The sequence below is a fragment of the Sphingomonas aerolata genome, from assembly GCF_023935825.1.
Classification (GTDB): domain Bacteria; phylum Pseudomonadota; class Alphaproteobacteria; order Sphingomonadales; family Sphingomonadaceae; genus Sphingomonas; species Sphingomonas aerolata.
On record NZ_CP098762.1, the window covers coordinates 2,411,223 to 2,772,500 of the forward strand.

The window sequence follows — 361,278 nt, forward strand, 5'->3', positions numbered from 1 at the left end:
CAGCTGTTCATCAGTCCGATGGGCGAGCCGTTCCGCTCGACGCAGAAGGCCGGCGCGGCGCAGGCATTATGGTTCCAGGGTGCCGACCGCGACGGCGATGGCCGGATCACGCGCGCCGAGTTTCAGGCGGATGCGACCCGGGTCTTCGCGCATCTCGACCGCGGCCGCGATGGCGAGATCGATCCTGAGGACATCGCCTGGTACGAAAACATCCTCGTCCCCGAAATCCGCGTCCGCGGTGGAGGACGCGGCGGATCGGCGGGACGTCCCGACACCGGATCCGGCAAGCGTGGCAACGCCGCCAGCCGCCGCACCAGCACCGCCGACGCGACCTTGCGGATCGGCGCGGGTCGCTTCGGCCTGTTCGACCTGCCCGAGCCGGTCACGTCGGCGGATCTGGATTTCAACCGCGGCGTCGACCGGGCAGAGTTCACCAAGGCCGCCGCCGACCGGTTCGCCGCGCTCGACCGCAATGGCGACGGCGCGATCCGCCGTCACGAAGTGCCGCGCGCAGGCGGCGACACCTGGCGCAACGGCGACGACCAACTCGGGACTCCAACGCTGACGCCCGCGCGCTGACAGGCCGCATCAGCCGGGTGGCGGCCCGGCCCCCAACGGACCGCCCGGCCCACCCGGACCGGGGGGCGCATGGCGAAGCCGCATCAGCGCCTCGAACCCCGCGCGCTGGGGCGTGTCGAGACTGTCGTAGAAGCTGCGTGCTGCGATCAAGCGCGACCGGTCATGCGCCGCGCGCGCGGTCGCCTGCGCTTCGAACCGTTCGAGATGGCGGGCGAAATCCTCGCCACCCGGCATCGACGGGCCCGGGCGCATGTTCGGCCCCTCCCCGCCATCGCGCGGCGGCGGAGGCGGCCCCCAGGCGGACAGGAACGCCACGAGTGCGCCACGCTGATCGGGCCGCAGATGCAGCAGCAGCGCGATATCGTCGGCCTCCCGGGTTCGCATCGCATCGACATTTGCGGGCCCGCGCTCCGGCCCACGCGGGCGCTCGGCACTGGCAGTGCAAGTCGCGCCGAGCAGCAGCATCGCGGCCAGCCAGCCTGCCGAACGCGGTTTCGTCATAATCATCGTCATCGTACTTTCCCCGTTCCGGCGCCGGTATCAGCCGAGCATCCCGGATATGATCCAGCGCCGGCTCAGCGCGGATTTGGTGATCGTCGCCCCGCATCCACGGCAGGCGGCGCGCTGGATCGACGCGCCGGCGACATCGCGGTGCCGCGACCGGGGCAAATGACGCCCGACGCTGCAATCGGTGGTGCGCGGTGATGGCATCGACATGGCTGGCTCCCCGGTTCGTTCCGTCGGACCGGATATCGCAGCACCGCTTGTCCCGAATATTTCCGCGACCGGCGCGCTTCGAAGTCCAGGCACGAAAAAGCCCCGCCATCACGATCGATGGCGGGGCGTTTCGCAGTCCTACCGGTCGTCTCCCCTAGAACTTCAGGTTCGTGCTGACGAAGAAGGCGCGACCATAGGGGTCGTAGGTCGACGGATAGGTGTTCGCCTGTTGCTGGTTGTCGCCCAGGATCGGCGGCTGCTTGTCAAACAGGTTGTTCACCCCGACCGACCAGGTGAAGCCGTCCTTGATCCTGAACGCCGCGGTCAGGTCGAAATAGTCATAGGCCTTGATCCGCTCGACCGCATAGGTCGTCGCGCTGTCGTCGTCCTTCACCGCCGACAGATGGCGATACAGCACCGATACCGTCATCGGCCCGGTCGAATAGGTCGCGCGCGTCGACAGCCGCCATTTCGCATAGGGGTTGCCGCAGGTCTGGCCGAACTTGCCTGCACAGTCGATCGTCAGGTCGGGGATCGCCGCCAGCGGATTATAGTCGAACGCGATCAGCCGCGTACCGCTGAAGCGCAGGTCGAGCCGGCTGGTGTCGCTGCCGAACGCCCCGAAGCCGAGCGGCAGGCCGTAACGCGCCTCGAAATCGACCCCGCGCGTCGTCACGCCCCCCGTATTTGCCAGCGTGTTGGCCGCATCGGTGATCGCAAAGCTGTTCGCATCGCGCGGCAACGACCCGCAATAGCTCGCGTCATAGGGCGTGTAGCCATTGTCCGCGTCGCCGTAACAGGCGCGGATCAGGTTGGTGGTGCCGACCGTCGAGATATAGTTCGCGATCTTGATCTTGTAGTAATCCGCGGTGAACGAGAAGCCGGGCAGGAAGCGCGGCTGGAGCACGATGCCCGCGGTATAGGTGTCGGACGTCTCCTCGCGCAGCGCGGGGTTGCCGCCGTTCACCGTCTGGATCTGCGTGCTGCCGCCGTCATAGGCGGTGCCGATTATTGACGCCGCGACGCCGTTCGACAGGCAGCTCGCATTCAGATTGGTGTTCGTCAGCGCCACCGCGGTCGTGCACGGATCGGTCGCGGCGGGAAAGTCCTGCGACGCGCCGCTGAACAGGTCCGATACGGTCGGCGCGCGCACTACCCTCGAATATTGGCCGCGCAGTGCGATGTCGTCGATCAGCGACCAGACCGCGCCACCCGAATAGGTGTTCACCGATTTCGCCGCGGTCGAATAATAGGAATAGCGATAGGCGCCGTTGACCTCGAGCTTCTTCACGAAGGGCAGATCCGCGAGCAGCGGCACCGCGACCTCGGTATAGACTTCCTTGACGTTATACCCGCCGCCCAGGCCTTCGCCCGCGTTGAAGCCGACCACGTCGCCCGACGACAGCGAGAAATCGGGATTGTAGCTGCCCTGTTCGCGGCGATATTCGGTCCCGAACACGATCCCCACCGGGCCCGCACCCAGATCAAACAGCTCGCGGTTCGAGATCGACGCGCTGGCGACCTGCTCGCTGATCGTGCTCGAATTCTGCACCGGAATGGTGATGAACGCGGCGGCCGCGTCGCTGATGTTGCCCGCCCCGAAGATGTTCAGCGGGACGCAGCCATTGCTCGTATCCGAACACACCAGATTGCCGCCGGTGTCATAGGTCGTCCGCAGTGCCTGGAGCACGCGGCTGCGTGAGACGTTCCCGGTCTGGCTCTCGATCGATTTGGTCCGCGAATAGCTGTAATAGGCGTCGTAGTTCCAGCCGCCGCCGACGTCTCCCTTCGCGCCCAGCACCGTGCGATAGGCGGTGTTGTCGAGGCTCGACACGCGATTGCCGACCTCGCTCAGCCGCCGGTAGATGGTCGAGGTGACAAAGCCGTCGCCATCCGTATCGAGCCCCTGGAGCAGCGCGCGCGAGCCTGCGGAGAGGAACGAGGAATCGGCGTCGAGCGACACCGACCCGGTGAACGGCGTCGGCGCGAGCTGGTTCTTCACGCGGTTGTTGATGAACTGGCCCTCGGCATAGACGGTCAGCGCATCGCTGACGTCGTAATGCGTCTGCGCGCTCATCAGGAACCGCTCCTGCGGGACCTGCAGATAGTTGGACGGCGCATAATTATAGGCGTCGGTCGCAGCGCTATAGGCGGAAAAGCTCCCATCGGGTTCGAACTTGCGGTTCACCCCGCCGATTGCGAACCGCGTGCCCTCGATCGAGCCCGAACCGCCTGCGATCAGGCCACCCTCGCCATCATCGACCTGCGCCTGTCGCGAATAGTCGCGCGCCGACTGGAGGATGCCGTTGCGCTTGGTATAATCGAAATAGACCGTCGCATTGCCGCGCCCGTCCTCGAAATTGCCCCCGAGCAGCAGGTTGCCGTTGAACGTGCCGCCATCGCCCGCTTCGTTGATGCGGTAGTTCGCGTTCACCTCCGCGCCGCTGAAATCCTTCTTCATGACGAAGTTGATCACGCCCGAGATCGCGTCGGAGCCATAGACCGCGGACCGGCCACCGCTGACGATGTCGACGCGTTCGATCAGCCCGGCGGGGATAGTGTTCAGATCGACGACCTGGTTCGAGTCATAGGCGACGTAGCGACGGTTATCGACGAGTACGAGCGTTCGCGTCGAACCCAGCCCGCGCAGATCCGCGGTCGCCACCCCGCCCCCGGGATTGTTCGACGCACCCGTCGTGCTCGGCACCAGCTGCGGCAGGTCCTTCAGGACATTCTCGACATTGGGCTGGCCCGACAGTGCGAAGTCCTGTGCGCTGACCACTGCGATCGGTGACGCCTGCTGCAACTGGAGCCCGCCCAGCCGCGATCCGGTGACGACGATCGTCTCGCCATCGGCCGGCGCGGCGTCGTCCGGCACCGCCTGCGTTGCCGGGTCGACGGTCTGCGCGACGGCCGGTGCGCTCAAGCCAAGCAGAAGCGTGGACGCCAGAAGGCGTTTGCGAAAGTCCAGACGCATGGTGATACTCCCTGAGCCGCAACACTTTGGGTTGCGCGGCATTTTTTGCGATGACGGATATGGTCCGTCCGGCAAAGCTGCAGGGATTTGACGGGGTCGACAACGGCTAAGTCGTCATCGAACCGTCATGCGTTCCACCTGTTGTTACGCAGCCACGGTTTGTGACAAACCGTGTCGCAAGCAAGACTGTATCGTGTCTTTGGTCGCAGCGCGGACATCAGCCACGCATCATGCCGCCGGTTGGCGGAACACGACGGTCACGCTTCGCACGGGCTGATCCACAGCTCGGCTCTGTACTCGAACGCCAAACCGCAGCGCTTCGATCGCCACGGTAAAGCCGGTGGCCGACGACCCGCGGATACCGGCTGGGGGCGGCACGGTCGCGCGGCTCATTGGAACGTCGACCCGGCGGCCATCGCCTTGCTCGGGCTCAGCCCCTGCTGCTCGAGGAACTGGTTCAGCGCCGCGACCAGATCCTGCGCGGCGCCGCTGGTCAGCGCGACCCGCCCGACGACGACCCGCTCGACCGATGGCGCGTCGCGCGTGTGATCGCACCGCGCGCTCTCCAGCGTCAGCACGATCACGCCCGACAGATTGGCGAGCCCGGCGAGCCCCGTGGCGAAGACTTCGGGCGCAAACGGATTGTCGACGAGCGGCGGCAGCGTCGGCGCGCTGATCGGCGCGGATGACGGGACGGATTTGATGGCGACACGCATGGCGATGGTCCTCGCAGGATGAACGGGCGAGCCGATTGGCCCGCACGGCGCTCTAGCCAGCGACCATGTCCCGAACATTTCCCGCCACTTGCTCCATGTGTCAGCCGAGCCCGGCGACCGCGCGGTCGCGCTCGTTGGTGACCCAGTGTTGCAGTCCGGCCGGCGCGCGCCATCCGCCGGAAACATCGCCCGCCCAGGCGCCCGGTCTCACCCGGAGACCTCCACATGATGTTCGAATTTGGCGCCAGTACGATGGCCCTGGCCTTGGCCGGCACGATCGGCGGCACGGCGGTCGCAGCGCCCGTCCAGCATGCGAAGCCCCCCGCCCCGACGCCACCAGCCGATCCCGCCGTCCGGACGATCCGAACCTTGCGCGTCGAAGGCGCGCAGCGGATCGAGCCCGAGACCGTGCTGAGCTATACCAAATTGCGCGCCGGCATTCCCTATACGGCGGAGACGCTCGATCAGGCGCTCAAGGACCTCCAGGCCAGCGACCTGTTCGCCGATTATTCGATTGCCGGGGTCGAGGACGGCAATATCGTGGTCCGCATCCGCGAAAACCCGATCATCAACCGCATCGTCGTCGAGGGCAACAAGGCGCTCAAGAGCGACAAGATCACCAAGGAGATCAGGCTCGCACCGCGGCAGATCTTCACGCGCAGCGCGGTGCGGCAGGATGTCGCGCGGATCGTCGAGCTTTATCGCCGGCAGGGCCGCTTCGCCGCGATGGTCGATCCCAAGATGGTCAGCCTCGACCAGAACCGCGTCGACATCGTCTTCGAGGTCAGCGAGGGCCCGAAATCGAAGGTCCGCCAGATCAACATCCTCGGCAACAGTGTGTTTTCGGACGCGCAGCTGCGCGGGCAGATGGCGACCAAACAGGCACGGCTCAGCCGCATGCTGTCGTCCGCAACCAGCTACGACCAGGATCGCCTGAGCTACGACCAGCAGAAGCTGCGGCAATTCTACCTGACGCAGGGCTATGCCGATTTCCGCGTCACGTCCGCGGTCGCCGAACTCACCCCCGACAAGAAGGACTTCATCATCACCTATGTGGTGGAGGAGGGCAAACGTTACACATTCGGTAACGTCACCGTCGACAGCCAGATCCGCGACTTCGACAGCAGCAAGCTCGCCGCGACGCTGCCGCTCAAGAAAGGCGCCTGGTACAACGCCAAGCAGGTGGAGGACGCGGTCGACAGCCTAAGCCAGACCGCAGGCCTGTTCGGCTACGCCTTCACCGAGGTCAATCCGGAGTTCCAGAAGGACGCCGACACGCTGACGATGGGGATCAACCTCAACATCGCCGAAGCCAAGCGAACCTATGTCGAACGCGTCGAGATCAACGGCAACACACAAACCAAGGACAAGGTCGTGCGGCGCGAGATCCGCCTGGCGGAGGGCGACGCGTTCAACAGCTTCCAGGTCAAACGCTCGGAGGACCGGATCAATTCGCTCGGCTATTTTCAGGACAAGACGGAGATCAAGCAGAAGCCCGGCTCCGCGCCCGATCGCGTCATCCTCGAGACCAACCTCGAGGAGAAATCGAGCGGCGAGCTTCAGCTCTCGGCCGGCTATTCCAGTCTGGAGAATTTCATCGCGTCCGCCACGATCACCCAGCGCAACTTCCGCGGCATGGGACAGGAGCTACGGGCCGGGGTCAGCTATTCGAGCTATTCGAAATCGGTCAATCTCGGCTTCACCGAACCCTATCTGTTCGACACCAACATCGCGCTGGGCGGCGACATATTCCGGCGGGATTACAGCTCTTACAGCACCACCGGCGACACCGACAGCACGACCTATGAACAGATCTCGACCGGGTTCCAGATCCGCGCGGCGGTGCCGCTGACCGAATATTGGTCGGCCACCGCACGCTACGGCCTGTCCTATGATCAGGTCACGCTCGACGCGGACACCTATTACACCAACGGCGTGTGCGATCCCGCGGTCGCCGGCCAGTATCTGTGCGACGCGGTCGGCAATCGCTGGACCTCGTCGATCGGCTATTCGCTGGTGTTCGACAGCACGAACAGCCGCACCCGCCCGTCCAAGGGCAGCAAATTCAGCGTCAGCCAGGATTTCGCCGGCCTCGGCGGCGACACGCGGTATCTCCGCAGCACCGCCAACTATTCGAAATATGTCGATCTCGGCTCGCGCTTCATCCTCACCGCGCATGCCGAGGGCGGCTATATCAGGGGGCTCGGGCAGCAGGTGCGACTGACCGACCGCTTCTATCTGGGCGACCCGCAGATGCGCGGCTTCGATATCCGCGGCGTTGGGCCGCGCGTGACGCGGACCTATTACGACACCAGCACGATCCCCGCGACGATCTCGACCGACAGCAGTTCGAATACGCAGACCGCGCTGGGCGGCACCGCCTATTACCAGGCCCGCCTCGAGGTCGAGCTCCCGCTGGGCTCGGGCGCGCGCGAACTCGGCCTGCGCCCCTCCATCTACATGGACGTCGGCGCGGTGTTCGGCGGCAGGACGCCGGCGCTGACCGACAGTTGCGCCGCCGCGAACGCGACCTCGATCGCGTGCGTCGCCGCGACGCGTCAATACACCGACAGCGCCGGCAACCTGCTCTACCTCGATTCCGCCGGTGCAAGCACCACGACCAACACCGGCACGCCCTACAGCTATTCGCTCGGCGCCTATCGCGAGACCTATACGGGCAATAGCGCCAGCCCGCGGCTGTCGATCGGCATCGGCGTCAACTGGGCCTCGCCATTCGGCCCGCTGCGGATCGATCTCGCCAAGGCGCTGCTCAAGGCGGATGGCGACGACAGCAAGCTGATCACCTTTAATATCGGCGGCCAGTTCTAGTGTGCACGGCCTCGCGCTGCGAAACGCCCTGCGCGCGGGGAAACCGCCCGGTTGAGCTTGCCGCGGGGCTGCCCTAGACCCGTCACGCCACCGGTTCGCGTCCGCACGTCGCGGCGACGATCCGGGGCGTAATGGAGAGCGTCGCGCATGTATCCTGACCCCGTCCCAAGTGGCTCGGCCGCGCAGTCCCCGACGGCGGTGACACGATGATCCTGCTGCTGCTGGCCGCGCAGGCCGCGACGCTCGGTGCGACCAATTACGGGCTCGACGCACCGATGCCGACACCCAAGACGACGCCCGCCTTTGCCGACGAATTCAACGGGCGAACAATCGATCGCCGCAAATGGCGGTTCGACACCTCGCGCAATGCCGAGGGCTGGGCCAATCACGAGCGTCAATATTATGCCAAGGACCGGCCCCGGAATGCACGGATCGAAAAGGGCTCGCTGATCATCGAGGCGCGTCGCGAGACGGTGTCCAAGGCACGCTTCGCCGACTGGGGCGGCCAGAGCTACAGCTCGGCGAAGCTCGTCTCGCGGGTGCCACGCGGCTATGGCTTCTACGAAGTCCGCGCGATGCTGCCCTGCGGTCGCGGCAGCTGGCCCGCGGTCTGGCTGCTGCCAAGCGGCGGACGCTGGCCCGACGAGGGCGAGATCGACATCGTCGAGCTGGTCGGATGGGACCCGAACGTCGTCCATGCGACGGTACACAGCGGCGCGTTCAACCACACCAAGGGCACGCAGCGCGGCGCGCAGAAGCGCGTGCCGACTGCCTGCACCCGCTATCATCGCTATCAGCTCGACTGGCGCGCCGATGTCATCACGATCGGCGTCGACGGCCGCGCGGTCATGCGCGTCGCCAATGACCAGCCCGGCGGCAAGGCGGCCTGGCCGTTCACCCGGCCCTACGACCTGATCCTCAACCTTGCGGTCGGCGGCGACTGGGGCGGGCAGAAGGGGATCGACGACACCGCCTTCCCGCAGCGCATGGCGGTCGACTATGTCCGCTACTGGCGCCCTGCCCCGAACCGGTCGCGCCGCTGATCGCCATCAGCCTCAGCGCCGCCCCCGCGCGGCGAGCAGGATCATCCCCCCGCCCAACGTCAGCACCGCGAGCACGATCAACACCGCATCGAAATCGCGCGGCGTCGCCAGCGCCCAGGTGATCACCGGCCCGAGCAGCCCGGGCAGGGTGTTGGCGAGGTTGAGCAGCCCGAGGTCCCGTCCCCGGTGCCGCGCGCTCGGCAACAGCTGCATCGCAAAGCCCGCGTGCAGCGCCAGGAAGACGGACGTTCCACCGGTATAGACGCAGAACGCCGCCGCACCGCTGGTGAAGTCGCGCGCCGCCATCATCGCGATCAGCCCCGCCGCCGCGACCAGCGCCGCCGCGAACAGGAACGGCTTGGTCCGCCCGGTCCGGTCGGCAAGCCGGCCGACGAGCACCGCGATCGGCAGCGGCACGCTATAGGCGACGATCATCACCGTCCCCATCCTTGCGGCGAGCACCGACTCCGGTACCGACGGCGCGACGGTTTCGAAATAATAGAGAAGATAGACGAACAGCGCGCTGCCCGCGATCTGCACGAGCAGCCGCGCGGTCCAGGCGAGCAGCAGATCGCGCCGCAGCATCGACCGCAACACCGGCGGCGGCGCCCCCCCCTGCCGCGTCCCGCGCACGATAACGAGCGGGAGTGTGCACGCAGCGACGGTGACCGCGATCACCGCGAACCGCGCCGGCTCGCAGAACCGGCTCGCCCCGACCAGCGCGGCGGACAGCGTCGCCGCGACCGGATTGGCCATCGCCAGCAGGCCGCCCGCGACCCCCTTGCGGCCATCGGGCACCTCTTCGGCGATGATCGCCATCAGCGGCGCGATCACCGCGTTCAGCGCGACCTGGAACAGGATGATCCCCGCGACCAGCAACGCAGGGGTGGTCGCGGCGGCGAGCCCCGCATAGGACGCCATCGTCGCGACGACGCCCCCCGCCATGATCCCGCGGCGGCCTGCGCCCCGGCTCACCAACCGGTCGCCCAGCCAGCCAAAGCCGATATTCGCCACGCTCGCCGCGATCGCTCCCGCGATCACCGTCACCGTCAGCAGATCGAGCCGACCGTCGCCCGCCACCTGATCGACCTTGATCGGCAGCAGCAGCGTCAGCAGCGGCAGATAGCCGACGACCGCCCCCGCATAGGCAAGTGCGCAGACAAGGAGGAAAGCTGCCGGTCGCGGCGTGGGCGACGGTAACCGACTATGCGGGGGAGAGAAAACGGAACGCGGCACGATGGCGCCCTTGTGACCCGCTCGCCGCCGTCGGGCAACTCCCGAACCACCCCGCCGCCGCCGCCGCCCCCTCCGCCGCCGCCGCCGCCGCCGCCGCCGCGGCTGGTCTACGCCCCGGTCAGGGTTTCATCGTCATCGGCTCGAGCGTCGTCGTCAGCAGCTGCGACCGATCTGCGGCATCATGCGCCAGCGCGACGCGGTAGCGGCCCCCGGCAATCCGCCACCCCGGCAGCGCGGTGTCGTACTGCGCGACGACCCGCGGCTCCGCGGTCAGCGTCACACGCCGCGACTCGCCCGGTTTGAGCGTCAGCCGCGTGAACCCCGCAAGCCGCATCGGCGTCGCCGTCCCCGCCCCGGCCGTCCCCGCCCCGTCCGCCGCCGCCTGCGCAACATAGATCTGCGGGACGTCAGCACCCGCACGGCGCCCGGTATTGACGACGTCGAACGTCACGCTGAGCCGCCGGCCGCCGGTCACCACCGGGTTGCGATAGGCGAAGCTGGTGAAGCTCAGCCCGTGACCGAAGGCGAACAGCGGCCGTTGGCGCTGCTTCTCGTACCAGCGATAGCCGACGTCCGCGCCCTCGACATAGTCGACCGGAAAGCTTTCGAGCTGGATCGCGGCGGCGTTCGCCGGATTGGCGGCCGCCTGCGCCTCGACCGACGTCAGCCGGTCGAGGCCGACCGGTGCCGGGCGTGGCGCCTGGGTCGCGGCGGCGGGGAAGGTGATCGGCAGCCGGCCCGACGGCGACACCCGGCCGGTCAGGATGTTCGCGATCGCCTCGCCGCCACGCTGTCCCGGATACCAGGCCTGCAGCACCGCCGGCACCGCATCGATCCAGGGCATCAGCACCGGTCCGCCGGTTTCGAGCACCGCCACCGTCCGCGGCTGCGCCTTCGCCACCGCCGCGATCAGCGCGTCCTGATTGTCGGGCAGCGACAGCGTCGGCACGTCCTGCGCCTCGGTCGTCCACTGCGTCGCAAAGACGATCGCCATGTCCGCGTCACGGGCGGCGCGCGCCGCCGCATCTGTGTCCTTGCCGTCGACAAAGGTCACCACCGCACCCGGCAACGCCGCGGTGATCGCCCTGAGCGGCGACGAGGCATGATAGGTATAGCGCGCGAACGACATCGCCGCGCCCGATGTCAGCGGGATCTCGATCGGCGCGCCACCGACCGAGCGGACCTGGCTCGATCCCCCGCCCGACAGCACGCCGACGTCCGCTCGCCCGCCGATCAGCACGATGCGTTTGGGGGTACGCGCGATCGGCAGCATGTCGCGGTCGTTCTTGAGCAGCACGATCCCCGATTCCGCCGCCTCCTGCGCCACGGTGGCATGGCGGGCATAGGGGATCGGCGCCTCTGCGGCGGGCATCGGCGTGTCATAGGCGCCGGTTTCGATCAGGCCGGTCAGATAGCGGACGATCATGTCGTCGAGCCTTGCCTGCGATACGCTGCCGTCGGCCACCGCGGCCTTGAGCGGCGCGCCGAAGTAGATCGCCTTGTCGAGCTCCTGTCCCGACTGCTGGTCGAGCCCCGCATTGGCCGCCTTCGCGGTCGAATGCACCGCCCCCCAGTCGCTCATCACCCAGCCGCGATAGCCCCAGTCGCGCTTGAGCACGTCGGTCATCAGATGCTTGTTCTCGCACGCCCAGTCGCCATTGACCTTGTTGTACGCGCACATGACCGAGCCCGGCTTCCCGCGCTCGATCGCGATCTGGAACGCGAGCAGGTCGCTCATCCGCAGATCGGCCTCGCCGATCCGCGCGTCGACAACCATGCGACCGGTCTCCTGCGCATTAAGCGCGAGGTGCTTGACCGTCGAGACGATATGGTTCGACTGGACCCCGGCAATATGCGCGCCCGCCATCGAGCCCGCCAGCAGCGGATCCTCGCCGAGATATTCGAAGTTGCGGCCGTTCCAGGGATCGCGCGTCAGGTTGACGCCCCCCGCCAGCAGCACGTTGAACCGCTTCGCCCGCGCCTCCGCACCGATCATCGCGCCGCCCGCGCGCGCGATTTCGGGGTCGAAGCTCGCCGCGGTGGCAAGCCCTGACGGCAGCGCGGTCGCCACGTCACCCTTGCGCTGTTCGACCTGGTTGGCGACGCCGAGCGACGCGTCGCTCTCGCGGACCAGCGGCACGCCCAGCCGCGCGATGCCGTCGATATGACCCGCCGACGGGATCAGCGTGTCCGTCGTCTTGCCTGCCGCCATCGGCGGGAACAGGCCGTGTGCCAGCTTGATCTTCTCGTCGATCGTCATCCCCGCGACGATCGCCTCGGCCCGCCGTCGCGCATCGGGTCCGGCGTCCTGCGCCGCCGTCGCTGGCGCCTTGGGCGGAGCGACCTTCGCAGGCGTCTCGCGCGCCTCGACCATGGCGGCGATCCCCATCAGCGACACGCCCAGCATCAGCGCCCGATACCCCGTCGACATCCTCATTCCCTTCCGGTTTTCCGCCTCCCCCTGCGGACTGCGACACGCGTCCGGCCGGGCTGTGGCACCATTGTCACTGTTCACAGCATATTTAGTGAACGTTCACAACCAGCAGCCCAAATCCTTGACACGAATCGCGAAAAGGGAAAGTGAACGTTCACACGGAAGGCGCACTCATAGCGTCGGCTACAGGGAGGATTACCATGCGTGGCTTCACGGCTCGCTCGCTTTCGCGTCTTGTCATCGGCACATCGGCACTGGCGCTCGCCGCCATCCCCGGCGTCGCTCTGGCGCAGGATGCCGCAGCCACGGTCGGCAATCCCGGCCCGTCCGACATCGATCCGCAGGCCGCACCAGCCACGCCCGCCGATCCGAACGCGGTCACCGACGACATCGTCGTGACCGGCATCCGCGCGTCGCTGCGCGAGGCGATCGACATCAAGCGCAACGGCCAGGGCGTGGTCGACGCAATCTCGTCCGAGGATATCGGCAAGTTCCCCGATACCAACCTCGCGGAATCGCTCCAGCGCATCACCGGCGTCTCGATCGACCGCTCGAACGGCGAAGGCTCGACCGTCACGGTCCGCGGCTTTGGTCCTGAGTACAACCTCGTCACGCTCAACGGGCGCCAGATGCCGACCTCGACGCTCGGCGACGGGGCCAGCGCGCCCGCCTCGCGCTCGTTCGACTTCGCCAACCTCGCCTCCGAAGGCGTCGCCGCGGTCGAGGTCTACAAGACCGGTCGCGCCGCGGTCCCCTCTGGCGGGATCGGCTCGTCGATCAACATCCGCACCCCGCGTCCGATCGACAAGCCCGGCACGCGCGGCAGCGTCGCGGTCAAGGGCGTGCTCGACAGCTCGCGCAACGGCAAGGATCCGATCACCCCCGAAGTGTCGGGCATCCTGTCCACCACCTTTGCCGACGACCGGATCGGCGTCCTGCTCAGCGGCGCCTATCAGCGGCGCAAGGCGAGTAACAATTCGGCGGGCGTCGGCTTCCGCGACGGCTTTCTCGGCGCGGAGAACAACTGGGGCACGCTCGCCCAGCCCGGCACGCCGGGCGGTGCTAACATCACCAACCGTCCCGGCCCGACCGACGTCTATGAAATCCCGCAAAGCGCCAATTACGATGTCGTCGACATCGATCGCGAGCGCATCAACGGCCAGCTCGTGCTGCAGGCCAAGCCGACCGACACGCTGACCGCCACGCTCGACTTCACCTATTCGAGCAACAAGGTCGAAGTCCGCAACAGCAGCGTCGGCATCTGGTTCAACTTCGGCGACACGCGCAGCGCCTGGACCGATGGTCCCGCGGCTGGCCCCGTCTTCTATTCGGAGAATTTCGCGCCCGGCAAGGATCTGTCGTACAGCAGCTCGCTGACCGCGAACAAGTCCGAGAACAAGTCGCTCGGCGGCAACCTGACCTGGGAAGCGCCCGGCAACGTCACGATGTCGCTCGATGCGCATCATTCGACCGCGGTGTCGAAGCCGACCAACGATTACGGCAGCAGCACGTCGATTGGTGGCGCGATCTTCGGCGTCCAGTCGCAGACGATCAATTTCGAGAAGGACCTGCCGGTCATCTCGTACCAGATGTATCCCGGGATCGACCCGCTGAACGCGTCGCTGATCACGCCCACCGGCAACGCGTTCCGCAACGCCTATTTCAAGAACGAGATCAACCAGCTCCAGCTGAAGGGTCATTACGACCATGACGGCGATTTCCTGAGCAGCATCGACTGGGGCTTTTCCTATGTCGATAACAAGGTGCGCTCGGCTTACGGCTTCATCCAGAACGAAACCTGGGGCGGTGTCGACCCGCGCGGTGCGTCGTTCGGCGCGGCCGCCGTGCCCGACGATTTCTTCAACCTCACCAGCCTGCCCGACAAGTTCAAGGGTGTCGCCGGATCGAACGATCCCGCGCTGCCGCCGTCGATCTACACGTTCAATTTCGAGCAGATGGCCGAACTGCTGCGCTCGCAATATGCGATCTGCAGCGCACCGCAGACGGGCGTCGCGGCGGAAGGCACCTGCCTTGCCAATTACACCAACGATCGCCGCATCCGCGAACGCACGATCTCGCCCTATATTCAGTTCAACGGCAAGTTCGACATGTTCTCGATGCCGGCGCACCTCATCGGCGGCGTCCGCTATGACGAGACGCAGGTGAACTCGTCGGCGCTGGTGCCGATCCCGAACGGTACGCGCTGGACGGGCGCGAACGAATTCGCGCTCACCTACGGCGCCAATTCGTTCACCTCGCTGAAGGGCCGCTATCACAACTGGTTGCCCGCGGTCGATTTCGACATCGAACCCCTCCGCAACGTCAAGCTGCGCGCGTCCTACAGCCACACCATCACGCGCGCCGATTACGGCAGCCTGCAAGGTGGCCTGAACATCGATTCGAACCCGCGCATCGGTGGCGGCACGGGCAGCCAGGGCAATCCGAACCTCGTTCCCTTCAAGTCGAAGAACATCGATCTGTCGGCGGAATGGTATTACGGTGCCGAAAGCTACATCTCGGTCGGCTATTTCAACAAGGACGTGAAGAACTTCATCGGCACGACGCAGGTCAACACGTCCGCGTTCAACCTGCGCAACCCGGGCTCGGGCCCCCGCTATCGTCAGGCGGTCGCAGCACTTGGAACGACGGACAACCTCCAGGTTCGCGACTACATCCTGCGCAACTTCCCCGCCTCGTCGCAGGTCACGGGCACCAGCGATTCCGGTCTGCTGAACGGCAACATCTTCGGCCTGCCCGAGGACGATCTGTTCAACTTCCAGCTGAGCCAGCCGTTCAACAGCGACCAGACCGCCAATATCGACGGGTGGGAATTCGCGCTGCAGCACAGGCTCTGGAACACCGGGCTCGGCGTCATCCTGAACTACACGATCGTCAATGGCGACGCGAAATATGACAACACGCTCGATCCGAACATCGGCCAGTTCGCGCTGACCGGGCTCAGCGACAGCGCCAACGCGGTCGCCTATTATGACAAGAACGGCATCCAGGCGCGTGTGGCCTATAACTGGCGCGGCGAATTCTATGCCGGCGGCGCCTTTGATCCGCTCTATGTCGAGTCCTATGGGCAGGTCGACGCCAGCGCGAGCTATCAGGTCACCACGGGGCTGGCCGTGTTCGGCGAGGTCATCAATCTCACTGGCCAGGGCCGTCGCGGTCACCGTCGCTCGGACAATTTCGCTACCTTCGCGCAGCCGGGCTATGCCCGCTACGCAGCCGGCCTGCGGTTCAACTTCTGACCCGCGGCGCCGCCGACCTACGGAACGACCACTTCCCCACGGGGGGTGGTCTTTTCGGCGCCGGGGCGGCACACAATGACAGTGTCGGACATGCAAACTGACGGGCTGGACATGGATCGCGCGATCACCTCGATCGTGATCGTCGGCGGTGGCACCGCCGGATGGCTCGCCGCGTGCCTCATCGCCGCCCGTGCGGACCGCGATGCGGAGCATCCGCTTCAGGTTACCCTGATCGAATCGCCCGACGTCGCGACGATCGGCGTGGGCGAAGGCACATGGCCGACGATGCGCCGCACGCTCGAACGGATCGGGATCTCGGAAACCGAATTCCTCCTCGCCTGCGATGCCGCGTTCAAACAGGGATCGCGCTTCGACGGCTGGCGCACCGGCGCGCCCGACGACCGCTATCTCCACCCCTTCACGACCCCCGCCGAGGCAGCCCCGCGCGATCTCGCCTCGGCCTGGTCCGACAGCGGTCTGGCCTTTGCCGAAGCGCTCTGCACGCAACATGCCGTCTGCAGCCAGGACCTTGCCCCACGCCAGCGCGCAATGCCCGATTATGCGGGCACGCTGAACTATGCCTATCATCTCGATGCCGGCAAGTTCGCCGCCCTGCTCGCCCGCCACGCGACCGAACGGCTCGGGGTGCGCCACCTGCGTGACCATGTCGTCGGCGTCGATGGCGCGGCCGATCGCGACATCACCGCGGTCCGCACGCGCGCATCGGGCCGGATCGAGGGCGACCTGTTCCTCGACTGCACGGGTCACGCCGCATTGCTGATCGGCGAGCATTACGGCGTCGGCACAATCGACCGCGGACGCGAACTCTTCAATGACCGCGCGCTCGCGGTTCAGCTGCCGGTCGCCGCCGACAGCGTGATCGCGTCGCAGACCAATGCCACCGCGCACGCCGCGGGCTGGATCTGGGATATCGGCCTGCCCGCGCGACGCGGCATCGGCTGCGTCTATTCGTCCGCGCATCTCGACGACGACGCGGCGGCCGACACGCTGACCCGCTATCTGCGCGCGACCGCCCCCGACGCACCGCTGCCCGACTTTCGCCCGCTGCGGTTCCAGTCGCGCCACCGCGACCGTTTCTGGCATCGCAACTGCCTCGCCATCGGTCTGTCCGCGGGGTTCCTCGAACCGCTCGAGGCATCCGCAATCGTGCTCGTCGAGCTGTCGGTCGACGCGCTGCTCGACAATTTCCCGGCCACCCGCCGCACGATGGATCTCCACGCCGCGCGCTTCAACACGCTGTTCCGCTATCGCTGGGACCGGATCGTCGAGTTCCTCAAGCTGCATTATGTCCTCAGCCAGCGCGACGAGCCCTATTGGCGCCACCACCGCGATCCCGGCTCGATCCCGCCGCGTCTCGCCGACCTGCTCCAGCTATGGGCGGACCAGCCCCCGTCGCACGCCGATTTCCCGATGGTCGACGAGATCTTTCCCGCGGCGAGCTATCAATACGTGCTCTACGGCATGGGCTTTTCCGCGCCGCGCCGCACGCCAGTCCGGACGGGCGCGCGCGGGGCCGCCGACATGCTGGTGCAGCAGGTCGACCGGCACGGTCGCATGCTCGCCGCCGCCCTGCCGACCAATCGCGCCTATCTCGATGCCCTGCGGCATGCGATGACAAGCGCTACCATGGAAACGAGAGCCTGATGCCCGACCACGCGATCCTGACGCCCGAAGAGCACCGCGACCTGCGGATCCGCACCGACCGGTCGGATGCGCTGGGCGACGCCGTGATGGCGTGCATCACCGTCCCCAGCGAATTCCGTCGCGTCCAGACCCATTATCCGATCCTCTTCCAGCGCAACCAGACCCGCGACGGCTTCACCGCGCTGGCGATGTTCGGCTTCGAGGCGGGCGAGAATCTGTTTCTCGAGGACGGGCGCTGGGATGCCCGCTATCGCCCGCTCGCGATCGACAGCCAGCCCTTCCTCGTCGGTCGTGGGCCGGAGGGCTCGTCGCTGCGCCAGGTGCATATCGACATGGCGAGCCCGCGGATCGGTGCCGGCGAAGGCATGCGCGTGTTCGACGATACCGGTCGCCCGACGCCGTTTCTCGAACGCATCGCCGATCAATTGCGCGCGCTTGACGAGGATTATGTCGCCGCGACCGCGTTCTTCGCCGCGCTCCAGCGTCACGACCTGCTCGAACCGCTGACGCTCGACGTCACGCTCGAGGATGGCTCGAAGAACCGCCTGGTCGGCTATCACGTCATCGACGAGGATCGCCTGGAAGCGCTCGACCCCGCATCCGTCGCCGAGCTCCACGCCGAAGGCCATTTGCTGCCGATCTTCATGGCGCTCGCCTCGCTCGGCCAGATCGGGGATCTCGTCGCGCGCAAGAACCGACGGCTCGCGCATGGCTGACGCCGGCACCGCGGGGATCTTCGCCGCCCTGCCGCGGATCCGCGAAGTCGACATCAGCGGGCCGGCGGCGCTCGACACGCTGCTGCGCGAAGCGACGACGCCGTTCATCGTCCGCGGCCTCGTCGCCGACTGGCCGATGGTCGAGGCCGGTCGCCAGTCGGGACGTGCGGCGCGCGACTATATCGAACGCCATGCCCGGCCCACGCCCTTTGCCGTCTCGGTCGGCGCGTCGCAGAGCGGTGGCCGGCTGTTCTACGGCGACATGCAGGGCATGAACTTCCAGATGATGCGCGCGCCGCTGCCCGAGATCTTCGCGCGGATGACCGAGAATGAGGGGGTCGACGGCGCACCGTCCATCTATCTCGCCTCGATCGATATGCAGAATTTCTTCACCGGACTGCACGAAGCCAATCACGTCGATCTCGGCGACCGCACGCCGCTCGCGAGCATCTGGATGGGGACGCCGACCCGGATCGCTGCGCATAACGACGCGCCCGACAATCTTGCCTGCGTCGCGGTCGGTCGTCGCCGCTTCACGCTGTTTCCGCGCGACCAGTTCCGCAATCTCTATCTCGGGCCGGTCGACAATACCCCCGCGGGCCGCGCGGTAAGCATGGTCGACTTCCACGACCCCGACTTCGCCGCCTATCCCGGCTTTCGCGATGCCTTGGCGCAGGCGCAGGTCGCCGAGCTCGATGCCGGCGACGCGCTCTACATTCCGGCGCTGTGGTGGCACCATGTCGAGGGGCTTTCGGACTTCAACGTGCTCGTCAATTACTGGTGGCGCGACACGCCGCGCTGGCTCGGCCAGCCGCAGGATGCGCTCAACCACGCATTGCTCGCGATCCGCGACCTGCCCGAGGACGAGAAACGGCACTGGCGCGCCATGTTCGATCATTATGTCTTCTCGGACGACCCCGCGGTCGCGGCGCATATCCCCGAGCCCGAACGCGGCGTCCTCGCCCCGCTCACCCCCGACAGCGCAGGCAAACTGCGCGCCTTCCTCCTGCGAGCACTCAGCCGATGACCACGCCCCCGATCCACCGCGTCGTCATCGCCGGCGGCGGGACCGCCGGCTGGATGGCCGCCGCCGCGATCGCGCGGACGATGGGCCGCACGGTCGCGGTGACGCTGGTCGAATCCGAGGCGATCGGCACCGTCGGGGTCGGGGAATCGACGATCCCGCCGATCGTGACGTTCAACCGCCTGCTCGGGATCAACGAAGCCGAGTTCATGCGAGAGACGCAGGCGACGTTCAAGCTCGGCATCCTGTTCGACAACTGGAAGGATCGCGGCGACACCTATTTCCATTCGTTCGGCACGACCGGCAAGGATCACTGGTCCGCGGGCTTCCAGCATTTCTGGCTGCACGGGCTGACCCGCGGCCATCATCAGCCGTTCGACGATTACTGCCTCGAACTGCGCGCCGCACTCCAGGGCAAGTTCGCGCATCTCCCCGATGGCCGGATGAACTATGCCTATCAGCTCGACTCCGGTCTCTACGCCCGGTTCCTGCGCAAGATGGCGGAGGCCGACGGCACGACCCGGGTCGAAGGCCGGATCGCGCATGTCGAGCTGAACGGCGAAAGCGGCGACATCGCCGCGCTGACGCTCGACTCCGGCGCTCGGATCGAGGGCGACCTGTTCCTCGACTGCACCGGCTTTCGCGCACTGCTGATCGAACAGGCGCTGCATGCCGGGTTTGACGACTGGACGCATTTCCTGCCGTGCGATTCCGCGATCGCGGTCCAGACCGAAAGCGTCCGGCCCGCCCTGCCCTATACCCGCGCGATCGCACACGATGCCGGATGGCAGTGGCGCATCCCGCTCCAGCACCGCACCGGCAACGGCATCGTCTATTGCAGCCGCTATCTCGATCACGACGCCGCACTCGAGCGCCTGCTCGGCACCGTCGAGGGGCCGACATTGACCGAGCCGAACAAGATCCGCTTCGTCACCGGCGCGCGACGCCAGCAATGGCATCGCAACTGTGTCGCGATCGGCCTGTCCGGTGGGTTCATGGAGCCACTCGAATCGACGAGCATCCATCTGATCCAGCGCGCCATCCTCCGTCTGCTGCGGATGTTTCCGTCGGCCGGAATCAGCCCTCGCGACGTCGCCGAATTCAACGAGCAGCAGCATACCGACATGCTGCAGATCCGCGATTTCCTGATCCTCCACTACAAGGCGACCGACCGCCGCGACAGCGCCTTCTGGCGGCAATGCGCGTCGATGCCGGTGCCCGACTCGCTCGCGCACAAGATCGCGCTGTTTCGCGAAACCGGCCGCGTCTTCCGCAAGAATGACGAGCTGTTCGCCGAAAACAGCTGGGTCCAGGTGATGCTCGGCCAGGGCATCGTGCCGGAGAGCTATCACCCGATCGCGACCAAGATGCGCGACGACGAACTCGTCCGGCTGCTCGGCGGACTGCGCGACACGACCAACGCGACCGTCGACGCGCTGCCCGACCATGCCGCCTATGTCGCGCATTATTGCAGCACAGCGCCGTCTGCCTCGGCGGGATCCCCGCATCTTGGCTAGGCGCCGTCAGGCCGTGACGATCAAGCATGTTGCAGCGGACGCCGGCGTCTCGCTGCAGACGGTCAGTCGCGTCGTCAACAAGGAGACCGGCGTCCGCCCGCAAATGGCCGAGCGCGTGCAGGCGTCGATCGACCGGCTCGGCTATGTTCCCTCGATCGCCGCGCAGCGGATGGGCGGTTCGCGCTCCTATCTGATCCTCGCGCTCAACGACCGCGAACGCACGATCGCCGACTGGCGCGCGCGGCAGGGGACCGACTGGGTCGACCAGATGCTGCTCGGCGGGATGCTCACCTGCGCCGAACATGGCTATCGCCTGATCGTCGAGCTGGTCGATACGCATAGCGACCATATCGAACGTGAGCTGCTGGGCGCGATCGCCGCGCTGCAGCCCGACGGGGTGATCCTCACCCCGCCGCATTCGGGCAATCCGCTGATCATCGACCTGCTCGAGGCGCAAGACATCCGGTTCGTGCGGATCGGCTCGATCAGCGAAGGGCCCGGCGTGCGCCTTATGATGGACGATGCGCGCGCGGCGCGGATCGCGACCGAGCATCTCGTCGCGCTCGGCCACCGGCGGATCGGCTTCATCGCCGGGCCTGCCGAGTATGAACTCAGCGGCTGGCGCGTCGATGGCTGGCGCGCGGCGATGGCGGATGCGGGGCTGGCCTGTACCGACCTGCTCGCATCGGGGGATTTCAGCCATGCTTCGGGCCGGGCCGCCGCCCGTACGTTGTTCGCGCTGCCCGAGCCGCCGACCGCGATCATCGGCAGCAATGACCAGATGACGCTCGCGACGCTCGAACTCGCGCGCGAAACCGGGCGGCGCGTGCCCGAGGATCTGTCGCTGATCAGCTTCGACGACACGCCGATCATCCGCCTCGCCCATCCGCCGTTGACCGCGATCGTCCAGCCGATCGCCGAGGCGTCGGCGCGCGCGGTCAGCCTCATCATCGCAGGTCTGGCGGGCGATCCTCCGCCGGACGCACCGATCACCGTCGCGGCGGAACTGACGGTGCGCCGTTCGACCGCGCGCCCACCCGCGAGCGGCTGACCGGTCTGCCCGCGCCAACGGGTCCGGCGGGCCTTGCGACGCACGGCCAACTCCCCCACAGGCGGCGCGGGGACGAACGGAGACCGTCATTTTCAATCTCATTTTCGCGACGCCCTGCCTGGTCGTCCTTGCCCGCTGGCTCTGGCCGCTGTCGATGTCGCTCTGGCTCAAGGCCGGCGTGGCGCTGCTCCTGCTGGTCGCCTCGCAGTTCCATTTCTGGAACCGGCTGTCCTCGGGATCGGTCTTCGCACCCGAATTTCCGCGCAGCGTCGTCATCCTGTTCAACTGGGCGTTCGCGGCGATCGTGCTGCTCGCGATGCTCCAGCTGCTGCTCGACATCGGCACGCTCGCGACCGCGATCCTGCGTCGCAGCACCACCGCCGCGCCCGACGGGCTGCGTTATGCGATCGCGGGGCTCGCGGCGCTGATCTCCGCGATCGGCGTCTCGAACGCGCTGCGCGTGCCGCCGGTCAAGGACGTCGCGGTCACGATCACCGGACTCCCGCCGCGGTTCGAGGGGTATCGCATCCTCCAGCTCACCGATCTGCACATCAGCCGGCTGTTCCCCGCGCGCTGGGCCGAGGCAGTGGTCACCCGCGCCAATGCGGCGGGCACGGACCTGATCGTCGTCACCGGCGACTTCATCGACGGATCGGTTGCGATGCGCCGCGCCGACGTCGCCCCGCTGCGCGCGCTCCGCGCGCCCGACGGCGTCTATGCGATCCCGGGCAATCACGAATATTTCTTCGATTACGCCGCCTGGATGCGGCATCTCGACGGGCTCGGCTTCCGGATGCTCCCCAACAGCCATGCCGTGCTGTCCCGCGGCGACGCGCAGCTGGTGCTCGCAGGGCTCACCGATCTCTCCGCCCCCTCGGTCGGCCAGCCCGGTCCCGATCTCGACGGCGCGTTGCGCGGCGCGCCCGCGGGTGCGCCGGTAGTGCTGCTCGATCACCAGCCGCGCAATGCGCGCAACGCCGCAGCGCACGGCGTCGCGCTCCAGCTGTCCGGGCATACGCATGGCGGCGTCGCGCCCGGCTTCGACCGTCTGTTCGCGCGCGCCAATGGCGGGTTCGTGTCCGGCCGCTACGACGTCGCTGGGATGACGCTCTATGTCGGCAACGGCACCGGGCTGTGGCCGGGCTTCGCGGTCCGGCTCGGCCGCCCGTCCGAAATGACGCGCTTCACGCTGCACGCCGCCGGGCCGGACCTCAATCCACGGGCACCAGCGTCTTCAGATCGACCGTAATGTCGGCCAGCAGCGCCGGCTCGACCCGCGCCGACGCGACGACCAGCGCGCGCCCCTGCACATAATCCCGCGTCTTGTTGACGCAGTCGAGCGCGACCACGCGGCCCGCCTTCAGATACACCACCGAGAAGCTGCGCGTCGCCGGGTCGCCGCGCAGCAGCGCGAGATCATGCCCCGTCGACAGCCCGACGCTCTGCAGCTTCAGGTCATACTGGTTCGACCAGAACCACGGCACCGCGCTATAAGCCTCCTCGACACCGGTAAGCGCCTTGGCGACGATCGCCGCCTGGTCGTTCGCATTCTGCACCGACTCCACACGGATCACGTCCCCGCCGGCAAAGCGACTGGCGTGCGCCGCGCAATCCCCGACCGCAAAGACATCGGCCAGGTTCGTGCGACAATGCGCGTCGACCATCACCCCGTTACCGCCCGCCGAACCGGCGCCTGCGGCGATAAGCGGCGCGACCGCGGGCACGATGCCGATCCCGACGATGACCATCTCGCACGGCAGCACCGTATCGTCGGCGAGCCGCACGCCCGACGCGGCCCCGTCGACGCCCTCGATTGCCGCCACCGTCACACCGGTCCGCAGATCGACGCCGTGCGCGCGGTGTTCGGCCTCGTAGAATCGCGACAGCGCCGCCCCCGCCACCCGCGCGAGCACCCGGTCCTGCGCCTCGAGCACCGTCACCTGCTTGCCGAGCCTGGTCAGCACCGCCGCCGCCTCCAGCCCGATATAGCCGCCGCCGACGACCACGACCCGCGTGACGCCCGGCAGTTCGGCGATCATCCGGTCGACGTCGTCGCGGGTGCGCACCGCGTGGACCCCAGCAAGATCATGCCCGTCGCACCCCAGCCGCCGCGGCGATCCCCCCGCGGCCCAGACCAACGTGCCATAGTGCAGGCTCGTCTTGTCGGCGCTCTCGGTCGCCTGCGCGTCGACATGGCTGACGCAGTGCGCGGCCGCGTCGACCCGGGTCACGCGACGGCCGGGGATCAGCGTGATTCCGCGCTCCCCCCAGAAGCTGGCCGGGCGCAACAGGATGCGATCGAACGCCTTTTCGCCGGCCAGATAGTCCTTCGACAGTGGCGGCCGCTCATAGGGGGGCGACGTCTCGTCACCGATCAGCCCGATCGTCCCCGCATAGCCGCGTTGCCGCAGCGCGATCGCGACCTGCGCACCGGCATGGCCGGCCCCGACGATCAGGACGTCATGATGATTGCGAGCGGACATGCATCGACCTCTGTGATTGGCCGGTCTCGATGCCCGTCCCGACGCCGGTCGACAAGGGCGCGACGATGGTCGTAATGGCCAATTGTCGCGATCGACCGGATAGAGGCCTGGAACCAGGCGCCGCCGGACGCGCTCAAACCGCGAGTCAGGAACTGTGCAAACCACCCCCTTCCCCCAGGCCCGCTCCGGCGACGGCATGCCCCACGCGGTCCCGCGCGGTTGCGCGATCATCGTCATGGGCGTCAGCGGCAGCGGCAAGTCGACGCTCGGCCAGCGTCTCGCCGATCAGACCGGCCACCGCTTCCTCGAGGGCGATGGCTTCCACAGCGCGGAGGCGGTCGCCAAGATGCGCGCCGGCCATCCGCTCGACGACGCCGACCGATGGCCCTGGCTCGATCGCGTCGGTCACGCGATCGGCGATGCGGTCGCGGCGGACGGCTTTGCGGTCGCCGCCTGCTCCGCGCTGAAGCGGGTCTATCGCGAGCGGCTCGGCGCTGCGGCGGGCGTCCCGCTTCTGTTCGTGCTGCTCGACACGGATCCGGCGGAACTCGCACGACGGCTCGGCGCGCGCGCGGGGCATTACATGCCGGCCAGCCTGCTCGACAGCCAGCGCGCGACGCTCGAGCGCCCCGGGCCCGACGAAGCCGCGATCACGCTCGATGCGCAGGCCACGCCCGACACACTGATCCGCGACGTGTGGGCCTGGATCGATGACCGCGCCAGCGCGGATGGCGCTAACGGCACGGATCGGCGATAAGATCGACCAAGGTCGTAATGGCCACGCGACAACTGGTAGCCGAACAGGGTGGCCGACAGCGCTTGCAGCATGGGGGATCTGATCGTGACGATAGGACGACGCGAATTTGTCATCGGCGCAACCGCGCTGGCCGCGGTGCCCGCGATCACGCAGGCGGCTGACCCGACGCGCAAGCTCGGCTATGCGATCGTCGGGCTGGGCTATTATGGCCTCGACGTCATCATCCCCGAATTCGCCAAATGCGCGCACAGCCGGCTCGCCGCGGTGGTCAGCGGCGATCCTGCCAAGGCGCGGCGCGTCGCCGCGGCACATGGCCTGCCCGACCGGTCGGTCTACAGCTATGCGACCTTCGACCGGATCCGCGACAATCCCGATATCGATATCGTCTATATCTGCCTGCCCAACGCGATGCATGCCGAATACACGATCCGGGCCGCCCGCGCCGGCAAGCATGTGCTGTGCGAAAAGCCGATGGCGGTCTCGGTCGCCGAATGCGAGGCGATGATCGCGGCCTGCAAGGCGGCGGATCGCAAGCTGATGATCGGCTATCGCTGCCATTTCGAGCCCTGCAATGTCGAGGCGATGCGGCTCGCGCGCGCGGGGACGATGGGCAGGACGCGTTACGTCCGGTCCGAGCACGGCTTCGTCCAGCGCGATCCGTCGAAGTGGCGGCTGAACAAGGCGCTGGCGGGCGGCGGCTCGCTGATGGACATGGGCATCTACAGCCTCCAGGCGGCGCGCTACATGACCGGCGAGGAGCCCGTCGCGGTGACCGCGCGCGAGTCCACCGATCGCACCGATCCGCGGTTTCGCGAGGTCGAGGACATGATCGACTGGACGCTCGAATTCCCGTCCGGCGCGATCGCCAGCTGCCAGTCGATGTACAGCGCGAACCAGAACCACATCCTTTTTATGGGCGAACGCGGGCGGATCGAGCTTGAACCCGCGACCCGCTATGCCGACAACCGGATGTGGACGGGTGCGGACGGGCGCGAGCGCGATGTCACGCCAGCAGCATCCGGCCGAGCCCAGTTCGCCGGCCAGCTCGATCATCTCGTCACCTGCATCCGCACCGGCCGCGAACCGATCGTCTCGGGCGCGGAGGGCCTGCGCGACCTGCGTATCGTCGAGGCGATCTATCGCTCGGCGCGCGAAGGGCGGACGATCCGGCTGGCATCGGGCACCAAGGCGTGATGCGCGTGCTGCTCGCGCTGGCGACGGTCGCGGTCGCCACGGTCGCGCCGGCGCAGGAAGCGGCGCGCGATTTCGCCGCAGCGACCGATATCCCCCGCGCGGTCGCGGCGCTCGAAGCGACGATGAAACCGGGTCAGGGCTTTGCGATGCAGACGCTCGTCAGCGGCGGCGGCAGCGTCGTCGCGCTCGAATATTGGAAAGCCGAAGGCCGTCCTGCGGTGCATCCCGACGAGAATGAATATGCGACCGTCGTCGCGGGATCGGGGACGTTGCTTTCGGGTGGACGCTTGGTCGATCCGCATGTCGTCAATCCCGGCCTCACCGACGGTGCGCGGATCGAGGGCGGCACGACCCGCGCGCTCCGCCCCGGCGACGTCCTGCTCATCCCCGCCGGCGTTCCGCACGGCTTCGGTGTCGGCGCGAACGGGCTGGTCCTGCTCGGTACCAAGATCACGCCGCGCCGACCGGCTGCCCCTGCGCGATAAGATGCGTCTGCCAATCGCGACGTCCCAATCGGGCGTCTCGATCCGCACCCTGATCTGCCGGATCTGTTGACCGCGCCGGATGTCGGACCCGCTGCGAGCGCACGCATGCTACAACCGCGAATGCGCGTATTTGTGAGGATCTATAGGGTTGGTCTGGCGCGCGTATAAACTCAGCAAATCGCAAGATCAGCGCCCGGATTCGACGTCGCGAACAGAATTCCCGGTCAATTGAGCGCTTTAATAATATTTGCGGGTGTCATTTTCTGCCAATAGCGCGTAGTCGCGCGAATGGAGGGGGAAAATTTTTCAACAATCAAGGATCCCGTGTGACCGAAACCATCAATACCGTCGAACTGGCGGCAGAACTGACGGCAGCCTGGCTGGCGAACCCCAACACCCGCACCGCTGCCGAAGACGTTCCTGCGTTTCTCCTGTCGATGCACACCGCCGTGACCAAGCTCACGACCGGCGCAGAGATGACGGGCGATACCGCCGAGGCGACGACCTATGAGCCCGCCGTGACGGCGCGCAAGTCGCTTGCATCGCCTGACCATATCGTCTCGATGATCGACGGCAAGAAGTACAAGACGCTGCGTCGCCACCTGACGACGCATGGCATGACGCCGGAGCAGTATCGCGAACGTTTCAACCTGAAGGCCGACTATCCGATGGTCGCTGCGACCTATTCGGAAGCACGCCGTGCGATGGCGAAGTCGATCGGCCTCGGCCGCAAGGCTGGCTCGAAGGTCGAAGCCGCTGCGGAAGACGCCGGCAAGACTTCGCGCAAGACCGGCAAGGCCGCGCTCGATGCCGCCAAGCGTACGCTCGGCAGCGACGATTGATGCGCCACGGGGAGGGCTTGTTGCCCTCCCCGACCGTTAAAGGCATTCTGAGCGCTCTGCCGGTCGCGCTCTGAATCACGCTATAATGCCGTCTGGCCCGATCCGGGTTTCGCGCGTTACACAGACCGATGACCGAGCCGATCTCCCCCGCCATTCCGGCCGCCACGTTGGTGATCTTTCGCGATCGCCCGTCGCTCGCCCCCGAACTGCTGATGGTCGAGCGCGCGGGATCGATGGCGTTTGCCGGCGGTGCACTCGTTTTCCCCGGTGGCCGCGTCGACCCCTCCGACCGCATGCTAGCAGAGCAACTCACCCGGCAGCCCGCTGATCCGGTCACGATCGAAGAGGTCGCCGCCCGCATCGCCGCAATCCGCGAGACGATCGAGGAGGTGGGGCTCGCCATCGGTCTTTATCCCGCACCGTCCGCCGATACGCTCGCGACACTTCGTGCGGCGCTGCATGTCGGACGGGAACTGGGGCCGATGCTCGACGCGCTGGGGCTCCGCTGTGATCCGCACATGCTCACCTATTTCGCGCGGTGGCGGCCGGCGCATCATCTGACCCGCATCTTCGACACCCGCTTTTATCTCGCGCGCCTGCCCGCCGACGCCGCCCCCGCCCGCGTCGACGAGACGGAGAATGTCCGCCTGCTCTGGGCGACCGCTGCCGAGATCCTCGCGCATGCCGATGCCGGCCGCGCACAGGTGATCTTCCCCACCCGCCGTAACCTCGAGCGCCTCGCGCTGTTCGCGGGCTTCGACGACGCGGTCGACGACGCGCGGCGCAGACCGGTCCGCACCGTGACGCCGTGGATCGAGCCGCGCGACGGGATCGACCATTTCTGCATCCCCGACGATCTCGGCTATCCAGTGACCAGCGAGCCCGTCACGCGTGTGGCGCACGGCTGATGCGCACGGTGCGACGGACACTGGGCTGGATCGTCGCGCTGGCGGTGATCGCGGGTCTCGGGCTGATACTCTGGTCGACGCTGCGCGGTCGGCCGCAGGATCTGCCCTGGACCCCGCTCGACCTCGGCCAGCCGATCGGGCTGATGACCGGGCGCAAGCTCACTGCGCTGACTCAGTCCTATCCCGCCTGTCGCGCCGCGCTCGAGCGTGCTGGTGTCCGCTACACCGCGCTGCCGCCTCGCAGCGGTGAAGGCCAATGCGGCTATAGCGACGGCGTCCGGTTCACATCCGGTGGCGCACGGCGGATCGACTTCGCGCCCGCGGGTCTGGGCGTCGCCTGTCCGGTCGCCGCGGCGCTCGCGATATGGGAATGGAATGTCGTCCAACCCGCGGCCGAACGGCATTTCGGCACCAAGGTCACGAGCATCGACCATTTCGGCAGCTATAGCTGTCGCCGCATTTACGGCCGCGACGCCGGCACGTGGAGCGAGCATTCGACCGCCGACGCGGTCGACATTGCCGGCTTTCGGCTGGGCAATGGCACCCGGATCACCGTGGCCCGCGACTGGCGCGGCGATAACGAAAAGGCGGCCTTCCTCCGCGAGGTCCGCGACGGCGCCTGCCAATTGTTCGCAACGACGCTCTCGCCCGATTACAACGCCGCGCATGCCGATCACTTCCATCTCGATCAGGCGGATCGCGGCGCGATGGGCTGGCGCGCCTGCCGCTGAGCCGTCAGGTCGCGAGCGACGTCCCGCTGTCGACCTTCTCCACCCAATAGGGGAAGAAGACCGGCTCCCGGCTCGACCAGCCCGACGCGGTCGCCGCGGCTTCGCTGATCGACTGGAGCAGCTTGCGGCGGAGTTCGGGATGGAGATGCGGCAACGCCGCCGCCGCGCAGAAGGCGGACGGCAGCCAGGGTCGGACATCCGCGCCGGCGAGCCGCTCGTACAGGAACCGGAAGGCGGAAAAGCTCGTCAGCCGCCCCTGCCCCAGATCGAACGCGGCCAGCGTGACCAGTTTTCCAAGAAACCGGTCCGCCCCGCCAAGTCCCGCATCCTCGGGCAGAAGCTCGCGAACATCGTCGAGACCACGATAGAGCCGCGCCTGTGCGCGAATGCTGGCTTCCTCGACCACGTCGCGCGACCAGCGCGTCATCGCATCCTCCCGGTCGAGGCCGACATCGAGCGAACGCCGGATATAACGCTGCGTCGCGCTGGAAAAGCCTGCGAATTCCTTCATCTCGGCGAGCGTCGTGATGCCCTTTGCCGGTTTCATCCGTGAAGCCATATCGTCACCCCGCCTTGCTGCAAGTAACAGGCGTTCCCATGCATTTGGGGCAGAGGAGGGTCCCTAACGCATCGTCACGTCACGGTTATAAGCGACCATGAAATCTGTTGCGCTGCAACACGCAATGCGACCAGTCGAGGCCAGGCATCAAACTTTTCGCCAAGGGCGGTATTTACGCAACATTAGAACTTGGGATGTCGGAGCGCCGCCCGCGCCCGGCATCGGCCGGGCGCGAGCAGACTCCCCGATAGATCAGCTGTTCTTTTCGGCCAGCTTGCGTTCTGCTTCGGCATCATAGCCCGACGACGGCGCCGGCCCCTGATTGTGCACCGGCTGAGTCGAGGCGGGCGGATCGCTCGCATCCATCGACTCGTCGAGCGCATTGTCGAGACGCGCATCGTTGCTCGACGGGTTCTTCTGCAGCCGCTTGCCGATCGACTTGTCCTGACCGGCCTCCTGGCGCGGGTCGCGGCCGTCGGTCCGGCCGTTGGCAGCATCGCCATCCTGCCCATCCGGTGCCACCGACAGGCTGTCGAGCGCGCGTTTGTCGATATCGGTCATGTCGAGACTCCTGTGAAAATCGTTACGGACGCAAACGGTTCAACGCGCCCGGTGTTCCTGCCTCTGCGACGAGCGACTCGCGCCGCGGACCGGTCACGCCGTTTCGTCGTCGAGCGCGCGGACCCGGACGGTCTGTGTCCAGAGCGTCGCTTGCCCGAACACCGTCATGAACGCGATGTCGGTGGCGTCGCGCCCGATGCAGACACGCGCGATATCGCCGCACGATGCCATCCCCGTCGGATCGACCAGCCGCCACGCGCCGTCGAGCCAGAGCTCGGCGACCGCGTGGAAATCGGGCGGATCGACGCCCGGCGCATAGGCCGAGACGCAGCGCGCCGGAATTCCCCCCGCGCGGGCGAGCGCGACCAGCAGATGCGCATAGTCGCGGCACACGCCCGACCGCGACGCGAAGGTGTCGAGCGCGGTCGTCTCGCCCGAACTCGATCCCATCCGGTAATCGAGCGCGTTGCCGACCCACGCACTCAGCGCGGCCGCCAGCGCGCCACCGGCGAGCCCGGGAAACTCGCGCGCGACGAACCCCTCGAACCGGTCCGACTGGCAATAGCGGCTCGGCATCAGATAGGCGGTGACGTCGCCGGGCAGCAGCCGGGGCGGCGTTGTGCCATAGGCCCCGAGCGCGACGACCGGGCGCTCGACCTTCACCACCGCGCGGTACGCCGCGGTCAGCCGGCCATGTCCCCGCGCCCAGCAGCGCTGGCCGATGCCGTCCTCGCCCGGGACCGCGCGGATCGGGCTGTCCGACCAGATCGTCAGCGATTGTTCCTCGATCCGCTGGTCGGGCATCGCTGCCGCCTCGATCTGCAGCAACACGTCGGCGTCGCCGGCAATTCCATAATCCAGATGAACGTCGATCGAGAGACGCATTGTGGTCTTAAATCCTGGCCAGGATGCAAAAACGGCCCGGCAGTTTCCCGCCGGACCGTTACTGAGAGAAGGTGCAAAGCGCTTAGTTGCGGCTGCTGCCGAACAGGCGAAGCACGAACATGAACATATTGATGAAGTCGAGATACAGGCTCAGTGCCGACATGATCACGACCTTGCCGACCATGTCCGTACCCGCGACCTGCATGTACAGGCTCTTGGTACGCTGCGTGTCATAGGCCGTCAGACCTGCGAACAGCAGTACGCCGACGCCGCTGATGACCAGCTGCATGACACCCGACTGGAGGAAGATGTTGATGATGCTCGCCACCAGCAGACCGACCACGCCGATGATCAGGAACGTCCCGAACGCCGACAGATCGCGCTTCGTGGTGTAACCGTACAGGCTCAGACCGGCGAAGCCGGCAGCCGTCGCGAAGAACGCGCTGGCGATCGACGTGCCGCTATAGACCAGGAAGATCGTCGACAGCGACAGACCCATTAGGATCGCAAAGCCCCAGAACAGCATCTGCAGCGTCGCGGTGCTCATCCGGTTCTGGCCGAAGCTCATGCCGAACACGATCGCGAGCGGCGCGAACATGATGACGTATTTCAGCGGACCGCCGCCCATGAACACCTGTGCGGCAGGCGACGATGCACCGCCCCAGGCGAACAGCAGCGCGACGATGCCGGTCAGCAGCACGCCCGAGCCCATATAGTTATACACCGACAGCATGTACGAACGGAGACCCGCGTCATACGCTGCCGAACCGGTGGTGGTGGCCGTCGCTCCGAACGGCGCGGCACGAGGCCGGGGATCAGACCAATTAGCCATTGAAATTACAACTCCTCTATCCGGCCACATGCCGGTTGCGTGCAACATCGGTGCTGGGAGGACGATTTTCAAGCGGAGACGTTCCCAATTCGGGGTGATCGGCGCTATGATTCCTGCCGATGTTACGCCTGTTTCTCGCGCTCCGCCCGCCCCTCCCCATCCGCGAGATGCTGTTCGACCTGATGGACGGGATCGGCGGTGCGCGCTGGCAGGATGACGAGCAGCTCCACGTCACGATCCGCTTCCTTGGCGAGGTCGATCCGCGTCTGGCCGACGACATCGTGACCGAGATCGACCGGCTCCGCCTGTCGCTGACGCCGGCGGCGCCAACGGTGGCGTTGCACGCGGTCGGTCAGTTCGAAAGCCGCGGGCGTACCGACACGCTCTGGGCGGGCGTCACCCCGCACGCCGCGCTCACCGCATTGCACCGCAAGGTCGACCAGGCGGTGGTCCGCGCCGGGCTTCCCCCCGACCGCCGCGCCTATCTGCCGCACGTCACGCTCGCGCGGCTGCCGCGGTCGCTCGGCACGTCGCCGGAGATCGACGGCTGGATCGCCCGCCATGCCGGGCTCGCCAGCGCGCCGTTTGCGATGACCCATCTGACGCTGTACCAGAGCCACCTCGGCCGCGACGGTGCCTGGTACGAACCGCTGCTGCGCTGGCCGCTCGAACCCGACGCCGGAACCGCCGGCGACTTTGGCGGGTTCGCGTCGGATCAATAGGGAGAGACGGACATGCGGATTGCAACATTTGCGCTGGTCGGTGCAGCGGCGCTAGGGCTGGCGGCCTGCGATCAGAAGGGGCTCGAGACCGGCACGCCGGTCGCAGGGGGGCAGAGCGCGCGCGCGATGCTGATGAACGCCGCCGGGGTCGATGTCGGCCGCGCGACCGCGACCGACGTCGCCGGCGGACTGCGCTTCACCGTCGATGTCAAGGCGCTGCCGCCGGGCACGCACGGCGTCCACATCCACACGACCGGCCGCTGCGACGCGCCCGACTTCACGACCGCGGGCGGCCACTGGAACCCGACGTCGATGAAGCACGGGTCGATGAACCCGCAGGGGCCGCATGAGGGCGATCTGCCCAACCTGATCACCGGCACCGACGGCCGCGGCACGGTCGGCGTCACGATCCCGGGCGCGACGATGGCCGGGCTGCTCGATGCCGATGGTTCGGCCTTCGTGGTCCATGCCGGTCCCGACGATCTGATGACCGACCCCGCCGGCAACAGCGGCGGCCGCATCGCCTGCGGCGTGTTCCAGCCGAACTGAACCACTTAGCCTAGCCATGACATCCTCAACGAGGGGCCATGGCTAGGCGACCTCCCCCGCCGCCCGGGCCCGCGCCTCGCGCGACGCCTCGGCGGCCGGGACCAGCCGGTACGCCGCCGCCGCCGTGGCCAGCGTGATCGGCACGCTGACCAGCAGCGACAGCATCCCGACCGACAGGCTCCCGCTCAGCGTCGACATGCGACCCGCCAGATACGGGCCTAGCGCTAGCCCGATCAGCGTCGTGCCGATGAAGAAGGTCGCGGTCGCCGTTCCCCGCATCCGCGGCAGCACCAGATCCTGCGTCGTCGCCGCCGCGGCACCGAGCGCACAGCTCGCGGTAATCTGCGCGAGAAAGATCCCGGCATAGAAGGGCAGCGGCGCCGATGCGGTGAAGGCGAGGCACAAAAACGGCACCGGCACCACCGCGCCGAAGATCACGACCAAGAGCCGCCCCGCCGGGTTGGTCCGCCGCAACCGGTCGGAGACGACCCCACCCATCGTCAGCCCGAGAAACCCCGCAAGCGCGCCCAGCCCGCCGAGCAGGAACCCCGCGCTCGACGGCGTCGCGCCGAGCACGCGCAGCGCATAGGGTGCCGCCCAGAAGCTCGCCGCATAGCTCAGGAACGCGTTCAGGCCATAGGCGACGACCGTGCACAGGAACGCCGGCGTACCGATGATCAGCGCGAAGGTCGGCGGATCGCGACGGCGCAGCGCACAGGCCCAGGAGAATACGGCATAGACGCCGGTCCCGATCGCCACCCATTGCGGCCAGGGCTCGCCCGCTGCCACCAGCCCGACCACCGCCAGCGTGACGATCACCAGCCCGGCGAGGTTGACGACGAACGCCCCGACCCCGCCCATCGCCGCACCGATCAGCGTCAGCGGCGGCACGATCGTCAGCAGTTCGCCGGCAAAGGCCCGAAACGGTGCGGGGTGCGGCGCCGGTTCGGGAAGCCCCTCGACATGCCCGCGGATCGGTTCCCTCAGCGTCGCGATCCAGATCGCGAGCAGCAGACCCGGCACACCGACCGCCATGAACGCTGCCTGCCACCCGACGAGGCCGAACGGCCCGCCCCCCGGATAGGCCCGGTTCCAGCCCTGTACGATCGCCCCGCCGATGAACAGCGAGCAGCCGCCACCAACGTACAGCCCAGCCGAATAGATCGACAGCGCGGTCGCGCGCAGCCTTTTGGGGAAATAATCGGATATCAGCGAATAGGCCGACGGGCTGGCGGTCGCCTCGCCGATACCGACGCCGATCCGCGCCGCCGCGAGATGCCCACCGGTCCGCGACAGGCCGGACACCGCCGTCATCACCGACCAGAGCGTCAGGCCGATCGTCATCAGCCGGACGCGGTGCCAATTGTCCGCAAGCCGCCCGAGCGGAATCCCGAACAGCGCATAGAAGACCCCGAACGCGGTCCCGTAGAGAAACCCGAGATCCTGGTCCTTCAGCCCCAGATCGCGCTTTATGTCCTCGGCTAGGATCGAGATGATCTGCCGGTCGACGAAGTTGAGCACATAGACCAGGAACAGGATCGACAGCACATACCAGCCATAGCGGTTCGCCCCCGCCTGCCCGTCCGGCCCCGCCGGCGCCGCCACATCTTCGAACTTCGATTGATCCGCGACCTGCGCCATGACCCCTCCGACCGTCGTTTTCGAGCAATCGGTATCAGAGGTTTCTTCGTATCGACAGCGGTTTCACGCGGTCGCGGTATGTCAGCCCGATGTCGCCTGACGCCGCCGGGTCGCGCCCTGCTCCAGCCGCCGCAACAGCGACTCGATCGAAGGCGGTGACGGCGATGCAGCCGGCGCCGGCGTATCGACGAGACGCGGCTCATGGCGCGCCGCGCCGTTGACGGCGCCGGCTGACGGTGGCGCCGATGATGGCGCCGACCAAGCCACCGAAACCCGCGGCGCGACCGGCTCGCTGACCATGATCGGGACCGTCGCGGCCTCCACCGGCTCGTCGATCGCGACGGATGCGTCGGCTAATGCTTCGACCCGCTCCTCGTCTTCTACCGGAGTGGCTGGCGCGACCGGCGCCGCCTCGGCCTGCACCAGCGGCGTGACCGGCCGGATCGGCGCCATCGGCACCGGCAGGATCGCATGCGGGTCGAACGCCGCGAGCGGCTGGTCGAGGTCCGCCGGGATCGACCGCTCGAGCGTGACCGGGTTCGCCGCGGTCACCTCCATCATCGGCGTGCCGAGATCGGCGGCAGTCATCGGCCGGCGTGGCGGCGCGTCGGGATGCGCATCGGCCCGGCGGACGACCGGCACCCCGTCGTCGCGGCGACGCGGCGGACGGACCAGCAAGCCCCCCGGCCCCACCAGCAAGAACAGCGCCGACCAGGTCACCGCCGCGCCGATGACCGCGGTGGCGAGCGCGAGGACGACGCGCGCGGTCATCCCCAGCGGCGGCTGTGCGGCGGGGATCAGCGCGGCGACGCCGGTCCGCCAGACCAGCTCCTCGAGCATCGTCCCCGGCATCGCGACGAAGCCAATGATCGCGGCGACCGCGACGAGCAGTGCTGCGGCAACGGGAAGGTGGCGGATCGGGGACTGTCGATGGAATTCGGTCATGCCATGGTCCGTCATTCGGCCTGTATCAGCCGATGGTAAAGCGGTTCGTAACGCAAAATGTTTGACGACCAGTTACGGTCGCGCTCGACGAACGCCCGCGCGCGCTGACGGCGCGACGGCCAGTCCGCGCGATCGTCGAACATCCCCGCCAGTGCCGCCGCGATCGCTGGCGGATCGTCGGGTGGGAACAGCGTGCCCGTATCCCCGTCGCGAATCAACTCGCGGTGTCCGCCCACGTCCGACGCGGCCACCATCCGCCCCTGCGCCATCGCCTCGAGCGGCTTGAGCGGCGTCACCAGATCGGTCAGCCGCATCCGCTTGCGCGGATAGGCGAGGATGTCGATCAGCCCGTAATAGCGCTCGACCTCCGCATGCGGCACCCGGCCGACGAAATGGATCGCCCCCGCGACCGGCGAGGCCGCGGCCTGCGCCGCCAGCGCATCCGCCATCGGCCCGCCCCCGACCAGCAACAGCCGCGCGTCCGGCCGTGCGGCGACCAGCGCGGGCATCGCCGCGATCAGGTCGTCCAGCCCCTCATAATCATAGAAGCTGCCGATGAAGCCGACCACGTCCCTGCCGTCGAGCCCCAGCGTCGCCGCCAGCGCGTCATCGCGCGGCGGCACCGCCCCGAACAGCGTCAGATCGACGCCGTTGGGCGACACCATGATCTTGCCCCCGTCGACCCCCCGCGCGATCAGGTCGTCGCGCAGCCCTTCGCAGATCACCGCGACGCCGTCCGCACGGCCGACCGCCCAGGTCTCGAGCGCGCGCGTCGTCCGATAGGCGAGCGATCCCTCGGTCCCGGTGCCGTTGCCGACCGCGGCATCCTCCCAGAACGCCCGGATCTCGTAGACCAGCGGCAGTTTGCGCCGCCGCGCGACGATCAGCCCCGCCAACGCATCGAGCACCGGCGAATGCGCGTGCAGGATATCGGGGCGAAAGGCATCGACCGCCGCCTCGATCCGCCGGGCAAAGGCGCGGATCCCGGCAATTTCGCCCAGCGGCCCCGACCGGCGCGTCGCCGGCGTCCGGTGGAAGGTCAGCCCGTCGACCGACTCCACCGCGGCGGCGGCCGGACCATGACGCTGCCCAGTTACCGCCGCGACCGTCCAGCCGCGCGCCTCCTGCGCCTTGAGGATCGCCCGCGTGCGAAAGGTATAGCCGCTCTGCAGGGGCAGGCCGTGGTCGAGGATATGAAGAATGCGCATCGTGAGTAGCGTGTTGCCATGACAGCGCTTAACGGCGCGTCAACCGCCATGGCCTATGCCGCGGCGACGGACACAGGCGGCAACGGGACCGCGCAGACACGGAAAGGCCGGCCGATGATCGACAATTTCGCGCTGGGCCTGACGCACGGCCTTATGATGATCGCTGCGATCCTGCTGCTCCGCCGCCCCGATCTCGATTCCGAGCCGGAAGCCGGCAACGATCGCGAGGGTGGCGGCCCGCCCGCCGGTGACCGCCCGGCGGCACGCGGTACCGGACGCCGCCCGCGTGCGTGATCTCGCCTTCATCGCCTTTCTGGCTGCGATCTTCGCGCTCGGGTTCCGGCGTCCGTTCCTGCTCGTCCTCGCCTATGTCTATATCGACATCGTCTCGCCGCAGCGGCTGACCTATCTGCTGCTCAACACCGTCCCCATCTCGCTGATCGCGGTCGCGCTGGCGGTCGGCGGCTGGCTGATCGCGGACGACAAGCGCGACACGCGGGTCGCGCCGCGCCAGCTGCTGATCGTCGTGCTGCTGCTCTATTGCTGGGCGACCACGCTCGCCGCCGACTTCCCGATCGAGGCGAAGGACAAATGGGACTGGGTCTGGAAGGCGCTCGCCTTCGCCGCCTTCCTGCCACTGACGCTGCGCACCCGGCTCCGGATCGAGGCGCTGCTGCTGTTCATGATCCTTTCCGCCGCCTCGATCATCATCGTCGGCGGTATCAAGACGATCGCCAGCGGCGGCGGCGGTTACGGCCAGCTGAACCTGATGGTCGACAATAATTCGGGGCTTTATGAAGGCAGCACGATCAGCGCGGTCGCAGTCGCGATCATCCCGATCATTATCTGGTTCATGCGCTACGGGACGATCTTCAAACCCGACTGGCGCGTCCGCGGCTTCTGCGTCGCGCTCGTCTTCGCCTGCCTGCTGATCCCGGTTGGCACCTCGACGCGCACCGGCCTGCTCTGCATCGCGCTGCTCGCGGTCCTGTCGCTCCGCGTCGTCAAGCGCAAGGCGCTGTATCTGGCGGGGCTGGCCGCGCTCGGGCTGATCGCCATCCCCTTCCTGCCCTCGACCTTCACCGACCGCATGAACACGATCAAGACCTACCAGGCCGACGAATCCGCCTCGACCCGGATCGCAGTGTGGCAGTGGACGATCGACTATGCCAAATCGCACCCGTTCGGCGGCGGGTTCGAGGCGTATCGCGGCAACCGCATCCGCTACGACCTTGCCGGGACCGGTGCTGCGACGCCGGGCCGTGTCGAGGAAGACAAGGCGCGCGCCTATCACAGCGCCTATTTCGAGATGCTCGGCGAACAGGGCTATTTCGGTCTCGCGCTATGGCTGGTCCTCAACCTCGGCGGCCTCGTCCGGATGGAGATATTGCGCCGCCGCTACCGCGATCCGGAAGGGCAGTTCGCCTGGGCCGGCCCGCTCGCCGCCGCATTGCAGACCGGCCATCTCGTCTATCTGCTCGGCGCGGCGTTCATCGCCATCGCGTTCCAGCCGTTCATCTACATGCTGATCGGCGCGCAGATCGGGCTCGACACCTATCTCGGGCGCAAGCGCCGTGACGCGAGCTTCCGCCCGATGCGACGCCCCGCCCCCGGCCCCCTGCCCGCATGAGCGAACTGAGGGCGCTGACCGGCGCGCGCGGCGTCGCCGCCTGGTTCGTCGTGCTGTTCCATCTCCGCGCCGCGCTCGGCGTGTCCGACGGCGTGCAGCGCGTTCTCGCCAAGGGCTATCTCGCGGTCGACTTCTTCTTCCTGCTCTCAGGCTTCGTGATCTGGCTGAGCTATGCCGACCGGATCGCCGTGCAGCGCTGGCGCGCCATCCCCGGCTTCCTGCGCCGCCGGGTCGCGCGGATCTGGCCGCTCCACCTCGTCATGCTCGGTTTCGCGCTGCTCATCGTCGCCGCGCTCGCGCTGACCGGACGCCCCCCCGACCCGCGCTTCCCGCTCGACCGCTTGCCGGTGCATATCCTCCTGCTCCAGAACTGGCCGATGACGCGCGACTGGTTCGGCATCACTGCGCTCGACTGGAACGATCCCGCCTGGTCGATCTCGAGCGAGATGTTTGCCTATCTCGCCTTCCCGCTGCTCCCGCTCGTCATCGACTGGCGCCGCGTTCCGACACCCGGCCTGATCGCGGCGATCGCCGTCGCGCTGGGCCTGCTCGCCTACGTGATGCGATCGAACGGCATGGCGACGCTCGGTCAGGCGATCCCCTGGTTCGGCATCCTGCGCTGCGTCAGCGAATTCGGCGCAGGCACAGCAGTCGCGGCTTTGTGGCTACGCCACCGCGACCAGCCCCGGCGCGCACTCGTCGCAGCCTTGTGCGTCGGCGGCCTGGGCTTTGCGAGCTTCGCAACCGGCCTCGTCAACGAGATCGTCGCGATACCCGCCGCACTCGCGGCACTGCTGCTCGCCATCGCACTGACCTCAAACCGCCCCGGCAACCCGCTCGCCTCCTGGCCACTCCACCAGCTCGGCGAAATCAGCTTTTCGACCTATCTCAGCCATTCATTGCTCTGGACCGCGTTCAAGATGGCGTTCGTCGCCAGCGCGGTCGCGGTCCCGCCGCTCCTGATCGGCGCGCTTCTCATCGCGATCCTGCTAGCCTCCCTCGTCCTGTACCACGGCGTCGAGCGGCCCGCGCAGGCCTGGATCAACCGCTTGGACAAACACCAAAAAGGGGCCAGCAAACACGCTGACCCCCGGGTATCTCGTCGCCTCTGACCGCCGGCCGTCAGTCGACCGGCTCGTCCGCCAGTTCTTCCTCGAGCGCGGCGATGATCGCCTTGTTGAACGCGGGGATGTCGTCAGGCTTGCGGCTGGTGATCAGATTGTCGTCGACCACGACCTCCTCGTCGACCACGTCCGCACCGGCATTCTCCAGATCGGTGCGGATCGACGGAAAGCTCGTCAGCCGACGCCCGTCGATCACATCCGCCTCGGCGAGCAGCCAGGGCGCATGGCAGATCGCGGCGACGATCTTGCCGTCCTCCATGAACTCGGTGATGATCTCGATCGCGCGCTCCTGGACGCGCATTGCGTCCGGGTTGGCGACGCCGCCGGGCAGCACCAGCGCGTCGTAATCGTCGGTATCGACCTCGTCGAGCGTCAGCTCGGGGGTAATCGTCTCAGCCTTGTTGATGTCGCCCTTCATGCCCTGGATCGGGTCGGTCTTGATCGACGCGAGCGTCACCTTCGCGCCCACCGCCTCGAGCGCCTTCTTGGGTTCGAACAGCTCGACGGTCTCGAAACCGTCGGTGGCGAGGATCAGAATGCGTGCCTGGGAAAGATCGGCCATGTCATGTCTCCAGTGAAATCCCGTGCCCCCTCAACCCCGCGCCGCGCGGGTCGTTCCGGAACGATGCGCCCGCCCGAACATTTCGAATGGCGACCGGAAGGAACGACGCGTTGCCCAGCAGACTCGTATATTCAGATGACAGCAAACCCGGCATTTCCCGCCGCAAGATGCGCGCCGGCTGGGGCTATTGGGACGCATCGGGCACCCGCATCACCGACCGCGACGAGATCGACCGGCTGAACGCGGTCGGCCTGCCCCCCGCCTACAGCAACGCCTGGTTCTGCCCCAAGCCCAATGGTCATATCCAGGCGGTCGGCTGGGACGAGAAGGGTCGCAAGCAATATCGCTATCACGCCGGCTTCCGCGAGGCGCAGGATGCCGCGAAATACGAACGCTGCGCCAATTTCGGTCTCGCCCTCCCGAAGCTGCGCAAGGCGGTCGAGGCCGATCTGCGCAAACGCTCGCTCAGCCGCGACCGCGCCGTCGCCGCGGTTCTCCGCCTGCTCGACGGCGGGCATATCCGTATCGGGAACGAGGCCTATGCCGCCGCGAACGAGAGTTTCGGCGCGACCACGCTCCGCAAGCGCCACGGCGCGGTGAAGGGCGCCACGCTCCGGCTCGAATATAAGGGCAAGTCGGGCAAGATGCGCACGCTCAGGATCACCGATCGCTCGCTCAGCAGCTTCGTGAAGAAATGCCAGGACCTCGACGAACAGCATCTCTTCGCCTGGCTCGACGATGACGGCGTCGCGCATCCCGTCACGTCGAGCGACGTCAACGCCTATATCCAGGCGGTCACCGGCACCGATTTCACCGCCAAGCACTTCCGCACCTGGGCAGCCAGCGTCGCCGCGTTCGAGGCGCTTGCCTCGGCCGAGCGCGATCTCAGCCTGAAGGCGATGCTCGAGCCGGTCGTCGCGCGGCTCGGCAACACCCATGCCATCGCGCGGAAAAGCTATGTCCACCCCGCCCTGATCGACCTCGTCAAACAGGGCCAGTCGACCTTCCGCAAGGCGCTCCGCCTCCCGCGCGCCAAGCGCTATCTCAGCCGGGAGGAATGCGGCCTAATCGCCTTCCTCGAAGCCGGCACGCCCGCGACCATCGCCGTCGCGGCCTGACGAGTATCCAGATGTCCAATACCAACAGCGTCGCCAAAGCCCCCATCTTCAACGCGAGCGATGTCGGCAGCCAGGCACAGGGCTTCGTCACCGCCAGCCTCGCCTGGGTCCAGGCCTATTGGCTGCAGATCCTGATCGCGTTCGGCGCCGGCGCGCTGATCGTCCTCGCGCTCCACACCGCACGCCGCTTCGGCAGCCGGCTGTGCGAACGCCCGCGCGCGCTCAACGGCTGGGGGATCGTCGTCGGCAAGGCGGTCTCGCGGACCAGCAACTTCTTCATCGTCATGCTCGCTGCCAAGCTCGTCGACGGTTATTCCGCCGCACCGGGCGAGGTCGCGACCACGGTCAACTTCCTCTTCACCGTCGCCGCGGTGTTCCAGGTCGCGGTCTGGGTGCGCGAGATCATCCTCGGCGCGATCGAGCACCGCACCCAGTCCGAACATTATTCGGGTGAGGCGCTGCTGTCGGCGATGGGGCTGATCCGCCTGCTCGTCACCTTCGTCGTGTTCGCGGTTGCGATGGTCGTCGTGCTCGACAATCTCGGCGTCAACGTGACCGGGCTCGTCGCGGGCCTCGGCGTCGGCGGCATCGCGATCGGTCTGGCCGCGCAGGGCATCTTCGCCGACCTGTTCGCCGCGCTCGCGATCATCTTCGACCGCCCGTTCCGCCGCGGCGACTCGATCAGCTACGACACCGCCTCGGGCAGCGTCGAGGCGATCGGCCTGAAATCGACGCGCATCCGCGGTATCGACGGCGAGGAGCGCGTGATCTCGAACAAGAACCTCCTCAACAAGGAGATCCTCAACAACACGCAGCGCAACCATCGCCGTGCGAAGTTCATCATCGGCGTTACCTATTTCACCCCCGCCGAAATCTGCGCGCGCATCCCCGACATGCTGAAGGACGTGGTCGAGGCGCAGGGCAAGATCTTCGTGCGTGCAGGCTTCACCGGCTTCGGCGCATCGAGCCTCGATTTCGAGGTCCAGTTCGACAGCGACGGCCCCGACTATGCCAGCTTCTACAACGGCCGCACCGCCGTCGGCATCGCCATCCTCCAGCGGTTCAACGACGAGAAGATCGAGATCGCCTTCCCCACCCAGGTCAACCTCACCGCCGCCCCGGACGGGTCGATGGTGATGCCATTCCCGGAGGTGCAACAGTTGCGCGCGAATACACCATCCACCTGACGCCGCCCCGGAAGTGACGGAACTCGCCACACCAACCCATTACACCTCCCCGGCGAAGGCCGGGGCCCAGTTGGTGAGGCCGCAGTAACGGAACGCACCCGTCGTCAATAACGTCCTCCAACTGGGCCCCGGCCTCCGCCGGGGAGGATTCAGGAAGCGCGGCAGGTCTCATACAAGATAAAGCCCACCCCCCTCCGTCATCCCCGCGAAGGCGGGGATCCATATCCTCAACGGACCACGATACCCCCCACCGCCAGCCACTATGGATCCCCGCCTACGCGGGGATGACGAGGCGAAGGAAAATAGGCGAAAAACCCCCCTCAGATCCCACCCTCATCCAGCGACAGCAACGTCGCATTCCCGCCCGCCGACGTCGTATCCACCGACACCGCGCGCTCCGCACAGAAGCGGTAGAGATAGCGCGGCCCGCCTGCCTTCGGCCCCGTCCCCGACAGCCCCTCGCCGCCGAACGGCTGTGACCCGACCACCGCACCGATCATCGACCGGTTGATGTACAGGTTCCCGACCGCCGCCTCTGCCTCGATCACCTCGGCCGCGCGCGCGATCCGGCTGTGCAGCCCCATCGTCAGGCCGTACCCCTTGGCGTTGACCCGCGCGATCGTCTCGCTCAGCTTGCCCGCCTCCCAAGTCGCGACATGGAGGATCGGCCCGAACCACTCCTCGTTCAGATCCTCGATCGCGCCGATCCGCACCAAAGTCGGCGGCACGAACAGGCCGTCGGCGGGCACGTCGAGCGTCTTGACGGTCTTCGAGACCACCCGCGCGCGATACGCCATCAGCCGGTCATAGGCGGCCTGGTCGATCACCGGACCGACATCGGTCGCCGGATCGCCCGCACGGCCGATCCTCAGCGTGTCCATCGCCCCCGACAGCATCTCGATCACGCCGTCGGCGATATCCTCCTGCACCAGCAACAGCCGCAGCGCCGAGCAACGCTGCCCCGCCGAACGGAAGGACGAAGCGATCACGTCCGCCACGACCTGTTCGGGCAGCGCGGTCGAGTCGACGATCATCGCGTTGATCCCGCCGGTCTCCGCGATCAGCGGCACGATCGGCCGGCTGTCGTCCTCGAGCAGCGCGCGGGCGATCTTGCGCGCGGTCGCGGTCGAGCCGGTGAACGCGACGCCCTGAATGCGGGCGTCCGCGGTCAGCGCCGCGCCGACCTCGGGCCCACCCGTGACCAGGACCAGCACGTCGGCCGGCACGCCGGCTTCGTGCGCAAGCTCGACTGCCCGCGCGGCGATCCGCGGCGTCTGCGGCGCGGGCTTGGCCACCACCGCATTGCCTGTGACGAGCGCCGCCACCGTCTGCCCCAGGAAGATCGCCAGCGGGAAGTTCCACGGCGCGATCGTCGCCCAGACCCCGCGCCCCTCGATATGCAGCATGTTGCGCTCGCCCGTCGGCCCCGGCAGCTCGATCGGCTGCAGCTTGGCGCGCGCCTGCTGCGCATAATAGCGGCAGAAATCGACCGCCTCGCGGACCTCGCCGATCGCGTCGGGGATCGTCTTGAACGCCTCCTGCACACAGATCGCCATCAGCTCGTCGCGATGCTTTTCGAGCAGGTCGGCCAGCCGATCGAGACACGCCGCGCGCTCTTCGACCGGCGACCGCGACCAGCCCGGGAACGCCGCATGCGCGCGGGTGATGGCGGCCGTAACCTGATCCCCACCCAACCCTTCTGCTCCCCCCCGGCGAAGGCCGGGGTCCAGTTGGGAAAGCTGCCGTGACGACGCGCCGTCCTCCGTCACACCACCGCCCCCAACTGGGCCCCGGCCTTCGCCGGGGTGGTGCCCTGACGAAGCGATCGGCGCATTCACCACCTTCACGGTCGCCGCCAGCGTATCCACGTCACTCAGGTCGAGCCCCGCCGAATTCCGGTGCCCGCCCGCCCCGAACAGGTCGACCGGCAACGGAATGCTCGGATGCCGCTTGCCCCCGACCGCCGCGATCTTCGCCACCGGATCCGCGAGGATCTCCCCCTCGGTCAGTCGCTCGTCCGCCAGCTGATGCACGAAGCTCGAATTCGCCCCATTCTCCAACAGACGCCGGACGAGATACGCCAGCAGGTCGCGGTGCCCGCCGACCGGCGCATAGACGCGGCAGTGATAGCCATTCTCCTGCACCAGCCGCTCGTACAGCCCGTCGCCCATGCCGTGCAGCCGCTGGAACTCGAAATCGCGGCTGTTGCCCGCCCATTCCATGATCGTCGCGACCGTCAGCGCATTGTGGCTCGCAAAGGCCGGCCGGATATTCTCCGCCGCCAGCATGTCCTTGGCGACCGCCAGATACGAGACGTCGGTCGCCGCCTTGCGCGTGAACAGCGGATAGTCCGCCAGCCCCTCGACCTGCGTCCGCTTGATCTCGCTGTCCCAATAGGCGCCCTTGACCAGCCGCACGTTCATCACCCGGTCGAGCCCGTTCGCCCATGCGATCACCGGCCGCGCGCGCTTACCATACGCCTGCACCGCCATGCCGAACCCGTCCCAGCCCTTCAGCGACGGCAGCCCGGCGACCGTGCCGATGATGTCGAGACTCATCTCGAGCCGCTCGGATTCCTCCGCATCGACGGTCAGCGCGATGCCCTTCGACGCCGCCTGCACCGCCAGCGCCTCGAGCATCTCGGTCAGCGCGGGCACGCACTCGCTCCACCGCGCAACCTCGTAGCGCGGGTGGAGCGCCGACAGCTTGACCGAGATCGAATGCCCCGCCGCCGGATCGCGCCCGACCGCATCGACCGCACCGACATAGGCCTGGAAATAGCGCTGCGCATCGGCATGCGTCCGCGCCGCTTCGCCCAGCATGTCGAAGCTCGCGGTGAAGCCCTTGTTCTCGGGCCGCCGCATCCGCTTCATCGCCTCGTCGATGGTCCGGCCCATCACGAAGATCTCGCCCATCATCTTCATCGCGGCACCGACCGCCTGGCGCACGAACGGCTCGCCCGCCCGGCTGATCAGCCGGCGCAGCGGCCCGGTCGCGCCCTCGCCGACCAGCACGCGGCCGACCACCAGCCCCCAGGTCGCCGAATTGACGAGCTTCGAATTCGACTTGCCCGCATGCGCACGCCAGTCGGCATCGCCCAGCTTGTCCGCGATCAGCAGGTCTGCGGTCTCGGGATCGGGCACGCGCAAAAACGCCTCAGCCAGCGAGAGCAACGCGATCCCTTCCGACGAATTCAGCCGATATTCCTGGAGGAACTGGTTCACCCAGCCCTTGCTCTGCGCCGCGCGCAGATCGGCGAGCAGGCCGAGCGCATGCCCCATCACCCGCTCGCGCGAATCCGAATCGAGCGCGGCACGCTCCAGCAACGGTTTTAGAACATCGGGTTCGCTTGCGCGGTACAGCTTTGCCATGGTGTTACGGGCATTGGACGTTACGGCAGTCGACATTTTCCAGCTTCCGGTTGGGTGAGGCTTGCGGTCGGCCAGCCTGTACGCCTAGAGACGTCGCTGCGCTTAGCGCCAAACAGGCTAGGAGGGGAATGCCGTGGCGACGATCACCACTGCCGAGATGCAGAACCGCGTCGGCACCGAGACGCTGTCCGACTGGGTCGAGGTCACGCAAGGCATGATCGACAAGTTCGCCGACGCCACCGGCGACCATCAGTTCATCCATGTCGATCCCGCCCGCGCGGCGCAGACCCCGTTCGGCGGGACGATCGCGCACGGCTTCCTCACGCTCTCGCTGATGCCGCTCCTGTCGTCAAAGATCCCCGACGCGCCGACCATCGAGGGCGCGAAGATGGGCGTCAATTACGGCGGCAATTCGGTCCGCTTCCTCACGCCCGTCCGGTCGGGATCGAAGCTCCGCGGCCGCTTCAAGCTGCTGTCGTTCGACGAGAAGCGCCCCGGCCAGTGGCAGCAGACCAACAGCTTCGCGGTCGAGATCGAGGGCCAGGACAAGCCCGCCCTGATCGCCGAATGGATCAGCCAGGTTTTCGTTTGATACCGCTCCCCTCGCGCTTGCGGGAGGGGACTTCAGAAAAAAGGATAGCATCATGCGTTCAGCCGTCATCGTCTCCACCGCCCGCACCCCGATCGGCCGCGCCTATCGCGGTGCGTTCAACAACACCCCCGCGCCGACGCTCGCCTCGCATTCGATCAAGGCCGCGGTCGAACGCGCCGGGATCGACGGGGGCGAAGTCGACGACGTCGTCTTCGGCTGCGCGCTGCAGCAGGGGCATCAGGCGGGCAACATCGCGCGCACCTCGCTGCTCCGCGCCGGGCTGCCGACGACGGTCAGCGGCATGTCGCTCGACCGTCAGTGCGCCAGCGGGCTGATGGCGATCGCCACCGCCGCCAAGCAGATCATCACCGACCAGATGGACATCACCATCGGTGGCGGGGTCGAGAGCATCAGTCTCGTCCAGACGCCGCAGATGCGCGTCGCACCCGATCCCGAACTGCTCGCGATGCACCGCGACGTCTATATGCCGATGCTCCAGACCGCCGAGGTCGTCGCCAAGCGCTACGGCATCACGCGCGACGCGATGGACGCCTATGCACTCCAGTCGCAGCAGCGCACCGCCGCCGCGCAGGCCGCGGGCTATTACGACGCCGAGATCGTCCCCGTCACCGCGAACATGGCGATCGTCAACAAGGAGACCAAGGACGTCACCTACAAGGAGGTGACGATCGCCCGCGACGAGGGCAACCGCGCCGACACGACGCTCGAGGGTCTCCAGTCGTTGAAACCCGTGATGGGCCCCGACATGACGATCACCGCGGGCAACGCCAGCCAGCTGTCCGACGGGTCGTCCGCCTCGGTCCTGATGGAGGAAAAGATCGCGTCGCAGCGCGGGCTCCAGCCGCTCGGCCGCTATATCGGCATGGCGGTCGGCGGCACCGAACCCGACGAGATGGGGATCGGCCCGGTCGTCGCGATTCCCAAGCTGCTCAAGCGCTTCGGTCTCAAGATGGACGATATCGGCCTGTGGGAGCTGAACGAGGCGTTCGCGGTCCAGGTCCTCTATTGCCGCGACACGCTCGGCATTCCCGACGAGCTGCTCAACGTCAGCGGCGGCGCGATCTCGATCGGCCATCCCTACGGCATGACCGGCGCGCGCGCGACCGGCCATGCGCTGATCGAGGGCAAGCGTCGCGGCGCAAAGCATGTCGTCGTGACGATGTGCGTCGGCGGCGGCATGGGCGCGGCGGGCCTGTTCGAAGTCCTGTGATGCTCGCGGGGCGGCGGTGGCAACCATCCTCCGCCCCGCCCGTTCTCTGTGGCAATCCAAGCCAATAGGAGAACGACGATGGCCGACAAGGATACCCCGCAGGAAGTCGCGAACACCTTCCTCGACAAGTTGAAGTCCAGCCCGTTCGTGATGATCGGCCTCGACGATGGCCAGCATTCCGAGCCGATGACCGCGCAGCTTGATGACGATCAGCCCAACGTGCTGTTCTTCTTCGCTGGTCGCGACAACCGCATCGCCAAGGGCGGCGCGGCGATGGGGCAGTTCGTCGGCAAGGGGCATGATTTCTTCGCATGCATGGCCGGCACGGTCTCGCAGATGAACGATCGTACGCAGATCGACAAGCTGTGGAACAACCAGGTCGAGGCCTGGTTTCCGGGCGGCAAGGAAGACCCCAACCTCACGCTGCTGCGCTTCGACATCAACAGCGCGGAGCTCTGGGAAACCGACATCTCGCTGACCGGACGCGTCAAGATGCTGTTCGGCGGCACGATCACGTCGAGCGAGTCGAGCAGCCACGCAGTCGTCGACTCGGTCGGCTGACCCAGATACCGATCGTGACCGCCGGTTTCAGGACCGGCGGTCGCGATTGACCTTGTTAGTACCGGATTCTTATCCGTTCGCGGTGATGAACTCCTCGACCACCGGCGCGATCGTGTTGCGCCAGCGCGATCCGTTGAAGATCCCGTAATGGCCGGCCCCCTCGGCGATCAGATAGCGCTTCTTTTCCTCGGGCAGAGCGGTCGCCAGCGACAGCGCCGCCTTGGTCTGCCCCAGCCCCGAAATATCGTCGCGCTCGCCCTCGATCGCCAACAGGCCGATATCGGTGATAGCCGCCGGATCAACCGGCCTTCCGCGGTGCGTCAGCAGGCCGCGAGGCAGCGCGTGGGTCTGGAACACCACGTCGATCGTCTGCAGATAGAATTCGGCGGTCATGTCGCAGACCGAGCGATATTCCTCGTAGAATCCCTTGCTCGCCATCGCGCTCTCGCCGTCGCCCTGGACGAGATGCTTATACATCTCCCAATGCGAGACCATGTGGTTGCCGAGGTTCATCGACATGAAGCCGGCAAGCTGCAGGAAGCCCGGATAGACCTTGCGCCCCGCGCCCGGATAATTCGCCGGCACCGTCGCGATGACATTCTGTTCGAACCACGTATGCGGACGCTCGGTCGCCAGCGTGTTGACCGCGGTCGGCGCCTCGCGCGTGTCGACCGGCCCGCCCATCAGCGTCAGCGTCTTCGGCCGGCACGGGTTGCCGTCCGCGCTCATCAGCGCCGCCGCGGCATAGCAGGGCACCGAAGGCTGGCAGACTGCCAGCATATGCGTGCCGCCCTGCCCCTCGTTCGCACCGATCGCCTCGAGGAACGCGATCACGTAATCGATATAATCGTCGAGATCGAACCGCCCGGCGGACAGCGGCACGCTGCGCGCGTCGCGCCAGTCGGTGATGTACACATCGGCGAACGGCAGCATCCGCTCGACCGTGCCGCGCAGCAGAGTCGCATAATGCCCCGACATGGGCGCGACGATCAGCAGCTTGGGTCCGCCCTCGACGCCCTCCCGCACGAACCGCTTGAGCTGGCCGAAATCCTTGCGCAGCACGATCTCCTCGCGGACCGCGAATTCACGTCCGTCGATGATCGTGTGGTCGAGGCCGAACGCCGGCTTTCCGCGAGTCGCATTGACGTGCGCGAACACCTCCAGCGCCGATCCGACGACCGCGCCGCCGCCCAAATAGGCGAATGGGTTTGCTGGATTGTTCAGCATTCCCGCCCCGAAACTGGCCATTCTGCTGGCGCCTGCCATCATCGACCGCTGAAATTCATAGGCATCGTAGAGCATTCGGTATCCTCTACCCCAAAAGGGGTTAACATTTCCGTAATGCAATTATGCTGCCGCGCAACAGAGCATTGCCGGGACACGGGCGCGCGCGTGTCCCAATCCCGTGCGCGTCCTGCTCGTCCAACGTCCCGGCCGGCATGCGGTTGCCGTTGAGCGTGACCCCCGCCGCTGCTAGGCGATCCGCCATGGCCAAGCCGATACTCGACGAAAAGACGCCCCGCCGGATCGGCGACCTTGCAATGGTGTGGCGACATGCCGCGAACTACCCGCGCCAGATCACCTTTGCGGGACTCGCGCTGGTAACCACCTCGGCCGCGACGATCGGCATACCCTATGGCTTCAAGCGCGTGATCGACCGCGGCTTCGGCCCGGGCGCGAGCGGATCGGTCGGGACCTCGTTCCATTACCTGCTCATGATCGTCGTCGTGCTCGCGGTCGCGACCGCGGTGCGCTTCTATTATGTGTCGTGGCTCGGCGAACGGGTCGTCGCGGACATCCGCACCACGGTCCAGCGTCACCTGCTCACCTTGACGCCGCGATTCTTCGAGGAGAATCGCCCGTCGGAGATCGCCTCGCGGCTGACCTCGGACACTGCGCTGATCGACCAGGTCGTCGGCAGCACCGTCTCGATCGCGCTGCGCAACACCTTCACCGGGGTCGGCGGGCTGATCTACCTGTTCGCGATCTCGCCCAAGCTCGCCGGGCTGCTGATGATCGGCATCCCCCTGATCGTCCTGCCGATCGCGCTGCTCGGCAAGCGCGTCCGCAATTACTCGCGCACTTCGCAGGACCGCGTCGCCGATGTCGGGTCGATCGCCACCGAGACGCTCGGCGCGATGAAGGTCGTGCAGGCGTTCGGGCAGGAAGACCGCGAGGCGACCCGCTTTGGTGACGCGGTGCGCGCGACCTTCGCCGCGGCGCGTGCGCGAATCCTGTTGCGCGCGATCATGACCGCGATCGTCATCGGCCTGCTGTTCGGCTCGATCACGCTGGTGCTGTGGGAAGGCGCGGTCGATGTCGCCGCCGGACGGATCAGCGGCGGCGCGATCGCCGCCTTCGTCCTCACCGGCGGGATCGTCGCGGGCGCGTTCGGGGCGCTGACCGAGGTCTATGGCGATCTGCTGCGCGGCGCGGGTGCTGCCGGACGGCTCTCCGAACTGCTCCGCGAACGCCCCGAGATCGCGCCGCCCGCCACGCCCGTCGCGCTGCCGCAGCCGTCGCGTGGTGCGCTCGCCTTCGAGGGCGTCCAATTCCATTACCCCACCCGCCGCGACGTCGCCGCGCTCAACGGCTTCTCGCTCGACATCAGGCCGGGCGAGACGGTCGCGGTCGTCGGTCCCTCGGGCGCGGGCAAGACCACCTTGTTCCAGCTCGTCCAGCGCTTCTACGATCCCGATGCGGGCCGCGTGACGCTCGACGGCGTCGACCTGCGCGACGCCGATCCCGCCGCGGTCCGCGCGCGGATCGCGATGGTGCCGCAGGAAACGGTGATTTTCGGCGCCTCGGCGCGCGACAATCTCCGCTATGGCGACTGGACCGCGAGCGACGACCAGCTCTGGGCCGCCGCGGAGGCCGCCAACGCCGCCGAATTCCTCCGCAAGCTCCCCGAAGGACTCGACACCTTCCTCGGCGAAGGCGGCGCGCGACTGTCGGGCGGCCAGCGCCAGCGCGTGACGATCGCGCGCGCGCTGCTTCGCGATGCCCCGATCCTGCTGCTCGACGAGGCGACCAGTGCGCTCGACGCGGAGAGCGAACGGCTCGTCCAGGAGGCGCTCGAACGGCTCATGGCGAACCGCACCACGCTCGTCATCGCGCACCGCCTCGCGACGGTCCGCGCCGCCGAACGGATCATCGTGATGAACGACGGTCAGATCGTCGAGGAAGGCTCGCACGGGGCGCTGATGACCAACAGCGGCCTCTATGCGCGACTGGCCAGCCTGCAGTTCAACGACGCGGCCTAGCCCTTCGGCGGTTTCGCCCGCCTGGGCTTGGGCAACGGCAGCTCCGCGGCCGAGATCCGCACGATCTCGGCCATCCAGTCGGCATCGTCCCAGCGGTCCGCGTCGATCACCAGACAGGGTTTCGCCCCCCGATAGGGCGATGCTTCCTCGATCGTCGCCCCGTCGCTGCCCGCGAACGCGCGCCCGCCGGGGGTCGGCTTTAGGAACAGCAGGTCGTCGCAGATCAGCGCGACCATCCGCCCGTCGCAATAGACGCCATATTCGCCGAACATCGGCCGCGCGGCGACCTCGCCCGCCGCGGCGATCTGCTCGACGATGAACGCGACGATGCTCGGATCGGAGGCCATTGCGCGATCCTGACAGATCCGTCCCGCCTTGACGAGACGCGGCGTTTCGCTTGCGGGGCGGCGCCGGTCGGGGCAGACTTGCGGCAAAACGGGAGATGGATATGCGCGACTTCGACATCGTCATCTATGGCGCGACCGGCTTCACCGGCCGGCTGGTCGCCGAATATCTGGTCCAGGCCTATCCGACCGGCCTGACCTGGGCGATGGCCGGGCGGTCGCGCGCCAAGCTGGAGGAAGTTCGTGACCTGATCGGCGCGCCAGCCGACACGCCCCTCATCACCGCCGACTCGGCCGATCCGACAAGCCTGCGCGCGATGGTCGAGCGTGCCACCGTCGTGATCTCGACCGTCGGGCCCTACCAGCTCTACGGCTCCGATCTCGTCGCTGCCTGCGCCGCAACGGGCACCGCCTATGTCGACCTGTGCGGCGAGCCCGCCTGGATGCGGCACATGATCGACGCGCACGAGGGGGAGGCCACGCGCACCGGCGCCCGGATCGTCTTCTCCTGCGGCTTCGACAGCATCCCGTTCGATCTCGGCGTCCTCACGCTCCAGGAGGCGGCCAAGGCACGCTACGGCAGTCCTGCGCCGCGCGTGAAGGGCCGCGTCCGGACGATGAAGGGCACCTTCTCCGGCGGCACGGCGGCCAGCCTCAAGGCGACGCTCGCCGCCGCCGCGCGCGATCCCGGCCTCGTCAAGCTGCTGACCAGCCCGTTCGCACTCACCCCCGGCTTCACCGGGCCGCATCAGCCGACCGGGCTGCTCCCCGAATATGACTCGACGCTCCAGACCTGGGTCGCACCGTTCGTGATGGCGCCGATCAACACCAAGAACGTCCACCGCACGAATTTCCTGCTCGGCGAGGCCTATGGCGCGGACTTCGTCTATGACGAGATGATGGTCGCGGGGCTCGGCGACATGGGCAAGGCCGCGGCCGAGGCGATCGCGAAGTTCAATCCCTTCGCGGGCGACAAGGGCCCGAAGCCCGGCGAAGGCCCCTCCAAGGCCGAACGCGATGAAGGCCATTACGACCTGCTGTTCGCAGGGATCATGCCCGATGGCAGCCGCATCGACACGGTCGTGACGGGCGACCGCGACCCGGGCTATGGATCGACCAGCAAGATGATCGCGGAATCGGCGATCTGCCTCGTCCGGGATGTCGCGGGCGATGGCGGCATCTGGACACCGGGCGCGCTGATGGGCGCCAAACTGCGCGACCGGCTGATCGCGCATGCCGGGCTGACCTTCGTCACCAGCTGAGCGATCGCGGCGTAAACATTTGATATAAGGGTGATCGCGCCCTATCTGAACGGGGGATTACAAAGGACTCCCGCCTCGATGCTCGTCGGCCATTCCCTGTCGGACCCGAACGGTCTGCTACTGACGATGGACCAGACCGTCGAGGACCTGCTGCAACGGCCGCTTAGCGAACTCGTCGGGCGGTCCTATGCCGACGTCACCCACCCGGACGACCGCGAACGCAACATCGATCGGGTCACCATGCTCGCCCCCGGCGCGGGTCCGGTCTGCATCCGCAAGCGCTATCTCCAGCCCGGCGGTGCCGCGGTGTGGGTCGACGTCCATGTCTCGCGGCTCGACCGCGGGCTCGAGGCCGGCCGGCTCGTCGGCACGCTCTACCTTCCGCAAGCCAAGGCGCTCACCGCGGTGCCCGACGTCGTCATGCCCGAACGGCTCTGGCAGGTCGCGCTGAAGGTCGACCGGAGCCTGCACCGACGACGCGAGCAACTCGGCGACGACCTGTTCGGCGACCATGCCTGGCTCGTGCTGGTGCAGATCTATCTCGCCGAGGCCGAGGGTCGGGTGATCGATGCGGCGACGCTCGGCGCGCTGTCGCTGCTCGATCTGCCGCGCACGCACCGCTGGATCGGCGCGCTCGCCGAAAAGGGCCTGGTCGAACGCCCCGACTGCAGCGCGGGCGTGATCCAGCTCACCGCCACGGGCCTCGCCAGGACCGAAACCCTGCTCGCCACCTACTCCGACTTGGCGTAACAGCGGCGGCGCCATCTTCGATCCGGACCGTCCTGCCCATGCCTGCCGACCCCTCACCCGCCGCCGAGCCTATGGCGAGCCATCCCGAGTCTCTGGGACCGGTCCGCGTCGCCGCGCTCTATCGCTTCACGCCCTTTGCCGACATCGCCGCGATCAAGCCGCCGCTCGCCGCACTGTGCTGTGCGCAAGGCGTGAAGGGCACGCTGCTGCTCGCAGCCGAGGGGATCAACGGCACGATCGCGGGGAGCGACGCGGCGATCGACACCGTCCTCGCACATATCCGCGCACTGCCCGGCTGTACCGCGCTCGACGTCAAGGATTCGCGCGCCGAAACGATGCCCTTCCACCGCATGAAGGTCCGGCTGAAGCGCGAGATCGTGACGATGGGCGAACCCGATATCGACCCGCTCGGCGATGTCGGCCGCTATGTCGAGCCCGGCGACTGGAACGCGCTGATCGCCGATCCGGACACGATCGTGATCGACACGCGCAACGATTATGAGGTCGCGGTCGGCAGCTTTGCAGGCGCGATCGACCCGAAGACGCGCAGCTTCCGCGACTTCCCCGCCTGGTTCCGCGAGCACCGCGACCAACTCGTCGGCGACGGCCCGCCGGCGAAGATCGCGATGTTCTGCACCGGCGGGATCCGCTGCGAGAAGTCGACCGCGTTCCTGAAAGCGGAAGGGTTGGACGAGGTCTATCACTTGAAGGGCGGCATCCTCAAATATCTCGAAACCGTGCCCGAGGCGGAGAGCCTGTGGGAAGGCGAATGCTTCGTCTTCGATCAGCGCGTCGCAGTTGGTCACGGCCTCGCGCCCGGCACGCACGGTCTCTGCCACGCCTGCCGCATGCCCGTCAGCCCCGCCGACCGCGCCTCGCCGCTTTATGTCGAGGGGATCAGCTGCCCCGCCTGCCACGACGCCCGCGACGCGACCCAGCGCGCCGGCTATGCCGAACGCGAACGCCAGATGCGCCTCGCCGAAGCCCGCGGCCAGACGCATGTCGGCGCGGTCCTCCCGCAGACGCACGCGGATGACGACGGCCACACCCACCCGTCACCCTAAGGAAAGTCCGGACCAACCCCCTTCCCGTCATCCTGACGAAAGTCAGGATCCAGAGTAACGGGCGGCACCTTCATGACTCTGGATCCTGACTTTCGTCAGGATGACGAGGTTTAGGCCGCGGATCCCAACCCGTGCGAACCCTCAGCAAACCGCGCCGCCAGCGCCGCATTCCCCTGCGACATCGCCAGCGACGCCACGCTGTTCCCCGCCGCATCGACAACCGCCGGATCTGCGCCCTGCTCGATCAGCAGGTCGATGATCGCCCCCTGATTGAACAACGCCGCCATCATCAGCGCGGTCTGCCCGACACCGTTGCGCCGGTTCACGTCCGCCCCCGCCGCGATCAGCATCCGCGCGATCGGCGTATAGCCCTTGAAGCACACCCCCATCAGCGCGGTATTGGCGGTGCTCGCCGGATCGCCATCGACCCGCGCCCCCGCGTCGAGCAGCAGCCGCGTCGTCGATTCCTGCGCATTGTAGCTCGCCAGCACGAGCGGGGTGTACCCCCGCGCATCGGTCACCTCGATATCGACCCCCGCCTGCAGCAGCGCCGGGATCATCTCATCCCGCCCCATCCGCGCGGCATCGAACATCAGCTCGACCAGCCGCTCGATCGGCGGCAACGGGGGCAGCTCGCGTAGGTCAGTCATCATTCGCCTCGATGATATGCGGGACGAAGCGCGCCATGTTGCGCGTCACCACCGTCTCATCCTCCCGAACGCCGATCCCCGCGGCTTCGTTGCCGACGATCCACGCCCCGATCACCGGATGCCGCCCGTCGAACACCGGCGGCGGCGCATAGGCCTGGAGAATCGCCCCTTCGGCACCATAGCCCTGGTCGAGAATGGCGGGCGTGCCGCCCTCCTCCCCGCCGACGATCTCGACATTGGCGCCCTCGCGCGAGAATAATGGCTTGCGGACATGGCGCGGCCCCAGGATCTTCGCCGCCGGATCGCCGTCGAAGAACGCCGGCAACAGGTTCGGATGCCCGGGATGCCGCTCCCACAGCAGCGGCAGGATGCCCTTGTTCGACAGGACCGATTTCCACGCCGGCTCGATCCAGCGCACGTCCGCGCGTGACAGGTTCGGCGCATAGGGTTCGCGCAGCATGAACTCCCACGGATAGAGCTTAAACGCCGCCTGCACTTCGAAGCCCTCGGGGTCGACGAACCGGCCATCGGCGGCGAGCCCGATATCCTTCATCTCGACGAATTTGGGCTCGATCCCGACCTGACTCGCCAGATCCTCGAAGAACCGCACCGTCTGGCGGTCCTCGATCGCGGTCGCGTCCGCTGCGAAATGGACGAAACCCCCACTCGGGAACAGCGCGCGGAACCGTTCGCGCAGCTTGTCGAACAGGCTGTTGAACTGGTCGGTCCCCGCCGGCATCGCCCCGCTCGCGAGCAGGTCCTCCAGCCACATCCACTGGAACGTCGCGCATTCGAACACCGAGGTCGGCGTGTCGGCATTATATTCGTAGAGCTTGGCCGGCCCCGTCCCGTCATAGTTGAAGTCGAACCGGCCATAGAGCGACGGCTGGCGCGTCCGCCACGTCTCCGCGACGTAATTCCACTGCTCGCGCGGGATGGCGAGCCGCTCCATCAGCTGCTGGTCGCGCACCACCTCGTCGACCAGGTCGAGGCACATCGCGTGCATCTGTTCGGCGGCGGGTTCGAGATCCTCCTCGATCTCCGCCAGCGTGAAGGCATAGGCGGCACTCTCGTCCCAATAGGGCTCGATCGCGTCGCCCACCGCCGTGCCGTGATAGACGAACCCGATCGCGTCGGCCCGTTCGCGCCAGTCGCCGCGCGGGTCGACCGCGATCCGGCGCATCAGTTGTCCTGCGTCTTGCTGTCGTCGCGCTGCTCGATCCGCAGCGTCTGCCCGAGCTGGTCGGTCTTGGGCGCGGTCAGCCGGGCGAGCACGTCGTCCGCGGACGACTGACCCGGCAGGATCCCCGCCTGGCGCAGCTTCTCGTCGAGATCCGCACCGGTGCGCCGGTCCTCGAGCTCGCCGGCCGCCTTGATCCGCTCGCCGCGGATCGCCTGCCGCTCGCGGATCCGCGCAAGGCTGTCCGCCGCGGAGCCCAGCTTGTTGCCCGCGCCGATGCTGCCCGATGCGACCGTCGCCTGCGCCTTCTGCACCGACTCGTTGACCTTGACGACCTCGACCTCGCGGCGGAGCTGTTCGATCTTGCGGTCGGTCTGCGCGACCGCGGTGTGGATCTGCTCCTCGGCGGCGCGCATGTCCTCGACCTGCGGGCTCTTCAGCGCGATGTCCTGTTCGAGATCGGCGATCCGCTGCGCGACCTGCCGTGCAAGGTCCATATTGCCCTTCTCGACCGCGATCCGCGCCGAGGCCTCGTATTTCGCGGCCTGCGCGCGGAAGCTCTCGACCTCGGTTTCGAGGATGCGACGGCGGGCGACCAGCCCGGCCAGGTCGTCGCGCGCTTTCCCTTGCGCCTTGTCCGCGTCGCGGATCTCCTGGTCGAGGATTCGCAGGGCGTTCGCGTCGACGACCGCCGCGCCGGCTTCATGCGCGCTCGCCCGGCCGAGGGTGAAAATCTTGCTCCAGATGGCCATGCCAGTCTCTCCGTATGATGCTTTGGGTCAGGCGGCGGGGATCTGCGCGTTGCGCAGGTCGGTGGCCGCATCGATCGCGTTCTCGGCCAGCGTGCGCAGCTCGATCACTATCGTGTCGAGCCGGCTCGACGTCGCGAGTTCGCCGAACAGTTCATAATAATCGCGCCCTTCGACGCTGCCGATCCCGAAGTTCGACAGTGGCACCAGCTTCTGCGTCTTCAGCAGGAACGCGTTGAACGCCGCCTGGTCCTCCTGCTCGTCGCACGGCCAGAGCAGGGTCGAGGCCGAGATCTGCGCCTCGCTCACATTGACGAACAGTTCGAGGTCGCCATGCTCGTGCATCGTGACGAGCAGGATCGGATCCGCCCCCTCGACGATACGGACTCTCAACTCCCCCGTTTTCGCAGGCTCGGACGTATCGAGCGCGGCCTTCAGGCTGCGGACGGTCCAGATGTCGGTCAATGCAAGAACTCCCGTGCTTGTCGCGTGCCCGCACACATAGGCGTCGGCGAAGGGCGCGCCAATGGCGCTTTGCGAGCATCGCCGCTTTCGCCTATGCACAGGCCGAACCATAACGTGAGGATTGCATGTTCGATCGCCTGTTCGGCCGCAAGCAACCGCTTGAAGGCACCGGACTTCCCGTCATCCGCAACGTCACGCTCGGCCGCACGGTGACCGTCGACCCGCTCGCCTGGCGCCGGTTCGGATCGGAGCTGCTGTTCCCGTTCGACCGCGACACGCTGGTGATCGTCGCGCAGGGTCTGGTCGACCTCAACGAGGGCGGGTTCGTCCACCGTTTCTACACCGATGACGACATCATGTTCCAGGCGGTCTCGAACGACCGCGCGGGGCAGGACGTGACCGACGTCACGATCTTCGCACCCTGGGACAGCGCCTACCCCTCCTCCGCCGCCGAGCGCCCCGCCTGGAAGTCCCGGCTCAAGGCGCGCAGCTTCACCGCGGAGGGCCTCCCCGATTATAACCGCGTCTGGTTCGGTCCCGAGGCGAGCGAACAGGAACCGGTGACCTTCTGGGAGGACCTCCACGACGACCGCGACGGCATCGTCGACCGCCGCATCTTCCAGACCTGCATGCTGTTCGGCCGCGACCTGCCGGGCGACGACGGCCGCGAACTGCTGCTCGCGATCGACCAGGAGAATGAGGCGGGCGAGGTCTCGTTCGAGATCATGCTCGGCGTCGCACTGGAACTCGGCGAGTTCCGCGCCTAGCATCGTCGCATCAGCGTTCCGGGGGATTCAGATGATCGACTATTACAGCTTCGGCGCCAGCGCGGCGGCCTTCCTGATCGCGTTCGTTGCGGCCGGGCTTTTCACCATCGCGTTCAAGATCATCTTCCAGGTGACCACGCCCTATAACGAGAAGGCGTTGATCCGCGACGGCAATACCGCCGCGGCGATCACGCTGGGCGCGGCCTTGCTCGGCTATGTCCTCCCGCTCGCCTCCGCGCTGACGCACACCGTCACGCTGGTCGAGTTCGCGGTGTGGGCGGTGCTCGCGGGCGTGATCCAGATCGTCGCCGCACTCGTCGTCCGCCGCCTCGTGATGCGCGACATTCACGACCGGATCGTGCGGGGCGACATCGCCGCCGCCACCTATATGGGCAGCATCTCGCTCTGCGTCGGCATCCTCAATGCCGCCTGCATGACGAACTGAGAGGCAAAGACATGAAGCGTTCCAGCTCGATCGTCCTCACCGGCCTGATCGCGGGCTCGGGCATCTCGCTGACCGCCTGCGACGGCGATGTCGGCGGCAAGCCCGTCGACGCGCAGAGCTATGCCTCGGTCGCCGAATGCCGCTCGGCGGGGGCGATCCCCGCCGCGCAGTGCGACACCGCCTATGAACAGGCCAAGACCGACGCCGCCAAGACCGCACCACGGTTCGAGGACAAGCAGACCTGCGAGGAGCAGTTCGGCGCCGCGCAGTGCGAACCGCGCAACAATGGCAGCGGCGGCAGCTTCTTCACGCCGTTGCTGACCGGGTTCATCATCGGCCAGGCGCTCAACGGCGGCTATGGCTATCGTGGCGCGCCGATGTACCGCGACCGTCAGGGCAATTATTATGGCGGCGCCGGCGGCCGCATCAGCCGCGACTACGTCACCGGCCGCACCCGCGTCGGCTCGGACGCCTTCACCCCCACCACGGCGCGCGCGCCCGCGCGGGTCCAGACCCGCAGCTCGGTGATCTCGCGCGGCGGGTTCGGCGGCGGCTTTGGCGGCCGCGGCGGTTTCGGCGGCTGACCCCTGATCCTCCCCCGCCAGGGGGAGGACAGGATCTCAGGCGTCCCGCGGCACGCGCAGCATCGCCAGCGCCGCGACGCCCATCACCCCCGCCGCGATCAGCATCGCCCAGACCGGGTCGCCCGGAAACACCGTCCGCATCACCTGCCCCATCACCGACGACACGATCAGCTGCGGCAGCACGATGAAGATGTTGAACAGCCCCATGTACACGCCCAGCTTGGCCTGCGGCAGCGCGTTGGACAGCATCGCATAGGGCATCGTCAGGATCGACGACCAGGCGATCCCGATCAGCACCATCGACCCGATCAGCGCATGGGGATCGCGCAGCACCAGGAACGATCCGAACCCCGCCGCGCCGCTCAGCAGCCCCAGGATATGCGCATTACGCCGCCCGATCCGGCCCGCGAGCCACGGCATCACGAATGCCCACACCGTCGCCACGCCGTTATACACCGCGAACAGCACCCCGACCCAGTTCGCGCCGTCATTATACGCCGCGCTCGCCGTGTCGGTCGTCCCGAACGCGCGCTGCGTGACGATCGGCGTGGTGTAGATCCACATGATGAACAGCGCCGACCAGGTGAAGAACTGGACGAGCGCAAGCCGCTTCATCGTCTGCGGCATGGTCGCAAGATCGCCGACGATGTGGCTGAGAACATTGGACTCGCGACCCGACCGGACCAGCGCGGCGCTGACCAGCAGCGCGACACCGAACGCGATCAGCCCGCCACCCAGCAGATAGACCGGCTTGTCCAGCCCGAACCGCGCCACCGCCGCGATCACGATCGCCCCCAGCGCGATCCACACCGGCGCCAGCCGCGCGCCCGATCCGACCGGTGCCGCTATCGCCGGCCCCGCCTCGACCACGCCGCCGTCCTGCTCGAACGCCGCCATCTCGTCGGGCGAATATTCCTTCGTCGTCAGCACCGTCCACAGCACCGCGCAGAACAACGCCGCCGCACCCAGATAGAACCCATAACGCACCGATGGCGGGATCCCGCCGCCCGCCGCGGTATTGGCGACGTGGAAGACGTCGGTCAGGATCAGCGGCGCCAGGCTGCCGATCACCGCACCCGCGCCGATGAAGCCGGTCTGGAACGCATAGCCCGCGGTCCGCTGCCGGCTGCCCAGCATGTCGCCGACGAACGCACGGAACGGCTCCATCGCGACGTTGAGCGATCCGTCGAGCATCCACAGCAACGCCGCCGCGACCCACAGCACAGGCGCGTTCGGCATCCCCAGCAACGCGATCGTCGCCAGCACCGCACCGCCCAGGAAATAGGGTCGCCGGCGCCCGAGCCGCCCCCAGGTCCGGTCGCTGTAATGCCCGATCACCGGCTGGACGAGCAGCCCGGTCAGCGGCGCGGCGATCCACAGAAAGGCGAGGTCGTCGACACTGGTGCCGAGCGACTGGAAGATCCGGCTGACATTCGCGTTCTGGAGGGCGAAACCGATCTGGATCCCGAAGAACCCGAACGAGATGTTCCACAGACCCCAGAAACCCTGACGCGGCTTCTCGCGCGTCACGCGGCGGCCTCGCCCGACGAACGCCGTACGACCAGTTGAGTCGGCAGCACGATGCTCGTCACCGGGCGGTCGTCGATCCGCGCGAGCAGCATCTCGACCAGCCGCCGGCCGCCGAGCACCGTATCCTGCGCCACCGTCGTCAGCGGCGGGTTGGCGAGGCTGGCGGCGGGGATGTCATCGAAGCCGACGATCGCGACGTCGTCGGGCACGATCCGCCCCGCCCCCGCCAGCACCCGCATCGCCGACAGCGCGATCAGATCGCTCGCCGCGACGATCGCATCGAACGCGACCCCGCGCGCGAGCAACGCCTGAGCGGCGCGCGTGCCGTCCTCCTCGGTCGTGATCGCATCGACCTGCAAGTGCGGATCGGCATGCAGGCCATGTTCCTCGAGCGCCGCGAGATAGCCGCGGTGCCGGTCGTAAAACTCCGGATAATGGTCGGTCGCATCCCCCAGGAACGCAATCCGCCTCCGCCCCTGCGCGATCAGGTGCCGCGTCGCCTCCGCACCGCCCGCGACATTGTCGCAGCCTACGGTGAGCCCGGGCTGGTCGTGCCGCACCGATCCCCAGCGGATGAAGTGCGTCCCCTGCGCCACGAGGTGATCGAGCCGCGCTCGATAATCCGCATAATCGCCATAGCCGAGCAGGATCAGCCCGTCGGCACGGTGGCTGTCCTCGTAATCGGTATGCCAGTCGGACGAGAAATTCTGGAACGAAACGAGCAGGTCATAGCCGTGATCGGCACACGCCCCCATCATCGCGCCCAGCATGCCCAGGAAGAACGGATTGACCTCGGTCTCGTCGGGCGTCGGATCGCGGAACAGCAGCAGCGCGATCGTGCGCGTCTTGCCGCTGCGCAGGTTCGAGGCACTGCGGTCGACTGTGTAGTTGAGCTGCTTGGCGATCGCCTCGATCCGCTGCCGCGTCGCCGGGCTGACCGTCGGGCTGCCGCGCAACGCGCGCGACACGGTCGGCTGCGATACGCCCGCGGCCTGCGCGATGTCGAACGACGTGGATTTGCGCTGGGCACTCAAGACAGGGATCCTCTCGGGGGCGCTCGGACGGCGTCGCCGTCGCAATCATCACTCCAGTTTGCCCGCAAGGTCAACGCATTGGCCCCGGCGATCCGTGGCAAATCGGCAACACGGCCGGAACGGCCGCACTGAATACGTATGTCGATTGATTGGCTTTCGTGAGGCGGAATTCCATTGGAACGCCACACACGGCCCACGGCGCGAAAGATGCAGCGGGGCTTTCAGGGGAGTTGAACATGACGACGTCCAAGCGTTTCCCGGCATCCGCCGCGCATCACCTTTTCACCCTATCGGCCAGCAGTACCGCGCTCGCCGTGGCGCTCTTCGCCGCGTCGGTCGCCGACGCGCAGGTCGCGACCGATCCAGCCCCGGCCTCCGCCGACAACACGGTGTCGAGCGCACCCTCGACGCCCGCCCCGACCGTCGCGACGCAGGACGCCACCGCGCCGAGCAGCGGCCCCGCCGCCGAGTCGAGCGACGACATCGTCGTCACCGGTTTCCGCGCCAGCCTGCGCTCGTCGATCGCGGTCAAGCGCAACCTCGACGTCGTCGCCGAGATCGTCTCGGCCGAGGATATCGGCCGCTTGCCCGACGTCTCGATCGCCGAGTCGCTCGCCCGCCTGCCCGGCGTCACCTCGCAGCGTACCGGCGGCCAGGCGTCGGCGATCAACATCCGCGGCCTCAGCCAGGATCTCGTCTCCGCCACGCTCAACGGCCGCGAACAGGTCGCGACCTCGGGCAACCGCGTCATCGAATTCGACCAGTATCCGTCCGAACTCATCAACCAGGCCGCGGTCTACAAAAGCCCCAAGGCCTCGCAGATCGAGGGCGGCGTCGCCGGCAAGGTCGAGCTCAGCACCGCGCGCCCGCTCAGCATCCCCGGCAAAACGCTCGTCAGCGTCAACGTCCGCGGCGTCTATAACGACCGCGCCGGCCAGAACCCCGACGCCAGCGAATTCGGCTATCGCGGCAGCGCCTCGATCCAGACCAAGCTGCTCGACGACACGCTCGGCCTCGCGGTCGGCTATGCGCGTCTGAAGCAGGCGAACGTCGCGACGCGCTTCGTCGGCTATGATTACACCGCGACCGGCCAGAACGGCAGCCCGGCGATCCGCGACCTTGACGGCAACGGCCGCGCCGACGCGATCGGCTATGGCTTCGAGGCGGTCCAGTCGGGCGGCAACGAGACCCGCGACGGCGTGCTCGGCAGCGTCCAGTATGAGCCGACCGACACGTTCCGCGTCCTGCTCGACGGCTATTATTCGCGCTTCAAGTCGGACGTGTTCCGCCGCGGCATCCGTGTCGAGAACCTGCAGCAGACCAGCAGCAACCTCACCGATCCGACCGTCATCGGCAACACGATCGTCGGCGGCAACGCCTCGGGCATCCGCACCCGCACGATCCAGCAGAACGAGAACCGCCTCGACAAGCTCTACACCTTCGGCGGCAACGTCCAGAAGGATATCGGCCAGCTCACGCTGACCGCCGACGGCTCCTATTCGCGCGCGTCGAGCTTCTTCAACAATTCGGGTCTCGACGACAACGGCAACACGACCGCCACGCCGACGACGCTCAGCTACAAGCTCGATGGTCTGAACGTCGGCTCGTTCTCGACCAACGCCAACTACACCGATCCCGCCGCGAACGCGTTCGAGGGCTTCTACATCGTCCCGCAGAAGGACACCGACCGCCTCTATGCGTTCGCGGGCAGCGCGCTGCTCAAGATCGACGGTCCGTTCCTCAAGTCGTTCGAGGTCGGCGGCCGCTATGGCAACCGCAAGGCAGAGCGGACGATCACCAGCTTCAACGCGTTCAGCTTCGCTGCACCCGTCACGCTGACCGGCTCGAATTCGACGACCGCGGGCTTCAAGGGCAAGTTCTCGTCCTTTCCCGACTTCATCGTCGCCGACATCGGCAGCATCTTCGACTCGCAGCTCGGGCCCGACCGCGTCGTCGACCAGACCCAGGCGTTCACGCAGGACCAGAGCTTCACGATCGACGAGAAGACCTATGCCGGCTACGGCCAGCTCAACTTCGACACGATCGCCGGTTCACTGCCGTTCAAGGGCAATATCGGCCTGCGCGTCGTCCATACCGACCAGAGCTCGTCCTCGACCATCTCGGACGGCGGCACCGGTCGCTACCTCAACACCCGCGGCCGCAAGTTCACTGACTGGCTGCCCCAGGCGAACTTCATCCTCGGCCTGACCGAGAACGACCAGGCCCGCCTGTCGCTCTCGCGCCAGATCTCGCGCCCGCGCTTCTTCGACTTCCGCAACTCGATCAGCACCAACCTGGTCAGCATCGGCGGCACCGCGGCGCGGCTCGACGGGTCGGGCGGCAACCCCGCGCTCCAGCCGTTCCGCGCCAACCAGTTCGACGCAACCTATGAGCATTATTTCGGCAACAGCGGCTCGCTCGTGCTCGGCGCCTTCTACAAGGACGTCCGCAGCTTCGTGATCGGCGGCGTCATCCCGAACTACGACTTCGCCGCCAACGGCATCAGCACCCCGCCGCTTGCCGGGACCGGCTTCACCAGCGTCGTCACGACCGGCAACCTGTTCGCACCGATCAACGGCAATGGCGGCTATGTCTATGGTTTCGAAGGCGCCATCACCAAGACGTTCGACTTCCTCCCGGCGCCGTTCGACGGCCTCGGCGCGGTGCTCAACATCTCGTACAACCAGTCCGACGTCAGCATCACCAACGCGATCAGCGGCAACACGCTCTCGCTGTCGCTGCCCGGCCTGTCGAAGATCGTCTCCAACCCCACGCTCTTCTACGAGAAGAACGGCTTCCAGACGCGCGTCTCGATGCGCTACCGCTCGAAGTTCGTCGCGCCGCAGTTCGGCCTCAGCGAGCAGATCGTGACCAATGCCGCCGAGACCGTGTTCGACGCGCAGATGAGCTATGAATTCCCGCAGGGCAGCCCGCTCGCCGGGATGACGCTGCTCGCGCAGGCGAACAACCTGACCGACCAGCCGACCCGCTCCTATTTCGGCCAGACCGCACAGACGGGCACGCTGCAATATTTCGGGCGCCAGTTCTATCTGGGTGCGAGCTTCCGCTTCTAACGACCTGCAATACCGCCGTCCGCCCGGGGTCCTCCCGGCGGACGGCGACCCGGCGCCGGTGGCGCCGTCACCGAGTTCCGGTGCGAAAAGGACATCCGATGATCAAGAGCGTCGCCACCATCCTGGCAGGGTTGCTCGCGCTCTCGCCCGCCATCGCAGACCCGGGCCCGGCACCGAAGGCCGCACCGGCGACCGACTACCGCGCGCGGCTGCCGCAGGACGAGGTCATCTATTTCGTCCTCCCCGACCGGTTCGAGAATGCCGATCCCGCCAACGACCGCGGCGGCCTCACCGGCGATCGCCGCGTCACCGGCTTCGATCCGACCGCCAAGGGCTTCTACCATGGCGGCGACCTCAAGGGCCTGACCAACCGCCTCGGCTATCTCCAGTCGCTCGGCGCGACCGCGATCTGGCTCGGCCCGATCTTCAAGAACAAGCCCGTCCAGGGCGCGCCCGGCCGGGAGTCCGCGGGCTATCACGGCTACTGGATCACCGACTTCACGCAGGTCGATCCGCATCTCGGCACCAATGCCGACATGACCGCGCTCGTCACCGCGGCGCATGCGCGCGGGATGAAGGTCTATATGGACATCATCATCAACCACACCGCCGACGTGATCCACTACCGCGAATGCACCGAGGGCACCCCCTGCGCCTATCGCGACCGCGCCAATTATCCCTATCAGCGCAAGCTCGGCCTGCGCGGCAAGCCGATCAACCCCGGCTTCGCGGGCGACGCCGTCCGCACGCCTGAAAACTTCGCGCGGCTGACCGACCCTGGCTTCGCCTACACGCCCTATGTCCCTGCGAAGGAACGGACCGTGAAGGTCCCCGCCTGGCTCAACGACCCGATCTACTACCACAACCGCGGCGACTCGACCTTCACCGACGAGAGCTCGACGATGGGCGACTTTTCCGGCCTCGACGATCTCGCGACCGAGAATCCGCGCGTCGTATCGGGCATGATCGACATCTTCGGCGGCTGGATCGACCGGTTCAAGGTCGACGGCTTCCGCATCGACACCGCGCGCCACGTGAACCCCGAATTCTGGCAGGCCTTCACGCCGGCGATGCTCGACCGCGCCAAAGCGAACGGCATCCCCAATTTCCACATCTTCGGCGAGGTCGCCTATGGGACGATGGATCCGGGCTATCTCGCGCGCTTCACCCGCGTCGACAAGCTGCCCGCGGTGCTCGACTTCGGCTTCCGCTGGGGCGTGACCGACGTCGTCGCGGGCAACAAGGGCACCAACGAACTCGCCGCCTTGTTCGACGGCGATGCGCTCTACGAACACGGCGCGGACACCGCGATGATCCTGCCGACCTTCCTCGGCAATCACGACCAGGGCCGCTTCGCGCGCGACGTCCGCCGCCTCAACCCGAATGCGAGCGAGGCCGAGGTGCTCGCACGCGTCAAGCTCGGCCATGCGATGCTGCTGACGATGCGCGGCGTGCCGACCATCTATTCGGGCGACGAGCAGGGCTTTGCCGGCGACGGCGACGACCAGGACGCACGCGAGGACATGTTCGCCTCGAAGGTCGCGGTCTATAACGACAACCGCCTCGTCGGCACCGACGCCACCACCGCGACCGCCAGTTTCGGTACGACCCACCCGCTGTTCCGCCAGATCGCCCAGCTCGCGCGCCTCCGCGTCGCGCACCCGGCGCTGACCCGCGGCCGCACGCTCGTCCGCGCACGCGGCGATAAGCCCGGCCTGTTCGCGGTTTCGCGTTTCGATCCCGTGACCGGCGCCGAGATGCTCCTTGCGTACAACACCAGCGCCAAGCCGCTGACCAGCGCGATCCAGGTCGAGACTCGCTCGACCCGCTTCGATACGCTCGCCGGCGCTTGCGCCGCGCGCGCGACCGCCCCCGGCAGCGTCACGCTGACCATCCCCGCCTTTGGCTATGCGGTCTGCGCCGCGGAGACCCGCTGATGCCCGACGATACGAGCCTGCCCGTGCACCGACCCTGGTGGAAGGGCGCGGTCATCTACCAGATCTATCCGCGCAGCTTTGCGGATTCGAACGGCGACGGCATCGGCGACCTGCCCGGCATCACCCGCCATCTCGACTATGTCGCGAGCCTGGGCGTCGATGCGGTCTGGCTCTCGCCCTTCTTCACGTCGCCGATGAAGGACTTCGGCTATGACGTTGCAAACTACCGCGATGTCGACCCGATCTTCGGCACGCTCGCCGATTTCGACACGCTGATCGCGCGCGCCCACGCGCTCGGCCTGAAGATCATCATCGACCAGGTCTACAGCCACACCTCGGACGAGCATCCCTGGTTCGTCGAGAGCCGTTCGTCGCGCACCAACGCCAAGGCGAACTGGTATGTCTGGGCCGACGCCAAGCCCGACGGCAGCCCGCCGTCCAACTGGCAGTCGGTCTTTGGCGGCCCCGCCTGGACCTGGGACGCGCGCCGTCGCCAATATTATCTGCACAATTTCCTGAAAGAGCAGCCCCAGCTCCACCTCCACGACGCGGACGTGCAGGACGAGATCGTCGACACCGCCAAATTCTGGCTCGACCGCGGCGTCGACGGCTTCCGGCTCGACGCGATCAACTTCGCGATGCACGACCCCGCGCTGACCGACAATCCGCCGGTCACCGACAACAGCCTGAAGACGCGCCCCTTCGACTTTCAGGCGCATGTCCACAACCAGAGCCATCCCGACATCCCCGCCTTTCTCGAACGACTGCGGCGGCTGATCGACGGCTATGGCGACCGCTTCACCGTGGCCGAGGTCGGCGGCGCCGACAGCGACCGCGAGATGAAGCTGTTCACCCGCGGCCAGACCAGGCTCAACAGCGCCTATGGCTTCGACTTCCTCTACGCGTCGGACCTCCGCCCCAGCACCGTCGCCGACGCGATCACGCTCTGGCCGTCGGACGCGGAGATGGGCTGGCCGAGCTGGGCGTTCGAGAATCACGACGCTCCGCGCGCCGTCTCGCGCTGGATCGGCCCCGATGACCGCGACGCCTTCGCGCGGATGAAGATCGCGCTGCTCGTCTGCCTGCGCGGCAATATCTTCCTCTATTATGGCGAGGAACTGGGGCTCACCCAGGTCGAGGTGCCGTTCGACCAGCTCCAGGATCCCGAGGCGATCGCCAACTGGCCGCTGACGCTGTCGCGCGACGGCGCCCGCACGCCGATGCCGTGGCGGGCCGATGCGCCGCATGCGGGCTTCACCGATGCGTCGCCGTGGCTCCCGGTCGGCAACGACCATCCCGAGCTCGCGGTCGACCGGCAGGAGGGCGATCCCGACTCGCTGCTCGCGCTCACCCGCCGCCTGCTCGCGCTGCGCCGCGAAATCCCCGCGCTCGCGATCGGCGATCTGGTCCTGACCGAGGTCACCGACACGCTGCTCGCATTCGAACGCCGTGACGGCGACCAGATCCTGCTCTGCGTCTTCAACATGGCCGCGACACCCGTCGCGTGGAGCCCCGCTACCCCCGAACACTGGCGCGTCCGCGACAGCATCAACGACGCAACGATAGGACGACTGGGCGGCTATGCCGCGCTGATCGTCGAAAGGACCGGATCATGAAGACCCTCTCGCTCACGCTGGCGACCCTGCTCGCGACGACCGCACCCGTAATGGCGCAGGATCAGGCCGCCCCCGCCGCCACCACCCCGGCCGTCACCACGAACGAGACGATCAAGCCGCAGCCCGTCCCGACGATCCCCTCGGCGATCGCGACCTCGCCCGACGGCAGCATCGCGGTCACCGTCGCGACCGACGGCGAAGGCCATGCGACCTACAGCGTCACGCGCAAGGGCACGCTGATCGTCAAGCCGTCGCGGCTCGGCTTCCTCTTCACCGACGCGCCCAAGTTCGACCGGCATCTGAAGATCGAGACCGTCACCCGCGACAAGGCGGATTCGACCTGGACCCAGCCCTGGGGCGAGTGGAAGACGATCCGCGACAACCACACCGAGATGCGCGTCCGCCTGCGCGAGACCGACCGGTTGCAGCGCGCGATCGACGTCGTCTTCCGGCTTCAGGACGACGGCATCGGCTTCCGCTACGTCTTCCCCGACCAGCCCAATTTCAAGACGGTCAACATCGCCGAGGAGCTGACGCAGTTCGCCTTTGCCGAGGACGCGACCGCCTGGTGGAAGCCCGGCTTCGAATGGAACCGCGAGGAATATCTCTACAACCGCACGGCGCTCGCCGATGTCGGCACCGCCGCGACGCCGATCACGCTTAAGCTCGCGGGCGGCACGCATGTCGCGCTGCACGAGGCCGCGCTCATCGACTATGCCGGCATGAACGTCGCCAAGGTCGAGGGCAACACGCTGAAGGCGGTGCTGACCCCCGGCGCCGGCGCCCCCAAGGTCACGCGGACCGGCCCGTTCGCGACGCCGTGGCGCACGCTGATCCTCTCGGACGACGCGCCCGGCCTCTACATGAGCCATATCGAGCTCAATCTGAACGAGCCGAACAAGCTGGGCGACGTCAGCTGGGTCAAGCCCGGCAAGTTCGTCGGCGTCTGGTGGAACATGATCACCGGCAAGTGGAGCTGGGCGACCGGCCCCAATCACGGCGCCACCACCGCGCATGTGAAGACCTATATCGACTTCGCGAGCGCCAACAAAATCCCCGGCGTCCTCGTCGAGGGCTGGAATGTCGGCTGGGACGGCGACTGGTTCGGCGACGGCACCGCGATGCAGTTCGACACGCCGACCCCCGATTTCGACGCCGGCTATCTCGCGAAATACGCCAAGTCGAAGGGCGTCTACCTGATCGGCCACAACGAGACCGGCGGTTCGGCCAGCCATTATGACGGCCAGCTCGACCGCGCCTTCGCCTTTGCGCGCGATCACGGCATCCCCGCGATCAAGACCGGCTATGTCACCGACGCGGGCCAGATCGAGCGCGTCGATCCCGACGGGTCGCAGCACCGCGAATGGCATGAGGGCCAGTGGATGGTGAACCACTATACCCGCGTCGTCACCACCGCCGCCAAGTACAAGGTGTCGATCGACAGCCACGAGCCCGTCAAGGATACCGGCCTGCGCCGCACCTATCCCAACTGGATCGCGCGTGAGGGCTCACGCGGGATGGAATATAACAGCTGGGCCGGCAAGAACCCGCCCGAGCACGAGGCGAACCTCGCCTTCACGCGCATGCTCGAGGGGCCGATGGACTTCACCCCCGGCGTGCTTAGCCTCAAGGGCACCGACGACAGCGATCTCCTGTCGACCATCGCCAAGCAGCTCGCGCTCTACGTCGTGCTCTATTCGCCCGTCGTGATGGCCGCGGACACGCCCGAGAATTACGCGAAATACCCCGCCGCGTTCCAGTTCATCAAGGACGTGCCGACCGACTGGTCCGACACCCGCGTGCTCAACGGCGAGGTCGGCGACTTCGTCACCTTCGCGCGCAAGGACCGCAAGTCGAACGACTGGTATGTCGGCAGCGTCACCGACGAGAATGCCCGGACGCTCACCGTCGCGCTCGATTTCCTCGACGCTGGCCGGACCTACACCGCGCAGATCTATCGCGACGGCCCCGGCGCGGACTACAAGACGACCGCACGCCACGCGATCACGATCGAGACCAAGCGCGTCCGCAAGGGCGACACGCTGACGCTCGCGCTCGCGCCCGGCGGCGGTCAGGCGATCCGCTTCAAGGCGCGCTGATCCGGCGGGACCGGCGCTGCCGTATCGCAGCGCCGGTCCCGTCCCCCGTCAGCGCCGCGGTGGCGACAGCGGCCCGCCGATCTCGATCGCCTTCTGATAGCCCGGCACCGCCTTCAGCCGCTCGAAGTACGCGCTCACCTCCGGCTGATCTTTCAGCAGCCCGGCGCTCTCCGCGGTCGCGAGCAGGTACGACATCTGGATATCCGCCAGCGTCAGCTTGGCCCCCATCAGATACGGCCCCTCGCCGACCCCCTCGGCGATATAGGCGAAGGTCTTGGCGACCTCGGGCTCGGAGAATTTGCCGAGCCCCTCGGGCAGCCCGCCCATCATCTTGCCGATCACCGTCATCATGATCGGGAACGCCGCCGAACTCTCGACATAATGCAGCCATTCGTCGTGGATCGCCGCCTCGGGCGTGCCCTCGGGCGGGCTCAGCCGCGCGCCGCCATATTTGCGATCGAGATAGGACAGGATCGACGCGCTCTCGGCGAGCGTCAGCTCGTCGTCCTGCACGATCGGCGCCTTGCCCAGCGGATGCACCGCCTTCAGCGACGCGGGCGCACGAAAGCTCGCGTCCCGCTCGTACCGGACCAGCTCATAGGGCAGCTGCAATTCCTCCAGCAGCCACAAGATGCGGAAAGACCGGGAGAAATTCAGGTGATGGACGGTCAGCATGGCGGGTCCTCGGATCGTGGTGATTATCGGATCGGCATGCGGAACGGGTCAGGCGGTTGGAAGGTTTCGCTGCCATGACCGGAATGCTCCGGAGACGGAGTCGATCATGCCGAACACCAGCCCCGATTTAACCTGTGACGTCGCGATCATCGGCGCGGGCACCGCGGGGCTCGCCGCCGAACGCAACGCGCGACGCAACGGCGCGCGCACGCTGCTGATCGACGAGACCTTTTCGGGCACCACCTGCGCCAGCGTCGGCTGCATGCCCTCCAAGCTGCTGATCGCCGCCGCCCATGCCGCGCACGCGGTCCGCCAGGCATCGGTCTTCGGCATCGCCGCCGAGCCGAAGATCGACGGGGACGCGGTGATGGCGCGCGTCCAGCGCGAGCGCGACGCGTTCGTCGCGGGCGTCTGCGACTCGCTCGACAAGCTGCCCGACGGCGTGAAAATCGAGGCCCGCGCGCGCTTCGTCGACGCGACCACGCTCCGGCTCGACGACGGCCGCACCGTCACGGCGAAGGCCGTCGTGATCGCGACCGGCTCCTACCCGAACATCCCCGACAGTTTCGACGCGGTCCGCGACCGCGTGCTGACCAACGAGACGATCTTCGAACTGCCGACACTGCCCGGCTCGGTCGGCGTCATCGGCGCCGGGCCGATCGGCCTCGAACTCGCCCAGGCGCTCGTCCGGCTCGGCGTCGAGACGGCGGTGTTCGACCAGTCCCCCGGCCTCGCCGCGCTGAAGGACCAGAAGGTCTCGGCGGTGCTGCACGGTATCCTCGACAAGGAACTGCCGATCCATCTCGAAATGGAACTGAAGGCCGAACCCGACAGCGGCGGCGTCCGGCTGTCCTGGTCGGGCGAGCAATCGGGATCCCGCCGCTTCGACTATCTGCTCGTCGCGACCGGCCGCCCGCCGCGGCTCAAGGGCCTCGGGCTAGAGACCACCGGGATCACGCTCGACGATCACGGCACGCCGGTCTTCGACAGGACGACGATGCAGTGCGGCGACGCGCCGGTCTTCATCGCCGGCGACGCGGATCACGACCGCACCGTGCTCGGCGAAGCGTCTGCCGAGGGGATGATCGCCGGCCGCAACGCCGCGCAGTTCCCCGACGTCACCCCCGGCCCGCGGATGGTCCCGCTCGCGATCATGTTCACCGACCCGACCGTCGCGGTGATCGGCGACATCACCCCCGACGACCAGGACGGCATCGTCATCGGCGAAGCCTCCTACGAGGATCAGGGTCGCGCCAAGGTCATGGCGCGCAACGCCGGGCTGATCCGCTTCTATGCGGAGGCGGGCACCGGCCGGCTCACCGGCGCGACGATGGCCGCCCCCGGGGTCGAGCACAGCGCGCACCTGATCGCCTGGGCGATCCAGCAGGGCCGCACCGCAACCGACCTTCTGGACATGCCCTTCTATCACCCGACGCTCGAGGAGGGGCTGAAGCCTGCACTCCGCGCGATCTGCAAGGCGGTCAGCGCGCCCGTCCCCGCCGACCGCGACGACGGCTTCACCGCCGGCGCCTGACCCTCACTCGTCGAGGTCGAGATAGGCGACGACGTCGTTCTCGGTCGCGATGTACAGCCCCGCCTGAACCTCCTCGGACTGCTGCGCGGCGATCGCCAGCGCCTCGCCGAGCGGGCCGTAGAACAAGGTCGTCGCCGCGCCGCCCTCGAGCGCATCGTCGAGATGATAGAGACGAACGCCGACGGCGGAGGAGATGGTACGCATCACCCATCCCTGCCGCGCCGCGCGAGCCGGCGCAACCGCGCGCGTTACAGACCGGTCAGGACGCGATCCGCTCGAGCGCCTGCGCCTCGATCTTCTCCAGCTCCTCCAGCGTCTGCGCGATCGCCGCCTGCTGCTGCTGGAGGTCGTCGATCCGCTGGCGACAGCGTTCGGCCAGCGCGCGCATCTGTTCGACATGCTGCGGATCCGCATCATACAGGACGAGAAACTCCTCGATGTCGCGCAACGAGAATCCCAGCCGCTTGCCGCGCAGGATCAGCTGCATCCGCGCGACGTCACGCCGCGTATAGACGCGCGTCGTGCCGATCCGGCACGGCTCGATCAGCCCCTTGTCCTCATAGAAGCGCAGCGTCCGCGCGCTGACCCCCAGCGCCTGCGACACGTCCTGAATCCCGGTAAGATCGTCCTGCCGCTCGTTCACGGTGTCGCTCCCCTCTCCCCCGACGCCGCCCCGGCCGGCATCGCGCGTGCCAGCCTGGCCTCTTCCTCCGCGACAAGTTCCTTTTTGGATAGCTTGCCGATCAACGTCTTGGGCAGAGTGTCGCGGATTTCGACCTCGCGGGGAAGCTCGATCTTGCTGATCTTGTCGCGGAGAAAATCACGCAATTCCACAGGGGTTGCGACCGCACCTTCGACCAGCGTGACGAACGCCTTGGGCGCCTGTCCGCGATAGGCGTCGGCGACCCCGATCACCACCACCTCGGCGACCGCGGGGTGCTCGTACAGCGCCTCCTCGATCACCCGCGGATAGACATTGTAGCCGCCGCACAGGATCAGGTCCTTGATCCGGTCGACGATGAACAGATAGCCGTCCGCGTCGAGATGCCCGACATCCCCGGTGCGCAGCGCCCCGTCCGCGAACAGCGCCGCGCTCGCTTCCGGCTTGTGCCAATACCCTTGCGTAACCTGCGGGCCACGCGCGCAAATCTCGCCATTCTCACCGACGGGCAGCAGCCGGGTCGGGTCCTCGCGGTCGCGGATCTCGATGATCGTGCCGGGAAAGGGCAGCCCCGCCGATCCCGGCTTGTTCAGCCCCTCGATCGGATTGCAGGTGATGATCGGCGAGGCCTCCGACAGGCCATAGCCCTCGACCAGTTTCGACCCCGTCGCCGCCTCGAACGCGGTACGCACCTCGGCGGGCAGCGGCGCACCGCCCGAAATGCACGCATGGATCGACGACAGGTCGATCGGCTGCGTTTCCGCCGCCTTGGTGATCGCCGCATAGATGGTCGGCACCGCGGGGAAATAAGTCGGCTTGGTCCGCACGATCGTCTTGAGCAGCTGCTGCAGTTCGAACCGCGGCAACAGGATCATCTGCGCACCCGCGCGGATCGAATAGGTCAGCACCGTCGTCAGCGCGAAGACATGGAACAGCGGCAGCGCCCCCATCACCCGGTCCTGCTCGGGCGTCTCGCCGCCGACGAACGTCATCATCGCGTCCGCGTTCGACACCAGATTGGCGTGGCTCAGCATCGCCGCCTTGGGCTCGCCGGTCGTCCCCCCGGTATATTGCAGCACCGCGACCTCGTCCGGCGTCACCGCGACCGGCGCGGGCGCGCCCTTCGCACGCACCAGCGAGTCGAAGCTGCGATGCCGCGCGTCGTTCGGCGCGTGGGCGATCTCGGCGCGCTTGAAGATGCGGTAGGCGATCGACTTCAGCGTCGGCAGCGCACCCGCGATCGGGCAGGTGATGACATGCCGCAGTCCCGTCTCGCCCGCGACCTTCAGCACGCGCGCATGGATCTCGATGATGTCGCAGGTCGCGATGATCTCCGCGCCGGAATCCTTCAGCAGGTGGCACAGCTCGCGTTCGACATAGAGCGGGTTGACGTTGACGACGATCCCGCCCGCCTTCAGCACCGCGAAGAACAGCACCGGATAATAGGGCGTGTTCGGCAGGCACAGCGCGACGCGCGTCCCCTTCACCACGCCCAGATCCTGCAGCCCCCGCGCCGCATGCGTGACCGCGTCGCCAAGCTCGGCATAGGTCATCGTCGACCCGAGGAAATCCAGCACCGTCCGCGACCCGAATCGGCGGACCGCCGTGTCGAGCATGTCGCCCAGCAAACGCGCTTCGCCTTCTAGCGGTACGCCGATCGCACGGCCGTCGGTGTCCAGCATCTCTCTCTCCTTTTCGGCGTGCGCTCTCGACTGATATTGTAGGCCGCATCACCTTGACGTATAGGAGAGTTATCGCACCTTAAGGGTAGCCCGCAAGTCTTAAGCGGACCGATTGCAATTGGAGAGGATCATCGTGACCAACGTCGTCATCGCCGGGTACGCCCGCTCGCCGTTCCACCTTGCCGGCAAGGGCGACCTCGCCCGCGTCCGCCCCGACGATCTCGCCGCGCAGACGATCCGCGGCCTGCTCGACAAGACCGGCGTCGATCCCGCCGCGATCGAGGACATCATCCTCGGCTGCGCCTTCCCCGAGGGCGAGCAGGGCCTGAATGTCGCGCGGATGATCGGCCTGCTCGCCGACCTGCCGCTGTCGGTCGGCGGCATGACGGTCAACCGCTTCTGCGGCTCGTCGATGAGCGCGATCCACATCGCGGTCGGCCAGATCAACATCGGCGCTGGCGACGCGTTCATCTGCGCCGGGCTCGAATCGATGAGCCGCGTGCCGATGGGCGGCTACAACCCGCTCCCCAACCCCGATCTCTTCAAGAAGAACGCCGGCGCATATATGGGCATGGGTGAGACCGCCGAGAACGTCGCGCGCGATTACCAGATCACCCGCGCCGAGCAGGATGCGTTCGCGGTGAAGAGCCAGGACAAGGCCGCCGCCGCGCGCGCCGATGGCCGCCTCTCCGACGAGATCGTGACGATCCAGACCAAGGCGGGCCCGGTCAGCCAGGACGGCACGATCCGCGCCGGCACGACGACCGAAGCGCTCGCCGGCCTCAAGCCTGCGTTCAGCGCGGACGGCTCGGTCACCGCCGGCACCTCCTCGCCGCTGACCGACGGCGCCTCCGCCGTCCTCGTCACCTCGGAAGAGTTCGCGACGAAGCACGGCCTGACCATCCTCGCGCGCATCAAGTCGGTCGCGGTCTCGGGCAACGAGCCGTCGACGATGGGCCTCGGCCCGATCTACGCCTCGCAAAAGGCGATGGAGCGCGCCGGCATCACCGTCGCCGACCTCGACGTGGTCGAAATCAACGAGGCGTTCGCCAGCCAGGCGATCGCCTGCATCCGCGACCTCGGGCTCAAGGACGAGACGATCAACCTCGATGGCGGCGCGATCGCGATCGGCCATCCGCTCGGCGCCACCGGCGCGCGGATCGTCGGCAAGGCCGCAGCCTTGCTCGCCCGCGAAGGCGGCCGCTACGCGCTCGCCACCCAGTGCATCGGCGGCGGTCAGGGCATCGCAACGGTGCTGGAGCGCGCATGATGGTCGATCAGGTGAAAAAGGTCTGCGTCATCGGCGCGGGAGTCATGGGCGCAGGGATTGCCGCGCAAGTCGCGAACGCCGGCATCCCGGTGCTGCTGCTCGATATCGTCCCCCGCGAGGGTGACGATCGCGATGCGGTCGCCAAGGGCGCAGTCGCGAAGATGCTCAAGACCGACCCCGCCCCCTTCATGTCGAAGCGCGCGGCCAAGCTGGTCGAGACGGGCAATATCGACGACCATCTCGACCGCGTCGCCGAGTGCGACTGGATCGTCGAGGCGATCGTCGAACGGCTCGACATAAAGCAGGCGCTCTATGCCAAGCTCGAGGCGCTGAAGCGTCCCGGCACCGCGGTCTCGTCGAACACCTCGACGATCCCGCTCGGCCACCTCGTCGACGGCCGCTCGGACCAGTTCAAGGCCGACTTCCTCATCACCCACTTCTTCAACCCGCCGCGCTACATGCGACTGGTCGAGATCGTTCGCGGTGAGCATACCGACGTCGCGGTCGCCGAGAAGGTCGAGGATTTCGTCGATCGTTTCATGGGCAAGCGCATCGTCCGCGCGAAGGACACGCCGGGCTTCATCGCCAACCGCATCGGCACCTACTGGCTGGCGATCGCGATCAACGCGGCGATGGACCAGGGGCTGACCGTCGAGGAGGCCGACCAGATCGGCGGCCGGCCGATGGGCGTGCCCAAGACCGGGATCTTCGGGCTCGTCGACCTCGTCGGCGTCGACCTGATGCCGCTGCTGTCGAAGAGCCTCTCGTCGACGCTCCCCGCGGGCGATCCCTATTTCGACACCGTCCGCGACATGCCGCTCGTCGACAAGATGATCGCGGAAGGGTTCACCGGCCGCAAGGGCAAGGGCGGCTTCTACCGCTTCGACAAGGCGACGCGCACCAAGCTCTCGCTCGACCTCGCGACCGGCGACTATCGCCCCGAGGCCAAGCCCGCCGAGCTGCCCGGCAAGACCGGCAAGGATCTCGCCGCGCTGATCGCCGAGCCCGGCAAGATCGGCACCTATGCCTGGACGATCCTCGGCAACACGCTGTCCTACGCGGCGATGCTCGTCGGCGAGGCGGCGGACGATATCGTCGCGATCGATGACGCGATGAAGCTCGGGTACAACTGGAAATACGGGCCGTTCGAGCTGATCGACCGGATGGGGCCGGGCCTGCTCGCCCAGCGTCTCGCCGCCGAGGGCCGCGACGTGCCTGCGATCCTGACGACTGCGGGCGACCGTTCCTTCTACCGCGTCGAGAACGGCAACCGCCAGTATCTGACCACCGGCGGTGACTATGTCGACGTGCCACGCGCCGACGGCGTCGAACTGCTCGAGGACATCAAGCTGCGGTCGCAGCCCGTCCTGACCAACGCCTCGGCGTCGCTCTGGGACGTCGGCGACGGTGTCGCCGCGCTCGAATTCCACACCAAGATGAACGCGCTCGACGATCAGGTCATCGCACTCATCGAGGAAGCGGTTCCGGTCGTGCGCGAGCGCTTCAAGGCGCTGGTCGTCTATAACGAGGGCAGCAACTTCTCGGCCGGCGCCAATCTCGGCGCGGCGATGTTCGCGGTCGGTGCGGGCCTCTGGGACATGGTCGAGGCCAGCGTTTCGCGCGGCCAGCAGGCGTACAAGGCGCTCAAATACGCGCCCTTCCCCGTCGTCAGCGCGCCCGCCGGGCTCGCGCTCGGTGGCGGCTGCGAGATGCTGCTCCACTCGGACGCGGTCCAGGCGCATGCCGAGACCTATGCCGGCCTCGTCGAATGCGGCGTCGGTCTCGTCCCCGGCTGGGGCGGCAATGGCGAGATGCTCGATCGCTGGACGAAGTCGCGCACGCTCCCCAACGGCCCGATGCCCGCGCTGACCAAGGTGTTCCAGGCGGTCTCCACCGCGCAGGTCGCCAAGTCGGCGGCGGAGGCGAAGGAGATGATGATCCTGCGCAAGGACGACGGCATCACGATGAACCGCGATCGCCTGCTCGCCGACGCCAAGGCAAAGGCGATCGCGCTGGTCGAGGGCTATGTCGCCCCCGAGCCACCGACCTTCCGTCTGGCGGGCGCGAGCGGTCGTACCGGTCTGTCGATGGCGGTGTCGGACTTCCACAAGAAGGGCATGGCGACCGACTATGACGTGGTGGTCGCCGACCGTCTCGCCGAGGTGCTGACCGGCGGCGAGGCCGACCTCGTCGACACCGTCACCGAGGCGCAGCTCCTCGACCTCGAACGCGCCGCCTTCATGGCGAGCGTCAAGGACCAGCGCACCCAGGCGCGCGTCGTCCACATGCTCCAGACGGGTAAGCCACTGCGCAACTGAGACAGTTCCCCCGCGCGAGCGGGGGAACACCCGCGCATGACCAATTTTTCACCTGCCCGGATCAGTAAGAACACTTGACTATTGTTTGTACAAATCTAGGCGGGTCGACGACATGCCGTATACGGCAGCGGACTCGCGAATAGGTCGCGGGGCTCGCAAATACACTGGGTGACCGTACAGATGCGGCGCCCCGACACTAGGAGAGGATAGACGATGTCCCTGATGATGATCGCCGCGCTGCTTGCCGGCGCGCCCGCGACCGCCGACACCGTGGTCGGCCGCTGGCGGACCGAGACGCACAACGCCATCGTCGAGATCGCGCGCTGCGGCCCCTCGATCTGCGGCAAGATCCTGACCTCCGACGCGCTGCGCGCCAACCCGTCGATGAAGGACGCCAACAACAGCAACACCGCGCTGCGCAGCCGTCCGATCCAGGGCATGCAGATGCTCAGCGGCTTCAAGTCCGACAAGGACGGCGTCTGGAGCAGCGGCCAGGTCTACAATGCCGAGGACGGCAAGACCTATAGCGGCAAGATCACCCCGGTCGGCGCGAACCAGTTGAAGCTGCGCGGCTGCGTCTTCTTCCCGCTCTGCAAGACCCAGACCTGGACGCGCGTCCGCTGATCCCAGGTCCCTTTCATCTCCCCAAAAGTTAGCGTTCAGGAATTTTGTAAATGTCGTTTCGTACCAAGGCCCCGTTGCTGGCCGTGACCGCGCTCGTCTCCGCTTTCGGATGCGCCAGCACCGCCTATGCCGACGCCTTCTATCTCCAGGCGCAGTCGGCGCGCGGCGCGGGCCGGGCGTTTTCGGGTGAGGCCGCCGATACCGGCGCCGCGTCGCTCTGGTGGAACCCCGCCGCGATCGCCGGCATCCGCGACGGCAGCGCGACGCTCAGCGCCAGCGCGATCATCCCGCGCGGCGACGTGATCGACACCGGTTCGCAGATCTGCCGTCCGGGCGGCCAGCCCTGCGCCGCGATCAGCGGCCAGTCGAACTCGAGCGACCCGGTCAACAAGGGCGTCGTCCCCTCGGGTGCGGTCGCCTATCCGCTGACCGATCGGATCGCGGTCGGCCTCGTCGTCACCTCGCCGTTCAGCTTCACGACCAACTATGACGCCGACAGCTGGGCCCGCTACAGCGCGGACAAGACCCGCCTGCGCACGATCGACATCCAGCCCTCGATCGGCGTCGAGCTGACCGACTGGCTCCGTGTCGGCGGTGCGCTCAACGTCGAATATACCGACGCGATCCTCAGCAACGCGCTCCCCAACGTCTCCGCGGCACAGCCCGACGGCCGCCAGGAACTCAGCGGCGACGGCTGGGATCTCGGCTGGACCGCGGGCGTCCAGCTCCACAACGATTTCGCCACCGTCGGCGTCACCTACAAATCGAGCATCCGCCACAAGCTGAAGGGCGACCTCGTCGTCACCGGCCTGCTCGGCCCGCTCGCCGGCGGCAACACCGAGGTCTCGGGCGCGACCGCCGAGTTCAACACCCCCGGTCAGGTCATCGTCGCGGGCCGCGTCCGCGCCACCGACCAGCTGACGCTCAACGCCCAGGTCATCGCGTTCAACTGGAGCAAGTTCGATACGATCGATCTCGGCGCACCGCTCAACACGTCGATCCCGGAGAACTACCGCGACAGCTGGAGCCTCGCGGGCGGTCTCGACTATGACGTCACGCCCAAGCTGACCGTTCGCGGCGGTGTCCAGCGCACCAAGACGCCGACCCAGGACGGCCAGCGCGACGCGCGCGTCCCCGACGCCGATCGCTGGACCTATGCCGCCGGCGCCTCCTACCAGGTGACGCCGCGCATCGCGGTCGACGCCGCCGCGCAATATGTCGACTTCGAGAACACGACGATCGACCGCGCCACGCTCGTCGCGGGCAGCATCATCCGCACCAACGGCGCGCTCCGCGACGCCAGCGCGATCGTCACCTCGCTCGGCGCCCGCGTCTCGTTCTGACGCTAACCGCCCCTCCCCATCTCGGGGAGGGGCACCCTATCCCTTCATCCGGATCGTCAGCCCCGACACCGCGAGATCCACCGTCTCGACCGCAGCCGCGACCCGCTGGTTCAGCATCCCGGCCAGATCGCGGAACCGCCGCGCCATCGCATTGTCGGGCACGATCCCCATCCCGACCTCGTTGGTGACCAGCACCAGCCGCCCCTCGACGCGACCGATCGCATCCAGCAGCGCGGCGATCGCCGTCTCCGCATCGGCCTCCGCCAGCATCAGGTTCGACGCCCACAAGGTCAGGCAGTCGACCAGTATCACCCCGTCCGGCGCATCCGCCTCGACGATCGCCTCTGCCAGCGCGAGCGGCGCCTCGACCGTCCGCCACCGTTCGTCCCGCTCGGCGCGATGCCGCGCGATCCGTTCGGTCATCTCCCCGTCGAAAGCCTGCGCGGTCGCGATATAGACCAGCGCGTGGCCACCTGCCGCCTCTCCCCCCGCCTCTGCTAAAGCCTGCGCATGGCGGCTCTTGCCGGAGCGCGCACCGCCGGTCACCAGCACCGTCTTTCCAAACCCCTGCACGACCGTCTCCTCCATCGCCTCTTGCGCTATCCCCGGCGAATGGCGAAGGCCAGCAGCAACGCCGCGGCATCGCCGGCGCAGGGGACGCATGTGCACGCGCTGATGGAACATGGCGGCCGGATCGACAGCGCGCAGGCGCTGTACCCGCACGCGCCGCGTCCCTGGCTCGACCTGTCGACCGGGATCAACCCCTGCGCGTGGGAGCCGCCCGTCGATCTCGCGGTCGACCTGCGCAACCTCCCCTCGCCCGCCGCGCTCGCCATGCTCGAAGCCGTCGCCGCGCGCCATTTCGGCGCCGACCCCGCGCGCGTCGTCGCGCTGCCCGGCACCGAGATCGGCCTCCGCCTGCTCGGCGCGCTCGGCCTGCCCGCCCCCGCCCGCCATGTCGGCCCCAGCTACGCGACGCACGAAGCGGTCTTCCCCGCGCGTATCTCGATCGACAGCCTCGCCGACGAAGCGGCCAGCGGCGGCACCATCCTGCTCGCCAACCCGAACAACCCCGACGGCCGTCTGGTCAGTCCGGACGCGCTTCGGCCAGTAATCGACCGGCTCCGCGAGCATGCAGGCTGGCTGGTCGTCGACGAGGCCTTCGCCGACACGCTCCCCGACGCCGGCCTGGCCTCGCATCTGTCCGCAGAAGATCCAGTCATCCTGTTCCGATCATTCGGGAAGTTCTTCGGACTCGCCGGCGTGAGGCTCGGCTTCATGATCGCACCGCCCGGCATCGTCGCGCGGGTCCGCGACCGTCTGGGCAGCTGGCCGATCTCCGCCACCGCGCTCGCGATCGGCACAGCCGCCTATGCCGACCGAGCCTGGATCGAGACCACCCGCGCACAGCTCGTCACCCGTGCGGCCGCGCTCGACGCGATGCTCCTCCGCCACGGACTCACCGCGACGGGCGCCTGCCCGCTCTTCCGCCTCATCGCAACAGACGACGCCAAGCCCCTGTTCGAGCGCCTGAATATGGCGGGCATCCTGACCCGACCCTTCACCTATGACCCCCGCTGGCTGCGTCTCGGCGTCCCCGCCGACGCGGCCGCACTGGCGCGTCTCGACACGGCGCTCGCGCATGGCTGACCCCGTCGCGCTCATCGCCCTCGCACTCGACGCCGCGTTCGGCTGGCCGGAACGGCTTTACCGTCGGATCGGTCATCCCGTCGGTGGGATCGCCGCGATCATCGGCGGCCTCGAAAAGGCGCTCAACCGTCCGTCATGGCCAGACGCGACACGCCGCATCGCCGGAATCGCGACGCTCGCGATCACGCTCGCGGTGACGGGCGGGATCACCTGGGGCGCGACCTGGCTGATGACGACCTATCTCGGCGGCTATGCCTGGATCGGCATCGGCCTTCTCGCCGCCCCCGGTCTCGCCCAGCGCAGCCTCAACGATCACGTCGCCCCGATCGCCGCCGCACTCCGCACGGGTGACGTTCAGGGCGCGCGGATCGCGGTCGGCAAGATCGTCGGTCGCGACACCGACCGGCTCGACGCCGCCGGCATCGCCCGCGCCGGAATCGAAAGCCTTGCCGAAAGCTTCTGCGACGGCATCGTCGCGCCGCTGTTCTGGCTGCTGATCGGCGGGCTCCCCGGGCTGTGGATCTACAAGGCGATCAACACCGCCGACAGCCTGATCGGTCACCGCGAGCCACGCTGGCGCACGTTCGGCTGGGCCTCGGCACGGATCGACGACCTCGCCAACTGGATCCCCGCGCGGATCAGCGGCGCCTTGCTGTGCCTCGCCGGTCCCGGCGGCTGGTGCGTGATGCGGCGCGACGCACGCAAGCACGCCTCGCCCAATGCCGGCTGGCCCGAGGCAGCGATGGCGGGCGTGCTCGACCTCCGCCTCGCCGGCCCGGTCAGCTATGACGGCGTCACCCAGCTGAAGCCCTGGATCGGCAGCGGCCGCCCCGCCGCCACCGCCGCCGACATCGCCCGCGCGCTTCAGGTCTATCGCCGCGCCTGCCTGCTGCTCTGGATCGTCACGGGGGCGCTGCTATGGGTGCGGTGATGCTCCAGGGCACCGGCTCGGACGTCGGCAAGTCCGTGCTCGTCGCCGGCCTCTGTCGCGCGCTCGCCAATCGCGGGCTCTCCGTCCGGCCCTTCAAGCCGCAGAACATGTCGAACAACGCCGCCGTCACCGCCGATGGCGGCGAGATCGGCCGCGCCCAGGCGACCCAGGCGATCGCCGCGCGCACCACGCCGACCACCGACATGAACCCCGTCCTGCTCAAACCGCAGGGCGACCGCAGTTCGCAGCTCGTCGTCCACGGCAAGGTCCGCGGCATCCTGCGCGCGAGCCGCTGGCGCGAGGGACGCGAGGGGCTGATGGACGACGTGCTCGCCAGCTATCACCGGCTCCGGGCGCAGGCGGACATCGTCGTCGTCGAGGGCGCGGGCAGCCCCGCCGAGATCAACCTGCGCGCCGCCGACATCGCAAACATGGGCTTCGCGCGCGCCGCCGGCGTCCCCGTCATCCTGATCGGCGATATCGACCGGGGCGGCGTCATCGCCTCGCTCGTCGGCACGCGTGCGGTGATCGATCCCGCCGACGCCGCGATGATCCACGGCTTCCTCGTCAACAAGTTTCGCGGCGACCCCGCGCTGTTCGACGACGGCTATCGCGCGATCGAGGCGCGGTCGGGCTGGCGCGGCTATGGCGTCATCCCCTGGCTTCCCGAGGCCGCCCGCCTGCCGAGCGAGGATGCGGTCATACTCGAACGCCGCCCCGGTCACGACCGGCAGGACGGCCAGGTCGTCATCGCCTGTCCGATCACCCCGCGCATCGCCAATTTTGACGATCTCGATCCGCTGCGGCTCGACCCCGGCGTCACGTTGGTCATGGTCCCGCCCGGCGAACCGATCCCCGACGCCGACATGATCATCCTCGCGGGCTCCAAGGCGACGATCCCCGACCTCGCCTTTCTCCGCGCGCAGGGCTGGGACATCGACATCCACGCGCATCGCCGTCGCGGCCGCCCGGTGCTCGGGCTTTGCGGCGGCTATCAGATGCTCGGTCGCAGCATCGCCGATCCGGACGGGCTGGAGGGGCCCGCCGGTATCGCCCCCGGGCTCGGCCTGCTCGACGTCGCGACGATCCTGTCCCCCGCCAAGACGCTCGAGCGCGTCGCCGGCACCGCGATCGGCGCACGGTTCGACGGCTATGAGATCCATATCGGCGAAACCACCGGCCCCGACACCGCGCGCGCGCTCACGACCCGCGACGATGGCCGCCGCGACGGCGCGGTCAGCCCCGACGGGCTCGTCTCCGGCAGCTATGTCCACGGCCTGCTCGGCCTCGCGGATCAGCGCCGCGCGTGGCTCAGCCGGCTCGGGGTCGGTGCGGTAGGGCCCGACCATGCGGCGTCGATCGACGCCGCGCTCGATGCGATTGCCGAAACGCTCGAACGCCATCTCGATATCGATGCGCTGATCGCGCTGTCGAAGCTCGCGGGCTCAGACGCGGCCGGCAATGGCGAGCGCGACTAGCATCCCGGTCTCGACGAATTCGATCCCCGCACCGTGGCAATCGCCTGAAACGCCGCCGACCCGCCGGATCAGCCACCAGCCGAATACCGCGATCAGTGCAGGGGCCCCTGCAACGGCATGCACAGGCACCCCTAAACACCCTGTTACGCACCCCCAAAAGACCAGATCGTGCACCCTGATCTTCCCTGCCACCATCCCTCCCAGCCCGCCCTCCCGGAGCAGCGGCACCCACCGCGCCCAGCATAACGGCCCGATCCGCGCGAGCATCGGGACGAGAATCACGACCGCCCATCCCTGACTCGAAACGGCATGCAATAAGACAAGTTTTGCAAGGAGTTGCAGCGCGATCATCACAACACCGAAGCTGCCGATATGCGGATCCGCCATCACCGCGATCAGCCGGTCGCGGTCGCCATGCGCGGCACCCAGCCCGTCCGCCAGATCCGCCAGCCCATCCAAGTGCAAAGCCCCTGTAATCGCTACCCAAATAGTCAGCGCGGCGAGCGCACCGGTCCACGGATCGACCTGCGCGCCGACCCACCCCGCCGCCGCGACGACCACCCCGATGCACGCCCCGACGACCGGGTACCACCGGATCGCGGCGGCAAAATCCTCAGCGTTCGCAGCGACTTGCGGCATCGGCACGCGCGTCAAAAAGCCGAAGGCGACGACCAGCCGCTTCACGAAACCGGATCAGTCTGCAGCGCCACGATCTGCGCCGTCCGGTCCGGCCAGATCCGCAAACTAATCAGCGCCGCATAAGGCAAATCGAATGCCCAGAGCTCGCGCTGGCCGAACTCGCACAGCGTTTTCAGCGCCGCACGGATCGCCCCGCCATGTGTCACGATCAATGAGGTTTCGGGTGTAAGATCTTCTATCGCATCGGTAACTCTTGCGACCAGATTGCTCCACCGTTCCCCACCCGGCGGCGGTGCACCATCCGGATCGTCCCAGAACCGCTGCAACGCCGCAGCGTCGATCTCCGCCGCAGCCAGCCCGTCCCAATCCCCGAAATCCAGCTCCCGCCACCGCGCATCGGTCGTTGGAGCCAGCCCCCGCTCCCGCCCGATCGCATCCGCAACAGCCTGCGTTCGCATGAGATCAGAACAGACGATCTTCTTGAAATTCAGCGGTTTTACCCGAGCCATACAGGCCGCCATTCCCTCCGCCGTGACCGGACTATCGGTCCGCCCCAGCATCCGCCCGGTTAGTTCAGGCGCGCCATGCCGCAGCAGGTGGAGCAGGAACGGCGCACTCACGCCACCGACACCCCCGCCTCGGCAAACGTCGCCATCCCGTCATGCGCCGCCAACGCCGACCGGATCACTCCCACCGCAACCGCCGCCCCGCTTCCCTCCCCCAACCGCATCCCAAGTCTCAGTAAAGGCTCGAGTTTCAGCGCGGCGAGCAACCGCTCATGCCCTGGTTCGGCCGAACAATGCCCCGCAATGCAGTGCTCTGTGATGCCAGGATACGCCGCCGCAATCGGTGCGATCGCCGCCGACGAAATGAATCCGTCGAGCACCACCGGCACCCCCGCCAGCCGCGCCGCCACCACCGCGCCGGCGATCGCGACGATTTCACGCCCCCCCACCCGCCGCAACGTCTCGAACGGCGTACGCGGGAAATCATCATGCCGCCCAATCCCCGCCTCGACCACCGCGATTTTCCGCGCGATTCCCGCCACATCAACCCCCGTCCCCGGGCCAACCCAGTCCGCGGCGGTTCCGCCGTAACTGCGCAGACACAGTGCTGCGGCCGACGTGGAATTCCCGATCCCCATCTCACCCACGACAAGCATGTCGAGCCCCGGCACGACGACGTCGGCACCGATGTTGAGTGCGGCGAGACACGCGGCTTCGTCCATCGCCGGTGCCGTCGTGAAATCCGCCGTGGGGGTTTCCAGATCGATGTCGGCGATGATCAGCTCGAGCCCGACGGCATCCGCCAGCGCATTGATCGCCGCGCCCCCACGACGGAAATTCTCGACCATCTGTGCGGTCACGGAGACCGGGAAAGCGCTCACCCCGTGCACCGCAACGCCGTGATTTCCGGCGAAAATCGCCGCCCGCGCACGCTCGAACCGCGGCCGCTCGCGCCCCTGCCAGCCCGCCATGAAGACCGCGAGGTCTTCAAGTCGGCCAAGCGATCCCGGTGGCTTGGTCAACTGTGTTTGCCGCAGCGATGCGGCCCCTCGCGCGGCTTCGTCTGCCGCAGGAAGAGCCCCCAGCGCCGCGTCGAACGCCGCGACCGTCGGGAACTGCCTCACTGCGCGACATAGCCGGCGGGGGGCGTCCGGGTGATGAAATGCCCCTTGATCCCGGCGGGCCACTGCCGAAACGGCACCTGCCCCTCCGCACTCTCCGCATGCAGCACGGCATAATCGAGGATCGCTCGCGCAGCCTCCTCATCCGGCGTGAAGCGCCCCAGCACATAGCCGATCTTCGCGGGCCCACGAACATGGATGGTGCAGAAGTCCTGGCAGGCGAACAGGCACGGCATCGCCTGCACCGCAATCCCGGCATAGCGCGGATCACTCGCCTGGACCGCCTGCAATGCTGCGACGAGTCTTGCACCGCCCCGCATGCCCTCGGCATCGTCCTTCGCATCGGTGGAAGCGCGGCAGGTGCTGCAGGCGACGACGGCCGCCCCGTCTTCGGCGGGAACCAGTAGATTTGGCATTGAAACCCCATGACATACGCGCCCGCGGCACAAGCCGCAGGCTGGTTATGTCGTCGCGCGGGTTTACCCCCGTCCGCTCGGCGCACCCTGGCCGGACGAAAGACGACCGCGACGGGCAGGTCTCCTGGCTCACGGGTCACAGCCCTTCGCGCCGCCTTCTCGGGACCGGGATCCCAATGGCATGATGGCACGATGGCTCGCCGCTTACAGTTGCAGGGGCAGCCGGGGTTCTCCCGTTCCCTTTTCATCCCCGTCGCCGGGGAACCTGTCGCGGTCAGAGGAATAGGCCGGGCAAGCGGCCCGGGTCAATCGCCCTGCGCGTTGTCACGCGTCAGCGCTACCACGACCGGTACGCCCTCGATCGATCCGAACCACGCCCGAACACCATAGGTCTCACGCAGCCGCGCCGGCGTCAGCACTGCCGAAGGCGCGCCGTCGGCGACGAGCCGGCCCGCGTCGAGCACGAGGATACGATCGCAATAGCGTGCGGCGAGCCCCAGATCGTGCAGTACCGCAATTACCAGGACGCCCCGCGCGGCCTCCGCCCGCAGGATCTCCATGACTGCGATCTGATGCGCGGGATCGAGCGACGCGAGCGGCTCGTCGACGATCAGCGCCGGCGCCTCCACCGCGAGCGCCCTTGCCAGCAGGACGCGGGCCCGCTCACCCCCCGAAATCTCGGTCGCGACACGCGCGGCAAGCGAGGTCACGTCCGCCGCCGCCATCGCACGGGCAATCGCGGCATGGTCGTCCCGTGAGATGCGGGACAGCGGTGCGAGATGGGGCAATCGGCCCAGCGCGACGAGACGTTCGACGCTCAGCGGCCAATGAAGATTTTGACCCTGCGGCAGATACGCGACAGTCTGCGCAATCGCGCGTCGCGAGCGCTCCGGCAGCGGAACGCCGTCGAGCAGGATCGCCCCCGTAGCGGAAACCAGCCCGAGCAGCGCCTGGACCAGCGTCGATTTGCCCGCCCCATTGGGGCCGACGATCCCGATGAGCGCGCCGCCCTCTGCCGCGAAGTTGACATCGTCGACCACGACCCGCCCGGCACGGCGGACGCTGAGGCGGTCCGCGGAGAGGGCTACCACAGCCGCCGCTCGCGGATGAGGTGGACGAGGAACACCGGCACACCGAGAAACGCGGTGACGACCCCGAGCTTGAGTTCGTTCGACGTCGGGATCACCCGGACCAGTACGTCGGCGAAAGTGAGCAACGCGGCCCCGCCCAGTGCGGAGGGGAGCAGGATCGCCGATGGCGAACGATCGGTCATCGGCCGGACGAGATGCGGGACGATCAGGCCGATGAACCCGATCGCGCCCGATACCGCAACCGCCCCGCCGACCCCGATCGCCACCCCGACCAGCATCCGCATGCGCGTCCGACGCAGATCGACGCCTAGCGCGCGTGCGCCATCCTCGCCGAGCGTCAGCGCGTCGAGCGCATGGCCGTCCCAGGCGACCAGCACCATGCCGAGCGCGATACAGGGCAGCGCCAGCGCGACATGGCTGAACGACCGGTCTTCGAGCGACCCGAGCAACCAGGTCATGATCTCCATCGCTGCAAATGGGTTGGGGGACAGGTTCAGCGCCAGACTGACCCCCGCGACGGCCAGCGTTCCAACCGCAATCCCCGCGAGGATCAGTGACAAGGCGCTTTGCGACCCGGCCGCCAGCACGAACAGCAACCCCAGCGCCGCGAACGCCCCGGCGATCGCCACGATCGGCAGCATCGCCGGATGAAGCTCCGCCAGCCCGAAATACAGCGCGATCACCGCGCCCAGCGATGCGCCGTTCGACGCGCCCAGCACCGATGGCTCGGCCAGCGGATTGCGCAGGAATCCCTGCAGCGCAGCACCCGACAGCCCCAGCATCGCGCCGACCGCGAGCCCTAGGATCGCGCGCGGCAGCCGAAGTTCGAACAGGATCGCGCGTTCGATCGGATCGCCCTGCCCGCTGAGCGCCCGCACGACATGCGCCAGCGGGATCGCCGCGCTACCCACCGCGACCGACGCGGCGCCGGCCAGCAGCGCAAGCAGCGCGAGGCCACCGACCAATCGCGCACGCGTCACGCGTTCCATAGTGCCAGATCCCACCGCATCGATTTCCGCCTAGCGCATAAGCGCCCGCTGCGGCAGGGCTTTGCGTATGCGCCGCCGCCGTCTCCTGACCATCCTGATCATCGCTGCCGCTGGCGCATCTGCTGCGGCGGCAGCGCCTCGACCGCCGGCGCGTATCGTTTCGCTCAACCTGTGCGCTGACCAGTATCTTCTGGCGCTGGCCGACCCCGCGCAGATCGTCGCACTGACCCGGTTCGCGCGTGATCCGAACATGTCCGCGGCCGCCAACGCCGCGCGTACCATCCCAGTCAGCCGTGGCAGCGCCGAAGACGTCCTGATGCTCCGCCCCGATCTCGTGATCTCCTCGCCGTTCCGACGCCAGACGGTCGCCGCAGTTCTCGCCGGCCGGAACGTCGCGACGCTCGATCTGCCCCCCGCTGACAGCTATACCGCGATCGTGACGCAAGTCCGGCAGGTCGCCGCAGCCATCGGGCACCCCGATCGCGGCGAAACGCTGATCCGCCGGATGGACACCGCGCTCGCACGATTGCCGCGCGCCCCGGGAGGTGGTCGTACGGCGGCCTATTATCAGCGTCGGGGTTTCCTGACCGGTACCGGCACGCTCGTCGACGAACTGATGCAGCGTCTCGGGCTGGCCAATCTCGCGACCCGGCTCGGCAAGCCGGCACTTTCGCAACTGTCGCTCGAACAAATGGCGCTGGCACGCCCGGACTATCTCGTCGTTGAGAGCGCCACCGACCGCGTGACCGATCAGGGCACCGAAATGCTGCATCATCCGATTCTCGACGGGATTCCCCGTCTGCGCATCCCCGAGGCGTGGACCGTCTGCGGAGGTCCCGCCTATGTGCTCGCCGCGCAAAGCCTCGCGGCGCAGTTGCGCACGCAGCGTCCAGCTAGTCCTCGCCGCGACCGTTAGAACTCAACGCCGGCCTGGGCCTTGACCCCGCCCCGGAACGGATGCTTGACCTGCCCCATCTCGGTGACGAGATCCGCCGCGGCAATCAACGCCTCGGGCGCGTTGCGTCCCGTCGCCACGACATGCGTCATCGCCGGTCGCGCCGCGAACCCCGCAAGCACCTCGTCGAGTGGCAGATAGTCATAGCGCAGGACGATGTTGATCTCGTCGGCGATGACCATCGCATAGCTCGGGTCGAGGATCATTCGGCGGACCTCGTCCCACCCTTCGCGCGCCACCGCGATATCGCGGGCCCGATCCTGCGTATCCCAGGTAAAGCCCTCGCCCATCGGCTTGAATTCGACCAGATCGGGAAAGGCGTCAAAGATGACCTTCTCGCCGGTCGTCATCGCACCCTTGACGAACTGTACGATCCCGACCTTTCGCCCATGCCCCATCATCCGCACCGCCATGCCAAGCGCCGCGGTGGTCTTGCCCTTGCCCGGTCCGGTGTGGACCATCAGCAGGCCCTTCTCGATCGTCTTGGCCGCGACGATCTTGTCCTGGACGACCTTCTTCTTGGCCATCCGCGCCGTGTGCTCCGCCTCGCTCCGCATCAGAATGCTGCCTTCACGCCGACATAGGCGCCGCGCCCCTGGCCAACATAGCTGAACACCTCCTCGTACCGCTCGTCGAACAGGTTTTCGACCCGACCGAAAACCGACAGCCCGGGCGTCAACTTGTACGCCGCGTTCAGGTTGACGAGGACATATTCCTGGAGCGAGACGCGGACCGGGACATAGCTCGGATCGGTATAGGCGTCGTCCTGCTGCCGGCCATTATACCGAACGGTGAGCGTTGCCGAGGCGCGCTGGTCGCGGCTGAACGCAGTCATGTTGACGCTGCCGATATGGTTGGGTCGCCGGATCTCCACGCCCCCGTCCTCGCGCGCCTTCAGATAGGTATAGGCGAGGTCGAAGCGCAGCTGCGGAATTGGCTGGGCTGTAGCAAACACCTCGACGCCATGCTGCGTCGATCGCGTATTGCGGTTGCCGGGCGTCGCGACGAAGTCGGGGGCAGGATAGGTGGTAAAGATCTCGTTCGTCAGCCGACTGTCGAAATAGGTCGCGCCGATCGTCGCACGATCCCCCCCGAAAGCCTGTTCGACCCCGGCTTCCCACCCCTTTGACTTTTCGGGCTTGAGGTTCGGATTGCCGATATAACGACCGTCGGAATAGCCGAAGAGATCGAAGTAGCCGGGGTTCTTCACGCTGGTACCGTAGGCACCGCGCACCCGCGTTCCGGTCGCAAAACGATAGCTCGCCTGCGCGCGGTAGGTGGTGGTGTCGTCGAACCGGTTATTCTCGTCGCGCCGCACCGATCCGCCGATCGCTAGCGCGTCGTCGATCACGACGTCATACTGTCCGACGATCCCGACATTGTCGGTGTGCCGCCGCCCTGTGAAGACGAACTCCGAAGAGACCGGACTAAGTGTCTGAAATTCCTCACGCTCGACATCGACTGCGGCGGTCAGCCGATGCCGGATGCGATCAGTGCCGAACCGGAAGGTGCTTTCGAACGATCCCTTGTACCGCCGTCCCTTGTTGCCGAAGCTCAAGGCATCGTCGACCAGCGCCCGGCGTGTCGTATCGGCAAACTGGCCGCTGAGCGCATTCGTCCAGCGGCCATCCGCCAGCGCGAGTTCGGCGCGAACCAGCCCGTAATATGCCTCGACCGTGCTGCGCGCGCCGGGCGTATCGACGATCGTGCCGAACTGCGGGCCGCTCAATGCCGTGTCGTTGCTGTCGGCATCGGTATAGCTATAGCGCCCGACGCCCGTGACCTTCAGCGTGTCGGTCGGCGACCAGCTCAGCTTGCCCGTCGCGCCGACGCTCTTCGCGCCGATGTCGCGCGATCCGCCCCGTGCGGTCGGCGTGCCGTCGGTGAGGTAGGTCGAGCTCGACAGCGCGTAATCGAGATTGCCCGCTACGCCCGCGACCCGGGCGCCTCCCGAAAACGTGCCGAACGATCCCCCTTCGGCCCGCAGTGATACGCCCGGGGCCTCCGCGCCGCTCAGCGTGAGATACTGGATGACGCCGCCGATCGCGTCGGACCCGTACAGCGCCGATTGCTGGCCGCGTAGCACCTCGACCCGGGCCGCCTCGTCGGCAATCAGCGTGCCGAAATCATATTCGCCCTGATAGGGATCGGACACTTCGATCCCGTCGATCAGCACCAGCACATGATTGCCCTCCGATCCGCGGATCCGGACCTGCGTCGTCCCCCCGACCGCGCCGGTCCGGCTAACCGCCAACCCTGGGACGTCGCGCAGCACGTCGGACACGATCCGGGTCTGCCGCTGGTCGAGCGTCGCTGCGTCGAGCACCGTCACCGACGCACCGATCTGATCGGCCGGAACCGCGTCGCCCGATCTCGATGCGGTAACCACCAGCTCAGCGCCGCCCGCTGCCGCCTCGCCCGTCGCCGCAGTAACCGGATCAGGCTCGGCCGCGGCCGGCGATGCAAAGGCCGTGGCGGTGGCGAGCGCCACAAGCGAAACGAAAATTCTGGTCATGAAACGATACCCCCGGCGTCACCAGCGACCGGCCGGGGCCTGCCGTCCGATGCTACGGACAGCCGGCGCAACGCTTGGGGTGTACGCCGAACCGCACCCGCCACGCGCACCGATGCGGCCCCCGCCGCATGGTTCGTCGCTCAGACGGAGTACCGTGCCGCGGTCATCCCCTGGACCATGGCAAGAGCGACCGAGCGCCGGCAGGTCTCCTGGCTCACGGGTCGACGCCCGGTACGCGACCTTCCCGGGCCCTGCGCTTGCGCTCAGGCCTAGTGGTCGTCCCCCCGTGATGAAGGGACATGCGCACCGCACTCACCGCTTACAGTTGCAGGGACAGCCGCGGCATGAGGAGGACCGTCTCCCGCACCGCATTCCCTTTGAAGCCCCGAGGGGCACCGACGCGATCTGCGACCCCGGCCTTCACCGGTTTCGCAGGGCGACGGTAGCGCAGAAATTTCCTGCCGCCAATGGGCCTAAAGTCGCGCGAGGATCGCCCGCGCCTGACGTAAGTGCGGCGCATCGATCATCCGCCCATCAAGCTGCAGCGCGCCCGCCTCGGGAGCCGCCGCAAACGCAGCGACGACGGCGTGCGCATGTGCAACGGTCGCCGCATCCGGCGTGAACGCGGCGTTGATCGTGGCGACCTGCGACGGATGAATCGCCATCATGCCGGTAAAGCCGTCCCGGCTGCCGCGCGCGGCATAGGCTGCCAGCCCGTCAATGTCCGCGATTGCGGGATAGACCGTCTCGATCGCCGCGACGTCCGCCGCATGTGCGCCGAACAGCAGCAGCGATCGTACGAGCTTATAGGGTTCGGTATAGGATCCGTCGTCCTCCCGACTGGTCGCCGCGCCGATCGCCGCGGGCAGGTCTTCGGCGCCCCAGGTCAGGCCGCATAACCGGTCGTTGACTCGCGCATATTCGCCCAGTGTGAAGATCGCGGCAGGCACTTCGGTAGCGATCGGCAGGATCGGCGGACAGTCATCGCCATAAGCCTCGACCAACGCGAGGACGGTCGCGGGTCCGGTCGCCTTGGGCAGCATGATTGCATCGGCCCCCCTCGCGGCAGCGAGATCGTCGTCCAGCCACCCCGAGTCGAGGGGATTGATCCGCACCATCCGGACGACGTCGGTATGGTCCTGCAACGCGGCCCGGACCGCCTCGCGGGCAACGGCCTTGCGGGAGAGTGCGACCGAGTCCTCCAGATCGAGGATGATGGCATCCACCCCGCTCGCTGCGGCCTTCGCAAAACGCTCGGGCCGGTCTGCGGGCACGAACAGCAGCGAGCGCAACCTCATGCCGACGTCCGCAGCAGCAGCGCCGAGCGGAGGCACTGACAGACGATCTCGTCACGCTGGTTGATCAGCTGGTGCATGAATGTGACGATCCCGGCGTTCGGGCGTGACCGGCTGGGCTTAAGCTCGGCGACCTCGGTCTCGGCGCGCATCGTATCGCCGATGAAGACGGGTTTCGGATGCACGAGCTTGTCGTAACCGAGATTGGCGACGAGCGTCCCGAGCGTCGTGTCGCCAACCGACAGGCCGACCATCAGCGCGAAGGTGAAGGTGCCGTTGACGAGGATCTGGCCGAATTCGCTCGCCTTCGCCGCTTCGGCATCGAGGTGCAGCGGCTGCGGGTTGTGCGTCATCGTCGAAAACAGGAGGTTGTCGGTCTCCGTGACGGTGCGGCGGATTTCATGGACGATCCGGTCGCCGACTGCCCATTGGTCGAAATAGCGGCCGGCCATCAGTCATCCTTCTCGATACGCGCGAGCACCATGCCATCGCTCACCTGCCCGCCTTCGATGGCGGTCAGTTCGGCAACCGTCCCGTCGAACGGCGCGACGAGCGAATGCTCCATCTTCATCGCCTCAAGTGTCACGAGCTTCTGCCCCTTTGCGACACGGTCCCCGACAGCCACGTCGACCGCGATGATCCGTCCCGGCATTGGTGACAAGATCGCGCCATCCGCTGCCGCCCCCATCGCCGCGCCAGACGCACGCCAGGGCCGCAACTGCCAGGTCTGCCCGGCATCGGAAACGAGGGCGGCATCGACTGGTTCATGGACGCCGCGACCGTCGAGATCGATCGTCACGATGTCGTCATCGAGCAGGAACCGCGCCGTCTTCAAAGGTCCCGCGTTGAGGCGAAAGCCCGCCATCGGTTCGATGCGTACGAGCGCGCGCGCGGCCGCGATCAGCGCTTCCTCGCTGGGCTGCGCCGGGGGCATCAGCGCCGCACCTTCGCGGGCGATCAGCCCGGTATCGAGCGTTCCCGCGACAAATTCCGGATGGTCGAGCGCCTGGACGAGAAAGCCCGCATTCGACCGGACCGGCCAGACGACCGCCTTGTCCAGCGCCTCCGCCAACGTCTCGCGCGCGGCTTCACGTGTGTCGCCCCAGGCAATCACCTTGGCGATCATCGGGTCATAATAGGGCGAAATGTCCGCCCCCTGTTCGACACCCGTATCGACCCGCGTCGCATCGCCCAGATCGAACGCCTCGAGCCGCCCGATCGACGGCAGGAAACCCTTGGCGGGATCCTCCGCATAGAGCCGCGCCTCGATCGCCCATCCGCGGATCGCAAGATCATGCTGCTGCAGCGGCAACGCCTCGCCGCTGGCAATCCGCAGCTGCCACTCGACAAGGTCCTGTCCGGTGATTTCCTCGGTGACGGGATGCTCGACCTGCAACCGGGTGTTCATTTCCATGAACCAGATCCGATCGGCGCGCAGGCCTTCGCTCGCATCGGCGATGAACTCGATCGTACCCGCGCCGACATAGTTCACGGCCTGTGCCGCGCGCACCGCCGCCGCGCAGATCGCCGCGCGCGTCGTATCATCCATGCCGGGCGCCGGGGCCTCCTCGATCACCTTCTGATGCCGGCGCTGCAACGAACAGTCACGTTCGAACAGATGGACGACGTTGCCTTGCCGATCGCCGAACACCTGCACCTCGATATGCCGCGGTGACAGGATATATTTCTCGATCAGCACGTCGGTATTGCCGAACGAAGCGGAGGCTTCGCGCTGGCACGACGCGAGCGCGTCGGCAAAGTCGGCGGACGCATCGACGCGGCGCATACCCTTGCCGCCGCCGCCCGCAACGGCCTTGATCAGGACGGGGTAGCCGATGGCATCCGCCTCGCGCTGGAGCCGATCGGGCGACTGGTCTTCCCCCAGATAGCCCGGTGTCACCGGGACGCCGGCCGCCATCATCCGCTGCTTCGCAGCATCCTTCAGCCCCATCGCTCGGATGCTGTCGGGATCGGGGCCAACCCACAGGATCCCTGCGTCGAGCACGGCCTGCGCGAATTCCGCATTCTCGGACAGGAACCCGTACCCCGGATGAATTGCCTCGGCGCCGGTGGCGAGCGCGGCGGCGATGATCCGTTCTCCGACCAGATAGCTCTCGCGCGCCGGGTTCGCACCGATATGCACCGCCTCGTCAGCGTGCCGGACATGCAGCGCGCCCGCATCGGCATCGGAATAGACCGCGATCGTGCGAATTCCCAACGCCCGAGCCGTGCGAATGATGCGGCAGGCGATCTCGCCGCGGTTGGCGATAAGCAGTGATTCGATCATTGCGCGGGGCATCCAGTGGTCCGCTTGGACCAGGTGATGTTGAGGATCTTCCACCGGCCCGCTTCCCGCACCATGTCGAAATGGTCGGTCCCGCAATGCGCGACCCGGCCGTCGATGGTGAAGACATAGGGCGACCATACCATCGCGATATCGCCATCGATATCCACCGCGGGATCCGTCAGGCGTTCCGCATATCGCTCCGGTCCGGGCTTCAGACCGGCGGCGAACTCGGACCAGCCGGTCCGGCGGACGATGCGCGTGCCGTCGGCCTTTTCTTCCACGGCCGTAGCGCCCCCCTCGGGGCGCGCTTGTGCGAGCAGTGCCTGGCCATCGCGGGCGGCCAACGCGGCGAACATCGCGTCGATCGGCACCATGACGCCGGCCTCCTCGGTCACCACGGCTGGCGGCAAGCCGGTCCCTTTGACGATCGGCTGGACCGGTGTGATTTGACCCGCGGCCAGCAGAAACGATAGCAGGATCATCGGCTTACATCCTGAATACACCGAACGCGGGGCGTTCGGCGATGGGAGCGTTGAGCGTCGCGGCGAGCGCGAGGCCGAGCACGTCGCGGGTCTGCGCGGGATCGATGATCCCGTCGTCCCACAGCCGCGCGGTCGCGTACCAGGGATTCCCCTCGTCCTCATATTTCTGACGAACCGGCGCCTTGAACGCTTCGGCCTCCTCCGCCGTCCAGTCGTCCGCGTCGCGGTGAACGGTGGCGAGGACCGAGGCCGCCTGTTCGCCGCCCATCACGCTGATCCGGCTGTTCGGCCAGCTGAACAGGAAGCGCGGCGAATAGGCGCGTCCGCACATGCCGTAATTGCCGGCGCCGAAACTGCCGCCGATCAGCACCGTGATCTTCGGCACGGTCGCGGTCGCGACTGCCGTCACGAGCTTTGCACCATGTTTGGCAATGCCTTCCGCCTCATACTTCCCGCCGACCATGAAGCCCGAGATGTTCTGGAGGAACAGCAGCGGTACCTTGCGCTGGCAGGCGAGCTCGATGAAATGCGCGCCCTTCTGTGCGCTTTCGCTGAACAGGACGCCATTGTTGGCGAGGATCGCGACGGGGAGTCCGTGGATATGCGCGAACCCGCACACCAGCGAGGTACCATAGAGCGCCTTGAACGCATGGAATTCGCTGCCATCGACGAGCCGTGCGATCACTTCGTGCACGTCATAGGGTGCGCGGACGTCGGACGGCACGACACCATAAAGCCCCTCGGCGTCGTATTTCGGGGCGCGCGTCGGTTGCCGGTTCACCGTGACAGGGACCTGTGGCGGCAAGGTCGAGACGATGTCGCGAACGATCGTCAGCGCGTGGTCGTCCGATTCCGCAACATGATCTACCACCCCCGACCGTCGCCCGTGCGTGTCCGCACCACCGAGGTCCTCCGCAGAAATCACCTCGCCCGTCGCCGCCTTGACTAGCGGCGGCCCAGCAAGAAAGATCGTGCCCTGCCCGCGGACGATGATCGTCTCGTCGGACATGGCCGGGACGTAGGCGCCGCCCGCAGTGCAGCTCCCCATCACACAGGCAATCTGCGGAATCCCCAGCGCCGACATCTGCGCCTGGTTGTAGAAGATCCGACCGAAATGCTCGCGATCGGGGAACACCTCCGCCTGATGGGGCAGGTTCGCTCCGCCACTATCGACGAGATAGATGCACGGCAGACGATTTTCCTGTGCGATTTCCTGCGCTCGCAGATGTTTCTTGACAGTCAGCGGGAAATAGGTCCCTCCCTTCACCGTCGCATCATTGCACAAAATCATGCACTGCCGCCCGGCCACGCGGCCGATCCCCGCAATCACTCCCGCGCCGGGGACCGCGTCGTCATACAGGCCATTGGCAACAAGTTGGCCGATCTCGAGAAACGGCGAACCCGGATCGAGCAAGCGCTCGACCCGGTCGCGCGGCAGCAGCTTGCCACGCGCAACGTGCCGGTCGCGCGACCGGACGTCCCCGCCGAGCGCGACGCGCGCAACGTCGTCGCGCAGGCGCTGGGCGAGTGCGCGGTTGTGCGCCGCATTCGCCTGGAACGTCTCGGCGTCGACCGAAAGCTTCGTATCGAGGACGGGACCGCTCACCGTTCACCCCGCCGCGACCTGATCCGCACGCTCATTGCATCACCTTGGGCGCGGCACCGATAAGTTCGCGTCCGATCAGCATCCGGCGGATCTCGTTTGTTCCCGCGCCGATGTCGAGCAGCTTGGCGTCGCGCATGAAACGCTCGACCGGCCAGTCCTTGGTATAGCCCGCGCCACCCAGAGCCTGGATCGATTCCAGCGAGACCTTCACCGCGCTCTCGCTCGCCAGCAGGATCGCGCCCGCTGCGTCGAACCGCGTCGTCTTGCCCGCATCGCAGGACCGCGCGACGGCATAGACATAGGCACGTGCGGAACTCAGCGCGACATACATGTCGGCGACCTTCGCCTGGATCAGCTGGAACTGGCCGATCGCGGTCCCGAACTGCCTGCGTTCGCGGACATAGGGGATGACCACGTCGAGACAGGCCTGCATGATGCCGAGCTGAATGCCCGCGAGCACCGCGCGCTCATAGTCGAGGCCCGACATCAGCACGCCGACGCCGCCATTCTCCGGTCCCATCACCGCGTCGAACGGCACGTGGCAATCGGTGAAGACGAGCTCGGCAGTCGGGGAGCCCCGCATGCCCATCTTGTCGATCTTCTGCCCGATCGCGAAACCCGGCATGTCCTTCTCGATCAGGAAGGCGGTGATCCCCTTCGATCCCTCGCCCGTCTTCGCATAGACGACGAGCGTATCCGCATAGGCCGCGTTGGTGATCCAGAACTTGGTGCCGTTCAGGACATAGCCGCTCTCGGTCCTCACCGCCTTCAGCTTCATCGACACGACGTCGGATCCCGCCCCGGCCTCGGACATTGCCAAGCTTCCGACATGCTCGCCCGACACCAGCTTTGGCAGATATTTCGCCTTTTGCTCGGCATTGCCCCAGCGACGGATCTGATTGACGCACAGATTGGAATGCGCGCCATAGCTCAAGCCGATCGACGCCGATGCGCGCGACACTTCTTCGACCGCGACAACATGCTCGAGATAGCCGAGCCCGAGCCCGCCATACTCTTCCTCGACGGTGATGCCGTGAAGCCCCAACTCGCCCATTGCCGGCCAGAGCTCGCGGGGAAACCAGTCGTCCGCATCGATCTTCGCAGCCAGCGGAGCGATCTTCTCCTTCGCAAAACGCTGCGTCGTGTCGCGGATCATGTCCGCGGCTTCGCCCAGCGCGAAGTCGAAATCTGGCGTCACGAAACTCTCCTTACCGTATTAATCCCGTGGCTTGCCGGGCTGTTCTCTTTACCGTTCTCGCCCGATGCTCAGCGAGGGTCAGGGACCGCAGCCGTCGCGCCGAGCGTCGTGATCACGCCGTCTACGACCGTGATCGGCCAGACCGCAAGCGCTTGACCCACGCAGGGGCCGCCGACGCAGCGGCCATCGTCGATTCTGAACAGTGCGGAATGCCATCCACAGACGATCAGGTCGCCATTCGGGCTCAGATAGTTGTCGAGGGCGCGCGCCAGTGGCAGTCCGGCGTGCGGGCAGCGATCGACATAGCCGACGACGCCGTCACCGCGCCGGACCGCAAAGCCGTGGAACCGCCCCGCGCGCATCTGCACGACATAGCCTCTCGACTGGCCGGGTGCGATCGCCTCGATCGACCCGAGCGCGATCCCGGCCGGCGTGGCGAACAGCCGCACCGACGACGGCGCATCGCTCACGGCACTGTCGTCGCCCGGCTGGCCCTGCATGTCCGTCATGACGTCGTCACGCGTCGACCGTGATCACCCCACGCCGGATCTGGTCGAGTTCAATCGACTCGTACAGCGCCTGGAAGTTGCCGTTGCCGAACCCCTCATTGCCCTTGCGCTGGATGACCTCGAAAAAGATCGGCCCGAACAGCGGTTCGGTGAAGATCTGGAGCAGCAGCCCCTCCTCACCGACATTGCCGTCGAGCAGGATCCGGTTGCGCCGCAGCCGCTGGAGATCCTCGCCATGGTTCGGCACGCGCTTGTCGACCAGTTCGTAATAGGTCTCGATCGTGTCCTGCAGCCGGACGCCGCGAGCCCGCAGTTTCTCGACGGTCGTGTAGATATCGTCGGTGGTCAGCGCGAGATGCTGGATGCCTTCGCCATTATAGTCGCGGATGAACTCCTCGATCTGGCTGTGGTCGTCCTGGCTCTCGTTCAGCGGGATCCGGATCGCGCGATCGGGCGCGATCATCGCCTGGCTGAACAGGCCCGTCGCCTTGCCCTTGATGTCGAAATATTTCTGCTCTTCGAACCCGAAAATCTGACCGTAAAAGGTCGACCAGGTCCGCATCTGCCCGCGCTTTACGTTATGGGTAAGATGGTCGAGCAGATCGAGACCGACCGAATTCTCGGCCTCGGCCTCTGCCGCGCCCGGGATCTGATCCCACGCATCGTACAAGCTGCCCGCGCCGCCATGACGGTCGACGAGATAGAGCAACGATCCGCCGATCCCCTCCAGCGCGTAGCTCTCGTCGCCCAGCGCGCCGCGCGACGCATCGGCCGCCTTCGCGCCGCGTGCCAGCGCAGCGTCGAAGGCCGCCTTGGCGTCCGCAACACGGAACGCCATGCCGTTCGCCGAAGGACCATGGTCGGCGCGGAACGTCGCGGCCTGCCCCGTCGGCTCGGCGTTTAGCAAGAGGTTGATGCGACCCTGTTTGTACCGGGTCACTGCCTTGGTCGGATGCCGGGACGCGGGCACGAAACCCAATTGCTCGAACTGTTTGCCCATCGCCGCCGGATCGGGCGATGTGAACTCGCAGAACTCGAAACCATCCAACCCCATCGGGTTGACGTCCATATGCTCCATGATGCGACAGCCTCTCACAGCTTTATAGTATCGTTGGATACCAACTGCGCGTTTGCGCAGATCGTGTCAACTGATACTATCCCGTGCCATGACCGCTTCATCCGACCGCCCACTGCTGCTCGACGACTTCATCCCATTCCGGCTGTCGTTCACGTCGAACCTCGTCAGCGACACGATCGCGCGCAGCTATGAATCGCTGTTCGGTCTCTCGATCCCCGAATGGCGGCTGGTCGCCGTCATCGCCGAAACCGGCGGCATCACCCAGGCGGAAATCGGTCATCGTACGCGCATGGATAAGGTTACGGTAAGCCGCGCGGCCATCGCGCTGGTCGAGCGCGGCCTTCTCGAACGGCGCGCCAATGCCAGCGACCGTCGCTCGCACCTGTTGATGCTCAGCGATGCCGGGCGCACGCTTTACGCTGCGGTCGCACCCAAGGCACGCGATCTGGAGGCGCGGATCTTTGCACAGTTCGACCCGGCCGAAGTCGCCGCGTTCACGGCGATGCTCCGTCGGATCGACGCGGTGACCAGCGCGCTCGATCAGCCGGCCCAGGGCGGTGACGGTGTCCACAACGTCCGCAAATAGTCGAGCAGCGCGACAACCGACGACGGCACTGCACCGCGCGGGTGCAGCGCGAAGATCCCCACATCCGCGCTCCCCTCGATCGCCGGCAGGACGCGAACGAGCCGCCCCGCCGCCAGATCACTGCTGACGTCCCACAGCGACCGCAGCGCGATCCCCACGCCCGACAGCGCGAGTTCTCTCACGACCTCGCTCGAATTCGTGCGCACGTGGCTCGCGGCATCGATCGTGAAATCGCCGTCAGACCCCGTCAGCCGCCACGGCATCTGCCCGCGCGCCGCGAGCAGCCGATGGTCACCCAGCGCCGCCGCGCTGCCGGGAATTCCCGCCATTTCGAGATAGGCGGGTGCGGCGCACAGGACCCGGCGGCTGTCGCCCAGCCGGTGCGCGTCAAAACCCGGCTCGACCGTCGGCGCGATCCGGATCGCGAGGTCGATACCCTCGCCGAGCAGGTCCGAAAAGCCGTCGGACAGGTTCAGTTCCAGCGCGATGTCGGGATGCGCATCGAGAAAAGGCTTGAGCCTAGGTGCGATATGCAAGCGCCCGAAAGACGTCGGCGCGCTGACGCGGAGCGGACCGCTCGGCCCGGCGGCCCGGTCGCCGACCCGCCCCTCGGCCTCCCGAATCGCGGTAAGGATTGCGACCATGTCCGCGTGATACCGCTCCCCTCGCGCCGTCGGCTCGAGCCGCCGCGTCGTACGATTGAGCAGCCGCACTCCGAGCCGCGTCTCGAGCCGGACGATCCGTTTCGATACCATCGCCGGGGAGATGCCGCGCAAGCGGGCAGCTCCGCTCAGGCTTCCTGTCGCGACGACGTCGACGAACAAGGCGGCATCCGGATCCATTCATTCCCCCAGTGATCGACAGCTTCAACACTTGATCGTCTACCGAACAGCCTGGCGGTCGTATAGGATGGTCGTCAGATAGGGAGAGAGCGATGACCGCGACGTCAGACGACATGATCGACAAGGCGGGGCTGCGTGTCGCCGCACCGCTGGCACGGTTCCTCGAAGACCAGGCGCTGCCCGGCACGGGAGTCGACCCGTCCGCCTTCTGGTCCGGAATGGCCGACATCTACGCCCGCTTCGGACCCGAAAATCGCGCGCTGCTTGCCCGCCGCGATGCGCTGCAAGCGAAGATCGACGCCTGGTACAGCGCGCTTGGCGGCCGCCCCGTCGATCCGGATGCCCAGGCGCGCTTCCTCCGTGAGATCGGTTATCTCGTTGAGGAGCCTGCGCCGTTCGTGGCGACCTCGACCCGCGTCGATGACGAGGTGGCACGGCTGGCAGGCCCGCAGCTGGTCGTGCCGGTCCTCAACGCCCGGTTCGTCCTCAACGCCGCAAACGCGCGCTGGGGCAGCCTGTACGACGCACTCTACGGCACCGACGTGATCCCCGGAACGCCGTCCGGTCGGGGCTATGATCCGGACCGCGGTGCACAGGTGATCGCCTGGGCCAAGGCGTTCCTCGATTCCAGCGTGCCGCTTGCGACGGGTTCGTGGACCGACTGGGACGGCAGCCCGCCCGTGCTGGCACAACCGGATCAGCTCCGCGGCCATGCCGGCAGCACGATCCTCTTGCGCCACAATGGCCTGCACATCGAGCTTGTCATCGATCGCGACCATCCGATCGGCGCGTCCGACCCCGCCGGACTCGCCGATGTCCGGCTCGAATCCGCGCTCACGACGATCGTCGACCTCGAGGATTCGGTTGCCGCGGTCGACGCCGACGACAAGGTCGCGGCCTATGCCAATTGGCTGGGCCTGATGAAGGGTGATCTGGAGGCGCAGTTCGACAAGGGAGGCCGGACGCTGACCCGGTCCTTGGAGGACGACCGGCGCTACATCGCGCAGGACGGGTCCGAAATCATCCTGCCGGGACGCAGCCTGTTGTTCGTCCGCAATGTCGGCCATCTGATGACCACGCCCGCAATCCGTCTGCCCGATGGGACGGAGGCGCCCGAGGGCATTCTCGACGGGATCGTGACCGCGCTGATCGCGCTGCACGATCTGAACGGCACCGGCCGCTTCCGGAACAGCCGCCAGGGTTCGATCTACATCGTCAAGCCGAAGATGCACGGCCCCGACGAAGCGGGCTTCACCAATCGGCTGTTCGACGCGATCGAGGATCTGCTCGGCCTCGACCGCCACACGATCAAGGTCGGCGTAATGGACGAGGAACGCCGCACTTCGGCCAATCTGGCCGCCTGCATCGCCGCGGTGAAGGACCGCATCGTGTTCATCAACACGGGCTTCCTCGACCGCACGGGCGACGAGATGCACACCGCGATGCGCGCCGGACCGATGATCCGCAAGAGCGAGATGAAGGCCAGCGCCTGGATCGCCGCCTATGAGGATCGCAATGTCCAGATCGGCCTCGCCTGCGGCCTCAGCGGTCGCGCGCAGATCGGCAAAGGCATGTGGGCCGCGCCCGATCGCATGGCGGACATGCTCGACCAGAAGATCGCGCACCCGATGACCGGCGCCAACACCGCCTGGGTCCCCTCGCCCACCGCGGCGACGCTTCACGCGACACATTACCACCGCGTTGACGTCTTCGCGCGACAGGCGGCACGACAGAGCGAGCCCGTCACACCGCTCGACACGCTTCTGACGATCCCGCTCGCACACGGCCATAACTGGTCCCCCGACGAGATCCGCGACGAACTCGAGAACAATGCGCAGGGCATTCTCGGCTATGTCGTGCGCTGGATCGACCAGGGCGTCGGCTGCTCGAAGGTGCCTGACATTCATGACATCGGCCTGATGGAAGATCGCGCGACCCTGCGGATCAGCTCGCAACATATGGCGAACTGGATGCTCCACGGCATCGCGACGCCCGCCGAGGTCGATGCCGCCTTTGTGAAGATGGCGGCCAAGGTCGATGCACAGAATGCTTCCGATCAGCACTATCGGCCGATGGCAGGGCACGAAGCAACCAGCCTTGCCTATCGCGCCGCGCGCGCGCTCGTCTTCGAAGGGCTTGATCAGCCGAACGGCTATACAGAACCCCTGCTCCACCGCTTCCGGCAGGAAGCAAAAGCAGCGCAAACTGGTAACAGTTGACACCATATTGGCCGGGGGCCATCGTCCTTGGCGAAACCCCCGGCCCCCGCGGCACGTCGAACAGGGGTGTGCGAGGAGAGTGTTACGATGGCCAATGACCCGGCCGCCACCGGCTATATTTCGGGTTTCGGCAACCATGTCGCGACCGAGGCCGTCGCGGGCGCGCTGCCCGTCGGGCGCAATGCGCCACAGCGACCGCCTTTCGGGCTGTACACCGAGCAGCTGTCGGGCACGGCCTTCACCGCACCGCGTCACGAGAACCGGCGGAGCTGGCTGTACCGCATGCGCCCCACCGCCGAACATCCGCCCTATGTCCGATATGACGGCGCCGCCCGCTTTGCCGCGGGCGCGCATGACGGTCCACTGGCGCCCAACCGGTTGCGTTGGGATCCGAGCGCACCACCCTCCCCGGGCACCGACCTAATCGACGGCATGACGACGATGCTTTCTACCCGCGATCCTGCGGATCTGGAGGGCGTCGCGGTCCACCTCTATGCCGCCAACCGCGACATGACCGCGCGGGTCTTTGTCGATGCCGATGGCGAACTGCTCTTCATCCCCCAGGCGGGGCGGCTCGAACTCCTGACCGAGCTCGGGCGGATCATGGTCGCGCCCGGCCAGATCGCGCTCATCCCGCGCGGTGTTCGTTTCCGGGCTTTGCTACCCGATGGGCAAGCAACGGGCTATGTCGCGGAAAACCACGGCGCGCTGTTCCGCCTGCCCGATCTAGGTCCAATCGGCGCGAACGGGCTGGCCAATCCGCGCGATTTCGAAACGCCGGTCGCCTGGTTCGAGGATCGCGACACGCGGTTCGAGGTAATCCAGAAATTCATGGGATCGCTGTGGTGCACGACGCTCGAGCACAGTCCGCTCGACGTCGTGGCGTGGCACGGCAATCTGGCGCCGTGGCGCTATGATCTCGCGCGGTTCAATACGATCAACACGGTGAGCTTCGACCATCCCGATCCGTCGATCTTCACCGTCCTGACCTCGCCCTCCGACGTACCCGGCCGCGCCAATGCCGATTTCGTCGTCTTCCCGCCGCGCTGGATGGTTGCCGAGGACACGTTCCGCCCGCCCTGGTTCCACCGAAACGTCATGTCCGAGGCAATGGGTCTGATCCACGGCGCCTATGACGCCAAGGCGGCCGGCTTCACGCCCGGCGGTCTGAGCCTGCACAATCTGATGGCAGGCCACGGTCCCGATCTCGATAGCTGGACCGCCGCTACGAACGCCGATCTCAAGCCGCACAAGATCGACGGGACCATGGCCTTCATGGTGGAGAGTTGCTGGCCCTACCGACCGACGCCGCATGCGCTGGAACATGCCCAGCTCGATTATGACGCTGTCTGGGCCGATTTCCCCAAGGCGGTGCTGCCGGCATGATCCTGCACGGCTATTGGCGGTCGACAACCTCCTACCGCGTGCGGATCGCGCTGAACCTGAAGCAGTGCTCCTATGAGCAGCGCACGCACGATCTCAGGACCGGCGCGCAGCGTGACGCGCGCTATCTCGCGCTTAACCCGCAAGGGCTGGTGCCCGCGCTCGACATTGGCGACGGCACGATCCTGACGCAGTCGCCTGCCATCCTCGAATGGCTCGACGCGACCTATCCGGCGGCGCCGCTATTGCCCGCCGATCCGATCGAGGCCGCGATCGTGCGCGGCATTGCGGCGACGATCGGGTGCGACATTCATCCGGTCAACAATCTGCGGATCCTTGATGCACTCAGGACAGATTTCGCCGCGACGCCCGATCAGGTATCAGCCTGGATCGCGCGGTGGATGACCGCGGGATTCGATGCGATCGAGCCACAGATCGCTCGCCACGGCGACCGCTATGCCTTTGGCGCCACGCCGACGCTGGCCGACTGCTATCTCGTGCCGCAGGTCTATGCGGCCGAACGCTTCGCCGTCGATCTCTCACGCTACCCCTGTCTGGCCACCGCCGCCGCGAACGCCGCGACCCTGCCGGCCTTCGCCGCTGCACATCCCGACATGCAGTCTGACCGTGACCCGCTATAGTATTGATATAGATTAGCACAAACGCGGTGCGAGTAGCGGACATAAAAGCCGAATTGATGCGTTTCTCACCGAATCGACGCGACCTAGATCGTGATCGCTGGTGAAGGGGTCGGAATGCGAATCGCGATTATTGCGCATCTCAAATATGCCATCCGCGAGCCTTTTGCCGGTGGCCTCGAAATGCATACGCACCTGTTGGCTACCGCGTTACGCCGACGTGGACATGCGGTCACAGTATTCGCATCGATGAAATCCGATCCGGCAATGGGGCTCGAGGCGATCTGCGACGAAACCTCGCTTCTCGAAACCGGCACCGCCGAAGCGCAGGACGTGACGTTCTTCCGCGAACACCATGCCTATCTGCGGCTGATGAGCATGCTAAGAAATCGACGGTTCGACGTCATCCACAACAACTCGCTCCACTATCTTCCCGTCTCGATGGCGGAAACGCTCGATACGCCGATGGTCACGACGCTGCACACACCCCCGTTCTGCTGGCTGGAAAGCGGCATCCGCCTCTGCAAGTCACCATCGATCCGCTTCGTTGCCGTATCTGATACGATCCGTAGTCTGTGGAGCCACGTGACGCCGATCGACCGGACGATCCCGAACGGCATCGACCTTGCGAGCTTCCCCTTCCAACCTGCCGCAAGTCCCGACCGCTATCTCGTCTGGTATGGGCGGATCGTCGCCGAAAAGGGCCTTCATCTGGCGATCGACGCGGCGAGGGTGGCAGGCTATCCGCTCCGCATCGCCGGACCGATCTCCGATCCGGATTACTATGCAGCCGAGATCCTGCCGCGGCTCGGCGCCGACGTCACGCATGTCGGGCATCTCGAGCATGCGGCACTCGGCGCGCTCGTCGGCGGCGCGAGTGCGTTCCTCTGCACGCCTCGCTGGGAAGAACCGTTCGGGCTGGTGGTCGCCGAAGCCCTCGCGTCCGGGACGCCCGTCGCCGCCTTTGCGCGCGGCGCGATTCCGGCGCTCCTCGACGAGTCCTGTGGCACGCTCGCACGCGCGGACGATGTCGCATCGCTCGCGGATGCCGCGCGGCGGGCGGTGCTGCTCGACCGCCGCGCCTGCCGCCTGCGCGCGGAGGCGATCTGCGACGCCGACGTCATGATCGACCGCTATGAGGATTTATACGAAGAGATGATCCAGCCGACACGCCACGCCGCACGGGGCCGCGCGTCTGACTATCCGATCACGTTGACGGGGGCGGCATGACGGACGCCCGCTTTTGCGTGTGCGTGCCCGCGCGTGACGAGGCAGACCGCCTGCCAATTCTGCTCGACGCCCTTGCGCGGCAGGACTTCGATGGACCGATCCGCGTCTCGATCTTGATCAATAACACCGTCGATGACAGCGTCGCCGCGGTGGCCCGGGCACAGGCCGCCTGGGGCGAGCGACTGCATCTCGCCGTAGCGTGCCACGATCTTCCGCCCGAGCGTGCGCACGCCGGCACCGCACGACGCCTGGCGATGGAGGCTGGCTTGGCACGCATCGATCCGGATCGCGGCGTTCTCATCTCCACCGATGCCGATACCCGGCCGCCGTCAGACTGGATCTCGGCGATGCTTCGCGCGATCGACGCGGGGCTTGATATCGTCGGCGGCCGGATCGTCGTCGACGATGCCGAACCGCTCGCCGCGGACATGGATGCGATGCAGGTCAAGCTCGACCGCTACTGGGCCTGTGTTCGCGCGATCGAGGACGACATCGATCCGTGCCGCTGGGATCCGGCGCCCCGTCACGGCGACCATACCGGCGCAAGCCTGGCGATTCTTGCCCCGCTCTACCGTGCGGCGGGCGGTGTCCCCGCTATCCCCGCCGGGGAAGACCGCGCACTGGTCGAGGCGGCGGTCGCGGCAGGCGGTCGGCTCGGTCATCCGATGAGTGTGTGGACCCGTGTGTCAGCGCGCACCATCGGTCGCGCGACCGGGGGCATGGCGGACCATATGCAGGCGCTGTCCGTCCGCGTGGCGCGCGGCGAGCCCACTTTTCTGCCGTCGTTCGATCAGTGGCGCGCACGCGCGGCGTGGCGACGGATGCGACGCGACCAGCCGGGCGGTGAGGCCGGGGTCGCGCGCGATGAACCCCTGCTCCCGCCAATGCGCTGCGACATGCCGCTGGGGCTCGACCGATGAGTGGCCCGACTGCACGGCCGGCCCCCGCTACGCCGTCCCTCGACCTCGTCGAGACGCTCGCGTCCTGCGGCGAGCGTTATGATGCCGCCCCGATGTTTCCCGCGGACAGCATGGCAGCTCTGGTCCGCCACGGCCTGCACCGGCGGTTCGCCCCGCGGGAGCTTGGTGGGCAAGCCAATGGTGCACCGGATGAGCTGTTCGATGCGCTGCGGACGGTCGGACGCGGTGACCTTAGCGTCGGGCGGCTGTTCGAGGGCCATGTCAACGCGCTCGCGCTGTTCGACTGGTATGCATCGGCGGATCAGCTCGCTTGGCTCGATACCGAACTCGACCGCGGCGCCTGGTTCGGCGTCTGGGCGACCGAGCCTCCGCCCGGCGTCGCGGTAACCGACGGTCCTGACGGCCCTGTGCTCGATGGGGCCAAGCACTTCGCAAGCGGCGCCGGCGGTATCGATTACGCGATCGTCACCGCGCGTCCGGCGGCGGGCCAGCGTCCGATCGTCGTCATCCCGGCCGATGATCCCGTGCGTACCGACGCGTCCCGCTGGCGCGTGCGCGGCATGCGCGCGAGCATGAGTGGTCGCTACGAATGTTCGGGCTATCCCGCCGGCGTCATGCAGACGCTAGGCGCACCGGGCGACTATGACCGCGAACCCCGGTTCACCGCGGGCGCATGGCGGTTCCTGGCGGTTCAGCTTGGCGGCATGGAGGGGCTGCTGACCGAGACCCGGCGCGCCTTGTCCGACACTGCACGCGGCGATCCCGTCCAGCGTGCGCGCTTCGCCGAGGCGGTCGTTGCCGCGCGCACCGCCTATCTGTGGATCCGCGAGGCTGCGGGACGTGCCGCGCGTGAGGAGGCCGACGCCACCATCTTCGTCCAGATGACGCGCGGGGTCGTCGAACGTGCCGCGCTCGACGTCATGGAAGCCACCGCGCGTCTTCTCGGTACGCGCAGCGCGTTTGATGGTGAGCGTGCGGACAAGATCAGCCGCGACCTCAGCCTCTATCTGCGTCAGGCAGGCCCCGATTATGCGCGCGATCAGGCGGCGCTTGCCTGGCTCGACCGCGACGTCTGGGGCGCCGGCGACCGCTTGTGGTGACCCCCGCGACTGCACTGAGCCGAAGTCCTTGGCGCAGCGCGCGGTGGCTGGTGCTCGCGCCGCACGCCGATGATGAAACGCTCGGCACGGGGGCATTGATCGCCGATACGGCAGCGCGCAATCGCCTTGCCGGGGTGATGATCCTGACCGACGGATCGGGTTCGCATCCCTGCCCGACGCCGGCGGATCGTAGCGCGCTTATCCGGCGACGGCGCAGTGAGGCACGACATGCCGTCGCGCTGTTGACCGGCGAATGGCGGATCGTCCCGCGGTTTCTCGACTGGCACGATGCAAACCCGCACCGCCCCGAAAGCGCCGCGTTCCGTCGGTCCGTGCGGCAACTCGCGGCCCTGTTGCGCCGGCACGCGGTCGACGCGATCGCGACAACCGCGGCAGGCGAGCCGCATTGTGACCATGCCGCGTGCTTCACGCTTGCGGTGCATGCCGCGCGCGCGGCGCGCAGGCCGGTCGCGATTTTCGAATATGCCGTCTGGGGCGAACGCCCCGAAGGGAAGCGCGTCGTCCGCACCGCGGCGATGCCGACCGCCCGGCGCAGCGCCGCGCTCCGCGCGCACCGCAGCCAGTTGACTGGATTGATGGGCGACGGCTTTCGCCTGCCCCGCGCGCAGCAGCGCATGCCGGGCACCGATCTCCTCTATCTGGCGAACCGACATGCGACCCGACCATAGCCTCGACGCGCGCTATTTCGACGACGTCTTCACCGGCGACGATGATCCCTGGTCGCTCGCCTCGAGCCCGTATGAAGCCGCAAAGTTCGATGCGACGATCGCCGCGATCGACGATCGACGCTATCGTTCCGCCCTTGAGATCGGCTGCGCCCACGGCGTGCTGACCGCGCGGCTTGCGCCTTTGTGCGATACCCTGACCTCGATCGACATCAGCCTGCGCGCCGTCGAGCTTGCCCGGTCGCGCTGCGCCGCACTGCCCAATGTCACGATCGCCCGCTGTGGCTTCCCGGCCGAGACGCCGGACGACGCGTTCGATCTCGTCGTGCTGTCGGAGGTCGTCTATTATTGGGACGACGCTGACATCGAGCGCGCAGCCGCGGCGATCCGCGCCAGCGCCACGCCCGATTGCCGCATCATGCTCGTACACTGGACGGGCGATACCGACTATCCACAGACCGGCGACGCAGCCGTCACCAAGCTGCGCGACCGGCTCGGCGATTTTGCGGTCGAGCGTGCGGAACGGACCGCCGCGTACCGCCTCGACCTGTGGTCCCTGCGATGACGCCGCTCTCCGTCCTGACCCTCGTCAAGGACCGCGAACCCCATCTGATCCAGCTGGTCGAGGGCTTGAAACGGAGCGCTGTCGCCCCCGCCGAACTGATCGTCGTCGACATGAGCAGCGACCCGGTCGCGCAGCCGGAGGCGCCCTTCCCCGTCCACGTCCATCGGCTCCAGACCGGCACTCTCGCGCTTGCCGCCGCGCGCAACCTTGCAGCACGGCACGCGACGTCTGCACATCTGCTGTTCCTCGACGTAGACTGTATCCCGATGGCGCAGTGCCTTGGCAGGATGGGTGCGGTACTCGATGCGGACGATGCGTTGCTCTGCGCGGATATCCGCTATCTCGGACCCGACGACGCGCGTTGGACATGGAACGAAGAGGTCCTGCTGGCAACCGGGCGGCCACATCCGGTGCGCAGCTTTCCCGCAACGGGCACGCGGCGCGAAACCAATCCCGGCCTGTTCTGGTCGCTGGCGTTCGCGATCCGCCGATCACGGTTCGACATGCTGGGTGGCTTTGACGAGGCGTTCGTCGGCTATGGCGCGGAGGACACCGACTTCGGCTTTCGCGCCGAGCATGCACAAACCCCGCTGATCTTCGTCGGTGGGGCGATCGCCTGTCATCAGTATCACGACAGCTATGATCCGCCCGTCCAGCATCTCGACGACATCGTCCGCAACGCAACGGTATTCCATGCGCGCTGGGGCTGGTGGCCGATGCAGGGCTGGCTCGACGCCTTTGTCGCGATGGGGCTGATCGACTATCGCGATGACGGCATCTGCATCCTGCGCCGTCCAAACGCCGCGGACCTGATCGCCGCGCATTCCGGCCAGTCCTAGACCGCGGTACCGATCGGCAATGTGACCGAAGCCGAGAGCCCACCGCCTGGGGCATCGTCGAGGACCAGCACGCCGCCATACAGCGCCGCGAGCTCGCGCGCGATCGCCAGTCCGAACCCATGGCCGTCCTCACGTTCGTCGAGCCGCACGCCAGCATCGGTCGCCCGCTGACGGTCCGCCAGCGCGATGCCCGGGCCATCGTCGACGACGCTGAGCCGGATCATGCCCTGATCGAACATCGCGGCGACACGCACCGTCGTTCGCGCATGCCGCGCGGCATTGTCGATCAGATTTCCCGCCAGCTCGTCAAAATCCGCAGCATCGACCGCAACGCGCAGCGCCGGGTCGATCGCCGCATCGATCACGATGCTGCGCTCCATCCTCAGCCGCCGAATGGTCGATACCAGATCGGCGATCGCGGGAGCGAGTGCGGTGCGGCTCGCATGACCGCCGGCGATGTTGCGTGCCCGAGCAAGATGATGCCGGATCGTTGCGTCGATCCGGGCAAGCTGCGCCGCCTGGGCGGGATCGTCACGCACCGTCAGTGCAAGCGTCGCGACCGGGGTTTTCAGCGCATGCGCCAGATTGGCCGCCGACGCGCGCGCGGTTGCGAGCGCCGCCGCGTTGTCCCGCGCCAGTGCGTTAAGTTCGATCGCGAGCGGACGAAGCTCGTCAGGCTGCGTTTCGGACACACCGGCGGCCCCCCTGCGCATCGCAGCAACGCCGTCGCGCAACGCGCGCAGCGGTCGCAACCCGATCCGCACCTGCACCAGCGTCGCAACGCCCAGCAGGATGCCAAGGATGCCGAGCGTCGCAAGCAACGGCACCACCGCCGCCCGGATCGGTCGGGCGACGACATCGCGCGGTGCCGCCGCGGTCAGCACCACCGGCCCCGCGTCCGTCGCGATCGAAATCCGTCGAGCATGGATCCCGTCCCGCCCTTCCAGTGGTTGCGGACGCGCCTCCCCTTCCCCGCGCAGCGCGTCTCGCGGTGCCGGGCCGGGCGTCCGCAGCGCCGGAAGCTCGGCGGAACTCACCGTCTGTGCCGGACCGCTGATCTGCCATTGCCAGCCGGGGCCGGCATCGAGCAGGCCACGAAGCCGTGTCAGTCGCACCCGGTCGATCCGCCCATCGCCATCGACCGCACCGGCAAGCAGCGACAATTCGGCATCGAGCCGCTGGTCGAGCCCCTGGGTGACGAACCGCTGCAGCACGCCGGCGATCGCCGCACCCGCGACCAAAAGTGCAACGAGGGTGGCGAGCAGTGAAAGGCCAAGCATCCGCCCATGGATCGACCGCGGGATCAGCGTCATCGGGGTGCCGGCGTCGCGAGCCGGTAACCCCGGCCGCGGACGGTATCGATCAGCGATGCGCCGATCTTCTTGCGCAGCCGACCCACGATCACCTCGAGGCTGTTCGAATCGACGTCCGCATCGCCCTCATAGACACGCTCCATCAACGCCAGGCGCTCGATCACCGCGTCCTTCGACAGCATCAGCGCCGACAGCACCCGCCATTCGAGCGCAGTCAGTTTGACCGGCAAACCGTCGAGCTCGAACTGGCCGGTCTGCGTCTCGAATGCGAGCGGACCGCATTCGAGCCGTGTGGCGCCGTGCCCCGCCGCCCGGCGCACCAGCGCACGCAGCCGCATGACGAGTTCCTCGACGCGGAACGGCTTGGTCATGAAGTCGTCGGCCCCCGCCTTGAACCCCGCCACCTTGTCCGACCATCCGTCGCGCGCGGTGAGGATCAGCACAGGAAGGTCGCGCCCCGCCGCCCGCCAGTCCCGCAGGATCGTGACGCCGTCTCGGCCCGGCAGGCCAAGATCCAGCACGGCGGCGTCATAGGCCTCGGTGTCGCCCAGATGCCCCGCATCGACGCCGTTTGCGGCAAGATCGACCGCGCAATTCTCGCCTCGCAAGGCCTTGGCCAGCGCGGGGCCGAGATCGGGATCGTCCTCGACGAGCAATATACGCATGACGACCTCGCTAGCTGTGCACGCTAAACCCAAACTGAACGGGGAAGTTCAGCGGGGCGTGGGGATGCGGCGCCTAGACGCCGGTCATCGACACGAAGAGGAGACGATGAATGCCCCGTTTGATGGACACACTGAACCGCGGAACGCGGATGAAGCTCGCCGCTGCCGCCCTGCTCGGCGTCGGCGTGGCAGGCGGCGCCGGCGCCGTATCGCTGACGCGGCCCGGCATCGAGATGGCACCCACCACGCCGACCGCGATCGCCCGACTGTCGGGCGCGAGCGGCGTGGTGACGGTAAAGGGCCGTGTGGTCGAGATCTTCGGTGACCGCTTCGTCCTTCAGGACGCAACCGGGCGGACGATGATCGATGCCGGTCGCAACGGCGATGGCGTCACTGCCGGTGCGACGATGACGGTACAGGGTCGCTACGACAATGGGCAGCTGCGCGCGTCCTATCTGGTCGATCCGAATGGGCGGATCATCGCCGCCGGCCCCGCGGGCGGGCCGCCGCCGCATGGCTCCGGTGGTCCTCGCGGCCCCGGTGGTCCCGGCCACGATGGTCCGCCGCCCCCGCCACCGGGCGGCGCGAACTTGGCCCCTCCCGGGGCAATGGCGCCGTCCACCGTCCCAGGCTGTGCCCCATCCGTAACCGGTGTCACGCCGCCACCGGCACCCGTCGGCACACCCGTCGCGCAAACGCTACCCCGCGCACCGGCTGCCGCGGTAAATCGCTAGGATGGTTGCGATCCGCCACAACTGTGGCGGATCGAGTCCTCAGGCCAATCGCGAATGACCGGCACCCTCCGTACCGCTTCCGCCGTCAGGCCGAAGCGGTACGGTGTTCGTCTTTCGAAGGTCGTAGGGCACGCGCCATGCCGAGGATCAGGACGACGGGCCGCAAAATGAGCATCGGCGCGACCGACAGCGTGCCGACCATGATGACCGCCGCGATCGAGCCGCCACCCAGAAACCGCACGACGCGTTCGCCGCTGACCGGCGCCCCGCACCGCAGGAACGCCAGCGTCAGCGCGGCGGCGGCGGCGATCCGCAACAGCCGGATCGTCCCGGGTGCGGTGATCCCGAGATCCCGGCGATAGCGAAACGCGGAGGCCGCGAGCAGCATCCAGCCCGCCAGTGTGACGATGATCGTTTCAAGCATGAACCACTCCACGGGCAGGACGTCGTACCGGGGGGGCCGGACGAAGATGCGCGACACGCCATGCTGCCATCCCCAGCACGGTGGCGATCGCGAGCATGGTCAGGTCGAACCCGGCAAATACCGGGTCGTCGCCACGCAATGAGGCCGGCAGACCGCGCGGGGTCGTGACGGCATTGATGACCGGAATTGCGGCAAAGGCGATGGCACCGATCCCGAACCCTTCGATCCAGGCGCGCCGCGGCGATCGGGCCAGCTGCGCGACTGCGACCGCGCCCCAGACCCAGAACATCGCGGCGACTTCGCCATCCGCACGCCCGGCCGCATCGACAGGAATCAATCGGTTCGCCAGGAGATACGCCGCCATCCCGACCGGCAGCCCGGCAATCACCGCTATGTTCAACCGCTCGACGAGCGCCAGCCCCGGAAACGGCGCCGCGCCCGGCCGCCGCCGCTTGGTCGTCCAGAGCAACAGGCCCGTACCGACCATCGCGGCGCCGGTCAGGCCGAGCAGGCAATAGGCCCAGCGCAGCCCGGTACCCGCATAGCTCGCGACGTGCAGACCGAGCATCACCCCCGCGGTCATCAGCGCGGGGCCGGTGCCGCCCGATCGCTCGAGCATTTGCCCAGTGCTTCCCGAATAGGTCACCGATGGCAGCCGCGCATTGATCGACACGCCGGCATGACGATAGACGGTCACCGTTGCCGCACGATCATTAGGATGGCGCACCACGACCCGGGTCGCAGGTGCGCCGAGAAGCGCTTCGGCCTTCTCGATCATCGGCCCGATCGGCAGCAGCGGCGCGGCAATCCCGGTCGCCGCGCGCTCGGTCGGAATGCCGAATGCGACCGCCCCGTAATCGAGCGGCGTCTTGTAGTTCACCATCGCCGGCCACGGCATGTACATCGCCACGAGCGTGATCAGCCCGGTATAGGTGATCATCGCGTGATAGGGCAGCGCGAGCACGGCCGAGACGTTATGCGCATCGAGCCAGCTCCGCTGTCCCTTGTTCCAGCGCAGCGTGAAGAAATCGGCAAAGATCCGCTTGTGCGTGATCACCCCCGACACGATCGCCGCCAGCATCACCATCGCACACAGTCCGGCCAGCCAGCGCCCCCAGGGATAGGGCAGCTGAAGCTGGAAGTGGAACCGATAGAAATGCTCGCCGCCGCGCGTTTCGCGCGCACGGACCGGCTCCCCGCTGCGAGGATCGAGCGTGAGTTCGGCGGGACGTGGCGGTGCCGTCGACGTCGGGCTCCGCTGCTCGAACACGCGCGTCACCGCCGAGCGGGCATCGGGAAGATAGAGGAACCACTGGACGTCGTCCCCCGCGCCGATCCGCTGCAGATAGGTCATCGCGCCTTGCGCCGCCTGCGCAGGCGACACCGTGCTCGCGCGGATTTCGGGTTGCATCCACTGAGTGATTTCGGGCCGGAAATAGCTTGCCGTCCCCGTCAGGAACATCGCGAACAGCAGCCATCCCGCGAGCAGTCCCAGCCACCCATGGATCCACGCCATGCTCTGCCGCAGCGGCAAGGCAGCCGTCATGGGCGGACCCCGAGCAAGGCCAGTGCCAGGCCGATCGCCGCGCTGCCGCCCCAGATGCCGAGCATGACGCGCATCACGCGTGGCCCGTGAAAGCTCCAAAGCGCGGCGATTGCGTAGACCAGGAACGAGAGGATCATTCCCCAGCTGGTCGCCTCGGCACGGTCCACTGGCAGCAGCCGCGCGATCAGCGTGGCGACCGCCGAGGCAAGAACATAGCCACCGACCAGCGCGGTCCCGATCCGGGCAATCATCGGCACGACCGCAGGACGCAAGCGACGCCGCGGCGACGTTGCCGTCCGCCTTAGATCCGGCGTGCGCTGCGGGGTGGCCTGCATGGTCATGCCCTACAGAAGTTTGCGAGTGGTTATCAATAGCAAAGTTGTTGCACGATATCCGGTAAGGTCCGAGAGCAGCAGGTTACGGGGAAATCCGCCGCGGCGATGCGATCCGTGGATATAAATGCGCGGTCTATCGCTGAACGGGGCAAGGGTGTGCGCATGCAGGACGCCGCCCGATGAAAGGTCCGCGCATGGAAGCTGCCAACGTCTTCAAGAAGCTTGAGATCGAACTCAAGCCCGATCCTTCGCGAACGGTGATCCGCCCGTTCAGCTTCAGCTACCCCGAGGCATTTGCGGCCGATCGTCCATCGCGCGCGCAAAAGGTGGCGCAGCGGGTGATGGCACTCGACCCCGCGCTGCGCAAACGCATGGTCGAACTGCTCGCAAAACCGATGGAGGAGCGGCATCGCAATGCCGATGACGTCTTCCGCCGCCGCTTTGCCGAGGTTCAAGACGAGCTTGATATCGGCGACATCGACGCCGACGAGGCCCTGCTGCTGGGCGCCTATTTCAGTCAGGAATATGCGTTCGAGTCGGCGGCCCTTTTCAATCCGAGCATCGCGCGGATCGACGACGAACCCGGATCGGCTACGGGCGGCGTCAAGTTCGTGCTGTCGTTGCGCGGCATCGGCGAAGGACATATCTCCTCGGTCACGTTCCGCACCGGCGAATGGGGACCCGACGATCGCCTCGTGATCGATCCGGCAAGCCCGCATGGTGTGCCGCCACGAATCGACCGCAACCAGGATGGCTGGGTCCGGCTCTTATGCGACGACAGCCAGGACGCGTCGGAAACGGTCATCTTTCCCGTGCTGCCCAGCCAGCGCCAGGGGGTCGAGGATCTGCGCCTCGTCAATTTTACCGATCACGACGGCGTTCGCAGCATCATCGGGACCTATACCGCGTTCGACGGACGCAAGGTTCAGCAGGAAATGCTCCGCGGCGTCGACATGCGGACCTTCGAGATGCGCCCCCTCGCCGGCGCCATGACCGGCTACAAGGGCATGGCGCTGTTCCCGCGCCGGATCGATGGCCAGTTCGTGATGCTCGGACGGCAGGACAGCGAGACGATCTGGCTGCTCCGCTCGGACGATCTTTACACTTGGGACCGCGGGACGCCGATCATGGCACCGAAATATCCGTGGGAATTCGTGCAGCTTGGCAATTGCGGATCCCCGATCGAGATCGACGAGGGCTGGCTGGTCTTCACCCACGGCGTCGGCATGGTCCGCGGCTATTGCATCGGCGCGTGCCTGCTCGACAAGGCGGACCCCAGCCGTGTGCTGGCGCGCACGCCTTCCCCGCTCCTGTTCCCGAGCGCGGAGCAGCGTGGCGGCTATGTGCCGAACGTCACCTATAGCTGTGGCGGGCTGTTGCAGGGGCGCCGCATCCTGCTGCCCTATGCGATCGGCGACGAATATACCGCGTTCGCCACCGCGCAGGTCGATGATATCCTGTCGGTCATGGCACCCGCCTGACCCACAGGCAGGTTCGGGCGCGGCCGCCGAGCGCCGCGCCCGATCTCGTCAGAAGGTAATATTGAAGCGCGCGTAATAATAGCCGCCGTTGATGCCGTAGGGACTGAACGTCAGCGGCCCGTCGAGAACATTGGCGTCGTTGACCAGCGAGTTGGTCGACCCCGGCACCAGCCCGACGGTCGGCGGCCGCTTGTTGAACAGGTTGTTGGCGCCGACCGACAGCTTGAGTGCGGCGGTCAGGTCATAGTTGAGTTCGACGTCGCCGATGAACGCCGACCCGACCGTCTGCTTGTAATATTCGCCGCCATCCGGGGTCAGATACGCCGTCGTCTTGCCGTAGACGGTCCCGCGCAGCGTCGCGCCGAACTTGTCGACCGCATAGACGATCGAACCGATCACCTTGGTCTTGGGCGACGCCGTCTCGAGATAGCTGATCGCCTCATCGTCGAAGAGCGGGATGCCGCCGAGCATCGCAGGCGCCGCATTCAGCCTGAGCGCCTTGGTCTCGTTATAATTGCCCGACAGCATCCAGTTCACTTTGCCATAGTCGGCAAGATCGGTGACGTAGCTCACCACCAGATCGATGCCGCGCGTCCGCGTGTCCGCGCCATTGGTGAAGATGTTGATCCCGGTCTGATTGACGGTCGGGTCGAGGATGTTGCCGTTCGCCCGAATGGCCGCGGTCACGATCGGGAAGTTCGTCGCACCACCGCTGCCGTACAGAGAGCCGGTCCCGAGGATGCGGTCGCGGATTTTGACCTGATAGGCGTCGAGCGTGATCGTCAGGCGTGGCGCCGGGCGCAGTACGGTCCCCAGGCTGAAATTGGTCGATTTCTCCGGCTTGAGATTGGCAAACCCTAGGAGCTTGGCCGCGGCGGAATTGGCCGGCAGCTGCACGAACGCGGACGTCGGCGAGACATTGGTCGCTGAATAATAGGATTCTGCGAGCGTCGGCGCCCGGAACCCGGTCGAGACCGTGCCGCGAAGTGCGAACGCGTCCGAAAAGTCGTAGCGGCTCGTCCCCTTGTAGATGAACTTGCTGCCGAAATCGGAATAATGTTCATAGCGTCCGGCAACATCGACCTTCAGCCCGTCGATCGGCATCATCGCGACATCGACATAGGCCGCCTGGCTGTTGCGGCCGTTCACGCCCGCATCGGATGGCCGGAACCCGGGATAGGATTGCCCGCCCTCCTTATAGATCGATGCGGCATCGCCCGAGCCGATCTCGTACACGTTCTTCCGGTACTCCGCGCCGAATGCGAGGTTTAGCGGGGCCGCCATGCCCACCGCGATCTCGCGGGTGACATCGGCGTTCGCGGTGAACTCGGTCGCCTTGAAGAAGCCGTTATAGAAGCTCGTCGGCGTAAATCCGGTATCCGCGTAGAGCGAGGCGTTGGCGGAATCGACGGTATAGATGAGGTTCTTGTCCTGCCCGAAACTGGTCGACACGTCGTAATTGAAGCCGCTCAGCAGCCCGCGAACCCCGCCGGTAAACGCCATGTCGTCCTCGCGGATCTTCTCGCGCGGCGAAAAGCCGTTGACCGGGCTGTCGCCGTCAGGATCGAAATAGGTCGTGACCCCGCCGACCGTCCGCGAGACCCGCGTCGGGACACGCAGATTTTCGTACGCGCTGGCGATCCGCTTCGAATAGGTGCCGAAACTATACACCTCCGCCGCGCCGAAGTCGTAGGCGCTGTTAAATTGCAGGTTGGTGAGGCGGGATTGCGCATCACCGTTGATCCGATTGACGTACGGGAAGCCCGAAATATTCGGGTAGAGCTGCTGTTGCAGGGGACTGAGCGCCGGCGACGTTGTGCCGGTCAGCAACTTGCCATCACCGTCCGTCACCCGCCGGTCGAGCCCACCGACCTGCGTGAAGTCGTGATAGCGGTGGAATGCGGTCACGTTGAGGAAGCCGTCCTCGCCGATCTTCGTCGCGAGATGTAGCGTCCCGGCATAGGTCCGTCCGCCCGTCTGGTAATTCTCGCCCGCGGTCGCATAGCCATCGCCGCCCGTATCGCCGTCCTTGAGGATGATGTTGATCACCCCGGCGATCGCATCCGAGCCATATTGGGCCGCCGCGCCGTCTTCCAGAACCTCGATCCGCTTGATCGACGAGGGGGAGATCAGGTCCAGATCCGCGGTCGCCGCACCCTGATAGGGCCCGCCGAGCACTGCGAGGTTGGCGGTCCCATGCCGGCGCTTGCCGTTGACGAGCACCAGTGTGTGGTTGGGGCTCAGCCCGCGCAGCCGGGCGGACAGCGTCAGGTTCGCGGTGTCGCCGCCAAATGCCTGCGCGGTGAAGGACGGGACCAACTGCGTCAGGATCTGGTTCAGATTGGGCTGGCCGACATGGCTCATCATGTCGGCATCAAGCACCTTGATCGGCGCCGCGCTTTCGGCAGCAGTAATGCCGGTCGCACGCGTCCCCGTCACGATGATGTCGTCGGGCGTATCACTTGTCGGCGCGCTGGCCGATCCTACCGTGGCGGGGTTTGTCGTCTGGGCAAGCTCTTGGGCACTGGCCGAAACATGCCCCCCAGCAGCAAGGGCAACGATCAAGGCGTGACGCGAGATATGATGAGCAATCTTCATTAGGCTACCCCCGAATGGTGAGCGCCTTTTCGGATCCTTCCCTCAAGTCCATCGACGATTTACGTCGTTTGCTCACGCAATACTGGCCGTGCCGAAATCAATCCTTTGTCATGGGCCCGGGATGTTGCCGGGATCCGTTGCGCATGCTCGGGTCTCCAAATTTTGAATGCAACCGATTCAGGGTAACGAGATCGTATCCGCACGCGTTTTCGGACCGAAAATTCGGACTTGTTACATTTCTGCAACGATCCGGTCATACCGCTCCTAGGGTCAATTCCGCGATTCCGCCGCGTCACTTGCCGCCGGGACGCGTTGAGGCCTCGACCTTCACCATTTTTCGAGACCCGGAGACGCCCGATGCCCAAGACCCTGATCGCCGACCTGTTCGTCGAGACGCTCGAACTTGCCGGCGTCGAGCGCATCTATGGCGTGGTCGGCGACAGCCTGAACGGTCTCACCGAAGCGCTCAGGCGGCGCGGAACGATCGAATGGGTGCACGTCCGCAACGAGGAAGCGGCGGCCTTCGCGGCCGGCGCCGAAGCGCAACTCACCGGCAAGCTCGCGGTCTGCGCTGGCTCCTGCGGGCCGGGCAACCTGCATCTGATCAACGGGCTGTACGACTGCAACCGGACCCGCGTGCCCGTGCTGGCGATTGCCGCGCAGATACCGAGCGCGGAAATCGGCTCCAATTATTTCCAGGAAACCCGTCCCGAGGCGCTGTTCCGCGAATGCAGCGTCTATTGCGAGACGATCTCCGATGCCGATCAGATGCCGCGCACGCTCGACACAGCGATCCGTGCCGCGGTCGGCCATCGTGGCGTCGCAGTCGTCGCGATGCCGGGTGATGTCGCATTGCGCACGACCACGGGCCTTATCGCCCGATCCCGCACCGCGTTGCTGCCCGAAGCGGCCACGATCATCCCCGATCAGGACGCGCTCGCCCGCCTTGCCGCGCTGCTGAACGACGCCGGCAAGGTGACGATCCTCGCGGGTCGCGGCTGTCGGGGGGCGCATGCGCAACTCGTCGCGCTTGCCGGCGTGCTCCAGGCACCGGTTGTCCATGCACTCGGCGGCAAGGAATTCGTCGAATATGACAATCCTTACGATGTCGGCATGACCGGGCTGATCGGTTTCTCGTCCGGCTATGATGCGATGATGGCGTGCGACACGCTGCTGATGCTCGGGACCGACTTCCCCTATCGCCAATTCTATCCGGAAAAGGCGAAGGTGGCGCAGATCGACCTGCGGCCCGAAAATCTCGGGCGCCGCACCGCGATCGATCTCGGACTGGTCGGCGACGTCGGCGCGACGATCGACCATCTGCTGCCGCTGCTGACACGCGAGCGCGACGGCGCCTTCCTGCGCGACGCACGCGAGGATTACGCCAAGTCGCGCAAAGGCCTGGACGAGCTCGCGACCGGCACCCCGGGCAGCGGCGTGATCCACCCGCAGCATGTCGCGCGCGGCGTCAGCTACCTGGCAAGCGACGACGCCGTCTTTGCATGTGATGTCGGCACCCCGACCGTCTGGGCAGCGCGCTACCTCGAGATGAACGGCCGCCGCCGACTGATCGGGTCGTTCAACCATGGCTCGATGGCAAACGCCCTGCCCCAGGCGATCGGCGCGCAGGCCGCCTATCCCGGCCGTCAGATCGTCAGCCTGTCGGGCGACGGTGGCCTCGCGATGCTGATGGGTGAATTGCTGACCGTTCGGCAGCTCGGCCTGCCCGTGAAGATCATCGTCTTCAACAACGGCACGCTCGGCTTTGTCGAAATGGAGATGAAGGCGGCGGGGATGATCGAGACCGGCGTCGCGCTCGATAATCCCGATTTCGCCGCGATGGCGCGCGCGATCGGTCTGCACGGCGTTCGCGTCACCGACCCTGGCGAGGTCAAGGCCGGCGTACGCGAGGTGCTCGCGCATCCGGGGCCCGCGCTGCTCGATGCCGTCACGGCGCGCACCGAACTGTCGATGCCGCCCAAGATCACGCTCGAACAGATGAAGGGCTTCACGCTCTATATGGCGAAAGCGGTGATGAGTGGTCGGGGGGATTCGATCGTCGAACTCGGCAAGACCAATGCCGGATTGTTCAAGACGCTGTTCTGAAACAGATCCGGGGTGCGGCGGCTGCCGCACCCCGGGACTGCTCGATACTTGCGTTCAGCCGTGCAACGAGCGGCGGAACGTCTCGGGCAGGAAGACCAGACCGACCAATGCGGTAACCGCACAGGCCAGGATCGGGTACCAGAGCCCGTAATAGATGTCCCCGGTCGCCGCGACCATCGCAAAGGCCGCAGTCGGCAGGAAGCCGCCGAACCAGCCATTGCCGATATGATAGGGCAGCGACATCGACGTGTAGCGGATCCGCGTCGGGAACAGTTCGACCAGCAGCGCGGCGATCGGGCCATAGACCATCGTCACGTACAGCACGAGCAGGACGAGGATCGCGACGACCATCGGCTTGTTGATCTGCGCCGGGTCCGCCTTTTCGGGATAGCCGACCGCGGTCAGTGCGGTCTTCACCTCGGCGCCGAACGCCTTGATCGCTGCAGTACGATCGGCCCCTGTCACGATCGCCGGATTGACGACCGGAATGGTCGCGCCGCCGATATGGATTTGTGCGACCGTGCCCGCCGGTGCGACGACGTTGGTGTAGGAAATGCCGGCCTTGGCCAAATACGACTTGGCGATGTCGCACGAGCTGCTGTCGAACTTGTTCTTGCCGACCGGATCGAACTGCACCGAGCATTCATCGGGGTTGGCGACGACGCTGACCGGCGACGACAGCTGCGCGGCATAGAGCGCCGGGTTGGCTGCCTTCGACAGCGCGTGGAACAGCGGCATATAGGTCAGTGCGGCGAGGGCACAGCCGGTCAGGATGATCCATTTCCTCCCGACCTTGTCCGAAAGCCAGCCGAAGAAGATGAACGCGGGTGTCGCGATCAGCAGCGCGATTGCGATCAGGATGTTCGTCGTCGGCCCGTCGACACGGAGATTCTTTTCGAGGAAGAACAGCGCGTAGAACTGGCTGGTGTAGAAAACGACGCCCTGCCCCACGACCGCACCGAACAGCGCGATCAGCACGATCTTGAGGTTGCCCCATTTGGCGAACGCCTCGGTCAGCGGTGCCTTGGAGGTCTTGCCCTCCTCCTTCATCTTCTGGAACACGGGGCTCTCTTCGAGCTGCATCCGGATCCAGAGCGACACCGCGAGCAGCGCGATCGAGACGATGAACGGGATACGCCAGCCCCAGGCCGCGAACGCCTCCTCGCCGACGAGCGTGCGCACACCGATGACGATCAGCAGGGCGGCGAACAGACCGAGCGACGCCGTGGTCTGGATGAAGCTGGTGAACAGCCCGCGCTTCTTGTCGGGCGCATGCTCGGCGACATAGGTCGCAGCACCGCCATATTCGCCGCCGAGCGCGAGGCCCTGCAGCAGCCGCAGCACGACCAGCGCGATCGGCGCGGCGACGCCGACCGAGGCATAGCTCGGAAGCAGACCAACGAGGAACGTCGACAATCCCATGATCGCCATCGTGACGAGGAAGGTGTTCTTGCGCCCGACGACATCGCCGATCCGCCCGAACACCAGCGCACCGAACGGCCGCACCGCGAACCCGGCCGCGAACGCCGCGAGCGCGAAGATAAAACCGGTCGTCTCGTTGACGCCCGAGAAGAACTGCGCAGTGATGATCGTCGCGAGCAGCCCGTACAGATAAAAGTCATACCATTCGAACACCGCGCCGAGCGACGACGCGATGATGATCAGTGGCTGGCTCTGCTTCACGTGACCAAGGGGCGATGCGTCCCCTGTTGTCGTTGCCATGGCGGTATCCTCTCAAGTGGAGCGGTGGTGATTTTGGAACGTCGGGCGATCAGAACCCGTATTTGATGGCGAATTCCATGCGGTCGAGCGCACCGGTGTCACCCGAGACCAGTTCGCGGACGGCGTGGCGATATTCGACGCCGATGTCGAAGCCCTTGCCGGGCGACCAGAACAGGTTGGCAGCACCGCCATAGGACTTGGCATTGGCCAGCCCCGTGACGATCACGCCGGCCGGATAATCGGCCGATTGGTAGCTGCCCATCAGCGTCGAGTGGATCGCATCGGTCCAGCCGATACGCAGTGCCGCGAAGCCCGCGAAATTGTCGATCCGCTCGAGCTGCGTCGCGGTGCCGCCGTAGATCGCATCGGGGACATATCCCAATCCCAGATACCGGCCGATGCCCTGGCCGTAGGTCGCCATGAAGCGCAGGTCGTGACGCTTGCCGATCGGGATCTTGCCGGACCCGGAAACACCCCAGCCAAAGGCGGTATCGCCGCGGCCCAGCGTATCGGTGCGCAATTCGCGCGCGATGCCGGCCAGTGCGAAATCGCCCAGTGTCGACTTCCAGTTCAGCCGTGCCACCACGTCAGGCAGGCGGTCGTCATCCGTGTCGACCAGCGCCGCATTGGCGGGCAGCGCCGTTTCCGTTTCGGGATTCTCGACCGCGACCTGCAACGTCAGCCCGGTTCGCAAGGGGATGGAGTAGCGGATCAGCGCCTGACGGTTGAACACCGTGCCGTCCAGCGGGCCGACGAAATCGGTCGTTTCGGGCAGCACCGCGATGTTCTGGAAGGTGGACCATTCCTGCCCGACCAGCAGATTGCCATATTCGATGAAGCCACGGCGGAAAGTGGGCGTGTAGGGGTTGGTCGCGCGCTGGGCACCGACCGGCGCCGTCGCGAGCGCGAAATCGAACTCCACCAGCGTCTTTATGTCGGTACCGTTCATCGGAGTTGCCGTGCTGAACTGCAGGCGGGTCTGGCGCGCCGAGAGCAACAGGTCCTGGCTGGAGAACCCGCCGCCGACCGGGATCTGCTGCGGCAGGAAGAACTCCTTGCCCAGCCCCCCGACCGCGACCTCGCCACCGCTGTAGCGGCTGGCGATGGCGTTGAGGCGAACGAAACCGCCCAGCTTGACCGTCGTGTTCCCCATGCGAAAACCGTCGGTCGGTGCCGAATTTGTCGCGACAGGCTTGGCCTGGGCCACATTGGTCGCGCCGGGCGATCCGCCGGGCGACGCGGCCGGCGCCGTCACCTGCGACGCAGCGACGGCGGTCTGTGGGGACAGCGTCGGGGCCGCGGCGGCGGTTGCACGCGCTGCGGTCAACTCACCGCGAAGGTCCTGGACCGCGGCTTCGAGCGCCTTGAGCCGTGCTTCGAGTTCCGCCTCTCGCGCGGTCTGGCCAAAGGCGGCGCCTGGAGTCAACCCGACAAGGGCGGTGCCAAGCAGCAACGTCGTGAATACCGATCGTTTCATCCCAACCTCCTGGTTGCTCCACTGGTCTGACGCGTAGATGCAAGCAGCGGGACGATGGCGGATCGCCCGGGCGGGATCATCCCTGACTTTGGTTGGGGGTGCCGCGTGCCGCGCGACCGTCTAGAACGGCGGCAAAAGGAGAGTGTGATGACCGAGGCCAGCTATCCCGTTCCCGCAGCATGGGCCAAGGACGCACGGATCGATGCCGCCGCCTATGACCGGATGTATGCCGAGGCCGCGACTGATCCCGATGCCTTCTGGGCGAAAGAGGCGCAGCGGCTCGACTGGATCATTTCCCCGACCAAGATCAAGGACACGTCGTTCGACGAGGCCGATTTCCGCATCCGCTGGTTCGAGGACGGCCAGCTCAACGTCGCCACCAATTGCGTCGATCGCCACGCCGATGCACGCCCCGATGCGACCGCGATCCTGTGGGAAGGCGACGACCCCGCCGACTCGCGCACGATCAGCTACGCCGAGCTGCGCGACGAAGTGTCCCGGCTCGCCAATGCGATGAAGGCACGCGGCGTCGCGAAGGGGGACCGCGTCACGATCTATCTGCCGATGATCCCCGAAGCCGCGTTCGCGATGCTCGCCTGTGCGCGGATCGGCGCGATCCATTCGGTTGTGTTCGGCGGCTTCTCCCCCGACAGCCTGTGCAACCGGATCCACGATTGCGACAGCCGCGTCGTCATCACCGCGGACGAAGGGCTGCGCGGCGGCAAGACGATTCCGCTGAAGGCCAATGTCGATGCCGCGCTCGATCAGGGCGATCTCGGCGTCGAGACCGTCATCGTCGTCCGCCGCACCGGCGGCGACATCGCGATGACAGAGGGTCGCGATTGCTGGTATCACGAGTGCGTTGCGAACCAGTCGACCGACTACGCGCCCGAGCCAATGAACGCCGAGGATCCGCTGTTCATCCTCTACACCAGCGGATCGACCGGCCAGCCCAAGGGCGTGCTCCACACCACCGGCGGCTATCTCGTCTGGGCGTCGATGACGCATGAATATGTGTTCGATTACCGCGCGGGCGACGTGTTCTGGTGCGCGGCCGATGTCGGCTGGGTCACGGGGCACACCTATTCGCTGTACGGCGCGCTCGCCAACGGCGCGACGACGGTGATGTTCGAGGGCGTTCCCAATTACCCCGACCACAGCCGCTTCTGGCAAATCGTCGACAAATATCAGGTCAGCACGCTCTACACCGCACCGACCGCGCTGCGCGCGCTGATGCGCGAGGGCGACGACTGGGTCACGCGGACCAGCCGCAAGTCGCTTCGGCTGCTCGGGTCGGTCGGCGAGCCGATCAACCCGGAGGCCTGGAACTGGTATCACAATGTCGTCGGTGAAGGCCGCTGCCCGATCGTCGACACCTGGTGGCAGACCGAGACCGGCGGACACATGATCAGCCCGCTCCCCGGTGCGACCGCGCTCAAGCCCGGCAGCGCGACCAAGCCATTGTTCGGCGTGGTGCCCGAACTGGTCGATGCCGACGGCAAGGTGCTGGACGGCGCGGTCGAGGGCAATCTCGTGATCGCCGACAGCTGGCCAGGGCAGATGCGGACCGTGTGGAACGATCATGCGCGCTTCTTCCAGACCTATTTCTCGACCTATCCGGGCAAGTATTTCACCGGTGACGGCTGCCGCCGCGACGCGGATGGCTATTACTGGATCACCGGCCGCGTCGACGACGTGATCAACGTCAGCGGCCACCGCATGGGCACCGCCGAAGTCGAGAGCGCGCTGGTCGCACATTCGAAGGTTGCCGAAGCCGCGGTCGTCGGCATGCCGCACGACGTGAAGGGCCAGGGCATCTATGCCTATGTCATGCTCAACGCGAATGCCGAACCCAGCGAAGAGTTGCGCAAGGAACTCGTCCAATGGGTCCGCCGCGAGATCGGCCCGATCGCGACGCCCGATGTCCTCCAGTTCGCCCGCGGCCTGCCGAAAACGCGCTCGGGCAAGATCATGCGCCGGATCCTGCGCAAGATCGCCGAGAACCAGCTCGACGGTCTGGGCGATACCTCGACGCTCGCCGATCCGACGGTCGTCGACGCGCTGATCACGGGTCGCGAAAAGGCCACCGCCGCCTTCGCATGACCGCGCGCACGATCCTGATCGCCGACGACCACCCGCTGTTTCGCCAGGCGTTGAAGCTGGCGGTCGGTCGCGCGGCCCCCGATGCGGTGATCCTCGAGGCGGGGCAGCTCGGCGAGGCGATCGAGGCGGCGCGCGGCGCCGCCCGCCTCGATCTCATCCTGCTCGACCTGCGGATGCCGGGGTCGGAGGGCTTTGCGGGTGTCGCGCTGCTGCATGCCGAGCGTCCCGACACGCCGATCGTCGTCATCTCGTCCGCCGACGAGGCGGAGGCCGCGCCGCGCGCGCGCGCCTATGGCGCGGTCGGCTTCGTGTCGAAGACCGCCGATCTCGCCACGCTCGAAAATGCGGTCGCGCGCGCGCTGGCGGGCGACCGCGATGCCCCCGTCGCCGCCCTGCCGGCCGATGACATCTCCAATCGCGTCGCCAGCCTGACCCCGACCGAATTGAAAGTATTGCTCGGCGTTCTCGCGGGGCGACTCAACAAGCAGATCGCGTTCGACCTCGGCGTTTCGGAGGCGACCGTAAAGGGCCACATGACCGCGATCCTGCGCAAGCTCGGCGTCCAGAACCGCACCCAGGCGGTGCTTGCCGCGCGCGCGCTCGACATTCGCTTCGCCGACTAGCCGACCGCCTCCCACTTGCGAGACGAGCCGCACGGCAATCGACGTCTTGCGACACCACCTTGCGCGGTCTAGGCGACCATCAATGGCTTCGACGTCCTACCTGTCCGCGTCGAACCGATCGCGCCAGCCGCTCTGGCGGCGCGCGCGTTCATTCCTGCTGGCGATCGCCGCGCATGTCGTCGTCATTCTCCTGCTGCTGCGGCTCGCGCCAACGCCGACCAAGCCCGAGCCGACGCCACCGCCCAGCAGCTTCCGCCTGTTACCCGACCGCGAGACGAAACCCGAGACCCCGCAACGCCCGGTGATCGAAAAGGCGAAGAAGGTCGCCGGCGGCGCCTCGCCCAGATCGCCCCGCCCGCCATCGACCGCGCCGGCGTCGGACCCGCGCCCCGTCACCCCTGCCCCGGCCTTCCCCAAGATGCTGGCGGGCGGCATGGAGTTGTTCGATTCGGCGGACATATCCAAGATCCCGTCGCACCCGGGCGATCGCCAGGCGGGCGGCTCCGACACCGATGGCGCGGGCGCTGGCAAGGACAGCGGCTCTGCCTACGGCCCGGGCGAAGGTCCAAGTGGCGAGCGGCTCTACAATGCCGAATGGTATACCGAACCGAGCCATGCCGAACTTGCGGGCTATGTTCCCAATGGCGCACCCCCGGGCAGCTGGGCACTGATCGCCTGCCGGACCGCGGAGAATTACAGGGTCGAGAATTGCCGGTCGCTCGGCGAATCCCCGGTCGGCTCGGGGCTGGCCCGCGCAATGCGGCAGGCCGCATGGCAGTTCCGCGTGCTGCCGCCCCGGGTCGGCGGCAAGAAGATGATCGGCGCCTGGGTCCGCATCAAGATCGACTTCACCAGCGCACCGAACAAATAGGCGCGCTGGTCAGCACCTCAAACCGCAGCCGCGGCCGCCGATGCCTGTTCGAGGAATGCCCATAGCTCGCCTGGCACCACCGGCTTGGTCAGGACGGTGATCCCGGCACAGCGCGGATCGTCCGCCGCGCTGCGGTCCGCGGTCACCAGCGCGATCGCGGGCGCCGGCGCCATCGCCGACAATCGTTCGGCAACGTCCAGTCCGTCCTGCGCCACCTCGAGATGGAAATCGATCAGTGCGACGTCGGGCTCCTCGTCCGCCGCCAGCGTCATCGCCTCCTCGATCGTCGCCGCCAGCAGCGGGACGCAGCGCCGCGACCGGAGCGCGGCGTCGAGCGCCGCGAGAATGGCGGCATCATTGTCGAGGCACAGGACGCGCAGCCCCGGCGGCAGGTCGCGCAGGACCGGGGCCGTCCTGGCACGATCGGGCAGCGTCGCATGCGCCGCCAGCGGAACGCGAACGGCGAAGGTCGACCCCGCACCCGGCTGCGACCGCAATTCGATCCGCAGGTCGAGCAGTTGCGCGATCCGCTGGACGATCGCCAGCCCCAGCCCGACACCGCCGCCCGCGCTGCCCTTGCTCTCCACCCGCTCGAACTCGGCAAAGATCCGTTCACGGTCACCCGCCGCAATTCCCGGCCCGCTGTCCCGCACCTCGACCAGGACGTCACCGCCGCGCCGCCGCGCGCCGATCCAGATCCGCCCCGACGGGGTATAACGCACCGCATTCGACAGGAAGTTCTGCAGGATCGAGCGCAGCAGCGACCGGTCGGTGGCGACGATGTGCGTCCCCGGGTGCGAGGCGAGGATCAACGCGCGTTCGCCGGCAAGCGGCCGGAACTCGGCAGCCAGTTCCTCGATCAGGTCCCCGAGCACGAACTGCTCGATCTTCGGCACGACCCCGCCCGCGTCAAGCCGCGACACGTCGAGCAAGGCCCGCAGCAGCGTATCCGCCGACCCGATCGCGCCATCGATCGCGCGGACCAGGTCGGCCTGGTGCGGCGCCTTGCCCTCGTCGAGCGCCGCGCAGAACAACCGGGCGGCATGAAGCGGCTGGAGCAGGTCATGGCTTGCCGCGGCAAGGAACCGGGTCTTGTCGCGCGTCGCGGTCTCGGCATGCCGCCGCGCCTCGTCGAGCATCGTGTTCGTTTGGGCCAGATCATGCGTCCGCGCCTCGACCCGGGCCTCCAATTCCGCCTGCGCGGTCTTCTCCGCGGTGATGTCGGTGAAGCTCTGGACATAGCCGCCGCCCGGCATGGCCTGACCCACTGTCTTGATCCACCGCCCCGACGGTCGAAGCCGCTCGAAACTGTGCGGAAGGCCGCGTTCGAGATGTGCGAGCCTGCGCGACACATGCGCTTCGACGCCGCCCGGGCCGCATTCGCCGCGCTCGGCATTGTAGCGGATCAGATCGGCGATCGGCCGTCCGGCGATCACATAGTCTTCGGGATAGTCGAACATCTCGACATAGCGCGGATTCCACGCAACGAGCCGCAGGTTGGCGTCGATCACGCTGACGCCCGGGTCGATCGTCTCGAGCGTTGCCGACAGCAGCGACCGTGAGAAGCGCAGGCTGCGCCCCCGCTGGTCGAGCAGCCGGACGACGTCGCCGACCTCCATCGCCGATCCCGCCAGGCTCGACGTCACGATCAGCCGCGCCGAGGGTGCGCCGATCACCCCCGCGATCAGCCTTTCCGCCTGACGGGCGGCGCGTCCGTCGATCGGCGCGCCCGCATCGCGTGACAGCGGGTCCAGCCCCTCTGCGGCTTCGGCATCGCCGACGAATCGCGCGACCAGGATCTTCAGCTCGCCAAAGGTCGTGACGTGATCCAGCACGCTGTGCCGCCCCCCGAAGACCCGCCGCCGCGCCGCGTACAGGTGCAGCACCGCCATCAGCGCGATATTCACGCCCAGGCTCCAGACCGTGCCGTTGACCAGCGGCGATCCGAGCGCGACCCGCATCAGCGCATCGGGGTCGAGCAGTCCGCCGCTCGCTTTCGCAAGACTGGCGCCGAAGCCACCCAATACCGAGGGCATCAACAGGCAATAGGCCCAGACGACGACGCCGCCGATCAAGCCGCCGCGCGCCGCCCGGGTATCGGCAAAGCCCCAGCCGACGGTGGCGATCAGCGCGGGCGCGAACTGCGCGACGCCGGCGAACGCGATCAGCCCGATCGATGCGAGCGACAGCTCGTCGCCGATACTCGTGCCGTACCACAAAGCCGCGGCGACGATCGCGGCGATGATCACGCGCCGGACACGCAGCAGCCGCCTCCCCAGATCGCCCTCCCCGCCATCGGTCTGCCGCCGCAGCAGCAATGGGGCCAGCAGGTCGTTGGTCGCCATCGTCGACAGCGCGATCGTCTCGGCGACGACCATCGCGGTCGCGGCGGAAAACCCGCCGATGAACGCGAGCAGCGCCATCGGATCATTGTCGCGCGCCAGCGGGACCGCCAGCACATAGAGGTCGGGTCGCGTATCGGCTGGCAGCACCGCCAGCCCCGCGAGCACGAGCGGCAGGACCATCACCGAGATCACCGCGAGATAGGCGATGAACGGCCAGCGCGCGCGCCGCACCGCCGCCGGGCCGCTCGCTTCGAGGATCCCGACATAGAATTGACGCGGCAGGCACAGGATCGCGCAGGCGGATAATAGCGTACGGACGAAGAAATCGGGGGTCAGTGCGCCGGGCGCGAAACCCTCGACGAAGCCGGTCAGCGGCGGCGCGATCCGCGCGGCCGGCATCGTCGCAAGCAGCGTCAGCGCGAATCCGCCAAGCGCCACGAAGCAGAGCAGCTTGATCAGCGATTCCGCCGCGATCGCCGCGACCACGCCGGTATTGCCCCCCGCCACTTCATAGCGTCGCGCGCCGAAGCTGATCGCGAACGTCGCCAGCAGCAGCGCGACGAGCGGCCCGACCAGCACCGATCCACCGATCCCGACCAGCGCGCCGAAGCTGAGCGTCACCGAGCGCAGCTGCAGCGCGATATAGGGGATCGACGCGACCAGCGCGGTCCCCGCGACGATCGCCGCGGTACTCCGGCTGCGACCATAACGCGCCGAGATGAAGTCGGCGATCGAGCTCGACCCTTCATCGCGCGCCAGCCGGACGAGCTTGGTCAGGAATCCCGGCGCGAGCAGGAACACCAGCGCCGGGCCGAGGTAGATCGACAGATAATCCCAGCCGCGCGTCGCCGCGGTGCCGACGCCGCCGAAGAACGTCCAGCTGCTGCAATAGACGGCCAGCGACAAGGGATAGGCGATCCGCGCCATGCGCGGCGAAAGCCCGCGCCGATCGACGACCCAGGCGATCCCGAACAACGCGGTGCCATAGGCAAGCATCGCGGCGATGACGACGGCGCTGTTGATCGGCTAGCTCCCTAGTTGCCGGATGCCGATATCGTGCAGTCCGGGCCGTCCCAGGGCAAGGCCCGCCCGGTCTGCGCTTCGGTACTACAGCTCATGGCGAAACCCCGCGGCCCGCGTTACAGGGCCCCATGCTCCGCATCACCGAACTCAAGCTTCCGCTCAACCATGCCGACGAAGCGATCCCAGCCGCGGTCTGCAAGCGGCTGCGCATCACCCCCCGCGAATTGATCCGCTACACCGTCGCGCGGCGCGCGCATGACGCGCGCGACAAGATGGACATCCAGCTCGTCTATTCGATCGACGTCACCGCGAAGAACGAGGCGACGATCCTCGCGCGGTTCCGCAAGGACCGCCACGTCAACACGACCCCCGATACCGGCTACCGCCACGTCGCCAAGGCACCCGAGACGCCGGGCGCGCGTCGCCCGGTCGTCGTGGGAACAGGGCCGTGCGGCCTGTTCGCCGGCCTCATCCTCGCACAGATGGGGTTCCGCCCGATCATCCTCGACCGCGGCAAGCTGGTCCGCGAACGCACCAAGGACACCTGGGGCCTGTGGCGCCGCAGCGTCCTCAACCCAGAATCCAACGTCCAGTTCGGTGAGGGGGGCGCGGGCACCTTCTCCGACGGCAAGCTGTGGAGCCAGATCAAGGATCCGCGCCATCTCGGCCGCAAGGTCATCACCGAGTTCGTCAAGGCCGGCGCTCCCCCCGAGATCCTGACCGAGGCGCATCCGCATATCGGCACGTTCCGGCTGGTGACGATGGTCGAGGCGATGCGCGCGACGATCGAGTCGCTCGGCGGCGAATATCGCTTCGAACACCGCGTCGACGATCTCGACATCGCGGTCGATGCGGACGGCACACGGCGCATCCGCGGGCTGCACCTGCATACCGGCGACTATCTCGAGGCGGATCATGTCGTGCTCGCGGTGGGGCACAGCGCGCGCGACACCTTCCACATGCTGCACGATCGCGGCGTATTCCTGGAGGCGAAGCCCTTCTCGATCGGCGTGCGCATCGAACATCCGCAATCCTGGATCGACGAGGCGCGGTTCGGCCCCTGTGCCGGCCACCCCGATCTCGGCGCCGCCGCGTACAGCCTGTCGCATCACTGCACGAACGGGCGCACCGTCTACAGCTTCTGCATGTGCCCGGGCGGTACCGTCGTCGCGGCGACGTCCGAGGAAGGCCGCGTCGCCACCAACGGGATGAGCCAATATTCGCGCAACGAGCGCAACGCCAATTCGGGACTCGTCGTCGGCATTGATCCTGCGCGTGACTATCCCGGCAATCCACTGGCGGGCATCGAATTGCAGCGCCACTGGGAATCGCGCGCCTATGTCGCCGGCGGATCCGATTATAAGGCCCCCGCGCAGCGCCTCGGCGATTTCCTCGCCGGCCGCCCGTCGAGCGCGCTCGGCACGGTCATCCCGTCCTACCGCCCCGGCGTCCACCTCACCGACCTCGCCGAATGCCTTCCCGAGTTCGCGGTCACCGCGATGCGCGAGGCGCTGCCGGTATTTGGTCGCGACATTCCCGGCTATGACCACCCCGATGCGGTCCTCACCGGGGTCGAGACGCGTACCTCGTCCCCCGTCCGGATCACGCGCGGCGACGATTTTCAGAGCCTGAACACGATCGGCCTGTTCCCCGCCGGGGAGGGCGCGGGCTATGCCGGCGGCATCCTCTCTGCGGGCGTCGACGGCATCAAGGTCGCCGAGGCGGTCGGGCTGAGCCTCGTCGGCGCCACGCCGGGGGCTTAACCACTATCTAACATCCGGGTGGTACGCGCAGGCTTCCTGTCACGACGCGCGATCTACCCCATGCTCAAGAGAACAGTGCTCGGTTTCGCCGCGATCGCCGCCAGTACCTCGTGCGTTCCCCCGTCGACGCGCGTGGCTGCACCGACGGCCGGCGTCCCGGTCCGCGACGCAGCAGAAGCGCGCAGCCTGCTCGCCGGGCTCGCGCTCGAGGCGCCCGCCGAACCACTCGACCGCGCCTTTGCCGGCTCTGCCGCCTCCACCGACGACCCCCCGCGCACCCTCGCCGCCGCGCCCGCTTTTCCCGGCGCCGCGCAAAGTGACGACGACCGCCAGCGCGCAATCGCCTGCCTGACCGCCGCGGTCTATTACGAGGCACGCTCCGAACCGACCGATGGCCAGCGCGCCGTCGCACAGGTCGTGCTCAACCGCGTGCGCGATCGCGCCTTTCCGCACAGCGTCTGCGGCGTCGTCTATCAGGGGTCGACCCGGCGCACCGGCTGCCAGTTCAGCTTCACCTGCGACGGCTCGATGAACCACCCCCGCGACGGTGCCGCCTGGGCAAGGGCCGCATCGGTCGCGCGCGCCGCGTTCGACGGCAGCGTCTTCGCGCCGGTCGGCGCCTCGACCTCCTACCACGCCGCTTCGATCCTGCCCTGGTGGGCGCCAAGCCTCAGCCGGGTCGGCGCAGTCGGTGCGCATATCTTCTATCGCTGGCGCGGCGCGATGGAGCGCGCGCTGAGCTTCCGCCAGACCTATGCGGGCGTCGAACCGACCCGCGTTGCGGCGCCCGATACGATCCTCGCCGCGTCCCCGTCCACCTCTACCGAACCCGGTACGGCGGGATCCGGCGTCACCGTCCATCGCGGCCGGACCATGCCGGGGGTGGAGACTGCGATGTCGGCACCATCTGAGTCCTCCGCCGCAACACCACGCGTGCATCTGGCGTCGGGTGTCCGCATTCATATCGGTTCGGCACATGCCGGCCCGGTCCTTGGCGGGGGCGCCCCGCTGCCGGTCGTTTCGATTTCCGAGGAAAGCGATCCGACCTGATCGCCCTTTGGGGGGTGCCACATCGCGACGGGCGCGGTATCGCCGGCCCCATGCTGCTCCACCTGCCCTGCCCAATGACCCGTTTCGGACCCCGATGCTGACCGCCAGCGAATTGCGCGATCGGCTCGTGACCGTGCTGACCCGCGACCATCTCGGCGACCGGCGTCGCTGGCGCATGGCGGTCGGCGAGGTCCGGGTCTATTCGACCGACACGCACGCGCATTGCAACTGGTCGGTCACGCCCTCGGGCAGCGCTGAGGACATCGACCGGATCGAGACGCTCGTCGACCGGTTTCGCGAGGAATTCCCGATCATCCGCTGATTGGCGCGCCGCGCGACCGACAAGCTCGGCTATCCCGGCAAGGACAGCGTCTTCGTTGCACCGCACCATGCAGAAGCTGTATTTCGTTCGGTTCATACGGGACAGCGGCCATGCAGACATTACGGCGATCGTTCGGATTACAGGTTCTGATCGGGATGATCGCCGGGCTCGCGCTCGGCTTCGTCGCGCGCGGGACCGGCGCGGGATCTGGCCTCGCGGAAACGCTGCGCATCGTCGGCGAGATCTTCGTTCAGTTGCTGAAAACTCTTGTCGTCCCGCTCGTCTTCACCGCGATCATCGCGTCGATCGCCGCGCTGCGCGATCTCGACAATGCGCGGCGGCTGGTCATCAGCACGCTCGCCTGGTTCGCAATCACCGCGCTGATCGCGGTGTCGATCGGCATCGTCCTTGCGCTGGTGATCCAGCCCGGCGTGACCGCGGGGGTCAGTGCCGCCAGCGCGGTCGCGCCGACGACCGCCGGGTCGTGGCTCGACTTCCTGCGCGGGCTCGTCCCTGCCAATATTCTCGGGCTCGAGGCGTCGACCAAGCTGACCGACGAGACTGCGCGGACCGCGCTGTCGTTTAACGTCCTGCAAATCATCGTCATCGCGATCACGATCGGAATCGCCGCGGTCCGGATCGGTGATGCGGGCGCGCCGTTCCTCGCCTTCAACGCATCGGCGCTCGCGCTTTTCCGCCGCATCCTGCGCTGGGTGATACGGTTGACGCCGATCGGTACGGGCGCGCTGCTCGGCAACGCGATCGTGCGCTATGGCTGGCAGTCGCTCTCGGCGCTCGGCGCGTTCAGCATCGCGGTCTATGCCGGACTCGCGATTGTCCTTTTCGTGGTCTATCCATTGCTCCTGCTTGCCAACGGGCTCAGCCCGCGGCGGTTCTTCGCCGCTGCCTGGCCCGCAATCCAGCTCGGCTTCGTGTCGCGCTCGTCGATCGCCGCGCTGCCGGTGACCGAGGATGTCGTCGAACGCGGCCTCGGCGTCCCCCGCACCTATGCAGCCTTCGCCGTACCGCTCGCCGCCACGACCAAGATGGACGGGTGCGCCGCGATCTACCCCGCGGTCTCGGCGATCTTCGTCGCGCAATATTACGGTATCCCGCTGCATGCCGCCGACTATGTGCTGATCGTGCTCGTGTCCGTGCTCGGGTCGTCCGCCACCGCAGGGCTAACTGGCGCGGTCGTCATGCTGACGCTCACGCTGTCGACGCTCGGCCTCCCGCTCGAGGGCGCAGGCCTGCTGCTCGCGATTGACCCGATCCTCGACATGGGCCGCACCGCGGTCAACGTTGCCGGGCAGGCGCTTGTCCCGACGATCGTCGCCAAGCGGCAGGGTCTGCTCGATCCGGCACTACACGACGCCGGCACCGCGCAGGCCGCCACGGCATAACAGCGCGCTGTCACAAACGTGACAACGAGACTCAGCCGGACGCAGGAGTTTGACAGCGCGACGCTGTAGCCATCGGTTCGACCCGGGCGATTCGTTGTCATGTTGTGTACCGATCCGTCATCAAATGCGGAACGAGGATGCAGCATGACCTTCCAGACCGACCTTACCCAGATCGACCAGCTGATCGCCGCGCGGAACGGCACCTGGGACGGAATTTCCGCCGAATCGGTCGCCCGGATGCGCGCACAGAACCGCTTCCGCTCGGGTCTCGATATCGCCCGCTACACCGCGGGGATCATGCGTCGCGACATGGCCGCCTATGACGCCGACCCGGCGAACTACACCCAGTCGCTCGGCTGCTGGCACGGATTCATCGCGCAGCAGAAGATGATCAGCATCAAGAAGCATTTCGGCACCACCGACCGCCGTTACCTCTATCTCTCAGGCTGGATGGTTGCCGCGCTCCGGAGCGAATTCGGGCCCCTTCCCGACCAGTCGATGCACGAGAAGACGAGCGTCCCCGCGCTGATCGAAGAGCTCTACACCTTCCTGCGTCAGGCCGATGCGCGCGAGCTCGGCATGCTGTTCCGCGACGTCGATACTGCGCGCGAAGCGGGCAACGCGATCGAGGAAAAGCGCCTGCTCAACGCGATCGAGAACCACCAGACTCACGTCGTCCCCGTCATCGCCGATATCGACGCAGGCTTCGGCAATGCCGAGGCGACATACCTGCTCGCGCGCAAGATGATCGAGGCGGGGGCCTGCGCACTCCAGATCGAGAACCAGGTCAGCGACGAGAAGCAGTGCGGCCATCAGGACGGCAAGGTCACCGTCCCGCACGAGGACTTTCTCGCCAAGGTCCGTGCCTGCCGTTACGCCTTCCTCGAGCTCGGCGTTGAGGACGGCATCATCGTCACGCGCACCGACTCGCTCGGCGCTGGCCTCACCAAGCAGATCGCGGTCAGCAAGACGCCCGGCGATCTCGGTGACCAGTACAACTCGTATCTGGATTGCGAGGAGATCGACCCCGCGACCGCGCAGAATGGCGACGTCATCCTCAACCGCGACGGCAAGCTGCTCCGCCCGAAGCGCCTGCCCTCGAACCTGTTCCAGTTCCGCGCCGGCAGCGGCGAGGATCGCTGTGTGATGGACTGCATTGCGAGCCTGCAGAAGGGCGCCGACCTGCTCTGGATCGAGACCGAGAAGCCGCACATCGAACAGATTGCCGGCATGGTCGACCGCATCCGCAAGGTCGTGCCCAATGCAAAGCTCGTCTACAACAACTCGCCCAGCTTCAACTGGACGCTGAACTTCCGCCAGCAGGTGTTTGATGCGTGGAGCGAAGCCGGCCGCGACGTGTCGGCCTATGACCGGACGCGCCTGATGAGTGTCGAGTATGACGGCACGCCGCTCGGCGACGAGGCTGACGAACGCATCCGCACCTTCCAGGCGGATTCGGCAAAGCGCGCCGGCATCTTCCATCACCTGATCACGCTGCCGACCTATCACACCGCGGCGCTCTCAACCGACAATCTCGCCAAGGAGTATTTCGGCGATGCAGGGATGCTCGGCTATGTAAAGGGCGTCCAGCGCAAGGAAATCCGCGAGGGCATCGCCTGCGTGAAGCACCAGAACATGTCGGGCTCGGACCTGGGCGACGACCACAAGGAGTATTTCGCGGGTGAGGCGGCGCTGAAGGCCGGCGGCGTCCACAACACGATGAACCAGTTCGCGGCCTGACGCCCAAGCCGGAGCGCAAGCTCCGGCGCGGACCAGCGTCAGGCCCGGCCGGCGGGGCCAAAAGCCCCGTCCGACGCCGCGGCTTCGCCGCGGCGCTGGTCTGTTCCAACGCCCAGTAAAGACGCGCATGCCTACCCAAAGACACCTCCCCGGCGAAGGCCGGGGCCCAGTTGGGGGACGGTTATGGCAGGCGTCGCCTTTCGTTACTCCCACCTCTCCAACTGGACCCCGGCCTCCGCCGGGGAGGCGCTATTAAGGGCGCCGCGGGAGCACGCGGCATCGGCCAACCCAAAGCTCACCCCTTCGCAGCCACACCCCCACAAAAACCAGCCCCCAAGACAACCCATAGCAACACCGCCACGCTGTCCCCCGGCCCCGCGCCGTGGCATGAGCCGCCCATGCAAGACCGCGCCCTGCTCCGCGTCACCGCGCTCGAAAAGTCGGTCCCCGGCGGCCGCCAGCTCTTCCGCGGGCTCGACCTCACCGCGCGCGCCGGCCAGCTGATCGCGATCGTCGGCGAAAGTGGCGTCGGCAAATCGACGCTGCTCAACATCCTCGCCGGGCTCGATGCGCCCGATGCAGGGCATGTCGCGATCGAGGACACGATCCTCGACACGCTCGACGAGGCCGCGCTGACGCGGTTGCGCGCGACGCGGATCGGGTTCGTGTTCCAGGCCTTTCACGTCCTGCCCTATCTGACCCTTCGCCAGAACGTCGCGCTTCCGCTCGCGCTCGTGTCGACCGACCGTCGCGTGATCGCCGACCAGGCGCAGGCGATGCTCGCCCGGGTCGGGCTCGGCACCCGCGGCGACGGCTATGCGCGCGACCTGTCGGGCGGCGAGCTGCAGCGCGTCGCGATCGCGCGCGCGCTCATCCATCGTCCCGCGCTGATCCTCGCCGACGAGCCGACGGGCAATCTCGACCCCGACACCGCTGCGAAGATCCTGACGCTGTTTTCCGACGCGGTTCGCGAACAGGGCGTCGCCGCGATCATCGTCACCCATTCGGCGGCGGCCGCCGCGATCGCCGACGATGTTCTGACGCTGACCGCAAACGGGCTGGAACGCGCGCGATGAGCATCCTGTCGGCGCGGCTCGCGCTGGGCTGGATGATCGGTGGCGAGTGGCGCGCGCATCCCGCGCGGCTCGCCCTCACCGCGATCGCGATCGCCATCGGTGTCGCACTCGGCTTCGCGGTCCACCTCGTCAACGGATCGGCGCTGTCGTCGTTCGAAGGCGCATTGCGCACCGTCAAGGGCAGCGCGGATCTTCAGGTCAACGCGACCAGCCCGCTCGGCTTCGACGAGGCGCTCTATCCCAGAGTCGCGACCGCGGCCGGAGTCGCGGACGCGAGCCCGGTCGTTATCCTGCGCGCGACGATCGGGAAACGGCCCGTCACCCTGCTCGGCCTCGACGTGATCCGCGCGGCACAGGTCACGCCGTCACTTGTGGGCGTCGCCCCCGCCGGCATCGACCGCCGTGGCGACGCGGCGTTCGACGACGCCGCGCTCTATCTGTCCGCCGCGGCGATGCGCACCGTGAATGCCCGTCCCGGCGCGATGCTCGTCGTCACCGCGAACGGGCGCACCGCGACGATGCGCGTCGCAGGCCGGTTGCCGGGAGTAGCCGAGGGCGAGGCGATCGGCGTGATCGACATCGCCGCGGCGCAGTGGCGCTTCGACCGGCTCGGCCGCCTCGACCGGATCGACGTGAAACAGCGGGACGGCGCCGCCCCTCCACGCCTCGCCACCATCCTCCCGCGCGATGCGACGATCGGCAGCGACGAGAGTGATGCGACCCGCAGCGACGCCCTGTCACGCGCGTACCGCGTCAATCTCGACATGCTCGCGCTGGTCGCATTGCTGACCGGCGGGTTCCTCGTCTTTTCCGCGCAGTCCCTGTCAGTGGCCCGCCGGTTGCGGGCCTTTGCACTCGTCCGCACGCTCGGCCTGCCGCGCAACGGGATCGTCGCGACCGTCGCGCTGGAGGGGCTGGCGATCGGCGTGATCGGCGCCGCGCTCGGGCTGCTGCTCGGCTATGCGCTGGCCTATGCCGCGCTCGCCCGGTTCGGCGCGGACCTCGGCGCAGGCTATTTCGCCGATGGCCGCGTCCGGCTGGCCTTCGCGCCCGCCGCCGCGGTCGGCTTCTTCGCGCTCGGCCTGCTGGCAGCGGTCGCGGGCAGCGTCCTGCCGGCGCGGATCGCGGCGCGTGCCGCCCCCGCCGCGGCGCTGCGCAACGCCGGCGACGTCATCGACCCCCGGACCCCCATGCCCGTCCGCCCCGCCGCCATCCTGATGCTGCTCGGCGGTGGCGCGGCGCTGCTCCCGGCGATCGGCGGCCTGCCGCTGTTCGGGTTTGCGAGCATGGCGCTGATCCTGGCAGGCGGCATCGCCGGCATGCCCTGGCTCGCGCGCACGCTGCTCGCACCGATCAGCCGCGGTGCCGGGCGGTCCGTCCCCGTCGACCTCGCGATCCGCCACCTCCACGGTGCCCCCGCCCAGGCCGCCACCGCGCTGTGCGGAATCGTCGCGAGCACCGCGCTGATGATCGCGATGGCGGTGATGGTCACCAGCTTTCGCGGCGCGGTCGACGAATGGCTGGGTCAGGTCCTCTCGGACGATCTCTATCTTCGGGTCGAGGGTGGCACCGGGCTCGATCCCGCGGCGCAGGCTCGGTTGCGCACAGTGCCCGGCATCACAGCGATCGCGTATAGCCGGCAGATCCCGCTGACGCTCGCGCCGGACCGGCCGCCCGTCTCGTTGATCGCGCGCCCGGTTGTGACCGATGGCCCCGACCCCAGCCTCGTGCTGCTCGAAAGCGGACGCGCCCGCCCCGCCGGCACCGCGCCGATGTGGATCTCGGAGCCCGCCGCGCGGCTCTACGGCTGGTCGGTCGGCGACAGCGTCACGCTGCCGATCGCCGGCCGGTACGTCGTCGCGGGGATCTGGCGCGACTATGCCCGCCAGCAAGGCGCGATCATCGTCCGCGACACCGACTATACGCGCGCCACCGGCGACCGCACGCGGGCCGAGGCGGCGATCACGCTCGCCCGCGGCGCGGATCCCCGCACCGTCGAGCGCGCGCTGACCGCGGCGGCGCCCCCGGCGCTCGCCGGCCTCGTCTCGATCGCGCGCCCGGCCACCCTGCGCCGCTATGCCCTCGAACTCTTCGATCGCAGTTTCGCCGTCACCTATCTGCTCGAGGGGGTCGCGATCCTCGTCGGGCTGGCGGGCGTCGCCGCGACCATGTCCGCGCAGACGATCGCCCGCACGCGCGAATTCGGGATGCTCCGGCATATCGGCGTCGCAAAGCGGCAGATCGTCGCGATGCTGGCGACCGAGGGGGCGTTGCTCGGTCTCGTCGGTGGCATCGCCGGGATCACGCTCGGCGGGGTGATGGCACAGGTGCTCGTCCATGTGATCAATCCGCAGTCGTTCAACTGGACGATGGCGACGCGCATCCCCTGGGGTAGCGTCGGCGGAGTAGCACTTGCGCTGATCGTTGCGGCGGCGGGTACCGCGGTGCTTGCCGGCCGGCGCGCGATCGCCGCCGATGCGGTCCGCATGGTCAGGGAGGACTGGTGATGCGCCCCGTGTTTACGTTTGCAGCGCTGGCGCTGACCGCCGCGACGCCGGCCGCGACCGGCTATCCCGTCGTCCGTCCCGGCGCCTCCTTCACCTTCCCGCGCGAACACGGCGCGCATCCGGCCTTCCGCACCGAATGGTGGTATGTCACCGGTCTGCTGAAGACGCAGGAGGGTCGCAACCTCGGCTTCCAGATCACCTTCTTCCGGACCACCCCGGGCACCGACGCGGCGAACCCCAGCCGCTTTGCCCCCAAGCAGATCCTGTTCGCGCATGCGGCCATCTCCGACCCCAAACTCGGCCATCTGCTGCACGGGGAGCGCGCGGCACGGACGGGGTTCGGCCTGGCCCAGGCACGCATCGGCGATACCGACGTCACACTCAAGGACTGGCATATCCGCAGGCGACCCGACGGCCGGTTCACGACCACCGTTACCACCGGCGATTTCGCGCTGACGTTGACGCTGACACCGCGCCAGCCGCCCCTGCTGCAGGGCAAGGCCGGTTACAGCCAGAAGGGCCCGAAGCCCGAACAGGCGAGCTATTATTACTCGATCCCGCACCTCGCGGTGGCGGGGCTGCTGGTGCGGCACGGCACACCGCAACGCGTCACCGGACAGGCATGGCTCGACCGGGAATGGTCCTCGGACTATTTGGGCGGCGGCGCGGTAGGCTGGGACTGGACCGGGCTCAATCTCGACGACGGGGGAGCGCTGATGGCGTTCCGCATACGTGGCCGCGACGGCAAGCCGCTCTGGGCGGGCGGATCGCTGCGCCGCGCGGATGGGCGCGTCGTCCGGTTCGCGCCCGCCGACGTCCGGTTCGATCCGCTCCGCCAGTGGCGTTCGCCGCGCACCGGGGCGCTCTACCCCGTGACGCAACGCCTCACCGTCCGCCTTCCCGAAGGGGTCCGCCGCTTCCGCCTCGATCCGCTGTTCGCCGATCAGGAGCTCGACGCGCGGCGCAGCGGCATGCCCGTCTATTGGGAAGGTGCGGTCCGCACGGCGGGCGGCAGCGGCTATCTCGAGCTCACCGGCTATGCCGATCCGCTGCAGATGTGACACCTGCCGGATACCCAGGCTTTGGCATGGCCAAGCTTTGCGGCTATTCCCCACCACTACCGACGCGATAGGGATTACGCGAACCGGAGGGACTGGATGAGACTGAACCGCACGCATATCGGCCTGGCGCTTGCTGCGATCGTCGCGGGCTGCTCGTCGCCCTCGAGCACGGGCAAGGACGGATCGGTCGAGTTGCTCAACGTCAGCTACGATCCGACCCGCGAACTCTACAAGGCGGTGAACACCGCGTTCGCCGCCAAGTGGAAGCAGGACACCGGCCAGACGGTGCGGTTCAACATGAGCCATGGCGGATCGGGCAAGCAGTCGCGCGCGGTGATCGACGGCCTGGGCGCCGACGTCGTCACGCTGGCGCTCGCCTATGACGTCGATGCGATTGCCGAGCGTGCGAAGCTGCTGCCGGCCAATTGGGAAACGCGGCTGCCCGACAACAGCGCGCCCTATACGTCGACGATCGTGTTCCTGGTCCGCAAGGGCAATCCCAAGCAGATTCGCGACTGGAGCGATCTGATCAAACCCGGCGTCCAGGTGATCACGCCCAACCCCAAGACCAGCGGCGGCGCACGCTGGAACTTCCTCGCGGCCTGGGCCTATGGGAAGAAGGCTGGAGGCGGATCCGACGCCGCCGCGCAGGCCTATGTCTCGCAGCTCTACGGCCATGTCCCGGTCCTCGATTCGGGCGCACGCGGCGCCACCACCACCTTCGTCGAGCGCGGGCTCGGCGACGTGCTGATCGCCTGGGAGAACGAGGCGTTCCTGTCCGAAAAGGAACTCGGCAGCGGCAAGTTCGACATCGTCGTGCCGTCGATCTCGGTGCTCGCCGAGCCATCGGTCGCGGTCGTCGACGCCAATGCCAAGGCGCACGGTACCGAGAAGGTCGCTGAGGCCTATCTCCGGTTCCTCTACACGCCCGAGGGCCAGGACATCGTCGCCAAGAACTATTATCGCCCCCGCGATCCTGCGGTGCTGGCGCGCTATGCGACGTTGTTCCCGAAGATCGAGATGCGCACCATTCGCGATTTCGGTGGATGGAAGGTTGCGCAGGCCCGCTTCTTTGCAGACGGCGGCGTGTTCGACCGGATCTATTCGGGTCCGAAGCGCTGATCGGGAATGCGATCGTTCGGATCCTCGTCGGTGGCTGACGTCGCGCGCCTCGGCGCCAGGCCCGGCCGCGCTCGCCGCGCGCGACGGTCGGTCATTCCCGGGTTCGGGCTGACGATGGGGCTGACGATCGTCTGGCTATGCCTGATCGTGCTCATCCCGCTGTCGACGATCTTCCTGCGCGCGGCGGGGCTTGGCTGGGACGGGTTCGTCGCGGTCGGGCTCTCGGCGCGCGCGCTGTCCGCCTACAAGCTCAGCTTCGGTACCGCGCTGCTGGCCGCGTCGGTCAACGCGGTGTTCGGCCTGCTGATCGCCTGGATCCTCGCGCGCTATGAGTTTCCGGGCAAGAAGTTCGTCGACGCCGCAGTCGACCTGCCCTTTGCGTTGCCGACCGCGGTCGCGGGCATCGCGCTGGTGTCGCTCTATGCCGAAAACGGCTGGATCGGGTCGCTGCTGGCACCGCTCGGCATCCGCGTCGCCTACACCCCGCTCGGCGTCGTCGTCGCGCTCATCTTCATCGGCCTGCCGTTCATCGTGCGCTCGGTCCAGCCCGTCCTCGCCGATCTCGGCGCCGATGTCGAGGAAGCCGCAGCGACGCTCGGGGCAACCCGGTGGCAGACGTTCAGCCGGGTGATCCTGCCCGCCATCGCACCCGCGCTCCTGACCGGCTTCGCGCTCGCCTTTGCGCGCGGCGTCGGGGAATATGGCTCGGTCATCTTCATCGCGGGCAACATGCCGTACAAGTCGGAGATCGCCCCGTTGCTGATCGTCACCCAGCTCGAGCAGTTCGACTATCCCGGCGCGACCGCGATCGCGTGCGTCATGCTGGTCGCCTCCTTCTCGATGCTGCTGCTGGTCAATCTGCTCCAGGCGTGGCGTGCGAAGCGGAGCGCGAAATGACCCGCGCCGCCTCAAGCGAAAGCCCCGTCGCCCGGCGGATCCTGATCGGCGTCGGTCTCCTCTTCCTCGCGCTCTTCCTCGCACTGCCGCTCGTCGTCGTGTTCGTTCAGGCCTTTGCCAAGGGCTGGCCGATGTTCGTCGACGCGATCGGCCAGCCCGATGCGCGTGCGGCGATCCGGCTCACCCTGCTGGTCGCGGCGATTTCGGTGCCGCTCAACTGCGTGTTCGGCGTTGTCGCGTCCTGGGCAATCACCAAGTTCGACTTCCGCGGCAAGAGCCTGCTCATCTCGCTCATCGACCTGCCCTTCTCGGTGTCGCCCGTCGTCGCCGGCCTCATCTTCGTGCTGATGTTCGGCGCACAGGGCTGGTTCGGGCCGTGGCTGATCGCGCACAACTGGAAGGTCATCTTCGCGGTGCCCGGCATCGTCCTCGCCACCGTGTTCGTCACCTTCCCGTTCGTCGCGCGCGAGATCATCCCGCTGATGGCCGAGCAGGGCCGCGACGACGAGGAAGCCGCGGTGTCGCTCGGTGCGTCGGGGTGGCAGACCTTTTGGCACGTCACCCTGCCCAATATCCGCTGGGGCCTGCTCTACGGCGTGCTGCTCTGCAACGCACGCGCGATGGGGGAGTTCGGCGCGGTGTCGGTGGTGTCGGGCCATATCCGCGGCCTGACCAACACCATGCCGCTCCACGTCGAGATCCTGTACAACGAATATGACTTCGTCGGCGCGTTTGCGGTGGCATCGCTGCTCGCGTCGCTCGCGCTCGTCACGCTCGTGTTGAAGAGCCTGCTCGAATGGCGGTTCGGCTATCATCAGGCAAGGAGTGCGCATTGAGTATCGTCATCGACGCCGTATCCAAACGGTTCGGCCAGTTCGCCGCGCTGAACGACGTCAGCCTCGAAGCGCGTCCCGGCGAGTTCCTCGCGCTGCTGGGGCCCTCCGGCTCGGGCAAGACGACGCTGCTCCGCATGATCGCAGGGCTCGACTTCCCCGATAGCGGCCATGTCCTGTTCGACGGTGCCGACATGACGGGGACGCCTGCGGCCGAACGCCAGATCGGCTTCGTGTTCCAGAACTACGCGCTGTTCCGTCACATGACGGTCGCCGACAACATCGCGTTCGGCCTGACCGTGCGTGCACGCCGCGATCGTCCGGCCAAGGCAGACATCCGCGCGCGTGTCGCCGAGCTGCTCGACCTGATCCAGCTGCCCGATCTGGGCCATCGCTATCCAGCACAACTCTCGGGCGGTCAGCGCCAGCGTGTCGCACTGGCGCGGGCGCTCGCGGTCGAGCCCCGCCTGCTGCTGCTCGACGAACCCTTTGGCGCGCTCGATGCCAAGGTCCGCAAGGACCTGCGCCGCTGGCTGCGCGAGCTCCACGACCGGCTTGGCCTGACCTCGGTGTTCGTCACGCATGATCAGGAGGAGGCGCTCGAGCTTGCCGACCGCGTCGTCATCATGAACCGCGGTGTCATCGAACAGATCGGGACCCCGCGCGAAGTCTATGACATGCCCGCCACGCCGTTCGTCTCCGAATTCGTCGGCGAGACCAACCGCATCCCGGTGACGGTCGCCGATGGCCGCGTCCTGCATCACGGACAGGCGCTCGACGTTTCTCCGAAGGCGCTCGCCAACGGACCGGCCGAACTGCATTTCCGCCCGCACGAGGCGCTATTGGGGGATGACGCTCCCGGTGCGCTCCCGATCGTCGTCGGCGCCGTGCACAAGCGGGGTGGTACGTGGCGCGTCGAGGCGCGTGTCGACGACATTGCGGTCGAGATCGACACGAGCGGTCCCTTGCCTGAGCGTGGCGCTCGTGCGGGGCTTCGCTTCGACGATGTTCAGATTTTTCCGGCTTCGTAGCCGTAGAGCCGGGCCGACTGGTTTCGGTCGCCCGGGCTCTTAAACAGTAAAGGTGGTGCGGGTGGCCGGGGTCGAACCGGCACTCCTTTCGGAACAGGATTTTGAGTCCAGCGCGTCTACCAATTCCACCACACCCGCACGACCGCCCTGCAGGCTTCAAGCCCCGGGCAGCGGCGGTTTCGCTAGACCATGCGATCCACGCCCGCAAGCACGAACCCGCCTCTCCATCCCCGAACGCGCGCATAAAAAAAGGCCCGCCGTTTCCGGCGGGCCTTGAGGTGGGGGTACGGGATCAGAACCTGACGGTAGCACCAACCGCCAGATTGCGACCAAGCGAGTCGTAGCGCTGCGGGATCGTGTTGGTCCGTGCCAGCGCGACATTGTAGGAATCGGGCACGATCGGCGCGCTCTTGTCGAGCAGGTTGTTCGCGATCAGGCGCAGCGAGAACGCCTTGTCGATCGCAAAGTTGAGCGCGAGATCGAAATAGCTCTTCGGCGAGACGCGGAAATAGCTGGTCCGCTCGCGCTCGGGCGTGCCGCCGATCGCCGGATCACCCGAATTGTCCGCATTCGTCAGCGAACCGACATAGCGCCAGTTGAACGACGCACTGAACCCCTTGTCGACCGTCGTATAGGTCGCGCGCAGGCCGTGCGACCATTTCGGGATCAGCTGACCGCAGCCATTGCCGTAATAGCCTGCGCAGTTGCGGGTCGGCTGGACCGGCGAGTCCTGACCACCAGCAAAAGTCGTCAGCGAGCCGTTGAAGTTCCAGTCGATCTTGCCGACGCTGGCGAGATCGAGCGTGTACTGCGCCTGGAAGTCATAGCCGCGGGCGATCGACTTGTAGAAGTTGGTCGTACCCTGGCGGATGAAGCCGGTCGTTGGGTTGCTCGCCGCGTCCGAGTAGAGCGTGCCAGTGCCGGGATTGCGGACAATGCCCTGACAGAAGAACGCGTCGCCGTTCGAACGCTGACAGCCATCGGTGTAATAGCTGAAGTCGTTATAGCCGAGCGAGTCGTCGATCTTGATCTTGTAGCGATCGACCGAGAAGACCAGTCCGGGAACGAAGCGCGGCTTCACGATCAGGCCATAGGTCTGGGTATAGGCCGTTTCGGGATCGGCTTCGAAACCGCCCGAGCGAACCGTACACCCGGTCGCCCCCGTCGATGCATCCCCCGGACAGATCAGCGTCGGGCTGCCGTACAGGGCGTCGGACAGGCCGGTCGCGCGGCAGACCTCACGCGAGGCGACGGGCGTGCCATAGGTCACGCCGCCAGCGGCGTTGGTCGTCACGGTCGGTGCGCAGAAATCGTTGAACGTGCCCGATCCGCCACGGGCGAAATCGACATTGGTCGCTTGCCGGATCTCGGTCACGGTCGGCGCGCGCTGTGCCTTGTTGAACGAGGCACGGAACGTCAGGTCGCTGACCGGGGCGTAGATGCCCTCGATCTTCCACGTGTTGAAGCTGCTCGAATTGCTGCTGTACTTCGAAACGCGATAGCCACCATTGGCCTGCAGCAGTTCCGCGAACGGCTTGTGCTCGATCAGCGGCGCCTGGACCTCGATATTGGCCTCCCAGACGTCCTGCTTGAGATAGGTGTCATTGCCACCAAGCCCGGCGCGGTAGACGCTGTCGGCGGTCGATTTCAGCGTATCCTTGCGATATTCCGTGCCGAGCGCGATTGCGACGCCCTGCTCGGCGAACGGCGAGGTGACGCCGTACTTGCCGAGATCGCCGGTGATGTTCGCCTGCACGTCATACAGCGTACCGATCGTGGTCGACGTGCCGCGGTCGTAGAGATAGTCGATCAGCGCCGGATTGGTGTTGCCCGCGCTGAACGCGTCGAACGGCACGCAGGCGGCGTCGGTGGTCCCTGCGCAGGTCGGTGCCGCGAGCGTCCCGCCGACGTTCAGCGAATTCCGCAGATTGGCCGCGTTGACGAAGCTCGGCGTGTAGTCCTGCTTGTTGCGCGCATAGACGCCGCCGATGTCATAGGTCCATGCATCGCCAGCCTTGCCGCGCAGGCCGCCGGTCAGGCGCAGACCGGTGTTCAGATAGCTGTCCGGCTGGTCATTGCCCTCGCCGAGGCGATAGCGGATGTCGATCGGCGCAAACGCCGCGGTACCCGCTGCCGCACCGCAAATCGTGCTGGCCTGCGAAGCCGACAGGAACGGATTGTTGCAGTTCACCTGGACGTTGCCGCCCGCGATCGCCGGGTAGTTGTTGTACGACTTGTCGCGGAACCAGATGCCCGATGCATAGACTTCGGCGTCCGGCGCGACGTCGAGGCTGACGAAGCCACCCGCATTCACGCGCTCGGACGGGCGCTGATAGGCATAGTTGCTGAAATAGTTCGACGCATTGCCCGCGCCGGTGCCGAACGGCACGAAGGTGCGCGTGCCATTGGGGTTGTTGACATACTGCCCCGTCGCGACGCCCTTGCTGTCGAGCGGCGAAATCAGGCCGCTCGTCGAGCTGCTCGGCGTCAGGCCGCACGAGATCGGCGCGTTGAGGCTCGTCTGCGTGAGGTAGCAGCCGGAGTTCGACCGCTCGGACAGCAGGACCTCGTCGGTATGCTTGTAGTTGACGAAGCCGTTGATCCGCAGCGCACCGTCGAAGAACTTCTTGCCCGCGGTCAGCGTGACGTCGGCACGGCCGCCATCGTTGGTCAGGCCGCGCGGGCTGTTGAAGCCGGCTGCGCGTGCCAGCGACGAGACGACCGTGTCCTTGTTGTTGTGGTTGTAGAAATTATAGTTGCCGTCGAGCTGGATGCCTTCGAAATCCTTTTTCAGGACGAAGTTGACGACGCCGGCCACCGCATCGGACCCGTAGACCGACGACGCACCACCGGTCAGGACGTCGACGCGCTCGAGCAACGACGGCGGGATGATGCCCACGTCCTGCCCGTTCTGCGTGCCGAGGCGCTTGCCGTCGATCAGCACAAGCGTCCGCTCGAACCCGAGGCTGCGCAGCTTGATCCGCTGCCGGCCGTCCGAATCATTATAGGTCTGCTGGCTGTCGGGCGCGACCTGCGGGAGGCGGTTGAGCACGTCCTCGACATTGACCGCAGCCTGGGCGCGGATGTCCTGCGACGTGACCGAGGTGATCGGTGCGGCGGAGGTCATGTTCGGACGCTGGATGCGCGATCCGGTCACGACGATGTCGCCTCCGCCAGCGCGGTCTTCGGCGGGCGGCGCGTCGACGGCGCTGGTCGCGGTCGCCGCATCCGCCTCGACCTTGGCCTCCGCGGGCGTGGTAGCCTCGGCCTGTGCCGGCGTGACCTGTCCAATCGCCGGGGTCGCGGACACCATCAGTGCCCCCGCAAGCGCCACATAAGACGCCGAATTACGCACGTTCATACTAAAAACCCTTGTTTGGGCCAGCGTTGTCGCCTGCCCCCGTCTCCTTCGTAAGGTTTTGGTCATAATCGGGTCTCAGTCAATACCTTAGTAAGACCACTGTGTAACGTTTCGGACCGGATGTTGTAAAATGGCCATACGACTGGTCGACTGCCGTGACTTGCGATACGACTGGGCGCCAGGGTGACAACAGGGGGCTGCTGATGAAGACGAGACGATCGTTGCTGACCGCGTTTGGTGGTATTGGAGCGGCCCTGCCCTTTGTTGCGCCGATCGCCCGCGCGCGCGCCGCAACCGGCGCCCCTGCGCCTGCGCTGATCGTGTCGACCTGGGATTTCGGTGCTGCAGCCAATGCCGCAGCCTTTGCCCGCAGGAGCGCCGGCGGATCGCTGATCGATTCGGTCGAGGCCGGCGCGATGGTCCCCGAAGCCGATCCGGACAATCACAGCGTCGGCTATTCGGGCTATCCCGACCGCGACGGCCATGTCACGCTCGATGCGGTCATCATGGATGATGCGGGCGGCGTCGGCGCAGTCGCAGCGCTCGAGAACACGATGCACGCGATCTCCGTCGCGCGGCGGGTGATGGAGCGGACACCGCACACCATGCTCGTCGGCGAAGGCGCGACGCGGTTCGCGCGTGACCAGGGCTTTAAGCAACAGTCGTTGCTGACGCCCGAGGCGGAAAAGGCGTGGCGCGACTGGCTGAAGACCGCGGATTATCGCCCCGAAGCCAATAGCGAGAACCGCATCACACGGACGCCCGGTGGCGCGCTCGACCATGACACGATCGGCCTGCTGATGCGCGACCCGACGGGGCGGATGGCCGGCGCCTGCACCACATCGGGCATGGCGTTCAAGATGCGCGGCCGGGTCGGCGATTCGCCGCAGGTCGGATCGGGACTCTATGTCGAGGCAGGCGTCGGCGGCGCGACCTCGACCGGGCTGGGCGAGGAGGTCACGCGTGTCGCAGGGTCGGCGCGCGTCGTCGCATCGATGCGCGCGGGCGCGTCACCGCAACAAGCCTGCGAAGAGGTGGTCCGCCATATCGCGCGGCTGCGCGGCGACGCGATACGCGGCGTGCAGGTCGGCTTCCTCGCGCTCGATACGAAGGGCGCGGTCGGAGCCTTCTGCCTGCTGCCGGGCTTTACCTACGCCGTCACCGACGCGCGCGGCAGCACCACGGTGCTGAAGGCGCGCAGCTTGTTCGCGAGCTGACCGCATGATGCGCGACGCCATGACGCTCGAAGTCTGTGTCGAGGATCTCGACGGCATCGATGCCGCGGTGGAGGGCGGCGCCGACCGGATCGAGCTGTGCGCCGCGCTCGCGGTCGGTGGCTTGACGCCGCCTGCGTCGCTGATCCGCGCGGCGGCGCAGGCGCCCCTCCCCGCGCACCTGCTCGTACGCCCGCGTGAGGGCGGCTTCGCCTACACCCCGCGTGAGATCGCGTTGATCGCCGACGATATCGTCACCGCTGCGCACGCCGGTCTCGCGGGCATCGTGATCGGCGCAACCCTGGCCGACCACCGGCTCGATGCGACAACCTTGGCCATGCTGATCGCGCACGCACGGACGCTCGGCAGCGAACGCGGCAGACCGCTGTCGCTGACGCTGCACCGCGCCTTCGACGTGTGTTCCGATCTTGGCACCGCCCTCGACACCGCGATCGAACTCGGCTTCGACCGGGTCCTCACTTCGGGTGGGACGCCCAGGGCAATCGACGGGGTCGAGGCAGTGGCCGACCTGCATCGCCAAGCCGCCGGACGCATCATCATCCTCGCGGGCAGCGGCGTGTCCCCGCAATCACTGCCTGCACTGCTGCGCACCGGCATCACCGAAGTCCACGCGTCGTGCCGTCAGCCGATCGCCGGCGGTGCCGACCCGGTGGACGTGCGATTCGGTTTCGCCGCGCCGAACCGCACCGCGACCAGTACGGACCGCATCCGCCAGCTGTCGCATATGCTTACGCAGAAACACACGCTTGAATAAGACCAATCTATAACTTACGCTTGGCATAATCCAACGACGAAGGCCGCCATACGGTCACCGTGCAAGATCCTGAGAGCGAGCTGTCATGACCAACGCCCCCCCCGCCCCCTTGGCGGCACGCGACCCGGAAGCCACGCTGATGTTCAGCGAAGCGGCGGAATCGGGTGCCGCGGTTGCCCGGCTGCTCGCGGCCAATGCCGAAGCCTTTGCGACGCTCGGCGCGAAGGTGCGGGCCGCACCGCCCGCGGTGGTCGTGACCTGCGCCCGCGGATCGTCCGATCACGCTGCGGTTTACGGCAAATACCTGATCTGGACGAAGACCGGCATCCCGGTCGCGGCCGCCGCCCCCTCGGTCGTGTCGTTGTACGACGCAGAGCTTTCCGCGCAGACGACGCTTTGCATCGCCATCTCGCAAAGCGGCCGCAGCCCCGATCTGCTCGCAACCGTCGCTTCGATGAAAGCGGGCGGCGCGCATGTCGTCGCGCTGGTCAATGACGAGACGTCGCCGCTCGCCGCTGCCGCCGACACGCTGATCGCGCTCAAGGCCGGTCCCGAGCGCTCGGTCGCTGCGACCAAATCCTATATCTGCGCGCTCGCGGCACTGGCGGCACTCACCGCGGAATGGGCCGACGACGATGCGTTGCGCGGCGCGGTGGCGGCACTTCCCGCCGATCTGGAGCGCGCCTGGGCGCTCGACTGGTCTAGCGCGATCGAGCCGTTGCGCACTGCTACCAACCTCTTCGTCATCGCGCGCGGCCCGGGCTTCGGCATCGCCAATGAGGCGGCGCTGAAGATGAAGGAAACCTGCGCGCTTCACGCCGAAAGCTTCAGCTCGGCCGAGGTGCGCCACGGCCCGATGCAGCTCGTCGAGGACGGTTTTCCCCTGCTCGCGCTCGCGACCTCCGACGCGGCCGGCGACGGCGTGCGCGACGCCGCGGCCGAGTTTGCGGGGCGCGGCGCCTGCGTCCTGCTGGCCGATGCCGCACGCGACGCGCAGGCCGGCGACGCGACGCTGCCCGCGCTCACCGCGCATCCGGCGATTGAGCCGGTCCTGATGGTCCAGAGCTTCTACAAGCTCGTCAACGCCCTTTCCGTGGCGCGCGGGTTCGATCCCGACGCGCCCTCGCATCTTGCCAAGGTCACGCGCACGCTATGACGACTTTCCGGTTTTCCAACGGCCATATCGTCACGCCGGCCGCTGTCCTCACCGACGCGACGCTGGTCGTCGAAGACGGCCGGATCGTCAGCCTCGACGCAGCGCCCGCTACGGGCACGGCCGTGGAGACGATCGACCTCGACGGGGGCTGGATCATGCCCGGCTTCGTCGACACGCAGGTCAATGGCGGCGGCGGCGTGCTGTTCAACGATGCCACCACGGTCGAGGGGATCGCCGCCATCGGTGCGGCGCATGCCCGCTACGGCACGACTGCCTTCATGGTCACGCTGATCAGCGACACACCCGACGTGATCGCGCGCGCGCTCGATGCGGTTGACGCCGCGATCGACGCCGGCGTGCCGGGCGTGGTCGGCATTCATGTCGAGGGTCCGGTCATCAGTGCGGTCCGCAAGGGCATTCATGATGCGTCGCGCTTCCAGGATCTCGACGACGATCTGATGGAATTGATGACGCGTCCCCGTCGCGGCCGAGTCATGCTGACGCTCGCGCCCGAACGCGTCACCGCCGATCAGGTCGCCGCGCTCACCGCCGCCGGAGTGCTGGTCAGCATCGGTCACAGCGATGCGAGCTATGCAACCGCCGCCGCGGGCATCGCTGCGGGCATCACCGGCGTCACCCATCTGTTCAACGCGATGTCGCCGCTGATCCACCGCGCGCCCGGCGTGGTCGGCGCAGCGCTCGACGACCAGTCGGTCTATTGCGGGATCATCGTCGACGGCTTTCACGTCGATGACGCCGCGTTGCGGATCGCATTGCGCAGCCGCCCGCATGACCGGTTCATGCTCGTCTCGGACGCGATGCCCTGTGTCGGCGCGGCGGACAAGTCCTTCACGATCCAGGGGCGGCCGATCCATGTCGAAGATGGCCGCTGCGTCGGCGCGGACGGCACGCTGGCGGGGTCGGACCTCGACATGACCGGTGCAGTCCGCAATGCGGTCGCACGGCTCGACCTCGCGCCCGAAGTCGCCGCCGCGATGGCATCGACCTATCCGGCTGCGTTTCTAGGCCTGTCGGACACGCGCGGGGCGCTTGCCCCCGGGCAGCGCGCCGACTGGGTGCGGCTGACGCACGATCTCCACCCCCTGGGCACCTGGTTCGGCGGCGTTCCGTCCGCCTGACCGCGCCCCGCTTTACCCCCCTTACGGCACCAAGGACGATCCCATGGCTCCCATCCTCCTGAGCGCGCCGATGCAGGGTTGGGCGCTGCCCATCGACCAGGTCCCCGACGCGGTCTTCGCCGACCGCATGCTGGGGGACGGCGTCGCGATCGATCCGACCGGCGACGGGCTCTACGCGCCCTGTGACGCGACCGTGCTGACGCTGCTCGACAGCGGCCATGCGATCACGTTGCGCACCGCGGAAGGCGCGGAGATCCTGATCCATATCGGGCTCGATACCGTCGCGCTCGGTGGTCGGGGCTTCTCGCCCTGCGTCGCGGTCGGCGACAGGGTGGTCATGGGTGCGCCGCTGATCCGCTTCGATCTCGACCTGCTCGTCCGCGAGGCACGTGCCGTCGTCACGCCGATCATCGTCGTCAATCCCGACCGGTTCGCCATCACGCAGTGCACGACCGACCGGCAGGTCGCGCTCGGCGACCCGCTGATGACGATCGAACCGATTGCCGACATCCGGCCCGACGCCGCCGCAGGAGGCGCGGACGCGGGCGACATCCTGACGCGGACGATCACCGTGCCGCTCGCACACGGGATCCACGCGCGCCCCGCCGCGCGGCTCGGGGCGCTCGCGAAACGCTATACCGCGGACGTCACGGTCACGCGCGATGCGAACACGTCCAGCATCCTCAGCCCGATCGGGCTGCTCGCGCTCGGGGTGCGGTACAACGACCCGATCACGCTGGGTGCGAGGGGCCCCGACGCCGCCGACGCGCTCGACGCGATTGCCGCGCTGATCCTCAGCGGCATGGACGAGGCCGCTCCGGCACCCGCCCCGGCCCCGGCAGCAGCCAGCCCGGTGCGTGCGGCGATCGACGGCGCACTGCTCGGCGTGACCGCTGCACCGGGCCTCGCGGTCGGCAAGGCGCGCTGGTTCCGTCATGCCGAGATCGCGGTTCCCGAACAGGGCCAGGGCATCGCCGTCGAGAATGAGCGGTTCGCGAGCGCGATCACGACGCTCGCCGCGCGGTTTGCCGAGCAGACCCGCCACAGCGCGGGCGCGCAGAAGGCGATCGTCGAGGCGCATGCGGCGATGCTCGACGATCCCGTGCTCCGCGACGGGACGCAGTCGCAGATCGCCGCGGGCAGGAGCGCGGGCCACGCCTGGCGCGCCACGATCCGTCCGCTTGCCGACGCGATGCGTGCCGGCTCCGATGCACGGCTCGCCGAGCGCGCGGACGACATGCTCGACCTCGAACGCCAGCTGTTGGCGGTCCTCGAAGGCGTTGAGACGACCGTCCCGGTCTTTCCGCCTGAGACGATCCTGCTCGCCGACGACCTGCTGCCATCGGACATTCTCGCGCTCGACCGCGCGACGGTGATCGGCCTGTGCGTCGCGCGCGGTGGGCCGACGTCGCATGTCGCCATCCTCGCCGCGACGATCGGCCTGCCCGCTCTGGTCGCGATCGGCCCCGCGCTTGCCCCGCTGGCGGACGGCACGCCCGTCATCCTCGAGGCGAGCGAAGGGCTCATGCGCGTCGATCCCGATGGGGACACGCTTGTTGCCGCGCAGGTCCGGCTCGCCCAAGCCGAGATGCGCCGCGCCGACATGCTCGCGCGCGCCGGCGAACTCTGCCGCATGGCCGACGGGACGCGGATCGAGGCGTTCGCCAATCTCGGATCGATCGGCGATGCCCGTCTCGCGCGCGACAACGGTGCGGAGGGCTCCGGCCTTCTCCGCACCGAATTCCTGTTCCTCGAACGCGAGTCCGCGCCGAGCGTCGCTGAACAGACCGCCGACTATCAGGCGATCGCCGACGCGCTCGACGGTCGGCCGTTGATCGTCCGGCTGCTCGATATCGGCGGCGACAAGCCCGCGCCCTATCTGCCGATGGATGCCGAGGAAAATCCAGCGCTGGGCCTGCGCGGCATCCGCGTCGGGCTCGCCTATCCGCAGATGCTCGAGGATCAGGTCCGCGCGATCCTGTCAGTCCGTCCCACGGGTCAGTGCCGGATCATGGTGCCGATGATCGCCAGCCTCGACGAGCTGCGCGCAGTCCGTGCCGCGGTCGACCGGATTGCCGCCGAGCTCGATCTGCCAGATCGCGTCCCGGTCGGCGTCATGATCGAGACCCCCGCCGCGGCGGTGACCGCGGACCTGATCGCCAGCGAGGCGGACTTCCTGTCGGTCGGCACCAATGATCTGACCCAATATACGCTGGCGATGGACCGCGGCAATCCGGCGGTCGCGCCGGGTATCGACGGGCTCCACCCCGCCGTCCTCCGCCTCATCGCGCAGACCTGCAAGGGTGGCGCGGTCCATGGGCGCTGGACCGGCGTCTGCGGGGGGCTGGCCTCCGAACCGCTTGCCGTGCCGATCCTGATCGGCCTCGGCGTCACCGAACTCTCCTGCGCGCCAGCGATCATTCCGGAGATCAAGGCGCTGGTCGCCACGCTCGGCATGGAGGCCTGCCGCGCGCACGCGACCGCGTGCCTCGCCTGCACCTCCGCCGCCCAAGTTCGAACGCTTGCCCGGGAGTTTGCCGCATGAAGTCGATACTCGAAGCCCTGCAGCCGCTCGGCCGTGCGCTCATGCTGCCGATCGCGGTGCTGCCGATCGCCGGCCTGTTGCTGCGGCTCGGCCAGCCCGACCTGCTCGACATCGCGTTCCTGAGCGCGGCCGGGGACGCGATCTTCTCGCATCTCGGGCTGTTGTTCGCGATCGGCGTCGCGACCGGCTTCGCACGCGACGGCAATGGGGCGGCCTGTCTCGCGGGTGTCGTGTGCTTCCTCGTCGCGACCGAAGCGGGCAAGGTGTTCCTCGCCGTCCCCGCCGACGTCGTCGCGGGGATAGCGACTCCGACGCTTGAGATTGTCGCCGCAGCCTGGAAGGCCAAGGCGATCGCGCGGCTCGACGTGCCGATCGGGATCCTGTCCGGGCTCGCCGGCGGGCTGCTCTACAACCGGTACTCGGCAATCAAATTGCCGGAATATCTCGCCTTTTTCGGCGGGCGTCGGTTCGTTCCGATCGTCAGCGGCGTTGCCGGGCTGGTTTTCGCGGTCATCTTCGGCGCGGGCTTCGGTATCCTGAACGCGGGCGTCGATCAGCTCAGCCTAGCGGTCAGCGGCAGCGGTGCGATCGGCCTGTTCCTGTTCGGCCTGTTCAACCGGCTGTTGCTCGTCACCGGGCTGCATCATCTGGTCAACAACATCGTCTGGTTCGTCGCAGGCGATTATCACGGCACGACCGGCGATCTGCGGCGCTTCTTCGCGGGCGATCCGAATGCCGGCGCGTTCATGGCGGGGTTCTTCCCGGTCATGATGTTCGGTCTCCCCGCCGCCTGTCTCGCCATGTACCACGCCGCGCTTCCTGAGCGCCGCAAGGCGGTCGGCGGCATGTTGTTCAGCCTCGCGCTGACCTCCGCACTGACCGGCGTGACCGAGCCGATCGAGTTCAGCTTCATGTTCCTCGCACCGCTGCTCTATGCGGTCCATGCGGTGCTGACCGGGCTGTCGATGGCGTTGATGAACGCGCTGGGCGTGAAGCTCGGCTTCGGCTTCTCGGCGGGGCTGCTCGATTATGTCCTCAACTATGGCAAGGCGACGCGGCCGTTGCTGCTGCTCCCCGTCGGTGCGGTCTATTTCGCGCTCTATTACGGGCTGTTCCGCTTCTTCATCCGCAAGTTCGACCTCGCCACCCCGGGCCGGGAAGCGGAGGCGAGCGTTGTCGCCGCGGCGCCCGTCGCAGGTGGCCGTGGTGCGGCATTCGCGCAGGCGCTCGGCGGCGGTGCGAACCTGACCACGGTCAGCGCCTGCACCACGCGGCTGCGTCTCATCGTCGTCGATCAGTCCGCGGTCGACGACGCGGCTCTCAAGGCGCTCGGCGCGCGAGGAATCCTGCGCCCATCGAACGCCGCGCTGCAGGTCGTGCTCGGCCCGATTGCAGATGTGGTCGCGGTCGAGATCCGCGATGCGCTCGCCCTGGGCGGTCCTGCAGTTGTCGCCCGCGCTGCGCCCGTCGCGACCGTCGCAGTAGTGCACGACACCACCGCGTTGCGGCTTTCGGACGCGGCCGTTGCCGCACTCGGAGGCAAGGACAATATCGTCACCGCGAGCCGCCACCCCGGTCGGGTGCGGATCGAACTGGCCGACGCTGCGGCGATCGACGAACCGCGGCTCGCTCGGCTCGGGCTCCGCGCCACCGCACGCCCCGCTGCCGGTCAGTTGCACCTGCTCGGGACCGACGCGACGCTCGCGACGCTGATCCACACCGCCGCCTGATGCCCATTCCGCCCGTCCCTTCGGCATCGGCCGGGGGACGGGCGGTACGGCTCAGCCCTTGTTATCGTGCGCGCGGTTCCAGCGTCACGCCGCCGACGAGCCCGGACGCGACGCCCGGCGCCGCCTCGACCAGCACCGCGATCTTCCGCACGCCGCCGCCCGGCGGCACCGCCGCCTCGAACGGTCCGACCGATGCGGCGTCCTTGACCGCGACCCGCGTGCCGTCGACCCAGAGCTCCGCACGCCCGGCGATCGCTGCAAAGCGGATCACGCCCCCCTCCTGCGCAACCCGCCGCCACGGCGTGACCGTTGTGCGATAGATGCGCCAGCGGCCCGCGCGATCCGGATCGACCGGGGTCCCGCTGCGCACGAACGCCCAGCTGTTATTGTCGCCATCGACCGGCGCCAACGCAGGATCGGGCCGCGTCGCCATCGCCTGCGAACGCCGCCACTCGCGGATCGCCATCGCAGCTAGCGTCACGGCGACCTGCGCAGGCGGCGCGAGACCCGCGCGATCGATCGTCAGCCGTGCCGGCTTGAGGCCCGGCGCGGTTGCGGTCATCACGATCCGCCCCCGCCCCTCGCCCGCCTGGACGATGACCTGCGCGAGGCCGTTGAACAGCGACCGGGCATTGCCCTTCTCGCTCTCATGGCTGTTCGGATCGCCATTCCCGATCCCGATGATAGCCGCCCCCTCGACCGCGAACCGCGTCGGCAGGTTGGCGGTCGGCACGTGGCGTCCCGCCGCATCGACCGCGTCGATCGTCACCGGCTGCGCATCCTCGCCATCACCCGCCATCACCGTCCGCGCCGGCGTCAGCCGCAGCGCGACCGGCGGACCGGCGGTCTCATGCGCCGCGCGCGCCACCGGCGAACCACCGCGCCGCGCGATCACCTCGATCCGCCCGGGGGCATAGGGCACGACGAATTCATTCCCCATGATCCGGTCGACCGCCGCCTCGCCGACGACCCGGCCGTTCAGCCGGACCTCGACGCGCTCGGCATTGCTCATCACCAGCAGCGTGACCGGCTGGCCTTCCCGCCCCGGCCAAGTCCAGTGCGGGGCGATGCTCACCACCGGCGCGGTATCGACCCAGTGCGCGCGGTGGATGTCGAACGCGGTCTTGGGAAAACCGCACAGGTCGAGGATGCCGAAGAAGCTCGAGATCGTCGGCCATTCATGCGGGGTCGGCTCGCCGTGATAATCGAACCCCGTCCACACGAAGCCACCCGCGACGAACGGCCGCTCGGCGATCTTCTTCCAGGTGCCGCGATGCGTATCCCCCCAGCTCGCCGCCTCGACGTCATAGGACGACTGGACATGCCGCGCCGGATCGCTGGCAAAGGCCCCACGCGTCTCATAGGCGCTCGTATCCTCCGAGCTCGTGATCGGCTTGGTCGGGTTGAGCTGGTGAAAGCGATCATAATCGCCCTGATAATAGTTGAACCCCGTCACATCGATTTCGCTCGAGACGTTGACGGGATCGAAAAAGGCGCCGTTCATCGCCGCGGTCACCGGCCGGCTGTCGTCGAGCGCGTGCGTCGCATGGACCATCCGCCGGAGCATCTCGACGCCGGCCTCCGTCCCCTGCATCGGCTCCTCGTTGAACAACGACCACAGGATCACGCTCGGATGGTTGCGATCGCGCCGTACCATCCATTCGAGCTGTGCCATATAGTCGGGCGCCGGGTTGAACTGGCGGTTCTCATCCATCACGACGAACCCCATCTCGTCGCACAAGTCGAGCAGTTCGGCCGCCGAGGCATTGTGCGAACAGCGGATCGCGTTGCAGCCCATCGCCTTCAGCCGTTCAAGCCGCCAGCGGACCATCGCGTCGGGGATCGCGGTGCCGACGCCCGCATGGTCCTGATGCAGGCACACGCCTTTCAGCTTCACGGGCTGCGCGTTCAGGAAGAAGCCCCGGTCCGCATCGAAGCGGATCGTCCGGAACCCCACGCGTGTCCGCCGCTCGTCGATGACGCTGCCGTCGCGCATCACACGCGTGAGAACGGTGTAAAGCGTCGGGGTCTCGATCGACCACAAGCGGGGCGCCGTCACCGGCATCATCAGCGTCGTCACCACCGGATCGAGCGGCGCGACGGTCGCCGCCGCGCGCGCCGTCGCGACCGGTTTGCCGTCCGGGCCGAGCAGGATCGTCTCGATCGTCACGCCGACCGCAGCCCGCGCGATGCTGCCGATCGTCACCGCGACCGGCACGTGCCAGCCCCCCGCCGGGTCGCGGCGCGGATCGCAGTGCACGCCGTCGGTGACGATCGCGACCGGCGCGCGCCGGATCAGCCATACATGCCGGTACAGGCCGGCGCCTTCATACCACCAGCCTTCCATCGCGGTGGCGTCGACGCGCACGACGATCATGTTCAGATCGTCGCCGAACCGCGCAAACGGGGTCAGGTCGATCTCGACGCTGTTATAGGCGGACCAGTTGTGCGCGACGACGCTGCCATTGACCCAGATCGTCGCGTTGCTCGCGATCCCGTCGAACCGCAGCGCGATCGTCTTGCCGCGATCGTCCGCCTCCAGCCGCAGCGTCCGCCGGTACCAGCCGATCCCGCGCCGGCGATAGCCCTGCGAGATATTCGCGTCGCGCTCGAACGGCTGCGCGGACGCCCAGTCGTGCGGCAACCGGACCGGCGTCCAGTCCGAATCGTCGAACGCCATCGCCGCGGCGCCGAGCGCGTTGCCCGCCTTCACGCTCAGATAGGTCGCATTATGCCCCTCGGGCGCGGGCGTCGCGACATCGCCTTCATGAAACACCCAGCCGCGTTCGATCCGGGTGCAGGACGGATCCTGAACATGCATCGCGGGCGGCAGTATCCGCGACGGCGCGGGCATCGGCAACGCGCCGGCCTCGCCTGCCCGCCGACCCGGGCCAGCCCCGGCAGCGGCAGCGGCAAAGGCGTCGGTCGGGCGGACGACGACGCCGACACCGGCGCCCGCCGTGCCGATAAGGAGCTGGCGTCGGTTCATGGCAGTCTTTCGGTGTAACGGATCAGATGTCGGCCAGTTCGGCGACGAAGTCATAGGCGTCGCCGCGGTAATAGGAGCGCGTGAATTCGGCCGCGCGTCCGTCGCGCAGGAAGCCGCGGCGTTCGATCAGCAGCCCGGCATGACCGGCATCGACCCCCAGCATTCGAGCATGCTCGCCCCCGAACGGCACCGCCCGCAGCCGCTGCAGCGCGCGCACCGGTCGGCTCCCCGCCGCTTCGAGCGCGGCATAGAGCGAGTCCGTCACGCCATCGACCGAGGTCAGGCAATAGCCCGCGATGGTCGAGAATTCGAGCGCCATCGCCTCCTCGTCGGCATAGCGGATGCGGTTGAAGCGGAACACCGGCGCGCCCGGCGACAGGCCGAGCGCCATCGCCTCTTCGGGGTTCACCTGGCCGGCCGATCGCGAGATCCAGGTGCTGCTCGATGTCCGGCCGCGCGCCGCCATGTCCTCGCTGAACGACGACAGTTTCGAGAAGCTCTTTTCGACGCGGCCGGCGACGAACGTGCCCGCACCCCGGCGCCGGGTCAGCAGCCCTTCCTCGACGAGCCCGCCGATCGCCTTGCGCACGGTGATGCGCGAGACGTCATATTCGATCGCCAGATCGCGTTCGGCGGGGATCGCATTGCCCTGGACGAGCAGCTTCTCGCCGATCGCGTTGCGGATCAGATCCTGCAACTGAAGATAGAGCGGCGACGGATTGCCCTTGCGAAAGCGTCCGATATCATCGGAAAACGCCATGTACCCCCCTTTGACTGGCAGCCCGAAGCGCGCCACACCCTGTCCTGGCGCGGGAGGATAGCCAAAGCACAGCCGCGCGGCAACCAGACCGACGCCAAGGATTATATTGGTATTTCCGTTCAAAACGGGTCGCTGCTACCAGATCTGTCGGAAAGACGGGCAAACATCATCGCGGCTCGGCGGAAGGTTTCGGGACATCGGCCAATCAACGGCTTGTGTCTGGACCTATATTGGTTACATTCCCCGACTAGCGGCCGTGAGGAGCCGGTTACCGGGAGCAGAAATCATGCGGTCAAACGCACCCCCCCGTTTCGGATGCGCGCTTATCGCGACCGGCATGATGCTCGGCACCACCGGCGTGGCCGATGCGCAGGACCGCCTGCCGCTCGTCCCGCAACCCGCAGCGATGACGCGCGGAACCGGCGCCGTGACGATCGCGACGGGCAGCACGGTGTCCGCCAATCCCGGCGATGCCGGCACCACCGCCGCCGCCCGTCTGCTCCTCGCCCATGTGAAGGTCGAACGCGGCCTGACGCTGGCAACCGGCGCGCGCGGCGTGATCCGCATCGATCGCGACGCGGCGATCAAGGGCGCGGAAGCCTATCGTCTGACGGTCGATGCGTCCGGCGTGCGGATCGCGGCGTCGGGCGATGCCGGGCTCGTCTATGGCGCGATGACGCTGGCGCAGCTGATCAGCCCCGATCGCGCCTTCGGCCAGCCCGTCCGGATCCCAGCGGTCACGATCGACGATGCCCCCCGCTTCGGTTGGCGCGGGCTGATGATCGACACCGCACGGCATTTCCAGTCGCTGCCCTCGCTCTATGCGATCGTCGACCAGATGGCGTCGGTGAAGCTCAACACGCTCCATCTCCACCTCACCGACGATCAAGGCTGGCGGTTCGAGGTCAAGGCCTATCCCCGGCTGACCGCGATCGGCAGCGTCCGGACGTCCCCCTCGACCGGCGAGGCGCCTGGCACGCAGGTCGGCGGCTTCTACACGCAGGACGAGCTGCGCAAGCTCGTCGCCTATGCAACCGAGCGCGGCATCGTCATCGTCCCCGAGATCGACCTGCCCGGCCACGCCCAGGCGCTCGTCGCCGCGTATCCCGACCTCGGCGTCCTTGGCGACACGCCGAAGGTCAGCAGCGACTGGGGCGTGAACCCCTATCTCTTCAATCCCGGCCCCAAGGGCATCGCCTTCGTCAAGACGGTGCTCGACGAGATCATGGCGGTCTTCCCCGGCACCTATGTCCATCTCGGCGGCGACGAGGCGGTCAAGGATCAGTGGGAACGCAGCCCCGAAGTCCAGGCGCAGATGGTAAAGCTCGGGATCAAGGACGAGAACGGGCTGCAGAGCTGGATGATCGACCAGTTCGGCGAATATCTTGCCAGCAAGGGCCGCCGCCTGATCGGCTGGGACGAAATCCTCGAAGGCGGCCTCCCCGCCTCCGCGTCGGTGATGTCGTGGCGTGGCGAAAAGGGCGCGGTCGAGGCCGCGAACCAGAACCACGACGTCGTCCTCTCGCCTGCACCGACGCTCTACCTCAACAGCCTGCAAAGCGATCGCAGCGACGAACCGCCGGGCCGAATCGACATCCAGTCGCTCGAGACCGTGTACAAATACGAGCCGATGCCCGCGGGGATCCCCGCCGACAAGGCGCATCACGTGCTCGGTGCACAGGGCAATCTGTGGAGTGAGTACATCGTCACGCCCTATCAGATGCAGCATCTGATCTTCCCACGCGCCGCCGCGCTCGCCGAGATCACCTGGTCGGGCAAGGACAAGCGCGACTTCGGCAGTTTCCTTGAGCGGGTCCAGCCGCAGATCGGCCGCTGGCGCACCTCCGGCATGCAGGTCGCGGACAGCGCGTTCGCAGTCGGCTATACGCTCGCCGGCACACGCGGCGATGCGTTGCGCACCAAAAACGCCAAGGTCTGGCTGGCGACGCAGGCGCCCTATGGCACGATCCGCTACACACTCGACGGCAAGGCCCCCGGCCCGCGGTCGCCCGCCTATACGGCGCCGCTGTCGATCAAAGCCGGGGTCAAAATCCGCGCCGCCGCGTTTGATGCCGCCGGCCAGCAGATCGCCGAGCCACGCCTGTTCGATACCGGCCGTCAGGCACTGCTGACGCGCACTGCCTCCGACATGGTCGCCTGTCCCAAGGGATCGCTCGCGCTACGCGTGCCGCTGACGCCCGAGGCGCAGGCAAATGCACCGGTCTACAATATCGACCTGTTCGACCTGTGCACCGCCTATCCCGCCGCGCCGATGGATATCGCCAAGGGCTTCACGATCGATATCGCACGACTGCCGCGTCATTATGCGCTCGCGCATGAAGATACCAAGCTGCGCCGGCACTATAACGTCACCCCGCACGGCGAGTTGATCGTGCTCGTCGGCTGCACAGTGGCGGGTGCCAAGCCCGTCGTCGCCGGCACCTTCCCGCTCCCCGATCCGGCAACTGCCGCCACCCGGTTCAGCGTCAAGGGCCGCCTGCCCGCGCTGACCGGCGACCGCGACATTTGCCTGCAATTCACCTCCCCAACGTCCGATCCCTATTATGCGGTCGAGCGGATGCAACTCACGGAGACACGCTGATGCGTCGCTGGTTCCTACTCCCTCTCCTCGCACTCGCCTCGCCCGCGATCTCGGCCCCGAAGACGGTGGTCACGCTCGACCGCGACTGGCAGGTCCGGATCGATCCGACCGACACGAGCGCGGTCGCCGCGCACAAGCGCGAGGCGAAATGGCTCGCGGCCACGGTGCCGGGATCGGTCCAGCAGGACCTGATCTCCGCGCGCCGCGTCCCCGATCCCTACAAGGGCATGAACGAGGCGGCGATCCAGTGGGCCGGGCTGACCCGGTGGCAGTTCCGCCGCGTGCTCGACGTCACGCCGGCGATGCTCGCGCGCGACCATCTCGATCTCGTATTCGACGGTCTCGACACCTTTGCGACCGTCACCGTCAACGGCACGCCGCTGCTGAAGACCGACAACGCGCACCGTCGCTGGCGCGTGGACGCGAAATCGGCGTTGAAGGCTGGCCGCAACGAGGTGCTGGTGACGATCGCTTCGCCGATCCGCACACTGCAGCCGATGGTGCTCGCCGAAAAGCATCCGCTTCCCGGTGAATATGACAGCGCGTTCGGCGACGAGCCCAAGGGCAAGCAGACCTCGCCTTATATTCGCAAACCCAAATATCATTACAGCTGGGACTGGGGTCCCCGGATCGTCAATATCGGCATCTGGCGCCCGGTCCGTCTCGAAATTTGGGACGAGGCGCGGATCGAGACGTTCCGGGTCGAGCAGGAGGATCTGAGCGACGCCGAGGCGCGGATCGCGGCGAAGCTCGACATCGTCGCCGACACGCCCGGTCGCACCACCGTGCACGCGGTGGTCACGGGCCCCGACGGCAAGGCCGTCACGGTCGACCGTAGCGTCACGCTCGCCGCCGGCAGCAACAGCGTCTCGCTACCGCTGACGATCGCCGCGCCGCAGCGTTGGCAGCCGATCGGCTATGGCGCGCAACCGCTCTATACCGTCACCGCCTCGCTCGCCGGCGCGGACGCGACCGCAGAGGACAGTGTCACGCGGCGGATCGGCCTGCGCACGGTCGAACTGATCCGCAAGGACGGCAGCTTCGGCTTCAAGGTCAACGGCACGCCGATCTTCGCCAAGGGCGCGAACCTGATCCCGTTCGACATGTTCCCGTCACGCGTCACCCCCGCCTATATGCAGACGATCCTGAAGGGCGCAGCGGACGCCAACATGAACATGATCCGCGTTTGGGGCGGCGGCTATTATCTCGACGACGCGTTCTACGACTTGGCCGACCGCATGGGGCTGATGGTGTGGCAGGACTTCATGTTCGGCGGCAGCGTCACGCCGCCCGATGCCGCGTTCCGCGAGAATGTCCGGATCGAGGCCGAGCAGCAGGTCGCGCGGATCGGCTCGCATCCCTCGGTCGTGATCTGGGCCGGCGGCAACGAAGTGCTGTCGGGCTGGGAGAACTGGTCCGATCGCAAGGCGTTCAAGAAGGCGGTCGGCGCGGATGAGCAGGAGCGGATCGGCGCGGGCATGGCGGTGCTGTTCGACCGCGTGCTGCGCCAGGCGGTGACGAAATATTCGCCCGGCACGCCCTATTGGCCGGGCTCCCCCTCGACCGATTATGAGGGCCCGACCGACACCGACACGAACGGCGATCGCCATTTCTGGGATGTCTGGTCCGGATCGAAACCGGTCGAACGCTATCTCGACAGCTGCCCGCGCTTCATGTCGGAATATGGGTTCCAGGCGATGCCGGACCTCGCGACGATCCGCGCCTTCGCGGGCAAGGGCCCGCTTGCCGCAGACAGCCCGGTGATGAAGGCGCATCAGAAGTTCCTCGCCGGCGAGGGCAATGAGCGGCTGCTGATGTATCTACGCGATCGCCTGCGCCCGGCGAAGGATTTCGCCGATCTCGTCTATCTGACGCAGGTCAACCAGGCCGAGGCGATCCGCATTGCCGCCCTCCATCACCGTGCGTGCCGCCCGGTGACGATGGGGTCGCTCTACTGGCAGCTGAACGACGTCTGGCCCTCGATCAGCTGGGCGAGCATCGATCATGACGGCCAGTGGAAGCTGCTGAACTATGCCGCGCGGCGCTTCTTCGCACCCCAAGCAATCGCCGCGGAGCACAAGGATGGCGCGACGCGGATCTCGCTGATCTCCGACGCGACCACGCCGATCGCCGCGCGCTGGCGGGTGCGCGCGATGGACATGGCGGGCGCCGTGCTGAACGACACCACCACGCCCGCGACGCTGCCGCCGCTCTCGTCGACGCTCGCCGCGACGCTCCCCGACGCGACGCTTTTCGGCAGTGCCGCGCCGGGGACCAGCTATGCGGTCGCCGAGCTGATCGTCGGCGACACGGTCGCCAGCCGTGCGATCATCGAACGCGCGTTGCCCAAGGACATGGCCTATCCCGATCCGGGCCTGAGCGTCACCTGGTCGGGCTCGACCGCAACGATCACCGCCAGCCGCTTCGCCCGCGCGGTCATGCTCGATTTCGGCGACGTGGCGGCGCAGCCCGCCGACGACGGGTTCGACCTTCTGCCGGGCGAGACGCGGACCGTCGCCGTTGCGTCGGACGCGTCGCCTGCCACACTGCGCAAAGCGCTCACCTTGAGGACCCTTGCCCGATGATCTGGCTCCTGCTCGCCTCCGCCGATCCCGTCGCCACCGCGGTCGCCACCATGTCGATGGAAGAGAAGGCCGCGCAGCTGCAGAGCACCGCGCCCGCCGATCCGAAGCTCGGCCTGCCCGCCTATGACTGGTGGAACGAGGGACTGCACGGTCTCGCGCGCAATGGTCATGCAACCGTGTTCCCGCAGGCGGTCGGCATGGCCGCGACCTGGGATCCGGTGCTCGTCCGCAAGATCGGCGACGTCGTCGCGACCGAGGCACGCGCGCGCTTCAACGCGAAGCCCGCCAATGCCGATCGCCGCATCTATGAAGGGCTGACGATCTGGTCGCCCAACATCAACATCTTCCGGGATCCCCGCTGGGGGCGCGGGCAGGAAACCTATGGCGAGGACCCGTATCTGACCGGGCGGCTCGGCGTCGCCTTCATCGGCGGCCTCCAGGGCCCCGACCCGCTCCACCCCAAGGTCGTCGCCACGCCGAAGCATTTCGCGGTGCACAGCGGCCCCGAGGCCGGGCGCGACAGCTTCGACGTCGACCCCAGCCCGCAGGATCTGGAAGCAACCTACCTGCCCGCCTTCCGTCAGGCGGTGACCGAGGGCAAGGCGCTCTCGCTGATGTGCGCGTACAACTCGATCCACGGGGTGCCCGCCTGCGCGTCGTCGCCGCTGATGGTCGACCGGCTGCGGCGCGACTGGGGCTTTACCGGCTTCACCGTCTCGGATTGCGACGCGGTCGGTAATATCAGCACCTATCACCACTACCGGCTCGACACGCCCGGCGCAGCGGCGGCGGCGATCAGGGGCGGCACCGACCTCAATTGCGGCACCGCCTATGCCGGGCTCCCCGCCGCGGTCCGCCAGGGCCTGGTGAGCGAGGCCGAGGTCGACACCGCGCTAACGCGGGCCTTCCGCGCCCGCCGCGCGCTGGGCATCGCGTTCGGCGGCGACAGCCCGTGGAGCAAGATCGGCACCGATCAGGTCGACACCCCCGCGCACCGTGCGCTCGCACTCGAAGCGGCGCGCAAATCGATCGTGCTGCTCAAGAACGACGCCAGCCGCCTGCCGCTCAAATCGGGCAGCCGGATCGCGGTGATCGGCACCAATGCCGACGATATCGGCGTGCTCCAGGGCAATTACCACGGCACCGCCGTCGCCCCGGTCACCCCGCTCGACGGTATCCGCAAGCAGTTCGGCGCCGCCAATGTCCGCTATGCCCAGGGCTCGGTGCTCGCCGACGGCGCGCCGGTGGTGGTGCCCGAAACCGTCTTCCCACAGGGTCTGAAGGCGGAGTATTTCGCAGGTACCGGGACGACCGGCGGCACGCCGGTGCTGACGCGGACCGAACGCCGCATCGATGCGGACCTCAACCGCGTCAGTCCGGCGCCCGGGCTTGGCCGCAGCTTTGGCGTCCGCTGGTCGGGTGTCTTCACCCCGCCCGCCGCGGGTGACTATACGCTGGTGATCGACGTCCCGGCGTGCTGGAAGGACTGTTCGGTCCATGACGTCGCACGCCTCTGGATCGGCGGCCGCCAGCTCACCGCCGGCGAGATCAAGAAGGGCCGCGTCGAGATCCCGGTCTCCAGCGACGGCAAACCCGCCGTCTTCCGCCTCGAACTCGATCACCGCAGCGACGACGAGGGTATCCGCCTGCTCTGGACGCCGCCCGCCGCGCCGATGCTCGCCGCCGCCGTCGCGGCTGCAAACGCGTCGGACGTCGTCGTCGCGGTGATGGGCCTGTCGCCCGATCTCGAGGGCGAAGCGCTGTCGGTCAGTGTCCCCGGCTTCGTCGGCGGCGACCGCACCGACATCGGGCTTCCGCTCGCGCAACAGGCGCTGCTGAGAGCACTGCGCGCGACCGGCAAACCCGTCATCCTCGTCCTGACCAGCGGCAGCGCGGTGGCGGTCGATCCGTCGCTCGCCGACGCGATCCTGACCGCCTGGTATCCGGGCCAGGCCGGCGGCACCGCGATCGCCGAGACGCTGGCGGGGCTCAACAACCCCTCGGGTCGCCTCCCCGTCACCGTCTACAAGTCTGCCAGCGACCTGCCCGCCTTCATCGACTATACGATGAAAGAGCGCACCTATCGCTATTTTACAGGCAAGCCGCTCTGGGGCTTCGGCCACGGGCTGAGCTATACCAGCTTCGGCTATGCCGCGGCAAAACCCAGCCTCACCGTCGCCGCCGGCCAGCCGCTCACGCTCGCGGCGAAGGTCTCCAACACCGGCGCGCGCGCGGGCGAAGAGGTGGTTCAGGCCTATCTCGTCCCGACCGCGACTACCGGCGGCGGAGCGACCACCGCGGTGCTCCAGCGCCAGCTCGTCGGCTTCGACCGCGTCGCGCTCAAGCCCGGCCAGTCGCGCACCGTCTCGTTCGCGCTCGATCCCCGCTCGATGAGCAGCGTCGCGCGTGACGGCACGCGCACGATCCAGCCCGGCGCCTATCGCCTCTATGTCGGCGGCGGCCAGCCCGGCGACGGAGAGGGACAATGGACCGACCTGACGATCACCGGCGCAGCGGTTGGGCTGCCCAAATGATCGATCGCCGTTCGTTGATCGCCGGCGGGCTCGCGCTCGTCGGCACCCCTGCTTTTGCCGCCCGCCCGAACCTGCCCTCCAAGCGCCCCGCCGTCGCCGACCGTCTGTTCAAGAGCCGGGCGGTGGAACGCGAGATCGCCCGCGTCTCGGCCCGGATCGCCGATCCGAAGCTGCGCTGGATGTTCGGCAACTGCTATCCCAACACGCTCGACACGACCGTGCGGATGTCGACCATCGGCGGTGCCCCCGACGCGTTCGTCATCACCGGCGACATTCCCTGCCTGTGGCTGCGCGACAGCTCGGCGCAGCTCCGCCCCTATCTCCACCTCGTCCGCAACGATCCCGCACTGCGCACCGTGTTCCGCGGGCTGATCGCCCGCCAGTCGCGGTCGATCCTGCTCGATCCCTATGCCAACGCATTTCTCGAAGATCTCGCTGGCAAGACCGAGCTGAGCTGGGCGCTGCACGACCAGACCGATATGAAACCGGGTGTTGCCGAGCGCAAATGGGAGATCGACTCACTCTGTTACCCGATGCGTCTCGCTTATGGCTATTGGCAGGCGACACGCGACGCCACCCCGTTCGACGCGACCTGGGCGGAGGCAGCACGCGCCAGCCTGCGCACCTATCGCGAGCAGCAGCGCAAGGACGGTCGCGGACCCTATAGCTTCCTGCGCGCCTCGAACCGCAATACCGAGACGATGGCGCTCGAGGGCTGGGGCAATCCCGCCAAGCCGAACGGCCTGATCCAGTGCGGTTTTCGTCCGTCCGACGATGCCTGCCTTTATCCCTATCTGATCCCGGCCAATCACTTCGCGGTGACGACGCTGCGCGAACTGGCCGTCGTCGCGAAGGAAGCGCGCAACGATACCGCGCTCGCCGCCGATGCCACCGCGCTCGCGGCGGAGGTCGAGACCGCGCTCAACGCGCATGGCAAGATGCGGCTGCGCGACGGCCGCGAGGTCTGGGCCTATGAGGTCGACGGGTTCGGCAACGCGGTTTTCATGGACGACGCCAACGTGCCGTCGCTGTCCGCGCTCGCCTATATGGGCTGCGTTCCTGCCACCGACCCGCTCTGGCGCCGCACCGCCGACGCGGCATGGAGCGACGCCAATCCCTATTTCTTCAAGGGCACCAAGGCGGAGGGGATCGGCGGCCCGCATGTCGGGCTCGACCAGATCTGGCCAATGTCTCTGATCATCCGCGCGCTTGCCGGCGCCGACGACGCGACCGTCCGCAGCTGCCTCAGAATGCTGCGCGATACGGATGCCGACACCGGCTTCATGCACGAAGCGTTCGACAAGGACGATCCCACCAAGTTCACGCGCAGCTGGTTCGCCTGGACAAACGGACTGTTCGGGGAACTGCTCGTCCATCTTGCCGATACCCGCCCTGCGCTGCTGGCGGCGCCGTTATGAGGCTCACGCGACGTGCGTTGCTCGGCTCGACCGGTGCGCTGGCGCTGAGCGGCGCGATGCCGGCCTTTGCCGGCCGGTCGCGCGCGGTGCCCGATCTGTGGATCGGGACCGGCGGTGACGGCCATACCTATCCCGGCGCGACCGTGCCGTTCGGCATGGTCCAGGTCAGCCCCGACACGGATACGGAGAACTGGGCGAACTGCTCGGGCTATCATCGCGGTGACCCGTCGATCATGGGCTTTTCGCATACGCATCTGTCGGGCACCGGCATCGCCGACATGATGGACGTGCTCGTCGTCCCTGCGCGCGGCCCGGTCAAGCTGCGCCCCGGCGCACCCGACAAGCCCGGCGAAGGCTATCGCCAGACCTATGCGCAGGAAAGTGCCGAGCCCGGCTATTATGCCTGCACGCTAGGCAACGGCGTCCGCTCCGAACTCACCGCCGAAGCGCGCGTCGGCTGGCAGCGGCACCGCTTTCCCGCCGGCCCCGGGCATCTCCTGATCGACCTCGGCAATTACCGCGACAGCCGCCCGGGCGAAGGCCCGCTGATCGACGACAGCCGGATCGAACTCGAATCCGACGGCATCCTGATCGGCAGCCGCCGCACCTTCCGCTGGGCCAAGGGGCGCCGCATCCACTTCGCGATGCAGGTCTCGCGCAAGCCCGACCGGATCACGCTCCATGCGGGCGACCAGGTCGTCAACGGCGCGATCGCGACCGCCGACCGCGTGCGCGCGGTATTGCATTACGACGATGCGGGCTCCGCCCCGATCGTCGTGCGCACTGCGGTCTCCGCGGTCGACATGGCGGGCGCACGGACCAACCTCGCCGCCTCGGCCTCGCGCGACTTCGATGCCGCGCGGCGCCAGGCGATCGGCGACTGGGCCGATGCGCTCAAGACCGTTAAGATCGACGGTGGCAGCGACGACCAACGCGTCGTCATGGCCACCGCGCTCTATCATGCGATGCTCGCGCCGACGCTGTTTTCGGATGTCGACGACCGCTATGTCGGGCTCGACCGGCTGGTCCACAGCGTCCCCAAGGGCGAACAGGCCTACAGCACCTATTCGACCTGGGACACCTACCGCACGCTCCACCCGCTGCTGACGCTGGTCGCGCCCGATCGCGCGCGGTCGCTCGTCCGCGACCTGGTCCGCCAGACGCAGCAAAGCGCCTATGGCCCGCCCTGCTGGCCGCTCCAGGGGGTCGAGACCGGCACGATGATCGGCTGGCATTCGGTCGCGATCATGGCGGAGGCCGCGGCCAAGGGCATCGACGCGGACTATGCCGCCGCCTGGCCTGCGATCCGCACGCGCGCGTTCGACGCCAAGGCCCCCGACCTCGTCAACAGCCGCGCGCGCGGCACCTATATCGCGCGGGGCTATCTGCCTGCCGATCAGGTCGACGAGTCGGTCAGCCGGACCCAGGAATATGCCTATGACGACTGGGCGATGGCCGCCCTCGCGGCCAGGGCCGGGGCGACCGACGACGCGGCCCGCCTGCGTGAGCGCAGCCGGAACTATCGCAACGTGCTCGACCCGACGATCGGCCTGGCGCGGCCCAAGCTTGCCGATGGCAGCTGGCTGACGCCCTATGACCCGATCCAGCTCGGCCATATCAAGCGCTACCACGACTTCACCGAAGCCAATGGCTGGCAGACGACCTTCCTCAACCAGCATGACCTATACGGCCAGATCGCGCATTTCGGTGGCGATGCGAAGTTCGCCGCACGCCTCGACGCGCTGTTCGCTGCGCCCTCGACGCTGCCCAGGGACGCGCCGCCCGACATTTCGGGGCTGATCGGCCAATATGCGCACGGCAACGAACCCGATCAGCACGTGCCCTATCTCTACGCCTATGTCGGCCAGCCCTGGAAGACGCAGGCGCTGGTCCGCAAGATCCTGACGACGATGTACAAGCGCGCGCCCGACGGGATCATCGGCAACGATGATTGCGGGCAGATGAGCGCCTGGTTCGTGATGTCAGCGCTCGGCCTCTACCCGGTCGATCCAGTCGCGGCGGTCTATGTGTTCGGCTCGCCGCTCTTTACACGCGCCGAACTCAAGGTCGGGGGCAAGCGCAAGGTCGTGATCGAGGCGCCGGGCAACCGCATCGATACGCCCTATGTCACCGCGGTCACCTGGAACGGCAAGCCCTGGACGAAAAGCTGGATCGCGCATGCCGACCTCGTCGCCGGCGGTACGCTGCGCTTCACCATGTCCGCCACCCCCGATCCGGCGTTCGGCGCGAAGCTCGCTGACCGCCCCCCCTCGTTCGGGCGCCCCGCCGCCTGAATTCCCATGGAGACGATGATGACCGAAGTTTCCCGCCGCCTCCTGCTCGCCTCGGGCCTGGCCGCAACCGCGACACCCGCGCTCGCCGCGAGCCGCACGCCCGCACCCCGCCCCTGGGGCGCGACGCCGTCGAAGCGCCAGCTCGCCTGGCATGCGCGCGAGCAATATGCCTTTGTCCATTTCTCGATCAACACGTTCACCGATCGCGAATGGGGCTATGGCGACGAGGATCCCAAGCTCTTTAACCCGACCGATTTCGACCCCGACCAGATCGTCGCGGCGGCCAAGGCAGGCGGCATGCGCGGCATCATCCTGACCGCCAAGCATCATGACGGCTTCTGCCTGTGGCCGACGATGCTGACCGAGCATTGCATCCGCAACAGCCCGTACAAGAACGGCACGGGCGATGTCGTCGGCGAGATGGAGCGCGCGACCAGGCGGGCCGGGCTCGATTTCGGGCTGTACCTCTCGCCCTGGGATCGCAATCACGCGGAATATGGCCGCCCGGCCTATGTCGACTATTTCCGCAAGCAGGTGGTTGAGCTCTGTACGCGCTATGGAACGCTGTTCGAATTCTGGTTCGACGGCGCCAATGGCGGCGACGGCTATTATGGCGGTGCGCGCGACACGCGGAAGATCGATGCGCCGAAATACTACAACTGGCCGTCGATCGTCGCGCTGGTCCATCAACATCAGCCGATGGCCTGCACCTTCGATCCGCTCGGCGCCGACGTGCGCTGGGTCGGCAATGAGGACGGGGTCGCGGGTGATCCCTGCTGGCCGACCATGCCGAACCATCCCTATGTCCAGAGCGAGGGCAATTCGGGCGTGCGGGGTGCGCCGCTCTGGTGGCCGGCCGAGACCGACGTCTCGATCCGCCCGGGCTGGTTCTATCACGCCGACGAGGATGCGAAGGTCAAGACGCCCGCGCGGCTGGTAAAGCTGTACGACGAGTCGGTCGGTCGCGGCACCAACCTCAACCTCAACCTGCCACCCGACCGGCGCGGCCGCCTCGCCGATATCGACGTCGCCGTGCTGAAGTCGTTCGGCACCGCGCAGGCCGCCACCTTCGCGCGCGACCTCGCTCAGGGTGCGGTCGCGACCGCCAGCCAGAGCCGCGGCCCCGGCTTCACGCCGGCAAACGTTCTCGACGGTCGCGCCGACAGCTATTGGTCGACCGCCGACGGGATCACGACTCCCAGTCTCGTGCTCGACCTTCCCCCCGGCCGAACTTTCGACCTTATCCGCCTGCGCGAATATCTCCCGCTCGGACTGCGCGTGACGCGGTTTGCGGTCGATGCCGAAGTGGACGGCCGGTGGCGTGAACTGGCGCAGCACGCCTGCATCGGCGCGCAGCGGATCATCCGCCTGCCCGCACCGGTCACGGCCCGCCGCCTGCGTCTGCGAATCCTCGAGGCCCCCGCCTGTCCCGCGATCCGCGAGATCGCGCTCTTCCGCCAGGTCGCGCCCGCCGCGGTCGCCACCGTCGTCGCATCCGACCCTAGCATCGTCGCCACGACGCGCTGGTCGATCGCCGCCGCCTCCGCCCCCGGCGCACAGGCACTGCTCGACAACGATACCGCGACGAGCTGGGCGCTGCCCGCCCCCAAACCCGGCGCCCCCGCCTCGGTGACGATCAACCTCGGCGCGACCGAGACGCTTGCCGGGTTCAGCCTGACGCCGTCGCGCGCGGTGATGGCAGACACCGCACCGCCAAAGGGCTACCGGATCGAGACGAGCACCGACGGCGCCAACTGGCAAGAGGCCGGCAAGGGCGAACTGCCCAACATCGCCTATGCGCTCGCGACTCAGCGCATTGCCTTTGCGAGCCCGGTCACCGCCCGTCTGCTCCGCCTCAGCTTTGCCGAGACCGCGGTTCCTGCCCGTCGCCTCGCAATTGCCGGGATCGGCGCGTTCCGGCCGCGCAGCGGGTGACGCAATGATACGGTCTGTCCCACGCGTGCAATAAATCGCGCGCATACCCCAGGTCGGATGCGGTGCCGCCACGGCGCCGGTTCGGCCGGGGACACGCCATGACAGCGATCGAAACCAGTACAGTGCCGATGACCACAATCGCAGGGGCCGCCATGGACGGTGCCGAGGTCGCGCCGGTGATACGATCGGCCTGGCTCGCACCAGGTTTCTACCTCGCATTCCTGTTCGGTGCGCTGTTCCTGTTCGCGATCGGCCTGCTTCTGCTCTGGCGGTCGGCGAAAAAACTCCGGCGATTCCGGGCACCTGCTGGAAACGGACTCGGTTCGGCGTGGTCCGGGCAACATCCGTCGCCCACGACCTGATCCCCTAACATGAAGCAGGCCGATTCCTTGCCGCCTGCATGGACCCGGTCTGGTGGATCGCACGTTGAGCCCCCGAACTTCGTCCTCGACAGCAAGGATCCGCAATGAGCGACATCGAACAGCGCAACCCCGGCAACGGTGGTGAGACGCATCAGCAGGCAGGCGGCGACGTCCCCGTCCTGACCACCAATCACGGCGTGCCCGTGTCCGACAACCAGAACAGCCTGAAATCCGGCGCGCGTGGTCCCACGCTGCTCGAGGATTTCGTGCTGCGCGAGAAGATCTTCCACTTCGATCACGAGCGTATCCCCGAGCGGATCGTCCACGCGCGCGGAACGGGTGCGCACGGCTATTTCGAAGCGACCGACGATATCTCCGATCTGACCAAGGCGGCGGTGTTCAAGAAGGGTACGAAGACCGAACTCTTCACGCGCTTCTCGACGGTCGCCGGCGGCGCCGGCTCGGTCGACACCCCGCGCGACGTGCGCGGCTTCGCGGTCAAGTTCTACACAACCGAGGGCAATTGGGATCTCGTTGGCAACAACATCCCGGTGTTCTTCATCCAGGACGCGATCAAGTTCCCCGACCTGATCCATTCGGTGAAGATGGAGGCCGATCGTGCCTATCCGCAGGCGGGTTCGGCGCACGACACCTTCTGGGACTGGGCGTCGCTGACCCCGGAATCGACGCACATGCAGATGTGGGCGATGTCTGACCGCACCCTGCCGCGTTCGCTGCGGATGATGGAAGGCTTCGGCGTCCACACGTTCCAGCTCGTGAACGAGGAAGGCAAGTCGAGCTTCGTCAAGTTCCACTGGAAGCCCAAGCTCGGTCTCCAGTCGACGATCTGGGACGAGACGCTCAAGCTCCAGGCCGCGGACAACGACTATCATCGTCGCGACCTGTGGGAAGCGATCGACACCGGCGACTTCCCCGAATGGGAGCTCGGCATCCAGGTGTTCGACAAAGCGTTCGCCGAGGCGCAGCCTTATGACGTGCTCGATTCGACCAAGCTGATCCCCGAGGAGGACGTTCCCGTCCGGATCATCGGCCGGATGGTGCTGGACCGCAATGTCGACAACTTCTTCGCAGAGACCGAGCAGGTCGCGTTCCTGCCGACCAACATCGTCCCCGGTATCGATTTCTCGAACGATCCGCTGCTTCAGGGCCGTTTGTTCAGCTATCTCGACACGCAGAAGTCGCGTCTCGGCACGACCAACTTCCATCAGATCCCGGTCAACGCACCGCGCAGCCCCGCTGGCAATTTCCAGCGTGACGGCATGATGCAGACCAGGGTGCCCAAGGGTCGTGCCAATTACGAGCCGAACAGCCTGTCGGTTGTCGGCGAAGACGGCGGCCCGCGCGAATCGCCGAACGGCTTCGTGACAACCACCAACCCGACCGGTGCGGACGAGCAGGGCGAGAAGCTGCGGATGCGCGCCGAACTGTTCGGTGACCATTACAGCCAGGCGCGGCTGTTCTGGGTGTCGGCGACCGACAATGAGAAGGCGCATATCGCGTCGGCGTTCACCTTCGAGCTGTCGAAGGTTGGTCTCGCGCATGTTCAGGAGCGCACCGTCGCCAATCTGCGCAACGTGAACGAGGAACTGGCGACGCGCGTTGCCGATGGTCTCGGCATCCCCCTTCCGGCGGCCAATCCGGCGTTCCGTGCGCCGGTCGACATGCCACCGAGCCCGGCACTGTCGATCCAGAAGAACATGAAGGAGACGCTCGAGGGCCGTCAGGTCGGGATCCTGATCGCCGACGGGTCGGATGGCGCGGAGATCGACGCGGTCGTCGCGGCGGTCGAGGGTGCAGGCGGCAAGCCAGTTCTGGTCGCGCCCAAGGTCGGTGGCGCGAAGCTCGCCGATGGCAGCATGAAGAAGGCACAGGGCCAGCTTGCGGGCAGCCCGTCGCAGATCTTCGACGCGGTGGCGGTCGTCCTGTCGGCCGACGGGTGCAAGATGCTCCTGAAGGAAGGCGCGGCGGTCCAGTGGGTCATGGATGCGTTCGGTCATCTGAAGGCGATCGGCGCCAGCGATGCGGCCAAGCCGCTTCTCGACAAGGCCGGCGTAGAGCCCGATGCGGGTGTGGTGGCGCTGGCCGACATCGCGACCGCGGGTGCGAAGCGCTATTGGGATCGTGAACCCGGCGTCCGCACGCTCGCCTGATCGGTGGTAGAATGAGACCACGCCGTTCGCGCGTGGTTTCATTCGTCCAACAGAAGAACGGCCGCCCCGCACATCTTGTGCGGGGCGGCCGTTTCGCGTCTGGCCCAGCTGTACGCGTGGACGGTCTAGGAGCGAACGAGTTCGGCGATCTCGAACGCGTGCGATCGCCAACCGCGCTGGATCGACGCCTCCTCGGCCGCGACGCGCTTCTTTTTCGCCTCAGCCAATGACTTGCTGTGCCCCCAGAACACTTCGGTCTTGCCGTTGGCGAGCACCGCGACGATCCTCCAGTAATGCGTGAACGCCGTCGCCGTGGGCCCGATCGTCTTCACATAGCCATCGGGCAGCGTCGCGGTGAGATAATGCTTCCGGGCCAAGTGCGCGTCAGTCCGCCGCTGGCGCGGTTGCGGCGTCCGTCCGGGCCGCGAGCATGTACCCGAAGACGACGAAGACCAGCCCGCCGACGGTGTTTCCCGCAGTCACAACGACGAGATTATGCACCGTGCCCGCCAGATCGATAACCGGATGCGGAGCCATAAGGCCGAGCGTGAGTGCGGTCATGTTGGCGACCGAATGTTCGAAACCGGCGGCGACGAACGCCAGCAGGATCCAGGCCATCGCAATGCACTTGGCCGCATCGCCCTTCATCCGCGCCGCCGTCCAGATCGCGAGACAGACGAGCCAGTTGCACAGGATCGCCCGCGCGAACAACGCGATCCCGTCCGCCTCGACCTTGTGCTGGACATAGGCGTTGAACATCGTGTCGGCATTGGCGAACACGGCCCCGCCCCCGCCGATCGCGAAGATCACCGATAACAGGACGCCACCGACCAGGTTGCCGAGCCAGACAACGGCCGCCAGCGTGATCGCCTCACCATAGCCGATGGTCCGCTTCGCCAGGCCGAAGCCGAGATACATGACATAGCCGGTGAACAGCTCGGCGCCGGCGAATACCGTCAGGATCAGGCCGATGCCGAACGTCGCGCCCATCACCAGCGGCCGGACGCCGGCAGGAAGCCCCGCCGCCGCGCTGATCGCCAGGATCATCGCGATTCCGATATAGGTTCCCGCCAGGATCGCGCCCGCAAAGAAGCCCACCGGTGAGCGACGCCACGCCGCGGCCTTGGCCGCCGCGAGCGTCGCATAGGTGTCGATCGTCGGCGCGTATCCCGCGCTCATGCCATCGCGGCCTGGCTCTGACCGACGACCCCCGCGCGCGCCACGCCGCGCTCCGCACCGACGTCCCCGCCGGCCCGCCGCACCGTGACCGGCACCGACTTGTAGGACGGCGTGAAGCTCTGCGGATCATGATCCTCGAGCGCGATCAGCGGCTGCGTCTCGGGATAATAGGACGCGATGCACCCGTCCGGCAGCGCATAGCGGACCAGGGTCAGCTTCTGCACGACGCGGTCGGGATGCGCATATTGCAACGCGGTGGCGACATCGACGACATCGCCCTCCGCATAGCCAAGCCGCGCCATGTCCCGCTCGTTCATGAACAGGATGTCGCGACGACCAAAGACACCGCGATACCGGTCGTCGAGGCTGTAGACAGTCGTGTTATACTGATCATGCGCCCGCAATGTCGTCAGACGAAGCACGTCTGGCGCGTTTGCGGTTTCGTCTTCCTCGATCCCCTCGGCGACGATAAAGTTCGCCTTGCCGCTGCTCGTCTTCCAGATCCGCATCGCGGCGGAATTGGGCAGATGGAACCCGCCGGGCTTGCGGATGCGCGCGTTGTAATCGGCGAAATCGGGAAACACCGCCTCGATCTTGTCGCGGATCAGGTCGTAATTGCCGACAAAGGCATCCCAGTCGATATCGCCCTTGCCCTTGAGCGTCGCCTTGGCGATCTCGCCGACGATCCAGATCTCCGACTTCACATTCTCGCCCGGCGGCATCAGGAAGCCGCGCGAGGCGTGGACCATCGACATCGAATCCTCAACCGTGACCGACTGCGGGCCACCGGCCTGCGTGTCGAGCTCGGTCCGCCCCAGGCATGGCAGGATATAGGTGTCCTTCGCCATCAACAGCATCGTGCGGTTGAGCTTGGTGGTGATGTGCACCGCCAGATCGAGATTGCGGAACCCTTCGGCGCACGCCTGCGGATCGGACGACGCGATGGCGAGGTTGCCGCCCAGGCAGACGATCGCCTTGGCCTTGCCGTCGCGCATCGCCGCGATGCTCTCGACGACCGAATGACCATGCTCGCGCGGCGGCTCGAAGTTGAAGACCTTCTTCATCTGATCGAGCAACAGCGGCATCGGGCGTTCGGTGATGCCGACCGTCCGGTCGCCCTGCACGTTGCTATGCCCGCGCAGAGGACAGATCCCGGCGCCGGGGCGGCCCATATTGCCGCGCAGCAGCAACAGGTTCGCAAGCTGCTGGACGTTGCTGGTACCCGTGCGGTGCTGGGTGATCCCCATGCCGTAACAGGCGATCGTTGCCTTGGACGACGCATAGATCCGCGCAACGTCCTCGAGATCCGCCCGGCGCAGGCCGCTGGCCTGTTCGATGTCGGCCCAGTCGGTCCGCGCGAGATCGGCGATATAGGGATCGAGCCCGTCGGTATGTTCGGCGATGAACGCATGGTCGAGCGCGGGTTCGCCGCCGCTCGCGCGCGCCGCCCCGTCGAGCGCGACGAGTGCCTTGGCGATACCCTTCAACGCTGCGGCGTCACCGCCGACCTTCACCTGCAGATAGGAGCTGGCGATCTGGGTCGCCGACATCGTCGCCATCTCGACCACCGACTGCGGCGATTCGAAGCGTTCGAGCGAGCGTTCCTTCAGCGGATTGAACACGATGATCTTGCCACCGCGGCGCGACACCTCGCGCAGCGTCGCCATCATCCGCGGGTGGTTGGTCCCCGGATTATGGCCGATCGACAGGATCAGGTCGGCATGATCGAAATCCTCGAGACTGACCGTACCCTTGCCGATCCCGATCGACTTGGGGAGGCCGACCGACGTCGCCTCGTGGCACATGTTCGAACAGTCGGGGAAGTTGTTGGTCCCGTACAGCCGCACGAATAGCTGATAGAGGAACGCCGCCTCGTTCGAGCAGCGGCCCGAGGTATAGAATTCGGCCTGGTTCGGATCCGGCACCGCGGCAAGACCCGCACCGATCGCCGACATCGCCTCCGCCCAGGTCACGACCTCATAATGGTCGGTCGCGGCGTTGTAGCGCAGCGGTTCGGTGACTCGACCCTGATCCTCGATCCAGTGATCGCTCTGCTTCCAGATCTCGGCGACACTGTGCTTGGCGAAGAAGTCGGCGCCGATCAGCTTCGCCGTGGATTCCCATGCCACCGCCTTGGCGCCATTTTCGCAGAATTCGAACGACGAGGTATGCTTGGGGTCGGGCCAGGCGCAGCTCGGACAGTCGAACCCGTCGGGCTGGTTGGACTTCAGCAGCGTCTGCCCGCCCCGCACGACGATCTGCTGGGCCTTCAGCGACGTGGCAACCGCCTTGAGCGCACCCCAGCCACCGGCCGGGCCCGTATAGTCGACGATCCCGTCGGGACGCTTGTTACGCATACTCAAATCTCCAAATCGGGCGTGTCACCGCGGAAAAGGCCCGGGTCCATGCAGCCTTAACGTTTGGAGTCGCGATACCGCGCCGCAGCATAAGCGGCAAAACAGGAAAATCGCAGCCAGTGATCGCCTTTATAGGTCAGTACGGCTTTCATTCGACGGACAATAAGGTTCGACCATCGCCCGCACGTCCACGCGCGCCTTCAGCCGTGCGGCGAGCAGCGCGGTACCGCTGATCTTGCGTTGCACGAATAGCATGTCGGCCGACGGGATATGCCAGGTCGACCGGTCGCGGGCGATCGCCGCGCCCTCGTCCCGCAGCACAGAGACGAAGCTGCGATCGCCGAAGTCGAACGGCCCCGTCCGGTTCATCTCCGCCAGGATCACGTCGATTATGCGGTCGATCTGCGGCCGATGCCCCACGACCGCGGCCTCGCCCAGAAAGCCCGCCTGAACGGCGGCTTCGCGGACCGCGTCGCGCTGTCCGGCGAGCCCCGCGGCCAGCAGCCGGCGATACCCGTCCGCTACGTCCTGCGGCACCGCGCGCGCGGCCCCGAAGTCGAGCAGGACGATCCGCCCCGTCTCGGCCTGCCAGCGATAATTCGCGAAATTGGGATCGGTCTGCATCAGCCGCCAGTCGAGCAGTTCGTGCAGCGTGAGCCTTATCAACCGCTCCATGGCCGTATCGCGTACGTCCTGGGGTGCGGTCTCGAGACTCTCGATCGGCGTACAGTCGATATACTCCATCGCCAGCACGCGCGGCGTCGACAATGTCGGCTCGAGTTGCGGGACGACCAGCCCCGCATCATCGCCCACCAGCGCGCGATAGCGTTCCAGCATCTCGCCCTCGCGGACATAATCTGCCTCGTCGTGCAATTGCTGTTTCGCATCACCGAGCAGCCGTGTGATGTCGAGTTCCTTGGGCAGCAGCCCCGACACGCGCAGCAGCGTCGCGACATTGTCGACATCCGCGTCGATGCTGTCCTTCACGCCCGGATATTGCACCTTGATCGCCAGCACGCGTCCGTCGGGGAGCCGTGCCCGGTGCACCTGACCGATCGATGCGGCCGCGACCGGATGCGCCTGGAAATGCGCGAAGCGGCGGCGCCAGTCCTTCCCCCATTCGGCCGTGAGCACCCGGTCGAGCTGCGCGGGCGGCATGTGATACGCATCGTTGCGCAGCCTGGCGAGGATCGTCGCCAATTCGGGCGGCAGCATGTCGCCCGCGTCCATCGACACCATCTGGCCGAGCTTCATCGCCGCACCGCGCAGATGCGAAAGCTGGTCCGCGACGCGCACCGCGTTGGCGGGGGTCAGCAGCAGGTCCGACATGCGCGGACGCTCGCCGCTCGCGAGCCGCCGGGCCCCCTCGGCGACGACCCCGCCCGCGACGCCGCCGGCCAGCCGCCCGAACACGCCGAGCCGCGACAGCCGGCCCCGCGGGATCGACCGCCCGCCACGCGATTGCGATCCCGCGTCCGAGACAGCCTCGTTATCAGCGTGTGGATTTCGTTCAGCGCCCAGCTCCGTACCGGGCATGACAGGATCTTCGCTCGTTGGTCTATCCTCGGTCTGGAGAGCCCCTTGCACGAGACCGCTGCTTAGATGGTAAGCTGGGGTGGAGGATCAACCATCGGACCGCCATCCATGACGCCACCTGTTTTCAATACCATCACCCGCCGATCATTGCTCTGCGGCATGGCGACCGCGACGCTCGCCACCGGTCTGCGCGCCGCGCCGCCATCGCCGCGCGACGCCCGCGTGCTGGTCGGCACCTATGCGCGCGAGGGCGGCAAGGGCCTGTACACGCTGTCGCATGACCGCGCGCGCAATCGCTGGCAGGTCGAGCCGCCGGTCGCCGGGATCGACGACGCGTCGTTCGCGGTGCGGGCACCCCGCAGCGGGCTATGGTACGTGCTGCGCGAGCAGGCGAAAGGGTCGGTCACCGGCTTTGCGCCCGGCTGGAAAGCCCGCGGCACGATGCCGTCGGGTGGTGCCGATCCCTGCCATGCCGCGTTCGACGACGCGTCCGGCTGCCTCGCCATCGCCAATTATTCGAGCGGCAGCGTCGGCTTCTACCGCATCGATCCCGCGACCGGTGCGCCGGGCGAACCGACGATCTTCCGCCATGAGGGGACCGGTCCAGACAAGAGCCGTCAGGAGGGGCCGCATGCGCACTGGGTCGGGTTCAGCCCCGATCGGCACTGGCTGCATTCGGTCGACCTCGGCGCCGACACGATCTTCGCCTATCGGTTCGATCCGGGAGCGCGCAGCCTTTCCGCGCCGGTCCCGGCCTGGCGCGCGCCGCCGGGAACGGGACCGCGCCACCTCGTCTGGCATCCGCGCCTGCCACGCGCCTATGTCGTCGCCGAGCTCGCCAACACCGTGACCATGCTCGATGCACAGCCGGACGGGCGTTTCACCACCCGCACGCAGGTATCCACCCTGCCCGATGGCCATGTCGGGTCGTCCCAGGCCGCGCACATCGCGATCGATCGCGCCGGCCGGCACCTCTACGTCTCGAACCGCGGCGCTGACAGTATCGCGGTGTTCGCACTCGATCGCGACGGAGTGCCGACCCTCGTCCAGCATATCGCCGCCGGCGGACACTGGCCACGCATCTTCCTCCTGCTCGAGGATCAGCGGCAGATGCTTGTCGCGAACGAGCGGTCGGGCACGATCGCGGTCATGGCGCTCGGCAAGGACGGCCGTCTCGCGCCGACCGATCAGACCCTGCGCGTCCCCGGGGCGGTGTTCCTCGCGCCGACCGGCTGACGATCACCCGACCGGCAACGCCCCCGCCCCTGTCCTTGCACGGGCCGGAGGATCGGGCATGATCGCACCTCGATCATCGTCAAAGGAGCCGTTCTTGCGCCTCACCCTCGTCCTCGCCCTGTTGTCGGCCGCCCCCGCCGTCGCGCAGCAGCAGCCGATCGCCGCGCCCGCCGACGCACCGACGCGAAGCTTCACGGGCGTTGACCTGTTCGGCCTGTCGATCGCGGCCGATCCGCAGATCAGCCCGGACGGGCGGACGATCGTCTATGTTCGCCGCACCGCCGACGTCATGACCGACCGCGTCCAGTCGTCGCTGTGGCTGATCGACGTCGCGACCGGTCGCCAGTCGCCGTTCGCTGCGCAAGGGTCCGACCCGCGCTGGTCCCCCGACGGCACGCGTGTCGCCTATGCCGCGCGCGACGGCGAGCAGTCGCAACTGTTCGTCCGCTGGATCGCGACCGGCACGAGCGCGCGGGTGACGGGCTTTCCCGGCGAGCCGCAGGCGCTCGCCTGGTCGCCCGACGGCACCCGGCTCGCCTATGTCGCGACCGTCGCGGGCGAAGCGACGACGCTCGGCAAGCCACCGCCCAAACCCGAGGGCGCAAAATGGGCCGAGCCGCTGGCGGTGATCGACCGCGTCAATTATCGCAACGACGGCCCCGGCTATGTAAAGCCCGGCCGCGATCATCTGTTCGTCGTCGCGGCCGACGGCGGCGCGCCGCAACAGCTGACTTTCGGCGCGTTCGATGACGGCGGCCCCCTGTCATGGACGCCCGACGGCCGCGGGATCGTGTTCGCCGCGATCCGTGGGCCCGATGCCGAGCGGCAGGTGATGAATTCAGACCTCATCGCGGTCGACACGACGAGCGGCGCGATGCGGACGCTGACGACCCGCGACGGCCCCGATGCGCAACCGAGGATTTCCCCCGACGGCACGCGGATCGCGTGGCTCGGCTTCGACGACAAGCGGCGCAGCTACGAAAATACCCAACTCTACCTCGGCGACCGCAACGCCGGCAGCCCGCGCTCGCTGACGGCCGCGCTCGATCGCGGGATCGAGGATGCGGTGTGGGCCGCCGACGGGCGCAGCCTTTACGCAAGCTATGACGATCACGGGCAGCGCCAAATCGCGCGCATCGGCCTCGACGGCAGGACGACGCCGCTGGTCGACAACGTCACGGGTGGCGGGCTCGACCGGCCTTATACCGGGGGCGAGTTCTCCGTCGCGAGAGGCGGGACGATCGCCTATACCGGCGGCGACGGCAGCGCTCCCGCCGATGTCTGGGTGTCGAGCGGCGGCAAGTCCCGGCGGCTGACGCAGCTCAACGCGGTGATGACCGGCGCAAAGACGCTCGCGCCGATCCGCAAGATCGCGGTGACCGCGCCCGATGGCCGCGCGATCGACGCCTGGCTCGCAACGCCCGCCAATCGCACGCCCGGCCAGCGCGTGCCGCTGATCCTGGAAATCCATGGTGGGCCGAACAGCGCCTATGGCCCGGGGTTCGCCACCGACATGCAGCTCTATGCCGCGGCAGGCTATGCGGTGCTGTGGACCAATCCGCGCGGCTCGACCTCCTACGGCGAGGAGTTCGCCAACCTGATCGACAAGAAATACCCGTCCGACGATTATGGCGACCTGATCGCCGCGGTCGACGCGGCGATCGCGGATGGGACCGCGGATCCCGACAATCTGTTCGTCACCGGCGGATCGGGCGGCGGCGTGTTGACCGCCTGGATCGTCGGCAAGACCGACCGGTTCAAGGCCGCGGCGACGCAGAAGCCGGTGATCAACTGGGCGAGCGAGGCGCTGACGATGGACAATACGCTGTTCACGTCGCGCTACTGGTTCAGCAAGCTGCCATGGGAGGATCCGATGAGCTACTGGAACCGCTCGCCGCTCAGTCTCGTCGGCAACGTCAAGACGCCGACCCTGGTCGTGGTGGGCAGCGACGATTACCGCACGCCGGTTTCGGAATCCGAGCAATATTACGCCGCGTTGCAGATTCGCGGCGTACCGACCGCGCTCGTCAAGGTGCCGGGTGCGAGCCATGGCGGCTTCACCGCACGGCCGTCGCAATCCGCGGCAAAGGCCTCGGCGATCATCGCCTGGTTCGATCGCTATCGCGCCAAGCCGAGCGGATCACGCACCGACTGACCGTCCGTTCGTCACCGCCGGGGCGATGCCCATGGTGCCGTCTCGTTACTGCCGCACGGATCATGCCGGTCCGTGCGGCAGTGCTGGTTACGCCAATCGGCGTAGGCGGCTCATCGTTCGCCCTCGCCACCCTCGTTTTCGCCACCCTCGCCGCGCTCGTTCTCACCACCCTCATATTCGCCTTCGCCGCGCTGGCCACGCTGCTGCTGCACCGCGCGCGCGCGCCGCGGCGATGTCACCGCATGCCGAGCCTTGCCCGACCGAACGACCCGCCGTCCTTCACCTTCACCCTCGCCTTCACCGACCTGCTGAGCCGGCTGCGGCATTGGCTTGGCGGCCGCGTCGCCGATGACGGCTTGGCCCGATTGCGCGATCACAAAGGCGCCGACGCCCATCCACAATTTCGTACGCATACTATCTCCTTGGTTCCGACGCATTGGCCGGGAAGGCACTGAACTGTTAGGGGCACGTCACCCGGCTCCATGCCGGATATGCGAGATTTCCCATGATGATCATGATTGCCAACGTCTTGGATGCCGACAATCTCCAGTGGCTGCGAGATAATATGCGCAAGACCCGCTACGTCGACGGCCGACGGACCGCGGGGCGCGAGGCGCGCCCGGTCAAACGCAACGAACAGGTCGACCGCAGCGACCCGTTGCTCGCCGAGATGCAGGACCTCGTCGTCGACCGGTTGCTCGACAATGCCCTGTTCCGCATGGCGACGCGGCCGCATGTCGTCCGCCCGCCGCTCTTCAGCCGCTATGATGCGGGCATGGCCTATGGCAGCCATGTCGACGATGCGATCATGGGCGGGATGCGGACCGATGTGTCGGTGACGGTCTTCCTCAGCGAGCCTGAGGATTATGACGGCGGCGAACTGGTGATCGAGTCCGCCGCCGGCGAACAGGACGTCAAGCTGCCCGCGGGCTCGGCGGTCTGCTATCCGACGACCTCGCTGCACCGCGTGGCGCCGGTGGTGTCGGGCGAGCGGCTTGCCGCGGTGACCTGGGTCCGGAGCCTTGTTCGGGACGCGGATGCGCGGGAACTGCTGTTCGATCTTGAAACCGCCCGCCACGCGCTGTTCGAGCGGCTGGGCAAGACGACCGAACTGGACCTGCTCGCCAAGACGCAATCCAACCTCCTCCGGCGCTGGGCCGAGGACTGATCGACACGACGCGGATCGTCGTCAGCTCAATCTGTCGATGAGGCCGAGCGTGGCCGCGTCACTCGTCCCGGCAAACCAGCGATCGAGCGCGGCACCGAACAGCGGATCGGCCCCCGCCTCGCGAAACAGAGTCAGCGACGATCGCAGCTTCATCGCATCGACCTCACCGAAAACGGCCCGGGCGGTCGTCCCCGTCAGCCCGTCGAGCGCTTCCACGCATTGCCGCAGACGCGCCCCGAGCACCGGATGCGCGAGATAGGCCCGCGCTTCCTCGAGTGACACGATCGCATAATGCTGCGCCATCGGGCTTCGTCCGAGCCCGGCAATCTGCGGGAAGATGAACCACATCCAGTGACCACGCTTGGCGCCGCCGCGTATCTCGGCAAGCGCGGACTCGTAGACTGCCGCCTGCGCAGTGACGAACCGTTCAAGATCATAAGGATGGGTCATCACCGCCTGCTTTCACTCAATCCTCGGCTCCCCATATATGGCAGAACCGATAGACGCAGGAAGGATTGGCTGGGGCGGCAGGGTTCGAACCTGCGCATGGCGGCATCAAAAGCCGCTGCCTTACCACTTGGCGACGCCCCAGCAGAGGCGGCCTTATAGCGGCGCGCCCCGACGAGAAAAGCCCTATCGCGTCTTAATCGAGTCGATGGACCCACCCATTGGCATCCGGCGCCAGACCGCGCTGGATCGCGACGAGCGAATCGCGGATCCGCAGCGTCATCGCGCCCGGCTCGCCGCCGCCGATCGTGAAGCGGCCCTCGGGCGACGCGACGGTCCCGATCGGGGTCACGACCGCAGCGGTGCCGCAGGCGAACGCCTCGACAAGCTTGCCGCTCGCCGCGTCGGCGCGCCACTGATCGATCGCATAGGGCTCCTCGCGCACGGTGATCCCCTGCGCCCGCGCGAGCGTCAGGATCGAATCGCGGGTGATGCCGGGTAGGATCGTGCCCGTGAGCGCGGGAGTCGACAGGCTGCCGTCCGCAAACACGAAGAAGACGTTCATGCCGCCGAGTTCCTCGACCCAGCGGCGCTCGACCGCATCGAGGAAGACGACCTGGTCACATCCCTGGCTGATCGCTTCCTTCTGCGCGAGCAGGCTGGCGGCATAATTGCCGCCGCACTTCGCCGCGCCCGTGCCGCCCTGTGCCGCTCGCGTATAATGCTGGCTGACCCAGATCGAGACCGCGGAGGCACCGCCCTTGAAATAGGCACCGACCGACGAGGCGAGCACCATGTAGAGATATTCGGCGCTCGGCTTGACCCCCAAGAACACCTCGCTCGCGAACATGAACGGCCGCAGATACAGCGCGCCGCCGTCGCTGTCGGGAATCCAGTCCTGATCCGTCCGGACCAGCCGCTCGACCGATTCGAGGAACAGCGATTCGGGAAGCTCGGGCATCGCCATCCGGCGTGCCGAATCCTGGAAACGCCGCGCATTGGCTTCGGGCCGGAAGAGCGCGGTGCCGCCATCGGCGAGTCGATAGGCCTTCATCCCCTCGAAGATTTCCTGCGCATAGTGCAGAACCGAGGACGCGGGATCCATCATGATCGGCGCGCGCGTCGTGATCCTGGCATCATGCCAGCCCTTCGCGTCACTGAAGCGGATCATCGCCATATGGTCGGTGAAGACCCGGCCGAAGCCGGGATCGATCAGGCGCTGCGCACGCTCGTTCGCAGCGACCGGATCGCCACACGGTTCGAACGAAAATGTCATGCTCGCGTCTGGGGACGATGAGGCCTGCGACAACGGAGGATGCATTGAATTTTTCTCTCTTTCCACGGCTTGCCGTCGACTAGGACCGAAGACTAAACCGGTCAACATGGCTGCCTCAGCATCACCCGCTTCACCCCTGTTTCTTCGCGAACCCGAACTGCGTCGCGGCATGGAACTCCTGTACTTCGGTCAGAGCCATCTGGTCCGGTCGATCGATGCGGGGCTCGCGGAGCAGGGGCTGGGGCGCGCGCACCACCGCGCCCTGTATTTCATCGCCCGCAAACCGGACATGACGGTCAGCGAGCTGCTGTCGCTGCTGGCGATCACCAAGCAGTCGCTCGGCCGCGTGCTGAACGAACTCAGCGATCGCGGCTTTATCGAGGTTCGTCCCGGCGATCGTGACCGGCGTCAGCGGCTGCTGCGCTTGACGCCGGTCGGCAGCAAGATGGAGAGCGACCTGTTCGAAGCCGCGCGACAGAAGATGTCCGCAGCCTATAATCACGCCGGCCACGGCGCGGTTGCGGGCTATTGGGCGGTGCTCGAAGGCCTGATTCCGGAAGAGGAACGCGAGCAGGTGATAAAGCTGCGCGGCTGACTAAAGCGGCGCGAGGTCGCCGCGGGCGTTTGCCGCCATCTCCGCATTCCGCCGTGCCGAGGCCGCCAGCGTGCGGGACATCAGGGAGACCAGTGCATCGCCGTCGTCGAGCACGTTCAGCCCTTCCCGCGTCGACCCACCAGGGCTCGCGACCCGGTCCGCCAGCACCGCCGGCGAAACGTCCGCAGCACCGGCCATCCGCGCAGATCCGTCGAGCGTCGCGATCGCGAGCCGAGCCGCCTGATCCGCCGGCAGGCCGAGCGCCTGCCCCGCCTTGGTAAGCGCGTCGGCAAAGCGGAACACGAAACCCGGCCCGCATCCCGCCAACGCGGTGACCGCATCGAACTGCGCCTCTGCGGCGATCCACTCGACCAGACCGAGCGGGGTCATCAACGCCTCTGCGGTCGCACGCGCCGCGCCGTCATCCGTCGCGCCGTGCAGCGCAACCACGCCGCGGCCTATCGCAACCGGCAGGTTGGGCATCGCTCGAACCACCGCCTGCGCCTGGGACAGACGGTCGAGTGCGGCGATCTCGACCCCTGCAAGGATCGAAATCAGCAGTTTTGGCGCATAGCGCGCGAACACGGGCGTCTTCAGCGCGCCAAGCTGCTGCGGCTTCAGCGCGAGCATGACGGTTTCAGCGGAAAAGTCGTCGGGGTCGGGCACCGCGGCGACGACGTGCACACCGGGTGGCATCACGCGCATACTGGGGCTGACGACGGTCACGCTGTCGGGTGAAAGGCCGTCGGCAAGCCAGCGGGCCAGCATCGCCCCGCCCATATTGCCACAGCCGATCATCAGGATCCGCCCGGTCATCGGCACGCCGCGCCCAAGAAAACGGGCGCGATCACGCCTCGCCCTGGGTTTCGATCAACGCCGAGGCAAGCGCATCCGCCGGCGTCTTCCCGCCCCACAGGACGAACTGGAACACCGGATAAAAGCGCTCGCACTCCTCGATCGCCGATTCGACGAGCAGTTCGGCGGCCGACAGCGACATCGTGCCATCCTCGCCGCCATCGACCATCGCCGCGTGGCGGAACAGCAGGATTCCGCTCGTCGACCAGAGTTCGAAATGGCCGATCCAGAGCTGCTCGTTGGCGAGCCCGATCGTCTCGTAGACCGCCTGACGCCGTTCGTCGGGCACCTTGATGTCCGGAAACGCCAGGAACTGCAGCACACTGTCGTCCTCGCGCCACAAGGCGCGCAGCTCGTAGGTCGTCCAGCTGCCCTTTACGGTCGCGACGATCTCGTCATCGTGACGTTCATGTTCCCATCCATGCGCAGCATAATAGGCTTCGAGCATGTCGATGGGAGCAGCGTCGTCTTGGTCATGGTCGGCGTGGTCGAGCATCATTACGTCCTGGCACTCCCTGTCACGCGACAAAGGGTGCCGGGGCAAAAATGCTCCGACAACCCCGTTCGATCCGAATGCCCAGAAATCTGTGGAAAAGTCAGACGCCGACCTGCATTTTTGCTTCGAGAGCGTCGAGCCGGGCCTTCAGCGCGTCATTTTCGTCGCGCGCCGCAGCCGCCATCGACTTGACCGCATCGAACTCCTCACGGCTCACGAAATCGAGGCCGCCGAGCCATTCACGGGCACGCTCGCGAACCCCAGACTGCGCTTCGCGACCGACACCGGCGAAGGTTCCAGCGGCGCCGTTGAGGACCTTCACGAAATCGTCGAACATCCGGTTTTCGGACTGCATTGTCATCATCCTGCTAGTAACTTGCGCCACGCGCCCCGTCACAACATCTGGGAGGTACGCGTCGTCGGCACAAGGGTTTCGGCATCGGGGTTGAGCCGGCCTATACCGTATGTGAGCATTCCCGCAAAGCTGATCCACACCATATAGGGCACCATCAGCCACGCCGCCCCGCGCCGGATGCGCGCGAACAGGAATGTCGCCGCGATCGAGAGCAGCAGCATCGCGACGATGACAAGCACCGACGCACCGATTCGGTGCGCGCCGAAGAACAGCGGGGTCCAGGCAAGATTCAACACGAACTGCGCGGCAAACAAGGCGATCGCCCGCCCCCGCCCCCGCGCGCCGCGCGCATTGAGGATCATTGCGAGAGCCAGGCCGAGCAGCACGTAGAGCGTCGACCAGGCGACCGGAAACACCCAGCCTGGCGGAGTGAGCGCGGGCTTCACCAGGGCGGTGTACCAGGCACTTTCGCTCCCCACCGGGACCGCGCGCCCGGCCAGAAAGCCCAGCAGGACGATCAACGGAACGGTCACGATCGCCCAGCGCAGGAACGACATCCTCAGCTGGCCCTTCGAAGCGATGCCTCCCACATACGTCCTTTCAAGACTGATCGGCTTAGTCCTGCCGCGGGAACGCCCTGCCGTAAACCGCAACATGCATGGACCGATCGGGAAGTGTGTCATTCTGCGATGGCCGATCCGGGGCCAGCGCGGGTAGCATCCGGGTCCTCAGCCGCGTGGCGCGGCGACCGCATGCGCGGCGATCAGGAACTCGATATTGCCCTCGGGACCGGTGATCGGGCTCTCGACGACGCCCTCGACCTGCCAGCCCTGTGCCTCGAACCAGGCCGCGACCTCGCCGCAGACGCGCGCATGGACGGCCGGATCGCGGATCACGCCGCCCTTTCCGACCTCTTCGCGGCCTGCCTCGAACTGCGGCTTGACGAGCGCGAGCAGCCGCGCTCCGGGACGTGCGAACCCGATTGGGCGCTCGAGCACCTTGGCCAGCCCGATAAAGCTCGCATCGCAGACGATCAGGTCGACCGGCTCGGGGATATGCGCGTCGGTCAGGATGCGCGCGCTGGTCTGTTCGTGGACGATCACGCGCGGGTCCTGGCGGAGTTTCCACGCAAGCTGGTTGGTCCCGCTGTCGACGGCATAGACGCGGGCGACCCCGTTGCTGAGCAGCACGTCGGTAAACCCGCCGGTCGACGAGCCGACGTCGATCGCCACCGCATCCGTGACCGTCCAGCCGAAATGTGCGAGCCCGTGCGCGAGCTTGATCCCGCCGCGCGACACCCAGGGGTGATCGCGGCCGCGCACGTCGAGGACGACGTCTTCTGCGAGCGTCTGCCCCGGTTTGTCGACCTTGCGCGTGCCGGCAAAGACCAGCCCCGCCATGATCAGCGCCTGCGCGCGCGTCCGCGACTCGACCAGTCCCCTGTCGACCAGCATCTGGTCCGCGCGTTGCTTTGCCATACGCCCAGCCTATCGCCCCGGCGTCCGATCATCGCAAGCTGCCTTCCTTTTGCCGCAATGTCTATTGCCCACTGAACTGGTAGGATTATCTTGTGGACAGGGATCGTGATCGGTCGACGTCCCCTAGAGCGTTGATCGATCACGATCCCACCCCCGGGCTCCGGGGGTCTGGAGAAGGAGAGGCGTCGTGGGTTCTTTTGCACCATATGATAGCGTTCAACCGACCATCCTGACGGTCCCCGGGCTCGGCGGATCCGGCCCATCACACTGGCAGACCCTGTGGGAAGATGCCCGGCCGGACACCGTCCGTGTCGAACTGGGGATGTGGAACACGCCGCATCGCAACGCCTGGGTCACGCGGCTCGACGAGGCGATCCGGCGCGCGCAGGCGCCCGTCATCCTTGCCGCCCACAGCCTGGGGTGCCTTGCTGTCGCGTGGTGGGCCGAACTCAGTCCGCAACCCTATGGATGGCCCGTCGCGGGGGCATTGCTCGTCGCGCCCGCCGATGTCGACCGCGGCGGCGCCCAGGCCGAGCTCAAGGGCTTTTCACCGACCCCGCGCGGCGCCCTGCCCTTCCCCTCGATCGTCGTCGCGAGCAGCGACGATCCCTGGGTCACGCCCGACCGCGCGCACAGCATGGCCGCCGACTGGGGCAGTCATTTTGTCGATGCCGGCCCGCGAGGGCATCTCAACGCGGCGAGCGGTATCGGCTGGTGGCGCGAAGGACAGGATCTGCTCGAGCGGGTGATCGTCGCGAGTGGCGACGGTCACGGCCAAACTCTGCCGGCCAGCCAGGCGCGATCGATCCTCGCCGTCAGCGCAACAGACGCGGCCCACTCCCACTATCTGGGCAGATAGGCAGGGCGCGCGTCCGGCAGTCGTTCCGGATCAGCCGCGCATTGTGTCGTCTGCCGGCACCTGCGACTGCTGATCCTGCTGGTCGGCGGCGCGTGCCGCGGCCAGACCGGCGCGCATCCGCCGCCACATGGCGATGTTCAGCGACACCATCACGATCACCGCGAGCGCGATGATCACGATGGCCTTGGTCGGCCCGGTCATGCGCGCGCTTCGGCAACCCCGCCCGAATTATGGCGCAGCGCCTTAAGCACGGTTTCCACCAGCGCCGCCGCATCGAGCCCGGCCTCGGCATATTGCGCGTCGGGCTTGTCCTGATCCTGGAAAAGATCCGGCAGGCGCAGCGTGCGCAGCTTCAGCCCGCCATCGATCAGCCCCTCGTCGCTGGCCAGCGTCAGCACATGCGCCCCGAAACCGCCGACCGCGCCCTCCTCGATCGTGACCGCAACCTCGTGCGTGGTCAGCAGCTTGCGGATCATCTCGACGTCGAGCGGCTTGGCGAATCGCAGATCGGCGACGGTGGTCGACAGCCCCTTGGCTTCGAGCACATCGGCGGCCTTCAACGCTTCCTCGAGCCGCGTGCCGAGCGACAGGATCGCCACGGCCTTGCCCTCGCGAACGATCCGGCCCTTGCCGATCTCGAGCAGTTCGGGCGTGGCAGGCAAGGCGACGCCCGTGCCGTTGCCGCGCGGATAGCGCACGGCGATCGGGCCGGTGTCATACTGCGCCGCGGTGTGCGTCATATGGACCAGCTCTGCTTCGTCCGCCGCCGCCATCACGACGAAATTCGGCAGCGTCGCGAGATAGGTCACGTCGAACGATCCGGCGTGCGTCGCGCCATCCGCTCCGACCAGCCCGGCGCGGTCGATCGCAAAGCGCACCGGCAGGTTCTGGATCGCGACGTCGTGGACGACCTGGTCATAGGCGCGCTGCAGGAACGTCGAATAGATCGCGCAGAACGGCCGCATCCCCTGCGCGGCAAGCCCCGCTGCGAAGGTCACGCCGTGCTGTTCGGCGATGCCGACATCGAAGAAGCGATCGGGATAGGCCTTGGCGAAGGCATCGAGGCCGGTGCCCGACGGCATCGCCGCGGTGATCGCACAGATCCGGTCGTCCTTGGCGGCCTCGGCGACGAGCTGCGCACCAAACACGTTCTGATATTGCGGCGGTCCCGGCGGCGCCTTGGTCTGCACGCCCGAGATCACGTCGAACTTCTGCACGCCGTGATATTTGTCGGCCGCGGCCTCGGCGGGCGCATAGCCCTTGCCCTTCTTGGTCACGACATGAACGAGGATCGGGCCCTCCTCCGCGTCGCGCACATTCTCGAGCACGGGAATCAGATGCTCGAGATTATGCCCATCGATCGGCCCGACATAATAAAAGCCGAGTTCCTCGAACAGCGTACCGCCCATCGTCATGCCGCGGGCGAACTCGTCGGTCTTCCGCGCGGCGTTGTGGAACGGCCGCGGCAGGCGGCGCGCGAGCTTCTTGGCGAGCTCGCGAATGCCCAGGAACTCGCGGCTCGACACGATCCGGCTGAGATAGGCCGACAGACCGCCGACCGGCGGCGCGATCGACATGTCATTGTCGTTCAGGATCACGACGAGGCGGTTGCCCGCCTGCTCGGCATTGTTCATCGCCTCATAGGCCATGCCCGCCGACATCGCGCCGTCGCCGATCACGGCAATGCCCTTGCCCGGCGTGCCCGCGATCTTGTTGGCGACCGCGAAGCCGAGCGCGGCCGAGATCGACGTCGAGGAATGTGCAGCGCCGAACGGGTCGTATTCGCTCTCGCTCCGCTTGGTGAAGCCGCTGAGGCCGCCACCTTGCCGCAGCGTCCGAATCCGGTCGCGGCGGCCCGTCAGGATTTTGTGCGGATAGCATTGATGCCCGACGTCCCAGACCAGACGATCGCGCGGCGTATCGAACACATAATGAATCGCGGTCGTCAGTTCGACCACGCCGAGCCCCGATCCGAGGTGGCCTCCGGTCGTGCCGACGGCCGAAATCGTCTCGGTCCGCAGTTCATCGGCAAGCTGGCGAAGCTGGTCGGGTTTCAGCTTGCGCAGGTCATCGGGGGTCGAAACCGTGTCGAGCAACGGGGTTACAGGAGTATCTGCCATCCCACCGGCTTATCGCAGCACAGGTTTGGTGTCGATTGTTACCGAACGAAACCCCGCCATCCGCGGATATTTCTACGCAGCGACGGCAGATTGGTCACCCCGTCATGGCGCTGGCAGCCGTCCTCGATCAGCGCTGCGCCTCGCATGCGGCACACCGGCCGCGGACTTCGATGACGGGGCGGACAGGGACGAAACCGGCCGAAACCGCCGCATTGCGGACGCCGCGGGTGATCACGTCATTGTCGATATGCGTCGTCTGCCCGCACGAATCACACACCAGGAAGATGCAGTCGTGAAGGCAATCGGGATGAGCATTGGCAACATACGCATTAGCGCTCTCGACCCGTCGCGCGAGATTGGCGCCCACGAACAGGTCGAGAATCCGGTAGACGCTGTTGGCAGCGACGCGCCGCCCCTCCGCCTTCGACACGGCTTCTGCGATGTCATAGGCCGAGGCCGGCTTGTCAAAGCCAGCCAGCGCGGAAAACACGCTGGCGCGCATCGTCGTCCACTGCTCGCCCGATTTTTCCAGCGTCGCCTGGGCGGCAACGTTGAGGTCGGCGCCTTGCGGCTCATGATGCGAATGCGATGCCATTATCCCGTGAATTTAGGGTGCCGGAGGAGCCGCGACAAGCAGCGACCGCGCCGGGGCAATCCTGCGGCCCTCCTCAGCTGTCGGCGCGGCGGTTCAGATCGTGCCCGAACGCGAGCAACGCGACGCCGATGATCGTCCAGAGCGTCTCACCGCTTCCCGAATCATGCGGGAGGGTCATTGCCCCCGCCATGATCCCGAGCCCGAACGCACCCATCGCGGCCGGCATCGCATAGCCATGATGAAGTATCCCCCGCCCCAGCGCGACCGCACCGAACAGGATCGCGATCGTCAGTCCGACTTCGTGGAAGATGGGATCAAGCAGCACCCCGCCCGCAGTCGACATCAGCGCAACCAGCACCGACGTTGCCAGACAGTGCACCATGCACAGACCCGACAGCCCGATCGCATAGCGATCCAGGCCTGCGATCCAGGACGGATGCGCATGGGTATGGTGGTGGGCGGTCGTCGACATCGTTCCGAGCAGATAGTCCATCAGAGGAAAGGATACAACATCACATTCGGCCGAACGGCGGTAGTCTGCTCGCTTTTTTTTCCAGGAAAGGACGCTCCATCGATGTCGTGATCAATCCTCCGCGTGCGCTCGTTCTTAACGCACCGCGCGCGGCTCCCGGCCCGGCAGAAACCCGGCGGCCGATAACCCCTGATACTCGACGCCCCAGTCAGACAGGCGTAGAGCCGTGCTATGCTCCAGCCCAGTGCCGCCTTCCTGTCCACCGCGCGCCCGCGAGCGGTCGCGACTTGGCTTCTTATCGTCGCGGCGATGATCGTCGGTATCGTCGTCGTGGGCGGGATAACGCGGCTCACCAATTCGGGGCTCTCGATCACCGAATGGAAGCCGATCACCGGCATCATCCCGCCACTGACGCTTGCGCAGTGGCAGGCGGAATTCGCGAATTACAAACAGATCCCTGAATATAGCCAGCTCAACAGCGGCATGACGCTCGACGGGTTCAAGGCGATCTTCTTCTGGGAATATCTCCACCGCGCGCTGGCACGGACGATCGGCGCGGCGTTCGCGATCCCGCTCCTGTGGTTCGCGCTTCGCCGGGCGATCCCGGTCGGCTATGGCTGGCGACTCGGCGCGCTGTTGGCGCTCGGTGCGCTTCAGGGCGCTGTCGGCTGGTGGATGGTGAAGTCCGGGCTGTCCGTTCGCACCGACGTCAGCCACATTCGTCTGGCGGTCCATCTGATGACCGCGCTCGTCACGCTCGCCGGCATCGTCTGGACGGCGCTGGACCTGATCGCACTCCACCGCTCGAAGCTTGCGGCGCCAGCCCGCCTCGTGCCGATCGCGGTCACCGCGTTCGCGCTGCTGTTCGTTCAATTGGTCTATGGCGCGTTCACCGCAGGGCTCGACGCTGGCTATGCCTTTGCGAGCTGGCCGCTGATGGGCGACAGCCTGTTTCCGGCCGGCGTCCCGATGCTGTCACCCGGCTGGATCAACGCGGTCGACAACCCGATCGTCGTGCAGTTCATTCACCGGTGGCTCGCCTTCGCAACCGCTGCCGGGCTCGTCTGGCTCGCGGTCCGCGCGACGCAGCACGGTTCGCGCGCCGGCTTCTGGGTGGTCGGGCTCGTCACGCTGCAGGTCTTCCTCGGGATCGCGACGCTCATGACCGGCGTCGCCATCCATGTCGCCGTCGCACACCAAGCCAATGCGGCGCTGTTGCTGATCGCCACGGTATTTGCCGCGCATCGCCTCGGCAATACGCCCAAGGTATCATAATACCCGCCATCAAACCGGCGGAAAGCTTGACTTAAACACCCCTTTTCGCCATTGCCGCCTCGTTAGCGCCGTCCGTCGTGGCGGCGCATATCGTTTCAGCAAAGGTCTCAGCCCCATGAAGGCGCTCATGAAGACCACCAAGTCGGCCAAGCCGCACGAGGTGGAGAAGAAATGGCATATCGTCGATGCCGAGGATCTGGTGGTCGGTCGCGCAGCGTCGATCATCGCCAACGTCCTGCGCGGCAAGCACAAGACGTCGTTCACCCCGCATGTCGATTGCGGTGACAACGTCGTCGTGATCAACGCCGACAAGATCCGCTTCACCGGCAACAAGGCCGCGAAGAAGGTCTATTACAAGCACACCGGTTACGCCGGCGGCATCAAGGGCATCACTGCCGCCAAGGTTCTCGACGGCCGCTTCCCGGAGCGCGTTCTCGAAAAGGCCGTTGAGCGCATGATCCCGCGCGGCCCGCTCGGACGTGAACAGATGCGCAACCTGCGTATCTTCAAGGGTACCGAGCATCCGCATGAGGCGCAGAACCCCGAGGTTCTCGACATCGCCAGCATGAATCGCAAGAACAAGGTGGGTGCGTAAATGACCGACAACCGCCAGTCGCTCGCCGATCTCGCGAGCCTGACCAACCAGCCCGCACCGGCTGCTCCGGCCGCACAGTCGCTGCCGACCAGCGAAGGCGACATCGCAGCACCCGTCTCGAACGAGCCGGTCCGCGAGCCGATGCCGCTCCGCGAGCAGATCCTCGATAAGCAGGGTCGCGCCTATGCGACCGGCCGTCGCAAGGACGCCGTTGCCCGCGTCTGGGTCAAGCCCGGCACCGGCAAGATCACGATCAACGGTCGTGACCAGGAAGTGTATTTCGCACGTCCGACGCTGCGTCTCGTCATCAACCAGGTGTTCGGCATCACCGAGCGCGAAGGTCAGTATGACGTCGTCTGCACCGTCAAGGGTGGTGGCCTTTCGGGTCAGGCCGGCGCGGTCAAGCATGGCATCAGCCAGGCGCTGACCCGCTTCGAGCCGGTGCTGCGTGCATCGGTCAAGGCAGCAGGCTTCCTGACGCGCGACAGCCGCGTCGTCGAGCGCAAGAAGTACGGCAAGGCGAAGGCCCGTCGTAGCTTCCAGTTCTCGAAGCGCTAAACGCTTTACCAAGCTACGAGAAAGGGCGGTCCGGGTTTTCCCGGGCCGCCTTTTTTCATGCCTGCGCTACATCCGTACGACGCGGGTGCCGATCCGTGCGGCCTCGTCGGGGTCGTGGGTCACCATCAGGATCGGCAGGCGCATCGCGTCGCGCAGATGCTCGATCGCACGGACGATCTCCTCGCGACGCGGTCGGTCGAGCGACGCCAGCGGCTCGTCGAGCAGCAGGAAGCGCGGGTTGCTGAGCAATGCACGGCCGATCGCCACGCGCTGCGCTTCGCCTCCCGAGAGCGACCGCGGCCAGCGGTCGAGCAGATGCCCGATCCCCAGGAAGCCGATCCGCTCCTCGAACCCCGACGCGTCAGGGCCGGCGCCGTACAGCAGGTTAGCGCGCACCTTCAGATGCGGGAAAAGCCGCGCCTCCTGAAATACATAGCCCGCACGGCGGTGTTCCGGTGGCAGGTTGACACCCTCCCCGAACAGCGTGACGCCATCGACGACGATGCGGCCTTGGTCGGGCGTGAGCAGCCCGGCGACCATCTTCAGGATGCTGGTCTTGCCGACGCCGGACGGTCCGAACAGCACGGTCGCGCCGTCGCCCGCCGCCAGCGTCAGCGCGACCTCGGCATCGCCCAAACGCTTGCGGACGTCGATCTCAAAGGACATGCAGCCCCCTGCCCGCGCGCCGCGTCAGAAGCTCGGACGCGACCAGTGCGATCAGCGACAGCGCGACGGAAATCGCCGAGAGCCGCCACACCAGCATCTCCGCGCCCGGTTGCTGGAGCGCCGAATAGATCGCCAAGGGCAGCGTCTGCGTCTCGCCGGGCACGTTGGAGACGAAGGTGATCGTCGCTCCGAACTCGCCGATCGATCGCGCAAAGCCCAGCACCGCGCCCGCGAGCACGCCCGGTACGCTCAGCGGCAGCGTGACCGTCCAGAACACCCGCCAAGGCCCCGCGCCCAGCGTCCGCGCCGCACTTTCGAGCCGTGCATCGACCGCCTCGATCGACAGCCGCATCGCGCGCACCATCAGCGGCAGTGCCATGACCCCCGCCGCGATCGCCGCCCCGGTCCAGCGAAACAGCACACTGACCCCGAACCACGACTGCAGCCACGCCCCAACCGGCCCGTTCGGCGCAAAGGCGAGCAGCAGCAGCCACCCCGTCACGACCGGCGGCACGACAAGCGGCAGATGGATCACCGCATCGACGAGGATCCGCCCGGGAAACCGCACGCGCGCCAGCAGCCAGGCGAAGCCGAACGCGATCGGCAATGTGATCAGCATGGCGACGGCGCCGACCTTCAGCGACAGACCGACGATCCCCCATTCCGCCGGTGTCAGGACGAACCCATCCGTCACTCAGCGCGCCGAAAAGCCGTAACGCACGAAGATCGCCTTGCCCTGACGCGACGTCAGGAACCGGCGGAACGCCTCGGCCTCCGGATTGCGCGACGTCGTCAATCGGGCGATCGGATAGGTGATGGCGGGATGCGTCGATGCAGGAAACACGCCCGCGATCCTGACACGCGTCGATGCCTTGGCGTCGGTCGCATAGACGATCCCCAGGGGGGCCGCGCCGCGCTCGACGAGCGCCAGCGTCGCGCGGACGTTTTCGGCCCTCACGACGCGCGGCGCGACCTGTTTCCATACGCCGAGCGCCTCAAGTGCCTGCTGCCCGTATCGCCCCGCAGGGACGGGCGTATCCGCCATCGCGATTGGCCCCGCTGTCAGGACCCGCGCCAGCGCGGCGGGCGGGCGTGACGGGATCCGCACCGTCGTCCCCGCCGCCGCCGCGACGACCAGCCGGTTACCCAGGAACGTCACGCGCGACGCAGGGACGATCAGGCGGCGCTTCGCCAGCTCATTCATCCAGTCCTCGTCCGCGGACACGAACAGGTCCGCGGTCGCGCCGGCCTCGACCTGCCGTGCCAGCGCCGACGAGGCCGCAAACGAGATCGTCGGGCGCACATGCCCCTTCGCCGCCCACGCATCGGCGGCCGCGGTCATCGATTCCTGCAGGCTCGCCGCCGCCAGCACCAGCGGTGCCGCGCGCTGCGCAGCGTCGGCGCCTGTCGCCACGCCGCCGACGGCCAGCATGGCGAGCAATACCGGATACTTCATCATGTCCCCTCAGGCCCGCCAATGATCACGGCGCTATAATATGCCGCCCGCTGAACGCCACAACGGACATGGGGTTCATTCCGCCCCGGAGGGCGCCGTCACGCGCCCCGTCCGGGCCAGCTTGCCCCAGCCGACCATCGGTCCGCGCAGGGCTTGGGCGAGCGCCTTGAGCACGACATAGTACATCACCTGCCGATAACCGATCCGCTGTGGGATCAGCAGCCAGAGCAGCCTCCACCGCTCGCGTCGCTCGAGTGCGAACGCGATCGTCGCCGCGAGCAGATCGATCGCGGTGAAGACCAGCCAATAGGTCAGCATGGTCTGCAGGTCATGGCTGCTCTGTGCCCAGCCATGCGCCGACACCGCGACATAGGTCGTTGCGACACTGACGAGCAGCGCGAGGTCGATGATCGGCGAGATCGCTGCCAGCAGGATCTGGAACACGATCGCCTGGGGCAGCCCGACCCAGCCAAGCCCGCGCGGCTGGCTGCGGCCGATCGCCGAGCGGTGCTTCCACAGGCACTGGAGCGTCCCGAACGCCCAGCGGAACCGCTGCTTGGCGAGCGCGCGCAGCGTCTCGGGCGCTTCGGTCCAGGCGATCGCGAACTGGTCATACTGGACCGTCCAGCCCGCGCGCTGGATCGCGATCGTCAGATCCTGATCCTCGGCCAGCGTATCGTCGGGATAGCCGCCGACCGCGCGGATTGCCGCCAGTCGCCACGCGCCGACCGCGCCCGGCACCACCGTCATCGCGTTCAGCCGCGCAAGCGCCCGGCGCTCGAGATTCTGCGCCGTGATATATTCGAGCGCCTGCCAGCGCGTGATCAGATTGACCCGGTTGCCGACCTTCGCATTGCCCGCGACCGCCCCCAGCGCCGGGTCGTCGAACCACCGCGCCAGCCGTGCGATCGTCAGCGGCTCGAACTGCGTATCGGCGTCGAGTGCGATCACGATGTCACCGCGCGCCGCGGCCAGCCCGCGGTTCAGCGCCCGCGCCTTGCCGCCGTTCGCCAGAGTCATGAGCCGTACCCGCGCGTCGCCGGCAAAGGCGGTGGCGACGGCCTGGCTCGTGCCATCGCTCGACCCGTCGTCGATCACGATCACCTCGACCACGACGTCGGTCGAGGCCAGCACGCCCTGGACCGCGCGGACGATCACGCGTTCCTCGTTGAACGCCGGGATCATGACTGTGACGAATCGGGCTGGATCGATCGCGGGGAACACCGTCCGCAATTCGCGGCGTGCCTGGATCAGCGCCAGCGCCGACAGCGCGAGCGCACGAAGAATACCGATCGTGATCGCGATCCCGAAGATCCAGCGCAGTCCGATTACCAGTCCACCCAGCGTGCTGAACAGCGCAAGATCCGCGACCGCCGCGACCCGGTCGCTCGACGATATCACCGGCATCGCCGCATCGCGCGTCAGCCCGGCCAGCGCCGAGACGGGCACGAAGTGATAGCCCATCGCCTGCAATCGATCGATGATCACCGGCAGCGCCGCGACGGTCTGCGCACGGTTGCCACCCGCATCGTGCAGCAGGATGATGTTGGCGCTGCGTTCGGGCGATCCTTCCACGACCTGTGCGATCGTGCGGTCGATGATCGCCGCGGTGCCCGGACGCTTCCAGTCGTCGGGATCGACGTGCAGGCCGACCGATACATAGCCGCGCTGCTGCGCTTCTAGTGCGGGCTTGATCTCGTCCGCGGTACTCGGCTCGGCATCGCCGAAATAGGGTGCGCGGAACAGGCGGAGCGATCGCCCGGTGAACGCCTGGAACAGCCGCTGCGTCGTGTTGAGCTCGAACCCGACCTGCCGCCCCGATACGGTAGCCAGATTGGGATGTGTATAGGTGTGGCTGCCCACCTCATGCCCTTCGGCCACCATGCGTTCGAGCAGGCTCCGCTGCGTCAGCGCATTCTCGCCCACCACGAAGAACGTCGCCGGCACGTGCTTGCGCTTGACGATGTCGAGGATCTGCGGCGTCCATTCGGCGTCGGGCCCATCGTCGAAAGTGAGCGCAAGCGCCCGCGGGCTGTAGCCCGTACGCTGGACGACGTAGGGCGAGGGCATGCGCGTGAAGCGGACGTCCGCGATCGTCCCATCGGCTGCCGCGACCGTATCACGCAGCCCGGAAACCGGCGTCGACCCGATCTTCAGGATCTCGCCATTGCCCTCGATATCGACATTCGTCCCGGCCGGTGTCGTGTTGATCGCACGCGGATCGGGCAATCGGCGGTGGTCGCGTCCAAAGATCGACCAGAGCGCCGGATCCTCCGACCCAAGCCGCCACAGCGCGAAACTTTGCACCCCCGCCTTTTGAAGAAAGGCCAGGTCGTTATACGCGCTCGCCGCATCGAGCAGCCATACCAGATGCCGGGTCCCGCCATCGGCATAGGCGAAGCTGCTGGTGCCGCTGCCCTTGTCGAACGTCGGGACGGTGCCTGAATCGGATGCGGCCTGCCATGCCTCCTCGACGCCGAGCGCATCGCCGCCACGGTCATGCCAGTCATAGGCATAGGAGCCGAACGCAACGACCAGCTTGGAAGGGGCGACACCGCGCGCGGCATTCGCGACCGACCGTGCGAACCAGCGCTGCGATGCGATCGGCCCGGCGGGGCCGCTCGTCTCATGCTCGTCATAGGCCATCAGGAAGATCTTGTCGGTCACGCGCGCATAGGCACGCATGTTCCAGTCGGCGTTCCCGACCGGCGCGGCGATCGCGACGACCCAGCCGCGCGGCGCGAACCGCGCCTTCGCCTCGGCAAGGAACAGGCGGTAGTTCGCCTGCGCCCCCGCCGGCAGGCTCTCGAAATCGAAGAAGGCGCCGCCTGCATGGTTCGCCGCGAGGAACGGGACCAGCCGATCGAGAAAGGCGCGCCGGGCGGTCGCATCCGCAAACAGCGCGGCGCTGCCCGCGCCGTCCCAGTCGCCGTCCTTGGCGTTCTGAACCATGGGCAAGATCACCGGGCGGTGGATCGCGCGATTGAGCACCGCGCGGCCCGCGACATCGCGGAACACGGTGATCCGGTGGTCGGCCCCGGTCACCGATACCCAGCCGGGAATGACCCAGTCGAGTTGTTCGACATGCCGGGCAAGGCTCGCCACGCTCGATTCGTCCCAGGGCACGTGGAAGGCGATGGCCAGCCGCGGGTTGGTCGCGCGCGGCGCCTGTCCGACGCCCCCCTTCGCACCCGCCTTGCCGGCGCCCGCGGTGGGTCCGCCGAACAGTGCCTTGCCGTAATAATCGATGCTGCGCTGCGCCCGCCCGATCACGCCGCTATGCGGTGCCGGAAGACGGTGAAGCCCGGGATGCTCGGGCTCGAACGGCAGTAACGGTGCCGCCGGGACCGCGCCGATCGACACGGCGAACACCGCCACCGACAATAAGACGAGCGCGACGAAGGCGATGACACCCAATGCGAAACGACGACGACGCCGACCGCTAGCGTCGTAGAAAACAGGATGCAGTGCCATGACCAACGCTATCCGACCCCAGGATCGCGCGCCATGCACCACCATTCATGCCCGTGACCAATCGGGACGATGACAAATCCGTCACGTCACCTCGTGGCGCGGGGCCTGATATTGCGGTCCGGCCGAGCCGTAGAGCTCAGGAGTCGTCGCCCATCCGCAGCGCGGCGATGAATGCCTCCTGCGGGATGCTGACCGACCCATATTCGCGCATCTTCAGCTTGCCCTTCTTCTGCTTTTCCAGAAGCTTCTTCTTGCGGCTCGCATCGCCGCCATAGCATTTGGCGGTCACGTCCTTGCGCATCGCGCTGATCGTCTCGCGTGCGATCACCTTGCCGCCGATCGCTGCCTGGATCGGGATCTTGAACAGGTGACGCGGGATCAGGTCCTTCAGCCGCTCGACCATGCCGCGACCCCGTACCTCGGCGGTGCCGCGGTGGACGATCATGCTCAGAGCGTCGACCGGCTCCTCGTTGACCAGGATGCCCATCTTGACGAGGTCGCCCTCGCGATAGCCGATCTGGTGATAGTCGAAGCTCGCATAGCCCTTCGACATCGACTTCAGCCGGTCGTAGAAATCGAACACGACCTCGTTGAGCGGCAGCTCGTAGGTCGCCTGCGCGCGGCCGCCGACATAGGTCAGGTTCTTCTGGATCCCGCGGCGGTCCTGGCAGAGCTTGAGGACGCTGCCGAGATATTCGTCGGGGACGTAGATCGTCGCCTCGATCCACGGCTCGCTGATCGTCGCGATCTTGTTCGGCTCGGGCATGTCGGCGGGGTTGTGCAACTCGATATGCGTCGTGCCCGCGGGATCGGGGTGGGTCAGCTCGATCTCGTACACCACCGACGGCGCGGTGGTGATGAGGTCGAGGTCATACTCACGCGTCAGGCGCTCCTGGATGATCTCCAGATGGAGCAGCCCCAAGAACCCGCACCGGAAGCCGAAGCCCAGCGCCGCGGACGTCTCCATCTCGAACGAGAAGCTCGCGTCGTTGAGGCGCAGCTTGGAGATCGACTCGCGCAGCTTCTCGAACTCGGCCGCATCGACCGGGAACATGCCGCAGAACACGACCGGCTGGACTTCCTTGAAGCCCGCCAGCGCTTCCAGCGCCGGCCGCTTCGCATCGGTGATCGTGTCGCCGACGCGGGTCTGCGCGACCTCTTTGATCTGCGCGGTGATGAAGCCCATCTCGCCCGTGCCCAGCTCGGTCAGCTGCTCGATCTTGGGGCGGAAACACCCGACCCGGTCGACCAGGTGCATCGTGCCGGTCTGCATGAACTTGATCTGCTGGCCCTTCTTCAGGACGCCGTCGATCACGCGGACGAGGATGACGACGCCGAGATACGGATCGTACCAGCTGTCGACCAGCATGGCCTTCAGCGGTGCCTCCGGATCGCCCTTGGGCGGCGGGATCTTGGTGACGATCGCCTCGAGGATGTCCTCGATGCCGATGCCCGACTTCGCCGACGCCAGCACCGCGCCGGACGCGTCGATGCCGATCACGTCCTCAATTTCCTTGCGGACCTTCTCGGGCTCGGCGGCGGGCAGGTCGATCTTGTTGATGACCGGCACGATCTCGTGATCATGTTCGATCGACTGATAGACGTTGGCGAGCGTCTGCGCCTCGACGCCCTGCGCCGCGTCGACCACGAGCAGCGCGCCCTCGCATGCGGCGAGGCTGCGGCTCACCTCATAGGCAAAGTCGACATGTCCCGGCGTGTCCATCAGGTTGAGGACGTAATCCTCGCCGTCCTTCGCGCGGTAGGCCAGGCGCACGGTTTGCGCCTTGATCGTGATCCCGCGTTCCTTCTCGATGTCCATGTTGTCGAGCACCTGCTCGGACATTTCGCGCGCGGTCAGACCGCCGGTTTGCTGGATCAGTCGATCGGCGAGCGTCGACTTGCCATGGTCGATATGCGCGATGATGGAGAAGTTGCGGATGCGGGACAATTCGGTCGTCATGCGCGCGCCGTTAGCACCTCGCCGGGCTTATGCCAAAGCTTCCGCATCATCTGTGGCAACGGGGATCACAATCAGCGTCGCTTTCCCTGGTGCCGGATGTTCGCCGGACGCCCGCGCCGCTTGATCTCGCGGCCCGGCTTGCGCGCGCGTGCTGGTCCCGCGGCCCCTTTCCCCTCGGGCATTTCGAAGCGCAGCGCGCCCGATACCGGGTTCGCCTCGGCGAGCTTGAGGTCGAGCATCTGCCCCTGCGCATAGACGTCGCCGCTATCCTCGCCGACCAGCGTCCGCGCCGCCTCGTCGAAACGGAAATACTCGCCGCCAAGGTCGCGCACCGGCATCAGTCCGTCGCCGCCGATTCCCTCGACCGTCGCGAAGAATCCGAAATTGGTGACGCCGGTAATCCGCACTTCCATGATCTGGCCGACGCGTTCGGACAGGAAGGACGCGACATAGCGGTCGATCGTGTCGCGCTCCGCCTCCATCGCGCGGCGTTCGAGCCGGCTGATCGTCTCGCCGATCGCCTCCATCCCGGCTGCATCCTCGGCAGGCAGACCGCCTGCCCCCAGGCCATAGGCCGCGACCAGCGATCGATGCACGATCAGATCGGCATAACGGCGGATCGGCGAGGTGAAATGCGCATAGCTGCCGAGCCCCAGCCCGAAATGCCCGTGATTGGCGGGGCTGTAATAGGCCTGGGTCTGCGTGCGCAGCACCTGCTCCATCACCTGCGGCCGGAAGTCGGCATCGCCGATCCGCTCGAGCACATGGTTGAACGTCGCTGGCCGGATGACCTGCCCCAGCGCGAACGGCACCCCGAACGTCTCGAGATAATCCTTCAGCGCCATCAGCTTCTCGCGGCTCGGCGGCTCGTGGTCGCGGTACATGACCGGCGCCTTCTTGCCCTCGAGCGCCTTGGCCGCAGCAACGTTCGCCGCGATCATGTAATCCTCGATCAGCCGGTGCGCATCGAGCCGCTCGCGTGGCGCAACCGACATGATCCGCCCCTTCTCGTCGAGCACCACCCGCCGCTCGGGCAGGTCGAGGTCGAGCGGCGCTCGTGCATCGCGGGCCTTCGCCAGCGACGCCCAGCATCCCCAGAGGGGCTTCAGCACCGTCTCGGTCATGTCGAGCGCCAGCGTGCCGTCGATCGCCGCCTGCGCCTCCTCATAAGCGAGGTTCGCCGCGATCCGCACCACTGCCCGGGTGAAACGCCACGACTTGAGCGACCCGTCCTTGCCGATCACCAAATGACAGGCGAGCGCGGCACGATCCTCGCCCTCCTTCAGCGAACAGACGTCCGCCGACAGGATCTCGGGCAGCATCGGCACGACGCGGTCGGGGAAATAGACCGAATTGCCACGACGTCGCGCCTCGCGGTCGATTTCCGACTTCGGCCGCACGTAGAAGCTGACATCGGCGATCGCGACAATCGCCTTCCAGCCGCCCGCATTGGCCGGATCCTCGTCCGCCTGCGCCCAGACCGCGTCGTCGTGATCGCGCGCATCTTCCGGGTCGATCGCGACGATCGGCAGGTGGCGTAGATCCTCACGGTCGTCGCCGAGCGGGAGCTGCGCGACGCGCTTGGCCTCGTCGATCGCCTCGACCGCGAACACGTCGGGGATGCCGTGCTTGTGGATCGCGATAAGCGAGAAACTGCGCGCGGCGAACGGGTCGCCCAGCTTGTTGACGACCCGCGCGGCGATCCGCGGTGGCTTGCCCGCCAGTTCGGCCAGCACCAGATCGCCCGGCGCGGCGCCGCCGGCATCGGCGACCGCGAACTCACGCCGCTCGCGCTTGTCGACTCCGGTCAGCCACAACCGCCCCGCCTCCTCGCGCAGCACGCCCAGCACCTGTTCGGACGCGGGCGCGAGCACCTTCATCGGATGCGCGGTCCAGCCATTGCCGGCCTCCTCGGTCCGCGCGAGGATCCGCTCGCCGACCCCCAGCGCACCGCGCTTGCGTTCGCGCACGCGCAGCCGCGGCGGTGGCACGCCCTCGGCCTCCCAGCGCTCGGGGACCGCCCAGACATTGCCCGCATCGTCAACATCGGCGATCCGCAGCACAGTGACCTTGGGCACGCCGCCCATCTTGTGAAACGCGCGGCCGGGAGCGCTGTCGATCAGCCCCTCGTCCGCCATGTCCTTCAGCAACGCCTTCAGTCCGATCTTGTCCTGCGCACTCAGGCCGAAGCCCTTGGCGATTTCGCGTTTACCCGCGGGGACGTCCGACGACGCGATGAAGTCCAGGATCTGCTGGCGGGTCGGAAGACCGGCTTTCGGTTTGTACATCCCCACCAGATAGGGTGCGTTGGGCGATGCGTCACCCGTTACCGGCAAGCCTTTGCAACACAGCGAAAATCAATCCTTGCGCCTGAACCTCATGAGCATATCATCACCGGATAAACATAAGGAGAGAGACAGTGACGACGCCGCTACGGCTCGAAGCCGATCCCGAGGACAAGAACCTCGTCATCCTGCAAAGCCTGATCTGCCTGTTGCGCGAGAAGAACATCCTGTCGCGCGCCGACATCGAGGAGCTTTGCGCCACGGTCCAGCGCCGCGCCGCCGAACCGGCCAGCGACCCGATGCCTTGCCAGAACGGCGCAGTGCGCGAAGCGGCGATAGAGGTCGCGCATATCGGCGACTATATCGGCCGTCGCTATGGCGGAAAGCACCGTCGCGCGTTCTGACCGCGCCGACCTGTCGCGTCCTAGCCGCCGAGCTCCGCGCGTCGGAAGCACTTGGTTTCGTGATCATTGACGATCCCGACCGCCTGCATCCAGGCATAGACGATCGTCGGACCGACGAACTTGAACCCGCGACTCTTGAGATCGGCCGCGATTTGGGCCGATAGCGGCGATTGCGTCACCAGCTTGGCACCGTCGCCGATCAGCACCTTGCCATCGGTAAACGACCAGCAATAGGTCGCGAAATCCAGCCCCGCATCGCGCATCGTGAGGACCGCGAGCGCGCCGCCGATCGTCGACACGATCTTGGCCCGCGACCGGATGATGCCGGCGTTCCCCATCAGCCGGGCGATGTCCGCCTCGTCGAAGCGCGCGACCTGTTCCGGGTCGAACCCGGCAAAGGCGGCGCGAAACGCCTCGCGCTTGCGCAACACGGTGATCCAGGCAAGCCCCGCCTGGAAACCGTCGAGCATGAGCTTTTCCCATAGCGCGCGTCCGTCGCGTTCAGGAACGCCCCAGTCGGTGTCGTGATAGGCGCACATCAGCGGATCGTGCCCCGCCCAGCCACAGCGCGAAGCGGACGTCGTCACAGGGCATTCTCCAGGATTTCGTCGAGCGACGCATTGCGCACGCCCAGCCGGTCGAGCCGGGTCAGCATCGCCGACCACCAGTCATGGAACGTGCGCAGATCGGCGGTGTCGCGGACATAGGGCGTGTTGCCGGGGACGAGCGACGGCGAATGGAACGCGAAGTTGAGCAATTCGACCCCCTCGCCCACCGCGATCGTCACCGCCTCCAGCGCGGCGCCGATCGGCATATCCTCCGGCGTCAACGCGACCCGCGACAACAGCCCCAGTCGCGACGCGACACCGCGCGCATAGGGCACTCGCCCCAGCGCGCGGTACAGTCCCGCACCGTGACCACGCAGCGCGCCGACATACAACGTCGACAACGGCACGCTGAGGAGCGCGCCCCGGCGGCAGGGACGCGGATCACTCAATGAAAAGTCGGGCCCGCCCTCGGCTGAATAGTCATAGCCGGGCCGGACCGAGCTATCGACGCGGTAGCCGAGCGCCGTGAGTGCCGCGACCGTGTCCGGGCCAACCCCGTAGCGACCGGCGCGATAAGCACGCGGGCGTCGACCGAACGCCGTGGCAATCGCGTCGGTGAGCAAGCGGAGCTTCGCGGCTTCGAGGCCTTCGGGAAGATTGCCCGCAAAGCTCATCGCCGGGGTCAGCGGCTCTCCAAAGGGCGGGTTGACCCAGGGGTGCAACTGCGCGCCGATCTCAGACCGGCCATCGGCAACGACGGTGCGGAGGATTTCAACGGCGGCGGGGTCATCGACGATCGGATAGTCGACCAGACAGGTCAGCGCTACGCCCTGCTCACGGAAACGTGCATGCGCCTCGGGGAATGCCGCCATCGCACTCGTCGAATGTCGCGTACGCTCGAATGGCGCGTTCCAGTCGAACTGCTCCTCGACATCGACGAACAGCGTGTAGCGCGGGCCAAAACCCGGCCGCCAGACGATGGGCTCCGGCGGTGAAGCCAGCCTGTACCGCGCGCCGTTCACCGAAACCGGTCGAGAACGCGCTCCATCCGTTCGGCCGCGACGGCAGGTAGCGTGAGGATGATGTGTTCGGACTCGAACGCCATGTGCCCACCCAGTTCGACCGCAAAATTCTGCGCCAGCCGCAGCGCAAATCCGGTACCCAGCAACGGGGCGCCATCGCGCTCGTGACCGCGGTCGTTGTCGATGCTCAGCAGGATGTTCGTGTCGTGCACCGCCATCGCGCGAGGCCGATCGAAGCGCAGCGCCACCGTATCGCCGCAGCACAGGACCGCGACCATCAGCATCTCGTCCGCGCTGCAGGCCGATACGAGGGTCGCCAGCAGGCGCCCCACCAGCCGTTCGACCGCAAGGTCGTCACCGGCGATGTCGCAATGGGCCGCTGACGGATCGATGACGACCTGGGCACCGCGCAACGCTGCCAGCGGTGCGAGGTCACGCACCACGCCGTCGAGCAACGGCAGGACGGGCACGATCGTCGGGCGCAGCTCGAGCGCGTCGCCTTCAATCCGTGCCGCGGTATCCAGATCCTCGATCGCGGCCAGCAGTTCGGACGCCTGGCTCCGGATCATCGCCGCACGTTCGCGATAGGTTGCAGGGACCGGGCCGAGCAATTCGGTCTCGATCAGTTCGGCGAAGCCCGCAATCGCATTGGTCGGCGTGCGCAACTCGTGCACCAGTTGCCGCAACGAATCGGAAACCGGCGACTTGGGCGCGGCCAACGGCTCCCCGAGCGACGCGACCTCGTCGCGGCGCGGCCGGCGCGCGGTGCCGCGAAACCCGGTAAACCGCCCCGATGCGGGATCGAAGGCCGGGACACCCGAAATACGCCATGCACCGGCAGCGCTCGACAAACCGCCAATCTGGAGCCGCGCCGCGTCGAAGGCGGAGCGCCGCCGGTAGGCGCCTGCCGCGACTCCGTCGATCTGAACCTCACCCTGAACGGCGGCATAGGCCAGCGAGGCGCCAACCAGCGCCGTGCGCGACACGCCGTCGACCCAGCGGATCACGCCCGTCGGATCGGTTTCGTAGCGGAAGCTGTCGGCAACCTCCGCGGCAAAGTCCGTCGCGTCAGGCACGATCCGATCGCGATTGAACGCGTCGATGCGTTTGACGAGGTCGGAAATTTCGAACCGCTCGGGCTTCGCGACGGGCTCGGGCGCGGCGTCGGTCGCCGGTACCGCCGCGTGACGCAGCGCTTCGGCCACGACCGGCAGACCGCGCGTAATTGCGCCGAGCGTGACAAAGGGCGACGCGGTGCGCGGCATGGTCGGACACGACGGTGATTCCGCTGGAGCCTCGACGGCAGGTGCGGGCACCACGTCATCGACAGAAAGCTGCACCTCTGCACCGGGGTTGATCGCGGGAGCAACGTCGGATGGGGCCGGATGATGCGCGAGGACGAAATCGGTCGACCCGAAACTCTCAAGACCGCGACAGACGGGGTCGGGCAGATCTCGCCGATGCCGCAGGACGGATCGGCCCGCCGGGGTCAGCTGAGGCAGCAGAGCAAGCCAGTCATCCGCCGGCAGCATCGCGGTCCGCAACACGGGGGCGGCGATCGCCAAGGTGTCTTCGGCAAAAAACCCTACCAGTGCGACATCGGGCTTCGCGAACGCCAGCGCGCGCGCGCTTGCCGCGCGAACCGTGTCGGGGACCAGCTTGCGCAGCGCCTGCAACCGGGCCAGCGACTCAGCATCGGCCGGGCTACGCCCGCGGCCGATCAGGTCGACCATCTGACGCCACGCCGATTGAGCACCGAAATCCGTGGCCATGTCGGCAGATAGCACGGTCTTCAGGCTGTCGTCGAAGCGCACGGAGTTCCCCGAATGGACGCTGCACCGCCTGCGTCATCAAGGTGTCATACCCCGACGCGGCCTTGGAAGGAACAACAGAATTGGCGTGCATGGTTATGCCGTGGCGATGTGGGACAATTGCGTTTCGCCGCAACAATCTTATCGCTATGGAGGGTCGATCGCCGTGTTTGACGCGTTTCATGGGAGTTACACGTAATGAGTTTTGACCGGATCGATCGTCAGATCCTGTCGCTTCTGCAGGCCGACGGTCGGATGACCAATGTCGACCTAGCAGACCAGGTCGGGCTGACCGCGCCGCCATGCCTGCGCCGCGTCCGAGCGCTGGAAGAAGCGGGCGCGATCCGCGGCTATCATGCCGACCTCGACGCCGGCCGCCTTGGCTTCCCGATCACCGTCTTCGCGATGGTCAGCTTGCGCAGCCAGGCCGAGCACGACCTGGCCGCGTTCGAAACGCACATCGCCGACATCCCCGAGATCCGGGAATGCCACATGCTCAACGGCGAGATCGACTTCATCCTGAAGATCGTCGCCGCCGACCTGAAGAGCTTCCAGGAAATCCTGACCACGCACCTGACCCCTGCCCCCAATGTCGCCAGCGTGAAGACCTCGCTGACGATCCGCACTGCCAAGGCGCTGTCGGGCATTCCCGTCACGCTCGACTAGACTCAAGCTCAACGCCGCATCCGCGGCGACCCCTCCGACGCGGGGCACAAAAAAAGGGGACGGCATCGCTGCCGCCCCCTTTTCCATTCCTGCCACTCCCTCAGGCGGCGGGGGCGTTCATCCAGGCCGACCAGAGCTGCGCCGTCTCCAGACGCGGCGTGGTCTTCACCGCTGCGAACGAGGTCGCGGCACCAGCCTTGTCGCCCGACTTCGCCTGCGCGATGCCGAGATGCAGGTTGACGTCATCGGCATTCACGCCGCCCTTGCTGAGCGCAAGGCGATAGAGTTCGATCGCCTTGGCGTAGTTATCCTGACCGAGATAGGCATCAGCGGTGCCGGCAGCCAGCTTGCCATCGGCGTTGCTCGCGGCCTTCTTCTCGAGCCCGGACAAGGGGCCGTCGTTGCGGATCGCCGTGCCGGTATCCGCCAGCAGGGTCTTCGCCATGGTGTTGGTCGCAGGGATCTTGCCCGCAGCCATGCCTTCCTTGAGCACGGCCTGCGCCTCGCTCGGCAGACCGCGACGGTTCACGCTGTCCGCATATTCAAGATAATCGTTCTGATCGGCCAGCGACTTGGTCTGGCGCATCAGCCGGAACAGGTCGATCTTCTGCGTCTCGTCGAGCGTGACGACGCCGTTCTGCTGAAGGCCGAACGTCACGATCACGTCGCGCCACGTCTTGGGCGACGGATAGGCGACCGCGTATTTCTGCAACCAAGCAAAGGTCTCGGGCTTCAGCTTGGCGGCATTGGCCTTGCTGATCGCATAACGATAGAAATCCTCAGGTGCCTTCTGGCCCGCCGCAGTCGATGCCGTCACCGAGGCGTCGAGATCGGCGAGGCCGCTCTTCACGTCGCCGCTTTCCATCTTCGCCTTGACGATCTGGAGGTCGAGGTTGGGATCGGTGAAGCCGAGCGCCTTGGCCTTCTGGAAATACTGGATCGCGACCGGATACTGCTTGCCGTTGAACGCGAGCGCGCCGCGACGATAGGTGTAGCGCCCGCGCATGTCGGCAGGCGTGCTGGGATTGGCGATCAGCACGTCGAGCGGCCCGGCCAAGACCGTCTCGTTGATCGGAGCATTGGGGTTGGCGGCCTGTGCGGCGGCCAGCTTCTGCTGTTCCAGATCATAGCGCAGCGCGGCGCCGATATATTTGTCGTCGTCGGTCTTCGCGGCTGCGTCGATCTGCGCGAGCGCGGGCTCTGCGGTGGCGAAATCCTTCGCGGCGATCGCGGGCTGTGCGACCTGCGCGGCCTTCAGGACCTCGGGGCTCAGCTTGAGACCGCCCTTGGCCTCTTCCTTCTTGTCCTTGGCCATGGCCGGAACGCTAAGTGCCATGCCGCTCACCCCGGTGGCGAGCACCGCGGCCAGTGCGAGTTTCGAAATGGTCTTCATGCGGGAACTCTCCTCGTGCGTATCTGCGACTTGGCGCGACGCTATATGGGTGTGGCCGATTGCGTTCAAGCAAGCAGCGGGAATCAGGGTGAAGACACGCCTTATGTGTCTCGCGCACTGAACGCCGATTGAACGCGCCGGGTTGCACGGCTAGGTGACCCGCATGATCGCCGTCCTCTCGCCCGCCAAGACGCTCGACTATGAGACGGCCCTGCCCCCCGTCACCCCCACCCAGCCGCGGTTCGCCGACGAGGCGACGACGCTGGCGCATGCGGCGGCGCATCTGACGCAGAAGCGGCTGAGCGAGCTGATGCACATCTCGCCGGCGCTCGCGAAGCTCAATGCCGACCGGTTCGGCGATTTCGACACGCTGCCCGAACGCCCCGCGCTGTTCGCGTTCGCGGGTGACGTCTATACCGGGCTCGATGCAAAGACGCTCGACGAGGCGGCGGTGGACTATGCTCAGGATCATCTGCGCATGCTGTCGGGTCTTTACGGCCTGCTCCGTCCGCTCGACGCGATGCGCCCCTATCGGCTCGAAATGGGGACGCGCTGGGCGCCCCGTCAGAAGAAGCTGACCGACTGGTGGCGCGATCGGATCGCAAAGCTTCTTGCCGAAGACGTCGAGGCTGAAGGCTCCGGGACGATCCTCAATCTCGCCAGCCAGGAATATTGGGCGGCGGCGGACGGCAAGCTGCCAGCCGGGATCCGCGTCGTCGCGTTCGATTTCCGCGAGGGGGAGGCCCAGAAATTTGTCAGCTTCCACGCCAAGAAGGCGCGCGGGATGGCGGCGCGCTGGATGCTTGAGCACCGCATCGACGATATCGAGGGGATGAAGGGCTTCGACACCGACGGCTATGCCTATGACGCGGCGGGCAGCACCGACGCGCAGTGGCGGTTCGTGCGCCGATGAGCAGCGCGGTCGTCATCGGCGCCTCGGGCGGGATCGGCAAGGCGCTGGAAGAGGCGCTGCGCGACGAGGGCACGTTCGATGCCGTCCACGGCTTCTCGCGATCGGCCGATGGCGATCGCCATCTGGACCTGGAGGATGAAGCGAGCATCGCTGCTGCGGCGACGAAGGTCGGGTCGCCGACGCTCGTGATCGTCGCGACGGGCCTGCTCCATGCGGGCGACAAGGGGCCGGAAAAGGCGATGCGTGATCTCGATCCGGTGTGGATGGCGCGCAACTTCGCGATCAATGCGATCGGTCCCGCTTTGGTCGCCAAGCATTTCCTGCCGACGATGCCCAAGGCGGGGCGGATCGTGTTCGCGGTCCTCTCGGCGCGGGTCGGCAGCATCGGCGACAACAAGCTCGGCGGCTGGTACGGTTATCGCGCGTCGAAGGCGGCGCTCAACCAGCTCGTCCGGACGATCGCGATCGAGGACAAGCGGCGCAATTCGAGCGGCATCGTCGTCGGGCTGCATCCGGGTACGGTCGACACCGGTCTGTCGCAGCCGTTCCAGGGCAATGTGACGCCCGGCACGCTGTTCAAGCCTGACCGGGCGGCGGTCCAGCTGCTCGACGTGATCGACGGCCTCCGCGCGCCCGACAGCGGGAAGCTGTTCGCCTGGGACGGGGTCGAGATTACCCCCTGACCCGGGCCTTCGCCCGCCCTGAAGTCCGTCACCCCGGCGAACGCTGGTAAAACGCATCGTGCCGACAACCCGCAATCACCCGCAGATACCGATGAAACCTCTCCTCTCCCCGCGCGTACGCGTGCGCGGGGGTAGTAAGGTGGTCCCCCCTCGGCTAAGGTGTGTCATCGTACCGAAACAAGCCGAAAGCCCTCAGATTTGACCGACGAGACCATGCTCGCCGAACCCACCGGCGGCGAGCCAGCCGGCATTGCCACCATCTCGATCGTCGACGAGATGAAGTCGAGCTATCTCGACTATGCGATGAGCGTAATCGTCGCGCGCGCGCTCCCCGACGTCCGCGACGGCTTGAAGCCCGTCCATCGCCGCATCCTCTACGGCGCGCACGAAAGCGGCTTCGTCGCGGGCAAGCCGTATCGCAAGTCGGCGCGTATCGTCGGTGACGTGATGGGTAAATATCACCCGCACGGCGACAGCTCGATCTACGACGCCTTGGCCCGCATGACGCAGGACTGGTCGATGCGCGTGCCGCTGATCGACGGTCAGGGCAACTTCGGCTCGATGGATCCCGATCCACCCGCGGCGATGCGCTACACCGAGGCCCGCCTTGGCAAGGTCGCCAACGCGCTGCTCGGCGACCTCGACAAGGACACGGTCGACTTCACGCCCAATTATGACGGGTCGGAGCGCGAGCCGTCGGTGCTGCCGGCGCGCTTCCCCAACCTGCTCGTCAACGGCGCGGGCGGCATCGCGGTCGGCATGGCGACCAACATCCCGCCGCATAACCTCGGCGAAGTGATCGCCGCGTGCCTTGCCTATATGGACAATGGCGCGATCACGACCGAGGAACTGTTCGAGATCGTCCCCGGGCCCGACTTCCCGACCGGCGCGATCATTCTCGGCCGTGCGGGTGCGAAGTCCGCCTACGAGACCGGCCGCGGCTCGATCATCGTCCGCTCGCGCCACGTCGTCGAGGAGGGCAAGGGCGACCGTCGCTCGATCGTCCTCACCGAAATCCCGTTTCAGACCGGCAAGAACGGCCTGGTCGAGAAGATTGCCGAAGCCGCCAAGGACAAGCGTATCGAGGGCGTCAGCGACATTCGCGACGAGTCGAGCCGCATGGGCGTGCGCATCGTCATCGACCTGAAGCGCGATGCGACCCCTGACGTGGTGCTCAACCAGCTCTGGCGGCACACCCCCGCGCAGTCGAGCTTCCCCGCCAACATGCTCGCTATTCGCGGCGGCCGTCCCGAGCTTCTCAACCTGCGCGACATCATCGGCGCGTTCATCACCTTCCGCGAACAGGTCATCACGCGCCGCTCGAAGTTCGAGCTCGCCAAGGCTCGCGAGCGCGCGCATCTGTTGCTCGGCCTCGTCATTGCCGTCACCAACCTCGACGAAGTCGTCCGCATCATCCGCGGATCGTCGAGCCCCGCCGAAGCCCGCGGCAAGCTGCTCGCGCGCGAATGGCCGGTCGCTGAAATCGCGCCGTACATCGCGCTGGTCGAGGCGGTCGAGGACAAGCAGCAGGAGGGCATCTACAAGCTGTCCGAGCCGCAGGTCCGCGCGATCCTCGATCTGCGTCTCCACCGCCTCACCGCGCTCGGCCGCGACGAGATCGGCGACGAACTGAAGACGCTCGCGGCATCGATCGCCGAACTGCTCCACATCCTCGCCGACCGCGCCAAGCTGTACGAGGTGATGCGCGGAGAGCTGATCGCGATCCGTGACGAATTCGCGACCCCGCGCCGGTCCGAGATCGCCGCGGCCGCCAACGGCATCGATGACGAGGATCTGATCGAGCGCGAGGACATGGTCGTCACCGTGACCATGCAGGGCTATATCAAGCGCACCAGCCTCGACACGTTCCGTGCGCAGGCACGCGGCGGCAAGGGCCGCGCGGGCATGTCGACCAAGGACGAGGATGTCGTCACCGAGCTGTTCGTCACCTCGACGCACACGCCGGTGCTGTTCTTCTCGAACCTCGGCAAGGTCTATCGCTACAAGGTCTGGCGCCTGCCCGAGGGTGGCCCTGCCACGCGTGGCCGGCCGATGATCAACCTGTTGCCGCTGGCGCCGGGCGAGACGATCTCGACCGTGCTTCCGCTGCCGGAGGATCTGAGCGAGTGGAGCCGCCTCCACGTGATGTTCGCGACGCAGCGCGGGCTCGTCCGCCGCAACGCGATGGATGCGTTCACCAACGTGCCGTCGAACGGCAAGATCGCGATGCGCTTCGAAGAGGGTTCGGAGGACAAGCTGATCGGCGTCGCGCTGCTCACCGAGCATGACGACGTGCTGCTCGCGACGCGGCTCGGCAAGGCGATCCGCTTTGCCGGCGACGATGTCCGCGAGTTCCAGAGCCGCACATCGACGGGCGTGCGCGGCGTGACGCTGAAGGGCGACGACGAGGTCATCTCGCTGTCAGTCCTCCACCGTGTCGGCGCGACGCCCGAAGAGCGCGAGACGTACCTCAAATTCGCCCCCTGGAAGGGCGAGCGCGAGGGTGATCACGGGATGGGCGACGAGCGCTACAATGATCTCAAGGATCGCGAGCAGTTCATCCTGACGGTCTGCGAGAACGGCTATGGCAAGCTGTCGAGCGCGTACGACTATCGTCGCACGGGGCGTGGTGGTCAGGGTATCACCAACATCGACAACATCGCGCGCAACGGTCAGGTCGTGGCGAGCTTCGCCGCGGCCAAGGGCCATCAGCTGATGCTGGTGACCAACCAGGCCAAGCTGATCCGCACGACGCTTGCATCGCTGCGCGTTATCAGCCGTAATTCGGCCGGCGTGAAGCTGTTCGACGTGGCGAAGGGCGAGCATGTGGTCTCGGCCGCACGGATCGAGGAGACCGAGGAAGACGCCGAAGTGAACCTGGCCGACGCAACGCCAGAGCTGGCGCCCGACACCGGCGCGACGATCGGCGAGGACACGGCAGCGGGCGATCCGACCGAAGGCCAGGGGGACGGCGAATGAGCCGCGATCCTATCGCCTACAAGGTGCTGACGGGCGAGCAGCTGGCGTCGTTGGAAAGCGGCAGCTTCGCCGGCGCGCCGGTCGATCTGGCCGATGGGTATATTCACCTGTCGACCGCGGCGCAGCTGACCGAGACGGTCGACAAGCATTTCACCGGCCAGTCCGACCTGTACGTCGCCGCAGTCGATCTCGAAGCGATCGGCGACGACGTGACATGGGAAGAGTCGCGCGGCGGCCAGCTCTTCCCGCACATCTATAACGGCCCGCTCCTGCTCGAGACGGTGCTGTCCTACGGCCCGCTCGAACGCGACGATGCCGGCCAGGTGAAGCTTCCCGTAGCCGGCTGAAGCCCTGACCATCCTCCCCCGCCAGGGGGAGGTGGCAGGCAAAGTGTGACGGAGGGGCGACAACGACGACCGTCGTTTATCCGCCCCCCGCTACCCGATCACGCCGCCAGATCGCGCATCAACGGTGCATGCCGGTCGACCAGCACCGCACTCGCCTGGTTCAGCCCGACGACCTCGACCACCGCACCATGCCGCCGCAGCTTGGCGACCACATCGTCGAGCACGCCGACGGCGGTGACGTCCCAGAGATGCGCGCCCGTCAGGTCGATCCGCACATGCTTGGCCTCCTCGCGCAGGTCGAACCGGTCTGCGAAGATATCGGCGCTGGCGAAGAACACCTGCCCCGTCACGCTGTAGATGCGCGTATCGCTCGTCGCGTCGTACTCGACCGCCACGTCCATCATCCGCGTGACCTTCCACGCGAAGAATACGCCGCTCAGCAGCACGCCCACCCCGACGCCGAGCGACAGGTCGTGGGTCGCGACGGTGACAACGACCGTCGCCAGCATCACCACGCTCGACACCTTGGGATGCCGCACCAGATCGCGCAACGACCCCCAGGAGAAGGTGCTGATCGACACCATGATCATGATCGCGACCAGCGCCGCGACCGGCACCTGGGCGACCCAGGGACGCAACGGCACCATCACGACGAGCAGGAACACGCCGGCGACCATCGTCGAGAGCCGTCCGGTGCCGCCATAGCGGACATTGCCGACCGTCTGGCCGATCATCCCGCACCCGGCAATCCCGCCGAACGCGCCCGCAGCGATGTTGGCGAGCCCAAGCCCGGTGCATTCGCGCGCCTTGGAGCTGCGCGTCTCGGTCATCTCGTCGACGACATTGGCGGTCATCATCGATTCGAGCAGCCCAACCGCCGCCATCGCAAACGCATAGGGGGCGACGATGCGCAGCGTATCCCAGCTGAACGGCACATCGGGCAAGCCGAACGATGGCAGCGAATCGGGCAGCCGCCCGAGATCGCCGACCGTCTTCAGCGGCATCGGAAACCACATCGCGATTGCGGTCAGCACGACGATGCAGATCAGCGGCGACGGAATCGCACTTGAGATCCGCGGCACGAGGTAGATGATCGCAAGCCCGCCCGCGATCATCGCATAGGCCTGCCAGCTGACCCCCACCATCTGCGGCACCTGCGCCGAGAAGATCAGGATCGCGAGCGCGTTGACGAAGCCCGCATGGACCGAGCGCGAGACGAACCGCATCAGCACATCGAGCTTGGCGAGCCCGAACGCGATCTGGAGCATGCCCGCGAGGATCGTCGCGACGAGGAGATATTGCAGCCCGTGCGCATGAACGAGCGCGGCAGCGACCAGCGCGACGGAGCCCGCCGCGCCGGAGATCATCGCGGGGCGCCCGCCCGCAAAGGCGATGACGATGCCGATCACGAACGAGGCGAACAGGCCGACTTCGGGATCGATGCCGGCGACGAAGGAAAAGGCGATGACCTCGGGGATCAGCGCGAAGGTGCCGACCATGCCGGCGAGAATGTCACGCCGCGCGGCCGTCGGGCCGCTATACCACTCGGCGCGGTAACGAGAAAAAGCAGAAATTGTCATGGATGTGTCCGCATAGGACGCACGAACCGCGGCGACGCTTTCGGTCGCGGGTGTTCACAATGGCGTCGTTGCGTTGTCCGGCGGATCGGCGGCCGGAATAGCCACCCGGAATTGCACCGGGTCCAAGCGAATGCGGGCCTGCTAGCGGATACGGTGCTGCATTGCAACGCGGTCTGCCACTCTTACTCCACAACCCCGTCATCCTGACGAAAGTCAGGATGACGGGGTTGCTGAAGTTCACCGTTCGTGGCTCTGGATCCTGACTTTCGTCAGGATGACGGAGGGTCAAGCCCGTCGAAAATCACGTAAACAGGTCGACCACCTCGGCCCCCTCGCCCACCGCCTGCAACAGCAGGGTCCGGTGGCAATGGCAGGGGTCGCGCTCGTAACACAGCAGCGCGCTTGGCTTCTCCGCCGCGAGCGCGAGCATGATCGCCGCCTGTGCCTGCGCCTCGGGCAGTTCGAGCTGTTCGTCATACACCGCGGTCAGCGTCGCGACGTCACCCTTCTTCGCTGCATCGCGCCCGCGCTTCGGCGTCCCGAGCGCCTTCAGATGCGTGTAATCGATCTCCGCCTCGCGTAACGACGCCGCAAGCGACGTCTTCGAGAATCCCGGCCTACGCGACAGCGGCAGCGCGCGGACGTCGATCACCCGCTCGACCCCGGCCTGCCTCAGCGCCGCGAGAAAGTCCGTCATCGTGGTGGCTTCATAGCCGATCGTGAAGATCTTCATGAGAGCGAAGTGGGATTGGACCGCTGACACGGCAAGCGTCCGGCGCTATCTGGCGGGAATGACCCACGACATCCATGTTATCGGCGGCGGCCTCGCCGGATCCGAAGCCGCCTGGCAGCTCGCCGAAGCCGGCCTCAAGGTCCGCCTCTCCGAAATGCGCGGCAGCGGCGAAGCCACGCCCGCGCACCAGACCGACGGCCTCGCCGAACTCGTCTGCTCGAACAGTTTTAGATCCGACGATGCGGAGAGCAATGCGGTCGGCCTGCTCCATCAGGAACTCCGCACGCTCGGCTCGCTGATCATGCGTCAGGCGGATATCCACCGCGTCCCCGCCGGCTCCGCGCTCGCGGTCGACCGCGACAATTTCTCGAACAGCGTGACGGAGGCGATCGACCAGCATCCGAACATTACGCTCGTCCGCGAACGCATCGACGCGCTGCCCGACGGCCCGACGATCGTCGCGACCGGCCCGCTCACCGCCGCCTCGCTCGCCGCAGGGATTGGCGCCGAGACCGGCCGCGAGGCACTCGCCTTTTTCGACGCGCTCGCGCCGATCGTCCACCGCGACTCGATCGACATGGAGACGGCGTGGTTCGCCTCGCGCTGGGACAAGGGCGAGGGCAAGGACTACATCAACTGCCCGATGGACAAGGACCAGTATCTCGCCTTCCATCAGGGCCTGGTCGATGGCGAGAAGACGCCGTTCAAAGACTGGGAGAAGGACACGCCCTATTTCGACGGCTGCATGCCGATCGAGGTGATGGCGGAGCGCGGCGTCGACACGCTGCGCTACGGGCCGATGAAGCCCGTCGGGCTCGACAATCCCAAGACCGGGCGCTGGCCGCACGCGGTCGTCCAGCTCCGCCAGGACAATGCTCAGGGGACGCTCTGGAACATCGTCGGCTTCCAGACCAAGCTGAAGCACGCCGATCAGGTCCGGCTGTTCCGCACGATTCCGGGCCTGGAGAATGCCGAGTTCGCCCGGCTGGGTGGCCTGCACCGCAACACCTTCATCCGCTCGCCCGAACTGCTCGATGCGACGCTGCGGCTGAAATCGCGGCCGAACATCCGCTTCGCCGGGCAGATCACGGGGTGCGAGGGCTATATCGAAAGCTGCGGCATCGGCCTGCTCGCGGGCCGGTTCGCCGCCGCCGAACTGACCGGCCAGACGCTGACGCCGCCACCCTTTGCGACCGCACTCGGCGCGTTGCTCGGCCACATCACCGGTGGCGCAGAGGCGGAGACCTATCAGCCGATGAACGTCAATTTCGGGCTGTTCCCGCCGATCCCCGGCCGCACCAAGAAGACCGATCGCAAGCGGATGTATACCGATCGCGGCCGCGCGGCGCTGGCGGCGTGGCTCAACTCTCCTCAGACGACGGCGGAACCGGCGGACAGGCAGCCCGAGACGACGGCTTCCGCCTGACCGCGGTGGTGGCAAATTCGGGCGCGGTCATCGCGCCCGATTTGTCCGCATCCGCACCGGCGAACTTGGTCGTCGCCTTGACCGCCCATTCGTCGAACGACAGCCGCCCGTCGCCATCGACGTCGAGCTTCGTATAGGCCTTGCGCCGCGCGACCAGATATTCGTCGCGCGTCACGGCGCCGTCGCGATCCTTGTCGTACCGCTGAAATCGGCGCTGTTCGCGCGTTGCATCGGTCGCGCGCGGCGCCGTGGGCGGCAAGGGGTCGGTCCCGCCGTCCGCCTGTGCCTGGGTCTGCGCCTGCGCGGTCGGTTGTGGCGCCAGCACTGGCCCGGATCGCACCTTGCCGCCAAAGCCCAGTATTGCCGCACCGATCAGCGCGATCAGCGCCGCGCCGCCCGTCAGGTATCGCCACATCCCCGGTCTCCCCCACCCCCGGACGTCCCCGTCCAGGCGCAAGGCTAGTCCTGCAGCGCGCCGATCTCAAACGAACCGGTCAGTATCCGACCAGTCTGTGCAGCAGCAGACGGCCGACCCGCTTCGGGCTGCCGGCCGGTCGCTCCGGCGCCGCAAGATCGACCCGCGCCAGCAGTGCGAGTGCGCCGAGCGATCGTGCGCGTCGTGGCCAGCGGCCGTGGAGCGCCGTATCGAGCCGCCCGCGCGCCATCGCGGCCACGCCTGCCGCGCGTTGCGGATCCGACAGCCGCAGCGACAGATCTGCCAGCGCCCATCCCTCACCCGCCGCCGCGATGCGATCGTCTGACGCCGCCAGCAAAGATGCCGCCGCCGCGAACAGCTGTCCGCCGCGCAGGCGGGCAAAGCGTTCGACCGCTGCATCGTCGAGCGGCGTTTCAAGCAGTGCCTCCCACCCCTCGGCGATCGTCGCGATCGTCGCGCCGCCGACCTGCGGCACGACATGGCGTGCGAGCGCCTGCAACACGGGCTCGGCCGGCGGCGGCGCGGTGTCGAGCCGGCCGAGCGCCTCATACCACCAGGTCAGCCGCATCTGCCCGACGATCGGCTCGCGCGTCGTTTTGAGGATCGTGCCGAGCGCCGTATCGAGCGCGAACAGCGCCTCGAGCCCGGGCCGGGTCGAGGCCGGGGCGTAGCTCAGGGCAAGCGCGCGCTCGGGATTGACGGCCGGCACTGGAGGTGCCGTCTGCGCCGAGGCAGTCTCGTTAACCATATTGCTTGTGCTCCGCTTATCGACTTCCGGTGCAAGACCTGCACTTCCAATTTCGTTCGATGGCGCACAATGCGATTCTGTAGGAATAAGGCATCTTCGCCGGCCCGTGGCTTTCTAGGCAGGCTAGCTCGCGACACCAAGGGCAATGTCCTGGCAATCGTCGCGGCGGCGATCCTGCCAATGACTGCCTTTATCGGTGCCGGTCTCGATCTCAGCCGCGCCTATCTCGTGCGCACGCGACTTCAGCAGGCCTGTGACGCCGGCGTACTCGCCGGGCGGCGGGCGATGGGCGCCGGAGGGTCGCTATCCACCAGCGTTTCCGGGCAGATCGCAAGCTTCGTCAACTTCAACTTCCCGCAGACGTCATACGATACCGCGCCGTTCACGATCGTCCCCACGCTCACCAGCGCGACGGATACGATCAACCTGACGCTGTCGACGACGATGAACACCGCGATCATGCGGCTGTTCGGGACAAGCACCGTCGCGGTGACGGTCAATTGCAGTGCCCGTGACGACTATGCGAACATCGACATCGTTCTGGTGCTCGACACCACCGGGTCGATGGCGTGCGCGCCGGCACGCACGGCATCGAGTTGCAGTACCTATGCCAACGCACAGTTGGGCAACATCCTCCGGGTCGCCGGAAGGGACGTGACTTATGTCGCGGAAGAAGGTGCGATCGGAACGGGCAACATCTCGCGCATGCAGGGGCTGCGCAATGCGCTGAAGTCGCTTCAGGCGCAGATGGCAATCATCGAATCGCAATTTTCCGCTGCGTCCTCCAGCTCCCGCAAGCGGATTCGTTGGGCAATCGTGCCGTTCTCACAGATGACGAACCCTGGGTTCAGCACCGGTGCGACGGGAGCGACGCTCTATGCCCGCAATCCCGGCTGGTTCAATGCCAGCGGTTCCTACCGTTATTCCTGGTGCGGCGCAGCGTCCACGTCCTGTGCCTACGCGCCTGCAACGACATCTCACGACGCGGATTGGATCGCCAAGAAGTGGGACGGGTGCGTCGAGGAACGCGGCACGAGCAACCTGATCACGGCCAACTCAGGCTATCAGATCCCCGGCAACCTTCCGGCGAACGCGCAGGACCTGAAATTCGACGTCGTCCCGAACAGCACGGACACACGCTGGACGATGGCCGACACGGAGGCGACTGGAGTCGCGCAATATGCCTGCCCCAAGGCAATGCGCGAGCTCGCGCCGATGACGGCAAACGCGTTCAATGACTATTTCGCGTTCAACACCGGCTTTGTCGCGAACGGCGGCACCTATCTTGATATCGGCATGTTGTGGGCGGCACGGCTGTTGTCGCGAAACGGATTATGGGGAAGTGACAATCCGGCAATCTACAATGGCTTCCCGGTCAAACGCTATGTCATCCTGATGACTGACGGCGAGATGGACACCGGCAATGTCGGCTATGGAGCTTATGCGCAGGAGCTGTTCTGGAGGCGCATTACGAACAACGGCAACCGCGACACGTCGGATGAAAACCACGAAAAGCGTCTGCTGATGACCTGCGACGCGATCAAGAATATGGAAGCGGAAATCTACGCGATCTCCTTCGGCAACGGATCGACCCTGTCTGCTGCCCTTCAGGCCTGTTCGTCGGGCGCCGGCTACGGCTATCGCGCCGCAGACAGCGATGCGCTCAACAAGGCGTTCCAGGACATCGGCGAGAATATCGGGTCGCTGAGGCTCTCGCGGTGACATACCGCCTCCTCCCCGCAATCACCCAGGACCGGCGCGGTGCGACGGTAACCGAGTTCGCACTGATCCTTGCCCCGCTCTGCGTGATGATCATGGGAACGATGGAGGTCGGCTATCAGGCCTATGTCCGGTCCGTCACGCTTGGCGCAGTCGAGACGCTGACCCGTGCGGTTACGCTGCAGAATGCCGATGCGAGCGTCGGGGAAACCGAACTGCGCGCGCAGATCCGACGCGTCGCGCCTTCCGCCACGGTGGACATCGTGCGCGGTAGCGTGAACCGGTATAACAGCTTCGGCACGCTCGAGCGCCTGACGCAGGATCTCAACAACAACGGCATTCTTGACGGTCCTGTCGATACCGATGGTAATGGCGTGAAGGACAAGTCGGACTGCTGGGAAGACGTCGACAATAACGGTGTCCGCAACATCGTGACCACGGGCGCAAATTCGATCGGCGGGGCCGACGACATTGTAAAATACACCGTGACCGTGACATATGACCGGTTGCTGCCGATCAACCGCTTCATTGGCGGATCGTCGCGCACCGGCACACAGGCCAGCACGGTGGTGCGTCGCCAGCCGTTCGAAGCGCAGACCGCCCCAACCATCCGGTGCAAATCGTGATTACCTCCCCCAAACTACGCCCGACGCGACAGCGCGTCATAGCAATTCGCGGCGATTGCTCCGGCATCGCGCTGTTGGAATTCGCGTTGGCATTGCCAATCTTCGTCGGCCTGACGATGGTCGGGATGGAGACCGTCAATCTCGCTTATGCATCGCAGAAAGTCGGTGACGTCGCGACACTCACGACGGACCAGATCGCACGCATTCGGATCGGCATTAGCGAGGGCGACATCACCGAGTCACTGAACGGGATCAAGGACATCGGATCGACGATGGGCTTTGCCGCGAACGGCCGCATCATTGTTTCGAGCGTGCAGCCGATCCTGGACTCAGCCGGCACAGTAACCAATCAGAGGATCCGGTGGCAACGCTGTTCCGGCGCTCTGGCTGTAACGTCGTCCTATGGCGCTGCCGGCGCGTCGTTGGGTGTTGCGGGAATCGGACCATCTGGGCGCAAGATCGCCGCGGGTCCCAACGACGAAGTCATCTTCGTTGAGGTCGTCTATGCCTATCAGCCGCTCATCTCGAACAGTTTTCTCGGTGCGCGCACATTGCGATCGATCACCGGGATGACGGTACGCGAGCGTAAGGTCAACGACGTGCAATCGACAGGCACCGCCTCGCCTTGCACTCAGTTCAGCGCCTGACGGCGTCGGATCGCGAAAACTCGACGAAACGGGCTTGGGGCTGGGCGGCAGACACCGCACGCAGCCCCTCGCTCGAACGGCAAGCCGTTACCGGTACGTCACCTTCTTCGCCGCATCGACGACCTTTGCGACATCGACCAGCATCAGCTTTTCGAGGTTCGCCGCATAGGGCATCGGCACGTCTTCGTTGGTCACGCGCAGCACTGGCGCGTCGAGGTCGTCGAAGCCGTGCTCCATCACCACCGACACGATCTCGGACGCGATCGAGCAGGTTGCCCAGTTTTCCTCAACGATGATCATGCGGTTGGTCTTGGCGAGGCTTTTCAGCACCGTGTCGGTGTCGAGCGGGCGCAGCGTGCGCAGGTCGATGACCTCCGCGTCGATCCCCTCCTCGGCGAGCTTCTCGGCTGCCTCGAGGCTGATGCCCACACCGATCGAGTAGCTGACGATCGTCACGTCCTTGCCCTCGCGGACGATGCGCGCCTTGCCGATCGGCAGGACATGGTCGTCGAGCTTGGGGACGTCGAAGCTGCGGCCGTACATCAGCTCGTTCTCGAGGAACACGACCGGATCGTCGGTGCGGATCGCCGCCTTCAGCAGGCCCTTGGCATCCGCCGCGTCATAGGGCGCGATCACGATCAGGCCGGGGACGCTCGCATACCAGGCCGCGAAGTTGTGCGAATGCTGCGCACCCACGCGCGACGCGGCGCCGTTGGGACCACGGAACACGATCGGGCAGCGCATCTGGCCACCCGACATGTAGTTGGTCTTGGCGGCCGAGTTGATGATGTGATCGATCGCCTGCAACGCGAAGTTGAAGGTCATGAACTCGACGATCGGGCGGAGGCCACCCATCGCCGCGCCTGCACCGATGCCGGCAAAGCCGTATTCGGTGATCGGCGTGTCGATCACCCGACGCTCGCCGAACTCGTCGAGCAGCCCCTGCGTGACCTTGTACGCGCCCTGATACTGCGCGACTTCCTCGCCCATCACGAAGACGCGGTCGTCCTCGCGCATTTCCTCGGCCATCGCATCGCGTAGCGCCTCGCGGACGGTTGTCTTGACCATCTCGGTACCCTCCGGGATCGCCGGATCGGTCTTGCCGACCTTCTCCGCCGACGCGACGAGCTGCTGCGTCCCGCTCTCGGCCTTGGCAGGCGACGCGCCCTCGGGCACCGGCGGCGCCTTGTCGTCCGACGGAGTCTCCTTGGGCGCGGCGTTGGCGGCTTCGCCCGCGCGCGCCTCGGTCGGCGCGCTGTCGGCGCTTTCGCCCTCTTCGAGCAGCGTCGCGATGACGGTGCCGACCTTCACATTGTCGGTACCCTCGGCGACCATGATCTTGCCGATCGTGCCCTCGTCGACAGCCTCGAACTCCATCGTCGCCTTGTCGGTCTCGATCTCGGCCATGATGTCGCCGGACTTGACGCTATCGCCTTCCTTGACGAGCCATTTGGCGAGCGTACCCTCTTCCATCGTCGGGGAGAGCGCGGGCATCTTGATCTCGATCGCCATCAGTACGACTCCACCAGAACGTCGGTGTAGAGCTCGGCGACATCCGGCTCGGGGGTCTGTTCGGCGAAATCGGCGGCTTCGTTCACAGTCTTCCTGATCTCTTGTTCGATGGACTTCAGGTCCGCCTCGGTCACGCCCTGCTCGTCGAGCAGCTTCTTGATGTGATCGATCGGGTCGGACTTGTCGCGGACCGCCTGGACCTCGTCACGCGTACGGTATTTCGCCGGATCGGACATCGAGTGGCCACGATAGCGATAGGTCTTCATCTCGAGGATGACCGGGCCCTTGCCCGCGCGGACCCAGGCGATCGCCTCTTCGGCGGCCCCGCGGCACGCCAGCACGTCCATGCCGTCGACCTGGATGCCGGGAATGCGGAACGATTCGCCGCGGCGATAGAGCTGGTCCTCGGCCGAGGCGCGATTGACGCTCGTACCCATGGCGTACTGGTTGTTCTCGATCACGAAGATGATCGGGAGCTTCCACAGCTCGGCCATGTTGAAGCTCTCATACACCTGGCCCTGGTTCGCGGCGCCGTCGCCGAAATAGGCCATGCAGATGCCGCCGTCGTTCGAATATTTATGCTTGAACGCGAGGCCGGTGCCCAGCGACACCTGAGCACCGACGATGCCGTGCCCGCCGTAGAATTTATGCTCGGTCGAGAACATGTGCATCGACCCGCCCTTGCCCTTCGAGATGCCCGAGCCGCGCCCGGTCAGCTCGGCCATGATAACCTTCGGGTCGATCCCGTAGGCGAGCATGTGGCCGTGGTCGCGATAGCCGGTGATGACCGAATCGGTCTCGCCGTCGAGCGCGGACTGCAGGCCGACTGCGACGGCTTCCTGGCCGATGTACAGATGGCAGAAGCCGCCGATCAGGCCGAGACCGTAAAGCTGGCCCGCCTTTTCCTCGAAACGCCGGATCAGCAGCATTTGCTTGTAGAAGGCGAGCAGCTCGTCCTTGCTGGCCTCATAGGGCTTGGGTTCGGCTGGCCGTTCACGGTTGGTGATCGGGGGCTCGGCGATTGCACGTGCTGGGGGGGCTTTGGCCACGATGTGGGAAACCTCGTTTTCCGTAGGGGAGTTGCCGCAGCCTATAGGCGCGGACGGGGCCGAACATCAATTCCCGTCTGGGGTATGCGATTTTGCGACTGTCCCGCGAGCCTCGATCCGTCGCGCCCAACTCGCGGGTCGTCGCCCCCGCCCCTATCCCCGCCCCAAGCAAAGCTCCGGTTGCCCTTTCCGCGCCCGACCTCCTAAAGCCCAGGACAATGAACCCGACGATCGACCCGCATCAGCATCCCTTTTGGATCGCCAATTTTCGCGCCTATTGGCTGTCGCGGTTCGCCGGCACGATCGCGGTCAGCGCGATGTCGATCGTCATCGGCTGGCAGGTCTACAACCTCGCGCGCGAAACGATGGACATCCGCCAGGCGGCGTTCATGCTCGGGATGATCGGCTTTGCGCAGTTCGTGCCGCTGTTCCTGCTGACCCCGATCACCGGGCTCGTCGCGGACAGCTTCGACCGGCGCTGGATCGTCCGCGGCACGACCACGCTTCTGGTCCTCACCGCCGCGACGCTCTGGCTGCTGACATGGTCCGGCCATCTCACGCTGGGCGCACTGTTCGCCGCCGCGGTCGCCTTCGGCGTCGCGCGCGCCTTTTCCGGGCCGGCTTATTCGGCACTGGCGCCCAATCTCGTGCCCCGGGCGGTGCTCCCCACCGCGATCGCGATCAGTTCGATCGCGTGGCAGGTCGGAACGATCGCAGGCCCCAGCGTCGGCGGGCTGCTCTACGCGATCCATCCCGAGGTCGCGTACGGCGTGGCGACGCTGCTCTTCCTCGTGGCGCTCGTGTTCATGTTCCTGATCGGCCCGGTGGCACAGCCCGCCGCGCAGACCGACCATCGCCCCCTCGCGCGGATCATCGAGGGCTTCACCTATGTCCGCCGCAACCGGCTGGTGCTCGCGACGATCACGCTCGACCTGTTCGCGGTTTTGCTGGCGGGAGCCACGTCGCTGCTGCCGGTCTATGCCCGCGATATCCTGCATGTCGGGTCGCAGGGGCTCGGCGTGCTCGCCGCGGGCATGGGGATCGGCGCCGCGGTCACCGCGATCTGGTTTTCGATTCGGCCGATGTCCCGCAATGTCGGGGTCAAGATGCTGGTCGCGGTGATCGTGTTCGGCATCGCGATCCTCACCTTCGGGGTCGCGACGCCGATCGTCGAGCTAATCGGGCTCACCCCCGGCACGGTTGCGGGGTTCCCCATTCATCCCGCGTTCGTCCTCAGCCTCGTCGCGCTGATCGTCGCGGGCGGTGCGGACATGATCTCGGTCTATGTCCGCCAGTCGCTCATCCAGCTTCACACGCCCGACGTGATGCGCGGCCGGGTCAGCGCGGTATCGCAGCTGACGATCTCGGCCTCGAACGAGCTCGGCGAATTCGAAAGCGGGGTGATGGCATCGCTGCTCGGCCCGGTCGGCGCAGTGGTGTTCGGCGGGGTTGGTGCTATTGCCGTCACGATCGGCTGGGCGCGCCTGTTCCCGGAACTCGGGGCAGCGAAGACCTTTGATCCCCCCGAGATCCTAGAGACCGAACCACAGCACGGAGAAGCCAAGCCATGAAAGCCTCCTCGATCCTGGACACGATCGGCAACACGCCGCACGTCCGCCTGTCGAAGCTCTTCCCCGATTCCGAAGTCTGGGTGAAATCCGAACGGTCCAACCCGGGCGGTTCGATCAAGGACCGTATCGCGCTGGCGATGGTCGAGGCCGCGGAAAAGGCCGGTGACTTGAAGCCCGGCGGCACGATCATCGAACCGACCAGCGGCAACACCGGCGTCGGCCTGGCGATGGTCGCAGCGGTCAAGGGCTACAAGCTGATCCTCGTGATGCCCGAAAGCATGAGCGTCGAACGTCGGCGTCTGATGCTCGCTTATGGTGCGACTTTCGACCTGACCCCGCGCGAGAAGGGCATGAAGGGCGCGATCGAACGCGCGCGCGAGCGCGTTGCCGAGACGCCCGGCGCCTGGATGCCGCAGCAGTTTGAAAATCCTGCGAACATCGACGTGCATGTCCGCACGACAGCACAGGAAATCCTCGAAGATTTCCGGGATACGCCGATCGACGTGATCATCACGGGCGTCGGCACCGGCGGCCACATCACGGGCGTCGCCGAGGCGCTGAAGGCGCACTGGCCCGAGTTGAAGGTCTATGCGGTCGAGCCCGCCGCCTCGCCGGTGATCGCCGGTGGCCAGCCGGGCCCGCATCCGATCCAGGGCATCGGCGCAGGCTTCATCCCCGCCAATCTCCACACCCAGGCGATCGACGGCGTGATCGAGGTCGATGCCGCGGTCGCCAAGGACATGGCACGCCGATCGGCGGCCGAAGAGGGCATGCTGGTCGGGATCAGCTCGGGCGCGACGCTGGCCGCGATCCTGCAGAAGCTGCCCGATCTTCCCGACGACGTCCGCGTTCTCGGCTTCAACTATGATACCGGCGAGCGCTATCTGTCCGTGCCGGACTTCCTTCCGGAGCAGTGACGACGATGACCGATGCGCGTGGCGCCGTTTATCTGCGCGTGTCGGTACTCGCGATCGCGGCTGCGGCGATCGTCGGACCGACGCTCGTCGTGACCAATCCTCCGGCGCTGCCGCACCCGGCGCGCGCCGCGATGCCGAAACAGCGCGTCGTGCCCCAGGCCGAGCTGCCCCCCGTCGAGCCGGTCCGGTTCGTCGACCTAGCGCCTGAGGATGCGCGGGCGTTCAACGCCACGGTGCCGTTCTCGACTGATCCGAACCCCGCTGCACGGCCGTTCCGCTTCGCTGGCACCGCAGACGACCTTGCACGCGCGACCGACTGCCTCGCGGCCGGCACGCTGTACGAGGCGGGGGACGACACGGTCGGCGAACGCGCCGTCGCGCAGGTCGTACTGAACCGCCTACGTCATCCCGCCTTTCCGAAGACCGTCTGCGGGGTCGTGTTCGAGGGCGAGACGCGCGCGACGGGATGCCAGTTCAGCTTCAGCTGCGACGGCGCGCTGCTTCGATGGAAGCCCTCCGAGGACGCTTGGCGCCGGGCGCGCAGCGTCGCGACCGCCGCATTGTCGGGCAATGTCTATCGACCGGTCGGCTATGCCACGCATTACCACACCGACTGGGTCGTCCCCTATTGGCAGTCGAGCCTCGACAAGATCGTCGCGGTCGGCTCGCACCTGTTCTTCCGCTGGTCGGGCTGGTGGGGCACGCCCCCAGCCTTCCGGCGCGCGCCCGAGCAGGGCGAACCGGTCATCGCGCAGCTCGCGCCTATTTCGGATGCGCACCGCACCGCCGCCGCGCTGTCAGAAGCCGATGCCGCGATTGCCGAGGCATCCGCCGCGCTCGGCTTTGTTTTGGGCGATGACGCGGTCGCCGGTGACCTCGCGAACGCCGCCTCGACGCCTTTCGCGACTGCCGAAGGCGATACGGTGCTGATGACCTTCTCGCCGGGCGTGCTCCCCAACGCCTACCCGACGCTCGCGACGATCGCCTGCGGCGACCGTGCCTTTTGTCGGTTCATGGCATGGGCCGACAAAACCAAGGCCGCAACGTCCACGCCGCTGACGCCGGTGCAGAGCGCGGCAATCACGTTCAGCTATCTGCGCGATCGCTCGGCCGATTACGAAAAGGCGTTGTGGAACTGCCAGCAGGTCCGCCGGCCCGATCCCTCGCAGTGCATGCGCGCGCGACAGACGCTGCGCGCGGCCCCCGCGGCGGTGGACAAGGCTGCACCCCCGGCGGATGCGCCACAGGAGCTCGACGGTGTGCGGCGCAAGACGCCCGCCACGCCAGCGGCAGCCGCAGCCGCAGCCCCGGTGTTGAAGCCGGACGTCAGGAAAGCACCACAAGTGACCGAGATGTGACGCAAAGACCGGCATACCAGTCGACACGCAACATTCAGATCCAAAAGAAAAGGCCGCGTCCACCCTTCGGTAGACGCGGCCTTTTCCGCTTCAGATCGCGTGTGCGATCAGTAGCGATAGTGATCCGGCTTGAACGGGCCTTCGACGGGCACGCCGATGTAACCGGCCTGCTTCGGGGTCAGCTGCGACAGCTTCACGCCCAGCTTCTCGAGGTGCAGCGCTGCGACCTTCTCGTCGAGATGCTTCGGCAGGACATAGACTTCGTTCTTGTAGTTCTCACCCTTCGTCCAGAGCTCGATCTGCGCGAGCGTCTGGTTGGTGAACGAGGCCGACATCACGAACGACGGGTGGCCGGTGGCGCAACCCAGGTTCACGAGGCGCCCCTTCGCCAGGATGATGATCTGCTTGCCGTCCGGGAACTTCACCAGGTCGGTGCCGGGCTTCACTTCGGTCCAGTCATAGTTCGACAACGCGGCGATCTGGATCTCCGAGTCGAAGTGACCGATGTTGCAGACGATCGACATCGGCTTCATCGCCTTCATGTGATCGGCGGTGATGACGTCGGCGTTGCCGGTCGCGGTGCAGAAGATGTCCGCACGCTTCACGGCGTCTTCCATCGTCACGACCTCGAAGCCCTCCATCGCCGCCTGCAGTGCGCAGATCGGATCGACTTCGGTGACCATCACGCGTGCGCCGCCGTTGCGGAGCGACTGGGCCGAACCCTTGCCGACGTCACCGAAACCGGCGACGCAGGCGACCTTGCCCGCGAGCATGACGTCGGTCGCGCGACGGATCGCGTCGACCAGCGATTCCTTGCAGCCGTAGAGATTGTCGAACTTCGACTTGGTGACCGAGTCGTTGACGTTGATCGCGGGGAACGGCAGCTCGCCCTTCTTGGCGATCTCGTACAGGCGGTGAACGCCGGTCGTCGTCTCTTCCGACACGCCCTTCAGGTTCTTGACGGTCTCGGTCAGATAGCCGGGGTTCTTTGCGACATACGCCTTCAGCGCACGCTGCATCTCGACCTCTTCCTCATTCTCGGGCTCGGGCATCGTGTGGCCGGCTTCGAGCTTTGCACCCCAGAGTGCGAACATCGTCGCGTCGCCACCGTCATCGAGGATGATGTTGGCGGTCTGGCCCTCGACGTCGCGATCCCACGAGAAGATGTCGCCGACATAGTTCCAATAGTCGGCGAGCGTCTCGCCCTTGATCGCGAACACCGGCACGCCCGTCGCAGCAATCGCGGCGGCGGCATGGTCCTGCGTCGAGAAGATGTTGCACGTCGCCCAGCGGACGTCGGCGCCGAGCGCGGTCAGCGTCTCGATCAGCACCGCGGTCTGGATCGTCATGTGCAGCGAACCGGTGATGCGCGCGCCCTTGAGCGGCTGCGCTGCGCCGAATTCCTCGCGGAGCGACATCAGGCCCGGCATTTCGGTTTCGGCAATGTTGATCTCGGCGCGGCCGAAATCGGCAAGGCTGATGTCGGCGACGACGTAATCGGTCTTGCCGTCCGTCTTCTGGGGCGCGAGCGTGGTGGCCACGAGGATATCTCCTGGAAATCTTTGATCGGCGAGCCTCATGCCCGTGCCGGATGCAGGGCCGCATAGAGGAACGGGCCGCCCAAATCAAATATAAAGATATCTTTATATGACGCCCGGAACGGTCCTCGCCGCGCTAGAATGTCATCTTGACCCGCGGATGCGCACCGCGATCGTCAGGCCGTACCGGTATCCGCCACCAGCAGCCGCGGGTCGACGCCGGCCCGCTCGAACGCCCTGCTCCAGCGCTCATCCGCGTTGGTGTCGAACACCAGATCGGCGGCGCCGGCGACGTTGAACCAGCCGGGACGCGCCAGTTCGCCCTCGATCTGCCCGCTGTCCCATCCCGCATAGCCGAGCGCGACGACCCATTGCGACGGCCCCTTCCCCTCCGCGATCGCGCGGAGCACGTCGATCGTGCTCGACAAGGCCCAGAGCCCTGCGACCTCGATCGTGTCCTGCCCGCCCCAGTCGCACGAATGGATGACGAAGCCGCGGCGGGGTTCGACCGGCCCGCCGAAATGCACCGGGGCATTGGGCGCGTCACCGGGTGCGATCTCGAACTGTTCGAGCAGGTCGTGAAAGCCGAGACCGTCGACGGTGGCGCCGAGACCAATCCCGAGCGCGCCGTTTTCGTCATGACTGCACATCGCGATCACCGCGCGGGCGAACCGCGGATCGCTCATCCCCGGCATTGCCAGAAGGAGTTGCCCGGAAAGAAAAGCCGTCTTGTCCATGCCCTAGACCATAGCGTCGCGACGGCCCCGCCGCCACGCTTGAAATCGCGCGCCTCCCATACGAGGTACCGTCCGCCCGGGACGATCTCGCGGCGACAGGAGAATTTCCATGACGATCAGCGTCGGCGACCGGCTTCCCAACACCACTCTCGTCAAGGCTACCGCGGACGGCCCCGATCAGGTCGAGTCCGAGACCTTCTTCGCGGGCCGCAGGGTCGCGCTCTTCGCGGTGCCCGGCGCCTTCACCCCGACCTGCTCTGCCAAGCACCTGCCGGGCTTCGTCGAAAAGGAAGCTGCGCTGAAGGCCAAGGGCATCGACGAGGTCGCCTGCACATCGGTCAATGACGCGTTCGTGATGGATGCATGGGGCAAGTCGGCCGGTGCCGGCGACATTACGCTGCTCGCGGACGGCAATGGCGATTTCGCCAAGGCGGTCGGACTGACGATGGACGGCTCGGGCTTCGGCATGGGCACGCGCAGCCAGCGTTATTCGATGATCGTCAATGACGGCGTCGTCGAGCAGCTCAACGTCGAGGCCCCCGGTGAGTTCAAGGTGAGCTCCGCCGAGTACCTGCTTAGCGAGATCTGATCGCGTCGCGCTCCGTCATCCCCGCGCACGCGGGAATGATGGAGCTGGCGCCGCACGCGCGCCAGTCTTGCCTCCGTAATCTCGCCCGCGTAACACTGGGCGATGACAATCGCATCCGACCTGGTCGCCGAACTCGACCGCCTCTACCGCGCCTCCGTCGCGCGGCTCCAGTCCGCCATGAGTGCGTATATCGCCGACGGCACCGTGCCCGATCCGGCAAGCCGCAGCGATGGCTCGTTCGCCTATCCCGAAATCCGGCTGATCTACAAAGGCGGCATTGACCGCCCGACCCCGCTCCGCTCCTTCGGGCGGATGGTGAATCCCGGAGAATACCGGATCAGCGTGACCAAACCCGCGATCTTCGCCGATTATCTGACCGAACAGCTCACCCTGCTGATCGAGGACTATGACGTGGAGGTCGAAGCCGTCGAAGGGCGGCAGGAGATTCCCTTCCCGTACGTCATCGATCCCGGCCACGCGCTGAGCCTCGACGAAGTCTCCGCGACCGAGCTCGCACGGTTCTTTCCCGCCACCGAGCTCGCGCATATCGGTGACGAGATCGCCGACGGACTGTGGGTCGCGCAGGACGACACCCGTCCGCTCGCGCTGTTCGATGGCTTGCGCACCGATTTCAGTCTCGCACGGCTGCGCCATTACATGGGCACCCCTGCCGAACACGCGCAGCGCTTCGTATTGTTTACGAACTACCACCGCTATGTCGATGAATTCGTTCGCTGGGCGGGCACGCAGCTCGGCGAAGACAGCCGGTTCACGACGCTGTCGGGTGCGGGCGGGATCACGATCTCGTCAGGGGACGATATCGACAAGATCATCTCCGACAGCGCATGGCGGCGGCATCAGATGCCCGCCTATCACCTGATGGCGGACGACCGCACCGGGATCACGCTCGTCAACATCGGCGTCGGCCCGTCCAACGCCAAGACGATCTGCGACCATCTTGCGGTACTGCGTCCCGAGGCCTGGCTGATGATCGGTCACTGCGGCGGCCTGCGTCCCAGCCAGCGGATCGGCGACTATGTGCTCGCGCATGCCTATCTGCGTGACGACCATGTGCTCGACGATGTGCTCCCGCCCGAGATTCCCGTCCCCGCGATCGCCGAAGTCCAGGTGGCGATGGCCAAGGCCGCCGAGATCGTCTCGGGCCAGTCGGGCGAGGACCTGAAGCGCCGGCTGCGTACGGGGACGATCGTCACCACCGACGACCGCAACTGGGAGCTGCGCTATTCGAAATCGGCGCTGCGCTTCTCGCTGTCGCGAGCGGTCGGCATCGACATGGAATCGGCGACGATCGCCGCACAGGGCTATCGCTTCCGCGTTCCCTACGGCACGCTGCTCTGCGTCTCGGACAAGCCGCTCCACGGCGAGCTGAAGCTGCCGGGTCAGGCCAACCGCTTCTACGAACGCGCGATCAGCGAGCATCTGCGGATCGGGATCGAAACCTGTGAGCAGCTTCGCCAGGAGGGCGCCAAGCTGCACAGCCGCAAGCTGCGGGCGTTCGACGAGCCGCCGTTCCGGTAAGGCCTGCCGCGCGATTTTCGGAGCGCATCGCATACCGATGCGTTACGCCCGCGGGATCATTTGTGAGGGAGCATAGCCGTGGCCGACACCGACCCGCCTGAAACGGACGCCAAGAAGCCCGTCGTCACGCGCCGCCGCGCGCCGCGCAAGGCCAGTGCACCCAAGCCGGCAAAGCCAGTGGTTGCGCCGGCCGCGCCGGCACTCGACAAGCCGACATCCGAAAAGGCGGTCCCCGTCTCGCGCAAGCCCAAGCCCGCCCCCAAGCCCCGCTCGACCAAGCGCAGCACGCCGCGACCGATATCGGCGCGCAAGACGCCGCCGCCCGTCGCCAAGCCGATCGACAAGGTCGGCGGCAAATGGGGTGCCGCCGCGATCGCGGGCGGCGTCGCGGTACTCGGCGCCGCCGCAGCGCTGCTGACCCTTCGCGGCAGCACACCGAAGACGCCCAAACCCGCTGGCAAGCACGCGCATCAGGCGGACAGTACGGATTCGTCGAAGTCGTTCGAGGCAGGGATTGCCGACGAAGGGACGATCCCGGAATAATCGTCCCCGGGACCGTTCGACCGGTTCCCTCCCCCGGCTAAGACCGGGGAGGTACGAGGCTGCTCCCCCGCGGACGCCTGAGCCCCGCTAAAACCCGAAACGCGCTCGCGGCCCTGGATCCCCGCTTTCGCGGGGAAACGGGGCGGTTGAATGACAGCCTTGCCTCACCAACCGGTGGGCTTGCCCTTGTTCTGCACGTCGAGCCACGCCTTGAGCGGCTTGAAATACTCGACCAGCGCCGCGCCCGACATCTCGCGGCTGCCCGTGAACACCTGCAGCGCGTCGGGCCAGGGCTTGGACTGCCCCATGCTCAGCATCGCGTTCAGCTTCGTGCCGACCGCCTTGTTGCCGTAGAACGAGCAGCGATGCAGCGGCCCCTTCCACCCCGACTGCTCGCACGCCGCCTTGTAGAACTGGAACTGCAGCACGCGCGCGAGGAAATAGCGCGTATAGGGCACTGCCGCCGGGATGTGATATTTCGCGCCCGCGTCGAACTTCGTCTCGTCGCGCGCGACCGGCGGCTTGATCCCCTGATATTGCAGCCGCATCTGGTCCCATGCCGCTTGATAGCCGGTCGTCGGGATCTGCCCCGAGAACACGCCCCAGCGCCATTTGTCGATCAGCAGCCCGAACGGCAGGAACGCGACCTTGTCCATCGCCTGGCGCAGCAACAGGCCGATGTCCTTGTCCGCGCTCGGCACCCGCGCCTGATCGAGCAGCCCGATCTTCACCAGATAATCGGGCGTGATCGACAGCGCGACGGTATCGCCGATCGCCTCGTGGAAGCCATCGTTCGCGCCGTTCTTGTACAGCATCGGCTGCGCCTTGTACGCGCGCTGGTAGTAATTGTGGCCGAGCTCGTGGTGGATCGTGACGAAGTCGTCCGCATTCACCTTGGTGCACATCTTGATCCGGATATCGTCCTGGTTGTCGATATCCCAGGCCGAGGCATGGCAGATCACGTCGCGGTCCGCGGGCTTGGTGATCTGCGACCGCTTCCAGAAGGTCTCGGGCAGCGGCGCAAAGCCCAGCGACGAGTAGAACCCCTCGCCCTGCTTCACCATCTTCACTGCGTCATAGCCCTTGGCCTTCAGCAGCTCGCCCGTGTCGAAGCCGAGATCGCCAGCCCCCTTGGGGGCGACGATGTCGTAGATATTGCCCCATTCCTGCGCCCACATATTGCCGAGCAGATCGCTGCGGATCGGCCCGGTCTTCGCCTGGACCGCATCGCCATATTTTTCGTTGAGCTTCCACCGCGTATAGGTGTGCAGTGCCATGTAGAGCGGCTCGACCTCTTTCCAGATCTTGTCGGTCAGCGCGGCGAACTGCTCGGGGCTCATGTCGTAGCCCGACCGCCACAGCGCACCGACATCCTTGTAGCCGAGTTCGCGCGCGCCCTCGTTCGAGATGGCGGTCATCTTGGCATAGTCGCCGCGCATCGGCGCGCCGACCGCGTCGTTCCAGCTCGTCCACATCTCCTGCAGCTTGGCGGGATCGCGGCTCTCGCCCATCGCCGCCTCGATGTCGGAGCCGTTGATCGGCTTGCCGTCGAGCGTCCCCATGCCCTTGCCGTAGGACGACGACATCTTCGTCGTCAGCATCGACAGTTCGTCCGATGCGCCCGGCCGCGTCGGGGCGGGCAGCGTCAGCCCCCCGCGGAGCAGGTCGAGCTTGCGCTTCGTGTCGACCGACAGGCCCGGGACATTGGCGTATTTCGCCGCGCCCAGCGCATATTTCACGCCGAGATCGGTCATCTCCGCGCCCGACTTCGCCGCCAGCGCATCGGTATCGTCGGTGATGTAGGTCGCGTTCACCCACGCCACGCGCGAGGCGTCGACCGACTTGGCGGCAAAGACCTTTTCCGCCTCGGCGACGAACGCGTCCGCCTGCGCGGCGGTCGGCCTGGACGCAGCAGCGGTGGCCTGAGCACCGGCCACTGACGGCGCAGCGCACAGCGCGCCGGCGAGAGCAAACATCGAAACGCTGAACCGAACCATCATCATCCCCTTATCGTGAGGCCCTGATGGATGATCCGCCGCCAGATGGTCAACCCGCCAGCCACGCCCTCCCGTCATCCTGACGAAAGTCAGGACCCAGGGTCACGGGGGGCGGCGCTGCCTGGCTGCGGGTCCTGACGTTCGTCAGGATGACCGGGGTCTATTCAGCAAGAAAGTCCGCGATCGCCTGGCCAAGTTCGGGCTTTACCACCGCGCTCATATGCCCGCCCGGCGTCGCGACATAACGACCTTGCGGCAGGACTGCGGCGAGGTCCGGTGCCGACCCGTTATCCTCGTCCTCCGCACCGCACACCACCAGTGCCGGCTGCTCGATCGCCTTGACCGCCTCGATCGGTGTATCCGCAAAGGTCTCTAGGATCCCGAGCAATGCGACCGGATCGCCGCCCGTAGTCTTCAGAAACGCCTCGGCCAGCCACTCCGGCGTGCCCTGGACATGCTCGCCCAGATTGGTGAGGATATTGCGGAAATGCCCCGCGCGCCGCGACGTCTCGGTCAGCCCGGCGAGCCCCATCCCGGAAAATATCACGCGCCTGGGGGTCGCGCCCGTCGCCAGCATTCGCGACGTCGTCCGCGCGCCGAGCGAATAACCGCCAAGATCATAATCGGTCAGCCCGAGATGATCGACCAGCGCATGGCCGTCGAGCGTCAGCGCATCCGCGGGGTAGAATTCCAGCCCATGCGGCTTGCCGCTCTCGCCGTGCGCGCGCAGGTCGGGCATGATCACGCGGAACCCCTTGGCCGCGATCTTGGCGGCATGGCCGTAGCGGATCCAGTTGGTCTTCGCGTCGGAGAAATAGCCGTGGATCAGCACCACCGGCCGCCCCTCGCCGACCTCGCGCCACGCGATCCGCGTGCCGTCAAAGCTCTCGAAATACTGCGTCTCGGTCGGGGAATGTGCCACGGATCCAGATCCCTATAATCTTAGGATGTCGTCGCCCCCGTCCGACACACAACACCATGCTGTCAACCGCCACGAAGAGACGCGCTCCGGGAATATCCGCGACCCTCCGCTACGTCATCCTGACGAAAGTCAGGATCCAGAGCCACGGATGCGGCGCTTGGTATCCTGGATCCTGACTTTCGTCAGGATGACGAGCGCCCATCGTTATGGCCCTGCCGTACGACGCGATCACAAAAAGGGGTAGTGTGGCACGCAAACTCCTTTAGCTAAGGGACAAGGATCGCGTCGGACGATTCACCGAGGATGCGCGAAGGGCCCGACCAAGGACCCGCAATGCCGCCATCTGCCGACGCCACCCTTCCCTCAGCCACACTCCCGCTGGGACGCCCGCACAGCATCGCGGAGGATTTTTACGCGCTCGTCATCGGCTGCATCCTGCTGGTGATCGGGCTGGTTTTCCTGAAGGCGGCAGGGCTCGTCACCGGCGGGATCGCCGGGATCGCGCTGCTCTTGTCCTATCTGGTGCCCTTGCCGACCGGCGTGCTGTTCACGCTGATCAACCTGCCGTTCTTCCTGTTCGCGCATTACGCGATGGGCCGCCGCTTCGCGATCAAGACGATGCTGGTGAATGCCGGGATCGCCGCCTTCTCGACCTTCGCGGGCGGATCGATGCACGTCGACCAGATGCACCCGTTCTTCGCCGCGATCGTCGGCGGCACGGTGATCGGGCTCGGCATCCTCGTCCTCGCGCGACATCAGGCCGGGGTCGGCGGCACTGGGGTCGTGACGCTGTGGCTACAGCGCACGCGTGGGTGGAATGCGGGCCGCACACAGATCGCGCTCGACGTGGTGATCCTCGCCGCGGCGATTCCCGTCGTCAGCGCGGGTCAGTTCGGCTGGTCGGTCCTAAGCGCGGCCGCCATCAGCCTTATCCTGATCGCTTGGCACCGCCCGGGCCGCTATATCGGCCACTGATCTCAGCGGCCATTCTTTAGGTGCGCGATGACGGGAGGGGCGTGCCGCCCCCCCCGACCAACGACCTACGCGTCCTTCTTCAGATGCCGACGACCCAGGAGCTCGGCGATCTGCACCGCGTTCAGCGCCGCGCCCTTGCGCAGATTGTCCGACACGCACCACAGGTTGATGCCGTTCTCGACGGTCGAATCCTCGCGCACGCGGCTGATGAAGGTCGCGAACTCGCCGACGCATTCGATCGGCGTGATATAGCCGCCATCCTCGCGCTTATCGATCAGCATGACCCCGGGCGCCTCGCGCAGGATGTTCTGCGCCTCCTCGGCCGAGATCTCGCTCTCGAACTCGATGTTGATCGCTTCCGAATGGCCGACGAACACCGGCACGCGGACGCAGGTCGCGGTGACCTTGATCTTCGGGTCGAGGATCTTCTTCGTCTCGACCACCATCTTCCACTCTTCCTTGGTCGACCCGTCGTCGAGGAAGCTGTCGATGTGCGGGATCACGTTGAACGCGATCTGCTTGGTGAACTTCTTGGCCTCGGCCGGGTCGCCGACGAAGATGTTGCGGCTCTGCTCGAACAGCTCGTCCATGCCCTGCTTGCCCGCGCCCGACACCGACTGATAGGTCGCGACGACGACGCGCTTGATCTTCGCGGCGTCATGCAGCGGCTTGAGCGCGACGACCATCTGCGCAGTCGAGCAGTTCGGGTTGGCGATGATGTTGCGAACCTTATAGCCGTCGATCGCGTCCGCATTCACTTCGGGCACGATCAGCGGCACGTCCGGATCCATCCGGTACAGCGACGAATTGTCGATCACGGTGCAGCCCGCCGCGGCGAACTTCGGTGCGTAGACCGCGGTCGCCTCCGACCCGATCGCGAACAGCGCCATGTCCCAGCCGGTGGGGTCAAAATTCTCGATATTCTGACATTTGATCTGCTTGCCGGTGTCACCGAAATCGACCATCTCGCCCTGGCTGCGCGACGATGCGACGCAGGCGATCTCGTCCGCCGGAAATTCGCGCTCCGCCAGGATGTTGAGCATTTCGCGCCCGACATTGCCGGTCGCCCCTGCGACCACGATCCGATAACCCATTATGTCGTCCCTTGATGCCGCCGCGAAACGATCGCGACATTGCTGATTTTCATCCGGGCGCGTCCGTATACGTCTCCGACGCGCCCTGCCAGATAACTTTATTTCGTCGGGGGCAAGCTCGTCCCTTCGCCGGGAACAGGTTTGTCCTTCACCGTCCGGTCGAGGAAGTTGAGGATCGTCCCCCAGACATGCTCGCTGATCCCCGGCCCCGCGACGCGGTGCGTATAGCCCGGGTAGAACATCATCTCGAACGGCGTCGCGGTCGCCTGCATCTTGGCGGCCACCTTGGTCGAATTGTCGAGGAACACGTTATCGTCCGCCATGCCGTGGATCAGCAGAAGCGGATCCTTGATCAGCGACGCATCCTCGACCGCGGCCGACGTCGCATAGCTCGCCGGATCGGTCTTGGGATCGCCCAGATACCGCTCGGTATAATGCGTGTCATAGAGCTGCCAGTCGGTGACCGGCGCGCCCGAGACTGCGGCGGCATAGACCCCCGGCGTCTTCTCCAGCATCTTCAGCGACATGTACCCGCCATAGGACCAGCCATAGGTCGCGATCTTGCTCGGCTCGACGAACGGCAGCGTCTTCAGATACTCCGCCCCGGCCAGCTGGTCCTCGACCTCGACCGTGCCCATCGCGTGATAGATCGCGTCCTCGAACTTCTTGCCGCGGTTGTAGGAGCCGCGATTGTCGATCTGGAAGAAGATCCAGCCCTGATCGACCAGATATTGCGGCAGCGGCCCCTGCCAGCCGCGCGTGACCTGCTGGCCGGTGCCCGGACCGCCATAATGCTGGAAGAAGACGGGATATTTCTTGCCCGGCTCGATCGGCGGGGTGATCATCTCGTAATAGAGCGTCGTGCCATCCTTGGCCTTCAGCGTGCCGAACTTGGTCTGCTGATGGCTGGCGGCATAGGGATGATAGGGATGCCCCTCCTTCACCGCATTCTCGTTGATCCACGAGATCCGCTTGCCGGTCGCATCCGCCAGATAGACCTGGGTCGGCTGTGACGGGTTCGAGCGCGAGACGATGAACCGCGTCCCCGCGCCGTCCATCGACGCGCTGTTCCACCAGCCGCTCTCGGTCAGCTTGGTGATCGCATTCGGCTTGGCAATATCGACCGAATAGAGCTGCTGCTCGAGCACGTCGTCCTTGTTGCCCGTGAAGAACAGCCGCCCCTTGGCCTGGTCGACGCCGACCAGCCCGGTCACGACCCAGTCGCCCTTGGTCAGCTGCGTCCAGCGCCCCGCCGCGAACCGGTAGAGATGGCCATAGCCGCTCCGTTCCGACCGCCAGATGAGGCTGCCGTCCTTCAGCACGCGGTAGGCGTCCGACAGGTTCAGCCAGCTCTTCACCCCCGACTTCTCGGTGAACAGGATCGTCGACTTGCCCGTTGCCGGGTCGACGCGCAGCATCTCGAGCAGCTTCTGGTCGCGGCTCTGGCGCTGGACGAGCAACATCGTCCCGTCCGGCGTCCAGTCGACCCGCGCCAGATAGATGTCGGGGTTGGTGCCCAGATCGACCTTCACCTGTCCCGACCCGTCGGGCTTCATCACATACAGGTCGACCAGTGCATTGGGCGTGCCCGCGGCGGGATAGCGCTGATCATAGACCTTGGTCCCGGTCGCGCCGATCGACGCGCGCGTGAAGATCCGCACCGGTGCCTCGTCGAACCGCTCGACCGCGACATAGCGCTCGTCGGGCGACCACCAATAGCCCGTGCGGCGATCCATTTCCTCCTGCGCGACGAACTCCGCCTCGCCGAAATGGACGGTGCCGCCGCCGCCCTTGGTGACCGCGCGCGCCTCGCCGCCCGCGAGCGGCTGGACGACGAGATTCTGGTCGCGGACATAGGAAACGAACCCGCCCTTGGGGCTGATCACAGGGTTCAGCTGGCCACCCGGTGTATCAGTCAGCCGCCGGACCTTGCCGTCGAGCGTCGCGATGTACAGGTCGCCGTCGAGTGGCACGAGGATCGACTTGCCATCGGGGGCCCAGTCATAGGCGACGATACCCTTCGACCCGGCGATCCGCGCGCGCTCACGCTGCATCTTCTCGGCTTCGCTCAGCTCGGCGCCGCTGCCTACACTCTTCGAATCGACGAGCATCCGCTCCTGGCCCGTGGCGGTATCGACCGCCCAGAGATCGAACCGCTCCTTCTCGTCCGCCCGGTTGCGCAGCGAGGTCAACAGCGCACCGTCGGGCGACAGCCGTACCGCGCGCGGCTGCGGGCCCGACAGGTCGGGATTGCCGAACACCCGCGCCAGCGTCAGATCGCCGGCCGGGGCTGCAGCCGCCATGGGAGCCGCAGCCGGATCGCTCGGCGTGGCAACGCCGTCGGCGGCGCCTGCCGTTTGCGCGGACGCGCCGTCAGCAGCCATCGCGGCGGTTCCGACCGAAGCAAGTGCAAGCCCAAGCAACCATGTACGCATCCTATAGTCTCCGATGGACGGGCTCCAGCGCGGTGCCGGTGCCGCGCGCGTTATCGCGGCGCGTCCCGCCCCCGTAAAGCCGTAAACCCCGCGTGATGCGCTCGCCCGCGGCCAAGCCGTCAAGCCCAGGCCGACCGGACCCGCCGGCGGATGGTTAGCAGCCGGTTAACGTCATGTGCACGCGGTCTTTACACGTGACGTGCAAGGACCTGCGATCGGACGTCCGCACGCATATGGCGCGCGGGCATCCCAGACATGACCGGGGACTAATGGCTTCGACGACGGCATCCATTGACGAAACACGGCCCGGCGCCTGGGACGTCGTCGCGCGCCTTGGCGCCGTCGACGGTGCTGTCGCGCACCCTCACGCGACGCGACTGATCCAATCCGCCCCCGCCCAGCGCAACCTGTCGGATGCGGTGCACGCGTTCTGCGACGTCTATGGACGGCATCCCGGGATGATCGACGACGCCTTGCTGCGTGGCGCACAGTTGGGTTCGCTGCCCTGGCTCGAAACCGCAGCGACCGGGTTCGCGATCGAACGCGGCTATCTCGCCCAGCTGACCGCCGCCGTGGGGCCGTTGCCCTCGACACCGGGTCAGGCGGCGACCGAGGCCGCCCTCGCCGGCGTGCGCAACGCGCTGGAGATCCTGTCCGGTTCGGAGCGCGCCGGTTGCGCCACGGGGGCGGTGGCCGCGCTGCTCCACGACTGGGCGGTGACGCGCGATGTGCTCGACCTTGCCGCGACCCGGTTCGGCATCATCGCGCCGCCGCGCGCGCTCCCGCCCGCTGACGTCAGCGCCAAGGCACTGGCGACGCTGGGTGCAACGCCGGGTACGCGGCGCGCCATCACCTTCGGGGCGCAGCAGCTCTACGCCCAGCATCGCGGCCTCTGGTCGCTGCTCGAAGCCCGCGCCAGCGCGCGCGGCGATCTCTGACCGGATTGCACACGCAGCCTAGGCCAGTGTCCTAGCAACTCCCCGGGCAACCTCTGAAAACAAACTCTTGAACTGCGCCTCGGTGGGCGAGCCGCCACGCGTGTAGACACTGATGATGATCGGCGTGTCGGGATCGCGCCACAACAGCCCGATGTCGCCGGCCGCGTCCTTGCCGTTGTTACCCGTCTTGTTGCCGATCACCCACGCGCGCGGCAGACCGGCCCGCAACCGCGCGTCGCCGGTCCGGCATTGCCGGAGCCACAGCATGAGCAGCGCGCGTGACGAGGGCGACAATACCGGACCACGTGTCAGCCGTCCGATCGTCGACGCCATCGCCCTAGGCGTCGTCGTGTTGCGCAACCCACCCGGCGGCGTACGGTTCAGGAACGGCTCGATATCGTCCAGCCGGCTGACATCGTCGCCGAGACCCCGCCAATAGGCGGTGAGCGCGGCGGGTCCGCCGATCCGCTGCAACAAGATGTTGGCGCAGCTATTGTCGCTCTGCTCGACTGCCGCTTGGCACATCTCGCCAAGCGACATCTCGCCGCGCGCCAGATTCTGCCGGGCGACGGGCGCGTGCCAGTCCTGCAGGTCTGCGGGCGATAGCGCGATCCTGTCTGCCAGCCGCGCCCGGCCGCGATCGACCCGGTTCAGCACGCACGCGGCGAGCGAGGCCTTGAACGTGCTGCACATGACGAACCGCTCATCGGCACGCCAGGCGATCGCCCTCCCCGTCATCAGGTTGCGCGCGTAGAGCCCGACATGGCCGCCGCTCGCGGCCTCGTAGGCCGCGACGCCGGGCGGAGGAGCCTCGCTACGTGCGAAGGCCGGACGCGTGACGAGCGTTGCGGAAACGCCTGACAGGAGAGCCCGCCTGTTCAGCATGATGATCGTGATGCCTCCTCCAGCCGCGCCGTTTCGCCGCGCGATCGTTCCGTACACCGTCCGGGCCTTGCCACGAACCCTGATCGCTGTCGGTGTCGTCATCGTCCGGGTTGCGTCGGATGCCCAACAGCTTCTATCCGTACCGGGAATTCGATTCTGACGGGAATGGGCATGAAGCGCTTCGAAGGCACGCAGAGCTATGTCGCGACCGACGACCTCAAGGTCGCGGTGAATGCCGCGGTGACGTTACGCCGCCCGTTGCTGATCAAGGGTGAGCCCGGCACCGGCAAGACCGTGCTCGCCTATGAGATCGCCAAGGCGCTCGGCGCGCCGCTGATCGAATGGAACATCAAGTCGACGACCAAGGCGCAGCAGGGGCTGTACGAATATGACGCGGTCGCCCGCCTGCGCGACGGCCAGCTCGGCGACGAGCGCGTCCACGACATCGGCAATTATATCCGCAAGGGCAAGCTCTGGGAGGCGTTTACCCAGCCGGCGCCGCCCGTCCTGCTTATCGACGAGATCGACAAGGCCGATATCGAATTCCCCAACGACCTTTTGCAGGAACTCGATCGGATGGAATTCCACGTCTACGAGACCAAGGAAACCGTCCGCGCGGTCGAGCGCCCGATCGTCATCATCACCAGCAACAACGAGAAGGAACTGCCCGACGCGTTCCTGCGCCGCTGCTTCTTCCACTATATCAAGTTTCCCGACCGCGACACGATGCAGGCGATCGTCGACGTCCATTTCCCCGGGATCCAGCGCATGCTCGTCTCGCGCGCGATGGACCTGTTCTACGACGTCCGCGACGTCCCCGGCCTCAAGAAAAAGCCCTCGACCTCCGAACTGCTCGACTGGCTCAAGCTGCTGCTGCACGAGGACATGCCGCTCGAGACGCTGCAGAATCGCGATCCGACCAAGGCGATCCCGCCGCTCCACGGCGCACTGCTCAAGAACGAACAGGACGTGATGCTGTTCGAACGCCTCGCCTTCATGGCAAAGCGGCAGAAGAACCAAGGGTAGCTTCGGGAGCGGCGGGACAGCAGCGGCCGGGACCGTCCGCCTGAGCAACGCTGAACATGCGGCCTTAACCAGTTGCGCGCTATCGCTCCGGGGGTGCGTCACCACCTGCCCCTCCCCGCGGCATACGCGTTGCTTGCGATCCTGGGCGTCGCGGTCTGGGTCCGGATCCTATCGGGCCATGGCGGGCTTTGGGTCGACGAGGCGTGGTCCGCGGTGCTGGTGGCGAAGGCGGGCACGCCCTGGGCGGTGTTCAGGTCGATCAACCACGACAACAACCACCATCTGAACAGCCTGTGGATGCAGGCGGTCGGCTATGCCGCGCCGCCGCTGGCCCTGCGCGCGCTGTCGATCGTCACCGGTGCCGCCACGGTGCTGGTCGTCGCCGCGATCGGTGCGCGGCGCTCCACGGCGCATGCGCTGGTCGGCGCAGCGCTGTTCGCGCTGTCGCCGATCCTGGTCAATTATGGCAGCGAAGCGCGCGGCTATGCGCCAATGCTGCTGTGCGCGGTGGGTGCGATCCTGGTCGCCGCACGCTGGCTCAACGCCCCTGGCCCTGCGCCCCGCCATGCGCCGGGGCTGCTTGCGCTGCTGACCATTCTCGGACTCCTGTCGCAATTGACGATGCTGTTCTTCGTGGTCGCGATCGCCGGCTGGGTCGCGCTGACGCTGCGCCAGCGGGTTGCCACAGGGACGGCCGCTGCGATGACCGCGCGGCTGATGCTGCCGAGCGTCGTTGCCGTCATGCTTGTCTTCACGCTGGTCTTCGGCGCTGCCGCTGCAAGCCCTGGCGGCATGCAGGTCGGCGACTATGTGCCCTTCTCGTTCGCGAGCCTCGTCAATGCGCTGCAGGTCATGCTGGCGACGACTTTCGGCGCGTCCAGCCTGGCCCGGTGGTCAATCGCAATGCTCGCGCTGGCGACACTCGTCGTCACAGGAATCGCCGTGGCGCAACGACGACCCATGGCGTGGCTGGCAATGCTCGCCATCGCCGGACTGCCGATCGCCCTCGCCACGCTTCACATCGCCAACACAGGAATGCCGCGCTACTTCCTGCTATCCAGCGTCGCGGTCCTGTTGCTCCTGACTGACCTGATCGCCACCGCGCTGACGAAAGGCCCCCGGTCAAAGATATTGGCCGCGCTCGCCCTCACTCTCCTCGCGATCGGCATGAACCACGACATCGCGCAGGACATCGCGCGACGGCGCGGCGATATCGATGCCGCCATCGCCAGCGTCCGCATCGAAGCACCGGGCGGCGCACGCGTTCATGTCGATCACCTCCAGCCCGTTGCCCCGCTTCGGGTCGCAGCCGCGACGGCGCGCTATCCGCTCGTGCTGACAAGCGACTGCCGACCTGTGCAATTCGTCTTTGTCGATCTCGACGACGGCGGCGCGGCGATGGCCACGACGCGACGCTGCGGACGCGTCTATACGCTTCGGACCATGCGCCGCCGGGAAATGCTGTCGGGAACCGACTGGGCACTTTACGGACTACCCCGCGCGCGCAACGCCTTGTCGTCTAATCCATATTGAGGCTGGCGCATCGTCATGCCATTAACCACAGGCGGCAACATGGCGGTCATGGGACGGCCTTTAGGATCACGGGATGAATCGCTTCAGTCGCGCCCTTCTCTCCGCTGTCCTCACGATCGGCGCGGGGTCCGCTGCACAGGCATCGCTGCTCGACTATGTCGGCCAGTGCGTTCCGTTTGCGCGAGCGGCCTCGGGGATCGAGATCTATGGCGATGCCTGGACCTGGTGGCGTCAGGCCGATGGCCGTTACGAGCGGACGCACCGACCAAAGACGGGCTCGGTCATCGTTTTTGCGAAGACGGCCCGCCTGCCGATGGGGCATGTCGCGGTCATCAGCCGCGTCGTCGAGAAGCGCGTCGTGATGCTGACCCATGCCAATTGGTCGCGCCAGAACGGCGAACGCGGTCATGCCGAACAGGACGTCACGCTGTTCGACGTCTCGCCAGCCAATGACTGGAGCCGCGTCAAGGTCTGGTACAAGGATGTCGACGGCCTCGGCGGCGGGATCTACCCGGTCTACGGCTTCATCCACGGCGATGCGCGACCCGCGGCCGAACTGACCAGTCGCAATCCCGATTATGTCGGCGCGCTGATCGACGCATACGTCCCGGGCAGCTGACCGCGCATACCCGATCCTCGACTCGCCCCTCGACTTCGCGGGGCTGGAGAGGCAGGATAGGGCGATGTTTCTCAATTTTCTCGACGAGCTGCGTAGCGCGGGCATCCCGGCCAGCCTCAAGGAGCATCTGCTCCTGCTCGAGGCGCTCGACGCCGAGGTGATCGAGCGGACGCCCGAGGAATTCTACTACCTCTCCCGCGCGGTCTATGTGAAGGACGAGGGGATGCTCGACCGCTTCGACCAGGTCTTCGCCAAGGTCTTCCGCGGCCTCGCCACGAGCTATGGCACGACGCCGACCGACATCCCCGAGGATTGGCTGAAGGCGGTCGCCGAGAAATTCCTCACCCCGGACGAGATGGCCGCGATCCAGTCGCTGGGCTCGTGGGACGAGATCATGGAGACGCTCAAGAAGCGGCTCGAGGAACAGCAGGGACGCCATCAGGGCGGCAACAAATGGGTCGGTACCGGCGGCACCTCCCCCTACGGCAATGGCGGCTACAACCCCGAAGGCGTGCGCATCGGCGGCGAGAGCCGGCACAAGCGCGCGCTGAAGGTCTGGGACCAGCGTGAGTTCCGCAATCTCGACAACACCCGCGAACTCGGCACGCGAAACATCAAGATCGCGCTGCGACGCCTGCGCCGGTTCGCACGCGACGGCGCCGCGGACGAACTCGACATCGACGGCACGATCGCCGGCACCGCGCGCCAGGGCTATCTCGACATCGTCATGCGAGCCGAACGCCGCAATGCGATCAAGATGCTGCTGTTCCTCGACGTCGGAGGATCGATGGATCCCTTCGTCAAGCTTTGCGAGGAACTCTTCTCGGCCGCGACCACCGAGTTCAAGAACCTCGAATTCTATTATTTCCACAATTGCCCCTACGAGGGCGTGTGGAAGGACAACACGCGCCGCTTCGCCGAGCGTACGCCTTTGTGGGACGTGCTCCACAAGTTCGGCCATGATTACAAACTCGTGCTGGTCGGTGACGCATCGATGAGCCCGTACGAGATCACCCACCCCGGCGGCTCGGTCGAGCATTTCAACGAGGAGCCGGGCGCGGTCTGGATGCAGCGCCTGACGACTACCTATCCGTCTGCGGCATGGCTCAACCCCGTGCCCGAGGCGCAATGGGGCTATTCGCAATCGGTCCGCATCATGCGCGAACTGATGACCGACCGCATGTACCCGCTGACACTCGCCGGTCTCGACGACGCGATGCGTGAGCTTACCCGCAAGCGCTAACGCGCCGCCTGCGCGATCCCGTAACGGAACCGTCATGGACCCGGTCGGTTTAGCGTGCATCATCCCTGTGCGAGGAATAGCTTATGTCGTCGATCCCGAATTCTGCCATGCCGCATGCCAAGGTCAAGCATGACGACGACGCCGCGCCGGCTCCCGCCGCGAAGGGCGACTGGATGGACGATGCGACGGACGCGGCAAAGGCCGGCATCGCCACCGCCACTGACGCGGTGAAGTCGCACCCGAAGACCGCGATCGCGGTCGGCGCCACGCTGGTCGCCGGCATTGCCGCCGCGATTGCCGCACCTGCGCTCCGCGCAAAGGACGCACCGGAAAAGAAGACCCCGCCAAAGCCCGCGCCCAAGAAGCCCGGCAAGCCGAAAAAGGCTCACTGAGGGAAATGTGTGGCCCGCCGGCAACGGTGGGCCATAGTCTTTTGTATCTTGGCGGGCTCAGGCCGGGTGAACGATCCCGCCCATCATCGCCGCCGGCACCCCCGTCGTCCCCGGAAAACTGATTGGTAGCCCCCGGAGCGTCCGCACCGCCATATAGGCGAACCCTTCCGCCTCCAGCGCATCGCCGTTCCACCCGAGCGCGTCAGTCGCCTCAACCCGCAGCCCGGTCGCCGCGGCGATCATGTCCAACATCGTCGGATTATGACGTCCACCGCCCGCGACCAGCAGCCGCTTGGGTCGCGCAGGCAGATGCCGGACCGCGTCCGCGACCGTCTCCGCGGTGAATGCGGTCAGCGTTGCCGCGCCATCCGCCGCCGACAGCCCGCGTGCCGGCTGGATCGTGAAGTCATTGCGATCGAGCGACTTGGGCGGCGGTGCATCGAAGAACGGGTGATCGAGCATCGCCGTCAGCACCGTCTCGTCGACGCGCCCCGCCGCCGCCAGCGCGCCCCCCTTGTCGTAGCGCGCACCCGTCTCCGCCTCGACCCAGCTGTCGATCAGGCCGTTCGCCGGCCCCGTATCGAACGCGACCAGCGAGTCGTTGCCATTTGTCGCGCCTGGAATGAAGGTGATGTTGCCGACCCCGCCCAGGTTCAGCACCGCGACCGGCCCGTCGAGCGTGGACGCCAGCGCCGCATGATAGACCGGAAGCAATGGCGCGCCCTGCCCACCCGCCGCCACATCGGCCGACCGGAAGTCGGACACCGTCGTGATCCCCGTCGCGCGCGCCATCGCCGCGCCGTCGCCAATCTGCCAGGTCCAGCCGCGATCGGGCCGATGCGCGATCGTCTGCCCGTGAAACCCGATCACGTCTACTTCCGCTGCGGCGACACCGGCATCCGCCAGCAGCTTGTGTACCGCGAAGACATGCGTACGCGTGATGAGATCGCCCGCCGCGACGATTGGCGGACTTGCACGCGGCCGATCGAACGTCAGCGCCATACGTGTCGCGTCGGACAGTTCCGCGCGCGCCGCATCCGAATAGGGCTCCCCACGGAACGCGATGGGGCGGACCATCGCCTCGCCATCGGTCTCGATCAGTGCGGCGTCGATCCCGTCGAGCGACGTCCCCGACATCAATCCAATCGCCAGCATTTTGGGTCCCCTTGCCTGTCCTCAAACCCGGCCATGACGGATCGTATCTCGACCGCCTAGAAAAAACCGAACTTTGCGCCTATGTGCGCGGCTCCCATGGCAACCATACTCCCCACTCCGCCCAAGATCGGCATGGTCTCGCTCGGCTGTCCGAAGAACCTCGTCGACAGCGAGCGGATTCTCACGCAGCTGCGCGGTGACGGCTATCAGATGTCGCCCGACTATGCCGGTGCCGACGTTGTCCTCGTCAATACCTGCGGCTTTCTCGATTCGGCGAAGGAGGAAAGCCTCGAGGCGATCGGCGAAGCCATCGCCGAGAACGGCCGTGTCATCGTCACCGGCTGCATGGGCAAGGAAGCCGAGGCGATCCGCGCGCGCTTCCCGCAGGTGCTCGCGATCACCGGTGCGCATGAATATGAGCAGGTCGTCGGCGCGGTCCACGAAGCCGCTCCGATGCCGCCCTCCGCATTCCTTAACCTGATTCCGGATGCCGGGCTCAAGCTGACGCCGCGCCACTACAGCTATCTGAAGATCTCCGAGGGCTGCAACCATCGCTGCTCCTTCTGCATCATCCCGAGCCTGCGCGGCGATCTCGTCAGCCGTCGTCCCGACGCGATCCTGCGCGAAGCCGAAAAACTGGTCGCCGCGGGTACGAAGGAGATGCTGGTCATCAGCCAGGACACGTCGGCCTATGGCGTCGACCTGCGCCACTCGGTCTGGCCGTTGAAGGGTGGCGGCGAGGTTCGTGCGCACATGACCGATCTCGCGCGCGAACTCGGCAAGATCGCGCCGTGGGTGCGGCTGCATTACGTTTACCCCTATCCGCACGTCGACCACGTCATCCCGTTGATGGCGGAGGGCTTGGTGCTGCCCTATCTCGACATTCCGTTCCAGCATGCCGCGCCAGCGGTGCTGCGCCGGATGAAGCGCCCAGGCAACGACGCCAAGGTGCTCCAGCGCATTCACAAATGGCGTGAGATCGCGCCCGACATCACGATCCGCTCGACCTTCGTCGTCGGCTTCCCCGGCGAGACCGAGGAGGATTTCCAGTATCTGCTCGACTGGCTCGACGAGGCGCAGCTCGACCGCGTCGGCGCGTTCCGGTTCGAACCGGTCGAGGGCGCGGTCGCCAACCTGCTGCCGGACCACGTGCCCGAGGAGCTCAAGGAAGAGCGCTACGCCCGGATCATGGAAAAGACTGCGGCGATCTCGGCAGCGAAGTTGCAGGCAAAGATCGGCCGGACGCTCGACGTGATCATCGACGTGGTCGACGACGAGGGGGCGACGGGTCGCTCACAGGCGGATGCGCCCGAAATCGACGGCGAGGTCTTCCTGCGCGACGCGGGTCACCTGACGGTCGGCGACATCGTACCCGTGACGATCGAAGATGCCGACGACCATGATCTGTACGGCGTGCCGGTCTGACGCGCCTGCGTCGGTCTTGACGCAACGATACTACCCCAAGGTGCACGCGAAAACGCCTGCACCTTGGGGCTCACACGTTCAGACGACGTTGCGACCGGTGAACAGCTTCACGAGCACCACGATCACCGCGATCACCAGCAGGATGTGGATCAACCCGCCCGCGACGTGAAAGGCGAAACCGGCAAGCCAGAGGACGAGCAAGATGACGGCGATGGTCCAGAGCATGGCAGTTCCCAATCTGTTGTGATGACGTGATCGATGCCGCTGAAACGTCCCCGCGCTCGAGCGTGTTCCGCCGTTTAACCTGATATGGGTTAAGCTCCTCAGCTAGCTCGACATTAAGTTGCGACGTTGCGCTGACACCCGCCTTCTGCTTCGATGTCGCCATGCTGTTTCGCCTGTTCACGCTCGCCGCGCTCGCGCTTCCTCTCCCAGCCATCGCCCAGTCGCTCACGCCTGCGGAAACCTCGCAGATCGATACGCTCGTTGCCGGTTCGCTCCGCGATACGGGCGTCCCGTCCGCATCGATCGCGATCGTGCGCGGCGGGCGGATCATATTCGCCAAGGCCTATGGCAAGCCGTCGGAAACGATCGCCGTGGCGGATCCGGCGTTGCCCTACCAGATCGCGTCGATTTCGAAGCAATTCACCGCCGCCGCGATCCTGCTGCTCGAGGATGAGGGCCGGCTGAGCCTCGACGATACGGTGGCAAAATATGTCCCCGGCGTGACCGGCGGCGACCGCATCACGATCCGCCAGTTGCTCAGCCACACCTCGGGCCTGCAGGACTATTGGCCGCAGGATTACAGCTTTGCGGCAATGGCGACCCCCGTCACGCCGCAGCAGATCGTCGATCGCTGGGGGAAGAAGCCGCTCGATTTCGAGCCGGGCACGCAGTGGCAATATTCCAACACCGGCTATGTCGTCGCGGGCCTGATCGTCGAGAAGATCGCGAAACAACCGCTGCTCGACTTCCTGCAGCAGCGCATCTTCAAGCCGCTCGACATTCGCGCACTCGATCAGGACAAGGCGATCGGCAAGGGCTTTCCACAAGGCTATGGCCGTTTCGCGCTCGGGCCCGTCCGTCCCGAGACGCCGAGTGCGCCCGGCTGGCTGTACGCCGCGGGCGAGCTGTCGATGAGTGCGCGGGACCTCGCCAAATGGGACGTCGCGCGCCTTACCCGAACCACGCTGCCCGCGGACGACTGGGCGGCGCAGGAGACCCCTATCAGGCTCGTCGACGGATCGACCAATGGCTATGGCCTCGGCGTCTCGACCGGCACCGCCAACGGGCGTCGCTATGTCGAGCATAGCGGCGAGGCGGTCGGCTTCCTGTCCGAGAACATCGTGTATCCCGACGATCAGGCGGCGATCGTCGTGCTTACCAACAGCTGGTTCAGCGATGCGGTCGGCCGCATCTCGAGCGGGATCGCGAAGATCGTCCTGCCACCCCCCGCCGCGAACGGAGAAGATGCCGCCGCCCTGCCCAGGGCACGCGCAGTCTATGATCAGCTCCGCACCGGCACGCTCGACCGCAGCCGCCTGACCGAGGACGCCAATTTCTATTTCAAGCCGGTCGCGCTCGCGGACTATAAGTCGAGCCTCGGCGCGCTCGGCGAACCGACCGGTTTTGCGCAAACCGGCCGCGCCCGCTTGCGCGGCGGCTTCGTCAACCGCACCTATCGCATCACCTATCCCGACCGTACGCTCTCGCTCAGCACCTATGCCGAACCCGGTGCGAACGGCCGGTACGAACAATTCCTCGTGGCTCCCTCTCAGTAACTGGCACGCAATGACCGATTTCGCTTCCCTGCTTCAGCCCGACCGCGGCCAGCCCGCCACGTCGATCCACGTCGTCCGTCCGGAGGAGTTTGCGAGCTGGCTCGGTGCTCAGCCTCCGCGCATCCGCACCGCGATCGCGGCCCATGGCCTGACCGGCAAGCCGGGCGACCGTGCCGTGCTCCCGGGCGACGCCCCCGATACATGGTCGATGCTGCTCGTCTGTGACGAGGCGATGTCGTCGCCGTGGCGGATCGCCTCGCTCGGTGCTTCACTCCCCGCGGGCACTTACCGCCTTGCGCAGGGCGACGTGGGGGGTGCCGGACTCGGCTGGATGCTCGCACAGCATCAGTTCGATCGCTATCGCAAACCCGCCGCCAAGCCCGCGCGCGTGTTGCTGACGAGCGAAGTCGCGTCGATCGAGCCGACGATCCGTCTTGCCGAGGCAACCGCAATGGTCCGCGACCTCGTCAACACCGGCGCATCGGATCTCGGCCCCGCCGAGCTCGAGACGGCGGTCGAAGCGCTCGCCGCACGGCATGGCGCGACCGTCACGACGACGCGCGGCGACGCGCTCGCCAGCGGCTATCCGATGATCCACGCGGTCGGCCAGGCAGCATCGGACGCACGCGCGCCCCGGCTGATCGAGCTCGAATGGGGCGACCCCACGCACCCGCGCGTCGCGCTGGTCGGCAAGGGGGTCTGCTTCGACTCGGGCGGCCTGGACATCAAGCCGTCGGCGGGCATGCGACTGATGAAGAAGGACATGGGCGGCGCCGCGCACACGCTCGCCCTGGCCGGGCTGGTGATGGGGGCGAAGCTCCCCGTCCGGCTCCACCTGCTCATCCCCGCGGTCGAGAATGCGATTGCCGGCAATGCCTTCCGCCCGGGCGACGTGCTCGACACGCGACAGGGCATGACGGTCGAGAATACCAATACCGATGCCGAGGGGCGGCTGGTGCTCGGCGACGCGCTGACGCGTGCGGTCGAGCATCGGCCCGCGCTGATCATCGATTTTGCCACGCTGACGGGCGCGGCGCGAGTCGCGCTTGGCCCCGATCTTCCGCCGCTGTTCACCGACGACGAGACGCTCGCGGCAGAACTGATCGCCGCCAGCCACGCACAAGCCGACCCGCTCTGGCGGATGCCGTTGTGGAACGGGTATGACGACATGCTCAAGTCGGACATCGCCGATCTGGTCAACGCGCCTGATGGCGGTTTTGCCGGTGCGATCACCGCGGCGCTATTCCTGCGCCGCTTCGTACCGCCCGGCATCGCCTGGGCGCATCTCGACGTCTTCGCCTGGCGCCCGACCGCGAAGCCCGGCCGCCCCAAAGGGGGCGAGGCCTATGCCTTGCGCGCCGCCTTCGCGATGCTGAGCACGCGGTACGGCACCGGCTGAGGCCGGCGGCCGGACCGCGCGTCAGCGGGCGTCGTTGCAACCCGCCGCGGCCTCAATGATCGGGACGAACTTGTCCGCGGTCAGGCTCGCGCCCCCGACCAGCGCGCCGTCGACATTCGCGGTCGCCAAGATGGCGGCCGCGTTGCTCCCGGTCACCGACCCGCCATAGAGGATCCGCACGCCCGCTGCCGCATCGCCGATCAGCATCCGCAGCTTCGCCCGCGCGATCGCATGGATCGCGGCGATCTCGTCGAGCGTCGGGGTGCGCCCGGTACCGATCGCCCAGCGCGGCTCATAGGCCAGCGTGAACCAGCTGCCGTCGGCATTGTCGGGCACCGACTTCTCGATCTGCGCCTGCACGACACGTTCGGCCCGATCGGCATCGCGTTCGGCCTCGGTCTCGCCGCAGCACAGGATGACGCGCAGTCCCTGCCGCCGCGCCGCCGCCGCCTTCGCCCAGGCGTCGTGGCTGGTTTCGTGCTGGTCAGCACGGCGTTCGGAATGACCGACGATCGTGAAGCGCGCACCCGCTTCCTTCACCATCCCCGCCGACACGCAACCCGTATGCGCGCCCGAATCGGCCTCGTGCACATCCTCGGCACCGATCGCGAGGGCCGGCGCGCGATCAGCCGCCGCGGCGATCAGCGTGAAGGGCACGGCAATTTCCACATCGACGTCCGGCGCTGCCGCCGCCGCCGCCGCAATCGCGTCGAGTTCAGCAAGCGCCGCGCGCGACCCGTTCATCTTCCAGTTTCCCGCTACCAACTTGCGCCGCATCGCACTCTCCCGATCATCATCGGTCCCGGATAGCGCCGACACCGAACGGCACAAGCTTGAAGCGCGCCGATGCGCACCGTAAAGCGGAAGGAACTCAGTCCCTGTCGATCGGCCATCCATGCTCAGTTTCTTCCGCCGCCTCACCCAGTCGAGGTTCGGCGTGATCATCACCTTCGGCCTCCTCGGCGTCATCGCGCTCGCCTTCGCGGCGGGTGACATGACCGGGTTGGGCGGCGGAACAAGCGGCATCGCCGCCGACGACGTCGCCACGGTCGGCAAGGCGGACGTGACGGCGAACGAGCTTCGCACGCGCGTCCAGACCGAGATGGAAGGGTTCCGCCAGCAGCAGCCGACGCTCGACATGGCGAGCTATGTCCAGCAGGGCGGCTTCGACGGCACGCTGGACCGCATCACGGCGAGCCTCGCGCTCGAGCAGTTCGGCCGGCAGCAGGGCATGGTCGTCAGCAAGCGCGCGGTCGACGGGCAGATTGCCAGCATCCCCGCACTGCAGGGCCCGACCGGCAAGTTTGATCCGTCCCTCTATCAGCGCGTGCTGGTCGAACGGAAGCTGACCGACGCGCAGATCCGCGCTGACATCGTCCGCGACACCTATGCGCAGCAGCTGATCCTGCCGACGCGCGGCGCGTCGCAGGTCCCGAGCCAGCTCGCCCTCCCCTTCGCCTCGTTGCTGCTCGAGAAGCGCAGCGGTCTGGTGGGCTTCATCCCGACCGCCGCGGTGCCCGCCGGCCCTGCGCCGACCGACGCCGAATTGAACGCCTTCTATCGTCGCAACGTCGCGCGCTACACGATCCCCGAACGCCGCGTCATCCGCTACGCCGTCGTCGACGCGGCACAGGTCAAGGCGCAGGCCGTTCCGACCGACGCCGAAATTGCTGCCCAGTATCAGCAGGATCGGGCACGCTACGCCTCGACGGAAAAGCGCACGATCACGCAGGTCGTCGTCGCCGATCAGGCGGGCGCCGCTGCGATTGCTGCCAAGGTGAAGGCCGGAACCGCGATCGCCGATGCCGCCCGCGCCGCCGGGCTCGAGGCATCGACCCAGACGGGTGTGGAGAAAGCTGTCTATGCCGGCACGACCAGCCCGCAGGTCGCGGATGCCGTGTTCGCGGCAGCGAATGCCGCGGTCGTCGGCCCCGTCCGTACGCCGCTCGGCTGGACGATCGCTCGCATCGATTCGATCCAGAACGTCCCCGCCAAGACCCTCGACCAGGCACGGGGCGAGATCGCCACAGCACTCAGCGCGCAAAAGGCGCAAGCAGCGCTCGGCAAGATCCATGATGCGATCGATGATGGTCTGTCAGACAATGCGACGTTCGACGAGATCATCGCGGACCGAAAGCTGACCGCGATCACCACGCCCGGCCTCGTCGCCAACGGCACCAACCCCGACACGCCCGGCACCCAGCCCGACGCCGCGCTCGCGCCGATCGTCAGCGCCGCGTTCCAGGCCGCGGAAGGCGATGCGCCGCAGATGGTCCAGACCGGGTCGGACGGCAGCTTCGCGGTCGTCGCGCTCGGCCGTGTCGTTCGCGCCGCACCCCGTCCGCTCGCACAGGTCCGTCCTGCCGTGATGCGTGACCTGATGGCTGACCGCGCCAGCCAGGCCGCCCGCAAATATGCCAATGCCGCGCTGGCCCGGATCAACAAGGGTATGCCGCTGCAGCAGGCGCTGGGGCAGTCGGGCTTCCCGGTCCCGCCCGCGCGCCCCGTCACGGCGTCGCGCGCGCAGATCATGCAGAACCCCGAAAACACCCCGCCCGTGCTGCGCCTGATGTTCAGCATGGCGCAGGGTACCGCCAAGACGATCGCCGGCCCCGATGGCTGGTTCGTGGTCAAACTCGACAAGATCGATCGGGGCAATGCGACCGGCAACCAGGCGGCGATCCAGGCCGCTCGCGGTTCGATCGCGCGCAGTGTCGGCCGCGAATATGTCGACCAGTTCGTCAAGGCCGTCCGCGCGCAGGTCGGCGTGAAGACCGATCCGAAGGCGGTTGCCCGCGTCCGGGCCGAACTGCTGGCACAGGGTGGTTCCAATAACTGAGCTCGCATGCGCGGCGCTTGCCGCCGGACGCCCCGCCCTCGTCTGGCGGCGGCAGGTCGCCGACACGGAGACGCCGGTCGCCGCCGCCCTCAAGCTCATCGAGCCGGGGCGTGGAGACTTCCTGCTCGAATCGGTCGAAGGCGGCGCAATACGCGGACGGCACAGCCTGATAGGCCTCGCGCCCGACCTGCTGTTCCGTGCCGCGGGTCATCGGGCCGAGATCAACCGTCACTGGTCGACCGATCGCGAGGCGTTCGAGCCCTGTGCGCTGCCCACACTCGATGCCCTGCGCGCTCTGGTCGCCGAATGCCGCAGCGACGTCCCGGCAGAATTGCCGCGCGCACTCGCCAGTCTGGTCGGCTATTTCGGCTATGAGACGGTCGGCCTGGTCGAGACACTGCCGCAACCCGACAGCGACCCGCTCGGTCTGCCGGATATGATCTTCGTGCGTCCTTCGGTGGTTCTCGTCTTCGACCGGCTCGCCGACGCGCTGTTTCTGGTCGCCCCCGCCTGGCCGGATCCAGCCATGGATCCCGCCACGATCGTCGCGCGTGCCGAAGAGCGGCTTGATGCCGTCGCCGCGAAGCTCACCGCCACGCCGGTGCCGGCACCGGTCCGGGCAGTTTCACCCGAGCCGTCCTACACGCCGGCGCTGTCGCCGGACCGCTACGGTGCGATGGTCGCGCGCGCGAAGGACTATATCGTGGCCGGGGACATCTTCCAGGTCGTCCTTGCCCAGCGCTTCAGCACGCCGTTCACGCTCCCGCCGTTCGAGCTCTATCGCTCGCTCCGGCGGATCAATCCGTCGCCCTTCCTCTATCACCTCGATCTTCCCGGCTTCGCGCTGATCGGATCCTCACCCGAGATCCTCGTCCGCGTCCGCGACGACGAGGTGACGATCCGCCCGATCGCGGGGACCCGTCCGCGTGGCCGCAGTGCTGCGGAGGACGAGGCGAACCGGACCAGCCTGCTCGCCGATCCGAAGGAACGCGCCGAGCATCTGATGCTGCTCGACCTCGGCCGCAACGATGTCGGGCGGGCATCGGCGCCGGGCTCGGTCCGCGTCACGGCAAGCTATGGCGTCGAATTCTACAGCCACGTCATGCACATCGTCTCGAACGTCGTCGGGTCGCTCGCGCCCGGCAGCGATGCGCTCGATGCGCTGTTCGCGGGCTTCCCCGCCGGCACGGTCAGCGGCGCCCCCAAGGTCCGGGCGTGCCAGATCATTGCCGAACTCGAACCCGAACGACGTGGCGCCTATGCCGGCGGCGTCGGCTATTTCTCCCCCGACGGATCGATGGACTCGTGCATCGTGTTGCGGACCGCCGTCGTGAAGGACGGGATGATCCATGCACAGGCCGGGGCGGGAATCGTCGCGGACAGCGATCCCGTGTCCGAACAGCGCGAATGCGAGGCCAAGGCCGGGGCGATCCTCGCCGCCGCCCGCGAAGCGGTCGCGCGCGCCGGCGGGACGTCCTACGGGCAGTAATCCCGCCATCGTTCGACAAACACAGTAAAAGGCCGCGGGCGTCAGGTGACGACCGCGGCCTAGGATCCCGATGGTGCTCGCTGTGGCGTCAGGGATCGATCGCCTGCCCCGCAGCCTGCGCACGACGCTCGGCCGAATAGGCGCGGGCCCGTGCGAGCGCGCATCCCGACTGTCCACCCGTACCGACCGGCGAACAGGTGTCCGGTAGCCCGCCCGCGACGCGGCCGACCTGGTCGACCGTCGCAGCCCGGTTGACCCAGCTCTGGTTCTGCGCGGCGATCGGTGCGGTATCGCGCAGTTCCTTGGGGATACGATAGGGTTGGTCGAGTGTCGAGCAGACGACGATCTCGCCATTGGTCGATGTCGGGCACTTCTGCCCAGCCCCCAGCGTAACGCTGCGGATGCGCTGCGGCGGCTGGCCTTGTTCGGCCGTCTGCTCCTGCGCCGAAGCGAGGGCGGGAAGCGCGATCAGCGCGGCGAGGACGGTGAGACGGAACATTCGTGGAAAACTCCTTGCATACGCACAACGTCTGCCGCCGCAGGTTGCTCCGTGCTGAATAGCATGCCCCGCGCTTTGCCCTGCACCGATTATGGCCGACATGATGTGCAGCGTCGCCCGATGCGCATCCCCGTTGCACCGGCTTCGACTTCGTCTATGGCGAACGCATGATCCTGGTCGTCGACAATTACGACAGCTTCACCTGGAACCTCGTCCATTATCTGATGGAACTGGGTGTCGAGGTGGAGGTCGTCCGCAACGATGCGATCTCCGCTGGACAGGCCCTGTCGTCCGGCGCGGAGGCGTTTCTCATTTCCCCCGGCCCCTGCACGCCGACCGAAGCGGGCGTCAGCCTCGACCTCGTCGCCGCCTGCGCAGATGCCGGCAAACCGCTGCTCGGCGTCTGCCTCGGCCATCAGGCGATCGGGCAGCATTTCGGCGGCAAGGTCGAACGTGGCGGGCTGATGCACGGCAAGACGTCGCCGGTCGTCCATGACGACACCGGCCTCTATGCCGGCCTTCCTTCGCCGTTTATCGCGACGCGCTATCACTCGCTGATCGTCAACGCGGTCCCCGATACGCTGGTCGTAAACGCGACCGCGCAGGATGGCAGCGTGATGGGGGTCCGCCACGCGACGCTGCCGATCCACGGGGTGCAGTTCCATCCCGAGAGCATCGCGACCGAACACGGCCACGCAATGCTCGCCAATTTCCTGACGCTGGCGGGGATTCCGCATCAGCTGCCCGACCGCCTGCGCGAGGGGCTCGATCGATGACGACCACCGTGCTCCTGCCAGATCCGACGACGCCGCTTTCGCGCGAGACCGCGCGTGCGGCGTTTGCCGACATCCTCGACGCGCGCGCCAGCGAAGACGCGATCGCCGCATTCCTGATCGCCATGTCCGAGCGAGGCGAAACCAGTATCGAGATCGCCGAGGCCGCGCGTGCGCTGCGTGAGCGGATGATCCCGATCGATGCGCCGCCGGGTGCGATCGACGTCTGCGGCACCGGCGGCGACGGCCACCATACGCTCAACGTCTCGACCGCGGTCGCACTTGTCGTCGCCGCCTGCGGCGTGCCGGTTGCCAAGCATGGCAACCGTGCCGCCTCGAGCAAGGCCGGCGCCGCCGACACGCTCGAAGTCCTCGGCCTCGACATGGACCGCGCGGGTGCGACGGCCGAGGCCAGCCTGCGCGACATCGGCATCGCCTTCCTGTTCGCCGCCAATCACCATCCGGCGATGAAGCGGATCACCCCGATCCGTCAGCGTATCGCCAGGCGTACGATCTTCAACCTGATGGGGCCGCTCGCCAATCCCGCGCGAACGACGCGTCAGCTCATCGGCATCGCGCGGCCCGATTATGTCCCGCTCTACGCCGATGCACTCGGCCAGCTCGGTACCCAGGCCGCACTCGTCGTCTCCGGCGAGGAAGGGCTCGACGAACTGTCCGGCGCAGGACCGAGCGTCGTTGCGTCCATCGGCAACGTCGTGCTTCCCGCGCGCGTCACGCCCGACGATGCTGCGCTGCCGCGGCATGCGATCACGGCAATTCGCGGCGGTGATGCCGCTCATAACGCAGAGGCGCTCCGCCGCCTGCTGAAGGGCGAGGCGGGCGCCTATCGTGACGCCGTCCTGCTCAACGCCGCCGCGGCCTTGATGGTCGCCGGGACCGTCCCCACCCTTGTCGCAGGCGCGGCGCTCGCCGCCACCGCCCTCGACACCGGCAGCGCCGACGCGCTGCTCGACCGTTGGATCGCCTACTGACATGACCATGCTCGACCGTATTCTCGAGACCAAGCGCGCCGAAGTCGCCGCGCGCAAGGCCACCACATCGCTGTCGGACATCGACGCCGGCATCGCCCGCATGTCGGCGCCACGCGGCTTCCGCGCTGCGCTCGATGCGAAGTCGGGCTATGCCTTGGTCGCCGAGGTCAAGAAGGCCAGTCCGTCCAAGGGGCTGATCCGCGCCGATTTCGATCCCCCCGCGCATGCCCGCGCCTATGAGGCGGGCGGTGCCGCCTGCCTCTCGGTGCTGACCGACGAAAAATGGTTCCAGGGCGCTGACGCCTATCTGTCCGCCGCGCGTGACGCCGTGTCGATTCCGGTGCTGCGCAAGGATTTCATGGTCGACCCGTGGCAGGCGACCGAGGCGCGCGCGATCGGCGCCGACGCGATCCTGATCATCGTCGCCGCGCTCGACGATATTCAGATGGCGGAGATCGAGGCCTCGGCGCTCGAATGCGGGATGGACGTGCTCGTCGAGATCCACGATGCGCACGAACTCGAGCGCGCCCTCAAGCTCAAATCGCGGCTGATCGGGGTCAACAACCGCGACCTGCGCGACTTCACGGTCGATTTCCAGCGGACCTATGACTTGGTCGACAAGGCCCCGCGCGACTGTACCTTTGTTGCCGAAAGCGGGCTGACGACGCGCGCCGACCTCGACGCGATGGCCGAGCGCGGGATCCGGTGCTTCCTGATTGGGGAAGCGCTGATGCGCCAGGACGATGTCGAGGCCGCGACGCGGGCACTGGTCGGATGAGCCAGCTGACGCATGTCGATGCGGCGGGTGCCGCGCGGATGGTTGATGTCGGCGGAAAGACGCCGACCGCACGCGAGGCGGTCGCGACCGGCCGGATCACCATGTCGGCCGAGGCCGCGCGCGCGATCGCCGAGGGCTCGGCCAAGAAGGGTGACGTCATCGCCGTCGCCCGCGTCGCGGGCATCATGGCCGCCAAGCGGACCAGCGACCTGATCCCTCTGTGCCACCCGCTGCCGCTGACCAAGATCACGCTCGACCTCGACGTCGACGCCAGCGGCGTCACCGCGACCGCGACCGTCGCGACCGACGGCAAGACCGGCGTCGAGATGGAGGCGCTCACCGCGGTCGGGGTCGCGCTGCTCACGGTCTACGACATGGCCAAGGCGATCGACAAGGCGATGGAGATTGACGGGATCCGCCTGCTCGAAAAGCGCGGCGGAAAGTCCGGGGACTGGTCCGCGCCGCGCTGACGCAGGCGGACCAGTCTTCCGTCGTTACAGCCCGATCTGCAGGCTTGCGCGCAGCGACAATGCGGCGCGTCCCTGCTGCTGTTCGGCGTTGAATTCGCCGCCGAAGCGGAACGCCGCATTGCCCCCGACCGCGCGCAGCTTGCCGACCCAGCCGCTTGTCCGCTCCTCGGGTGTCAGCGTGAACGCGGTCCCGCCGGCAAAGGCCGCGGTCGTCGCACCCAGCCCCCCGCCGACGAGTTCGCGGCGCCCGCCCTCGAGCTCGAAGCGGAACCAGCCTGCGTCCTGATTCTGCCCCCCGAGATCGAGACCCAGCGCCGCGCTGCCGGTGACCGCCAGTTCGTCGCTGCTGCGCGACTGGACGACCAGATCGATCGCGGTGCCGCCACCGGTTTCGCTATAGCCGTCCTCCTTCAGCTTGTAATAATCGACCGCGATGATCGGCCGGAACGAGATATTGCCCAGATCGGCATCATAGGACAGGCCGCCCGATGCCGAGTAGAGCGTACCGTTCCAGTCCGCGCTCGATACGCGCTGCACCGCCTCGGTCCCCACGGTGCCGGCAAAGCGCCGCACGCCGTCAAAACCGATCCTGGCACCCGAGGCGCGGGCATTGGCGTTCAGCCCACCCCAGTGCCCACGCCAATAGGCCGCAAGCTCATACTGGTTGGAGCTGACTTCATTGCTGGTCCCCTCATCGGCATCGCGGCCGCTGAGATAGGCGAGCGACGCACCGATATTACCCAGCCCGGTCTTGTATTCGGCCCCGCCCGAAACGCCCCAGCCGGTCACGTCATAGCCGCCGGTATCGCCGATGCTCTTCGACGTGCCCCAGCCAACCTGGCTAACCCAGTAGCCCCACTGCCCCTCGTCCTTGAACGGGCCGTGCGGGTCGGCGATCACCCTGGCGGTGGCGCGCGAGCCCATCGTCACGGTCTCGAACGTCCCGCCGGCATGATCCGGAAGCATCTGGCGCAGCGATCCGCGAAATGCGTCGCCGTCATTGATGTTCAGGAACGCCTGGCCGACCTTGGCGTCGGTGCCGAGAGCCGCATAGACCGCATTGTAGGCGGAGGTCTGCGAGCGGTTGAGGCCGAGTTCGACCGTGGTCTTGCGGACGATGTCGATCGCGACGTCGTTGCCCGTGCCCGTCGCGACGTTCCCCTTGTAGAGGAACGGCAACAGCGTGGTCGAGGCGGTCAGGTTTGCCGCGCCGGTCAGGCTGCCCGCGCGCAGGACCGTGTACCGTCCTTCCGCACCGGTGATGCTGGCCAGCTTGAGCGCGAGCTTGGTGTCCTTCTCGAACGATGCCACCCCGGCGACGGTGATCGACGTCCCCGTCCCCCCGGTCTTGTCCAGCGTCACCGCCAGCACGCTGCCCGAGCCCATCGCCAGCGACGCGATCGTTGCCGCCTTGGTCAGGTCGAGCGTACCGCCCGCGACCGTCACCGCCAGCCCGCCGCTGTTGGCGAGCGTGCCCGAAAAGCGCGATGTCCCGCCGATGGTCAGCGTGTCCGCCCCGCCACCGAAATCCGCTGCGCCGCTGAACACCGCCGTCCCGGCAAGGGCCATCGTGTCGTTGCCGGTGCCGAAGAGCGCCGTCCCCGCATAGGCCGCGTCGCCCGATAGCGCGAGACGGTTCGCGCCGCCGCCGAACCGGGTCGTGCCCGACACGGTCCCATCGGCGATCTCGAACACGTCGTTTCCCGTACCGAAGCGGACGTCGCCAACGATGCTCGGCGCCGTGACGCCCGCCGCGACCGCGGTCTGGCGGACGGTGGCGCCCGCCGTCGTTGCGGATAGGTCGATCGCGACGTTGCGCTCCGACGTTGCGAGTGCACCGCTTGCGGTGATCGCCCCGCTATTCTCCACCAGCGTCACCCGGCCGGACCGGTCGAGGATCGCGGTTGCGCTGCCATCGGCGGCCTGCGCGCTCGCCTTGATCGTACCGCTGTTGCGGATCGTGCCGACCGTCGCGCCCGCCTCGATCAGGACCGCGCTCGACAGCGACGCGGTCGTGCCGCCGCCCGCCGCCGCGATCGTCCCGGCATTGCGCAGTTCGGGGGTCGTCGTGCCGCTGCCGATCCGGATCGCGGTCGCACTCGCCCCATTGGCCTGCGCCTGGACCGTGCCGTTGACCGCGATCCCGTTGGCGATCGACACGGCGCCACCCAAGCCACCGATCGACAGCCCGGTCGCGGTGACACCCGCATAGACACCGCTGCCACCGATGCCGCCATCGACGATCAGCCCGAAATTCGTGCCGCTGCCCGCCACTGCGCCGATCGCGACCGCATTGGTTGCCGACCCGATCTGGACCGCGGGCGCCGCACCATAGGCGGTCACCGACGCCGATCCTTCCTTGCTGTCGTCGATCCCGTCCTTGTCCTCGTCATTGTCGGTCGTGCTGGCATCCTTTGGCGGCACTGCGAAGATGATCCCGCCCGACACGTTGCCCGCGACGACCAGCGCCGAGCCGCCCTGCAACAGGTCGTCGGCATCGAGCTTCGACGGATCCGCCGGCGCGGTCGTGGTCCGGTAACCGGTCGCGCCGAGCGAACCCTGCACCACCAGCGCACCGGTGATCGCGCCATCGAGCCGGACCGCCACGGCCCCCTGCCCGATCGCCGCGACCGTTCCGGCGAGCCGGACGTTGCCGGTAATGTCGCCCGCCCGTACGCCGACGACGTTCGTCCCCGTCACCGCAATCGTGCCCTCGGTCTTGAGCGCACCGGACAGCGGGCCGCCGAGCCAGATCCCTGCGGACTCGTTCCCTTCGACCGTGATCGCGCCCGTATTGGCGATGGCGCCGCTATAGGCGCCCGCGGTGCGGATGCCGGTACGGCCGCTGCCCGCCGCGAAGGGGCCGTCGAGATCGCCATCCTTGTCGACATCGGTCGCTTCATAGGTCTCGTCGACGATGATCTTGCCGCTGTTCGTGATACCGCCGCCGGTCCCCGCAACCGCAAGAATGCCCGTGGCATTGTCCGCATTGGTAATCTGGACGGTGCCTTCGTTGGTGACGGCATGCACGCTGTCGATCGTCACCGCCGTGCCGCCGGCAGGGGTCACCGATCCCGCCGTCGTGATCCGGATCGCATCCGGCGCCCCGGCCTTCACGGTCGAGGTCCGCACCGCATCGATGCGCTTGGTCTCGATCGTGGTCTGCGCATGGGCCGGAACGACCGCCATCAGGCAGGTAGAGGCAAGCAGGATACGACGCATGAACCAGGTCCCTTTTCGAATATGTTTCGAACACAGGACGGAACCATTGCCGCGCAGCCTTGCCGGGCTGCGCAGCTTTTCAGAATGCCGCGTCTATCCCCAGGCGCAACGTGCGGGGACGCAATGGCGTGATCTGGCCGCTGCCGATCTGGAACGGCGTGCCCAGCGCGAAGCGATTGCCGGCGCCATCCGTCAGATTGGTCACGCCGAGCGTGAAGCCGAGTGTCGGCCGGCCGACGCGCATTGTCAGCGCGGTATCTAGATAATCGCCCTGCTCCTCCCCGAGCACCGGGCCGATACCGAGCCGGGAGCGGCCGACATACCGCGCCCAGCCATAGACCCGCAGATCGAGGTCACCGCGGAGCGGCCGGCTATAGTCGAGCCCCAGCCGCCCTGCGAACCGGGCGATATTGGGAACCTGGCTCATGCGCGCGAACGCCAGGGCATAGGCCTGGCTGGGTTCGGTCACGCGGCTGTCGTTATAGGTCAGCCCGGCGTCGATCGTGAGCCCGGCGACCGGTCGCCAGGCGGCCGCCGCGCTCGCCGACCAGATCCGGCCGTTGCCGATATTGGCGGTGCTCGGCAACCCTGAGCCGTCGATGAAGTCCGCCTGGATATCGTCCCACAGCGTATGCGACAGCCCGGCCGAGACGGATACCGCGTCGATCCCGCTCTGCCCGAACCGTATGCCGCTTTCGATCGTGCGGACCCTGTCGTTGCGGAACCGCCGGACGAAGTCGCTCTCGATCGCGAGCCCGCCGGGCCGGAACCCCTGCTGGTACCGGGCATAGAGCGAGAGCCGCGGCAGCACCGTTGCGATCAGTGATCCGGACGGCAACAAGCTGGTTTCACGACGACTGGCGGTCACTTGCGCACGCGCGAGCGCAACCGGGGCGAGGGCTTCCGCCAGATCCTGGCCCGTCCCCGACAGCGCGGCCCGCGTCACGCGCGCGCCGCCGGTCGCGATCAATCCGGGGAACAGCGCGATGCTGGCCTCGCCATACAGCGTCGCCTCGTCGATCCGGTTGGTGACTCCCGTTACCGGCACCGGTGCCTCGACTGCGCCGAGTGCGCGCGACAGCCGCGTACGGTTGTGCGTGAAGCTGCCGCCCACCACCCAGCCGAAGCCGGCGCGCATCGGCCGCCACAGCCGGGTCTCGTTGGTCAGCATCGCGGTCGCGTTGCGCTGCACGAACAGCCGCGGATCGCCGTTCACCATGGTGGCGTCATAGCGTTCCGTCAGCGTCTGCCCGACGATCGCCGTCGACGATCGCAGCATCAGGCCGCCAAGCGTGCCCGACACGACCAGATCGCCCATCCGGTAGTCCGCACCGAAGCCCTGTACGACGGCACTGTTTCGCGTGCGGGGCGGCGCGTCGCGATCGGTATATTGGCTGTCGTCGCCGCGGGTCCGCTGGTACACGCCGCCCAGATCGAGCGTCCAGTTGCGCCCCAGATCGACACGCAGCGTACCCCGCCCTCCGGCGATGCTGGTGCGGTTCACGTCGCTCTGCCCGAGTGTCGGGTTGTCGATATACCCGCCCTCCGTCACCGCATAGCCCACGATACGCAGCGCCATCCGGCCCTCCATCACAGGCAGGTTGAGCGTCGCGCCGATGTCGCCGCCGGGGTCGCCATGCGTCGTCGCGGACACGCCCGTCGCGATGGCGGCCGTCGTGTCGTCGATCACCGGCGCGTTGGGGACCGTGCGGATGATGCCGCCAAGCGACCCTGCGCCGTAGAGGGTGCCCTGTGGCCCCTCGAGCACCTCGACCGACGCGATATCGTAGAGCCGCAGGTCGGGATCGGGCGCGTTGTAGCTGAGCCGGATGTCGCCGAGATACTGGCCGACGGTCGTCTGCGTCGGGCCGGTGAAGCTCGAATCCGCAATGCCGCGAATGAACAGCTTGTTGCGCCCCGCACCGAGATGCGTCGACGACACGCTCGCGAGCCGCGCCAGCACCGCGTCGCTGCCCCCCGCGCCGCCAAGCGCCAGGTCGATTCCGTCGAGATGCGCGACCTGCCCGGCGAAATCGCGCAGCCGGGTGTCCCGCTTGCTGGCGGCGACGATGATATCGGCCCCTGCGATGGTCGGTACTGCCGGCGCGGCATTCGCGGTCGCCCCCGGCAGACGGCGCTGCGCCGCACGTGGCGGCGCGGCACGCGCGACCAGACGCCACCCCCCGGCCCCTGCGGACCGTATCGTCGACCCCGTCGACCGTGCGAGCTTTGCAAGCGCCTGCCGCGCCGTGAAGCGTCCCCGGATCGCGGGGACGGGGCGTGCCCATAAGGCCGGGTCGTCGACGGCGATGCTGACCCCGGCCTGCCGCCCCAGTGCCATGACGGAGTCGCCCAGACGGCCGGCGCGAAGGTCGAGCGATACCGGCCCCGCCGCAGCCGACCCAGCGGTAAGCCCGGCGATTGCCACCATAACGACAAAGACCCCGCCCTGCCGGATCACCGTGCCGACATCGTCCAACCCTGGGCGGACCGCCGCATCTTCACGTCGAGCAGCGCGGCGAGCGGCATGGGATCACGCGCGAGCCCTGCCGTGGCGATCGTCGCACGGACCGGGCGGTCGGCGATCTCCGGTTCCACCGCGATCGTGATGCCCAGCGTTCGCGACAGATCGTCCGCGACTTCGGTCATCGGCGCATTTTCGAACGCCAGCCGCCCCTCGCGCCACGACCCGACCGCCGTGGCATCGACCGTGATCCGCATCACACCGCCGCGCGTGGCCACGACGCCCTGCCCCGCCGTCATCCGGATCGCGTTCGGCCCCGGATCATAGTCGACCGCACCTTCGGACACGGCGACCCGCATGCCATCGCTGGTACGCTTGACGTCGAAGGCCGTGCCGACATCGACCAGGCGCGTCTCGCCGACCCGGACCTCGAACGGATCCGCCGCATCATGCGCGACGACGAACATCGCCTCGCCACGATCGAGCGTCGCGATGCGCGCGTCGCGTCGATCGATCGTCACGCAGGACCCGCCGGCGAGCATGATCCGGCTTCCCTCAGCGAGGAGGATCGTCCGCGCGGCCCCCGGCGCCGCCTCGACGGCATAGGGTTGGGGCCGGCGCTCATAGACCGAAAGGCCGGCGACGACCGCCAGCGATGCGGCGATCGCCCCACCGGCCCACCGATCGATACGCTTCGGCGCGCGTCGTGACGGGCTGGCGATCGGCGGCGCCACCGCGCCCGCCTGCGGCGCGCGCACCAGTGCGACGCCATCATCGATCGCGGCGTTCAGCGCGTGATAGCGCGGGGCATTCGCCGGGTCCGCCTCCATCCACGCCATGAAGCCGGGCCAGTCGTCGAATGCGGGATCGCCCGTCCGCACGATCCAGTCGAGCGCCTGTGCGTCCAATGCGGTGTCGTCCTGCGCCATCATGGCCTCCTGACTGGCTTGACGGAGACGTTCGCCTCAAACCTCATCGAGCCGCCCTTTCAACGCGATCATCGCACGATAGGCTTGCCGCAAATCACTTTCGACGGTGCTGAGGCTCACGCCCATCTCGTCCGCGATCGCACGTTGGGCGATCCCGTCGATCCGGTGGCGGCGAAACACCGCCGCGGCGCGTTCGCCGACCGCCTCCAGCGCGCGCGCCGCCATCCGCGCCTCTTCGCGCGCGATCAGTACGCGCTCACCCGATGGCGCATCGGACTGGCCCGCGACCGTGGCGCCGACCGCGTCGCTCCAGTCATTGTCGCGTCGGGCGGCCTGCCGGACCGCGCGATGACGGTCGAGCATGAGATTGTGCGCCGCGCGGTACAGATAGGCCAGCGGCGCCGCGATCGGCCCGCCGCGCGGCGTTCGCACGCGGATCCAGAGCTCGTGCAAAAGGTCTTCCGCCGCATCCCCCGCGCCATGCGCCGACAGAAAGCGGAGCAGCGTATCGCGGTTGGCGAGGAAGACGGCCTCCAGACCCTGCGTGTCCATCCGTCGCCTATACCGTAAGAGAAAACGTCACGACCATGGCGGATGCTCGGCCGCAGGCGGCGCGCGTTAGCCCCTCACGGATGCGCGCGTCGCGGCCGCGGTGTTGCCTCAGCCTGCAACGTCGACCGGATGCGTCGCGATGATCGTCGGACGCGCGGCGGCGAGATCGCGTGACGCCACGCCCAGTGCCTTGAAATGGTCGGACGCCATGTGCGCCTGAACCGCGGCATCGTCGACATACAACTCGTTGAATACGAAACGCCGGTCGCCATCGGCCTCGCGCCACAGATCGTAATGGAGCACCCCCGGTTCATTACGCGACGCCGCGGCGCAGATGCGGGCGGCGTCGATGAACGCCTCCTCATGGCCGGGCTTGACGGAAACGAACGCAATGACCTTCACGGGCATATCGACCTCCTGGGCGTGATTTCGCCACAGCCTCTGCGCGCCCGGCGGATGGCGCGCAACCCCGCGGCCGTGTCAGAGGCCCAGTTCCGCCATCGTCACGACCCGGTGCTCACGCGCGCTGATCTCCGCCGCGGTACCGATCGCGACCGCGCGCAGGCCATCTTCCGCGGTGACCTGCACCGGTCCCTCGCCGCGTACCGCCGCGGCAAAAGCGGCGTGCTGATAATAGGTTGCGCCTTCGTGCGAGCCTGCGGCCCGGGCCGCCGGATCGACCGAGACATGACTGCGCTCGACCGCCTTGGGGTTGAGAAATCCGACCCGTGGCGAATAGACGAGCTCGCCGGCAGGAATCAGCACGTCGAGCCGCGCCGCATCGCCCGTCGCCGACATCTCCTCCTGATTCTCCGCACCATCAGCGAACATGCTGAGATCGAGCATCGCCCGCACGCCGTTCGCGAAATCGACCGTCGTATAGCTGTTGTCGATGATGTCCGGGCGCTCGCCGTCATAAAGTTCGTCGAGATGGTTCACGTCCATCGCGCCCGAGCAATGGACGCGCACCGCTTCCGACCCGACGATCAGCCGCATCAGATCGAAGAAGTGACAGCATTTCTCGACCATCGTGCCGCCGGTGTTCCGCGCAAACCGGTTCCAGTCGCCGACCTTGGGCAGGAAGGGAAAGCGGTGCTCGCGGATCGCGAGCATCTGCAACCGGCCGACCCGGCCCGCCTGGACCTGCTCGATAAACGCGGCTGCGGGCGGCATGAAGCGATACTCCATACCAGTCCAGAACGGCCTGGCGTGTGCGGCGGCACGCTCGACGATCCACCGCGCATCGTCGATCGTCGTCGCCAGCGGCTTCTCGCACAGGATCGCGGCGTCCATTGCGAACAGCCGCTCGAGCACGTCGCGGTGCGTATTGTTCGGCGACGCGATGATGATCGCATCGACATCGGCGCGCTTCGCAAACGACTCGACCGAGTCGAACCGCGCAACGCCATCGGCCTGGTCGCCGAGCGCCTCGGTCGCCCAGTCGATCGAGGTCGCGACCGGATCCGCGATCGCGACGATCTCCGCACCGGGCAGGATCGCCAGGTTGCGGATGTGTTCGACGCCCATCATGCCCGTTCCGACGACACCGTATCTGATCGTGGCTACCAAGCTGTCTATCCCTATGCCATGAGCCGTCGGCATGACGACGATCCGCCTTTCCAACGACCTTCGCCCGCTCGGCAAGAGCGAAATCCTTGTTTCACCGATAGCCTGGGGCATGTGGCGGCTGGCCGGAGAGACCGCGCCGGTCCGCGCGATGATCGACGCTGCGCTGGGTGCAGGAATCAACTTCTTCGACACCGCCGACATCTATGGCTGCGACGTCCCGGCGGGCTTCGGCTCGGCAGAGGCGCTGTTCGGGCGCGCGTTGGCCGAGGACCGGAGCCTGCGCGCAAACATGGTGATCGCGACCAAGGCGGGCATCCGTCCCGGCATTCCGTATAATTCCAGTGCAGACTATCTGGCCGACGCCCTCGACGCGTCGCTGACGCGCATGGCGATCGAACAGGTCGACCTGTACCAGATCCACCGCCGCGACTTTATGACCCATCCGCAGGAGGTCGCCGAGGTGCTGACGCGCATGGTCGAGGCGGGCAAGGTGCGCAGCATCGGCGTCTCGAACTACAGCGTCCACGAATTCGCCGCGTTGCAGGCGTTTCTCGGCCAGCCGATCGTCAGCACCCAGCCCGAGTTTTCCCCGCTCCAGACCGCACCCCTGTTCGATGGCACGCTTGATCAGGCGATGGCGCACGACGTCGCGGTGATGGCATGGTCGCCGCTTGGCGGCGGTCGGCTGGCGCAGGGCGATCACCCGGCGGCAACGCTGCTCGCCGAGCATGGCGCGCGCTACGGCGTCGACGCCGCGACCGCGACCCTGGCCTGGATCATGGCGCATCCGGCGCGGATCATCCCGATTGTCGGCTCGCAGACCCCCGCGCGGATCGCAGCCTCGGCCGATGCGTACAGGGTCGAATGGACCCGCAGCGAATGGTATGCGGTGCTGCAGGCCGGCATGGGCGTCTCGCTGCCATGAGTGATCCATCGGCAAGCCTCCCGCCCTGCGAGATCAGCTGGTTTTCCGCGCTGTGCGACGATGATTACGAGTTTCTCGGCGTCCCCGACCCCGCGCTGAAATCGAGCTGGGAGCATTGCCGCGACATCGTGATGCAGGCCGAGACGGCGGGATACGACAATATCCTGCTACCCTCGGGCTATACGCTCGGCATCGACACGACCGCGTTCGCCGCGGGGATCGCACCGATGCTCAAGAGATTGCGACTGCTGATGGCGGTACGGATCGGCGAAAGCTGGCCACCGCAGCTCGCCCGCCAGATCGCGACGATCGACCAGATGCTCGGCGGCCGGCTGGCGATCAACATCATCTCCAGCGACCTGCCCGGCGAAACGCTCGCAAGCGCGCCGCGCTATGCGCGCACCGTCGAGGCGATGCACATCCTGCGCACGCTGCTCGACGGCAAGCCGCTCGACCATGACGGCGACTTCTGGAAGCTGAAGCTCGACCCTCCGCGGACCACCACCGTGTCCGGGCGCTGTCCCGCGCTCTATTTCGGTGGCCTGTCCGAGGCCGCGCGGGAGGCCGCGGCGAGCAATGCCGACGTCTATCTGATGTGGCCCGACACGATGGACGGCGTCCGTGCGATCATCGCCGACCTGCGCGCCCGCGCCGCACGCCACGGCCGCACGTTGCGCTTCGGCTACCGCGTCCATGTCGTCGTCCGCGAGACCGAGACGGAAGCCCGCGCCGCGGCCGATCGTCTGCTGTCCAAGCTCGACGATGCCGAAGGCCAGGCGATCCGCGCGCGTTCGCTCGATTCGCAGTCCGCCGGCGTCCGTCGCCAGGCCGAACTGCGCGAGGGATCCAACGACGGCTATGCCGAGGCCAATCTGTGGACCGGGATCGGCCGGGCGCGGTCGGGATGCGGTGCCGCGATCGTCGGCGATCCGGACCAGGTGCTCGCCAAGCTCAACGCCTACCGGGCCGAAGGGATCGATGCGTTCATCCTGTCGGGCTATCCGCATGCCGCCGAAGCCGACCTGTTCGCCCGTCACGTGCTGCCGCGGATCGAGCATGGTCCCTTGGTCGTCTAGTACGCAGGCCTGGCCGCTGAGACCGACTGAAATCAAATAACCGACGCGGACAAGAGAAACTGGCTCGCATGCATCGCCCCATCGTCCATGCTGGCCCGCTATGACCCCGCCCATCAAGACCGTCGCACAACTCAGCGCCCGTGGCCGCACATTGCTGTTCGCGCTGGTCGTCACCGCCGGCATCCTCAACCTCGTCGACCGTCAGATCATCGCCGTACTCAAGCCGACGATCGCCGCCGATCTCGGCTGGAGCGACGATGATTACGGGACGCTCGCCGCCTGGTTCCAGGGCGGCGCGGCGTTCGCGTTCCTGTTCACCGGCTGGATCGTCGACAAGCTCGGGGTGAAATGGGCGAACCCGATCGGTGTCGCGGCGTGGAGCATCGCCGCGATGGCGCATGGCTGGGCGCGATCGATGACCGAGTTCGTGATGATCCGCGTGAGCCTGGGCGCGACCGAGGCGATGGGCACGCCGACCGGGATCAAGACGATCGCGTCGGTGCTGCCCAAGAACTGGCGGTCGAGCGGGTTCGGCGCGACCAATGCTGCCAACAGCATCGGCGCGATCCTGGCGCCGCTGGCGATACCGGGGGTCGCTCTGCTCGTCGGCTGGCGGGGGACGTTCGTCGTCGCAGGTGCGCTCGGGCTCGCCTGGGCGGCGGTCTGGCTGATCGTGACCCGTCGCCTGCGCTTCACCTCGCAGCCCGTGGGCGCCGCAGATGCCGCGGCACCGGTCGGCGAATACGGCCCGATCCTGCGCAACCGCCAGACCTGGGCGATTGCGGTCGCCAAGATCCTGTCCGACGCGACCTGGTGGCTGATGCTCTTCTGGTTGCCCGACTTCTTCCACCGCCAATATGGGCTGAGCGGGGTCGCGCTCGGTGTCCCGCTCGCGATTGCCTATGGTGGCGCTGCGGTCGGCTCGCTGCTCGGCGGCGGCGTGGCGACCCGGTTGCTGAGCCTCGGCTACAGCGTCAACGCCGTCCGCAAGGGCATATTGCTGGTTGCCGCGCTCTGCGTCCTGCCCGTGCCGCTCGTGCTTTACGTCGGCAGTTATCCCGTCACGATCGCGCTGATGGCACTGACGCTCGCCGCGCACCAGGCGTTCTCGACCAACCTGTTCGCGCTGATCGCCGACGTCGTCCCGCAGGACAAGCTCGGCCGGGTCACCGCGTTCGGCTCGTTCAGCGGCAATGTCGGTGGTATGGTGATCGCCAAGGTCGCCGGCCTCGTCCTGACCGCGGGGCTCGGCTACCTGCCGCTGTTCCTGTTCGCCAGCGTCTCATATCTGCTCGCGGTCGGCTGGATCCAGCTGCTGCTGCCGCGGTTGCGCCCGGTCGAGGGGCACTAAAGCTGATACGATGCGCCTGCATCCAGATCTATATACCCATCGGCTGAATGGGATTTAAAAGACGACATCATCTTCGGGAGGGATATCATGATCGATCCACGCCATATGGCGCTGCTGGCCGGCACCGCGCTTGCGACCCTGGCCACGCCGGCATTCGCTCAGGACACGGCCGCGGCGCCGGCAGCCGCGACGCCCAAGGCGGCAACGCCTCCCGCCGACACCGGCGAAGACGTCGTCGTCACCGCGCGCTTTCGCAACGAAAGCCTCCAGTCCGTACCGATCGCGATCACCGCCGTCAGCGGACAGTCGCTCGCCGAACGCCAGTTGAACACGGTCGAGAACATCGCCGCGACGATCCCCGCGGTCGGCTTTCGCAGCGGTGCGTCGAACAAGGACCGGACGATCTTCATTCGCGGCGTCGGCACGATCACCACCTCGCCGGGCGTCGAGCCGTCGGTGTCGACCGTGCTCGACGGCGTCGTCCTCACCCGCCCCGGCCAGTCGACGCTCGACTTGGGCGAGGTCGAGCGGATCGAGGTGCTGCGTGGCCCACAAGGTACGTTGTTCGGCAAGAACGCGTCGGCGGGCGTCGTCAACATCGTCACCCGCAGCCCGACCGACGAATTCCGGATGTTCGGCGAAGCCGGCGTGACGTCGGACGAGGAATACCGGATCAAGGCCGGCATCTCGGGCGCGATCGTGCCCGGCAAGGTCCAGGCGCTGATCGGCGGCCTTTACGACGACTTCAAGGGCAATGTCCGCAACGTTACCCGCAACGACGACGTCAACGGCTATCGGCGCTACGGTGCGCGCGGCAAGCTGGTGATCACGCCGTCGGACGCACTGAAGTTCACGATCATCGGCGACTATCTCAATTCGCACGATACCACCCCGACCAGCGTCTATGCCAGCACCAGCCGGACCGCCTACCCCACCGGCACCGTCACCAACTCGCCCGACCTGGCCGCCGCGCTCACGGCAAGCGGCATCCGCGCGAACGCCAGCAACCGCCGCACGAACAACGATACGATCACCGACGTGCGCGACGAGAATTACGGCGGCTCGTTCACGGGCGACCTCACGCTCGGCGACTATCACCTCACCTCGATCACCGGTTGGCGGCAGTGGCTGAACACGCAACGTCAGGATTATGACAGCGTCGCCGCGCTATCGACCGCCTTCCCGTCGGGTCAGGATACGGGGCGGGTGAACACCAAGCAGTTCTCGGAGGAGCTGCGGCTCACATCGCCCAAGGGCGGGCTGATCGATTACGTGCTCGGCGCCTATTATCTCCACGCCACCACCGACGAGACCTATCAGCGGACGCTGACGTCGCTGGCCGCTGGTGGTGCGCGCAGCACGACGACGGGCATCGCGAACTACGGCATCACCAACGACAATTTCGCGCTGTTCGGCGAGGCCAACGTCAATTTCACCCCGCGCTTCCGTGGTATCGCGGGCTATCGTTCGACCTGGGACAGCCTGGATTTCTACCATGTCCGCACGTCGAGCGCGGATCCCCTCAATACCGGCGCAGCGGCGCTCGATCGCCCCGGCGTGCGCGCCTATCACAATGCCACCGACGGGCTCGATCGGCGTGGCGACAGCTACCGGCTAGGTCTCCAATATGACATCGGCGATCACGCGCAGACCTATTTCACCTATTCGCGCGGCTATAAGGGGCCGGCGTATAACGTGTATTTCAACATGCGGTCGCTCAACGCCACGACGCCGCTCGACGAGGTCCCGCTGCGCCCGGAGACGTCGAACTCCTATGAGGTCGGGTTGAAGGGCAGCACCGCGGACCGCGCGCTCAGCTACAGCCTGGCCGCATTCACGACGAACTTCGACGGGTATCAGGCCAGCTTCAACGACGTCGTCGCCGGCGCGCAGGTCAGCCGCCTGATCAATGCCGGCTCGGTGCGGTCGCGCGGTGCGGAAGCGGACGTGACGCTGCGCCCGACCAAGGGGCTGACGCTCGACATCTCGGCCGCCTATACCGACGCCACGGTGCGCAATTTCCTCTGCCCGCCGGGTGCGCCGACGAGCTGTAACATCGACGGCCAGCCACTCCCCTATGCGCCGAAGATCAAGCTCTATGAGAATGCGGCCTACCGCTTCGCGCTCAGCGACACGCTAGCGCTCGAACTGCAGAGCGACGTGACGTTCAGCAGCAAGGTGCAATATGCGCTGGCGCAGACGCCGAGCACGGTGCAGCCCGCCTATGCGATCTGGAATGCGAGCGTCGCCCTGCTCAGCGACCGGTCGGGCTGGCAGTTGCGCGCCTATGTGAAGAACCTGACGAACACCTCCTATTCGTCGTTCCTCACCGCAGGGACGTTCGCAGGGACGGTCCGGTTTGTCCCGCGTGACGACCAGCGCTATACCGGCCTGCTGCTGCGCAAGGACTTCTGACCGCCACCGGGCGCGGCGGGCCGATTGGACGCGCGGTTCATCCAATCATGCGCGCCGCGGCCTTGCGCGCGGTCGCACCATAGGGGGGCTTCAGGCCAGCCAGTTTGGCGACGTCGAACCGCGCCTGCCGGAAGACCGCGCGGGCATGGCTGAACGTGCGGAACCCGTCTGCGCCGTGATAGGCGCCCATGCCCGACGGGCCGATGCCGCCGAACGGCAGATCCTCCATCGAGACGTGGAGGATCACGTCGTCGAGGCTGACGCCGCCCGACACGGTTCGATCGAGCAACCGGCGACGCTCGCCCGCATCGCTGCCGAAGTGATAAAGGGCTAGCGGCCGGTCGCGGCGATTGATCTGGCCGATTGCGTCGTCGATATCGTCATAGCGACGGATCGGCAGGACCGGACCGAAGATCTCCTCCTGCATCACGATCATGTCGTCGGTCGCGTCGCGGACGATGTGCAGCGGCATCTTGCGCGTATTCGCACCGCTGAGGTCCTCGCCCGCCGGATTGACGATCTCGACCCGCGCACCCTTGGCCCGGGCATCGTCGAGCCAGTCGTTCAGCCGCGCCATGTGGCGGTCGCTGACCAGCGACGTATAGTCCGCGTTGTCGAGCAATGTCGGATACATCGCGCTGGCCGCGGCGGTCAGGCCGGCCACTACGGCAGGCTCGTCGGCGTCGCGGACCAGCATGTAATCGGGCGCGAGACAGATCTGCCCGGCATTCAGCATCTTGCCGAGCACCACCCGCTCGGTCGCGCGCACGATATCCGTCCCCGCACCAATCACCACCGGCGACTTGCCCCCCAGCTCCAGCGTCACGGGGACAAGATTGTCGGCGGCCGCGTGGAGGATATGGCGCCCGATCCCTGTCGCGCCGGTGAAGAGCAGATGATCGAACGGCAGGCTGGCAAACGCCTTGCCGACCTCCGGCCCGCCCCCGACAAAGGCCAGTTCGTCCGCCGCGAAATACCGCCCGACCAGTTCCTCGAACAGCGCACCCGTGACCGGGGTATATTCGCTGGTCTTGACGATCGCCCGGTTGCCGGCCGCGAAGATGCCGGCAAGCGGCGCCATGACGAGGTTGACCGGGAAGTTCCACGGCGCGATCACCCCGACCACGCCCTTGGGCTGATATTCGACCCAGGCCTTCGCCCCGAGCAGCCCGAGTGGGAACTGGACCGAGCGCCGCTCCGGCTTCGCCCAGCGGTCGAGATGCTTGATCGCATGCATGAGAGGCGCGATCGATCCGGCAATGTCGGTGATCATCGACTGCTCGCGGCTCCGGTGCCCGAAATCCTCCGACAGCGCGTCGCAGAACCGTGTGGCGGACTCGCGGAGCATTGCCACGGCCCGTTTGAGCCGGTCCTTGCGGACCGACAGCGGCTCGGGCATCGCCGCCATCGACGCCGCGCGCTGCGCCGCCAGGATCGCCATCATGTCGGTCATCACCATCTCCCATCCGGCGCACCCGCCCGGCCCGGTTCCAATACCAGCGTCATGCCGCCTGCGCCTGCTGCTTCGCAAGCGGGCTGCATACCGCCCATGCGACATCGACGAGATGATAGAGCGGCTCACCCTCCTTCCTGAGATGGGGTCCGCGCGAACTGGCGCTCTGGGGCGGTTATTCCAAGCGTGTCGGAGGCTTGGCGGGACCTGTCGGCGCAATCTATGTGTCGGCGGATGACGCATATGAATGAGAACGACCATGCGGCCGCCACGCCGCCTTGCCATCCGGCCGCGCGTGCAGCCGGCCTCGCGCTCGGTGTGGTGGCCGGTCTTGCGCTGTTTGCCAGGCTCGCGGCGAACCGCGTGGAACGGCGCGTGCCCGCCGACGGAACGTTCATCGATATCGACGGGCGTCGGATGCATTATCTCGAACGCGGTACGGGCCCGGCGATCGTGATGATCCACGGGCTTGGCGGGCAGATGCGCAACTTCGGCTATGCGTTGCTCGACCGACTAAGTGCGGATCACCGCGTGATCCTGATCGACCGCCCCGGCTCCGGCTATTCGGCGCCGATCGCGCAGGCCAATATCCGTGCACAAGCCGCGCATGTCGCGGCGTTCATCACCGCGATGGGGCTCGACCGGCCGCTCGTCGTCGGCCACTCGCTGGGCGGCGCAATCGCGCTCGCGCTTGCGCTCGATCATCCGCAGCAGGTCGGCGGGCTCGCGCTGATCGCACCCTTGACCCAGCCGCTCGCCACCGTGCCGCAGATCGTCGCGACGCGCGCCATCGGTACGCGCGCGATGCGCAGCGCGCTGGCATGGACGGTCGCCACGCCCGCGGCGCTGCTCGCGCGACCCAGCGGCGCGCGCATGGTCTTCGCACCCGATCCGGTACCCGACGATTTCGCGACCCGTGGCGGCGGCGCATTGATCGGTCGCCCATCGGCCTTTGCCGGAGCAGCGGCAGATCTCGCCGCGGCAAACGCCGATCTGCCGGCGATGGTCGCCCGCTATCCCTCACTGTCCATTCCAACCGCGATCCTGTTCGGACGCGACGACGCGGTGCTCGATCCGCTGGCCCACGGCCAGCGTCTCGCCGACGCCTATCCCGCCGCGGCGCTCACGCTGGTCGCGGGCGGCCACATGATCCCCGTGACACGACCCGACGACGTGGTCGCATGGCTCTCGGCGCTGACTAGGCCGAAGTCCTAAGCCTGATGCCCTTCTGAACCGTCAGCCGCGATACCGGGCTTCGACAAGATCAAGTTCACGGACCAGCTTGCGGATCGTCGCACTGCCGATCCGGCGATCGCGCGCGAGATCGACGATCGTGCTGCGTTCCGCCTGGAGCGCGACGAGCTTGAAGTCCCGCTCGATCCGGTCCTGCACCCGCGCGGCCGCGGACGCCTTGGCGGAACCGCTGCGGCTGTCGATCCGGTCGCGATAGATGTCCATCACCCGGCCACCCGCCGCCGCATAGAAATCGCCATCGCCCATCCGTTCGGCCAGCTCATGCTGCGACCGCTCGACCGCGCGGATCGCCGCTTCCGCCGCCGCGACCCGCGCCGCATCCTCTTCCGCGAGCAACGACGGCTCGGGCGGCATCGTCAGGCCGTTGAGGAGGATCGGCAAGCCGACGCTCGCCAGCACCAGCGACACGATGATCACCCCTGCGGCGAGGAATATGGCAAGGTCGCGCGCCGGAAACGCGGTGCCGTCGTCGAGCACCAGCGGGATCGTCAGGACACCTGCAAGCGTGATCGCCCCGCGGACACCCGCCAGCGACATCGCCGCGACCAGCCGCCAGTCCGGGCTGTGGACCGTCACCCCGTCGCGATAGCGTCGGCGCAGCAGCGTCAGCCGCAACGACACCCAGACCCAGACGAACCGCAGGGCGGCGAGCCCGGCGACGATCGCGAGGACATAAGCGGCAAGCCAGCCGGTGCTGTCATGCCCCGTCATCTTGACCGTCGTCCTGGCACCCGCAAGGATCGCCGGCAGCTGTTCGCCGAGCAGCACGAAGATGATGCCGTTGAGCGCGAACTGGATCGTGTCCCACACCGAGTTGCGCCGCATCCGCGTGTTCGGCAGCGCCTGACGCGATATCTCGGCGTAGGTCATCGTCACGCCCGCCGCGACGGCCGCGAGGATCCCCGACGCGTGAAGATGTTCGGCGAGCAGATAGGAACCGAACGGAATCAGCAGGCTGACAAGGATCTGCGACCCCGATTCCTCACCGAACCTCCGCGATACCCATGCTTTGGCGCGCGTGACCGCGAGCGTTAGGCCGACCCCCACGACGATGCCTGCGCCGGCAACCCAGACGAAGTTGAAGGCGGCGGAGGACGGCGAGAAGGATCCGGTCAGCGCCGCGGCGATCGCGAAACGCAGACAGACGAGGCCCGACGCATCGTTCAGCAGCGATTCCCCTTCGAGGATGTGCATCATCCGCTTCGGGATAGGGACGCGCGCGGCGATCGCCGAGACTGCGATAGGATCGGTCGGCGAGACGACTGCGGCAAGCGCGAACGCGACGGCAAGCGGCATGGCCGGGATCATCCAGTGGATGAACAGCCCCATGCCGATCACCGTGATCAGCACCAGCCCCAGCGCCAGTTCGACCACGGTCGAAATGTCCTTGAGCAGCTCGTCTTTGGGGATCCGCCAGCCATCGAGGAACAACAACGGTGGCAGGAACAGCAGCAGGAAGAGTTCGGGATCGAGCGCGACCCGGTACGACGTCGACAAACCGATGACCGCACCGAGCATGATCTGCACCAGAGGCGTCGGCACCGGCACGGGGAGCATTCGCGAAATGGACCCGCTCAGGACGACCGCGAGCAGGAGGAACAGAACGATCGATACAGCTTCCAAAAGATACTCCCGCTTGGCGTCGGGTCCTTCCTAACCGGCACACGCCACAAACGACACCCCCTTGGACCGAACGATCGTCAGTCGACCGTCACGAGGCCGGCGGCAAAGGCAATCCGAAGCGCCTCGGACAGGCTCCGCACGCCGAGCTTGTCCATCAGATTGGCGCGGTAAATCTCGACGGTCCGCGGGCTCAGGCTCAGCGCATGCGCGATCACCTTGTTCGGCTGGCCGTCGATCAGTCCCATCAGTACGTCGGTCTCGCGCATCGAGAGCCGCGCGATCCGCTGACGCGCCGCCTGGGTCCGGTCCGCGGCCGCGGTTTCGGTTTCGAGCCGCGCAAAACCTTCGTCGACCGTGCGCAGCAGGATGTGCGGATCGCACGGCTTCTCCAGAAACTCGAGCGCGCCCGCCTTCATCGCCTCGACGGCGAGCTGCACGTCGCCCTGCCCGGTCAGGATGATCGGCGCGAAATGCGGTGCGAACGGCACAAGCTTTCGCAACACCTCGAGCCCGGTGGTTCCGGGCATGTGATGGTCGAGCAGCACGATACCCGGGTCGAGGCTGCTGAGCTCGTCCAGAAACGCATCCCCGGAGCGAAAGCCGCGGATCAACAGGTTCGGACGGGTCGACAGCAGCCCCTGCACCGATGCACGGACGGCGTCGTCATCGTCGACGACATAGACGGTACGCATCCAGACATCCTTTCACGGCTTATTCCAAACAGACATGCGGCACGGTGAAGCGAAAGCAGGCGCCACCGCCCGGGGCGTTGAAGCCGACCAGCTCCCCGCCATGCGCTTCGACGATCCGGCGGCAGATCGACAGGCCGAAGCCCATGCCCCCCTCCCCCTTCGATGACGTGAAGGGCGTGAACATCCGCGACAGGATCGCATCGGGCAAGCCGGGACCATTGTCGCAGATGCTGATCTCGACGAGCGCCGCTTTGTTCAACCGCGCCTCGATGAGGACGCCGCGCGCGCCGTCGGGCGATGTCGCCAACGCCTCGAACGCGTTGCGGAGCAGGTTGACGACCACCTGCTGCACCTGGATCCGATCCGCGAGCATGAAGTCGGCGTCGGGGGACAGCGCGAAGCTCAGCTCGATATCGGCATGCTGTCCGCCGGACGTCAGCAACGTGACGGCCTCACGCAGTGTCGCCTCCACGGGCTCGATCCGCATCTCGGACTCGCGCTTGGCGATGAACTCGCGAAGCCGGTGGATGATGTCGCCTGCCCGCAGGGCCTGCGCGTTCGCCGATATCAACGTGGCCTTGAGCCGGTCGCCATCCATGCCGGCGCCGCTGTCGAGGAGCAATTCGGCGGTCGTGACGAAGTTCGCGATCGCAGCGAGCGGCTGGTTGAGTTCATGCGCGAGCGCCGCAGCCATTTCGCCGACCGCGTTCAACCGGATGACCTGCATCAATTCCCGCCGGACGAGGCTCAGCCGCTCTTCCGCGGCGATCCGTTCCGAAATGTCACGGACGAACCCCGTCAGCACGCGTTCGCCGTCGACCAGTGCCTCGCCGACATGCAGTTCTACCGGGAAGCTGCTCCCGTCCGCGCGCCGCGCGGTGGTAAGCCGGCCATGACCAACGCCACGCCGATCGCCCGAGGCCGGATAACGCCGTAAATACCCCTGCTGCCACGCCTCGCGCTCGCCCGGGATCAGGGTCTGCACGTTCAATCCGATCGCCTCGGCAGCGCTATAGCCGAAGATGAGTTCGGCGGCGGCGCTGAAGGAGCGGATGGCGCCGGCCTCGTCGATCACGATCATCGCATCGGGCACGGTTTCAAGGATCGACCGCAATTGCGCCTCGCGCACGCGAAGCGCCGCCTCGCGCTCCTCGTGCCGCGTTATGTCCAGCGTGATCCCCGTCGTCCGGATCATGACGCCGGCCTGATCATAGAAGCACCGGGCAGAGCCCTCGAGAAAGCGCTGCGTGCCGTTGGGCAATCTGAGCCGATAGGTGAAGCTGATGCGGGGTGCGCGCTTGCCGACGGTTTCGGCGATCGTACGTTCGACCTCCGCCAGATCGTCCGGATCGATCAGCGCCGCCCAGCTCGGATAATCATGCAGGCTTCCCGCCGGCAGCCCCAGACGCTGCTCGGACCCTGCGGTCCAGGTCAGTGCCCCGGTCGCGACCTCCCATTCGAAGACCCCGACCTCGTGCGCGCTGCTGGCGAGCGCGAGACGCTCCTCGCTCTTGCGCAGCGCGGCCTCGATCTCGAGCCGCGTGCTGATATCGGTCATCGACAGGACAAGGGCCGGCGCACGGGCGAGCTTCTCGACCCTGCGCGCCTGCTCGATCACGTGCACCGCACTGCCGTCGCGGCGGCGCTCGATCAGTTCACGCTCGCCATCGGCATGCGGGCAGCCCGTCGCCAAGCTGCCGTCGGCGGTGCACGACGCGAGCAGTACATGCTTCTGCCTGCCGAGCGCCTCGTGCGCACGCCACCCGTATAATTCCTCGCACCCGCGCGACCAGTGGATGATCCGGTCATCGGTATCGACCAGCGCCATCGGTGCGGCGTTCAATGCCTGGGTCAGCTCGGACAAAGCGGCGCGGTGGCGTGCTCCGCTACGTACCGTCCAGGTGACGAGCGCGCTGACCACCACGAAGTTCAGCGTAACGGTCATCAGTTCGCCCCAGACCGCAGACACCCCGGCAAGCTCGATGCTCGCCATTTCCACGAGCGGCGCTAGCACCGGTACGACCAGCAGCAGCGGCAGAACAAGTCGCAACATGTGCCATTCGGGCGACCAGGCACCGGGCTCGTCCAGAATATCACTTCGCCAGGCAAGTACCGCCAGGGCCAGCAGCATCGCGCCGATCGCGGATGGCAGGGACGTCGACGACAGATGCCACCCGGTCGCATGCAGGGCCGGGAGCATCGGGATCAACAATAAGGCTGTGCTTGCAGTCACCAAACTGCCGCCTGCGAGTGCCGCCGCCAGCCGTCCATAGGAGCGGGTATTTGCCGCGGCTGCGCCGATCGCGACGGGCAATGCGACGAGTATGAGATCGGCGACAATGCCCGGCCCCGTCATCGCGCGATCAAAGGCTGTCCGGACATCGTCCGCAAACAGCCACCCATCGATTCCATGGCTCCCGGCCGGCAGGACCAGTTGGACGAACAGGCGCTCAAGACCAATGGCGATCGGCACGGCGAGCAGCGGCATGGCCCGGCGACTGGAATGTCCGCGTGACAATATCAGGGTCGCCGCCGCCATGCAGGCAAAGGCAATGCAGCCGAACGGCGGCATTGGCTCGACCAAACCGAACGTCGTCAGCACGGGAATCCGCAGCATTCACCCGATCATCGGGACCGTCGCACACGCAAAGACAGCCGCGATGCACAACCCGGCCACAGTACGGCCCGGCTGGCTCATTGTCGAAACGGAATCGTCTTGCGTTGAAGTCTCCATGCTATCTGGCAAGTATATGCCAATACTGTATTATTACCTAGCTTATTGGCAAATATATTGACCCATAATGATGGCCAGTTCCACCATTATGGTCAGCTGTGAAAATGCGTCCATCCCGCGACTTCGGAACGACGGGGCGACCCGTCCAAAGATAGGCCGGCGCGCCTAAGCATCGGTAAACGTCACCAAATATCAGTCCGCGCCCTGGCGCCGCGGTCGCCTCAAACCGGCACCCTGCCCCTTTGACGACGATCAATGCCGCGGGTCGCCATGACGGGCAGAGCGATGACCGGAGGAGCCGGCATGACGGACGGGCACGGCACGAAGCAGGACGGCAAGGCGCAGCGCGTCGATCGGGCATCACGCGACGGCGAGTCATCCCCGGTTCCAGCGTGTCGTCACTGGCATGTCATCCGCGACGACGATCTCGCGGAGCTGCTGTCCGCGCATGCCGACCTGCGCAGCCTGTGCAGCATTCTGGAACATTGCGCCGACTGCTTGCCCGTCAGGCCCTCGGCACGTGATGCGGACTGGATCTGTGCGCGACTGGCCTTGATGACCGAACGGTGCGACGATGGCCTCGAGCCGACGCTCGACACGCTGTTCCGGCGAACCCCGTCACAGCCGCTGATCGGCGTGTTGCTCGATCATGTCGCCGCGCACCGCGCGACCGACGCCGTCTATGCGCAGGATCTCATCGTCGCGCTTGATCCGCGCTCGATCGAGGCTGACCGGTTCGCGCCCGACATGCTCGGCTATATGCTGCGATGCTTCTTCGACGGCTGCCGCCGTGCCACCGACTTCACCGAGCTGGCGATCCTGACCCTGGGGCATGCCCGCCTCACGCGCGCCGCCAGGATGCGGCTGACCGACAGCCTGGCGCGTAGCGTTTCACCCTGAGCGCAGCTTGCTGTCGCTCCCGGCGTCGCTATGCCGGATCGGCGCGCGCCGCGAGAGCGTCGCGGTCGACAATGGTGATGGCTCTTCCGCCGGGCAAGCCGATGACGCCGCGAGTCTTCAGCTGCGTCATCTGCCGGCTGACGGTTTCGATCGTCAAACCCAATATGTCGGCGATCTGACCCCGCGAAAGCGGGAGGTCGAACGTGACCGGCCCGCGGGGCGTTCCCCTGCAACCGGTCGCCGCGGCACGGGTCGCCATATCGACGAGAAACCCCGCGACCTTCTCGCTCGCCGACTTGCGCGCGAGCGTCAGCATGCGCGATCGTGCCTCGTCGAGCGCGGCAAGCGTGCGTTGCAGCAGCAACCGCTCCATTCGCGCATGATCGGTCAGGACGCGCTCGAACGACGCCCGCGGAAAGATGCACACTTCCGCGTCGGTCAGCGCCGACACGTTGAAATCCGCCTGCCCGGGATAGGGCTGCCCGACAAAATCGGCGGGGTATAGGAGCCCGACGATCTGCTCGCGGCCGTCACCGCTCGATGCGACGAGCTTGAGCACGCCCGACAGCAGATTGGCGCACAGGATATTGTCCTCGCCCGCCCAGATCAGCGTCTCGCCACGCCGCACGATCCGCCGCCGACCCAGGGTATTGAGCGCATGTAGTTCGCTATTGGTCAGGCTGCCGCACAGCGACTGATCGCGGACCGCACAGTCGACGCAGATGGTTGCAGCAAGCATGACGGGAGATATAGCGCCCGGTCGCCGAATTGACCGCATCAATTCGGCGCCGACTGGTCAATATCGCCGGACGGGCCGGTCAGGATATGTTGCGCGACACTGTCTACGGCATGTCCGGTACGTCGATCTCGTCATCGGCCGGCAACGAGAATTCATGCCACATGCCGTTCAGCACTCCGAAGCCCAGCGCAAGGCCGAGGCCCAATACCCAACTGAAATACCACATTATCTATCGTCCTTGCCGCACGGAGTGATCAGTAGAAATCGGGATTGGTCGCGACCTCGTGCGCGGTGACGCGGCCCCACATCAGCTTGAAGGCCCATGCGGTGTAGGCGAGGACGATCGGCAGGAAGACGACGGTGACGAACAGCATGATCCCGAGTGTCTTTTCGGACGATGACGCATTCCAGACCGTCAGGCTCGAATGCGCATCGATGCTGGACGGCAGGATGTAGGGAAACATCGACAGCCCGACGGTCGCGATGATCCCCACCGCCGATGCCGAGGATCCCGCAAATGCCGCACTCTCGATCCGTCGGCGTATCCCGATCAGCGCGACCACCGCGCCGCCGAATCCCAGCAGCGGGGCGATCATCATCCAGGGATGGAGTGCATAGTTCGCCAGCCACGCGCCCGCAGCGATTTCGCTCGTCGTGCGCAGCGGATTGGACGGCCCCGCCGCATCGATGGCCCCGACGATGCGAAACCCGATATCGGTCCAGGCGACGAACGCCCAGCCGGCCGCGAACAGGACCAGCGACAGGATCGCGGCCAATGTCCCGAACCGCGTCGCGCGGTCATGGACCGGGCCATGCTCGACCTTGATCGCCAGCCACGCACTGCCGTGCAGGACCAGCATCGCGACAGACAACAGGCCGCAGATCAGTGTGAAGGGCGTGAACAGCCCGAGGAAACTGCCGTCGAAAAAGGCGCGCAGATCGCTGTCCAGCCGGAACGGCGCCCCAGACAGGACATTGCCGACCGCGACCCCGAAGACGAGCGCCGGCACGACGCCCCCGACGAACAGCGCCCAGTCCCATCCGGACCGCCACCGCGGATCCGCCGCTTCGACCGGTATTTGAACCCGACCGGTCGCAGGATCAGCGCCGCGAGCACGAGGAACATCGCGAGGTAGAAACCGGAAAAGCTGACCGCATAGACGAACGGCCAGGCGGCAAAGATCGCGCCGCCACCCAGGATGAACCAGACCTGGTTCCCCTCCCAGGTCGGACCGACCGAGTTGATCACCATCCGGCGCTCGGAATCGGTCCGTGCGACGAACGGCAGAAGCGTGGCGACCCCGAGGTCGAACCCGTCGGTCAGCGCAAAGGCGATGAGCAACACCCCCATCAGCCCCCACCACAATATGCGCAGCGTCTCATAGTCGAACATCGGATCGTGCCTTTCGGATCAGGCGAAAAGGGGTCAGGCGGGGATCGGGTCAGCAGCAACGGGGCGCGCGGCACCGCGCCCTGCCGGTCCGGCATCGGGCACCGGATAGGCATCCTCGTCATGCTCGAACGGCCCCTTGCGGATCGTCGCGAGGATCAGACGGACCTCGATGACCGCGAGCGTCCCGTAGATTGCGGTGAAACCGATGATCGTCGTCCACAGCACGCCGCGCGTCAGCGAGGATGCGGCGAGGAAGGTCGGCAGCACGCCTTCGATCGCCCAGGGCTGGCGGCCGATCTCGGCAAGCATCCAGCCCAGCTCGATCGCAATCCAGGGCAAGGGGATCGCGAGCACCGCGAGTTTCAGGAACCACCGCGTCTGCGTGTGCAGGCGGAGCGACGTCAGGACGAACGCCGCACCGAACAGCGCGATCATCAGGACCCCGATCGCGGCCATGATCCGGAAGCTCCAGAACATGAGCGGCACGTTCGGCACCACGTCCCATGCCGTCGTGGCGATCAGCGCGGGGCTGGCAGTGCGCGGATCCGCGACATGCCGCTTGAGCAACAGGGCGTAGCCCAGGTCACGCTTGTGCGCCTCGAACCGTGCGCGTTGTACGACGTTGGCAGGGTCGGTCTTGAGCCGTTCGACCGCGTCATAGGCGACCACGCCCGACGTGATCCGCTCCTGCGCCTTGAGCACCAGTTCGGACATGCCGGTGACGGTACCGTCGAGGCTGCGCGTCGCGATCAGCCCGAGGACCCAGGGGATCTGAACCTCGTACCGGGTTTCACGGGCGGCGACGTCGGGTACGCCGAACAGCGTCAGACCGGCCGGCGCCGGTGCCGTGTGCCAGGCCGCCTCGATCGCGGCGAGCTTCATCTTCTGGTTGTCGGTCAGGGCATAGCCGCTCTCGTCACCCAGCACGACGACCGACAGCGACGCGGCCAGGCCAAAGGCTGCCGCCACCGTCATCGATCGCCGTGCCACGCCCTTGTAGCGGTCGGTCAGCAACCAGAAGGCGCTGATCCCGAGCACGACCACCGCCGCGCAGACATAGCCCGCGCTGACCGTGTGGACGAACTTGGCCTGCGCGATCGGGTTGAACAGGACGGCGCCGAAATCGGTCACCTCCATCCGCATCGTTTCCGGATTGAACTTTGCACCAACCGGATTCTGCATCCAGCCGTTCGCGATCAGGATCCACAGCGCGGACAGGTTGGTGCCGAGCGCCACCATGGCCGTGACGAGCAGATGCCCGAGCTTCGACAGTCGCCCCCAGCCGAAGAACATGATGCCGACGAACGTCGCTTCGAGGAAGAACGCCATCAGCCCCTCGATCGCGAGCGGCGCGCCGAATATGTCCCCGACATAATGCGAGAAATACGACCAGTTCGTGCCGAACTGGAATTCCATCGTCAGCCCGGTGGCCACCCCCAGCACGAAGTTGATCGCGAAGATCCGCCCCCAGAAGCGCGTGATCACGCGCCAGATCGGCCGGTTCGTCATGACATAGACCGATTCCATGATGACGAGCATCATCGACAGGCCCAGCGTCAGCGGCACGAAGAGAAAATGATAGAGCGCGGTGAGCGCAAACTGCAGCCGCGACAGGTCGATGACCCCGAGGTCCATGGAACGGTCTCCTCCCCGGCGAACATGCCGGTTTGGTCGGGGCGTAAGTGGCGCGGCCGACCAGAACATTGACCGCGGTCAAAGACCAGACGAACGGCAATACGCGACAAGCCTGTCCATGACGGCACTATCTTCGAGCGACCTCGCATCCTCCGACCGGACGCCCCGCGCGCGTCGCCAGTGGCTCAAGACCATCGCCCAGGGCGGTCGCCGCGGCGATGCGGCGGCGGCGTGGCTCATGCTCGACAGCGTTGCCGCAATCGGCTTTGCCGGCGGCCTGGCGGGGGCGATCGTCGCGGTTCCGGCCGGTGCCGCCGCGGTCCTGCCCTGGGCAATGCTCGTCGTCCTGTCCGGCGGCCTTCGCGGTCTCGTCGTCATGCTCGCGACGCGCACGGGCGCCCGCCAGGCCGAAGACGTCAAGGTGACGTTGCGTCGCCGGATCGTCGCGTCGGCGCTGCACCGCGACCCCGGTGCGCCGACGACCACGGGTGTCCTGATGGCCGCGGTGGTGGACGAGGTGGACGCGCTCGACGGTTATATCGCGCGTTTCCTGCCCGCGCGCAAAGCGGGCGCCGTCGCACCCTTCCTGATCCTGCTCGCGACCGCGTTGGCCAGCCCCGTCGCCGCGGGCATCCTGGTCGTGACGCTCATACCGTTCATCGTCGCGATGGCGCTTGCGGGGGGTGCGGCCGCGGACAAATCCCGGCGCCAGTTCACCGCGCTGGCTCGGCTGACCGGGCGGTTCGCGGACCGGGTGCGGGCGCTGCCGGTCGTCCTTGCGTTCGACGCCGAGGACCGCGAGGCGCGCGCGCTCGGGGTTGCAGCGGACGATCTGGCGGCGCGGACGATGGGCGTGCTGCGCGTCGCCTTCCTGTCCTCGGGCGCGCTGGAGTTCTTCGCTGCACTCTCGGTCGCGCTGGTCGCGGTCTATTGCGGGTTCAACCTGCTCCACCTCCTGCCCTTCCCGGTGCCAGAGCAGCTGGATCTCGGCCGCGCCTTCTTCGTCCTCGCGCTCGCACCCGAATTCTACGCACCGATGCGACGTCTCGCCGCCGCCTATCACGATAAGCAGGCGGCCGAGACCGCGGCGGATCGCCTGATCGCCCTCCCCGCGCCCACTCCCGTCTCTACCATGCCCGCGTCGCTGCCACCGACACCACGCGCTCTGCGCCCCGATCTGCCCGCTCTGCCCGCACTGGCGTTCAGGTCGGTCGCGATCCGCTATCCCGACACGGAACGGGACGCCGTGTCCGACCTGTCGTTCGACGTTCCGTCCGGCCGCATCGTCGTGCTGATCGGACCATCGGGCAGCGGCAAGACCAGCGCGTTGCACCTGCTGCTCGGCCTCGCGCCGCTGGTCGCGGGCGATGTCCTGATCGACGGCCATCGGCTCCCACCCGGCGGTTCGCTCGCGCCGTCCGCATCCTGGGCTGGCCAGCATCCGTTGATCATCGCCGGCACGATCCGCGAAAACCTGCGCCTCGCCTGCCCCGACGCCACCGACGATGCGATCGACCGCGCCGTGGTGCAGGCCGGTCTTCGGCCGATGCTGATGGCACGCGGCGGCGGTCGGATGGCGGCCGGTCTCGACACGCGGCTCGATGCGCGCGGCGGCGGGCTGTCCGGTGGCGAACGGCGGCGGCTTGCCCTGGCGCGTGCCATGCTCAAGCCGGCACCGATCCTGCTGCTCGACGAGCCGACGGCGCATCTCGATGCGCTGTCGGAGATCGCGCTGGTGACGACGATCGCGGCCGCCTGTCGCGGCCGGACGACGCTGATCGCGACTCATAGCGACCGCCTGGCCGGCATTGCCGATCACGTGGTCCGGCTTGGAGACCCCGCGTGACCGGTCCACTCGACAGGTTGCTCGCGCAGGAGCGACGTGCGCAGCGCGCACTTCTCACACGCGCCGCGCTGCTCGCCGCAATCGTCGCGGCAGCGTCGGTCCTGCTGCTCGGGCTGTCGGGATGGTTCATCACCGCCGCCGCGATCGCCGGTCTGGCGGGCCCGGCCGCAGCGCTCGCGTTCAACTACATGCTGCCGAGCGCGGGGATCCGGCTTCTCGCCATCCTGCGGACCGGCGCACGTTACGGCGAGCGCCTCGCCAGCCACGAGGCGGCGTTCGGCGCGCTCGCGCGGATACGCCCGGCCATCTTCCGCGCGCTCGCAGCACAGCCTGCTGGTACCGCGCTCGCCTTCGGGACGGGCGAGGCGACCGCCCGGCTGATCGGCGACGTCGATGCTATGGAGATGCAGTTCGTACGCCAGTCCGCGCCCTGGGGCGTCGTCGCCGCGCTGATCACGGGGCTCGGGCTCGTATCGCTGGGCGGCGTCGCTGTCTCGATCGCCACCGCGTGGTGCATGGCGGTGCTCCTGATCGTTGCCGACCTGCTTGCCCGTCGTAGCGCGCCGCTCGGCCAGGCGGTGCAATATGCTGCCGGGGCGCTTCGCGAGACGTTCGCGGGCCTTGCCGATGCCGCCCCCGAACTGCGATGCTTCGGGCTCGAGCCCTGGGCCGCTGCGCTGGTCGACGATCGAAGTCGTGCGCTCGCCGCCGCGCAGCGTGCGCAGGCAGAAGCCGCCGGATGGCTGGATCTGCTGCACGCGACGGCCGTCGGTATCGCCGCCGCCACCGCCGCGATCCTGTCGGCAGGATCGGGGGCGCCACGGGCTGCACTGGCGGCGCTGGCAGCGGCGATGACGATCGACGCGGGCACGCCCGTGTTGCGCGCGATGATCGAGCGGGGCCGCATGCGCGCGGCACGCGACCGGCTCGACGATATCCTGGAAACCCACGGGAGTACAGACACTTACCCGGAGGATACATATCCGCGCGCTTTGCCGAACACGACCGGTCCTAGCCGTAGCGCATTGCACTTCGTCCTGCCGGCGGGGACGTGTCACGTGCGGCGGGGCGATCGGGTCGCGCTGACCGGCCCCTCGGGGATCGGCAAGACGACGCTCGTGGAAAAGATGCTGTCGTTGCGGCCGAGCGCGCTCGGCGAGATATGGCTGGACGGAGATGATATCGGCCTGATCCCGGCAGAGATATCGCGGCGCAGCTTCGCCTGGGCACCACAGGATGCCGCGCTGCTGTCGGGGACGGTGCGCGACAATCTGATGCTGGCCAACCCGGATGCCGACGATGCGACCTTGTGGCGGGCGCTGCACGACGCGGTGCTCGACGATCGGGTTCGCGCGCTCGATCAAGGGCTCGACGCGTGGGTTGGTGAAAACGGCGCACGGCTGTCGGGCGGGGAGCGACGCCGTCTCGCGGTGGCGCGTGCCTATTGCTCGCTCGCGCCGTGGCTCGTGCTCGACGAGCCGAGCGAGGGGCTGGACGGCACGACCGAAAAGCTGCTCGCGGTCCGACTGGCGCAGCGCCTCGACACGACCGGACAGGGGCTGATCCTCGTGAGCCACCGCCCGGCGCTTGTCGCCCTCTGCCCCCGGCGTTTCGACCTGACACAGGCGGGATCGGACCAGCGTAGCGCCGCCTAGCACCGGCTCCGGACGCTGTCGCTCAGCCCGCCGCGGCCCGCGCGAGCTGCGCCCGATCGAGGATGATGACGCCGCGCCCGCCCGGCAGGGCGACGACCCCGCGGCGCTTCAGGGATGTCATCTGCCGGCTGACGGTCTCGATCGTCATCCCCAGCAGTGCGCCGACCTCCGACCGGCTCATCGGCAGGTCGAAGCGGGCCGGGTCCGGCTGACCCATCCGCCGTGCCATTTCCAGCAGGAACGTGGCGATCCGCGCGCCCGCGGCCTTGCGTCCCAGCATCAACATCCACATCCGCGCGTCGTCGAGCGCACCGAGCGCGCGGTGCAGCAACAGGCGTTCCATCGCCGGATGCGCGTCGAGCATGCGTTGCAGCGCTGCACGCGGGTACACGCAGAGCTCCGCATCGGTGATCACCCGGATCGTCTCGTTCGCGGTGTCGGCAAACAGGTCGCCGACGAAATCTCCGGCAAAGGCGAGGCCGACAATGTGTTCGCGACCCTGGGGCCCCGTGCGCATCGCCTTGAGCACGCCCGACACGACGGTGGCGCAGATTGTATTCGGATCCCCGCTCCAGACCAGCACCTGCCCTGCCGGCATCGTCCGCCGTCGGCCGATCCCGTGCAGCGCGACCAGGCCCGCGTCTTCGAGCGTCGCACATAGCGCATCGTCGCGTACGTTGCGGGCGGCACAGCGCGGCGGCAGCGTCACGACCGCCCCGCCAACCGCGCTAGACCGCATGGCTGAAGCGTGCCGACGCGGGCTGCCGGTAGGCGTCCAGGCTGCGCGCAATGACGCGCGCATAGGGAAGCGCGTCTTCGCTCAGGCGGAGCACATTCCCCTCCCAGGCGATCAGCCCGTACCGTTCGAACGGCGTCAGTCGCCTGCGGATGTCCGCCCCGTCACTCAGTGCGGTCAGGTCGGTCGTGCCCCGGGTCAGGATCGTCTCGATCGCCCGGCCGCGCAGCCTGTCTTCGGGGCTGCGCCGCAGCCCGCGACAGGTTGCAAGGGCTCCGGCTTCGATCCGCATGCCGTAGCGCCCCGTATTCTTCTCGGTCTGCAGGATCTTGTCGGGAAAGTCGCTGATCGCGCTGGCCCCAAGACCGATCAGGATCTCCGCCGGGTCTTCGGTGAAACCCTGGAAGTTGCGGCGCAGGCCGCCGCTCGCCGCCGCCTGCGCGAGCGCATCGCCCGGTCGGGCGAAATGGTCGAACCCGACCGGATCATAGCCGGCATCGACCAGCATGCGATGCGCCAGGGCCGCCTGCGCAAAGCGCTCCGCCGTCCCCGCCAGCCCGTCCGCGACGATACGTCTCTGGCGCGGTACGAGGTGCGGGACGTGCGCATAGCCGAACACCGCGAGCCGGTCGGGCCCCATCGCGATGCTCTCGACGATGCTGGCGCGCAGGCTTTGCTCGGACTGTTGCGGCAGGCCATACATGAGATCGAAATTGATCGACCCGACACCGGCATCGCGCAGGAGCGCTGTCGTGCGACGGATATCCTCCGACGGCTGCACGCGCCCGATCGCCGCCTGGACCTGCGGGTCGAGCGTCTGGACGCCGAGGCTGACCCGCGACACCCCTGCTCGCCCGATCACCCCCGCCCAGTCGCGGTCGAAGCCACGCGGATCGACCTCGACCGATAGTATCGCATCGGTGCAGTCGAACGCCGTCCTGACGCGTTCGACCAGCCGGAGAAAAGCCGCCGGCGGAATCGCGTTCGGACTGCCGCCGCCGAATGCGATCCGTCCCACGCGGATGCCAGTTACCTGCTGCGCGACGAGTGCGATCTCGCGTTCGAGCCGTTCGACATAGGTGGCGAGCCGCGCGGCGCGGTTCGCCGCCCCCGTGTTGCATCCGCAATACCAGCAGATGTCCCGGCAATAGGGGATGTGCAGATACAGCGAAACGACCGTCCCCGGCGCGATCGCCGCCAGCGCCTCCTTCATGTCGGCCGGACCGACATCGTCGCCGAACTCGGCAGCGGTCGGATAGCTTGTATAGCGCGGCACGGGTGTCGCGAGCAGTTCGGGGTGATAGGTCCACATGCGATGATGGGTGCGATGTCCCCTTCGACTGGTCTTTGATCGGCATCAAATCCGCGTTTGGCCGTGATCAACGCCCCCGCCTCGCCGCACGCCTAGCTCGAGCGCATCTCAATCAGGAGTCGGGCAATGAAGCATCTTTCCATCGGCGTAGTTCTAGCCGCCGCCGGCCTCGGCATCGCCACGCCGGCCATGGCGCAGGACCCGGCACCGCGCACCGGTATCAAGGCCGGCGACGTGCTCGTCCGCCTGCGCGCGATCCTCGTCGCCCCGAACGAACGCTCGGGCGGGATCCTCCCGACCTTTCCCGGCGAGCGCGTCAGCGTCGACAACAGCGCGATGCCCGAGGTCGACGTCACCTATATGGCCACCGACCAGATCGGCTTCGAACTGATCGCCGCGACGACCAAGCACAGCGCCAGCGGGCGTAGCGGGACGACCGGATCGATCGGCAAGCTGGCCTCGACCTGGGTGCTGCCCCCGACGCTGACCGCGCAATATCACCTCAACCCACGCGGCTCGATCCGTCCCTATGTCGGGGCCGGACTGAACTACACGATGTTCTGGAACGAGGATGCCTCGGCGGGTCTCGAAAAGGCGGTCGGACGGACGCGGGTACGTATGAAGGACAGCTTCGGCTGGGCGGCGCAGGCGGGGGTCGACGTCGACATCACGCCGAAGGTCTTTCTCAACCTCGACGTCAAATATATCGACATCGACACGAGCGCCCGCCTGCGCACGACGGCAATCGGTACGCAGAACGTGAAGATCAATCTTGATCCGCTCGTCTTCGGCGTCGGTCTAGGCCTGAGGCTCTAATCCCGCGGCCGAACTGGACCGCGGGCCATCGCGCCCGCGGTCCTAGTCGTCGAACGCCGCGACCGAGACGCGGGTGCCGCGCAGGAACGCGTCGGCGACGAGCGTGAAGGGGGTCGTGTCGACCTCGCTGCGCCCGTCACGGACCAAGGCGGCGAAACGCGCGTAGAGCCCGGCATATTCGGCATCGTCATGCTCGCTGCTGCCCTCGGGCAGGGTCAGCACGGCGCCGCCCCTGGCGAGACGGAGCGTGCCGGCATCGGTTTGCACGACGATATCCCAGCTTTGCGGGCCGGTCTGACGCCAGTCGAGATCCATCGTGATCGGCGTGCCCGACGCGCTGCGAAAGGCAAGATCGGCAGCAATGGGCGCGGCACGATTGGCCGGAGTCGACAGCGTCGCGGACGCGAGGAAGAACGGCTCGGGCAGGATCTCCGTCGCGATCGACAAGGCATTGATGCCCGGATCGAACACGCCAAGCCCGCCCGGCTCCCAGATCCACGCCTGGCCGGGATGCCAGACGCGGACGTCCTCGCGCCAGATTATCGACACGCGGTCGATGCGACGGTCGGCCAGCCAGGCCTTGGCGGGTGCGACACCCGCCGCGAACCGCGAATGCCAGCCGGCGAACAGCGTCGCGCCGGTCTGTGCTGCCTGGGCCTCGAGCGCGGCGACCTCGGCGAGTGTCGCGCCCGGCGGCTTTTCGAGGAACACGTGCAGGCGCTTTTCGAGCGCCATCGTGGCGAGCGAATAGCGCACCTGCGGCGGCGTGCAGAGAGCGATCGCGTCGATCGCCGGACCGTCGGCGAGCAGCGCCTCCAGCGACCTGAAGTTGGCGACGCCCTCGACGCCCGGATCCCGCGGGCTGACGCTGGCGACGAGCTCGAATTCGGCGTTGCCGGCGATCGACGGGAGATGCTGGTCGCGCGCGATCTTGCCCATGCCGACGACGGCGATGCGAATGGCTGCCACGCTCAGAGCGCCTTTACCGCGACCGACCGCGGCGCGGCCCTGGTCAGCGTGTTACGCAGCGGCAGCGTGAAGGGCGCGGCCTCGATCTCGAACACGTCGCCTGCGCGCGTCGTCACGCCCTCGGCGAACGACAGCGTCGCGGTCCCGAAGAAATGGACATGGATGTCGCCCGGGCGGCGGAACAGATCATATTTGAAATGATGCGCCTCGAGATTGGCGATGCTGTGCGACATGTTCGCCTCGCCCGACAGGAATGGCTTCTCCCACAGGACGGCGCCGTCGCGGTGGATCCGGCTCATTCCCTCGACATGCTCGGGCGGCGTGCCGACCAGCAGCTCAGGGCCGAGCGACGCCTGGCGCAGCTTGGAATGCGCGAGCCACAGATAATTGTGCCGCTCGGTCACGTGATCGCTGAACTCGTTGGCCAGACACAGGCCGAGCCGGAACGGCGTGCCGTCAGCCCCGATCAGGTAGATCCCGGCAAGCTCGGGCTCCTCGCCGCCATCCTCCGCAAAGTCCGGCATCTCTAGCGCTGCACCCGGCGCGACGAGACCCGAACCGTCCCCCTTATAGAACCATTCGGGCTGCTGGCCGTGCTCGCCCGGCCCCGGCTTGCCGCGCTCGACGCCCTCCAGGAACATCCGCATCGAATCGGTCTGCTTTTCGGCATCCGCCGCGGCGCGGTGCATCTTGTCGCGGCCCTCGGCCGAGCCGAGATGCGTCAGCCCGGTACCCGTCATGACAACATGCGCCGGGTCGACATGATCGATCGGCGACATCACACGACCGGCCGCCAATTCGGCCGCGATGTCGACGCTGGCGCCCGTGCCGCAGGCCGCGACCGTCGCGGCAAGATCAAGACCCTCCGCGATCGCGCGCTCGGCAAGCGCACGGACGCTATCTACGCCGGTAACGAAAGCCGCCCCGGCGCTGGTGGCCGCGATTACCGATCGCGTGCCGTCGACGCCAACATGCTGCAACAGGCGCAAGCTCATCATCCTCTACTTTCCAGGTGCCGCTGTTACGGTTCGCCCGGACGTCATCATGCAGGGAATTGGCGGGTCAACCGGCGACGACGCCGTCGATCAGCCGCGGCGCGTCCGTGTCGTCACGCACGCAGGCGGGCAGCAATTCCGGCAGCAGGTTCTGGTAGGATACCGGCCGCAGGAAGCGGTCGATCGCCAGGCTGCCGACCGAGGTCGTGCGACCGTCCGACGTCGCCGGGAACGGCCCGCCATGAACCATCGCATGCGCGACCTCGACGCCCGTCGGCCATCCATTGGCCAGGATCCGCCCCGCCTTGCGCTCGAGCAGCGGGATCAGGCGCGACGCCATCCCGGCATCGCCCGCGTCCATCTGGATCGTCGCGGTCAGCTGACCTTCCGCAGCGCGCAGCACGGCGTGGAGCTCGTTCTCGTCTGCGCAGCGCACCAGCAGCGACGACGCCCCGAACACCTCATGCCCCAGCGCCGCGTCGCTCAGGAACTGCGCGGCGGTGGTTTCGAAGAACGCCGCCTGCCCCTGTGCGACACCTTCGCCGACCTTGCCCTGTGCGATCGTCTTGACCGCGTCATGGCCCGCGAGCGCCTCGACGCCCTTCTGGTACGCAGCGTGGATGCCGCCGGTGAGCATGGTCGCCGCCGGTGCGTCGGGAAGCGCGGTGGCCGCCGCGGCGACAAACGCATCGAGCCCGTCACCCTCGATCGCGAGGACGAGGCCGGGATTGGTGCAGAACTGCCCCGCGCCCATCGTCAGCGATCCGACGAACGCCGTGCCCAGCGCCGCGCCGCGCGCTTTCAGCGCCTCAGGCAGCAGCACGACGGGATTGATGCTCGACATCTCGGCATAGACGGGGATCGGCACGTCGCGCGCCTGCGCCAGCTTGACGAGTGCCAGGCCGCCAGCGCGCGACCCGGTGAAGCCGACCGCAGCGATCCGCGGATCCTGGACCAGCGTGCTGCCCAGATCATTGCCGGGGCCGACCAGATGAGAGAACACGCCCTTTGGCAGGCCGCAGGCAGCAACCGCCGCCTCGATTGCGCCAGCGACCATCGCGCCGGTAGCGGGGTGCGCCGGATGACCCTTGACGACGACGGGGCAACCCGCAGCGAGCGCCGAGGCGGTATCACCACCCGCGGTCGAGAAGGCGAGTGGGAAATTGCTCGCGCCGAACACCGCGACCGGGCCGAGCGGGATCATCCGCAGCCGCAGGTCGGGACGCGGCAAGGGTGCGCGGTCGGGCAGCGCCGGGTCGATCCGGACACCCATCCAGCCGCCGCGGCGCACGACGCCCGCAAACAGCTTCAGCTGGCCGACGGTACGACCCCGCTCGCCCTCGAGCCGCGCGCGCGGCAAGCCGCTTTCGCGCATCGCAGTGACGATCAGCGTGTCGCCGAGCGCGACGATCTCTTCGCCGATCCGTTCGAGAAAGTCCGCGCGGGCTGCATTGTCGGTCGCGCGATACGCATCGAATGCCTCGTCGGCGGCAGCACAGGCCGTCGCAACGTCATCAGCGCCGTGGACCGCAAAGGCCTCGCCGGTCGCGAGCCCCGTCGCCGCGTCGATCGAACGGAACGCGTCGTTGCCGGCCGTCTCGGCCGTCTGGATATCAGTCATGGATAGTAGCTCCCTTATACTCAGACTTATGCGCAATGGCCCGATTTAGCAATCTTTTGGCGTTCCTTGATGGCACGCGGACTGTTACGCCGTGATGATGGAGCAGGCGCTATGACGATCAACGACGACGATCCACAGGAGATTGTGACCGACGCCGGAACAGCACGCAGCCCCCGGGGGACCGGCCGCCGCCTTCACGGCGCGGTGGCGCACAAGCTGGGCACCGCGATCCTGTCGGGCGAATATGCGCCCGGCGACACGCTGGCCGGGGAAGTCGATTTCTCCAAGACGCTCGACGTGTCCCGAAGCGCGTACCGCGAGGCGGTCCAGGTGCTGACTGCCAAGGGGCTGGTCGAGAGCCGGCCCAAGATCGGCACGCGCGTCCTGCCCCGCAGCCGGTGGAACCTGCTCGATCCCGACGTGCTCGCCTGGGCATTCGCGGCCGAGCCCGACATCATGTTCGTCCGCGACCTGTTCGAACTGCGCGCGATCGTCGAACCGGCCGCCGCCGCGCTGGCGGCCGAGCGCCGCGACCGCGCCGATCTGAAGATCATGAAGGACGCGCTCACCGCGATGCGTCGCCACACGCTCGCGACCGAGGCGGGCCGCGCGGCGGATCGCGAATTCCACGACGCCGTGCTGACCGCGACGCGGAACGATGCGCTGATCGTGCTGAGCGCCAGCATTGGCGCGGCGGTCAACTGGACCACCCAGTACAAGCAACGCGCCCGCGCGCTGCCCCGCAATCCGATACCCGATCATGTGCTGGTCTATGACGCGATCGCAGCCGGCGATACCGCGGCGGCAAGTGCCGCGATGCGCACGCTGGTCGACCTGGCACTGGAAGATACGAAGGCGGCGATGCAGCGCTGAACGCGCCGCACCGCCGATATCCGGATCATCCGACCGCGACCGGCTCGGGCAGCGCATGCGTCACGCGCGATCCCCAGAGGGCGTAGAACAGGATGTAGAGTTCACACGCCGCGGTCAGCAGGAACGAGATCTGCAGGCCATAACGGTCCGCAAGCCAGCCCTGCACGATCACCAACGCACCACCCGCGATCGCCATGATCAGCAGCCCCGACCCCTCTTCCGTCAGCGGTCCGAGCCCGCGGATGCCGAGCGTGAAGATCGTCGGGAACATGATCGAATGGAACAGCCCGACCGAGATCAGCGCCCACATCGCGACGTGCCCGGTGGTGAAGGTGGCGACCAGCATCACGACGAACGCGCCGATGCTGGCCAGCGCCAGGACGTGCTCCGCCGGAACGCTGCGCATGATGACGCTGCCGACCAGCCGCCCGACCATCATCCCGCCCCACAGGATGAACAGATAGTGCGAGGCCTGCTCGTGCGTCAGATTGCCGATCTGCGGCTGGCTGACGAAATTGATGAACAGGTTGGCGACGCCGATCTCGGCGATCAGATAAATGAAGATCGCCGGGATGCCGAGGACGAGGTTGCGATGCGACCAGAGCGACAGGCCCTTGCGATCGGCCTTTGCCGAACGCTGGGTCGCTGCCCCCATCGCCGGCAGCGGGAAGCGCGCGATGACGACCGCGAGCACGACCAGCACGCCCGCGACGATGAGATAGGGCAGCACGACAGACTGCGCGTCGGCAAGCCGCTCGGCGGGGGTCAGTACTGCGGTGGATCCGGCGACCGCCGTACCCGAGGTCGAGCGGCCGAGGATCAGATAGCCGCCGAACAAGGGCGCGAGCGTCGCGCCCGCCGAATTGAATGCCTGGACCAGGTTCAGCCGTGACGAAGCGGTCTCGGGCGGGCCGACGACCGCGACATAGGGGTTCGCCGCGACCTGAAGCAGCGTGATGCCGCTGGCGATCACGAACAGGGCGAACAGCGTCACGCCATAAGACGGCAGCCGCGCGGCGGGCACCATCATCAATGCACCGGCGGCCATCAGTGCGAGCCCGAACACCATCGCGCGCTGATAGCCGACGCGCTCGATCAGCTTGGCGGACGGGATCGACGCGAAGAAATAGGCGATGAACCAGACGCTCTCGATCAGCGTGGTCTGTGTGTAGCTGAGGTCGAACACGCTGCGCAGATGCGGCAGCAGCGTGTTGTTGATGACCGTGATGAAGCCCCACATGAAGAACAGGCTGGCCAGCAAGGTCAGCGCGGATCGGTAACTCGGCCCCTCCGCGCTGCCCCCTGCCCCCGGTGCAGCGCCTGCGATCGTCCCGTGCGTCTGTATCGGCATCGCCATAGTCATCATCCTCCGTGCCATGTCGGCGACTGAGCATCAGTCTTTTCCCGCATGGCTTGCTCAGAAATATATTGTCCGACTATATACCCCCATAAGGCGCGTCAACGGCGTCAGAGGATCAGGATAGGAACCGGAATGAGCGGAATCGGAAAAACGGGGATCATCTTGGCAACTCTCTTAGCCGCTCTGGCAGCGCCAGCGGCGAACGCGGCCGATGCCAGGCGCACCCCCGCGGGTACGCTGCGCGACGGCACGGCGATCGAGGCGATCACGCTCAGCAACGCGCACGGCGTCTCGGCGCGCATCCTGTCCTACGGCGCGACGCTGCAATCGCTGATGGCGCCCGACCGGGCCGGCAAGGTCGCCGACGTCGTGCTCGGCTATGACGACCTCGCCTCCTATGTCGACCATCCCAATTTCTTCGGCGTGACGGTCGGGCGCTTCGCCAACCGCATCGCCGGCGGCCGCTTCACGCTCGACGGCAAGGCCTATCAGCTTCCGCTCAACGACAAGGTCAATTCGCTGCACGGCGGCGGCAAGGGGTTCGACAAGGTCGCGTGGAAAGTCCTGTCGATCAAGGACGGCCCGACCGCGACGCTCGTGCTCGGCCACCGCAGCGCGGATGGCGAGTCCGGCTATCCGGGTAACCTCGACGTCACCGTCACCTATACGCTCGACGAAGCGGGCAATCTCGGCATCGCCTATGATGCCAGGACCGACAAGCCGACGATCGTGAACATGACCAATCACGCTATCTTCGACCTTGGTGGCGAGGGATCGGCAATGGGCGCGAACGGCCACCGGCTGACGATCCCCGCCAAGGCGATCACGCCCGTCGACGACAAGCTGATCCCGACCGGTGCGTTGCAGCCCGTCCAGGGGACCGTGTTCGACTTCCGCAACGGCCGGATCGTTGGCGAAGGGCTTCGCGACGGCCGCGACCAGCAGATCCGCTACGGCCACGGTTACGATCACAATTTCGCGCTCGACAAGGGCGTCACCGCCAAGCCCGAGCTGGCCGCGCGGCTCGAGGATCCTGCCTCGGGACGCGTGCTCGAAGTCCTGTCGACAGAGCCCGGCGTGCAATTCTACACGGGCAATTTTCTTGACGGGACGTTCATCGGCAAGCACGGCCATCTCTACCGGATGGGCGACGGTATCGCGCTGGAACCGCAGAAATTTCCGGACGCACCGAACAAGCCGAATTTTGTCTCTGCGCGTGTCGATCCGGGCAAGCCCTATCATCACGCCATGATCTACCGCGTCTCCGTCGCTCGCTGATATTCGACCTGCTTACCCCGGAAAGCCTCTCATGACCGACTTGCCCAAACTCCGCAGCCGCGCGTGGTTCGACAATCCCGAGAATATCGACATGACCGCGCTTTATCTGGAGCGCTATCTGAACTTCGGGTTGAGCCTTGAGGAACTGCGTTCGGGCAAGCCGATCATCGGCATCGCGCAGACCGGCAGCGACCTCAGCCCCTGCAACCGCCATCACCTCGTGCTCGCCGAACGGCTGCGCGAAGGCATTCGCGAGGCGGGCGGGATCGCGCTCGAATTCCCGGTCCACCCGATCCAGGAGACCGGAAAGCGCCCGACCGCCGGGCTCGACCGCAACCTCGCCTATCTGGCACTGGTCGAGGTGCTCTACGGCTATCCGCTCGACGGCGTCGTGCTGACGATCGGCTGCGACAAGACCACGCCCGCCTGCCTGATGGCGGCGGCGACGGTCAACATTCCCGCGATCGCGCTGTCGGTCGGGCCGATGCTCAACGGCTGGCACAAGGGTGAGCGGACCGGCTCGGGGACGATCGTGTGGAAGGCGCGCGAGCTGCTCGCGACCGGCGCGATCGACGATGAAGGCTTCATCAAGCTCGTCGCCTCGTCGGCGCCCTCGACCGGCTATTGCAACACGATGGGCACCGCGACGACGATGAATTCGCTCGCCGAGGCGCTCGGCATGCAGCTGCCCGGCTCGGCCGCGATCCCCGCGCCCTACCGCGACCGCCAGGAAGTCGCGTACAAGACCGGCAAGCGCATCGTCGACATGGTCGCCGAGGATCTGAAGCCCAGCGACATCCTGACCAAGGAGGCGTTCCACAACGCGATCGTCGTCAATTCGGCGATCGGCGGATCGACCAACGCGCCGATCCACCTCGCCGCGATCGCGCGCCACATCGGCGTCGACCTGCCGATCGACGACTGGCAGACGCACGGTCACAAGGTCCCGCTGATGGTCAACCTTCAGCCCGCCGGCGAGTATCTCGGCGAGGATTATTACCATGCCGGCGGGGTGCCAGCGGTGGTCGCCGAGCTGATGAAGCAGGGCCTGATCCACGAAGACGCGATGACCGCCAACGGCAAGAGCATCGGCGACAATTGCCGCACCGCGACGATCGAGGACGAGCGCGTCATCCGCCCGTTCGCGACCCCGCTGCTGGAGGATGCCGGCTTCATCGTGCTCCGCGGTAACCTGTTCGACAGCGCGATCATGAAGACGAGCGTCATCTCGCCGGAATTCCGCGAACGCTATCTCAGCAATCCGGACGATCCCGAAGCGTTCGAAGGCCCCGCGGTCGTGTTCGACGGCCCCGAGGATTACCACCACCGGATCGACGATCCGTCGCTCGGCATCACCACCGATACGCTGCTGTTCATGCGCGGTGCCGGCCCGATCGGCTATCCGGGTGCCGCCGAAGTCGTCAACATGCGTCCGCCCGCCTATCTGATCCGCGAAGGCGTTCACGCGCTTCCCTGCATCGGCGACGGTCGCCAGTCGGGCACGTCTGGCTCGCCGTCGATCCTCAATGCCAGCCCCGAGGCGGCGGCAATGGGCGGCCTCGCGCTGATCCGCACCGGCGACCGGGTTCGCATCGATCTCGGCAAGGGCAGCGCCGATGTCCTGATCTCCGATGAGGAACTCGCCGAGCGGCGCCGCACGCTGACTGCGGCGGGCGGCTATGCCTTCCCGCGCTCGCAGACGCCGTGGCAGGAAATTCAGCGCGCCACGGTCGGCCAGATGGAAACCGGTGCCATCCTCGAAGGTGCGGAGAAATACCAGCGCATCGCCCAGACGATGGGCCTGCCGCGCGACAACCACTAGGTCTGAGCCGCCGGGTCGCGCACGCCGCGCGGCCCGGCGGGCGCGAACAAATTCCTTGCATAACTTACTATTTTGCATTGCAGCATGGGCTGATGTGATTACTTAGCACGCTAATGACTTCCCCCCGCGCTAAGCTCGAATCCTCCTACGCTCGCACCCTCCTGCCGCTCGCGCGCAGCTGGCGGCAGGCGGCCGACCATGCGCTCCGTGACATGGGGGTGTCGGCATCGACCGGCTGGGCGCTTGTTCAGGTCGGGCGGCTGGGCGACGATGTGCGGCAGATCGATCTCGCCTGTGAACTCGACGTGACACAGGCATCGCTGGTGCGCTCGATCGACCAGATGACCGCCGCCGGGCTTGTCGAGCGCCACCGCGATCCCGCCGATGCGCGGGTCAGCCGGATCCGCCTGACGCCACACGGGCGGCGGCTCGTCACCACGATCGAGGCGAAGTTCGCGACGCTGCGCCATGCGATGCTCGAGGGCGTGCCGGACGACGATCTGGCCACCGCGCTACGTGTTGCGGAACGGCTCGGCGCGCGGTTTGTGGCAGATCGCGGACGATGACGCTGTCGCGTTTCGGGGGGAAGGAGGCGCTCTTCTCGGTCAAATGCTTCGTCGCCGCGATCCTCGCTTATTACATCGCGCTGCGGATCGGTCTGACGCGGCCCTATTGGGCGGTGACGACGTCCTATATCGTCGCGCAGCCACTGGCCGGCGCGGTGTTGTCGAAGGCGGTGTTCCGGGTCGCGGGGACCGTGCTTGGCGCGATTGCCGCGGTCGTGCTCGTGCCGAACCTCGTCAACGCGCCCGAACTCCTGTCGCTCGGCCTCGCGCTGTGGCTCGGGCTGTGCCTCTACATCTCGCTGCTCGACCGGACGCCGCGGGCCTATGTGTTCCTGCTCGCGGGCTATACCGCCAGCATCATCGGGTTTCCGTCGGTTGCGGCGCCGGGCGCGGTCTTCACCATCGCTGCGCTGCGGGTGCAGGAGATCACGATCGGTATCCTGTGCGGCAGTCTGATCCACGGCCTCGTCTTCCCGCAGACCGTCACCGCCGTGCTGCTCGGCCGGATCGACGCGATCCTTGCCGATGCGGAACGCTGGTCGCGCGATTCGCTTGCGGGGGAAAACGATGCCGCGCTCGACCGGGACCGGCGGCGGCTGGCGCTCGATATCAACGAGTTGCACCAGCTTTCCATTCACTTGCCGTTCGACACCGCCCGGTTGCTCCCGCGCGTCCGGACGTTGCGCGCACTCCAGGCGGAGCTGTCGATGCTGTTGCCGCTGGCGAGTGCGATCGACGACCGGATCATCGAACTCAAGCGGGGCGCCGACATGCCGCGCCCCGAGGCGCTCGCGCTGATCGAGGACGTTCGCGAATGGCTGCGCGATCCCTCTTCCGCATCGGAGCGCGGCGCGCACGCCGATGAGCTGATCGCCCGGGCCTGCGCGCTCGAACCCGCGCCCGGCAGCGCGCTGATCTGGCGTGACGCGTTGCGGCTGAGCCTAGTGGCGCGGCTCGGGGAACTGGTCGACGCGCATCGCAACGTGCGCGACTTGCGCGATCAGATGCGATCGCCGTCGCGCGCGCCCGTCACCCCCGCCGTCGCGCGACTGCTCGCACGCTCCGCCCGCAGACCGCTACACCGCGATCGCGGCATCGCGCTACGGGCGGCCGCGGGCACGGTGATGACGATCCTGCTGGGCTGCGCCTTCTGGATCGGAACCGCATGGACCGACGGTGCGGGCGCGGTGCTGATCGCGGGGGTGTGCTGCGCCTTGTTCGGCAACAGCGACAACCCGGCGCCGGCGATCAAGGCATTCTTCTATGGCACGATCCTCGGCCTGGTCGTGTCGGCCGTCTATGCGTTTGCGATCCTGCCGCGCGTGACGGACTTCGTGACGCTGGCCGCGGTGCTCGCCCCGCCAATGCTGATCGGAGGAATGTTCCTCGCGCGGCCGGCAACCTTGCTCGTGACGCTGGGCGCATTGCTCGGCGGACTCAACACGGTCGGGCTGAACGACCGGTTCGGCGGCGGGTTCGACCAGTTTATGAACGGCGCGATCGCGCAATTGATCGGGACGTTGTTCGCGGTCGTCACGGTCGGCCTGTTCCAGACGATCGGCGCGCAGACCAGCGCGCGGCGGTTGCTCCGTGCCGGCTGGCGCGAACTGGCGACGCGCGCGGATTCGACCGGCCGGCCCGATACGGCGGGCTGGATCGCGCGGATGCTCGACCGGATCGGCCTGCTCGCACCGCGGCTGGCGCTGCAGGGCGAGGATCCCGGCAAGCCGCTGCTCGATGCGCTGACCGACCTGCGCGTCGGTGTGGCGGTCGGCGAACTCCGCCAGCTCAGCATCGACGGTCCGGTCGACGAGGCAGCGATGATCACGCCGGTGCTGCGCGGGGTCGGCACGCATTACCGCGCACTACGCCCCAACCAGCCGGCGCCCCCCGAACCCGATCTGCTCGCGGGGATCGACCGCGCGTTGACCGGCTTCGCGTCGAGCATGCCCGAGCGCCACCGCACCAGCGTGCTCGCGCTCACCTCGTTGCGCCGCAACCTCTTTCCCTCGGCCCCCGCCTATACGGGCTCGCCGGAGATGCCTGCATGACCGGCGAGATCTCGATCGGCGGTGTCTATCTGCCGACCCTCCTCCTGCTTGCGGTCGCCGCGGTCGTGCTCACGGGCGTCGCCACCCGCCTGCTCGCCTTTGCCGGGGTGTACCGCGCGGTGACCTATCGTCCGCTGGTCGACCTGGCGCTGTTCATCCTCATCCTCGGGCTGCTTGCCCTGCTCACCGGACCCTCCTCATGACCTCGCCCCGTCTCAAGTCCCTGCTGGCCCCGCTCGGCCGTTCCGCCGTCACCTTGGTCATCGTCGCGCTCGCGGTGGTTGTCGCGCTGTGGCTGTGGAAGCGCTATGAGAGCGATCCGTGGACGCGCGACGGGCATATCCGGGCGGACATCGTTCGCGTCACGCCCGATGTCGCGGGTCTCGTCACGCGCGTCGCGGTGCGGGACAACCAGACGGTCAAGCCCGGCGACGTGCTGTTCGTGGTCGATCGTCCGCGATTCGAACTGACGCTTGCGCAATCTGACGCCTCGATCGCGAGCGCGCGCGCGACGCTGCTGCAGGCGCGGCGCGAGGCACAGCGCGACCTCGCACTGGGCGACCTGGTCGCCAAGGAAACGCACGAACAGAATGTCGCGCGCGTCGCCACCGCCTCGGCGACGCTCGCGCAGGCCCGGAGCGCGCGATCGACCGCGGCGCTGAACCTCGCGCGGACGACGGTGCGGGCGACCGTGCACGGCATCGTCACAAATCTCGACCTGCACCCCGGCGACTATATCGCGGCGGGTGCACAAGCGATGGCGCTGATCGACACGGACTCGCTTCGCGTCGAGGGGTATTTCGAGGAAACCAAGCTCGGCAGCATCCATCTCGGCGACCCGGTGACCGTGCATTTGATGGGCGAAGCGCAGGCGTTGCACGGCCGCGTCGATAGCATCGCGGCGGGCATCAATGACAGCGAACGGACGAACACGACCAACCTGCTGCCCAATGTGAACCCGACGTTCAACTGGGTCCGCCTCGCACAGCGCATCCCGGTGCGCGTGAAGCTGGTGCAGGTGCCGAAGGGTGTCCCGCTTATCGTCGGGCGGACGGCGACGGTGACGGTGGAACCCAAACTTCAGTCGGGAGCGCCGGCGTGATGAGCACGCGTTTCTCGCCGATCAGCCGTTCCCCCACCCTCCGCGGTCTCGCCGCGAGTATCCTCGCGCTCGGCCTCGCCGCCTGCACCACCGCCGGCCCGGACTATGCGCGCCCCGACCACGCCGTCGCCGCGATGCCAGCCGCGCAAGGCGCGTTCGACAGCGGTCACGAGGCCGCGTTCGTCGATGCCCCCCTCCCCGATCGCTGGTGGCAGCTCTATGGCGATCCTCGGCTCGACGCGTTCGTCGCCGAGGCGCTGGCGGCGAACACCGATCTGCGCGCGGCCGATGCCAATCTCCGCCGCGCCGACGCGGTCGTTGCGGAGGTTGCCGCCGGGCGGACGCTGTCGACCACGATCGGCGGCGGTACGTCGATCGACCGGCCCTATGCGAGCCGCGGCAACCTGCCCGGAACGCTTGACGCCAATCTCGGCATCACCCTCGCCTACCCGCTCGACCTGTCGGGGCGCATTCGGCGCGCGATCGAAGCCGCGCAGGGCGATGCGCAGGCGGTTGCCGCCGCGCGCGACGACGTCCGCGTGACCGTCGCTGCCGAAACCGCGCGCAGCTATGCCGCGGTGTGCACGGCAAACATGGTGCTCGCCGCGAACAGTCGCGTCCTGGCCCTGCAACGCCAGACGCTCGACGTCACGCGCCGCTTGCAGCGCGGCGGGCGCGGCACGGCGTTCGACGTCACGCGCGCAAGGACTGCGGTCGATCAGAGCGAGGCGTTGATCCCGTCACAGGTCGCGACGCGCACCGCCGCGCTCTACCGGCTGGCGACGCTGATGGGGCGCGCCCCCGCCGCCTATCCCGCCGAGATCGCGACCTGCGCAAAGCCCCCCGCACTCACCCGGCCACTGCCGATCGGCGACGGCGCCGCGCTGATCCGCCGCCGGCCCGATATCCGTCAGGCCGAACGCGCACTGGCCGCAGCGACCGCGCGGATCGGCGTCGCCACCGCTGACCTGTATCCGCAGGTCAGCCTGGGGGGATCCGCCGGGTTCACAGGGCCGGTCTCGACGCTCGGATCCACTAGCGCGTTTCACCTGGGGCTCGGCCCGCTCATCAGCTGGAGCTTTCCGAACCGCCCGGTCGTCCGTGCACGGATAGCGCAGGCCGGCGCTGCGGCGGATCAGGCACTGGCGCAGTTCAACTCGACGACGCTGGAGGCCTTGCGCGAGACCGAGACCGCGCTGTCCGCCTATGCGCGTGAAGGCGACCGCAACGCCGCGCTGTCGCGGGCGCAGGCGAGCGCTGCGACCGCCGCCGGCCAGGCGGGCACGCTTTATCGCTTTGGCCGAACCGATTTCCTGTCGCTGCTGACCGCGCAGGCGGCCCTGACCACGGCCCAGGCCAACCTCGCCGCGTCCGACGCGTTGTTGATCGATCGTCAGGTCGACGTCTTCAGGGCCTTGGGCGGCGGGTGGCAGGCATGAGACTTCGCCGGCGCGGGCTCGCCGCGATCAACAGCGAAGTCCGCGACGGCATCGTCCCGGCCGCCGACACGATCGCCCGGGTCCCGCGCGACGCCGGCGAGCAACCGCACACGCCGAGCAACTACCGTGTCACCGCGCTGATCATCGCCTGTGCGCTGTTCATGGAGCAGATGGATTCCACCGTGCTCGCGACGGCGTTGCCGACCATGGCGCGCGATTTCGGCGTGCCCGCGACGAGCATGGGATCGGCACTTACCTCCTATCTGCTGGCGCTGGCGATCTTCATCCCGGCGAGCGGGCGGCTTGCCGACCGGTTCGGATCGCGCACCGTGTTCCGGGCCGCGATCCTGATCTTCGTCGGCGGTTCGATCCTGTGCGGTCAGGCGACCAGCCTGGGTTTCATGATGGGCGCGCGGTTCCTGCAGGGTCTGGGCGGTGCGATGATGATCCCGATCGGGCGTCTCGTCCTGCTTCGCAGCGTGGCCAAGGAAGACATGGTGCAGGCCATGTCGTGGCTGATCATGCCCGCGCTGATCGGTCCGATCCTCGGGCCGCCGGTCGGTGGCGCGATCGTCACCTATCTGGACTGGCGCTGGATCTTCTACCTCAACATCCCGATCGGCATGGTCGGCGTGGTGCTCGTCACCCGCTATATCGGTGATGTGCGCGAGGATCGGCCGGCACGGTTCGATGTCCCCGGCTTCATCCTGTCAGGCGTGTCGCTCGGCTGCCTGTTGTTCGGGTTCGAGATGACCAGCCGCACGGGCGAATTAACGCAGGCCATCGGGCTCATTGCAATCGGCCTGGTCGCAGGCGTCGCCTATATCCGCCACGCCAGACGCCGCAGCGATCCGATCCTCGACCTGTCGCTGATGCGGATCCCGACCTTCCGCCTGTCGGTGATCGGCGGATCGCTGACGCGGATCACGCAAGGCGCGCAACCGTTCCTGTTGCCGATGATGCTCCAGCTCGGGTTCGGCATGACCGCGGCGGCAAGCGGTGCGATCACGATTGCCGGGGCGATCGGTTCGCTGATGATGAAGAGCCTCGCCCCCCGCGTGCTGCGACGGTTCGGATTCCGCAACAGCCTGATCGTCGGCGGCCTGTGTTCGAGCGGCGGCTACGCGGTGTGCGGGCTGTTCCGCCCCGACTGGCCCATCCCCGTCATCTTTGGCGTCCTGATGCTCTCGGGCTTTTTCATGTCGTTCCAGTTCTCCGCCTACAACACGATCGCCTATGACGAGATTCCATCGTCACGGATGAGCAGCGCGACCAGTTTCTACGCAACGTTCCAGCAGCTCATGCTCTCGCTCGGCATCTGCGTCGGCGCGGCCGCGTTGCATGTCGGCATGCTCGGATCGGGCACGACACGCCCGGTGCTCGCCGATTTCACCCTCGCATTCCTCGTCGTGACGGCGGTGTCGGCGGCCGCCACGATCTGGAACCGCCGTTTTGCCGTCGATGCCGGATCCGATCTCAGCGGACACCGCCAAGTGCCTGCGCGACCCGGGATGGCCGCGGGTCGATAACCCCTCCCGGCACACCGGCGCGGCGATCAGCCCCGGAGGCGTTCCGCGAGAAAGTCGACGAACACCCGGACACGCGCCGGCGTGTTGCTACCGCCGACGAAGAGCGCGTGGATGTGTTCGACGTCGCCCGGATTATACGCCTCGAAGAGCGGGACGAGACGGCCCGCGGCGATATCGTCGACGACGCTGAACGCACCGACGCGCGCGATCCCGACGCCCGCGGCGGCCAGCTGCCCCAATGTTTCGCCGTTATTGGCTTCGATATTGCCGGTCACGACGAGCGCCATGTCTACTTCATCGACACGGAACGGCCAGACGGGTTCGACCCGACGAAAGTTGAAATTCAGGCAGTTGTGCCGGTGCAAGTCCTCGGGCTTGGTCGGGGTACCACGCCGCGCCAGATAGTCGGGTGCCGCGACGATCACCCGCCGGCTCTCGCCGAGCTTCCGGGCGGTCAACAGGCTGTCGACCGGCGGACCGAAGCGGATCGCGACGTCCGCCTGCCCCGCCGCGACGTCGACGATCGTGTCGGTCAATGCGATATCGACGAGGATATGCGGATAGGCCTCGGCAAAATCGCCGAGCAGCGGGACGACGCACAACCGCCCATGCGACAGCGCGGCACTGATCCGCAGCCGTCCCCGGGGCGCGCCCTGATCGGCGATCTGCTGCTCTGCATCGTCGAGGTCGGCGAGGATCCGGCGCGCCGTCTGAAGATAGGCCTGCCCCTCGGCCGTCGGGGTCAGCGCACGGGTCGACCGCAGGAGCAGCCGGACGCCGAGCCGGGCCTCGATCCGGTCGATCGCCCGCGCCACCGCGGACGGCGTCAGTCCGAGCACGCGTCCCGCCCCCGAGAAGCTTCCCTCGCGCATGACCACGGCGAAGACCTCAAGCGCGCGGGCCCGATCCGCCCCCATTCCCGTCTGTGCGTTCAAGTCAAAGGTCCTTCGTGGCGATACAGCCTAATCGGCCCGTGCACTTCGACCTATCTATGCGTCTAAATCGCAGCCGGGTACACCGCGATCGGGATCAAGATATGGACTATCGCCAATTGGGATCGTCGGGCCTGCGGGTGCCGGCATTGAGCTTCGGAACCGGCACCTTTGGCGGAACGGGTCCGCTGTTCGGCGCCTGGGGATGCAGCGACGCCGTCGAAGCCCGACGACTGGTCGACCTGTGCATCGATGCCGGGATCACCCTGTTCGACACCGCCGATGTCTATTCGCACGGCGCGTCCGAGACGGTGCTCGGCAGCGCCATCAAGGGGCGGCGTGATCAGGTGCTGATCTCGACCAAGACCGGCCTGCCGATGGGGGACGGGCCACAGGACTGGGGCACGTCGCGCGCCCGGCTGATCCGTGCGGTCGAGGAGTCGCTGCAACGTCTCGGCACCGACCATATCGACCTGTTGCAGCTTCACGCCTTCGACGCATCGACCCCGACCGAGGAAGTGATGGCGACGCTCGACCAGCTGATCGCGGCGGGCAAGGTTCGTTATGCCGGGATATCCAATTATCCCGGGTGGCAGGTGATGAAGGCGCAGAACTTGGCCGACCGCCATGGCTGGTCCCGGCTCGTCGCGCATCAGGTCTATTATTCGCTCGTCGGTCGTGCGTACGAAGCAGACCTCATGCCGGTCGGTGCCGACCAGGGCATCGGCGCGCTCGTCTGGAGCCCGCTCGGCTGGGGCAGGCTGACGGGCAAGATCGGCCGGGATCGACCGGTGCCCGCTGGCAGCCGGCTTCACGACACGGAGCAATTCGCGCCGCCCGTCGACGCCGAGCTGCTCTACCGCGTGGTCGATGCACTCGAGGTGATCGCGGCCGAAACGGGCAAGAGAGTGCCGCAGATCGCGATCAACTGGCTGCTCCGTCGGCCGACCGTCGCGTCGGTCATCATCGGCGCACGTACCGAGGCGCAGCTGCGCGACAATATCGGTGCGGTCGGCTGGGCCTTGTCGGTCGAACAGGTCGCCGCGCTCGATGCCGCCAGCGCGGTTCTGCCGCCCTATCCGCACACCCCCTATCGTCAGCAGGAGGGTTTCGCCCGGCTGAACCCGGCGATGGTCTGACCCGCCCACGTCATCAGGAATACAGCGATGAAATTGAACCCCGGGCTTCTGGCCCTGTCCGTCGGCGCGTTCGGCATCGGCGTGACCGAATTCGCCCCCATGGGCCTGCTCCCCGTCATCGCCGGCGATCTTGGCGTTTCGATCCCGACCGCGGGCCTGCTCATCAGTGCCTATGCGCTGGGCGTGGTCATCGGCGCACCGCTGATGACACTGACGACCGGGCGCGTGCCGCGCCGGACGCTGCTGATCAAGCTCGCGGGCATCTTCACGATCGGCAACCTGCTCGCCGCAATGTCGACGGGGTACGGCATGCTGATGGCCGCGCGGATCCTGACGTCGTTCAACCACGGCGCGTTCTTTGGGGTCGGGGCGATCGCCGCCGCCAGCCTTGTCCCGCCCGAACGCCGGGCCGGCGCGGTCGCGGCGATGTTCATGGGGCTGACCATCGCCAATGTCGTCGGCGTTCCGCTCGCGACATGGGCGGGCGATCACCTCGGCTGGCGCGCGTCGTTCTGGGGTATTTCGGTGCTGGGCTTAGCGACGATGGCGGCGCTGCGGCTGACGCTTCCCGTGCTGCCCGCGCCGACCGGCACGGACCCGAAGGCCGAACTGCGCGTCCTCACGCGCGGGCCCGTGCTGGGTGCGCTTGGCCTGACGGTCGTCGGCGCCAGCGCGATGTTCACCGTCTTCACCTATATCACGCCGATCCTGCGCGAGGTGACGCAGGCGTCGCTCGGCTATGTCACCGCGATGCTGGTGACCTACGGCGTCGGCCTGACGGTCGGCAACTGGCTCGGCGGGCGGTTCGCCGATCGCTCGGTCGACCGGACGCTGATCGTGACGCTTGCGCTGCTGACCGCGATCCTGGTCGCCTTCGCCGTGCTGATGCCGTTCAAGGTGCCGACCGCGATCCTCATCTTCCTGTGGGGTGTCGCCAGCTTCGCGCTCGTCCCCCCGCTTCAGGTCCGCGTCATGCACGCCGCCGCCGACGCGCCGAACCTCGCCTCGGCGATGAACATCGGTGCGTTCAACCTGGGCAACGCGATCGGCGCGGCGGTTGGCGGCGGCGTCATCGCGGCAGGCCTCGGCTATCCGATGGTCGCGCTTGCGGGTGCCGGGGCGTCGGCGCTGGGACTGGTCGCGGTCCTGATCAGCGTCCGCCGCCGCGCGACAGCCCCCGCGCCGTCCGCTATTTCCCCCGGCTGTCGAGCGTCTGCGCCGGCAGATGCACGGTGACCGTCTGCGCGATGCTCGCCGCCGAGTCGGCCAGCATGACCTGATAGTCGCCCTCCGCGATCTTCCACGTCGCGGTTGCCGTATCGAAGGTCGCAAGCAGGCGCGGGTCAATCATCGTCGCCACCGACTGGCTCGCCCCCGGTGCCAGATCGACCTTCTGGAACGCGCCGAGCCGCTTGGGCGCTTCCCAGCCCGGCGCCGCGACATAGACCTGGGCGACGGTCTTGCCCGCGACCGACCCGGTGTTGCGGACCGCGAACGTCGCGACGATGCCCTTCCCCCTTGTTTCGGCCTTCAGACCGTCGAGCGCGAACCGGGTATAGGACAGGCCGTAGCCGAACGGGAACAGCGGCTTGCGGCCGGTCTTGTCGAACCACTTGTAGCCGATGGCGGCGCCTTCGATGTCGTAATTGCCCATCGGATGCGCGTCACGGTCGAGCTTCGGGTCGCCTTCCAGAACCGGGCGCGGCAGTTGCGACAGCGACGCGGGGAAGGTCGCGGGAAGGCGACCCGACGGATTGATTTCGCCGGTCAGGATGCGCGCGATCGCCTCGCCGCCCGCCGTGCCCGGATACCAGGCCTCGATCACCGCGCCGACCTTCGACAGCCACGGCATGACGACCGGCCCGCCCGTCTCGAGCACCACAACGGTCTTGCGGTTGGCGCGCGCGACCGTGTCGATCAGCGCATTCTGCGCATCGGGCAACGCCAGGTCGGGGACGTCGATCGACTCCCCCGTCCACTGTTCGCCAAAGACGATCACGATATCGGCCTTGCGCGCCGCCGTCGCCGCCGCGCGCGGATCCTTGCCGTCGAGATAGGTGACGCGGGCGCCGGTGCGGGCCTGCAGCGCGGTCATGGGCGACGATGCGTGATAGGTCTTGGGGCCGGGAAAGCCCTTGTTGAACTCGTCCGGCACGATCAGGCCGCTGGTCGGCGCGTTGTGAGAATAGACCTGCGACGATCCGCCGCCCGACAACACGCCGACATCGGCATGCGCACCGATGAGCAGGATCGACTTCGCCGTTTTCGCTAGGGGCAGCAGATTGGCGTCGTTCTTCAGTAGGACGATGCCCTCCTCGGCATCGCTGCGCGTGACCGCCGCGTGTGCGGCATAGTCGATCGTCGCCGCGCGATCGCCGCGGACCGGCGCGTCGAATGCGCCCACCGAGAACATCCCCCACAGCACGCGTCGGGCCATGTCGTCCGCGCGCGTCGTGCTGACATGGCCGTTATTCACCGCTTCGCGCAGCGCTTCGGAGAAATATGGCGACCGATCGAACGCCCAGCCCGATTGCTGGTCGAGCCCGGCATTGGCGGCTTCCGTCGTCGAATGGGCAGCTCCCCAGTCCGACATCACATAGCCCTTGAAGCCCCAGTCCTTCTTCAGGACCGTGTTCAGCAGCCAGTCGTTCTCGCACGCATAGTGACCGTTGACGCGGTTGTACGAGCACATCACCGAACCCGGCTGACCGATCTCGTTGGCGATCTGGAACGCCAGCAGATCCGACTGGCGCGCCGCCTGTTCGCCGATGCGGTGATCGATCGTGAAGCGGTTGGTTTCCTGCCCGTTGAACGCGTAATGCTTCATCGTCGAGACGACATGCTCGGACTGGATTCCCTTGATCGCATGCCCCGTCATGACGCCCGCGAGCAGCGGGTCCTCGCCGCCATATTCGAAATTGCGGCCGTTACGGGGTTCGCGCAGCAGGTTCATGCCGCCCGCCAGTTGCACGTTGAAGCCCGACAGGAACGCCTCGTTGCCGATCATCGCGCCACCGGCTTCGGCGAGCGCCGGGTTCCACGTCGCCGCGGTCAATATTCCCGATGGCAACGACGTCCGCAGCCGCGGGGTTGCGCTGCGCTGGCTGGCGACACCGACCCCCGCATCGGTCTGCCACTGGCTCGGGATACCCAGCCGCGCGATGCCCGGAACGATCCCCGCGGATCCCGGCAAGCCGTCCTTCGGAAATTCCCAGTTCTTGGTCGGCGTCTTGAGCCAGGCGGCATCGGTCGAAAAATAGCCGAAGGTCAGCTGCAGCTTCTCGTCGAGCGTCATCTCCTTGAGGATGAGATCGGCGCGGACGGACGGATCGAGACTCGTATCCATCCACGGCCGCGCGACCGGCGCATCGGTCTTCGCCGCCGCCGCCGCGGGCGCGTTGTTCGTCGTTTGCGCCAGCGCGGGCGAAACCCCGATTACACCGACTAGCACCGCGCTGCGCAGCAAGACGTTCAGGAGCGATCGGGTACCGCGCGTCATCATCACATTTCTCTCTCTACATGCCGTCTCGAGACGGGCAGCGCATGCTGTCCCGCCTCGTCTCGTTTCGCCCGATCTAGCCCGGCATTCGTCGCGGCGTCCAGATGTCCGCCGCGACTGTTCAGGCCCGAAGGGATTTCGTGTCCGTGCCCCCTCGGGCGTCCATCAACGCGGGCGCTGCACCGTGATCGCCTTGCCCGCATAGGTCACCGTTGCATCGGCGGTATCGGCGTCGGTCACGGGCTTGCCGGGCGTGATCCAGCGCACGTTGATCGTGCGGGACGTCGCCATGCCCTTGAAGCCCTTGCCCTCGCGCGCACCGAGCGACAGCGTGCCCGCTGCATCGTCATACCGCATCGGAATGCGCGCAAACGCACCGCCGCGATATTGCTCGCTGCGACCGTCATCCTCGTACAGGCTGAACTGCCCGCTGGCGCCGGTATAGACGGTCACCGTCACGGGTGCGTCGGGCAGGTCATCGACATGCTGGCGGACAGGCCCCATCGGCACGATCGCCCCCGCCTTCACGAACAGCGGCATGCGCGTATAGAGCGCGGGCGCTGTGATCGTCTGGCCGCCGCGATACGTCTGGCCGGACTGGAAATCGTACCAGAGCGTCGCGGCGCCGGGCAGATACACCAACCGCGAGCGTGCCTTGTAGTCGGTGACCGGCGCGACCAGGAACGCATGGCCGAACATATACTGGTCGTTGATCCGGCGCGCCTTCACGTCGTCGGGATAATCCATCACCATTCCCCGCATGATGCTGCCGTCCTTGAACCACGTCTCGGCGGCGAGCGTGTAGATATACGGCATCAGACGATAGCGCAGCTGATCATACCAGAGCATCGAGGCGCGCATCGGCGTGCCCTCGGGCGCAATCTCGTAAATCTCGCGGTACGGGCTCTCGCCATGGCTGCGGAACAACGGGCTGAACGCACCGAACTGGAACCAGCGCAGGTTGAGCTCGCGCCACTCGTCGAGATCGGCCGGCTTCGGCGTCTTGCTCGCATAGCGATCCTCGAGCGCGAAGCCGCCGATGTCGTGGGTCCAATTGGGGATGCCGGACATCGACGCATTGACGCCGGCGGACACCTGCGCGCGCAGGTCATACCAGCGGCTGGCGACATCGCCCGACCAGATTGCGGCCCCCTCGCGCTGCAATCCGCCAAAGCCCGAACGGGTCAGGATGAACGGCCGGACATCGGGCTTGTACTGGCGCCAGCCGTCATAAACCGCGCCGACATGAACCAGCGGGAAGCTGTTGAAGTATTCCTCCGCCGGCCCGCGCGCGGTCGGCCCCATCGCCGCGATCCGCTCGGGGATGGACAGGTTCGAATGGATGTCCGGCTCCGACGCATCGAGCCACCAGGCATCGATGCCGAACTTGGCGAGGCTGTCGCGCATCTGCCGCCAGAAGATCGTCCGCGCCTCGGGCGCATAGGGATCATAGTCGGTATTGGCATAGCCGGGCCCGACCCAGTCCTTGTTCGCCATCTTCAGATTGCCGTCATAGGTGAAACCCTTGGCCGCCAGCTCCTTGTAATTGTCCGTGGTCGGATAGAATTTCGGCCAGACGGAGATCATGAAGTTCGCGTTCAAATCGTGGAGCTGGTCGACCATCTTCTGCGGCTCCGGGAAGCGCGTCTTGTCGAACTGATGGCTGCCCCAGGCGTTTTCGGGCCAATAGAACCAGTCCTGGACGATGTTGTCGAGCGGGATGCGGAGGTCGCGATACCTGCGGACCACGTCGACGACCTCGTCCTGCGTGTTGTAGCGCTGGCGCGACTGCCAGAAGCCATAGGCCCATTTGGGCATCATGACGGCCTTGCCGGTCAGCTTGCGATAGCCCGCAATCACGTCGTCCATATCGCTGCCGGGCACGTACCAATAATTGACCGACCGCGCGACGTCGCTGGTGAACCAGGCCGAGTGGCGATCGGCCTGGGGCAGCGGATCATTGTGGAGCAGCGCGATATATCCAGCGTTCGGATCCCATTCGATGCGGATCTCCGCCGCCTTGCCCCTGGTCATCGGCAGGTCGAAATTGGCGTACCAGGGATTCCAGTTCTGCCGCCAGCGGTTGAGCACCTCGCGCCCGTCGACGAACACCTTGAAATAGCTCGAGCCATAGAGCTGGAATTTGTGATTGCCCGTCTGGTCGGGCGTCACGCGGCCGGTCCATACGACCCGCTGCGTCTGGGCCGCATTGCCGGCCGTGTTCTGGCCGCCGGTTGCCGCCACCGTGCGGGCTTTGGCCGCCTCGGGCCAGTTCGCCTGATCCTTGATATACTGATAGTTGATCGTGGCTTCCTGGCGCGTCACCGCCAGCTTGCCGTCGAGATAATAGTTCGCGGTGAAGCCCGGCTTGCCGTTGCTCGTCACGCGCAGGCCCGTGTCGGTTCCCGCGCCGACCAGGTCATACGGCTTGGGATTGCCGAACCGGGTGATCCCGTCATTGTCCCACAGGATGCCGTACTTGCCGGTCGAAACCAGAAAGGGGACGGCGATGTCCATGTTGTGCTGCGCGAGTTCGACGTCCTCGCCGTTATAATCCATCTGCGCGTTCTGATGCTGGCCGAGCCCGTAAAAGGCCTCGCTGGTACCGCGGTTGAACTGCTGCGACGCCGTGACATATTGCCGTCCGTCGACCGTCTTCGGCAGGAAGCGGCGCGTATTGGCCTCGTCGAGCACCGTCTTGCCGGTGGCGTCGAGGAACCGGACATGCCCGGTCGCGAGGTCGACGTCCGCCGTATCCCGCGCCGTCTTGATGAGGATATGCCCTGCCCGCTCCGTCACCGTATACGCGCCAGCCTTTGGGGGGCTTGGCACCATCAGGCTCGTGGTGCGGGTCGCGCCGATCGAACTCGCCGGGGCTGCGACGACGTGGATGATCCCGTCGCCGTGCACCGTGACCTCGACGCGCGCGGTCGCGCCGCTTGCGGGGGTCACGGCAACGCCGCCGTCGATCTTCTCGTACCCGCCGGGTGCAGCGGCGTGCGCGGAGGCGATCGCGCTGCTCGCCAGCAACAGGGTCAGGAATGGCTTGGTCATTTTACTCTCCAGCAGTGCCGACGCCGCCAGCGGCGCGTCGATCGGTAATGTTTCAGCGATATGCGCCCATCGTGACGCGAAGCAGCACGGGCTCGATCAGGTTGATCCCGTAGTCGGTCTGATCGCCGTTCCAGATCCGGTCGCGCACCCAGACACCGTCCCGAAAATGCCCCTCCTCGACGCGCAGGACGAGGCCGTTTGCAGGCCCCCCCGGTCGCGCGCCGAAGTTTAGACGGACATGGTCGCCGGCGACCAGGAAGACATTGGCGGACAAGTGCGCGATCGCCGCGCCGCCAACGGGCTCGTTGCCCCATGGCGCGGGCTCGGTCTTGATCCAGGTCCAGTCCTTCTGACCGAACTGCCATTCGCCCCAGGTCGCAGCGATCGTCCAGTCGCCCATCACGGTCGACCGGGGCGTATTGTCGTCGGGTTTGAAGACGCCCCAGGTCGGACGCTCGAACGCGATCTTCGCCCACTCGCGCGCCATGCCGGCGAACAGGGCATAGGGCTTGGCGATCGCATCGAGCGTCGCCTCGTCCAGAGACCGGGCGCCGAGCGGATAGTTGACGTAGCCGGTATCATCCATCCCGAACGGCGCGTAGCCGATCGCGCCACGACCCAGCGCACCGTACAGATAGCGCGCGAATTCGCGGGCATTGCCGATTTCGGGGACCATCAGCGCATTGTCGGCCCGCGCATATTTATCGAGATATTGCGCGACGTTCTCGCTCGCACGGTCATAGATGTCTGGCGCGGCGAAATCGATCGACGGCGCTGCCGCCTTCCAGATGTCGAGCACGTCCTGCTGCGGCCCGCCACTGGCGACGCCGGTCGGATCGGGCACGTTGGATGGTCCGGCGAGCGATGCGTTGACGTACATTGGGATCGGCTTGACGGCCTTGCCCGCCGCGGCGATCTCGTCGACATATCGTGCCGTGTACCAGGTGTTGAAGGCACGGTCGGCCTGCGCGCCGAACAGCGCGGTCCAGCTTCCGGCGGGCTTGCCGAGCTTGCGCGTCAGCGCCGCGGGCACGGGCTTCGCGAACAGCGCGTCCGCCGCCGGGCTATAGTCGCGCGGGACGCGGTAGCTGCCAACCTCGTTTTCGGGCTGGACGAGGATGACCGTATTCTGCGGATCATGCTCCTTGAGATAACCGATCAGGCGTACAAAGGCGCGCTTGTCGGCCTCGAGCGTCGACCGGGCGAGCGGCGTATGGACGGAATGATCCTGCCCCGCCTTGTCCTTCATCCGGGGAAAGCGGCGATTGTCGAGCTTGACCCAGTCGGGCGTGTACCCCGGCGCGGTGTTCTTCCACGTTCCGAACCAGAGCAGGACGACGCGCCTGTCATGCGTGCGCGCCTCATCGAGCAGCGTCTGGACGAACGAGAAATCGAACTGCCCCTCGATCGGTTCGATCTGTTGCCAGGCAACGGGGACCTCGACGGTGTTCGCATGGATCCGCTCGAGCATCGGCCAGACCTTCGGCAGCGCGGAGGCGTAGTTGCTCGAATTGTTGACCTGCGCTCCGAGCATCAGGAAGGGCGCGCCGTCGACGATCAGCGCATGTCGGCCGTTCTTCGTCTCGACATGCGGCACCGGCGTCGCCTGTTGCGCATGTGCGGCGGTCACCAGCGCGGACATCGTCCACGCAAGCAGCAAAGCCTGTCGTTTCATCGTCATCCCCTCAGCTCTTCTTGTTCCGGGCGACCGGATCGCCATAGACGACGCCGCGGCCGTCGGTGCCGATATAGACGCGGCCAAAGATCCGCGGATCGCCGCTGATCACGCGGAAGCGCAGTCCCCATTGATGCCGGTCGTCGTTGATCCGCTGCCACGTCGTCGCGCCGTCGATCGATCGCCACACCGCATCCTGTCCGACCTGTCGACCGATCGCGTAGAGTGCCGGCCAGCGGGCGCCGGCTGCCGCCTTGCCCAGACCGAATTGCGCGACGCGCAACCCTGCCCCGACCCGCGTCCACCGCGTGCCTCCATCGTCCGAGCGATACAGGTCGCCGCCGAGGTTGAGCCACAGCAGGCCCGCCGTGCCCGGCGTCGCGAGCAGCGGGCTCTGCGCCTCCCGGTTGCGGCCCTGCGCCATCGAAAGGTCGGCGGGGAGGCCCTGTGCAGCGACCGGCAGGAAATGCGCGCCGCCGTCCGTGCTGCGCAAGACGCGGTTGTTCAGCGTGTCGACGACGTAGAAGCGGGATGGATCGACCTTGTCGGCGACCGGCCGCAGCCCCGCCGGAAGACCCTGGATCCGGACCCAGGTCTGCCCGCGATCGCGCGTCAGGACTGGCTGTTCCGTCTCGACGATAAACGCCGCACCGTCTGCCGACACGATGATCGGCGCATCGCCGGTCCGTTCGGACGCGCCCCTGCCCGGCGTGACGAGCGGTTGCCAGCTCCGGGCCCCATCCGGCGACCAGGCCAGGCTCGCGCCAGCGACCTCGCGACTATGGCTGCTGCCACTGCGGACGACCACCGCCGGCGCCAGTCCCGCATAATCGAGCGTGTTCGTGTTGGTCAGATAGGGGTTACGGTGGCTGTTGGGCGGTGAAACCGTCAGATCGTCGTGACGGAACCCCGCAATATCGCCGAACCCCGAGATCAACGGTGCGCCCCCCGTCGGGCTGATCAGCGTGATGATCGCGGTCTGCTCGATACCCCGTGTCCAGGGCTTCCACGGCATGGCACCGGGTCGGTCGAAAGCGCGTGTCTCGTACAGCGTCGCGCCGGTCACATAAGCGGCGTGGTCCGGGTCGAACGGATCGATCGCAAGCCCGGCGATCCAGTGCCCGAAATCCGCCGGGCCGTCGAACGCGAGGAACGGAGTCTGCGTCACATCGCGGGTGCTGCGCTGGTAGAGCTGGTCCCAATGTGCGCCCGCGTCGCTCGATCGCCACACGGTGTCGACGGGGCGATAGCGATTGACGGTACTGACGGCGATGACGCGCGGATCCTGCGCCGACACCGCCACGCCCATATAGCCTCCCGCCGGCGCATCCGGGCGCTTGTCGGGGGTCACGTCGGTCCAGACATTGATCGCTGGATCGTACCGCCAGACGCCGCCTCGGGTGATTCCATTTGGCCCGATTCCGTTCGAACAGGTCATCGTTACGACACCGTCCGTACCAAGTACGGCCTTCACGGCACGCATGCTCTCATCGGGTCCGCCCGATACCTGGCGCCACGACCCACCACCGTCATCGGACCGGAACAGATGCGCGCCCGGGTCCGCCCGGCCGACGAAGATCCGCCCGCGATGCGCACGATCGAACAGGACGAAACTCAGCCCGCCATGCGTTGCGCGGGGCTGGACCGGTTTGCCGAGCCCCCCAACCAGAAAGCTGTCGACCTTTCGCCAATGCGCACCCGAATCGTCGCTTCGCCAAAGGCCGTCATGGCGTGACCCGAACATCAGCGTCGCCGGGTGATGCGGGTCGATCGCAAGCCGCTCGCCAAGGCCGCGGCCATCCTCGTTGCCGCCCATCGCAAACGGTACCGGCGTGATCCGCCACCGCGCGCCACGGTCGTCCGATCGCCAGATCCCCGCTTCGCCACGCGCCGACATGCCCGCCGCGAGATACACGATATCCGCATCGACCGGATCCGCGGCAATGCTTTCGATCCCCATATAGCTGCTGACGGCATTGCCGTCCTGCAACGGCAGCCAGGCACGCGCGGCCGCGTCCCAGCGATAGGCTCCGCCCATGTCGGTACGCAGATAGGCGAGCCCACGCTCGACGGTGCTGAAGATGATGCCGGGCGCGAAGCCGCCGCCACCGACCCGGACGTTGCGCCACGCATAGGGCGCGCGAGCCGGAGAAACCTCGGCGTGCGACGCTGCGGGACGGGGATGCGCCGACAGGGCGAGCAACGCGATCGCGCTCGTCAAGACCACCCTCTTCCCCACCAGTCCCGTCCCCTCTAGCCTCGCAACCGATAAGCTCCGGTCGCGTAGCGCCGCTGTATTGCCTGATCCGATAGCGGTAACAAGGTTTGTATGATAATTTGCGGTAATTATATAATTGCGCCGGTCGAGGGCGACGTAGGACACAGGAAAGGATCCACCGCATGGCGATGAAACACTGGCTCTTGCCAATGATACTTGGTGTGTTGCCAATCACCGTCGCCGCGCAGACGAGTGACGCAGACACGCCCTATGCCAGCGATCCGGTGGGTATCGTCGCCGACCCCTGCCCGCAGCATCCGGCACCGGCCGATGCAGCCGGCTGGGCAACATGGAAACGGCATATGTTGACCCGCGATTTTGGCCAGCTGTGCCGTTACGCGGCGGATAATCGCGCGCTCGCCGGCGAGACGGTCCGCGTCGTGTTCATGGGCGATTCGATCACCGACAACTGGATCCATGCCGACGCGGCATTGTTTTCGAACGGCGTGGTCGATCGCGGGATCAGCGGGCAGACGACCCCGCAGATGCTCGTCCGGTTTCGCAGCGATGTCATCGCGCTCAAACCGCGGGCAGTCCACATCATGGCCGGCACCAACGACATCGCCGGCAACACCGGCGCCGCAACGATCGAGACGGTCGAAGGCAATATCCGGAGCATGGCCGAACTCGCGCGCGCGCACGGGATCAAGGTGATCCTCGCCTCGGTTCCCCCCGCCGCCGCCTTTCCCTGGAGCCCCGACAAACGCCCGGTCCCGCAGATCGCCGCGCTCAACGACTGGCTACGCGGCTATGCCAAAGCCAATGGCTTCACCTATGTCGATTATCACGCCGCACTTTCGACGCCGGCGGGGGCGATGAAGCCCGGCTACGCAACCGACGGCGTCCACCCGACCCCGCAGGGCTATGCCGTCATGCGCCCCCTCGCGACCGCGGCGATCGCCAAAGCGCTCGGCAGGTGACATTCCGAATTTCCGGTCCCAGCGCACGCAACCCGGCCTGAGGTTCACCGCGGCGAACCTCAGGCCGGCCAAGTGCGCGTGTCATGATCTAGCAAATGATGCGATGCAGAGGCTTTCCATCCTCAGCGCCACTCCAGTGCTGGCACCAAATCAGGCGTCCGGGCTTTGGAACTGCTTACATCGGAATGACGCGCTGAGCCGTCGCGCTCGCGGTTTCGAGAAGCACTTCCACCGCTGCATCGCTGATACGCCTAGCCGTTTCGAGCGCGGCGGCTGGGGTAAGCACAAAGTCCACGTCTGCAGGGCCGCGTACATGGACGACAGACCCTTTTGGGCTAGCATCACTCGGCTCATTGCCTGACGTCATACCTGGGTTTTCCGCGGGTTTGTTCGTCACCCAATCCCTTGCCTGGACGATCGACGTAAAAATCCGTGTATTTGGGTCGGAAATGCGCCCGGCTTGCAGATCTGCAAATCCCAACGACGACACCACGGCGGTTCTATCCGCGTTGAGATGTCCAAGTCGCGCAACCATTGCGCGCAGCGCCTCGGTGACAAGAAGATCCCTGGGCACCGTGGCTCTGATTTCGATAATCAGCGATGTCGGCCGCCCCGAGACCAGAAGCCGTTTCAGCTCTTGCCGAAATGCCGGCTCAAACGTCGCCACCGTCGCGGCTGTCCAAACGCCTTTCTGGATGACCGTCAGAAGCGGTATCGCAGGCTCCAGATCGAAACGGAACATTGGTCACTCCCCCAGATAAGCGGGAGCACTCCAGCGTCTCTCAGCCAACGGGACGCCGTTGATGGTAGCTTTCGTAGACTTAAGTTAGGAAGTTCGCACCAACAATCTATATCCTTCGAGCCAGTTGCCCCCCAGCCGCCCCCGTTCCGCCTCATACGGCGGGAGAGCTTCCCGACTGGTCCGGTAATCCAAAGCGCACCCGGAAGGCCCGCAGCGGAAAGCCTGGATGCCCAGAGCCGCAATATTTCAAGGGAACAATGTCCACATGGCTAAAATCTATCTCGCGTTTCTTGCGTTGGCAATGTCCGGTTTAAATGAGCTCGTCTGACGGCGGCAAAAGCAAAAATTGGTCACTTTTTAGGCCTTCTACTTTTCTGACTACCTTACGGACTAAGGACGCTAAACCGGGATATCTTTTATTGAAAGACATCGGCCTATAGATACTCAACGAAGTCGCAGCTTAGCTAACTCGCAAGGATATTTTATAGAACGGATTTAGCGCCTCGTTGATCAATTCCGATCAGGCGTGTCTGTTGTCGGGTCCATAAGCCGCGCCCTCGCTGGACCGGTACGCATCGGATGCATATATTCACCATGCGCCAGCTTCTGATCGGATGAAGCCATGGTCTTGTTGACCCTATCTCATCTCGTGAATGTTATCGTTGTGACGGTCATTCCAGCGTTGATCGCGCGCGACGTGCCCGCGATGACGACGTGCTACGGCGCCGACAGTGCTGCACGACGTATCCTTGCATGCCTTTACGCGACCATCGCAATGGCCAGCGCCGTCGCGCTGATCGGCGAGGCTTCGGGCAATACGACGTTGTCGATCGCTATCGCCGGCGTCTTGTTTCCGATGCAGATTATTTACAAGCTGATGACCATACCGGCGGTCAGTTGGCGCAATCCGGTGGTAAAGAGCAACCTGGCCATCGCGCTGCTGCACACGGCAACCTTAGCTGCGATTTGGCATGAGCGCTTCTTGGACGCGCGAGGAGAATAGCATTTCAAACGGCAGTTGCCAGGATCGTCGCCGGGCGCCTGACCGCAAACATGTCAGGCCATCAGCAGCTTCGCCTTTCTGTACGTTAGTCTGATGTTTGCCGAGGGAGGAAAGTGGAACGGCGGCTTTCCGGACGGCGGCCGGCAATAGCCGACATCGCGGTGATGCCTCTTCAAAAAAGATACAATATTGAGAAAGCCTTAGCAACGAGGCGCAGTTAGCGGCTCTCTAGCTCGCCCTCGAAGTCATTATGGTCGAAGCGCGGGTGCGGTTCCTTACGCCCCACTCGCACAGGGGCAGCAGAGCCTCGATCAGCGTCATGCCGAACGGCGTGACGGTGTAATCGACCTTGGGCGGCACTTCGCCATAATCGTGACGAACCACTACGCCTGCCGAAGCGAGTTCACGCAATTGCTGGATCAGCACCTTTTCGCTGATGCCGGCAACCGCCCGCTTGAGATCGCCGAACCGCCTCGGACCCGACCGGAGATGATACAGGATCAGCGGCTTCCATTTGCCGCCCATGATGGCCAGCGCGACATCGAGGCCACAGTCACTTGCAGGGTCAGATCGGGGAACGTTCATCAAGCCTCTTTGACACTTACCTTCAGGTAGGTTCTACCCGCAGTACCAGTGCCGGTCCATATCTCGGAAACGTGCGCGACGGGATCGATCGTCTTTTCCGTCGCCACAATGGAGCTTGGACATGACCGACACCCCGACCATCCTGATCTATGCAACATATCGCATCCAGCTCAGCGACGTGGAGGCGTTCCGGGACATCGCTTCGCGCATGGCGAGCGCAGCCAGGCTGCGGGACGGCTGTGTATTTCTCGACGTTACGGAGGAAGTAGGTGCCGCCGGCACGTTCCGCCTGATTGAAGCCTGGCGAGATCAGGCGGCGTTGAACGCGCACCTCATCCACGCCCGATTTTCAAGCGGTATTCGAAGAAGCCGGGAAACTCGGCATCATCGACCGTCAGGCGGACGCCTATTCGATTTCGGGCAGAGCGGCGCTTGATATGCCGTCCTGACCGGAAAGAACGCGGCATCCGCGTGAACGTTGTCTCGGCCGGGAGGAAGATGATGTGATCAAGGGGGTACCACTCGAGCGCTTGGAGCGGCTTGAAGAGGTCGCGAGTGCCCTCCTGTTCGTAGCGTCGAGCGAGAGCGGCTTCGTCGCGGGCCATGAGCTCTTCGTGGATGGCGGGGGCGCGGCGGTCTTACCGGAATTCATCCTACTGAACGATCGTCCGCGCTCTGGAATGCGACGGCCCACCGGGGCCTCCGGTTGGGGGCGTTACGCACCATATCTTTGGTAGCGTGCGCGAAAAATCGGGGGCTTCCCGCGGCGCGACCTCGGCTGGACGGACGAGGCCAGCACTGCGGCAAGGGTGCCACGCGAGACTTGGGAATTCTCCACAACGAGATTACGCGGCAGGCCCCGCCCCCACGGCGAGGCCTGCCGGGGATCAGAACTGCCCGCGGATACCCAGGCTGATACGACTGCCCGAAGATTCGTAGATCGCCGGAAAGGACGGATCCATCGTGTAGCCGGTGGTCTTCGCATTGCCGACGTTGATGCCCTGCAGCTCGACACGGACGTTGCGCGTCATCTGGTAGCTGGCGGCAACGTCGAACTGGCCATAGGCATCGCGGTAGACCGGATACATGTTTCGCTCGATCCGCTCCACATAGGCACCCTTGCGGTTGTACGAGACGCGCAGCGACAGCGGTCCCTTGTCGTAGAAGACCGTGGCATTGTAGGTCTTGTCGGCAAGGCCGATCGGCGAGGTATCGATGCCGAGGTCGGACTGCCCCGTCAGCGAACTGTCGAGGAAGGTGGCGTTGGCGTTGACGCCGAAGCCGTCCGCCCAGTCCGCAATCATGCCGAACGGGATCACCGCGTTCACCTCGACGCCGCTGACCTTGTACGCGCCCTTGGCGTTGACGGGCTGGTAGACGTCGAAGTCATAGACGCCGTTGACCGTGCCGTTGGCGTTGTAGACCGTCACGCCGGCTACCTCACCGGTCAGCTGGCTCTGCACCACACCCTTGATCTTCTTCCAGAAATAGGACGCCGCCAGAATACCGCCGCGCGGGAGATATTGCTCGAGGCCGACTTCCCACTGATCGGCAAGCGTAGGCTTCAGGCCGGGATTGCCGTCGGTGTACCGGAAATTGCCGATGCTCGCGATCCGCTTGTACGCCAGATCGGTCAACGCCGGGCGGATCAGCGTCTTTGACGCGGCAGCGCGCAGGAACAGGCTGTCGGTCAGCTCGGCATGCGCGTTGAACGAGGGCAGGAACTTCTCATATTTGCCGTCGCTTGACACCGGCGCGGGGGTCAGGCCGATCGAGCCGCTCGGGTTCTGGACCTGCTGGAACCCTTCCGAATTGATCGTGGTGCGCAGATAGCGGCCACCCAGATTGACGAACAGCGGCACGGCCACGTCGAATTCGAAATCGACCATCGCATAGCCGGCGATCGTCTCTTCCTTGACCTTGTAATAGTTCGCATCGCTGAACGGCGTGACGAACCCGTCGGGCCGGAAGAAGTCGCGCGCATAGGCGTTCGAGACCTGCGCCCAGCTCAGGTCGCGTGCCTGGTAGTTTTTCCCGCCGACGATGTCGGTGACGGTCTCAAGCGGGCTGTCGCCCAGCTTGCGGGTGTTGACATAGGCGGTGCTGCCGCGGGTCGGGCCCTGGATCTTCTCCTCGCCATATTGACGCTCGTTGGTCTTGTCGGTGTAGCGACCACCAAAATTGAAGCGCTTGAGCACCGACGATTCGAACTGATAGCTCAGATCGATCTGAGCGGCATATTTGTCGTCCTTGATCTGTTCGCGCGTGGTCTCATAGGCTTCGAACAGATACGAATTCGGCGCATCGTACATGTCGATCGTCTTCGGATTGCCGCTCGGGATCGTTTCGCCGCCATTCTCGGTATAGCGCGTGCGCGAGGGCGCGTAGGCGACGTGCTTCAGATTCGCATAGTCGAGCGTCTTCCTGGCGCCGGAATAGCCACCCAGTGCATTGATCTTCCAGTTGCCCGTCGTCCAGTTCATCTCCCCGCCGAACTGCCGATAGTCGGTCTCGTTGATATATTCCTTGCTCAGGAATTCATGCTGCGTGTTGGTGTAGGAGACGTCGCGCAGCACGACGATGCCGCTATCCGCGAGCGTCTTGGCATCAAATTCGTGGATCGTCTCGAGCGTCGAATTGCTCGATGCCGAATAGCCGGCAGCGTCATATTCGTCCTCGGTCGTGTCGTATGATCCGAGAAAGGCGTCGAACGCCAGGCTGAAATCGTCACTCGGCTTGTACTGCACCGAGCCCGACAGCCCGAGGCGGTCCTGATCGTTCTGATAGACGCGGTCGCCGACCTTATCGAGGAAGACGATTCTGTTCTTGTCAGCGTTGGTGAAAGCAATGCCGGCGTCGCGCTGCAGCACGGCGATCGCCTGGTTGCGGTAGACGGTGCCGGTACGATCGGTCCAGCGCGCGATAGGGCGGAAGTTGATACCCGAGTTGGAATCGGTGCGATTGGTGCGCTGCTGCTTGGCGACCGAAACCAGCACGCCGAAGTCGCCAAAGGTCTTGCTGGCGAGAAACGAGAAGTTGGGATCGATCTTTTCGGAGATCGAATTATACGCGCCATCAACGCTGCCGACCACGCGAAGCCCGGGGTTGTCGAACGGCCGCGCGGTTCGGATCAGCACGGAGCCGGCGATGCCGCCCTCCTCGTCCGCCGCCACCGGCGACTTCTGCACGGTGACCGACTGGATCAGTTCGGACGCGAAGATGTCGAACTCGACGTCGCGGCCGCCCGAGCCCGAGGCGGTCGCCAGCTTGTTGATGGACACGAAGGTGAATTCGCTCGGCAGGCCGCGGACGTTGACGCGCGTGCCGAGGCCGCGTTCGCGTTCGATCGTCACGCCGGGCACGCGCTGCAGCGCTTCGGAGAGATTCTGCTCGGGGAAGTCGGCGATATCGGTGGCGATGATCGAGTCCGAAAAGCCGATCGTGTTGCGCTTCATGTCGATCGCTTCTTCGAGGCTGCGGCGATACCCCGAGACGAGGATCTCGTCGCCCGTATCGGCCTCCTGACTGACGGGCGCCGCTACGGTTTGGGCAGCGGCCGGTGCCACGGACAGTGCTGCGGTCGCGGCTCCCAGGAGCAGGGACGCCATGCGGTCGACATGCTTCAAACTACGGATCATTGTTCGGTTTCCCCCGGTGCTGATATGCCAGTGACACCTCGCGAGGTGATCGCTGGACGTGCGACGTCGCGCCCCGAACGTGTTCCGTTCGAGATCATGACAGATTTCATTTAATGGAACGGCAGTCCGCCTGCGGTGATACGTTGGCTTTAGCGCACGCGACGACTATTGATCGGGCAGACCAGACAATTCTTCATGCCGTCGCGTTGCAGCAGCAAGCGTACGCGTCGCCCGAGTTTATCGCTTACATCGGCTTGTCAAAATGACGAACGCCAGCAATTAGCCAAGATCTAAAAGATCGCGCCCCCAGTTACCGCATCTAGCTCCAGGCTGAATGCGGTAAACTTGTGACGTGCATGTTACGATGCGGCATGACTTGATCGTCACGACGATGGCTGTGGCATATATTCGGATCAGCACGGCCGATGGCTGGACGTGATTTTCGCGACAGGGCCCGAGGCTCCGGAAAGCATTTCCATACCACTAGGTGTTTGAAAACACCGCGCCTGTCATTCTGGTGCCATCAAACGCAGCTAGGGACAGCGCTTGCAGTAGAGGGTATTCCCGATGTCCAGCGCTACCTCGCTCGTTCCCCATCAAATCGTCGATTGCATGTCGACGGGCCGGTCCCCGACCGCAGCGGACCTGGACAATGTCGCTGCGCGGATGTGGCGCGAAGGCGCGCGTGACCGTTCGGCATTCTCTTGGGGCGAGCTTTCGCCCACAGCTGCCGATCGCATCGTAGCAATGCGGGCCGCGGTCCTCGCGTTGGAGGGCAGCGGTCTACGCTGAACCGCGCCCGTGCGATGCTCCGGATCGACGACGCGTAGCCTCACGTTGCGTGCAGCGTCTCGAAGAAGCGCAACAGGGCGGCATCGATTGACGATGCCCCGTTTTCGACCAACCGTGAGTCCATGCGGACCTTGGCTGCCATCCCCGTCGTGCTTTGCGTCGCGACGGATACATGCGTCACCAGACGCCCGATCAGGTCGAGGTCTGTAGCAGTTCCATCCACGTTCCGGCTGATGGCCTGGCCGCTCTGCGCCTGTTCGCCAATGCTCGACGCGAGATCATCGGTGCCGCGAGCCATATCCTCGACCATCGCGCGAATGTGCAACAGGCCGGCATAGGCTGCCCCGGTGCCGCGTTGCATGCCAGCTATCTGCTCCGCAATCTCACCCGTCGCTTCCGCGGTCTGCGCGGCCAGAGATTTCACGGCGTCGGCAACGACGGCAAACCCCTTTCCTGCCTCGCCGACACGGGCCGCCTCCATGGCGGCGTTCAACGCGAGGAGCTTGGTTCGTGCAGCAATGGTCCTGATGACTCCGACGATTGCACCAATTGCGCGGGCGTCATTCTGGACGTCCGTCATATCCTGTGCGAGCTGAGCCGCGCAGTCCGCAACCTCTGCGCTGAGATCGGCAGACAGACGTGTACTCTGGCTGGACTGACGGATCGCGCCCATAAACTGGGTCGTTGCCGCGGCAATATCCGTCGCGCCGTCGATCGCTCGCCTGACGGCTACGCCGACACTACCAAGCTCGCGGGTCGCGTCGGTCGAATGATCCTCGAGTTCGCCCGATGTCGTGGACAATTGTCCGGCTGCTCCGCGAAGCTCGGCAAGCACGTTCGCTATCTCGCCTTCCAACGTGGTTGCGGCCTGTCGGACGATGCGGTCACGTTCCGCCTCGGCTGTCTGTGCCGTGCGCCGCGCATCTTCGATCTGACGTTCGCGGTGAACCTCTGCCAACCGCTGCCGGCCATTATCGGCTTCCAACCGTCCGCGCTCCACGACCGAGGCCCGAAAGACTTCGATCGCGCGTGACATCCGACCGATCTCATCGGTTCGTTCTGCATGCGGCGTGCGACCTTCTGCATTCCCGCCGGCGATCACCGCCAATGCGTGTTCGATGTCCAGCAACGGGCGGACAATGGTCCGTTGGACGATCACCACCGTGCCGTATGCGGACAGTGCGAACAGGATGATGCCTGCCGCGACACTGATTGCGACCTCTTGCCGCTCCAGATCATGGGCGTTGCGGAACAGACGCTCGACTTCGTCTTCCTGGGACGCGATGAGGGTATCGGCGATCTTGGATGCCATCCGTTCGTTGGGACGGACGTCATTGCGAAAGACGGTCCAAGCCCGATCCTGGCGATTCCTCGTGGCGTTGTCAGCCATGATCGCCAACTGACGTAATACGATAATCTGACTGGCGATATATGGGCTCCGTGCACTCAACCCCGCGATGGGGTTTCGCACCAGCTGGGCAAGCTGCGTCCGCATCTGGATGGACCGTTTCGCAAATTTCCCATGGATAATCGCAAGTGCGCGGGGATCGCGTTCGAGCAGCAGGTTCAGCGCGTCACGCTGCAAAGAGCGGCTGATCGACCGCACCTCGATCAGGTTGATCCGAACGGTCTGGCCGGCATTCGCCGCATCGCGCGCCGTCTGAACACGCTCTCTGGTACCGTGCCCGATCAGGCCCAGTAGGCACACCAGCCCCAGCATGATGGCGACGGGTACCATCAGCCGTGCGACCATGCTCCGCGACCAGAGTCTTAACGTTCGATTTGTCATAGGCGGCCGCTACGGCGCGCATCTTAACTCTGTGTGACAGATGCTGAACAACGCAGGTCTGAAAGACCTGTTGTCAAAAAAAGCGATGACGCCTGCCGTGAAGCAGCAAGCAGTCGCGCATCTCCGGACGGTGCTGAGGATGAGCGAGCGGCGGGCGTATGCTGTCGTCGAAGCGGATCGCACGAGAATGCGCTATCGCTCGTGCCGGGGGATGAAGGCGACCGGCGGTCGCGTCACAAGCGCGCGCTCGCGGCCGCTACGCTTGCGCACCGTCACCCGCTCCTCGCGATACAACCGATACACCTTTTTCAAGTTCATGCCTGTCCTCTCGCGCCTGAGCAGGATCGCCAGCCGCCGGTAGCCGAACCGACGACGCTCGTTCGCGATCTCGCGCATCCGGACGCGGGCAGCATCGTCCTGCCCGCGAAGCGGCTCATAATGCCATGCCGACCGATTGACCCCGATCAGCCCGCAGGCACGCCCCTCGGAGAAACCGTGGTCAGCCATCAGCTTCTCCACTGAAGCGTAGCGCTCCGCAGACCGGATCGGTTTTTTCCCAGCAGATCCTTCAGCCGGCGGTTCTTGTCCTCAAGCGCCCGCAACCGCGCCGTCTCCGACACGGTCATCCCGCCGTATTTCGCCTTCCAGTTGTAGAACGTCGCATCACTAATCCCGTGCTGCCGGCACAACTCGGCAGTTTTCACGCCGGCCTTATACTCGCGCAGCACGCCAATGATCTAATCCCCGGTAAATCGGCCTCGCCGCATCACTCGTCTCCATCTGACGAGCAAATTTACCAAGGGCATGATTCTGGGGAGCAGATCAGACCTCGTCGCATTTGCCAAAAAACGACGACAGCCGCGAAGCTTTCCCGCGGTGTCGAGCAGGCCGAGGTAGCGTTAGATGCTGGCATCGACCTGCTCTATCCGGCGCCGGATCGTGACCGGCGTGAAATTACGGTCGCGCGCATTCACCCCGCGAAAGCGGCTCCCGTTCACCGCGACCGTGCCGCCCGCAATGAGGCCGAGCTGCCGACACAGGCCGCCTGGATCGCAGCTCATGTTCGCGTCGAAAGTCGGCGACGGTCTTGATATCCGGTGCGAGCTTGCCCGTCACCCACATCAGCTCGACGTTGCGGCCCGCCTCGCGCTCCAGGCGTCGGCTCGACGGAATCTGATTTAGATAGCCGTAGACGTAGAGCTTGAGCAACGTCGCCGGATGATAGCCTGGCCGACCCGTCGCAGCGGCGCCGGCAAACCCCAGCGTCGCCAGATCCAGTTCGTCGACGAACACATCGACGATGCGCACGGTGCTGTCTTCCGTAACTAATCGTGCACGCAGGGCGGCAGAAAAAGCTGCTCCCGGCGGTCACACCCCTCGATGAAACGACCCATCCGACGTCTCCAGATGACGCAGCCAAGCATAGCCTAACAAGACGTTTTCACACTGCCTCGGTGGTAAGCGTGCGGTCGCTTTTGAGTGACTATCGTCGCAAGTGGACCTTCGTTCAGGCGGTCGGGTAAGGGGCCAACCGGCCGCTTTCTGGTCGGACGCGGACCGTCCTGTTCCGGCACGAAGAGCAACGTTTCTGCCGCGTGTTCATGCTCGCGAGGGTGAGCGGAATTGGCTTATCGTCTCGCGCTGAATTCTGGAAATGTGAACGGGGCGTCAGCCCGTGTGACCGCTGAGGACTGCTCATCCAGGACTGGATCGTAACATGCGAAGTTGCGATTGAACCATTTCCGGCCGGACAGACACTAAGGGGCGAACAGGAGGACCGGAGTGACAGGGGTCGGGTCTGCGGCGCCGCGCGCCAAGGACGGACACGGTATCGGCGAGGCCGCGCTGATCGATCGCATCCGTGCGCGCGATCGGCGGGCGTTCGAGATGCTCTATCGCGCGTGGGACGCCCGATTGTCACGCTTCCTCCTCAATTTGTTACGCCGCCCGCATCTCGTGGAGGAGGTGCGGAACGATACCATGATGGTCGTGTGGAACCGGATCGGAGGCTTTAATGGCGAGAGCCGGCTGTCGACGTGGATGTTCGGAATTGCCTATCGCCAGGGCCTCGCGGCGCTGCGCAAGCTGGACGAGCCGGTCGATGACGACCGCTCGGAAGCACGCGCCAGCGACGCGGCGACACCCGAGGAGAACAGCCGGGCGGTCCGCGTGAAGCTGGCGCTGGCCGAAGCCATCGAAGGCTTGTCCGTGTCGCACCGTGCCGTCGTCAACCTGACCTATTACCAGGACTTCAGCTACCGCGAGATTGCCGAAATCATGGATTGCCCCGTCGATACCGTGAAGACGCGGATGTTTCACGCCCGCCGCCACCTCAAGCAAAGCCTTCCCGGCGATCTGTCGGACTGGCTCTAGAACAGGACAATGACCCAGATCCTTCCCTTCCCCACCGACCGGCATGCCGAGGTGCACCTGCTGCTGCCCTGGTACGTCACCGGGCAGCTGGATGCCGTGGAGACCGCGTTCGTCGCTGAGCATCTCGCCGAGTGCGGCGCGTGCCGCGCGGATCTGGTGCAGGAGCGGCATCTGGCGGATGCGGTCGCGCGGGATACGGGTGAAACCGGCGATAGCTGGGCGGCGATGGCGGCGCGGCTCGACGCGACGAGCACCGTGTCGGTCGCGACGGCCGCGCCGCGACACCGCATACGCGATCCGTTGCGCACAGTACGTCGCGCCGTCATGCGCCCCCGGACGCTACGCTGGGTGGTCGCAGCGCAATTCGTCGCCGTACTCGCGCTCGGCGCGCAGACGCTGACGCAGCGATCCGATGGGCGGCCGGGCGCGTATCATGTGCTGGGCGACGCGGGTGCAACACGCAGCGGCAATGTGCTGGCGATGTTTCGGCCCGAGGCGAGCGAGGCGGCGTTCCGTCGGGCGCTCCAGGCAAGCGGCGCGAGACTGGTCGACGGGCCGACCGCGTCCGGCGCCTATGTCCTCGCAGTACCGGGCGGCGCGGGCGGCGCGGCGCTTGCACGGCTGCGGCGCGACGCGGACGTGACGATGGCGGAACCGATCGAACAGGCGCCCGCGAAATGAATCGCGCGCTTTTGCTCCTCGCGCTCGCGATCACGGCCACCCCGTCGATGGCGACCGCGCAACGCCCGGCAGGCGCGGCGGCCGCACCATCGCCGAGCCCCGACGCGATGGCGGATCGCCGCATCCTGGTGATGCTCAGGCTCGCCCCGGAGCACTATCGCCCGGGCACCGACTATGGCGGCGGCTACGGTGATCCGACGAGCGCACAGGCGCGACGCCGGCTGGCGGCGCGGATCGCGCGCAAGGAAGGGTTGCGGCTGGAGACCGGCTGGCCGATGCCGATCCTTGGGATCGACTGCATGGTGATGATCGTCCCCGAAGGCCGATCACTCGAGGGAACCGCCGAGCGGATTTCGCACCTGTCAGGCGTCGCCTGGTCACAGCCGCTGCACCGCTACGCGACGCAGGGCCAGGCGCCGGCCTTTTACAATGATCGCCTGTTCCGTGCCCAGCCCGCGACGCGCGGCTGGCAGCTCGCGGCGCTTCACCGGATGGCGACCGGCAACGGCATCACGGTGGCGATCATCGACAGCGGGATCGATGCCGGCCACCCCGATCTTCGCGGGCAATTGATGATCAATCGCGATTTTGTTGCCGATGCCGCGACCGTGGGGGCGGAAACCCATGGGACCGGCGTCGCAGGAATCATCGGCGCGCGGGCGAACAACGCGGTCGGGATTGCAGGGATTGCGCCTGGTGCGCGCCTCATGGGGCTGCGCGCATGCTGGCAACCCGGCGGCACCGCAGGAACGATCTGCGACACGCTGAGCCTCGCCAAGGCGCTGACCTTCGCGATCGAGCGCAAGGCGCGCGTCGTCAATCTCAGCCTGACAGGGCCGTTCGATCAGCTGCTCGCCCGGCTCGTCCAGGTCGGCATCGCGCGCGGCGTCGCGTTCGTCGCGGCGGTCGATCCGGAGACGGGCTCGGGCTTCCCGGCGGCGCTGCCCGGCGTTGTCGCGGTCGCAGACGATGGAGTGGCGGGAACGCGAACCGGGGTTTACATTGCCCCCGGGCGGGACGTGCCGACCACGGAGCCGGGCGGTCGATGGTATCTGGTCAGTGGAAATTCCTATGCGGCAGCACATGTCAGCGGGCTGATGGCGCTCATGCAGGAATTGCGCCCCGGCAAGACGGGCCAGTCTTTTGTGTCCGCGCGCAGCGGCGGCGGCGTCATTGATGCGTGCGACACGCTCCAACATTTGGCGCGGTCCGGCAGCGCGCGCTGTTCCGTGCCGAATTAGGCGGCGGCGCGCGCGCGGTCTGCACGGTCTTGCAATATGCTCGATCGGCCTCGTCCCCGTGCCTGCGATGGCGCAAACCGGGTTCGAGATTTCCGTCGCATCGGATGACCGCTTTCGCGGACAGACGGTCAGCGGCGATCGACCGATCGGCACCGCGACGCTGGCCTATGACGATGTCCGTGGGCTTTATGCCGGTATTTCGGCGACGGTCGTTGCGACGCGAGACAGCGGCGTCCGGCCGCACCGTTCGGTACAGTATGTCGGTTACGCCAGACGTCTCAGCGGCGCGCTGACCTTCGACATCGGCATCACCAATCGGGTCTATAGCCGGTTCTTTACCGGCGACTATGCACGCCATTTGACCGAAGCCTATGTCGGACTGATCGGGCGGCGCGTGCAGTCGCATCTCTACCTGACGCCCGATTATGACGGCCGCGGCGGCGAAGCGGCCTATGTGGACGTCAACGCGACGCTGGTCGAGCACGGCCCCTGGTCCCTGGCGGGCCATGGCGGGGTCCTGACGCCACCACGCGATCCCGGCAGGCCGCGATTCATCGAGCTCGACTGGCGACTGGGTGTCGCGCGCCGGTTCGATAGACTCGCCATCACCGTGCAATGGGCAGGCAATGGCCCAAACCATGACAGCGGACGCTGGCAGAGCGGTCTCATCCTTGGTGCGCGACGCAGTTTCTAAAAAAGTTCCAATGGTTTGAACCGTTTTTTGCGCGCGCGACACTAACGCATGTCACCGCCTGCAGCGGTGATGGGATGCGGTCGGAACAACCTTCGAGCGACGCAAGAACGCCCAATTTCGACAGGATCCGACACACCGAAACCCGCCGCGGAGTCTTGCTGCGCGGCATGTCAGGAGAAGAAGCATGAAGATCCAGACCGATCTACACGCCGGCAAACGCGGCGCCGATGATCCCGCCGGCCACATCCGTCGCGGTCGTGGCAGGGACGATCCCAAGCCGCACGCCTGACCCGCTGCGGTTGCGATCTCAGATGATCGTTTCCAGACGAGATGGCCGGACTTGTTCCGGCCATCTCCGCGTCCGGTACGCAATCCCCCTTCTCGTCGCCAGCGTGCTCGGCATCGCGGCGGCCGCTGACGCAACGGACGTGCCCCCGACCTATGCCGAGGCACAGCGCGTCGCGAGCCCGCTGCCCTGGCGCACGGACTGGTGGACGATCTTCGGCTCGCCAGAGCTCGACGCGCTTGTCACGCGGGGCAATATCGATAACGCGGACATCGCGATCATCGCGGCGCGGCTTTCGATCGCACGGGCCGCCGTCCGCACGGCGTCCGCCGAACGTCTGCCGCGGGTTTCCGCGATCGCCGGCGTCACCGACCAGTCAGGCAATCTTGCCACCGCCAGCGGCGAAAACGGCCGTCTGTTTGAGCTTGGCCTCCGTGCGGCGTGGGAGCCCGACCTATTTGGCGGCCTTGGCAACGCCGCGCGCGCGGCGCGGCTGGATGCGCGCGCCGCAGAAGCGACATTGGCCGGTGCGCGGCTCGCGGTGCAGGCGGAGATTGCGCAGACCTATTTCGCGTTGCGCGCGCTCGATGGCGAGCGCGACGTCCTGGCCAGCGCGATCGACCGGGCGGCGCGGGCGCTGGCGATCGTTGCGGCGCAGGCCGCGCGCGGCAATGCCGCGGCGCGCGACGTCAATCGGCGACAGGTGGAACTTGCCATGCTGCGCGCCGACCTGCTCGCGCGCGACCGCGACCGCGCACTGACCCGGCATGCACTGGCACTGCTGGTCGGTGCCGCAGCAATCCCCGACCGTCACGCCGCACCGGAACTCCTCACGGTTCCCACGATCCCGGCCGGACTGCCGAGCGAGATGCTGCTGCGACGGCCGGACGTCGCGGCGGTCGCGGATGCGGTGGAGGCGGCGCGGTTGCGGCATCGGGCCGCGAAGACCGCGTGGTTTCCGGGCTTTGCGCTCACGGGCAATGGCGGGCAGGCCTCGCCGACGCTCGGCGAGCTCCTGTCCCAGACCGCGCAGACGTTCGGCTTCAACCTGATCCTTTCGCTGCCGATCTTCGACGGCGGCCGTACCGCCGCGCGCGTCCGCAGGGCGGCGGCCGAGGAGGAGTTGGCCCAGGCTCAGCAGCGCGACACCATCCTGCGCGCGTTTCGTGATGTGGAGGACCAGCTCGCAGCCACTCGACTGCTTGCGGCGGAGGAGGCGGTGGCGCGCGAAGCGGCAGATGCGAGCCTTCGCGGCGAGCAGCTGGCTGCCAGACGCCTCGCCCGCGGCTCGATCAGCCTGCTCGAGTCGCTCGACACAGCACGCACGGATCTTGGCGCGCAAACTCGGCTGGTCCGGCTTCATCATGCGCGGGCGATCGCCACCGTCGGCCTTGTCCGCGCGCTCGGCGGTGGATGGCGGACGACGTCTTCGCCGCCATCCACCCTCACTCCGGCGGGGCAGTGATCGCGGCATGGCCACGCCATTCGCCCGGACGCATAACGCGCTGGCTCGCGAGACGCCGCGCCTCGCACTGCTCGCGCTTGCCGTCGCAGCGGCCCTGCTCGCGATCTGGCTGCTGTGGTTCACGCTGGCGTCGGTGACGCTGTACGAGGTGTCGACCAGTGCGCGGCTCGAGGTCGGCATTGCCCCGCGAGCCGTGTCGCCCGCGCAATCGGGGCGGATGATCGCGACGCGGCTCTCGATCGGGCGCCGCGTGACGGCCGGGGACGTGCTGGTCTCGCTCGATGCCGAACCCCAGCGGCTCCGGCTCTCAGAGGCGGAGCGGCGAATGCGCGACTATCCGCGACGTCTGGCGTCGCTCGACCGTGAGATGGCGCTGCTTGGGGATGCCGACAGCGCGGATCGATCGAGCGCGGCGGCGGCAACGCGTGCGGCGCGCGCGCGCGCGACCGAAGCCGATGCAGCTTCGCGTCTTGCCGCGGATATCGCGCGACGTCACGTCGAGGATAGCGAGGCGGGTGGCGTGTCGCAGGCCGACGCCATCCGCGCCCGCGCCGATGCACGCCGTGCCGCTGCTGCGCGCGATGCGCTCGCCGAGGACGCACGCCGCATCGCAACCGAGGCACAGTCCCGCGGCGGCCGGAACAGCGCGCGCCGCGAGGAGCTCGAACGCATGCGCCTCGCCCTGGCCGACGACCAGGCATCGACCGCGGCGCTGGCCACGCAACTGCGTATCGAGATTGCCGGTCGCGTGGTTCGCGCGCCGGTGTCGGGGGTCGTCGCGGATGTCCAGGCGGTCGCCCCAGGCGCGATCGTTGTGGCAGGTCAGCGGCTTGCGACGATCCTCCCGGCCGGCGACCTGATCGTTGTCGCGGCGTTCGATCCGGCAAACGGACTGGGCCGGATCCGTCCAGGTCAGCGCGCGAGGCTTCGCCTCGCGGGGTATCCCTGGACCGAATATGGCGTCGTGCCGGCACGGGTCGAGCGTGTTGCGGGCGAGTTGCGCGACGGTCGGATGCGGGTCGAGCTGTCCGCGGCACGCGGCGCCATCCGCGGCGTCGCGCTGGGGCACGGGCTTGCAGGGTCGGTCGAGGTCGCGGTCGAGCATGTCTCGCCCGCGCGGTTGCTGATGCGGACCGCAGGCGGGGCGCTGCGATGAGCGGTCCGCGGCGATGGCTCGCCCCCGAAGTCGTCCAGACATCGAGCATGGATTGCGGCCCGGCGGCACTCAAGTGCCTGCTCGAGGGGCACGGCATCCCGGTCAGCTACGGGCGGCTGCGCGAGGCGTGCCAGACCAGCGTCGACGGCACGTCGATCGACACGATCGAAGCCGTCGCCAATCATCTCGGCCTGGCGGCGGAGCAGGTGCTGGTTCCCGACGACCATGTGATGCTCGCCAGCACAACGCTGCCCGCGATCGTCGTGGTTCGCCATGCTGATGAGGCGACGCATTTCGTCGTGCTGTGGCGGCGCGTTCGCGGCTGGGTGCAGGTCATGGACCCGGCAATCGGGCGGCGCTGGCTGCGCGAGGCGACGTTCCGCGCCGCGATCTACCGGCATGGCACGCGCGTCCCCGCGGCGGCCTGGCACGGATGGGCACGCTCGGCGGAGGCAGCGACGGCGTGGCGCGAACGCCTTGTCGCGATCGGCGTCGCGGGCGGACCGGCGGATCGGCTGCTCGCTACCGTCACCGCTGCGGACTGGCAGCACGCCGCCGCGCTCGATGCAGCGATACGGCTGGTGACGGCGCTGGTCGACGCGCGCGCGCTGCCGCCCGGATCGGACGCCGCGCGACTGATCGGGGCGCTCGCCGATCGCGCTGCGGCCGATCCGTTCACGGCGATCCCCGAAACCTATTGGAGCGCGGTCCCCGCCGGGGACGACGCGGTGGTGCGCGGGGCGGTGCTGATGACCATCGCCGGCAGGCATACCGCCGCCGCGCCCGCCGCCGATCTTCCGCCCGAACTCGCCGCCGCGCTCGCCGAGCCGCCCGCCACGCCGCTCCGGACCCTGGTTGCGATGCTGCGGGCCGACGGCCTGGTCGCGCCGGTAGCACTGATGTTCGCCACGGCGCTCGCGGCGGGCGCGCTGATGCTCGAGGCGCTGTTGTTCCGCGGACTGATCGACGTCGCGCAGCGGCTGCCGATGGGGCTGGACCGGCTGACCGCTGGAATCGCGCTGCTCGTGTTCATCGCGGTGCTGCTCACGATCGAACTGGCGACGGGATCGGCGGCGCTGCGGATGGGACGGGCGCTGGAAGTTCGGCTGCGGATAGCGCTACTCGCAAAGCTGCCGCGGCTGGCCGATCGCTATTTCCAAAGCCGCCCGATCAGCGACATGGCGGACCGGAGCCACAATATTCACGGGATCCGCAGTGTTCCCGGCATCGGTCTGCGCTTCGTCGAGACCGTGTTCGAACTTGCCCTGACCGCGCTTGCGATTGCGCTGATCGCCCCGGACAGCGGCCTTGCCGCAATTGGCGTCGCGCTGCTGACGATCGCGATGCCGCTCGCGATCCAGCCGGTGCTCAACGAACGCGACCTGCGTGTCCGCAATCACGCAGGCGCGCTCCATGGCTTTTATCTCGACGCGATCCTCGGCCTCGCTCCGATCCGCGCGCACGGCGCGCAGCGCACGGTGGCGCGCCAGCACGAGGGACTGCTGGTCGAATGGGCGCATGCGATGCGCAGGCTCGCGCGCACCGCAGTAACGGCGGACGGCGCACAGGCTTTGATCGGCACCATGGCGGCGGCGGCGCTGGTCGCGAGCCATCTGTCGCGCGGGCGCGGTGTCGGCGGTGCGGACCTGTTGCTGGTGTTCTGGGCGCTGAAGCTTCCGGGCCTGGGATCGCGGCTTGCCGGGCTCGCGCAAAGCTACCCGGGCCAGCGCAACGTCCTGCTCCGCCTTGTCGAGCCGCTCGATGCCCGGGAAGAGCCGATCGCCGGCCCAGCACCGACCGCCGAAGGTCCCGCCGCGATCGCGTTCGACGCGGTCGATGTCGTCGCGGGCGGGCATCCGATCCTGACCAAGCTCAGCGTCCGGATCGCGCCAGGCGAGCATGTCGCGATCGTCGGCACCTCGGGGGCGGGCAAGTCGACGCTGCTGGGCGTCCTGCTCGGCTGGCATGTGCCCGCGGCAGGAACTGTCACGATCGATGGGGCACCGCTCTGCGCGGTGGCGTTGCGCGCGACGACGGCCTGGGTCGATCCGGCGATCCAGCTGTGGAACTGCTCGCTGCTCGACAACCTGCTCTACGCCGCGACCGACGACGCGATCGGTCAGGTCGGGCCCGTGATGGCGGCGGCGCGGCTGCGCGGGATCGCGCGCGTGCTGCCCGAAGGACTGCAGACGATACTCGGCGAGGGCGGCGGACTGTTGTCGGGCGGCGAGGGACAGCGCGTCCGGTTCGGGCGGGCGCTGATGGTCGACGATCCCAGGCTGGTGCTGCTCGACGAGCCATTTCGCGGGCTCGATCGTGGTCAGCGCGAGACGCTGCTCGCCGAAGCACGCGTGTGGTGGCGCGAGACGACGCTGCTGTGCGTCACCCATGATCTCGCGGAAACGCGGGCGTTCGATCGAGTCCTCGTGATCGAGGACGGCCGGCTGGTCGAGGACGGCGCGCCGGCGGTGCTCGCCGCGGCCCCGTCGCGCTACCGCGATCTGCTCGACGCGGAAGCAGCGGTGCAGGATGCGCTGCGTGAGGGCACGGCGTGGCGGCAACTGACGATGGTCGATGGCCTGGTCGTGGAACGCGCATCATGACCGATCTCACCCCCAATTGGTGGCCGCTTGCCCGGCTCGGCGAGGCGATCGAGGCGCTGGCGCTGGATGCCGGACTGATCCGCGACCCGCCGACCGATCCGCTGGTCGTTCCCGCCGCCTTCGCGCTCGAGGACGTGCCAAGGTGGACCGAATGGGCGGCGGCGCGGCTGGGAGTCGAGGCGGTCGACGTCGAGACACCGGCCGCCGCGATCGACGCCGTGCTGGCAAGCGGCGGGCCCGCGATCCTGCTGGATGACACGGCGGAGGGCCCGGGCTTCTTCGCGCTTGCCGACCGGCGACGCGGCGGCGTGCTGCTGCTCGATCGGCATGCGCACCGTCGCCGCGTACCGATCGCTGCGCTGCGCGATCGCCTCGTCGAGCCGGTCGCGGCAGAACACCGCGCGGCGGTCGATGAACTGCTCGATCGCGCGATGATCCAGCCACGCCGTCGTCCGCGCGCCGCGGCCGCGCTGCTCCACGAACGGCTGCAGGCCGAACGGATCGGCGGGATCAGCCTGCTCCGTGCGCCTGCCTCCGCGCCGGTCTGGCGGCAGATGCGGCTGGACGGCGGTCTGCGTACGCTCGCGCTGATCGTTGCGGCATTCGTCGCACTCTACGTGCTGGAAATCGCAGGGTGGAAGGTGATCGGCGAAGGCGTTCTGGCGGGCAAGGTCGATTCCGGCTGGCTGCTCGGCTGGATGGTGATCCTGCTCACCGCCGTCGTTGCGCAGACCGCGAGCGCGTGGTGCGAGGCGAGCCTCGCGGTCGACCTCGGACGGATCATGAAGGCGCGGCTGCTCGCCGGCGCGCTCGCGTTGCGACCCGACGCGATCAAGCGCAGCGGTGTCGGCCAGATGATCGGTCGCGTGATCGAGGCGCAGGCGCTCGAAGCGCTCACCTTCAACGGCGGTATCGGGGTGCTGCTCGCGGGGATCGAACTCGTCTTCACTGCATGGGTCCTCGCCCATGGCGCAGCGCCGGCTGCGCATCTGACCCTACTGGTCGGCTGGGTTGTGCTGACCGGGTTGCTTGGCTGGCGGTATTTCGTGCGGATGCGCCAGTGGTCGGGGGAACGTCTGGACATGACCAACGCGCTTATCGAGGCGATGGTCGGACATCGGACCCGGTTGGCCCAGGACCGCGCTGCGCGCCGGGACGCGCAGGACGACGCGGTGGTGCAGCGCTATCTCACGACATCGGCGGCGATGGATGGCGCGAGCATTGTCGGCGTCACCGCGCTGCCATCGATCTGGCTGCTGACGGGCATCGCCGCCCTCGTCCCGGCCTTCGCGGGACAGCCGGTGCCGTCGCCCGTGACGCTGGCGATAAGTCTGGGCGGGCTGCTTTTCGGCCAGCGCGCTTTCGGCGGGATCGCTGGCGGTTCGGCTGGACTTGCACGCGCCGCGATCGCTTGGTCGCGGGTGCGCGATCTCTTTGCCGCGTCGCGCGGCGGGGCGGTCACCGTGACCCGGCGAACCGACGGGATTGCGGACGAGGACCGGCCGGTGATCGAGGCCGAGGGACTTATGTTTCGCTATCCCGGTGCCGATCGCCGAGTCGTCGATCGCGCGAACCTGACGATCAGGCACGGTGAGAAGATCCTGCTCGACGGCGCATCGGGCGGCGGAAAGTCCACGCTGGCAGCATTGCTGACCGGACTGGAGACGCCGACATCGGGCCTGCTGCTGCTCGACGGGCTCGACAAGGCGACGCGGGGCGACGCCTGGCACCGTCTGGCCGCCGCCGCTCCGCAGTTTCACGACAACCACATCCTGTCAGGATCGCTCGCCTTCAACCTGCTGATGGCGCGCAGCTGGCCGCCCACGTCCGCCGATCTCGCCGATGCGACAGAGTTATGCGAGGAGCTTGGTCTGGGGGATCTGCTGTCGCGGATGCCAGGCGGGATCGAGCAACAGGTGGGCGAGACCGGCTGGCAGTTGTCGCATGGCGAGCGGAGCCGCATCTTCCTCGCGCGTGCGTTGCTGCAGCGCGCATCGCTCACGATCCTCGACGAGAGCTTCGCGTCGCTGGATCCACAGCGTCTTGGTCAATGCCTGGCCGCGGCGATCAGCCGGTCGCAGGCCCTGGTCGTCATCACGCATCGATGAACGCGCATATTCAACTGTGTCAGCGTCCCGCTCAGCGCGTCGATTGGAGCCTCAGGGTATCGTCAGATCTCGGACCGACCCCTGCGAAAGCCAGACTTTTACGAGCCGCCTGGGAGTGACCCGTCTGTGGTTCGAGGCAGCTGGTACCTTAGATGCCTTTCGAAAAATTGGTATCCAGGTCGTTTGTGCGCATATCGGTCAATGCTCGCTTACTTCGTCCGGTAGACTGGCCCACACACGCCGACTGCTCTTTTCCTACGAGAGCGACCCCTACGCCGAAGCGCGGGAGGCGTGACTGGCCGAGACGATCGCAACGCGTCGCGGCTTGCCTCTGCGTAAACTACGTAAATCTAGCCCATGATCCGTGACCTAAGCTGGCCCGATCTAGCGAGGTGGCCATGATCAAGACAATTCTCGCAATCGTGGAGGGCCCCGTACGCGGTGGCAGCTTTATCGACGCGGTCCTTGGCGTAGCCGACCACCGGCAGGCGCATATGATCTTCGATGTCCTGACCGCGGCTCCCATGCTGTCGCCTAATCTTGCCCCGTTCGGCACGGTGTACACATTGTCCAGCGAACTGCGGCAACTGGTCCGCGACCATGCCAGCAGCCTGCGCGCGCTCCTGCCGCCCGACAGCCAAGCGGAGATCGTGTCGCAATGCGACGATGTCGGGTGGATCCCGGGCGACGTCCGCGCCAGCGCGCCTCTCGCGGATCTCGTCATGATCGGTCCGCATGAGACATGGTCGATCGATTGGCTCCGCCGCCGGACAATCGAGACCGTATTGATGGCCTCGGGCACGCCCTTGTTGCTGCTGCCGCCGGGCCGCTCGATCCGCAACGTCGGTCACGCCGTGCTCGGCTGGAAGCCCGGGCCGACTGCGATGCGCGCCTTGCAAAATCTCGTCCGGCTCGCCGCGCCCGGTGCGCGGATCGATGTCGTTGCGATCAAACACGGTCTGGCCGATCAACCGGAAACCGCACTCGAACCGGTCGTCGCGCTGTTGCACCGCTACGGTTTCGGGGTTGAGGGGCATGCGCTCGAACGGAGCGGGGAAGCGCAGGACCGGCTGACCAGCTTCGCGCTCGATCGCGGTGCCGACCTTCTCGTTGTCGGCGGCTTTGCGCATTCACGGATGCGCGAGATCGTGCTCGGCGGCGTCACGCGCAGTCTGATCGACGATCCGCGTTTGCCCGTTCTCATGGCGCACTGAATGCCCGGCACGGCCACGCTGTCCGTCGATGCCGATCGCAGCGGACTGTCCAGCGTGGTCGCCGCCGATCGGCTTCTACGCGACGGCCCCAATGAATTGCCGCGCGCCGACCGACGCTCGGTGTTGCGCCTCGCGCTGGACGTGCTGCGCGAGCCGATGCTGGCGCTGCTGCTCGCCGGCGGCGTCGCCTATATGCTGCTCGGCGATCTTACCGAAGCGCTGATCCTGCTCGCCTTCGCGACGTTTTCGATCGTTGTGACGGTGGTCCAGGAAAGCCGCACCGAGCATGTGCTCGATGCGCTACGCGATCTCTCCGCACCGCGTGCGCAGGTCATCCGCGATGGTGCGCGGCAGCTCATCGCCGCGCGCGAGGTGGTGTGTGGCGATATCCTCGTGCTCGAACAGGGGGACCGGATCGCCGCCGATGCGCTGCTGTTCGACGCCGACGATCTCCAGACCGACGAGTCGCTCCTCACAGGCGAATCGCTGCCCGTGGGCAAGCTCCCGGCAGCGGATGCCGCCATCGCGGAGCCCCGCCGCCCAGGTGGCGAAGGCCAACCCTTCGTCTATTCGGGCTCGCTCGTCACGCGCGGCAATGGGCTTGCACGCGTTCTCGCGATCGGGCCACGCACCGAGGTGGGACGGATCGGCCAGTCGCTGGCGAGGCTGGAGACCGAGGTACCGCGTTTGCGCCGCGAGACGACCCGGATCGTGACCTGGTGCGGGATCGGCGGCGGCGCGGTCGCGCTGCTGGTCGTTTTGTTGTTCGGGCTGCTGCGCGGGGGCTGGATCGAGGCGCTGCTGGCCGGGATCGCGATCGGCATGGCGATGTTGCCGGAGGAGTTTCCCGTCGTCCTGACGGTGTTTCTCGCGATGGGAGCGTGGCGGATCGGCAAGGTCGGCGTGCTCACCCGCCGTGCGGCCGCGATCGAGACGCTGGGATCGGCCACGGTCCTGTGCACCGACAAGACGGGCACGCTGACGGAAAACCGCATGTCGGTCGGCGAGCTTTGGTTGCCCTCTTCCGCGACGCTCGTGCTCGCGGGGAATAGGCCGGTGACGCCTGGCTATCACGCGCTGCTCGCCACCGCCGCGCGCGCCAGTACGATTGCTCCGAGTGACCCGATGGAAATCGCGCTGCACGACGCGTGGTCCGCGGTCGTGGCGCGGTCGCCATCCACCGGGACGCTCGTCCACACCTATGCGCTGCGTCCCGAATTGCTGGCGATGTCGAACGTGTGGGACGACGGCGACGCGCTGCGCATCGCGGCCAAGGGCGCGCCCGAGGCGATCGCCAGCCTGTGCGCGCTTGCCCCGGATCAACATGCAGCGATGACCGCCGCGGTCGACGCCATGGCGGTGCGCGGCATTCGCGTCCTCGCCGTCGCGAGCGCGGCACCGCCGGATCGCGACTGGGCGCAAACGCAGCACGGCTATCGCTATCAACTGGTCGGGCTGGTCGGACTGGCCGATCCGATCCGCGCCAGTGTTCCGGGTGCAGTCGCCGAGTGTCGTCGCGCAGGAATTCGTGTCGTGATGATCACCGGCGATTATGCCGCGACCGCGCGCTCGATCGCACGGCAGGCGGGGATCGCCGAGGGCGAGGTCCTGACCGGCGCGGACCTCACGACGCTCGACGATGCCCATCTCGCGGCACAGCTGCCATCTGTGACGGTGTTCGCGCGGATAATGCCCGAGCAGAAGCTGCGCATCGTCGACGCGTTCAGGGCCGCAGGCGAGATCGTCGCCATGACGGGTGACGGCGTCAACGACGCGCCCTCTCTCAAGGCCGCGCATATCGGTGTGGCGATGGGCAAGCGCGGGACGGACGTGGCGCGCGAAGCCGCCGCAATCATACTGATCGATGACGACTTCGGCGCGATCGTCCAATCGGTGCGGCTGGGCCGACGGATCTACGACAATATCCGCAAGGCGATGGCGTTCATCTTTGCGGTGCACGTGCCGATCGCCGGGCTCGCGCTGCTGCCGCTGTTCTTCGGCATGCCGATCCTGTTCGGGCCGATCCATATCGCCCTGCTCGAAATGGTGATCGATCCGGTCTGCACCCTCGTGTTCGAAGCCGAGCGGGACGAGGAAGACGTCATGCGCCGCCCGCCACGCGCGCCGTCCGAGGCGCTGTTCTCCGTGCCGATGATTGTCTGGAGCGTGTTCCAGGGCGGGCTTGCCTTCGCCATGCTGGCGGCAGTGTTTCTAATCGAGCAATTGGCCGGGATGCCGGAGCGCGAGCTTCGCGCGTTAATCTTCTTTGCGCTGATCGCCGAAATCCTCGCGCTGATCCTGGTCAACCGGTCGTTCAGCGCGTCGATGCGCGATGCGCTGGTCCGCCACAATGCAGCGCTCCGCTATGTCGTCGCAGCGATTGTCTGCGTAACCGGTCTGATCCTGTTTCTGCCCCGTGCGCAAATGCTGCTGAAGTTCGGGCTGATCGCCTGGAGCGATATGACGCTGGCGCTCGGCATGGGGATCGGGCTGCTCGCCATACTCGAAGCGTGCAAGCCGCTGATCCGCAAGGCGACGCCGCGCAGGCGGAGCGATCTGGGCAGCCGCGCCCTTGTCGTGCAATGATCGACGCTCTTTCAGGCATTAGCCCTCGCCGGCCTGCCCGTCCACCTTTGCTCTGTTGGGTAGACGAACCATCCGGGTTTTCTGGGCGATCGCTTTGCTTAGTGGCGCGCCTCTAATCTGCAATCGCTAGGAGTTCTTGAAGTCGACCATGCTTGGCTGCTCCGGCCGGCGGTCAAACGCCGTGCACGTAGTTGTGACCACGGGGCGTTTGGATGCGATCAGATGTAGCGATGGGAGGCAGGATTTGTCGGATGACGGCAGCAGATCATTTGCGTCTGCGCTAAACGAGAATGCCGGATGTCGTCGTTTCCTTCCCAGTCACCATACTCATGAGGACGTGGTGATCGGGGAGATGAGCGATTGTGCAAGGTCGGGTAGCGGGGGAGGATGCGCGAATGTCCGGGTTTGGGTCGTTCTCGCCGATGCATATTCTGGCACCACAGCTACGCGAAGAATGCGGCTACGTCGGTGGCACCGAAGGCCGTTGGTTAACGGATTGCGACGTGTTTGATCGAGGGAACAGAGGAAGATCAATCGGCATGGATCGTAATCCTGTGGGGAGGTTGGAGACGTGTTGACGGCGGTTACCAGTTGGGGGATGTCGTCCGAGCCGCCCTCTCCGCTGCAAGATCTCGCGCTGGAGCCTGCACGCCTGCCGGTACGCGATCTCGCGGAGCCCGCATAATGCCGTGCGCAAGGCAGTCGCGACCGCGACCGTGAAGGCGCTGGTGGCAGCGGTGGCGGCAAGCGGTATCGACATCGTCTATGCCGATACCTTTATCGCGAGAGGGTCGAACAGCTTACCGCAGTGTTCCCGGATGATGCGCTGAAGGCACAGGCGTTCGAGCGCATCCGTTCGCTGATCGACACCGTGGTGTTGAAACCGGAAAACGGCGTACTTGCGATCCATCTTCGCGGCAAGTTTGCGTCAATGCTCGAGCTATGCATGTGTCCAGAAACACAAAAAGCCTCCGCGGATGTGACCGAGGAGGCGTTGCAAATCAAGATGGTTGCGGGGACAGGATTTGAACCTGTGACCTTCAGGTTATGAGCCTGACGAGCTACCGGGCTGCTCCACCCCGCGACGGTCCGGTTAGGGACGTAAGGGTAGATGAGATTGTGAATGGGTTTAGATATCGTGTGATGCATGTCGCACGGGCTTCAATGCCTGGCGACGACCTACTCTTCCATCGCTTGAGCGATAGTACCATTGGCGCAGGCGGGTTTCACGGCCGAGTTCGGAATGGGATCGGGTGGGACACCGACGCTATAGCCACCAGGCAATGGAGCCGGTGCGACATGCGTCACTGTGATATCTGGGTCCCTCGAGGCCTGCCTTGCGACGGGTCTTGAGGGTTTTAAAATCGATACCGTGCAAGGTTAGTGGTATTTATGACCAATCCCTCGACGGCGAGGGGATTGGCAATCTGGCGTCGTCTTAATCATCCGCACGCATCTTTGACGCTGGGCGAACCCAGTGTTGTCATTGATGGTGTGAGACTCTCAAGCGCGAATAGAGCAATTAGTATCGGTTAGCTCCATGCGTTACCGCACTTCTACATCCGATCTATCAACGTCGTGGTCTCCGACGGCTCTATGAAATCTTATCTCGAGGGAGGCTTCCCGCTTAGATGCTTTCAGCGGTTATCCCGTCCATACATAGCTACCCAGCTGCGCTCTTGGCAGAACGACTGGTACACCAGAGGTATGTTCAACCCGGTCCTCTCGTACTAGGGTCAACTCCTCTCAAATTTCGACGCCCACGGCAGATAGGGACCAAACTGTCTCGCGACGTTCTGAACCCAGCTCACGTACCACTTTAATTGGCGAACAGCCAAACCCTTGGGACCTGCTCCAGCCCCAGGATGTGATGAGCCGACATCGAGGTGCCAAACAACCCCGTCGATATGAGCTCTTGGGGGTTATCAGCCTGTTATCCCCGGCGTACCTTTTATCCGTTGAGCGATGGCCCTTCCACGAGGGACCACCGGATCACTATGACCGACTTTCGTCTCTGCTCGACTTGTCAGTCTCGCAGTCAGGCGGGCTTATGCCATTGCACTCTAACAGACGGTTTCCGACCGTCCTGAGCCCACCATTGCGCGCCTCCGTTACTCTTTAGGAGGCGACCGCCCCAGTCAAACTACCCGCCACAGAGGGTCCCTGTTCCGGCTTACGGAACGAGGTTAGACATCAGAAACAAACAGGGTGGTATTTCACCTATGGCTCCACATCAGCTGGCGCCGATGCTTCAAAGCCTCCCACCTATGCTACACAGTTTCTTCCTAATGCCACTCTGAAGCTGCAGTAAAGGTGCACGGGGTCTTTCCGTCTAACCGCGGGTACTCCGCATCTTCACGGAGAATTCAATTTCGCTGAGCATGTCCTGGAGACAGTGGGGAAGTCGTTACGCCATTCGTGCAGGTCGGAACTTACCCGACAAGGAATTTCGCTACCTTAGGACCGTTATAGTTACGGCCGCCGTTTACCTGGGCTTCATTTCAGAGCTTGCACCCCTCCACTTAACCTTCAGGCACCGGGCAGGCGTCAGGCCCTATACGTCGTCTTGAAGCCGACTTAGCAGAGCCCTGTGTTTTTGCTAAACAGTCGCTACCCCCTGGCCTGTGCCCCCTCAAAGTGCTTGCGCATAGTGAGGGCCTCCTTCTTCCGAAGGTACGGAGGCAATTTGCCGAGTTCCTTCAGGACACTTCTCTCAAGCGCCTTGGTATACTCTACCTGACCACCTGTGTCGGTTTCGGGTACGGTCTATACGGTGGGGCTATTTCCTGGAACCATTTCGAAGCCATCCCAATCCGATAAGGGATGACAACACACATGATCCGTCACACACCACCAGGCCCACGAATATTAACGTGGTTCCCATCGACTACCCCCTTCGGGCTCGTCTTAGGGGCCGGCTCACCCTGCGCGGATTAGCCTTGCGCAGGAACCCTTGGTCTTTCGGCGAGAGGGCATCTCACCCTCTTTATCGCTACTCATGTCTGCATTCGCACTTCCGATACCTCCACGACCCATTACCAGATCGCTTCACAGGCTTACGGAACGCTCCGCTACCGCGTACCACATAAGTGGCACACCCTAAGCTTCGGCACGTATCTTGAGCCCCGTTACATCTTCGCCGCAGGACCTCTTGTTTAGACCAGTGAGCTGTTACGCTTTCTTTAAAGGATGGCTGCTTCTAAGCCAACCTCCTGGTTGTTTTGGAAGTCCCACATGCTTTCCCACTTAGATACGATTTGGGGGCCTTAGCTGTAGGTCAGGGCTGTTTCCCTTTTGACGACGGACCTTAGCACCCGCCGTCTGTCTCCCGCATATCACTCTTAGGTATTCGGAGTTTGGTTAGGTTTGGTAGATCTCGCGACCCCCTAGCCCATCCAGTGCTCTACCCCCTAAGGTGTTCGTGCGAGGCACTACCTCAATAGTTTTCGCGGAGAACCAGCTATTTCCCGGCTTGATTGGCCTTTCACCCCTAAACACAACTCATCCGGTAACTTTTCAACGTTAATCGGTTCGGACCTCCAGTGCATGTTACTGCACCTTCATCCTGGTCATGCCTAGATCGCCGGGTTTCGGGTCTAATACATCAAACTCTGGCGCCCTATTCAGACTCGCTTTCGCTGCGCCTACACCTATCGGCTTAAGCTTGCTTGATACATTAAGTCACAGACCCATTATGCAAGAGGTACGCTGTCAGGCCATAAAAGCCCTCCAACTGCTTGTAGGCAATCCGTTTCAGGTACTGTTTCACTCCCCTCATCGGGGTGCTTTTCACCTTTCCCTCACGGTACTAGTTCGCTATCGGTCATGTACGAGTATTTAGGCTTGGAGGGTGGTCCCCCCATGTTCAGACAGAATTTCACGTGTTCCGCCCTACTCGAGTCCTGAATTCTCACTTTCGTATACGGGGCTGTCA

The 361,278-nt window shown here is 66.8% G+C and carries 294 protein-coding genes, 3 tRNA genes, 2 rRNA genes, 4 pseudogenes, 2 riboswitches and 1 other annotated feature (2 of these 306 running past the window's edge); of the genes and pseudogenes, 164 read left to right on the forward strand and 139 right to left on the reverse strand.

Going from position 1 to position 361,278, the window contains the following annotated elements; all coding sequences use genetic code 11:
• Positions 1-579, forward strand: the 3' portion of a protein-coding gene (locus NEF64_RS10985) for an EF-hand domain-containing protein (protein WP_056407948.1). The gene continues 138 nt to the left of window position 1, outside the view; the window shows 579 of its 717 coding nt (coding positions 139-717); its start codon lies beyond the left edge, outside the window; the stop codon is at positions 577-579.
• Positions 580-588: 9 nt separating this feature from the next.
• Here the strand turns inward: NEF64_RS10985 and NEF64_RS10990 are convergent, their stop codons facing one another.
• The 4 genes from NEF64_RS10990 to NEF64_RS11005 form a co-directional block, all read right to left on the reverse strand.
• On the reverse strand, positions 589-1,080 hold the full coding sequence (locus NEF64_RS10990; RefSeq protein ID WP_056407945.1) for a Spy/CpxP family protein refolding chaperone: 492 nt from the start codon (positions 1,078-1,080) through the stop codon (positions 589-591).
• A gap of 39 nt (positions 1,081-1,119) precedes the next feature.
• The gene (locus NEF64_RS10995) at positions 1,120-1,296 is read right to left on the reverse strand and encodes a hypothetical protein (protein WP_156360410.1); all 177 of its coding nucleotides are present in this window, start codon (positions 1,294-1,296) and stop codon (positions 1,120-1,122) included.
• Between the two features lie 154 nt (positions 1,297-1,450).
• Positions 1,451-4,222: a TonB-dependent receptor gene (locus NEF64_RS11000; RefSeq protein WP_252573736.1), complete on the reverse strand. Its 2,772-nt coding sequence runs from the start codon at positions 4,220-4,222 to the stop codon at positions 1,451-1,453.
• Positions 4,223-4,662: 440 nt separating this feature from the next.
• Positions 4,663-4,989 carry a hypothetical protein gene (locus NEF64_RS11005; protein WP_031394510.1) on the reverse strand — a complete coding sequence of 109 codons (327 nt, stop codon included), beginning with the start codon at positions 4,987-4,989 and terminating at the stop codon, positions 4,663-4,665.
• Positions 4,990-5,214: 225 nt separating this feature from the next.
• Between NEF64_RS11005 and bamA the strand changes: the two genes are divergently transcribed.
• Both bamA and NEF64_RS11015 read left to right on the forward strand, forming a co-directional pair.
• A complete protein-coding gene (gene bamA, locus NEF64_RS11010; RefSeq protein ID WP_199849010.1) occupies positions 5,215-7,818 on the forward strand; it encodes an outer membrane protein assembly factor BamA in 2,604 nt (867 codons plus the stop codon).
• 206 nt (positions 7,819-8,024) lie between these two features.
• Complete coding sequence (locus NEF64_RS11015; protein WP_056407937.1) at positions 8,025-8,861, forward strand: glycoside hydrolase family 16 protein; 837 nt, start codon at positions 8,025-8,027, stop codon at positions 8,859-8,861.
• A 12-nt stretch (positions 8,862-8,873) separates the two neighbouring features.
• On the opposite strand, the gene NEF64_RS19320 is transcribed toward NEF64_RS11015, so the two are convergent.
• The 3 genes and pseudogenes from NEF64_RS19320 to NEF64_RS11025 all read right to left on the reverse strand — a co-directional run bounded on the left by NEF64_RS19320 (position 8,874) and on the right by NEF64_RS11025 (position 12,528).
• A complete protein-coding gene (locus tag NEF64_RS19320) occupies positions 8,874-9,617 on the reverse strand; it encodes an MFS transporter (protein WP_338112130.1) in 744 nt (247 codons plus the stop codon).
• Positions 9,600-10,127: pseudogene (locus NEF64_RS19325) on the reverse strand (MFS transporter); the annotation flags it as partial. The pseudogene NEF64_RS19325 and the gene NEF64_RS19320, both read right to left, overlap by 18 nt.
• Positions 10,128-10,215: 88 nt before the next feature.
• Positions 10,216-12,528: a beta-glucosidase gene (locus tag NEF64_RS11025; RefSeq protein WP_056407931.1), complete on the reverse strand. Its 2,313-nt coding sequence runs from the start codon at positions 12,526-12,528 to the stop codon at positions 10,216-10,218.
• Between the two features lie 203 nt (positions 12,529-12,731).
• Between NEF64_RS11025 and NEF64_RS11030 the strand changes: the two genes are divergently transcribed.
• From NEF64_RS11030 to NEF64_RS11060, 7 genes are all read left to right on the forward strand, one after another.
• Positions 12,732-15,788 (forward strand): TonB-dependent receptor, encoded by a 3,057-nt coding sequence (locus tag NEF64_RS11030; RefSeq protein ID WP_037530953.1) that lies wholly within the window; start codon positions 12,732-12,734, stop codon positions 15,786-15,788.
• A 111-nt stretch (positions 15,789-15,899) separates the two neighbouring features.
• Positions 15,900-17,453: a tryptophan halogenase family protein gene (locus NEF64_RS11035; protein ID WP_056407929.1), complete on the forward strand. Its 1,554-nt coding sequence runs from the start codon at positions 15,900-15,902 to the stop codon at positions 17,451-17,453.
• Positions 17,453-18,169, forward strand: a complete 717-nt coding sequence (locus tag NEF64_RS11040; RefSeq protein ID WP_031395381.1) for a SapC family protein — start codon at positions 17,453-17,455, stop codon at positions 18,167-18,169. The genes NEF64_RS11035 and NEF64_RS11040 overlap by 1 nt, the downstream gene beginning before the upstream one ends.
• Positions 18,162-19,196, forward strand: a complete 1,035-nt coding sequence (locus NEF64_RS11045) for a cupin-like domain-containing protein (protein ID WP_031395382.1) — start codon at positions 18,162-18,164, stop codon at positions 19,194-19,196. Before NEF64_RS11040 ends, NEF64_RS11045 begins: the two co-directional genes overlap by 8 nt.
• Positions 19,193-20,710 carry a tryptophan halogenase family protein gene (locus NEF64_RS11050; protein WP_031395383.1) on the forward strand — a complete coding sequence of 506 codons (1,518 nt, stop codon included), beginning with the start codon at positions 19,193-19,195 and terminating at the stop codon, positions 20,708-20,710. The genes NEF64_RS11045 and NEF64_RS11050 overlap by 4 nt, the downstream gene beginning before the upstream one ends.
• Positions 20,703-21,761, forward strand: coding sequence for a LacI family DNA-binding transcriptional regulator (locus tag NEF64_RS11055; protein ID WP_234387722.1), 1,059 nt, complete (start codon positions 20,703-20,705; stop codon positions 21,759-21,761). The genes NEF64_RS11050 and NEF64_RS11055 overlap by 8 nt, the downstream gene beginning before the upstream one ends.
• A 154-nt stretch (positions 21,762-21,915) precedes the next feature.
• Positions 21,916-23,010 carry a metallophosphoesterase gene (locus tag NEF64_RS11060; RefSeq protein WP_082446979.1) on the forward strand — a complete coding sequence of 365 codons (1,095 nt, stop codon included), beginning with the start codon at positions 21,916-21,918 and terminating at the stop codon, positions 23,008-23,010.
• Here NEF64_RS11060 and NEF64_RS11065 read toward each other — a convergent pair.
• A complete protein-coding gene (locus NEF64_RS11065) occupies positions 22,973-24,244 on the reverse strand; it encodes an NAD(P)/FAD-dependent oxidoreductase (RefSeq protein ID WP_056407919.1) in 1,272 nt (423 codons plus the stop codon). The two genes, NEF64_RS11060 and NEF64_RS11065, sit on opposite strands and share 38 nt — an antisense overlap.
• Before the next feature lie 196 nt (positions 24,245-24,440).
• Between NEF64_RS11065 and NEF64_RS11070 the strand changes: the two genes are divergently transcribed.
• The 6 genes from NEF64_RS11070 to NEF64_RS11095 all read left to right on the forward strand — a co-directional run bounded on the left by NEF64_RS11070 (position 24,441) and on the right by NEF64_RS11095 (position 29,161).
• Positions 24,441-25,001, forward strand: a complete 561-nt coding sequence (locus NEF64_RS11070) for a gluconokinase (RefSeq protein WP_252573738.1) — start codon at positions 24,441-24,443, stop codon at positions 24,999-25,001.
• 84 nt (positions 25,002-25,085) lie between these two features.
• Complete coding sequence (locus NEF64_RS11075; RefSeq protein ID WP_235516448.1) at positions 25,086-26,195, forward strand: Gfo/Idh/MocA family protein; 1,110 nt, start codon at positions 25,086-25,088, stop codon at positions 26,193-26,195.
• Positions 26,195-26,680 (forward strand): cupin domain-containing protein, encoded by a 486-nt coding sequence (locus NEF64_RS11080; RefSeq protein ID WP_056407913.1) that lies wholly within the window; start codon positions 26,195-26,197, stop codon positions 26,678-26,680. Before NEF64_RS11075 ends, NEF64_RS11080 begins: the two co-directional genes overlap by 1 nt.
• A gap of 326 nt (positions 26,681-27,006) precedes the next feature.
• Entirely contained in the window at positions 27,007-27,522 is a 516-nt protein-coding gene (locus tag NEF64_RS11085) for a Ros/MucR family transcriptional regulator (RefSeq protein ID WP_031393951.1), read from the forward strand.
• Positions 27,523-27,650: 128 nt separating this feature from the next.
• Positions 27,651-28,430 (forward strand): NUDIX hydrolase, encoded by a 780-nt coding sequence (locus NEF64_RS11090; RefSeq protein WP_056407910.1) that lies wholly within the window; start codon positions 27,651-27,653, stop codon positions 28,428-28,430.
• A complete protein-coding gene (locus NEF64_RS11095) occupies positions 28,430-29,161 on the forward strand; it encodes an extensin-like domain-containing protein (RefSeq protein ID WP_056407899.1) in 732 nt (243 codons plus the stop codon). The genes NEF64_RS11090 and NEF64_RS11095 overlap by 1 nt, the downstream gene beginning before the upstream one ends.
• A 4-nt stretch (positions 29,162-29,165) precedes the next feature.
• Here NEF64_RS11095 and NEF64_RS11100 read toward each other — a convergent pair whose 3' ends face one another.
• The 4 genes from NEF64_RS11100 to NEF64_RS11115 all read right to left on the reverse strand — a co-directional run bounded on the left by NEF64_RS11100 (position 29,166) and on the right by NEF64_RS11115 (position 31,998).
• Positions 29,166-29,708 carry a hypothetical protein gene (locus tag NEF64_RS11100; RefSeq protein WP_235516446.1) on the reverse strand — a complete coding sequence of 181 codons (543 nt, stop codon included), beginning with the start codon at positions 29,706-29,708 and terminating at the stop codon, positions 29,166-29,168.
• A gap of 264 nt (positions 29,709-29,972) precedes the next feature.
• The gene (locus NEF64_RS11105) at positions 29,973-30,281 is read right to left on the reverse strand and encodes a hypothetical protein (protein ID WP_056407889.1); all 309 of its coding nucleotides are present in this window, start codon (positions 30,279-30,281) and stop codon (positions 29,973-29,975) included.
• 93 nt (positions 30,282-30,374) lie between these two features.
• Complete coding sequence (locus NEF64_RS11110; protein ID WP_056407886.1) at positions 30,375-31,166, reverse strand: transglutaminase-like domain-containing protein; 792 nt, start codon at positions 31,164-31,166, stop codon at positions 30,375-30,377.
• Between the two features lie 82 nt (positions 31,167-31,248).
• Positions 31,249-31,998: a Bax inhibitor-1/YccA family protein gene (locus NEF64_RS11115; RefSeq protein WP_031440668.1), complete on the reverse strand. Its 750-nt coding sequence runs from the start codon at positions 31,996-31,998 to the stop codon at positions 31,249-31,251.
• Positions 31,999-32,117: 119 nt separating this feature from the next.
• On the opposite strand from NEF64_RS11115, the gene thpR reads away from it, so the two are divergent.
• Positions 32,118-32,720: an RNA 2',3'-cyclic phosphodiesterase gene (gene thpR, locus NEF64_RS11120; RefSeq protein WP_056407882.1), complete on the forward strand. Its 603-nt coding sequence runs from the start codon at positions 32,118-32,120 to the stop codon at positions 32,718-32,720.
• Positions 32,721-32,732: 12 nt separating this feature from the next.
• Complete coding sequence (locus NEF64_RS11125; protein ID WP_056407880.1) at positions 32,733-33,269, forward strand: superoxide dismutase family protein; 537 nt, start codon at positions 32,733-32,735, stop codon at positions 33,267-33,269.
• A gap of 42 nt (positions 33,270-33,311) precedes the next feature.
• Here the strand turns inward: NEF64_RS11125 and NEF64_RS11130 are convergent, their stop codons facing one another.
• From NEF64_RS11130 to NEF64_RS11140, 3 genes are all read right to left on the reverse strand, one after another.
• Positions 33,312-34,910: a spinster family MFS transporter gene (locus NEF64_RS11130; protein ID WP_252573740.1), complete on the reverse strand. Its 1,599-nt coding sequence runs from the start codon at positions 34,908-34,910 to the stop codon at positions 33,312-33,314.
• A gap of 81 nt (positions 34,911-34,991) precedes the next feature.
• Positions 34,992-35,855 (reverse strand): hypothetical protein, encoded by an 864-nt coding sequence (locus tag NEF64_RS11135; protein ID WP_156360409.1) that lies wholly within the window; start codon positions 35,853-35,855, stop codon positions 34,992-34,994.
• An 11-nt stretch (positions 35,856-35,866) separates the two neighbouring features.
• A complete protein-coding gene (locus NEF64_RS11140) occupies positions 35,867-37,063 on the reverse strand; it encodes a TIGR04063 family PEP-CTERM/XrtA system glycosyltransferase (protein WP_056407874.1) in 1,197 nt (398 codons plus the stop codon).
• Between the two features lie 18 nt (positions 37,064-37,081).
• On the opposite strand from NEF64_RS11140, the gene NEF64_RS11145 reads away from it, so the two are divergent.
• From NEF64_RS11145 to NEF64_RS11155, 3 genes are read left to right on the forward strand one after another with little or no spacing between them, the layout of a single operon-like run.
• A complete protein-coding gene (locus tag NEF64_RS11145) occupies positions 37,082-37,357 on the forward strand; it encodes a hypothetical protein (RefSeq protein ID WP_156360408.1) in 276 nt (91 codons plus the stop codon).
• Entirely contained in the window at positions 37,350-38,693 is a 1,344-nt protein-coding gene (locus tag NEF64_RS11150; RefSeq protein WP_056408716.1) for a putative O-glycosylation ligase, exosortase A system-associated, read from the forward strand. The genes NEF64_RS11145 and NEF64_RS11150 overlap by 8 nt, the downstream gene beginning before the upstream one ends.
• Positions 38,690-39,805, forward strand: coding sequence for an acyltransferase family protein (locus NEF64_RS11155; RefSeq protein WP_056407870.1), 1,116 nt, complete (start codon positions 38,690-38,692; stop codon positions 39,803-39,805). The genes NEF64_RS11150 and NEF64_RS11155 overlap by 4 nt, the downstream gene beginning before the upstream one ends.
• 10 nt (positions 39,806-39,815) lie before the next feature.
• Here NEF64_RS11155 and NEF64_RS11160 read toward each other — a convergent pair whose 3' ends face one another.
• The gene (locus tag NEF64_RS11160) at positions 39,816-40,379 is read right to left on the reverse strand and encodes a type 1 glutamine amidotransferase domain-containing protein (protein WP_031394328.1); all 564 of its coding nucleotides are present in this window, start codon (positions 40,377-40,379) and stop codon (positions 39,816-39,818) included.
• Between the two features lie 86 nt (positions 40,380-40,465).
• On the opposite strand from NEF64_RS11160, the gene NEF64_RS11165 reads away from it, so the two are divergent.
• Entirely contained in the window at positions 40,466-41,497 is a 1,032-nt protein-coding gene (locus NEF64_RS11165; RefSeq protein WP_051916402.1) for a DNA topoisomerase IB, read from the forward strand.
• Between the two features lie 11 nt (positions 41,498-41,508).
• On the forward strand, positions 41,509-42,684 hold the full coding sequence (locus NEF64_RS11170; protein WP_031394326.1) for a mechanosensitive ion channel family protein: 1,176 nt from the start codon (positions 41,509-41,511) through the stop codon (positions 42,682-42,684).
• Positions 42,685-43,004: 320 nt separating this feature from the next.
• Here NEF64_RS11170 and putA read toward each other — a convergent pair whose 3' ends face one another.
• Positions 43,005-46,055, reverse strand: a complete 3,051-nt coding sequence (putA, locus tag NEF64_RS11175; protein WP_252574936.1) for a bifunctional proline dehydrogenase/L-glutamate gamma-semialdehyde dehydrogenase PutA — start codon at positions 46,053-46,055, stop codon at positions 43,005-43,007.
• 133 nt (positions 46,056-46,188) lie between these two features.
• On the opposite strand from putA, the gene NEF64_RS11180 reads away from it, so the two are divergent.
• From NEF64_RS11180 to NEF64_RS11190, 3 genes are all read left to right on the forward strand, one after another.
• Positions 46,189-46,647, forward strand: coding sequence for a MaoC family dehydratase (locus NEF64_RS11180; RefSeq protein ID WP_031394541.1), 459 nt, complete (start codon positions 46,189-46,191; stop codon positions 46,645-46,647).
• A gap of 52 nt (positions 46,648-46,699) precedes the next feature.
• Complete coding sequence (locus NEF64_RS11185; RefSeq protein ID WP_031394542.1) at positions 46,700-47,878, forward strand: acetyl-CoA C-acyltransferase; 1,179 nt, start codon at positions 46,700-46,702, stop codon at positions 47,876-47,878.
• Between the two features lie 78 nt (positions 47,879-47,956).
• On the forward strand, positions 47,957-48,439 hold the full coding sequence (locus tag NEF64_RS11190) for a pyridoxamine 5'-phosphate oxidase family protein (protein ID WP_056407863.1): 483 nt from the start codon (positions 47,957-47,959) through the stop codon (positions 48,437-48,439).
• A 69-nt stretch (positions 48,440-48,508) separates the two neighbouring features.
• Here NEF64_RS11190 and NEF64_RS11195 read toward each other — a convergent pair whose 3' ends face one another.
• Positions 48,509-49,741, reverse strand: a complete 1,233-nt coding sequence (locus NEF64_RS11195) for a polyhydroxyalkanoate depolymerase (protein WP_031394544.1) — start codon at positions 49,739-49,741, stop codon at positions 48,509-48,511.
• A gap of 185 nt (positions 49,742-49,926) precedes the next feature.
• On the opposite strand from NEF64_RS11195, the gene NEF64_RS11200 reads away from it, so the two are divergent.
• Complete coding sequence (locus NEF64_RS11200) at positions 49,927-51,702, forward strand: ABC transporter transmembrane domain-containing protein (protein ID WP_082446977.1); 1,776 nt, start codon at positions 49,927-49,929, stop codon at positions 51,700-51,702.
• Here NEF64_RS11200 and NEF64_RS11205 read toward each other — a convergent pair.
• On the reverse strand, positions 51,699-52,049 hold the full coding sequence (locus NEF64_RS11205; protein WP_056407860.1) for a TfoX/Sxy family protein: 351 nt from the start codon (positions 52,047-52,049) through the stop codon (positions 51,699-51,701). The two genes, NEF64_RS11200 and NEF64_RS11205, sit on opposite strands and share 4 nt — an antisense overlap.
• A gap of 101 nt (positions 52,050-52,150) precedes the next feature.
• Between NEF64_RS11205 and NEF64_RS11210 the strand changes: the two genes are divergently transcribed.
• From NEF64_RS11210 to trhO, 3 genes are all read left to right on the forward strand, one after another.
• A complete protein-coding gene (locus tag NEF64_RS11210; RefSeq protein WP_252573742.1) occupies positions 52,151-53,308 on the forward strand; it encodes a saccharopine dehydrogenase family protein in 1,158 nt (385 codons plus the stop codon).
• 78 nt (positions 53,309-53,386) lie between these two features.
• A complete protein-coding gene (locus tag NEF64_RS11215) occupies positions 53,387-54,058 on the forward strand; it encodes a PAS domain-containing protein (RefSeq protein WP_056407855.1) in 672 nt (223 codons plus the stop codon).
• 71 nt (positions 54,059-54,129) lie between these two features.
• A complete protein-coding gene (gene trhO, locus NEF64_RS11220; RefSeq protein WP_252574938.1) occupies positions 54,130-55,122 on the forward strand; it encodes an oxygen-dependent tRNA uridine(34) hydroxylase TrhO in 993 nt (330 codons plus the stop codon).
• Between the two features lie 110 nt (positions 55,123-55,232).
• Here the strand turns inward: trhO and NEF64_RS11225 are convergent, their stop codons facing one another.
• Genes NEF64_RS11225 through NEF64_RS11240 form a run of 4 tightly spaced genes read right to left on the reverse strand, consistent with a single transcriptional unit; the run spans position 55,233 to position 58,166 of the window.
• A complete protein-coding gene (locus tag NEF64_RS11225) occupies positions 55,233-55,775 on the reverse strand; it encodes an ankyrin repeat domain-containing protein (RefSeq protein ID WP_320466440.1) in 543 nt (180 codons plus the stop codon).
• On the reverse strand, positions 55,765-56,955 hold the full coding sequence (locus NEF64_RS11230) for a glutathionylspermidine synthase family protein (RefSeq protein WP_056407849.1): 1,191 nt from the start codon (positions 56,953-56,955) through the stop codon (positions 55,765-55,767). The genes NEF64_RS11225 and NEF64_RS11230 overlap by 11 nt, the downstream gene beginning before the upstream one ends.
• A complete protein-coding gene (locus NEF64_RS11235) occupies positions 56,955-57,704 on the reverse strand; it encodes a PspA/IM30 family protein (RefSeq protein WP_056407847.1) in 750 nt (249 codons plus the stop codon). Before NEF64_RS11235 ends, NEF64_RS11230 begins: the two co-directional genes overlap by 1 nt.
• A 27-nt stretch (positions 57,705-57,731) precedes the next feature.
• Positions 57,732-58,166, reverse strand: coding sequence for a YjfI family protein (locus tag NEF64_RS11240; RefSeq protein WP_252573744.1), 435 nt, complete (start codon positions 58,164-58,166; stop codon positions 57,732-57,734).
• Between the two features lie 125 nt (positions 58,167-58,291).
• Here NEF64_RS11240 and NEF64_RS11245 point away from each other — a divergent pair, with 125 nt between their 5' ends.
• The 3 genes from NEF64_RS11245 to NEF64_RS11255 are packed head-to-tail and all read left to right on the forward strand — an operon-like array spanning position 58,292 to position 59,962.
• Positions 58,292-58,933 carry a DUF2491 family protein gene (locus NEF64_RS11245; RefSeq protein ID WP_031393896.1) on the forward strand — a complete coding sequence of 214 codons (642 nt, stop codon included), beginning with the start codon at positions 58,292-58,294 and terminating at the stop codon, positions 58,931-58,933.
• A 31-nt stretch (positions 58,934-58,964) separates the two neighbouring features.
• Positions 58,965-59,378 (forward strand): DUF350 domain-containing protein, encoded by a 414-nt coding sequence (locus tag NEF64_RS11250; protein WP_056407845.1) that lies wholly within the window; start codon positions 58,965-58,967, stop codon positions 59,376-59,378.
• Positions 59,379-59,389: 11 nt separating this feature from the next.
• Positions 59,390-59,962 carry a DUF1190 domain-containing protein gene (locus NEF64_RS11255; protein WP_037529576.1) on the forward strand — a complete coding sequence of 191 codons (573 nt, stop codon included), beginning with the start codon at positions 59,390-59,392 and terminating at the stop codon, positions 59,960-59,962.
• Between the two features lie 36 nt (positions 59,963-59,998).
• Here NEF64_RS11255 and NEF64_RS11260 read toward each other — a convergent pair whose 3' ends face one another.
• Both NEF64_RS11260 and NEF64_RS11265 read right to left on the reverse strand, forming a co-directional pair.
• Positions 59,999-61,492, reverse strand: a complete 1,494-nt coding sequence (locus tag NEF64_RS11260; RefSeq protein ID WP_107045868.1) for an MFS transporter — start codon at positions 61,490-61,492, stop codon at positions 59,999-60,001.
• Positions 61,489-62,526: a LacI family DNA-binding transcriptional regulator gene (locus NEF64_RS11265; protein ID WP_056407841.1), complete on the reverse strand. Its 1,038-nt coding sequence runs from the start codon at positions 62,524-62,526 to the stop codon at positions 61,489-61,491. The genes NEF64_RS11260 and NEF64_RS11265 overlap by 4 nt, the downstream gene beginning before the upstream one ends.
• 236 nt (positions 62,527-62,762) lie before the next feature.
• Here NEF64_RS11265 and NEF64_RS11270 point away from each other — a divergent pair, with 236 nt between their 5' ends.
• From NEF64_RS11270 to NEF64_RS11285, 4 genes are all read left to right on the forward strand, one after another.
• On the forward strand, positions 62,763-65,600 hold the full coding sequence (locus tag NEF64_RS11270; protein ID WP_056407839.1) for a TonB-dependent receptor: 2,838 nt from the start codon (positions 62,763-62,765) through the stop codon (positions 65,598-65,600).
• Between the two features lie 98 nt (positions 65,601-65,698).
• On the forward strand, positions 65,699-67,537 hold the full coding sequence (locus NEF64_RS11275) for an alpha-amylase family glycosyl hydrolase (protein WP_252573746.1): 1,839 nt from the start codon (positions 65,699-65,701) through the stop codon (positions 67,535-67,537).
• Positions 67,537-69,153 (forward strand): alpha-glucosidase, encoded by a 1,617-nt coding sequence (locus NEF64_RS11280; protein WP_056407833.1) that lies wholly within the window; start codon positions 67,537-67,539, stop codon positions 69,151-69,153. Before NEF64_RS11275 ends, NEF64_RS11280 begins: the two co-directional genes overlap by 1 nt.
• Positions 69,150-71,252: a glycoside hydrolase family 97 protein gene (locus NEF64_RS11285; protein ID WP_235516445.1), complete on the forward strand. Its 2,103-nt coding sequence runs from the start codon at positions 69,150-69,152 to the stop codon at positions 71,250-71,252. The genes NEF64_RS11280 and NEF64_RS11285 overlap by 4 nt, the downstream gene beginning before the upstream one ends.
• A 48-nt stretch (positions 71,253-71,300) precedes the next feature.
• On the opposite strand, the gene NEF64_RS11290 is transcribed toward NEF64_RS11285, so the two are convergent.
• Positions 71,301-71,927, reverse strand: a complete 627-nt coding sequence (locus NEF64_RS11290) for a glutathione S-transferase family protein (RefSeq protein WP_056407830.1) — start codon at positions 71,925-71,927, stop codon at positions 71,301-71,303.
• Between the two features lie 106 nt (positions 71,928-72,033).
• Between NEF64_RS11290 and NEF64_RS11295 the strand changes: the two genes are divergently transcribed.
• Positions 72,034-73,461 (forward strand): dihydrolipoyl dehydrogenase, encoded by a 1,428-nt coding sequence (locus tag NEF64_RS11295; protein ID WP_252573748.1) that lies wholly within the window; start codon positions 72,034-72,036, stop codon positions 73,459-73,461.
• Between the two features lie 3 nt (positions 73,462-73,464).
• Here the strand turns inward: NEF64_RS11295 and NEF64_RS11300 are convergent, their stop codons facing one another.
• From NEF64_RS11300 to NEF64_RS11310, 3 genes are read right to left on the reverse strand one after another with little or no spacing between them, the layout of a single operon-like run.
• Complete coding sequence (locus NEF64_RS11300; RefSeq protein ID WP_056407824.1) at positions 73,465-73,665, reverse strand: hypothetical protein; 201 nt, start codon at positions 73,663-73,665, stop codon at positions 73,465-73,467.
• Between the two features lie 55 nt (positions 73,666-73,720).
• Positions 73,721-74,104 carry a MerR family transcriptional regulator gene (locus tag NEF64_RS11305; protein WP_031440676.1) on the reverse strand — a complete coding sequence of 128 codons (384 nt, stop codon included), beginning with the start codon at positions 74,102-74,104 and terminating at the stop codon, positions 73,721-73,723.
• Complete coding sequence (locus NEF64_RS11310; RefSeq protein WP_056407821.1) at positions 74,101-75,804, reverse strand: long-chain-fatty-acid--CoA ligase; 1,704 nt, start codon at positions 75,802-75,804, stop codon at positions 74,101-74,103. Before NEF64_RS11310 ends, NEF64_RS11305 begins: the two co-directional genes overlap by 4 nt.
• 133 nt (positions 75,805-75,937) lie before the next feature.
• Here NEF64_RS11310 and NEF64_RS11315 point away from each other — a divergent pair, with 133 nt between their 5' ends.
• The 4 genes from NEF64_RS11315 (at position 75,938) to NEF64_RS11330 (ending at position 81,359) form a co-directional block, all read left to right on the forward strand.
• Positions 75,938-77,074 (forward strand): thiolase family protein, encoded by a 1,137-nt coding sequence (locus NEF64_RS11315; RefSeq protein WP_031395136.1) that lies wholly within the window; start codon positions 75,938-75,940, stop codon positions 77,072-77,074.
• Entirely contained in the window at positions 77,074-79,392 is a 2,319-nt protein-coding gene (locus NEF64_RS11320; RefSeq protein ID WP_056408706.1) for a 3-hydroxyacyl-CoA dehydrogenase/enoyl-CoA hydratase family protein, read from the forward strand. Before NEF64_RS11315 ends, NEF64_RS11320 begins: the two co-directional genes overlap by 1 nt.
• A gap of 213 nt (positions 79,393-79,605) precedes the next feature.
• Positions 79,606-80,016 (forward strand): DUF2147 domain-containing protein, encoded by a 411-nt coding sequence (locus NEF64_RS11325; RefSeq protein WP_031395134.1) that lies wholly within the window; start codon positions 79,606-79,608, stop codon positions 80,014-80,016.
• A gap of 50 nt (positions 80,017-80,066) precedes the next feature.
• A complete protein-coding gene (locus NEF64_RS11330) occupies positions 80,067-81,359 on the forward strand; it encodes an OmpP1/FadL family transporter (protein WP_056407818.1) in 1,293 nt (430 codons plus the stop codon).
• A gap of 36 nt (positions 81,360-81,395) precedes the next feature.
• Here the strand turns inward: NEF64_RS11330 and cobU are convergent, their stop codons facing one another.
• Positions 81,396-81,947, reverse strand: a complete 552-nt coding sequence (cobU, locus tag NEF64_RS11335) for a bifunctional adenosylcobinamide kinase/adenosylcobinamide-phosphate guanylyltransferase (RefSeq protein ID WP_056407815.1) — start codon at positions 81,945-81,947, stop codon at positions 81,396-81,398.
• 87 nt (positions 81,948-82,034) lie between these two features.
• Here cobU and NEF64_RS11340 point away from each other — a divergent pair, with 87 nt between their 5' ends.
• From NEF64_RS11340 to NEF64_RS11350, 3 genes are read left to right on the forward strand one after another with little or no spacing between them, the layout of a single operon-like run.
• Positions 82,035-83,009, forward strand: coding sequence for a threonine-phosphate decarboxylase (locus NEF64_RS11340; RefSeq protein WP_156360458.1), 975 nt, complete (start codon positions 82,035-82,037; stop codon positions 83,007-83,009).
• Complete coding sequence (cbiB, locus tag NEF64_RS11345) at positions 83,002-83,940, forward strand: adenosylcobinamide-phosphate synthase CbiB (protein ID WP_056407811.1); 939 nt, start codon at positions 83,002-83,004, stop codon at positions 83,938-83,940. Before NEF64_RS11340 ends, cbiB begins: the two co-directional genes overlap by 8 nt.
• Positions 83,928-85,418: a cobyric acid synthase gene (locus NEF64_RS11350; RefSeq protein WP_056407807.1), complete on the forward strand. Its 1,491-nt coding sequence runs from the start codon at positions 83,928-83,930 to the stop codon at positions 85,416-85,418. The genes cbiB and NEF64_RS11350 overlap by 13 nt, the downstream gene beginning before the upstream one ends.
• Here the strand turns inward: NEF64_RS11350 and cobS are convergent.
• From cobS to NEF64_RS11380, 6 genes are all read right to left on the reverse strand, one after another.
• The gene (cobS, locus tag NEF64_RS11355; protein ID WP_056407805.1) at positions 85,386-86,102 is read right to left on the reverse strand and encodes an adenosylcobinamide-GDP ribazoletransferase; all 717 of its coding nucleotides are present in this window, start codon (positions 86,100-86,102) and stop codon (positions 85,386-85,388) included. The genes NEF64_RS11350 and cobS overlap by 33 nt on opposite strands.
• Positions 86,099-86,677, reverse strand: a complete 579-nt coding sequence (locus tag NEF64_RS11360; protein ID WP_261362602.1) for a histidine phosphatase family protein — start codon at positions 86,675-86,677, stop codon at positions 86,099-86,101. Before NEF64_RS11360 ends, cobS begins: the two co-directional genes overlap by 4 nt.
• Entirely contained in the window at positions 86,674-87,687 is a 1,014-nt protein-coding gene (gene cobT / locus NEF64_RS11365; protein ID WP_056407802.1) for a nicotinate-nucleotide--dimethylbenzimidazole phosphoribosyltransferase, read from the reverse strand. Before cobT ends, NEF64_RS11360 begins: the two co-directional genes overlap by 4 nt.
• Positions 87,684-88,100, reverse strand: a complete 417-nt coding sequence (locus tag NEF64_RS11370; RefSeq protein WP_056407800.1) for a DUF1636 domain-containing protein — start codon at positions 88,098-88,100, stop codon at positions 87,684-87,686. The genes cobT and NEF64_RS11370 overlap by 4 nt, the downstream gene beginning before the upstream one ends.
• A gap of 97 nt (positions 88,101-88,197) precedes the next feature.
• A riboswitch (cobalamin riboswitch) is annotated at positions 88,198-88,384 on the reverse strand.
• A 21-nt stretch (positions 88,385-88,405) separates the two neighbouring features.
• Positions 88,406-89,191, reverse strand: coding sequence for an ABC transporter ATP-binding protein (locus NEF64_RS11375; protein ID WP_056407798.1), 786 nt, complete (start codon positions 89,189-89,191; stop codon positions 88,406-88,408).
• Entirely contained in the window at positions 89,185-90,180 is a 996-nt protein-coding gene (locus NEF64_RS11380; protein WP_031392927.1) for a FecCD family ABC transporter permease, read from the reverse strand. Before NEF64_RS11380 ends, NEF64_RS11375 begins: the two co-directional genes overlap by 7 nt.
• A gap of 67 nt (positions 90,181-90,247) precedes the next feature.
• On the opposite strand from NEF64_RS11380, the gene NEF64_RS11385 reads away from it, so the two are divergent.
• Positions 90,248-91,096 (forward strand): ABC transporter substrate-binding protein, encoded by an 849-nt coding sequence (locus tag NEF64_RS11385; protein WP_031392926.1) that lies wholly within the window; start codon positions 90,248-90,250, stop codon positions 91,094-91,096.
• Here NEF64_RS11385 and cobO read toward each other — a convergent pair.
• The 10 genes from cobO to hppD form a co-directional block, all read right to left on the reverse strand.
• The gene (gene cobO, locus NEF64_RS11390; RefSeq protein WP_197977715.1) at positions 91,093-91,692 is read right to left on the reverse strand and encodes a cob(I)yrinic acid a,c-diamide adenosyltransferase; all 600 of its coding nucleotides are present in this window, start codon (positions 91,690-91,692) and stop codon (positions 91,093-91,095) included. The genes NEF64_RS11385 and cobO overlap by 4 nt on opposite strands.
• The gene (locus tag NEF64_RS11395) at positions 91,692-93,650 is read right to left on the reverse strand and encodes a TonB-dependent receptor plug domain-containing protein (RefSeq protein ID WP_056407795.1); all 1,959 of its coding nucleotides are present in this window, start codon (positions 93,648-93,650) and stop codon (positions 91,692-91,694) included. The genes cobO and NEF64_RS11395 overlap by 1 nt, the downstream gene beginning before the upstream one ends.
• A 182-nt stretch (positions 93,651-93,832) precedes the next feature.
• Positions 93,833-94,065: riboswitch (cobalamin riboswitch) on the reverse strand.
• A gap of 58 nt (positions 94,066-94,123) precedes the next feature.
• Positions 94,124-94,948, reverse strand: coding sequence for an HpcH/HpaI aldolase/citrate lyase family protein (locus tag NEF64_RS11400; RefSeq protein WP_056408698.1), 825 nt, complete (start codon positions 94,946-94,948; stop codon positions 94,124-94,126).
• The gene (locus NEF64_RS11405; RefSeq protein ID WP_056407793.1) at positions 94,945-95,397 is read right to left on the reverse strand and encodes a MaoC family dehydratase; all 453 of its coding nucleotides are present in this window, start codon (positions 95,395-95,397) and stop codon (positions 94,945-94,947) included. Before NEF64_RS11405 ends, NEF64_RS11400 begins: the two co-directional genes overlap by 4 nt.
• Complete coding sequence (locus NEF64_RS11410) at positions 95,397-97,232, reverse strand: acetyl/propionyl/methylcrotonyl-CoA carboxylase subunit alpha (protein ID WP_056408696.1); 1,836 nt, start codon at positions 97,230-97,232, stop codon at positions 95,397-95,399. The genes NEF64_RS11405 and NEF64_RS11410 overlap by 1 nt, the downstream gene beginning before the upstream one ends.
• Positions 97,229-97,714, reverse strand: coding sequence for a nuclear transport factor 2 family protein (locus NEF64_RS11415; protein WP_056407791.1), 486 nt, complete (start codon positions 97,712-97,714; stop codon positions 97,229-97,231). Before NEF64_RS11415 ends, NEF64_RS11410 begins: the two co-directional genes overlap by 4 nt.
• Positions 97,715-97,718: 4 nt before the next feature.
• Entirely contained in the window at positions 97,719-99,320 is a 1,602-nt protein-coding gene (locus NEF64_RS11420) for a carboxyl transferase domain-containing protein (protein WP_056407789.1), read from the reverse strand.
• A 31-nt stretch (positions 99,321-99,351) separates the two neighbouring features.
• Positions 99,352-100,518 carry an isovaleryl-CoA dehydrogenase gene (locus tag NEF64_RS11425; protein WP_031394480.1) on the reverse strand — a complete coding sequence of 389 codons (1,167 nt, stop codon included), beginning with the start codon at positions 100,516-100,518 and terminating at the stop codon, positions 99,352-99,354.
• A gap of 68 nt (positions 100,519-100,586) precedes the next feature.
• A complete protein-coding gene (locus NEF64_RS11430) occupies positions 100,587-101,018 on the reverse strand; it encodes a Rieske (2Fe-2S) protein (protein WP_414711871.1) in 432 nt (143 codons plus the stop codon).
• A 16-nt stretch (positions 101,019-101,034) separates the two neighbouring features.
• Positions 101,035-102,105 (reverse strand): 4-hydroxyphenylpyruvate dioxygenase, encoded by a 1,071-nt coding sequence (gene hppD / locus NEF64_RS11435; RefSeq protein WP_056407788.1) that lies wholly within the window; start codon positions 102,103-102,105, stop codon positions 101,035-101,037.
• Positions 102,106-102,193: 88 nt separating this feature from the next.
• On the opposite strand from hppD, the gene NEF64_RS11440 reads away from it, so the two are divergent.
• Positions 102,194-102,691, forward strand: coding sequence for a MarR family winged helix-turn-helix transcriptional regulator (locus NEF64_RS11440; RefSeq protein WP_056407786.1), 498 nt, complete (start codon positions 102,194-102,196; stop codon positions 102,689-102,691).
• Here NEF64_RS11440 and NEF64_RS11445 read toward each other — a convergent pair.
• Complete coding sequence (locus tag NEF64_RS11445; protein WP_252573750.1) at positions 102,646-103,533, reverse strand: LysR family transcriptional regulator; 888 nt, start codon at positions 103,531-103,533, stop codon at positions 102,646-102,648. The genes NEF64_RS11440 and NEF64_RS11445 overlap by 46 nt on opposite strands.
• Before the next feature lie 92 nt (positions 103,534-103,625).
• On the opposite strand from NEF64_RS11445, the gene NEF64_RS11450 reads away from it, so the two are divergent.
• The 9 genes from NEF64_RS11450 to NEF64_RS11490 all read left to right on the forward strand — a co-directional run bounded on the left by NEF64_RS11450 (position 103,626) and on the right by NEF64_RS11490 (position 113,113).
• Positions 103,626-105,752 carry a malate synthase G gene (locus NEF64_RS11450; protein WP_252573752.1) on the forward strand — a complete coding sequence of 709 codons (2,127 nt, stop codon included), beginning with the start codon at positions 103,626-103,628 and terminating at the stop codon, positions 105,750-105,752.
• Positions 105,753-105,839: 87 nt separating this feature from the next.
• Entirely contained in the window at positions 105,840-107,138 is a 1,299-nt protein-coding gene (hmgA, locus tag NEF64_RS11455) for a homogentisate 1,2-dioxygenase (protein WP_056407784.1), read from the forward strand.
• Positions 107,135-107,776, forward strand: coding sequence for a maleylacetoacetate isomerase (maiA, locus tag NEF64_RS11460; RefSeq protein WP_031394488.1), 642 nt, complete (start codon positions 107,135-107,137; stop codon positions 107,774-107,776). The genes hmgA and maiA overlap by 4 nt, the downstream gene beginning before the upstream one ends.
• Positions 107,777-107,890: 114 nt before the next feature.
• Positions 107,891-109,003 (forward strand): glycosyltransferase family 4 protein, encoded by a 1,113-nt coding sequence (locus tag NEF64_RS11465; protein WP_056407782.1) that lies wholly within the window; start codon positions 107,891-107,893, stop codon positions 109,001-109,003.
• Positions 109,000-109,923, forward strand: coding sequence for a glycosyltransferase (locus tag NEF64_RS11470; RefSeq protein WP_056407780.1), 924 nt, complete (start codon positions 109,000-109,002; stop codon positions 109,921-109,923). Before NEF64_RS11465 ends, NEF64_RS11470 begins: the two co-directional genes overlap by 4 nt.
• Entirely contained in the window at positions 109,920-111,023 is a 1,104-nt protein-coding gene (locus tag NEF64_RS11475; RefSeq protein WP_252573754.1) for an acyl-CoA dehydrogenase family protein, read from the forward strand. The genes NEF64_RS11470 and NEF64_RS11475 overlap by 4 nt, the downstream gene beginning before the upstream one ends.
• Positions 111,020-111,712 (forward strand): PIG-L deacetylase family protein, encoded by a 693-nt coding sequence (locus NEF64_RS11480; protein ID WP_235516443.1) that lies wholly within the window; start codon positions 111,020-111,022, stop codon positions 111,710-111,712. Before NEF64_RS11475 ends, NEF64_RS11480 begins: the two co-directional genes overlap by 4 nt.
• A complete protein-coding gene (locus NEF64_RS11485; RefSeq protein WP_056407774.1) occupies positions 111,696-112,274 on the forward strand; it encodes an SAM-dependent methyltransferase in 579 nt (192 codons plus the stop codon). The genes NEF64_RS11480 and NEF64_RS11485 overlap by 17 nt, the downstream gene beginning before the upstream one ends.
• Positions 112,271-113,113, forward strand: coding sequence for a glycosyltransferase family 2 protein (locus NEF64_RS11490; RefSeq protein WP_056407772.1), 843 nt, complete (start codon positions 112,271-112,273; stop codon positions 113,111-113,113). Before NEF64_RS11485 ends, NEF64_RS11490 begins: the two co-directional genes overlap by 4 nt.
• On the opposite strand, the gene NEF64_RS11495 is transcribed toward NEF64_RS11490, so the two are convergent.
• Entirely contained in the window at positions 113,110-114,393 is a 1,284-nt protein-coding gene (locus NEF64_RS11495) for a sensor histidine kinase (RefSeq protein WP_056408690.1), read from the reverse strand. The genes NEF64_RS11490 and NEF64_RS11495 overlap by 4 nt on opposite strands.
• Before the next feature lie 29 nt (positions 114,394-114,422).
• Positions 114,423-115,091, reverse strand: a complete 669-nt coding sequence (locus tag NEF64_RS11500; RefSeq protein ID WP_056407771.1) for a response regulator — start codon at positions 115,089-115,091, stop codon at positions 114,423-114,425.
• Between the two features lie 110 nt (positions 115,092-115,201).
• On the opposite strand from NEF64_RS11500, the gene NEF64_RS11505 reads away from it, so the two are divergent.
• Positions 115,202-115,825 (forward strand): hypothetical protein, encoded by a 624-nt coding sequence (locus tag NEF64_RS11505; RefSeq protein ID WP_082446974.1) that lies wholly within the window; start codon positions 115,202-115,204, stop codon positions 115,823-115,825.
• 85 nt (positions 115,826-115,910) lie between these two features.
• On the opposite strand, the gene NEF64_RS11510 is transcribed toward NEF64_RS11505, so the two are convergent.
• From NEF64_RS11510 to NEF64_RS11520, 3 genes are read right to left on the reverse strand one after another with little or no spacing between them, the layout of a single operon-like run.
• Complete coding sequence (locus NEF64_RS11510; RefSeq protein ID WP_056407768.1) at positions 115,911-116,249, reverse strand: hypothetical protein; 339 nt, start codon at positions 116,247-116,249, stop codon at positions 115,911-115,913.
• Entirely contained in the window at positions 116,242-117,795 is a 1,554-nt protein-coding gene (locus NEF64_RS11515) for a PepSY-associated TM helix domain-containing protein (protein WP_252573756.1), read from the reverse strand. The genes NEF64_RS11510 and NEF64_RS11515 overlap by 8 nt, the downstream gene beginning before the upstream one ends.
• Positions 117,792-118,136, reverse strand: coding sequence for an iron transporter (locus tag NEF64_RS11520; protein WP_156360407.1), 345 nt, complete (start codon positions 118,134-118,136; stop codon positions 117,792-117,794). The genes NEF64_RS11515 and NEF64_RS11520 overlap by 4 nt, the downstream gene beginning before the upstream one ends.
• 188 nt (positions 118,137-118,324) lie before the next feature.
• On the opposite strand from NEF64_RS11520, the gene NEF64_RS11525 reads away from it, so the two are divergent.
• The gene (locus NEF64_RS11525; RefSeq protein ID WP_056407764.1) at positions 118,325-119,611 is read left to right on the forward strand and encodes a glycoside hydrolase family 130 protein; all 1,287 of its coding nucleotides are present in this window, start codon (positions 118,325-118,327) and stop codon (positions 119,609-119,611) included.
• Between the two features lie 48 nt (positions 119,612-119,659).
• Here NEF64_RS11525 and NEF64_RS11530 read toward each other — a convergent pair whose 3' ends face one another.
• Positions 119,660-122,209, reverse strand: a complete 2,550-nt coding sequence (locus NEF64_RS11530) for a TonB-dependent receptor plug domain-containing protein (protein WP_252573758.1) — start codon at positions 122,207-122,209, stop codon at positions 119,660-119,662.
• 357 nt (positions 122,210-122,566) lie between these two features.
• On the opposite strand from NEF64_RS11530, the gene poxB reads away from it, so the two are divergent.
• A complete protein-coding gene (gene poxB, locus NEF64_RS11535; RefSeq protein WP_252573760.1) occupies positions 122,567-124,315 on the forward strand; it encodes a ubiquinone-dependent pyruvate dehydrogenase in 1,749 nt (582 codons plus the stop codon).
• A gap of 54 nt (positions 124,316-124,369) precedes the next feature.
• On the opposite strand, the gene NEF64_RS11540 is transcribed toward poxB, so the two are convergent.
• Both NEF64_RS11540 and NEF64_RS11545 read right to left on the reverse strand, forming a co-directional pair.
• Entirely contained in the window at positions 124,370-126,037 is a 1,668-nt protein-coding gene (locus NEF64_RS11540; protein WP_031395000.1) for an MFS transporter, read from the reverse strand.
• Positions 126,038-126,086: 49 nt separating this feature from the next.
• A complete protein-coding gene (locus NEF64_RS11545; RefSeq protein WP_107045884.1) occupies positions 126,087-127,514 on the reverse strand; it encodes a DcaP family trimeric outer membrane transporter in 1,428 nt (475 codons plus the stop codon).
• 147 nt (positions 127,515-127,661) lie between these two features.
• Between NEF64_RS11545 and acs the strand changes: the two genes are divergently transcribed.
• From acs to NEF64_RS11560, 3 genes are all read left to right on the forward strand, one after another.
• The gene (gene acs, locus NEF64_RS11550; RefSeq protein ID WP_031395280.1) at positions 127,662-129,617 is read left to right on the forward strand and encodes an acetate--CoA ligase; all 1,956 of its coding nucleotides are present in this window, start codon (positions 127,662-127,664) and stop codon (positions 129,615-129,617) included.
• Positions 129,614-130,240 (forward strand): response regulator transcription factor, encoded by a 627-nt coding sequence (locus NEF64_RS11555; protein ID WP_107045885.1) that lies wholly within the window; start codon positions 129,614-129,616, stop codon positions 130,238-130,240. The genes acs and NEF64_RS11555 overlap by 4 nt, the downstream gene beginning before the upstream one ends.
• A gap of 82 nt (positions 130,241-130,322) precedes the next feature.
• Complete coding sequence (locus tag NEF64_RS11560) at positions 130,323-131,111, forward strand: hypothetical protein (protein WP_056407757.1); 789 nt, start codon at positions 130,323-130,325, stop codon at positions 131,109-131,111.
• 17 nt (positions 131,112-131,128) lie between these two features.
• Here the strand turns inward: NEF64_RS11560 and NEF64_RS11565 are convergent, their stop codons facing one another.
• Entirely contained in the window at positions 131,129-134,452 is a 3,324-nt protein-coding gene (locus tag NEF64_RS11565; protein WP_056407755.1) for a hybrid sensor histidine kinase/response regulator, read from the reverse strand.
• A gap of 155 nt (positions 134,453-134,607) precedes the next feature.
• Between NEF64_RS11565 and NEF64_RS11570 the strand changes: the two genes are divergently transcribed.
• From NEF64_RS11570 to NEF64_RS11625, 12 genes are all read left to right on the forward strand, one after another.
• Complete coding sequence (locus NEF64_RS11570; RefSeq protein ID WP_056407753.1) at positions 134,608-136,242, forward strand: NAD(P)/FAD-dependent oxidoreductase; 1,635 nt, start codon at positions 134,608-134,610, stop codon at positions 136,240-136,242.
• A gap of 60 nt (positions 136,243-136,302) precedes the next feature.
• Entirely contained in the window at positions 136,303-137,292 is a 990-nt protein-coding gene (locus NEF64_RS11575; RefSeq protein ID WP_056407751.1) for a cell wall hydrolase, read from the forward strand.
• A 94-nt stretch (positions 137,293-137,386) separates the two neighbouring features.
• Positions 137,387-137,614, forward strand: a complete 228-nt coding sequence (locus NEF64_RS11580) for a hypothetical protein (protein ID WP_051916613.1) — start codon at positions 137,387-137,389, stop codon at positions 137,612-137,614.
• Between the two features lie 110 nt (positions 137,615-137,724).
• A complete protein-coding gene (locus NEF64_RS11585) occupies positions 137,725-139,017 on the forward strand; it encodes a dicarboxylate/amino acid:cation symporter (RefSeq protein WP_056407749.1) in 1,293 nt (430 codons plus the stop codon).
• Between the two features lie 144 nt (positions 139,018-139,161).
• Positions 139,162-140,757 (forward strand): isocitrate lyase, encoded by a 1,596-nt coding sequence (locus NEF64_RS11590; protein ID WP_031395893.1) that lies wholly within the window; start codon positions 139,162-139,164, stop codon positions 140,755-140,757.
• A gap of 398 nt (positions 140,758-141,155) precedes the next feature.
• Entirely contained in the window at positions 141,156-141,833 is a 678-nt protein-coding gene (locus NEF64_RS11595; protein WP_056407747.1) for an ABC transporter ATP-binding protein, read from the forward strand.
• Positions 141,830-144,340, forward strand: a complete 2,511-nt coding sequence (locus tag NEF64_RS11600) for an FtsX-like permease family protein (protein WP_252573762.1) — start codon at positions 141,830-141,832, stop codon at positions 144,338-144,340. The genes NEF64_RS11595 and NEF64_RS11600 overlap by 4 nt, the downstream gene beginning before the upstream one ends.
• The gene (locus NEF64_RS11605) at positions 144,340-145,401 is read left to right on the forward strand and encodes a lipocalin-like domain-containing protein (protein WP_056407744.1); all 1,062 of its coding nucleotides are present in this window, start codon (positions 144,340-144,342) and stop codon (positions 145,399-145,401) included. Before NEF64_RS11600 ends, NEF64_RS11605 begins: the two co-directional genes overlap by 1 nt.
• Positions 145,402-145,497: 96 nt before the next feature.
• Positions 145,498-146,523 (forward strand): sulfate ABC transporter substrate-binding protein, encoded by a 1,026-nt coding sequence (locus tag NEF64_RS11610; protein WP_056407742.1) that lies wholly within the window; start codon positions 145,498-145,500, stop codon positions 146,521-146,523.
• 30 nt (positions 146,524-146,553) lie between these two features.
• A complete protein-coding gene (gene cysT, locus NEF64_RS11615; protein ID WP_056408686.1) occupies positions 146,554-147,420 on the forward strand; it encodes a sulfate ABC transporter permease subunit CysT in 867 nt (288 codons plus the stop codon).
• The gene (gene cysW / locus NEF64_RS11620) at positions 147,417-148,256 is read left to right on the forward strand and encodes a sulfate ABC transporter permease subunit CysW (protein ID WP_031395573.1); all 840 of its coding nucleotides are present in this window, start codon (positions 147,417-147,419) and stop codon (positions 148,254-148,256) included. Before cysT ends, cysW begins: the two co-directional genes overlap by 4 nt.
• Complete coding sequence (locus NEF64_RS11625; protein WP_056407738.1) at positions 148,253-149,284, forward strand: sulfate/molybdate ABC transporter ATP-binding protein; 1,032 nt, start codon at positions 148,253-148,255, stop codon at positions 149,282-149,284. The genes cysW and NEF64_RS11625 overlap by 4 nt, the downstream gene beginning before the upstream one ends.
• Before the next feature lie 53 nt (positions 149,285-149,337).
• Here NEF64_RS11625 and NEF64_RS11630 read toward each other — a convergent pair.
• Positions 149,338-149,422, reverse strand: a tRNA-Leu gene (locus NEF64_RS11630).
• A 154-nt stretch (positions 149,423-149,576) separates the two neighbouring features.
• Positions 149,577-152,645, reverse strand: coding sequence for a TonB-dependent receptor domain-containing protein (locus NEF64_RS11635; protein ID WP_082446970.1), 3,069 nt, complete (start codon positions 152,643-152,645; stop codon positions 149,577-149,579).
• A gap of 203 nt (positions 152,646-152,848) precedes the next feature.
• Here NEF64_RS11635 and NEF64_RS11640 point away from each other — a divergent pair, with 203 nt between their 5' ends.
• The 6 genes from NEF64_RS11640 (at position 152,849) to nagE (ending at position 161,204) form a co-directional block, all read left to right on the forward strand.
• Entirely contained in the window at positions 152,849-153,862 is a 1,014-nt protein-coding gene (locus NEF64_RS11640; protein WP_056407736.1) for a glycosylasparaginase, read from the forward strand.
• A 4-nt stretch (positions 153,863-153,866) separates the two neighbouring features.
• Positions 153,867-154,634 carry a copper homeostasis protein CutC gene (locus tag NEF64_RS11645; protein ID WP_043157898.1) on the forward strand — a complete coding sequence of 256 codons (768 nt, stop codon included), beginning with the start codon at positions 153,867-153,869 and terminating at the stop codon, positions 154,632-154,634.
• An 85-nt stretch (positions 154,635-154,719) separates the two neighbouring features.
• Positions 154,720-155,790, forward strand: coding sequence for an SIS domain-containing protein (locus NEF64_RS11650; RefSeq protein WP_056407734.1), 1,071 nt, complete (start codon positions 154,720-154,722; stop codon positions 155,788-155,790).
• Positions 155,787-156,929, forward strand: coding sequence for an N-acetylglucosamine-6-phosphate deacetylase (nagA, locus tag NEF64_RS11655; protein ID WP_031395462.1), 1,143 nt, complete (start codon positions 155,787-155,789; stop codon positions 156,927-156,929). The genes NEF64_RS11650 and nagA overlap by 4 nt, the downstream gene beginning before the upstream one ends.
• Before the next feature lie 43 nt (positions 156,930-156,972).
• The gene (gene ptsP / locus NEF64_RS11660; protein WP_056407731.1) at positions 156,973-159,474 is read left to right on the forward strand and encodes a phosphoenolpyruvate--protein phosphotransferase; all 2,502 of its coding nucleotides are present in this window, start codon (positions 156,973-156,975) and stop codon (positions 159,472-159,474) included.
• Complete coding sequence (gene nagE, locus NEF64_RS11665) at positions 159,471-161,204, forward strand: N-acetylglucosamine-specific PTS transporter subunit IIBC (RefSeq protein WP_056407729.1); 1,734 nt, start codon at positions 159,471-159,473, stop codon at positions 161,202-161,204. The genes ptsP and nagE overlap by 4 nt, the downstream gene beginning before the upstream one ends.
• A gap of 61 nt (positions 161,205-161,265) precedes the next feature.
• Here the strand turns inward: nagE and galA are convergent, their stop codons facing one another.
• On the reverse strand, positions 161,266-164,193 hold the full coding sequence (gene galA, locus NEF64_RS11670; protein ID WP_056407728.1) for a beta-galactosidase GalA: 2,928 nt from the start codon (positions 164,191-164,193) through the stop codon (positions 161,266-161,268).
• Between the two features lie 22 nt (positions 164,194-164,215).
• On the reverse strand, positions 164,216-164,953 hold the full coding sequence (locus NEF64_RS11675) for a GntR family transcriptional regulator (protein WP_031396151.1): 738 nt from the start codon (positions 164,951-164,953) through the stop codon (positions 164,216-164,218).
• A 337-nt stretch (positions 164,954-165,290) separates the two neighbouring features.
• Between NEF64_RS11675 and NEF64_RS11680 the strand changes: the two genes are divergently transcribed.
• The 8 genes from NEF64_RS11680 to NEF64_RS11715 all read left to right on the forward strand — a co-directional run bounded on the left by NEF64_RS11680 (position 165,291) and on the right by NEF64_RS11715 (position 180,854).
• Positions 165,291-167,555 (forward strand): beta-N-acetylhexosaminidase, encoded by a 2,265-nt coding sequence (locus NEF64_RS11680; protein ID WP_235516441.1) that lies wholly within the window; start codon positions 165,291-165,293, stop codon positions 167,553-167,555.
• Positions 167,555-170,140, forward strand: coding sequence for a beta-mannosidase (locus NEF64_RS11685; protein WP_252573764.1), 2,586 nt, complete (start codon positions 167,555-167,557; stop codon positions 170,138-170,140). Before NEF64_RS11680 ends, NEF64_RS11685 begins: the two co-directional genes overlap by 1 nt.
• Positions 170,137-172,674, forward strand: coding sequence for a glycoside hydrolase family 3 C-terminal domain-containing protein (locus tag NEF64_RS11690; RefSeq protein WP_056407721.1), 2,538 nt, complete (start codon positions 170,137-170,139; stop codon positions 172,672-172,674). Before NEF64_RS11685 ends, NEF64_RS11690 begins: the two co-directional genes overlap by 4 nt.
• Complete coding sequence (locus NEF64_RS11695) at positions 172,671-174,092, forward strand: glycoside hydrolase family 125 protein (RefSeq protein WP_252573766.1); 1,422 nt, start codon at positions 172,671-172,673, stop codon at positions 174,090-174,092. Before NEF64_RS11690 ends, NEF64_RS11695 begins: the two co-directional genes overlap by 4 nt.
• Positions 174,089-176,386, forward strand: coding sequence for a GH92 family glycosyl hydrolase (locus tag NEF64_RS11700; protein ID WP_056407718.1), 2,298 nt, complete (start codon positions 174,089-174,091; stop codon positions 176,384-176,386). The genes NEF64_RS11695 and NEF64_RS11700 overlap by 4 nt, the downstream gene beginning before the upstream one ends.
• An 18-nt stretch (positions 176,387-176,404) precedes the next feature.
• Positions 176,405-178,321 carry an alpha-L-fucosidase gene (locus NEF64_RS11705; RefSeq protein ID WP_056408681.1) on the forward strand — a complete coding sequence of 639 codons (1,917 nt, stop codon included), beginning with the start codon at positions 176,405-176,407 and terminating at the stop codon, positions 178,319-178,321.
• Between the two features lie 98 nt (positions 178,322-178,419).
• Complete coding sequence (locus NEF64_RS11710; RefSeq protein WP_156360406.1) at positions 178,420-178,683, forward strand: hypothetical protein; 264 nt, start codon at positions 178,420-178,422, stop codon at positions 178,681-178,683.
• 104 nt (positions 178,684-178,787) lie between these two features.
• A complete protein-coding gene (locus NEF64_RS11715; RefSeq protein WP_031392838.1) occupies positions 178,788-180,854 on the forward strand; it encodes a catalase in 2,067 nt (688 codons plus the stop codon).
• A 125-nt stretch (positions 180,855-180,979) separates the two neighbouring features.
• On the opposite strand, the gene NEF64_RS11720 is transcribed toward NEF64_RS11715, so the two are convergent.
• From NEF64_RS11720 to NEF64_RS11735, 4 genes are all read right to left on the reverse strand, one after another.
• Positions 180,980-181,231 carry a hypothetical protein gene (locus tag NEF64_RS11720; protein WP_031392837.1) on the reverse strand — a complete coding sequence of 84 codons (252 nt, stop codon included), beginning with the start codon at positions 181,229-181,231 and terminating at the stop codon, positions 180,980-180,982.
• Between the two features lie 7 nt (positions 181,232-181,238).
• Complete coding sequence (locus tag NEF64_RS11725) at positions 181,239-182,033, reverse strand: formate/nitrite transporter family protein (RefSeq protein WP_252573768.1); 795 nt, start codon at positions 182,031-182,033, stop codon at positions 181,239-181,241.
• Positions 182,030-184,390 (reverse strand): FdhF/YdeP family oxidoreductase, encoded by a 2,361-nt coding sequence (locus tag NEF64_RS11730; protein WP_056407712.1) that lies wholly within the window; start codon positions 184,388-184,390, stop codon positions 182,030-182,032. The genes NEF64_RS11725 and NEF64_RS11730 overlap by 4 nt, the downstream gene beginning before the upstream one ends.
• 129 nt (positions 184,391-184,519) lie before the next feature.
• Positions 184,520-185,926 (reverse strand): ABC1 kinase family protein, encoded by a 1,407-nt coding sequence (locus tag NEF64_RS11735; RefSeq protein WP_056407709.1) that lies wholly within the window; start codon positions 185,924-185,926, stop codon positions 184,520-184,522.
• 108 nt (positions 185,927-186,034) lie between these two features.
• Between NEF64_RS11735 and NEF64_RS11740 the strand changes: the two genes are divergently transcribed.
• Together NEF64_RS11740 and NEF64_RS11745 are read left to right on the forward strand one after the other, a co-directional pair.
• Positions 186,035-187,162, forward strand: coding sequence for a lactonase family protein (locus tag NEF64_RS11740; RefSeq protein ID WP_056407708.1), 1,128 nt, complete (start codon positions 186,035-186,037; stop codon positions 187,160-187,162).
• 58 nt (positions 187,163-187,220) lie between these two features.
• The gene (locus tag NEF64_RS11745) at positions 187,221-189,317 is read left to right on the forward strand and encodes an alpha/beta hydrolase family protein (RefSeq protein WP_056407705.1); all 2,097 of its coding nucleotides are present in this window, start codon (positions 187,221-187,223) and stop codon (positions 189,315-189,317) included.
• Positions 189,318-189,427: 110 nt separating this feature from the next.
• Here the strand turns inward: NEF64_RS11745 and NEF64_RS11750 are convergent, their stop codons facing one another.
• Entirely contained in the window at positions 189,428-189,730 is a 303-nt protein-coding gene (locus tag NEF64_RS11750) for a hypothetical protein (protein WP_156360405.1), read from the reverse strand.
• Between the two features lie 92 nt (positions 189,731-189,822).
• On the opposite strand from NEF64_RS11750, the gene NEF64_RS11755 reads away from it, so the two are divergent.
• A complete protein-coding gene (locus NEF64_RS11755) occupies positions 189,823-190,485 on the forward strand; it encodes a Fe2+-dependent dioxygenase (protein WP_056407701.1) in 663 nt (220 codons plus the stop codon).
• A gap of 21 nt (positions 190,486-190,506) precedes the next feature.
• Here NEF64_RS11755 and NEF64_RS11760 read toward each other — a convergent pair whose 3' ends face one another.
• The 3 genes from NEF64_RS11760 to NEF64_RS11770 form a co-directional block, all read right to left on the reverse strand.
• Positions 190,507-190,935 carry a DUF1810 domain-containing protein gene (locus NEF64_RS11760; protein ID WP_056407699.1) on the reverse strand — a complete coding sequence of 143 codons (429 nt, stop codon included), beginning with the start codon at positions 190,933-190,935 and terminating at the stop codon, positions 190,507-190,509.
• A 66-nt stretch (positions 190,936-191,001) separates the two neighbouring features.
• Positions 191,002-191,076 (reverse strand) — tRNA-Gln (locus NEF64_RS11765).
• A 52-nt stretch (positions 191,077-191,128) separates the two neighbouring features.
• Entirely contained in the window at positions 191,129-192,208 is a 1,080-nt protein-coding gene (locus NEF64_RS11770) for a branched-chain amino acid aminotransferase (RefSeq protein WP_031395653.1), read from the reverse strand.
• Between the two features lie 106 nt (positions 192,209-192,314).
• On the opposite strand from NEF64_RS11770, the gene NEF64_RS11775 reads away from it, so the two are divergent.
• Positions 192,315-192,803, forward strand: a complete 489-nt coding sequence (locus tag NEF64_RS11775) for a MarR family transcriptional regulator (RefSeq protein WP_031395654.1) — start codon at positions 192,315-192,317, stop codon at positions 192,801-192,803.
• Here NEF64_RS11775 and NEF64_RS11780 read toward each other — a convergent pair whose 3' ends face one another.
• From NEF64_RS11780 to NEF64_RS11800, 5 genes are all read right to left on the reverse strand, one after another.
• Complete coding sequence (locus tag NEF64_RS11780; protein ID WP_031395655.1) at positions 192,804-193,619, reverse strand: pyrroline-5-carboxylate reductase family protein; 816 nt, start codon at positions 193,617-193,619, stop codon at positions 192,804-192,806. It lies immediately after the preceding gene.
• 31 nt (positions 193,620-193,650) lie between these two features.
• Positions 193,651-194,157, reverse strand: coding sequence for a type III secretion system chaperone family protein (locus NEF64_RS11785; RefSeq protein ID WP_031395656.1), 507 nt, complete (start codon positions 194,155-194,157; stop codon positions 193,651-193,653).
• A 97-nt stretch (positions 194,158-194,254) separates the two neighbouring features.
• Positions 194,255-194,509, reverse strand: a complete 255-nt coding sequence (locus NEF64_RS11790; RefSeq protein ID WP_031395657.1) for an accessory factor UbiK family protein — start codon at positions 194,507-194,509, stop codon at positions 194,255-194,257.
• A gap of 38 nt (positions 194,510-194,547) precedes the next feature.
• On the reverse strand, positions 194,548-195,066 hold the full coding sequence (locus tag NEF64_RS11795; RefSeq protein WP_056407697.1) for a TspO/MBR family protein: 519 nt from the start codon (positions 195,064-195,066) through the stop codon (positions 194,548-194,550).
• Positions 195,067-195,237: 171 nt separating this feature from the next.
• The gene (locus NEF64_RS11800) at positions 195,238-195,987 is read right to left on the reverse strand and encodes a TlyA family RNA methyltransferase (RefSeq protein ID WP_056407695.1); all 750 of its coding nucleotides are present in this window, start codon (positions 195,985-195,987) and stop codon (positions 195,238-195,240) included.
• A gap of 187 nt (positions 195,988-196,174) precedes the next feature.
• Between NEF64_RS11800 and NEF64_RS11805 the strand changes: the two genes are divergently transcribed.
• Positions 196,175-196,846 (forward strand): RBBP9/YdeN family alpha/beta hydrolase, encoded by a 672-nt coding sequence (locus NEF64_RS11805; protein WP_056407693.1) that lies wholly within the window; start codon positions 196,175-196,177, stop codon positions 196,844-196,846.
• Between the two features lie 30 nt (positions 196,847-196,876).
• On the opposite strand, the gene NEF64_RS11810 is transcribed toward NEF64_RS11805, so the two are convergent.
• From NEF64_RS11810 to NEF64_RS11825, 4 genes are all read right to left on the reverse strand, one after another.
• Entirely contained in the window at positions 196,877-197,047 is a 171-nt protein-coding gene (locus tag NEF64_RS11810; protein WP_156360404.1) for a hypothetical protein, read from the reverse strand.
• Positions 197,044-198,966, reverse strand: a complete 1,923-nt coding sequence (gene dxs, locus NEF64_RS11815) for a 1-deoxy-D-xylulose-5-phosphate synthase (protein WP_056407691.1) — start codon at positions 198,964-198,966, stop codon at positions 197,044-197,046. Before dxs ends, NEF64_RS11810 begins: the two co-directional genes overlap by 4 nt.
• A gap of 127 nt (positions 198,967-199,093) precedes the next feature.
• Positions 199,094-199,561: a Fur family transcriptional regulator gene (locus tag NEF64_RS11820; RefSeq protein WP_056407689.1), complete on the reverse strand. Its 468-nt coding sequence runs from the start codon at positions 199,559-199,561 to the stop codon at positions 199,094-199,096.
• Positions 199,562-199,634: 73 nt separating this feature from the next.
• Complete coding sequence (locus NEF64_RS11825) at positions 199,635-200,033, reverse strand: MerC domain-containing protein (RefSeq protein WP_051916566.1); 399 nt, start codon at positions 200,031-200,033, stop codon at positions 199,635-199,637.
• Between the two features lie 231 nt (positions 200,034-200,264).
• Here NEF64_RS11825 and NEF64_RS11830 point away from each other — a divergent pair, with 231 nt between their 5' ends.
• From NEF64_RS11830 to rpsI, 3 genes are all read left to right on the forward strand, one after another.
• Positions 200,265-201,308: a COX15/CtaA family protein gene (locus tag NEF64_RS11830; protein WP_252573770.1), complete on the forward strand. Its 1,044-nt coding sequence runs from the start codon at positions 200,265-200,267 to the stop codon at positions 201,306-201,308.
• Positions 201,309-201,423: 115 nt separating this feature from the next.
• The gene (rplM, locus tag NEF64_RS11835) at positions 201,424-201,903 is read left to right on the forward strand and encodes a 50S ribosomal protein L13 (RefSeq protein ID WP_037530138.1); all 480 of its coding nucleotides are present in this window, start codon (positions 201,424-201,426) and stop codon (positions 201,901-201,903) included.
• Positions 201,904-202,461 carry a 30S ribosomal protein S9 gene (gene rpsI, locus NEF64_RS11840; protein WP_043157976.1) on the forward strand — a complete coding sequence of 186 codons (558 nt, stop codon included), beginning with the start codon at positions 201,904-201,906 and terminating at the stop codon, positions 202,459-202,461.
• Positions 202,462-202,527: 66 nt separating this feature from the next.
• Here the strand turns inward: rpsI and NEF64_RS11845 are convergent, their stop codons facing one another.
• The 6 genes from NEF64_RS11845 to NEF64_RS11870 form a co-directional block, all read right to left on the reverse strand.
• Positions 202,528-203,127 carry an ATP-binding cassette domain-containing protein gene (locus tag NEF64_RS11845; protein ID WP_031395669.1) on the reverse strand — a complete coding sequence of 200 codons (600 nt, stop codon included), beginning with the start codon at positions 203,125-203,127 and terminating at the stop codon, positions 202,528-202,530.
• Positions 203,117-203,821, reverse strand: coding sequence for a molybdate ABC transporter permease subunit (modB, locus tag NEF64_RS11850; RefSeq protein ID WP_043157977.1), 705 nt, complete (start codon positions 203,819-203,821; stop codon positions 203,117-203,119). The genes NEF64_RS11845 and modB overlap by 11 nt, the downstream gene beginning before the upstream one ends.
• The gene (gene modA / locus NEF64_RS11855) at positions 203,822-204,583 is read right to left on the reverse strand and encodes a molybdate ABC transporter substrate-binding protein (protein WP_107045950.1); all 762 of its coding nucleotides are present in this window, start codon (positions 204,581-204,583) and stop codon (positions 203,822-203,824) included.
• Between the two features lie 75 nt (positions 204,584-204,658).
• On the reverse strand, positions 204,659-208,057 hold the full coding sequence (locus NEF64_RS11860; RefSeq protein ID WP_252573772.1) for a trifunctional glycoside hydrolase family 18/polysaccharide deacetylase/glycosyltransferase family 2 protein: 3,399 nt from the start codon (positions 208,055-208,057) through the stop codon (positions 204,659-204,661).
• A 136-nt stretch (positions 208,058-208,193) separates the two neighbouring features.
• Positions 208,194-210,017: a translation elongation factor 4 gene (lepA, locus tag NEF64_RS11865; RefSeq protein ID WP_031395119.1), complete on the reverse strand. Its 1,824-nt coding sequence runs from the start codon at positions 210,015-210,017 to the stop codon at positions 208,194-208,196.
• 71 nt (positions 210,018-210,088) lie between these two features.
• Positions 210,089-212,305, reverse strand: coding sequence for a ribonuclease R family protein (locus tag NEF64_RS11870; protein WP_056407684.1), 2,217 nt, complete (start codon positions 212,303-212,305; stop codon positions 210,089-210,091).
• Positions 212,306-212,436: 131 nt separating this feature from the next.
• Here NEF64_RS11870 and NEF64_RS11875 point away from each other — a divergent pair, with 131 nt between their 5' ends.
• Positions 212,437-212,706, forward strand: a complete 270-nt coding sequence (locus NEF64_RS11875) for a hypothetical protein (RefSeq protein WP_031439915.1) — start codon at positions 212,437-212,439, stop codon at positions 212,704-212,706.
• Positions 212,707-212,726: 20 nt separating this feature from the next.
• On the opposite strand, the gene NEF64_RS11880 is transcribed toward NEF64_RS11875, so the two are convergent.
• Genes NEF64_RS11880 through NEF64_RS11890 form a run of 3 tightly spaced genes read right to left on the reverse strand, consistent with a single transcriptional unit; the run spans position 212,727 to position 216,048 of the window.
• Entirely contained in the window at positions 212,727-213,293 is a 567-nt protein-coding gene (locus tag NEF64_RS11880) for a DNA-3-methyladenine glycosylase I (protein WP_261362603.1), read from the reverse strand.
• Positions 213,290-214,276 carry a polysaccharide deacetylase family protein gene (locus NEF64_RS11885; protein ID WP_056407682.1) on the reverse strand — a complete coding sequence of 329 codons (987 nt, stop codon included), beginning with the start codon at positions 214,274-214,276 and terminating at the stop codon, positions 213,290-213,292. The genes NEF64_RS11880 and NEF64_RS11885 overlap by 4 nt, the downstream gene beginning before the upstream one ends.
• Entirely contained in the window at positions 214,273-216,048 is a 1,776-nt protein-coding gene (locus NEF64_RS11890) for a histidine kinase dimerization/phospho-acceptor domain-containing protein (RefSeq protein WP_056408678.1), read from the reverse strand. The genes NEF64_RS11885 and NEF64_RS11890 overlap by 4 nt, the downstream gene beginning before the upstream one ends.
• Positions 216,049-216,285: 237 nt before the next feature.
• Between NEF64_RS11890 and NEF64_RS11895 the strand changes: the two genes are divergently transcribed.
• Positions 216,286-216,753: an Lrp/AsnC family transcriptional regulator gene (locus NEF64_RS11895; protein ID WP_031393257.1), complete on the forward strand. Its 468-nt coding sequence runs from the start codon at positions 216,286-216,288 to the stop codon at positions 216,751-216,753.
• A 100-nt stretch (positions 216,754-216,853) separates the two neighbouring features.
• Here the strand turns inward: NEF64_RS11895 and NEF64_RS11900 are convergent, their stop codons facing one another.
• Positions 216,854-218,146 (reverse strand): hypothetical protein, encoded by a 1,293-nt coding sequence (locus NEF64_RS11900; RefSeq protein ID WP_031393258.1) that lies wholly within the window; start codon positions 218,144-218,146, stop codon positions 216,854-216,856.
• Between the two features lie 163 nt (positions 218,147-218,309).
• On the opposite strand from NEF64_RS11900, the gene yaaA reads away from it, so the two are divergent.
• The 4 genes from yaaA to NEF64_RS11920 all read left to right on the forward strand — a co-directional run bounded on the left by yaaA (position 218,310) and on the right by NEF64_RS11920 (position 223,068).
• Positions 218,310-219,059 carry a peroxide stress protein YaaA gene (gene yaaA / locus NEF64_RS11905; RefSeq protein ID WP_056407680.1) on the forward strand — a complete coding sequence of 250 codons (750 nt, stop codon included), beginning with the start codon at positions 218,310-218,312 and terminating at the stop codon, positions 219,057-219,059.
• On the forward strand, positions 219,056-219,742 hold the full coding sequence (locus NEF64_RS11910) for an SDR family NAD(P)-dependent oxidoreductase (RefSeq protein ID WP_056408676.1): 687 nt from the start codon (positions 219,056-219,058) through the stop codon (positions 219,740-219,742). Before yaaA ends, NEF64_RS11910 begins: the two co-directional genes overlap by 4 nt.
• A 198-nt stretch (positions 219,743-219,940) precedes the next feature.
• The gene (gene gyrA, locus NEF64_RS11915) at positions 219,941-222,721 is read left to right on the forward strand and encodes a DNA gyrase subunit A (RefSeq protein ID WP_056407678.1); all 2,781 of its coding nucleotides are present in this window, start codon (positions 219,941-219,943) and stop codon (positions 222,719-222,721) included.
• Positions 222,718-223,068: a DUF952 domain-containing protein gene (locus tag NEF64_RS11920; protein ID WP_056407676.1), complete on the forward strand. Its 351-nt coding sequence runs from the start codon at positions 222,718-222,720 to the stop codon at positions 223,066-223,068. Before gyrA ends, NEF64_RS11920 begins: the two co-directional genes overlap by 4 nt.
• A 98-nt stretch (positions 223,069-223,166) precedes the next feature.
• Here the strand turns inward: NEF64_RS11920 and NEF64_RS11925 are convergent, their stop codons facing one another.
• Positions 223,167-224,648: a SulP family inorganic anion transporter gene (locus NEF64_RS11925; RefSeq protein ID WP_056407674.1), complete on the reverse strand. Its 1,482-nt coding sequence runs from the start codon at positions 224,646-224,648 to the stop codon at positions 223,167-223,169.
• A 71-nt stretch (positions 224,649-224,719) separates the two neighbouring features.
• Positions 224,720-224,775 (reverse strand) — a sequence feature (sul1 is cis-regulatory element that is thought to sense ions involved in sulfur or methionine metabolism; They are found in Alphaproteobacteria).
• 174 nt (positions 224,776-224,949) lie between these two features.
• A complete protein-coding gene (locus NEF64_RS11930; RefSeq protein ID WP_031393264.1) occupies positions 224,950-225,381 on the reverse strand; it encodes a DUF488 domain-containing protein in 432 nt (143 codons plus the stop codon).
• Between the two features lie 58 nt (positions 225,382-225,439).
• Here NEF64_RS11930 and trmFO point away from each other — a divergent pair, with 58 nt between their 5' ends.
• On the forward strand, positions 225,440-226,807 hold the full coding sequence (trmFO, locus tag NEF64_RS11935) for a methylenetetrahydrofolate--tRNA-(uracil(54)-C(5))-methyltransferase (FADH(2)-oxidizing) TrmFO (protein WP_056407672.1): 1,368 nt from the start codon (positions 225,440-225,442) through the stop codon (positions 226,805-226,807).
• On the opposite strand, the gene NEF64_RS11940 is transcribed toward trmFO, so the two are convergent.
• Both NEF64_RS11940 and NEF64_RS11945 read right to left on the reverse strand, forming a co-directional pair.
• Positions 226,743-227,222 carry an EF-hand domain-containing protein gene (locus tag NEF64_RS11940; RefSeq protein ID WP_056407670.1) on the reverse strand — a complete coding sequence of 160 codons (480 nt, stop codon included), beginning with the start codon at positions 227,220-227,222 and terminating at the stop codon, positions 226,743-226,745. The genes trmFO and NEF64_RS11940 overlap by 65 nt on opposite strands.
• 79 nt (positions 227,223-227,301) lie before the next feature.
• Positions 227,302-227,991, reverse strand: coding sequence for a squalene/phytoene synthase family protein (locus tag NEF64_RS11945; protein ID WP_056407667.1), 690 nt, complete (start codon positions 227,989-227,991; stop codon positions 227,302-227,304).
• 69 nt (positions 227,992-228,060) lie between these two features.
• Here NEF64_RS11945 and NEF64_RS11950 point away from each other — a divergent pair, with 69 nt between their 5' ends.
• Genes NEF64_RS11950 through NEF64_RS11960 form a run of 3 tightly spaced genes read left to right on the forward strand, consistent with a single transcriptional unit; the run spans position 228,061 to position 230,983 of the window.
• Positions 228,061-229,713, forward strand: a complete 1,653-nt coding sequence (locus NEF64_RS11950) for a TadE/TadG family type IV pilus assembly protein (RefSeq protein ID WP_261362604.1) — start codon at positions 228,061-228,063, stop codon at positions 229,711-229,713.
• Positions 229,710-230,336, forward strand: coding sequence for a TadE/TadG family type IV pilus assembly protein (locus NEF64_RS11955; protein ID WP_056407663.1), 627 nt, complete (start codon positions 229,710-229,712; stop codon positions 230,334-230,336). Before NEF64_RS11950 ends, NEF64_RS11955 begins: the two co-directional genes overlap by 4 nt.
• Positions 230,333-230,983, forward strand: a complete 651-nt coding sequence (locus NEF64_RS11960; RefSeq protein WP_162235407.1) for a TadE/TadG family type IV pilus assembly protein — start codon at positions 230,333-230,335, stop codon at positions 230,981-230,983. Before NEF64_RS11955 ends, NEF64_RS11960 begins: the two co-directional genes overlap by 4 nt.
• A gap of 87 nt (positions 230,984-231,070) precedes the next feature.
• Here NEF64_RS11960 and NEF64_RS11965 read toward each other — a convergent pair whose 3' ends face one another.
• Positions 231,071-232,495: a pyruvate dehydrogenase complex E1 component subunit beta gene (locus tag NEF64_RS11965; RefSeq protein WP_056407660.1), complete on the reverse strand. Its 1,425-nt coding sequence runs from the start codon at positions 232,493-232,495 to the stop codon at positions 231,071-231,073.
• Positions 232,495-233,544, reverse strand: coding sequence for a pyruvate dehydrogenase (acetyl-transferring) E1 component subunit alpha (pdhA, locus tag NEF64_RS11970; RefSeq protein WP_031394777.1), 1,050 nt, complete (start codon positions 233,542-233,544; stop codon positions 232,495-232,497). Before pdhA ends, NEF64_RS11965 begins: the two co-directional genes overlap by 1 nt.
• 218 nt (positions 233,545-233,762) lie before the next feature.
• Here pdhA and NEF64_RS11975 point away from each other — a divergent pair, with 218 nt between their 5' ends.
• Genes NEF64_RS11975 through NEF64_RS11985 form a run of 3 tightly spaced genes read left to right on the forward strand, consistent with a single transcriptional unit; the run spans position 233,763 to position 237,390 of the window.
• Positions 233,763-235,115, forward strand: coding sequence for an MFS transporter (locus NEF64_RS11975; protein WP_056407658.1), 1,353 nt, complete (start codon positions 233,763-233,765; stop codon positions 235,113-235,115).
• Entirely contained in the window at positions 235,112-236,032 is a 921-nt protein-coding gene (cysK, locus tag NEF64_RS11980) for a cysteine synthase A (RefSeq protein ID WP_056407656.1), read from the forward strand. Before NEF64_RS11975 ends, cysK begins: the two co-directional genes overlap by 4 nt.
• Before the next feature lie 5 nt (positions 236,033-236,037).
• On the forward strand, positions 236,038-237,390 hold the full coding sequence (locus NEF64_RS11985; RefSeq protein ID WP_056408674.1) for a cell wall hydrolase: 1,353 nt from the start codon (positions 236,038-236,040) through the stop codon (positions 237,388-237,390).
• A gap of 107 nt (positions 237,391-237,497) precedes the next feature.
• Here the strand turns inward: NEF64_RS11985 and ahcY are convergent, their stop codons facing one another.
• Together ahcY and NEF64_RS11995 are read right to left on the reverse strand one after the other, a co-directional pair.
• A complete protein-coding gene (ahcY, locus tag NEF64_RS11990) occupies positions 237,498-238,931 on the reverse strand; it encodes an adenosylhomocysteinase (protein ID WP_031394782.1) in 1,434 nt (477 codons plus the stop codon).
• A 173-nt stretch (positions 238,932-239,104) separates the two neighbouring features.
• Positions 239,105-239,665, reverse strand: a complete 561-nt coding sequence (locus NEF64_RS11995; protein ID WP_056407654.1) for a YqgE/AlgH family protein — start codon at positions 239,663-239,665, stop codon at positions 239,105-239,107.
• 109 nt (positions 239,666-239,774) lie between these two features.
• On the opposite strand from NEF64_RS11995, the gene NEF64_RS12000 reads away from it, so the two are divergent.
• From NEF64_RS12000 to NEF64_RS12010, 3 genes are all read left to right on the forward strand, one after another.
• Complete coding sequence (locus NEF64_RS12000; RefSeq protein WP_056407652.1) at positions 239,775-240,254, forward strand: peroxiredoxin; 480 nt, start codon at positions 239,775-239,777, stop codon at positions 240,252-240,254.
• 102 nt (positions 240,255-240,356) lie between these two features.
• Positions 240,357-241,793 (forward strand): AMP nucleosidase, encoded by a 1,437-nt coding sequence (locus NEF64_RS12005; RefSeq protein WP_056407650.1) that lies wholly within the window; start codon positions 240,357-240,359, stop codon positions 241,791-241,793.
• Between the two features lie 78 nt (positions 241,794-241,871).
• Entirely contained in the window at positions 241,872-242,336 is a 465-nt protein-coding gene (locus NEF64_RS12010) for a hypothetical protein (protein WP_200912199.1), read from the forward strand.
• Between the two features lie 164 nt (positions 242,337-242,500).
• Here the strand turns inward: NEF64_RS12010 and NEF64_RS12015 are convergent, their stop codons facing one another.
• Positions 242,501-244,333, reverse strand: coding sequence for a M2 family metallopeptidase (locus tag NEF64_RS12015; RefSeq protein ID WP_056408671.1), 1,833 nt, complete (start codon positions 244,331-244,333; stop codon positions 242,501-242,503).
• 160 nt (positions 244,334-244,493) lie between these two features.
• A complete protein-coding gene (locus NEF64_RS12020) occupies positions 244,494-245,255 on the reverse strand; it encodes an alpha/beta fold hydrolase (protein WP_056407648.1) in 762 nt (253 codons plus the stop codon).
• 333 nt (positions 245,256-245,588) lie between these two features.
• Between NEF64_RS12020 and NEF64_RS12025 the strand changes: the two genes are divergently transcribed.
• On the forward strand, positions 245,589-246,230 hold the full coding sequence (locus NEF64_RS12025) for a YitT family protein (protein WP_031394464.1): 642 nt from the start codon (positions 245,589-245,591) through the stop codon (positions 246,228-246,230).
• A 65-nt stretch (positions 246,231-246,295) separates the two neighbouring features.
• On the opposite strand, the gene NEF64_RS12030 is transcribed toward NEF64_RS12025, so the two are convergent.
• Entirely contained in the window at positions 246,296-247,324 is a 1,029-nt protein-coding gene (locus NEF64_RS12030; protein WP_056407645.1) for an aspartate-semialdehyde dehydrogenase, read from the reverse strand.
• 98 nt (positions 247,325-247,422) lie between these two features.
• The gene (locus NEF64_RS12035) at positions 247,423-249,627 is read right to left on the reverse strand and encodes a S9 family peptidase (RefSeq protein ID WP_056407643.1); all 2,205 of its coding nucleotides are present in this window, start codon (positions 249,625-249,627) and stop codon (positions 247,423-247,425) included.
• A 401-nt stretch (positions 249,628-250,028) separates the two neighbouring features.
• On the opposite strand from NEF64_RS12035, the gene NEF64_RS12040 reads away from it, so the two are divergent.
• Complete coding sequence (locus NEF64_RS12040; protein WP_056407641.1) at positions 250,029-250,697, forward strand: DUF6975 family protein; 669 nt, start codon at positions 250,029-250,031, stop codon at positions 250,695-250,697.
• A gap of 18 nt (positions 250,698-250,715) precedes the next feature.
• Here the strand turns inward: NEF64_RS12040 and bla are convergent, their stop codons facing one another.
• Complete coding sequence (gene bla / locus NEF64_RS12045) at positions 250,716-251,684, reverse strand: class A beta-lactamase (protein ID WP_235516436.1); 969 nt, start codon at positions 251,682-251,684, stop codon at positions 250,716-250,718.
• 69 nt (positions 251,685-251,753) lie between these two features.
• Here bla and NEF64_RS12050 point away from each other — a divergent pair, with 69 nt between their 5' ends.
• The 5 genes from NEF64_RS12050 to NEF64_RS12070 all read left to right on the forward strand — a co-directional run bounded on the left by NEF64_RS12050 (position 251,754) and on the right by NEF64_RS12070 (position 256,395).
• Positions 251,754-252,608, forward strand: coding sequence for an AAA family ATPase (locus tag NEF64_RS12050; RefSeq protein WP_031394950.1), 855 nt, complete (start codon positions 251,754-251,756; stop codon positions 252,606-252,608).
• Positions 252,609-252,701: 93 nt separating this feature from the next.
• The gene (locus NEF64_RS12055; protein WP_056407639.1) at positions 252,702-254,141 is read left to right on the forward strand and encodes a hypothetical protein; all 1,440 of its coding nucleotides are present in this window, start codon (positions 252,702-252,704) and stop codon (positions 254,139-254,141) included.
• A 73-nt stretch (positions 254,142-254,214) separates the two neighbouring features.
• The gene (locus NEF64_RS12060) at positions 254,215-254,760 is read left to right on the forward strand and encodes a CHAP domain-containing protein (protein ID WP_031394952.1); all 546 of its coding nucleotides are present in this window, start codon (positions 254,215-254,217) and stop codon (positions 254,758-254,760) included.
• A 64-nt stretch (positions 254,761-254,824) separates the two neighbouring features.
• Positions 254,825-256,003: a vWA domain-containing protein gene (locus tag NEF64_RS12065; protein WP_031394953.1), complete on the forward strand. Its 1,179-nt coding sequence runs from the start codon at positions 254,825-254,827 to the stop codon at positions 256,001-256,003.
• Between the two features lie 83 nt (positions 256,004-256,086).
• On the forward strand, positions 256,087-256,395 hold the full coding sequence (locus NEF64_RS12070; RefSeq protein ID WP_056676217.1) for a hypothetical protein: 309 nt from the start codon (positions 256,087-256,089) through the stop codon (positions 256,393-256,395).
• 57 nt (positions 256,396-256,452) lie between these two features.
• On the opposite strand, the gene NEF64_RS12075 is transcribed toward NEF64_RS12070, so the two are convergent.
• Positions 256,453-257,550, reverse strand: coding sequence for an anhydro-N-acetylmuramic acid kinase (locus tag NEF64_RS12075; RefSeq protein ID WP_031393575.1), 1,098 nt, complete (start codon positions 257,548-257,550; stop codon positions 256,453-256,455).
• A 96-nt stretch (positions 257,551-257,646) separates the two neighbouring features.
• Between NEF64_RS12075 and rimO the strand changes: the two genes are divergently transcribed.
• Positions 257,647-258,975 (forward strand): 30S ribosomal protein S12 methylthiotransferase RimO, encoded by a 1,329-nt coding sequence (gene rimO / locus NEF64_RS12080; protein WP_031393576.1) that lies wholly within the window; start codon positions 257,647-257,649, stop codon positions 258,973-258,975.
• Between the two features lie 78 nt (positions 258,976-259,053).
• On the opposite strand, the gene NEF64_RS12085 is transcribed toward rimO, so the two are convergent.
• On the reverse strand, positions 259,054-259,200 hold the full coding sequence (locus tag NEF64_RS12085) for a lmo0937 family membrane protein (protein ID WP_107045915.1): 147 nt from the start codon (positions 259,198-259,200) through the stop codon (positions 259,054-259,056).
• A 161-nt stretch (positions 259,201-259,361) separates the two neighbouring features.
• Here NEF64_RS12085 and NEF64_RS12090 point away from each other — a divergent pair, with 161 nt between their 5' ends.
• Both NEF64_RS12090 and NEF64_RS12095 read left to right on the forward strand, forming a co-directional pair.
• Positions 259,362-260,756 (forward strand): serine hydrolase domain-containing protein, encoded by a 1,395-nt coding sequence (locus NEF64_RS12090; protein ID WP_082446967.1) that lies wholly within the window; start codon positions 259,362-259,364, stop codon positions 260,754-260,756.
• A 10-nt stretch (positions 260,757-260,766) separates the two neighbouring features.
• Complete coding sequence (locus NEF64_RS12095; RefSeq protein ID WP_056407635.1) at positions 260,767-262,155, forward strand: leucyl aminopeptidase family protein; 1,389 nt, start codon at positions 260,767-260,769, stop codon at positions 262,153-262,155.
• A 21-nt stretch (positions 262,156-262,176) separates the two neighbouring features.
• Here NEF64_RS12095 and tpiA read toward each other — a convergent pair whose 3' ends face one another.
• Entirely contained in the window at positions 262,177-262,932 is a 756-nt protein-coding gene (gene tpiA, locus NEF64_RS12100; RefSeq protein ID WP_082446966.1) for a triose-phosphate isomerase, read from the reverse strand.
• Between the two features lie 118 nt (positions 262,933-263,050).
• On the opposite strand from tpiA, the gene NEF64_RS12105 reads away from it, so the two are divergent.
• Together NEF64_RS12105 and NEF64_RS12110 are read left to right on the forward strand one after the other, a co-directional pair.
• Positions 263,051-264,994, forward strand: a complete 1,944-nt coding sequence (locus tag NEF64_RS12105) for a peptidylprolyl isomerase (RefSeq protein ID WP_056407632.1) — start codon at positions 263,051-263,053, stop codon at positions 264,992-264,994.
• Complete coding sequence (locus NEF64_RS12110) at positions 264,978-266,483, forward strand: anthranilate synthase component I family protein (RefSeq protein ID WP_056407630.1); 1,506 nt, start codon at positions 264,978-264,980, stop codon at positions 266,481-266,483. Before NEF64_RS12105 ends, NEF64_RS12110 begins: the two co-directional genes overlap by 17 nt.
• Before the next feature lie 88 nt (positions 266,484-266,571).
• On the opposite strand, the gene NEF64_RS12115 is transcribed toward NEF64_RS12110, so the two are convergent.
• Positions 266,572-266,982, reverse strand: coding sequence for a hypothetical protein (locus NEF64_RS12115; protein ID WP_031440380.1), 411 nt, complete (start codon positions 266,980-266,982; stop codon positions 266,572-266,574).
• Positions 266,983-267,149: 167 nt separating this feature from the next.
• Here NEF64_RS12115 and NEF64_RS12120 point away from each other — a divergent pair, with 167 nt between their 5' ends.
• The 4 genes from NEF64_RS12120 to moaC are packed head-to-tail and all read left to right on the forward strand — an operon-like array spanning position 267,150 to position 269,995.
• Complete coding sequence (locus NEF64_RS12120) at positions 267,150-267,758, forward strand: anthranilate synthase component II (RefSeq protein ID WP_252573776.1); 609 nt, start codon at positions 267,150-267,152, stop codon at positions 267,756-267,758.
• Positions 267,755-268,747, forward strand: coding sequence for an anthranilate phosphoribosyltransferase (gene trpD, locus NEF64_RS12125; RefSeq protein WP_056407626.1), 993 nt, complete (start codon positions 267,755-267,757; stop codon positions 268,745-268,747). Before NEF64_RS12120 ends, trpD begins: the two co-directional genes overlap by 4 nt.
• A gap of 1 nt (position 268,748) precedes the next feature.
• Positions 268,749-269,525, forward strand: a complete 777-nt coding sequence (gene trpC / locus NEF64_RS12130) for an indole-3-glycerol phosphate synthase TrpC (protein WP_056407624.1) — start codon at positions 268,749-268,751, stop codon at positions 269,523-269,525.
• Entirely contained in the window at positions 269,522-269,995 is a 474-nt protein-coding gene (gene moaC, locus NEF64_RS12135; protein ID WP_031440384.1) for a cyclic pyranopterin monophosphate synthase MoaC, read from the forward strand. The genes trpC and moaC overlap by 4 nt, the downstream gene beginning before the upstream one ends.
• A 24-nt stretch (positions 269,996-270,019) precedes the next feature.
• On the opposite strand, the gene NEF64_RS12140 is transcribed toward moaC, so the two are convergent.
• The 6 genes from NEF64_RS12140 to NEF64_RS12165 all read right to left on the reverse strand — a co-directional run bounded on the left by NEF64_RS12140 (position 270,020) and on the right by NEF64_RS12165 (position 278,719).
• On the reverse strand, positions 270,020-273,217 hold the full coding sequence (locus tag NEF64_RS12140) for an autotransporter outer membrane beta-barrel domain-containing protein (protein ID WP_056407622.1): 3,198 nt from the start codon (positions 273,215-273,217) through the stop codon (positions 270,020-270,022).
• Positions 273,218-273,296: 79 nt separating this feature from the next.
• A complete protein-coding gene (locus NEF64_RS12145) occupies positions 273,297-275,678 on the reverse strand; it encodes a TonB-dependent receptor (protein ID WP_338112117.1) in 2,382 nt (793 codons plus the stop codon).
• Positions 275,675-276,610: a FecR family protein gene (locus NEF64_RS12150; RefSeq protein ID WP_162235405.1), complete on the reverse strand. Its 936-nt coding sequence runs from the start codon at positions 276,608-276,610 to the stop codon at positions 275,675-275,677. Before NEF64_RS12150 ends, NEF64_RS12145 begins: the two co-directional genes overlap by 4 nt.
• Before the next feature lie 36 nt (positions 276,611-276,646).
• Positions 276,647-277,162, reverse strand: a complete 516-nt coding sequence (locus NEF64_RS12155) for an RNA polymerase sigma factor (RefSeq protein WP_056407618.1) — start codon at positions 277,160-277,162, stop codon at positions 276,647-276,649.
• Between the two features lie 108 nt (positions 277,163-277,270).
• Positions 277,271-277,570, reverse strand: a complete 300-nt coding sequence (locus tag NEF64_RS12160; RefSeq protein WP_031394383.1) for a putative quinol monooxygenase — start codon at positions 277,568-277,570, stop codon at positions 277,271-277,273.
• Positions 277,571-277,642: 72 nt separating this feature from the next.
• A complete protein-coding gene (locus NEF64_RS12165) occupies positions 277,643-278,719 on the reverse strand; it encodes a Gfo/Idh/MocA family protein (RefSeq protein ID WP_056408663.1) in 1,077 nt (358 codons plus the stop codon).
• Positions 278,720-278,762: 43 nt separating this feature from the next.
• Between NEF64_RS12165 and NEF64_RS12170 the strand changes: the two genes are divergently transcribed.
• The 4 genes from NEF64_RS12170 to NEF64_RS12195 all read left to right on the forward strand — a co-directional run bounded on the left by NEF64_RS12170 (position 278,763) and on the right by NEF64_RS12195 (position 284,498).
• Entirely contained in the window at positions 278,763-279,656 is an 894-nt protein-coding gene (locus tag NEF64_RS12170) for an aldo/keto reductase (protein ID WP_252573778.1), read from the forward strand.
• Positions 279,653-280,732, forward strand: a complete 1,080-nt coding sequence (locus NEF64_RS12175) for an LLM class flavin-dependent oxidoreductase (RefSeq protein ID WP_056407614.1) — start codon at positions 279,653-279,655, stop codon at positions 280,730-280,732. The genes NEF64_RS12170 and NEF64_RS12175 overlap by 4 nt, the downstream gene beginning before the upstream one ends.
• A 100-nt stretch (positions 280,733-280,832) precedes the next feature.
• A complete protein-coding gene (locus NEF64_RS12180; RefSeq protein ID WP_056407611.1) occupies positions 280,833-282,083 on the forward strand; it encodes an MFS transporter in 1,251 nt (416 codons plus the stop codon).
• An 87-nt stretch (positions 282,084-282,170) separates the two neighbouring features.
• Positions 282,171-284,498 (forward strand): TonB-dependent receptor, encoded by a 2,328-nt coding sequence (locus NEF64_RS12195; RefSeq protein ID WP_056407609.1) that lies wholly within the window; start codon positions 282,171-282,173, stop codon positions 284,496-284,498.
• Between the two features lie 37 nt (positions 284,499-284,535).
• Here the strand turns inward: NEF64_RS12195 and NEF64_RS12200 are convergent, their stop codons facing one another.
• The gene (locus NEF64_RS12200; RefSeq protein WP_414711872.1) at positions 284,536-285,942 is read right to left on the reverse strand and encodes a coniferyl aldehyde dehydrogenase; all 1,407 of its coding nucleotides are present in this window, start codon (positions 285,940-285,942) and stop codon (positions 284,536-284,538) included.
• A 243-nt stretch (positions 285,943-286,185) separates the two neighbouring features.
• Between NEF64_RS12200 and NEF64_RS12205 the strand changes: the two genes are divergently transcribed.
• Positions 286,186-287,166: an alpha/beta fold hydrolase gene (locus tag NEF64_RS12205; RefSeq protein WP_235516434.1), complete on the forward strand. Its 981-nt coding sequence runs from the start codon at positions 286,186-286,188 to the stop codon at positions 287,164-287,166.
• 21 nt (positions 287,167-287,187) lie between these two features.
• Here NEF64_RS12205 and NEF64_RS12210 read toward each other — a convergent pair whose 3' ends face one another.
• From NEF64_RS12210 to NEF64_RS12220, 3 genes are all read right to left on the reverse strand, one after another.
• Positions 287,188-288,828, reverse strand: a complete 1,641-nt coding sequence (locus tag NEF64_RS12210) for a Na+/H+ antiporter (protein ID WP_200912198.1) — start codon at positions 288,826-288,828, stop codon at positions 287,188-287,190.
• 77 nt (positions 288,829-288,905) lie between these two features.
• Entirely contained in the window at positions 288,906-289,520 is a 615-nt protein-coding gene (locus NEF64_RS12215; RefSeq protein ID WP_031394397.1) for a response regulator transcription factor, read from the reverse strand.
• 19 nt (positions 289,521-289,539) lie between these two features.
• A complete protein-coding gene (locus tag NEF64_RS12220; protein ID WP_082446965.1) occupies positions 289,540-292,137 on the reverse strand; it encodes a PAS domain S-box protein in 2,598 nt (865 codons plus the stop codon).
• A 420-nt stretch (positions 292,138-292,557) separates the two neighbouring features.
• On the opposite strand from NEF64_RS12220, the gene NEF64_RS12225 reads away from it, so the two are divergent.
• Complete coding sequence (locus tag NEF64_RS12225) at positions 292,558-293,154, forward strand: hypothetical protein (RefSeq protein WP_056407604.1); 597 nt, start codon at positions 292,558-292,560, stop codon at positions 293,152-293,154.
• Between the two features lie 28 nt (positions 293,155-293,182).
• Here NEF64_RS12225 and NEF64_RS12230 read toward each other — a convergent pair whose 3' ends face one another.
• The 4 genes and pseudogenes from NEF64_RS12230 to NEF64_RS12245 all read right to left on the reverse strand — a co-directional run bounded on the left by NEF64_RS12230 (position 293,183) and on the right by NEF64_RS12245 (position 296,921).
• The gene (locus tag NEF64_RS12230) at positions 293,183-293,893 is read right to left on the reverse strand and encodes a Crp/Fnr family transcriptional regulator (RefSeq protein WP_252573780.1); all 711 of its coding nucleotides are present in this window, start codon (positions 293,891-293,893) and stop codon (positions 293,183-293,185) included.
• Between the two features lie 103 nt (positions 293,894-293,996).
• Positions 293,997-294,119, reverse strand: coding sequence for a cytochrome bd-I oxidase subunit CydX (gene cydX / locus NEF64_RS12235; RefSeq protein WP_031440400.1), 123 nt, complete (start codon positions 294,117-294,119; stop codon positions 293,997-293,999).
• Between the two features lie 28 nt (positions 294,120-294,147).
• Positions 294,148-295,286 (reverse strand): annotated as a pseudogene (cydB, locus tag NEF64_RS12240) (cytochrome d ubiquinol oxidase subunit II).
• A gap of 33 nt (positions 295,287-295,319) precedes the next feature.
• The gene (locus tag NEF64_RS12245; protein WP_252573782.1) at positions 295,320-296,921 is read right to left on the reverse strand and encodes a cytochrome ubiquinol oxidase subunit I; all 1,602 of its coding nucleotides are present in this window, start codon (positions 296,919-296,921) and stop codon (positions 295,320-295,322) included.
• A gap of 118 nt (positions 296,922-297,039) precedes the next feature.
• On the opposite strand from NEF64_RS12245, the gene cydD reads away from it, so the two are divergent.
• Together cydD and NEF64_RS12255 are read left to right on the forward strand one after the other, a co-directional pair.
• Complete coding sequence (gene cydD / locus NEF64_RS12250; RefSeq protein ID WP_056407598.1) at positions 297,040-298,767, forward strand: thiol reductant ABC exporter subunit CydD; 1,728 nt, start codon at positions 297,040-297,042, stop codon at positions 298,765-298,767.
• Positions 298,764-300,422 carry an amino acid ABC transporter ATP-binding/permease protein gene (locus NEF64_RS12255; protein ID WP_056407596.1) on the forward strand — a complete coding sequence of 553 codons (1,659 nt, stop codon included), beginning with the start codon at positions 298,764-298,766 and terminating at the stop codon, positions 300,420-300,422. The genes cydD and NEF64_RS12255 overlap by 4 nt, the downstream gene beginning before the upstream one ends.
• A gap of 22 nt (positions 300,423-300,444) precedes the next feature.
• Here the strand turns inward: NEF64_RS12255 and NEF64_RS12260 are convergent, their stop codons facing one another.
• Complete coding sequence (locus tag NEF64_RS12260) at positions 300,445-301,161, reverse strand: Crp/Fnr family transcriptional regulator (RefSeq protein ID WP_056407594.1); 717 nt, start codon at positions 301,159-301,161, stop codon at positions 300,445-300,447.
• A complete protein-coding gene (locus tag NEF64_RS12265) occupies positions 301,151-302,470 on the reverse strand; it encodes a radical SAM protein (RefSeq protein WP_252573784.1) in 1,320 nt (439 codons plus the stop codon). Before NEF64_RS12265 ends, NEF64_RS12260 begins: the two co-directional genes overlap by 11 nt.
• A gap of 126 nt (positions 302,471-302,596) precedes the next feature.
• On the opposite strand from NEF64_RS12265, the gene NEF64_RS12270 reads away from it, so the two are divergent.
• Positions 302,597-303,286, forward strand: coding sequence for an OmpW/AlkL family protein (locus NEF64_RS12270; RefSeq protein ID WP_082446964.1), 690 nt, complete (start codon positions 302,597-302,599; stop codon positions 303,284-303,286).
• Positions 303,287-303,328: 42 nt separating this feature from the next.
• Here NEF64_RS12270 and NEF64_RS12275 read toward each other — a convergent pair whose 3' ends face one another.
• The 3 genes from NEF64_RS12275 to NEF64_RS12285 form a co-directional block, all read right to left on the reverse strand.
• A complete protein-coding gene (locus NEF64_RS12275; RefSeq protein ID WP_156360401.1) occupies positions 303,329-304,255 on the reverse strand; it encodes a Gfo/Idh/MocA family protein in 927 nt (308 codons plus the stop codon).
• Positions 304,256-304,257: 2 nt separating this feature from the next.
• Positions 304,258-305,250, reverse strand: a complete 993-nt coding sequence (gene araD1, locus NEF64_RS12280; protein WP_056407589.1) for an AraD1 family protein — start codon at positions 305,248-305,250, stop codon at positions 304,258-304,260.
• A gap of 67 nt (positions 305,251-305,317) precedes the next feature.
• On the reverse strand, positions 305,318-306,871 hold the full coding sequence (locus tag NEF64_RS12285) for an aldehyde dehydrogenase (NADP(+)) (RefSeq protein WP_252573786.1): 1,554 nt from the start codon (positions 306,869-306,871) through the stop codon (positions 305,318-305,320).
• A 111-nt stretch (positions 306,872-306,982) separates the two neighbouring features.
• Here NEF64_RS12285 and NEF64_RS12290 point away from each other — a divergent pair, with 111 nt between their 5' ends.
• The gene (locus tag NEF64_RS12290) at positions 306,983-307,744 is read left to right on the forward strand and encodes a FadR/GntR family transcriptional regulator (RefSeq protein ID WP_252573788.1); all 762 of its coding nucleotides are present in this window, start codon (positions 306,983-306,985) and stop codon (positions 307,742-307,744) included.
• Between the two features lie 25 nt (positions 307,745-307,769).
• On the opposite strand, the gene NEF64_RS12295 is transcribed toward NEF64_RS12290, so the two are convergent.
• Positions 307,770-309,101, reverse strand: coding sequence for a sugar MFS transporter (locus NEF64_RS12295; RefSeq protein ID WP_082446961.1), 1,332 nt, complete (start codon positions 309,099-309,101; stop codon positions 307,770-307,772).
• A gap of 135 nt (positions 309,102-309,236) precedes the next feature.
• Here NEF64_RS12295 and NEF64_RS12300 point away from each other — a divergent pair, with 135 nt between their 5' ends.
• The 8 genes from NEF64_RS12300 to NEF64_RS12335 all read left to right on the forward strand — a co-directional run bounded on the left by NEF64_RS12300 (position 309,237) and on the right by NEF64_RS12335 (position 318,891).
• Positions 309,237-310,382, forward strand: a complete 1,146-nt coding sequence (locus tag NEF64_RS12300; protein ID WP_051916643.1) for an aldose epimerase family protein — start codon at positions 309,237-309,239, stop codon at positions 310,380-310,382.
• Positions 310,383-310,413: 31 nt separating this feature from the next.
• A complete protein-coding gene (locus NEF64_RS12305; protein ID WP_056407585.1) occupies positions 310,414-312,204 on the forward strand; it encodes an IlvD/Edd family dehydratase in 1,791 nt (596 codons plus the stop codon).
• Positions 312,205-312,317: 113 nt separating this feature from the next.
• Positions 312,318-312,770 (forward strand): MarR family winged helix-turn-helix transcriptional regulator, encoded by a 453-nt coding sequence (locus tag NEF64_RS12310; protein ID WP_056407583.1) that lies wholly within the window; start codon positions 312,318-312,320, stop codon positions 312,768-312,770.
• Positions 312,767-314,821 carry an FUSC family protein gene (locus NEF64_RS12315; protein WP_056407581.1) on the forward strand — a complete coding sequence of 685 codons (2,055 nt, stop codon included), beginning with the start codon at positions 312,767-312,769 and terminating at the stop codon, positions 314,819-314,821. The genes NEF64_RS12310 and NEF64_RS12315 overlap by 4 nt, the downstream gene beginning before the upstream one ends.
• Entirely contained in the window at positions 314,818-315,024 is a 207-nt protein-coding gene (locus tag NEF64_RS12320; protein ID WP_056407580.1) for a DUF1656 domain-containing protein, read from the forward strand. Before NEF64_RS12315 ends, NEF64_RS12320 begins: the two co-directional genes overlap by 4 nt.
• The gene (locus NEF64_RS12325) at positions 315,021-315,923 is read left to right on the forward strand and encodes an efflux RND transporter periplasmic adaptor subunit (RefSeq protein ID WP_056407578.1); all 903 of its coding nucleotides are present in this window, start codon (positions 315,021-315,023) and stop codon (positions 315,921-315,923) included. Before NEF64_RS12320 ends, NEF64_RS12325 begins: the two co-directional genes overlap by 4 nt.
• Positions 315,923-317,362 carry an efflux transporter outer membrane subunit gene (locus tag NEF64_RS12330; RefSeq protein WP_056407576.1) on the forward strand — a complete coding sequence of 480 codons (1,440 nt, stop codon included), beginning with the start codon at positions 315,923-315,925 and terminating at the stop codon, positions 317,360-317,362. Before NEF64_RS12325 ends, NEF64_RS12330 begins: the two co-directional genes overlap by 1 nt.
• Positions 317,359-318,891 (forward strand): MFS transporter, encoded by a 1,533-nt coding sequence (locus tag NEF64_RS12335; protein ID WP_199849001.1) that lies wholly within the window; start codon positions 317,359-317,361, stop codon positions 318,889-318,891. The genes NEF64_RS12330 and NEF64_RS12335 overlap by 4 nt, the downstream gene beginning before the upstream one ends.
• A 26-nt stretch (positions 318,892-318,917) precedes the next feature.
• On the opposite strand, the gene NEF64_RS12340 is transcribed toward NEF64_RS12335, so the two are convergent.
• On the reverse strand, positions 318,918-319,808 hold the full coding sequence (locus NEF64_RS12340) for a LysR family transcriptional regulator (RefSeq protein WP_156360455.1): 891 nt from the start codon (positions 319,806-319,808) through the stop codon (positions 318,918-318,920).
• 119 nt (positions 319,809-319,927) lie between these two features.
• On the opposite strand from NEF64_RS12340, the gene NEF64_RS12345 reads away from it, so the two are divergent.
• Together NEF64_RS12345 and NEF64_RS12350 are read left to right on the forward strand one after the other, a co-directional pair.
• Positions 319,928-320,962 (forward strand): aldo/keto reductase, encoded by a 1,035-nt coding sequence (locus NEF64_RS12345; protein WP_056407573.1) that lies wholly within the window; start codon positions 319,928-319,930, stop codon positions 320,960-320,962.
• Positions 320,963-320,989: 27 nt separating this feature from the next.
• Entirely contained in the window at positions 320,990-322,198 is a 1,209-nt protein-coding gene (locus NEF64_RS12350; RefSeq protein WP_252573790.1) for an MFS transporter, read from the forward strand.
• Here the strand turns inward: NEF64_RS12350 and NEF64_RS12355 are convergent.
• From NEF64_RS12355 to NEF64_RS12370, 4 genes are all read right to left on the reverse strand, one after another.
• Positions 322,152-324,461 (reverse strand): glycoside hydrolase family 3 C-terminal domain-containing protein, encoded by a 2,310-nt coding sequence (locus NEF64_RS12355; protein WP_252574946.1) that lies wholly within the window; start codon positions 324,459-324,461, stop codon positions 322,152-322,154. The two genes, NEF64_RS12350 and NEF64_RS12355, sit on opposite strands and share 47 nt — an antisense overlap.
• A gap of 165 nt (positions 324,462-324,626) precedes the next feature.
• A complete protein-coding gene (locus tag NEF64_RS12360; protein ID WP_056407569.1) occupies positions 324,627-327,515 on the reverse strand; it encodes a glycoside hydrolase family 31 protein in 2,889 nt (962 codons plus the stop codon).
• A 52-nt stretch (positions 327,516-327,567) separates the two neighbouring features.
• Positions 327,568-329,190: a DUF5597 domain-containing protein gene (locus NEF64_RS12365; RefSeq protein ID WP_056408642.1), complete on the reverse strand. Its 1,623-nt coding sequence runs from the start codon at positions 329,188-329,190 to the stop codon at positions 327,568-327,570.
• A 10-nt stretch (positions 329,191-329,200) separates the two neighbouring features.
• A complete protein-coding gene (locus NEF64_RS12370) occupies positions 329,201-331,411 on the reverse strand; it encodes a beta propeller repeat protein (protein WP_056408639.1) in 2,211 nt (736 codons plus the stop codon).
• Between the two features lie 206 nt (positions 331,412-331,617).
• Between NEF64_RS12370 and NEF64_RS12375 the strand changes: the two genes are divergently transcribed.
• On the forward strand, positions 331,618-332,388 hold the full coding sequence (locus NEF64_RS12375) for an SGNH/GDSL hydrolase family protein (protein ID WP_235516484.1): 771 nt from the start codon (positions 331,618-331,620) through the stop codon (positions 332,386-332,388).
• A 175-nt stretch (positions 332,389-332,563) separates the two neighbouring features.
• Here NEF64_RS12375 and NEF64_RS12380 read toward each other — a convergent pair whose 3' ends face one another.
• Positions 332,564-333,130 (reverse strand): hypothetical protein, encoded by a 567-nt coding sequence (locus tag NEF64_RS12380; RefSeq protein ID WP_056407568.1) that lies wholly within the window; start codon positions 333,128-333,130, stop codon positions 332,564-332,566.
• Positions 333,131-333,752: 622 nt separating this feature from the next.
• Between NEF64_RS12380 and NEF64_RS12385 the strand changes: the two genes are divergently transcribed.
• Positions 333,753-334,133, forward strand: coding sequence for a hypothetical protein (locus NEF64_RS12385; protein WP_056407565.1), 381 nt, complete (start codon positions 333,753-333,755; stop codon positions 334,131-334,133).
• A 228-nt stretch (positions 334,134-334,361) separates the two neighbouring features.
• Here NEF64_RS12385 and NEF64_RS12390 read toward each other — a convergent pair whose 3' ends face one another.
• Complete coding sequence (locus tag NEF64_RS12390; protein ID WP_056407563.1) at positions 334,362-334,718, reverse strand: winged helix-turn-helix transcriptional regulator; 357 nt, start codon at positions 334,716-334,718, stop codon at positions 334,362-334,364.
• A gap of 121 nt (positions 334,719-334,839) precedes the next feature.
• Here NEF64_RS12390 and NEF64_RS12395 point away from each other — a divergent pair, with 121 nt between their 5' ends.
• The gene (locus tag NEF64_RS12395) at positions 334,840-335,154 is read left to right on the forward strand and encodes a putative quinol monooxygenase (RefSeq protein WP_252573792.1); all 315 of its coding nucleotides are present in this window, start codon (positions 334,840-334,842) and stop codon (positions 335,152-335,154) included.
• Positions 335,155-335,221: 67 nt separating this feature from the next.
• Positions 335,222-335,455 (forward strand): SDR family oxidoreductase, encoded by a 234-nt coding sequence (locus tag NEF64_RS19375; protein WP_200912197.1) that lies wholly within the window; start codon positions 335,222-335,224, stop codon positions 335,453-335,455.
• A gap of 150 nt (positions 335,456-335,605) precedes the next feature.
• Here NEF64_RS19375 and NEF64_RS12400 read toward each other — a convergent pair whose 3' ends face one another.
• Positions 335,606-338,356, reverse strand: a complete 2,751-nt coding sequence (locus tag NEF64_RS12400; protein ID WP_252573794.1) for a TonB-dependent receptor — start codon at positions 338,354-338,356, stop codon at positions 335,606-335,608.
• A gap of 832 nt (positions 338,357-339,188) precedes the next feature.
• Positions 339,189-340,901 carry a methyl-accepting chemotaxis protein gene (locus tag NEF64_RS12405; RefSeq protein ID WP_056407557.1) on the reverse strand — a complete coding sequence of 571 codons (1,713 nt, stop codon included), beginning with the start codon at positions 340,899-340,901 and terminating at the stop codon, positions 339,189-339,191.
• Between the two features lie 76 nt (positions 340,902-340,977).
• On the opposite strand from NEF64_RS12405, the pseudogene NEF64_RS12410 reads away from it, so the two are divergent.
• Positions 340,978-341,148: pseudogene (locus NEF64_RS12410) on the forward strand (IS3 family transposase); the annotation flags it as partial.
• Here NEF64_RS12410 and NEF64_RS12415 read toward each other — a convergent pair.
• From NEF64_RS12415 to NEF64_RS12425, 3 genes and pseudogenes are all read right to left on the reverse strand, one after another.
• Positions 341,130-341,444, reverse strand: coding sequence for an IS3 family transposase (locus tag NEF64_RS12415; protein WP_156360398.1), 315 nt, complete (start codon positions 341,442-341,444; stop codon positions 341,130-341,132). The pseudogene NEF64_RS12410 and the gene NEF64_RS12415 sit on opposite strands and share 19 nt — an antisense overlap.
• Entirely contained in the window at positions 341,444-341,665 is a 222-nt protein-coding gene (locus tag NEF64_RS12420; RefSeq protein ID WP_159043665.1) for a transposase, read from the reverse strand. Before NEF64_RS12420 ends, NEF64_RS12415 begins: the two co-directional genes overlap by 1 nt.
• A 174-nt stretch (positions 341,666-341,839) precedes the next feature.
• Positions 341,840-342,331 (reverse strand): annotated as a pseudogene (locus NEF64_RS12425) (transposase); the annotation flags it as partial.
• A 388-nt stretch (positions 342,332-342,719) separates the two neighbouring features.
• On the opposite strand from NEF64_RS12425, the gene NEF64_RS12430 reads away from it, so the two are divergent.
• The 11 genes from NEF64_RS12430 to NEF64_RS12480 all read left to right on the forward strand — a co-directional run bounded on the left by NEF64_RS12430 (position 342,720) and on the right by NEF64_RS12480 (position 358,174).
• A complete protein-coding gene (locus tag NEF64_RS12430) occupies positions 342,720-343,310 on the forward strand; it encodes an RNA polymerase sigma factor (RefSeq protein ID WP_235516432.1) in 591 nt (196 codons plus the stop codon).
• Between the two features lie 9 nt (positions 343,311-343,319).
• On the forward strand, positions 343,320-343,991 hold the full coding sequence (locus NEF64_RS12435; RefSeq protein ID WP_252573796.1) for a zf-HC2 domain-containing protein: 672 nt from the start codon (positions 343,320-343,322) through the stop codon (positions 343,989-343,991).
• Positions 343,988-345,232 carry a S8 family peptidase gene (locus NEF64_RS12440; protein ID WP_056407550.1) on the forward strand — a complete coding sequence of 415 codons (1,245 nt, stop codon included), beginning with the start codon at positions 343,988-343,990 and terminating at the stop codon, positions 345,230-345,232. Before NEF64_RS12435 ends, NEF64_RS12440 begins: the two co-directional genes overlap by 4 nt.
• Before the next feature lie 67 nt (positions 345,233-345,299).
• Positions 345,300-345,926, forward strand: coding sequence for a TorF family putative porin (locus tag NEF64_RS12445; protein WP_252574948.1), 627 nt, complete (start codon positions 345,300-345,302; stop codon positions 345,924-345,926).
• Positions 345,927-346,237: 311 nt separating this feature from the next.
• A complete protein-coding gene (locus NEF64_RS12450) occupies positions 346,238-347,677 on the forward strand; it encodes an efflux transporter outer membrane subunit (protein ID WP_056407546.1) in 1,440 nt (479 codons plus the stop codon).
• Between the two features lie 7 nt (positions 347,678-347,684).
• Positions 347,685-348,833 carry an HlyD family secretion protein gene (locus tag NEF64_RS12455; protein WP_252573798.1) on the forward strand — a complete coding sequence of 383 codons (1,149 nt, stop codon included), beginning with the start codon at positions 347,685-347,687 and terminating at the stop codon, positions 348,831-348,833.
• The gene (locus NEF64_RS12460; RefSeq protein WP_252573800.1) at positions 348,830-351,436 is read left to right on the forward strand and encodes a cysteine peptidase family C39 domain-containing protein; all 2,607 of its coding nucleotides are present in this window, start codon (positions 348,830-348,832) and stop codon (positions 351,434-351,436) included. The genes NEF64_RS12455 and NEF64_RS12460 overlap by 4 nt, the downstream gene beginning before the upstream one ends.
• The gene (locus tag NEF64_RS12465) at positions 351,433-353,544 is read left to right on the forward strand and encodes an ATP-binding cassette domain-containing protein (protein WP_252573802.1); all 2,112 of its coding nucleotides are present in this window, start codon (positions 351,433-351,435) and stop codon (positions 353,542-353,544) included. Before NEF64_RS12460 ends, NEF64_RS12465 begins: the two co-directional genes overlap by 4 nt.
• Positions 353,545-353,942: 398 nt before the next feature.
• Complete coding sequence (locus NEF64_RS12470) at positions 353,943-354,758, forward strand: universal stress protein (protein ID WP_252573804.1); 816 nt, start codon at positions 353,943-353,945, stop codon at positions 354,756-354,758.
• Entirely contained in the window at positions 354,759-357,344 is a 2,586-nt protein-coding gene (locus tag NEF64_RS12475) for a cation-translocating P-type ATPase (protein WP_252573806.1), read from the forward strand. It abuts the gene before it with no gap.
• Between the two features lie 689 nt (positions 357,345-358,033).
• Entirely contained in the window at positions 358,034-358,174 is a 141-nt protein-coding gene (locus NEF64_RS12480) for a hypothetical protein (RefSeq protein WP_156360396.1), read from the forward strand.
• A 177-nt stretch (positions 358,175-358,351) separates the two neighbouring features.
• Here the strand turns inward: NEF64_RS12480 and NEF64_RS12485 are convergent.
• The 3 genes from NEF64_RS12485 to NEF64_RS12495 all read right to left on the reverse strand — a co-directional run.
• Positions 358,352-358,428 (reverse strand) — tRNA-Met (locus NEF64_RS12485).
• An 82-nt stretch (positions 358,429-358,510) separates the two neighbouring features.
• Positions 358,511-358,625 (reverse strand): 5S ribosomal RNA (gene rrf / locus NEF64_RS12490).
• Between the two features lie 221 nt (positions 358,626-358,846).
• Positions 358,847-361,278, reverse strand: a 23S ribosomal RNA gene (locus NEF64_RS12495) (it continues 365 nt past the right edge of the window).

Bases quoted from the DNA above. Each gene is read 5' to 3' on its own strand.
- NEF64_RS10990 (WP_056407945.1), bottom strand. From the start codon at position 1,080: ATGACGAAACCGCGTTCGGCAGGCTGGCTGGCCGCGATGCTGCTGCTC.
- NEF64_RS10995 (WP_156360410.1), bottom strand. From the start codon at position 1,296: ATGTCGATGCCATCACCGCGCACCACCGATTGCAGCGTCGGGCGTCAT.
- NEF64_RS11005 (WP_031394510.1), bottom strand. From the start codon at position 4,989: ATGCGTGTCGCCATCAAATCCGTCCCGTCATCCGCGCCGATCAGCGCG.
- bamA (WP_199849010.1), top strand. From the start codon at position 5,215: ATGATGTTCGAATTTGGCGCCAGTACGATGGCCCTGGCCTTGGCCGGC.
- NEF64_RS11015 (WP_056407937.1), top strand. From the start codon at position 8,025: ATGATCCTGCTGCTGCTGGCCGCGCAGGCCGCGACGCTCGGTGCGACC.
- NEF64_RS19320 (WP_338112130.1), bottom strand. From the start codon at position 9,617: ATGGCCAATCCGGTCGCGGCGACGCTGTCCGCCGCGCTGGTCGGGGCG.
- NEF64_RS11025 (WP_056407931.1), bottom strand. From the start codon at position 12,528: ATGTCGACGGGGTATCGGGCGCTGATGCTGGGCGTGTCGCTGATGGGG.
- NEF64_RS11030 (WP_037530953.1), top strand. From the start codon at position 12,732: ATGCGTGGCTTCACGGCTCGCTCGCTTTCGCGTCTTGTCATCGGCACA.
- NEF64_RS11035 (WP_056407929.1), top strand. From the start codon at position 15,900: ATGGATCGCGCGATCACCTCGATCGTGATCGTCGGCGGTGGCACCGCC.
- NEF64_RS11040 (WP_031395381.1), top strand. From the start codon at position 17,453: ATGCCCGACCACGCGATCCTGACGCCCGAAGAGCACCGCGACCTGCGG.
- NEF64_RS11045 (WP_031395382.1), top strand. From the start codon at position 18,162: ATGGCTGACGCCGGCACCGCGGGGATCTTCGCCGCCCTGCCGCGGATC.
- NEF64_RS11050 (WP_031395383.1), top strand. From the start codon at position 19,193: ATGACCACGCCCCCGATCCACCGCGTCGTCATCGCCGGCGGCGGGACC.
- NEF64_RS11060 (WP_082446979.1), top strand. From the start codon at position 21,916: ATGTCGCTCTGGCTCAAGGCCGGCGTGGCGCTGCTCCTGCTGGTCGCC.
- NEF64_RS11065 (WP_056407919.1), bottom strand. From the start codon at position 24,244: ATGTCCGCTCGCAATCATCATGACGTCCTGATCGTCGGGGCCGGCCAT.
- NEF64_RS11070 (WP_252573738.1), top strand. From the start codon at position 24,441: ATGCCCCACGCGGTCCCGCGCGGTTGCGCGATCATCGTCATGGGCGTC.
- NEF64_RS11080 (WP_056407913.1), top strand. From the start codon at position 26,195: ATGCGCGTGCTGCTCGCGCTGGCGACGGTCGCGGTCGCCACGGTCGCG.
- NEF64_RS11090 (WP_056407910.1), top strand. From the start codon at position 27,651: ATGACCGAGCCGATCTCCCCCGCCATTCCGGCCGCCACGTTGGTGATC.
- NEF64_RS11095 (WP_056407899.1), top strand. From the start codon at position 28,430: ATGCGCACGGTGCGACGGACACTGGGCTGGATCGTCGCGCTGGCGGTG.
- NEF64_RS11100 (WP_235516446.1), bottom strand. From the start codon at position 29,708: ATGAAACCGGCAAAGGGCATCACGACGCTCGCCGAGATGAAGGAATTC.
- NEF64_RS11105 (WP_056407889.1), bottom strand. From the start codon at position 30,281: ATGACCGATATCGACAAACGCGCGCTCGACAGCCTGTCGGTGGCACCG.
- NEF64_RS11110 (WP_056407886.1), bottom strand. From the start codon at position 31,166: ATGCGTCTCTCGATCGACGTTCATCTGGATTATGGAATTGCCGGCGAC.
- NEF64_RS11115 (WP_031440668.1), bottom strand. From the start codon at position 31,998: ATGGCTAATTGGTCTGATCCCCGGCCTCGTGCCGCGCCGTTCGGAGCG.
- thpR (WP_056407882.1), top strand. From the start codon at position 32,118: ATGTTACGCCTGTTTCTCGCGCTCCGCCCGCCCCTCCCCATCCGCGAG.
- NEF64_RS11125 (WP_056407880.1), top strand. From the start codon at position 32,733: ATGCGGATTGCAACATTTGCGCTGGTCGGTGCAGCGGCGCTAGGGCTG.
- NEF64_RS11130 (WP_252573740.1), bottom strand. From the start codon at position 34,910: ATGGCGCAGGTCGCGGATCAATCGAAGTTCGAAGATGTGGCGGCGCCG.
- NEF64_RS11135 (WP_156360409.1), bottom strand. From the start codon at position 35,855: ATGACCGAATTCCATCGACAGTCCCCGATCCGCCACCTTCCCGTTGCC.
- NEF64_RS11140 (WP_056407874.1), bottom strand. From the start codon at position 37,063: ATGCGCATTCTTCATATCCTCGACCACGGCCTGCCCCTGCAGAGCGGC.
- NEF64_RS11145 (WP_156360408.1), top strand. From the start codon at position 37,082: ATGACAGCGCTTAACGGCGCGTCAACCGCCATGGCCTATGCCGCGGCG.
- NEF64_RS11155 (WP_056407870.1), top strand. From the start codon at position 38,690: ATGAGCGAACTGAGGGCGCTGACCGGCGCGCGCGGCGTCGCCGCCTGG.
- NEF64_RS11160 (WP_031394328.1), bottom strand. From the start codon at position 40,379: ATGGCCGATCTTTCCCAGGCACGCATTCTGATCCTCGCCACCGACGGT.
- NEF64_RS11165 (WP_051916402.1), top strand. From the start codon at position 40,466: ATGGCGACCGGAAGGAACGACGCGTTGCCCAGCAGACTCGTATATTCA.
- NEF64_RS11170 (WP_031394326.1), top strand. From the start codon at position 41,509: ATGTCCAATACCAACAGCGTCGCCAAAGCCCCCATCTTCAACGCGAGC.
- putA (WP_252574936.1), bottom strand. From the start codon at position 46,055: ATGGCAAAGCTGTACCGCGCAAGCGAACCCGATGTTCTAAAACCGTTG.
- NEF64_RS11185 (WP_031394542.1), top strand. From the start codon at position 46,700: ATGCGTTCAGCCGTCATCGTCTCCACCGCCCGCACCCCGATCGGCCGC.
- NEF64_RS11190 (WP_056407863.1), top strand. From the start codon at position 47,957: ATGGCCGACAAGGATACCCCGCAGGAAGTCGCGAACACCTTCCTCGAC.
- NEF64_RS11195 (WP_031394544.1), bottom strand. From the start codon at position 49,741: ATGCTCTACGATGCCTATGAATTTCAGCGGTCGATGATGGCAGGCGCC.
- NEF64_RS11200 (WP_082446977.1), top strand. From the start codon at position 49,927: ATGGCCAAGCCGATACTCGACGAAAAGACGCCCCGCCGGATCGGCGAC.
- NEF64_RS11205 (WP_056407860.1), bottom strand. From the start codon at position 52,049: ATGGCCTCCGATCCGAGCATCGTCGCGTTCATCGTCGAGCAGATCGCC.
- NEF64_RS11210 (WP_252573742.1), top strand. From the start codon at position 52,151: ATGCGCGACTTCGACATCGTCATCTATGGCGCGACCGGCTTCACCGGC.
- NEF64_RS11215 (WP_056407855.1), top strand. From the start codon at position 53,387: ATGCTCGTCGGCCATTCCCTGTCGGACCCGAACGGTCTGCTACTGACG.
- trhO (WP_252574938.1), top strand. From the start codon at position 54,130: ATGGCGAGCCATCCCGAGTCTCTGGGACCGGTCCGCGTCGCCGCGCTC.
- NEF64_RS11225 (WP_320466440.1), bottom strand. From the start codon at position 55,775: ATGATGACTGACCTACGCGAGCTGCCCCCGTTGCCGCCGATCGAGCGG.
- NEF64_RS11230 (WP_056407849.1), bottom strand. From the start codon at position 56,955: ATGCGCCGGATCGCGGTCGACCCGCGCGGCGACTGGCGCGAACGGGCC.
- NEF64_RS11235 (WP_056407847.1), bottom strand. From the start codon at position 57,704: ATGGCCATCTGGAGCAAGATTTTCACCCTCGGCCGGGCGAGCGCGCAT.
- NEF64_RS11245 (WP_031393896.1), top strand. From the start codon at position 58,292: ATGTTCGATCGCCTGTTCGGCCGCAAGCAACCGCTTGAAGGCACCGGA.
- NEF64_RS11250 (WP_056407845.1), top strand. From the start codon at position 58,965: ATGATCGACTATTACAGCTTCGGCGCCAGCGCGGCGGCCTTCCTGATC.
- NEF64_RS11255 (WP_037529576.1), top strand. From the start codon at position 59,390: ATGAAGCGTTCCAGCTCGATCGTCCTCACCGGCCTGATCGCGGGCTCG.
- NEF64_RS11270 (WP_056407839.1), top strand. From the start codon at position 62,763: ATGACGACGTCCAAGCGTTTCCCGGCATCCGCCGCGCATCACCTTTTC.
- NEF64_RS11275 (WP_252573746.1), top strand. From the start codon at position 65,699: ATGATCAAGAGCGTCGCCACCATCCTGGCAGGGTTGCTCGCGCTCTCG.
- NEF64_RS11280 (WP_056407833.1), top strand. From the start codon at position 67,537: ATGCCCGACGATACGAGCCTGCCCGTGCACCGACCCTGGTGGAAGGGC.
- NEF64_RS11285 (WP_235516445.1), top strand. From the start codon at position 69,150: ATGAAGACCCTCTCGCTCACGCTGGCGACCCTGCTCGCGACGACCGCA.
- NEF64_RS11290 (WP_056407830.1), bottom strand. From the start codon at position 71,927: ATGCTGACCGTCCATCACCTGAATTTCTCCCGGTCTTTCCGCATCTTG.
- NEF64_RS11295 (WP_252573748.1), top strand. From the start codon at position 72,034: ATGCCGAACACCAGCCCCGATTTAACCTGTGACGTCGCGATCATCGGC.
- NEF64_RS11300 (WP_056407824.1), bottom strand. From the start codon at position 73,665: ATGCGTACCATCTCCTCCGCCGTCGGCGTTCGTCTCTATCATCTCGAC.
- NEF64_RS11310 (WP_056407821.1), bottom strand. From the start codon at position 75,804: ATGCTGGACACCGACGGCCGTGCGATCGGCGTACCGCTAGAAGGCGAA.
- NEF64_RS11320 (WP_056408706.1), top strand. From the start codon at position 77,074: ATGGTCGATCAGGTGAAAAAGGTCTGCGTCATCGGCGCGGGAGTCATG.
- NEF64_RS11325 (WP_031395134.1), top strand. From the start codon at position 79,606: ATGTCCCTGATGATGATCGCCGCGCTGCTTGCCGGCGCGCCCGCGACC.
- NEF64_RS11330 (WP_056407818.1), top strand. From the start codon at position 80,067: ATGTCGTTTCGTACCAAGGCCCCGTTGCTGGCCGTGACCGCGCTCGTC.
- cobU (WP_056407815.1), bottom strand. From the start codon at position 81,947: ATGGAGGAGACGGTCGTGCAGGGGTTTGGAAAGACGGTGCTGGTGACC.
- NEF64_RS11340 (WP_156360458.1), top strand. From the start codon at position 82,035: ATGGAACATGGCGGCCGGATCGACAGCGCGCAGGCGCTGTACCCGCAC.
- cbiB (WP_056407811.1), top strand. From the start codon at position 83,002: ATGGCTGACCCCGTCGCGCTCATCGCCCTCGCACTCGACGCCGCGTTC.
- NEF64_RS11350 (WP_056407807.1), top strand. From the start codon at position 83,928: ATGGGTGCGGTGATGCTCCAGGGCACCGGCTCGGACGTCGGCAAGTCC.
- NEF64_RS11370 (WP_056407800.1), bottom strand. From the start codon at position 88,100: ATGCCAAATCTACTGGTTCCCGCCGAAGACGGGGCGGCCGTCGTCGCC.
- NEF64_RS11380 (WP_031392927.1), bottom strand. From the start codon at position 90,180: ATGGAACGCGTGACGCGTGCGCGATTGGTCGGTGGCCTCGCGCTGCTT.
- NEF64_RS11385 (WP_031392926.1), top strand. From the start codon at position 90,248: ATGCGCCGCCGCCGTCTCCTGACCATCCTGATCATCGCTGCCGCTGGC.
- cobO (WP_197977715.1), bottom strand. From the start codon at position 91,692: ATGCGGAGCGAGGCGGAGCACACGGCGCGGATGGCCAAGAAGAAGGTC.
- NEF64_RS11395 (WP_056407795.1), bottom strand. From the start codon at position 93,650: ATGACCAGAATTTTCGTTTCGCTTGTGGCGCTCGCCACCGCCACGGCC.
- NEF64_RS11400 (WP_056408698.1), bottom strand. From the start codon at position 94,948: ATGAGGTTGCGCTCGCTGCTGTTCGTGCCCGCAGACCGGCCCGAGCGT.
- NEF64_RS11405 (WP_056407793.1), bottom strand. From the start codon at position 95,397: ATGGCCGGCCGCTATTTCGACCAATGGGCAGTCGGCGACCGGATCGTC.
- NEF64_RS11410 (WP_056408696.1), bottom strand. From the start codon at position 97,232: ATGATCGAATCACTGCTTATCGCCAACCGCGGCGAGATCGCCTGCCGC.
- NEF64_RS11415 (WP_056407791.1), bottom strand. From the start codon at position 97,714: ATGATCCTGCTATCGTTTCTGCTGGCCGCGGGTCAAATCACACCGGTC.
- NEF64_RS11430 (WP_414711871.1), bottom strand. From the start codon at position 101,018: ATGCAGGGCCAGCCGGGCGACGACAGTGCCGTGAGCGATGCGCCGTCG.
- hppD (WP_056407788.1), bottom strand. From the start codon at position 102,105: ATGGAGCATATGGACGTCAACCCGATGGGGTTGGATGGTTTCGAGTTC.
- NEF64_RS11440 (WP_056407786.1), top strand. From the start codon at position 102,194: ATGACCGCTTCATCCGACCGCCCACTGCTGCTCGACGACTTCATCCCA.
- NEF64_RS11445 (WP_252573750.1), bottom strand. From the start codon at position 103,533: ATGGATCCGGATGCCGCCTTGTTCGTCGACGTCGTCGCGACAGGAAGC.
- NEF64_RS11450 (WP_252573752.1), top strand. From the start codon at position 103,626: ATGACCGCGACGTCAGACGACATGATCGACAAGGCGGGGCTGCGTGTC.
- hmgA (WP_056407784.1), top strand. From the start codon at position 105,840: ATGGCCAATGACCCGGCCGCCACCGGCTATATTTCGGGTTTCGGCAAC.
- maiA (WP_031394488.1), top strand. From the start codon at position 107,135: ATGATCCTGCACGGCTATTGGCGGTCGACAACCTCCTACCGCGTGCGG.
- NEF64_RS11465 (WP_056407782.1), top strand. From the start codon at position 107,891: ATGCGAATCGCGATTATTGCGCATCTCAAATATGCCATCCGCGAGCCT.
- NEF64_RS11470 (WP_056407780.1), top strand. From the start codon at position 109,000: ATGACGGACGCCCGCTTTTGCGTGTGCGTGCCCGCGCGTGACGAGGCA.
- NEF64_RS11475 (WP_252573754.1), top strand. From the start codon at position 109,920: ATGAGTGGCCCGACTGCACGGCCGGCCCCCGCTACGCCGTCCCTCGAC.
- NEF64_RS11485 (WP_056407774.1), top strand. From the start codon at position 111,696: ATGCGACCCGACCATAGCCTCGACGCGCGCTATTTCGACGACGTCTTC.
- NEF64_RS11490 (WP_056407772.1), top strand. From the start codon at position 112,271: ATGACGCCGCTCTCCGTCCTGACCCTCGTCAAGGACCGCGAACCCCAT.
- NEF64_RS11495 (WP_056408690.1), bottom strand. From the start codon at position 114,393: ATGCTTGGCCTTTCACTGCTCGCCACCCTCGTTGCACTTTTGGTCGCG.
- NEF64_RS11500 (WP_056407771.1), bottom strand. From the start codon at position 115,091: ATGCGTATATTGCTCGTCGAGGACGATCCCGATCTCGGCCCCGCGCTG.
- NEF64_RS11505 (WP_082446974.1), top strand. From the start codon at position 115,202: ATGCCCCGTTTGATGGACACACTGAACCGCGGAACGCGGATGAAGCTC.
- NEF64_RS11510 (WP_056407768.1), bottom strand. From the start codon at position 116,249: ATGCTTGAAACGATCATCGTCACACTGGCGGGCTGGATGCTGCTCGCG.
- NEF64_RS11515 (WP_252573756.1), bottom strand. From the start codon at position 117,795: ATGACGGCTGCCTTGCCGCTGCGGCAGAGCATGGCGTGGATCCATGGG.
- NEF64_RS11520 (WP_156360407.1), bottom strand. From the start codon at position 118,136: ATGACCATGCAGGCCACCCCGCAGCGCACGCCGGATCTAAGGCGGACG.
- NEF64_RS11525 (WP_056407764.1), top strand. From the start codon at position 118,325: ATGGAAGCTGCCAACGTCTTCAAGAAGCTTGAGATCGAACTCAAGCCC.
- NEF64_RS11530 (WP_252573758.1), bottom strand. From the start codon at position 122,209: ATGAAGATTGCTCATCATATCTCGCGTCACGCCTTGATCGTTGCCCTT.
- poxB (WP_252573760.1), top strand. From the start codon at position 122,567: ATGCCCAAGACCCTGATCGCCGACCTGTTCGTCGAGACGCTCGAACTT.
- NEF64_RS11540 (WP_031395000.1), bottom strand. From the start codon at position 126,037: ATGGCAACGACAACAGGGGACGCATCGCCCCTTGGTCACGTGAAGCAG.
- NEF64_RS11545 (WP_107045884.1), bottom strand. From the start codon at position 127,514: ATGAAACGATCGGTATTCACGACGTTGCTGCTTGGCACCGCCCTTGTC.
- acs (WP_031395280.1), top strand. From the start codon at position 127,662: ATGACCGAGGCCAGCTATCCCGTTCCCGCAGCATGGGCCAAGGACGCA.
- NEF64_RS11555 (WP_107045885.1), top strand. From the start codon at position 129,614: ATGACCGCGCGCACGATCCTGATCGCCGACGACCACCCGCTGTTTCGC.
- NEF64_RS11560 (WP_056407757.1), top strand. From the start codon at position 130,323: ATGGCTTCGACGTCCTACCTGTCCGCGTCGAACCGATCGCGCCAGCCG.
- NEF64_RS11565 (WP_056407755.1), bottom strand. From the start codon at position 134,452: ATGCTTGCCTATGGCACCGCGTTGTTCGGGATCGCCTGGGTCGTCGAT.
- NEF64_RS11570 (WP_056407753.1), top strand. From the start codon at position 134,608: ATGCTCCGCATCACCGAACTCAAGCTTCCGCTCAACCATGCCGACGAA.
- NEF64_RS11575 (WP_056407751.1), top strand. From the start codon at position 136,303: ATGCTCAAGAGAACAGTGCTCGGTTTCGCCGCGATCGCCGCCAGTACC.
- NEF64_RS11580 (WP_051916613.1), top strand. From the start codon at position 137,387: ATGCTGACCGCCAGCGAATTGCGCGATCGGCTCGTGACCGTGCTGACC.
- NEF64_RS11585 (WP_056407749.1), top strand. From the start codon at position 137,725: ATGCAGACATTACGGCGATCGTTCGGATTACAGGTTCTGATCGGGATG.
- NEF64_RS11590 (WP_031395893.1), top strand. From the start codon at position 139,162: ATGACCTTCCAGACCGACCTTACCCAGATCGACCAGCTGATCGCCGCG.
- NEF64_RS11595 (WP_056407747.1), top strand. From the start codon at position 141,156: ATGCAAGACCGCGCCCTGCTCCGCGTCACCGCGCTCGAAAAGTCGGTC.
- NEF64_RS11600 (WP_252573762.1), top strand. From the start codon at position 141,830: ATGAGCATCCTGTCGGCGCGGCTCGCGCTGGGCTGGATGATCGGTGGC.
- NEF64_RS11605 (WP_056407744.1), top strand. From the start codon at position 144,340: ATGCGCCCCGTGTTTACGTTTGCAGCGCTGGCGCTGACCGCCGCGACG.
- NEF64_RS11610 (WP_056407742.1), top strand. From the start codon at position 145,498: ATGAGACTGAACCGCACGCATATCGGCCTGGCGCTTGCTGCGATCGTC.
- cysW (WP_031395573.1), top strand. From the start codon at position 147,417: ATGACCCGCGCCGCCTCAAGCGAAAGCCCCGTCGCCCGGCGGATCCTG.
- NEF64_RS11635 (WP_082446970.1), bottom strand. From the start codon at position 152,645: ATGAACGTGCGTAATTCGGCGTCTTATGTGGCGCTTGCGGGGGCACTG.
- NEF64_RS11640 (WP_056407736.1), top strand. From the start codon at position 152,849: ATGAAGACGAGACGATCGTTGCTGACCGCGTTTGGTGGTATTGGAGCG.
- NEF64_RS11645 (WP_043157898.1), top strand. From the start codon at position 153,867: ATGATGCGCGACGCCATGACGCTCGAAGTCTGTGTCGAGGATCTCGAC.
- NEF64_RS11650 (WP_056407734.1), top strand. From the start codon at position 154,720: ATGACCAACGCCCCCCCCGCCCCCTTGGCGGCACGCGACCCGGAAGCC.
- nagA (WP_031395462.1), top strand. From the start codon at position 155,787: ATGACGACTTTCCGGTTTTCCAACGGCCATATCGTCACGCCGGCCGCT.
- ptsP (WP_056407731.1), top strand. From the start codon at position 156,973: ATGGCTCCCATCCTCCTGAGCGCGCCGATGCAGGGTTGGGCGCTGCCC.
- nagE (WP_056407729.1), top strand. From the start codon at position 159,471: ATGAAGTCGATACTCGAAGCCCTGCAGCCGCTCGGCCGTGCGCTCATG.
- galA (WP_056407728.1), bottom strand. From the start codon at position 164,193: ATGAACCGACGCCAGCTCCTTATCGGCACGGCGGGCGCCGGTGTCGGC.
- NEF64_RS11675 (WP_031396151.1), bottom strand. From the start codon at position 164,953: ATGGCGTTTTCCGATGATATCGGACGCTTTCGCAAGGGCAATCCGTCG.
- NEF64_RS11680 (WP_235516441.1), top strand. From the start codon at position 165,291: ATGATGCTCGGCACCACCGGCGTGGCCGATGCGCAGGACCGCCTGCCG.
- NEF64_RS11685 (WP_252573764.1), top strand. From the start codon at position 167,555: ATGCGTCGCTGGTTCCTACTCCCTCTCCTCGCACTCGCCTCGCCCGCG.
- NEF64_RS11690 (WP_056407721.1), top strand. From the start codon at position 170,137: ATGATCTGGCTCCTGCTCGCCTCCGCCGATCCCGTCGCCACCGCGGTC.
- NEF64_RS11695 (WP_252573766.1), top strand. From the start codon at position 172,671: ATGATCGATCGCCGTTCGTTGATCGCCGGCGGGCTCGCGCTCGTCGGC.
- NEF64_RS11700 (WP_056407718.1), top strand. From the start codon at position 174,089: ATGAGGCTCACGCGACGTGCGTTGCTCGGCTCGACCGGTGCGCTGGCG.
- NEF64_RS11705 (WP_056408681.1), top strand. From the start codon at position 176,405: ATGACCGAAGTTTCCCGCCGCCTCCTGCTCGCCTCGGGCCTGGCCGCA.
- NEF64_RS11710 (WP_156360406.1), top strand. From the start codon at position 178,420: ATGACAGCGATCGAAACCAGTACAGTGCCGATGACCACAATCGCAGGG.
- NEF64_RS11715 (WP_031392838.1), top strand. From the start codon at position 178,788: ATGAGCGACATCGAACAGCGCAACCCCGGCAACGGTGGTGAGACGCAT.
- NEF64_RS11725 (WP_252573768.1), bottom strand. From the start codon at position 182,033: ATGAGCGCGGGATACGCGCCGACGATCGACACCTATGCGACGCTCGCG.
- NEF64_RS11730 (WP_056407712.1), bottom strand. From the start codon at position 184,390: ATGCGTAACAAGCGTCCCGACGGGATCGTCGACTATACGGGCCCGGCC.
- NEF64_RS11735 (WP_056407709.1), bottom strand. From the start codon at position 185,926: ATGCCCGGTACGGAGCTGGGCGCTGAACGAAATCCACACGCTGATAAC.
- NEF64_RS11740 (WP_056407708.1), top strand. From the start codon at position 186,035: ATGACGCCACCTGTTTTCAATACCATCACCCGCCGATCATTGCTCTGC.
- NEF64_RS11745 (WP_056407705.1), top strand. From the start codon at position 187,221: ATGATCGCACCTCGATCATCGTCAAAGGAGCCGTTCTTGCGCCTCACC.
- NEF64_RS11750 (WP_156360405.1), bottom strand. From the start codon at position 189,730: ATGCGTACGAAATTGTGGATGGGCGTCGGCGCCTTTGTGATCGCGCAA.
- NEF64_RS11755 (WP_056407701.1), top strand. From the start codon at position 189,823: ATGATGATCATGATTGCCAACGTCTTGGATGCCGACAATCTCCAGTGG.
- NEF64_RS11760 (WP_056407699.1), bottom strand. From the start codon at position 190,935: ATGACCCATCCTTATGATCTTGAACGGTTCGTCACTGCGCAGGCGGCA.
- NEF64_RS11770 (WP_031395653.1), bottom strand. From the start codon at position 192,208: ATGACATTTTCGTTCGAACCGTGTGGCGATCCGGTCGCTGCGAACGAG.
- NEF64_RS11775 (WP_031395654.1), top strand. From the start codon at position 192,315: ATGGCTGCCTCAGCATCACCCGCTTCACCCCTGTTTCTTCGCGAACCC.
- NEF64_RS11780 (WP_031395655.1), bottom strand. From the start codon at position 193,619: ATGACCGGGCGGATCCTGATGATCGGCTGTGGCAATATGGGCGGGGCG.
- NEF64_RS11785 (WP_031395656.1), bottom strand. From the start codon at position 194,157: ATGATGCTCGACCACGCCGACCATGACCAAGACGACGCTGCTCCCATC.
- NEF64_RS11790 (WP_031395657.1), bottom strand. From the start codon at position 194,509: ATGCAGTCCGAAAACCGGATGTTCGACGATTTCGTGAAGGTCCTCAAC.
- NEF64_RS11795 (WP_056407697.1), bottom strand. From the start codon at position 195,066: ATGTCGTTCCTGCGCTGGGCGATCGTGACCGTTCCGTTGATCGTCCTG.
- NEF64_RS11800 (WP_056407695.1), bottom strand. From the start codon at position 195,987: ATGGCAAAGCAACGCGCGGACCAGATGCTGGTCGACAGGGGACTGGTC.
- NEF64_RS11810 (WP_156360404.1), bottom strand. From the start codon at position 197,047: ATGACCGGGCCGACCAAGGCCATCGTGATCATCGCGCTCGCGGTGATC.
- dxs (WP_056407691.1), bottom strand. From the start codon at position 198,966: ATGGCAGATACTCCTGTAACCCCGTTGCTCGACACGGTTTCGACCCCC.
- NEF64_RS11820 (WP_056407689.1), bottom strand. From the start codon at position 199,561: ATGGCATCGCATTCGCATCATGAGCCGCAAGGCGCCGACCTCAACGTT.
- NEF64_RS11825 (WP_051916566.1), bottom strand. From the start codon at position 200,033: ATGTCGACGACCGCCCACCACCATACCCATGCGCATCCGTCCTGGATC.
- NEF64_RS11830 (WP_252573770.1), top strand. From the start codon at position 200,265: ATGCTCCAGCCCAGTGCCGCCTTCCTGTCCACCGCGCGCCCGCGAGCG.
- rplM (WP_037530138.1), top strand. From the start codon at position 201,424: ATGAAGGCGCTCATGAAGACCACCAAGTCGGCCAAGCCGCACGAGGTG.
- rpsI (WP_043157976.1), top strand. From the start codon at position 201,904: ATGACCGACAACCGCCAGTCGCTCGCCGATCTCGCGAGCCTGACCAAC.
- NEF64_RS11845 (WP_031395669.1), bottom strand. From the start codon at position 203,127: ATGTCCTTTGAGATCGACGTCCGCAAGCGTTTGGGCGATGCCGAGGTC.
- modA (WP_107045950.1), bottom strand. From the start codon at position 204,583: ATGAAGTATCCGGTATTGCTCGCCATGCTGGCCGTCGGCGGCGTGGCG.
- NEF64_RS11860 (WP_252573772.1), bottom strand. From the start codon at position 208,057: ATGGCACTGCATCCTGTTTTCTACGACGCTAGCGGTCGGCGTCGTCGT.
- lepA (WP_031395119.1), bottom strand. From the start codon at position 210,017: ATGACGACCGAATTGTCCCGCATCCGCAACTTCTCCATCATCGCGCAT.
- NEF64_RS11870 (WP_056407684.1), bottom strand. From the start codon at position 212,305: ATGTACAAACCGAAAGCCGGTCTTCCGACCCGCCAGCAGATCCTGGAC.
- NEF64_RS11890 (WP_056408678.1), bottom strand. From the start codon at position 216,048: ATGGCCACGGATTTCGGTGCTCAATCGGCGTGGCGTCAGATGGTCGAC.
- NEF64_RS11895 (WP_031393257.1), top strand. From the start codon at position 216,286: ATGAGTTTTGACCGGATCGATCGTCAGATCCTGTCGCTTCTGCAGGCC.
- NEF64_RS11900 (WP_031393258.1), bottom strand. From the start codon at position 218,146: ATGAAGACCATTTCGAAACTCGCACTGGCCGCGGTGCTCGCCACCGGG.
- yaaA (WP_056407680.1), top strand. From the start codon at position 218,310: ATGATCGCCGTCCTCTCGCCCGCCAAGACGCTCGACTATGAGACGGCC.
- NEF64_RS11910 (WP_056408676.1), top strand. From the start codon at position 219,056: ATGAGCAGCGCGGTCGTCATCGGCGCCTCGGGCGGGATCGGCAAGGCG.
- NEF64_RS11920 (WP_056407676.1), top strand. From the start codon at position 222,718: ATGAGCCGCGATCCTATCGCCTACAAGGTGCTGACGGGCGAGCAGCTG.
- NEF64_RS11925 (WP_056407674.1), bottom strand. From the start codon at position 224,648: ATGACAATTTCTGCTTTTTCTCGTTACCGCGCCGAGTGGTATAGCGGC.
- NEF64_RS11930 (WP_031393264.1), bottom strand. From the start codon at position 225,381: ATGAAGATCTTCACGATCGGCTATGAAGCCACCACGATGACGGACTTT.
- trmFO (WP_056407672.1), top strand. From the start codon at position 225,440: ATGACCCACGACATCCATGTTATCGGCGGCGGCCTCGCCGGATCCGAA.
- NEF64_RS11940 (WP_056407670.1), bottom strand. From the start codon at position 227,222: ATGTGGCGATACCTGACGGGCGGCGCGGCGCTGATCGCGCTGATCGGT.
- NEF64_RS11945 (WP_056407667.1), bottom strand. From the start codon at position 227,991: ATGGTTAACGAGACTGCCTCGGCGCAGACGGCACCTCCAGTGCCGGCC.
- NEF64_RS11950 (WP_261362604.1), top strand. From the start codon at position 228,061: ATGCGATTCTGTAGGAATAAGGCATCTTCGCCGGCCCGTGGCTTTCTA.
- NEF64_RS11965 (WP_056407660.1), bottom strand. From the start codon at position 232,495: ATGGCGATCGAGATCAAGATGCCCGCGCTCTCCCCGACGATGGAAGAG.
- NEF64_RS11975 (WP_056407658.1), top strand. From the start codon at position 233,763: ATGAACCCGACGATCGACCCGCATCAGCATCCCTTTTGGATCGCCAAT.
- cysK (WP_056407656.1), top strand. From the start codon at position 235,112: ATGAAAGCCTCCTCGATCCTGGACACGATCGGCAACACGCCGCACGTC.
- NEF64_RS11985 (WP_056408674.1), top strand. From the start codon at position 236,038: ATGACCGATGCGCGTGGCGCCGTTTATCTGCGCGTGTCGGTACTCGCG.
- NEF64_RS11995 (WP_056407654.1), bottom strand. From the start codon at position 239,665: ATGGACAAGACGGCTTTTCTTTCCGGGCAACTCCTTCTGGCAATGCCG.
- NEF64_RS12000 (WP_056407652.1), top strand. From the start codon at position 239,775: ATGACGATCAGCGTCGGCGACCGGCTTCCCAACACCACTCTCGTCAAG.
- NEF64_RS12005 (WP_056407650.1), top strand. From the start codon at position 240,357: ATGACAATCGCATCCGACCTGGTCGCCGAACTCGACCGCCTCTACCGC.
- NEF64_RS12015 (WP_056408671.1), bottom strand. From the start codon at position 244,333: ATGGTTCGGTTCAGCGTTTCGATGTTTGCTCTCGCCGGCGCGCTGTGC.
- NEF64_RS12025 (WP_031394464.1), top strand. From the start codon at position 245,589: ATGCCGCCATCTGCCGACGCCACCCTTCCCTCAGCCACACTCCCGCTG.
- NEF64_RS12030 (WP_056407645.1), bottom strand. From the start codon at position 247,324: ATGGGTTATCGGATCGTGGTCGCAGGGGCGACCGGCAATGTCGGGCGC.
- NEF64_RS12035 (WP_056407643.1), bottom strand. From the start codon at position 249,627: ATGGCGGCTGCAGCCCCGGCCGGCGATCTGACGCTGGCGCGGGTGTTC.
- NEF64_RS12040 (WP_056407641.1), top strand. From the start codon at position 250,029: ATGGCTTCGACGACGGCATCCATTGACGAAACACGGCCCGGCGCCTGG.
- bla (WP_235516436.1), bottom strand. From the start codon at position 251,684: ATGACGACACCGACAGCGATCAGGGTTCGTGGCAAGGCCCGGACGGTG.
- NEF64_RS12050 (WP_031394950.1), top strand. From the start codon at position 251,754: ATGAAGCGCTTCGAAGGCACGCAGAGCTATGTCGCGACCGACGACCTC.
- NEF64_RS12060 (WP_031394952.1), top strand. From the start codon at position 254,215: ATGAATCGCTTCAGTCGCGCCCTTCTCTCCGCTGTCCTCACGATCGGC.
- NEF64_RS12065 (WP_031394953.1), top strand. From the start codon at position 254,825: ATGTTTCTCAATTTTCTCGACGAGCTGCGTAGCGCGGGCATCCCGGCC.
- NEF64_RS12070 (WP_056676217.1), top strand. From the start codon at position 256,087: ATGTCGTCGATCCCGAATTCTGCCATGCCGCATGCCAAGGTCAAGCAT.
- NEF64_RS12075 (WP_031393575.1), bottom strand. From the start codon at position 257,550: ATGCTGGCGATTGGATTGATGTCGGGGACGTCGCTCGACGGGATCGAC.
- rimO (WP_031393576.1), top strand. From the start codon at position 257,647: ATGGCAACCATACTCCCCACTCCGCCCAAGATCGGCATGGTCTCGCTC.
- NEF64_RS12085 (WP_107045915.1), bottom strand. From the start codon at position 259,200: ATGCTCTGGACCATCGCCGTCATCTTGCTCGTCCTCTGGCTTGCCGGT.
- NEF64_RS12090 (WP_082446967.1), top strand. From the start codon at position 259,362: ATGCTGTTTCGCCTGTTCACGCTCGCCGCGCTCGCGCTTCCTCTCCCA.
- NEF64_RS12095 (WP_056407635.1), top strand. From the start codon at position 260,767: ATGACCGATTTCGCTTCCCTGCTTCAGCCCGACCGCGGCCAGCCCGCC.
- tpiA (WP_082446966.1), bottom strand. From the start codon at position 262,932: ATGCGGCGCAAGTTGGTAGCGGGAAACTGGAAGATGAACGGGTCGCGC.
- NEF64_RS12105 (WP_056407632.1), top strand. From the start codon at position 263,051: ATGCTCAGTTTCTTCCGCCGCCTCACCCAGTCGAGGTTCGGCGTGATC.
- NEF64_RS12115 (WP_031440380.1), bottom strand. From the start codon at position 266,982: ATGTTCCGTCTCACCGTCCTCGCCGCGCTGATCGCGCTTCCCGCCCTC.
- NEF64_RS12120 (WP_252573776.1), top strand. From the start codon at position 267,150: ATGATCCTGGTCGTCGACAATTACGACAGCTTCACCTGGAACCTCGTC.
- trpD (WP_056407626.1), top strand. From the start codon at position 267,755: ATGACGACCACCGTGCTCCTGCCAGATCCGACGACGCCGCTTTCGCGC.
- trpC (WP_056407624.1), top strand. From the start codon at position 268,749: ATGACCATGCTCGACCGTATTCTCGAGACCAAGCGCGCCGAAGTCGCC.
- moaC (WP_031440384.1), top strand. From the start codon at position 269,522: ATGAGCCAGCTGACGCATGTCGATGCGGCGGGTGCCGCGCGGATGGTT.
- NEF64_RS12140 (WP_056407622.1), bottom strand. From the start codon at position 273,217: ATGCGTCGTATCCTGCTTGCCTCTACCTGCCTGATGGCGGTCGTTCCG.
- NEF64_RS12150 (WP_162235405.1), bottom strand. From the start codon at position 276,610: ATGGCGCAGGACGACACCGCATTGGACGCACAGGCGCTCGACTGGATC.
- NEF64_RS12155 (WP_056407618.1), bottom strand. From the start codon at position 277,162: ATGGACACGCAGGGTCTGGAGGCCGTCTTCCTCGCCAACCGCGATACG.
- NEF64_RS12160 (WP_031394383.1), bottom strand. From the start codon at position 277,570: ATGCCCGTGAAGGTCATTGCGTTCGTTTCCGTCAAGCCCGGCCATGAG.
- NEF64_RS12170 (WP_252573778.1), top strand. From the start codon at position 278,763: ATGACGACGATCCGCCTTTCCAACGACCTTCGCCCGCTCGGCAAGAGC.
- NEF64_RS12175 (WP_056407614.1), top strand. From the start codon at position 279,653: ATGAGTGATCCATCGGCAAGCCTCCCGCCCTGCGAGATCAGCTGGTTT.
- NEF64_RS12180 (WP_056407611.1), top strand. From the start codon at position 280,833: ATGACCCCGCCCATCAAGACCGTCGCACAACTCAGCGCCCGTGGCCGC.
- NEF64_RS12195 (WP_056407609.1), top strand. From the start codon at position 282,171: ATGATCGATCCACGCCATATGGCGCTGCTGGCCGGCACCGCGCTTGCG.
- NEF64_RS12200 (WP_414711872.1), bottom strand. From the start codon at position 285,942: ATGATGGCGATCCTGGCGGCGCAGCGCGCGGCGTCGATGGCGGCGATG.
- NEF64_RS12205 (WP_235516434.1), top strand. From the start codon at position 286,186: ATGACGCATATGAATGAGAACGACCATGCGGCCGCCACGCCGCCTTGC.
- NEF64_RS12215 (WP_031394397.1), bottom strand. From the start codon at position 289,520: ATGCGTACCGTCTATGTCGTCGACGATGACGACGCCGTCCGTGCATCG.
- NEF64_RS12220 (WP_082446965.1), bottom strand. From the start codon at position 292,137: ATGCTGCGGATTCCCGTGCTGACGACGTTCGGTTTGGTCGAGCCAATG.
- NEF64_RS12225 (WP_056407604.1), top strand. From the start codon at position 292,558: ATGACGGACGGGCACGGCACGAAGCAGGACGGCAAGGCGCAGCGCGTC.
- NEF64_RS12230 (WP_252573780.1), bottom strand. From the start codon at position 293,893: ATGCTTGCTGCAACCATCTGCGTCGACTGTGCGGTCCGCGATCAGTCG.
- cydX (WP_031440400.1), bottom strand. From the start codon at position 294,119: ATGTGGTATTTCAGTTGGGTATTGGGCCTCGGCCTTGCGCTGGGCTTC.
- NEF64_RS12245 (WP_252573782.1), bottom strand. From the start codon at position 296,921: ATGGACCTCGGGGTCATCGACCTGTCGCGGCTGCAGTTTGCGCTCACC.
- cydD (WP_056407598.1), top strand. From the start codon at position 297,040: ATGACGGCACTATCTTCGAGCGACCTCGCATCCTCCGACCGGACGCCC.
- NEF64_RS12260 (WP_056407594.1), bottom strand. From the start codon at position 301,161: ATGCGGTCTAGCGCGGTTGGCGGGGCGGTCGTGACGCTGCCGCCGCGC.
- NEF64_RS12265 (WP_252573784.1), bottom strand. From the start codon at position 302,470: ATGTGGACCTATCACCCCGAACTGCTCGCGACACCCGTGCCGCGCTAT.
- NEF64_RS12270 (WP_082446964.1), top strand. From the start codon at position 302,597: ATGAAGCATCTTTCCATCGGCGTAGTTCTAGCCGCCGCCGGCCTCGGC.
- araD1 (WP_056407589.1), bottom strand. From the start codon at position 305,250: ATGAGCTTGCGCCTGTTGCAGCATGTTGGCGTCGACGGCACGCGATCG.
- NEF64_RS12285 (WP_252573786.1), bottom strand. From the start codon at position 306,871: ATGACTGATATCCAGACGGCCGAGACGGCCGGCAACGACGCGTTCCGT.
- NEF64_RS12290 (WP_252573788.1), top strand. From the start codon at position 306,983: ATGACGATCAACGACGACGATCCACAGGAGATTGTGACCGACGCCGGA.
- NEF64_RS12295 (WP_082446961.1), bottom strand. From the start codon at position 309,101: ATGGCGATGCCGATACAGACGCACGGGACGATCGCAGGCGCTGCACCG.
- NEF64_RS12300 (WP_051916643.1), top strand. From the start codon at position 309,237: ATGAGCGGAATCGGAAAAACGGGGATCATCTTGGCAACTCTCTTAGCC.
- NEF64_RS12305 (WP_056407585.1), top strand. From the start codon at position 310,414: ATGACCGACTTGCCCAAACTCCGCAGCCGCGCGTGGTTCGACAATCCC.
- NEF64_RS12310 (WP_056407583.1), top strand. From the start codon at position 312,318: ATGACTTCCCCCCGCGCTAAGCTCGAATCCTCCTACGCTCGCACCCTC.
- NEF64_RS12315 (WP_056407581.1), top strand. From the start codon at position 312,767: ATGACGCTGTCGCGTTTCGGGGGGAAGGAGGCGCTCTTCTCGGTCAAA.
- NEF64_RS12320 (WP_056407580.1), top strand. From the start codon at position 314,818: ATGACCGGCGAGATCTCGATCGGCGGTGTCTATCTGCCGACCCTCCTC.
- NEF64_RS12325 (WP_056407578.1), top strand. From the start codon at position 315,021: ATGACCTCGCCCCGTCTCAAGTCCCTGCTGGCCCCGCTCGGCCGTTCC.
- NEF64_RS12330 (WP_056407576.1), top strand. From the start codon at position 315,923: ATGAGCACGCGTTTCTCGCCGATCAGCCGTTCCCCCACCCTCCGCGGT.
- NEF64_RS12335 (WP_199849001.1), top strand. From the start codon at position 317,359: ATGAGACTTCGCCGGCGCGGGCTCGCCGCGATCAACAGCGAAGTCCGC.
- NEF64_RS12340 (WP_156360455.1), bottom strand. From the start codon at position 319,808: ATGGGGGCGGATCGGGCCCGCGCGCTTGAGGTCTTCGCCGTGGTCATG.
- NEF64_RS12345 (WP_056407573.1), top strand. From the start codon at position 319,928: ATGGACTATCGCCAATTGGGATCGTCGGGCCTGCGGGTGCCGGCATTG.
- NEF64_RS12350 (WP_252573790.1), top strand. From the start codon at position 320,990: ATGAAATTGAACCCCGGGCTTCTGGCCCTGTCCGTCGGCGCGTTCGGC.
- NEF64_RS12355 (WP_252574946.1), bottom strand. From the start codon at position 324,461: ATGACGCGCGGTACCCGATCGCTCCTGAACGTCTTGCTGCGCAGCGCG.
- NEF64_RS12360 (WP_056407569.1), bottom strand. From the start codon at position 327,515: ATGACCAAGCCATTCCTGACCCTGTTGCTGGCGAGCAGCGCGATCGCC.
- NEF64_RS12365 (WP_056408642.1), bottom strand. From the start codon at position 329,190: ATGAAACGACAGGCTTTGCTGCTTGCGTGGACGATGTCCGCGCTGGTG.
- NEF64_RS12375 (WP_235516484.1), top strand. From the start codon at position 331,618: ATGATACTTGGTGTGTTGCCAATCACCGTCGCCGCGCAGACGAGTGAC.
- NEF64_RS12380 (WP_056407568.1), bottom strand. From the start codon at position 333,130: ATGTTCCGTTTCGATCTGGAGCCTGCGATACCGCTTCTGACGGTCATC.
- NEF64_RS12385 (WP_056407565.1), top strand. From the start codon at position 333,753: ATGGTCTTGTTGACCCTATCTCATCTCGTGAATGTTATCGTTGTGACG.
- NEF64_RS12390 (WP_056407563.1), bottom strand. From the start codon at position 334,718: ATGAACGTTCCCCGATCTGACCCTGCAAGTGACTGTGGCCTCGATGTC.
- NEF64_RS12395 (WP_252573792.1), top strand. From the start codon at position 334,840: ATGACCGACACCCCGACCATCCTGATCTATGCAACATATCGCATCCAG.
- NEF64_RS12400 (WP_252573794.1), bottom strand. From the start codon at position 338,356: ATGATCCGTAGTTTGAAGCATGTCGACCGCATGGCGTCCCTGCTCCTG.
- NEF64_RS12405 (WP_056407557.1), bottom strand. From the start codon at position 340,901: ATGGTCGCACGGCTGATGGTACCCGTCGCCATCATGCTGGGGCTGGTG.
- NEF64_RS12415 (WP_156360398.1), bottom strand. From the start codon at position 341,444: ATGGCTGACCACGGTTTCTCCGAGGGGCGTGCCTGCGGGCTGATCGGG.
- NEF64_RS12435 (WP_252573796.1), top strand. From the start codon at position 343,320: ATGACCCAGATCCTTCCCTTCCCCACCGACCGGCATGCCGAGGTGCAC.
- NEF64_RS12440 (WP_056407550.1), top strand. From the start codon at position 343,988: ATGAATCGCGCGCTTTTGCTCCTCGCGCTCGCGATCACGGCCACCCCG.
- NEF64_RS12445 (WP_252574948.1), top strand. From the start codon at position 345,300: ATGGCGCAAACCGGGTTCGAGATTTCCGTCGCATCGGATGACCGCTTT.
- NEF64_RS12450 (WP_056407546.1), top strand. From the start codon at position 346,238: ATGATCGTTTCCAGACGAGATGGCCGGACTTGTTCCGGCCATCTCCGC.
- NEF64_RS12455 (WP_252573798.1), top strand. From the start codon at position 347,685: ATGGCCACGCCATTCGCCCGGACGCATAACGCGCTGGCTCGCGAGACG.
- NEF64_RS12460 (WP_252573800.1), top strand. From the start codon at position 348,830: ATGAGCGGTCCGCGGCGATGGCTCGCCCCCGAAGTCGTCCAGACATCG.
- NEF64_RS12465 (WP_252573802.1), top strand. From the start codon at position 351,433: ATGACCGATCTCACCCCCAATTGGTGGCCGCTTGCCCGGCTCGGCGAG.
- NEF64_RS12470 (WP_252573804.1), top strand. From the start codon at position 353,943: ATGATCAAGACAATTCTCGCAATCGTGGAGGGCCCCGTACGCGGTGGC.
- NEF64_RS12475 (WP_252573806.1), top strand. From the start codon at position 354,759: ATGCCCGGCACGGCCACGCTGTCCGTCGATGCCGATCGCAGCGGACTG.